Source organism: Streptomyces sp. NPDC045026, from assembly GCF_056432625.1.
Genome location: NZ_JBWKIS010000006.1, coordinates 1 through 441,094, shown reverse-complemented (window position 1 = coordinate 441,094; position 441,094 = coordinate 1). Strand labels below are relative to the sequence as shown.

General features: G+C 70.0%; 376 protein-coding genes, 18 tRNA genes, 1 other RNA gene, 4 pseudogenes and 1 riboswitch. Of the genes and pseudogenes, 191 read left to right on the top strand and 208 right to left on the bottom strand.

Annotated features, from left to right (window positions below; all coding sequences use genetic code 11):
* The first annotated feature begins 937 nt into the window (after positions 1 to 937).
* Entirely contained in the window at positions 938 to 3,526 is a 2,589-nt protein-coding gene (locus AC07EJ_RS17165) for an ATP-binding protein (protein WP_389479151.1), read from the top strand.
* A 333-nt stretch (positions 3,527 to 3,859) separates the two neighbouring features.
* Here AC07EJ_RS17165 and AC07EJ_RS17160 read toward each other — a convergent pair whose 3' ends face one another.
* Entirely contained in the window at positions 3,860 to 4,369 is a 510-nt protein-coding gene (locus AC07EJ_RS17160) for a phosphoribosyltransferase (protein ID WP_362901302.1), read from the bottom strand.
* A gap of 8 nt (positions 4,370 to 4,377) precedes the next feature.
* Positions 4,378 to 4,953, bottom strand: a complete 576-nt coding sequence (gene dcd, locus AC07EJ_RS17155; protein WP_127827666.1) for a dCTP deaminase — start codon at positions 4,951 to 4,953, stop codon at positions 4,378 to 4,380.
* Positions 4,954 to 5,478: 525 nt separating this feature from the next.
* Here dcd and AC07EJ_RS17150 point away from each other — a divergent pair.
* Positions 5,479 to 5,552: transfer RNA gene (locus tag AC07EJ_RS17150), tRNA-Gly, on the top strand.
* A gap of 143 nt (positions 5,553 to 5,695) precedes the next feature.
* Here the strand turns inward: AC07EJ_RS17150 and AC07EJ_RS17145 are convergent.
* The 8 genes from AC07EJ_RS17145 to AC07EJ_RS17110 form a co-directional block, all read right to left on the bottom strand.
* Entirely contained in the window at positions 5,696 to 7,180 is a 1,485-nt protein-coding gene (locus tag AC07EJ_RS17145; RefSeq protein WP_389479147.1) for an FAD-dependent oxidoreductase, read from the bottom strand.
* Positions 7,177 to 8,238: a methyltransferase gene (locus AC07EJ_RS17140; protein ID WP_389479144.1), complete on the bottom strand. Its 1,062-nt coding sequence runs from the start codon at positions 8,236 to 8,238 to the stop codon at positions 7,177 to 7,179. The genes AC07EJ_RS17145 and AC07EJ_RS17140 overlap by 4 nt, the downstream gene beginning before the upstream one ends.
* A gap of 13 nt (positions 8,239 to 8,251) precedes the next feature.
* Positions 8,252 to 9,190 (bottom strand): NAD-dependent epimerase/dehydratase family protein, encoded by a 939-nt coding sequence (locus AC07EJ_RS17135; RefSeq protein WP_389479140.1) that lies wholly within the window; start codon positions 9,188 to 9,190, stop codon positions 8,252 to 8,254.
* 13 nt (positions 9,191 to 9,203) lie between these two features.
* On the bottom strand, positions 9,204 to 12,008 hold the full coding sequence (locus tag AC07EJ_RS17130) for an AMP-binding protein (RefSeq protein ID WP_389479138.1): 2,805 nt from the start codon (positions 12,006 to 12,008) through the stop codon (positions 9,204 to 9,206).
* Positions 12,005 to 12,415, bottom strand: a complete 411-nt coding sequence (locus AC07EJ_RS17125) for a coenzyme B12-dependent isobutyryl CoA mutase small subunit (RefSeq protein ID WP_383895490.1) — start codon at positions 12,413 to 12,415, stop codon at positions 12,005 to 12,007. The genes AC07EJ_RS17130 and AC07EJ_RS17125 overlap by 4 nt, the downstream gene beginning before the upstream one ends.
* A 62-nt stretch (positions 12,416 to 12,477) precedes the next feature.
* A complete protein-coding gene (locus tag AC07EJ_RS17120) occupies positions 12,478 to 14,055 on the bottom strand; it encodes an acyl-CoA mutase large subunit family protein (protein WP_389479136.1) in 1,578 nt (525 codons plus the stop codon).
* Positions 14,056 to 14,100: 45 nt separating this feature from the next.
* Positions 14,101 to 15,123 carry a quinone oxidoreductase family protein gene (locus AC07EJ_RS17115; protein WP_389479134.1) on the bottom strand — a complete coding sequence of 341 codons (1,023 nt, stop codon included), beginning with the start codon at positions 15,121 to 15,123 and terminating at the stop codon, positions 14,101 to 14,103.
* Entirely contained in the window at positions 15,120 to 15,761 is a 642-nt protein-coding gene (locus AC07EJ_RS17110) for an MBL fold metallo-hydrolase (RefSeq protein ID WP_389479132.1), read from the bottom strand. The genes AC07EJ_RS17115 and AC07EJ_RS17110 overlap by 4 nt, the downstream gene beginning before the upstream one ends.
* Before the next feature lie 164 nt (positions 15,762 to 15,925).
* Here AC07EJ_RS17110 and AC07EJ_RS17105 point away from each other — a divergent pair, with 164 nt between their 5' ends.
* From AC07EJ_RS17105 to AC07EJ_RS17060, 10 genes are all read left to right on the top strand, one after another.
* The gene (locus tag AC07EJ_RS17105) at positions 15,926 to 16,855 is read left to right on the top strand and encodes an NADP-dependent oxidoreductase (protein WP_389479130.1); all 930 of its coding nucleotides are present in this window, start codon (positions 15,926 to 15,928) and stop codon (positions 16,853 to 16,855) included.
* 310 nt (positions 16,856 to 17,165) lie between these two features.
* Positions 17,166 to 18,188: a ScbA/BarX family gamma-butyrolactone biosynthesis protein gene (locus AC07EJ_RS17100; RefSeq protein WP_389479128.1), complete on the top strand. Its 1,023-nt coding sequence runs from the start codon at positions 17,166 to 17,168 to the stop codon at positions 18,186 to 18,188.
* 6 nt (positions 18,189 to 18,194) lie between these two features.
* Positions 18,195 to 19,250, top strand: a complete 1,056-nt coding sequence (locus AC07EJ_RS17095) for a ketoacyl-ACP synthase III family protein (RefSeq protein WP_389479126.1) — start codon at positions 18,195 to 18,197, stop codon at positions 19,248 to 19,250.
* A 58-nt stretch (positions 19,251 to 19,308) separates the two neighbouring features.
* Positions 19,309 to 19,548: an acyl carrier protein gene (locus tag AC07EJ_RS17090; RefSeq protein ID WP_383895470.1), complete on the top strand. Its 240-nt coding sequence runs from the start codon at positions 19,309 to 19,311 to the stop codon at positions 19,546 to 19,548.
* Positions 19,548 to 20,807: a beta-ketoacyl-[acyl-carrier-protein] synthase family protein gene (locus tag AC07EJ_RS17085; protein ID WP_389479124.1), complete on the top strand. Its 1,260-nt coding sequence runs from the start codon at positions 19,548 to 19,550 to the stop codon at positions 20,805 to 20,807. The genes AC07EJ_RS17090 and AC07EJ_RS17085 overlap by 1 nt, the downstream gene beginning before the upstream one ends.
* Positions 20,804 to 21,556 (top strand): 3-oxoacyl-ACP reductase family protein, encoded by a 753-nt coding sequence (locus tag AC07EJ_RS17080; protein WP_389479122.1) that lies wholly within the window; start codon positions 20,804 to 20,806, stop codon positions 21,554 to 21,556. Before AC07EJ_RS17085 ends, AC07EJ_RS17080 begins: the two co-directional genes overlap by 4 nt.
* A gap of 54 nt (positions 21,557 to 21,610) precedes the next feature.
* Positions 21,611 to 22,597 (top strand): 3-oxoacyl-ACP synthase III family protein, encoded by a 987-nt coding sequence (locus tag AC07EJ_RS17075; protein WP_389479120.1) that lies wholly within the window; start codon positions 21,611 to 21,613, stop codon positions 22,595 to 22,597.
* Between the two features lie 90 nt (positions 22,598 to 22,687).
* Positions 22,688 to 23,446, top strand: a complete 759-nt coding sequence (locus AC07EJ_RS17070) for an SDR family NAD(P)-dependent oxidoreductase (RefSeq protein ID WP_389479118.1) — start codon at positions 22,688 to 22,690, stop codon at positions 23,444 to 23,446.
* Complete coding sequence (locus AC07EJ_RS17065) at positions 23,434 to 25,032, top strand: FAD-dependent monooxygenase (RefSeq protein ID WP_389479116.1); 1,599 nt, start codon at positions 23,434 to 23,436, stop codon at positions 25,030 to 25,032. Before AC07EJ_RS17070 ends, AC07EJ_RS17065 begins: the two co-directional genes overlap by 13 nt.
* Positions 25,029 to 25,766, top strand: coding sequence for an HAD family hydrolase (locus tag AC07EJ_RS17060; RefSeq protein ID WP_389479114.1), 738 nt, complete (start codon positions 25,029 to 25,031; stop codon positions 25,764 to 25,766). The genes AC07EJ_RS17065 and AC07EJ_RS17060 overlap by 4 nt, the downstream gene beginning before the upstream one ends.
* Positions 25,767 to 25,828: 62 nt before the next feature.
* On the opposite strand, the gene AC07EJ_RS17055 is transcribed toward AC07EJ_RS17060, so the two are convergent.
* Positions 25,829 to 26,785: an aldo/keto reductase gene (locus AC07EJ_RS17055; protein ID WP_389479269.1), complete on the bottom strand. Its 957-nt coding sequence runs from the start codon at positions 26,783 to 26,785 to the stop codon at positions 25,829 to 25,831.
* Between the two features lie 187 nt (positions 26,786 to 26,972).
* Between AC07EJ_RS17055 and AC07EJ_RS17050 the strand changes: the two genes are divergently transcribed.
* The 4 genes from AC07EJ_RS17050 (at position 26,973) to AC07EJ_RS17035 (ending at position 30,694) form a co-directional block, all read left to right on the top strand.
* Positions 26,973 to 28,550 (top strand): MFS transporter, encoded by a 1,578-nt coding sequence (locus AC07EJ_RS17050; protein ID WP_389479112.1) that lies wholly within the window; start codon positions 26,973 to 26,975, stop codon positions 28,548 to 28,550.
* A gap of 11 nt (positions 28,551 to 28,561) precedes the next feature.
* Positions 28,562 to 28,993, top strand: a complete 432-nt coding sequence (locus tag AC07EJ_RS17045) for a hotdog fold thioesterase (RefSeq protein WP_389479110.1) — start codon at positions 28,562 to 28,564, stop codon at positions 28,991 to 28,993.
* A 92-nt stretch (positions 28,994 to 29,085) separates the two neighbouring features.
* Complete coding sequence (locus tag AC07EJ_RS17040; protein ID WP_383895446.1) at positions 29,086 to 29,535, top strand: MarR family winged helix-turn-helix transcriptional regulator; 450 nt, start codon at positions 29,086 to 29,088, stop codon at positions 29,533 to 29,535.
* A gap of 274 nt (positions 29,536 to 29,809) precedes the next feature.
* Positions 29,810 to 30,694: an AfsR/SARP family transcriptional regulator gene (locus AC07EJ_RS17035; protein WP_389479108.1), complete on the top strand. Its 885-nt coding sequence runs from the start codon at positions 29,810 to 29,812 to the stop codon at positions 30,692 to 30,694.
* A 113-nt stretch (positions 30,695 to 30,807) separates the two neighbouring features.
* Here AC07EJ_RS17035 and AC07EJ_RS17030 read toward each other — a convergent pair whose 3' ends face one another.
* The 3 genes from AC07EJ_RS17030 to AC07EJ_RS17020 all read right to left on the bottom strand — a co-directional run bounded on the left by AC07EJ_RS17030 (position 30,808) and on the right by AC07EJ_RS17020 (position 33,447).
* The gene (locus AC07EJ_RS17030; protein ID WP_478884451.1) at positions 30,808 to 31,851 is read right to left on the bottom strand and encodes a 3-oxoacyl-[acyl-carrier-protein] synthase III C-terminal domain-containing protein; all 1,044 of its coding nucleotides are present in this window, start codon (positions 31,849 to 31,851) and stop codon (positions 30,808 to 30,810) included.
* Complete coding sequence (locus tag AC07EJ_RS17025; RefSeq protein WP_389479102.1) at positions 31,851 to 32,363, bottom strand: cupin domain-containing protein; 513 nt, start codon at positions 32,361 to 32,363, stop codon at positions 31,851 to 31,853. Before AC07EJ_RS17025 ends, AC07EJ_RS17030 begins: the two co-directional genes overlap by 1 nt.
* A gap of 208 nt (positions 32,364 to 32,571) precedes the next feature.
* Positions 32,572 to 33,447 (bottom strand): helix-turn-helix transcriptional regulator, encoded by an 876-nt coding sequence (locus AC07EJ_RS17020; RefSeq protein ID WP_389479100.1) that lies wholly within the window; start codon positions 33,445 to 33,447, stop codon positions 32,572 to 32,574.
* A 57-nt stretch (positions 33,448 to 33,504) separates the two neighbouring features.
* Here AC07EJ_RS17020 and AC07EJ_RS17015 point away from each other — a divergent pair, with 57 nt between their 5' ends.
* Positions 33,505 to 34,974 (top strand): MFS transporter, encoded by a 1,470-nt coding sequence (locus AC07EJ_RS17015; protein WP_389479098.1) that lies wholly within the window; start codon positions 33,505 to 33,507, stop codon positions 34,972 to 34,974.
* 42 nt (positions 34,975 to 35,016) lie between these two features.
* A complete protein-coding gene (locus AC07EJ_RS17010) occupies positions 35,017 to 36,051 on the top strand; it encodes an aldo/keto reductase (protein WP_389479096.1) in 1,035 nt (344 codons plus the stop codon).
* A gap of 343 nt (positions 36,052 to 36,394) precedes the next feature.
* Here the strand turns inward: AC07EJ_RS17010 and AC07EJ_RS17005 are convergent, their stop codons facing one another.
* The 6 genes from AC07EJ_RS17005 to AC07EJ_RS16980 all read right to left on the bottom strand — a co-directional run bounded on the left by AC07EJ_RS17005 (position 36,395) and on the right by AC07EJ_RS16980 (position 42,406).
* The gene (locus AC07EJ_RS17005; protein WP_389479094.1) at positions 36,395 to 37,012 is read right to left on the bottom strand and encodes a histidine phosphatase family protein; all 618 of its coding nucleotides are present in this window, start codon (positions 37,010 to 37,012) and stop codon (positions 36,395 to 36,397) included.
* Between the two features lie 5 nt (positions 37,013 to 37,017).
* Positions 37,018 to 37,500: an SRPBCC family protein gene (locus AC07EJ_RS17000; protein ID WP_393585994.1), complete on the bottom strand. Its 483-nt coding sequence runs from the start codon at positions 37,498 to 37,500 to the stop codon at positions 37,018 to 37,020.
* Positions 37,501 to 37,565: 65 nt separating this feature from the next.
* Positions 37,566 to 39,278 (bottom strand): carbamoyltransferase family protein, encoded by a 1,713-nt coding sequence (locus AC07EJ_RS16995; RefSeq protein WP_389479090.1) that lies wholly within the window; start codon positions 39,276 to 39,278, stop codon positions 37,566 to 37,568.
* Between the two features lie 122 nt (positions 39,279 to 39,400).
* On the bottom strand, positions 39,401 to 40,447 hold the full coding sequence (locus tag AC07EJ_RS16990; RefSeq protein WP_393585992.1) for an NAD(P)/FAD-dependent oxidoreductase: 1,047 nt from the start codon (positions 40,445 to 40,447) through the stop codon (positions 39,401 to 39,403).
* Positions 40,448 to 40,620: 173 nt separating this feature from the next.
* A complete protein-coding gene (locus AC07EJ_RS16985) occupies positions 40,621 to 41,580 on the bottom strand; it encodes a cucumopine synthase-related protein (protein WP_478884450.1) in 960 nt (319 codons plus the stop codon).
* 439 nt (positions 41,581 to 42,019) lie between these two features.
* Entirely contained in the window at positions 42,020 to 42,406 is a 387-nt protein-coding gene (locus tag AC07EJ_RS16980; protein WP_389479083.1) for a hypothetical protein, read from the bottom strand.
* A 271-nt stretch (positions 42,407 to 42,677) separates the two neighbouring features.
* On the opposite strand from AC07EJ_RS16980, the gene AC07EJ_RS16975 reads away from it, so the two are divergent.
* Together AC07EJ_RS16975 and AC07EJ_RS16970 are read left to right on the top strand one after the other, a co-directional pair.
* Entirely contained in the window at positions 42,678 to 43,652 is a 975-nt protein-coding gene (locus AC07EJ_RS16975; protein ID WP_393585989.1) for a phage baseplate protein, read from the top strand.
* A 245-nt stretch (positions 43,653 to 43,897) separates the two neighbouring features.
* A complete protein-coding gene (locus AC07EJ_RS16970; RefSeq protein WP_478884449.1) occupies positions 43,898 to 44,923 on the top strand; it encodes an SCO2400 family protein in 1,026 nt (341 codons plus the stop codon).
* Between the two features lie 145 nt (positions 44,924 to 45,068).
* Here AC07EJ_RS16970 and AC07EJ_RS16965 read toward each other — a convergent pair whose 3' ends face one another.
* A complete protein-coding gene (locus tag AC07EJ_RS16965; RefSeq protein ID WP_389479077.1) occupies positions 45,069 to 45,272 on the bottom strand; it encodes a hypothetical protein in 204 nt (67 codons plus the stop codon).
* 131 nt (positions 45,273 to 45,403) lie between these two features.
* A complete protein-coding gene (locus AC07EJ_RS16960) occupies positions 45,404 to 46,342 on the bottom strand; it encodes a LysR family transcriptional regulator (RefSeq protein ID WP_389479075.1) in 939 nt (312 codons plus the stop codon).
* A gap of 161 nt (positions 46,343 to 46,503) precedes the next feature.
* On the opposite strand from AC07EJ_RS16960, the gene AC07EJ_RS16955 reads away from it, so the two are divergent.
* The 3 genes from AC07EJ_RS16955 (at position 46,504) to AC07EJ_RS16945 (ending at position 51,605) form a co-directional block, all read left to right on the top strand.
* Positions 46,504 to 47,976 (top strand): MFS transporter, encoded by a 1,473-nt coding sequence (locus AC07EJ_RS16955; protein WP_389479072.1) that lies wholly within the window; start codon positions 46,504 to 46,506, stop codon positions 47,974 to 47,976.
* 138 nt (positions 47,977 to 48,114) lie between these two features.
* Positions 48,115 to 48,951, top strand: a complete 837-nt coding sequence (locus AC07EJ_RS16950; RefSeq protein ID WP_389479069.1) for an MBL fold metallo-hydrolase — start codon at positions 48,115 to 48,117, stop codon at positions 48,949 to 48,951.
* 56 nt (positions 48,952 to 49,007) lie between these two features.
* A complete protein-coding gene (locus AC07EJ_RS16945; protein ID WP_478884458.1) occupies positions 49,008 to 51,605 on the top strand; it encodes a polysaccharide lyase family 8 super-sandwich domain-containing protein in 2,598 nt (865 codons plus the stop codon).
* 9 nt (positions 51,606 to 51,614) lie between these two features.
* Here the strand turns inward: AC07EJ_RS16945 and AC07EJ_RS16940 are convergent, their stop codons facing one another.
* On the bottom strand, positions 51,615 to 51,992 hold the full coding sequence (locus AC07EJ_RS16940) for a nuclear transport factor 2 family protein (RefSeq protein ID WP_478884448.1): 378 nt from the start codon (positions 51,990 to 51,992) through the stop codon (positions 51,615 to 51,617).
* Positions 51,993 to 52,195: 203 nt separating this feature from the next.
* Between AC07EJ_RS16940 and AC07EJ_RS16935 the strand changes: the two genes are divergently transcribed.
* The 3 genes from AC07EJ_RS16935 to AC07EJ_RS16925 all read left to right on the top strand — a co-directional run bounded on the left by AC07EJ_RS16935 (position 52,196) and on the right by AC07EJ_RS16925 (position 55,064).
* On the top strand, positions 52,196 to 53,731 hold the full coding sequence (locus AC07EJ_RS16935) for an AMP-binding protein (RefSeq protein ID WP_393585956.1): 1,536 nt from the start codon (positions 52,196 to 52,198) through the stop codon (positions 53,729 to 53,731).
* An 88-nt stretch (positions 53,732 to 53,819) separates the two neighbouring features.
* Positions 53,820 to 54,617 carry a DUF4389 domain-containing protein gene (locus AC07EJ_RS16930; protein WP_393585954.1) on the top strand — a complete coding sequence of 266 codons (798 nt, stop codon included), beginning with the start codon at positions 53,820 to 53,822 and terminating at the stop codon, positions 54,615 to 54,617.
* A 150-nt stretch (positions 54,618 to 54,767) separates the two neighbouring features.
* Positions 54,768 to 55,064, top strand: a complete 297-nt coding sequence (locus AC07EJ_RS16925; protein ID WP_389479060.1) for a DUF6401 family natural product biosynthesis protein — start codon at positions 54,768 to 54,770, stop codon at positions 55,062 to 55,064.
* A gap of 24 nt (positions 55,065 to 55,088) precedes the next feature.
* Here AC07EJ_RS16925 and AC07EJ_RS16920 read toward each other — a convergent pair whose 3' ends face one another.
* From AC07EJ_RS16920 to AC07EJ_RS16905, 4 genes are all read right to left on the bottom strand, one after another.
* Positions 55,089 to 55,871: a mechanosensitive ion channel family protein gene (locus tag AC07EJ_RS16920; RefSeq protein ID WP_389479057.1), complete on the bottom strand. Its 783-nt coding sequence runs from the start codon at positions 55,869 to 55,871 to the stop codon at positions 55,089 to 55,091.
* Between the two features lie 148 nt (positions 55,872 to 56,019).
* A complete protein-coding gene (locus tag AC07EJ_RS16915; RefSeq protein WP_393585952.1) occupies positions 56,020 to 57,300 on the bottom strand; it encodes a metal-dependent hydrolase family protein in 1,281 nt (426 codons plus the stop codon).
* 65 nt (positions 57,301 to 57,365) lie between these two features.
* Entirely contained in the window at positions 57,366 to 58,835 is a 1,470-nt protein-coding gene (locus tag AC07EJ_RS16910; protein WP_478884447.1) for an MFS transporter, read from the bottom strand.
* A 137-nt stretch (positions 58,836 to 58,972) separates the two neighbouring features.
* A complete protein-coding gene (locus AC07EJ_RS16905) occupies positions 58,973 to 60,517 on the bottom strand; it encodes an amidase (RefSeq protein WP_389479050.1) in 1,545 nt (514 codons plus the stop codon).
* Positions 60,518 to 60,734: 217 nt separating this feature from the next.
* On the opposite strand from AC07EJ_RS16905, the gene AC07EJ_RS16900 reads away from it, so the two are divergent.
* From AC07EJ_RS16900 to AC07EJ_RS16860, 9 genes are all read left to right on the top strand, one after another.
* Complete coding sequence (locus AC07EJ_RS16900; protein ID WP_389479048.1) at positions 60,735 to 61,748, top strand: Lrp/AsnC family transcriptional regulator; 1,014 nt, start codon at positions 60,735 to 60,737, stop codon at positions 61,746 to 61,748.
* A 134-nt stretch (positions 61,749 to 61,882) separates the two neighbouring features.
* A complete protein-coding gene (locus AC07EJ_RS16895; protein WP_478884446.1) occupies positions 61,883 to 62,740 on the top strand; it encodes a nucleotide-binding protein in 858 nt (285 codons plus the stop codon).
* On the top strand, positions 62,740 to 63,576 hold the full coding sequence (locus tag AC07EJ_RS16890; protein WP_389479043.1) for a ParB/RepB/Spo0J family partition protein: 837 nt from the start codon (positions 62,740 to 62,742) through the stop codon (positions 63,574 to 63,576). The genes AC07EJ_RS16895 and AC07EJ_RS16890 overlap by 1 nt, the downstream gene beginning before the upstream one ends.
* Positions 63,577 to 63,659: 83 nt before the next feature.
* Entirely contained in the window at positions 63,660 to 65,387 is a 1,728-nt protein-coding gene (locus AC07EJ_RS16885; RefSeq protein ID WP_389479041.1) for an IclR family transcriptional regulator domain-containing protein, read from the top strand.
* Between the two features lie 86 nt (positions 65,388 to 65,473).
* Positions 65,474 to 65,890 carry a hypothetical protein gene (locus AC07EJ_RS16880; RefSeq protein ID WP_389479038.1) on the top strand — a complete coding sequence of 139 codons (417 nt, stop codon included), beginning with the start codon at positions 65,474 to 65,476 and terminating at the stop codon, positions 65,888 to 65,890.
* A 121-nt stretch (positions 65,891 to 66,011) separates the two neighbouring features.
* A complete protein-coding gene (locus tag AC07EJ_RS16875; protein ID WP_389479036.1) occupies positions 66,012 to 66,920 on the top strand; it encodes a hypothetical protein in 909 nt (302 codons plus the stop codon).
* Positions 66,917 to 67,408, top strand: a complete 492-nt coding sequence (locus AC07EJ_RS16870; RefSeq protein ID WP_389479032.1) for a DUF7144 family membrane protein — start codon at positions 66,917 to 66,919, stop codon at positions 67,406 to 67,408. The genes AC07EJ_RS16875 and AC07EJ_RS16870 overlap by 4 nt, the downstream gene beginning before the upstream one ends.
* Positions 67,409 to 67,514: 106 nt before the next feature.
* Entirely contained in the window at positions 67,515 to 68,543 is a 1,029-nt protein-coding gene (locus AC07EJ_RS16865) for an endonuclease/exonuclease/phosphatase family protein (RefSeq protein WP_478884445.1), read from the top strand.
* Positions 68,544 to 68,574: 31 nt separating this feature from the next.
* On the top strand, positions 68,575 to 70,533 hold the full coding sequence (locus tag AC07EJ_RS16860; protein WP_389479028.1) for an FUSC family protein: 1,959 nt from the start codon (positions 68,575 to 68,577) through the stop codon (positions 70,531 to 70,533).
* A gap of 116 nt (positions 70,534 to 70,649) precedes the next feature.
* Here the strand turns inward: AC07EJ_RS16860 and snpA are convergent, their stop codons facing one another.
* The gene (gene snpA, locus AC07EJ_RS16855) at positions 70,650 to 71,315 is read right to left on the bottom strand and encodes a snapalysin (RefSeq protein ID WP_389479025.1); all 666 of its coding nucleotides are present in this window, start codon (positions 71,313 to 71,315) and stop codon (positions 70,650 to 70,652) included.
* A 197-nt stretch (positions 71,316 to 71,512) separates the two neighbouring features.
* Between snpA and AC07EJ_RS16850 the strand changes: the two genes are divergently transcribed.
* Entirely contained in the window at positions 71,513 to 72,454 is a 942-nt protein-coding gene (locus tag AC07EJ_RS16850; RefSeq protein ID WP_389479024.1) for a LysR family transcriptional regulator, read from the top strand.
* 21 nt (positions 72,455 to 72,475) lie between these two features.
* On the opposite strand, the gene AC07EJ_RS16845 is transcribed toward AC07EJ_RS16850, so the two are convergent.
* Entirely contained in the window at positions 72,476 to 74,566 is a 2,091-nt protein-coding gene (locus AC07EJ_RS16845) for a PhoX family protein (protein ID WP_478884444.1), read from the bottom strand.
* A gap of 227 nt (positions 74,567 to 74,793) precedes the next feature.
* On the opposite strand from AC07EJ_RS16845, the gene AC07EJ_RS16840 reads away from it, so the two are divergent.
* From AC07EJ_RS16840 to AC07EJ_RS16825, 4 genes are all read left to right on the top strand, one after another.
* A complete protein-coding gene (locus AC07EJ_RS16840) occupies positions 74,794 to 76,671 on the top strand; it encodes a VWA domain-containing protein (protein WP_478884443.1) in 1,878 nt (625 codons plus the stop codon).
* A 139-nt stretch (positions 76,672 to 76,810) separates the two neighbouring features.
* Positions 76,811 to 77,824, top strand: coding sequence for an alcohol dehydrogenase AdhP (adhP, locus tag AC07EJ_RS16835; protein ID WP_389479017.1), 1,014 nt, complete (start codon positions 76,811 to 76,813; stop codon positions 77,822 to 77,824).
* A gap of 155 nt (positions 77,825 to 77,979) precedes the next feature.
* Positions 77,980 to 79,692, top strand: a complete 1,713-nt coding sequence (gene metG, locus AC07EJ_RS16830) for a methionine--tRNA ligase (RefSeq protein ID WP_389479014.1) — start codon at positions 77,980 to 77,982, stop codon at positions 79,690 to 79,692.
* A 95-nt stretch (positions 79,693 to 79,787) separates the two neighbouring features.
* Entirely contained in the window at positions 79,788 to 80,240 is a 453-nt protein-coding gene (locus AC07EJ_RS16825; protein WP_389479011.1) for a hypothetical protein, read from the top strand.
* A gap of 22 nt (positions 80,241 to 80,262) precedes the next feature.
* Here AC07EJ_RS16825 and AC07EJ_RS16820 read toward each other — a convergent pair whose 3' ends face one another.
* Positions 80,263 to 81,204 (bottom strand): intradiol ring-cleavage dioxygenase, encoded by a 942-nt coding sequence (locus AC07EJ_RS16820; RefSeq protein ID WP_389479009.1) that lies wholly within the window; start codon positions 81,202 to 81,204, stop codon positions 80,263 to 80,265.
* A gap of 116 nt (positions 81,205 to 81,320) precedes the next feature.
* The gene (aspS, locus tag AC07EJ_RS16815) at positions 81,321 to 83,090 is read right to left on the bottom strand and encodes an aspartate--tRNA ligase (protein ID WP_389479006.1); all 1,770 of its coding nucleotides are present in this window, start codon (positions 83,088 to 83,090) and stop codon (positions 81,321 to 81,323) included.
* A 132-nt stretch (positions 83,091 to 83,222) separates the two neighbouring features.
* Between aspS and AC07EJ_RS16810 the strand changes: the two genes are divergently transcribed.
* Positions 83,223 to 85,427 carry a SpoIIE family protein phosphatase gene (locus tag AC07EJ_RS16810; protein WP_389479004.1) on the top strand — a complete coding sequence of 735 codons (2,205 nt, stop codon included), beginning with the start codon at positions 83,223 to 83,225 and terminating at the stop codon, positions 85,425 to 85,427.
* Here the strand turns inward: AC07EJ_RS16810 and AC07EJ_RS16805 are convergent.
* The 3 genes from AC07EJ_RS16805 to AC07EJ_RS16795 all read right to left on the bottom strand — a co-directional run bounded on the left by AC07EJ_RS16805 (position 85,358) and on the right by AC07EJ_RS16795 (position 88,090).
* A complete protein-coding gene (locus AC07EJ_RS16805) occupies positions 85,358 to 86,464 on the bottom strand; it encodes an AI-2E family transporter (RefSeq protein ID WP_478884442.1) in 1,107 nt (368 codons plus the stop codon). The genes AC07EJ_RS16810 and AC07EJ_RS16805 overlap by 70 nt on opposite strands.
* Positions 86,465 to 86,540: 76 nt before the next feature.
* Positions 86,541 to 87,503 carry a pirin family protein gene (locus AC07EJ_RS16800; RefSeq protein WP_389478999.1) on the bottom strand — a complete coding sequence of 321 codons (963 nt, stop codon included), beginning with the start codon at positions 87,501 to 87,503 and terminating at the stop codon, positions 86,541 to 86,543.
* Between the two features lie 119 nt (positions 87,504 to 87,622).
* Positions 87,623 to 88,090, bottom strand: a complete 468-nt coding sequence (locus AC07EJ_RS16795; protein ID WP_100596474.1) for an SseB family protein — start codon at positions 88,088 to 88,090, stop codon at positions 87,623 to 87,625.
* A gap of 175 nt (positions 88,091 to 88,265) precedes the next feature.
* Between AC07EJ_RS16795 and AC07EJ_RS16790 the strand changes: the two genes are divergently transcribed.
* Together AC07EJ_RS16790 and AC07EJ_RS16785 are read left to right on the top strand one after the other, a co-directional pair.
* Positions 88,266 to 90,092, top strand: a complete 1,827-nt coding sequence (locus tag AC07EJ_RS16790) for an acyl-CoA dehydrogenase (RefSeq protein ID WP_389478996.1) — start codon at positions 88,266 to 88,268, stop codon at positions 90,090 to 90,092.
* Positions 90,093 to 90,225: 133 nt separating this feature from the next.
* On the top strand, positions 90,226 to 91,551 hold the full coding sequence (locus AC07EJ_RS16785; protein ID WP_478884441.1) for a M18 family aminopeptidase: 1,326 nt from the start codon (positions 90,226 to 90,228) through the stop codon (positions 91,549 to 91,551).
* 33 nt (positions 91,552 to 91,584) lie between these two features.
* Here AC07EJ_RS16785 and AC07EJ_RS16780 read toward each other — a convergent pair whose 3' ends face one another.
* Positions 91,585 to 93,390 carry a thioredoxin-like domain-containing protein gene (locus tag AC07EJ_RS16780; protein WP_478884440.1) on the bottom strand — a complete coding sequence of 602 codons (1,806 nt, stop codon included), beginning with the start codon at positions 93,388 to 93,390 and terminating at the stop codon, positions 91,585 to 91,587.
* Positions 93,391 to 93,497: 107 nt separating this feature from the next.
* On the opposite strand from AC07EJ_RS16780, the gene AC07EJ_RS16775 reads away from it, so the two are divergent.
* Complete coding sequence (locus tag AC07EJ_RS16775; protein WP_389478990.1) at positions 93,498 to 94,373, top strand: YhjD/YihY/BrkB family envelope integrity protein; 876 nt, start codon at positions 93,498 to 93,500, stop codon at positions 94,371 to 94,373.
* A gap of 42 nt (positions 94,374 to 94,415) precedes the next feature.
* Complete coding sequence (locus AC07EJ_RS16770) at positions 94,416 to 94,910, top strand: LURP-one-related/scramblase family protein (RefSeq protein WP_389478988.1); 495 nt, start codon at positions 94,416 to 94,418, stop codon at positions 94,908 to 94,910.
* 14 nt (positions 94,911 to 94,924) lie between these two features.
* Here AC07EJ_RS16770 and AC07EJ_RS16765 read toward each other — a convergent pair whose 3' ends face one another.
* Positions 94,925 to 95,746, bottom strand: coding sequence for a carbon-nitrogen family hydrolase (locus AC07EJ_RS16765; protein ID WP_389478986.1), 822 nt, complete (start codon positions 95,744 to 95,746; stop codon positions 94,925 to 94,927).
* A 144-nt stretch (positions 95,747 to 95,890) separates the two neighbouring features.
* Between AC07EJ_RS16765 and AC07EJ_RS16760 the strand changes: the two genes are divergently transcribed.
* Positions 95,891 to 96,715, top strand: coding sequence for a maleylpyruvate isomerase family mycothiol-dependent enzyme (locus AC07EJ_RS16760; RefSeq protein ID WP_389478984.1), 825 nt, complete (start codon positions 95,891 to 95,893; stop codon positions 96,713 to 96,715).
* 144 nt (positions 96,716 to 96,859) lie between these two features.
* Here the strand turns inward: AC07EJ_RS16760 and AC07EJ_RS16755 are convergent, their stop codons facing one another.
* Positions 96,860 to 98,164, bottom strand: a complete 1,305-nt coding sequence (locus AC07EJ_RS16755) for an MFS transporter (protein WP_389478982.1) — start codon at positions 98,162 to 98,164, stop codon at positions 96,860 to 96,862.
* A complete protein-coding gene (locus AC07EJ_RS16750) occupies positions 98,161 to 98,829 on the bottom strand; it encodes a GntR family transcriptional regulator (RefSeq protein ID WP_389478980.1) in 669 nt (222 codons plus the stop codon). Before AC07EJ_RS16750 ends, AC07EJ_RS16755 begins: the two co-directional genes overlap by 4 nt.
* Positions 98,830 to 99,024: 195 nt before the next feature.
* Between AC07EJ_RS16750 and AC07EJ_RS16745 the strand changes: the two genes are divergently transcribed.
* Positions 99,025 to 99,918 (top strand): D-alanyl-D-alanine carboxypeptidase family protein, encoded by an 894-nt coding sequence (locus AC07EJ_RS16745; protein WP_326774890.1) that lies wholly within the window; start codon positions 99,025 to 99,027, stop codon positions 99,916 to 99,918.
* 109 nt (positions 99,919 to 100,027) lie between these two features.
* Here AC07EJ_RS16745 and AC07EJ_RS16740 read toward each other — a convergent pair whose 3' ends face one another.
* Positions 100,028 to 100,513, bottom strand: a complete 486-nt coding sequence (locus AC07EJ_RS16740; protein WP_389478978.1) for a hypothetical protein — start codon at positions 100,511 to 100,513, stop codon at positions 100,028 to 100,030.
* A gap of 83 nt (positions 100,514 to 100,596) precedes the next feature.
* A pseudogene (locus AC07EJ_RS16735) lies at positions 100,597 to 101,022 on the bottom strand (2-oxo acid dehydrogenase subunit E2); the annotation flags it as partial.
* A 121-nt stretch (positions 101,023 to 101,143) separates the two neighbouring features.
* On the opposite strand from AC07EJ_RS16735, the gene AC07EJ_RS16730 reads away from it, so the two are divergent.
* From AC07EJ_RS16730 to AC07EJ_RS16700, 7 genes are all read left to right on the top strand, one after another.
* Positions 101,144 to 101,557, top strand: a complete 414-nt coding sequence (locus tag AC07EJ_RS16730; RefSeq protein ID WP_389478977.1) for a WXG100 family type VII secretion target — start codon at positions 101,144 to 101,146, stop codon at positions 101,555 to 101,557.
* Positions 101,558 to 101,606: 49 nt separating this feature from the next.
* Complete coding sequence (locus AC07EJ_RS16725) at positions 101,607 to 101,912, top strand: WXG100 family type VII secretion target (RefSeq protein WP_389478975.1); 306 nt, start codon at positions 101,607 to 101,609, stop codon at positions 101,910 to 101,912.
* A 218-nt stretch (positions 101,913 to 102,130) separates the two neighbouring features.
* Complete coding sequence (locus AC07EJ_RS16720) at positions 102,131 to 103,816, top strand: RNase A-like domain-containing protein (protein ID WP_389478973.1); 1,686 nt, start codon at positions 102,131 to 102,133, stop codon at positions 103,814 to 103,816.
* 148 nt (positions 103,817 to 103,964) lie between these two features.
* Positions 103,965 to 104,507 (top strand): hypothetical protein, encoded by a 543-nt coding sequence (locus AC07EJ_RS16715; protein ID WP_478884439.1) that lies wholly within the window; start codon positions 103,965 to 103,967, stop codon positions 104,505 to 104,507.
* Entirely contained in the window at positions 104,416 to 105,207 is a 792-nt protein-coding gene (locus AC07EJ_RS16710; RefSeq protein ID WP_478884438.1) for a Fic family protein, read from the top strand. The genes AC07EJ_RS16715 and AC07EJ_RS16710 overlap by 92 nt, the downstream gene beginning before the upstream one ends.
* 2 nt (positions 105,208 to 105,209) lie before the next feature.
* Positions 105,210 to 105,527: an RNase A-like domain-containing protein gene (locus AC07EJ_RS16705; protein ID WP_478884437.1), complete on the top strand. Its 318-nt coding sequence runs from the start codon at positions 105,210 to 105,212 to the stop codon at positions 105,525 to 105,527.
* Between the two features lie 22 nt (positions 105,528 to 105,549).
* Positions 105,550 to 106,242 carry a contact-dependent growth inhibition system immunity protein gene (locus AC07EJ_RS16700; protein WP_389478965.1) on the top strand — a complete coding sequence of 231 codons (693 nt, stop codon included), beginning with the start codon at positions 105,550 to 105,552 and terminating at the stop codon, positions 106,240 to 106,242.
* Positions 106,243 to 106,259: 17 nt separating this feature from the next.
* Here the strand turns inward: AC07EJ_RS16700 and AC07EJ_RS16695 are convergent, their stop codons facing one another.
* Both AC07EJ_RS16695 and AC07EJ_RS16690 read right to left on the bottom strand, forming a co-directional pair.
* Positions 106,260 to 106,463: a DUF397 domain-containing protein gene (locus AC07EJ_RS16695; protein WP_389478962.1), complete on the bottom strand. Its 204-nt coding sequence runs from the start codon at positions 106,461 to 106,463 to the stop codon at positions 106,260 to 106,262.
* Positions 106,464 to 106,466: 3 nt separating this feature from the next.
* Positions 106,467 to 107,399: a helix-turn-helix domain-containing protein gene (locus AC07EJ_RS16690; protein WP_389478960.1), complete on the bottom strand. Its 933-nt coding sequence runs from the start codon at positions 107,397 to 107,399 to the stop codon at positions 106,467 to 106,469.
* Between the two features lie 189 nt (positions 107,400 to 107,588).
* Between AC07EJ_RS16690 and AC07EJ_RS16685 the strand changes: the two genes are divergently transcribed.
* Positions 107,589 to 108,026 carry an ATP-binding protein gene (locus tag AC07EJ_RS16685; protein WP_393585918.1) on the top strand — a complete coding sequence of 146 codons (438 nt, stop codon included), beginning with the start codon at positions 107,589 to 107,591 and terminating at the stop codon, positions 108,024 to 108,026.
* Between the two features lie 222 nt (positions 108,027 to 108,248).
* Here the strand turns inward: AC07EJ_RS16685 and AC07EJ_RS16680 are convergent, their stop codons facing one another.
* Genes AC07EJ_RS16680 through pdhA (AC07EJ_RS16670) form a run of 3 tightly spaced genes read right to left on the bottom strand, consistent with a single transcriptional unit; the run spans position 108,249 to position 111,836 of the window.
* Positions 108,249 to 109,664 carry a dihydrolipoamide acetyltransferase family protein gene (locus AC07EJ_RS16680; RefSeq protein ID WP_389478957.1) on the bottom strand — a complete coding sequence of 472 codons (1,416 nt, stop codon included), beginning with the start codon at positions 109,662 to 109,664 and terminating at the stop codon, positions 108,249 to 108,251.
* Between the two features lie 10 nt (positions 109,665 to 109,674).
* Positions 109,675 to 110,655 carry an alpha-ketoacid dehydrogenase subunit beta gene (locus tag AC07EJ_RS16675; protein WP_389478956.1) on the bottom strand — a complete coding sequence of 327 codons (981 nt, stop codon included), beginning with the start codon at positions 110,653 to 110,655 and terminating at the stop codon, positions 109,675 to 109,677.
* A gap of 2 nt (positions 110,656 to 110,657) precedes the next feature.
* Positions 110,658 to 111,836 (bottom strand): pyruvate dehydrogenase (acetyl-transferring) E1 component subunit alpha, encoded by a 1,179-nt coding sequence (gene pdhA, locus AC07EJ_RS16670; RefSeq protein ID WP_389478954.1) that lies wholly within the window; start codon positions 111,834 to 111,836, stop codon positions 110,658 to 110,660.
* 384 nt (positions 111,837 to 112,220) lie between these two features.
* Here pdhA (AC07EJ_RS16670) and AC07EJ_RS16665 point away from each other — a divergent pair, with 384 nt between their 5' ends.
* The 3 genes from AC07EJ_RS16665 to AC07EJ_RS16655 all read left to right on the top strand — a co-directional run bounded on the left by AC07EJ_RS16665 (position 112,221) and on the right by AC07EJ_RS16655 (position 114,458).
* Entirely contained in the window at positions 112,221 to 112,883 is a 663-nt protein-coding gene (locus tag AC07EJ_RS16665) for a response regulator (RefSeq protein ID WP_389478953.1), read from the top strand.
* A 76-nt stretch (positions 112,884 to 112,959) separates the two neighbouring features.
* Positions 112,960 to 113,412, top strand: coding sequence for a pyridoxamine 5'-phosphate oxidase family protein (locus AC07EJ_RS16660; RefSeq protein ID WP_478884436.1), 453 nt, complete (start codon positions 112,960 to 112,962; stop codon positions 113,410 to 113,412).
* Between the two features lie 35 nt (positions 113,413 to 113,447).
* Positions 113,448 to 114,458, top strand: a complete 1,011-nt coding sequence (locus AC07EJ_RS16655) for a phosphotransferase (RefSeq protein WP_389478951.1) — start codon at positions 113,448 to 113,450, stop codon at positions 114,456 to 114,458.
* A gap of 29 nt (positions 114,459 to 114,487) precedes the next feature.
* Here AC07EJ_RS16655 and AC07EJ_RS16650 read toward each other — a convergent pair whose 3' ends face one another.
* On the bottom strand, positions 114,488 to 116,137 hold the full coding sequence (locus AC07EJ_RS16650; RefSeq protein ID WP_389478950.1) for a protein kinase domain-containing protein: 1,650 nt from the start codon (positions 116,135 to 116,137) through the stop codon (positions 114,488 to 114,490).
* A gap of 312 nt (positions 116,138 to 116,449) precedes the next feature.
* On the opposite strand from AC07EJ_RS16650, the gene AC07EJ_RS16645 reads away from it, so the two are divergent.
* The gene (locus tag AC07EJ_RS16645) at positions 116,450 to 118,018 is read left to right on the top strand and encodes a protein kinase domain-containing protein (RefSeq protein ID WP_389478948.1); all 1,569 of its coding nucleotides are present in this window, start codon (positions 116,450 to 116,452) and stop codon (positions 118,016 to 118,018) included.
* 183 nt (positions 118,019 to 118,201) lie between these two features.
* Here the strand turns inward: AC07EJ_RS16645 and AC07EJ_RS16640 are convergent, their stop codons facing one another.
* The 4 genes and pseudogenes from AC07EJ_RS16640 to AC07EJ_RS16625 all read right to left on the bottom strand — a co-directional run.
* Positions 118,202 to 118,750: a bacterial proteasome activator family protein gene (locus AC07EJ_RS16640; protein WP_362907706.1), complete on the bottom strand. Its 549-nt coding sequence runs from the start codon at positions 118,748 to 118,750 to the stop codon at positions 118,202 to 118,204.
* 294 nt (positions 118,751 to 119,044) lie between these two features.
* Positions 119,045 to 119,836 carry a hypothetical protein gene (locus AC07EJ_RS16635; protein WP_478884435.1) on the bottom strand — a complete coding sequence of 264 codons (792 nt, stop codon included), beginning with the start codon at positions 119,834 to 119,836 and terminating at the stop codon, positions 119,045 to 119,047.
* A 165-nt stretch (positions 119,837 to 120,001) separates the two neighbouring features.
* The gene (locus AC07EJ_RS16630) at positions 120,002 to 120,982 is read right to left on the bottom strand and encodes an NAD(P)H-quinone oxidoreductase (RefSeq protein WP_389478945.1); all 981 of its coding nucleotides are present in this window, start codon (positions 120,980 to 120,982) and stop codon (positions 120,002 to 120,004) included.
* A 78-nt stretch (positions 120,983 to 121,060) separates the two neighbouring features.
* A pseudogene (locus AC07EJ_RS16625) lies at positions 121,061 to 121,753 on the bottom strand (potassium channel family protein); the annotation flags it as partial.
* Between the two features lie 789 nt (positions 121,754 to 122,542).
* Here AC07EJ_RS16625 and AC07EJ_RS16620 point away from each other — a divergent pair.
* Positions 122,543 to 123,652, top strand: a complete 1,110-nt coding sequence (locus AC07EJ_RS16620) for a potassium channel family protein (RefSeq protein WP_389478944.1) — start codon at positions 122,543 to 122,545, stop codon at positions 123,650 to 123,652.
* A gap of 95 nt (positions 123,653 to 123,747) precedes the next feature.
* Here AC07EJ_RS16620 and AC07EJ_RS16615 read toward each other — a convergent pair whose 3' ends face one another.
* The 5 genes from AC07EJ_RS16615 to pdhA (AC07EJ_RS16595) form a co-directional block, all read right to left on the bottom strand.
* Positions 123,748 to 125,259 carry a molybdopterin molybdotransferase MoeA gene (locus tag AC07EJ_RS16615; RefSeq protein WP_478884434.1) on the bottom strand — a complete coding sequence of 504 codons (1,512 nt, stop codon included), beginning with the start codon at positions 125,257 to 125,259 and terminating at the stop codon, positions 123,748 to 123,750.
* Complete coding sequence (locus tag AC07EJ_RS16610; RefSeq protein ID WP_478884433.1) at positions 125,256 to 126,326, bottom strand: NTP transferase domain-containing protein; 1,071 nt, start codon at positions 126,324 to 126,326, stop codon at positions 125,256 to 125,258. The genes AC07EJ_RS16615 and AC07EJ_RS16610 overlap by 4 nt, the downstream gene beginning before the upstream one ends.
* Before the next feature lie 184 nt (positions 126,327 to 126,510).
* The gene (locus AC07EJ_RS16605) at positions 126,511 to 127,854 is read right to left on the bottom strand and encodes a dihydrolipoamide acetyltransferase family protein (protein WP_389478940.1); all 1,344 of its coding nucleotides are present in this window, start codon (positions 127,852 to 127,854) and stop codon (positions 126,511 to 126,513) included.
* Positions 127,854 to 128,858 carry an alpha-ketoacid dehydrogenase subunit beta gene (locus AC07EJ_RS16600; RefSeq protein WP_393585906.1) on the bottom strand — a complete coding sequence of 335 codons (1,005 nt, stop codon included), beginning with the start codon at positions 128,856 to 128,858 and terminating at the stop codon, positions 127,854 to 127,856. Before AC07EJ_RS16600 ends, AC07EJ_RS16605 begins: the two co-directional genes overlap by 1 nt.
* Positions 128,855 to 129,991 carry a pyruvate dehydrogenase (acetyl-transferring) E1 component subunit alpha gene (gene pdhA, locus AC07EJ_RS16595; protein ID WP_393585905.1) on the bottom strand — a complete coding sequence of 379 codons (1,137 nt, stop codon included), beginning with the start codon at positions 129,989 to 129,991 and terminating at the stop codon, positions 128,855 to 128,857. Before pdhA (AC07EJ_RS16595) ends, AC07EJ_RS16600 begins: the two co-directional genes overlap by 4 nt.
* A 188-nt stretch (positions 129,992 to 130,179) precedes the next feature.
* Between pdhA (AC07EJ_RS16595) and AC07EJ_RS16590 the strand changes: the two genes are divergently transcribed.
* Complete coding sequence (locus AC07EJ_RS16590) at positions 130,180 to 130,743, top strand: Lrp/AsnC family transcriptional regulator (RefSeq protein WP_389479265.1); 564 nt, start codon at positions 130,180 to 130,182, stop codon at positions 130,741 to 130,743.
* A 58-nt stretch (positions 130,744 to 130,801) separates the two neighbouring features.
* Here the strand turns inward: AC07EJ_RS16590 and AC07EJ_RS16585 are convergent, their stop codons facing one another.
* Both AC07EJ_RS16585 and AC07EJ_RS16580 read right to left on the bottom strand, forming a co-directional pair.
* Positions 130,802 to 131,392 (bottom strand): TetR/AcrR family transcriptional regulator, encoded by a 591-nt coding sequence (locus AC07EJ_RS16585; protein ID WP_389478937.1) that lies wholly within the window; start codon positions 131,390 to 131,392, stop codon positions 130,802 to 130,804.
* Positions 131,389 to 132,912, bottom strand: a complete 1,524-nt coding sequence (locus AC07EJ_RS16580; RefSeq protein ID WP_478884432.1) for a 3-hydroxyacyl-CoA dehydrogenase — start codon at positions 132,910 to 132,912, stop codon at positions 131,389 to 131,391. Before AC07EJ_RS16580 ends, AC07EJ_RS16585 begins: the two co-directional genes overlap by 4 nt.
* A gap of 220 nt (positions 132,913 to 133,132) precedes the next feature.
* On the opposite strand from AC07EJ_RS16580, the gene paaN reads away from it, so the two are divergent.
* Positions 133,133 to 134,839: a phenylacetic acid degradation protein PaaN gene (gene paaN, locus AC07EJ_RS16575; protein ID WP_478884431.1), complete on the top strand. Its 1,707-nt coding sequence runs from the start codon at positions 133,133 to 133,135 to the stop codon at positions 134,837 to 134,839.
* A gap of 20 nt (positions 134,840 to 134,859) precedes the next feature.
* On the opposite strand, the gene AC07EJ_RS16570 is transcribed toward paaN, so the two are convergent.
* The 3 genes from AC07EJ_RS16570 to AC07EJ_RS16560 all read right to left on the bottom strand — a co-directional run bounded on the left by AC07EJ_RS16570 (position 134,860) and on the right by AC07EJ_RS16560 (position 137,970).
* The gene (locus AC07EJ_RS16570) at positions 134,860 to 135,642 is read right to left on the bottom strand and encodes a TrmH family RNA methyltransferase (RefSeq protein ID WP_389478934.1); all 783 of its coding nucleotides are present in this window, start codon (positions 135,640 to 135,642) and stop codon (positions 134,860 to 134,862) included.
* A 112-nt stretch (positions 135,643 to 135,754) separates the two neighbouring features.
* Positions 135,755 to 136,978 carry an HTTM domain-containing protein gene (locus AC07EJ_RS16565; RefSeq protein WP_478884430.1) on the bottom strand — a complete coding sequence of 408 codons (1,224 nt, stop codon included), beginning with the start codon at positions 136,976 to 136,978 and terminating at the stop codon, positions 135,755 to 135,757.
* Positions 136,975 to 137,970: a DUF5819 family protein gene (locus tag AC07EJ_RS16560; protein WP_389478932.1), complete on the bottom strand. Its 996-nt coding sequence runs from the start codon at positions 137,968 to 137,970 to the stop codon at positions 136,975 to 136,977. The genes AC07EJ_RS16565 and AC07EJ_RS16560 overlap by 4 nt, the downstream gene beginning before the upstream one ends.
* Before the next feature lie 250 nt (positions 137,971 to 138,220).
* On the opposite strand from AC07EJ_RS16560, the gene paaA reads away from it, so the two are divergent.
* The 6 genes from paaA (at position 138,221) to AC07EJ_RS16530 (ending at position 143,333) form a co-directional block, all read left to right on the top strand.
* Positions 138,221 to 139,297 (top strand): 1,2-phenylacetyl-CoA epoxidase subunit PaaA, encoded by a 1,077-nt coding sequence (gene paaA / locus AC07EJ_RS16555; RefSeq protein ID WP_389478931.1) that lies wholly within the window; start codon positions 138,221 to 138,223, stop codon positions 139,295 to 139,297.
* Positions 139,294 to 139,584: a 1,2-phenylacetyl-CoA epoxidase subunit PaaB gene (gene paaB, locus AC07EJ_RS16550; protein WP_227296143.1), complete on the top strand. Its 291-nt coding sequence runs from the start codon at positions 139,294 to 139,296 to the stop codon at positions 139,582 to 139,584. The genes paaA and paaB overlap by 4 nt, the downstream gene beginning before the upstream one ends.
* Positions 139,581 to 140,327, top strand: a complete 747-nt coding sequence (gene paaC / locus AC07EJ_RS16545) for a 1,2-phenylacetyl-CoA epoxidase subunit PaaC (RefSeq protein WP_389478930.1) — start codon at positions 139,581 to 139,583, stop codon at positions 140,325 to 140,327. The genes paaB and paaC overlap by 4 nt, the downstream gene beginning before the upstream one ends.
* Positions 140,321 to 140,947, top strand: coding sequence for a 1,2-phenylacetyl-CoA epoxidase subunit PaaD (gene paaD / locus AC07EJ_RS16540; RefSeq protein ID WP_389478929.1), 627 nt, complete (start codon positions 140,321 to 140,323; stop codon positions 140,945 to 140,947). The genes paaC and paaD overlap by 7 nt, the downstream gene beginning before the upstream one ends.
* Positions 140,947 to 142,020 (top strand): 2Fe-2S iron-sulfur cluster-binding protein, encoded by a 1,074-nt coding sequence (locus tag AC07EJ_RS16535; protein WP_389478928.1) that lies wholly within the window; start codon positions 140,947 to 140,949, stop codon positions 142,018 to 142,020. Before paaD ends, AC07EJ_RS16535 begins: the two co-directional genes overlap by 1 nt.
* A gap of 173 nt (positions 142,021 to 142,193) precedes the next feature.
* Positions 142,194 to 143,333, top strand: a complete 1,140-nt coding sequence (locus tag AC07EJ_RS16530; protein ID WP_389478927.1) for an acyl-CoA dehydrogenase family protein — start codon at positions 142,194 to 142,196, stop codon at positions 143,331 to 143,333.
* A gap of 26 nt (positions 143,334 to 143,359) precedes the next feature.
* Here the strand turns inward: AC07EJ_RS16530 and AC07EJ_RS16525 are convergent, their stop codons facing one another.
* The 4 genes from AC07EJ_RS16525 to AC07EJ_RS16510 form a co-directional block, all read right to left on the bottom strand.
* Positions 143,360 to 143,689: a rhodanese-like domain-containing protein gene (locus tag AC07EJ_RS16525; RefSeq protein WP_116512043.1), complete on the bottom strand. Its 330-nt coding sequence runs from the start codon at positions 143,687 to 143,689 to the stop codon at positions 143,360 to 143,362.
* Between the two features lie 287 nt (positions 143,690 to 143,976).
* Positions 143,977 to 144,879: a J domain-containing protein gene (locus AC07EJ_RS16520; protein ID WP_478884429.1), complete on the bottom strand. Its 903-nt coding sequence runs from the start codon at positions 144,877 to 144,879 to the stop codon at positions 143,977 to 143,979.
* Positions 144,880 to 145,182: 303 nt separating this feature from the next.
* Entirely contained in the window at positions 145,183 to 146,616 is a 1,434-nt protein-coding gene (locus tag AC07EJ_RS16515) for a DUF2252 domain-containing protein (protein ID WP_389478925.1), read from the bottom strand.
* Between the two features lie 159 nt (positions 146,617 to 146,775).
* On the bottom strand, positions 146,776 to 147,153 hold the full coding sequence (locus AC07EJ_RS16510; RefSeq protein ID WP_389478924.1) for a winged helix-turn-helix transcriptional regulator: 378 nt from the start codon (positions 147,151 to 147,153) through the stop codon (positions 146,776 to 146,778).
* 118 nt (positions 147,154 to 147,271) lie between these two features.
* On the opposite strand from AC07EJ_RS16510, the gene AC07EJ_RS16505 reads away from it, so the two are divergent.
* The gene (locus AC07EJ_RS16505; RefSeq protein ID WP_389478923.1) at positions 147,272 to 147,931 is read left to right on the top strand and encodes an FMN-dependent NADH-azoreductase; all 660 of its coding nucleotides are present in this window, start codon (positions 147,272 to 147,274) and stop codon (positions 147,929 to 147,931) included.
* Positions 147,932 to 148,057: 126 nt separating this feature from the next.
* On the opposite strand, the gene AC07EJ_RS16500 is transcribed toward AC07EJ_RS16505, so the two are convergent.
* The 10 genes from AC07EJ_RS16500 to AC07EJ_RS16455 form a co-directional block, all read right to left on the bottom strand.
* The gene (locus AC07EJ_RS16500; protein ID WP_389478922.1) at positions 148,058 to 148,834 is read right to left on the bottom strand and encodes a 4'-phosphopantetheinyl transferase family protein; all 777 of its coding nucleotides are present in this window, start codon (positions 148,832 to 148,834) and stop codon (positions 148,058 to 148,060) included.
* Positions 148,835 to 148,919: 85 nt separating this feature from the next.
* Positions 148,920 to 149,756, bottom strand: a complete 837-nt coding sequence (locus AC07EJ_RS16495; protein ID WP_389478921.1) for a carbon-nitrogen hydrolase family protein — start codon at positions 149,754 to 149,756, stop codon at positions 148,920 to 148,922.
* 46 nt (positions 149,757 to 149,802) lie between these two features.
* Entirely contained in the window at positions 149,803 to 150,123 is a 321-nt protein-coding gene (locus tag AC07EJ_RS16490; RefSeq protein WP_389478920.1) for an AzlD domain-containing protein, read from the bottom strand.
* On the bottom strand, positions 150,120 to 150,845 hold the full coding sequence (locus AC07EJ_RS16485) for an AzlC family ABC transporter permease (protein ID WP_478884428.1): 726 nt from the start codon (positions 150,843 to 150,845) through the stop codon (positions 150,120 to 150,122). The genes AC07EJ_RS16490 and AC07EJ_RS16485 overlap by 4 nt, the downstream gene beginning before the upstream one ends.
* A 178-nt stretch (positions 150,846 to 151,023) precedes the next feature.
* On the bottom strand, positions 151,024 to 156,318 hold the full coding sequence (locus AC07EJ_RS16480; RefSeq protein WP_478884427.1) for an amino acid adenylation domain-containing protein: 5,295 nt from the start codon (positions 156,316 to 156,318) through the stop codon (positions 151,024 to 151,026).
* Positions 156,319 to 156,338: 20 nt separating this feature from the next.
* The gene (locus AC07EJ_RS16475; protein WP_478884426.1) at positions 156,339 to 160,112 is read right to left on the bottom strand and encodes an amino acid adenylation domain-containing protein; all 3,774 of its coding nucleotides are present in this window, start codon (positions 160,110 to 160,112) and stop codon (positions 156,339 to 156,341) included.
* Positions 160,109 to 163,066: a non-ribosomal peptide synthetase gene (locus AC07EJ_RS16470; RefSeq protein WP_478884425.1), complete on the bottom strand. Its 2,958-nt coding sequence runs from the start codon at positions 163,064 to 163,066 to the stop codon at positions 160,109 to 160,111. Before AC07EJ_RS16470 ends, AC07EJ_RS16475 begins: the two co-directional genes overlap by 4 nt.
* A gap of 90 nt (positions 163,067 to 163,156) precedes the next feature.
* Positions 163,157 to 163,981, bottom strand: a complete 825-nt coding sequence (locus AC07EJ_RS16465) for an SDR family oxidoreductase (RefSeq protein WP_389487635.1) — start codon at positions 163,979 to 163,981, stop codon at positions 163,157 to 163,159.
* Between the two features lie 2 nt (positions 163,982 to 163,983).
* The gene (locus tag AC07EJ_RS16460; RefSeq protein WP_389487625.1) at positions 163,984 to 164,697 is read right to left on the bottom strand and encodes a thioesterase II family protein; all 714 of its coding nucleotides are present in this window, start codon (positions 164,695 to 164,697) and stop codon (positions 163,984 to 163,986) included.
* Positions 164,698 to 164,772: 75 nt separating this feature from the next.
* Positions 164,773 to 165,519: a thioesterase II family protein gene (locus AC07EJ_RS16455; RefSeq protein ID WP_478884424.1), complete on the bottom strand. Its 747-nt coding sequence runs from the start codon at positions 165,517 to 165,519 to the stop codon at positions 164,773 to 164,775.
* Between the two features lie 271 nt (positions 165,520 to 165,790).
* Between AC07EJ_RS16455 and AC07EJ_RS16450 the strand changes: the two genes are divergently transcribed.
* On the top strand, positions 165,791 to 166,831 hold the full coding sequence (locus tag AC07EJ_RS16450; RefSeq protein ID WP_389487621.1) for a LuxR C-terminal-related transcriptional regulator: 1,041 nt from the start codon (positions 165,791 to 165,793) through the stop codon (positions 166,829 to 166,831).
* Between the two features lie 646 nt (positions 166,832 to 167,477).
* Positions 167,478 to 168,014 (top strand): hypothetical protein, encoded by a 537-nt coding sequence (locus AC07EJ_RS16445; RefSeq protein ID WP_389487619.1) that lies wholly within the window; start codon positions 167,478 to 167,480, stop codon positions 168,012 to 168,014.
* Between the two features lie 305 nt (positions 168,015 to 168,319).
* Here the strand turns inward: AC07EJ_RS16445 and AC07EJ_RS16440 are convergent.
* Positions 168,320 to 168,403 (bottom strand) — tRNA-Leu (locus tag AC07EJ_RS16440).
* Positions 168,404 to 168,912: 509 nt separating this feature from the next.
* Here AC07EJ_RS16440 and AC07EJ_RS16435 point away from each other — a divergent pair.
* The 6 genes from AC07EJ_RS16435 (at position 168,913) to pknB (ending at position 177,137) form a co-directional block, all read left to right on the top strand.
* Positions 168,913 to 169,809: an FhaA domain-containing protein gene (locus AC07EJ_RS16435; protein ID WP_389487617.1), complete on the top strand. Its 897-nt coding sequence runs from the start codon at positions 168,913 to 168,915 to the stop codon at positions 169,807 to 169,809.
* A 10-nt stretch (positions 169,810 to 169,819) separates the two neighbouring features.
* Complete coding sequence (locus AC07EJ_RS16430) at positions 169,820 to 170,350, top strand: FHA domain-containing protein FhaB/FipA (protein WP_389487615.1); 531 nt, start codon at positions 169,820 to 169,822, stop codon at positions 170,348 to 170,350.
* Positions 170,351 to 170,437: 87 nt separating this feature from the next.
* A complete protein-coding gene (locus AC07EJ_RS16425; protein ID WP_389487633.1) occupies positions 170,438 to 172,036 on the top strand; it encodes a Stp1/IreP family PP2C-type Ser/Thr phosphatase in 1,599 nt (532 codons plus the stop codon).
* Positions 172,037 to 172,062: 26 nt separating this feature from the next.
* Positions 172,063 to 173,511 (top strand): FtsW/RodA/SpoVE family cell cycle protein, encoded by a 1,449-nt coding sequence (locus AC07EJ_RS16420; RefSeq protein ID WP_389487613.1) that lies wholly within the window; start codon positions 172,063 to 172,065, stop codon positions 173,509 to 173,511.
* Positions 173,508 to 174,974: a peptidoglycan D,D-transpeptidase FtsI family protein gene (locus AC07EJ_RS16415; RefSeq protein ID WP_389487611.1), complete on the top strand. Its 1,467-nt coding sequence runs from the start codon at positions 173,508 to 173,510 to the stop codon at positions 174,972 to 174,974. The genes AC07EJ_RS16420 and AC07EJ_RS16415 overlap by 4 nt, the downstream gene beginning before the upstream one ends.
* 171 nt (positions 174,975 to 175,145) lie before the next feature.
* A complete protein-coding gene (pknB, locus tag AC07EJ_RS16410) occupies positions 175,146 to 177,137 on the top strand; it encodes a Stk1 family PASTA domain-containing Ser/Thr kinase (RefSeq protein WP_389487610.1) in 1,992 nt (663 codons plus the stop codon).
* A gap of 113 nt (positions 177,138 to 177,250) precedes the next feature.
* On the opposite strand, the gene AC07EJ_RS16405 is transcribed toward pknB, so the two are convergent.
* The 6 genes from AC07EJ_RS16405 to AC07EJ_RS16380 all read right to left on the bottom strand — a co-directional run bounded on the left by AC07EJ_RS16405 (position 177,251) and on the right by AC07EJ_RS16380 (position 181,861).
* On the bottom strand, positions 177,251 to 177,979 hold the full coding sequence (locus AC07EJ_RS16405; protein ID WP_389487608.1) for a class E sortase: 729 nt from the start codon (positions 177,977 to 177,979) through the stop codon (positions 177,251 to 177,253).
* 129 nt (positions 177,980 to 178,108) lie between these two features.
* Positions 178,109 to 179,491 carry a class E sortase gene (locus tag AC07EJ_RS16400; protein ID WP_389487606.1) on the bottom strand — a complete coding sequence of 461 codons (1,383 nt, stop codon included), beginning with the start codon at positions 179,489 to 179,491 and terminating at the stop codon, positions 178,109 to 178,111.
* Entirely contained in the window at positions 179,488 to 180,141 is a 654-nt protein-coding gene (locus tag AC07EJ_RS16395) for an aminodeoxychorismate/anthranilate synthase component II (protein WP_389487604.1), read from the bottom strand. Before AC07EJ_RS16395 ends, AC07EJ_RS16400 begins: the two co-directional genes overlap by 4 nt.
* A complete protein-coding gene (locus AC07EJ_RS16390) occupies positions 180,141 to 180,299 on the bottom strand; it encodes a hypothetical protein (RefSeq protein WP_389487602.1) in 159 nt (52 codons plus the stop codon). The genes AC07EJ_RS16395 and AC07EJ_RS16390 overlap by 1 nt, the downstream gene beginning before the upstream one ends.
* 31 nt (positions 180,300 to 180,330) lie before the next feature.
* Positions 180,331 to 181,059, bottom strand: coding sequence for a class E sortase (locus AC07EJ_RS16385; protein ID WP_393584101.1), 729 nt, complete (start codon positions 181,057 to 181,059; stop codon positions 180,331 to 180,333).
* Between the two features lie 16 nt (positions 181,060 to 181,075).
* A complete protein-coding gene (locus AC07EJ_RS16380; RefSeq protein WP_389487598.1) occupies positions 181,076 to 181,861 on the bottom strand; it encodes a DUF881 domain-containing protein in 786 nt (261 codons plus the stop codon).
* Between the two features lie 141 nt (positions 181,862 to 182,002).
* Between AC07EJ_RS16380 and crgA the strand changes: the two genes are divergently transcribed.
* Positions 182,003 to 182,260: a cell division protein CrgA gene (crgA, locus tag AC07EJ_RS16375; protein WP_383890139.1), complete on the top strand. Its 258-nt coding sequence runs from the start codon at positions 182,003 to 182,005 to the stop codon at positions 182,258 to 182,260.
* A gap of 267 nt (positions 182,261 to 182,527) precedes the next feature.
* Here the strand turns inward: crgA and AC07EJ_RS16370 are convergent, their stop codons facing one another.
* Both AC07EJ_RS16370 and AC07EJ_RS16365 read right to left on the bottom strand, forming a co-directional pair.
* Positions 182,528 to 183,421 carry a rhomboid family intramembrane serine protease gene (locus tag AC07EJ_RS16370; protein WP_389487596.1) on the bottom strand — a complete coding sequence of 298 codons (894 nt, stop codon included), beginning with the start codon at positions 183,419 to 183,421 and terminating at the stop codon, positions 182,528 to 182,530.
* Positions 183,422 to 183,518: 97 nt separating this feature from the next.
* A complete protein-coding gene (locus tag AC07EJ_RS16365) occupies positions 183,519 to 184,046 on the bottom strand; it encodes a peptidylprolyl isomerase (RefSeq protein ID WP_389487594.1) in 528 nt (175 codons plus the stop codon).
* A gap of 313 nt (positions 184,047 to 184,359) precedes the next feature.
* On the opposite strand from AC07EJ_RS16365, the gene AC07EJ_RS16360 reads away from it, so the two are divergent.
* Positions 184,360 to 185,064: a DUF5324 family protein gene (locus AC07EJ_RS16360; RefSeq protein WP_393584104.1), complete on the top strand. Its 705-nt coding sequence runs from the start codon at positions 184,360 to 184,362 to the stop codon at positions 185,062 to 185,064.
* Positions 185,065 to 185,147: 83 nt separating this feature from the next.
* Here the strand turns inward: AC07EJ_RS16360 and AC07EJ_RS16355 are convergent.
* Positions 185,148 to 185,220 (bottom strand) — tRNA-Ala (locus tag AC07EJ_RS16355).
* 182 nt (positions 185,221 to 185,402) lie between these two features.
* Here AC07EJ_RS16355 and AC07EJ_RS16350 point away from each other — a divergent pair.
* Positions 185,403 to 185,951: a helix-turn-helix domain-containing protein gene (locus AC07EJ_RS16350; RefSeq protein WP_100597242.1), complete on the top strand. Its 549-nt coding sequence runs from the start codon at positions 185,403 to 185,405 to the stop codon at positions 185,949 to 185,951.
* A gap of 118 nt (positions 185,952 to 186,069) precedes the next feature.
* Positions 186,070 to 187,821: a serine/threonine-protein kinase gene (locus AC07EJ_RS16345; protein ID WP_478884423.1), complete on the top strand. Its 1,752-nt coding sequence runs from the start codon at positions 186,070 to 186,072 to the stop codon at positions 187,819 to 187,821.
* Between the two features lie 15 nt (positions 187,822 to 187,836).
* On the opposite strand, the gene AC07EJ_RS16340 is transcribed toward AC07EJ_RS16345, so the two are convergent.
* Together AC07EJ_RS16340 and AC07EJ_RS16335 are read right to left on the bottom strand one after the other, a co-directional pair.
* Complete coding sequence (locus AC07EJ_RS16340) at positions 187,837 to 189,276, bottom strand: hypothetical protein (RefSeq protein ID WP_389487588.1); 1,440 nt, start codon at positions 189,274 to 189,276, stop codon at positions 187,837 to 187,839.
* 229 nt (positions 189,277 to 189,505) lie between these two features.
* Positions 189,506 to 189,634, bottom strand: a complete 129-nt coding sequence (locus AC07EJ_RS16335; protein WP_003999697.1) for a DLW-39 family protein — start codon at positions 189,632 to 189,634, stop codon at positions 189,506 to 189,508.
* Positions 189,635 to 189,949: 315 nt separating this feature from the next.
* Between AC07EJ_RS16335 and AC07EJ_RS16330 the strand changes: the two genes are divergently transcribed.
* The gene (locus AC07EJ_RS16330) at positions 189,950 to 190,288 is read left to right on the top strand and encodes a DUF6344 domain-containing protein (protein WP_389487586.1); all 339 of its coding nucleotides are present in this window, start codon (positions 189,950 to 189,952) and stop codon (positions 190,286 to 190,288) included.
* A 712-nt stretch (positions 190,289 to 191,000) separates the two neighbouring features.
* Here AC07EJ_RS16330 and AC07EJ_RS16325 read toward each other — a convergent pair.
* The 9 genes from AC07EJ_RS16325 to dnaA form a co-directional block, all read right to left on the bottom strand.
* Positions 191,001 to 191,074 (bottom strand) — tRNA-Ile (locus tag AC07EJ_RS16325).
* 189 nt (positions 191,075 to 191,263) lie between these two features.
* Positions 191,264 to 191,926 (bottom strand): DUF3566 domain-containing protein, encoded by a 663-nt coding sequence (locus AC07EJ_RS16320; protein WP_389487584.1) that lies wholly within the window; start codon positions 191,924 to 191,926, stop codon positions 191,264 to 191,266.
* An 18-nt stretch (positions 191,927 to 191,944) separates the two neighbouring features.
* On the bottom strand, positions 191,945 to 194,575 hold the full coding sequence (gene gyrA / locus AC07EJ_RS16315; RefSeq protein WP_389487582.1) for a DNA gyrase subunit A: 2,631 nt from the start codon (positions 194,573 to 194,575) through the stop codon (positions 191,945 to 191,947).
* A 42-nt stretch (positions 194,576 to 194,617) separates the two neighbouring features.
* The gene (gene gyrB, locus AC07EJ_RS16310; protein WP_389487580.1) at positions 194,618 to 196,714 is read right to left on the bottom strand and encodes a DNA topoisomerase (ATP-hydrolyzing) subunit B; all 2,097 of its coding nucleotides are present in this window, start codon (positions 196,712 to 196,714) and stop codon (positions 194,618 to 194,620) included.
* Between the two features lie 275 nt (positions 196,715 to 196,989).
* Positions 196,990 to 197,532, bottom strand: coding sequence for a DciA family protein (locus tag AC07EJ_RS16305; protein WP_389487578.1), 543 nt, complete (start codon positions 197,530 to 197,532; stop codon positions 196,990 to 196,992).
* Entirely contained in the window at positions 197,529 to 198,653 is a 1,125-nt protein-coding gene (gene recF / locus AC07EJ_RS16300) for a DNA replication/repair protein RecF (protein ID WP_389487576.1), read from the bottom strand. The genes AC07EJ_RS16305 and recF overlap by 4 nt, the downstream gene beginning before the upstream one ends.
* A gap of 91 nt (positions 198,654 to 198,744) precedes the next feature.
* Positions 198,745 to 199,620: a phosphogluconate dehydrogenase (NAD(+)-dependent, decarboxylating) gene (gnd, locus tag AC07EJ_RS16295; RefSeq protein WP_389487574.1), complete on the bottom strand. Its 876-nt coding sequence runs from the start codon at positions 199,618 to 199,620 to the stop codon at positions 198,745 to 198,747.
* Between the two features lie 176 nt (positions 199,621 to 199,796).
* Positions 199,797 to 200,927 carry a DNA polymerase III subunit beta gene (dnaN, locus tag AC07EJ_RS16290; RefSeq protein WP_116512073.1) on the bottom strand — a complete coding sequence of 377 codons (1,131 nt, stop codon included), beginning with the start codon at positions 200,925 to 200,927 and terminating at the stop codon, positions 199,797 to 199,799.
* A gap of 891 nt (positions 200,928 to 201,818) precedes the next feature.
* On the bottom strand, positions 201,819 to 203,843 hold the full coding sequence (gene dnaA / locus AC07EJ_RS16285) for a chromosomal replication initiator protein DnaA (RefSeq protein WP_478884422.1): 2,025 nt from the start codon (positions 203,841 to 203,843) through the stop codon (positions 201,819 to 201,821).
* A gap of 375 nt (positions 203,844 to 204,218) precedes the next feature.
* On the opposite strand from dnaA, the gene rpmH reads away from it, so the two are divergent.
* From rpmH to AC07EJ_RS16240, 9 genes are all read left to right on the top strand, one after another.
* Entirely contained in the window at positions 204,219 to 204,356 is a 138-nt protein-coding gene (rpmH, locus tag AC07EJ_RS16280; RefSeq protein WP_100597229.1) for a 50S ribosomal protein L34, read from the top strand.
* 18 nt (positions 204,357 to 204,374) lie between these two features.
* Positions 204,375 to 204,746, top strand: coding sequence for a ribonuclease P protein component (rnpA, locus tag AC07EJ_RS16275; protein ID WP_266562292.1), 372 nt, complete (start codon positions 204,375 to 204,377; stop codon positions 204,744 to 204,746).
* Positions 204,743 to 205,102 (top strand): membrane protein insertion efficiency factor YidD, encoded by a 360-nt coding sequence (gene yidD, locus AC07EJ_RS16270; protein ID WP_100597227.1) that lies wholly within the window; start codon positions 204,743 to 204,745, stop codon positions 205,100 to 205,102. The genes rnpA and yidD overlap by 4 nt, the downstream gene beginning before the upstream one ends.
* 3 nt (positions 205,103 to 205,105) lie before the next feature.
* Complete coding sequence (gene yidC / locus AC07EJ_RS16265; RefSeq protein WP_389487568.1) at positions 205,106 to 206,395, top strand: membrane protein insertase YidC; 1,290 nt, start codon at positions 205,106 to 205,108, stop codon at positions 206,393 to 206,395.
* A gap of 15 nt (positions 206,396 to 206,410) precedes the next feature.
* Complete coding sequence (locus tag AC07EJ_RS16260; protein WP_227296057.1) at positions 206,411 to 206,923, top strand: Jag family protein; 513 nt, start codon at positions 206,411 to 206,413, stop codon at positions 206,921 to 206,923.
* Positions 206,924 to 207,031: 108 nt separating this feature from the next.
* Positions 207,032 to 207,748, top strand: coding sequence for a 16S rRNA (guanine(527)-N(7))-methyltransferase RsmG (gene rsmG, locus AC07EJ_RS16255; RefSeq protein ID WP_478884421.1), 717 nt, complete (start codon positions 207,032 to 207,034; stop codon positions 207,746 to 207,748).
* 506 nt (positions 207,749 to 208,254) lie between these two features.
* Positions 208,255 to 209,331 (top strand): AAA family ATPase, encoded by a 1,077-nt coding sequence (locus AC07EJ_RS16250; RefSeq protein WP_323186994.1) that lies wholly within the window; start codon positions 208,255 to 208,257, stop codon positions 209,329 to 209,331.
* Positions 209,328 to 210,431 carry a ParB/RepB/Spo0J family partition protein gene (locus tag AC07EJ_RS16245; protein WP_389487564.1) on the top strand — a complete coding sequence of 368 codons (1,104 nt, stop codon included), beginning with the start codon at positions 209,328 to 209,330 and terminating at the stop codon, positions 210,429 to 210,431. Before AC07EJ_RS16250 ends, AC07EJ_RS16245 begins: the two co-directional genes overlap by 4 nt.
* Positions 210,432 to 210,751: 320 nt before the next feature.
* Positions 210,752 to 211,369: a GNAT family N-acetyltransferase gene (locus AC07EJ_RS16240; protein WP_389487562.1), complete on the top strand. Its 618-nt coding sequence runs from the start codon at positions 210,752 to 210,754 to the stop codon at positions 211,367 to 211,369.
* Positions 211,370 to 211,475: 106 nt separating this feature from the next.
* Here the strand turns inward: AC07EJ_RS16240 and trxA are convergent, their stop codons facing one another.
* From trxA to AC07EJ_RS16205, 7 genes are all read right to left on the bottom strand, one after another.
* Positions 211,476 to 211,808 carry a thioredoxin gene (gene trxA / locus AC07EJ_RS16235; RefSeq protein ID WP_362907763.1) on the bottom strand — a complete coding sequence of 111 codons (333 nt, stop codon included), beginning with the start codon at positions 211,806 to 211,808 and terminating at the stop codon, positions 211,476 to 211,478.
* A 47-nt stretch (positions 211,809 to 211,855) separates the two neighbouring features.
* Positions 211,856 to 212,818 carry a thioredoxin-disulfide reductase gene (gene trxB, locus AC07EJ_RS16230; protein WP_362907764.1) on the bottom strand — a complete coding sequence of 321 codons (963 nt, stop codon included), beginning with the start codon at positions 212,816 to 212,818 and terminating at the stop codon, positions 211,856 to 211,858.
* A 142-nt stretch (positions 212,819 to 212,960) separates the two neighbouring features.
* A complete protein-coding gene (locus tag AC07EJ_RS16225; RefSeq protein ID WP_389487559.1) occupies positions 212,961 to 213,977 on the bottom strand; it encodes an anti-sigma factor family protein in 1,017 nt (338 codons plus the stop codon).
* Entirely contained in the window at positions 213,974 to 214,699 is a 726-nt protein-coding gene (gene sigM, locus AC07EJ_RS16220) for an RNA polymerase sigma factor SigM (RefSeq protein WP_389487557.1), read from the bottom strand. The genes AC07EJ_RS16225 and sigM overlap by 4 nt, the downstream gene beginning before the upstream one ends.
* A 28-nt stretch (positions 214,700 to 214,727) precedes the next feature.
* Positions 214,728 to 216,443, bottom strand: a complete 1,716-nt coding sequence (locus AC07EJ_RS16215; RefSeq protein ID WP_389487555.1) for a protein kinase family protein — start codon at positions 216,441 to 216,443, stop codon at positions 214,728 to 214,730.
* Between the two features lie 119 nt (positions 216,444 to 216,562).
* On the bottom strand, positions 216,563 to 218,806 hold the full coding sequence (gene murJ / locus AC07EJ_RS16210; protein ID WP_389487553.1) for a murein biosynthesis integral membrane protein MurJ: 2,244 nt from the start codon (positions 218,804 to 218,806) through the stop codon (positions 216,563 to 216,565).
* Positions 218,807 to 218,851: 45 nt separating this feature from the next.
* On the bottom strand, positions 218,852 to 221,188 hold the full coding sequence (locus AC07EJ_RS16205) for a DUF6049 family protein (protein ID WP_389487551.1): 2,337 nt from the start codon (positions 221,186 to 221,188) through the stop codon (positions 218,852 to 218,854).
* Between the two features lie 193 nt (positions 221,189 to 221,381).
* On the opposite strand from AC07EJ_RS16205, the gene AC07EJ_RS16200 reads away from it, so the two are divergent.
* On the top strand, positions 221,382 to 222,833 hold the full coding sequence (locus tag AC07EJ_RS16200) for a CCA tRNA nucleotidyltransferase (RefSeq protein WP_389487550.1): 1,452 nt from the start codon (positions 221,382 to 221,384) through the stop codon (positions 222,831 to 222,833).
* 104 nt (positions 222,834 to 222,937) lie between these two features.
* Here AC07EJ_RS16200 and AC07EJ_RS16195 read toward each other — a convergent pair whose 3' ends face one another.
* The 4 genes from AC07EJ_RS16195 to AC07EJ_RS16180 form a co-directional block, all read right to left on the bottom strand.
* Complete coding sequence (locus AC07EJ_RS16195) at positions 222,938 to 223,429, bottom strand: LppU/SCO3897 family protein (protein ID WP_389487548.1); 492 nt, start codon at positions 223,427 to 223,429, stop codon at positions 222,938 to 222,940.
* 114 nt (positions 223,430 to 223,543) lie between these two features.
* Positions 223,544 to 224,800: an MFS transporter gene (locus AC07EJ_RS16190; protein ID WP_389487546.1), complete on the bottom strand. Its 1,257-nt coding sequence runs from the start codon at positions 224,798 to 224,800 to the stop codon at positions 223,544 to 223,546.
* Between the two features lie 116 nt (positions 224,801 to 224,916).
* The gene (locus AC07EJ_RS16185) at positions 224,917 to 225,999 is read right to left on the bottom strand and encodes an inositol-3-phosphate synthase (RefSeq protein ID WP_389487544.1); all 1,083 of its coding nucleotides are present in this window, start codon (positions 225,997 to 225,999) and stop codon (positions 224,917 to 224,919) included.
* Between the two features lie 43 nt (positions 226,000 to 226,042).
* Complete coding sequence (locus tag AC07EJ_RS16180) at positions 226,043 to 226,723, bottom strand: PadR family transcriptional regulator (RefSeq protein ID WP_116512092.1); 681 nt, start codon at positions 226,721 to 226,723, stop codon at positions 226,043 to 226,045.
* A gap of 385 nt (positions 226,724 to 227,108) precedes the next feature.
* On the opposite strand from AC07EJ_RS16180, the gene AC07EJ_RS16175 reads away from it, so the two are divergent.
* A complete protein-coding gene (locus AC07EJ_RS16175; protein ID WP_478884420.1) occupies positions 227,109 to 229,853 on the top strand; it encodes a transglycosylase domain-containing protein in 2,745 nt (914 codons plus the stop codon).
* Between the two features lie 149 nt (positions 229,854 to 230,002).
* Positions 230,003 to 231,505, top strand: coding sequence for a glycosyltransferase family 87 protein (locus tag AC07EJ_RS16170; RefSeq protein WP_389487540.1), 1,503 nt, complete (start codon positions 230,003 to 230,005; stop codon positions 231,503 to 231,505).
* Positions 231,506 to 231,589: 84 nt separating this feature from the next.
* Here AC07EJ_RS16170 and AC07EJ_RS16165 read toward each other — a convergent pair whose 3' ends face one another.
* The 3 genes from AC07EJ_RS16165 to AC07EJ_RS16155 all read right to left on the bottom strand — a co-directional run bounded on the left by AC07EJ_RS16165 (position 231,590) and on the right by AC07EJ_RS16155 (position 234,293).
* Positions 231,590 to 232,621 (bottom strand): alanine racemase, encoded by a 1,032-nt coding sequence (locus AC07EJ_RS16165; RefSeq protein ID WP_266672322.1) that lies wholly within the window; start codon positions 232,619 to 232,621, stop codon positions 231,590 to 231,592.
* 119 nt (positions 232,622 to 232,740) lie between these two features.
* On the bottom strand, positions 232,741 to 233,862 hold the full coding sequence (gene femX / locus AC07EJ_RS16160) for a peptidoglycan bridge formation glycyltransferase FemX (RefSeq protein ID WP_362907777.1): 1,122 nt from the start codon (positions 233,860 to 233,862) through the stop codon (positions 232,741 to 232,743).
* Between the two features lie 116 nt (positions 233,863 to 233,978).
* Positions 233,979 to 234,293, bottom strand: a complete 315-nt coding sequence (locus tag AC07EJ_RS16155; RefSeq protein WP_362907778.1) for a hypothetical protein — start codon at positions 234,291 to 234,293, stop codon at positions 233,979 to 233,981.
* Between the two features lie 266 nt (positions 234,294 to 234,559).
* Here AC07EJ_RS16155 and rpsF point away from each other — a divergent pair, with 266 nt between their 5' ends.
* The 4 genes from rpsF to rplI all read left to right on the top strand — a co-directional run bounded on the left by rpsF (position 234,560) and on the right by rplI (position 236,293).
* Positions 234,560 to 234,850, top strand: a complete 291-nt coding sequence (gene rpsF / locus AC07EJ_RS16150; RefSeq protein WP_052578287.1) for a 30S ribosomal protein S6 — start codon at positions 234,560 to 234,562, stop codon at positions 234,848 to 234,850.
* A 75-nt stretch (positions 234,851 to 234,925) separates the two neighbouring features.
* Complete coding sequence (locus AC07EJ_RS16145) at positions 234,926 to 235,534, top strand: single-stranded DNA-binding protein (RefSeq protein ID WP_389480878.1); 609 nt, start codon at positions 234,926 to 234,928, stop codon at positions 235,532 to 235,534.
* A gap of 57 nt (positions 235,535 to 235,591) precedes the next feature.
* Positions 235,592 to 235,828 (top strand): 30S ribosomal protein S18, encoded by a 237-nt coding sequence (rpsR, locus tag AC07EJ_RS16140; RefSeq protein ID WP_003949403.1) that lies wholly within the window; start codon positions 235,592 to 235,594, stop codon positions 235,826 to 235,828.
* Between the two features lie 18 nt (positions 235,829 to 235,846).
* The gene (rplI, locus tag AC07EJ_RS16135) at positions 235,847 to 236,293 is read left to right on the top strand and encodes a 50S ribosomal protein L9 (RefSeq protein ID WP_389480880.1); all 447 of its coding nucleotides are present in this window, start codon (positions 235,847 to 235,849) and stop codon (positions 236,291 to 236,293) included.
* A 95-nt stretch (positions 236,294 to 236,388) separates the two neighbouring features.
* Here rplI and AC07EJ_RS16130 read toward each other — a convergent pair whose 3' ends face one another.
* A complete protein-coding gene (locus tag AC07EJ_RS16130) occupies positions 236,389 to 237,726 on the bottom strand; it encodes an MATE family efflux transporter (RefSeq protein ID WP_389480882.1) in 1,338 nt (445 codons plus the stop codon).
* Positions 237,727 to 238,184: 458 nt separating this feature from the next.
* Here AC07EJ_RS16130 and dnaB point away from each other — a divergent pair, with 458 nt between their 5' ends.
* Together dnaB and AC07EJ_RS16120 are read left to right on the top strand one after the other, a co-directional pair.
* Positions 238,185 to 239,660, top strand: coding sequence for a replicative DNA helicase (dnaB, locus tag AC07EJ_RS16125; protein WP_389480885.1), 1,476 nt, complete (start codon positions 238,185 to 238,187; stop codon positions 239,658 to 239,660).
* A gap of 115 nt (positions 239,661 to 239,775) precedes the next feature.
* Positions 239,776 to 241,161 (top strand): serine hydrolase domain-containing protein, encoded by a 1,386-nt coding sequence (locus AC07EJ_RS16120; protein WP_478884419.1) that lies wholly within the window; start codon positions 239,776 to 239,778, stop codon positions 241,159 to 241,161.
* Positions 241,162 to 241,282: 121 nt separating this feature from the next.
* Here the strand turns inward: AC07EJ_RS16120 and AC07EJ_RS16115 are convergent, their stop codons facing one another.
* Positions 241,283 to 241,735, bottom strand: coding sequence for a GNAT family N-acetyltransferase (locus tag AC07EJ_RS16115; protein ID WP_389480889.1), 453 nt, complete (start codon positions 241,733 to 241,735; stop codon positions 241,283 to 241,285).
* Between the two features lie 81 nt (positions 241,736 to 241,816).
* Positions 241,817 to 242,275 carry a MarR family winged helix-turn-helix transcriptional regulator gene (locus AC07EJ_RS16110; RefSeq protein ID WP_389480891.1) on the bottom strand — a complete coding sequence of 153 codons (459 nt, stop codon included), beginning with the start codon at positions 242,273 to 242,275 and terminating at the stop codon, positions 241,817 to 241,819.
* 141 nt (positions 242,276 to 242,416) lie between these two features.
* On the opposite strand from AC07EJ_RS16110, the gene AC07EJ_RS16105 reads away from it, so the two are divergent.
* A complete protein-coding gene (locus tag AC07EJ_RS16105) occupies positions 242,417 to 243,631 on the top strand; it encodes an MFS transporter (protein ID WP_389480894.1) in 1,215 nt (404 codons plus the stop codon).
* A gap of 92 nt (positions 243,632 to 243,723) precedes the next feature.
* Positions 243,724 to 244,146: a GlcG/HbpS family heme-binding protein gene (locus AC07EJ_RS16100; protein WP_393584138.1), complete on the top strand. Its 423-nt coding sequence runs from the start codon at positions 243,724 to 243,726 to the stop codon at positions 244,144 to 244,146.
* A 107-nt stretch (positions 244,147 to 244,253) separates the two neighbouring features.
* Here the strand turns inward: AC07EJ_RS16100 and AC07EJ_RS16095 are convergent, their stop codons facing one another.
* Both AC07EJ_RS16095 and AC07EJ_RS16090 read right to left on the bottom strand, forming a co-directional pair.
* A complete protein-coding gene (locus AC07EJ_RS16095; protein WP_478884418.1) occupies positions 244,254 to 245,120 on the bottom strand; it encodes a GNAT family N-acetyltransferase in 867 nt (288 codons plus the stop codon).
* A 5-nt stretch (positions 245,121 to 245,125) separates the two neighbouring features.
* On the bottom strand, positions 245,126 to 245,662 hold the full coding sequence (locus tag AC07EJ_RS16090; RefSeq protein ID WP_389480901.1) for a DUF2269 family protein: 537 nt from the start codon (positions 245,660 to 245,662) through the stop codon (positions 245,126 to 245,128).
* A gap of 77 nt (positions 245,663 to 245,739) precedes the next feature.
* Between AC07EJ_RS16090 and AC07EJ_RS16085 the strand changes: the two genes are divergently transcribed.
* Together AC07EJ_RS16085 and AC07EJ_RS16080 are read left to right on the top strand one after the other, a co-directional pair.
* Positions 245,740 to 246,372, top strand: coding sequence for an HAD family hydrolase (locus AC07EJ_RS16085; RefSeq protein WP_389480903.1), 633 nt, complete (start codon positions 245,740 to 245,742; stop codon positions 246,370 to 246,372).
* A 368-nt stretch (positions 246,373 to 246,740) separates the two neighbouring features.
* Complete coding sequence (locus AC07EJ_RS16080; RefSeq protein WP_393584144.1) at positions 246,741 to 248,288, top strand: globin domain-containing protein; 1,548 nt, start codon at positions 246,741 to 246,743, stop codon at positions 248,286 to 248,288.
* Between the two features lie 71 nt (positions 248,289 to 248,359).
* On the opposite strand, the gene AC07EJ_RS16075 is transcribed toward AC07EJ_RS16080, so the two are convergent.
* The 5 genes from AC07EJ_RS16075 to AC07EJ_RS16055 all read right to left on the bottom strand — a co-directional run bounded on the left by AC07EJ_RS16075 (position 248,360) and on the right by AC07EJ_RS16055 (position 252,169).
* Entirely contained in the window at positions 248,360 to 248,842 is a 483-nt protein-coding gene (locus AC07EJ_RS16075) for an NUDIX domain-containing protein (protein ID WP_389480908.1), read from the bottom strand.
* 168 nt (positions 248,843 to 249,010) lie between these two features.
* Complete coding sequence (locus tag AC07EJ_RS16070; RefSeq protein ID WP_478884417.1) at positions 249,011 to 249,916, bottom strand: LysR family transcriptional regulator; 906 nt, start codon at positions 249,914 to 249,916, stop codon at positions 249,011 to 249,013.
* Between the two features lie 238 nt (positions 249,917 to 250,154).
* Entirely contained in the window at positions 250,155 to 251,291 is a 1,137-nt protein-coding gene (locus tag AC07EJ_RS16065; RefSeq protein ID WP_478884416.1) for a cystathionine gamma-lyase, read from the bottom strand.
* Positions 251,288 to 251,779, bottom strand: a complete 492-nt coding sequence (locus tag AC07EJ_RS16060; protein WP_389480915.1) for a low molecular weight protein-tyrosine-phosphatase — start codon at positions 251,777 to 251,779, stop codon at positions 251,288 to 251,290. The genes AC07EJ_RS16065 and AC07EJ_RS16060 overlap by 4 nt, the downstream gene beginning before the upstream one ends.
* 9 nt (positions 251,780 to 251,788) lie before the next feature.
* Positions 251,789 to 252,169 carry a phage holin family protein gene (locus AC07EJ_RS16055; protein ID WP_100597188.1) on the bottom strand — a complete coding sequence of 127 codons (381 nt, stop codon included), beginning with the start codon at positions 252,167 to 252,169 and terminating at the stop codon, positions 251,789 to 251,791.
* Between the two features lie 80 nt (positions 252,170 to 252,249).
* Here AC07EJ_RS16055 and AC07EJ_RS16050 point away from each other — a divergent pair, with 80 nt between their 5' ends.
* The 4 genes from AC07EJ_RS16050 (at position 252,250) to AC07EJ_RS16035 (ending at position 254,543) form a co-directional block, all read left to right on the top strand.
* Positions 252,250 to 252,567, top strand: coding sequence for a cupin domain-containing protein (locus AC07EJ_RS16050; RefSeq protein WP_100597187.1), 318 nt, complete (start codon positions 252,250 to 252,252; stop codon positions 252,565 to 252,567).
* Positions 252,568 to 252,714: 147 nt separating this feature from the next.
* Positions 252,715 to 252,927, top strand: a complete 213-nt coding sequence (locus AC07EJ_RS16045; protein ID WP_362907847.1) for a DUF5326 family protein — start codon at positions 252,715 to 252,717, stop codon at positions 252,925 to 252,927.
* A gap of 341 nt (positions 252,928 to 253,268) precedes the next feature.
* The gene (locus AC07EJ_RS16040) at positions 253,269 to 253,982 is read left to right on the top strand and encodes an IclR family transcriptional regulator (protein WP_389481179.1); all 714 of its coding nucleotides are present in this window, start codon (positions 253,269 to 253,271) and stop codon (positions 253,980 to 253,982) included.
* A gap of 99 nt (positions 253,983 to 254,081) precedes the next feature.
* Positions 254,082 to 254,543, top strand: a complete 462-nt coding sequence (locus AC07EJ_RS16035; protein WP_389480918.1) for an SsgA family sporulation/cell division regulator — start codon at positions 254,082 to 254,084, stop codon at positions 254,541 to 254,543.
* A 79-nt stretch (positions 254,544 to 254,622) separates the two neighbouring features.
* Here the strand turns inward: AC07EJ_RS16035 and AC07EJ_RS16030 are convergent, their stop codons facing one another.
* Positions 254,623 to 255,978: a YibE/F family protein gene (locus AC07EJ_RS16030; RefSeq protein ID WP_389480920.1), complete on the bottom strand. Its 1,356-nt coding sequence runs from the start codon at positions 255,976 to 255,978 to the stop codon at positions 254,623 to 254,625.
* A gap of 220 nt (positions 255,979 to 256,198) precedes the next feature.
* Here AC07EJ_RS16030 and thiC point away from each other — a divergent pair, with 220 nt between their 5' ends.
* Positions 256,199 to 257,983: a phosphomethylpyrimidine synthase ThiC gene (gene thiC, locus AC07EJ_RS16025; protein ID WP_326712128.1), complete on the top strand. Its 1,785-nt coding sequence runs from the start codon at positions 256,199 to 256,201 to the stop codon at positions 257,981 to 257,983.
* Positions 257,984 to 258,091: 108 nt separating this feature from the next.
* Here thiC and AC07EJ_RS16020 read toward each other — a convergent pair whose 3' ends face one another.
* From AC07EJ_RS16020 to AC07EJ_RS16010, 3 genes are all read right to left on the bottom strand, one after another.
* Positions 258,092 to 258,958, bottom strand: coding sequence for a hypothetical protein (locus tag AC07EJ_RS16020; protein WP_389480922.1), 867 nt, complete (start codon positions 258,956 to 258,958; stop codon positions 258,092 to 258,094).
* Between the two features lie 183 nt (positions 258,959 to 259,141).
* Positions 259,142 to 260,323, bottom strand: a complete 1,182-nt coding sequence (locus tag AC07EJ_RS16015) for a metallophosphoesterase (RefSeq protein WP_478884457.1) — start codon at positions 260,321 to 260,323, stop codon at positions 259,142 to 259,144.
* Between the two features lie 203 nt (positions 260,324 to 260,526).
* On the bottom strand, positions 260,527 to 261,639 hold the full coding sequence (locus tag AC07EJ_RS16010) for a LacI family DNA-binding transcriptional regulator (RefSeq protein ID WP_362907804.1): 1,113 nt from the start codon (positions 261,637 to 261,639) through the stop codon (positions 260,527 to 260,529).
* A gap of 412 nt (positions 261,640 to 262,051) precedes the next feature.
* Between AC07EJ_RS16010 and hisC the strand changes: the two genes are divergently transcribed.
* The 5 genes from hisC (at position 262,052) to AC07EJ_RS15985 (ending at position 271,296) form a co-directional block, all read left to right on the top strand.
* Positions 262,052 to 263,131, top strand: coding sequence for a histidinol-phosphate transaminase (hisC, locus tag AC07EJ_RS16005; RefSeq protein WP_389480925.1), 1,080 nt, complete (start codon positions 262,052 to 262,054; stop codon positions 263,129 to 263,131).
* 218 nt (positions 263,132 to 263,349) lie between these two features.
* A complete protein-coding gene (locus AC07EJ_RS16000; RefSeq protein ID WP_389481183.1) occupies positions 263,350 to 264,882 on the top strand; it encodes a cytochrome ubiquinol oxidase subunit I in 1,533 nt (510 codons plus the stop codon).
* A 20-nt stretch (positions 264,883 to 264,902) separates the two neighbouring features.
* Entirely contained in the window at positions 264,903 to 265,907 is a 1,005-nt protein-coding gene (gene cydB / locus AC07EJ_RS15995; RefSeq protein ID WP_478884415.1) for a cytochrome d ubiquinol oxidase subunit II, read from the top strand.
* Positions 265,908 to 265,933: 26 nt separating this feature from the next.
* Entirely contained in the window at positions 265,934 to 269,473 is a 3,540-nt protein-coding gene (gene cydD / locus AC07EJ_RS15990) for a thiol reductant ABC exporter subunit CydD (protein WP_389480930.1), read from the top strand.
* Between the two features lie 77 nt (positions 269,474 to 269,550).
* The gene (locus AC07EJ_RS15985; RefSeq protein WP_389480933.1) at positions 269,551 to 271,296 is read left to right on the top strand and encodes a GAF domain-containing sensor histidine kinase; all 1,746 of its coding nucleotides are present in this window, start codon (positions 269,551 to 269,553) and stop codon (positions 271,294 to 271,296) included.
* A gap of 252 nt (positions 271,297 to 271,548) precedes the next feature.
* On the opposite strand, the gene AC07EJ_RS15980 is transcribed toward AC07EJ_RS15985, so the two are convergent.
* From AC07EJ_RS15980 to AC07EJ_RS15950, 7 genes are all read right to left on the bottom strand, one after another.
* Positions 271,549 to 272,451, bottom strand: coding sequence for an HAD-IIB family hydrolase (locus tag AC07EJ_RS15980; protein WP_478884414.1), 903 nt, complete (start codon positions 272,449 to 272,451; stop codon positions 271,549 to 271,551).
* Positions 272,452 to 272,567: 116 nt separating this feature from the next.
* Positions 272,568 to 273,506, bottom strand: coding sequence for an LLM class flavin-dependent oxidoreductase (locus AC07EJ_RS15975; RefSeq protein WP_389480937.1), 939 nt, complete (start codon positions 273,504 to 273,506; stop codon positions 272,568 to 272,570).
* A gap of 105 nt (positions 273,507 to 273,611) precedes the next feature.
* Complete coding sequence (locus AC07EJ_RS15970; protein WP_389480940.1) at positions 273,612 to 274,154, bottom strand: RNA 2'-phosphotransferase; 543 nt, start codon at positions 274,152 to 274,154, stop codon at positions 273,612 to 273,614.
* Between the two features lie 115 nt (positions 274,155 to 274,269).
* Positions 274,270 to 275,220 carry a MerR family transcriptional regulator gene (locus AC07EJ_RS15965; RefSeq protein WP_389480943.1) on the bottom strand — a complete coding sequence of 317 codons (951 nt, stop codon included), beginning with the start codon at positions 275,218 to 275,220 and terminating at the stop codon, positions 274,270 to 274,272.
* A gap of 90 nt (positions 275,221 to 275,310) precedes the next feature.
* Positions 275,311 to 276,246 (bottom strand): metal-dependent hydrolase, encoded by a 936-nt coding sequence (locus tag AC07EJ_RS15960; RefSeq protein WP_389480945.1) that lies wholly within the window; start codon positions 276,244 to 276,246, stop codon positions 275,311 to 275,313.
* Entirely contained in the window at positions 276,243 to 278,024 is a 1,782-nt protein-coding gene (locus AC07EJ_RS15955; protein ID WP_389480947.1) for an SDR family oxidoreductase, read from the bottom strand. The genes AC07EJ_RS15960 and AC07EJ_RS15955 overlap by 4 nt, the downstream gene beginning before the upstream one ends.
* Complete coding sequence (locus AC07EJ_RS15950; protein WP_389480949.1) at positions 278,024 to 278,866, bottom strand: M24 family metallopeptidase; 843 nt, start codon at positions 278,864 to 278,866, stop codon at positions 278,024 to 278,026. Before AC07EJ_RS15950 ends, AC07EJ_RS15955 begins: the two co-directional genes overlap by 1 nt.
* Before the next feature lie 243 nt (positions 278,867 to 279,109).
* Here AC07EJ_RS15950 and AC07EJ_RS15945 point away from each other — a divergent pair, with 243 nt between their 5' ends.
* The 5 genes from AC07EJ_RS15945 to AC07EJ_RS15925 all read left to right on the top strand — a co-directional run bounded on the left by AC07EJ_RS15945 (position 279,110) and on the right by AC07EJ_RS15925 (position 282,939).
* Positions 279,110 to 280,075: an ABC transporter ATP-binding protein gene (locus tag AC07EJ_RS15945; RefSeq protein WP_383890252.1), complete on the top strand. Its 966-nt coding sequence runs from the start codon at positions 279,110 to 279,112 to the stop codon at positions 280,073 to 280,075.
* The gene (locus AC07EJ_RS15940; protein ID WP_478884413.1) at positions 280,065 to 280,970 is read left to right on the top strand and encodes an ABC transporter permease; all 906 of its coding nucleotides are present in this window, start codon (positions 280,065 to 280,067) and stop codon (positions 280,968 to 280,970) included. Before AC07EJ_RS15945 ends, AC07EJ_RS15940 begins: the two co-directional genes overlap by 11 nt.
* On the top strand, positions 280,967 to 281,878 hold the full coding sequence (locus tag AC07EJ_RS15935) for an ABC transporter ATP-binding protein (RefSeq protein WP_356277260.1): 912 nt from the start codon (positions 280,967 to 280,969) through the stop codon (positions 281,876 to 281,878). Before AC07EJ_RS15940 ends, AC07EJ_RS15935 begins: the two co-directional genes overlap by 4 nt.
* Before the next feature lie 9 nt (positions 281,879 to 281,887).
* Positions 281,888 to 282,607 (top strand): ABC transporter permease, encoded by a 720-nt coding sequence (locus tag AC07EJ_RS15930; RefSeq protein WP_100597167.1) that lies wholly within the window; start codon positions 281,888 to 281,890, stop codon positions 282,605 to 282,607.
* 113 nt (positions 282,608 to 282,720) lie between these two features.
* The gene (locus AC07EJ_RS15925; protein ID WP_389480951.1) at positions 282,721 to 282,939 is read left to right on the top strand and encodes an SGM_3592 family protein; all 219 of its coding nucleotides are present in this window, start codon (positions 282,721 to 282,723) and stop codon (positions 282,937 to 282,939) included.
* Positions 282,940 to 283,279: 340 nt separating this feature from the next.
* On the opposite strand, the gene AC07EJ_RS15920 is transcribed toward AC07EJ_RS15925, so the two are convergent.
* From AC07EJ_RS15920 to AC07EJ_RS15880, 9 genes are all read right to left on the bottom strand, one after another.
* Positions 283,280 to 284,104: an HAD family hydrolase gene (locus AC07EJ_RS15920; RefSeq protein WP_389480954.1), complete on the bottom strand. Its 825-nt coding sequence runs from the start codon at positions 284,102 to 284,104 to the stop codon at positions 283,280 to 283,282.
* Positions 284,101 to 285,378 (bottom strand): serine--tRNA ligase, encoded by a 1,278-nt coding sequence (serS, locus tag AC07EJ_RS15915; protein ID WP_362907819.1) that lies wholly within the window; start codon positions 285,376 to 285,378, stop codon positions 284,101 to 284,103. Before serS ends, AC07EJ_RS15920 begins: the two co-directional genes overlap by 4 nt.
* A 734-nt stretch (positions 285,379 to 286,112) precedes the next feature.
* Positions 286,113 to 287,048, bottom strand: coding sequence for a prephenate dehydratase (gene pheA, locus AC07EJ_RS15910; RefSeq protein WP_389480956.1), 936 nt, complete (start codon positions 287,046 to 287,048; stop codon positions 286,113 to 286,115).
* A gap of 10 nt (positions 287,049 to 287,058) precedes the next feature.
* A complete protein-coding gene (efeB, locus tag AC07EJ_RS15905) occupies positions 287,059 to 288,312 on the bottom strand; it encodes an iron uptake transporter deferrochelatase/peroxidase subunit (protein WP_389480959.1) in 1,254 nt (417 codons plus the stop codon).
* Positions 288,313 to 288,320: 8 nt separating this feature from the next.
* Positions 288,321 to 290,336 (bottom strand): copper resistance CopC/CopD family protein, encoded by a 2,016-nt coding sequence (locus AC07EJ_RS15900; protein WP_389480961.1) that lies wholly within the window; start codon positions 290,334 to 290,336, stop codon positions 288,321 to 288,323.
* A 14-nt stretch (positions 290,337 to 290,350) separates the two neighbouring features.
* The gene (locus AC07EJ_RS15895; protein ID WP_389480963.1) at positions 290,351 to 290,902 is read right to left on the bottom strand and encodes a copper chaperone PCu(A)C; all 552 of its coding nucleotides are present in this window, start codon (positions 290,900 to 290,902) and stop codon (positions 290,351 to 290,353) included.
* Positions 290,899 to 291,597, bottom strand: a complete 699-nt coding sequence (locus AC07EJ_RS15890; protein WP_389480965.1) for an SCO family protein — start codon at positions 291,595 to 291,597, stop codon at positions 290,899 to 290,901. The genes AC07EJ_RS15895 and AC07EJ_RS15890 overlap by 4 nt, the downstream gene beginning before the upstream one ends.
* A 104-nt stretch (positions 291,598 to 291,701) precedes the next feature.
* Entirely contained in the window at positions 291,702 to 292,460 is a 759-nt protein-coding gene (locus AC07EJ_RS15885) for a YcnI family copper-binding membrane protein (RefSeq protein ID WP_478884412.1), read from the bottom strand.
* A 148-nt stretch (positions 292,461 to 292,608) separates the two neighbouring features.
* Entirely contained in the window at positions 292,609 to 293,415 is an 807-nt protein-coding gene (locus AC07EJ_RS15880) for a hypothetical protein (RefSeq protein WP_393584180.1), read from the bottom strand.
* A gap of 259 nt (positions 293,416 to 293,674) precedes the next feature.
* On the opposite strand from AC07EJ_RS15880, the gene AC07EJ_RS15875 reads away from it, so the two are divergent.
* Positions 293,675 to 294,136, top strand: coding sequence for an ATP-binding protein (locus AC07EJ_RS15875; protein WP_478884411.1), 462 nt, complete (start codon positions 293,675 to 293,677; stop codon positions 294,134 to 294,136).
* A 126-nt stretch (positions 294,137 to 294,262) separates the two neighbouring features.
* Here AC07EJ_RS15875 and AC07EJ_RS15870 read toward each other — a convergent pair whose 3' ends face one another.
* Positions 294,263 to 295,732, bottom strand: a complete 1,470-nt coding sequence (locus tag AC07EJ_RS15870; protein WP_478884410.1) for an aminopeptidase P family protein — start codon at positions 295,730 to 295,732, stop codon at positions 294,263 to 294,265.
* 177 nt (positions 295,733 to 295,909) lie between these two features.
* The gene (locus AC07EJ_RS15865) at positions 295,910 to 297,442 is read right to left on the bottom strand and encodes a PP2C family protein-serine/threonine phosphatase (RefSeq protein ID WP_393584183.1); all 1,533 of its coding nucleotides are present in this window, start codon (positions 297,440 to 297,442) and stop codon (positions 295,910 to 295,912) included.
* Positions 297,443 to 297,902: 460 nt separating this feature from the next.
* On the opposite strand from AC07EJ_RS15865, the gene AC07EJ_RS15860 reads away from it, so the two are divergent.
* Positions 297,903 to 298,598 carry a bifunctional DNA primase/polymerase gene (locus tag AC07EJ_RS15860; RefSeq protein ID WP_389480976.1) on the top strand — a complete coding sequence of 232 codons (696 nt, stop codon included), beginning with the start codon at positions 297,903 to 297,905 and terminating at the stop codon, positions 298,596 to 298,598.
* Between the two features lie 55 nt (positions 298,599 to 298,653).
* Entirely contained in the window at positions 298,654 to 299,334 is a 681-nt protein-coding gene (locus AC07EJ_RS15855; RefSeq protein ID WP_389480978.1) for a hypothetical protein, read from the top strand.
* Positions 299,335 to 299,573: 239 nt separating this feature from the next.
* Here AC07EJ_RS15855 and AC07EJ_RS15850 read toward each other — a convergent pair whose 3' ends face one another.
* The 3 genes from AC07EJ_RS15850 to AC07EJ_RS15840 all read right to left on the bottom strand — a co-directional run bounded on the left by AC07EJ_RS15850 (position 299,574) and on the right by AC07EJ_RS15840 (position 302,158).
* Positions 299,574 to 300,536, bottom strand: coding sequence for a DUF5926 family protein (locus AC07EJ_RS15850; RefSeq protein ID WP_389480980.1), 963 nt, complete (start codon positions 300,534 to 300,536; stop codon positions 299,574 to 299,576).
* Positions 300,537 to 300,641: 105 nt separating this feature from the next.
* Positions 300,642 to 301,193 carry an ATP-binding protein gene (locus AC07EJ_RS15845; RefSeq protein ID WP_389480981.1) on the bottom strand — a complete coding sequence of 184 codons (552 nt, stop codon included), beginning with the start codon at positions 301,191 to 301,193 and terminating at the stop codon, positions 300,642 to 300,644.
* Positions 301,194 to 301,342: 149 nt separating this feature from the next.
* A complete protein-coding gene (locus AC07EJ_RS15840) occupies positions 301,343 to 302,158 on the bottom strand; it encodes a glycerophosphodiester phosphodiesterase (protein ID WP_389480983.1) in 816 nt (271 codons plus the stop codon).
* 190 nt (positions 302,159 to 302,348) lie between these two features.
* Here AC07EJ_RS15840 and AC07EJ_RS15835 point away from each other — a divergent pair, with 190 nt between their 5' ends.
* The 3 genes from AC07EJ_RS15835 to AC07EJ_RS15825 all read left to right on the top strand — a co-directional run bounded on the left by AC07EJ_RS15835 (position 302,349) and on the right by AC07EJ_RS15825 (position 304,757).
* A complete protein-coding gene (locus AC07EJ_RS15835; RefSeq protein WP_389480985.1) occupies positions 302,349 to 303,821 on the top strand; it encodes a S1C family serine protease in 1,473 nt (490 codons plus the stop codon).
* Between the two features lie 61 nt (positions 303,822 to 303,882).
* Positions 303,883 to 303,967, top strand: a tRNA-Ser gene (locus AC07EJ_RS15830).
* Between the two features lie 232 nt (positions 303,968 to 304,199).
* Positions 304,200 to 304,757: a GNAT family N-acetyltransferase gene (locus AC07EJ_RS15825; protein WP_478884409.1), complete on the top strand. Its 558-nt coding sequence runs from the start codon at positions 304,200 to 304,202 to the stop codon at positions 304,755 to 304,757.
* Between the two features lie 103 nt (positions 304,758 to 304,860).
* On the opposite strand, the gene AC07EJ_RS15820 is transcribed toward AC07EJ_RS15825, so the two are convergent.
* Positions 304,861 to 305,745, bottom strand: a complete 885-nt coding sequence (locus AC07EJ_RS15820) for a bifunctional DNA primase/polymerase (protein ID WP_478884408.1) — start codon at positions 305,743 to 305,745, stop codon at positions 304,861 to 304,863.
* 330 nt (positions 305,746 to 306,075) lie between these two features.
* Between AC07EJ_RS15820 and AC07EJ_RS15815 the strand changes: the two genes are divergently transcribed.
* From AC07EJ_RS15815 to AC07EJ_RS15775, 9 genes are all read left to right on the top strand, one after another.
* Entirely contained in the window at positions 306,076 to 306,387 is a 312-nt protein-coding gene (locus AC07EJ_RS15815) for a hypothetical protein (RefSeq protein ID WP_393584196.1), read from the top strand.
* Between the two features lie 257 nt (positions 306,388 to 306,644).
* Entirely contained in the window at positions 306,645 to 307,868 is a 1,224-nt protein-coding gene (locus AC07EJ_RS15810) for an acyl-CoA dehydrogenase family protein (protein ID WP_389480994.1), read from the top strand.
* Positions 307,869 to 307,876: 8 nt separating this feature from the next.
* Positions 307,877 to 308,854 carry a bifunctional MaoC family dehydratase N-terminal/OB-fold nucleic acid binding domain-containing protein gene (locus tag AC07EJ_RS15805; RefSeq protein WP_478884456.1) on the top strand — a complete coding sequence of 326 codons (978 nt, stop codon included), beginning with the start codon at positions 307,877 to 307,879 and terminating at the stop codon, positions 308,852 to 308,854.
* Between the two features lies 1 nt (position 308,855).
* Complete coding sequence (locus AC07EJ_RS15800; protein WP_389480996.1) at positions 308,856 to 309,956, top strand: acyl-CoA dehydrogenase family protein; 1,101 nt, start codon at positions 308,856 to 308,858, stop codon at positions 309,954 to 309,956.
* Between the two features lie 20 nt (positions 309,957 to 309,976).
* Positions 309,977 to 310,552, top strand: a complete 576-nt coding sequence (locus tag AC07EJ_RS15795; protein WP_478884407.1) for a MaoC/PaaZ C-terminal domain-containing protein — start codon at positions 309,977 to 309,979, stop codon at positions 310,550 to 310,552.
* Positions 310,549 to 311,715 carry a lipid-transfer protein gene (locus AC07EJ_RS15790; RefSeq protein WP_478884406.1) on the top strand — a complete coding sequence of 389 codons (1,167 nt, stop codon included), beginning with the start codon at positions 310,549 to 310,551 and terminating at the stop codon, positions 311,713 to 311,715. The genes AC07EJ_RS15795 and AC07EJ_RS15790 overlap by 4 nt, the downstream gene beginning before the upstream one ends.
* A gap of 109 nt (positions 311,716 to 311,824) precedes the next feature.
* Positions 311,825 to 312,862: a glycoside hydrolase domain-containing protein gene (locus AC07EJ_RS15785; protein WP_478884405.1), complete on the top strand. Its 1,038-nt coding sequence runs from the start codon at positions 311,825 to 311,827 to the stop codon at positions 312,860 to 312,862.
* Positions 312,863 to 313,058: 196 nt separating this feature from the next.
* On the top strand, positions 313,059 to 313,700 hold the full coding sequence (locus AC07EJ_RS15780) for a SigE family RNA polymerase sigma factor (protein WP_383889901.1): 642 nt from the start codon (positions 313,059 to 313,061) through the stop codon (positions 313,698 to 313,700).
* A 109-nt stretch (positions 313,701 to 313,809) separates the two neighbouring features.
* On the top strand, positions 313,810 to 315,459 hold the full coding sequence (locus AC07EJ_RS15775; protein WP_478884404.1) for a long-chain fatty acid--CoA ligase: 1,650 nt from the start codon (positions 313,810 to 313,812) through the stop codon (positions 315,457 to 315,459).
* A 144-nt stretch (positions 315,460 to 315,603) separates the two neighbouring features.
* On the opposite strand, the gene AC07EJ_RS15770 is transcribed toward AC07EJ_RS15775, so the two are convergent.
* A complete protein-coding gene (locus tag AC07EJ_RS15770; protein WP_478884403.1) occupies positions 315,604 to 320,013 on the bottom strand; it encodes a PAS domain-containing hybrid sensor histidine kinase/response regulator in 4,410 nt (1,469 codons plus the stop codon).
* A 288-nt stretch (positions 320,014 to 320,301) separates the two neighbouring features.
* Positions 320,302 to 320,751: an SSI family serine proteinase inhibitor gene (locus tag AC07EJ_RS15765; protein ID WP_389481010.1), complete on the bottom strand. Its 450-nt coding sequence runs from the start codon at positions 320,749 to 320,751 to the stop codon at positions 320,302 to 320,304.
* 315 nt (positions 320,752 to 321,066) lie between these two features.
* Between AC07EJ_RS15765 and AC07EJ_RS15760 the strand changes: the two genes are divergently transcribed.
* Together AC07EJ_RS15760 and AC07EJ_RS15755 are read left to right on the top strand one after the other, a co-directional pair.
* A tRNA-Ser gene (locus AC07EJ_RS15760) sits at positions 321,067 to 321,157 on the top strand.
* A 186-nt stretch (positions 321,158 to 321,343) separates the two neighbouring features.
* A tRNA-Arg gene (locus AC07EJ_RS15755) sits at positions 321,344 to 321,416 on the top strand.
* Positions 321,417 to 321,507: 91 nt separating this feature from the next.
* On the opposite strand, the gene AC07EJ_RS15750 is transcribed toward AC07EJ_RS15755, so the two are convergent.
* The 7 genes from AC07EJ_RS15750 to AC07EJ_RS15720 form a co-directional block, all read right to left on the bottom strand.
* Positions 321,508 to 322,791 carry a site-specific integrase gene (locus AC07EJ_RS15750; protein WP_478884402.1) on the bottom strand — a complete coding sequence of 428 codons (1,284 nt, stop codon included), beginning with the start codon at positions 322,789 to 322,791 and terminating at the stop codon, positions 321,508 to 321,510.
* Positions 322,791 to 322,973, bottom strand: coding sequence for a helix-turn-helix domain-containing protein (locus AC07EJ_RS15745; RefSeq protein WP_478884401.1), 183 nt, complete (start codon positions 322,971 to 322,973; stop codon positions 322,791 to 322,793). The genes AC07EJ_RS15750 and AC07EJ_RS15745 overlap by 1 nt, the downstream gene beginning before the upstream one ends.
* On the bottom strand, positions 322,970 to 324,409 hold the full coding sequence (locus AC07EJ_RS15740) for a replication initiator (RefSeq protein WP_478884400.1): 1,440 nt from the start codon (positions 324,407 to 324,409) through the stop codon (positions 322,970 to 322,972). Before AC07EJ_RS15740 ends, AC07EJ_RS15745 begins: the two co-directional genes overlap by 4 nt.
* A gap of 157 nt (positions 324,410 to 324,566) precedes the next feature.
* Entirely contained in the window at positions 324,567 to 325,295 is a 729-nt protein-coding gene (locus tag AC07EJ_RS15735) for a DUF2637 domain-containing protein (RefSeq protein ID WP_478884399.1), read from the bottom strand.
* 43 nt (positions 325,296 to 325,338) lie between these two features.
* Positions 325,339 to 326,766 (bottom strand): FtsK/SpoIIIE domain-containing protein, encoded by a 1,428-nt coding sequence (locus tag AC07EJ_RS15730; RefSeq protein ID WP_478884398.1) that lies wholly within the window; start codon positions 326,764 to 326,766, stop codon positions 325,339 to 325,341.
* Positions 326,763 to 326,972, bottom strand: a complete 210-nt coding sequence (locus AC07EJ_RS15725; RefSeq protein WP_478884397.1) for a hypothetical protein — start codon at positions 326,970 to 326,972, stop codon at positions 326,763 to 326,765. The genes AC07EJ_RS15730 and AC07EJ_RS15725 overlap by 4 nt, the downstream gene beginning before the upstream one ends.
* A complete protein-coding gene (locus AC07EJ_RS15720; RefSeq protein WP_478884396.1) occupies positions 326,972 to 327,385 on the bottom strand; it encodes an SCO3933 family regulatory protein in 414 nt (137 codons plus the stop codon). Before AC07EJ_RS15720 ends, AC07EJ_RS15725 begins: the two co-directional genes overlap by 1 nt.
* Before the next feature lie 190 nt (positions 327,386 to 327,575).
* On the opposite strand from AC07EJ_RS15720, the gene AC07EJ_RS15715 reads away from it, so the two are divergent.
* The gene (locus AC07EJ_RS15715) at positions 327,576 to 328,007 is read left to right on the top strand and encodes a GntR family transcriptional regulator (RefSeq protein ID WP_473086108.1); all 432 of its coding nucleotides are present in this window, start codon (positions 327,576 to 327,578) and stop codon (positions 328,005 to 328,007) included.
* Here the strand turns inward: AC07EJ_RS15715 and AC07EJ_RS15710 are convergent.
* Positions 327,988 to 328,155, bottom strand: coding sequence for a hypothetical protein (locus AC07EJ_RS15710; RefSeq protein WP_478884395.1), 168 nt, complete (start codon positions 328,153 to 328,155; stop codon positions 327,988 to 327,990). The genes AC07EJ_RS15715 and AC07EJ_RS15710 overlap by 20 nt on opposite strands.
* Positions 328,156 to 329,790: 1,635 nt before the next feature.
* Positions 329,791 to 330,516, bottom strand: a complete 726-nt coding sequence (locus AC07EJ_RS15705; RefSeq protein WP_478884394.1) for an SDR family NAD(P)-dependent oxidoreductase — start codon at positions 330,514 to 330,516, stop codon at positions 329,791 to 329,793.
* Between the two features lie 45 nt (positions 330,517 to 330,561).
* On the opposite strand from AC07EJ_RS15705, the gene AC07EJ_RS15700 reads away from it, so the two are divergent.
* The gene (locus tag AC07EJ_RS15700) at positions 330,562 to 331,095 is read left to right on the top strand and encodes a MarR family winged helix-turn-helix transcriptional regulator (RefSeq protein WP_478884393.1); all 534 of its coding nucleotides are present in this window, start codon (positions 330,562 to 330,564) and stop codon (positions 331,093 to 331,095) included.
* 80 nt (positions 331,096 to 331,175) lie between these two features.
* On the opposite strand, the gene AC07EJ_RS15695 is transcribed toward AC07EJ_RS15700, so the two are convergent.
* The 4 genes from AC07EJ_RS15695 to AC07EJ_RS15680 all read right to left on the bottom strand — a co-directional run bounded on the left by AC07EJ_RS15695 (position 331,176) and on the right by AC07EJ_RS15680 (position 333,352).
* A complete protein-coding gene (locus AC07EJ_RS15695) occupies positions 331,176 to 331,433 on the bottom strand; it encodes a hypothetical protein (RefSeq protein ID WP_478884392.1) in 258 nt (85 codons plus the stop codon).
* 304 nt (positions 331,434 to 331,737) lie between these two features.
* Complete coding sequence (locus AC07EJ_RS15690; protein WP_478884391.1) at positions 331,738 to 332,586, bottom strand: helix-turn-helix domain-containing protein; 849 nt, start codon at positions 332,584 to 332,586, stop codon at positions 331,738 to 331,740.
* Between the two features lie 6 nt (positions 332,587 to 332,592).
* Entirely contained in the window at positions 332,593 to 333,105 is a 513-nt protein-coding gene (locus AC07EJ_RS15685) for a DUF6879 family protein (RefSeq protein WP_478884390.1), read from the bottom strand.
* A gap of 4 nt (positions 333,106 to 333,109) precedes the next feature.
* Positions 333,110 to 333,352, bottom strand: coding sequence for a hypothetical protein (locus AC07EJ_RS15680; RefSeq protein WP_478884455.1), 243 nt, complete (start codon positions 333,350 to 333,352; stop codon positions 333,110 to 333,112).
* Positions 333,353 to 333,583: 231 nt separating this feature from the next.
* Here AC07EJ_RS15680 and AC07EJ_RS15675 point away from each other — a divergent pair, with 231 nt between their 5' ends.
* Positions 333,584 to 334,348, top strand: a complete 765-nt coding sequence (locus tag AC07EJ_RS15675) for a class I SAM-dependent methyltransferase (protein WP_478884389.1) — start codon at positions 333,584 to 333,586, stop codon at positions 334,346 to 334,348.
* A 272-nt stretch (positions 334,349 to 334,620) separates the two neighbouring features.
* Here AC07EJ_RS15675 and AC07EJ_RS15670 read toward each other — a convergent pair.
* Positions 334,621 to 334,864: pseudogene (locus tag AC07EJ_RS15670) on the bottom strand (site-specific integrase); the annotation flags it as partial.
* Between the two features lie 1,079 nt (positions 334,865 to 335,943).
* Between AC07EJ_RS15670 and AC07EJ_RS15665 the strand changes: the two are divergent.
* From AC07EJ_RS15665 to AC07EJ_RS15630, 8 genes are all read left to right on the top strand, one after another.
* Positions 335,944 to 337,212, top strand: coding sequence for a calcium-binding protein (locus AC07EJ_RS15665; RefSeq protein ID WP_478884388.1), 1,269 nt, complete (start codon positions 335,944 to 335,946; stop codon positions 337,210 to 337,212).
* Positions 337,213 to 337,415: 203 nt separating this feature from the next.
* Positions 337,416 to 338,444 (top strand): DUF2797 domain-containing protein, encoded by a 1,029-nt coding sequence (locus tag AC07EJ_RS15660; RefSeq protein WP_478884387.1) that lies wholly within the window; start codon positions 337,416 to 337,418, stop codon positions 338,442 to 338,444.
* 193 nt (positions 338,445 to 338,637) lie between these two features.
* Positions 338,638 to 338,961 carry an antibiotic biosynthesis monooxygenase family protein gene (locus tag AC07EJ_RS15655; RefSeq protein ID WP_389481016.1) on the top strand — a complete coding sequence of 108 codons (324 nt, stop codon included), beginning with the start codon at positions 338,638 to 338,640 and terminating at the stop codon, positions 338,959 to 338,961.
* Positions 338,945 to 339,904: an amidohydrolase family protein gene (locus tag AC07EJ_RS15650; protein ID WP_478884386.1), complete on the top strand. Its 960-nt coding sequence runs from the start codon at positions 338,945 to 338,947 to the stop codon at positions 339,902 to 339,904. The genes AC07EJ_RS15655 and AC07EJ_RS15650 overlap by 17 nt, the downstream gene beginning before the upstream one ends.
* Positions 339,905 to 340,004: 100 nt before the next feature.
* The gene (locus AC07EJ_RS15645; protein ID WP_389481018.1) at positions 340,005 to 340,754 is read left to right on the top strand and encodes a response regulator transcription factor; all 750 of its coding nucleotides are present in this window, start codon (positions 340,005 to 340,007) and stop codon (positions 340,752 to 340,754) included.
* Complete coding sequence (locus AC07EJ_RS15640) at positions 340,751 to 342,232, top strand: sensor histidine kinase (RefSeq protein WP_389481021.1); 1,482 nt, start codon at positions 340,751 to 340,753, stop codon at positions 342,230 to 342,232. The genes AC07EJ_RS15645 and AC07EJ_RS15640 overlap by 4 nt, the downstream gene beginning before the upstream one ends.
* A gap of 26 nt (positions 342,233 to 342,258) precedes the next feature.
* The gene (locus AC07EJ_RS15635) at positions 342,259 to 343,596 is read left to right on the top strand and encodes a bifunctional glycosyltransferase family 2/GtrA family protein (RefSeq protein WP_389481023.1); all 1,338 of its coding nucleotides are present in this window, start codon (positions 342,259 to 342,261) and stop codon (positions 343,594 to 343,596) included.
* Positions 343,593 to 345,839, top strand: coding sequence for an ArnT family glycosyltransferase (locus tag AC07EJ_RS15630; RefSeq protein WP_478884385.1), 2,247 nt, complete (start codon positions 343,593 to 343,595; stop codon positions 345,837 to 345,839). Before AC07EJ_RS15635 ends, AC07EJ_RS15630 begins: the two co-directional genes overlap by 4 nt.
* A gap of 11 nt (positions 345,840 to 345,850) precedes the next feature.
* On the opposite strand, the gene AC07EJ_RS15625 is transcribed toward AC07EJ_RS15630, so the two are convergent.
* Positions 345,851 to 346,711, bottom strand: coding sequence for an endonuclease/exonuclease/phosphatase family protein (locus tag AC07EJ_RS15625; protein WP_389481027.1), 861 nt, complete (start codon positions 346,709 to 346,711; stop codon positions 345,851 to 345,853).
* Positions 346,712 to 346,849: 138 nt separating this feature from the next.
* On the opposite strand from AC07EJ_RS15625, the gene AC07EJ_RS15620 reads away from it, so the two are divergent.
* Both AC07EJ_RS15620 and AC07EJ_RS15615 read left to right on the top strand, forming a co-directional pair.
* Entirely contained in the window at positions 346,850 to 348,358 is a 1,509-nt protein-coding gene (locus AC07EJ_RS15620) for an MFS transporter (protein WP_389481029.1), read from the top strand.
* Between the two features lie 87 nt (positions 348,359 to 348,445).
* Positions 348,446 to 349,231, top strand: coding sequence for a TetR/AcrR family transcriptional regulator (locus tag AC07EJ_RS15615; RefSeq protein WP_389481031.1), 786 nt, complete (start codon positions 348,446 to 348,448; stop codon positions 349,229 to 349,231).
* A gap of 64 nt (positions 349,232 to 349,295) precedes the next feature.
* On the opposite strand, the gene AC07EJ_RS15610 is transcribed toward AC07EJ_RS15615, so the two are convergent.
* The 4 genes from AC07EJ_RS15610 to AC07EJ_RS15595 all read right to left on the bottom strand — a co-directional run bounded on the left by AC07EJ_RS15610 (position 349,296) and on the right by AC07EJ_RS15595 (position 353,892).
* Positions 349,296 to 349,757, bottom strand: coding sequence for a PPOX class F420-dependent oxidoreductase (locus tag AC07EJ_RS15610; RefSeq protein ID WP_389481033.1), 462 nt, complete (start codon positions 349,755 to 349,757; stop codon positions 349,296 to 349,298).
* Between the two features lie 40 nt (positions 349,758 to 349,797).
* Positions 349,798 to 350,616, bottom strand: a complete 819-nt coding sequence (locus AC07EJ_RS15605; protein ID WP_389481036.1) for a YceI family protein — start codon at positions 350,614 to 350,616, stop codon at positions 349,798 to 349,800.
* 233 nt (positions 350,617 to 350,849) lie between these two features.
* A complete protein-coding gene (locus AC07EJ_RS15600; protein WP_478884454.1) occupies positions 350,850 to 353,306 on the bottom strand; it encodes an MFS transporter in 2,457 nt (818 codons plus the stop codon).
* A 91-nt stretch (positions 353,307 to 353,397) separates the two neighbouring features.
* Complete coding sequence (locus tag AC07EJ_RS15595) at positions 353,398 to 353,892, bottom strand: MarR family winged helix-turn-helix transcriptional regulator (protein WP_389481040.1); 495 nt, start codon at positions 353,890 to 353,892, stop codon at positions 353,398 to 353,400.
* Between the two features lie 174 nt (positions 353,893 to 354,066).
* On the opposite strand from AC07EJ_RS15595, the gene AC07EJ_RS15590 reads away from it, so the two are divergent.
* Positions 354,067 to 354,276 carry a hypothetical protein gene (locus tag AC07EJ_RS15590; RefSeq protein ID WP_362908477.1) on the top strand — a complete coding sequence of 70 codons (210 nt, stop codon included), beginning with the start codon at positions 354,067 to 354,069 and terminating at the stop codon, positions 354,274 to 354,276.
* 43 nt (positions 354,277 to 354,319) lie between these two features.
* Here the strand turns inward: AC07EJ_RS15590 and AC07EJ_RS15585 are convergent, their stop codons facing one another.
* From AC07EJ_RS15585 to AC07EJ_RS15545, 9 genes are all read right to left on the bottom strand, one after another.
* Positions 354,320 to 355,114, bottom strand: coding sequence for a hypothetical protein (locus tag AC07EJ_RS15585; protein WP_478884384.1), 795 nt, complete (start codon positions 355,112 to 355,114; stop codon positions 354,320 to 354,322).
* A 69-nt stretch (positions 355,115 to 355,183) separates the two neighbouring features.
* Complete coding sequence (locus AC07EJ_RS15580; protein ID WP_389481046.1) at positions 355,184 to 356,044, bottom strand: RNA polymerase sigma factor SigF; 861 nt, start codon at positions 356,042 to 356,044, stop codon at positions 355,184 to 355,186.
* Between the two features lie 246 nt (positions 356,045 to 356,290).
* The gene (locus AC07EJ_RS15575) at positions 356,291 to 357,106 is read right to left on the bottom strand and encodes an RNA polymerase sigma factor SigF (protein WP_376255172.1); all 816 of its coding nucleotides are present in this window, start codon (positions 357,104 to 357,106) and stop codon (positions 356,291 to 356,293) included.
* Between the two features lie 176 nt (positions 357,107 to 357,282).
* Complete coding sequence (locus tag AC07EJ_RS15570) at positions 357,283 to 357,576, bottom strand: Dabb family protein (protein ID WP_100599123.1); 294 nt, start codon at positions 357,574 to 357,576, stop codon at positions 357,283 to 357,285.
* 30 nt (positions 357,577 to 357,606) lie between these two features.
* A complete protein-coding gene (locus AC07EJ_RS15565; RefSeq protein WP_389481050.1) occupies positions 357,607 to 357,783 on the bottom strand; it encodes a hypothetical protein in 177 nt (58 codons plus the stop codon).
* A gap of 341 nt (positions 357,784 to 358,124) precedes the next feature.
* A tRNA-Ser gene (locus tag AC07EJ_RS15560) sits at positions 358,125 to 358,209 on the bottom strand.
* A 93-nt stretch (positions 358,210 to 358,302) separates the two neighbouring features.
* Positions 358,303 to 358,788, bottom strand: a complete 486-nt coding sequence (locus tag AC07EJ_RS15555) for a nucleoside deaminase (RefSeq protein WP_478884453.1) — start codon at positions 358,786 to 358,788, stop codon at positions 358,303 to 358,305.
* Between the two features lie 128 nt (positions 358,789 to 358,916).
* Positions 358,917 to 359,471, bottom strand: a complete 555-nt coding sequence (locus AC07EJ_RS15550) for a tRNA adenosine deaminase-associated protein (protein WP_389481052.1) — start codon at positions 359,469 to 359,471, stop codon at positions 358,917 to 358,919.
* Positions 359,472 to 359,624: 153 nt separating this feature from the next.
* Positions 359,625 to 359,819: a hypothetical protein gene (locus AC07EJ_RS15545; RefSeq protein WP_389481055.1), complete on the bottom strand. Its 195-nt coding sequence runs from the start codon at positions 359,817 to 359,819 to the stop codon at positions 359,625 to 359,627.
* Between the two features lie 95 nt (positions 359,820 to 359,914).
* Here AC07EJ_RS15545 and upp point away from each other — a divergent pair, with 95 nt between their 5' ends.
* A complete protein-coding gene (gene upp, locus AC07EJ_RS15540; protein WP_389481057.1) occupies positions 359,915 to 360,550 on the top strand; it encodes a uracil phosphoribosyltransferase in 636 nt (211 codons plus the stop codon).
* Positions 360,551 to 360,608: 58 nt separating this feature from the next.
* On the opposite strand, the gene AC07EJ_RS15535 is transcribed toward upp, so the two are convergent.
* Positions 360,609 to 361,259: a LytR C-terminal domain-containing protein gene (locus AC07EJ_RS15535; RefSeq protein WP_389481059.1), complete on the bottom strand. Its 651-nt coding sequence runs from the start codon at positions 361,257 to 361,259 to the stop codon at positions 360,609 to 360,611.
* A 102-nt stretch (positions 361,260 to 361,361) separates the two neighbouring features.
* Positions 361,362 to 361,658, bottom strand: coding sequence for a type II toxin-antitoxin system VapB family antitoxin (locus AC07EJ_RS15530; protein ID WP_003955420.1), 297 nt, complete (start codon positions 361,656 to 361,658; stop codon positions 361,362 to 361,364).
* A gap of 121 nt (positions 361,659 to 361,779) precedes the next feature.
* On the opposite strand from AC07EJ_RS15530, the gene AC07EJ_RS15525 reads away from it, so the two are divergent.
* On the top strand, positions 361,780 to 363,474 hold the full coding sequence (locus tag AC07EJ_RS15525) for a helicase HerA-like domain-containing protein (protein ID WP_389481061.1): 1,695 nt from the start codon (positions 361,780 to 361,782) through the stop codon (positions 363,472 to 363,474).
* A gap of 77 nt (positions 363,475 to 363,551) precedes the next feature.
* Here AC07EJ_RS15525 and AC07EJ_RS15520 read toward each other — a convergent pair whose 3' ends face one another.
* From AC07EJ_RS15520 to AC07EJ_RS15510, 3 genes are all read right to left on the bottom strand, one after another.
* Entirely contained in the window at positions 363,552 to 363,713 is a 162-nt protein-coding gene (locus tag AC07EJ_RS15520; RefSeq protein ID WP_393584246.1) for a hypothetical protein, read from the bottom strand.
* 70 nt (positions 363,714 to 363,783) lie between these two features.
* Complete coding sequence (locus AC07EJ_RS15515; RefSeq protein ID WP_393584247.1) at positions 363,784 to 364,134, bottom strand: hypothetical protein; 351 nt, start codon at positions 364,132 to 364,134, stop codon at positions 363,784 to 363,786.
* A 125-nt stretch (positions 364,135 to 364,259) separates the two neighbouring features.
* Positions 364,260 to 364,853, bottom strand: coding sequence for an HhH-GPD-type base excision DNA repair protein (locus AC07EJ_RS15510; RefSeq protein WP_389481067.1), 594 nt, complete (start codon positions 364,851 to 364,853; stop codon positions 364,260 to 364,262).
* Positions 364,854 to 364,952: 99 nt separating this feature from the next.
* Here AC07EJ_RS15510 and AC07EJ_RS15505 point away from each other — a divergent pair, with 99 nt between their 5' ends.
* Positions 364,953 to 367,640 carry a GNAT family N-acetyltransferase gene (locus tag AC07EJ_RS15505; protein ID WP_478884383.1) on the top strand — a complete coding sequence of 896 codons (2,688 nt, stop codon included), beginning with the start codon at positions 364,953 to 364,955 and terminating at the stop codon, positions 367,638 to 367,640.
* Positions 367,641 to 367,663: 23 nt separating this feature from the next.
* Here the strand turns inward: AC07EJ_RS15505 and AC07EJ_RS15500 are convergent, their stop codons facing one another.
* Positions 367,664 to 368,425, bottom strand: a complete 762-nt coding sequence (locus AC07EJ_RS15500) for a sulfite exporter TauE/SafE family protein (RefSeq protein WP_389481192.1) — start codon at positions 368,423 to 368,425, stop codon at positions 367,664 to 367,666.
* A 102-nt stretch (positions 368,426 to 368,527) separates the two neighbouring features.
* Here AC07EJ_RS15500 and AC07EJ_RS15495 point away from each other — a divergent pair, with 102 nt between their 5' ends.
* The 5 genes from AC07EJ_RS15495 to AC07EJ_RS15475 all read left to right on the top strand — a co-directional run bounded on the left by AC07EJ_RS15495 (position 368,528) and on the right by AC07EJ_RS15475 (position 372,727).
* On the top strand, positions 368,528 to 369,424 hold the full coding sequence (locus AC07EJ_RS15495; protein ID WP_389481070.1) for a LysR family transcriptional regulator: 897 nt from the start codon (positions 368,528 to 368,530) through the stop codon (positions 369,422 to 369,424).
* Between the two features lie 88 nt (positions 369,425 to 369,512).
* Positions 369,513 to 369,839: a cupin domain-containing protein gene (locus AC07EJ_RS15490; protein ID WP_389481072.1), complete on the top strand. Its 327-nt coding sequence runs from the start codon at positions 369,513 to 369,515 to the stop codon at positions 369,837 to 369,839.
* Between the two features lie 177 nt (positions 369,840 to 370,016).
* Positions 370,017 to 370,853, top strand: coding sequence for an isocitrate lyase/PEP mutase family protein (locus AC07EJ_RS15485; RefSeq protein WP_389481073.1), 837 nt, complete (start codon positions 370,017 to 370,019; stop codon positions 370,851 to 370,853).
* Between the two features lie 33 nt (positions 370,854 to 370,886).
* Complete coding sequence (locus tag AC07EJ_RS15480) at positions 370,887 to 371,714, top strand: PP2C family protein-serine/threonine phosphatase (RefSeq protein WP_389481074.1); 828 nt, start codon at positions 370,887 to 370,889, stop codon at positions 371,712 to 371,714.
* 62 nt (positions 371,715 to 371,776) lie between these two features.
* Positions 371,777 to 372,727: an MASE1 domain-containing protein gene (locus AC07EJ_RS15475; RefSeq protein ID WP_389481075.1), complete on the top strand. Its 951-nt coding sequence runs from the start codon at positions 371,777 to 371,779 to the stop codon at positions 372,725 to 372,727.
* Between the two features lie 24 nt (positions 372,728 to 372,751).
* Here AC07EJ_RS15475 and AC07EJ_RS15470 read toward each other — a convergent pair whose 3' ends face one another.
* A complete protein-coding gene (locus AC07EJ_RS15470) occupies positions 372,752 to 372,952 on the bottom strand; it encodes a hypothetical protein (protein ID WP_389481076.1) in 201 nt (66 codons plus the stop codon).
* Positions 372,953 to 373,155: 203 nt separating this feature from the next.
* Between AC07EJ_RS15470 and AC07EJ_RS15465 the strand changes: the two genes are divergently transcribed.
* Positions 373,156 to 373,629, top strand: coding sequence for a DUF5994 family protein (locus AC07EJ_RS15465; RefSeq protein ID WP_389481077.1), 474 nt, complete (start codon positions 373,156 to 373,158; stop codon positions 373,627 to 373,629).
* A 48-nt stretch (positions 373,630 to 373,677) separates the two neighbouring features.
* On the opposite strand, the gene AC07EJ_RS15460 is transcribed toward AC07EJ_RS15465, so the two are convergent.
* Both AC07EJ_RS15460 and AC07EJ_RS15455 read right to left on the bottom strand, forming a co-directional pair.
* Complete coding sequence (locus AC07EJ_RS15460) at positions 373,678 to 374,064, bottom strand: VOC family protein (protein ID WP_389481079.1); 387 nt, start codon at positions 374,062 to 374,064, stop codon at positions 373,678 to 373,680.
* Positions 374,065 to 374,164: 100 nt separating this feature from the next.
* Positions 374,165 to 374,252 (bottom strand) — tRNA-Ser (locus AC07EJ_RS15455).
* 121 nt (positions 374,253 to 374,373) lie between these two features.
* Between AC07EJ_RS15455 and ffs the strand changes: the two genes are divergently transcribed.
* From ffs to AC07EJ_RS15425, 6 genes are all read left to right on the top strand, one after another.
* Positions 374,374 to 374,468: signal recognition particle sRNA small type (gene ffs / locus AC07EJ_RS15450), an RNA gene on the top strand.
* Positions 374,469 to 374,569: 101 nt separating this feature from the next.
* Positions 374,570 to 376,840, top strand: a complete 2,271-nt coding sequence (locus AC07EJ_RS15445; RefSeq protein ID WP_478884382.1) for a DNA polymerase III subunit gamma and tau — start codon at positions 374,570 to 374,572, stop codon at positions 376,838 to 376,840.
* A 205-nt stretch (positions 376,841 to 377,045) separates the two neighbouring features.
* Positions 377,046 to 378,299, top strand: a complete 1,254-nt coding sequence (purD, locus tag AC07EJ_RS15440) for a phosphoribosylamine--glycine ligase (RefSeq protein ID WP_478884381.1) — start codon at positions 377,046 to 377,048, stop codon at positions 378,297 to 378,299.
* A 286-nt stretch (positions 378,300 to 378,585) separates the two neighbouring features.
* A complete protein-coding gene (locus AC07EJ_RS15435) occupies positions 378,586 to 380,484 on the top strand; it encodes a hypothetical protein (RefSeq protein WP_478884452.1) in 1,899 nt (632 codons plus the stop codon).
* Between the two features lie 194 nt (positions 380,485 to 380,678).
* Positions 380,679 to 382,220: a N,N-dimethylformamidase beta subunit family domain-containing protein gene (locus tag AC07EJ_RS15430; RefSeq protein WP_389481085.1), complete on the top strand. Its 1,542-nt coding sequence runs from the start codon at positions 380,679 to 380,681 to the stop codon at positions 382,218 to 382,220.
* 113 nt (positions 382,221 to 382,333) lie between these two features.
* Entirely contained in the window at positions 382,334 to 383,230 is an 897-nt protein-coding gene (locus AC07EJ_RS15425; RefSeq protein WP_389481088.1) for a phosphoribosylaminoimidazolesuccinocarboxamide synthase, read from the top strand.
* A gap of 57 nt (positions 383,231 to 383,287) precedes the next feature.
* On the opposite strand, the gene AC07EJ_RS15420 is transcribed toward AC07EJ_RS15425, so the two are convergent.
* The 5 genes and pseudogenes from AC07EJ_RS15420 to AC07EJ_RS15400 all read right to left on the bottom strand — a co-directional run bounded on the left by AC07EJ_RS15420 (position 383,288) and on the right by AC07EJ_RS15400 (position 384,593).
* Positions 383,288 to 383,363 (bottom strand) — tRNA-Gly (locus tag AC07EJ_RS15420).
* 23 nt (positions 383,364 to 383,386) lie between these two features.
* Positions 383,387 to 383,843: pseudogene (locus AC07EJ_RS15415) on the bottom strand (response regulator); the annotation flags it as partial.
* A 70-nt stretch (positions 383,844 to 383,913) separates the two neighbouring features.
* A tRNA-Gly gene (locus AC07EJ_RS15410) sits at positions 383,914 to 383,989 on the bottom strand.
* A 79-nt stretch (positions 383,990 to 384,068) separates the two neighbouring features.
* Positions 384,069 to 384,140 (bottom strand) — tRNA-Gly (locus AC07EJ_RS15405).
* A gap of 111 nt (positions 384,141 to 384,251) precedes the next feature.
* The gene (locus AC07EJ_RS15400) at positions 384,252 to 384,593 is read right to left on the bottom strand and encodes a histone-like nucleoid-structuring protein Lsr2 (protein ID WP_389481090.1); all 342 of its coding nucleotides are present in this window, start codon (positions 384,591 to 384,593) and stop codon (positions 384,252 to 384,254) included.
* 327 nt (positions 384,594 to 384,920) lie between these two features.
* Between AC07EJ_RS15400 and purS the strand changes: the two genes are divergently transcribed.
* The 8 genes from purS to purM all read left to right on the top strand — a co-directional run bounded on the left by purS (position 384,921) and on the right by purM (position 394,297).
* Entirely contained in the window at positions 384,921 to 385,187 is a 267-nt protein-coding gene (purS, locus tag AC07EJ_RS15395) for a phosphoribosylformylglycinamidine synthase subunit PurS (protein WP_362908451.1), read from the top strand.
* Positions 385,184 to 385,867 (top strand): phosphoribosylformylglycinamidine synthase subunit PurQ, encoded by a 684-nt coding sequence (purQ, locus tag AC07EJ_RS15390; protein WP_389481093.1) that lies wholly within the window; start codon positions 385,184 to 385,186, stop codon positions 385,865 to 385,867. Before purS ends, purQ begins: the two co-directional genes overlap by 4 nt.
* Positions 385,864 to 388,113, top strand: coding sequence for a phosphoribosylformylglycinamidine synthase subunit PurL (gene purL / locus AC07EJ_RS15385; protein WP_389481095.1), 2,250 nt, complete (start codon positions 385,864 to 385,866; stop codon positions 388,111 to 388,113). Before purQ ends, purL begins: the two co-directional genes overlap by 4 nt.
* 190 nt (positions 388,114 to 388,303) lie before the next feature.
* Positions 388,304 to 389,536, top strand: a complete 1,233-nt coding sequence (locus tag AC07EJ_RS15380; protein ID WP_389481098.1) for a hypothetical protein — start codon at positions 388,304 to 388,306, stop codon at positions 389,534 to 389,536.
* A gap of 10 nt (positions 389,537 to 389,546) precedes the next feature.
* Positions 389,547 to 390,380 carry a maleylpyruvate isomerase family mycothiol-dependent enzyme gene (locus AC07EJ_RS15375; RefSeq protein ID WP_389481101.1) on the top strand — a complete coding sequence of 278 codons (834 nt, stop codon included), beginning with the start codon at positions 389,547 to 389,549 and terminating at the stop codon, positions 390,378 to 390,380.
* Between the two features lie 87 nt (positions 390,381 to 390,467).
* Entirely contained in the window at positions 390,468 to 391,352 is an 885-nt protein-coding gene (locus tag AC07EJ_RS15370; protein ID WP_389481104.1) for an META domain-containing protein, read from the top strand.
* Between the two features lie 310 nt (positions 391,353 to 391,662).
* Positions 391,663 to 393,189, top strand: coding sequence for an amidophosphoribosyltransferase (gene purF / locus AC07EJ_RS15365; RefSeq protein WP_362908445.1), 1,527 nt, complete (start codon positions 391,663 to 391,665; stop codon positions 393,187 to 393,189).
* Between the two features lie 34 nt (positions 393,190 to 393,223).
* Positions 393,224 to 394,297: a phosphoribosylformylglycinamidine cyclo-ligase gene (gene purM, locus AC07EJ_RS15360; RefSeq protein ID WP_389481107.1), complete on the top strand. Its 1,074-nt coding sequence runs from the start codon at positions 393,224 to 393,226 to the stop codon at positions 394,295 to 394,297.
* A gap of 118 nt (positions 394,298 to 394,415) precedes the next feature.
* Here purM and AC07EJ_RS15355 read toward each other — a convergent pair whose 3' ends face one another.
* Positions 394,416 to 394,676 carry a DUF3073 domain-containing protein gene (locus tag AC07EJ_RS15355; RefSeq protein WP_362908443.1) on the bottom strand — a complete coding sequence of 87 codons (261 nt, stop codon included), beginning with the start codon at positions 394,674 to 394,676 and terminating at the stop codon, positions 394,416 to 394,418.
* Between the two features lie 289 nt (positions 394,677 to 394,965).
* Positions 394,966 to 396,057, bottom strand: coding sequence for a Leu/Phe/Val dehydrogenase (locus AC07EJ_RS15350; RefSeq protein WP_389481110.1), 1,092 nt, complete (start codon positions 396,055 to 396,057; stop codon positions 394,966 to 394,968).
* Between the two features lie 220 nt (positions 396,058 to 396,277).
* Here AC07EJ_RS15350 and AC07EJ_RS15345 point away from each other — a divergent pair, with 220 nt between their 5' ends.
* Together AC07EJ_RS15345 and bldC are read left to right on the top strand one after the other, a co-directional pair.
* A complete protein-coding gene (locus AC07EJ_RS15345) occupies positions 396,278 to 397,132 on the top strand; it encodes a DUF8083 family protein (RefSeq protein WP_389481112.1) in 855 nt (284 codons plus the stop codon).
* 469 nt (positions 397,133 to 397,601) lie between these two features.
* Positions 397,602 to 397,808: a developmental transcriptional regulator BldC gene (gene bldC, locus AC07EJ_RS15340; protein WP_003949541.1), complete on the top strand. Its 207-nt coding sequence runs from the start codon at positions 397,602 to 397,604 to the stop codon at positions 397,806 to 397,808.
* A gap of 559 nt (positions 397,809 to 398,367) precedes the next feature.
* On the opposite strand, the gene AC07EJ_RS15335 is transcribed toward bldC, so the two are convergent.
* The 3 genes from AC07EJ_RS15335 to hrpA all read right to left on the bottom strand — a co-directional run bounded on the left by AC07EJ_RS15335 (position 398,368) and on the right by hrpA (position 403,014).
* A complete protein-coding gene (locus AC07EJ_RS15335) occupies positions 398,368 to 398,568 on the bottom strand; it encodes a DUF6274 family protein (RefSeq protein ID WP_389481115.1) in 201 nt (66 codons plus the stop codon).
* A 293-nt stretch (positions 398,569 to 398,861) separates the two neighbouring features.
* Positions 398,862 to 398,936 (bottom strand) — tRNA-Asp (locus tag AC07EJ_RS15330).
* Positions 398,937 to 399,030: 94 nt separating this feature from the next.
* Positions 399,031 to 403,014 carry an ATP-dependent RNA helicase HrpA gene (gene hrpA, locus AC07EJ_RS15325; protein ID WP_389481117.1) on the bottom strand — a complete coding sequence of 1,328 codons (3,984 nt, stop codon included), beginning with the start codon at positions 403,012 to 403,014 and terminating at the stop codon, positions 399,031 to 399,033.
* Between the two features lie 121 nt (positions 403,015 to 403,135).
* Between hrpA and AC07EJ_RS15320 the strand changes: the two genes are divergently transcribed.
* Positions 403,136 to 404,218 carry an ABC-2 transporter permease gene (locus tag AC07EJ_RS15320; protein ID WP_389481119.1) on the top strand — a complete coding sequence of 361 codons (1,083 nt, stop codon included), beginning with the start codon at positions 403,136 to 403,138 and terminating at the stop codon, positions 404,216 to 404,218.
* Between the two features lie 357 nt (positions 404,219 to 404,575).
* Here AC07EJ_RS15320 and AC07EJ_RS15315 read toward each other — a convergent pair.
* The 4 genes from AC07EJ_RS15315 to AC07EJ_RS15300 all read right to left on the bottom strand — a co-directional run bounded on the left by AC07EJ_RS15315 (position 404,576) and on the right by AC07EJ_RS15300 (position 406,507).
* Positions 404,576 to 404,649: transfer RNA gene (locus AC07EJ_RS15315), tRNA-Phe, on the bottom strand.
* A 24-nt stretch (positions 404,650 to 404,673) separates the two neighbouring features.
* Positions 404,674 to 404,748 (bottom strand) — tRNA-Asp (locus AC07EJ_RS15310).
* Between the two features lie 39 nt (positions 404,749 to 404,787).
* Positions 404,788 to 404,860: transfer RNA gene (locus tag AC07EJ_RS15305), tRNA-Glu, on the bottom strand.
* A gap of 81 nt (positions 404,861 to 404,941) precedes the next feature.
* Positions 404,942 to 406,507: a metallophosphoesterase family protein gene (locus AC07EJ_RS15300; protein WP_478884380.1), complete on the bottom strand. Its 1,566-nt coding sequence runs from the start codon at positions 406,505 to 406,507 to the stop codon at positions 404,942 to 404,944.
* An 81-nt stretch (positions 406,508 to 406,588) separates the two neighbouring features.
* On the opposite strand from AC07EJ_RS15300, the gene AC07EJ_RS15295 reads away from it, so the two are divergent.
* Positions 406,589 to 406,939, top strand: a complete 351-nt coding sequence (locus AC07EJ_RS15295) for a metallopeptidase family protein (protein ID WP_199842109.1) — start codon at positions 406,589 to 406,591, stop codon at positions 406,937 to 406,939.
* Positions 406,940 to 407,106: 167 nt separating this feature from the next.
* On the opposite strand, the gene AC07EJ_RS15290 is transcribed toward AC07EJ_RS15295, so the two are convergent.
* Complete coding sequence (locus tag AC07EJ_RS15290) at positions 407,107 to 407,505, bottom strand: hypothetical protein (RefSeq protein ID WP_478884379.1); 399 nt, start codon at positions 407,503 to 407,505, stop codon at positions 407,107 to 407,109.
* 347 nt (positions 407,506 to 407,852) lie between these two features.
* Here AC07EJ_RS15290 and AC07EJ_RS15285 point away from each other — a divergent pair, with 347 nt between their 5' ends.
* The 5 genes from AC07EJ_RS15285 (at position 407,853) to AC07EJ_RS15265 (ending at position 413,206) form a co-directional block, all read left to right on the top strand.
* A complete protein-coding gene (locus AC07EJ_RS15285; RefSeq protein ID WP_478884378.1) occupies positions 407,853 to 410,111 on the top strand; it encodes a DEAD/DEAH box helicase in 2,259 nt (752 codons plus the stop codon).
* Positions 410,112 to 410,351: 240 nt separating this feature from the next.
* The gene (locus AC07EJ_RS15280; RefSeq protein ID WP_389481130.1) at positions 410,352 to 411,896 is read left to right on the top strand and encodes an amino acid permease; all 1,545 of its coding nucleotides are present in this window, start codon (positions 410,352 to 410,354) and stop codon (positions 411,894 to 411,896) included.
* A 121-nt stretch (positions 411,897 to 412,017) separates the two neighbouring features.
* Positions 412,018 to 412,090: transfer RNA gene (locus tag AC07EJ_RS15275), tRNA-Lys, on the top strand.
* Between the two features lie 221 nt (positions 412,091 to 412,311).
* Complete coding sequence (locus AC07EJ_RS15270) at positions 412,312 to 412,764, top strand: hypothetical protein (protein ID WP_389481132.1); 453 nt, start codon at positions 412,312 to 412,314, stop codon at positions 412,762 to 412,764.
* A gap of 70 nt (positions 412,765 to 412,834) precedes the next feature.
* The gene (locus AC07EJ_RS15265; RefSeq protein WP_389481135.1) at positions 412,835 to 413,206 is read left to right on the top strand and encodes a hypothetical protein; all 372 of its coding nucleotides are present in this window, start codon (positions 412,835 to 412,837) and stop codon (positions 413,204 to 413,206) included.
* Between the two features lie 84 nt (positions 413,207 to 413,290).
* Here AC07EJ_RS15265 and mgtA read toward each other — a convergent pair whose 3' ends face one another.
* A complete protein-coding gene (gene mgtA / locus AC07EJ_RS15260) occupies positions 413,291 to 415,852 on the bottom strand; it encodes a magnesium-translocating P-type ATPase (protein ID WP_478884377.1) in 2,562 nt (853 codons plus the stop codon).
* A gap of 218 nt (positions 415,853 to 416,070) precedes the next feature.
* Here mgtA and AC07EJ_RS15255 point away from each other — a divergent pair, with 218 nt between their 5' ends.
* Positions 416,071 to 416,526 carry a tellurite resistance TerB family protein gene (locus AC07EJ_RS15255; protein ID WP_389481141.1) on the top strand — a complete coding sequence of 152 codons (456 nt, stop codon included), beginning with the start codon at positions 416,071 to 416,073 and terminating at the stop codon, positions 416,524 to 416,526.
* Positions 416,527 to 416,596: 70 nt separating this feature from the next.
* On the opposite strand, the gene AC07EJ_RS15250 is transcribed toward AC07EJ_RS15255, so the two are convergent.
* Positions 416,597 to 416,670: transfer RNA gene (locus AC07EJ_RS15250), tRNA-Met, on the bottom strand.
* A gap of 199 nt (positions 416,671 to 416,869) precedes the next feature.
* On the opposite strand from AC07EJ_RS15250, the gene AC07EJ_RS15245 reads away from it, so the two are divergent.
* The 3 genes from AC07EJ_RS15245 to AC07EJ_RS15235 all read left to right on the top strand — a co-directional run bounded on the left by AC07EJ_RS15245 (position 416,870) and on the right by AC07EJ_RS15235 (position 420,496).
* Positions 416,870 to 417,976: a PP2C family protein-serine/threonine phosphatase gene (locus AC07EJ_RS15245; protein WP_389481144.1), complete on the top strand. Its 1,107-nt coding sequence runs from the start codon at positions 416,870 to 416,872 to the stop codon at positions 417,974 to 417,976.
* A gap of 259 nt (positions 417,977 to 418,235) precedes the next feature.
* A riboswitch (cyclic di-AMP (ydaO/yuaA leader) is annotated at positions 418,236 to 418,381 on the top strand.
* An 11-nt stretch (positions 418,382 to 418,392) separates the two neighbouring features.
* Positions 418,393 to 419,442 (top strand): M23 family metallopeptidase, encoded by a 1,050-nt coding sequence (locus tag AC07EJ_RS15240; RefSeq protein ID WP_389481146.1) that lies wholly within the window; start codon positions 418,393 to 418,395, stop codon positions 419,440 to 419,442.
* 109 nt (positions 419,443 to 419,551) lie between these two features.
* Entirely contained in the window at positions 419,552 to 420,496 is a 945-nt protein-coding gene (locus AC07EJ_RS15235) for an aldo/keto reductase (RefSeq protein WP_389481148.1), read from the top strand.
* 40 nt (positions 420,497 to 420,536) lie between these two features.
* Here AC07EJ_RS15235 and AC07EJ_RS15230 read toward each other — a convergent pair whose 3' ends face one another.
* The 4 genes from AC07EJ_RS15230 to AC07EJ_RS15215 all read right to left on the bottom strand — a co-directional run bounded on the left by AC07EJ_RS15230 (position 420,537) and on the right by AC07EJ_RS15215 (position 425,659).
* Positions 420,537 to 421,877: a PrsW family intramembrane metalloprotease gene (locus tag AC07EJ_RS15230; RefSeq protein WP_393584276.1), complete on the bottom strand. Its 1,341-nt coding sequence runs from the start codon at positions 421,875 to 421,877 to the stop codon at positions 420,537 to 420,539.
* Positions 421,878 to 421,922: 45 nt separating this feature from the next.
* Complete coding sequence (gene trmB, locus AC07EJ_RS15225; RefSeq protein WP_389481154.1) at positions 421,923 to 422,738, bottom strand: tRNA (guanosine(46)-N7)-methyltransferase TrmB; 816 nt, start codon at positions 422,736 to 422,738, stop codon at positions 421,923 to 421,925.
* A gap of 12 nt (positions 422,739 to 422,750) precedes the next feature.
* On the bottom strand, positions 422,751 to 423,968 hold the full coding sequence (lhgO, locus tag AC07EJ_RS15220; protein ID WP_478884376.1) for an L-2-hydroxyglutarate oxidase: 1,218 nt from the start codon (positions 423,966 to 423,968) through the stop codon (positions 422,751 to 422,753).
* 263 nt (positions 423,969 to 424,231) lie between these two features.
* Positions 424,232 to 425,659 (bottom strand): NsdA family TPR-like regulatory protein, encoded by a 1,428-nt coding sequence (locus AC07EJ_RS15215; RefSeq protein WP_389481158.1) that lies wholly within the window; start codon positions 425,657 to 425,659, stop codon positions 424,232 to 424,234.
* Between the two features lie 613 nt (positions 425,660 to 426,272).
* On the opposite strand from AC07EJ_RS15215, the gene AC07EJ_RS15210 reads away from it, so the two are divergent.
* Positions 426,273 to 428,378, top strand: coding sequence for an asparagine synthase-related protein (locus AC07EJ_RS15210; RefSeq protein ID WP_393584280.1), 2,106 nt, complete (start codon positions 426,273 to 426,275; stop codon positions 428,376 to 428,378).
* 85 nt (positions 428,379 to 428,463) lie between these two features.
* A complete protein-coding gene (locus AC07EJ_RS15205) occupies positions 428,464 to 431,727 on the top strand; it encodes an AfsR/SARP family transcriptional regulator (RefSeq protein WP_478884375.1) in 3,264 nt (1,087 codons plus the stop codon).
* A gap of 45 nt (positions 431,728 to 431,772) precedes the next feature.
* On the opposite strand, the gene AC07EJ_RS15200 is transcribed toward AC07EJ_RS15205, so the two are convergent.
* Both AC07EJ_RS15200 and AC07EJ_RS15195 read right to left on the bottom strand, forming a co-directional pair.
* Positions 431,773 to 433,704 (bottom strand): sigma-70 family RNA polymerase sigma factor, encoded by a 1,932-nt coding sequence (locus AC07EJ_RS15200; RefSeq protein WP_478884374.1) that lies wholly within the window; start codon positions 433,702 to 433,704, stop codon positions 431,773 to 431,775.
* Positions 433,705 to 434,087: 383 nt separating this feature from the next.
* A complete protein-coding gene (locus AC07EJ_RS15195) occupies positions 434,088 to 434,879 on the bottom strand; it encodes a TetR/AcrR family transcriptional regulator (protein WP_478884373.1) in 792 nt (263 codons plus the stop codon).
* Between the two features lie 382 nt (positions 434,880 to 435,261).
* On the opposite strand from AC07EJ_RS15195, the gene AC07EJ_RS15190 reads away from it, so the two are divergent.
* Together AC07EJ_RS15190 and AC07EJ_RS15185 are read left to right on the top strand one after the other, a co-directional pair.
* On the top strand, positions 435,262 to 436,686 hold the full coding sequence (locus tag AC07EJ_RS15190; RefSeq protein ID WP_389481170.1) for an NAD(P)/FAD-dependent oxidoreductase: 1,425 nt from the start codon (positions 435,262 to 435,264) through the stop codon (positions 436,684 to 436,686).
* Positions 436,687 to 436,888: 202 nt separating this feature from the next.
* A complete protein-coding gene (locus tag AC07EJ_RS15185; protein ID WP_389481172.1) occupies positions 436,889 to 438,580 on the top strand; it encodes an ATP-binding SpoIIE family protein phosphatase in 1,692 nt (563 codons plus the stop codon).
* Between the two features lie 12 nt (positions 438,581 to 438,592).
* On the opposite strand, the gene AC07EJ_RS15180 is transcribed toward AC07EJ_RS15185, so the two are convergent.
* Positions 438,593 to 439,882 (bottom strand): MFS transporter, encoded by a 1,290-nt coding sequence (locus tag AC07EJ_RS15180; RefSeq protein ID WP_389481174.1) that lies wholly within the window; start codon positions 439,880 to 439,882, stop codon positions 438,593 to 438,595.
* A 121-nt stretch (positions 439,883 to 440,003) separates the two neighbouring features.
* On the opposite strand from AC07EJ_RS15180, the gene AC07EJ_RS15175 reads away from it, so the two are divergent.
* The gene (locus AC07EJ_RS15175) at positions 440,004 to 440,552 is read left to right on the top strand and encodes a MarR family winged helix-turn-helix transcriptional regulator (RefSeq protein ID WP_389481176.1); all 549 of its coding nucleotides are present in this window, start codon (positions 440,004 to 440,006) and stop codon (positions 440,550 to 440,552) included.
* Positions 440,553 to 441,094: the final 542 nt, after the last annotated feature.

Here is a 441,094-nt window from a genome sequence, read left to right as displayed (position 1 = left end):
CCGCCACCCTGGACTCCGCCCTGGGTATTGCCGTTACCGCCACCCTGGACTCCGCCCTGGGTATTGCCGTTACCGCCACCCTGGACTCCGCCCTGAGTGTTACCCCTCCCGCCACCCTGGACTCCGCCCTGGGTATTGCCCCTCCCGCTACCCTGGACTCCGCCCTGAGTGTTACCCCTCCCGCCACCCTGGACTCCGCCCTGGGTATTGCCCCTCCCGCTACCCTGGACTCCGCCCTGGGTGTTGCCTCCACCCTTGCAGTTCTTTCCAGGGTTTCCAGGGCACGGCCTTTCCGGCAGTACCGTCGCGTGAGTGCCTGTAGCTGTCGGGGCAGCGAACGCGACGGCGGGCGTCAGGGCACCTCCCGCAGCCAGAGCAGCCGATGCGGTCAGCAGCGCCGTACGCTTTGCGAAATTCTTGGACACGATGATTCCTTTCCGATGAACAGGCCCTGCCACGATTTTCGACGAGTAGGGCCCTGCCGATTCGCAGCCCAATTCAATTACGGAAGATATTCTCCGCGAAATGCGCTGCTGGGTCGGTTACCGACGGGATCGAGGACGGGATCGAGTGAGTCATCCGTTTGACCTGATGACTTGATTAGCCCTGACACTCCGACCGCCTAACCCTCCGGAACCTCATGGCTCGACAGACGGCGTACCGGCTGAATTCGCTGCCAGAGTCATTTCGGAGGCGCGGGGTGGGTGACATGCTCTGCGGGCCGGTTTGAGCCGCGAACCGGCAACCCCAGGTTCTGGGACTCATTGGCCAGCATGCGCTGCTGTAGCCGGGGGCACATCGGGTGAACACCCCAAGTTCCACCCCGGCACACCCCACATCCCACCCCGGCATCCCGCGACACCACCCACCGGCCGACCTGTCCTGATTCGTCTGGATCTTTTGCGCGGGTCCGGCCACGGAGGGAAACTGGCTGGTAATGGACCTGCTAGAGCGAGAGGCCGTACTCCAGGACCTCACCAGTCACCTGCGGGCGGCCGTGAGCGGCACTGGACAACTGGCCCTATTGCGCGGCGAGGCCGGCATCGGCAAGACCACCGTCGTCCACCAGCTGGCCAAGCTGGCCGATCCCCACATCCGGATCCTGGTCGGCGCTTGTGACCCGCTGGCCACACCCCGCCCCCTGGGGCCCCTGATGGACTTGGCCCCGCGCTTGGGGCGGGCGGTGCGCACTGCCCTGACCGGGGCGCTGGCCGGCACCTGCCGTCCTGATGAGGTCTTCGACAGCCTGCTCGCCGACCTGAGCGCCTACCCCAGCCTGCTGGTCGTGGAGGACGTCCAGTGGGCCGATGAGGCCACGATGGACCTGCTGCGCCACCTGGCCCGGCGCCTCCCGAGTATTCCGGCGCTGGTGGTGGCCACCTACCGTGACGACGAGATCGGCCGCACCCACCACTTGACCACTCTCCTCGGCACCCTGGCCGGCTATCCGTGGGTGTACCGCCACGACCTCGCCCCCTTGAGCCGCCGGGCGGTGGCCCAGCTGGCCACCGGACACGCCGTCGACGCCGAGCAGCTGTATCACGTCTCCGCCGGCAACCCGTTCATCGTCACCGAGATGCTGGCCGCCCCTGCCGAGCCCATCCCGGCCACGGTGCGCGAAGCCGTCGCCGGCCGCCTGGCCGGCCTGTCGGCCGCGGCGCGCATGGTCGTCGACGTGCTGGCCGTCCTGGGGCGCCGGGTCTCGCTGCCACTGCTGGCCAGCATCCTGCCGGCCCCGGAGGAGGCGCTCGATGAGGCCGTGGCCTGCGGAATTGTGCGCACCGACGGGCAGGTGACCGAGTTCCGCCATGAGCTGACCCGGCTGGCGGTGCTGGAGGCCGTCCCCGCCGCCTACCGTCTGCGGGTACACCGGCAGGTGCTGGCGGCGATGCGGTCCGGCCCGGTCGCTGCGGATGATCTGGCGCTGCTCGCTGATCATTCCGAGGGCGCCAGGGATCCGATCGCCGTGTTGGAGTACGCGCCCGCAGCGGCCGCCCATGCTGCCGCGTCGGGCGCGTACCGGGAAGCAGCCGCCCAGTACACCCGCGCCCTGCGGTACGCCGACCGCCTGCCGCCCGACCGACGGACCTCCCTGCTGGAGGGCCATTCGCAGGCCTGTCTCCTGTCCAGCCGACTGGATGAGGGGGTCGCTTCTCGCCGTAAGGCGGTGAGGCTGCGCCGTGCGCTGGGCGACCGGCTGGGCGAGGGGGAGGACCTGCGCTGGCTGTCGTGCTGGCTGTGGCCGGCCGGGCGGACCGCCGAGGCCGGACAGACCGGCCTGGATGCAGTGCGGGTGCTCGAAGGGCTGGGGCCGAGCCGGGAGCTGGCCTGGGCGTACCTGAACCTCTGTCAGCTGGCCTGCTACGAGCATGAGGGGGTGGCGGTGGCCGCCGCCTACGCCGAGAAAGCGATCGCTCTGGGTGAGCGCTTCGGCGATACGGGGGTGGTCGTCCAGGCGCGCTTCCATGCCGCGGCGGCACGAATGCTGAGCGAAGGGCGCGGCTGGGAGGACTGCGAACAGGCGGTGTCCAGCGCGATGACGCAGGATCTGTCGGTGGACGCGGGCTTCCTGGGGCTCATCACGTGTTGGTTCGCCGCGCTGCAGCGTGATACCGCCCGGACCACTGCGGCCGTGAACCGGGCGGAAGCCTATTGCCTCGATCGCGACCTGCTGTCCTACCTACTGTGCACGAGGGCCTGGGGCAGCTGGGGGCTGCTGAACAGGGGCATGTGGCCCCAGGCCGCCGATGCCGCACAGCAGGTCCTGTCCCATCCTGGCTCACCACCGGTCGGCCGGGCCCTGGCCTTGACCGTCCTGGGCCTGGTGCGGGCCCGTCAGGGCAAGGCCCAGGTGTGGCCGCTGCTGGAGGAAGCGGCGAGCCTGGTCGACTCGAACTGCCTGCTGGACACGGGCCTGGGGTGGGAGGCCCGGGTCGAGGTGGCCTGGCTGGCCGGTGATCACGAGCGGGTGCAGGCGGAGGCACAACGCGGTCTGGCCGCGTTGGCGGAGCGTACCCATCCCTGGCTGTCCGGGCCCCTGGCCTGCTGGATCCGCCGCGCCGGAGGAGACCCCCCGCAGGTGCCGGCGGCCGAACCCTACGCGCTGGAGCTGGCCGGCGACTGGGCCGGCGCCGCGGCACTATGGGACAGGCTCGGCTGCCCGCACGAGGCCGCGCTGGCCCGCCTGTCCGGCGACGCACCCGCGCTGCACCAGGCCCTGGCCGCCTTCGAGACCCTCGGCGCCCGGCCGGCCGTGGCGCGCACCCGCGCCGTGATGCGTACCCGCGGTGTCCGCCCGATCCGGCGTGGCCCGCGGGCGGCCACCCGGGCCAATCCGTACGGGCTGACCAACCGGGAACTGGACGTCCTGAAGCTGCTGGATGAGGGCCTGTCGGATGCCGAGATCGCCGCCCGCCTCTACATCGCCCCCAAGACCGCCGGGCACCACGTCGGCGCGGTACTGACCAAACTCGGCGTCCACACCCGCCACGAAGCCGCTCGCAAACTCCACCATTCCGAGCGCTGACAGGGCTCCGCGATGGATCCGCCCGGACGGCCTCCGGCGACAGCGGGGCTTCGGTCAAGGAGACGGGTTCTGGTCCGCTTCACCGCAACAATGTCGACGAGGTCTTTTCATTGGGCAACGAGCCCATGGCGGCTTTGCTTCCCTGACTGGAGCGCATTCTCACAAAGCTGCCCCCGCAGCACCCATTCCCATTCAGGTGCCTACGCCTTCACATCCGCCGACTGTGATTATCGTCAACAGCTCTGCCCCGTGAGACGAGGGCACGTTACGCCCGGCCAGGGCCGCCAGTCACCCTCGTCGAACCGCGATTGGGGCATAGAGAGCTCGTAGCGCTCAGAGCGCGTCTTTCGACGGCGTGATCGGCGTGCCGGACTTACGGCACGGAGGCAAGACGGACCACGGGAAGTTGATCCACTCATCCGTGCGCTTCCACACGTACTCGCACTTCACCAGCGAGTGCGACTTCTCGTAGATCACAGCCGAGCGCACCTCGGCCACGGCGTCGAGGCAGAAGTCGTGGACCAGCTTCAGGGTCTTCCCGGTGTCGGCGACGTCATCGGTGATGAGCACCTTCTTGTCCGAGAAGTCGATCGCGTTGGGCACGGGCGCCAACATGACGGGCATCTCGAGCGTCGTCCCCACACCCGTGTAGAACTCCACGTTCACGAGGTGGATGTTCTTGCAGTCGAGGGCGTACGCGAGCCCACCGGCCACGAAGACGCCACCGCGCGCGATGGACAGCACGATGTCCGGCTCGTACCCGTCGTCGGCGATCGTCTGCGCCAGCTCGCGCACGGCGGTGCCGAACTTCTCGTACGTAAGGTTCTCGCGTACGTCACTCATGCTGCTGCTCACACCTGCGTTCGATGGAAATTGAGGAAGGAACGGGAGGCCGTGGGGCCCCGCTGGCCCTGGTACCGGGAGCCGTAGCGCTCGCTGCCGTACGGGTGCTCGGCGGGCGAGCTCAGCCGGAACATGCACAGCTGCCCGATCTTCATGCCCGGCCACAGCTTGATCGGCAGCGTCGCGAGGTTCGACAGCTCCAGCGTGACGTGCCCGGAGAACCCGGGGTCGATGAAGCCGGCGGTCGAGTGCGTGACGAGCCCGAGCCGGCCGAGGGAGCTCTTGCCCTCGAGGCGCGAAGCGAGATCGTCCGGCAGGGAGATGACCTCGTACGTGGAGGCGAGCACGAACTCGCCGGGGTGGAGGATGAAGGGCTCGTCGCCCTCCGGCTCCACGAGCCGCGTCAGGTCGGCCTGCTCCACCGCGGGGTCGATGTGCGGGTAGCGGTGGTTCTCGAACACCCGGAAGTAGCGGTCGAGCCGCACGTCGATGCTCGAGGGCTGCACCATGGATTCGTCATACGGATCGATGCGGACCCGTCCGGCGTCGATCTCGGCCCGGATGTCCTTGTCTGAGAGAAGCACGTAGCGAGGATACGCAGAGCGCGCGGGCCCGCCACAATCCGGCCATTGCACCGCGACTGTGGCGCACCCGCGCGCCTGTACTTCGGCTACGCGCCGACTACCGCTTCTCGAACTCCACAGGAACTGCGTTCCTCAGCCGCGCACACCGCGGACATCGGATCAGCCGGCCGGGTCCGAGCCGGTCGGCCTGCTGCATCGGGAACGAGGCGGTGCTGAAGACGTGCCCCTCGGCACAACGAACAAAGGTGCGCTCCATCGAGTCCCAGAGTCCCTTCCCCACGAGCCACTACGCCATTTCTGGCTGACAACGAGGGGTCACATTACGGGATGAAAGGGACGCCGCTCCAGGCGGCACTCCGACTACCGAAGGACCCTCGAAGCCGGCCCCACCGTACGCCTCAACTCCCTTCACCCGCAGTCACTTCCAGCGCGCACAACGCAGCCAGACCCCACGGCGAAAGCACCGGGGGCCTGGCATGGGGTACAGTGTGCGACGTTACGACTCCGGATCAACCGGCGTCTTACGCGGGTGTAGTTTAGTGGTAGAACATCAGCTTCCCAAGCTGAGAGTGCGAGTTCGATTCTCGTCACCCGCTCCATAGTTGAGGCCCAGGTCGGCGACCTGGGCCTTGTTTGTTGCCTGACCTGTCCCGCCCTGTTCAGCTGTCGCGCACCACATCCGCACGACTGTCGGGCGGCTCGGGCGGCTTCTTGTGGTGCTTCGCACGTTGAGTCCGCACCATCAGGCCGCCGTCACCGGCCAGTGCCTCAGCGCCGCGCGCAGGCCCTCGGGGTCCTGGGCGTCGGCCGCCCAGGCGATATGGCCGTCGGGGCGGATCAGCAGTGGCCCGGGCAGGCTCCCGGCGGGGGTGGCGAGGCGCAGCCACTCCGTCTCCGGCACCGGTCGCCCCTGGGCGACCAGCACGAACCGGCCGTCCCGCAGCACCTCGTACAGCCGCTGCCCGCAGGAGAGCCGGAGGTCGGGGACCCGGCGGCCGGTGAGCAGGTGGCTGCCGCGCGGCGCCGGGTAGGCGATGCCGATGCCGGAGAGCAGGCGCTCGCCCGTCGCAGTGAGCAGGTTCAGCCGGTTCGCAACGGGCAAGGCGACCTCGCGCAGGCCGCGTACCAGACCGCTGCGGGGAGAGCGCAGCACGCCCCTGGTGATCGCCCCGGAGACCCGCAGCGCCTGCCGTCCCACGGGGTGGCGCTCCCGCTCGTACGAGTCGAGCAGCAGCTGCCCCGCGCGGCCCTGGACCACGGCGGCCAGTTTCCAGCCCAGATTGACGGCGTCCTGGAGCCCCGTGTTCATCCCCATGCCGCCGGCGGGCGAATGCACGTGCGCGGCGTCGCCCGCCAGCAGCACCCGGCCCTCGCGGTAACGCACCGCCTGCCGCTCGTCACTGTGGAATCGGGAGATCCAGCGCGGGTCGTGCATGCCGTAGTCGGAGCCGAGGACCCGGCGCAGCAGCGCGGAGAGCTCCTCCGCCACCACCGGCGCGTCGTCGGGTCGCTCGTCCCCCGCGACCCAGCCGATCGCCCGGTACCAGCCGTCGCCGAACGGCACCAGGGAGGCGAAGCCGTGCGCGTTGGAGTTGGTGGTCACCGCGTCGACGGGAATCTCAGTGAGCCGGATGTCGGCCAGCATCACCGAGCGCACCACCGACTTGCCGGGGAAGCCGATGCCGACCATCTGCCGCACCGAGCTGCGTACGCCGTCGCACCCGACCACGTACCGGGCGGTCCAGACGTCCTCGCCTGCCGTCTCCACATCGACGCCGTCGTCGTTCTGGCGCAGCCGCATCACCTCGGTGCCCCGCACGATCCGCACCCCGGCGTCGCGCGCCCGCCGCTCCAGGAGCCGTTCGACGTGGTATTGCGGGGTGATCAGGGCGAACGGGAAGCGGGTGCGCAGCTGGTGCAGGCGGAGTTCGATCCTGCCGAAGACGCCGATCACGGGTGCCTTCCGGCCGAGAGTGATGAGCTCGTCGGCAAGACCCCGGGCGTCGAGCATCTCCAGGGTGCGGGCATGCACCGCGAAGGAGCGGGTCATGGCTGTGTCGGCGGCATGCTCGCGCCGTTCGAGCAGGGTGACCCGCACCCCAGCGGTGGCGAGGTCGCCGGCCAGGAGGAGGCCGGTGGGACCTGCCCCGATAACGAGGACGTCGGCGGTCCGGGGCGTCGGGTCGGAATTCGGGGTGTTTGCGGGCTTCGGGTTGTTCTCCTTCACACCGTCGCCTCGATCATGTGCTGGTAGGTGTTGACCGGACAGACGTCCCGTACGACCAGGCCCGCCCGCTCCACCAGTCCGAGCAGGCTCTGCCGGGTGTGCTTCCGGCCGCCGACGGTGAGCAGCATCCGCAGGTCCATCCCGGTGCTGAACATCTGGCCGGGGCCGTCGTCGACCAGGTTCTCCACGATGATCACCCTGGTGCCCGGACGGGCCGTGCGTACGACGTTGCCGAGCACGACGACCGCGTCCTCGTCGTTCATACCCAGGACGTTCTTGAAGACGTACGCGTCGACGTCGGCCGGGACGGCCTCGCGGCAGTCCCCGGCGACCAGCTCCGCCCGCTCGGCGAGCGCCCCGCCCTCGCGCAGCCGGGCGTCCGCGCCGGCCAGCACGTCCGGCCGGTCGAAGAGGATTCCCCGCACGCCCGGGTGGTGTTCGAGGAGGGCGGCAAGGAGCTCGCCCTGGCCACCGCCGATGTCGGCGACAGTCCGCGCGCCAGACAGCGGCACGGCCCCCGCGACGGCCCTGGCGGACTGGATGCTCGCCTGGGTCATCGCACGGTCGAAGACCACCGCGGACTCCGGCCACGCGGAGTGCACTTGGTCGAAGAACTCCTGCCCGTGCAGGTCGACGAAGACGTCCTTGCCGGTGCGCACGGACTCGTCGAGCCGGCCCCATAGCTCCCAGGTCCACGGCTCAGTCATCCACAGCACGAGCTGGTCGAGGCTGTCCGGGGTGTTCGTGCGCAGCAGCCGGGAGATCTCCGAGGGGACGAAACGGCCCTCGGAGTCCTCGGCGAACACCTGGTGGCAGGTGAGCGAGCGAAGCAGTCGCCGCAGCGCGTCCGGGTCGGCTCCGACGGTCCGCGCGAGGGCGTCCGCCGTCGCCGGGCCGTCGCCGAGGGCGTCGGCGAGACCGAGCTTCACGGCCGCGCGCAGCGAGGCGGCACAACTGGTGCTCAGCGCGCGCTCCAGCAGGCTCAGCACTTGCGGCTCGGTGGACGGCTCCGACAGCGGCTCGGTGGGCGGCTTGGTGGGTGCGGTTGAACCGGTCACGAAAGGGTCCTCTCTATCGGGTCTGTCGGGCGGCGGCGGTGGCACAGCCGGGGAAGTGCGCTTCAAGGGCCTGGCGGACTCCGTCGCGCCAGGACCACTCGCAGGCGCCGACCAGGCTCCTGCGGCGGGTGTCGTCGTACGCGACGACCGCGCGGGTGACGTCGCTCGGGACGAAGTCGACGGGCACCCCGGTGAGTTCCGAGATGTAGGTGAGGAGGTCGCGTACGCCGACGACGTCGTCCCCGCCCCAGTTCACGACGGTCGTGGGGACCGTCGCCGCGGCCCACAGGCCCGGTACGTGCCGGGCGATGTCGTCGGTGTGGATCGGGGAGCAGTAGTGCTGGTCGGTGTGCGGGACCGCGACGGGTTCCCCGGCGAGCATCGTCCGGTAGTAGATGACCGGGGCCCCGCCGTGCCCGTGCGGCCCGTAGGCGACGTTGAGCCGGGCGATGGTGGTGGGCAGGCCGAGCGTCACGGCGAGCGCCCGTACGGCCCCCTCGGTGGCCAGCTTGCCCACCGGATATGTCGGCAGGAAGGCCGAGTGGGCCGCCAGCGGGTCGGTCTCGGTGTACCGGTGGTCCAGTGTCCGGGGCGCGTAGATCGCGCTGGTGGAGAGGAACAGGAACGATTCGGCGGTGCGGCAGTGGTTCATCAGGCGACCGGTGCCGACGGAGTTGACCGTCACCACCTCCTCGAAGTCCCCGTCGCCCCGCTCCACCGCCGCGTGCAGGACGTGGGTGAAGTCTTCGGGGACCCCGTCCAGACCGTCCGCGGCCATGTCCCAGCGCCGGGTCCGGATGCCCCGGTCCCGCAGCCCGCGCTCCGTCTCCGGGTCCGAGAACCGGCCCAGGCACCACACTTCGTTGTCCCGGGCGAGCGTCTCGGCGGCCGTGCGGGCGACCAGTCCCGTCGCCCCGGTGATCAGGATCTTCTTGCCGGTCGGTGTCTGCATCCGGATGGCCCTTTTACGAGATGTCGGACGGGGCGGACAGCGAACGGGCGAGTTCCGCGCGCAGGATCGACTGGAAGGCGGCCACGTGCCGGGCGCCCATGAGGGTGTAGTGCTCACCGGGCACGTCCAGGAACCGGGGTGCCTCGCGGGTGAAGTCGGTCCACCGCTTCAGCTCGTTGTCCAGCCAGTCCTGCTTGCTGCCGCGGAGCGGGACGGCGTAGAAGACGCTCATCCGGGCGACATCGCCGGACGGCACGTAGCTCCGGCCGAGGTCGGTGAGGCCGTCCGCGAGTTCCGCCCACGCGGTGAACCGTTCGAGGTCCAGGTCGAGTTCGGCGAGCCGTTCCGGGGGAGCGATGTCGATCAGACGGCCGAGCTGCTCCCGCCTATCCAGCGGCCGGAGTTCGGCGGGTAGCTTCTTCGCCTGCTCCCCGGAGACCAGGTCCAGGAACATGGCCAGGTTGACCGCGGTCTCGACGAAGTCGAGTTCGTCCATGCGGTACTTGATGTGCGGGGGAAGGTTGAAGCTGCCCAGGAAGTCGACGCGTTCGCCGTCCGCCTCAAGGAGCTTGGCCACCTCGAACGCGACCGCCGCGCCGAAGGAGTACCCGGCGATCGCATAGGGGCCGTGCGGCTGCCGGGACCGGATGGCGTCCACGTACGCGCGCGCCATCTCGTCGAACGACGCGAACGGCTTCTCCCTCGGGTTGAAGCCGCGGGCCCTCAGCGCGTAGAACGGCCTCTCGTGCACGAAGTACTTGGCGAGGTTGACGAAGACGAGCACCTCACCGACGCCCGGGTGCACGCAGAACAACGGTGTCCCGTCCCCGCTGGTCTGCAGCGGGACGATCGGGTCGTACGGAGCGGGCGTGTCGCTCCGGTCGGCCTCGATGCGGGCGGCGAGCGCGCGGACGCTCGGCGAGGTGAGGATCGCGAGGACCGACGGCTCCGTGCCCGGGAAGCGCCGGGCGATCAGGCTCTTGAGGCGCAGGATGTCCAGCGACGTACCGCCGAGGTCGAAGAAGCTCGCCGTGGCGCTGATCGTCGCCGGGTCGGTCTCGAAGAGCTCGCCGTACAGCTCCGCGAGCGCTTCCTCACGGGCGCCCTCGGGAGCGACATACCCGCCGAGCTGCCGGGTGACCAGGGCCTGGACGGACTCCAGTTGCTCGGCGTAGTCGCCGGACTCCAGCCGGCGCCGCATGAGTGCGCGCGGGATCTTGCCCAGGCTCGTCTTCGGGATAGCGTCCTTGGGCAGCGGAAGCAGCAGGGCGGGGCGGAAGCCCCAGTGCAGGACGACGCTGTTCCGGACGGCTATCAGCAGGCGGTGCAGTGCCGGTTCGTCGCCGGCCACCTCGGGGGCGGCCGCGAACGCGACGGCGAGCTGCTCGGTGTCGCTGCCCTTCGGGCGGGTCGGGAACGCGGCGACGTAGGACTTCTCGATGCCTTCGAGGCCGTCGAGCACCGACTCCAGGTCATGGCTGTAGTAGTTGACGCCGTTGACGATGACGCTGTCCTTGCTGCGTCCCACGAGGGTCAGCCGGCCCCCGTCGAGGAGGCCGAGGTCACCGGTCCGGAACCAGCCGTCCGCCGTGAAGGCGGCCTCGGTGGCCTCCTTGTCGTTCCAGTACCCGCCCGTGACCATCGGGCCGGTGAGCTGTACTTCTCCGGTCTCGCCCTCGCGCAGCGGCGTGCTGGTGTCCTCGGCTGCGATCCGGATGCGCAGCCCGTCGACCGGCCGGCCGACCGCCGCGAACTCGGCCCCGCGGTCGGCCTCGGGGAACTCCCGGTTGTAGATGCTGCCGGCGCAGGTCTCGGTCATCCCGAAGGCGGGCCACAGGGCCTCACGGCGCAGCCCATACGGAGCCAGCCGGTCGAGGAAGCCGAGGCCCGTGGCGACAGGGTTGGCCTCGCCGCCGGAGACGATGTGCCGCATACAGGACAGGTCCAGGGAGGGAGCGGCCGGCAGGCTGTCGACGATCTTGTTGAGCTGGCCGAGCAGAAAGTTCGGCGTGAACGTCATCGTCACCCGGTGGGCGTCGATCAGCTCCAGGAAGCGCATCGGGGCGGCGAGCACCGTCTCCGGGGAAGTCTGCAGCTGGACGGCGCCGACGGACAGGGGAAGCAGGTGTGCTTCGAGGAGCGCGGCGACGTGGTCGTACGAGATCCAGTTCAGGGTGATGTCGTCCGAGGTCAGCGACTGCGTCCCGGCTTTCGCGGCCATGGAGGCCAGCAGATTGCCGTGGGTGAGCCGTACGGCCTTGGAGGCGCTGGTGGAACCGGAGGTGAGGACGAGGAGGGCGACGTCGTCGGGGGAGGCCGGGGTGAGCGGAATCATGCCCATGTCGGCGTCTGTATCGGTGCCTGTGTCCGAGTCTGCCGGTGCCAGGTCCTCCAGGGTGACGACCGACAGGTCCTGGACGGCGGGGAGTTCCTCGCGCGTGCGGACGTCGGTGACCAGGAGTGGCTCGTCTAGCAGGGTGTTGACGTGGCCGAGCTGGGCCGCCCAGCGCTGCGGGTCGTCGCGCAGGGGGACCAGCGGGCACACTGTGATCCCGCCGAGCAGGCACGCCCAGAGGGCTGGCAGGAAGTCCTCGGGCCGCTCAAGGAGCAGCGCGACGATCCGGTCCTTGCCCACTGCGGACCTCCGCAGCCGGGCGAGGAGCCGCAGCGACTCCTTCAGGAGCTCCGGATACGTCTGGAGCCGGAAGTCGAGCGGCCGGTCTCCGGAGCCGTAGCGGACCCCGTGCTCCGGGAACCGCGTGGCGGCCCGGATCAGCAGCGCGCCCAGGCCGGCGGTCGTGTCGTGGTCGGTCGTCATCGTGCCCCCTCAAGTGCGGCGATGTTCCGGGTCACCCAGGCGGCGATGTCTCGGGTGGGGGACCCGGGGGTGAAGAGTGCGGCCACGCCCATCTCGCGGAGCACCGGGATGTCGGCCTCCGGGATGATGCCGCCGCCGAAGACGGTGATGTCCCGTGCATCCGCTTCGTCGAGGAGTCTGAGGACCTCGGCGAAGAGCGTCATATGAGCGCCGGAGAGGACCGACAGGCCGATGCCGTCGGCGTCCTCCTGGACGGCGGTGTCGACGATCTGGCGCGGGGTTTGGTGGAGCCCCGTGTAGATGACCTCGACCCCGGCGTCCCGCAAGGCGCGAGCGATGACCTTCGCCCCTCGGTCGTGTCCGTCAAGGCCGGGCTTGGCGATCACGACCCGAATTGGCGTGTCCATCGGATTCCCCCTCTGTTTTCTGTTGTGCATTGTCTTCGTCGTACGTCGGCGTCCGTGAGGTCTCAGGTGGTCGTCGGACTGTAGGTTCCCCAGACCTCGCGGAGCGCGTTGGAGACCTCGCCGACGGTGGCGCGGGCCTTGAGGGCGTCTTTCATCGGGTAGAGGACGTTGTCGGTGCCCTCGGCGGCCTTCTTCAGCTCTGTGAGGGCCGCGTCGACTGCCGTCTGGTCGCGTTCGGTGCGCAGCTGGGTGAGGTGTTCGGCCTGCTGGGCCTCGATGGCCGGGTCGACGCGCAGCGGCTCGTACGGTTCCTCGACATCGATCGTGTAGCGGTTGACGCCGACGACGACCCGCTCACCGCTGTCGGTCTCCTGGGCGATCCGGTAGGCGGAGTGCTCGATCTCGCCTTTCTGGAAACCGCGCTCGATCGCGTTGACCGCGCCTCCCATCTCCTCGATCCGGCCCATCAGCTCCCGGGTGGCCTCCTCGACGTCGTCGGTCATCTTCTCCACGACGTAGGAGCCGGCGAACGGGTCGACGGTGGCGGTGACGTCCGTCTCGTAGGCGAGGACCTGCTGGGTGCGCAGGGCGAGGCGGGCGGACTTGTCCGTCGGCAGGGCGATCGCCTCGTCGAAGGAGTTGGTGTGCAGCGACTGCGTCCCGCCCAGAACGGCGGCGAGACCCTGCACGGCAACGCGAACGAGGTTGACCTCGGGCTGCTGGGCGGTCAGCTGCACCCCGGCGGTCTGGGTGTGGAAACGGAGCATCAGCGACTTGGGGTTCTTCGCCCCGAACTCCTCGCGCATGACCCGCGCCCAGATCCGGCGGGCCGCCCGGAACTTCGCGACCTCCTCCAGGATCGTCGTACGCGCCACGAAGAAGAAGGACAGACGCGGGGCGAAGTCGTCCACGTCCATCCCGGCCGCCACCGCAGTTCGGACATACTCGATGCCGTCGGCGAGCGTGAACGCGATCTCCTGCGCGGGCGAGGCACCCGCCTCCGCCATGTGATAGCCCGAGATCGAGATCGTGTTCCACTTCGGGATCTCGGTACGGCAGTACTTGAAGATGTCCGCGATCAGCCGCAGCGACGGCTTCGGCGGGAAGATGTACGTGCCCCGCGCGATGTACTCCTTCAGCACATCGTTCTGGATCGTGCCCGTCAGCTTCTCCGCCGGCACGCCCTGTTCCTCGCCCACCAACTGGTACATCAGGAGGAGGAGTGCAGCGGGGGCGTTGATCGTCATCGACGTCGAGACCTTGTCCAGCGGGATCCCGTCGAACAGGATCCGCATGTCGTCGACCGAGTCGATCGCCACCCCGACCTTGCCTACCTCGCCCGAGGCGATCGGCGCGTCCGAGTCGTGGCCCATCTGCGTCGGCAGGTCGAAGGCGACGGACAGACCCATCGTGCCGTTCGCGATCAACTGCTTGTAACGCGCGTTCGACTCCACCGCGGTGCCGAAACCCGCGTACTGGCGCATCGTCCACGGCCGGCCGGTGTACATCGACGGATACACACCACGCGTGAACGGGTACGCGCCCGGCTCGCCCAGCTTCTCCGCCTCCTCCCAGCCCTCCAGGGCCCCCGGCCCGTAGACAGGCTCGATGGGCAGTCCCGACTCCGACTCGCGCGTCATGCGTATCCCCCGTCTTCCACCGGCTGTGTGCTGGTCGTGCCTCGTTCAGGACCGGACATCGAGGACGTACTTGCCCGTGGACGCCCGGGTCTCCAGGAGTTCGTGCGCGCGTGCCGCGTCCGCCAGCGGGAGCACGGTCACGTCCACGCGGACGGTGCCCTTGGCGACCTCCGCCAGGGACTGCTCCAGGTGGGCGCGGAGCAGCTCCGGCGCCCGCCCTGCGACGCCGCCCAGGTTGTAGCCGGCGAGGGAACTGTTCGTGTACCAGGGGTGGTTGCCCTCGAAGGTGACGTCCTCGGCCGCCGCGTTGCCGAAGATGACGTGCCGGCCGAAGGCGGCCAGGAAGCCCGTCACGGACGACCGGAAGCCGCCGCCGACGGAGTCCAGGACCAGGTCCGCGCCCGCTCCGCCGGTCCGCTCGGCCACCTCCTGCTCCAGCTCCTCGTACGACACGACGCTGTCGTAGCCGAAGCCGCGCGCGTACTCGGCCTTGGCGGGGGAGCTCGTCACACCGATGACCGTGCCCGCGCCGAGCGAGCGGGCCAGCTGTGCCGCGGCCGTACCGACGCCGCCCGCCGCGGCGAGGACGACCACGGTCTCTCCCTTCGCGAGGTGGCCGGCGGAGGTGAGCACGCCGAGGGCAGTGGTGACGTTGCACAGGGCACCGGCCGCGAGGGCTCCGTCCAGGCCGGCGAGCTCGCCGTCGAGACTGACGACGTGTTCGGCGCCGACGGCGACCACCTCGGCGTTGCCGCCGCCGCCCAGGGTGAGTGCGGCGACTCGCTCGCCGGGCGCGAAGCCGGTGACGCCCTCGCCCACGGCGCGGACCGTGCCGACCGCCTCAAGGCCGGGGAAGTGCGGGAGGTCGACCGGGAACTGGCCGCGGCGGAACATCACTTCGGCGAAGTTCACGCCCGCGTACTGGACGTCGACGGTGATCTGGCCGGTCTCGGGCTCGGGCGTGGCGACGTCACCGACGGCGAGGACGGACGGGGTGCCAAAGGCGTCGAAGCGGACGGTGCGCATACGGCTGCCGGAGGTCGTGGAGGTCGGGGCGGTGTTCGTCATCGGATTCCCGTCTGGCTGAGGAAGGTGGTGGGGCCGTGGCCGGTGAGCAACCGGGCGTCGTCCGGGCAGAGGCCGGTGACCATGCGGAGGGAGTCCTCCATGCTCGTGGGGCTCGCAGTCGGTGCGTCCGCGCGTCCCGGGCCGTTCGCGAGCAGGGTGTCGCCGGTGGCGAGCAGGGGAGCATCGCCGCTGTCGAAGCGGAACATCACCGAGCCGACGGTGTGGCCGGGCGTGTGCAGCACCGTGACGGTGCCGGCGGCGAAGGTCAGTTCGCCGCCCCGCTCGGGGAGTTCGCTGACCTCGTCGGGTTCCTGGTCGGGGTGGCCGACGAGCAGGTCGCGAGGGAACGAGTCGGGCAGTCCCTTGGCGGGAGCACCGAGTTGGTAGCGGTCGGCCGGGTGGATCCAGGCCGGAACGCGGTAGTGCCGGGCGAGCGGCACGGCGTCCCACGTGTGGTCCATGTGGCCGTGCGTGATCAGGATGGCCTCGGGTTCGAGGCGGTGGGCGCGGACGGCCTGCAGGACCGCCTCGCGGGAGTCGTGTCCGGGATCGACGACAAGGCAGGGGTTACCCGGACCGGCGGCGACGATGTGGACGTTCGTTCCGAACTTGCCGGTGGCGGCGGACAGTACGAGCATGACGCGACTCTGACGGAGCCTTCGGTCATATGTCAATTGTCATAGGTGTCGCAGAACCCTGGCTCACGTCTGCCCTATAGTGGCGAGGGCAGCCATCGGCCGGCCCCGCCCGGGGTGGGCATCCGGCGCCCCGTACATCCGTCGTCCCAGCAGGGGGTTCGTCCGTGAAGGCCATCGCCATCCAGCGCTACGGAGGCCCGGAGGTCCTGGAACTCGTGGACCTCCCCGAGCCGCGCCTCGGCCCGGACATGGTGCTCGTCCGGGTGCGGTACGCGGGCGTCAACCCTGCGGACTGGAAGATCCGCGAGGGCTACATCGACGGCTGGTTCGACTCGCACTTCCCCATGGTGATGGGCTGCGACCTGTCCGGCGTCGTCGAACGCACCGGCCTCGGCGTCACCGAGTTCGCCCCCGGCGACGAGGTCGTCGGCTACGTCCGCGCCGACCACATGCAGCGCGGTACGTACGGCGAGTTGGTGGCCGCGCCCGTCCGGACCCTGGCGCACAAGCCGCGCTCCCTAGACGCGCGGGAGGCGGCCGGACTGCCGGCCGCCGGTCTCACCGCGTACCAGGCACTCCGCCGCCACTTGGAGATCGCCGCCGGCGACGTGCTGCTCGTGCACGCGGCGGCCGGCGGGGTCGGCTCGCTCGCCGTCCAGATCGGCCGCACTTTCGGCGCCCGCGTCATCGGTACGGCCAGCGAGCGCAACCACGACTTCCTCCGGTCGCTCGGCGCCGAGCCGGTGACCTACGGCCCCGGGCTCGCCGACCAGGTGCGCGCGCTGGCCCCGGAGGGCTGCGACGCCGTCTTCGATCTCATGGGCGGGGACACCCTGTTCGGCTCGCCGGAGCTGCTGCGGCAGGGCGGAAGGCTCGCCTCCATCTCCGGTGACGTGACGGGACTCGGCGGACGCTACGTGTTCGTCCGTCCCGACCCGGTCGACCTCGCCGACCTCGTGGCGATGGCGGACCGCGGCGAGGTACGTGTCCACGTGAGCGCCGAGTTCCCGCTCGCCGACGCCGCCCGCGCCCACGAACTCGTCCAAACCGGCCATGTACGCGGCAAAGTCGTCCTCGCGGTCGAAACGGCTTGATCCGGCGCTTGCCGCCGACCGAACCGCACGCACGCACGCACGCACGCACCGGAGACCCGTACCGGAAGAACCGCACCCCATACCCGTAAGCGAAGAAGGGCCGCCCCGGCCAGGGGCGGCCCTTCTCGTATGTCCGGGGGTCTCTGCGGCCGGGCTTCAGTGAATCTTCAGCGACTCTCAAGTTGGCCACACGTGAGTCCCCGGCCGACTGCCCCGTCGTTCGCAGATGAAACCCCAGAGCGAGCTGTGAGGCTTGATTCATGCCCTCAGGGGCCCGCCGAAGCAGACCCACGGACGAACGGAACCGGGCATGACCCTTGCTGAGCAGGAGCCGACGGAAGCGGCCCCGGCCGCGGCCGAACTCGTCTACCAGCGTCCTCTGGACCGCGTCCTGGTGCACCGCCGGGCCGTCATGGAGGTCTTCGTTACCGACGCCGTACGGCACGGCGACGACGCCTTCGCCGTGGCCATCCAGGCGCCCCGCGCACACAGCTACTACAACGACCACACTCAGCGGCCCGCGCTGCTCGACCCGCTGTTCCTCCTGGAGGCCGCCCGCCAGGCGGTCACCGTCGTGGCGCACCAGTGGCTGGACGTCACCTACGACACCTCCTTCCTGATCAGCGACTGGACCACCGAGTTCACCGACCTCGCCGCCCTGCGGGCCCGCGGCGACGCTCCGGACGAGCTCGTCGTCGAGGTCACCACGCGCGACCTCAAGCGGCGCGGCACCAGGCTGCTGGCAGCCACCCTGGAGTGCGTGTTCGTGGTGGGCGGCCGACGGGCCGGGACGAGCGTCGTCGTGGCCGGATACCTCAGCCGCGACGGCTACACGGCCCACCGCGAGAAGAGCCGCGGCTCCGTCCCGCCGCTCTCCTCCGCCATGCCGCGCACCCGCACCGGTACGCCCGTCGCGCCCGCTCTGGTGGGCCGCGAGCGGACGGAGAATGTGGTCCTCACGGACGTGGCACGACACCCCGACGCCACGACCGCGCTGCGCGCCGTGCTCGACGTCCCGGTGCAGCACGCGGCCATGTACGACCACCCCCTCGACCACGTACCGGCGATGGCCCTGATGGAGGCGGCGCGCCAGGCCGCGGTCCTTGCCTCCGACGAGTCCGGCGACCGGCGGTACGCACGCGCCTTCGCCGCCACGTTCCGTCGCTTCGTCGAACTCGACAGCCCGGTCACGGTCTCCGTCGCGCCCTCGGCCGGCGAGCTCCTCACCGTCGACTTCCTGCAGGACGGGGAGTCGGTCTGCACGGCCGAGGTCGAAGTCGCGGTCCTTCCGGAGCCCGAAGCGCCCGACGTGCTCGACGCGGACGGCAGGTGACGGGCCGTGCGACTCGACTCGCCCCTGGGGCTTTCGGCGACGGCCTGGTATCCCGACGGCCTCCAGACGACCGAAGAGGCCGTGGCCGCCGGTGACATCGACGCCCGCACCGCCCGCGAACTCGGCTACACGTCCCTCCCTGTCAGCGAGGACATCGCGCCGCCGGACATGGCTGTCGAGGCCGCCAACCGGCTCTTCACCCTCTCCGGCGCCCGCGCCGACGCGCTCTCCCTCGTCCTGCACGCCAGCGTCCACCACCAGGGCCACGACGCCTGGTCCGCACCGCACTACATCGCCAACCGGATCGGCGCCGACCGTGCCGTACCGATCGGGCTGCTCCAGCAGTGCAACGGCGGCGCCATCGGCATCGAACTGGCCGCGAGCCGACTCCAGGGCGACCCGGCCGCCGGCCCCGCCCTGGTCACGACCGCCGACCGCTTCCTGATGCCGAGCTGGCACCGCTGGCGCAGCGACTACGGGATGGCGGCCGGCGACGCGGCCACCGCCGTCCTCGTCCACCGCACCGTCTCCGCGGCAGAACCCGGCTCGGCGCGCGCCTTCGCTCCGGACCTGTTGCTGCACTCGCTCGCCACCCGGACGGCCTCCGAACTGGAGGTGATGCACCGCGGCGACGACGAACTCAACGCGACGCCGATGGGGCACAGTCCGGTGATCGACGTGCGGCGCACCAAGCGCGCCTTCATCAAGGCGTACGGCGTCGACTTCTTCGTCAAGACGGCCGCCGACCGCATCCGTGCCGTCGTCGAGGAGTGCCTGGCCGACGCCGGGCTCACCGGCGACGACCCGCGGTTGCACTACGCCGTGATCCCACGCCTGGGCGCCAAGGCGATGACCGAGGCGTACATCCCGCCGCTGAAGGACGTCACCTCCGCGGAGGTGCTCGACCTGGGCCGCGCCACCGGGCACGTGGGGGCCGGCGACCTGAACGCCTCCCTGGCCGACCTGGCCCGCTCGGACCTCCTGAGGCCCGGGGCGCACGCCCTCGTGCTGAACGGCGGCGGCGGGTTCACCTTCACCGCGGCCGTGGTCAGCAAACGCTGACCTCCCGCGATCCGTACCGCTCCACCCGATTCGCATCCAACTCCCAAGGAGAACCCTCATGCCCGCTCACCAGGACCGTCTCTTCGCGCTCGTCTCCGAGAAGCTCGGCATGGACGCCGAGGATCTCGACACCACCTCCACCTTCGACGCCCTCGACCTGGACTCGCTCGCCCTGATCGAGCTCAGCGTCATCGTGCAGAAGGAGTTCGGCGTCCAGATCGACGAGACGGCGCTGACCCCGGAGAACACCTTCGCCGACATCCTCACCGAGATCGACTCCAAGGTCGCGGTGGCCTGATGACAGGCATACCGACGCAGCGCCCGGGCGGGCGCACCAAACGCTTCGACGTGGCGGTCACCGGCGTCGGCCTGGTCACCCCGGCCGGCCTCGGTGTCGAGGCCAACTTCGAGCGGGTCTGGTCGGGCGGGTCCACCGCGGCCACCGACCCGGACCTCGCCGGCCTGCCCGTCGACTTCGCCTGCCGTGTACCGGACTTCGACGCGGGCGCCCTGCTCGGGCGGCGCAGCGCCGTCCGCATGGACCCGATCAGCCATTTCGGCGTGGTCGCCGCCCGGCAGGCCGTCGAGGACGCCGGGCTCGACCCGGCGGCCTGGGACGGCCCCCGCGTCGGCGTCGTGGTCGGCACCTCGCTCGGTGGCTGGTCCACCGTCGAACGCGAGCACGGCAAGCACCTCGCCGACGGACCCGAGTTCGTCTCGCCGCTGCTCATGGTGATGGGCCCGGTCAACATGACCGCCGGCTACATCGCCATGGACCTCAAGGCACTCGGCCCCAACCAGGTGGTGTCGACCGCCTGCGCGTCCGGCAACACGGCGATCGGGTACGCCCGCGCGCTCCTGGAGTCCGGGGTCTGCGACATCGTCCTGGCCGGCGGCGCCGAGGCCGCGATGTCCCCGACCGCCATGGCCAGCCTCGCCCGCGCCGGCGCGCTGTCGCCCCGGCGCGACGACCCGGCGTCGGCGTCCCGCCCCTTCGACGCCGACCGCAACGGGTTCGTCGCCGGCGAGGGCGCCGCCATGCTCGTCCTGGAGCGGGTCGAGGACGCGCGGGCGCGCGGCGCCCGCATCCGGGCCCGGGTCTCCGGCTTCGGCGCCTCGGCCGACGGCCACCACGCGTCGGCGCCCGACCCGACCGGCGGCGGCGCCGAGCGGGCCATCCGGGCAGCGCTCGCCGACGCCCTGGTCGACACCTCCGAGGTCGACCACGTCAACGCGCACGGCACGTCGACCCCGCTCAACGACATCACCGAGGCCGGGATGCTCCGCCGGGTCTTCGGCGAGAAGCCCGCCGTCACCTCCACCAAGGGTGTCGTCGGCCATCTGCTGGGCGCCGCCGGAGCCGCCGAGGCGGTGTACACGGTGCTCGCCGTGGAGCGTCGCCTCGTCCCGCCGACGGCCAACCTGAGCAGCCTGGACCCGGGCATTGGGGTGGACGTGGTGGCCAAGGAGGCCCGGCCGATGGAGATCGGCGCGGCGGTCAACGACTCGTTCGGCTTCGGCGGCCAGAACGCGGTGATCGTGGTGACGCCAGCATGACGCAGACTCCCAGCTCCATGGGCCGCTCGGGCGGCCCGGCCCCCTACGGCCGCTCCGTCCTGGTCACCGGTGGCAACCGCGGCATCGGTCTGGCCGTCGCCCGGTCACTCGCCGAGCGCGGCGACCGGGTGGCCGTCACGTACCGCACCGGCGAACCCCCGGAGGGGCTGCTCGGGGTGCGCTGCGACGTCACGGACGAGGCACAGGTGGAACGCGCCTTCAAGGAGGTCGCGGCCGCCCACGGCGACGTCGAGGTGCTGGTCGCCAACGCCGGCATCACTCGGGACGGGCTGCTGCTCGCCCTCGACGACGACGCCGTCGACACCGTCCTCGACACCAACCTGCGGTCGGTCATCAGAGTCACCAAGCATGCGGCCCGGGGCATGCTCGGCGGGCGCTGGGGCCGACTGGTGCTGATCTCCTCAGCCGTGGCGTTCACCGGCTCGCCCGGCCAGACGAACTACACCGCCGCCAAGTCCGGCCTCGTCGGCCTGGCCCGCTCCCTCGCCTGGGAGCTCGGCAGCCGAGGCATCACCGTCAACGTCGTCGCCCCCGGGCTCGTCGAGACGGACATGCTGCGCGACGTACGGCCGGCCCGCATGGACCAGTACCTGGCGATGACGCCACTGGGCCGGGCCGGCACCGCCGACGAAGTGGCCGCCGCCGTGCGGTTCCTCACCGGCGAGGAGGCCTCGTACATCACCGGCGCCGTGCTGCCGGTCAGCGGTGGGCTCGGCATGGGTCACTGAGGCCCCGTGCCGCACGCATCCACCACCACTCACCAAGCACATGGAAGGTAAACCATGCCCGTCGGTGTCCTGTCGATCGGCTCCTACACACCCGACCAGGTGGTCGACAACCAGCAGATCAGCGCCTGGACGGGGATGCCCGAGTCTTGGGTGACCGAGCGGACCGGCGTCCTCACACGGCGGTACGCCGAGCCCGGTACGGCCACGTCCGACCTCGCCCTGCACGCGGCCCGGGAGGCGCTGGAAGGCGTCTCGGAAGCGGTCTGCGAGCGGCTCGGCGCGCTGGTCGTGGCGACCAGCACTCCGGACGTCCCGCAGCCGTCCACCGCGGCGATCCTCCAGCACAAGCTGGGGCTCTCCACCCTGCCCGCCTTCGACATCAACGCCGTCTGCAGCGGCTTCTTGTACGGCCTCTCGGTCGCCGAGGGGCTCCTGAAGGCAGGCCGGCACGGGGAGCACGTGCTGCTCGTCGGCGCCGACATGTTCTCCACGATCATGGACAGGTCCGACCGGCGCACGGTGAGCCTGTTCGGCGATGGCGCGGGCGCCGTCCTGCTCGGAGAGGTGCCCGAGGGCTACGGTCTGCAGTCAGTGCACCTGGTCACGGACGGGGAGTTCCACCACTACGTGGGCGTGGAGGGAGGCGGCACCCGGACGCCGCTCGACGCCGAGGCCCGCGAGGCCGGCAAGCACTACTTCCGGATGGACGGCCGCGCGGTGCGTGACTACGCCCTCTCGGTGCTCGCGAAGCTGACCGCCCAGACGCTCGACGACTGCGGGCTCGCCCTGGATGACATCGACCGGTTCGTCTTCCACCAGGCCAACACCAGGCTCCTGGAGACCTTCGTGGCGGACGCCGGCATCGACCCGGACCGCGTCGCCTACACCGCGCCGCACCTGGGCAACACGGTCGCCGCCTCGGTGCCGCTCACCCTGCACGCCACCCACCGGGAACGGCCGCTGAAGCGCGGTGAGCGGGTCCTCATGGCGTCGGTCGGCGGGGGCATGACCGCGGGCGCGGCACTCCTGACCTGGTACTGACGCCCGCCCGGCCCGGGGCGTCGCCGCCCCGCCCGTACCCCCAGTACTGACCCCACACGCACACCACACGCAGCATCGGATGGAGGAGCCATGAGGCTCGACGGACAGACGGCCGTCATCACTGGCGGCACACGGGGCCTGGGGCGGGCGATAGCCGAGGCCTTCCTCGCGGAGGGTGCCTCGGTCGTGGTCGCCGCGCGCAACCCGTACGACATCAAGGAACTCGCCGACGACCACGGCGACCGGCTGCTCTTCCACCACACCGACGTCACCGACGAGATCTCGGTGGCCGAGCTGGTCGCCGCCGCGGGCGAGACGTTCGGCGGTGTCGACGTCCTCGTCAACAACGCGGGCGTCAGCCGCGACGGCAAGATCGCCCGGCTGTCGGTGGCCGACTGGAACACCACGCTCGCCACCAATCTGACCGGTGTCTTCCTCTGCACGCGCGCGGTGATCGGCCCGATGGCCGCCCGCCGCGAGGCGACCGGCATCGGCGGCCGCATCATCAATGTGTCGTCCTGCGTCGCCGGCCGGGCCGCGATCGGCGCCGCCGCGTACAGCGCGAGCAAGGCCGCCGTGGAGATGTTCACCAAGACCTCGGCCGCCGAACTCGCCCCCAAGGGCATCACCGTCAACTGTCTGTCGCCCGGTTACATCGACGAGGGCATGGGCAAAGAGCTGGCCTCCAACGAGCGCGCCTGGGAGAGCTACCGCGGCCGTCTGCTGTCCGGGCGCCTCGGCCGTCCTACCGAGGTCGGCGCGACCGCCGTGTTCCTCGCCTCGCAGGACAGCTCGTACGTCAACGGCAGCGTGGTCGAGGTCAACGGGGGCCTGATGTGGGCGGCCTGACGGATGTGCGGGCGGACCGGCCCGTCCTTGTCGTCGGCGCCGGTCCTGTCGGCCTGGTCGTCGCGTGCGAACTGCTCCAGCAGGGCATCCCGGTACGCGTCGTGGACTCCGGCCGCGGACACACCGCGCACTCCCGCGCGAACGTCATCTGGCCGCGCAACCTCGAACTCCTCGACCGGATCGAGGTGACCGAGGAACTGCTCGACACGGGTCACCGCCTCGCGGGCACCGCGTTCTACTCGCGCGGCCGCCGCCTGGCGACCGCCTGGATGAGTAAACTGCCCGACTCCCCCTACCCGTTCGCGCTCACCCTCTCGCAGAACGACACCGAGGCGGTGCTGCGCCGGCGGCTCGCCGCGCTCGGCGGATCTGTCGAGCAGGGCGTCCGGCTCACCGCCCTCGACAACGCGGCGGACGGTCCCGCCGTCAAGCTGGAGCACGAGGACGGCCGGACCGAGGAACTGGAGCCGGGCTGGCTCGTCGGCGCGGACGGCGCGCACAGTACCGTCCGCAAGGAACTGGGCATCGGCTACGACGGCCCGCCGGTCGACGTGTCGTTCGCGATCACCGACGCCCGGCTGACCACCACCCTTTCCGAGGACCTGTCCCACTACTGCTACGCGCCGAGCGGCGCCATGGTGCTGGGCCCGATGGGTGACGGCGTGCACCGCATCGCCCTGAACGTGCCGCACGACGCGTACAGCGAGGACAACCCGCCGCCCCGGGAGATGTTCCAGCAGGTCGTCGACGACCGGGCGGCCGGCCGCAGCCGCGTCGAGGAACTGCTGTGGAGCGGATCCTTCCGGGTGCGGGTCAGGATCGCCTCCGCCTTCCGCAGCGGCCGCTGCTTTCTCGCGGGCGACGCCGCCCATGTGATCAGCCCGGCCGGCGGCCAGGGCATGAACACCGGCATGCAGGACGCGTTCAACCTGGCGTGGAAGCTGTCCGGCGTCCTGCGGGGCGAGTTCGGGGAGCCGATCCTCGACTCGTACGACCCCGAACGCCGGGCCGTCTCCCACGAGGTGGCCCGCTCGACGGCGCTGCTGACCAAGGCGGGTCTGGTCAACACGCCCGCGAAGGTCGCACTGCGGGACGCCGCGTTCACGGCGGCCGACCGGACCGGTCTCTTCCAGCGCAGGCTCGCCCCGCAGCTGAGCCAGACGGCCGTCAGCTACGACGGTGACCGCCATCCCCGAATGCCGCTGAGGGTCTCGTCGGGCTCGCCTGCCGACGGTTCGGGTGAGGCGGTCACCGGGAGTCGGCCCTCGGCCCCACGGCTCGACAGCGGCGGCTGGCCGACGATCGATCGGGACCGGCACACCGTGCTGCTGTGGCCCGGCACACGGACCCCGCCGTCGGACTGGCAGCGAATCCGCGACCGGGTCCGCCGGAAGCTGCCACAGGGCACCCCGGTGCTCGATCTGACCCGTGCCGTTCCCCGGGGCCTGGCCCGGGCGCTCGGCCCGGGGCCCGCTGTGGCGGTCGTGCGCCCGGACGGCCATCTGCTCGCGCGGGTCGACCCCCGGAGCCCCCAGGACATCACGCGACTGCTCACCCGAGCGGCACACCTCAGGAGCCGGTCTTGACCACTTCTCCCGCCTTCCCTCCCCTCACTACCGACCATTCCCGTCCGGTGGTGGCGTTCTTCGACGCCGACGAGACGCTCGTCGCCATGAAAACACCGTTCTCGCTGCTGCGGCACCGGATGAAGCGGGAGGGAGACGTCACCGGCGCCGCGTACGAGCGGCTCGTCGAGCCGCTGCGGCGGCTGGCGTCGACGGGCGTGACACCGGTCGAGGTGGTCTCCAAGTTCTACGAGCTGCACGCCGGTGTCCCCTGGGACGACCTGGTCGCTGAAGCGCGGGAGTGGTACGCCCATCTGCGCGAGCGCGGGATGCCGTTCATCGAGTCGACGGTCGCCCGGCTGCGCCGCCACCAGGAGGCCGGCCACCGCACCGTGGTCATCTCTGGCTCCTGGGCGGCGACGCTCCACCCGATCACCGACGACCTGGGCGTCGACCTGGTCCTGTGCACGGAACCGGAGCTGGACACGGACCGGCGCATGACGGGTGCGATCCGGCACGCGATGTTCGGCCCGGCGAAGGCGGACGCGGTCCGGGAAGCGCTGGCGAAGTTCGGCGCGGACCCGGCCGATTGCTACGCGTACGGCGACGACCCGGGGGACCTGACCATGCTGAGCATGGTGGGCCACCCGACGGTCGTCGGCGAGAATCCGCGGATGGCGGCCCACGCGACCGAACAGGGCTGGCCGGTCATCCCGGCCACTCTGATGGCAGGGACGCGCCGCCAGCCGGTGTAGCCGACGGGCGAGCACGAAGGGGCGCCTCGCATGAGGCGCCCCTTCGGCATTGCACCGGAGGGTCAGCGGGCGCCGACCGCCTCCGGCAGGGCGGCCAGTTCGGCGAGGGCCTCGGGCGGGAGGGTCAGGGAGCCGGCCTGCGCGTTGTCCTCCAGGTAGCGGCGGGTCTTGGTGCCGGGGATGACGCCCACGTGCTCGCCCTGGGCCAGCACCCACGCAATCGCCACCTGGGCGACGGTCGCGCCGAGGTCGTCGGCCAGGATCCGCACCCGGTCGACGATGGTCTGGTTGGCACTGATGGCCTCGGGCTGGAACCTCGGGATCCGGTGCCGACCGTCCACCTTCGGCAGGTCCTGCGGGCTGCTGATCAGGCCGGACAGGAAGCCGCGGCCGAGCGGGGCGAAACCGATGAACGCGATGCCCTCGCGCCCGCAGTACTCCACCACGCCGTTCTTCAGGGCCTCCCGGCTCCACAGCGACAGCTCGCTCTGCACGGACGCGACCGGGTGGACCGCGTGCGCCCGGCCGATCTCCTCCACCGACGCCTCGGAGAGCCCGATCGTGCCGAGCTTGCCCTCCTTCACCAACTCCGCGAGCGCGCCCCAGCTCTCCTCGACGGGCACTTCGGGGTCGATGCGGTGGAGCTGATAGAGGTCGATGTGGTCCACGCCGAGCCGCTGCAGACTCGCGTCGACGGCGGCTCGCAGATACTCCGGCCGGCCGTCCCGGTGGCTCTTGTAGGTGCCCGGGTCGTCCACCACGAGTCCGCCCTTGGTGGCGAGCAGCGCCTTGTCGCGGTAGCCCCGCAGCGCCTTGCCGACCAGCAGTTCGTTGGTGAACGGGCCGTACTGGTCGGCCGTGTCGATCAGGTCGACGCCGAGGTCGATCGCGTGCCGTACGACCGCGATGGACTCGCTCTCGTCCCGGCCCAGCTCGTCGTACCCCCACGACATGCCCATGCAGCCGAGTCCCACAGCCGCGAAAGTCCTCTGTGAGCCGCCCAGTTGGATCCTGCGCATGTTCGTGCGCACCGCCTCTCCCGTTGTGCCCGTGGAGTCCTGTCCGCTCGATCCGCGTGACAGGGCCTCGCCTTCATGCAGAACTCTGCCATAAGACATTGACATCCCCTATGGTCAGACTCCTACTCTATGACAGAGTTCTTACACATGCCTGCCAACGAATAGAACAGAACAGGGGTGATTCTCCGTGTCCACCGGCAACCCGCGGGCGACTCTCGCCGCGGCGTGCGTCGTCGGCCCGCTGATGACCTTGGTGGTGACCGGCCCGTCCGTGGCCGTACCCGACATCGGCGCCGACCTGCACAGCTCCCTCGCCGCTGCCCAGTGGGTAGTTGACGGCTACATGCTGACCGCGTCCAGCAGCCTCGCGGCGATGGGCTCGCTCGCCGACCGCGTGGGCCACCGCAGGATGTTCACCTGGGGCATGGCCTTCTTCGCGTTCTGGATGACCGTCTCCGGCCTCTCCAGCAGCATCCTGCTGCTCGACATCTCGCGCGCCATCTCCGGTTTCGGCAGCGGCGCGGCGCTCGCCTCCATCACCGCGATCGTGGCCCAGGCCTTCGACGGCCCCGCCCGGGCCAAGGCGTTCGGACTGTTCGGCACCTTCCTGGGCGCGGGTCTCGCGTTCGGCCCGATGTTCGGCGGCGTCCTGGTCAACCTGTGGGGCTGGCGCTCGGTGTTCCTCGTGCTCGCCGGGGTCGCCGTACTCGTCCTGCTCAGCACACCCCTGCTGCCCCGTACGGAACCGAACCGCGGACCCCGCTTCGACTGGGCGGGCTCCTTCGCCTTCGGCCTCGGCGTCGCCCTGTTCGTCCTCGCCCTGGTGGAGGGGCCGGGCCGCGGCTGGACCGACCCGATCGTGCTCGCCTCGGCCGTCGGCTGCCTGGTCCTGCTCCTGACCTTCGTGGTGGTGGAGCGCCGCTCCGAGCACCCGATGTTCGACCTGGGTCTCTTCGCCCGCCCGCAGTTCCTCGCCGTCTGCCTGGTGCCGCTGGTACTGGCGTTCAGTTTCGTCGCGCTCGTCATCGTGCTGCCGCCGTTCCTGACCTCCACGAGCGGCCTGTCTGCCGTCCGGATCGGCCTGGTCCTGCTGCTGCTGACCGGCCCCTCGCTGGTGATGCCCGCCATCACCGGCGTACTCGCGCAGAAGGTCTCGCAGCGCGCCCTGTTCGTCGTACTGCTCGCCTTCTCCGCCGTCGGCGCCTCCTGGCTGACCATGGTCGAGCCGGGTGCCTCGACCGCCGCGCTGGCCGGCCCGCTGCTCTTCCTCGGTATCGGTTACGGCATCTCGCTGGGCATCCTGGACGGCGCGGCCGTCTCGGCCGTCGAGCCGGAGCGGATGGGCATGGCCGCGGGCATGTTCAACACGGTGCGGCTCACCTCCGACGCGGTCTCCATGGCCGGTCTCGGCGCTCTCGTCACGGCGCTCACCAAGAGCGCCCTCGACAACGACGCGGTCTCCGCCTTCCAGGGCGGTGCGGACGCGCTGACCTCGCGCGCCCTCCAGGGCGGTCTGACCGAGGCCGCCGAGACCATGCCCGCGGGCGGGGTACGGGACCGGGCGGTGGCCGCGATGGCCGACGCCTACGCCGCCGGCCTGCACGCCACCATGTGGATCGTCGCGGCGGCCTGTGTGGTCACCGCCGTGGTCGTCGGCAGCCTGCTGAAGGGCGGCAAGCCGTCGGCCGATGCCGCGGGCGAAGCCCCCGCCGAAGCCGTCGGCGAGCCGTCCGCGGCGTCGCCCCAGCCCACCTCCGCGCGCTGAAGGGGCGGGTCATGACACAGACCGCCCTCGGACCCGTCGAGGTCCTGCCCCCCTATGCCGACGAACAGCTGGTGGAGCGCCTCGGTATCGAGATCGAGATCTGCGAGCCGGACCTGGTGATCGGCACCATGCCAGTGGCGGGCAACCGTCAGCCGATCGGCCTGTTGCACGGCGGGGCCAACGCCGTGCTGGCCGAGACGCTCGGTTCCCTCGCGGCCTGGACGCACGCGGGCGCCGACCGGATCATCGTCGGTCAGGAGCTGTCCTGCACCCACCACGGCGGGGCGCGGTCGGGCCGGGTCACCGGTGAGTGCCGACCGCTGCACGTGGGCACGCACACCGCCACGTACGAGATCGTCATCCGTGACGAGCGAGGCCGGCGAACCTGCACCGCCCGGCTGACCTGTGCGATCCCGCCGGCCAGGCGCCGGGCGAGCCGGTGACCGAACGTACCTCGGGGAACGACGGTAGGCCGGTACGGCGGAGACAATGCACGACTACCGCTTCGCCCTCTGTCGTATGCAAGACTATTGATATGGCGAAGACGACGACGGAGACGGTCGCCGCAGGCCGACTCGGGCACACGATCAAGCGGGCCGAGCAGGCTCTGATCGGGTGCAAGACGGCCGTGCTGCGAGAGTTCGGCCTGACGGTGCCCCAGTACTCGGTTCTGCTGCTGCTGTCGGTCTCGGACGGCATGTCTGCTGCCCAGCTCGCACGCGAGTGCATGGTCACGCCGCAGACGATGGCGACGGTTCTGACCAACCTGGAGAAGGCCGACCTGGTGTTCCGCGAACCCTCGGAGCTGCACCAGAAGGTCGTGGTCAACCGGGCGACGCGGTCGGGCCGCGCCATCGCGAAGAAGGCCGACAAGGCGGCCCTTCGCGTCGAAGGGACGCTGGGTGCCGAATTCACGCCCGCGGAAAGGGCGCGGTTCGAGGAGTACCTGGAGCGGACCATCGCCGTTCTGGGTTCTCTGGAATAACCCCTCGGGGCGTGCCGGAATCATGGGAAAACCACGTTGAATTCGCCTGCCGGCAAAATTCAACGTGGTTTTCTTTTTATGTCATCTGCGGGGGCATGTAACAGCGAGGGCTCTAGCCCGTAAACACTTCGTGCGATGGTCTACTGAAAAGGTTCTCGGACGGATTCCTGCTAGGGTGGCCTGGTACCTCGTGCTAGGTGCACGTACCTAACACGAGGGATGAGGGGTTTGACCGTTTCACCGCAGAGTGGAATGGATGTGCCAATAAGGGGGAATGGTGCAGATTCATGTCCTGGGGCCGATGACCGTATTGGACAACGACCTGGAGCCGGTCGTGCTGGCGCCCAAGCCGCGTCGTCTGCTTGCTTTACTCGCTGTCAATGCCGACACCGCGATACCGGTCAATTCGTTCGTGCAAGAGTTGTGGGGAGATAACCCTCCCCGCACTGCCACCGCAACGATTCAGACCTATATCGGGCAGGTCCGCCGTACCATCGCGGAAGCCCTCAAGAAGAGCGCCAACGAAATCGCCGAAGAAATCCTCATCACCGAGGGCGGCAGCTATGTGCTGTCCACGCGGAGGGTCGCGCTCGACATCACCGAATACGAGATGCTGACCGCCGCCGGGAACGCCGCGGTCCAGCGCGACGAATTCGTCGAGGGCTCCGAACTGCTCCACCAGGCAGTGGCGCTGTGGCGCGGCCCGGCACTCGTCAACGTGGAGGCCGGCGAACTGCTCGGCGCCCGGATCGTCCACCTGGACGAGTCCCTCCTTTGCACGCTGGAGCACCGGATCTATGCCGACCTCCAGCGCGGCGCGCATCACACCCTGGTTCCGGAACTCACCGAACTCACCGCCCGCCACCCGCTTCACGAGAACTTCCACCGGCACCTGATGCTCGCGCTCTATCGCTGTGGCCGGCGGGCCGAGTCGCTCGCCGTGATGCGGCGGCTGCGGGCCCGGCTGGTGGAGGAGCTGGGCCTGGAGCCCTCGCCGTTCCTGGTCCAGATAGAGCAGGACATCCTGCGTGGCGAGCCGTCGCTCGACACGCACCGGCTCAGATCAGCCGACCGGACCATCGTCGTACGGCAGCAGAACCGCCAAAGCATGGGCGGCATGGTGCACAGCCTGGCGCCGTCGCTGCGGGCGACCGGCTGAACCGAGCCGACGAGAAGTTGCTGAACCGGGTTGGCAGCATGAAGGGGTCCGTGGGGCACTGTGCCCCACGGACCCCTTCGTACACGGATCGCGCAGAGATACGCGCCGTTCGCTCAGGCCCCGCTGACCAGCAGGCACGACCAGGTGAACCCCGCGCCGGCGCTCACCACCAGCGCGTACTCGCCAGGGCCCAGCACCCGCCGGGTGCGCAGCTCCGCGAGGCTGGCCGCGGCGTCACCGGCTCCCAGGTGTCCGGTGTCGGCACCGGGCCGCAGCAGCTCCGCCCCGGTGAGCTTGGTCAGCAGCGGCGCGTAGGCCAGGTCGATGGTCTTGCGGCCGAGCCGTGGCGCCACCACGTAACGCAGCGGCGCGTCACCCGTCGCGGACAGCCCCGCGCCCGCCAGGCACGACTCCACCGCCGACTGCAGCGACGCGGCGCTCGCCTTGGTGAACGCCTCCATGCCCTCCGCCTGGAGAAACGCCTTCTTGGTCCGGCGGATGTCGACCTTCGGCCCGAGAGAGCGGGCGGCCGGGCCGAACGGGTCGTCGCCGCGGTGCATGCGCTCCAGCCGGGGTGCGGCGACCGTGGCGACCGAGTGCAGGATCAGATCGGCCGCCCGGCCGCCCTCGCTCCCCGGCAGGTGGTGCAGGACGAGGGCGGTGGCCCCGTCGCCGTACCCGATGCCGTAGTCCCCGCTCCAGCGGTCGAATCCGGGCTCCAGGAAGGCGTCGGCGGTGGTGATCAGGGCTTGCCCGAGGTCGGGCTCGATGAAGAGCCGGGCGGCGGCCAGTTCCACGGCCGCCGCGCCACCGTTGCACACCTGCTGGACGCCGAGGGGCACGGCGCTGTCGGCGCCCAGCCGGTCGGCGATGAAGTGTGCGGGGGACCACAGGTCGTGCCCCTGATAGTGGATCCAGGCGTGCAGCAGGAGGCCCACGGTGCCGGGGTCGACCCCGGCTGCGGAGAGTGCCTCGCGGCCGGCCTCGACCGCCATCTCGGGCGGTGCCATGTCGGCCACCGGCAGTCCGGCGTACCCGAGTTCGTCGGCGGTCTCGGCGTCGACCAGCTCACGCGCGACCGCCTCCGCCGCGCTCTGCCGACCCGAGGGTAGCCAGAGCGAGGGGCCCGAGATGCCCAACGGGCTCGGAAGACGCATCACTTGGCCTCGGCGCTCGTGCTCTTCGATGTCACCGAGTCGACGTCGCAGCCCGGGTCCGGGGCGGCTGTGGTCGGCGCGGTCGCCGTGGTGGGGATGATGTCGACGACGTACAGCTCGACCGGCTCGGTGCCCTTGTTGATGCCCATGTGAACGGTGGTCGGGCCAACGGGCTCCACAAGCGATTCGCCCGGGCCGTACTCCTCCACCGAGCAGTCTGAGCCGTCGATCCGGGTGAACGTACCGGAGTTGATGACGGCGATCTCCTCGCCCACGTGGTAGTGCCAGCCCGTGGAGGCGCCCGGCTGCACGGTCGCCTTGCGGTAGAGGACCTTGCGATCGCCGTCTGCCCTGATCTTGAAGGGCGCCGAGGTGACGCCCTGGCTCAGCGTGACCGAGCTGACCGGGGGGACGTCGGACGTGACGTCGGCCTGGGCGACGGGCTGGGTGGCGAATCCGGCGCCGAGCGCCACCGCGGCGCCGGCGGTTGCGAGCCTGCTCTTCTTGACCACGGAATGTCCTCTGCTCACGGGAAGCGATCGCAGTCATATGTATCAGAGCATTGTCACTGCGATGAGGTCTGTCTTGACTTCCCATGCTGGCCTTGAGCCGGCCTTCAGTCGTTCTCTTGCGAGCCCCCCGGCCTGTGACTCCCACCAGCTTGGAGACGGCCTGACGCCGACTTGAAACAGGCCTCGACGCAGGCCTGCCGCGGGCCGCTCAGCCCGCCTCGACCAGCGAGATCCTGCCCTTCCGCTCATCCCGCCCCAGCAGTTCCACGACCTTCTCGCGGGTTTCCGTGCCGGGTCGCGCCGTGTGCAACATCAGCCGGATCCCCGGACGGTCCGGGATCTCGAGCACAGAGTGGTCGAAGATCAGGAACCCCGCCCGCGGGTGGTCGATCGCCTTCACGCCCTGGTTCTTCGCCGTGAGCTCGTACCGCGACCACAGCTCCGCGAACTCCTTGCTCTCCTCCATCAGCCGGCGCGAGATCGACGTGAACCGCGATTCCTCCGGGTAACGGGCGGCGTCCCTGCGGAACTCGGACACCAGACCGGGAGCGACTTCCGCCCAGTACCGATGACGCGCCCGGAACGCCGGATTGGTGAAGAAAGACATCAGACAGTTGGTGTCCCGCTCGCCGAACCCGAAGACAAGACTGGCCGCACGGTTGAGCCCCACGATGTCCCAGCACCGGTCGATCACATACGCCGGACTCGGCATCCAGCCCTCCAGGAGGGCCGTCAACTGCACCGTGTCCGCCAGGTCGTCCGCCGCGCGCTGTGGCGGGTTCATCCCCACCAGCCGGTACAGGTGGTCCCGTTCCACGGCGTCCAGCAGCAGTGTCCGGCTGATCGAGTCCACGACCTGCTCCGACACCTTGATGTCCCGGCCCTGTTCGAGCCACGTGTACCAGGAGGCGCCGATACCGGCCAGCATCGCGACCTCCTCCCGGCGCAGCCCCGGCGTGCGCCGGCGCGCACCAGGAGGAAGCCCCACGTCCTCGGGCCTGAGCCGTTCCCGGCGCGTGCGCAGGAAATGCTTGAGCTCCTCGCGTCGACGGGGCTCCCGTACTGCGTTGAGGCTGGTGGTCATGAACCCAGGATACGTTCGGGCTCCCCACGGCATGGCGACATTTGCCAGCCTTCTGGCATGACTCCCGACTCCGCCACTCAGCCAACCGGCAAAGTGCCGTTCACCACCCGCCAGTGGCTCATCATCGCCCTCCTGTGCGGCGCGCAGTTCATGCTCGCCCTCGACTTCTCCATCCTCAGCGTCGCGCTCCCCGCCCTCGGTGAGGACCTCGGCTTCAAACTGAGCGACCTGCAGTGGGTGATCACCGCGTTCGCCCTGCCCTCCGGTGGCCTGCTGCTGCTCTTCGGCCGGGCCGCCGACCTCTACGGCCGGCGCAACTGGTTCATCGCCGGCATGGTCCTCTTCACCATCGCCTCTCTCGTCGGCGGCCTTGCCCCCACCCCCGGCGTCCTGCTCGCGGCCCGCGCCGCCCAGGGGGTCGCGGCCGCCATGCTCACCCCGGCGGCGATGTCCCTGCTCACCACCAGCTTCGCCGAGGGCTCGCAGCGCGACCGCGCGCTCGGCATCAACGGCGCCCTGCTGTCGCTCGGCTTCCTGTCCGGCGTGGTCCTCGGCGGAGTCATCACCGACCTCACCAGCTGGCGCGTGACGCTCTTCATCAGCGTCCCCGTCGGCATCGTCGCCGCCATCACCGCCCCGATCCTCATCAAGGAAAGCCGCAACGAGGAGACCCCGAAGCTGGACCTCCTCGGCGCCGTCACCGTCACCGGCGGCCTCCTTTCAGTGATCTTCGGCATCACCTCGGCCGAGCGCAACGGCTGGAGTTCCACCACCACCCTGCTCTCCCTCGCCGTCGGAGTCGTGCTCCTCATCGCCTTCTTCGCCATCGAGTCGCGGGTCGCCGCGCCACTCGTCGACCTGAAGGTGCTGCGCCGACGCACCGTCAGCTGGGGCAACACCACCGGCCTGATCACCTTCGCGATGATGACGGGCATGGTGTTCCTGCTGACCCTGTACATGCAGCAGGTGCGCGGGATGAGCCCGCTCAACGCCGGCTTCACCTTCGCCTCCCTCGGCATCGCGGCCGTCCTCGGCGGCGCCTTCGCCGCCCGGATCATCGGCGCGATCGGCGTGCACCGGGCCCTCGTCTACGGTCTGCTGCTGCAGGCCGCGAGCACGGCCGCGCTCTACTTCCTCGACACCTCCGGCGGCATGCCGCTGCTCCTCATCGCCACCGCCACCGGCGGATTCGGCCACCTCCTCGCCGTCGTCGGCTACATGATCACCGCCACCTCGGGCCTGCCGGACCACGAGCAGGGCCTGGCCACCGGCCTCGCCTACACGGGCCAGCAGCTCGGCGTCACCGTCGGCACCCCGGTCCTCGCCACCGTTGCCGCGGCCGGCATCGACTCCGCGGGCGGCAGCGGCCCCTCCGCCGTCCTGAACGGCGTACAGGGCGGTCTGCTGATCGCCGCCGGCGCGCTGCTCCTTGCGGGCCTCGCCGCCATCGCCTTCCTGCGCCCCGGCCGGACCGCGACGGCCGAGGCTCCGGCGACCGACCTTCAGGTCTCCGTCGAGACACGCTGAGAGACTGCCGAACGCGCTCAGAGACTGAGGAAAACGATTCACATGCGCATGCGCTACCTGGGCCGCACCGGCCTCCAGGTCTCCGAGATCTGCCTCGGCACCATGACGTTCGGCGGCCGCCACGGCTTCCAGCACATGGGCCAGCTCAATACCATCGAGGCCCGGCGGCTCGTCCACACGAGCATGGACGCGGGCGTCAACTTCTTCGACACCGCCGACATGTACTCCGCCGGACAGTCCGAGGAAGTCCTTGGCGCCGCCCTCGGCGCCCGCCGCGACGACGTGATCATCGCGACCAAGGTGCGCTGGCAGATGCCCGACGGCAGCAGGGAGCCGAACGACCGCGGCCTGTCCCGGCACCACATCGTGCGCTCGGTGGAGGCCAGTCTGCGCCGACTGGGCACCGACCACATCGACCTCTACCAGACGCACGGCTGGGACGGGCGCACCCCGTGGGAGGAGACCCTGCGGGCCCTGGACGACCTCGTCCGGGCGGGCAAGGTCCGCTACATCGGCGCGTCCAACCTGACGTCGTGGCAGCTCACCCGCGCCCTCGCCACCAGCGAGCGGACCGGCCTCGAGCGCTTCGCTTCGCACCAGATTCAGTACAGCCTGGCCGCCCGTGAGGTCGAGTGGGAACTGCTGCCCATGGCCGAGGCCGAGGGCGTGGGCGTCATGGTGTGGAGCCCGCTCGCCGGCGGTCTGCTCAGCGGCCACCAGGAACGGGGCGCCACGCCGCCCCCGGGCACGCGGCGGGCGGTGGGCTGGTTCGAGCCCGTCGACCCCGAGCTCACCTTCGACACCATCGACGTGCTGCGCAAGATCGCGCAGGAACGGGAGGTGAGCCCGGCCCAGGTGGCGCTGCGCTGGGCGCTGGACGGAAAGGGCGTCACCTCTGTGGTCATCGGTGCCCGCAACGAACGTCAGCTCACTGACAACCTGGCCGCGACGACCTGGTCGCTGACCCCCGAGGAGCACGCCGCCCTCGACGAGGTCAGCGCCGCGCCGTTGCCCTATCCGTACTGGCACCAGGACTACTGCGACGCTGACCGTGTCCGGGAGTCGGACGAGGACTGACGGCGGCGGGCCGAAGCCCCGCAGGTCTACGAGACCTGCGGGGCTTTCGCTTGTGCACCCAGCAGGGAACGGTGCGCGTGACTGACATGGCTTCCTGGACCAGCAGTCCCCACCGGACCTCGGCAGTTGCTCGTGCCAAACCCGTGCCAGGTTGGGCGGGGAGCCACGGGGAACGGCGGGCAACGGGCCATCGGCGCGAAGGTCGTGAGGCCTCGCCCTCGCAGGTCAGACACCCAACTACCCCTAGAGCATCCGAGCTTCCCAAGCTGAGAGTGCGAGTTCGATTCTCGTCACCCGCTCCATAGTTGAGGCCCAGGTCAGCGACCTGGGCCTTCTTCGTTGTTCAGCTCAAGTGGTGGGTGTCGTTGAGGGTCTGCAGCGTGGCGGTGCCGTCGTCTGCGTACGTCACCGTCGACAGGGAGGCTGCTGCGACCTCCATGCGGAACAAGCTGTGGGGTGGAGCCTGGAGCGCTAGGCGGATCAGGGTTCTGACGGGTACGACGTGGGAGACGACCAGGATCGTGGCGCCGGCGTACTGGGTCATGAGGCCGTCTCGTACGGCGGCGACCCGGCGGGTTACCTGTTGCATGGTCTCGCCCGCGCCCGAGGGCGGGCTCTCGGGCGAGGCGAGCCACGCGCTCAGGTCGTCCGGGTAGCGTTCGCGGACTTCGGGGAAGGTCAGGCCCTCCCAGTCGCCGAAGTCCGCTTCCCGCAGGTCCCGGTCGACCTGGACGTTCAGGCCAAGGCGCGCGGCCACGGATTCCGCGGTCTCCTGGCAGCGCCGCATCGGTGACGTGACGACCGCCTCGATGTCGCCGCGGCGGGCGAGGGCCTCTGCTGCCCCCTGGGCTTGGCGGTGTCCAACCGGTGAGAGTCCCGGGTTGGATCCGCCGCTGCCGGAGAGCCGCCGCTCCGGGGTGAGCAGGGTTTCGCCGTGCCGCAGCAGTACGAGCGTCGTCACCTCACTCACTTCGAGGTCTGCGCGAAGTGGTCCCGTACGGCGTCGGTCTGCTTCTCCATGATGGCGATGATGCCCTCGACCACGGTCAGGTCGGCGTCCTCGGCGATCTCCAAGGTCCGCGACCAGTCGAAGAAGCTGCGGGCCGGGTCGTTGGTGATGGGGAAGACGCGGATGGTGGCCTCGTAGCTGGCGACTCCGCTGGTGGGGGCGACGGCCCGGTAGGACTGGGTCTTGTTGATCTCGTCGCGGGCGGCGATCTCCTGCTGGACGACCTTGCCGCTGAGCGTGAGCTTGAAGTCGTAGCGGGCCGGGACCGTTTCGACCGAGCCGCCCTCCACCCAGCTGGTGTCCCGGTGGACGTCCAGGTCGCCGGGGGACACGATCTCCAGGATCTGCATGGCGTCGCGGATGGTCTCCCACACGGTGTCCGGGTCGGCGTCGAGGACGGTCGAGTGGTACATGGTGTGCTTGCGCTGGATCGTCGGCACGGGGTGTTCCTTCTTCTAGTTGTTGGCGCTCAGGCTTCTAGCTGTTGTCGTTCAGGAGTTGTCGCTCAGGAGTTGTCGGTCTTGGCGATGAGGTGGTTTCCGAGGATCAGGTAGTCGATCTCGGTGCCCATGAAGCAGTTCAGGGCGTCGGTAGGGGTGCAGACGATGGGTTCGCCGGCGACGTTGAACGAGGTGTTGATCAGGCAGGGAGTGCCGGTGAGTTCGGTGAACTTCCGCAGCAGCGCCGTGAGTCGTGGGGTTCCCTCGTCCGTCAGGGTCTGGATGCGGGAAGTGCCGTCCACGTGTACGGCGCCGGGGATGCGGTCCTTGTACGCGTCGCGGACGGGGAAGACGAACGTCATGTACGGGGAACTGGTCTTGCGCCCCATCTCGAAGATCTCCGGCGCCTGCTCCTCCAGGACAAGGGGAGCGAAGGGGCGGAAGGGTTCGCGGTGCTTGACCCGGGTGTTGATGATGTCCTTGATGTCGGCGAAGCCGGGGTTGGCGAGGATGCTGCGATGCCCCAGCGCGCGTGGCCCGTGCTCGACGCGGCCTTCGAACCAGCCGATGACGACCTTCTTCGTCAGCAGCTCCGCCACGTGGTCGACGACCTCGTCGTCGTCCAGGCGCGAGACGGAGACACGGCCGGTGAAGCCCTCAAGCGCCTCCTCGATCGCAGCCTCGTCGTAGGCCGGGCCCAGATAGGGGGTGACGGGTGCGGAGGCGGCGAGGACGTCCGCGGGGTCGGTGTCCGGGTGGCCCAGCCAGGCGTGGGCTGCGGCTCCGATGGTGATGCCGGTGTCCGAGGCGCCGAAGCTGACCTGCATGTCCTCGAAGCGGGAGCCTTCGAACATCGGAGTGTTGTTCAGGCAGTTGAGGGCGACGCCGCCTTCGAACAACAGCCGGTCGAGATCCGTCCTCTTCTCCAGGTGGCGGACCTGGTGGGCGGTGGCGACGTTCAGCATCTCCTGCGCGGCGGCGGCGATGCGGGCCTTGTATTCGAGGGTGTCTTCGAAGGGCCCGAAATACTCCTCGAACAGGGCGTCGTGGCTGTGGAGGTTGTCGGTCTGAAGAGGCTTGGTGAAGGTGTAGCGGCCGTCGTCGTGCAGCGTCAGCAGGCGGTCGACGAACGGGTTCGGAGTCGGCGCGGCGGTGTATCCCGCCAGGCCCATCACCTTGTACTCGTCGTTGTTGGGGACGAAGCCGAGGAAGCGGGTGATGGAGGAGAACAGGGTGCCGATGGAGTGCTGGGCGCCGGTGGCGGTGTCGTCGAAGACGGTGATCCGGCCGTCGCGGATCTCGCCCGTCAGGGTCGAGAAGCGTTCGGCACGGCCGTCGCTGACGAGGAACGCGGAGTCCTTCATGCCGGCGAGGTAGTAGCCGGTCGTCGCGTGGGCCAAGTGGTGCGGAACGAAGCGGACCTTGGCAGGGTCGGGGCGGTGCCCGGTGCGCGCCTCGAAGTCCGCGAGCATCGCTTCGTGGCTGACGACCTGGTCGAACAGGTCGGCCATGTCGCACATGAGTCCGGTCTTCGCGTCCTGCGCCAACGGCGAGCTGCGGATGCCGTCCAGGATCTCGTCCAGAGCCTGGGGAGACCAGTTCCAGGGGAAGGCGAACAGGTCGACGTCGTCGAACGTGATCCCGGCTTCCTTCAGGCACCAGTCGATCGCGTTCTCGGGGAAGTCGGTGGTCTTCTTGTCCCGGTTGAGGCGCTCTTCCTCCACCGCGGCGACCAGGCGGCCGTCCACCAGGAGTGCGGCGGCGGCGTCGTGACCCAAGAGGTAATGCTTGTTGATGCCGGTCGCACCGAGACGTTCGGAGAAGAACTCCGATACCCGGCTGAAACCATTACATCCAAGAACAATCACGGCATTCTTTCCTGTTCTGGCCTGTTATGGGGCTACTTGACGGTCAGCAGGTCGCGGAGCTTCTCGCCCGCCGCGGGTGCCTGGCACAGGCCCGCACCGGTGAATCCGGCCGCGTACAGGAAGCGGCGGGTGGGGTGTTCGCCGATGAAGGCGGTGTTGTGGGGGCTGGCGTCGAAGTCGCCGCTCCACGCGCGATGCACACCGATGCCGTCCAACTCCGGGAACAGGGTGCCGAGATGGCCGGCGATGCGACCGAGCCAGGCTTCGCGTGCTTCGCCCGCCTTGGGTGCTCCCATGGCGAGGAGGATGCGGTCCTTCCACGAACGGATCCGAAGGCCCGATGCGGCGTGCATCGTCATGGGCATCTCGCGGTGCGGGGAGGGCGGGATGTCGGTGAACAGCATCTCCATCGCGTGGGGTGTCAGCGGCAGGTCGACCGATGCCAGGGCTGCCACCTCGCCGGACCAGGGCCCGGCCGTGCACACGATGCTGTCTGCCTTGATGCTGCCCTGCGGGGTGTGGACGGTGTTGTCGTCGTCGATGCGTGTGACAGGCGTGTGGGTGAACAGGCGGGCGCCGTGGTTGCGGGCGGCGGCGGCGTAGCCGCGCACGATGTCGAGGCCGTCCACGTGGTACGCCTCAGGGGACCAGGCGGCGGCCAGCACGGCGCGCTCGTCGATCAGCGGGTTGAGCTCGGCCGCTTCGCGGGCACTGATCAGGTCGACTTCGACGCCGGCGGCCCGCTGGGCTCGACGGCCGGCCTCGAAGTCGGTGATCTGCTGTTCTTCGGTGAACAGCGCCATGAACCCGAGCCGCTTCAGGCCTAGGGAGACTCCGGTGTGGCGGGCGAAGTCCTGATAGGCGTTCAGGCTGCGCACGGCCCTTCGCCCGGTGTCGGGATTGCCGGGGAAGTAGGTGCGGACCATGCCCGCCGTATGCGCGGAGGCCCCGCCGCCGAGGCCTCCGCGTTCAAGGAGCACGGTGTCCACGCCGGCTTCGGCGAGGTGGTAGGCGGCGGAGGTGCCGATCACTCCCCCGCCGATGACGACGGCGTCGGCGCGGGCAGGCAGGGCGCTCAAGATCTTCCTTCTCCTGTGGTGTGGGGTTCGGGTTCAGACGGCGGGGATGAGTGCCGGATGGGCAGCGAATGGGCGCCGGATGAGTGCCGGTGCCGTCATCTCCTCGGCGGACTCCGGACTCCGGACACCGGACTCCGGACTCCGCTCCGGGCTCGGCTACATGCCTGCCTCGGCTACACGCCTGCCCCGGCGACCTGCTGGCGCAGGTGGTCTCCGGTCTCCCACGGGTACAGCTGGAGGTTCCAGCCGCCGAGGCAGTTGATGTAGAGCGCCATCTGGCTGGTGACGGCGTAGAAGTCGTCACGGTCGAGGCGGTCGAGAACGTCGAGGAAGCGCTGGGTGAACGCCCACAGCTTCTCCAGGCCGCAGTAGCCCAGGAACTCGGCGGGGACGCCGACCAGGAGGCGGGCCATGTGGGCCAGGGAGTCCATGGGCATGCCCTGGACTGCACCGCGGACGAGACCGCCGTAGGCGGCGTAACCCAGGGGCCGGGTCTCCCCGTTGACGAACAGCAGGGTGGGCAGGACCGTGCCGAAGTTGCCTGCCTGGGAGGGGATGACGCCCTGGTGGAGGTCATCCAGCTCGGCCGGGGGCGCGAGCCAGATCTTCTCGGTCTCGGCCCGGATGTCGGCGATCAGGCGGGCGGCGTCCGTGTCGGTGGCGTGGAGCGTCGGGATGCGGTGGCCGCCCTGCTCGCCTGCACGGCGGACTTCGGCGACGATCTGCTTCTTCGTGGAGTAGACGGCGTCCCAGATCGCGGCCCCGGCCTCCAGCAGGGCGGGCATGTCCGCCTCACGGATCTGGCCGACGGGGGTGGCGGGCATCGGCTCGGTCAGGGTGCCGTACTTGATGCCCAGGTGCTGCAGACCGGAGCAGAACACGGTGCCGTTGGGGGCCTCGCGCCGGTCCGGGATGCGGGTGGTGTGCGGGGTGTGCAGCAAAGTGGGTATCGGCGCTACGTGGTAGAGGTGTTCTCCCGCGATGAGGGCGTGTCCCTGGAGGCTCTGGTAGGGCAGGGACTCCCACAGGGCGTCGGCGAGTGCCGGGTTGCGGTCGTCAAGGTCGGCGGTGACCGTGATGCCGAGGTCGGGCCAGGAGATTTCGATCTGACGGCCAGGCAGCTTCTCGGGCAAGGCTTATCCAGTTCGTCGGTTCGGCTTTTCCGAGGAGTACATCGACAACTGGCTTGATTCAGGCAGCCGTTGAAGGCATGAAACCTTGATCGGCTCGAGATCCGTACTTTGTATGATTCTACGAAACCGCAGCTCAGGTGGCTGGAATGCGGCGGCTTCGCGGTCCGCGCCAGAATGTTGATCGTTCATCTTCCGTCCGCAGTCCGCCGCCGTACGCGAGTGACAGCACATCGTGACGGGCATGGGGCAGCTCCCATCCCGTCTGCCGTCGAGGTGCGTGGATCGACGGCAGACGGGATGGGAGCTGGGGGAGAGAGTGGTGGATGACGGTAGGCGTGAGCCTGACCTGTCAGCCGGCGCCTCGGGCTTGAGGAACTACTACGAGTTTCGAGGAACTACTACGAGTTCAGTGCCCGGCACGAGTTCAGTGCCGGCGAGTTCAGTGGTGGCACGACGACTGGCGGAGTCCGGCTTTGAAGCCGTCCTTGAAGCCGCGCTGGTAGTCCTGCCTCGAGTCCTTGTGGAAGGCGGCGTGTTCGCCGTTCTTTCCGTTGTCGTTGCCGTTCCCGTGGTGGTCGTTCCCGTTGTGGTCGTTGTGGCGGTTGCAGTTCCTCTGCCCCTGGTGTTGCCCGGATTTGAAGCCGTCCTTGAAGCCACGCCGGTAGTCCTGGTTCGAATTAGGAACCTTGACGCTCGTACTTGTACTGACGTGAGTCTCACTCGGTGTGGCCGCGGAAGCCGCCTGCCAGCCGATCGGCGCAAGAGAAACCGCTGCGGCGACGAAGACCGAGCTCAGGACGACTCGGCTTCTTTTGACTGCGAGCATAACTATCCCCTTGGACTAGTTCCTCACAAAGAGTCAATTTCACTCTAGCCGTCCATATGGGTGACGCAACCGCGCTGGATGACCAGCTGTTTCCCGCCCGAGCGCCTTTCCACCCCTCCGGAAAAACGGACGCTTGTCATGACGGCATGCGGTATTCGATTCGACCAAGCGGTGTCCCCTTCCCGGCCCCGGGTGGTACCCCTGCGACGGGCCCAGGAGCGCTGCGTATCGTCTCCGGGACTTTGTCGGTCACTCTTTTCTGGAGTCCTGCATGGAACACAACTCCCGTATGTCCCTTACTCGTCGAGGACTGCTGCGTGGTGGGGCCGGGGTCGGGCTTGCCGCGTTCGGGGTCGGGTACGGGGCCGCGAGTGCCGCCGCGTCGGTGGGCGCGACTTCGCGGTTCGATCTGTCACAGCCGTCGTACGACCTGTTCCGCGACAAGAACCTGCACAGCAACCGCGTCCAGCAGAGCTTCGCCTTCGACTCGGTCAACAAGCGTCTGTTCGTCGCCGCCAAGCGCCTCGACAGCCCGGAGTCGGCCGGTGACCTGTGCATCAGCGAGCTCGACTTCGCCGGCAACTACGTCTCGTACATGCATCTCAACGGCTTCGGGCACGGTGTCGCCTTCGGCATCCGTGCGATCGGCAGCGCCAGCTACCTGTGGATCGAGACCGAGGCCAACGGCAACGGGTACGGCTCCAAGCTCGGCTTCATCCGGTACAACCCCGGCACCACCGTCGACGCCGCCGCCGCGGGCTACGGAAAGTTCACGCCGGTCGCCGGCGCCACCGAGTTCACATGTTCCATGGACCCGGTCTACGACCGCATGATCGTCCGCTACCACAAGGACGGCGCCAAGCACATCGCGGTCTACAACAACTCGGACACCGACAACGCCGACTTCAGCTCGCCCGTCGCCATGTTCACCCCGCCGGCCATCTCCGGCACGCCGCAGGGATACACGCTCTACGGCTCCTACATGTACTTCATCACCGGTGACGGCTACTCGGCGTCGAACCCCGACCCGGGCAATACGTACATCACCAGCATCAACATCAACACCGGCGCCATCGCCCAGGGCCCCACCCTCACCAAGGCCGGTTCCACGCTGGTCTACCGGGAGCCCGAGGGGCTCGCGATCTATCGCACCGACGCGGGTGAGTCTCGTCTCTTCCTCGGCTTCGCCTCCGGCAACGAGGGCGACCGGCGTTCCAGCATTTTCTACAAGAACGCGCTGGTCTAAAGCGCTGGTCAACCCGCTGATCCGAGGAGGAGAGGCGAGGCATTCGTGAGGTGAGTGGGCCCGGGTCGCTGATGCGACTCGGGCCCCTTCCGTCACAGGGATCACACATCTTCGCAAGAGCATCACACTGTGCGCGCATTGCCTTCGGAAAGCGTCGATAGCGTTGCTGGCCGCTCGATCTCGCGTGCGAACGTGACCAAATGCCCGGCGTCCCGGCGGCGCAGTCAGCCACAGAAAGATCGAAGATGGACTACTGCTCCTCGTGCCGTCGGACCCTCAACGGAGCGCTGGTGTGCCCTGGTTGCGGCGCCTACGCCCCCGACATCGCCCCGCCGACGACGGCGTCGTTCCAGTCGACCGTTCCGCGCTCGTCGCATGCGCCGGGCTCGGCGTCCTCGGCTTCGTCGTCGTCGCTCTTCGGAATACCCCACGCCGCCGACCGTGGCCACGGAGGCGGTTCCGCGGTGGCGGCCGGTGCCTCCGGCTCGTACGCCGGCTCCGACGCGTTCGAAGACTTCGACGCGTTCTCCACGGCCAAGGCCTTCGACCTGGCCGACGCGGGCGGCGAGGCCGCCGCCAGTTCCGTGGACGTCTCCGCGCCCGTGGCCTCTTCGCAGGTCGGCCGCGCCGCCCGGCGGCGGAAGCTGGCGCAGTGGAAGAAGAACAAGCGCCGGGCCGTCGCCGCGACGGCCGTCGCCATCGTCGGTGGCGGGCTCACCATCGCCGCGCTGCCGAACGACGCCTCCCCCGACCGCACCCACGCCTCCGCGGCCCCGGACCCGGTGACCACGTCTCCGGCGCTGGCCAACACGGACTCCTCGACGGACACTCCGGACGACCGGGCCTCGCGGAGCGGCAACGACCGCACGCACAAGTCCACCGGCCCGCGCCACGCCCGCCCGGCCACCGCGCCCGCGCCGGCCACGTCGACCGCGCCGACCGGCGCCCCGCGCCACGCCGCCCCGGCCCGAACCGCCGCCGCGCACACCGACTCCGCGCCGGCCGCCGCCGCGCACACCGCCCCCACCCCGCAGGCCTCTTCGCCCGCCTCCGCCGGCCAGTCCGGCGGCGGTACGACCACGGGTTCCGGCTCGGGTACGGGGACGGGTTCGGGCACGGGTTCGGGTTCGGGCACGGGTTCGGGTTCGGGCACGGGTTCGGGTTCGGGCACGGGTTCGTCCGGCGGGGACCAGGCGACGACGCCCGCGCCCGCCCCCTCCACGGCGTCACCCGAGCCGGTCTGCGTGCTCGGCATCCTCTGCATCAGCTGAGCACCGCCGCAACGACCGAGGCCCGGCCCGGGGTTCTGACCCCCGGGCCGGGCCTCTGCACGTACCGCCGCGCGGGCTTTCGCGCGGGCTTTCGCGCGGGCTTTCGCGCATGGCGACACACGTGCCGACGCAAGTGACGTGACGACTACGCCGCCACCGCCAGCGGCGCGGGCGCTGTGAACTTGTGGGCCGGTACGTCCGGCAGCGCCCTGCGGGCCAGACCCGCGAGGGTTCCGCCGGGGCCGATGTCGAGGAACGCGGTGCAGTCGAGCTCCTCGTGGAGCGTGTTCAGGGACTCGACCCAGCGGACCCTGCTGACCAGCTGGCGGGTGAGCGACGACCTCGGCATCACGCCCTCGCCCACCACCAGGTCCCTGCACCACGCGATGCTCCAGGACCGCCCCGACGACCGGTACCTGTCCGCCGCGGGAGCCGTCCGCTGACCGACGCCCGGACCGGCCCCGCAGCCGGCCCAGCGGCTCAGCCGCCCTCGGACTCCCACAGGGTCTCCAGCGCCCTGGTGGGCCCGCCCAGCGAGCGCACATGCTCCAGCGCCGCGCCCACGAACGCCCGCAGCCGGCCCGTCTCGTGGTCGGTGGGCCAGAGGAACGCGTACTCGATGCGGGGGGCATCACTGAACGGCCGGAACACCAGGCCGGGGCGCGCGTAGTACCGCACACCCGCCGCGGCGACCGGCGTCACCCCCTTGCCCGCGAGGACCAGCGACAGCGCGTCCTCCCAGTGCGTGATCGCCTGGCCGTGCGGAATGGGCCGCCCCGACGGCGTCTGCCGCGGGAAGTGATGGTCCAGCCAGTGGGCCGGCACCGGCCTCGTCACCGTCAGCAGCGTCGCCTCCGCCAGATCCTCCACGCTCAGCGTCTCGCGCCGCGCGAACGGGTGCGTGGACGGCATGAGCAGCACCCGCGGCTGCGACAGCAGCACCGGCCCCGTCGTCAAATCGGCCTCCACCACCGGGAGTTCGGTGACCTGAAGGTCGATGTCCCCGCTGCGCAGCGGCCCGTAGGGGTCGGATATCTGCACCTGGCGTATCTGCACGTCCACGCCCGGGTGCCGGCGCGCGAACACCGCCGCGATGCTGTGCAGCAGATGGCCCGTGAACGCCCCCGAGAAGCCGATCCGCAGCGTGCCGGTGATCCCCCGGCCGGCCGCTGTGGCTTTGGCGATCTCCTCCTCGATACGGCGCTGAGCAGGGCCGATTCCGTCCCTCAGCTGCTCCCCGATGGCCGTCATCGTCACGCGCCGGCTGCTGCGCTCGAACAGCTTCGCGCCGATGCGGCGCTCGACCCGCGCGATGGTCTGGCTGACACGGCTCTGCGAGACACCCACGCGTTCGGCGGTCCGGCCGAAGTGCAGTTCCTCCGCCAGCGTCAGAAAGATCTCGATCTCCTGGCGTTCCATGTCCTCCCCGTCCTCGGCGTCCTCGGCCTCGTGCCCCTCACCACCCCGCTCACCTCGAACGATGAGCCCGGCGAATCGATCGTTGCACAGATCGTTCTTGTTGCGCAGGTGCCCCGATTCGATGCTGGTCAGGCCAGATCACATACGAAAGGACACCCCTGATGGCTGTCACCGAGTCCTCTCCCCCCACCGAGACCGACGTCCTCGCGCCGCCACCGCCGGTCGCGGACGTCGGCCCCGCCGACAACTCGTTCAGCACGCGGGGCTGGCTCGTCCTGATCACGCTGTGCTGCGCGACGTTCATGTGCGGCCTGGACTTCTCCATCGTCACCGTCGCCCTGCCCGACATCGGCAGCAGCCTCGGCTTCTCCTCGCCCGGCACCCTCCAGTGGGTCGCCACCGCGAGCCTGCTGCCCTCCGCGAGCCTGCTGCCGCTGTTCGCCCGGGTCGCCGACCTGGTGGGCCGCAAGAAGCTGTTCACGTTCGGCGTGGCCCTGTTCACCCTGTTCTCGCTGGGCGCCGCCCTCGCCAACAGCCCCGGCGTCCTGATCGCCACCCGTGTCGGCCAGGGCACCGCCGCCGCGATGATCGCCCCCGCCGCCATCGCCCTCATGACGGGCTACTTCCCCGAAGGCCCCCAGCGCGCTCGCGCCCTGGGCCTCAACGGCGCCGTCATGTCGCTGGGCTTCGTGCTCGGCGCGCTCGGCGGCGGCGTCATCACCAGCGGCTTCAGCTGGCGCTGGACGATGGTCGTGCTGTGCGTCATGGGCGCCGTCGCCCTGGCCGGCGCGCTCGCGCTGCCCGTGATCCGGGAGGCCGCCGCGGCCAAGCGCATGGACATCCCCGGCGCCGTCCTCGCCACGCTCGGCCTGTTCGGTCTCGTCTTCGGCATCTCCACCGGCGGCGACAAGGGCTGGGTCCGCGCGGACTCGCTCGGCTCCATCGTCGGCGGCCTGGTCCTGCTCGGCGCGTTCCTCCTGGTCGAGCGGCGCCACCCCGAGCCGTTGATCCCGCTCAGCGTCCTGGGCCGCCCCACCATCAAGTGGTCCGGCCTGTTCGGTGTCGTCACGTTCGGCATGTGCGCCGGTACGACCGTGCTGCTCAGCCTCTACATGCAGGACGTCCTCGGCTTCACCCCGCTCCAGGCCGGTCTGAGCTACCTCGGTGAGGGCGCGGCCGCGATGCTCGGCGGCATGTACGTCGCGAAGCTGCTCGGCCGGTTCGGCGGCGAGCGGGTCCTCGCGGCCGGTCTGCTGATCCAGGGCGCCGGCACCGTCGCCATGTTCACGCTGCCGCAGAGCGGCAACATCGCGCCGCTCATCATCACGTCCTCGGTCATGGGCCTCGGCCACGTCTTCAGCGTCGTCTCCTTCATCACCGTGATGACGTCGGGCGTCAGCGAGGAGGACCAGGGCGTCGTCGGCGGCCTGTCGCAGCTCCCGCAGTACGTCGCCGCGATCGGCGTCGCCGGTCTCAGCGCGATCGCCGCCGCCCGCACGAACGCCCTCTCGGGCGGTTCGGGTGCCGATGCGGCCGCCACGCTCGGCGGGCTGCACGCCGGAATGGTCACCGCGGGTGTGGTCGCCCTGGTGGGCGCGGGGCTTGCGGCGACGGTGCTGCGCAAGCGCGCCTAGCCGCTGCGCGGGTGCGGGAATTTTGGACGCGGGGAACGTGCGTGCCGTTTGCGCAGTTCCCCGCGCCCCTTATGCGGGGTGCCGGCGTTGTCGTTCGTCTGCGGGCGCCCCTTCTGAACATCACCGAGGAGACCTACCGTGAACGACCGGCGATTGCGGCGGCCTTCGGCCGTGTGTTCCGTACAGGTGGGTGATCTGAAGGTCAGTTACGTACCTGACGGCGCCATGCTGTTCAAGCCGCCGGCGCCGCCACGGGCGGGTGCCGGCGCCGCCTACCTCAACGACACCGACCATCTGGTCGCCAACACCGGCGGCCTGCTCGTCCAGTGCGACGGACGGGCGCTGCTCATCGACGCGGGCTTCGGCCCGCACTCCGTACCGGAGGACCCCGACCACCCGTACATCGGCGCGGTGCACGGCGGTTCGCTGCTCGACAATCTGGCGCGGCTCGGGGCACGGCCCGACGAGATAGAGGTCGTGGCCTTCACCCATCTGCACAGGGACCACATCGGCTGGGCGTGCACGGATCCGCCGGTCTTCACGGCTGCCGCGTTCGCGGTGCCGAAGAGCGAGTGGGAGAACCGTCATCAGGTGCCGGGGCTGACCGCCGGGGCACTGGCCGCGCTGGAGCGCCGGCTGCGGCTCGTCGTCCCCGGCGAGGAGATCTTCCCCGGCGTGCAGACGCTGGCGCTGCCCGGCCACACCGCGGGCCACACCGGCTTCACGATCACCTCGCGGGGCCGCCGCCTGCTCGCGTTCGGGGACGCGCTGCACTCGCCCCTCCAGGTCCGCCACCCCGAGTGGTTCACGGTGTCGGAGGGCGACCCGGCCCAGTCGGAGCGCCACCGCCGCCGGCTGATCAGCGAACTCCAGCAGCCGGGCACCCTCGGCTTCGGCATCCACTTCGCGGACGTCGTCTTCGGCCAGGTCGTCCCGGACGGGGTCGGGGAGGGCGCAGACTGGCTTCCCGTGTGACCGCCGATCTGCTTGACTCCGCGCGCCAGCACGCCAACTCACCGGCGGAGGAAGCCATGGAGATCACCCGCAGACGCCTGCTGTCCGCCCTGTCCGCCGCCGGTCTCCTGACGGTGATTCCCACCCAGTGGGCGAGCGCCGCCGACGCGGCCGCGGACAGCGCGCGGCTCCTGGCCAACACCGTGGACATCTTCGCGGGCACCGAGGCCTCCAACTCCCGTACGGAAACGGCCGCCAAGCGCGCCGCGATCGACAAGGCCGCCCGCGCGAACCTCAAGTCGATGGACGCGGCGGGCCCCGGGGAACTCTTCGCCGGGCTCGTGCTCGGCACCGACGAGGGCAGACTCAACACGGCGTACAAGCAGCTGTACGAGATCGCCCTCGCGACGCGCGCGCCGGGCGCGGCCCCGGACCTGTACGGCGACGCGACGGTGCAGCGCCGCGTCATCGACGGCCTCGCGTGGCTGCACGACCACTATTACGGCGACCAGTCCAAGGGCTACTACGGCAACTGGTTCTACTGGGAGATCGGCCTCTCCCAGTTCATCAGCAAGACCCTCGTCCTCCTCGCCGACGAGGTGAGGACCTACCGCCCGGACCTTCTGCGCACCTACGTCGCCTCCATGGACGCGTACCTGCGCAACGGCACCGACGGCGACGTGAACCTCGACTCGCGCTTCCACACCGGCGCCAACCTCGCCGACATCACCACGAACCGCATCCTCCAGGGCGCGCTCCTCATCGCGGACGGCGGCGGCGCACCCGACGGCGAGGCCCGCATCCGCAAGGCGCTGACCGACCAGCTCACGGTCTTCGCGACGATCGACCCGTACGCCCTCAACCACGGCGTCACGGACGGCTATTACGCCGACGGCTCCTTCATCCAGCACGCCTCCGTCGCCTACACCGGCTCATACGGGAAGGGGCTGCTCACGCGGGTCGTGCAGACCCTCAAGATCCTCGACGGGACGGGCTTCGCGCACGCCGGGGAGCTGGTGCCGACCGTCGTGGGCTGGGTGCGCGACGGTTTCGCGCCGCTCATCTTCGAGGGCTGGATGATGGAGATCGTCAAGGGCCGGGCGGTGTCCCGCACGGACACCGGCTACACCGACGTCGCGATCGTCGTCGAGGCGGTCGTCGACCTGGCGTCCCTCGCCGAGGACACCGCCGGCGCCGACGCCACGGCGCTGAAGAGCTACGTCAAACACATCCGGGCCACCTCACGCGCGGCCCTCGACCCGTCCTCGTTCGTCTCCCCCGTGAGCATCACGCGCTACGCCGACATCACCGGCGACGCGTCCATCCCGGCCGAGGACCTCAACCCCGCCTCGCGCACGGTCGCGTTCAACGCCATGGACCGGACCGTGCACCGCAGGCCGGGCTACGCCTTCGCCCTCGCCCGCAGCTCGTCCCGCATCTCCAAGTACGAGTACATGAGCGGCGAGAACCTCATGCCGTGGTTCCAGGGCGACGGCGCGTACTACCTGTACCTGTCCGGCCAGGACCAGACGCAGGCGTACGGCGTCGACTACTTCACGACGGTCTCGCCGTACGCGCTGTCCGGCGTCACGGCGCCGGTCGAGGAGCGCCGCACGGTCCCCGAGCTCTACGGGAAGCCGTACTACGACAACCCCGGACACCCGCTCAACTTCACGTCGTCGTCCGAGTCGCAGAACACGTACGTCTACTTCCCGTGCGGCACCGGCCCGCACTCGGGCGGCGCCGTGCTCGGCGCGTACGGCGCGGCCGCCATGGTGCAGTCGGACGACGTGCCGTACCGGGACAAGCAGAAGGGCATCCTGCCCGACGACTTCGTGGTCTACCGCAACGCGACGGCGACGAAGTCGTGGTTCCTGTTCGACGACGAGATCGTGGTCCTCGCGGCGGACGTCGGCGACGCGGCCGGGCGGGCCGTGACGACGACCGTCGACTCCCGCACGGCCGCAACGACCGACCTGACCGCCGTCACCGGGGCGCTGCGCGACGGCCGTCCGTGGACCGGGCCGGGCACCGCCGACCTGCACTGGCTGCGCTATGCCAACCCGACCCGTGGCGAGTCGCTCGGCTACGTCTTCCTCGACACCCCGCGCGTGCGGATCTCCCTCGACGAGGTCACCCGCAGCCGTCGCATGGTCCGCACCGCGAACCCGGACACGGCGGTGACCCGCACGGTCCTCGGCGTGACGGTCGACCATGCGGCGGGGGCCGAACCGGCCTGCCTGGCCTACGCGTTGGTGCCGAGCTCGGGTGAGAGCGCCCTGCGCTCGTACACCCGCCGCGACAGCCCCCTGACGGTCCACGCGAACACACCGCGCCTCCAGGCCGTCACCCACCAGGGCCTCGGCCTGACCGCCGCCAACACCTTCACGCCCGGCCGCCACGAGACCGCGGGCCTGCGCGTCGAGGGCCCCGCGTCGGTGCTCGTGCGGCGCGGGCGGCGCCACGGCGACCCGACCACGGTCGCGGTCGCGGACCCGACTACGCGGCGCGACACCGTGACCGTCCTGCTCCGCGGCCGCTCCCTGAGCAAGGTCACCGCGGACCCGCAGGTGCGGGTGGCCCACGTCCCCGGCGGCACCCGCCTGGACGTGGACACCCGCCACGCGTACGGGCGAAGCTTCACGGTGACGTTGCGTCAGGGTCTGTCGCCCTGAAGGGAGTTGTCAGACTGCCGGAATCCGGTCCAGGAACCCCTGCACCGTACGGATCCGGCCGTCCTTGGCCAGCGAGATCACGTCGGAACCGGCGACGGGCGCGGAGCCGTCCGCGGCGGACACCAGCTCCCAGGTGAACCGGGCGATGTCGTGGTGCCCGTCGACCGTCCCGGTCTGCTTGAACGCGAACCCGGGAAACTGCTCGCGGGCCGCCGCGATCACGGCGGCGATGCCCTCGTGCCCCGCCACGTCGGCCAAGGGGTCGGTGTAGCTGCCGTCCTCGCTCCACGCGGCGGCGACGGCCTCGGCGCGGGTGTCGGCGCAGTCGGCGTTCCAGGCCTCGAAGTAGCGGGCGACGGCGGCTTCGTGTACGGAGATGACGGTCATGCGGATCGGCCTCCAGCCAGGTCGGATGAGGGTCCGGAGCCCGGGAGGAGTGCGCCGCCCGGGTTCCGGATGCCTTCAGCCTGCCGGGCGGGCGGACCGGGGTCGATTACGCCGGAGGTAATGCCGGGAGCGGCCCTGTTCACCCATGCTGTGGTCGGACAGATCCAGATGCGTTGTTCATCGTCAGTGCTGGGGAGGCCAGGATGTTCGTCCCGTTCGGGGCCCTTGATTTTCTGGAACGTGCCGCCACCGTCTACGGGGACCGGATCGGCGTGGTCGACGAGCCGGTCCAGCCGGCCGAACCCTGGAAGGACCTCACCTACCGCCGGGTGGCCGAGCTTGCGCGCGCCCAGGCCGCCGGGCTCGACGCGCTCGGGGTGCCGCTCGGCGCGCGCGTCGCGGTCGTGTCGCCGAACAGCGCGCGGCTGCTGACGTCGTTCTTCGGCGTGAGCGGCTACGGCCGCGTCCTCGTGCCGGTCAACTTCCGCCTCACCGCGGAGGAGGTGAGCTATGTCGTCTCCCATTCGGGCGCCGAAGTCCTCCTCGTGGACCCCGAACTGACGGACCGCCTCGCCGATGTCCCCGCCAAGCACCGCTTCACCATCGGTGCGGCCGCCGACTCCGAGCTGTACCGCTTCGGTACGGACCCCGCCCCCTGGACGCCCGACGAGAACGCCACCGCCACGATCAACTACACGAGCGGGACGACCGCCCGGCCCAAGGGCGTCCAGATCACCCACCGCAACATCTGGGTCAACGCCATCACCTTCGCCCTGCACGCCGGCGTCACCGACCGGGACGTCTACCTGCACACGCTGCCGATGTTCCACGCCAACGGCTGGGGCATGCCGTTCGCCATGTCCGCGCTCGGCGTGCGCCAGATCGCGCTGCGCAAGGTCGACGGCGCCGAGATCCTGCGCCGCGTCGACGAGCACGGCGTGACCGTGATGTGCGCCGCGCCCGCCGTGGTCAACGCCGTCCTGGACGCCGCCCGTTCCTGGAAGGGCGCGATCCCGGGGCGCGACCGGGTCCGCATCATCGTCGCCGGGGCGCCGCCGCCCACCCGTACCGTGGCGCGCGTCGAGTCCGAACTCGGCTGGGAGTTCATCCAGATCTACGGCCTCACGGAGACGTCGCCGCTGCTCACGGTGAACCGCGGCCGCGCCGAGTGGGACGAGCTGGACGCCTCCGAGCGCGCCGAGAAGCTCGTACGGGCCGGGGCGCCCGCGCTCGGCGTGAGCCTGCGCACCGACGACGAGGGCGAGGTGCTCGCCCGGTCGAACGTGATCCTGGAGGGCTACTGGGAGCAGCCGGAGGAGAGCGCGAAGGCCCTCGCGGGCGGCTGGTTCCACACCGGCGACGGCGGCACCGTCGGCGAGGACGGCTATCTGACGATCAGCGACCGCAAGAAGGACGTGATCATCACCGGCGGCGAGAACGTCTCGTCCATCGAGGTGGAGGACGCCCTCTTCAGCCACCCCGGCGTCGCGGAGGTCGCCGTCATCGGCGTCCCGGACGAGAAGTGGGGCGAGACGATCAAGGCGCTCGTCGTCCGGGCCCCCGACGCGGCGGTGACGGAGGACGAGCTGATCCGCCACTGCAAGGAGCGCCTGGCCGGCTTCAAGGCCCCCACGTCGGTCGAGTTCCGCGAAGAACTGGCCCGCACGGCGACGGGCAAACTCCAGAAGTACAAGCTGCGGGCGCCGTACTGGGAGGGCAAGGACCGGGGGGTCAGCTGACGGCTCGCACCGGGGCCGGCGGACGGGCATGCACCCGGGCGGACGACCCGGGGTGCCCGTCTCCGCTGCCGTCGGCAGAGTTACCGGCATGGAACCCCAGTACGGCACGGTCTCCCTGATTCCGGGCGCCGAGTCCCTGCCCGAGTTGGACATCCCGCAGCCGGGGCGGCAGAACCGGCTCTCCGTGCTGGTGCGGCTCCTGCTGCTCCTGCCGCACTTCGTCGTGCTCGCGGTGCTGTCGGTGGTGACGTTCTTGGCGGCGGTCGCCGGCTGGTTCGCGGCGCTGCTGCTCGGGCGGCTGCCCGATCCGGTCGAGCGGTATCTGGTGGAGTTCCTCGCCTACGACACCCGCGTGAACGCCTCCGCGATGCTCCTGACCGGCCGCTATCCGCCCTTCGAGCTGGGCGACCCCATGGGCTACCCGGTGCGGGTGCGCGTACTCCGGTCCGTGCACCTCAACCGGCTGGCCGTGCTCCTCCGGCTGCTCCTGGTGATCCCCGCGGCGATCGTCGGGGTGCTCGCCACCGCCGGCTGGTGGGCCGTCTCCGCGCTGTCCTGGCTCGTCGTGCTGTTCCTCGGCCGGATGCCGCTGCCCCTGTTCGAGGCGACGGCGGCGGTCCTGCGCTACCGGATGCGGCTCGTCGCGTACGTGCTGCTGCTGACCCCCGCGTACCCGAAGCGGCTCTTCGGCGACCAGACGGCGCCGGACGCCGTCGTCGGCACCCTCGCTGGCCCGTCCGCCACGCGGCCGCTGTTCCTGGGGACGGGGGCGAAGATGCTGGTCGGCGCGTTCCTCGTGCTCGGTCTCGTCGGCGGGGCGGCGAACGGCTCCCGCTACGGCGCCGACGGCCCGGCCGCCGTACAGGCCTCGCTGCCCGGCTTCTGATCACTCGTGATCACTCACGGGCCGTGACCGGACGCCTGTGGCCGCCGAAGCCTGTGACCGGACGCCGCGCCTGTGACCAGCCGCGCCTGTGACCAATGGCATGCCAAAAGGCCTGTTCCGGGGCGCTATGCCCCGTTTACGGTGGTCCGCATGTCTCCTCTGGCCCGCATCAGCACCTCGTACGCCCCGCGCTTCGCGGAGTTCGCGTTCGAGCCCGGTTTCACAGCCGCCGTCGACCAGCATGTCGCCGAGCTGCGGGACAAGCTGGAGGCGGGCGGGGGCGCGCTGCTGCCGCAGTCCCCCGACCGGGAGGTCCTCTCGGACTACGCGCTCGGGTTCCTCGACGCGCTCGCCGAGAACGGCTGGCGCGAACCCGTGGGGCACGACTACGCGGTGTGCCGCCTCACCGCCATCAGCTGGCTGGTGAGACGGCACGATCTCGCGTAGGCGAGCCTGGCCGGCGAACGCGCGTCACATGTCGTCGGTGCGCTCGCGCTCCTGGACGGGCTGGTTCGTCAGCGCGTCCTGACGCCCCGACTGGTAGGCGGAGAGACCGCCGCGGGCCTTGGCCGTCTCCTGCTCGGCGGTGTTCAGCATGCGCTCCCAGCGCTGCCGCATCGGGCCGATGAGGCCGCCGCCCACACCGACGACGACGATGCCGACACCGGCGGCGAGCGCCGCGATCAGGAGCGGCTGGGTGATCGCCGTGGCGATGCCCGCCTGGCCGAGCGCCGCGATCACGCCGAGCGCGACGATGCACGCCCAGACGATCGTGCCGATCGTCTTCCCGTACGAGACCGACGACAGCGCGTTGGTGACGATGTCGCGCACGATGTTGGCGATGGCCATGGCGATGACGACCAGCGCGATGGCGACGATGGCGCGCGGCAGCCAGGCCACAATGCCGTTGATCATGCTGCTGACGGGGTTCGGGCCGAAGACGCCCAGGGCGATCTGCAGGGTGATCAGCAGCAGGGCGTAGTAGACGATCTTGACGACGATCGCCGTCATGTCGTACTTGGAGCCCTCGAGCATGCGGGCCGCGCCGGCGCGGTCGGCAAGTTTCTCCGAGCCGACCCGGCGCAGGACCCGGTCGAGCACCTTGGCGATCATCTTCGAGATGAACCAGCCGATGGCCAGAACGACCAGGAAGCCCACGAGCTTCGGCACGAACTGGGCGACTTTCGACCAGGCGTCGCTGAGGCCCGAAGTGAAGTCCACGGCGAGCGTGGGTCTGTCGGCGAGCTGGGGCATGAGTGGTCCTCCACTCGATGGGGCCCGTACGCGCTGCCGCGCCGGGCGATCAGGCCCCCCACAGATGCGGTGATGTGCTCCTTCGTGGATATCAGCGCGCGAATGGACGCGGCCCGTGGGCCGCGTCCATTCGTGTGACAGGTGACGGTCAGGCTGCGAGCCCGTCCGTGTCCTTGTACGGGACGCCGTCCTTCGCCACGAGCAGGACGTTCTCGGGCTTGCCGAGGGAGGCGACGTCGGTGAGCGGGTTGCCGCGCGCGATGACGAGGTCGGCGCGCTTGCCGGGCTCCAGCGTGCCGATCTCGTGGGCCAGGCCGAGCAGCTCGGCGGCCTCGGACGTCCCCGCGAGGATCGCCCCCATCGGGGTCATGCCGGACTCGACGAGATACCCCAGCTCGCGCAGGTTCGTGCCGTGCGCCGCGATGCCGCAGTCCGTGCCCATGGCGACGCGCACGCCCCGCTCGATGGCGTGCGGGATGTGCCGGCGCGCGACGGTCTGCCAGTGCTTCTTCTTCGCGTACGCCCAGCTCGCGGCCTTCAGCGGGTCGGGGTCGGTGTTCGCCGTGGTCAGCGTCGGCACGAGGAACGTGCCGCGCTCCAGCATCAGGTCGATGGCCTCGTCGTCGATCTCGTAGCCGTGCTCGACGCTGGCGACGCCGCCGCGCACGGCGTTGAGGATGCCGCCGCGGCCCTGCGCGTGCGCGGCGACCCGCTTGCCGCGGTGGCCCGCCGCGATCTCCGTGATGGTGCGGATCTCGTCCTCCAGGAACCCGTCGTCGTCGGGCTGGTCGGTGGGGCTCCACACGCCGCCGGTCGCGGCGACCTTGATGCAGTCGGCGCCCTTGCGCAGCAGGTCGCGCACCGCGCGCCGGCAGTCGTCGACGCCGTCCGCGAGGCGGCTCATCCCCGGGTCGGTGACGCCGTCGTCGGTCCCGGCGCGGAAGTCGCCGTGCCCGCCGGTGGGGCTGAGCATGGCGATCGCGACGAGCAGGCGCGGGCCGACGAGGAGCCCGTCGTCGACGGCCTTCCTGTGGCCGGCGTCCGCGCCACCCAGGTCACGCGCCGTGGTGACCCCGGCGAACAGCGTCTGCCGCATCCGGGGCGCCGACAGGAAGGTGCGCAGGGACCTGGGCATCGCGTTGAGTTCGGCGTGGTCGAGCGCTCCGCCCGGCGCCGCCATGTGGACGTGGCAGTCGATGAAGCCGGGCAGGATCGCGTCGCCCCGCACGTCTATCTCCCTTGTACCGGCGGGGAGTTCGGGCCGCTCGGCACCGGGCCCGGCCCACCGGACCAGACCGTCCTCGACGAGGACGGCACCGCCTTGCACCGGCTCGCCGCCTCTGCCGTCGATGAGCAGTCCGTTGTGGAACAGGAAGGGGACGGCGGAGGTGGGAGCGGCGGTGGCTTCGGGGGTCGGTCCGGTGGTCATGGCGGGCGGGTCCTTCCGTGCTGCGGGTGGAGAGGGATGGTGCGTCGGTACGTGGGCGGGGGCCGTCAGGCGACCGGGGCGGGCTGCTGCTGTGCGGCGTCCGCGTCGGCGGGGGTCTGCCTGGCCCGTACGACCATGGCGGCCGCGGCGGCGACGAGCAGCGAGACGCCCGCGCAGCACCACCACACGGTCGTGTAGGCGGACTCGGTGGGGATCTCGGTGCCCTTGAAGGTGACCGCCGTGAGGATCGCGGCGAACACGGCGCCGGAGACGCTGCCGCCGAGGGTCTTGGAGGTGTTGTAGACGCCGGTCGCGATGCCGGTGCGGTCGGCGGGGCTGGCGTCGAGGACCAGGGCGGGCATGGCGCTCAGGCCGAGCCCGATGCCGAAGCCGAGGACGAGGTTGGCGGCGACGAACTGCCACGGTTCGGCGTGCGCGAGGACCAGCGTCGTGTAGCCGGCCGCCATGAACGCGCCGCTCAGGGCGAGGACCGCGCGCGCCCCGATCGCGCGGGCCAGCCGGGGCACGGCCGCCGAACCCGCGAAGGCCATCAGGCCCCAGGGCGCCATCATCCAGCCGATGCCGAGGGTCCCGTAGCCGAAGCCGTAGCCGAGCTTGTCCGGCGGGCTCGCCAGGAACAGGGACGCGGCGGTCTGCGAGCCGAACAGCGCGGCGCCGAGCAGGAAGCTCGCCCCGTACACCGGCAGCAGGGTGCGCTTCACGGTCAGGCGGATGTCCACGACGGGGTGCGCCACACGCAGTTCGACGAGGACCCACACGGCGAGGACGAGCACGGCGACGGCGAACAGGCCGAGCGTGCCGCCGCCGGTCCAGCCCCAGCGCGGGCCCTGCGAGACGGCGAGCAGCAGGGCCGCGAGCCCCACGCTCAGCAGGCCGGCGCCCGCCCAGTCGACGGTGCCGCGGGCCCGGGTCTTCGACTCCGGGACGAGGAAGAACACGATGCCGACGCAGAGCAGGGTCGCGGCGGCGGGGATCCACAGGATTCCGTGCACGCTCGTGACGACCTCGCTGAGCAGGCCGGCCAGGACCGTTCCCGCGCTCGCGCCGAACGTGAGCGCGCCGACGAGGAGACCGATCGCGCCCCGCGCCCCCTGAGGGCTCAGCCGGTCACGGACCAGGCCCATCTCCAGCGGGAGCAGCGCGGCGAGCGGCCCCTGGAGGACCCGGCCGAGCAGCAGCAGCTCGAACGACGGCGACCAGGCGACGAGTACGGAGCCCACCGCGAGGGCGATCGCGGCGACGCGCAGAAGGCGACGGTGACCGTACAGGTCGCCGAGCCGGCCGAAGATCGGCACGGAGATCGCGGCCGCGAGGAGCTGTGCGCTGCTGACCCAGTTCAGGTCACCGGCGGTGATCTCCAGATCGGCGCCGAGCCCCGGCAGCAGGGCCGGCATCATCCCCTGGAGGATGCCGCTGATGAGCTCGACGAAGACCAGGAAACCGACGACCGCGGCGACGCGGGCGCCGCCGAGACCGGGCGCTGCGGGGCCGTGACCGGCCTTGACACGCGACATGGGTTCTCCAGGGTGAACGGCCGCACGCGGGCGGCGGGGACGGGGCGTTCGGGCGGGGCGTGGGGGGGCTGCCTTGCTGTTGAGCGGGTGGGCGGTACGGCTGTGGTGGCAGGGGAGTCGGGGCAACGGGGTGGGGGTCAGGCGGGCTCGGGGTGGGCCGGTGCCAGTTCGTGGGCGGACTTGAGCAGGGCGTGGGCCGTGGCCCGTACTGCGGTCAGGTCCGCCGGGTCCGGGGTGAGGCCCGCGGCGGTGAGCGCGGCGGTCACCAGGTCGTCGGCGGCCGTCTCCTGCGCCGGGGCGGGCGCCGGCGCGGGTGGCGGTTCCGGCAGTGGGCGTGGGCGGGTGGCCGGGTCGGGGGCCGCGCGACGCAGATGCCAGGCGGTGGCCCGCTGGTAGGCCGCGCCCGCCGCGAGCAGCGTGCGCTCGGCGTAGGGGCGGGCCACGAGCTGGAGCGACAGCGGCAGGCCCGACCCGTCCGCTCCCATCGGCAGCGCGAGCGCGGGGAATCCGGTCGCGTTCCAGGGCGCGGTGAGGTTCAGCTCGTCGCCGGGCGCCGCCTCCTGGTGGTAGGGGCGGGCGCCGGCCGGCCAGGTCGGCGTCGCGATGACGTCCACGCCGCCGGGACCGTCCATCCGGTCCAGAAGAACGGCGGTGAGCGCCTTTCCGGCGAGGCGGGCCCGGTCGACGAGCCCCGGGCCGAGCGCGGCGCCGGCCGCGGCGAGGCGGCGGAAGGCCCGCCCGTGCAGCTCCCAGCGCTCGGCGAGCCGCGCCCCGTGGACGGCGAACGCCTCGCCGAGCATGACGGTCGCGTTGACGGAGAGCAGCGCCGGGAATTCGGGGAGCTCGAACTCCCTTGTCTCCGCGCCGAGTTCGGTGAGTGCGCGCAGCGCTTCGGCGAACGCGGACCGGCAGGCGCCGGTGACTGCGGGCGCGTCCACGAGACCGTACGGGACGCCTATGCGCAGCCCTCGTACACCGGCCTCACCAACCCCTCTGGGTACGTATGACCGCCCCGTGAGCGCCGACAGGAGGAGTCCGCAGTCGGCGGCGGACACCGCCATCGGGCCCGCCACGTCCTGCGACGGGCTGAGCGGGAGGCAGCGGTCGAGAGGGACGAGGCCGTGGGTGGGCTTGAGCCCGGTCGTGCCGCACAGGGCCGCGGGCAGCCGCACGCTGCCGGAGGTGTCGGTGCCGAGCGCGCCGAGGAAGATCCCCGCGGCGATCCCGGCTCCGTTGCCGGTGCTGGAGCCGCCGGTCCAGCGCTCCACGTCCCAGGGGTTGCGCGGCACGGGGAAGGAGTGCGCCGGGTCGGGGCGGCCCATCGCGTACTCGGCCATGGTCGTCTTGCCGATGACGACGGCTCCGGCCGAGCGCAGGCGCGTCACGGCGGGGGCGTCGAGCCCGCGCCACAGGCCGGGGTCGTGGGCCGGGCTCTGCGCGGTGACCGGGCCCTCGGCGGCGGCGAAGTTGTCCTTCACGGCCAGGGGCACGCCGTGCAGGGGCCCGCGTTCCCCGGCGGGCAGCGCGTCCGCGGCCCGTGCCGCGGCGAGGGCCTGCTCGGGGAAGCGGGTGACGAAGACGCCGAGCAGCGGGTCGAGCGCGTCGGCGTCGGCGAGCGCGGCGGTGACGAGTTCCCGGCTGCCGACGGCGCCGGTGCGCAGGGCGTGCACCGCATCACCCAAGGATTCGAACGATTGTTCCATACGAAGCACGCGGCGTTCCATGCGATGACACCTCCAACGTCTCGGCGTGGCCGGTTCCGATCGATGGAGCGATGCTATTCAGACGCCATTCGGACGGGAAGAATTGCGTTTCTGTGGCACTCGCGTAGATCGAATGCAGCTATCTGTCACATCGCCGCCAGGGCGCCCCGCGCCGTGCAGAAGGAGCCGACCCCGCATGGCCGAAACACCCACCCGCACCCCGGACCGTCTCGACGAGCTCGACCTCGCCCTGGTCAACGCCCTGCAGATCGACCCGCGGGCTCCCTGGACCAAGCTCGCCGCCGCCCTCGACGTGGACGCGGCCACCGTCGCCCGGCGCTGGGAACGGCTCCGCTCGGCGGGCCTCGCCTGGGTCACCGCGTACGCGTACGACGTCGGGGGCGGGGCGCTGGTCGAGGTCGACTGCGCGCCCGGCCAGGACGCGGCCGTCGCCGCCGCCCTGTCCAAGGATCCGAAGGTCGTCACCGTCGAGCACACGGCGGGCGGCCGCGACCTGCTCGTCACCGTCATGACCCCCGACTTCAGCACCCTGTCCGCGTACATCGTCGACACGCTCGGCGCCGTCCCCGGCGTCACGTCCTCGCGCGCGCACCTCATCACCCGCAGCTACACCGAGGGCAGCATCTGGCGCCTGCGCAGCCTCACCCGCACCCAGCAGGAGGCCCTCGCCGCGTCCCGCCGCTCCGCGGGCGGCGCCGCCCCCTACCTGGCGGACCACCGCGCCCTGGTGACCGCGCTCGGCGAGGACGGCCGCCTGCCCGTCGGGGAACTCGCCACGCGCCTCGGCGTCAGTGTCAACACCGCGAGCCGGCGCCTCGGCCGGCTCCTCGACTCGGGCCGCCTCGTCCTGCGCTGCGACCTGGCCCGCTCCCTGTCCGGCTCCCCCGTCTCCGTCACGTTCTTCGGGTCCGTACCGCCCGAGCATCTCGACGCCACCGCACGGGAGTTGGCGAAGCTCCCGGAGATCCGGCTCTGCGTGGGAACCGCGGGGCCGCAGAACCTGATCGCCACGGTCTGGGTCGCGTCCCTGCTCGACGCGCAGCTCCTGGAGGTCAAACTCGCCGGGAAACTCCCCCACCTGCGCATCGCCGACCGGGCCGTCGCCCTGCGCGCGGTGAAGTTGATGGGACGGCTCCTGGACGCCGAGGGACGGTCCGTGGGGTACGAGCAGGTGGATGTCTGGGCGTAACCACCCGCCGTCCACGGCGTGTTCGCTCCGCGTGTCCCGCCCGCACTGCCAGAGTGACCAGGTACAGAATCACCCGTTTCGCGCGTTTCATCATTTTAGTGCGTTACGCCGGTCTCCCAGGGAGTGTGGTGAGCATGGCCCACGTGCACGTGATCCTCAATCAGAAGGGCGGCGTGGGGAAGTCCACGCTCGCCGTCAACCTCGCCGCCGTGACCGCGGACGTGCTCGGCGCGGGGACCGAGGGCGGGCAGCCGCCCGTCGTCGCCGTCTCCATCGACCCGCAGGGCTCCGCCGTGTGGTGGTCGGAGCGCGTCGGCGACGGTCTCCCCTTCGACTTCGTACAGGCCCACGACGACCTCGCCGGGCTCGCCGCGCTCTCCCGCATCCCCTCCGCCCAGCACGTCTTCGTCGACACCCCGGGCTGGCTCGACCTCGCCGAGTCCGCCGGCGAGGACCCCCTCGGCAAGGGCGCCGCCGCGGACGCGCTGCGCGCCGTCCTGTCCAACGCCCACGACGTGATCGTGCCCATCGAGCCCGAGCCGCTCGGCTTCCAGCCCACGCAGCGCACCATCGAGCGCGTCGTGAAGCCGCGCGGCCTGCCCTACCGCGTGGTCATCAACAACTGGGACCCGCGCGACGGCAAGGCCGACCTGGAGCAGACGCGCGCCTTCGTCGAGGCCCAGGACTGGCCGCTGGCCCGTACGGTCGTACGGCACTACAAGCTGCACACGCGCGCCTCGGCGGACGGCCTCGTCGTCACCCAGTACGGCGCGAACCGGGTCGCGCTCCAGGCCCGCGAGGACTTCTTCCGCCTCGCCCTGGAGGTGGGGCTCGCGGCGATCCCGGCCCCGGCGAGGCGCTCCACGGGCAGCACCCGTACGAGTACGAAGAAGAGCGCGCAGCCCGCGGCGGCCAAGGGCACGAAGGCCAAGAACGCCGGGATCACCAAGCCCGCCAAGACCGCCAAGACCGCCAAGAAGGTGAACGTCTGATGGGGCGCCGTACCGACCTGTCCTCCCTGCTGTCCTCCGGCGCCGCGGCCACGGTCACGGCGCCGGCTCCGGCCCCGGATACAGCCGGCGAAGGCACGCGGCCCGTCGCCCGCGACGCCGGGCACCCCGTCACCGTCGCGCTCGCCGACCTCGCCGAGAACCCCGACAACCCGCGCCACGAGCTGCGGGACCTGGACGGGCTCGCCGAGACGGTGCGCGAGCGCGGGGTGCTCCAGGCCCTCGGGGTGGTCCCCCGCGCTGTGTTCCTCGCGGCGCACCCGCACCACGAGGAGGCTGTGGGCCGGGCCCCGTACGTGGTCCTGCACGGCCACCGGCGGCTCGCCGCCGCCCGTATGGCGGGCCTGGACGAGGTTCCCGTCCTGGTGCGCGAGGACGCGTCCCGCACCGACGAGGACGCCCTGATCGAGAACGTCCAGCGCGACGACCTGACCGAGCTGGAGCAGGCCCAGGCCATCCAGGGCCTCATCAAGAGCTACGGCTACTCACAGCGCCAGGTCGCCGCCCGTATCGGCAAGACGCAGGGCTTCGTCTCGCAGCGGCTGTCCCTGATGAAGCTGCGCGAGGACCTCCAGGAGGCGCTGGCCGACGGGCGCGTCTCGGTCGAGGACGCCCGCCGTATCGCCCGCCTCCCCCAGGAGGAGCAGGCGCTCCCCGGCGAGACGGGCACGCCCCCGCCGTCCGTGCCGAAGGCCCGCCGCGATTACGGCGTAATCAAAATCGACAGCCGGGGCACCCCGGAAGAGGTCGTCGAGTCCCTCCGCCGCCATCTCGCCCCCGCGGCCCTCGACCGGATCCTGGAACTCCTCGGCCGCTGAGCGTCCCTCGCGGGCAGGGGGAGGATGGCGGGGGACTCCTCTACCGTGGCCTGAGAATGCGTCACGGAGAGCAGTCATCGCACATGTCCACCATGCCCACCCTGTCCACCGAGCCCGCCGAGGCCGTCGCGCCGCTGATGCGCGGCATCGACGTGCTGCTGAGGCTCACCGACGCCGGCGGCACGCTGAGCCTCAGCGAGCTCGCGCGGGCGACGGGCCTCGCACGGTCCACGGTCGACCGGATCTGCGCGACTCTCGCGCACATGGGCTGCCTGCGCCTCGACGGACGTGACGCCATGCTCGCGCCACCGCTGATGGCCGTGGGCAACGCCTATCTGGGCGCTCTGCGGCTGCCCGCGCTGCTCGGCCCGCGCGCCGAACGGCTCGCGGACGAGCTCGACGAGTCGGTGTCCCTCGCGGTCCCCGACGGGGACGGGATCCGCTTCATCCACCAGGCGACACGGCGCCGCGCCATGTCCCTGAGCTTCCGCATCGGCGACCTGCTGCCCGCCGAGCGCACCGCGCCGGGACCGCTGTTCGCGGGCGCGTGGGACGAGGACATGTGGGAGCGGTGGCGGGCGCGCCGGGCCGCGGATCCCGAGGACCACGGGTTCCCCGCGGTGCCGCCCCGCCAGGAGGCGGAGAGGGGGTCGGACTCGGAGCAGGAGCCGCTCGCGGAGCCGTTCGAGGAGCGCGTGGCGCGCGCGGGGTCCACCGGCTGGGCCCTCGACGACCAGCTCATCGAGCCCGGCCTCGTCGCGCTCGCCGTGCCCGTACGGGGTCCCGGCGGGGACGTCGCGTGCGTGGCCAGCGTCGTCAGCCACACCAGCCGCCACACCGCCGCGTCACTGCGCGAGACGATGCTGGGGCGGCTGCGGAACGCCGTCACGGAGATGGAGGAGGCGCTGCGCGATCCCGCGCCGGCAGCCCCCGCGCCGACGGGACAGGACGCGGAGGGACAAGACGCAGAGAGACCGGATGCGGAGGGACCGGACGCCGCCTGGGCCGCCGAGGCCAAGCAGCGCCTCGGCCGGGACTTCGTCGAATCGCTGGCGCGCGGCCTCGCCGTACTGACCGTCTTCGGGCCCGGCCGGGCGGAGCTGAACCTCACCGGCATCGCCGCCGCGACGGGCCTCGCGCGGGCCACCGCACGCCGCGCCCTGATCACCCTGGAGCACCTCGGATACGTGGCCTCGCGCGGCCGGGAATTCCGGCTCACACCCCGCGTCCTCGCCCTCGGCTTCCCACCCCTGTCCCACCTGACCCTGGCCGAGATCGCCACGCCCCACCTGCGGGCGCTCTCCGCCCAGCTGCACGACTCGGTGTCCCTGACCGTGCTCGACGGTGACGACATCCGGTACACGGCACGCGTCGCGACCAGCCGCGTGATGAGCGTGAACATCTCGGTCGGGACCCGCTTCCCCGCCTTCGCCACGTCCATGGGCCGGGTTCTGCTCGCGGATCTCGCCCCGGCCGAGCGGGCCGCGTTCCTCGCCCGCGCCGACCTGACCCCGCTCACCCCGCGCACCGTCACCGGGGCCGACCGGCTCGGCGCGCTCCTGGACGACGTACGGCAGCAGGGCCACGCGCTCGTGGACGGGGAACTGGAAGAAGGGCTGCGCTCCGTCGCCGTGCCGGTGCACGACCTCGCCGGGCAGGTCGTCGCCGCGGTGAACGTCGCCTCGCACAGCAGCCGCCGCGACCTCGCCCGGGTCATGGCCGAGGTCCTTCCCGCGCTGCTCGCCACGGCCGCACGCATCGAGGCCGATCTGCACGTCGCCGGGCGGTTCGCCCGTATCCCCGCGGCATAGAGCGGCACAGAACCGGCCGCGATGTTGCGGACCGGGGGGCGACGGAGGTCAATGGAAGGCGGGGGGAAAGGCAGAAAGGAGCCGTCATGGCTCACGCGGCACCCGCCTCAGGAACCTCCGGCCTGCGCACCATGGCGGCCGGCTCCAGGCTCCCGATGGCGCTCTCTCTCCTCCTCGGCATCATCTACGGCTTCTGGGCCTCGGGCATCCGCCGCGACGCCTACCCGAGCCTGAGCCCGAGCCCGATCACCACGGGCAACGTCCTGTTCGGCGTCCTCACGGGCGTCATCGTCGCCGTGGTCACCTTCGGGATCCACCGGGCCTCGTTCCGGCTGCCGCGCGAACTGCGCGCCGTCGCCTGGGCCGCGTGGGCCGGGATCGCGTTCGGCTATCTCTACAGCCTGACCGATGCCACGGTCCTGCGGTCCACGATCATGGCCCTGACCGTCGCCGCCGGTGTGTTCGCGGCGATGTTCTACCGCTACTACACACACGAGAACTGACCAGGTGACGCCCGCCGACTGACCAGGTGACACCCGTTCGGCCGAGCCCTCCACCGCAGACCCCGCCATCTGCCCTGCCCCACTGGCGCCCCCTGCCGTGCGCCCCTTGCCTGGGAGGGTGATGCGAAGAGCCCTGTCCGCCGCCCTGCTGGCCCTGGCCTGCCTGCTCGTGCCGCTCGGCACGCTCTCCGTATGGGCGAAGTACGAGGTCGGGGACAGTGACCGGTACGTCGCGACGATGGCTCCGCTCGCCTCGGAACCGGCCGTGCGGGACGCGGTCGCCGACGCCGTCGCGAACGGCATCATGACGCAGCTCGACACGGGGCCGCTCCAGTCGTCCGTCGACGCGTTCGTGCAGGACGCCGTGGAGTCCTTCACCGGCACCGACGCCTTCCAGAAGGCGTGGAACACGGCGAACCGGGCCGCGCACGACGCCGTGCAGCGGGCCGTCGACGACGGCACCGACGGCCCGGTCACCATCGACCTCGCGCCCGTCACCGGGCAGGTGAAGCAGCAGCTCAGCGACAACGGCGTGCCGTTCACCGACCGCATCCCCGTCACGCACACCACGATCATCGTGCTGAGCTCGCGCGACCTCGACCGGCTGCGGCAGTCGCTGCCCCTGCTCCAACGAGCGGGCCCGTGGCCGCCGTTCGCCGCGCTCACCTTCGCCGCCGCGGGCCTCGCCCTCGCCCGGCGCCCCCGGCCCGCCCTGGCCGCGACGGCGCTCGGCGTCGCCCTGGCAGCGGCCGCGCTCCTCGTCGCGCTCTCGGCGGGCCGCTCCTTCACGCTCGACAACCTGCCGTCGGACGTGGACCGATCCGCGGCGGGCGCGGCCTACGACGCCCTCAGCTCGTCGATGCGCACCGCTTCCTGGTGGACCGCGGGCGCGGCCCTCGCCGTGGCCGTCGGCGCCTGGCCGTGGGAGCGCCTGAGCCGCCGGCTCCCGTCGCGCCCTCCGGTTCCTCCCGAAATGCGGGCCGCTCCTTCCGGGGTGAGCATTCCAGTGACACCGAGGAGGACCGAATGAGCGACAACCCCACCCCGACGCCGGCCCCCGACCCGGGCAACGGCACCTGGTCGAGCAAGCACCGCTCCGCCGAGCCCGACCCCACCCTGGGCTACGGCGCGGGCGGCGGCTGGGCGAGCAGCGGCTCGGTGTTCGCGGGAGTCCTGATGATGGTCAGCGGCATCCTGGGCATCCTGAACGGCATCGCGGGCATCGCCAAGGACGACGTGTACAGCCAAATCGGCAACTACACGTACGCCTTCAACCTCACCACGTGGGGCTGGATCCACCTGATCCTCGGTGTCATCGTCACGATCACCGGCTACGGCATCCTCACGGACTCCGGCTGGGCGCGCGCCGTCGGCATCGCCATCGCCTCGCTGTACGTCATCGCGTACTTCATGTTCCTGCCCTACGAGCCCATCTGGTCGGTCATCGCGATCGGGATCGGCGTCTTCGTCATCTGGGCGCTGGCCACCGAGGGTCCCAAGAGCGCCGCCCGCACCTGAACCGGGCAACCGTTCTCCGCGCCTTCCCGTCTTTGAGGGAGGATTCCGGCATCCGGCGCCGGAGGGCGGCGGAGCGAGCGGAAGGCGGGTCCGGGCCTTGGAGCATGTGACGCGAGCGCCCGGCCCACCGCCGGTCCTCCCCCACGACGACCAGGCCCGCAACCCAAGGGGTCCGGGCCGCACCCTGGCCGCCTGGATCGCGGGCCTGCTCCTGGCCGGTGTCAGCGCCGTCATGGGCTGCCGGATCGCGGACGTGGACGGGGTCACCCCCGTCCCACAGCTCCTGGCGTTCCTGCCCTGGCTCCTCGCGCCCACGGGCGCCGCGCTGCTGCTCACGGCACTCGCGCGCTGGCGCATCGGCATGGTGTGGGGCGTCGCCGTCCTGGGCGCCCTCGCCTGGTACATCGAGCCGTACGGCAAGGACCTCAAGGACGCCGAGGCGAGCGGGCTGCCGGTCGCCGAGGTGCGGGTCCTCGCCTCGAACGTCCAGTTCGGACGCGGCACCGAGTCCCTGGTGAGCGCGGTGCGCCGCGAACGGCCCGGACTGGTGTTCGTAGAGGAGTGCGATTACGGGTGCCAGGACACCCTGCGCCGTGAGCTGCCGCGCGCCGACTTCCCGTACCGGCAGGCCGTGGAGGCGGGAGGTTCGCAAGGGTCCGTGATCCTCAGCCGGTATCCGCTCAAGGCCACCGCGGGCGTCCCCGGGACCATGGGCATGCCAGGCGCCGTCGCCGATGTGAAGGGCCACGCGGTGCGGCTCCAGCTCGCGCACCCGATGCCACCGCTGCCCCGGCAGGTCGGCCTGTGGCGCTCCGAGCTGGGCAGGCTGCGCGACTTCGCCGCCGCGGGCCGCTCGCAGCCGACGATCCTCGCCGGGGACTTCAACGCCACCCAGGACCACGCCGCGTTCCGCCGCATCCTCGACGCGGGCCTGCACGACAGCACCCGCCTCGCCGGGAACTCCCGCGCCCCGAGCTGGCCCTCGCGCGCCCCCGCGCTGCTCGGCGCCCAGATCGACCACGTGCTGGTCAGCGAGGAGTTCTCCCCGCGCTCCGCCCGCTTCGTCCAGCTGGCCGACACGGACCACCGCGCACTCCTGGTCGACCTGACGTTCCACCGACCGCCGACGTCCTGAGCTCCGCCGCCCGTAGCGTTCAATGGACGGCATGCGCCCCGAGTCCACGACCCGCCGTCTCGCACCGCCCGACTGGCTGGTCAGGACCCTGCGCCCGCACCCCGCGCCGATCCCGTGGGCGGCCGTCGCGCGTGCCGCCCTCGCCCTGTCGCTGCCCCTCGCGATCGGGCTCGCCGCCGGGCAGCCCGCGTACGGGGCGCTCGCCTCGATGGGCGCCCTGTCCGGCGTCATCGGCGACACCGCCGACGCCTACCGGATGCGGATCCTCAACATCGCGGTGCCGCAGCTCTTCGGCGCGGTCGGCGTGACGATCGGCTCGCTCGTGTTCGGGCACGGCTGGGTCGCCGTCGCCACCCTCACGGGCGTGGCGCTGGTCTCCGGGATGATCTCGACGATCGGCGCGGTCGCCTCGGTGTCCGGGCTGCTGCTCCTGCTCAACTGCGTGATCGGCGCCGGGCTCCCCTTGCCGGGCGAGTGGTGGCTCGCGCCGGTCCTGATGACGGGCGGCGGACTCCTCGTCCTCGCGCTCGCGCTGCTCGCCTGGCCGATGCGGTCCGGGGTGCCGGAACGCGCGGCCGTCGCCGCCACGTACCGCTCCGTCGCGAACATGCTCGCATCGGCGGCCGACCCCGAGAACTACGTCGAGACCCGCTACGCCGTCACCCAGTCCCTCAACCAGGCCTACGACCTCGTCCTCGCCCGGCGCGCCCTCGCCCACGGCCGCAACCCCGAACTGGTGCGCCTGCTCGCCCTGTTGAACGCGCTCACCCCGATCGCCGAGTCCGCGCCCGCCGCCCACCAGTACGGGGTGCCGCTCCCCGCCGCCGTCCCCGACGCCGTACGACGCCTCGCCGACGCGGTCGACACCGGCAGCACCGACGCGGGACCCCTCGACCTGCCCCCACCCGAAGGACCCGCCGCCCGCGCCGTCGACCACGCGGTGCGGCACGCCGCCGACCTCGTCACCAGCAAGAACACGGACCCCCACCGCGCCCTCGACGCCGACCGCCTCGGCCGGCCCGCCGTCCTGCGCGTGCGCGCCACCCGCGCCGCGCGCCACCTCGTGCTGTCCGGCGCCTCCTGGCGCTACGGGCTGCGCCTGGCCGTGTGCATCGGCATCGCCCAGATCCTCGTCTCCACGGTGCCGGTCCCGCGCTCCTACTGGGTGGCGCTGACCATCACGTTCGTCCTCAAGCCCGACTTCGGCTCGGTGTTCTCGCGGGCCGTCCTGCGCGCGCTCGGCACGGCGGTCGGGCTCGTGCTCGCCACGGTGGTCCTCGCAGAGGTGCCCCGCGGGTGGTGGGACGTGCCCGTCCTGATGGCCCTCGCCGCACTCATCCCGGCGCTCACCCCGCGCGGCTACGGCTATCAGACCGCCGCCATCACACCGGCCATCCTGCTACTGTCCGACACCCTCAACCACCAGGGCATAGGGCTCGTCCTGCCGCGGCTCCTGGACAGCCTCATGGGCTGCGCCATCGCACTGGTCGCCGGATATCTGCTGTGGCCGGAGAGCTGGCACACCCGCATCGGCGACCGGCTCGCCGACGCCGTCGCGGACACCGCGACGTACGTGGAGCGCGCGTTCGGGCCGTCCACGGACCCGGACGTCCCGGCCGCCCGCGCCCGGATGCGCCGCCGTCTCTACCGCGACCTGTCCGTCATCCGCTCCGAATTCCAGCGCGCCCTGACCGAACCGCCGCCCACCGGCCGCCGCGCCGCCGCCTGGTGGCCGCTCGTCGTCGCCGTGGAACGCATCGTCGACGCGACGACCGCGGCCCGGATCCGGGTCAAGCAGGGGGCGCCGGTGCCGGGGCCCGCCGAGGTGGCGCAGGCCGCGGGGCAGTTGCGGGAGCTGGCCGAGGGGCTGCGCGCGTCCGACGTCCTGGAGGGAGTGCGCGCCCAGTTCAGCGAGGCCGACCGCGACAGCGTGCTGGAACCCGTACGCCAGGAGGTCGCGGCCGCCCGCGCCATCGCCTCACCGCACTGAAGACAGCACTGAAGACAGCACTGAAGACAGCACTGAAGAGCGGCATGACGCGGATGCGGACCGCCCCGGGGAGGGGACGGCCCGCATCGGTGTGGGGGGTGGGGTCGGACAGACCGTCAGTGTGCCTGGGCGGACTTCTCCAGCGACTTCACTGCCTTGGCGAAGCCGTTGGCCCACAGCTGGTCGACGCGGGACTTCTCGTTCGCGTCCGGGTACGGGTTCGTGCAGGACGTACCCGGACCGCCGCCCGACATCAGCTCACTGCACGGCCCCTCGTAGTGGTCCGGGAGCCCGAGGACGTGACCGGTCTCGTGGGCGGTCACACGGGTGGAGTCGTACTCCTGGTTCTGCGCGTAGTCCAGGAAGACGTATCCGCTGCCGTGCCCGTCCGTGGACGCGTACGAGCCGCGCGGGTCGTTGCCCTCGCGGTAGGAGAAGTCGCCGCCGCCCGAGGACGCCTGGAGCTTCACGTTCGACACGGAGGAGTTCCATATCGACGTGCTGTTGGCTATCTGCTGCGCGAAGGACGGGGCGCCCGACGCGTCGTACGTGACGGTGACCGACGCGGCGTGCGGATTCGCGGCGCGCTTTTCCGCGACCGACTTCAGGACGGCCTGGAAGAACGCCTTGTTGGCGGCGGCCTCCTCGGCCGAACCCGCGTAGTGGGTGTAGCCGGCGACGACCGGGGCCGGGGCGGCGGACGCGGGGGCGGCGGTGGCGAGCGCGCCGGCGGCCAGGGCCATGCCGGCCGCGACCGAGGCGTAGCGCAGGGAGAGCTTCATGTGGGGGGCTCCTCCTCGTTCCGTGAGTGGGGGTTACGTGAACGGTTCGGTACGAGGGAGAGTGTGGAGGCGCCCGGGACCCCTGGGGATGATGGCAATTGGCGATAGGACGGAGCTATCACCCGCCCAACTCGCCCGTTTCGGTTCGCATTTGGACCTCTGGTGTGAGGTCTGCGACCGCCTTACGCTCGATGTTCATGGAGCTCGAGGTGAGGCACCTGCGCGCGCTGTGCGCCATCGACGACACCGGGAGCCTGCACAAGGCGGCCCGTCTGCTCGGCATGACCCAGCCGTCCCTGTCCACCCAGCTCAGGCGCATCGAGGACACGCTCGGCGGCGCGCTCTTCGCCCGCGAGCGCACCGGGTGCCGCGCAACGCCCCTGGGCCGCGTCGTCCTCAGCCGGGCCCGTCCCCTCGTCGACGGCATGCACGCCCTCGTCACCGAGACCAGGGCGGCCGGCGCGCTCGCCGCGGGCGGCCCCCATCTGCGGATCGGCTCCACTGCGAGCCGGGCCATACCGGGCTGGCTGCGGCGGCTGCGGCAGCGCGAGCACCCGCCCGGCGGCGAGCCCGCGCTCCGTATGGACGTCTCGGCGAACACCCTGCTCCGGCTCGTCGGTGACGGCCAGCTCGACGTGGCGTTCGTCCACGAGGTCGAGGGCAGCCCGCTGCGCGTCCCGCCCGGTCTGCGCTGCCGCGTCCTCGTCGAACGCGAACCGCAGTACGTGTCCCTGGCCGCCGACCACCCGGCGGCCCGCCGCCGGGTCGTACGCCTCGCCGACCTCGCGGACGACCGGTGGATGGTCGACCCCACCGTGGACGGGGAGTGGCACGGGCTCCTGCGGGTGCTGCGGGCCGCCGGGCTCAACCCACGGATCCTGCACGGCGACTACCTCACGGCGGCGTCCCTGGTCGCCACGGGCGAGGTCGTCACCCTGTGCCAGCCGACCTCACGGGCCCGCCCCGACATGGCCATCAGACCCCTCGACGGCGACCCGATCGGTGTACGCCTCGTCCTCGCCGCCCGCACGGAGGCCGAACTCGACGCGGTGTACGGGGACTTGGCGGACGCCTACTGGGAAGCGGCCCGGCAGGCACCCGCGTATCGCGAGCGCCTGCCGGATGCGGCAACGGCCTGAGGCGAGGCGACCCCTGGGGGATCAGACGCCGATGTCGCAGCCGTCCTCGCGCCACACGGAGACCACCGACGGGCGGACGATCTTCCCCGGCCCGTCGGGCCACGCGCTCGCCGGCTTCTCGACGGACGCGCCGTCGACCTCGCCCGGGTGCTGCACCGAGACGAGGACCCGGCGGTCCTGGACCAGCGGACCGCAGGTCTCGGCGCCGTTCGGCATCGTCAGGAACTGCTTGAGCTCACCGCGCCGCTCGCCGCGCGTCGCGACACCGAACAGGCCGTCGTGCGTGCCGAGCGCGTTGCCGTCCGTGGAGATCCACAGGTTGCCGTGCGGGTCGAACGCCACGTTGTCCGGGCAGGAGATCGGGCTGACCCGGTCCTTCGGGAAACCCGCGAAGTAGGTCGCCGGGTCGTTCGGGTCGCCCGCGACGAGGAAGAGCGACCAGCCGAAGGTGGTGGCCTCGGCGCGGCCCCGGTGCTCGGTCAGCTCCAGGATCTGCCCGTGCTTGTTGAGATTGCGCGGGTTCGCCTCGTCGGCGGGCGCCTTGCCGGCCTTGCCGCGGTCCGAGTTGTTCGTCAGCGCGACGTACACCTTGCCGGAGTGCGGGGACGGCTCGATGTCCTCGGGGCGGTCCATCTTCGTGGCGCCCACCTTGTCACCGGCGAACCGCGTGAAGAGGTAGACCTCCTCCGCCGTCATGCCGTCGACGTGCGAGACCGCGCCGTGCGGGCCGGCCGTGGCGAGCGGCAGCCACTCGCCGCCGCCGTCGAACTCGCCGTCCGCGGGCAGCTTGCCCGTGCCGTCGATCTCGGCGGCCGGGGAGTCGCCGGTCAGCCGGGCGACGTAGAGGGTGCCCTCGTCGAGGAGCGTCAGGTTGTGCTCGTGCGCGGCGCGCGAGCGGCCCTTGGCGACGCGCTTGCTGCTCACGAACTTGTAGAAGTAGTCGAACTTCTCGTCGTCGCCCATGTAGACGACCGGGCGGCCGTCGTCGGTCAGGCGCGGCTGCGCGGCCTCGTGCTTGAAGCGGCCGAGCGCGGTGCGCTTGCGCGGGGTCGACTCCGGGTCGTACGGGTCGAGTTCGACGACCCAGCCGAAGCGGTTCGCCTCGTTCGGCTCCTTGGCCAGGTCGAAACGGTCGTCGAACCGCTCCCACTTGCGCTCGGAGGCCTCGCCGGTCACGCCGTAGCGCTTGAGGCGGGCGGCCGTCGCCGGGTCCGTCACCTTCGCGGCGTTCGCGAAGTACTGGTTGAAGTTCTCCTCGCCGTGCAGCGTCGTGCCCCACGGGGTGGTGCCGCCGGAGCAGTTGTTGAGCGTGCCGAGGACGGTACGGCCGCGCGGGTCCGCCTTCGTACGGACGAGCGCGCTGCCCGCGACCGGGCCCGAGAGGTGGAACTCGCTGGTCGCGGTGAGACGGCGGTTGAGCTGGTGCCGCGTGACGGCGGACAGCCTGCCGCTGCGCCGGGACTCCTCCACGACGACGACCGACAGGCCGTGCGCCGCCCAGGCGGTCTCCACCTGCTCGCGCGTCGGGTTCTCGGGGTCGTACCCCTTGAACATCAGGATCTCGTCCGTGTACTCGTGGTTGGCGACCAGGACCTGACGGCCGTGCTCACCGCGCAGGGGCAGGAGGCTCAGGAAGTCGTTGTTGTAACCGAACTGTCCGGACTGGGCCTTTGCGGACTGCTTGTCCGGGTCGAAGGCGGGCGCTCCGCGCAGGATGGGCTGGCCCCAGCTGATGACGACGTTCTGGGCGTGGCCCTCCGGGACGGTGACCCGGTCCGCCGTGTTCGGCGCGACGGGCGTGAACCGCAGCCCACGCGCCCCCTTCTCGCCCTTGTGCGCTACGCCTGTTGCCGCCCCCGACGGCGTGGCGGCGGCGGCCTGCGGGGCCCCGGAACCGACCACCGTGCCGGCCGTCGCGGCGGCGACGGTCACGACCGCGGCCGTGCGCAGCATGGAACGGCGGCTCAGCGCACCGGCGATGACGTCACCGACGTACTCGTTGGAGCTGGTGTTGGGCACATCCTGAAAACAGGCGTCCCCACAGCGGAACCGGCAGGTCAGCGCGGCACGGCCCCCGTTGTGCGAGCCGAGAAGCGGCAGCGTTTTGCGCACTCTTTTCCTCCCCTTTACGGTCACTCGGGCGTGACGCTAGGGGCGTGGTCGAGCGAGGAGGGGGACGGTGGGTGAACGAGAGGTGAACCTGTGCCGGGCGTGCGGCAGTTGGAGGCCCTTCGCCCGGGTGGGCGACCCTGCCCAAGATCACGGAGCGTGGCGGCTAACCTTACGTGTCCGCCCTGGCCAGGGGTTACGGAAACCAACTCATGCGAAGGGTTGCGCACATGGGCATTCGGAATCTCCTGCGGAACGCGTTCGGAAAGCCGCGGAAGTCCTCGCGGGGTGACGAGGCGGCGACCGCCGCACCCGAGGCGACGGTCCCGTCACCGGCCGGCGAGGTGACGGTCCCGGCATCGGTACCGGCGCCCGGTGGCGAGGCGACGCAGGCCGCACCGCCTGCCGAGGTAAAGGCGAAGGTGCCCGCACCCTCGACCGAGCCGACGCCCGCACCGTCGACGCGCGAGGCGGACGACCTGGTGGCCGCGGCCTTCGACAACGTCAAGGTCCCGAAGCCGTCTTCGCCGATGGACAAGGACGCGACTCCGGCTGCCGCCGAGCCGGTCACCGAGGCGGAAGCGGAGGCTGTCGCCGAGGCGGAAGCGGAACCGGTCGCGGAGCGCGCGGAGCCGACGGCGGAGACGGAGCCTTCCGCTGCGCCCGTCGCCGAGGCGGAGCCGGAAGCGGAGGCTGCCGCGGAGGCCGCCGCCGAGACCGAGCCGGAAGCCGAGGCCGTCGCGGAGCCCGTCGCCGAGGCAGAGGTTAAGGCTGAGGCGGACGCGGCCCCCGAGGCCGCCGCCGAGACCGAGCCGGAAGCCGTCGCCGAGCCGGAGGCTGTCGCCGAGGCCGTAGTCGAGACCGAAACGGAACCAGCCGCCGAGAGCGCGGAGCCCGTGGTCGAGGCGGCGGCTGTCTCGGAGCCCGTCGCCGAGGCCGAGGCGAAGGCTGTCGCCGAGCCGGCCGCCGAGCCGAAGGCAGAGGTCGAGGCAGAGGCCGAGGTCGAGGCAGAGGCCGAGGTCGAGGCAGAGGCCGAGGTCGAGGCAGAGGCCGAGGCAGACGCGGCCCCCGAGCCCGCCGCCGAGACCAAGCCGGAAGCCGAGGCCGAGCCCGTCGCCGTTGCCGAGCCCGTCGCCGAGATTGAGCCGGACGCGGAGCCCGTCGCCGAGGCCGAGGCGAAGGCTGTCGCCGAGCCGACCGCCGAACCGAAGGCCGAGGTCGAGGCAGACGCGGCCCCCGAGCCCGCCGCCGAGACCGAGCCGCAGGCCGGCCCCGAGCCGGAGACCGTCGCTGAGGCGGAGCCGCAGGCCGAGACCGTCACCGAGACGGAGCCGCAGGCCGAGGCCGTCGTCGAGCCGGTCGCCGCATCCGCGCCGGAGCCCGTCGCCGACCCCGAGCCGGAGGCTGTGGTCGCCGACCCCGAGCCGGAGGCCCCCGCCCTCCCCCTCGCCCAGGTCAAGTCGCGGGCCCCCGGGCTCGCCGCCGCCCACAAGGCCGCCGGGAGCGTGCTCGAGAAGAACGCGCTCGCCGGGGTCCGTGCCACCGTCTACCTCGTGCTCGACCGGTCCGGTTCGATGCGGCCGTACTACAAGGACGGCTCCGCGCAGGCGCTCGGTGAGCAGGTGCTCGCCCTGGCCGCGCACACCGACCCCGAGGCGACCGTGCACGTCGTCTTCTTCTCCACCGACATCGACGGCACCGGCGAGCTCACCCTCGACGGGCACGAGGGCCGCGTGGACGAGCTGCACGCATCGCTCGGCCACATGGGCCGTACCAGCTACCACCGCGCGATCGAAGAGGTCGTGGCGCACCACGAGAAGTCGCAGTCGCAGACGCCCGCCCTGGTCGTCTTCCAGACGGACGGCGCCCCGGACGCGAAGGGCCCGGCCAACGCGGCCCTCGCGGACGCGGCCCGGCACCCGCTGTTCTTCCAGTTCGTCGCGTTCGGCGAGCACGACGCCAAGGGCTTCGACTACCTGCGCAAGCTGAAGGCGCCCAACGCCGCGTTCTTCCACGCGGGCCCCACCCCCCGCGAGCTCACGGACACCGAGCTGTACGAGGGGCTGCTCGCGGACCTCCCGCAGTGGCTGGAGTCGCAGCAGGCCTGACCCGCACCACACCGCGCCCCCTGAACCGCCCCGGCGGGACAGGGGGCGCCGCCGTTCCCCCGCACCGTTCCCACGCGCCGTTCGCCCGGAATCGGGAGAAGCTGGATGAATTCCGGCACCGAGGGAAGGACCGCGCACCATGAAGGCCGCCGTAGTCACCGACTTCACCCGGCCCCTGGAGATCCAGCACCGCGTGATTCCGCGGCCCGCCGCGTACCAGGTCCTCGTCCGCATGGAGGCGAGCGGGCTGTGCCACACGGACATCCACGCCGCCGCCGGTGACTGGCCCGTCAAGCCGAGCCCGCCGTTCGTCCCGGGCCACGAGGGCATCGGCATCGTCGAGGACCTGGGCGAGCGGGTCGGCCACATCAACGTCGGCGACCGCGTCGCGATCGCCTGGCTCGCCGAGGCGTGCGGCCACTGCGACCACTGTGTGTCCGGCTGGGAGACGCTCTGCCTGAAGCAGCAGAACAGCGGTTACTCGGTCGACGGCTCGTTCTCCGAGTACGCCGTCGCGCACGGCGACTACGTCGTGAAGGTCCCCGACGGCCTCGACCCCCTGGACGCCGCCCCGCTGACCTGCGCGGGAGTGACGACGTACAAGGCCGTGAAGGTGTCGGGCGCAGGACCCGGCAAGCGCGTGCTGATCTCCGGGATCGGCGGCCTCGGCCACCTCGCGCTCCAGTACGCGCGGATCGCGGGCGCCGAGACGGTCGCCGTGGACGTCACCGACGACAAGCTGCGCCTCGCGCACGAGCTGGGCGCCGACCATGTCATCGACGCCCGCGCCCAGGACGTCGCCCAGGCGGTGCGCAAGCTGGGCGGCGCCGACGTCGCGATCGGTCTCGCCGTCTCGAACGCGTCGCTCCGGGCGGCGTACGGCTCGCTGCGCAGGCACGGCACGCTCGTCCTGGTCGCGCTGCCGGCCGGCGGCAAGCTGGAGCTGCCGGTCTTCGAGCACGTACTCGAAGGCAAGAGCGTGATCGGCTCGATCGTCGGCACCCGGCAGGACCTCGCCGAGGTCTTCCAGCTGCACCGCCTCGGCCGTACCCGCGTCATCCGCGAGCAGCGCAGGCTCAAAGAGGTCAACGAGGCGATCGAGGACATCCTGGCGGGCCGGGTCACGGCCCGGCTGGTCTTCGACTTCCGCTAGACACCGCACACGCGCCGCGCCCGCACACGCGCCGCACCCCCAGGGCCGTCCACCCCGTAAATAGCGGGAGGGGCGGCCCCGCCGTGTCGGATACGATTCTTTGATTCGACTGACGTACACCGTCACCGCACGCAGCGACTTGGGAGCAGCCCCCGATGGCTCGACACCTCATCACCAGCGCCCTTCCGTACATCAACGGAATCAAGCACCTGGGCAACATGGTGGGGTCCATGCTCCCGGCGGACGTGTACTCCCGGTACCTCCGCCAGCGCGGCCACGACGTCCTGTACATCTGCGCCACCGACGAGCACGGCACGCCCGCCGAGCTGGCCGCGAAGGAGCAGGGCCTGCCGGTCGCCGAGTTCTGCGGACAGGCGCACGACGTACAGAAGGCCGTGTACGACGGCTTCGGCCTGGCCTTCGACCACTTCGGCCGCAGCTCGTCGGCGCAGAACGCGGAGCTCACGCAGCACTTCGCGCGCAAGCTGAACGAGAACGGGTTCATCGAGGAGCGCGCGATCCGCCAGGTGTACTCGCCTGCCGACGGCCGCTTCCTGCCGGACCGCTACGTCGAGGGCACCTGTCCGCACTGCGGCTACGACAAGGCGCGCGGCGACCAGTGCGAGAACTGCACGCGCGTCCTGGACCCGACGGACCTGATCAACCCGCGCTCGGCGATCTCCGGCTCCACGGACCTGGAGGTCCGCGAGACGAAGCACCTCTTCCTGCTCCAGTCGAAGCTGCAGGTCGAGGTCGAGGAGTGGATCGCGCGGACCGCGGGCGAGTGGCCGCAGCTGGCCTCCTCCATCGCCCGCAAGTGGCTGACCGAGGGCCTGCACGACCGCGCGATCACCCGTGACCTGGACTGGGGCGTCCCCGTACCGGCCGACACCTGGCCGGAGCTGGCCGCCGAGGGCAAGGTCTTCTACGTCTGGTTCGACGCCCCGATCGAGTACATCGGCTCGACGAAGGAGTGGTCCGACCAGAGCCCGGCGGACCGTGACTGGAAGTCGTGGTGGTACGAGGCCGCCGACGTCCGGTACACGCAGTTCATGGCCAAGGACAACGTCCCGTTCCACAGCGTCATGTTCCCCGCCACGGAGATGGGCGTGCGCGAGCCGTGGAAGAAGGTCGACTACCTCAAGTCCTTCAACTGGCTGACGTACTACGGCGGCAAGTTCTCCACGTCGCAGAAGCGCGGCATCTTCACGGACGCCGCCCTGGAGATCCTCCCGGCCGACTACTGGCGCTACTTCCTCATCGCCAACGCGCCGGAGTCCGACGACTCCTCCTTCACGTGGGAGCACTTCGCGGCCACGGTGAACAAGGACCTCGCCGACACCCTCGGCAACTTCGTGAACCGTGTCCTTTCCTTCTCCCGCAAGCGCTTCGGTGACGAGGTGCCCGCGGGCAAGGAGGCCGGCGAGGCGGAGGCGAAGCTGGGCACGGAGATCGCCGCGCTGCTCGCCGAGTACGAGTCCCAGATGGAGGCCCTCCAGTTCCGCAAGGCCGCGGCCGCGCTGCGCGCCCTGTGGTCGGCGGGCAACTCCTACCTGGAGGAGAAGGCCCCCTGGCTGGAGATCAAGACCGACCCGGAGGCCGCGGCCCTCACGCTGCGTACGGCGATGAACCTCATCCACCTGTACGCGGTCGTGTCCGAGCCCTTCATCCCGGCCTCGTCGAAGGCGATGCGCGGCGCGTTCGCGCTGGACGGCGACACGGCCACGTGGGTCACCGCCGAGCAGGCCACGGCCCTGGACAGCGTCCCCGCGGGCACGGCCTTCACGGTCCCGCCGGTGCTCTTCGCGAAGATCACCGAGGAGGACCTGGAGTCCTACCGTGAGCGCTTCGGCGGCGCTCCGGAGTAAGACATTCCGCGGGAAAGGGGTGCGAGGACCGGTCCTCGCACCCCTTTCCCGTACCCCGCTACTGGCATGTTCACGATCGCGATTAGGGTTTCGCCATGCCAGTTCCCGCAACCATCCCGATCGCCCACGAGCCGGACCACCGCACCGCCACCATCGGCCGGTACGCGGACGGCCAGTTCCTGGCCACGGTGACGTACGCCTTCCCGGAGGGCTACCGCCCCGACGACGACTGGGAGGAGCACAAGCGGCTCTACGCGGTGCTCCACACGTTCGACGCCTCGGGCAGGTACCGCGACTCCGAGATCTGGTGCGCGGGAACCTGGGCCGCGGGGGCCGAACTCGCCCAGGCCCACGCCCACTTGGACAAACTCCTGGCAGCCCTGCCCGGCCGCACCTACGGCGACATCGCCGTCCGCCCGTTCCGGCTCGCGGTCGACCGCGTGCTGTTCGGCCTGATCACCGAGGACGACGACGAGGGCGGCTGGGCCGAGCTCTACCCGGACCGCCTCGGCTTCGGCGAACCGTGGGACGGCCGGTACGACACCTGAGCGCGGCCCGCGGCGGCGCCCGTCAGGAAGCCGCCGACGCGGAAGCGCCCGGCTGCGTGTCCGTGCTGTCGTGCGTCTCGTCAGGTGCCACGGCCATCGTGATCGACCCGATGACGCCCTTCGCGATGCGCCCCTTGCCGTACGTCAGCTTCAGCAGACCGCCCGTCGTCCCGCTCTGGTCGTAGATCGTGTCCTCGGTCAGCGTCGTGCGCTCGGTCGTGCTCGTCGAGTACGGCTCGACCTTCCCGGAGGCGATGACCGCGGCCTCCTCGAAGAAGAACTGGCCGGTGTGGCAGGTGTGGCCGCCCTCGTAGCCGGCGTCGGTCCACTTGCCGTCCACATGGACCTTGGTGTGGATGTGCACGGCACGGCCCCGGTACCAGCCGGGGAAGATCGTCCTGAACTCGACACCGCCGTGCTTGTCCGTCTTCCAGGTGCCCCGCAGATAACGCTCGTCGTCGGTGGGCTCCTCGTGCCCGCCGCCACCGCCGCCACCGGGCGGGGCGCCCGTCGGGGTGCCGGACGGCTGGTCGGTCGGGGCTCCGCTCGGGGCGCCGCTCGGGGGCGTGCCGCCACCGCCACCGGTGGAGAGGGACTCGTACCCGGAGTAGATGCCGAGCGCGTCGCAGTGCCAGATGTCGACCGCCGCGTTCCGCACGGGCTTGCAGGTCCCGGCGTCGATCACCTTGAGGCGGAGGACCATCGGGATGCCCTCCTTGTCCTCCGTGATGTCACGGCGGAGCTTGTCCGCGTCGATGTAGTACGGGCCCTCGGTGGTCTCCGAGGTGAGCCGGTAGCAGGACTCCGCCTCGGACTTCCGGCCGGCGGCGCCCTCCTCACCGGCGAACGCGTTGGCGGCGATGGAGCCCCCCACGCCGACGGCCGCCACGGCGGCTCCGCCCGCGAGGATGACCTTCCTGCGGGTCATGTCACGTTTGTGCGCTGGTCCCTGAGTCTCTGTCATGGGAAGCGAAGCTAGGACCGCCACCTGTCAGGGACATGGGGACCGGCTGTGAGTCCGCACAGCGAAGGGGCCGGAACCGATCGACGGTTCCGGCCCCTTCGGACGACTGGCGTGCGCTACTTCGTCTCGCCCACCGGCTTGCGGAGCTGGATGTTCAGCTCGCGCAGGCGGGTCTCGTCGAGCTCCGTGGGGGCGCCCATCATCAGGTCCTGCGCGTTGCCGTTGAGCGGGAACGCGATGGTCTCGCGGATGTTCGGCTCGTCGGCGAGGAGCATGACGATGCGGTCGACGCCGGGGGCGATCCCGCCGTGCGGCGGGGCGCCGAAGCGGAACGCGCGGAGCATGCCCGCGAACTGCTCCTCGACGGTGTCACGCTCGTAGCCCGCGATCTCGAAGGCCTTGAGCATGATCTCGGGCTCGTGGTTCCGGATCGCGCCGGAGGACAGCTCCACGCCGTTGCAGACGATGTCGTACTGCCAGCCCAGGATGTCCAGCGGGTCCTTGGTCTCCAGGGCCTCGAGGCCGCCCTGCGGCATGGAGAACGGGTTGTGAGAGAAGTCGATCTTCCCGGTTTCCTCGTCCTTCTCGTACATCGGGAAGTCGACGATCCAGCAGAAGCGGAAGACGCCCTCTTCGAAGTGCCCGGCGCGCTTGGCAGCCTCGACACGGACGGCGCCCATGATCTTGGAGACCTCGTCGAACTCGCCCGCGCCGAAGAAGACGGCGTGGCCGGCCTTCAGGCCGAGGCGCTCGGTGAGGACCTTGACGTTCTCGTCCGTGAGGAACTTCGCGATCGGGCCCGTGAGGGACCCGTCCTCGGCGACGCGGACCCAGGCGAGGCCCTTCGCGCCCTGCTCGACCGCGTAGTCACCGAGGCCGTCGAAGAACTTGCGGGACTGCGACGCCGTGTCCGGCACGGGCAGCGCGCGCACGTGCTTCCCGGCGAACGCCTTGAACTCGGAGCCCTCGAACACGTCCGAGATGTCGACCAGTTCGAGCTGGGCGCGCAGGTCCGGCTTGTCCGAGCCGTACTTGAGCATCGACTCACGGAACGGGATCCGCGGGAACGGCGACGTGACGTGGCGGTCGCCGCCGAACTCCTCGAAGAGCTCCGTCATCAGCTTTTCGATCGGCTGGAAGACGTCCTCCTGCTCGACGAAGGACATCTCCACGTCGAGCTGGTAGAACTCGCCCGGCGAGCGGTCCGCGCGGGCGTCCTCGTCGCGGAAGCACGGCGCGATCTGGAAGTAGCGGTCGAAGCCCGAGATCATCAGCAGCTGCTTGAACTGCTGCGGGGCCTGCGGCAGCGCGTAGAACTTGCCCGGGTTCAGGCGCGAGGGGACGACGAAGTCGCGCGCGCCCTCCGGGGAGGTGGCGCTCAGGATCGGCGTCGCCATCTCGTTGAAGCCGAGGGCGACCATCTTGGAGCGGATGGAGGCGATGACCGACGAGCGCAGCATGATGTTGCGGTGCATGCGCTCGCGGCGCAGGTCGAGGAAGCGGTACTCCAGGCGCCGCTCCTCGTTCACCCCGTCGTCCGCGTTGATCGTGAACGGGATCTGCTGGGCCGCGCCGAGCACCTCGACCTCGGCGGCCTCGATCTCGATCTCGCCCGTGGACAGCTCGGAGTTGACGTTGTCGGCGCCGCGCGAGACGACCTTGCCGTCGACGCGGACGACCGTCTCCTTGGTCAGCTTGTCGAGGACCTCGGCGGCGGCGGTGCCGGGCCGGGCGACGAGCTGCGTGATCCCGTAGTGGTCGCGCAGATCGATGAAGAGGATGCCGCCCAGGTCGCGCCGATTGTGCAGCCAGCCGCTCAGCCGGACGTCGGATCCGACGTCAGAGGCGCGGAGCTCGCCGCAGGTGTGGGACCTGTACCGATGCATCGTCGTTCATCCAGTCTTTGCGATTGGGGATAGGCCGGGCATGCCCGAAACCCCAGGGTACCGGCCGCCCCAAGATCGCTCTGCGAATAGTCTCGGTGGCCGTCCCCGATCACCTCTTCTTAGAGTGGGGCCATGCGCACTGGTGACCCCCTGCCGCCCGTGGGGGACGTTCTCGCCGCCCTCGACACCGGTGTGTGGCGGTGGGACAACCGGGCCGGGCTGGTCACCTTCGACGCGGAGGCCGCCCGGCTGCTCGGCCTGCCCGAGTCCCCGGTGACGCTGACGGAGGCCGCCGTACGGTCCCGGTTCCACCCGGCCGACTGGAACGAGATCTACGGCGTCGTCCAGCTCGCCGTCGCCGAGGGCACCCTGGCCGAGGCCCGGCTGCGGATCATGGACGACCGGGGCATGGTCGTCAGGACCGTACGCAGCCGCTCCAAGCCGATCGTGCACGGCGACTCGCACGCGTACGAGCTGATCGGCACGCTCCAGGAGGTCAGCGAGCCCACGCCCGGGTCTGCCGCGCTCACGCCCGTGACCGGCGACTGGCGGCGCTCCCGTGAGGCGTTCCTGCTGGACGCCGGGCGGGCGCTCGCCGAGGCGGGGTCCACCGAGGAGGTCATGCGGGTCGCGGCCGGGCTCTCCATGCCGGGGTTCTCGCCGGACGGCCTCGCCGTCTTCGGCGTCGCCGGCGACCGGCTCACGGTCATCGGGCACTTCGGGCACGAGCCGGGCGAGGAGGGGCCCTTCACGGACATGCCCCTGGACACCGACTATCCGGCCGCCGAGGTCGTGCGCACCGGCCGCGCCGTCTATCTGTCGTCACCCGAGCAGTACCGCCTGCGCTACCCGGCCGCCTGGCCGCTGGCCCAGCGCTTCCAGCGGCAGTCCTGGGCGTTCCTGCCGCTCGTCGTCGCCGGCCGCACCATCGGCACCTGGATGGCGGGGTTCGCCTACCCGGTGTCGTTCACGCCCGACGAGCGCTCCGTCCTGACGACGGTGGCGCGGATGCTGGCGCAGGCCCTGTCGCGCGCCGGGATCACCGAGTCGGAGCGGGAGCTGACGGACGGGCTGCAGCGCTCGATGCTGCCCACGCTCGGCCCCGAGATCCCGGGGATGAGTGTCGCCGCCCGCTATGTGCCGACCGGCGGCGGCCTCCAGGTCGGCGGCGACTGGTACGACATGATCCCGCTGCCCACCGGGCGCATCGCGCTCGTCATCGGCGATGTGCAGGGGCACGACGTGCGGGCGGCGGGCCTGATGGGACAGCTGCGGATCGCGCTGCGTGCGTACGCGGCCGAGGGGCACCGCCCGGACGCCGTCCTCTCCCGCGCCTCGCGCTTCCTGTACGGGGTCACCGACTCCATCACGTACGGCTCCACGGGCGGCCCCGGCAAGAGCATCGAGAAGGGCTCGGAGGCGGGCGACCCCCGCTTCGCGACCTGTCTGTACGTCGAGGCCGACCCGAAGACGGGAATCCTGGAGATAGCCCGCGCGGGCCATCCCGACCCCGCGATCCGCATGACCGACGGGACGGTCCTGGTGCGGCCCACCGCGGGCGGGCTGCCGCTCGGCGTCGACCCCGACGCCGACTACCCCACGACCCGGCTCGCCCTCGAATCCGGCGACACGCTGCTGATCTGCACCGACGGCCTCATCGAGACCGGCGGCCACGACCTCGACAGCGGCTGGGCGCGGATCCGCGCCATCCTCGAGGAGCACGGGGAGCAGTCCATCGACCCCGAGCGCCTGGAGGATCTCGCCGACGCGCTCGTGCAGGCCGTGCACGGCCCCTCCTCGCACTACACGACGGGCGCGCTCGCCGACCGGCGCGAGGACGACATCGCCGTGCTGCTCCTCGCCAGGACGGGCCAGGCCGTGGCGCCCCTGCCCGCGCGCCGCACCGCGATGACCGTCGCCCAGGCCGAACCCGAGCGGGTCGCCGCCGCCCGCCAGCAACTGCGCGAGCTGCTGCACGACTGGCGCGAGGAAGACCAGGTCGACTCGGCCGTCCTGATGGTCTCGGAGATGCTCACGAACGTCCTCGTCCACACGGACGGCGACGCGCTCCTGGTCGCCGAGGTCACCGGCGGGCCCTCGTCGCGGCGGCTGCGCGCCGAGGTCGCCGACGCCAGCGACGACCTGCCGCACAAGCGCCACCCGGGCGAGCTCGCCTCGTCCGGGCGCGGTCTCGTCCTGATGGAGCTGCTCGCCGACCGCTGGGGCGTGGACCCGAGGGGCGAGGGCAAGAGCATCTGGTTCGAGCTCTACGAGCCTTCGGCCGACGTCTCACGTGAATCCCCCGACGGCGCCGGCGGGCCCCCACCTGCGGAGTAGCGCGTGCGCAGCTCCCCGATCACCCCGAAAGCGGCCGCCGTCACCGGCACCGCGAGCAGCATCCCGAGGATGCCCGCGACAGAGGCGCCCGCCGTGATCGCCAGCATCACCATCGCGGGATGCATCTGGACGGTGCGGGACTGGATCATCGGCTGGAGGATGTGGCCCTCCAGCTGCTGCACGGCCAGGATGACGCCGAGCACCCACAGGGCGGTCACCCAGCCCCGGTCGGCGAGCGCCACGAGGACGGCGACGGCGCCGGAGATCGCCGCCCCGAGGTAGGGGATGTACGCGCCGACGAAGACCAGGGAGCCGAGCCCGACCGCGCCGGGCACCTTCAGGACGAGCAGGCCGACGGTGATGCAGATCGAGTCGATGAGCGCGATCAACGTGGTCCCGCGCATGAAGCCCTCGACAGCCTGGAAGGCGCGCCGCCCCATCGCCTCCAGGGTTTCCCCGGCGCGGCCGGGCGCGAGGCTGTGCGCGAGGCCCGCGGCCCGGTCGGAGTCCTTGAGGAAGAAGAACGTGAGCAGCAGGGCGAGGACGCTGGTCGCGAGGAGCGAGCCGAGGACGGAGAGGCCGGCCAGCACCCCGCTCGCGGCGCTGGCGCCCCATTTGGACACCAGGTCCTTGAGGCTGCCGGCGGCGGATCCGAGGTCGTCGGCCGCGGTGATCCCGAAGTGGTCCTTGATCCAGTCGCCGGCGGCCCGCACCGAGTCGACGATCTGGTCGCCGGTGTCGATGAGGGTCTTGACGACGATGTAGCCGGCGCCGCCGACGACGGCGATGAGAGCGACACAGGTGAGGATGGCGGCGAGCGCCCGGCTGACCCTCCTGCGGATCAGCCAGCCGTGCACCGGCCCGAGCAGGGCCGTGCCGAGCAGGGCGAGGAGCAGGGGTGTGACGGCCGCCTTGAAGACGATGCACAGCCAGATACCGACGGCCGCGACCCCGGTGACGAGCAGGGCGAGGGCGCACCAGGCGGCGGTGCGGCGGGCTGGTTCGGGAAGAAGCGGCTTACCTGTACCTGTGTGCACCGCTCCAGGGCATCACGCGCGCGTGGCCCCGACCTTCCGGACGGGGCCACGCGGGTGACGGGCAATCAGATACCGCTTACGTGTGCGGGATCCGCTCTCCCGGGATGACGCCGAGGCGGCCCGCCTGGAAGTCGTCGAACGCCTGCTGGAGTTCGTCGCGGGTGTTCATGACGAACGGACCGTAGTGCGCCATCGGCTCCCGGATCGGGCGGCCGCCCAGGAGGACGACCTCGAGGTCCGGGGTGTGGGAGTCCTGCGTCTCGTCCGCGCGGACGGTCAGCGAGGAGCCCGCGCCGAAGACGGCGGTCTGGCCCATGTGGACCGGCCTGCGGTCGGTGCCGACGGTGCCGCGGCCGGCGAGGACGTAGGCGAGGCCGTTGAACTCCTCGCGCCACGGCAGCGTCAGCTCGGCGCCGGGGCGGACGGTCGCGTGGACCATCGTGATCGGCGTGTGCGTGACGCCGGGGCCGTCGTGGCCGTCGAGCTCACCGGCGATGACGCGCAGCAGCGCGCCGCCGTCGGCGGTGGTGAGGAGCTTGACCTGGCCACCGCGGATGTCCTGGTAGCGGGGGTCCTTCATCTTGTCGGCGGCCGGGAGGTTCACCCACAGCTGGAGTCCGTGGAAGAGCCCGCCGGACATGACGAGCGCCTCCGGCGGCGCCTCGATGTGCAGGAGGCCCGAGCCGGCCGTCATCCACTGGGTGTCGCCGTTGGTGATGGTGCCGCCGCCACCGTTGGAGTCCTGGTGAACGAAGGTGCCGTCGATGATGTAGGTGACGGTCTCGAAGCCACGGTGCGGGTGCCACGGCGTGCCCTTGGGCTCTCCGGGCGCGTACTCCACCTCGCCCATCTGGTCCATCATGATGAACGGGTCGAGGTACTTGTAGTTGATCCCGGCGAACGCTCGGCGCACCGGGAACCCCTCGCCCTCGAATCCGCTGGGCGCGGTCGTCACGGCCAGTACGGGCCGGGCGACGGCGTCGGCGGACGCGGCCACACGGGGCAGGGTCAGCGGGTTTTCGACGGTCACTGCAGGCATGTCGGGACCTCCTTGTGCTCCGAGTTTAGTTGAACGTAGAACTTTCTGCCACCTGGAACACGGAACGCCCGGAGGGAATTCCCTCCGGGCGTCTCGGGTGCCTGCCTGCGTGGCGGCGTCTAGCCATACATACGGCGCATCGCGAAGTCGACCATCTGCTCGACCGCCTTGGCGTCGAAGACCATCCGGTGCTCGCCCTCCATGTCGAGGACGAAGCCGTACCCGGTCGGGAGCAGGTCGATCACCTCGGCGCCGGTGATCACGAAATACTTGGACTCCTTGCCCGCGTACCTGCGCAGCTCCTTGAGCGAGGTGAACATCGGGATGACCGGCTGCTGGGTGTTGTGCAGCGCGAGGAAGCCCGGATTGTCGCCGCGCGGACAGTAGACCTTCGACGTGGCGAAGATCTGCTGGAAGTCCTCGGCGGACATCGAGCCCGTGGTGAAGGCGCGGACCGCGTCCGCCAGCGACGGAGGTGACGGCTCCGGATAGAGCGGCGGCGCCTGCTGGCCGTACCCGCCCTGCATGCCCTGCTGGGGCGGCGCGTACTGCTGCCCGGGTCCCGCGGTCTGGTCGTAGCCGTACATGAGGGCCAGACTACCGAGAGGGGGCCGGGCCGCGGGCGCCGTTAGACCCTGCTCACATTGGCGGATCAGGGGTTGCGCGTTATTACCGACGGGTAGCATCATCGTAGGCGCTTGCTACTTGCGAGTAGTGCGTGTTTACGAAGATCCCGCTTACCAGCCAAACGGAGCCGTCGCCATGGGGCACTACAAGTCGAATCTCCGCGACATCGAGTTCAACCTCTTCGAGGTACTCGGGCGCGACAAGCTGTACGGCAGCGGCCCGTTCGCGGAGATGGACGTCGACACCGCCAAGAGCATCCTCGACGAGGTCGCCCGCCTCGCCGAGAACGAGCTGGCCGAGTCCTTCACGGACGCCGACCGCAACCCGCCGGTCTTCGACCCGGAGACCAACACCGCTCCGGTACCGGCGAGCTTCAAGAAGTCGTACCAGGCCTTCATGGACTCCGAATACTGGCGCCTCGGCCTGCCCGAGGAGATCGGCGGCACCACCTCGCCGCGCTCCCTGATCTGGGCCTACGCGGAGCTGCTGCTCGGCTCCAACCCCGCGATCTGGATGTACTGCTCCGGCCCGGCGTTCGCCGGCATCCTCTTCGAGGAGGGCAACGAGGCGCAGAAGAAGGTCGCCGAGATCGCCGTCGAGAAGCAGTGGGGCTCGACGATGGTCCTGACCGAGCCGGACGCCGGTTCGGACGTGGGCGCCGGCCGCACCAAGGCCGTCCAGCAGGAGGACGGCTCCTGGCACATCGAGGGCGTGAAGCGCTTCATCACGTCCGGTGAGCACGACATGTCGGAGAACATCCTTCACTACGTGCTCGCGCGCCCCGAGGGCCACGGCCCCGGCACCAAGGGCCTCTCCCTCTTCCTGGTCCCCAAGTTCCACTTCGACTGGGAGACCGGCGAGCTGGGCGAGCGCAACGGCGTCTACGCGACGAACGTCGAGCACAAGATGGGCCTCAAGGCCTCCAACACGTGCGAGATGACGTTCGGCGACCAGCACCCCGCCAAGGGCTGGCTCATCGGCGACAAGCACGACGGCATCCGCCAGATGTTCCGCATCATCGAGTTCGCCCGCATGATGGTCGGCACGAAGGCGATCTCCACGCTGTCGACGGGCTACCTGAACGCCCTTGAGTACGCCAAGGAGCGCGTCCAGGGCCCCGACCTGGCCCAGTTCATGGACAAGACCGCCCCCAAGGTCACCATCACGCACCACCCGGACGTGCGCCGCTCGCTCATGACGCAGAAGGCGTACGCGGAGGGCATGCGCGCGCTCGTGCTGCACACCGCCGCCGTCCAGGACGACATCGCGGTCAAGGAGGCCACGGGCGAGGACGCGTCCCAGCTCCACGCCCTCAACGACCTCCTCCTGCCGATCGTGAAGGGCTACGGCTCGGAGAAGGCCTACGAGCAGCTCGCGCAGTCGCTCCAGACGTTCGGCGGCTCGGGTTACCTCCAGGAGTACCCGATCGAGCAGTACATCCGCGACGCCAAGATCGACACCCTCTACGAGGGCACCACCGCGATCCAGGGCCAGGACTTCTTCTTCCGGAAGATCGTCCGCAACCAGGGCGCCGCGCTCAACGGCCTCGCCGAGGAGATCAAGAAGTTCCTCGCGGTCGGCACGGGCGGCGAGGAGCTCGCCCCGGCCCGCGAGGCGCTCGCCAAGGCGGCCGTCGAACTGGAGGCCATCGTCGGCGTCATGTTGACCGACCTCGCGGCCACCGAGCAAGACACCAAGAACATCTACAAGGTGGGCCTCAACACCACCCGCCTGCTGCTCGCCTCCGGCGACGTGGTCGTCGGCTTCCTGCTGCTGCGCGGCGCGGCCGTCGCCGCCGAGAAGCTGGAGACCGCCTCCGCCAAGGACGTGGCCTTCTACCAGGGCAAGATCGCCGCCGCGAAGTTCTTCGCCGCGAACGTCCTGCCGGGCGTGGGCCTGGAGCGCCGTCTCTCCGAGAAGGTCGACCTCGACCTGATGGAGCTGGACGAGGCCGCGTTCTAGCCTCCGGCCTCCCTGTAGTCATCGGCGCCGCCACCCGGACACTTCCGGGTGGCGGCGCCGTCGTGTCGGGATCGGGCGAACCCCCGTGCGGACCCCCCGCGCGCCGGGCGCAGGGCTCGTTAGGCTGGCCCGCATGAGCAACCCCTCCCGCTTCGACCGCGGTCACACCGACGACCTGATGTCCTTCCTCGCGGCCAGCCCCTCGCCGTACCACGCCGTGGCGAACGCCGCCGCGCGCCTGGAGAAGGCCGGATTCCGCCAGGTCGCCGAGACCGACGCGTGGGACGGGTCCACGGGCGGCAAGTACGTGACGCGCGGCGGCGCGATCGTGGCGTGGTACGTCCCCGAGGGCGCCGCGCCGCACACCCCCTTCCGCATCGTCGGCGCGCACACCGACTCGCCGAACCTGCGGGTCAAGCCGCTGCCCGACATGGGCTCACAGGGCTGGCGGCAGGTCGCCGTCGAGATCTACGGCGGACCGCTCCTCAACTCCTGGCTCGACCGGGACCTCGGACTCGCGGGCCGGCTCACGCTGCGTGGGGGCATCTCCCAGGCTTTCGGCTCTGGGGGAGGGTCGACGCGGCTCGTGAACGTCGACCGGGCGCTGCTGCGCGTGCCGCAGCTCGCCATCCACATGGACCGCTCCGTCCACACCGACGGCCTCAAGCTCGACAAGCAGAAGCACATGCAGCCCATCTGGGGCCTGGGCGACGACGTCCACGAGGGCGGCCTGATCCGCTTCCTGGAGGAGGAGTACGGGCTCGCCGAGGGCGACGTCACGGGCTGGGACCTGATGACGCACCCCATCGAGCCGCCCTCCTACCTCGGCCGCGACAAGGAGCTCGTCGCCGGGCCCCGCATGGACAACCTCCTGTCCGTGCACGCGGGAACGGCCGCACTCGCCGCCGTCTCCGCCTCCGACGACCTCCCGTACATCCCGGTCCTCGCCGCCTTCGACCACGAGGAGAACGGGTCGCAGTCCGACACCGGCGCCGACGGGCCGCTGCTCGGCGGCGTCCTGGAGCGTTCGGTGTTCGCGCGCGGAGGCTCTTACGAGGACAAGGCCCGCGCCTTCGCCGGGACGGTGTGCCTGTCGTCCGACACCGGGCACGCCGTGCACCCCAACTACGCCGAGCGCCACGACCCCACCCACCACCCGCGCGCCGGCGGCGGTCCCATCCTCAAGGTCAACGTCAACAACCGCTACGCCACCGACGGTTCGGGCCGCGCCGTGTTCGCCGCCGCCTGCGAGAAGGCCGGCGTCCCCTTCCAGTCGTTCGTCTCCAACAACGCCATGCCCTGCGGCACCACGATCGGCCCGATCACGGCCGCCCGGCACGGCATCAAGACCGTCGACATCGGCGTGGCGATCCTGTCCATGCACAGCGTCCGCGAACTGTGCGCCGCCGACGACCCGTTCCTCCTCGCCAACGCGCTCGCGGCGTTCCTGGAGGGCTGACCGGCCGCACCGGTCAGCCCCCGACAGCCCGGGTCAGCCCCGGTCGTCCAGGCCCGCGAGCACCAGCGGCAGCCGGTCCGCGCCACCCTCGGTGAGCCGGACCGGCACGCCCCAGTCCTGCTGGTGGACGTGGCAGGCCGGGTACTCGTTGGCCGGGTCGTCGTCGCACGAGGCGGCCATCGCCGACACATGCAGGACGCCTTCCGTGACCTCCGGGTTCAGGACCAGCTCGCGCGTCAGGTCCGAGTCCGCCCCGTCCCCCGCGACCAGCAGCTCGGGCGGGGTGGAGGAGACCAGGAGCCGGGTCGAGGGCCCGTACCGCGTGTCGAGCTTCTGACCCGCCGGTGCCTGGAAGATCACGTCCAACTGGAGCTTGCCCGCGGCGACTTCGGTCGCCGCGCGCTGCGTCCGGTGCGCGACCGACTCGACCCGCACGGCCTCCTCCGGAAGCCGCAGCCGCGTCAGCCGGTGCCGCGCCGACTCCACCACGACGATCTCTGGAACGTCGTCCCCCACGAGCACGGCGTCGCTCGGCTCCCGCAGATCCGTCGCCAGCGTGGTGACCTCACCGGTCGCCGGGTCGTAGCGGCGCAGGGCGTGGTTGTACGTGTCCGAGACGGCGACCGAGCCGTCCGGCAGGGCGGTCACGCCCAACGGGTGCTGGAACAGGGCCTGTTCGGCGGCGCCGTCCCGGTGCCCGAAGTCGAAGAGACCCGTACCGACCGCCGTGTGCACGGCGCCGTCCAGGTCGACGTACCGCAGCGCGGACGTCTCCGAGTCGGCCACCCACAGCCGCTCCTCGGTCGCCGCGAGCCCGGACGGCTGCGCGAACCACGCCTCGGCCCCCGGCCCGTCGACGAGCCCTTCGTTCGTCGTCCCCGCCGCCACGGCGACCCGCTCCGTCTGCGGGTCGTACGTCCACAGCTGGTGCACGCCCGCCATGGCGATCCACACCTTGCCGCCGAAGACGGCGACGTCCCACGGTGAGGACAGCGACACCTCAAGGGCGGGGCCGTCGGTCGGCGCGCCCTGCCACCACTGCTTGCCGGTGCCCGCGAGCGTCGTGACGTCCCCGCTCGCGAGGTCCACGGCCTTCAGCGAGTGATGCACCGTGTCGGCCACGACGACGGTCGCGTCGTCGAGCAGCGCGAGGCCCTGCGGCTCGTTGAATTCGCCGGGCGAGCCGATCCGCCGCACGACGCTCTCGCCGTCCGCGGCCAGCTCGACGAGCTGGTGCCGGGTCGTGTCGGAGACCAGGAAGTTCCCGGACGGCAGCACGAGCGCCTTGCCCGGGAACCGCAGATCCGTCGCGACCGGCTCGGGCGCGACATACGGACCGTCGCCGCGGCGCAGCGTCCCCTTCGCCCCGTGCTCGGCCTCCAGCTGCTCGACCAGCTGCTCGATGGCGTGGGCGTGCCCCTCACCGGCGTGCTGCGCGACGACGTACCCCTCGGGGTCGATCACCGCGAGCGTGGGCCAGGCCCGCACGGCGTACTGCTTCCAGGTCGCCAGCTCGGGGTCGTCGAGGACGGGGTGCTCGACGTTGTACCGCTCGACGGCGTCGACCACGGCGGCGTGCTCGGCCTCGTGCACGAACTTCGGCGAGTGCACCCCGACGATCACGACGGTGTCGCGGTGCTTCTCCTCGAGCTCACGCAGCTCGTCGAGGACGTGCAGACAATTCACGCAACAAAATGTCCAGAAATCCAGAATGACGATGCGTCCCCGCAAATCGGCCAGGGTGTACTGCTTACCGCCCGTATTGAGCCAGCCGCCCTTGCCGATGAGCTCGGGGGCACGGACACGGGCGCGACGGGGTGCGGGGTCGACATCGTTCATGGTTCAAGGGTGCCACTAGGCATGGGCGAGGGTGTCACCAGGCGAGCGGGTGCCCGGCGGCGCGTCTGCGGGCGGAGTGGGCGGCGCGTGACCGACGCTTGGCAGCTATGAGGGACGACAGCGCGCGCGGCGGTCTCACCGGAACTCTGGCCAAGGTCACGCGGTGGGGCGCCGCGCGGGCCGGTGAGCTGCGGGAGCGGCTGCCGTTCATCACGCGCCTGACCCGGCAGATGGTGGACGTGAGTCTCCTCGACTCCTCGACGCGGCTGGCCGCGCAGGCCTTTCTGACGGCGGTCCCCGTGCTCTTCGTCGTCGCCGCGTTCGCCCCGTCCGCCGTACGGGACCGCCTCGTCGAGTCGGCCACCTACGCGCTCGGCCTGTCCGGCGCCGCCCTCGCCCAGGTCCAGCAGGTGTTCGCGGCGCCCGACGACACCACGCGCGACACATCGGGGGCCGTCGGAGTCCTCGTCACCCTCCTGTCGGCGACCTCGTGCAGCCGCGCCCTGCAACGCGTGTGCGAGCGCTCCTGGCACGTACCGCCCGCGGGCCTGCGCCTCATCGCGTGGCGGTGGCTGGTGTGGCTGCTCGTGTGGCTGGCCGCGCTCGTGGTCCAGGGGCTGCTGCACGACGGGTTCGGGCTGGGCCGGTGGCTCGGCCTGCTGCTGTCGTTCGTGTCGAGCACCCTGCTGTGGTGGTGGACGCAACATCTGCTGCTCGGCAGCCGCGTCGGGTGGCTGCCGCTGCTGCCGGGCGCCGTCCTGACCGGCACGGGCGTGGTCGCCCTCGCCTGGGCGTCGCGCTTCTACCTGCCGCGCACGCTGAACCGCTCAGTGAACGAGTTCGGCCCCCTGGGCCTCGTCTTCACGCTCCTCTCGTGGCTCATCGCGCTGTTCACGGTCGTGTGCGTCGGGATCGCCACGGGGTACGTCCTCGCCCATGAGCCGCCCCTCGCCCGCCGCCTCGGGACGCCGCCGCCCGGGTGAGGGGGGAGAGTCCTCCCGCGCGAGCTGGGCACCCTTCGACGTATGAGATACGAAGTTCGAGAGCGGCTCTTCGCGGTGGGCGAGGACTACTGGATCGAGGACGAGCAGGGCCACAAGGCCTTCCTCGTCGACGGCAAGGCGATGCGCCTGCGGGACACCTTCCAGCTGAAGGGGCCCGACGGGCGGGTGCTCATCGACATCCACGAGAAGATGTTCGCCCTGCGCGACACGATGGTCATCGAACGAGGCGACGAGGCCCTCGCCAAGATCAAGCGCAAGCGCCTGTCGCTGCTGCGGAACCACTACCGGGTCGAGCTGATCGACGGCACCGAACTCGACGTCAGCGGAAAGATCCTGGACCGCGAGTTCGTCGTCGAGTACGACGGCGAGATGCTCGCCCACATCTCGCGCCGCTGGCTCCGGGTGCGCGACACGTACGGCGTCGACGTCATCCGCGAGGACGCAGACCCGGCGCTGATCATCGCCGTCGCGGTGTGCGTGATCCACCTGGCGGAGAAGGAGCGGGGGGACGGCTGACGGCTGACGGCCCCTCACCGCCGAGGCGGCTCCAGCCCCAGCCGGCGGTCCTTGAGCGCCGGGAACCGCTCGCGGGTCCCGGCGACGGCCGCCGCGTCGAACTCGACGGTGAGGACCTCCTCGCCGGCCCCCGCCTCCGCGACGATCTGGCCCCAGGGGTCCACGACGACGCTGTGCCCGGCCTGCGGCACCCCCGCGTGCGTACCGGCGGTGCCGCAGGCCAGTACGTACGCCTGGTTCTCGACGGCGCGCGCCTGGGCGAGCAGCGTCCAGTGCGCGCGGCGCCGCTCGGGCCAGCCCGCGGAGACGAGGAAGGTCTCGGCGCCCCGGTCGACCAGGCCCCGGTACAGCTCGGGGAAGCGCAGGTCGTAGCAGGTGGTGACGCCGAGGACGGTCTCCGGCAGGCGTACGGTGACGAGTTCCTCGCCCGCGCTCATCAGCACGGCCTCGCCCTTGTCGAAGCCGAAGCGGTGGATCTTGCGGTAGGCGGCGGCGAGTTCGCCGTCCGGGGAGAAGACGAGCGCGGTGTTGTAGAGCGGTCCATCCCCCGCTGCGGAGCCGCTGTCGGACACTGCGCGCTCGGGGATCGTGCCCGCGTGCAGCCAGACGCCGGCGTCGCTCGCGGCCTTCGCCATCGCCTCGTACGTCGGGCCCTCCAGGGGCTCCGCCTCGGTCGCGAAGGCCTCGTAGGCGAAAGCGCCGGTGGTCCACAGCTCGGGGAGGACCACGAGGTCGGCGGACCCGGCTTGATCCCGCACCATCGAAGCGGCGCGCAGCCGACGGGAATTGGGCGATTCGTCATCATCTACACGGATCTGGATGAGCGAGGCGCGCACACTACCACCGTCCTGGCATTCGAGCCGTCCACACGGGCCTACGATCGTCACACGAAAGCACTGCCGGGGTGCCTGCCCGCAGCGTAACTTAACGTTCCAAGACACCCACTGCCCGCGCCACAACCGCCCGAGGGGTCCCGTTCCGTGAGTCTCCACCCCAGTCTTCAGTCCTACGCCGATGCCTGGACCCATTCCATCGAAGCGATATCCGAGCTGGTGACGCCCCTGGTGGAGGGCGAATGGAACCGGGCCACGCCATGCCCCGGCTGGTCGGTGCGGGACATCGTCTCCCACGTCATCGGCCTCGACTGCGAGATGCTCGGTGACCCGCGGCCCATCCACACGCTGCCGCGCGACCTCTACCACGTGCAGAACGAGCACCAGCGGTACATGGAGATGCAGGTCGACGTGCGGCGCCACCACACGGCGCCCGAGATGACGTCCGAGCTGGAGTACACGATCATCCGGCGCTCCCGGCAGCTGCGCAACGAGTCGCGTGAGCCGGCCGCGATGGTGCGCGGGCCGCTCGGCACGGAGGAGACCCTCGAATTCGCCATGCGCAAGCGGGCGTTCGACGTATGGGTGCACGAGCAGGACCTGCGCGTGGCCACCGGCCGGCCGGGCAACCTCGATTCGCCGGGCGCCTACGTCACGCGCGACATGCTGCTGGCCGTGCTGCCCAAGGTCGTCGCGAAGGACGCGTCGGCACCGGCGAACTCGGCGGTGGTCTTCGATGTGCACGGGCCGGTCGAGTTCCTGCGCACGGTGCGCGTCGACGCGGACGGGCGCGGCACGATCGACGGCGCCCCGTCGCTGGGCCCGGCCGCCACGCTCTCCCTCGACTGGGAGACGTACGTCAGGCTGGCCTGCGGCCGTGTGACGCCCGACGCGGTGTCCGACCGGATCAAGACCGAGGGCGACCTGGACCTCGCCCAGGCGATCCTGAACTCGCTGTCCACGACGCCGTAGCCCGTCACTTCCTGCCCCCCGCTGTGGGCAGGCGTTCCGCACGGGGCGATGGGGGTCCCCCCCTGCTCGAGCGAAGCCGAGAGCTTGGGGGAGGGTGGGCACAGCCCTCGGTGCCGCGCAACGGCATTCGAGGGCCCACCCACATCAAGCGGGCACGTGCACCGTCTCCACCCGGCTGGCCACAAGCCGCTCCCGTTCGCGCCGGTCCGCGCGTCGGCGCAGCCGCAGGATCTGGCTCACCCCGAGCGCCTCGAGCACGAACACCGCGGAGAACGCGATCCGGTAGTTGTCGCCGGTCGCGTCCAGCAGGACCCCGATCGCGAAGAGCGTCGTCATCGACGCGACGAACCCGCCCATGTTGACGATCCCGGACGCGGTGCCCTGCCGCTCCGGCGGGTTCGCCGGACGCGCGAAGTCGAACCCGATCATGGACGCGGGCCCGCACGCCCCGAGCACGACGCACAGCATGACCAGCAGCCACATCGGCGCATGGTCCCCCGGGTAGGCGATCGTCACGGCCCACATCACCGCCGTACCGGCGACCGTGCCGAGCGCGAGCGGCAGCCGGGCCGTGTGGTGCCGGGCCACGATCTGCCCGTAGACGAGCCCGATCAGCATGTTGGACAGCACGACGAGGGTGAGCAGTTCACCGGCGGTCCCGCGCGAGAGGCCCTGCGCCTCCACCAGGAACGGCAGGCCCCACAGCAGCAGGAACACCATCGCCGGGAACTGCGTCGTGAAGTGCACCCACAGGCCGAGCCGCGTCCCCGGCTCGCGCCAGGACGCGAGGATCTGTCCGCGCACGAAGGCCCCGCCGGTGTGCCGCACGGGCTCCGGCTCGAAGCCTTCCGGGTGGTCCTTGAGGAAGAGCAGCATCAGGACGAGGACGACGACACCGGCGAGCGCGCTGCCGGCGAACGCGGCCTCCCAGCCGACGCCGTGCAGCAGCCGGGCGATCACGAGCGTCGACACGAGGTTGCCGGCCATGCCGACGAGTCCCGCGAGCTGCGCGACCAGCGGCCCGCGCCGGGCGGGGAACCAGCGCGTGCCGAGCCGCAGGACGCTGATGAACGTCATCGCGTCGCCGCAGCCGAGCAGCGCGCGCGAGACGAGGGCCGTCCCGTACGAGGGCGAGAACGCGAAGCCGAGCTGGCCGATGGTGAAGAGGACGACGCCGATCGTCAGGACCCGCTTGGTGCCGAGCCGGTCGACCATCAGGCCGACGGGTATCTGCATGCCCGCGTACACGAGCAGCTGGAGGATCGAGAACGTGGACAGCGCCGAGGCGTTGATGTGGAAGCGTTCGACGGCGTCGAGGCCCGCGACGCCCAGCGAGGTGCGGAAGATGACGGCGACGAAGTAGACCGCGACGCCTATGGACCAGACGCCCATGGCCCTGCGGCCGCCGGGCGGGTCCCCGGGCAGCGTCGCGGTGCCTGCGGAGCTCATCGGACCTCGCCCCGCGCCAGGTTCGAGAACCAGCCGACGTGGCGGCGGACGACGGTGACGGCGGCCTCGGCGTCGCCCGCGCGCAGCGCGTCGAGGATTTCCTCGTGCTCGGTGAGTGTCTTGGCGATCCGGTCCGGGTGCGAGTGCATCACGGCGACGCCCATTCTCAGCTGACGGTCGCGCAGCTGGTCGTAGAGGCGGGAGAGGATCGCGTTGCCTCCGCTGCGGACGATCTCGGCGTGGAAGCAGCGGTCGGTGCCGGCCGCGTCGGCCAGCTCGCCCGCCGCGGCCTGGGTCTGCTGGAGCGAGAGCAGTTCCTCCAGGCGGGCGATCAGGCTCGCGGACGCGGGGACCGCCTTGCGTACGGAGTGCTCCTCGACGAGGAGGCGGGTCTCGACGACGTCCGCGATCTCCTGCGCGGAGACGGCCAGGACCAGGGCGCCCTTCTTCGGGTAGAGCTTGATCAGCCCCTCGACCTCCAGCTTGAGCAGCGCCTCGCGCACCGGGGTGCGGGAGACCCCGACGGCCTCGGCGAGCTCGCCCTCGGTGAGCAACGTCCCGCCCTCGTAGCGGCGTTCGAGGACGCTGCGCTTGACGTGGTCGTAGACGCGGTCGGCCGCCGGTGGTCGCTTGACGGCGGCGGGGGACGGGGGAGCTGAAGGCATGCGCACATCATAGATACAACACGTACGCATCGTCGGCGGCCGTCCAGGATGCGGACGCGACGCCCCCGAATGGCTGGGGCCGCTCCCTGGCCATAAATACTGCGCAATACGGCACATCCATCCGCCGCACTCGTGAGTCTCTTCAGCGAGCGGCCCTCATGCGGCCGCATTCCAGGGGCATTTGGAGCGTTCAACTTGAAAACCCGCATCAAGGGCATTCGCCGCGTAACCGCCGCCGCCACCGTGACCGCCGGTGCGGTCCTGGCGAGCGGGGTCTTCGCCACCTCCGCACAGGCGGCCACGCTGCCCACCCCCACGATCGTCGCCAAGGGCGGCTACGTGATGAACAACGGGACCGGTACAAGCCTGTTCACCAAGGCCGCCGACACCCGCCGGTCCACCGGCTCCACCACCAAGATCATGACCGCGAAGGTCGTCCTGGCGCAGTCGAACCTGAACCTGGACTCCAAGGTCACGATCCAGAAGGCGTACAGCGACTACATCGTCGCGAAGAACGCGTCGTCGGCCCGCCTGATCGTCGGCGACAAGGTCACCGTCCGCCAGCTCCTTTACGGGCTCATGCTCCCGTCCGGCTGCGACGCCGCGTACGCCCTGGCCGACAAGTTCGGCTCCGGCAGCACGCGCGCCGCCCGCGTGAAGTCCTTCATCGGCAAGATGAACAAGGCCGCCACGGACATGGGCCTGAAGAACACGCACTTCGACTCGTTCGACGGCATCGGCAGCGGGTCGAACTACTCGACGCCGCGCGACCTGACGAAGATCGCGTCGTCCGCGATGAAGAACTCCACGTTCCGCTCGGTCGTGAAGACGACGTCGACGAAGCAGAAGGTCACCACGAAGAGCGGCGGCTACCGCTACATGTCGTGGTCCAACACGAACAACCTGCTCGGCAGCTACTCCGGCACCATCGGCGTCAAGACCGGCTCGGGCCCCGAGGCCAAGTACTGCCTGGTCTTCGCCGCCACCCGCAACGGCAAGACGGTCATCGGCACGGTCCTCGCCTCCTCCTCGGTCACGAACCGCACGGCGGACGCGAAGAAGCTGATGGACTACGGCTTCAAGAAGTAGTCCTCGACAGCTCAATGAATGAATGAGGGGCCCGCCGCATGCCGCGGCGGGCCCTTCGCGCTTGCTTCCCGTCTTCCTGGCGGGGGGGTGGTGTTCGTGCTCGCCGGGTCTAGATCCTGTTGATCCGCCAGGCGATCACCCCGGACGAGCGTTTCTTCCCGGAGATGTCGAGGCGCATTGTCCGGGCGGGCGCGGTGAAGCGCTGGAGCACGACAGATGTGTCGCAGGAGATGACTTTGGTGACGGCGCCCGCTTCGGTGGTGAAGATGGCTTCGGCGTCCCCAAGGCCCGCGCAGCTGACGGCCAGTCGGTAGTGCCGGCCGTGGTCCACGGTCGGCCGTGAGTGCACCCCGTCCGCGACGCTCTCGACCCCGCCTTCCAGGAGTGTGCCGTCGTCCGCCGCTGCGGCGATGGCGGCCTGAGCCTGAGTGGTGAGCTTCTTCTGGCCACCGGCATCCGGGGTACGCGCGCTGTGGGAGGCCGACCGCTCGCGTTCCGGCGTGCCACCGTCGCTGGTACAGGAGACCAGCAGGAGAGCGGGAGCGACAGCACAATCCACCAGCCACCTGCGGCGCAGCCTGAGGTGTCGCGTCACGACGAGGTCTCCGTGTATTTCCATCGCGGCCTGAATACGCCACACGGGGCCGTACCCCTCAGGGACGGCCCCGTGCTGTTCGCTCACGCCCAGGTGATCAGCCGCTTGGGCTGCTCAAGAATCGCCGCCACGTCCGCCAGGACCTTCGAGCCCAGCTCTCCGTCCACCAGACGGTGGTCGAAGGACAGGGCCAAGGTCGTGACCTGACGGGGCTTCACCTTGCCCTTGTGGACCCACGGCTGGAGCTTGATCGCTCCGACGGCGAGGATCGCCGACTCGCCGGGGTTCAGGATCGGGGTGCCCGTGTCGACGCCGAAGACGCCGACGTTCGTGATCGTCACCGTGCCGCCCTGCATGGCGCCCGGCGACGTCTTGCCCTCGCGGGCCGTGGCCACCAACTCGCCCAGTGACGACGCCAGTTCGGGCAGGGTCTTGGCGTGCGCGTCCTTGATGTTCGGCACGATCAGACCGCGCGGCGTGGCGGCGGCGATGCCCAGATTCACGTAGTGCCCGCCTCCGGCGCAGAACAAGCCACTTATGCGTTGAGTCCGTAACGGCATCCCTGACCGTGTCCCGAACGGTCGTACGATGAAAACCAAGTTGCCAACGTGACGAGGGGGAACGGCGCGCATGGGCGATCAGACGGGTGAACACCGGGATCTCCAGGTTTCCGACTCTGGACTGAAAAAGCTCGCCGAGGATCTCCACGATATGCAGGACCACCTGACCAAGCAGGTCGAGCGCATGGACACGGTCGTCGACAGCATCGAGGCCGGCTGGCACGGCCCTGCGGCCAAGACGTACCGGAAGTTCCATCGCGCGGCGGCGGAGGACGCCGTACGCATCCGTGAAGTGATGGAGTTCCTGGAACAGGCGGTGCGGATGAGCCGAGGCGGGTTCTCCGAGCTGGAGCTGGACACCCTGGAGAAGTTCCGCAGGATCCAGGTCGCCACGGACATCACAAGCGAGGTGGACAAGCTCTCTACCCCGAACCCGGCCGCGGAGGAGTCCGCGCGCCCGCGCAGCGGCCTCGACGCGATGTGACCCCTCGCGCGCCCGCGACCAGCAACGAATCCACCACACGGGGGAATTGATGTCGCCCGACGACGGCCACATAGCGGTGTCCTTCACCACGCTCCACGACCTCGCCGCCGAGCTGGAGGACATCCTCAGGAAGCTCAACGGCAGGCTCGACGACCTCTACGACCGTGTCGAACCGGTCGTCCTGTCCTGGCAGGGCGAGACCCGCGAGGTCTTCGTCGACAAGCTCGACGAATGGGACCACTCGGCCCAGGACCTGCAGGCGGCCCAGAAGTGGCTGCACGCGTACGTCACCACCGGTCACGCCAACTACGCGGCGGCGCACAGGGCGGTGCTGCGCGGCTGGGGGGCTGCCTGATGTCGACACCTTCTCCGTCGCCTTCCACGACGCCCCCGGCTCCGACGGGCGGCGGGTCTTTGCCTGCCCCGTCATCCGGATCCCCGTCATCCCCGTCATCGGGTTCGAGTCCGACCCCCGCCCCCTCACCGGGCTCGCTCAAGGATCCCCAGGGCAGGGACATCTCGCGAGGGGACTGGAACTCCGAACGCCGCGACCGCTCCGACGAGCTGGCCGCGATGAAGCCCGCCCCGCCGGGCAACGCCGTTGGCTTCGACGTCCAGCCGAAGCACGTGTACTACGCGTCGTACATGCTGCGGAATGCCCAGTACAACTTCGCGGACCAGGCCAAGAGCCTCGTCGACACACTCGACGGCTACGCACACGCTGCGGGTTGCGGAACGGGCCCGGAGGCCTTTGCGACGGCGTACGCCGAAGTCGCAGCTCTCTTCCTCGATGTGTGGGACAGCGCGACGGGGGGCGTCGGCGGCGCGGCCGTCGGACTCACGGCCACGGCAAACAACTACGCGCAGGCAGAACACGCGACGAACCTTTTGGCTCCGGCGGTGGCGAAGAAGAACCTGCCTGACGTCCTCAAGAAGGCCGGCGCGGGTGGCCCGGTCGCCGAGCTCGGCTGGGGCAACGCCCCCACCGAAAACGGCTGGGGCAACGCGATCATCGAGGAGGTCGCCGGGGCACTGAGCTGGGTCGGCGACCACGTCCTGCGCCCGATCCTCAACCACGCGCTGCGGCACGGGAGGGTCGCCGACATCACGCCCGGCGGCGACGACGTCGACCTACCCAAGATCGCCCAAGCCTGGCGCCAGGCTGCCAAGGACGCCAAGAAGTCCGCAGACACCTTCGACGACGCCATCGCGTACATCACCAATCCCGCGCCGGGCAACGACGAGTGGCAGAGCGCGATGAAGGCCTTCTGCTCCGCGATCTGGGGAAGCACCGCTTGGGGCAAGGAGCGGCACGGCCACAAGTGGAACCAAAGGGACGGGAAGCGGCCCGCGCTCGACGTCCTGCGAGACACCGCACGAGACGTCGCATCCGCATGCGAGGGGGTGAGCGCGGAAGTGACAACGGTCAGGTCCACGATCACCGACGTCTACAAGGACGCGGCCAAGAAGACCTTCGAAGTGCAGGGCGTGCTGGACGCCTTCAAAAAGGTCGCCGAACTTCCCGAACTTGCAGCGGAGTTCATCGCCAACATCGACACGGGCCGCCTGAACCACGCCGTCGAAACCTACAACCGCGAGATACACATCCTTGCCTCCGACTTAACCAACCTCAAGGAAGCATTGGCAGAGGCCAAACGCAGTGTGCCCACGCACACCGCCGAGGAGGCACGGGCCGAGGCATTTGGAACCCGGGCGCTCAACGAGTTCAAGCACGAGCAGCAGTGGACCAACCCGGAGGACGCCAAGAATGGTGTCTACAAGATGGATTTGGCGAACAACGAGTGGCTCGGCGGAGGGCATACCCTCGATAAACACGTGGGGAAGACTGACGAACAGCTCGCTCAGCGCCTGCGGGACCAAGGCGGTCCGCCAACGCCTTCCTGGCCGGACGGCAAACCAGCGATCGGCAGCGCGTCCACGTTCACAACTGCCGAACGGGCACAAGAGCTGACTCAGCGCAATATCGACAAGAATGCGGCCGCGGTAAAGGAGTGGCTGGACCGTCCACCCACGGCAGCGAACGACGACCTCAAGCTGCCTATCAAAACCACCGCCCCGGACGGCGAATACAGTGGTCGCAGTGTGACCAAACAGGACAACAACGTGAACAACCAAGGATTCAAGAGCAAGGGGATGGACGCCGAGGCCATCCCGGTGAAGGGCGTGAGAACCATACTCAAGTACGACCCTTCGCTCGACCCGCCGTTCGTCGTTCTGACGTCGATGCCGGAGCAATAACGCGCATACCTCGGAATGCGCAGTCGCACAGATTCCAGGAGAAGCCATCAATTCTGAGTGGTACCCCGAACCGCTGACGTGGCGGAACGTCGATCCGACGACGCACCCGTTCGACGACGGCCAAGCGCTCGACGTGGTGCGCGAGGTCGTGTCCGCGCCGGACCCGGAGGCGGACCGGGCCCGAGGGCTCTGGTCGGCAGAATCGGTCGCACGCGGCCTTGCCGAGCACTACGGCGTGTGGGGCTCCGGCTGGGCCTGGGAAATAGACGAGTCCCCCGACTCCGGAGCGGTCATCAGGGAGCTTCCCGCCGGCGGCGACGGCCTGGAGCAACGGGTTCAGCGGTACGCCAGCGCTCTGCTCCAGTGGCGCGCGTGGCTGGAGGAACTCGCTGCGGCCTTCGCACAGTTCACCCCCCGGCCAGAGGCCGACGAGAAAGAGGTCCAAGCGGTAAGGGAACGCGCAGTCGCGCCTCTCGTGACGCTCGTCGTCGAACGTACGGGCGCTGGGGAGACATGGCGCGCCGTATGCGCGCGGGTGCTCGCCTGGTACCTGGAGTCGACCGGCATGACTCCCGACGCGGCCGAGGACTTGGCGGACGATGTCGTGGACTCCGAGTTCGAGAGTTGGGTCGCTCCCGACGAGGAAGCGGTGGACCGCGCTCGGGAGGCCATCGGTGAGCCCGGTACGTGATGACCTCCAAAGCTGGCTCCGGGTGCGCTCACAGGTCGAGTGGGATCATGCCTCCCAGGAACTGGTCGGTCCGATCCGTGGGCGCCGTGACGGGGTCGATGCGGCTGCGGCCGTACGCCACGAACCGGATGACGCCGCGCGCGGGGACCGGATGCGGGCAGCCTGGCGGCTGGCCCGCGCTCACGCGGCGGCCAGCCGTCCGCTCGGCTTCGGCCTTCTCGCCGAGTGGCAAAGGATTGTCCTGGGCCACCGGGACATCTCGTTCCGTACGCTCCCGGCCTTCGCCAAGAAGGGACGCGAACGATACGGCCTGAGCGCCGAAACACCTGCCCGCTTCGAGGAATGCCTGGCACAGGCCGCCTCCGCCGACACGGCCCTGCTGCTCCCCGCCAGGGCCGCCCGCGCATATCTCGATGTGTGTTTCTTCCACCCTTTCGACGACGGAAACGGGCGCGCGGCCCTGCTCACCCTCGCCTTCGTCCTGGCGCGCGAGGACGTGTTCCTGGGTGACGTCGGTCCCCTCCAGGTACGCAGATACGCCGACGACCCAATCGGGGCGCTCGCGCTGGCCCGCCTGGTCCGCATTCTGGCCTTGCAGAGCGACCAGCGGGCGCATGCGGTCACGCGCCCTGCCGCGGGGACGACCGGCACCCCGGCCTGTCATCGGCCTTCGTTCACACGCCCTTCGACAAGGTGGTAACCGTGCCGGAAACACCCCCCGTACGTACGAAGAGTTCGACGTACCCCGACCGAGAAACCGCCCAATGGGCCACCCAGCATGTCGTCACCGCCAACGAGCAGCTGATCCACCGCTGGCTGGCTCTGGGTACCTGCCCCCGCCTCACCATCGAGGCATCCTGGCCGAGCCGCCCCGACCCGGTCGGCCGGGTCCTGCTCCAGGCGATGATGCTGGCCGGACGAGAGCCGGTTGATGTACGCGCGGCCCGCGTGATCCTCAAGCGGGACGCATCCCGCCCGCACGGCTTCGCCGTCCACGCCACGTTCCCCATCTACCTGTAGAAACGCGTAAAGGCTGATCACCGTGCCACTGAACCCACTCGAACACGACCGCCGCTACGGCGAGCTGGACCAGGTGATCCGCGCCTACGCCGGGCAGCCGGCGGACGACACGCCGGACAAGCCCAGCCATGCCCTGGTCGCCTATCTGCGCCAGACATGGCACAGCCGTCCGTGGGCCATCGCGGTCGCCGAGCGGCAGCTGCGGGAGTACGCCGCTAATCCGCCCGGCAGGCTTCGGCTGCGCCTCGGTGAGTTCTACGCGATTCCCGACGTGGGGCTGCCCGCGGGCGACATCCAGCAGTGGCTGCACTGCCTCGCCGACCACCTCAAGCACAGCGTCGAGGAGGGCGAGGTGCCGGCCCCGGCCGACCCCGCCACCCACTGGGAGTGGCATGCCCGCTTCCCCGAACTCGCCGAGTTCCTGGGCGGCTGGTTCTCCCAGGACATGCCGGACGAGTTCGACAGCCATGACGCGGCCGTAGACGACTACAGGGCCTCCGCCGACCCTCGCCTCGTGGCTCGCTTGGCCGGGGAGCTTCATGAGCTGCTCGCCCTGGACCTGGACGACTCCGACTACGCCCTCGCGGTAGCCGAGTTGGGGATGGAGGTCGACCCGCCGGCACCGTACGCGCCAAGCGGCTGGCTCGCGCTGGTCGCCGATCGGCTCGCCGGGCCGCGGGCCGAGTACGGGCCCCCGCCGCAGGGTGATGCGTAGTGACAGCGCCGGTCGGACTACGGGCGGAAAGGTGCGCCGCCCGTTCCCTGCCCCACGTGCACCGCGAACGCGGCCCACGCCGAGGGGGCGACCCGGAGTACGGGCCCGTCCAGGCCCTTGGAGTCACGGATGGCGACGGTGCCGCGGATGTTGCGCGCGACTTCGACGCATTCGCCATTGCCGCTGCTGTAGCTGGACTTGACGAACTCGAAGTGCGGCACGGCTCACAGCTCCTTGCGGATACGTTCGATCAGAGCGACGGAATCGTGAAGAGCGAGCCCGTTCCTGGCGATCCGCTCGAACGTGGCGTTGTGACGTGCGGCGTCCGCCTCGCTCTCCAGCCACAGAGTAGACGACGTCGTGTCCATGTAGACCACGTCCATGGCGCCGGGTTCGGCGAACGAGACCACGCTGAAGGCGCTGGTCATGCCCGGGTGGGAACCCGCGAGGAAGGGAACCACCTGGAGTTTGACGTTGGGCAGGCGGGCCGACTCCACCAGGTGCGCCAGTTGTATGCGCATGACCTCACGCCCGCCTACTAGTTGGCGTAGCGCCCCCTCGCCCACAACGGCCCACAAGCTGAGCGGGCTGCCGTCCGTGAGCCGTGCCTGCCGGGCGACCTTCGCCTCTACGAACCGCTCGATCTCATCCGGATCGTCCCAGTCGGCGTTGCCCACCGCCAGGGCCCTGGCGTAGTCCGGCGTCTGCAAGAGCCCCGGGACGAAGGCCCCTTGCCACGTACGGACACTGGTCGCGATGTCCTCCAAAGCCACGTACTCCACGAGGGAGCGCAGCTCGGGGTACTGATTCCACCAGCCCTTTGCCTTACGACGCTCACGGTCCGCCCTCGCGAGGCTCAGCAGACGCGCCACGGCCTTCGCGTCCGTCACGCCGTACAGATCGCACAGGATCCGAATGTCCGGGTCGCGGAAGGGCACCCAGCCCCGCTCCATCTTGGCGACCTTGGCCGCGGTCGCCGAGAGCGACGCTGCGGCCTGCGGCTGCGTGAGGCCGGCTTCGTCACGGAGCCGCAGCAACTCACCGCCCAACTTGCGTGCGAGAACGGTGGACACGCGGTTTCCGCGCGTGAACTGGCCTGCGGTCACGTCCGAGTACCTCCTGTGTCGTGGCCAGTGTGCAGTTCGCCGAAGTCTCATCGCAAGCAAGTTTGGGGACAGATATCCCCGAGACCGCTTGCGACTTCCTCGAACCTGCCGCTACCGTCAGTACTCAATCGCCCACCCAGAGGCACCAGTTGGTGGAAGTGCACCGTGCTGCCCGCATCCGATAGGGCACGGCAGAGCCACCCCACCTGGCCCCCACATCGCCCATGGAGGTGCGTTCCGGTGACCGATTCCTGTCCTGCCGGACTCCCCAAGCACTACGACCACTACGACACCGTCAGCTACACCCCGTTCCCGCAGAACATCCCCCTCGCCCGCAGACACGTGGCCCGACTCGCCGCCGCGTGGGGCCATCCCGGCGCAGCCGGCGACGCGGCGCTGCTGGCAAGTGAGTTGTGCACGAACGCGCTGCTGCACGGGTGCTTACGGGACCGGCTGTTTCGCGTGGAGACATCCCTCACCGGCAAGGTGCTGCGCGTCGCCGTCACCGACCCGAAGGACGAGCGCCTGCCGGAGGTCCGCGCCGCGGAGGACGGCGAACAGTTCGGACGCGGACTGCTCATCGTCGGCGTGCTCGCCAGGCGATGGGCCGTGGAGAAGCTCACCGTGGGCAAGACGGTCTGGGCGGAACTCGATATTCCGAGGAGTCCGGATGCGTAACGTGCGAGCGACGTGGCCCTGCGGCTCGATCACCGGGCCGACTTCTACGCGGAGTTGGGTGCCACGCCCCCGCCCTGCGGCGCCCGTGGGTCGGTGACTACCGGGCCACGTACGAGATCCACGGCGGCACAGTCGCGATCGAGATCCTCATGGTCGGCAGCACAGCGGCCTGAATACGCCACACGGGGCCGTACCCCTCAGGGACGGCCCCGTGCTGTTCGCTCACGCCCAGGTGATCAGCCGCTTGGGCTGCTCAAGAATCGCCGCCACGTCCGCCAGGACCTTCGAGCCCAGCTCTCCGTCCACCAGACGGTGGTCGAAGGACAGGGCCAGGGTCGTGACCTGACGGGGCTTCACCTTGCCCTTGTGGACCCACGGCTGGAGCTTGATCGCTCCGACGGCGAGAATCGCCGACTCGCCGGGGTTCAGGATCGGGGTGCCCGTGTCGACACCGAAGACGCCGACGTTCGTGATCGTCACCGTGCCGCCCTGCATGGCGCCCGGCGACGTCTTGCCCTCGCGGGCCGTGGCCACCAACTCGCCCAGCGCCGACGCCAGTTCAGGCAGCGTCTTGGCGTGCGCGTCCTTGATGTTCGGCACGATCAGACCGCGCGGCGTGGCGGCGGCGATGCCCAGATTCACGTAGTGCTTGCGCACGATCTCCTGGGCCGCCTCGTCCCAGGAGGCGCTGATCTCGGGGTTGCGCTTGATCGCGACGAGCAGCGCCTTGGCGATGAGCAGCAGCGGATTGACCCGCAGCCCCTGCATCTCCTTGTCGGCCTTCAGCTCCTCGACGAGCTTCATCGTCCGCGTCACGTCGATCGTCACGAACTCCGTGACGTGCGGCGCGGTGAACGCGGAGCCGACCATCGCGGCCGCGGTCGCCTTGCGCACGCCCTTGACGGGGATACGGGTCTCGCGGACGCCGTCCTGGACGACGCCCGGCGCCGCGGCGACCGGCTCCTGCGGCTGTGCCAGTACCTGCACCTGCACCTGCGTCACGGCCGGCTCGGGAGCCGGGGCGACCGCCGCGTGCACGTCCTCGCGGGTGATGACGCCGTCAGGACCGGAGGGCGTGAGCGAGGCGAGGTCGACGCCGAGATCCTTGGCCAGCTTGCGCACGGGGGGCTTGGCGAGCGGGCGCCCGTTCCCGTTCGCGGGGGCCTGCGGCTCGGGCGCCGGCACCGTGACCGCGGCGGGGGCCGCCACCACGTCGCCCTTGCGAGGCCGGCGCTTCGTCGACGCCTCGGAAACGCCGTACCCCACAAGCACCGGCTGTCGGCCCTTCGGCTCAGCCTCGGGCTCGGGCTCGGGCGCCGTCGGCTCCGGTACGGAGACGGGGGCGACAGCGGGAGCTGAGGCCGCGGAGCCGGATCCGCCCGCGACGTCCACCGCGATGATCACCTGCCCCACATCCACCGTCGTGCCCTCGGGGAAGCGCAGCTCCTGCACCACTCCGTTGAACGGGATGGGCAGCTCGACGGCCGCCTTCGCCGTCTCCACCTCGCACACGACCTGCCCGTCGGTGACCACGTCACCCGGCTGTACGTACCACTTGAGGATCTCCGCCTCGGTGAGCCCCTCGCCCACGTCGGGCATCTTGAACTCGGCCAGCGCAGCGTCTGTCATCGTCGTCACGGCCCTCTCCTCAGTACGCCAGCGAGCGGTCGACGGCATCGAGCACCCGGTCGAGGCCCGGCAGGTACTCATCCTCGAGGCGCGCCGGCGGGTACGGCACGGCATAGCCGCCGACCCGCAGCACGGGCGCCTCCAGATGGTAGAAGCAGCGCTCGGTGATCCGCGCGGCGATCTCCGCGCCCGTACCGAGGAAGACCGGGGCCTCGTGCACCACGACGAGCCGGCGGGTCTTCTCGACGGACTTCTGCACCGCGTCGAAGTCGATCGGCGACATGGAGCGCAGGTCGAGGACCTCCAGGGACTTGCCCTCCTCCTGGGCGGCCGCGGCCACCTCCAGGCAGACCTTCACCATCGGCCCGTACGCGACGAGCGTCAGATCCGTGCCCTCGCGCAGCGTGCGCGCGCCGTGCAGCGGTCCGGGGATCGCCTCGGTGTCGACCTCGGCCTTGTCCCAGTAGCGCCGCTTCGGCTCGAAGAAGATCACCGGGTCGTCGCTCTGGATGGCCTGCTGCATCATCCAGTACGCGTCCGACGAGTTCGACGGGGAGACCACCTTCAGGCCCGCCACGTGCGCGAACAGCGCCTCCGGCGACTCCGAGTGGTGCTCGACCGCGCCGATGCCGCCGCCGTACGGGATCCGCACGACGACCGGCAGCTTGATCTTGCCGAGCGCGCGGGCGTGCATCTTCGCGAGCTGCGTGACGATCTGGTCGTACGCGGGGAAGACGAAACCGTCGAACTGGATCTCCACGACCGGCCGGTACCCGCGCAGCGCGAGGCCGATGGCCGTGCCGACGATGCCGGACTCGGCGAGCGGGGTGTCGATGACCCGGTCCTCGCCGAAGTCCTTCTGGAGCCCGTCCGTGACGCGGAAGACGCCGCCGAGCTTGCCGACGTCCTCGCCCATGATCAGGACCTTGGGGTCGGTGTCGAGGGCCTTGCGCAGCGACTCGTTGATCGCTTTCGCGAGCGGAAGCTTCTGTACCGCCATGATCAGTTGCCTCCCTCGGCATCGGAGAACGACGCCTGGTAGGCGGCGAACTGGGCACGCTCCTCGTCGACGAGCGAGTGCCCGTCCGCGTACGCGTTCTCGAAGATGGCCATCGGGTCCGGGTCCGGCATGGCCCGCACGACCTCGCGCACTCGAAGACCCAACGCTTCGCTCTCGGCCTCGAGTTCCGCGAAAAATCCCTCGTCCGTGTCAGTTTCGGACTCGAGGTACGTGCGCAGGCGCTGGATCGGGTCCTTCGCCTCCCACGACTCGCGCTCCTCGTCGGCCCGGTACTTCGACGGGTCGTCGGAAGTGGTGTGCGCGCCCATGCGGTACGTGAACGCCTCGACCAGCGTCGGCCCCTCGCCCCTGCGGGCCCGCTCCAGGGCCCACTTGGTGACGGCCAGGCAGGCCAGCACGTCGTTGCCGTCGACGCGGACGCCGGGGAAGCCGTAGCCCTGCGCGCGCTGGTAGAGCGGCACCCGGGTCTGCTTCTCGGTCGGCTCCGAGATCGCCCACTGGTTGTTCTGGCAGAAGAACACGACGGGCGCGTTGTAGACCGCGGAGAACGTGAAGGACTCCGCGACATCGCCCTGGCTGGAGGCGCCGTCACCGAAGTACGCGATCACCGCGCTGTCCGCGCCGTCCTTGGCGATGCCCATGGCGTAGCCGGTGGCGTGCAGCGTCTGCGAGCCGATGACGATCGTGTACAGGTGGAAGTTGTTCGTGTTCGGGTCCCAGCCGCCGTTGTTCACGCCGCGGAACATGCCGAGCAGGTTCGTCGGGTCGACGCCCCGGCACCAGGCGACGCCGTGCTCGCGGTAGGTGGGGAAGACGTAGTCGTCGGCGCGGGTGGCCCGGCCCGAGCCGATCTGCGCGGCCTCCTGGCCGAGCAGCGAGGCCCACAGGCCCAGCTCGCCCTGACGCTGCAGCGAGGTCGCCTCCGCGTCGAAGCGGCGGGTGAGGACCATGTCGCGGTACAGGCCGCGCAGCTCGTCGGACGTGATGTCCTCGACGAACGCGGCGTACTCGGCGTGCGCGGGGTCCTGAACGCGCCGGCCCTCGGGGCTCAGCAGCTGGACGAGGTCGGGCGCTCCCGCCCCCGGGGACTTCTTCGCAGACTTTTTCGCAGCGGTGCGCTTGCGCGGCGTACGCGCTGCGGCAGTGCTGTCCACGGTCACGTGTGCTCCTCCGTCGGTCCGGCCCCCGGGTTCGCCGGGAAGCCTGGGGGTCCCCCCTGTTCCTCAGGAACCTGGGGGAGGCTCGCCTGGCCGACCTGCGCACGGGGTGGGTGCGGCTCGACCGGGTACAGGCGTGACAGGTGCCCCGGCGAGCGCCCTGCACCATGCACGTTACCCAGTGCCCCTCATATCTGCGAAACCCCATCTGACCTGCGATTTTGCTTGGATATCCAAGTAAATCGAGCAACTTCGGAACACTTGCTGGTCAGACGCGGTCAAAGCACTGTTCGGAGCACTGGTCACAGCCTGGAAGGCAGCCGGAACACGGGCACGTTATCCCGGGCACCTCGGGCACGGGAAGAGCCAGTATGTGAGACTGGCCGCGTGTCCGAAGACGGAAAAATTCGCGTATTTCTACTCGATGACCATGAAGTCGTACGCCGCGGAGTACACGAGATGCTTTCCGTGGAAGAGGACATCGAAGTCGTCGGAGAGGCCGGTACGGCCGCCGACGCCGTGGTCCGCATCCCGGCCACCCGCCCCGACGTCGCGGTTCTGGACGTGCGGCTCCCGGACGGCAGCGGCGTCGAGGTGTGCCGCGAGATCCGCTCCCAGGACGAGTCGATCAAGTGCCTGATGCTGACCTCGTTCGCCGATGACGAGGCACTCTTCGACGCGATCATGGCGGGCGCCTCCGGCTACGTCCTGAAGGCCATCAGGGGCAACGAACTCCTGAACGCGGTCCGCGACGTCGCCGCCGGCAAGTCCCTGCTCGACCCCGTCGCCACCGCCCGCGTCCTCGAAAGGCTCCGCGACGGGGGCCGCGGCCAGGAGGACGAGCGGCTCGCGAACCTGACCGACCAGGAGCGCAAGATCCTCGACCTGATCGGCGAGGGCCTGACCAACCGGGTCATCGGGGAACGCCTGCATCTCGCCGAGAAGACGATCAAGAATTACGTGTCCAGCCTGCTGTCGAAACTGGGCATGGAACGCCGCTCGCAGGCCGCCGCATTCGTGGCGCGGCTGCAGGCCGAGAAGCGCCACTGAATTCGGGACCTAGGTCCCTTTCACGCGGGGCCGGGGCCTCTTTCAAGCCACGCTTTCGGCGGCGCACTGTGGAAACATGCCCTCCGAATTCCAGGAAGACCGCGCCCGGGAACAGCGCGCCTTCGAGCTGATCGGCAGCGTCGACCACGGCCGGGTGGCGACCAGCATGCGCGCGCTCCCCTTCCTCGCTCCGGCCCGCCACATCGTGGTGGACGGCCGGGTCGTCCTGCGCCTGCACAAGGGCTACGGCTACCACCAGGCCTGCGCCGGCAGCGTCGTCGCGTACGGCGCCGACAACCTGAACAACGCCGCCCCCGCCGACGGCCGGTGGTCCGTCCAGTTCGTCGGCACCTGTGAGGCCGTCGAACCGTCCCCCGGCGAACTCGACCGCTTCGGCCCCGCGCCCCACCACGTGGACGGCGAGGCGTTCGACCCCGTCTATCTGCGGATCGAGCCCCAATTCGTCACCGTGCACGAACTGACGGGCGGCACCCGTCATCCAAAGCGGGCCTTTCGCCACGTTCTGTAGCCAGCAGCTACCCAGGGTGCCCTAACATCTGGCGCGTGCCGCGCTCATCTGCTCACTCCGCCCCACCGCTCCGTGCCCTGCTGCGGCAGTACGACGCCGGCTCGCCGCTGGCCTGCGAACCCGTCGACCAGGGCCTGCTCAACCGCGGCTACCGACTCGCCACCACACGCGGCCGCTACTTCCTCAAGCACCACTTCGACCCCGAGACCGCCGACCCGGCCGCCATCGCCCGCCAGCACCGCGCCACCGAACGCCTCGCCGCACTCGGCGTCCCCGTCGCCCCGCCCCTGCCCGCCGCCGACGGCCGCACCTTCACCGTCATCGGCGGCGCCAGCTACGCCCTGCACCCCTGGGTCGAGGGCCGCCACCGCAGCGGCGCCCAGCTCACGGCGGCCCAGTGCCGCACGCTCGGGGCGCTCCTGGGACTCGTACACGCCTGTCTGGAGAAGGTCATGGGGGCCGCGCCCGCGCGCGGGCGGGACAGTGCCGATCCCGCGGACACCCTCGCGCTCATCGACACCCTGCTGGAGCGGGTGCGCCGCCATCGTCCGCACGACGCGTTCGACGAGCTGGCGCGGCACCGGCTCGTGGAGCGCCGCGCCCTCCTGGAGACCTGCGCGGGGCGGCGGCCTCCGCGGGCCTCGGCGACCGGCTGGGTGCACGGGGACTTCCACCCGTTCAACCTGCTCTACCAGGGCGGCGTACCGGCCGCGATCGTCGACTGGGACCGGCTCGGGGTGCAGCCGCGCGCCGAAGAGGCCGTGCGCGCCGCCGTGATCTTCTTCGTGCGTCCCGTCGGCGCGCTCGACCTGCCGAAGGTGCGGGCGTACGCGCGCGCGTACCGCCGCGCCTCGGGCGCCGGGTCGGACGAACTCGCCGCCGCCGTCCACCGCGTGTGGTGGGAGCGGCTCAACGACTTCTGGATACTGCGCTGGCGCTACGAACGCGGCGACCACCGCGCCGACCCGCAGTTCCCCGCGGCGTCGGCGCTCGCCGTGTGGTGGACGAAGGAGTACGCGGCGGTGCGCGACGCGTTCGCCGAGTGACCTGGCGGCAGTGAGCCGGATCGGCCGGGTCAGCCCGTGGCCGGGTCGCCCGTGGAGACCTGGAGCTGGATCGAATCGGGGTTCTTCGGGTCGATCTCGGTGCCCGCCTTGGGGTACTGCACGATGACCGTGCCCTCACCGAACGTGTTCTCGTCGACGTCCCTGATGTCGAACTTCCAACCGGCGGCCTGCATACAGGCCCTGACCGACTTGATGTTCTTGTAGGTGAAGTCCGGGAGCAAGACCTTGTCCGGGTCGTTGTAACCCGTCTCAGGCTCCTTGCACTGGTCCTCTTCGATCGTCTTCGTCAGATCGGGACCCTTGTGACCGGCGACGACCGACGGCGACTTCTTCGCGTCGCCGCCGCCCTTCTCGTCATTGCCGTTCAGCGTCAGGGCCGTGATCAGACCGCCGACCGCGATCAGCGCGACGACGATCGAACCGACGATCACGCCGGTGTTCCGCTTGCCGCCACCGCCGCCGGAGCCCGCCGAACTCGGCGTCGTCTGGGGCGAGATGGTGTACGGCGGCGGCGTCTGCTGGTGCTGTTGCTGCTGATACTGCTGCTGAGGCGCGTACGGAGAGGTGGGCGGCGGGGTCTGATAGCCCTGCTGCGGATATCCGTAGCCCGGAGTGGCCGGTGCCGGCGTGGGCGTCCCGTAGGGGCCCGGCTGGTACGGCGTCTGCACCGGGCCGGTCGGCGCCTGCACCGACTGGTCTACCGGCGGGAACACCGCGGAACCGACACCCGCGCCGCTGGACGTCTGCGCACCCGGCACGATGCTGGGCGCCGCGGCCTGCAGCGACTGGGCGACCCGCAGGCACTCGTCCCGCATCGCCTCGGCGCTCGGGAAGCGCTCGTTCGGGTTCTTCTTCAGCGCGCGGGCGACCAGCGCGTCCACGGCCGGGGGTACCGACCGGTTGATCGACGAAGGAGCCACCGGCTCCTCCTGGACGTGTGCGTACGCGATGGCCAGCGGCGAGTCCGCCTCGAACGGCAGCCGCCCCGTGACCAGTTGGAAGAGCATGATGCCGACCGAGTACAGGTCGGAGCGGGCGTCCACGCCACGGCCGAGGGCCTGCTCGGGCGACAGGTACTGCGGGGTGCCGACGACCATGCCGGTCTGCGTCATCGACGTGACACCGGACTGCATGGCGCGGGCGATGCCGAAGTCCATGACCTTGACGACGTTCCGCTTCGTCATCATGACGTTGCCCGGCTTGATGTCGCGGTGGACCAGACCCATCTCGTGGCTGATCTCGAGCGCCGCGAGCACATCGGCCGTGATCTTCAGGGCCTTGTCGGTCGGCATCGCGCCGTAGTGCGCGATGTCCGCGTCGAGCACGGAGCCGAGGGGCTGGCCCTCGACGTACTCCATGACGATGTACGGAGTGGTCATCCCGTCGAGGTCGTCCTCGCCGGTGTCGAAGACCGAGACGATGTTCGTGTGCGTGAGCTTCGCCACGGACTGGGCCTCGCGGCGGAAGCGCTCACGGAACGCCTGCTCGCGCCCGAGCTCGGTGTGCAGCGTCTTGATCGCCACCTGGCGGTCGAGCACCGCGTCGTACGCGAGGTGGACCGAGGCCATGCCGCCCTCGCCGAGCAGATCACGCAGCTGGTAGCGACCGCCGGCGACGGCACGCCCTGCGTACCGGCCCTGTGCGCCGTCCTGGCTCATGTTTCTACGTCCCCCATCGGCGCGGCCGGTGATCGATTGCCACCATTCCCGGCCAAGTCTGCCCCGTGGCACCGACACGTCAAGCTCGGTGCCCGTTCCGTGACCGTACGGGCAGGAAGCGTCGCGGAAGCGTTACAGGAATTGCCCAGACGATTTGCATCGCATTGACCGCAGAAGGTTTGATGGCCGGTCCATCTCGGAACGGGGCGCCGGGCGATGCCTGTAGCGTGGCCCGACGGAGACCGTAACAACCACCGCGCGTACATCCGAGAGTGCGGACACGGACGCGGACAGAAACGACGGCGAGGACTGATGGCACAGACGCAGCGCGCTCAGGGCCCGTCCGACCCCGAGGCGGCTGGCGGCGGTATGTCAGATGCGCCGGAGTTGTGGGGAAACGGCGGGCTGGTCGGCGACGGCCGGTACCGGCTGACCCACAGACTCGGCCGGGGCGGCATGGCGGAGGTCTTCGCCGCGGAGGACGTCCGGCTCGGACGCACCGTCGCGGTCAAGCTCCTGCGCTCCGACCTCGCCGAGGACCCCGTCTCCAAGGCCCGCTTCACGCGCGAGGCCCAGTCGGTCGCGGGCCTCAACCACCACGCGGTCGTCGCCGTGTACGACTCCGGCGAGGACACCGTCGGCCGCTCGGTCGTCCCCTACATCGTGATGGAGATCGTCGAGGGCCGCACCATCCGCGACCTCCTCCTGAACGCCGAGGCGCCCGGACCCGAGCAGGCCCTGATCATCGTCTCCGGTGTCCTGGAGGCCCTCGCCTACTCACACCAGCACGGCATCGTGCACCGCGACATCAAGCCGGCGAACGTGATCATCACCAACACCGGTGCGGTGAAGGTGATGGACTTCGGCATCGCGCGCGCCCTGCACGGCGCGCAGTCGACCATGACGCAGACCGGCATGGTCATGGGCACGCCCCAGTACCTGTCGCCCGAGCAGGCCCTCGGCAAGGCCGTCGACCACCGCTCCGACCTGTACGCGACCGGCTGCCTGCTCTACGAACTCCTCGCGCTGCGGCCCCCGTTCACCGGCGAGACCCCGCTGTCCGTCGTCTACCAGCACGTCCAGGACACCCCGGTGCCGCCCTCCGAGGTCTCGGACGTGGCGCCGCCGGAGCTCGACGGGCTCGTCATGCGCTCGCTGGCCAAGGACCCGGACGACCGGTTCCAGACCGCCGAGGAGATGCGCGGCCTCGTCCAGTACGGGCTGCAGATGCTGCACGACCAGGGCGGCCACACCAACACCTGGAACACCGGCCCGGTCCACGCCGACATGCACAGCGGCGGCAACACCCCGGCCATGGGCGTCGCCGGCACGACGGCACTGCCGCACCCGACCGACGGCGGTACGGCGGCCCAGCCGATGCTGCGGCCTCCGGGCGACGACGGCGGCTTCGACGGCGGCCACCGCTCAGGCGGCGGCAGCGGTCGCGGCAAGATGTGGATCCTCGCGGTCCTCGCCGTGATCGCGATCGCGGGCGGCGCGGCCTGGGCGATGACCAACGGCACCGGCCACAAGGGTGGCACCGGCACCACGCAGTCGCCCACGCAGTCGCACTCCCAGAAGGAGAAGGAGCCCACCGAGAGCTCCGACGACACCTCCAGCGAGGGCGACAGCACGGACCCGGGCGCCGGGACCGGCGGGCAGTCCGACTACCCGCCGTCGGAGCAGCCCAGCACGGGTGACGTCACGCCTTCCGACAGCGCGTCCGAGCCGAGCGACGAGCCGTCGGACCCGACGCCGTCCAAGACCCAGTCGGCCCCCGAGGAGTCGCCGAGCGGTGGCGGCCAGGAGTCCCCGCCGGTTGAAACGCCCAGCGAGGATCCCCTGGGCGGCACGGGCAACGGCGGTCAGGACACCCCCTGACCCAGGTTTTCCTGTCAGGCTTTCTTGTCAGGTTTCCTCAGGTTTTCTTGTCAGGCGAACGTGAAGGCGCCCGGCCGGTCATGGTGACCGGCCGGGCGCCTTCGCGTTGTGGGTTCGATTCGGGTTGCGACAGGTACCGGGCAGGGGCGCCCGAGTCCTTACAGGTACGGGCCCCCGGTGTCTTTACAGGTACGGGCCTCCGGAGCGGCCGGCGATCCGCGGGTCGTCGCCCTCCTCGCCGCCGCCCACGCCGGGCGGCAGCGCGCGGCGCATCTGCTCCAACTGGGCCCGCGCGGCCATCTGCTGGGCGAACAGCGTCGTCTGGATCCCGTGGAAGAGCCCCTCGAGCCAGCCCACCAACTGGGCCTGCGCGATCCGCAGTTCGGCGTCGCTCGGGATCACCTCGTCGGTGAACGGCAGGGAGAGACGCTCCAGTTCCTCGACGAGCTCCGGCGCGAGACCGTCCTCGAGCTCCTTCACGGAGCTGGCGTGGATCTCCTTGAGCCGCACCCGGCTCGCCTCGTCCAGAGGAGCCGCCCGCACCTCCTCGAGCAGCTGCTTGATCATGCTGCCGATGCGCATCACCTTGGCGGGCTGTTCCACCATCTCCGTCACCGGGACCTCGCGGGACTCGTCGTCTCCACCGCCGCCGCCTCCGAGCGCCATCCCGTCCTGGCCCACGACCAGGACCTGGGGGCTCTCCGGCGGCCTTTCGTTCCTCGGCATCTCCATGCCGCCATTCTCTCGTACCGCACCGTCACACCTGGGTAGTGCCCCCATACGAGGGTGATCCACCGTGTTCGGGCGTACTCCCACCGTGAGCGACGGTGTTGCCGACGCGTACGGGCCTGGGCGAGGACGGCGGCGGCCTGCGGGGCGGGCGGGGCGTCGAGCGGGGACCACGGGCGGGCCGGGAAGGGCGGCCTCGGGCTTGGGGGGTGTGGGAGGCGTATGCCGTCGGGGGCGCGTATGTCATGGGCAGCGGAGACTTCACGTTCGGGCCAGACTTCGTGGGCGGGGAAATCTTCATGAGCGGCGCAGCCGCAGTGCCAGGAATCCGACGCCGAGGCCGACCAGGACGAGGCCGGAGCCCAGCGGCAGGACGGTGACGGCGGGGATCACGGGTTCGGCGACGGTCTGCCGCGGGGTGCGGCCCGCGTTGTCCACGGGGACTCCCGTCGGCCGGGCCGACGGCTGGACCTCCTGCTCGTCCGGGCTGTCCTCGCGGGCCTGCGGCTCTTCCGGGGTTACGGGTATGGGCTCGGGTATGGAGTCGTGGGCCGAGCGGGTGCGGGACGGGTCCCTCCACGGACGGCGGAACCGCTTCGGCGCGGCTGCGGACGCCGAGGAGGAGTGGCTCTTTCGGGCGGAGTGCTCCCTGTCGCCCTTCTGGCCCTTCTGGCCCTTGTGACCCTTGTGGGAGGGGTCCGCGGAGGAGGCCTTCGGATGGGCGTGGGACGCGCTGGTCCTTCCGGGGGACGCACTGGCCGACGGCTTCGCGGTGTGGGGCGCGGACGGTCCGGCCTCGGACTGCGCGTCGCGCGGCCGGTCCGTGGGCGGGGTCCGTCCGGGGCGGACGTGGTCCGCCGGGTGCGACTCGGCCCGTCCCGGAGGCGTATGCCCCGGCCCGGGGTCGCTGCCGGCCGGGGTCTCGTCATCGGCAGAGGCGGGCGCGCGCGTGGGCCCGGGTTCGGCGGCGTACGCGTAAGGGCCGGAGGTGGCCGGTCCGAGGAGGAGAGCCAGGGACAGCAATGGCCACAGCGGCAGCAGACGCGGCAGCGGCAGCGGGCGGCCGGTGGTGCGGAGGCGTGGAGTCATTCCGCGCGCCCTTCCCGGAATCGAGTCACCAAGATCAGAAGAATCCCGGAATCAGCGTCACATGACGCAACAATTCCGGCACCTTGGTGCCACTCCACTCATACCGGTCCGGCACCCCGCCCACCCCGGCCGCCTGCCTGCCTGTCTGTGGGTGAGTGGGCGGGCCTACTCCACGGTGAGCAGCACCTTTCCGATGTGCTTGCTCTCCTCCAGGACCCGGTGTGCCTGCGCCGCGTCACTCATCGGCAGGCTCCGGTCGACGATCGGCCGGACGCGGCCCGTGTCGATCAGCGGCCAGACGTGTTCCCGTACCGCCGCGACGATCGCGGCCTTCTCGGCCAGCGGGCGCGCGCGCAGCGAGGTCGCCGTGATGGCGCCGCGCTTGTTGAGGAGCATGGCGATGTTCAGCTCGCCCTGGATGCCGCCCTGCATGCCGATGATCGCGAGGCGGCCGTTGGTGGCCAGCGCCTGGACGTTGCGGTCCAGGTACTTGGCGCCCATGTTGTCGAGGATGACGTCCGCGCCCGCACCGTCGGTGGCCCGCTTGATCTCCTCCACGAAGTCCTGCTCGCGGTAGTTGATCAGGATGTCGGCGCCGAGCTCGGCACAGTAGTCGAGCTTCTCCTTGCTGCCCGCCGTCACCGCCACCTTGGCGCCGATGGCCTTGGCCAGCTGGATGGCCATCGTGCCGATGCCGCTGGATCCGCCGTGGACCAGGAAGGTCTCGCCGGGACGCAGGTGGGCGATCATGAAGACGTTCGACCAGACGGTCGAGGTCACCTCAGGCAGCGCGGCCGCCGTGACGAGGTCGGTGTTCTCGGGTACGGGCAGCAGCTGGCCGGCCGGGACGGCAACCTTCTCGGCGTAACCACCGCCCGAGAGCAGCGCGCACACCTCGTCACCGACGGACCAGCCGGACACGCCGGCGCCGAGGGCGACGATGCGGCCCGCGCACTCGAGGCCGGGGATGGCGGTCGCGCCGGGCGGCGGGTTGTAGAGGCCCTGGCGCTGGAGCAGATCGGCGCGGTTGACGGCCCCGGCCGCCACCTCGACCAGCACTTCGCCCTCAGCGGGTACGGGATCGGGAACCTCCGCCCAGACGAGCGCCTCAGGTCCACCGGGTTCCGGAATCGTGATCGCATACATGCCGGCGAGGCTACCCCTCGGGGTGATCCGGGAGGCGGGGCGGCGCGTGCCCCGTCAGGCCGCGCTCGCCCTCAACTGTCAGTCCCGCGGCAGCCGTCGCGTGTCCGGCACGGACGGGGTACCGGGGGTGGCCCGGACGATCGTGATCAGGCGGTCCGTCAACTGGAGCGTGCCGATGGCCCGGTCGTCGTACCCCAGCACCCGGTGCCCGCGCACCACGCTCACCACCAGGTCCTCGGTCTCCCGGGCCGTCAGTCCCACCTCGGCCTTTATGACCGGCCGTTCGACGATGTCGAGGCCGCTGCCCTGCTGGATCAGGTCCTCCATGACCATGCCGGCGCTCGGGCTGAGCACGGATAGTCCGAGCAGCCGTCCCGCCGCGCTGGCGCTGGTGATGACGGCGTCGGCGCCCGACTGCCGCAGCAGTGGGGCGTTCTCCTCCTCGCGGACGGCCGCCACGATCTTCGCCGCGCGGTTGAGCTGGCGGGCGGTCAGGGTGACCAGGACCGCGGTGTCGTCGCGCTGGGTGGCGATGATGATCTGCCGCGCCCTGTTCACCTCGGCCCTCAGCAGCACATCACTGCGCGTGGCATCACCGACGACTCCGGCGAACCCCTGCGCCGTGGCCGCCTCGATGACCTTGCTGCTGGGGTCGACGACCACCACCTGATCCGCCTTCAGCCCCGTCGCGCAGACGGTCTGGATCGCCGACCGGCCCTTCGTGCCGAATCCGACGACCACGGTGTGGTCACGCAAGGTGGACCTCCAGCGCTTTGACAAAAGCAACCTAGATTTATTTACAACGACCTTGTGCAGCGCGCTCGTTGGAAGATCTCAAAGGCCAGAACCGGTCCGGGCCAGGCCTGTCCGGTCCTGTCCAGTCCGGGCCTGTCCGGTCCGGGCCTGTCCGGTCCGGGCCTGTCCGGTCCGGGCCTGTCCGGTCCGGGCCTGTCCGGTCCGGGCCTGTCCGGTCCGGCTGTCTTTCGAGATCGACGAAGGTCCCGCTGCCACTGGGAACGACGCTACCGGCAACTCCGAGGCCAGGCCCGCCTTCCGGCCCATGACCGGGCGGGACATCGACAAGCGCACGCTCGAACCGCACGGGCCACGGAGCTGCCGGGCTTTCAACGCCACAATTCATCGTAAACATGGAATCTTGCGCCAAGACACAATCAGAAGGGCATCCCACTTCAGGTCGAGGCATTTTAAGCAATAGGGCGACTCGAATTGACTCTTGACAAAGGTTACCTGCCCCACACTCAAGAAGAACGCGACGAAGCTCAAGGAAGCCAGGCGGCAAAAGGACACTCAGCTCTCGAAATCCCGTCGGGTAATCAAGCAGAACTCCTGATGCTGTGCCGCAGCAGGTGATTCGCCGAAACGGACGAAGCGGTGCTCATCGCAGCGGGGTACCGGCGAGGCGCGGGGTACCGGCGAGGCGCGGCGTGCCGGGTTCTACGGCTCCAATGTGTGCGTGACTTCGTCCAGGAACATGGTCACCGTGCAGACTTTCTGGATCACCGCTGTCTGGATCACCGCTGTAGCTGTAGGGGGCAAAGGATGAGAGACGAGAAGCAACCACCGTCCAGGACGGAGCAGTTCTCGATCTACCGGTCCCTCTGGTACCGCTCCCGCACCGAAGCGCTGGACGACGCGGAGGCCGGACGGTCCATCACCATGCCGGCGCAAGGGGCGGTGCCGCCCCTCCAACAGGTTCTACGACGGCTGGCCATGGCCTTGTTGGTCCTGGCCGTGACGACTCTGCTCGTCTACTTCGACCGCTCCGGCTACAACGACAACTCCGACAGCAGCGTCGACTTCCTGGACGCGGCCTACTACGCGACCGTCACCCTCTCCACGACCGGATACGGCGACATCACGCCTGTCAGCGACGGCGCCCGGCTCATCAACATCCTTGTCATCACACCTCTGCGCGTTCTCTTCCTGATCATCCTGGTCGGGACGACTCTCGAAGTGCTCACCGAGCGCACCCGCCAACAAGTGCGCGTCCACCGTTGGCGCTCACGCATGCGGAACCACGTGGTCGTCGTCGGGTACGGCACCAAGGGACGGCACGCCATCCAGACGCTTCTCGGCCAGGGCATCACCAAAGACGAGATCGTGGTCGTCGATCCACAACGGAAGGTGCTGGACATCGCCAACGGTGACGGGCTGGTGTCAGTCCTCGGAGACGCCACCCGCTCCGAAACGCTCCTCAAGGCCGAGTTGCCACGGGCAGCGCACGTCATCATCGCGCCGCAGCGGGACGACACCGCGACGCTGGTCACCCTCACAGCACGCCAGCTCAACAAGCGCGCGACCATCGTCGCCGCAGTCCGAGAGGACGAGAACGTGCCACTGCTCAGACAGAGCGGCGCGGACACGGTGGTCACCAGTTCCAGTTCCGCCGGTCGCCTGCTCGGCGTGTCCACGGCGAGCCCCCACGTCGCGGACACTCTCGAAGACCTGATGACCTACGGCAGCGGCCTGGACCTCGTCGAACGTCTGGTGACCAAGGACGAGGCCGGCCGGTCACCGCGCGAATGCTCCGACCTTGTGGTGGCCGTCGTACGCGGGAAGAAGGTGCTGGACTACGCCGACCCGCAGGCTGCGACCCTTCAGCTCACAGACCGCGTCATCACGGTCAGTCGGGCGGCCCCGACCCGCTGATGGTGATGACGAAGATGCTGACGATCCGGGGCCTGGAAGTTTCACGTGAAACACCTCTCGGCAGGGCCGTCGCTCCCGTCGCCGCCCGCCGGGTTTCACGACCACGGCAGGTCGAGGATCTCCACTTCCCGCCCGGCCTTCGCGCCGCCGGGTGCGATGACGGCGAGCCCGTCGGCCGCAGCGATCCCGCGCAGCATGGCCGGACCGCTGTAGCGCAGCGGCAGGGCGCGCTCCTCCCGCACCACGACGGGGACGAGCCGCGTGTCGTGCGGATGACCGTGCACAGCCTCCTGGAGCGGCGCGGTGTACGACTCCTGCTCCGGCCGTCCCGCGAGGATCCGCAGCAGCGGCTCGGCGAGCGTGAGGAGCCCGGAGACGGCCGCGAGAGGGTTGCCCGGCAGGCCGACGAGATGCTGCCCCTCCTTGGTGCGGGCGAGCAGCATCGGGTGCCCCGGCCGCACCGCGACCCCGTCGACGAGCAGTTCGGCGTCGACCCGGCTCAGCGTCGGGTGCACATGGTCGACCGGGCCCGACGCGGTGCCGCCGGTCGTCACGATGAGGTCGGCGTCCGATGCCTGCACCGCCTTCAGCAGCGCCTTCGGATCGTCACCCAGCCGCCGTACGGAGACGACCTCCGCGCCGAGCGCCCTCAGCCACGGCGGCAGCATGGGGCCGAGCGCGTCCCGGATGAGGCCTTCCCGGGGGAGGCCCTCGGCCAGCAACTCGTCGCCCAGGATGAACACTTCGGCCCGCGGCCGCGCCACCGTCAGCAGTTCGTCGTACCCGGCGGCCGCCGCGAGCCCGAGCACCGCCGGCGTCACCAGAGCTCCGGAGGGCAGGAGTTGGTCGCCGGAGCGGCACTCCTGGCCTCGGGGGCGGATGTCCTGGCCGTGGCCGACGTCGCGCAGAGCGAACAGCCGGCCCTTGTCGTCGGTACGGCCGTGCTCACTGCGGATGACGGCGGTCGCGTCCTTCGGGACCCGGGCGCCGGTGGCGATCTGGACCGCCTCACCATCAGAGAGCGGCGCGGGCCGGTCCTGCCCGGCGAGTACCCCCTCGGCCCGTACGTCCCAGGGGCCCGGCCCGGCGACGACCCAGCCGTCCATGGCGGACGTGTCGAAGGACGGGAGGTCGGAGAGCGCGGCGAGGGGCTCGGCCAGCGTCAGACCGAGCGCCCGGTCCAGCGGCTCGCGGCGCTCCGCCACACGTCCCCGCCCCCGGAAAGCAGCGGCCGCGCGTCCGGCCCGCCCGGCGACGGCTCGTGCGGCCGACCAGGGAGCGGCACGGTGCTGGGAGTCGGTTCCGTGGCCTGAGGGAGCTCCGTGGCGGGCGGGGTCCGGACGGTCCGGGTGATTCGTGTGGTCCGGGTCGTGATTCATGTGGCCGGTGGGGGTGACGGGTTCGGTGCGCCGGGAGCGCTCTGCTGAACCGCGGCCCGTACCGGGACGCCCCGTACCGGAGCCTGCCGCGCCGGGGACCCCCGCACGGCCTGCGCCACGGCCGTCCGCTGCCCGAGCCTCGTTGACCAGGGCGAGCGCCTCGTCGACGGCGCCGTCCTCGGCCGCGCGTGCCTGCGCTGCCAGCGATTCGGCGCTCTGACCGCTCATCCCGCGTCCGGCCGCGCGCCCGATGGCCCGTCGGATGAGGCACCGTCGGAAGCGGGGCCGTCAGAAGCGGGGCCGGCGGACGCGGCACGGGATCCACCGGAGCTGGCACCTGTCGCACCCGCCACACCCGCTGCTCCGGTCGCACCGGTCGCACCGGTCGCACCGGTCGCACCGGTCGCACCGGTCGCACCGGTCGCCGACGCTTCCTCGTCCGCGGCCTCCTTCGCCCATCGGTCCGCGAGCGCGGCGGCCTTCGCGCAGGCCTCGGCGACGGCCTCGCGGCCTCCCCCGGCGTTCGCGGCCGCGTACCCGACGAGGAACGTCGTCAGGGGAGCGGCCGGCCTGGCCACGCCGTGCGCGGCGTCGCGGGCGAGGTCGAGCAGGACGCCGGTGTCGACGTCGAGTTCGATGCCCAGTTCGTTCTTGGCTGCGGAAATCCATTCATCCAACACGTGCCCATGCTCCCTGATACGTGACCGGGCGGCGGCGATGTCGTCCCAGGTGTCGCAGTCGAAGGACGCGACGGGGTCGGTGATGCGGGTGAGTTCGAGCCGGCCGACGAGCAGCCGCAGGGGCAGCCCGGAGAGACCGTCGTCGTGTGCGGCGGCGAGTTCGGCGAGGTGGTGGCGCAGGGATGCGCTGCGGTAGGCCGCGACGAGCGGCTGGTCCCGGCCGTCCGCGTCGGTGAGCAGGACCCCGTCCGCCGTTCCCGCGTAAAGGGCGTCGAGGAGGCGCCGTACGGTCTGCTCACTCAGGAAGGGCAGGTCGGCGGAGAGGACGAGGACCTCGTCGGCCGTGGTGGCGCGCAGGCCGGTGTCGAGTGCGGCCAGCGGTCCACCGCCCGGCGGGTCCTCGCGGGTCCAGCGCACGGGGTGCGTGGTGGGTCTGGGCTCGGCGACGACGACCGTGGTGCCGGCCGTGGCGCAGGCGGCCAGGACCCGGTCGAGCAGCGGCCTGCCGCCGACGCGGACCGCGGGCTTGTCCGTGCCGCCGAGCCTTCGGGAGGCGCCGCCGGCGAGCACGACGGCGTCGTGGGCGGGGCGGCTCGGCGCGGGAGCAGCGTTCATCCCCCGAGTATGGGCGCACGAAGGATCATTGCCACCCCTGGAAACGGCCCGCGCCCGCGCCCGCGAGGATTTAGGTCACATCGAGGCGGGCGAGGGCGGGCCGCCGGTCGGCACAGGTCGGGGCGGGCGGGAGTAAGCCGCCGCTCGTCACAGGTCGAAGTGGGCAGGGTCGGGCCGCCGGTCGTCACAGGGTGCGCAGGAGCACCGCCGGCTGTTCCACGCAGTCCGCGACGTAGCGCAGGAAGCCGCCCGCCGTGCCGCCGTCGCACACTCGGTGGTCGAAGGTGAGCGACAGCTGGACGACCTGTCGCACGGCCAACTCCCCCTGGTGAACCCAGGGTTTGGGGATGATCCGGCCCACGCCGAGCATGGCGGCCTCGGGGTGGTTGATGATCGGCGTCGAGCCGTCGACGCCGAAGACGCCGTAGTTGTTCAACGTGAACGTGCCACCCGTGAGTTCCCCGGGCGTGAGCCGCCCGGCCCGCGCCACCTCCGTGAGGCGGGCGAACTCGGCGCTGAGGGACTCGGCGTCGCGCACGTGCGCGTCCTTCACGACAGGGACGACGAGTCCGCGCTCGGTCTGGGCGGCGAACCCGAGGTGCACCGCGTCGAGCTGCACGATCTCCTGAGCCGCCAGGTCGACCCGGGAGTTGAGCTCCGGGTAACGGGCCAGGGCGGCGGTGCAGATGCGGGCGAGGAGGGCGAGTACGGAAATCTTCTCCCCGCCGGCCGTGTTCATGGCCACGCGCGCGTGCATGAACTCCGTGGCATCGGCGTCCACCCAGCAGGTCGCGTCGGGGATCTCGCGGCGGCTGCGGGTGAGCTTGTCGGCGACGGCGCCTCGGAGGCCGCGCAAGGGGACGCGGATTCCACCGGCGGTCGCGCCCACGGAGGTCGGGGCCTGGGCGGGGGCCTCTGTGAGGGCCGAGACCGGGGCCATGGCTTCCGCCTCGGCCACGTGAGCCCGTACCTGCACGGTCTCGCGCATGGCGCTCTCGACGTCGGCCCGCAGGATGAGCCCGTCGGGTCCTGACCCGGGCAACTCCCGCAGATCGACGCCGTGTTCACGGGCGAGCTTGCGTACGAGGGGGGAGATGACCGGCACAGGGCCGCTCCGCGGCGGCGCCTTCGGAGCCGGGGCGGACGGCGAGGTCAGCACGGGCGCTGCCGCGGGGACGTCGTCCTGGCGGCGGACCCTGCGGCGGCGCGCGGGGGCGGCCGCGGTGCCGTATCCCACCAGGACGTTCCCGGAGCCCTCTTCGTCACCCGCGCCCTCGGCCGGGGTGCCGACGGCGACCGTCAGGAGCGGGGAGCCGACGGGCAGTTCGGTGCCCTCCTCGCCGAAGCGGGCGGTGACCACACCCCCGTAGGGGCACGGGACCTCGACCATCGCCTTGGCGGTCTCCACCTCGACGACCGGCTGGTCCACCGCCACGACGTCGCCGACCTGGACGAGCCAGGTGACGATCGACGCCTCGGTGAGGCCTTCGCCGAGGTCGGGCAGCTTGAACTCGAGGACCTGTGCCATCAGCTGCCCGCCTCCCACTGAAGCCGGGCGACCGCGTCCAGGATCCGGTCGACCCCCGGCAGATGGTGCCGCTCCAGCATCGGCGGCGGATACGGAATGTCGAACCCGGCCACGCGCAGGACCGGCGCCTCCAGGTGGTGGAAGCAGCGCTCGGTGACCCGCGCGGCGATCTCAGCGCCGGGCCCGCCGAAACCGCCCGACTCGTGCACGACGACCGCCCGGCCGGTGCGGCGCACGGACGCGCTGACCGTCTCGTCGTCGAACGGCACCAGGGAGCGCAGATCGACGACTTCCAGATCCCAGCCCTCCGCTCGCGCGGCCTCGGCCGCCTCCATACAGACCGGCACCGACGGCCCGTACGTGATGAGGGTCGCGCTGCTGCCGGGCCGCCGGACCACGGCCCGCCCTATGGGCTCGACGTCCGTCGGGTGCTCGGGGTTCCAGGAGTCCTTCGACCAGTACAGCCGCTTGGGTTCGAGGACCACGACGGGGTCGTCGGAGGCGATGGCGGCTCGCATCAGTCCGTACGCGTCCGCGACGGTGGCGGGCGTGACGACATGGAGGCCTGGGGTGGCCATGTAGTACGCCTCGGAGGAGTCGCTGTGGTGCTCGACGCCGCCGATGCCGCCGCCGTAGGGCACGCGCACGGTGAGGGGCAGCGGCATCGCGCCCCTGGTGCGGTTGCGCATCTTCGCGACGTGCGAGATCAGCTGTTCGAAGCCGGGGTAGGCGAAGGAGTCGAACTGCATCTCGACCACGGGCCGCAGGCCGTACATGGCCATGCCGACCGCGGTCCCGAGGATGCCCGCCTCGGCGAGCGGCGTGTCCGTGCAGCGGGCGTCACCGAACTCCTTGGCGAGCCCGTCGGTGACGCGGAAGACGCCGCCCAGCGTGCCGACGTCCTCTCCGAGGACGTGCACGGAGGGGTCGGCGGCCATAGCGTCGCGCAGGGCGCGGCCGAAGGCCTGCGCCATGGTGGCCGGCTTGGCGGCGACGGTGGTCATCGGTCGGCCCCGTCCGCCTCGGCGTCGAGCTCGGCGCGCAACTGAGCCGCCTGCTCGCGCAGTTGAGTGGTCTGCTCGGCGTAGACGTCACGGAAGAGGTCCATGGGGTCCAGCACCGGATCCTGGTTCATGCGCTCGCGCAGGCCGGCGGCCATCTTGTCGGCGTCGTCGCGCACGGCCCGTATGCCTTCCTCGTCGAGGAGTCCGCGATCCGTCAACTCCCGTTCCAGGAGCTGGACCGGGTCGTGGTCGCGCCAGGCGTCGACCTCGGCGTCGACGCGGTAGCGCGTGGCGTCGTCCGCGTTCGTGTGCGCTTCCATGCGGTAGGTGATCGCCTCGACAAGGGTGGGGCCGCCCCCTTCGCGCGCGTGGCGGACGGCTTCGGCGAGGACCTCGTGCACGGCCACCGCGTCGTTGCCGTCCACGAGGCGACCGGGCATCCCGTAGCCGACGGCCTTGTGGGCCAGGGACGGGGCGGCGGTCTGCTTCGCGAGCGGTACGGAGATCGCGAAGCCGTTGTTCTGTACGAGGAAGACGACCGGGGCCTGCCACACCGCCGCGAAGTTCAACGCCTCGTGGAAGTCGCCCTCGCTGGTGCCTCCGTCGCCGACCATGGCGAGCGCGACCACGTCGTCACCCTTGAGGCGGGCGGCGTGCGCGAGACCGACGGCGTGCGGGAGCTGGGTCGCGAGCGGCGTGCACAGGGGGGCGATGCGGTGCTCACGCGGGTCGTACCCGGTGTGCCAGTCGCCCCGCAGCAGGGTCAGGGCCTGCACGGGGTCGAGGCCACGGGCGACGGCGGCGAGGGTGTCCCGGTAGCTGGGGAAGAGCCAGTCGCGCTCCTCCAGGACGAGGGCGGCCGCGACCTCGCAGGCCTCCTGTCCGGTGCTGGACGGGTAGACCGCGAGCCGGCCCTGCTTCGTCAGGGCGGTCGCCTGCGCGTTGTACCTGCGCCCACGCACCACCTCCGCGTACAGCTGGTGCAGGAGCCGGGCGTCGGCCTTGGCCGCGGCATCGGTGCCGAGGATCCGGTACGGCTCGGCGTCGGGCAGCAGCGGCGCGGGATCCGTGCGCGGCTGCCAGGCGGGCGGCGGGGTGGGCCGGTAGGCGTCCCGCTGCTCCATGACCGTCATGACGGCACCTCCTCGTTGGAAGCGACTGAGAGACGCGACGGAGTGATGCGCCTCACCTACCGATTGTTCGGTCGTCGGCACATTTTGGCTACAGGCACCTCCAGGCTGTGGACAAACGGTTCTCCACAGCCTGGGATGGACGCAGTACGTCCATGGTAGGGAGGCGGGGGGACATGGCATCTGAACGAATGGCCGACGGCCCGGGCGGCGACCGCCCCGAGCCTCCGCCCCGAGCGCCCGACGGCGGCGCCGACAGCCCAACGGGCGCCTCGCCCAGGCCGCCCGACGGCCGCCCCGAGTACCAGCCGCGCCCGCTGGACGCCATCGACCGCGACATCCTGCAGATGCTCCAGATGGACGGCCGCGCCTCGATACGCTCCGTCGCCGAGCGCGTCCACGTGTCACGGGCCAACGCCTACGCGCGCATCAACCGGCTCATCGACGACGGCGTCATCCGCGGCTTCGGCGCCCGCGTCAACCACGAGCGGGCCGGGCAGGGCGCCTCCGCGTACATCACGCTCAAGATCGTCCAGAACTCCTGGCGCATCGTGCGCGCGCAGCTGCGCCGACTCCCCGAGGCCTCACACATCGCGCTGGTCAGCGGCGACTTCGATGTGCTCCTGATGGTGCACACGCAGGACAACCGGGCGCTGCGGGAACTGGTGCTCACCAAGCTCCAGGCCATGCCGGAGGTGCTGAGCACGCGGACGCTGCTGGTGTTCGAGGAGGAGGACCTGGGGCCGGACGCCTGACGCGCCCGCGCCCGGGGGACCGTCGGGCGTCTGACGGACAGGCCCGCGCCGGGGTCCGTCAGCCCTGCCTGCGCAGCCCCTCGAAGATCAACTGCGTGACGGCGTCGGCGACTTCACGGTCGTCCATGCCCCGGCCGCCCGGCCGGAACCACTCCACGATCGAGTTGATCATGCCGAACACGAGGCGGGTCGCGAGCCGCACCTCTATGTCGCCCCGCACGTCGCCGTCGGCCGCGGCCGCCTTCAGGAGCTCGGCGACCTGGTGGTCGAACTCCCTGCGCCGCTCCATCGCCCAGCGCTCCGTGTCGGTGTTTCCGCGCACGCGCAGCAGCAGGGTCACGTAGGGCAGCTCGGATATCAGGACCTGGACCATGCGCCGGGTGACGTACTCAAGACGCTCGACGGCACGCCCCACGCGCGCGTGCTCCTCGCCGAGGATGCCGAAGAGACCGTCGAGCGCGCGGCTGACGGCGCGGCGAAGCAGCTCCTCCTTGCCGGCGACATGGTGGTAGATCGACGACTTGGAGATACCGGCCGCCTTGGAGAGGTGCTCCATCGAGGTGCCGTCGTAGCCACGCTCGTTGAAGACCTGCACGGCGACCGACAGGAGGGTCTCCGGCGTGTAGGTGTCGCGCCTTGCGGTGGTCATGCGGAGCCCTCCCGCTTGTCGGAGGCGTACGAGTGACGGTAGAGCGCGAGCGAGGGCGCGTAACGGCCGGACGGGTCGCGCAGGTGCAGATCGTCGAGGAGGGAGTACGCCCAGTTCTTGCCGAGCTTCCTGCTCCACTCGACGGGCCCCAGCGGGTAGTTGACGCCCAGGCGCATCGCCGTGTCGATGTCCTCCGGAGTGGCCACTCCCTTGGCGACGGCATCGTGCGCCAGGTCGATGAGCCGCGCGACCGTGCGGGCGACGATCATGCCGGGCACGTCGCCGATGACGCTGACGTCCTTGCCGATGGCCTGGAAGAGCCCGGTGGCCTCACGCAGGGTCTGCGGGGACGCTTCCTGCGAGGTCGCCAGGGCGATGCGGGTGGCGGCGCGATAGTCGAACGCAAGATCGAAGTAGATGACGTCCCGGTACTCGACGGACGTCTGGCCGTCCGCGAGGGCGAGCTGACCGCCGCTGGGAAGGACCAGGCGCGTGCCGTTGTCCTCGTCCTCCTCACGCACCGGGATGCCCGCCTCGCGGATCAGCGCGAGGAGCTCGGCGGCAGGCCCCAGGTCCCCCTCGGCGACGACGTAGGCGGGCGCCTGGGCGGGCTGCGCGGTGTGCGGCTCCGGGCGCTCCTCGCCATCCGCGTACGCGTACCAGCCGCGGCCCGTCTTGCGCCCGAGCATGCCGGCCTCGACCAGGCGCCGCTGAGCGAGGGACGGCCGGAACTTCACGTCCTGGAAGAAGGCCTCCCACACGGAGCGGGTGACCGCCTCGTTGACGTCCTGCCCGATGAGGTCCGTCAGTTCGAAGGCGCCCATCTTGAAGCCACCGCACTCGCGCAGGACGGCGTCGATGGTGGCGGGCTGGGCGCCCTGCCCCTCGTAGACCGCGAACGCCTCGGCGTAGAAGGGCCGCGCGATGCGGTTGACAATGAATCCGGGGGTGTCGGCGCAGACGACGGGGGTCTTGCCCCAGGCACGGGCCGTCTCGTACGCGCGCGTGGCCGCCGTTACGTCCGTCGCCGCGCCGGAGACCACCTCGACCAGCGGCATCAGGGGCGCCGGGTTGAAGAAGTGCAGGCCGACGAGGCGCCCCGGCACACGCAGCGTTCCGCCGACGGCCGTGACGGACAGGGACGAGGTGTTGGTCGCGAGCAGACAGTCGTCCGCGACGATCTCCTCCAGGTCCGTGAACAGCTGCTGCTTCACGTCGAGCCGCTCCAGTACGGCCTCGACGACGAGCGCCGCCCCCGCGAACTCCTCAAGGGACTCGGCGGGGCTCAGACGCTCGCACGCGGCGTCCCGCTCGGCAGCGTCGAGCCTGCCCTTGTCGACCAGGCGGTCCAGGCGTGCGGCGATGGCGTCCGCAGCCTCCCGGGCGCGACCCGGTACGGCGTCGTAGAGCCGGACGGGGTGGCCGGCGGTCAGGGCGACCTGGGCGATGCCCTGGCCCATGGTGCCGGTGCCCACCACGCCCACAAGGCGTTCGGGGCTGCCGAGCTCGAGTGCTGTCATGGTCGCGATCCTCCCGCACGGGACGACGGCCGGGGGCCCGGGGGTCGTGGCGGCCGCGCCGGGACAGCGGCGGGCGGGAAGTTTTCCACAGGTTCGACGACCCCCCTTGTCCCGACCGATCGTTCGGTTACTCTAACCGTGTCTGCCTGTTCCTGCCCAGCTGTCCCTGCCCAGCTCGCCGGCTCGACGAAGAGCCGTCTCGACGAGGAGTTGGTCCGTCATGGCCGCCGAAGTCACCGCGCACGACCTGATCGCAAAGCACCGGCCCACCCTCGACCAAGCGCTGGAAGCGATCCGCACGCGCGCGTACTGGTCGCCGCACCCCGAGCACCCCAAGGCCTACGGAGAGCACGGAAGCCTGAGCATGCCCGAGGGCAAGGCCGCCTTCGACGCGCTCTCCGGCACCCGGATCGACCTCGGACAGCCCGGCACGGACGACTGGGTGGGCGGCGAAATGTCGCCGTACGGCGTCGAGTTGGGCGTGACCTACCCACATCCCGATCTGGACGTCCTGCTCCCCGCGATGCGCGCAGGCATGCGCGCGTGGCGCGAGGCGGGCGCCGAGGCGCGGGCCGCCGTGTGTCTGGAGATCCTGGCCCGGATCAGCGCGCGTACACACGAGTTCGCGCACGCCGTGATGCACACGAGCGGGCAGGCCTTCATGATGGCGTTCCAGGCGGGCGGCCCGCACGCGCAGGACCGCGGCCTCGAAGCGGTGACGTACGCGTACGTCGAGCAGGTGCGCACGCCGGACGCGATGGAGTGGACCAAGCCACAGGGCAAGCGTGATCCCCTCGTCCTCGGCAAGCAGTTCACGCCGGTCGGACGCGGCATCGCGCTCGTCATCGGCTGCAACACCTTCCCCACATGGAACGGATATCCGGGGCTCTTCGCCTCCCTCGCCACCGGCAACGCCGTCCTGGTGAAGCCCCACCCGCGCGCGGTGCTGCCCCTCGCCCTCACCGTCCAGGTGGCCCGCGAGGTCCTCGCCGAGTCCGGCTTCGACCCGAATCTGGTGGCACTGGCCGCCGAGCGGCCCGGCGAAGGCATCGCCAAGACGATCGCCCTGCGCCCCGAGATCAAGATCATCGACTACACGGGCTCGACGGCGTTCGGCGACTGGCTGGAGACGCACGCCCGGCAGGCGCAGGTCTACACGGAGAAGGCCGGCGTCAACACGGTCGTCATCGACTCGACCGACCGCTACAAGGGAATGCTGGCGAACCTCGCGTTCTCCCTGTCCCTGTACAGCGGCCAGATGTGCACCACCCCGCAGAACCTCCTCATCCCGCGCGACGGCATCAGCACGGACGAGGGCCCCAAGAGTTACGACGAGGTGGTCACCGACATCGCGGCAGCGGTCGGCGGCCTCCTCGGCGACGACACCCGGGCGAACGCGCTGCTCGGCGCCCTCGTCAACCCGGACGTGAAGTCCCGCCTGGAGGCCGCCTCCGGCCTCGGTGAAGTCGCCCTCGCCTCACGGGAGATCAGCAATCCCGAGTTCCCCGGTGCCGTCGTCCGTACGCCGACGATCGTCAAGCAGGACGGCGCGCGGAAGTTCTGGGACGGCGCCGACTCCGAGTCCGCCTACCTCAGCGAGTGCTTCGGCCCGGTCTCCTTCGCCGTCGCCGTCGACTCCACGGCGGACGCGCTGGAACTGCTGCGGCGCACGGTGCGCGACAAGGGCGCGATGACGGTCGGCGCGTACACGACCTCCGACGAGGTCGCCGAGGCCGTCGAAGAGGTCTGCCTCGAAGAGTGCGCCCAGCTGTCCGTCAACCTCACGGGCGGGGTGTACGTGAACCAGACGGCAGCGTTCTCGGACTTCCACGGCTCCGGCGGTAACCCCGCGGCCAACGCGGCGCTGTGCGACGGAGCGTTCGTGGCGAACCGCTTCCGGGTCGTGGAGGTGCGCAAGGAGGCATGAGGCCTCCGACGGAAGCCTGCTCAGGCAGCCGGGCGGCCCACCGGACCGCCCGGCGTGCCACAGGTACTCCAGTGGAAGAGCGTCATGCCGACGCTCGTCGCCAGGTTGTAGCTGGAGACCTGTGCCCGCATCGGCAGCGACACCAAGTGATCGGCACGGGCGCGCAGTTCGGGCGACAGGCCACTGCGCTCCGAGCCGAAGGCGAGCAGCGCGTCGTCCGGCAGTTCGGTCCCCCGGATGTCCTCGCCCTCCGGATCGAGCGCGTACACGGGCCCCGGCGGCAGCTCCGCCACCGCCAGGCGCTCGACCGCGGTCGCGAAGTGCAGGCCCGCGCCCCCGCGTACGACGGTCGGGTGCCAGGGGTCGAGGCTGCCGGTCATGACGACGCCCGTCGCTCCGAAGCCCGCGGCGAGCCGGATGACGGCGCCCGCGTTGCCGAGGTTGCGGGGGTTGTCGAGGACGACTACGGGCGCGGTCCTCGGCAGGTGCGCCACGGCGGCCAGGTTCGCCGCCCGGTCCGGCCGCACCGCCAGCGCGGCCACCCCCGTGGGATGCAGACGCGGCACCAGAGCACGCAGTGTGTCCTCCGGCACCTCCTCCACAAGCCCGTCAAGCACGTCCCGCACATCCGGAGCGAGCTCCTCTGCCAGGGCGAGCACGGCGGCACGACTGGTCGCCAGGGCCACGGGCACGCGCGCGCCGAAACGCAGGGCGTGCTTGAGCGCGTGGAACCCGTCCAGGAGGACGGCCGAGTCGGCACGGGCGCGCCATTCATCGACGCCGGCGATATCCGCCCTGTTCATGCTGCTCGATCCGCCCTGCTCATGCTGCTCGCCTGTTCACGCTGTTCGCCCTGCTCACGCCTGTTGCCGGTTCACGCGCACGCTGCGTGCCTCTGCCCGCTGTTCGCCCTGCTCATGGCGTGAAGCCTACGTGGGCCTGTTCGGGGCTCTCCTCGGCGCGAGGCCCCGGCACCGTAGGAGCACCGGCCGTACGGGAAAACAGGCCTCCACGCGCGCGTGCCACCCATCCGCCCAGCCGCTTCAGGAACGGCGTCGGCAGGAACACGGCATCGGCGGCGATCATCGCGAGCGAGAAGAACGGCAGTCCGAGCAGGACGGCGATCACCGCGTGCTCGCACATCATGGCGACCAGCAGGACGTTCTTGACGCGCCGGTTGAACAGCGTGAACGGGAAGGCGACCTGCACGGCGACCGTCCCGTACGACACGAGCATCACCATCAGCCCGTGCGAGGCGAGCAGGTCTCCGAGGGCCGGCCAGGGAGAGAAATAGTCCAGGTGGAGCGGGTAGTAGACCGCCGTCCCGTCCTGCCAGCGACTGCCCTGGATCTTGTACCAGCCGGCGGTCGCGTAGATCAGACACGCCTCCGCCATGATCACGAGAAGCGCGGCGTTGTGCGCCAGGTTCGCGATCACGTCGAACAGCTGTCGGAGCTCGCTGTACGGGTCCCTCCTGTTCACCGCCCACCACAGGCCCTGCACGGCCCACAGCCCCCAGAACACGACCAGCCAGCCCCCGCTCACAACCCCCATGAACGTGATCACGGAGAGTCCGAGCCCGGCGAGCCACCACAGCACCGGCCCCACTCTGTCCGGCCGCCCGATGTCGCTCTCACGCGCAATGTGCTCATGCGCACTGTGCTCACGCGCGCGTGCCGCTCGCCGCGCATCCAGCGACCAGACCTGCCCGCACCGCGTGAACGCCAGGTAGATCGACATCAGATGGATGACGTTGTCGCCGCCGTCGCCCATGAAAATGCTGCGGTTCTGCAGCGAGAGCACGCCGATCATGAACAGGACGGACATGGTCCGGGTACGCCAGCCCAGCATCAGCAGCGCACTGGACACGAGCGCGGCGGCGTAGACGATCTCGAACCAGACGCGGCCGTCCGACCACATCAGAGCGGTGAAGGCGCCGTTACCGGCGATGAGCTGCTGCGCCATGTCCCAGCTCCACGGCCCGTCGGGCCCGTAGAGCTCGTGACGGTTGGGGAACTCGCGCAGCAGGAAGAGAAGCCAGGTCGCGCAGAACCCGATCCGGATCACGGCACTCTGATAGGGGCCGAGGGCGAACCCGGTGACGCGGTCGATGCGGTCGATGGGGTCGATGCGGTTCACCGGGCATCCGTCCCGTCACCGGCGGCACGCACGCGCGTGCTGTTGCCGTTTTGGCTCGGGTTCTGGCTCTGGCTCTGGCTCTGGCTATTGCTGTTGCTGTTGCTGTTGAGTGCTCTGTCCGCGACCGTCACCATCGACCAGGGAATCTGCCGGTAGAGAGGCTTGGGATCCACTTTCTCGTCACTCCACGGGGGCGGCGCCACGTTGGTGGTTCGCGAGCGGACCTGGACGCGGGCGATGTATTCCTTCTTGCCGGCGGCCGTCTTGCCGGCGGCCGTCAGCCCGTCCTCGTGGGACAGCCGCAGGACGACGATGCGGCGGATGTAGCGCTCGGAGAGCTGGCCGCGCAGACCGTTCGGGCGGTTCTCACTGTCGTGCGCGGACACGTAGAAGTCCCAGGCCCGTCGCAACTCGTTCTGTTGCGTGTGGCTGGGCAGCAGATTCCCGTCGATGTCGGCGCCGTCGCGTGCCGACAGGTCGTACCAGCCGGTCGTGCGCGTACCGCCGTCGGCCGTACGGATCTCCGCGCGGGCCTGCACGGCGATGTTCTGCTGAAGCGGGTTGGGCGCGAACAGCTTCCAGTTCTGCTCGAACTCCGGATATATCCAGCCGTCAATGGCCCGGCCGTACTCCTTGGAGACGGTATTGGGCGGCGCGACGTGCAAAAACACCATCGCGACGTGCACACACGCCCCGAGGGCGACCACGACCAGTGCGCAGGCGGCGGCGATCTGGTAGCGGAGGGAGAGGGCGGACAGGCCGATGCGGGGTGGGGCGGTTGGGGGCAGGGGCGGGGGTATGAGGGGTGGGTTCTGGGGATCCAGCTCAGGCTCGTGGTCCGGCTCGGGTACGTGGCCGAGCTCAGGCTCCTGGCCCGACACGGGCACGTGGCCGAGCTCAGGCTCGCGGCTCGGCGCCGGACTCCGCAAAGGGTCCGGCTTCGGCTCCGGGTCGGAACGCCGGGCGGTCGAGCCCTTGTCGTACGCGTCCATGCCGCCCCGTTTCCCCGAGTCTCCCGATGCCTCCGGTCCGCGCTTGTGCCGAACCGATTCCTCGCCACGCGGCCCGCTCCTGCCGCCGCACCGGCACGGTACTCAGCCGAGCACGCGAGGCACAGAGCCACGGGACTTATCCACAGGCCGGACCTCGCAGGGTTGACACCCTACGGCGCTCGTCCCACCATTGAATCCAACGAACCGAACGATCGGTCGGGAGATTCGCTCAAGGTCGAGGGAGACCGGGATGGCGACAGCAGCTGCGCACCAAACGGCGCGGACACAGGCGGCCCACGCCACGTCCGACGCCACCGGCACCGCCTCGGGCACTGCCTCGGGCACTGCCTCGGGCACCGCCGCGTATCAGACAGCGTTCGACGCCGCCGTCGCGGCGGAGGAGCGCATCGAGCCCCGTGACTGGATGCCGGACGCCTATCGCGCGACGCTTGTGCGCCAGATCGCGCAGCACGCCCACTCCGAGATCATCGGCATGCAGCCGGAGGCCAACTGGATCACGCGCGCCCCCTCACTGCGGCGCAAGGCGATCCTCATGGCCAAGGTCCAGGACGAGGCCGGCCACGGCCTGTACCTGTACAGCGCCGCCGAAACGCTCGGCACGGGCCGCGACGAGCTGCTCGACAAGCTGCACAGCGGCCGTCAGAAGTATTCGTCGATCTTCAACTATCCGACGCTGACCTGGGCGGACGTCGGCGCCGTCGGCTGGCTCGTGGACGGCGCAGCGATCACGAATCAGGTCCCCCTGTGCCGCTGCTCGTACGGGCCGTACGCGCGCGCCATGGTGCGGATCTGCAAGGAAGAGTCGTTCCACCAGCGCCAGGGCTACGAGCTGCTGCTCGCCCTGAGCCGCGGCACCGAGGCCCAGCACGCGATGGCGCAGGACGCCGTCGACCGCTGGTGGTGGCCGTCCCTGATGATGTTCGGTCCTCCGGACGACGAGTCTTCGCACTCCGCGCAGTCGATGGAGTGGAAGATCAAGCGCCATTCGAACGACGAGCTGCGCCAGCGCTTCGTCGACATCTGCGTCCCGCAGGCCGAGTCCCTCGGACTCACCCTCCCCGACCCGGACCTCGTATGGAACGCGGAGCGCGGGCACCACGACTTCGGAGCCATCGACTGGACGGAGTTCTGGGAGGTCCTGAAGGGCAACGGACCGTGCAACGACCAGCGGATCACCCAGCGCAGGCGGGCGCACGACGAGGGCGCCTGGGTCAGGGAAGCGGCCGCGGCCCACGCGGCGAAACACTCCGAGGCGAAGCCCTCCGGGGCACAAGACTCCGGGGCGAACGGGAAGGCGACGGCATGAGTGACGCGAAGGACTGGCCGCTGTGGGAGGTCTTCGTACGCTCCCGGCGCGGACTGTCGCACACCCACGCGGGAAGCCTGCACGCGCCGGACGCCGAGCTGGCCCTGCGTAACGCACGCGATCTGTACACCCGCCGCGGCGAAGGCGTTTCGATCTGGGTCGTCCCGTCCACCTCGATCACCGCCTCCTCGCCCGACGAGAAGGACCCCTTCTTCGAGCCCTCCGCCGACAAGCCGTACCGGCACCCGACGTTCTACGAGATCCCGGAAGGGGTGAAGCACCTGTGACCACGTCCCTGAACCCCGTCTCCGCCGTCGGCACCGTCAGCGCCGCCGCCGCACTCGCCCTGGGCGACGACGCACTCGTGCTGTCACACCGACTGGGGGAGTGGGCCGGACACGCCCCGGTCCTCGAAGAAGAAGTCGCCCTGGCCAACATCGCGCTCGACCTCCTCGGCCAGGCCCGGGTCCTGCTCTCCCTCGTCGGTGACGAGGACGAGCTGGCCTACCTGCGCGAGGAACGCGCCTTCCGGAACGTCCAGTTGGTCGAACAGCCCAACGGCGACTTCGCCCACACCATCGCCCGCCAGCTGTACTTCTCCACCTACCAACACCTCCTGTACGGCCGCCTCGCCGCGACCGACGGACCCCTCGCCGGCCTCGCCGCCAAGGCGGTCAAGGAGGTCGCCTACCACCAGGACCACGCCGAACAGTGGACCGTACGTCTCGGAGACGGCACCACCGAAAGCCACGACCGGATGCAGCGGGCCTGCGACGCACTCTGGCGTCACACCGGAGAGATGTTCCAGCCCATCGACGGCATCGACATCGACTGGCCGGAGATGGAAGCCAGTTGGACCGCATCCGTCACCGCCGTCCTGGACCGGGCGACCCTGACCGTTCCCGAGGGACCGCGGACCGGGGCCTGGAGCGCCGGCGCCGGACGCCAGGGCCTGCACACGGAGCCCTTCGGACGGATGCTCGCCGAGATGCAGCACCTCCACCGCAGCCACCCGGGGGCGTCATGGTGACCAAAGCCCCCGAGGCCTCCCCCCAGGACACCGCCGACCGACCGGAGACGCCGCTCGAAGCGGAGCTGCGCCGCCTCGCCGGCTCCGTGCCCGACCCCGAACTGCCCGTTCTCACACTGGAAGAGCTCGGCGTGCTCCGAGCCGTCCACTGCCTCACCCCGGGCAGCGTCGAGGTCGAGCTCACCCCCACCTACACCGGCTGCCCGGCCGTCGAGGCCATGTCCACGGACATCGAGCGCGTCCTGCACGAGCGCGGCATACCGGAGGTCACCGTCCGGCGGGTGCTCGCACCCGCCTGGACCACGGACGACATCACGGACGAGGGCCGCCGCAAGCTCCGGGAGTTCGGCATAGCGCCACCCCGCGCCGTCCAGGCGGACCAAGGACCCGTGACCGTCGCCCTGGGCCCCACCCGCACCACAACACCCATGCGCACAGCTGCCGACGCGGCTGCCGCCACGCTCCTCGGTGCCCCCGAAGCCAGCGACGCCGCCCTGCGCTGCCCGCACTGCGGATCCACGGACACCGAACTGCTGAGCCGCTTCTCCTCCACCGCCTGCAAAGCCCTGCGGCGCTGCCTCGACTGCCGCGAACCCTTCGACCACTTCAAGGAGTTGTGATGGCCCGCTTCCACCAGCTCCGCGTAGCGGCGGTCGACCGGCTCACCGACGACTCCGTGGCCCTCACCCTCGAGGTCCCCGAACCCCTGCGTGAGGAATTCCGCCACGCACCCGGCCAGCACCTCGCCCTGCGCCGCCCGGCCGGCGAGGGCGAGATCGACAAGGGCGAGATCCGGCGCACCTACTCGATCTGCTCACCGGCCCCAGACCCTGAAGGACCCCGCACCCTCCGCGTCGGTGTCCGCCTCGTCGAAGGCGGATCCTTCTCGACGTACGCCCTCAAGGAGATCGCCGTCGGCGACGCCCTGGAGGTCATGACCCCCGCCGGCCGCTTCATCCTCGAACCCGCCCCCGGGCTCTACGCCGCCGTGGTCGGCGGCAGCGGCATCACCCCCGTCCTGTCGATCGCGGCCACTCTGCTCGCCCGCGAACCGAACGCCCGCTTCTGCCTCATCCGCAGCGACCGCACCGCAGCGTCGACCATGTTCTTGGACGAGGTGGCCGACCTGAAGGACCGGTACCCCGCCCGGTTCCAGCTGGTCACGGTCCTCTCCCGGGAGGACCAGCAGGCAGGCCTCGACTCCGGCCGCCTCGACCAGGAACGCCTGACGACCCTGCTGCCTGCACTGCTTCCCGTGGACGAGGTAGCCGGCTGGTACCTCTGCGGCCCGTTCGGACTCGTACAAGGAGCGGAACGCACGCTGCGCGCCCTCGGCGTACGAAGAGGCCGCATCCACGAGGAGATCTTCCACGTCGACGACGGAGCGGCACCCGCCCGCCCCGCGCCGGCCCTCGCGCACTCCACAGTCACCGCCCAGCTCGACGGCCGCTCCGGCACCTGGCCCGTCGGCGACGGCGAATCACTCCTGGAGACCGTGCTGCGCAACCGCCCCGACGCGCCGTACGCCTGCAAGGGCGGCGTCTGCGGGACCTGCCGCGCGTTCCTCGTCTCGGGCGAGGTGCGCATGGACCGGAATTTCGCACTCGAACCCGAGGAGACCGAAGCCGGCTACGTACTCGCCTGCCAGTCCCACCCGGCCACGGAGACGGTGGAGCTGGACTTCGACCGCTGACGCTGCCCCGCCGACCGCCGACCGCCGACCGCCGACCGCCGACCGCCGAAGCCACCCCTACTGCCCTCGCATTCCCTCCGCGTATTCCCTTCTCGTAGAACTTGTTCTACCTTGACGCACCGTCAGATCCTGGCGGGTCGCCACGATGAAACGGTGCACGGAGGGACAGGGCAGTGGACTTCACCTTCACCGAAGAACAGCAGGCGGCTGTCGAGGCGGCCAGGGCCGTGTTCGGCCATGTCGCGCCGGACAGCGTGCCGAGCCCGGCCCTCACCCCCGGCGCGGTCGCCCACGACTTCGACCGGGCCCTGTGGTCGAAACTCGCCGACGCCGACCTGCTCAGCCTCCTGCTCAACCCCGAACACGGCGGCGCGGGCCTGGACGCCATCGCGCTCTGCCTGGTCCTACGGGAAGCCGCCAAGACACTCGCTCGCGTCCCGCTCCTGGAACACACCGCGACCGCAGTCGCCGTACAGACCTACGGCAGCGACGAGTTGAAGGAGCAAATCCTCCCCCGGGCAGCCCGTGGCGAACTCGTCCTCACCGCCGCCTCGGCAGGCCGCACCGGCCACGACCCGGCCCAACTCGCAGTCAGTGCACGGCACGACACGGACACCGACACCTGGACTCTCGACGGCACCCAGACCGGCGTGCCCTGGGCCCACAACGCCGACCACATCGCCGTACCCGCCCACACCCCGCAGGGCCGCACCATCGTCGCCGTGCTGCCCCACTCGCACGAAGGGCTCGCCCTCGCCGAACAGATCTCCACGACCGGCGAACGCCTCGGCGAACTCCACCTCGACTCCGTACGCCTCGACCCGCACCAGATCATCGAGACCGACGAAGCCTGGGACCGGCTGCACCAACTCCTCACGACCGGAACCTGCGCCCTGGCGCTGGGCCTCGGAGAACGCGTCCTGCAGATGACCGGCGACTACACCAGCAAGCGCGAACAGTTCGGCTACCCGGTGGCCACGTTCCAAGCGGTCGCGGTCCAGGCCGCGGACCGTTACATCGATCTGCGCGCCATGGAAGCCACCCTCTGGCAGGCCGCCTGGCGCATCGGCACCCAGGCGGGCGGAGCGCTCCCCGCGGCAGGCGACATCGCGGTCGCCAAGATCTGGGCGTCCGAAGGCGTACGACGCGTCGTCCAGACCGCACAGCATCTGCACGGAGGATTCGGCGCCGACACCGACTACCCGCTGCACCGCTACCACGCCTGGGCCAAGCAGCTGGAACTGTCCCTCGGCCCAGCAGCCGCACACGAGGAGACACTCGGCGACCTACTGGCTGCCCATCCCCTCAGCTGATCCAGCTGATCCAGCTGATCCAGGGGTCAGAGCACGAAGCCCGACTGCCCCTTGTCGTCCACGACGGGCCGCCCGGCGGCGGCCCACACCTGCATGCCACCGTCCACATTCACCGCGTCGATGCCCTGCTGTACGAGGTACATCGTCACCTGCGCGGAACGCCCGCCGGACCGGCAGATCACATTGACCCGACCGTCCTGGGGAGCCGCCTCGGTCAGCTCGCCGTAACGCGCCACGAACTCACTGATCGGAATGTGCAGCGCACCCTCGGCATGACCTGCCTGCCACTCATCGTCCTCACGGACATCGAGGAGAAAGTCCCCGTCCACGAGCTCGCCGACCTCAACCGTGGGCACACCAGATCCGAAATGCATACCCCCGACGCTACCCGACCCCATCCGGGCCCTGACTCGCCAGGCACCGGGCCGGTCAGCCGCTCGGACTCTCAGCCACGCGGGGGGACCCGCTCGGTCTGGGACAACCACTCACCTACAGGCCGGCCCGGTCAGCCCACTCGCATAGCCACAAGCCGACCGGTCAACCCACTCGCATAGCCACAAGCAGCCTGCTCGCCCGCTAGCTCAGCCGCCAGCAACCTGCTCACCCGCCGGCTCAGCCACCAGCAGCCGACCGGTCGACCCGCTCAGCTACCAGCAGCCTGCTCGCGCATCAAGCGCTCCAGCTCGGCCTCGCGCTCGGCGACCTGCGCGAGCAGCTGCTCCGCGATCTCCTCGAGCAGCCGGTCGGGATCGTCCGGCGCCATCCGCAGCATCGCGCCGATCGCACTCTCCTCCAGCTCCTGAGCAACGGCCGTCAGCAGCTCCTTGCGCTGCGACAGCCACTCGAGCCGCTCGTACAGCTCCTCGCTCGGGCTGGGCTTGCGCGCCTCGGGCACAGGCCCCGCGGCCCACTCGTCGGACAGCTCCTTCAGCAAGGCCTCGTCGCCACGGCCGTAGGCCGCGTTGACCCGCACGATGAACTCGTCGCGCCGCGCCCGGTCCTTCTCGTCCTGCGCCAGATCCGGGTGCGCCTTACGGACGAGCTCCCGGTAGAGCTTGCGAGCCTCGTCGCTGGGCCGCACACGCTGCGGCGGCCGCACCGGCTGATCGGTGAGCATGGCGGACGCCTCCGGCGAGAGACCGTCCCCGTCCATCCACTGGTCGAACAATTCCTCGACCGCGGGCATGGGCATCACGCGCGCCCTGGCCTCGTCCGCCTTACGCCGGTCCTCCGGATCCCCGCTCCGCGCGGCGACCGCCTCGGCGATCTGCGCCTCGAGCTCGTCCAGGCGCGTATACATCGGGCCCAGCTTCTGGTGGTGCAGCCGAGAGAAGTTCTCCACCTCTACCCGGAACGTCTCCACCGCGATCTCGTACTCGATCAGCGCCTGCTCAGCGGCGAGCACAGCCCGCTCAAGCCGCTCCTCGGGTCGCTTCTCAGTAACAGGCTGCCCCTCAGTAAGAGGCTGTCCCTCAGCAACGGGCTGCCCCTGCGGCTCGGCGGCAGGGGCCTCGGACGGGGTCGACTCGGCTTCCGGGGTCGTCACCCGACCAGCCTAGGGCACGGTCCGGGTTGCCCTGCTCGACGCCTGATTTCAATGGTTCTGGGGGGCTCCCCCTCCCCCCGCCCCCTCCCACCTCACCCCAGATCAGCTCAATTCAACCCACCCAGAATCCACAGCAGGCCGACTCGCCCCACCCCGCAACCACCCCGCGTCGGCTCACCCCACCCGCCCCAAGCGCCCGCACGCCCAAACCCACCCCGCCTTAAGGCCACCCCGCCCGAAGGCCGGCCCTTCCCCCTCCCCCCAAAAACCCCACCCCAAAAAACTCCACCGCAAACCCCCACCTCAAACCCCCACCTCAGCCCTCACCCTCCCCTCCCGCACAGCCCTGACCAGGGCTGCGTGGTCCTGTTCTGTGCGGTCCGCGTAGGTGACCGCGAACTGGGCGATGGCCTCGTCCAGTTCCTCGTTCTTGCCGCAGTAGCCGGCGATCAGTCGAGGGTCGGCGCTGTGTGCGTGTGCGCGGGCGAGGAGCGCGCCCGTCATGCGGCCGTAGTCGTCCATCTGATCGGCGGCAAGAGCCGCGGGGTCGACGCTTCCCTTGCGGTTTCTGAACTGCCGTACCTGGAACGGACGTCCGGCCACGGTCGTCCAGCCGAGCAAGATGTCGCTGACGACCTGCATCCGTTTCTGGCCGAGGACCACGCGCCGCCCTTCATGGATGGCGTTCGGCGTCTCGAATCCCACTGCGGGCAGGTGCGGAAGCAGCGCGGAGGGCCGTGCTTCCTTCACCTGGAGCACGAGTGCCTCTCCCCGGTGGTCGAGGAGCAGCACCACGTACGACCTCGTGCCCACGCTCCCGGTGCCGACGACGCGGAAGGCGACGTCCTGGATCGCGTAGCGGCCGAGCAGGGGCAGGCGGTCTTCGGAGAGTGTCTGCAGGTAGGCGCCGAGGGATGCCGCGACGTCGGACGCCTCCTCGTCGGAGACGCGGCGCAGTACGGGTGGTGCGTCGACGAAGCGTCGGGTGCCGTCCTCGGCCAGTTCGGTGGACTTGGCGGCGAATCTTCCGCTGGTGTTGTTGCGTGCCTTCTCGGATACGCGTTCCAGCATGCCGACGAGGTCATGGGCGTCGGTGTGGGAGACGAGTTCCTCGTCGGCGATGGCGTTCCACGCGTCGAGGGCGGGCAGTCGGGCCAGCAGACGCATGGTGCGGCGGTACGCGCCGACCGCGTAGTGCGCGGCTTCCCGGCAGGTGTCCTCGTCGGCTCCGGCCACGCGGCCTGCGAGGACGAGCGAGGTGGCGAGTCGCTTCACGTCCCATTCCCAGGGGCCGCGCACCGTTTCGTCGAAGTCGTTCAGGTCGATGACCAGACCGCCGCGGGCGTCGGCGTAGAGGCCGAAGTTCGCCGCGTGGGCGTCTCCGCAGATCTGGGTGCCGATGCCGGTGACGGGGGTCTGTGCGAGGTCGTGGGCCATGAGGCCGGCAGATCCGCGCAGGAACGCGAACGGGGTCGCCGCCATCCTGCCGACGCGTATGGGTGTGAGCTCTTCGATCCGGCCGAGGTTGGACTCGTCGACCGCGGTGACGGCGTCGGGGCGTGCGGGGTGCAGGGTGAGGGTCGCGTGCGTGGAGCGCGGTACGCGGTCGCGCAGGGCCTTGCCCTCTTGCTTGGGTGATCCGGAGGCAGGTCGCGCGGCGAACCCTTGGACGGCCGGCAGCCGTCGAGCTGCCGCTTCTTCACGCTGTATCGGCACCGCCGTGTCGAGCTCGGTCACGCGGACCGCCTCCCCCGTCTCTGAACATCAATTGGCGACGACCGTACCGCCGTCGGCCGAAACCCGTCAGAGCCTGTGGATAACCCCGCGATTGTGGAAACCGAGCGCGGAACCAGGGCGCGGAACCAGAGCGCGGAAGCAAAGCATGGGACCAGAGTTCTAACACTCAGGCAGATGCTCCTCGGCCCACAGCCCGAGTTCCTTCAGCGCCGGTTCGAGCGCGGCGCCCGCTTCGGTCAGGCGGTACGCGACGCGGAGCGGGGGGCCTTCGTCGACCTCGCGTACGACGAGGCCGGCGGCGCCGAGTTCGGTGAGGCGGTCCGAGAGCATGCGCTCGCTGATGCCGGGGATGGCTCGGCGCAGGTCGGCGAAGTGGACGGGGTGCTGGAGGAGGACGGAGACCACGAGTCCTGTCCAGCGTTTGCCGAGCAGGCCGAAGACGCGGGTGATGCCGCCGTCGACTCGCTTGCACGCGTCGGGGTTCTGGGGCCCCGTCCCGCATGCGGTGCCGCTCTCGTGTTCCCCGTTGCCCGCCATGCCTTCAGGGTACTGCCCTACCGTAGGGGACTAAATAAAAGTAAGTTACTGTTCATAAGGTAGCTCCGAACGGAACTACACCTCCGTACCCGACCACCCCGCACCTTGGAGACCCCCAATGCCCACCCTTCTGCACGTCGACTCGTCCCTCTGGCCCGGTTCGGCCTCCGCGTCCCGCACCGTCGCCGACGCCTTCCGCAAGGCCTGGGAGGAGCAGCACCCCGACGGCACGGTGATCTACCGCGATCTGGCCGTGGACCCGGTCCCGCACCTGGACACGGTCGGCGCCTCGGCCGGTTTCGCCGATCCCGCCACCCACAGCCCGGAGCAGGCCGCGGCCTTCGCCGAGCGTCTGAAGCTCATCGAGGAGCTGGAGCAGGCGGACGCCGTGCTGATCGGCGCCCCTATGTACAACTTCTCGATCCCGTCGACCCTGAAGGCCTGGCTGGACCAGGTGATCCTCATGGGGCGTACCGCCGGCGAGACGCCGTCCGCGAAGGGGACGCCCGTCACGGTCGTCGCCAGCCGTGGCGGCTCGTACGCCCCGGGCACCCCGCGCGAATCCTTCGAGTACGTGCAGAACTACCTGCGTGACCTTCTCGGCACGATGCTCGGCCTGGATGTGGACTTCATCGTTCCCGAACTGACCCTGGCGCACGCGACTCCGGCGATGAGCGAGCTCATACCGCTCGCCGAGGCCTCCCGCGCCAAGGCCCTGGAGGACGCGGAGACCCGGGCCAAGGATCTCGCCGCGCGCTTCTCCGCCGACGCCGCCTGACACCCCGCCCCGCCCCGCCCACTGCGGGGTGTCACACCGCTCCTGACCTGTCCGGGCATAGCAAAACGGGCTCATCGTCATCACGATGAGCCCGTTTCCCACGTCCCAGATGAACGATCCTGCACTTCACTGTGCGAGCCGTTGCAACGCGGGGGCGATCCCCGAAGAAACATCGAGTACGCGAGGCGTGATGCGCTTGGGCATATCCCTGGACTCCCCAACATTCCGCAATGCGATTGCGGCCGCATACCCTTCGGGCGCGACTATGGACGCCAGGGACCAGCCAGGAGTAATTCCCACTGAACTGAAGCGGTCACCCAGCCCAGTGTTTACCCCATTCGGCTCGACGGCGAGACCGACTCCCAATCCCTTGAGATACGACTCTTTGCGCACCCAGCAATTCAGGACGGCCTCTTCCTGCTCTTCTCGTGCCAGCGTTTGCAATGCCGATTGCTCAGCGGGATGGAGAAGGGATATCAGTTCAGCGCAATGGATGTTTCGGGCGGCTTCGACGTCGACCCCCACCGGCTGGAGCGCAACAGCCACTGCGGCCATTTCTTCAGCGTGCGACAACGAAAAATGGACCGATGGCGAGGAGGCTACGGTCGGTCGGCCGTGGGGGCCACTGCATGCGGGACACGGTTCCCGGCCGAACGCGACGCATGCAGGGGAAAGATCCAGATAAGCACCCAAGATTTGACGCAATCCGACATGCGCCACCAGATAGGTTCCGCGATCTCGAGGTCGTTTGAAGCTGCTCGCTTTAGCACGTTCCCGATCATCGAGCAGACCATATTGCGCTTCCGCCGCCGCACATGCGGCAGATGAAGCCGGAATCAGCCACACCTCAGGGATCTTGAGAGAACTAAGTCGCTCGACATGCTCCGGAAGAACGATGATCACCCATCCCCTGCAATTTCCGGAGGGGAGTCTCTGACGTTTTGTGTCACACTACGCAAGCGGTGACTTGAGCACCCGTAGAGGAGAGTCATGAACCAGGGACTTGAGCATCGGGATGATTAGTGAGGTCTTCCAGCATGGTCAGGTTCTTGCGAGTGGATGCCAGATCCGTATCGTCAAGATCTGCAATCGCGATAGCAGCCTCCTCGCTACCAGCCTCCGCGACCAGCCGCCCGTCGGGCCCGTAGATTGCGCTTCCTCCGCAGAACTCCCAGGGGCCCTGTCGACCTACGAAATTGGCAAACAATACGTAGAGAGTGTTCTCAAGGGCGCGTGCCGGGAAATAAACGGACCGGCGATGATCCGAGTCACCCGTGACGAATGCGCCGCCGCACAGGTACGCGTCCGCCCCGGCGAGTGCGGCTGCACGGGCGTGCTCGGGGAAGCTCGCGTCATAGCAGATACTCAGAGCCAACCGCCATCCATCCACCGTCACCGTGCAGCAATCCGTGCCGGGGACGAAGAGCTCTCTTTCGTGGGCCTCGAGGTGCTGCTTATGGCAGACCGCAGTTGTCCGGCCGTGCCCATCGACCACCACGGCAGAGATGGCCGATCGCTGCCCCGAGGCGGTTGGCGCCCCCACAATCGCCGTCACTCCGGAAGCGCGGCAGGCTTCCCTTATGGGATCCAACTCCGGCCCATAGGGATCGACTGCGTGTTCGGGCAGTGATGCGCGAAGCCAGGCGGTCTCGTATCCAGTGAGCGCAAGTTCAGGGAAGAGGAGCACTCGCACTCCCGCCTCCCCTGCGGCCTTCACCACGAACGCTGATTCAGCAACGTTATGAGTGATGTCGCCGGGGCGGGCTTGTGTCTGAGCGACAGCCACCCGCAGGGGTGCACGATGAGAACTCAGCTTGGTCTTCACGGCCGGGCCTTTCATGGCTGCAGATGAATGAGGAGAGGACGACGGCTCAGCCAATGAGCCAGCGACTCAGAAAGAAGACGGCTATGCCGATCACTGTGACCAAGAGGAACTTCTTCGAGATCAGACCCGCAACGAAGGTGGCTATACCACCGACCAGGTAGGGATTCGAAACGGTTAGCTCGATACCCTCGCCGGAAGGCGCAAGGACGGCAGGGAACACCAGTGCCGCCAGCACGGCCGGCGGCGTGTAGTTGAGTGCCGTCTTCATCACCGGAGGCATCGTTCGATCCGCGAAGAGAGCCAGAGGCAGATAACGCGGGAGGAAGCTGCAAACGCCCATTCCCAAAATCAAGAGCGCCATGGTCATCGCAGCTTCTCCTTGCTCTCCGTGTTCCCCGCATCCTGGGGATTCGCTTCAACCGTTCCCTCGGCCGTTCGGCTCTTGACCGCGTACTCACACGCTGTGCCGACCCCTGCACCGACAACCGTGGCCAGAACGATCCCAAGGTTGTAGGGCAACCCGTGGGCCAGCATCACGGTGAGGCCGGCGCTGCAGATGACAGCCGCCACCCGCCAGTTGGCCAGACCGGTTGCCAGCATTGCGATGAACATGGCTGTCATGGGGAAATCGAGGCCGAGCTTCTGCACGTCAGGCACGGCAGAGCCGAGGATCATGCCAACGACCGTCGACAGCATCCACGTGGTGTACATCACGCCGGAAGCTCCGAGGAAGTACAGATGCTTGCGCTGGGCGAGCTCCCCCTTCTTCAGCCGCTCGATGGCCACGAAGAAGACCGCATCGATCAGCCCGAAGCCGAGCAGTACTCGCCAACGCTGCGGCACTTCCTTGACGTGCGGAACCAGAATCGTCGAGTAGATCAGCATCCTCAGGCCCAGGATGAGGGTGGTCAGGATGATCGTGAGCCAGCCCGCCCCATCGGCCAGCAGGGCAAAGCCGACGAACTGGGCTGTTCCTGAATTCACGGCCATCGCCAGGCCCATGGTCGACCAGGCGGAGAGTCCGCTGGACAGACCCAGAACACCGCCGGCAATGCCCATGGGGATGGCCGATGCGAGGAACGGCGTCATGCTCTTGGCCCCTGCCAGGAGCTGCTGGCGTGGAGTGGGAAGCGAATCGGCTTCCGTTATGTCTGCGCTACTCATCTCGGTGCACTTCATTCTGTCGGTCTTCGGTCTGCGGGGCTTGTCCCGCCCCGGAGAGCGGCCGTGGTCACGCGTAACGCGCGTGACCACGGCCGCTCTCATGTCAACGCGGGCCGCCTACCGCTTCGCGCCACCGGTCGAGCACCAGACCGGCCACAGCGTCCGGGGCCGTACGGCAGAAGTAGTGACCACCCGGACCGAGGTCTGCGTGCTTCGGCGCTTCGGAGAACACCGACCACTGGGTGTACCGCTGTGCGTGGTCCGGGGTCAGGGGGTCGTCCGTGGTGTAAACAGCGGTGAAGGGGGCGCTGAGCTGTGCCTTGGGCCCGTCCTCGACAGCAGCGAGCAGATAGCTGTTGGCGGAACGGGAGTCATTCCGGAACACAGCCGCGATGAATCCCACCTGCTCGGGACTGAGCGCATCAAGCCCGGAAAACCCGGTCTCGTTGACGAGCCACCGCACGATGTCCTCGTCCGTCATCGCCACCACCTGATCCAGGCCCTGGCGGGTGACCTCGGCGCTGTGCAACAACTTGCCGCCGGCGAAGACATGGAGCGGGTGCCTGCCCTCTTCCTCGAGGAGCCGTGCGGTTTCGACGGCCAGAGCCGAACCGACACAGTGGCCCCAGAGCATCACCGGTCCGTCGACGGTACGACGGATCTCTTCGACCACACGCGCCGCCACATCTTCGAGAGACAGGAAGGCTTCGTCCGGTCGGCCGGCATCGTGTCCGGGCAGTTCCACGCCGTAGACGGCGAGGTCGGAGCCCGCCTTGTCCAGGGTCTTCGCCAGTGCCTCGAAGTTGATGGCGTTTCCGCCCGCGTACGAGAAACACACCAAGGCGCATCCGGCGTCGGCCGGATTCACCGACAGGGACTGGAGCAGGTTCCGTTCCTCCGGCTCGGCCTCGGCCACCTTGTCCAGATTCCCCTGAGCGACCGCGCACAGCGGTTCCAGAGTGGAGTTACGCATCAGATCGGTGAGCGAGATGAGTCCGTCCAGCTCCATGATCGTGCGCATGGCGGAAAGCGAACTGCCGCCGAGCGAGAAGAAGTTGTCGTCGAGAGAGATCTCCTCCACGGAGACGCCGAGCACCTTCGCCCATGCGTGTGCAATGCGCAGGGGGACCTCGCCGGCAGGGCGACGTGCCGTGCCTGCGGCATCCGTCTCGGGGGCACTCCCTTCGGCCCTTCCGAACGTGAGGTGTGAGCGGTCCTCCAGCTGGCCCAGGACCTGAAGGCCGTCCGGCATACGGCGTCCGGACAAGCCGGTGGTCACTGTGTCCGATTCCGCTCCCGCGGGGACGAGGACGATCCGGCCCTGGGTGGCAAAGGGGGCCACAAGACCGTGCTCGTCGACAACCCGTGCGTAAAAGCGCCTGTCCGGGGCCGGTACGAGCTCGGCCACCTCAGCGGGGAGAACCTCATTCCGCTCCGCCTCGGCCAGCGCCGTCACCTCTTCGTCGGGCAGGAGCACGGCAAGGTGGTGCGCGGCTTCGGAGTTGGCCGTCATCTGCTCGAACGCAGCGATGTAGTAGTCGCCCATCCGCTGCATCTGCCACGGCTCAAAGAGATGTGCGTGGTAATGCAGACTCAGGCGCACCTCATCAGTGATGAAGTGCCGTGAGTACTCGGCACGAATCACGAACTCTGTCTCGGAGTTGGCTCGCACGTCAAGGATCGAGAAGCCGTCGATCGCCTCGAGCTGCTTGAGCAGATAGAAGTGCGTGAAGTTGAAGGCCGTCTCGAAGAGCGGTTCCTGGGTTCCCAGATCGTGCTTCATCTGCGCCATCGGGTAGCGCCGGGCGGGAAGCAGATCGATCTCGGACCGGTATACCTGGTGGATGAGGTCGGCCCACGAGCCCTCGTCCATCCGTGCGCGGAAAGGCACCGTGTTGAGGAACAGCCCGATGGCACGCGTGGCGTCCTCGGCCTCCGGACGGCCGCTGTGCTCGTACCCGGTCATCACATCGCGGTCACCCGCGATCAGCGAGAGCACCTTCGTGTGCGCGGCCATCGCGACATTCTTGACCGGCACGGACAACTTGTTGGCCAGCTCCACTATGCGGTCCGACAGCCCGCGTGGGAACTCCACCTCGTGGAAGAGCACGGGGAAGACATCCGGTTCCACCGAGTCCTTGGTCCGGGGCAGTTCAGTGAAGGTACTGCCTTCGAGCAACTCGCCCCAGTAGTCCCGGTGTTCCTCGTTCGCCAGTGACTCACGCTCAAGCGCCACGTAGTTACGGCCGTGGTTGTCCACGAGCACGTCCGGCAGCGGCCGGCCCTCGCGGAGACGGTGATAGGTGTCGAACAGCGTGGTGTGCACCAGGGTGATGCTCCAGCCGTCAAGGGCGGAGTTGTGCTGGCTGAGGGAATAGCGGAACAGCTCGTCGCTCAGCACATGCACGTGCAGCCTTACGAGGCCGGGCTCGGTCCAGACGAATTCGTCGGCCTTCTCCCGCGCGGCCCACTCTTGGTACCAGGCGTTCTGCTCGTCCTCGGTCATGCCGCGCAGATCGGCGATGGCGAGCGGCAGCGGTGCGTCCTCGTGGACGAACTGCAGGTACTCGGTGTAGCCAGTGAGGTGGTAGCTGGTACGGAAGATCGGGTTGCCGGCCACGACGATCCGGGCCGCTCGCTCGAAGCAATCGGCGTCGAACGAGCTCTGGATCATGTAGCTGATGATGTCGTGGTACTCGGCCGTGCCCTGCGAGAGCTCACTCTGGAAGACCAGACCGGCCTGCAGCTGGGTCATCGGGTACGCGTCCTCGATCCCGGCGGGGATCTTCGCGCGGTCCTCGGGGCTCAGGAGCTCGAAAGGTTCCAGCGTGCGCACTGCCGCACCGGCCTCGAAAGCGCCCTCGGCCAGACTCGCGGCGAGTTCGGCGACCGTCGGGTTCTGGAAGAACTGCTGGAAGGTGAAGTCGAGACCGGTCGCCCGCGCCTTTGCCAACACGGTGACGAAGTGGATCGAGTTGCCGCCGAGCGCGAAGAAGTTGTCGTGTACTCCGACCTGATCCTGGTTGAGCACCTCACCCCAGATACGCGCCAGGTCCACTTCCTGCGGGGTGCGAGGAGCGACATGCTCCACGGCCTCGCGAGCCGGCGGTGCCGGCAGTGGCAGCGCACGGCGGTCCAGCTTCCCGTTCGGGGTGAGCGGAAAGGCCTCCAGCACGACGAGACGGGCCGGCACCATGTACTCCGGCAGCGTCCGACCCAGATGACCCTTGAGATCGTCCTCGGAAACCGTCTCGGCAGACAGCGCATAGCCGCACAGATAGGTCTGCCCGTCCTCCGCCTTACGAGCGACGACGACGGCGTCCTTCACCAAGGGGTGCCGGCGCAGCCGCTCCTCGATCTCGCCCAGCTCGATTCGGTACCCACGCACCTTGACCTGGTGATCGATGCGTCCCAGGTACTCGATGGTGCCGTCGGGCAGCCAGCGGGCGAGGTCTCCCGTGCGATAGACACGCTCCTCACCGGCCAGGGGGGCGGGGACGAACTTCTCCGCGGTCAGCTCGGGACGGTGGAGGTAGCCACGGGCCAGCTGTACGCCCGCGATGCACAATTCGCCGGGTACACCGACCGGTTGGGGCCGCAGCTCCGCGTCGAGCATCAGGATGCGCGTGTTGTCGATGGGCCGTCCGATCGGCACCCGGGTCTCGTTGCCCTCGCAGGCATGGTGAGTGACGTCGACGGCAGCCTCGGTGGGCCCGTACAGGTTCACCAGACGTGCACCGGCGATCACCTCCGCGAAGAGCCGTGCGTGGTGCGGGGTCAGCGCCTCACCACTGGCGAAGACCTGCCGCAGGGAGGCCAGTCGGGACTGCTCACCCGCTCCGGACACAAAGTCCAGGAAGGCGCCGAGCATGGACGGCACGAAGTGCATCGTCGTGACGCCGTGCTGCTCGACGGCCGCGGTCAGGGCCTCCGGGTTCCGCTCCGTGCCGGGCTCGGGCAGGCAGACGGTCGCCCCCTCGAACATCCACCAGAAGAGCTCCCAGACGGAGACGTCGAACGACGTCGGGGTCTTCTGCATGATGACGTCGGCGGCCGTGATCGGGTACGCCTTCTGCATCCACGAGATCCGGTTGACGGCTGAACGGTGCTCGATCTGTACGCCCTTGGGATTGCCGGTCGATCCCGAGGTGTAGATGACGTAGGCGAGGTCGCGGGCGGTGCCGTGGACGGGTGGTGTGTCCGCCTGCGGCGCGTAGTTCGCCTGGTCCGTCAGGTCCACCACTGCTGTGTCGCCGTCCACAAGACCGACGTGGTGGGGTTGCGTGAGGACAAGCCGGGCGGCGCTGTCCTGAAGGATGTACGCGATGCGGTCCTGCGGATTGGAGGGGTCGACAGGCAGGTAGGCGCCACCGGCCTTGAGCACGGCGTAGATGGCGACGAGCATCTCCGGAGATCGGTCGGCCAGCACCGCCACCAGGTCGTCACGGCCGACACCGCGTGCGCGCAGGGTGTGCGCCAGTCGGTTCGCACGGGAGTCCAGTTCGGCGTAGGTGAGACGGAAACCGGCGCCCACGACGGCGACGGCGTCCGGGCAGTCGGCCACCCGACGGCTGAACAGTTCGTCCAGACGTACCGTCTCGTCGAAGGCCGCTTCGGTGCTGTTGGCCTTGGTGATCAGGGTCCGGTCAGCTTCCGCGTGCAGATCGAGCCCGGCCAGAGCGGTGTCGGGTGCGTGAGCGGCTCCTCCCAGCAGGATGGCGCAGTGCGCAAGGAGCCGCTCGGCGGACTCGGCGGTATAGCGGCTCGTCCTGTGACGCAGCTCGAGCGCGAGACCGCCCGGCTTCCTCGCGAAGGCGAAGGTGAGCGCGAACGCGCTGCGGTCCACCGCTTCCGCTCCGCCGCGCACGGAGTCGACCAGGACCTCCGCGTAAGGGTGGTCGCCTTCCGGCGCCGTGACTCCCAGCTCATCGGTGAGCAACTCGACGGGGAAGTCCTGGTGCTGGAGTGCGGCCGTCAGCCGTGCCTCGACCTCGCCCAGCAGACCCCGCAGCGCGGTGTCGCCGGCGATCGGCAGGCGCAGCGGAAGTGTGTCCGCGAGCGGCTCGGGGGCACCCGGAACAGGGGTGGAAGGAACGGCCAGGACGGCCTCCTCACCGCCTGTGTAGCGCTGGAGGAGCGCACCGACCGCAGCGATCAGTACGGAATGCAGAGCGGCGTCCTGCCCGCGGGTCAGCTTCTCCAGGCGGTCAGCCAGAGGGGCATCCAGGTCGAGGGATGCTGCCGCGTGTGCGCTCGGGCCGCCTGCGGTGTCATACATGTCGGACGGGAATCCGGTGCGCTCCGGCAGCGCTGCCAGTTCGGCTCGCCAGAACGCGCCCTCACGCGGGCGCTGCGCGGCCGCGACCTTGAGCTGGCCTCGGGTTTCGATGGATTGCATGGTGCCTTCCCGGATGTGGATCAGAAGTCGAAGTCGAGCGCGAGCTCGGGAACATGGGGCTCGGGCGCGGAGGTGCGGCCCAGTGCCGTCAGTGGCGCGTCTGGGTCGGCCAGAGCGGCGTCGAGGACGGCCAGGAACTCGTCGCGGAACATCTCCACGGTCGGGCGGAGGAACAGCCCCGTGGCGTAGGCCCAGCGAGCGGTGAAGCCCTCGGGTGCGTCGTCGATCTGCAGATTGAGGTCGAAGATCGTGCGACGGGTGGCCTCGGGGCTCCAGTGCGGGTGGCCGCCCAGGAAGTCGACCTGGTGGAGCCCGGTGTCCTGGACCGCGAAGAGGGTGTCGAAGACCGGATGGCGGCTGTAGTCGCGGTCACCGGCCAGCGACACGATGGCGTCGAACGGATGGTCCTGATGGTCCGCGGCGTCCACGGCACGCTCGGCCACGGCACGCAGATGGGTCCGGAACGACTCCTCGGGGGCGGCCCGCACCCGAAGGCAGACCGTGTTGACGAACATCCCCTGGGCGCGGTCCACGCCCGGCAGGTGACGCCCGGAGAAGGGGGTGCCCACCGTGACGTCGTTGCTCCCGCTCACCCGTCCCAGGAACGCGGCGTACGCGGCCAGGAGCACATGGAAGGCGGTTCGGCCCTCGGCCCGTGCCAGTTCACGGACCGCCCGGCTGCGCTCCACCCCGAACGAGAAGGGCAGATGGTCGCCCTCGGTGCGGCGCACCGGGGGGCGCGGCAAATCGGTCGGCAGATCGGGAGCCTTGGGCTGGTCCGCGAAGGTCTCGGACCAGAACGCCCGCTGGTTCTCGGACAGTTGCCGACCCTCCGGACCGCTCGCCCACTGGGCGAAGTCCCGGTACGTCAGGTCCACATCCGCAGGCTGCTCGCCGCGCATCAGGGTGGCCCACTCGCCGATGAGGAGGGCGAGCGAGTAGCCGTCGGTGAGCAGATGATGCACGTCCAGGACGAGGCGAGTCCCCGCCGCGTGGCGCAGCAGCACCGCGCGCCACAGGGGGGCGTGGTGCGGATCGAAGGCACGAATCCAACCCTCGGTCCAGGCATCCGGATCCTCGGCAGGGGCCAGCTCGGCCTCTTCAAGGACCACCGGGAGTTCGTCGTGGACGCGTTGGAACGGCTGCCCGTCGTCGGTCACGGCAATGTCCGTACGCAGTACCTCGTGCCGGGTGACGAGCTCGGCCAGGGCGGCGCGCAGCAGGCAGGCGTCGACCGGGCCGGGGAAATCGACGAGGATCGGCAGGTTGTACTCAGTGCCGGAAGGGTCCTTCACCTGCTCGATGTAGATTCCCTTCTGCTGCGGCGACAGTGGCGTCCGCTCGGTGGCCAGGCCCCGACGTGGTCCTTCGACATCGGGTTCAGCCCGGTGGGCCGTGCGGACGAAGTCGGCGAGCGCGGCCACCGTGCGGGCGGCGAGGACAGCCGACACCGGGCAAGCGACACCGAAACGTCGGCGCACGCGGGCGGCCAGCCTGGTGGCACTGAGCGAGCTGCCGCCCAACTCGTCGAGGGAGTCGTCGACACCGATGCCTCGTATGCCCAGGACGTCCTCCCAGAGCTCGACCAGGGCGTGCTCCACCTCGTCATGTGGCGGTCGCCGGTGCTTCGGGTCCCGCTCGGTGACGGAGGGTTCGGGTTCGGGGAGCGCGGCCCGGTCCACCTTGCCGTTGGCCGTCAACGGCAGTACAGGCATCACGACGACGTGCGCGGGGACCATGTGGGACGGAAGCACCGGCTCGAGGTCACCGCGTACCTGCTCGGGTGAGAGTGCGGCATCTCCGGAGACGTATGCGCAGAGATAACTGTCGGAGGAATCCGGCCGGCGCCGTGCCAGCACGACTGCGGCGCGCACTCCCGGGTGGGCCAGCAGCGCGGCTTCGACCTCGCCGGGTTCGACTCGGAAACCTCGGACCTTGACCTGGTGGTCGGTCCGCCCCAGGAAGTCGATGCTCCCGTCGGGCAGGAGACGTACCCGGTCGCCCGTCCGATAGAGCAGCTCGCCGGGTCTGAACGGGCTCGGGACGAATGCCCGCTCGGTCAGCTCGGGGCGCCCGTGGTAGCCGAGCGCCATTCCCTCGCTGCCCACATACAGCTCCCCGGGGATGCCGACGGGGAGCAGTTGACGGTCCTGGTTCAGGACGTAGGCGGTGGTGTTGGGCAGAGGCCGGCCGATCGGCACGCGGGCGCCGATGGGCTCGGCCACCCGGTGAAACGTCGAGAAGACCACATTCTCGGTCGGCCCGTAGCCGTTGGTGAGGGTCAGGCCCGGGTTGGCGCGCAGCACGGAGCGTACGTGTTTGGTGGAGAGGACATCGCCGCCGACGAGTAGTTCACGGAGCGGCCGGAAGGCGGTCGGGTCTTCGTCGGCAAGCTGGTTGAACAGGGCGGACGTGAAGAAGGCTGTGGTGATGGCCTGTTCCTTCAGGGCCCGCTTCAGCTCCTCGACGTCCAGGAAGGTGTCGCGATCGAGGATGTGCAGGGTTCCACCGCAGAGCAACGCCCCCCATATTTCCCAGACCGAGGCGTCGAAGCCGGTCGCACCGACCTGTGCCATCCGCGTCGAGGTGTCCAGGCGCACGTAGTCGACGTTGCGCACCAGCCGGACGATGCCGCGGTGCGGGACCGCGACCCCTTTCGGCCGGCCGGTGGTCCCGGACGTGTACATGAGGTACGCGGCCGCCGACGAGTCGGCCGATACCCGGTCCTTCCCCGGCGCGGGCTCGCGCGACCAGTCCAGGCGATCGACCGCGATGACGTGGTCGTGCGCTTCGGCCCGGCCGAGGAGCTGACCGAAACGGTCGATCAGGCCGTCCGTGGTCAGCAACCGACGCGACCCGCTGTCCTCGATGAGGTACGCGATGCGATCCGTCGGATAGTCCGGGTCCACCGGCAGGTAGACACCGCCGGCCATGAGTACGGCGAGCGCCGCCACGACGAGATCCGGAGTCCGGGGCAGGAGCAGCGCGACCGGCTCGGTGGGTCGCAGGCCGCCCTCGCGCAGCAATTGGGCGAGCAGCGCACTACGGCGGTGCACCTCGGCGTACGTGAGCGTGGTGCTTCCGTGGACCACGGCGGGCTGGTGCGGCGTTGCCTGCGCCTGCTCGACGAAGAGCCGCTCGACCCGGGTGTCGTTCGGGTAGTCCCGGGCCGTGTCATTCAGGTCCTCCAGCAGCCTGGTGCGTTCTGCCGGGCACAACGGATCCAGATCGCGCACCTTGGTCTGCGGGGAGTCGGCGGCAGCCGCCAGGATGTTGGCCAGGTGCTGCGCGTGCCGGGCAACCGCGTCCGGACGGCTCTCGGCGGGATCGTGCCACAGGCTGAGGACGGTTCCGTCCGCGGTGTCCTCGAGCACCAGGGTGAGGGCGGCCGGGAATGCGGGACTGTCAGCTCCCGCACCCGACCGGTGGATCAGGACGGGCAAGGCCTCGGTGTCTGCCTGGTCCGGTTGCGGGGCGTCGAGTGCCTCGGCTGTCGCAGCCAGCAGATTCTCGACGGTGCCGACGGGGTCGACGGAGATGCCGACCACACCGCGCCGTTCACCGTCCTGCAGGAGACGGAAGGAGACCTCCTGCTGATTGCTGTGGTGATGGAGCAGTGCGCTCCAGGCCGCCACCACCTGAGCCACGCCGACCTGCGGCGGGCACACGACGGGGAACGGTCCTTCTTCCGCTCCGGAGGTGACTGCGGGACCGTAGGCACCGGGCGGGGCCGAATCAGCCACTCCTGGAAGCCATTCCCACAGGTGCTCGGCCTCAGTGATCCGCTCAGTCATGCCTGGCTCGCCTCCAGGACCTGCGCGAGGCCGCTCACCGTCGGGTTGAGGTAGAGCTCTCGCATGGGGAGTGGGGGAAGACCCTGCTCGCGCATGGCCGCGGCGACCCGCACGGCGAACAGTGAGTTCCCGCCCAGCTCGAAGAAGTTGTCGTCCGGACCGACCGGCACGCCGAGCACCGATTCCCAGACCGCTGTCAGCGCGGCGCCGAGCCCACCCGCGGGGGCTTCCGTCTCGGGAGCGGTCACGGAGTCGCTGGGATCGGCCGCCATGACAGGGATGGGCGCGGCCTGTGGAGCGGCAGGCGCAGGCAGCTTTCGGGGGTTCAGCTTGCCGTTGGCCGTCAGCGGGAGCGCGGACAGGGCGGTCACCGTCGCGGGCACCATGTACTCGGGCAGCACCTTGCCCGCCCGGCGCCGCACCGACGCGGTGTCGTCCCCGCCCTCAAGCACCACGTAGGCGTCGATGCGCACCCCAGCGGCATCGCTCGCCGGGTCGCCGCCGAGGACCACGGCAGCCGCGGTGACGGTGGGGTCGTCGAGCAGCACATTGCGGATCTCGTCGAGCTCGATGCGGAAGCCGCGGACCTTGACCTGCGTGTCCAAACGGCCCAGATGTTCCAGCCGCCCATCCGGTCGGAGCCGGCCTCGGTCGCCGCTGCGGTACATGCGGCCACCGGCGAACGGATCCGGTACGAACCGCTGCTCCGTCAGTTCCGGGCGTCCCAGGTACTCCAGGGCCACGCCTTCGCCACCGACGTAGATCTCACCCGGGACACCACAGGGCACGGGACGTCCGCGCTCATCGAGGACGTAGATGTACCAGCCGGGCAAGGCGGGCCCCACCGATCGCGACCCTGTCATGGCCTCTCGGCGTGTCACCGTCTGTGCCGTCACGTGGACCGTGGTCTCCGTGATGCCGAACATGTTGACCAGGCGGCACTGACGCTCTGGATACCTGTCGAACCAGGTACGCAGTGTGCGGGCATCCAGCGGCTCACCGCCGAAGACCACCAGTCGTACGGCGAGCCGCTCGTCGCGGTGCCGGTCGGCCTCGATGAGCTGAGCGAAGGCGGACGGGGTCTGGTTGAGGACGGTGACCCGTTCGTCGACCAGCAGTTCGTGGAACTCCTCGGGCGACCGGGAGACCCAGTAGGGCACCACGACCAGGCGCGCACCGGTGAGCAGTGGGCCCCAGATCTCCCAGACGGAGAAGTCGAAAGCACTGGAGTGGAAGAGCGTCCACGTGTCGTCGTCGGTGAGTCCGAAGTCCTCACGCGTGGCCGACATCAGGGCGACCACGTTGCGGTGCGGAACCACGACGCCCTTGGGACGTCCGGTGGATCCCGAGGTGTAGATGATGTACGCGGCCGACTCGGGTGCGCGTTGCCCCTTCGTGTCACGGGTCAGTTCGCCATCGTGTTCCGCAAGCGCCTCGGGCCGGACAGCACGTGTGCCTTCGGCGCCGGGGAAGTCCTCAAGGGTGGTGACCACGATGCGAAGCGCCGCGTCCTGCGCGGTGTACGCCAGCCGGTCGGCCGGATACGTCGGGTCCATGGGGACGTAGACCGCGTCCGCCTTGAGCACCGCCAGCATCGTGACGACGAGGTCGAGGGAACGTTCCAGACAGACACCGACGCGCTCGCCCGGCTGCACTTCCCGCGCACGCAGAGCGGCGGCGAAACGCTCAGCTCGTTCGTCCAACTCCGCGTACGTCAGCGACTTTCCCTCGCACGTGAGCGCGATGGCGTCGGGTCGCTCCGCCGCGCGGGCGGCGAACACCGAGTCGATCCGGTCCGGCTGCCAGGCCAAGACCTGAGCCGGTCGGCCCAGAGCGGTGATGTGCCGCTTCTCGGCGCCGTCCAGGAGCTCGATGTCACCCGGGGACGCGTCGCTGTCCGCAGCGTTCACCTGGCCGTAGGCATGGGCGAGATGGCGTGCGAAGTGTTCTGCCGACGCCTCGTCCACATCTTTGAGGAGGTGGTGGACGGCCAGCTGGAGCGCTCCGTCGCCGGTGCGGCTCGGCACGACGGTGAGCGGGAACGGGGCGGTCTGGCAGGGGAGATATTCTCCTTCACCGGCTTCCAGACCGCCGTCGAGGACCCCAGCCAGTACGCGGCCGCGGACCGCTGCCACGAGTCGGGCGTACTGCCGGTCGTCGCAGTGGCCTCCGTGGCCGCTCAGCACCGGGCCTGCCTGCGCGATCAGCTCGGCCGTTCCCAGTGCGCCCGTCAGATCCAGGGCCAGCAGCCCCCCGCCGTCGAATGCCCCCAGTACGTCGTCCGCACGCTCCGGGGCACCGGCCAAGGTGGCGAGAACGGGGGTCTCCTGGCCCTCGTACCGGCCAAGGACCAGCCCGGCCGCCACGGCGACCGTGGCCATGACGTCCGTCGCACCTTCGGGAAGCGGGACAACCACCGTGCCCGTACGGTCCCCCGCGGCATCGTCGCCGCAGGCCCATTCCGCCCGCCCGGAGTAGTCCGCCTCTTCCCACCTCTTGAGCAGCTCGGCGTCCGTGCCACCGGGGCGGTCGGCCGTCACGAAGCGGAACCGGCTGTGGGGAGCACGGCCCGTCAGAACGTCGGCGATCGACCGCAGCGACGTGGCGTCGAGGCTCGAACGGTGGGCCACGAGCACCAGGTCGGCAACCCCGTCCTCGTACGTGAGGAGCACCGCACGCAGCGAGACCTCCGCCGCGTGCACCGGCCGGCTCAGCTCGGAGCGGAGCCGGTGGAGCGCCATCGGAGAGCCGGCGGCGGCGGGTACCTGTTCGACCCACAGCTGCGGCAGCCGATCGGAGACATCGCGCCACCACGCACGGGCCGCCTTGTCGAGGAGCCCGCCCAGCAGCACCGGGTCGGTGCCTTCGGGCAGCCTGACGCGCAGGCTGTGGCAGTGCGCGGACGCCGCAGATCCGGCCGGAATGAGGGGAGAAGAGAAATCGGTACGGGGCACGGAGTGATCTCCAGAGCGTGTGTGGTTCAGGGGAGGACGGCAGCGGCCGTGAGCGTCACTCGGGCGCGAGTCAGCGACGGCAGATGGCCGTCAGCGTGCGGTGAAACCGCCGTCGACCGCGAGCACACTGCCGGTGACCTGCCGAGACTCGTCGGAGGCCAGCCATACGGCTGCCGCCGCGATGTCGTCGGGCTCGATGAGGGCATTCATCGGCTGGGCCTGTACGAAGGTCTCCTCGTGCTCGGAGACGGGTACGTCCAGAGAACGGGCGATCTCGGACAGCATGCGGCCCTCGACCTGAGAGTCGTCCCGGACCGAGCCGGGGCACAGCGCGTTGACCCGCACCTTGCGGGGCGCGTAGTCAAGCGCCGCAGCCTTGGTCAGTCCCACGAGACCGTGCTTCGCCGCGACATAACCGGCGAAGTGCCGGTACCCGACCAGCCCCGCCGTGGAAGCGATGTTGATGATGCTGCCCGACCGGCGCTCGGCCATCAGACCGCCCACGGCCCTGATGGTCCGCCACGCCCCGGAGAGGTCCACGTCGATCATCAGCTGCCACTCGGCCTCGTCGATCTCGTGGGCCGCCTTGCCCGAAGGGGCTGCGATCCCCGCGTTGTTGACGAGAACGTCGATGCCACCGAACCGTTCGACCGCCACACCGACCGCCGCCTCGACCTCCTGCATGCTCCGTACATCGGCTTGCTGGACCTGTACGGATACCCCGAGATCACGGCAGAGCTCCGCCGTGTACTCGAGCTGGCTGATCGACCCGAGCGGATACGGCACACCAGGCAGATCCTGCGCGATGTCGATCAGCACGAGATCGGCACCCTCCTTCGCGAAGGAGGTGGCGCAGGCGCGCCCCAGGCCCCGGGCCGCGCCTGTGATGACCGCGGTCTTACCGGACAAACGCATGGTCATCGCCCGGTGCCCGTCCGCAGCTCGGCCGCGATCAGGCGCAGCAGGTCCGGCGCCTTGTCCGTCAAGTACATGTGGCCACCTACGAGTTCACCGGTGGTGAGTCCGGCACTGGTCGCCTGGGCCCACTGACCGAGCTGAGCCGAGTCCACCAACTCGTCGTCACAGCCGCGCACCGCGGTGATCGGTACGGGCAGCGGCTTCTCCGACGCGGGCCGGTAGTTCTCGTGCATCTCGACATCCGCGCGCAGCATGGGAAGCAGGAGCTCCCTCATCTCGGGGTTCTCAAGAGCCGGGTGCGAATAGCCGGCGAAGAGGCGAACCTGCGCCAGGAAGCCCTCGTCGTCGAGGTCACTGGCCCGGCTCTCCCGCCCGTTCCACGGACCCGGCGAGCCGCTGACGATCAGTCGGTCGACCGTCACGCCGTCCATCCCGCAGAGGCGGTGGGCCAACTCGTAGGCGAGGACCGCCCCCAGGCTGTGGCCGAACAGTGCTACGCGGCCGGCGCCGTCCACCTGGCCCAGCACCTGGTCACACGCGTCCTCGGCGGCGCGGGCGGCATCGGTGTGCGGCTCGTCGATGAACCGCTCCTCACGACCGGGCAGTTGCACCGGCACGATGTGCAGCCCCTCCGGCGCGTGCTGCTGCCACTCCTTGAAGAAGGATGCGCCGGCACCAGCGAAAGGGAGGCATATGAGATATGTCGGATCCATGGAGCGAACTTCTCCGTTCGATTGCGGCTGGCAACCGGTCGCCCGCCAGCCAGGATGAGGAAGAGGAGGCCTGGTTCAGAAGGCGGCGGAGCGGGGAGCTCCCGGCAGGGCGTCGCCGCATTCGAGGGGAGCGGCGATCTCGGCTGCGACGGCGGCGATGTTCGCCTGGTCCAGCAGGTAGAAGTGGCCGCCGGGGAAGAGCTTCACCCGGACATCGACGCTCGCACGGGCGGACCACTCGGCCAGCCGTTCGGCGGGCACCAGGCGGTCTTGGCTGCCGCCGAGAACTGTCAGGGGAACGGCGGGCAGCGCCTGCAGGCTCAGTTTCCCCAGTGCGCCGCCCAACTGAAGGTCGGCACGGAGCAGTTGGAGCGTGTGTTCGAGCCAGACGGGGTCGGCCAGCAGCTCGGCGGGAGTCCCGTCGCCTTGTTCCATGACGCGCAGAAGATCCGCGTCGTCCCACTCAGCCGGCCGCTCGATCTGCGAGCCGCCCGGCAGTTGCGCGCTGACCAGCAGTGCTGAACAGGTCGCGGGCTCGGCAAGAGCCACGGCCACCGCGATCGACGCTCCCAGGCTGTGGCCGAAGAAGAGGGTCGGGCAGGGCTTCAATGCGGTCAGTTCTCGCCCCACGGCGGCCACCAGGTCCGAGGGAGCCACCTCGGGCGACTCCGCGAAGCGCCGCTCTCTTCCCGGCAGGGTGACACCGAGGACTTCGTACTCCGCGGGGAGCTGTTCGACGAGAGGGAGCAGAGTGTTCGGGCCGGCGCCGGAATGAGGGAAGACGACGACGCGCCTGGCAGGGTCATGCGGTGGTTGCCGCATCGTTGTGATCCATGGTCCGAGAGCCATGGGCGACTACCGCCAGCCCAGGTCGCGAGCCGCGACCCGCTGCCCTGCCCCTGGTGGACGGACAGCTGTTTCGGCACATGCGGAGAGGCGGGCAAAACGCATTGGTCGTCCAAACTTGTTGCAGGTGGTGCGCCCTCGTGAGGCGTGATCAACATATGCAACCGGCACGTTCGGACCAAGATCAACTAACCCTCGTGTTTCCGCTGCCACAGATACGACGGCTGCGTAAACGGGACTAATATGCATGGACGTGATCACAGGAGAGATTGCCGAGATCCCGGGACTGAGCGAGCAGGAGACGCAGGTCTACGTCCATGCGTGTGCCGGCGGCGAAGTTCGTGTCAGCGATCTCGAAGTGGCCACAGGTCTCCAGAGGGATGAAGTCCGCAGGGCCGTCGATCACCTGACCACCCTCCGGCTCCTGCGCGGCCAGGGCGGTGAAGGCCCTTTCACCGTGGTGCCTCCTGAGACGGCGAGGGTGCAGCTCATCACTCCGGCACTCCAGGAGTTGCGTCGACGCGAGGACCAGGTGAACGCCCTACGCGTCACCTACGACAGCCTTGCCCATGTGTACGAATCGGCTGCTCAAGCTCGGCTACGGCGGGCGAAGCTCGCCGGAGAGGTGATCAGCGAACTGGCCGCCGTCCACGAAGCGATCGCCGGACTCGCCGCGGAGTGCACCGAGGAGGTGCTCTCCTCGCACCCAGGCGGGGCGCGTCCGCCGGAGGTCCTGCACGAGTCATTGCCGAGAACACTCGAACTGCTGAACCGTGGCATCAGCATGCGCACGCTCTACCAGCACAGTGCGCGGTTCGACCGTGCGACCGCGGCGCATGTGGAGTGCATGACGGAATCAGGTGCTCAGGTGCGCACGCTCGCCGACGGCTTCGCGCAGATCATCGTCTTCGACAAACGGAAGGCGTTGATGCCGCTCCACGACGACGATCACGGCGCGGTGCTGGTGCGGGACCTCAGCGTGGTCGACTTCGCGGTCGCGGCCTTCGAGCGGTCCTGGTCGGCGGCCTCGCCCTTCCCTGTTGCGTACAGCCGCAAGATGGTCGCCGAAACCTCCGAGGACGTGAAGCTGAGCATCATGCGCCTCCTGGCGGACGGCGAGGAGGACAGAAAGATCGCCGCCCGGGTCGGGGTGTCACTGCGGAGCTACCAGCGACACGTTTCCGAGATCATGAAACGCCTTGGAGCCCGCACCCGACTGCATGCCGGCTACTTGATCCGCGAGCGCGGCCTACTGGAGGAGCACCCGGCGCACAGCGACTGTCCGTGATCGTTGTAGCAGGTGCGTGGCGGGGGAGTTTGCGCCTGAGTCGGTCGGCCGGCAGCGCTCGTGCACTGTGTACCAGGTCGGCAGCCCGGCCGTCAGCAGCGGGCGAGCCTCCAACTCGCAGAAAGGCTCGAACCGTTGGGCGACCATGAGCACCAGGGTGAGCGTGATCGTACGATGCCGCGCCGAAACCGCACGCCGTCTGCGGTCCTCTCGAACGGACGTCCCCGTGAAGATTTGTGACGACCGCTCCGTGGGCGTCGTCATCATCGACCGAACCGGTCGTTTTCGCCTGTTCGATGGCGTGACGTTTCCGCCAGGAGCAGCCCCGGTGGCGCGCCACGTCGACGATCACGGCACCTCGGAACGGGCGGCTTACGCGGAAGCGTCCGAGGAACTCGGACTCACTGTGCGTGACTTGGAGATGTTCGCGGAGGGGCGGCGGGGAAACCCGTGCCGCCGAACCCCCGGCGCATGGGCCTGCGGTGGTTCGCAACGCTGAGGTCCGGCACCGTACCGGACACAGACCCGGCCTTTGTGGGCGATGCCATGCGTCCCTGCGTAGCCCCTCGGCATCACACTGGCCGTACTCCTCGCCGGATGCCTCATCCGACCAAGTGCTCCTCGCAGGACCTGGTACTGCCCCTCCATGCCGCAGCCGCTGATCGACGCGACCCGGGACCTGTACGCAGGCCGCATCGGCCGCGAGACCTGGATCCGGCTCATCGAGGCCCGCAGAGCTCACCGCCTGGTGCCCAAGGAGCACGAGGACAACGAGGGCCATCGGCGTGTGATGTGTCCCGCAGAGGCCGGCAAGGTCCAGTGCCCCATCAAGAGCCGGTCCATGGGCAGAGGCGTCCAGCTGCCGCTCGTCGACCCGGAGCCGAGCCCCGCAGGCCCGCTCAAGGTCTGCCGCCGGCGCAGCATCACCCTGGCTCCCGCCGAAGGGTCCAAGCACTGGCAGGCCCTCGAGTACGGGGGCGAGCAATGGCAGAAGGTCTACTTCCGGCTGCGCAACAGCGTCGAGAGATACAACGGTTACGCAAAAAGTCCCCTCGCCGAAGCCATGGAGGCCGCCGGGGGGCGACGGATCCGCGGCATCGCCGCTCAGACCGTGCTGCTCGTCTTCCAATGGCTCACGCCAACCAACGGAAGATCAAAAACTGGACCGAGACCCTGGCGCTGAGCGGAGAACGCCCGCGCGGACGGACCCACCATCGCCGGACGACCAAGCCGCTCGGAGCCTGGACCCCGACCGACCGTCCATCACCAACAACGCAGGCATCCGACGCTCATCCGAAGCACCCGGCGGACAACATCAGAGCCCCCGCCCCGACCGACCGGTCACAGGCGAGGGCTCTTGTGTGTTCAATGCCACTCTTACAAGCCAGCACTGGCTACCGAGCCGCAGCAAGCGGCCCGATCAACGAGAAACGGGCCCCACCAGGACTTTCGTCACTGGTGAAGACCCGTTTCGTCGGTTCTTCTTTGTGCGCGAGGGGGGAGTTGAACCCCCACGCCCTTTCGGGCACTGGAACCTGAATCCAGCGCGTCTGCCTATTCCGCCACCCGCGCATTGGGTGTGCCTTCCGGTCCCTCACCCTTTTGGGGTGAGCGCCTTCCGACATCCAGAAGATTAGCACGCTGCCGAGGGTGGATTCACATCCGTTTCCGAGGGCACCCGCTGGGCATGCCCACCCCCGCTGACCTCGCATCCGACACAGTCCGCCAGCAGTCCTGAGCACTCCGCCGACAGCTCTGAGCGCTCCGCCAGAGCTCCGCCGGCAGTCCGAAGCCTTCCGAAAGCCCCCGGAGAGATCCGCCCCGCAACCCCGCCGCCGACTCCGTACGCACGTTCACCCCGCCCCGAACCCGTCCCCGAACCCTCGGCCCGCACCCCGCCTTCCCTGTCCACTCCCGGCTCCACTGCCGCGTGCGGGACACTGTCCAGGTACCCCCTCTACGATCCAGCTGTGAGGGTCGACACTCATCGACCGGGCTGACAGGGGGAACCAGCCGATTTCCCGGCGCGTGGATACGATCAGTAAGCAGTACCAGGACGAAAACGAAGGAGGAGGTGCCCCATGGGAGTCCTGAAGAAGTTCGAGCAGCGTCTCGAGGGTCTGGTCAACGGCACCTTCGCCAAGGTGTTCAAGTCCGAGGTCCAGCCCGTCGAGATCGCCGGCGCCCTCCAGCGCGAGTGCGACAACAACGCGACGATCTGGAACCGCGAGCGGACCGTCGTCCCCAACGATTTCATCGTGGAGCTGAGTACGCCGGACTTCGAGCGCCTCAGCCCCTACTCCGGGCAGCTCGGCGACGAGCTGTCCGGCATGGTGCGCGACTACGCGAAGCAGCAGCGCTACACCTTCATGGGCCCGATCAAGGTCCACCTGGAGAAGGCGGACGACCTGGACACGGGTCTGTACCGGGTACGCAGCCGCACGCTCGCGTCGAGCACCGACCAGCAGCAGTCCCAGTCCTCCCAGCAGCCGCCGCAGTCCGGCCGGGGTCCCGCTTCGGCGCCCCCGGCGGCGGGCGGAGGCTACGGTTACCCGCCGGCGGCGAACGCTGCCGCGGGGTACACCCAGCCGCCGGCGAGCGCGCCGCCGATGCCCGCGGGGCCGCCTCCGGGCCGCCCCACGCAGGCCCCGGCGGGAGCTCGGCCGCGGAACCAGGCGGGACCGCTGCCCGGCGCCCAGGTACGTCACTGGATCGAGATCAATGGCACACGTCATCAGATCTCGCGCCCCACGCTGGTCCTCGGCCGCAGCACAGAAGCCGATGTGCGGATCGACGACCCCGGCGTCTCTCGCCGGCACTGTGAGATTCGGACCGGAACGCCCTCGACGATCCAGGATCTCGGGTCCACCAACGGCATCGTGGTGGACGGGCAGCACACCACCCGCGCTACGCTCCGCGACGGCTCGCGGATCGTCGTGGGCAGTACCACCATCATTTACCGGCAAGCCGAAGGGTGAAGCGGGGGCAATGTCAGAGCTGACCCTTACGGTCATGCGGTTGGGTTTCCTGGCCGTTCTGTGGCTGTTCGTGATCGTGGCCGTCCAGGTCATCCGCAGCGACCTGTTCGGCACGCGCGTCACCCAGCGCGGATCGCGTCGTGACAGCGGGCGCCAGCAGCAGGCTGCGGCCCGCCAGGCCGCGCCGCCGCAGCAGCGCGCCCAGCAGCAGACCAGCGGTGGAGGCGGCGGGCGGCAGCGCCGCGGCGCCCCCACGAAACTCGTCGTCTCCGAGGGCACCCTCACGGGCACCACGGTGGCGCTGCAGGGCCAGACCATCACGCTGGGCCGTGCGCACGATTCGACGATCGTCCTCGACGACGACTACGCGTCGAGCAAGCATGCCAGGATCTACCCGGACCGGGACGGACAGTGGATCGTGGAGGACCTCGGGTCCACCAACGGCACCTATCTCGACCGGGCCCGGCTGACCACCCCGCAACCGATTCCGCTGGGCGCGCCGATCCGCATCGGCAAGACCGTCATCGAGCTGCGGAAGTAGTACGACAATGAGCGAGCGGAGCGAGCGAGCCGACGCGGTCCCCCAAGACCTGAGCGCGCTCCCGACCGGAGGGTGGGCACCGTGCGGATGTACCCGGAGCCGACGGGCGAGGTGCGCATGAGTCTGTCACTGCGCTTCGCCGCCGGATCGCACAAAGGCATGATCCGCGAGGGGAACGAGGACTCGGGCTACGCCGGTCCCCGCCTGCTCGCGATCGCCGACGGCATGGGCGGTCAGGCCGCCGGTGAGGTCGCCTCGTCGGAAGTGATCTCGACGATCGTCGCGCTCGACGACGACGTTCCCGGCTCCGACATCCTCACGTCGCTCGGCACGGCCGTACAGCGGGCCAACGACCAGCTGCGGATGATGGTCGAGGAGGACCCCCAGCTGGAAGGCATGGGGACGACCCTGACCGCTCTGCTGTGGACGGGGCAGCGCCTCGGTCTCGTACACGTCGGCGACTCGCGCGCGTATCTGCTGCGCGACGGTGTGCTGACGCAGATCACACAGGACCACACCTGGGTGCAGCGCCTCGTCGACGAGGGGCGGATCACCGAGGAAGAGGCCACCACCCACCCGCAGCGTTCGCTCCTGATGCGGGCGCTCGGCAGTGGTGACCATGTCGAGCCCGACCTCTCCATCCGCGAAGTGCGGGCCGGCGACCGGTACTTGATCTGCTCCGACGGCCTGTCCGGCGTCGTCTCCCACCAGACGATGGAGGAGACCCTCGCCAGTTACCAGGGCCCGCAGGAGACCGTGCAGGACCTGATCCAGCTCGCGCTGCGCGGCGGTGGCCCGGACAACATCACGGTGATCGTGGCGGACGTCCTGGACATCGACAGCGGTGACACGCTCGCCGGTCAGCTGTCCGACGCGCCGGTCATCGTGGGTGCGGTCGCCGAGAACCAGCAGCACCAGCTGCACGACGGCGGTGCGATGCAGACCCCCGCGGGCCGTGCGTCGGAGCTCGGCCGCGGGTCCGGCAGGCCGGTGCCCGGGCAGGGCGGCGGCGGTGGCGGTGGCGAGTTCGGTCCGCCCGGCAGCGGCGACCCGGCCGGTTACGCCCCCGAGGGGAGCTTCGGCTCGTACGGGGACGACGACTTCGTCAAGCCGCGGCGCGGCCGTAAGTGGCTCAAGAGATCCTTCTTCATCGCCCTGGCGCTGGCCGTCGTGGGCGGTGGCCTGTACGGCGGCTACCGCTGGACGCAGACGCAGTTCTACGTCGGTTCGAGCGACTCGCATGTCGCGCTGTACCGCGGCATCAGCCAGGACCTGGCGTGGGTGAGTCTGTCGAAGGTCGAGAAGGACCACCCAGAGATCGAACTCAAGTACCTGCCGCCGTACCAGCGCAAGCAGGTCGAGGCGACGATCACCGAGGGCAGCTTCGGTGACGCCAAGGACAAGATCGGCGAGCTGTCGCTGCAGGCCTCGGCCTGCCGGAAGGACGCCGAGCGCCGCCAGGCGGAGAACGAGCAGAACGCGAAGACCGGCGAGGGCGAGGCGGGTGGCACCACAGGCGCCACCAAGACGTCTTTCACCACGTCGCGCACCTCGGCGAAGACAGCGCCGAGTCCGACACCCACGCCGTCCGGGACGGCCAAGTCCAAGACCGCACCGACGCCCACACCTGGCCCCAGCCTCTCGGAGGATGAGCAGAAGCTGGTCCCGCTGTGCGGTAAGCAGTAAGCAGCCGTTGGGGGCCTTTGCACGCCATGAGCAGTAGCACTACACACACGTCGACCATCGGCGCGATCGGTGCGCCGAGCCGGCGCAACACCGAGCTCGCGCTCCTCGCGTTCGCCGTCGTCATCCCCGTTTTCGCGTACGCGAACGTGGGCCTGGCGATCGACGGCACGCTGCCCGCCGGGCTTCTCGGTTACGGGCTCGGCCTCGGCCTGCTCGCGGGCGTCGCGCACATCGTCGTACGCCGGTTCGCGCCGTACGCCGATCCGCTGCTCCTGCCGATCGCGACCCTGCTCAACGGCTTGGGTCTGGTCATCATCTGGCGCCTGGACCAGTCGGAGCGCCTGCAGCAGCTGGCGAAGACGCAGTACGGGTCGTTCAGCCCGGACGCGCCGAAGCAGCTGATGTACTCCGCGATCGGCATCGCCCTGTTCGTGGGCGTGCTCATGCTGCTCAAGGATCACCGCATCCTGCAGCGCTACACCTACATCTCCATGGTGGGCGCCCTGATCCTGCTGCTGCTGCCGCTCGTGCCGGGTCTCGGCATGAACGTGTTCGGCGCGAAGATCTGGATCCACGTCGGCGGGTTCTCCATCCAGCCCGGTGAGTTCGCGAAGATCGTCATCGCGGTGTTCTTCGCGGGCTATCTGATGGTCAAGCGGGATGCGCTCGCGCTGGCCAGCCGCCGCTTCATGGGCCTGTACCTGCCGCGCGGCCGTGACCTCGGGCCGATCATCGTGGTCTGGGTGATGTCGATCCTGATCCTCGTCTTCGAGACGGACCTCGGTACGTCGCTGCTGTTCTTCGGCATGTTCGTCGTGATGCTGTACGTCGCCACGGAGCGCACCAGCTGGATCGTGTTCGGTCTGGTGATGTCGGCGGTCGGCGCGGTCGGAGTCGCCAGCTTCGAGCCGCACATCCAGACACGCGTCCAGGCCTGGCTCGACCCGATGCGTGAATTCATGCTCAGTCGCGCCGGGACCAACGACGGCGTCATCCACTCCGAGCAGGCGATGCAGGCGCTGTGGGCGTTCGGCTCCGGTGGCGTACTCGGCACGGGCCTCGGCCAGGGCCACTCGGACCTGATCAAGTTCGCCGCGAACTCCGACTTCGTCCTCGCCACGTTCGGCGAGGAGCTCGGCCTCGCGGGCATCATGGCGATCCTGCTGATGTACGGGCTGATCGCCGAGCGCGGTCTGCGTACGGCGCTCGCGGCCCGTGACCCGTTCGGCAAGCTGCTCGCGGCCGGTCTGTCCGGCGCGTTCGCGATCCAGGTGTTCGTCGTCGCCGGCGGTGTCATGGGTCTCATCCCGCTGACCGGTATGACCATGCCGTTCCTCGCGTACGGCGGTTCCTCCGTGATCGCGAACTGGGCGCTGATCGGCATTCTGCTCCGTATCAGCGATACCGCGCGCCGCCCGGCGCCGGCCCCCGCCCCCAGCCCCGACGCCGAAATGACCCAGGTGGTCCGACCGTGAACAAGCCCCTGCGCCGGATCGCGATCTTCTGCGGGCTCCTCGTCCTCGCCCTGCTGATCCGCGACAACTGGCTCCAGTACGCCCAGGCCGACAAGCTGCAGTCCGACAAGCAGAACCCGCGCGTCGCCATCGAGCGGTACGCGCAGCCGCGCGGCGACATCATCGTCGACGGCAAGTCGATCACGGGTTCCGTGGCGACGGACGGCACCGACCTCAAGTACAAGCGGACCTGGAAGGACGGGCCCATGTGGGCGCCCGTCACCGGGTACGCCTCCCAGCTGGTCGGCGCGAGCCAGATCGAGTCCATCGAGGACGGCATCCTCACCGGCAACGACGACCGGCTGTTCTTCCGCCGCACCATGGACATGATCACCGGCAAGAAGAAGGAGGGTGGCAACGTCGTCACCACCCTCAACGCCGCCGCGCAGAAGGCCGCGTACGACGGTCTCAAGAACCGTGGCAAGGGTGCCGCCGTCGCGATCGACCCGAAGACCGGTGCGATCCTCGCGATGGCGTCGACGCCTTCGTACGACCCGTCGTCGTTCGCCGGCATCCTCCAGAAGGACGGCGACACCTTCGGCAAGCTCGACAAGAACAAGGACAAGCCGCTCACGAACCGCGCGCTGCGCGAGACGTACCCCCCGGGTTCCACCTTCAAGATCGTGACCGCGGCGGCCGCCCTTGAGCACGGTCTCGTCAGGGACCCCGACCAGAAGACCGATACGCCGCTGCCGTGGATCATGCCCGGCACGACGACGCCGCTGAAGAACGAGGGCAACATCCCTTGCGAGGACGCGACGCTGCGGGTGGCGCTTCGCTACTCCTGCAACACCGTCTTCGGCAAGATCGGCGCGGACCTCGGCAACGACAAGATGCTGGAGACGGCGGAGAAGTTCGGCTTCAACAAGGAGCAGTTCACGCCGGTCCGCTCGAACGCGTCCGTGTTCTCCGACAACATGAACACGTCGCAGACGGCGCTCTCCTCGATCGGCCAGTACAACACCGCGGCGACGCCGCTGCAGATGGCGATGGTGGCCTCCGCGGTCGCCAATGACGGCAAGCTCATGGAGCCGTACATGGTCAGCGAGCTCCAGGCGCCGAGCCTCGACACGATCGAGCAGCACACGCCGAAGGAGATGAGCCGGCCGCTGTCGGAGAAGAACGCCCAGATCCTCCAGTCGATGATGGAGACGGTCGTCAGCGAGGGCACCGGTACGAACGCGCAGATCCCCGGCTACACGGTCGGCGGAAAGACGGGTACCGCCCAGCACGGCCTCAACAACAGCGAGAAGCCGTACGCCTGGTTCCTCTCGTACGCGAAGGCCAAGGACGGCAGCTCGCCGGTCGCCGTGGCCGTGGTCGTCGAGGACGGCAGCGCGAACCGTGACGACATCTCCGGTGGCGGTCTGGCCGCACCGATCGCCAAGAGCGTGATGAAAGCGGTACTCAACAGCAAGAAGTGAGCCCGGTCACGTGTTCTTCACATCGGTGCACGTTGCGATACCGGTCCTGTATCGGGTGACGGTTCCGGGCAGGTCAGCCACGACAGGCCGGGTACGGTATGCCCGGACAGCACACCGCCCGACCCCGCACGGGTGACGGTCGGGACCGACGGAGAGGGCTGGTAGGTAACCATGGAAGAGCCGCGTCGCCTCGGCGGCCGGTACGAGCTGGGCCAGGTGCTCGGCCGTGGTGGCATGGCGGAGGTCTATCTCGCCCATGACACCCGGCTCGGCCGCACCGTGGCGGTGAAGACGCTACGCGCCGACCTCGCGCGCGACCCGTCGTTCCAGGCCCGGTTCCGCCGGGAGGCCCAGTCGGCCGCCTCGCTCAACCATCCCGCGATCGTCGCCGTGTACGACACCGGTGAGGACTACATCGACGGGACCTCCATCCCGTACATCGTGATGGAGTACGTCGACGGGTCCACGCTGCGTGAGCTGCTGCACTCCGGGCGCAAGCTGCTGCCCGAGCGCTCCATGGAGATGACGATCGGCATCCTCCAGGCGCTCGAGTACTCGCACCGCGCGGGCATCGTCCACCGTGACATCAAGCCGGCCAACGTCATGCTGACGCGGACCGGCCAGGTCAAGGTGATGGACTTCGGCATCGCCCGCGCCATGGGCGACTCCGGCATGACGATGACGCAGACGTCGGCCGTGATCGGCACCGCCCAGTACCTCTCCCCGGAGCAGGCCAAGGGCGAGCAGGTCGACGCGCGGTCCGACCTCTATTCGACGGGCTGCCTCCTCTACGAGCTGCTGACCGTGCGGCCGCCCTTCGTGGGCGACTCCCCGGTCGCGGTCGCGTACCAGCACGTACGCGAGGAGCCGCAGCCGCCGAGCGTCTTCGACTCCGAGATCACGCCCGAGATGGACGCGATCGTCCTCAAGGCCCTCACCAAGGACCCGGACTACCGCTACCAGTCGGCGGACGAGATGCGCGCCGACATCGAGGCGTGCCTCGACGGGCAGCCGGTCGCGGCGACCGCGGCGATGGGCGCCGTCGGCTACGGCGGCCACCCCGACGACCAGCAGACGGCGATGCTGCACCCGCAGAACGGCGGCGGCCAGACGTCGATGCTGCCCCCGGTCAATCCGGACGACGGCGGCTACGGCTACGACGACCGCCCCGACCGGCGCCGTCAGAGCCAGGGCAAGAACCGTACGTCGACGATCCTGCTCGTCCTCGCGGGCGTCCTCGTCCTCGTCGGCGCGATCCTGATCGGCAAGTGGTTCATGGACGGGAGCGGAAACAACACTTCGTTCGCGGCGCCCAAGTTCGTCGGCAAGACGCTCCCCGAGGCCAGGCTCGCCGCCGAGAACACGCACCTCAAGCTCGACTCATCGAAGAAGGCGCCCTGCGAGAAGTTCCCCAAGGGCCAGATCTGCTCGCAGAGCCCGGCCGCGGGAACCGACGTCAAGAAGAACGACACCATCACGGTGACGGTGTCGACGGGTGCGCCGAAGGTGGCGGTGCCGAACGTCATCGACCGCCAGGTCGACGAGGCAACGGCGAGGCTCGAGGGTGACGGCTACCAGTTCGTCGTCGAGACCGAGCCGAAGGAGTCCAGCGCCGAACCGGGCACGGTCCTCGACCAGGACCCGCGGCCGGGCAAGGAAGTACAGAAGGGGAGCACCATCACCCTGACTGTCGCCAAGGAGAAGAAGGTCTCCACCGTGCCGGACGTCTCCAACAAGACGTGCGAGGAGGCTACGAAGCAGCTCGCGGACAACGACCTCAAGGCCAGCTGCACTGAGGAAGAGAACGCAGCCGAGGCCGGCAAGGTCTTCTCGCAGACCCCCGCGGCGGGCGGCACGGCAGAGCCGGGCTCCACGGTCTACCTGAAGGTCGCCAAGGCCGCCGAGCAGATCACGGTGCCCGGTGACATCGCCGGCAAGAAGCTGAAGGACGTACAGAAGCAGCTGACGGACCTCGGTCTCGTCCCGGCTCTGGCGACCGGTTCGCCCAACGACCCGAACGCGACGGTCGTGACGAGCCAGCCCGGCCCCAACTCGCCGGTGAACAAGGGCGACACGGTCACCCTGCTCACCACCCCGTCCACCAACCAGAACGGCGGCGGGGACAACGGCGGCGGCGGGATCTTCGGAGGCGTCCGCGGCTAGCAGGCGCCCGCCGAGCACGAACCCCGGCAACACAGAACCCCGGCACCGCGGAGGCGGTGCCGGGGTTCTGTCGTGCGGTGGTTCGGGTTCTTACGTGTGCCGGTGGCGTGCCGTCAGCGCAGCTCCGGCGGAGGCGTCCGCTTGCTGTCGACCTTGTCGACCCGCTCCAGCTCGCCCCACACCACGTAGCGGTACGTGGACGTGTAGACGGGTGTGCACGTCGTCAGCGTGATGTAGCGGCCGGGCTTCTTCACGCCCGACTCCTTGGGGACGGCGCCCAGGACCTTCACGTTGTACTTCGACGTCTCGGGGAGGATGTCGTACACCTTGTAGACGTACCACTTGTCCTTCGACTCGAAGACGATCGGGTCGCCCTTCTTGATCTTGTCGATGTTGTGGAACTTCGCGCCGTGCCCGTCCCGGTGCGCCGCGAGCGCGAAGTTGCCCTTCGCATCCGGCGGCAGCGCGGACTTGACCGGGTCGGTGTAGTAGCCGGCGACACCGTCGTTGAGGATCTTCGACGACGTGCCCTTCTCGACGAGCACTTCACCGTTCTTCATCGACGGAACGTGCAGGAAGCCGATGCCGTTCTTGGTGTCCAGCGCGCCGGGTCCGGGGTCGGACCACTGGTCGCGCACCTTGTTGCCCTGCTTGTGTGCGGCGCGGTCCGCGACCACGTTCGTCCACCACAACGAGTAGGCGACGAACAGGCCGAGGACCAGGCCCGCCGTGATGAGGAGCTCACCGAAGAGACTGACGGCGCCGGCGATGCGGCCACGGCCGCGTCGTGGCGCGGGCGGTGCCTCGCCGGCCCGCTCGTCGTGGTCGGTCGTCGCTGCCACTGCTTGTGCCCCGTCCCTGTCCCTGAACCCGTACCTGTACCTGTACCTGTTACTTGCTGCCCGTACTGCCCGTGCCGTCCGGACTGCCCCTGCGTGCCGCTGCCCCGCGTATGGCCAGCCGCTGCCCCGCTACTGCACGAGCGCGTCCGGCTTCCCCTTGCTGCGCGGCCGTTCCTCGACCATCTTGCCCCAGACGATCATTCGATACGTACTGGTGAATTCCGGCGTGCACGTGGTCAGCGTGATGTACCGGCCGGGAGCCGTGAACCCGGAGCCTTGGGGGACCGGATTGAGGACGGTCGTGTTGCTCGGCGGGGTCTGCGGAAGGATGCTCGTCATCTTGTACACGTAGTACGTGTCCTGCGTCTCGACGACGATCGGATCGCCCGGCTGGAGCCGGTTGATGTAGCGGAACGGCTCGCCGTGCGTGTTGCGGTGCCCGGCGACCGCGAAGTTGCCGGTCTTGGCGCTCGGCATCGCCGTCTCGATGCTGTCCTTGCCGTAGTGGCCCACCATGCCGCGGTCCAGGACCTTCGTCTTGCTGATGCCCTCGGCGATCGGCACGACGACGTCCAGCTTCGGGATGTGCATGATCGCGAAGCCCTGGCCGGGCGCGAACTTGTCCGGCTCGCGCTTGCCGTTCGCCCAGTCGTCCTGGAGGTGGTGCGCCGCGCTGCCCGCCTGCTGGTGGGCCCGGATGTTCGACCACCACAGCTGGTACGTGACGAAGAGCAGCATCAGCACGCCGATGGTGATGAACGTTTCGCCGATCGCCCGGCTGGCGACCTCACTGGTACTGGGCTTGCTCGCCCTGGCCGCCCTGCGCGCCTCCAGGCGGCTGCGGGGCGGAGAGGCGGGCTCCGGGGTCTGCGCGACTGCCGCCGAGTGCCTGCCGCCCTGCTTGGCGGCTTTCCTGCGCGCGGCCCGGCCACCGGTCACCACGGGCGCGGCGGAGCGCTCGCGCTCAGGGGTTCCGGAGCCGGAATCGGACTCGTTGTCGGTCTCTGCGGCTGTGTAGGCGTCTGTGTCCGGCTCGACCATTCGTCGGGCGTCCGCAGTCCGCAGGGCCACGGTCTCGTCGTCCGGGACGGGCCGCGGCGGGCTCGCCTCGTACTCGCGGACGGGCGGTACGTACGAGGGCTGCGGCGTCTGCTGTACCTGCGGCGGCTGTGGTGTGTGCTGTACCTGCGCCGACTGTGGCGTGTGCTGTTCGCCGCCGTACCAGTCCTGCGCGTAACCCTGCGGGTCGTACCACTCCTGCTCCGGCTGGGGAGACAGGTGGGGCGACGGATGGGCCTGGAGCGGCTGTTGAGGGTCCGGCCGGGGCGCCTGGGACCCGTCCGTGGCGTCCGTGTCGTCCGTGGCGCGGAACCAGGGCGAGGGATGCTGCCCGGGCAGAGGATCGTTCAGCGGGTCGTCGAGCCGCTGAACGGCCGCCTCGAACGCGCCGGCAGCCTCGTACGGTTCGTGCTCGTACGAGGCTCCCTCGCGCTCGGGGCGCAGGGCGGTCACGCCGAGGCCCTGCCCACGACCGGGGCGAGCCCGGCCGATCGTGCCACCGCGGTCTTGTCGCCGCAGGCGGCCAGCCAGTTGGCCAGCATCAGGTGACCGTGTTCCGTGAGGACGGATTCGGGGTGGAACTGCACGCCCTCGACGGGCAGTTCACGGTGGCGCAGGCCCATGATGATGCCGTCCTCGGTGCGCGCGGTGACCTCGAGTTCGTCGGGCACGGTGTCCGGCTCGGCGGCGAGCGAGTGGTAGCGCGTCGCCGTGAACGGGTCCGGCAGCCCCGCGAAGACGCCCCTGCCCTCATGCCGCACCAGGGACGTCTTGCCGTGCAGCAGCTCGGGCGCGCGGTCCACGACACCGCCGTACGCGACCTGCATTGACTGCATGCCGAGGCAGACGCCGAAGACGGGCACGCCGGTCGCCGCACAGTGGCGCACCATCTCGACGCAGACACCGGCCTGTTCGGGGGCGCCGGGGCCGGGGGACAGCAGTACGCCGTCGAAGCCGTCCTGCGCGTGCCGGGTCTCGACCTCGTCGTTGCGCAGCACCTCGCACTCGGCGCCCAGCTGGTACAGGTACTGGACAAGGTTGAAGACGAAGCTGTCGTAGTTGTCGACTACGAGAATGCGGCTGCGTCGCCTGCTCTCGCCCACTAGTTGTTCACCGTCACATCGTTGAAGGGGAGCAGGGGCTCGGCCCACGGGAAGACGTACTGGAACAGCACGTAGACCACCGCGAGGGCGAGCAGAAGCGAGATCAGTGCCCTGATCCACGTGTTTCCCGGCAGATGCCGCCAGATCCAGCCGTACATGCCGTCCCTTCCGTCGCCGTACGGCAACAGACTAACGGCGCAGGGCCTCCGGTTTCCCGGCCTCCGCGGGCTGGGTGGCATCAAGGTGCGCCCAGACGATCAGCCGGTGGCTGTGACCCCACTCCGGCTCACACGTCGTCAGCGTGAGATAGCGGCCCGGCTCCGTGTATCCGGACTTGCGCGGCACCGGGTCGATGACGGCGACATCGCTGGGCAGCGTCTTGTAGGGCTTGGTGTCGATGCGGTACGTGAACCAGGTCGTGCCGTCGGTGAGGACGACCGCGTCGCCGGGGCGCAGCTTGGGGAAGTCTTTGAACGGGTCGCCGTAGGTGCGGCGGTGGCCGGCGACGGAGAAGTTCCCCTTCTGCCCGAGCTGCGCCGTCCCCGCGTAGTGGCCGAGACCCTTCTCGAGGATGTCCGTGCCCGTCCCCTGGAGCACCGGTTTGTTCCACGTGAAACCGAGCCGCGGGATGTACATGACGGCGAACGGCTTGCCGTCCTTGTAGGGGGACGGGGCCTGGACCGGGCTCTCGTCCTGGGTGGGGCTCTGGCTCTCGCTCGGAGACGGGCCCGGCCGGGGCTGTTCGACCGCCACCGACCCCTTGGACCACTGGTCCTGGAGGGAGTCGATCTGGTGATCCATGGCACTGTCGGCCTTCACGCCGGTCCAGAACAGTACGTAGGCGACGAACAGCACGATCAGGGCGCCCACCGTGATGCACAGTTCGCTGAACGTCCTGACGACCACTCGGACCGACACAGGCTCCCCCAGGCGGCTACTCCACGGGCTTCGCGTAGTGGAGATCCACTGTGCCCGAGTAACCGGGAAGAGTCACCGCCCCGTCGTCCTCGACTTTCCAGCCGAGCCCGTAGGCGTTGACGTAGAGCATGTAGTTCTGGATCTGGGGCGAGGCGGCGACCGCCTGCTTCAGCTTCTCCGGGTCCCCGACCGCGGTGATCTTGTACGGGGGCGAGTAGACGCGGCCCTGGAGGATCAGGGTGTTGCCGACGCAGCGCACGGCGCTGGTGGCGATGAGGCGCTGGTCCATGACCTTGATGCCCTGCGCGCCGCCGTTCCACAGGGCGTTCACGACGGCCTGGAGGTCCTGCTGGTGGATGACCAGGTCGTTGGGCTGGGGCTCGGGGTAGCCGGGGAGCTTGGCGGTGGCGTTCGGCGGGGCGTCGGCGAGCGTGACCGAGACGGCCTGTCCGCGCAGCTTCTTCGTGCCGGACGCCTTCTCCAGGGCGGACAGCTTGGCGTCCTGGGCCTTGGTGCCGGCGCCGCCGCGCTCGGTGAGGGCGTCCACGTCGTCACGGATCGCACTGTTGGACTCCTCGAGCTGGCCGTTCTTGTGGCTGCGCTCCTGGATGAGGTCGGAGAGCTTCAGCAGCGAGGTGTCCGTGCGGATGTTGGTGCCCTTGGCGGTGTTGAAGCTGGTGAAGAAGATCAGCCCGGCCAGGGCGAACACGGCCACGGTCAGCAACCGCACGGGACGGAAGCGCACGCGGGGGCCGCCGCCCCCGCCGGGGGGCTCTTCCTGGGAGTCGGCAGAATTGCTCAACGTACCCTTATCTCCTTCAGCGCCGCGGAAGCACTACGCTAACGGACGCCCGGGGGAGCGCCGAGATTCCCCTTGTACGCTGCCCGGAGCCAGCCCACGTCCCCTGCGCGGCCACGCAGCGCATCGACAGGAGAGACCCTCGTGCCGAAGTCACGTATCCGCAAGAAGGCCGACTACACGCCGCCGCCGGCGTCGAAGCAGGCGGCAAACATAAAGCTGACGAATCGCGGCTGGGTAGCCCCGGTGATGCTCGCGATGTTCCTGATCGGGCTCGCCTGGATCGTCGTGTTCTACGTGACGAACGGCTCGCTGCCGCTGGACGCGCTCGGCAACTGGAACATCGTCGTGGGCTTCGGCTTCATCGCCGCTGGGTTCGGCGTTTCCACGCAGTGGAAGTAGCTCTGCTCCACGGAGTGGAAGTAGCTCTGGCCCCAGCTATCCACTGAGTTATCCACAGCTGTTTCCACAGTGGGGAAAAGGTCGGAAGATCTGTGGATAACCCGCCGGGTGTTGACGCCGGTGTGACTGACGCACCGCAGCTCGCCCACATGTTCGCCCCTTGTCCTGGCTGGGAAAACCCAGGTCAGCGACAAGGGGCACACCTGTTCCCCACCGAGTGCACAGGATCCGGCACCGTCTGTGGACAACGTCGGTCACAGACCGAGCTCAAGTGAGCTGGGACGTCCTCACAAGCACAGTGACGACCACCACTGCGAGGACGAGCGCACAGGTCCCGTACTGCACCAGTGAGCGACGCTGCCTGGGGGCGTGGACCATCGCGTACCCGACGACCACACCGGCGACGAGACCGCCGACGTGGGCCTGCCAGGCGATGTTTCCCCACGTGAACGTGAAGAGCAGATTCAGCGCAAGCAGGCCGATGACGGGACGCATGTCGTAGTTGAGGCGCCGCACCAGCACCGCGGTCGCACCCATGAGCCCGAAGACGGCTCCGGACGCACCGAGGGACTGTTCACTCGGCCCCGCGATCGCGTAGGTCAGCGCGCTGCCGGCCAGCCCCGAGACCATGTACAGCGCGATGTAGCGGGCCCTGCCGAGCGCCGCCTCCAGCGGACCGCCCAGCCACCACAGGCCCAGCATGTTGAACGCGATGTGCCACACCTCCTGGTGCGTGAACATCGACGTCACCAGTCGATACCACTCGCCGCCGGCCACGCCCTGATTCGGGACGTAGGGCGCGGGAGGCCAGGCCCCGACCAGGACGAGGTCGGAGAGCAGCCTGCCCCACACATGGACCGCGATGAACACCGCCACGTTGATCCCGATCAGGATCTTCGTGACCAGGCGCGGATCGGCCGCGATCGTGCCGCCCGTGATCGTCCTCGGCCGGCTGGCCGCCGGGCCGTGCCCCGTACCGGAACCGCCCCGCACACAGTCCGGGCACTGGAAGCCCACCGAGGCGCTGACCATGCAGTCCGGGCAGATGGGCTTGTCGCAGCGGGCGCAGCGGATCCCGGTCTCACGGTCAGGGTGCCGGTAGCAGCGGGGCGTGGCCTGCGCGTCCTGAGGACTCTGCGGACTGCCTGGCACCTGATCCATCGGAATCCCCTCGTACGAAACGTGCGCGGTCAACACATGACCCCGCCCATCCTTACGGATGAGCGGGGCGTAATGGTTCCCGTCGGCCGGGTTCCCGTCAGCGGGTCTCGACGACGACCGACTCGATGACCACGTCCTTGACCGGCCGGTCCGTACGCGGGTTGGTCTGCGCGGTCGCGATGGAGTCCACGACCTTCTGGCTGGCCTCGTCGACGACCTCGCCGAAAATGGTGTGCTTACGGGTCAGCCAGGCCGTGGGCGACACCGTGATGAAGAACTGGGAGCCGTTGGTGCCCGGGCCCGCGTTCGCCATGGCCAGCAGGTACGGCTTGTCGAAGGCCAGGTCCGGGTGGAACTCGTCCTCGAACTGGTAGCCAGGACCGCCCGTGCCGTTGCCCAGCGGGTCACCGCCCTGGATCATGAAACCGCTGATCACCCGGTGGAAGACCGTGCCGTCGTAGAGCTTGTCCGTGGACTTCTCACCCGTCTCCGGGTTGGTCCACTCCCGCTCACCCCGAGCGAGCTCGACGAAGTTCTTGACCGTCTTGGGCGCGTGGTTCGGCAGCAGCCGGACTTCGATGTCGCCTTGGTTGGTCTTCAGGGTGGCGTAGAGCTGCTCAGCCACGATCTGCCTTCCGTTGCCTTCTGTGACGATCCGATCCTCGCACGCCCCCGTTGGCCCGTCGCCCGACGGAAGCCGCAGAATTTCCGGCCGAGTCGGCACCGAGGAGGCGCGCCGTACGGCGATCCGTGGCATTGTCGTCCGCAAGCCCCCCTTGCACCGTATTGATCAGCTATTGCCTGGAGTACCTCGGTACGCCCAATGGCGGCTTATACCCCGAATGCCCGCCCTCGCATGCCGCACTGCCGTCCGGCAGGCATGATCCGAAAAAGGGTGGATAGGTGAAAACCTGTACGCCACCGAGGAGGAGGATCCCGTGACCCGCATCGACAGCGTGCGCGCCGCGACCGGCTCGGCGAAGGACAGCGTGCTGCACGCCGCGGAAGTGGTGGCGCCCTACGCCGAGACGGCCAAGGACCGGGCCGCACTGTATGCGCAAGAAGCGCGCGTACGGCTCGCGCCCGTGATGTCGCAGGCTGCGCAGCAGACCCGCGACCAATACGACACATACCTCGCACCGCATCTTGAACAGGCCCGCGCCCATGTGCCGCCGAAGGTCGACCAGGCCGCGCAGGAGGCGGCCGTCCGCACCCGGAAGGCCGCCCGCCAGGCCGCCGTCTACGCCAGGCCGCGGATCGAGCAGGCCGTGGCCGCCGCCCAGCCCGTCCGCGAGGAGGCGACGGCCCGCAGCGTCGCGGCGCTCGCCGCCCTGCGCGGGCAGGTGTCGCCGAAGGAGATCCAGAAGCTCGTCCGCAAGCACGAACGGCGGGCGCGGGCCGGACGCGTCGCCAAGGGCCTCCTCATCGTGGGCGTCCTCGCCGGGGGCGCCTTCGCCGCCTGGAAGTGGTGGGACAAGCAGGCCAACCCGGACTGGCTGGTCGAACCGCCGGCCGCGACCGAGGTCCCGGACACCACGCCCCTGTCATCGGTGGACGGCAACGGCCAGAGCGCCCTCGACCCCGAGGTCCAGGCCAAGCAGGCCGAAGCGGAGGCGGAAGCCGACCGCAACGACCGCGGCTGAGCTTCGGACGAGCAGTAACGCCGTAGGGCGGGAGACCAGTGGTCTCCCGCCCTACGGCGTTCACGTGTTTCACGTGGAACCTGTGGAGCCTAGGAGATTCGAACTCCTGACATCTGCCTTGCAAAGGCAGCGCTCTACCAACTGAGCTAAGGCCCCGAAAACGATGCGTCGAACCGGAAGAAGTGCGATCCGGTGCGCATCGCAGACCAGAGTACCGGGTCACCCCCCGGATGTCGCAAAAGGATTGGGGCTCCCGGTCCACAACCACTCTCCGTAAGATGCCCCACGTGGTTCGCGGCAGCGAACCGCCGTATTTGGGGAAGCGATGGGGAGACGCAATGGACGCCGCACAGCAGGAAGCTACCGCAAGAGCCCGGGAGCTCCAGCGAAACTGGTACGGAGAGCCGCTGGGGGCGCTCTTCCGTCGCCTCATCGATGATCTGGGCCTCAACCAGGCCAGGCTCGCGGGGGTTCTCGGCCTGTCCGCACCCATGCTGTCCCAGCTGATGAGCGGTCAGCGCGCGAAGATAGGCAATCCGGCCGTCGTCCAGCGTGTCCAGCTGCTCCAGGACCTTGCGGGTCAGGTCGCCGACGGAAGCGTCAGCGCCGCCGAGGCCACCGAGCGTATGGACGAGATCAAGAAGTCACAGGGGGGCTCGGTGCTCACCAACACCGCGCAGACAACGACCAGTTCAGGCGCGCCCACGGTCAAGCGCGTGGTCCGGGAGATCCAGTCGCTGCTGCGCTCCGTCTCCGCGGCCGGGGACATCATCGATGCGGCGGACACCCTCGCCCCGAGCCACCCGGAACTGGCAGAGTTCCTCCGGGTCTACGGCGCCGGGCGCACGTCCGACGCCGTAACCCACTATCAGGCGCACCAGAGCTGATCCCGGCCGAACGGTAGCGACATCGGGCCGGCCGCGACTCCCGCGGCCGGTCCTGGCCGCGGGACCATCCGAGAGGCCGGACGCGTCGTGACGGCCGAGGGGGGAGCGACGCACCACGATGGGTGAGGTCTTCGCCGGACGCTACGAACTGGCCGACCCGATCGGTCGCGGGGGAACAGGCGCGGTATGGCGCGCCTGGGACCACCGGCGCCGCAGATATGTGGCCGCCAAGGTCCTGCTGCAGAGCGATGCCCACACCCTGCTCCGCTTCGTGCGCGAACAGGCACTGCGGATCGACCATCCCCACGTCCTCGCCCCGGCCAGCTGGGCCGCGGACGACGACAAGGTCCTGTTCACCATGGACCTGGTCGCCGGCGGCTCGCTGGCGCATCTGATCGGTGACTACGGGCCCCTGCCACCGTCCTTCGTGTGCCTCCTCCTGGACCAGCTCCTCGCCGGGCTCACCGCCGTGCACGCGGAAGGGGTCGTGCACCGTGACATCAAGCCCGCCAACATCCTTCTGGAGGCGACCGGCACCGCCCGGCCTCATCTGCGCCTCTCGGACTTCGGCATCGCGATGCGCAAGGGCGAGCCCCGGCTCACCGAAAACGACTATGTGGTGGGGACGCCCGGCTATTTCGCCCCCGAACAGGCGATGGGCGGTGAGCCGGACTTCCCGGCAGACCTGTTCGCCGTCGGTCTCGTCGCGCTGTATCTGCTCCAGGGCGCCCGGCCGGACTCCAGGGCCCTGATCGAGCACTTCACCGACCACGGCACCCCTGGCGCGCCCCAGGGCATTCCCGGCCCCCTGTGGACCGTCGTGGCCGGTCTGCTGCAGCCTGATCCCGAAGCGCGCTTCCGTACCGCGACAGGCGCGCGCAAGGCCCTCCTGGCGGCCTCCGAACTGCTTCCCGAGCCCGGACCCGACGACGAACTGGTCGAGGTCTTCGACCAACTGGGCGCTCTCCCACCGGGGTTCGCCCGGAACGGCCCGACCAAGACCTCCCGGGCGGTCGCCCCCGGCCTCGTACACGACCGGGGCCGGAGCCACAGCACGAGCGGCCGTTCCACGACGCGGAAACCTGGGCCGGGAGAGGCTCTGCCTCCACTCCCACCGGAACCCCCGACACCGACACCGGCACCACCGCCGCCTCCGTATGCCCCTGCGGTGCCGGACGCCCCACCGGCCGGCCCGTCTGTCCCCGGCCCGGCCACTCCCGCGCCCCCGGGGTCGGCATCCAACACGTCGCAGACCGGCCTGCGCGTGTCCGGCGCCCCACTGGTGCCCAACACGTCTCGAACCGGCATCCTCGGGACCGCCACGTCGGGCACCGTCACGCCCGGGACCAGCATGTCCGAGACCGGCAGCTTCCACCTGCCGCCGCCTCCTCCCGCACAACCGCCCGCGCAGCCACTCCCGCGGCCCTCCGCACAGCGTCTCGCGCAAACCCCTCCCGAGCCGCGGCCCATCACCCCCACCACAGCTCCCGACGCTCCCGAGTACACCGCCCAACCACACCCCCGCCCCACAGCACCACAAGCACCACCACCCGCCCCACCAATTCGCCCGCACCCCCACGAGCCCTCTCCCCACACTCCGGCCACGACCCCGGCCACCCAGCGCTCCTACGCCGCTCCCACTCCGGCTCCGGCGCCCGCTCAGCCTGCCTCTATCTCTACGTACACCGCCCAGGGCGTTCAGGTTCCACTCGTCGGCCACCCGAATCCCAGCGGCGCGGCCCCGAACCCGACCCCTCATCGGCGGGTGCGGAAACGACGGCCGGGACCGCCCGCGAAGGTGGCGATCCCGGTGCTTTTCGTTGCCTTGGTCAGTTTCGCGGTAGGCATCTGGGCGCTGACCCAGGCCTGAGAACCTGACGCCCACCTACCAGCCGGCGGGCGCCCGCCGGCGAGCGACATACGTCCATACGCCGAGCCCCAGCACCAGCACGGACCCCGTGCCGATCCCCGCGATCCCGACGACCGTCATGCGGTTCGTCCGGCTGGACCCGCCCTGCGCCGCCCGCTCGTCTCCCTGCCCGCCTGCCGAGGGCAACGATGCGCCCCCGCCCTGCGCGGACCCGCGCTCAGCGGCGGCCCGGTCCGCGTCCGTGACCTGGAACGCCCCCGGATCCCGCACATACGCCGGCGCCGACGCCCCGTCCCCCTGGACCGTCAGACGGAGCGTCAGCCCGGACTCCTTGTCCCCGAAGGTCCCCTTCATCTCCGGGGTGAGGGAGACCTTCAGGTAGTACCAGCCGGCGAACCGCACGCCCGCTTCGTCCGCGCGCGACAGATAGCGGTTCTCGTAGGCGACCGGAGGCAGGGAGTCCAGGGCCGCCGCAGAGGACTCCCCTCCATACGAGGCGTCCTTCGAAGTGACCGGCGTACGCGCCGGGTTGTACAGGGCCACACTGAGCGCGTTCGGCACAAAGCCCCTACGGCCCGCGTCACCCGCCGAAGTGCCCAGCTCGGCCTCGGTGAAGAGCTGCTGTCCCCAGTCCAGCGGCACTCGGTAGAAGAGGGTCTGCCCCGGGCGGATCCGGTCCTTCCAGACGCCCTGCCGCAGGCTCTGCGCGTCGTTGAAACCCGTGCCGCCCCGGCGTTCGGAGGGGATTGAGGCGGGCGGTCGCGGAGAAGCCGACGACCAGGCCCCGGACCCGGTGGTCGCGGGCGGCGACTTGAGCGCGGGCTCCGAGAAGACGCTCAGCTCCAGGTCCCAGCGCTCTCGGGTGGAATCCGGCGCCGTTTTGCGCGTGACGACCACGTCATACGCACCCGCATCCTGACAGCGCCCGCCGCCCTCCCGTACGACCCTCTCCGCGGTGGCGGCTATCGGCCTCGGATATTCGGCGGAGCGGAACGCCGCGACCTCGGAGTCACAGCGATTGCCCTGCCGGTCCCGCAGGGTCACGGAAATGCTGTCGTTGAACGCCACCTTCACGTCCGCCCCGATCTTCGGCACCGCCACCGCCGAGACATACGTATCGGAGGATCCGTCCAGGTCGACACGGTAGTGACGCGTGCCGGCCGTTTCCTTCGCACCCGACCCGCTGTCGAGCCCGGCGCCCTTCGCCCCCACCTCGATGGAGCTCCGATACGTCTCCCCGGCCTTGAGCTCCGCCGCATCCGTACTGGTCAACGCGCCCTGGACGCTCTTCGCCCCGTGCGCGAATACATACGGAGCCGAGTCCCCTGCCACCGCGACCCCTGGCAGCGCCACCACCGCGACCGGCACGGCCACCGCGCACATCGCCACCTTGAGCACCGACACCGGCCGTCCATGCCCGCGCCCCACCAGGCGCCGCCCTATGCGCCGACTCATCACGCGCCCCTTCGTCGCCCCGCCACCGCCTCATCGCCGGACGACCATCCTGCCGCCGGCGCCCCGTGCACCCCACTGGGATTCGCCAAAGCAAGCAAATAATTTACTCAAGCGAATGATCGGCTCCGGAACCGACTGCGCCCGGAACCGACCGCGCACCCACTCCCCGAACAGCACAAAGCCCCGACCGCACATGCGATCGGGGCCTTGAAGAGACTGTCGTCGATACTCACGAACCCGTGGGTACGGAGTCAGTCGCCTCCGTCCACAGATCCTGCTCGGCGCGATCCGCCTGGATCTGGCGGTACACGAGGAGCCCGCCGATGGCGGCCAGTGCGACCAGGAGAAGCTTCTTCACCGCGCGACCTCGTCTTTCTTTGACGTAGGGGACCTCTGGCGCCCGACTATACACACCGACCGATACCGATCGGTGACCTGCACCCGGGCCCAACTCCCGCACCCCGCCGACCAATCGAACCGGCTGACGGCACCCCGATCACACTTCGCAGAATGTGAAATTAGGCGTGATTAGCGCCCATACAGGGCGATTGCGGCCATCCGAGTGGTGTTCATCTGAACATCGACGCGCCACGGGCGTCGGTCCCCCACTCCGGAGCCCGCATACACATCATGAGGAAAGTACGCAAATCGCCCAACCCGAAAATGAGGGAACATGGCCACCAACAAGGTCATCAAGCTGTGGACCGTCCTCATCACCGCCTTCCTCGCGGTGCTGACCGCGATGGGTCTCACCTCCCCGGCCGCCGCGGCCACGCCCGTACAGCAGACGGAGGGCACCCGCAACGCGGCGGTAAGCACCCCCGCCGCTACCGCCGTCCAGGCTCCCTGGGCCTTCAAACGGTCGCTGCCTCCCACGATGAAGCAGCGCATCCGCGCCGAGGCCCACGGTTCCTCCCCCAGCTGCCGCCACCGCCCGCCGGTCGACACGGAGTCCGGGAACGAGTTCGACGAGACCCCGGCAGGAATCAGCGCGCTCCACTCGCAGTCGTAACGACCGCAGTACGTGAAGCAGTACGTGAAGCAGTACGTGAAGCAGTACGTGAAGCAGTACGTAACGACGAAGCACCACCAGCACCACCAGCACCACCAGCAGTGACAGCAGTGACAGCAGTGACAGCAGCGGTAACGAAAGCGGCAACGGCTGGACAGCCGGCCCTGGAGGACCGCAGCAGACCCTTCGCAGCAAAAGCTCCACCGCAAGAACAGCCGGCGAGGAAGACCGACAGGTACCACCGGCAGGCACCACCGAGGCAAGCACCACCACAGGAGAACGGCCGCCAGCACGGCTCATCGGCTCAGGCCGACAGCGCCGCTCAGTACGGCCGGCACGACGAGTACGACCACCGCAGAGGCACGGCGGCACCCGGCAGCGCTTCACCAGCGCAGCCACGCCCCGAACCTGCCCGTCGCGCTCCAGGTCCAGACGGCACCAACCCGCAGGCAGAGCGCCCCACCACGCCCCGCCGCCAAACCGGCACCACAGCTAGACCGCGCCACCGGTAAACCGCGCTCCCGCGCCCTCGACCTTTCATGACCCCGGCCGCCACAGGCTGAGGGTCTTCTCGGCGTGTGTCCACCATCGGGCGCTGCACCTCACGGCTCGCGGGCCATGCAGCCGTAAGCACGGCACAGCACCACAGCCCCGCCGTCCCCTATAGACGCCAAAAACCCCCAACCACGATGGGTTGAGGGTTTCTGTCTTGTGGGGCTAACAGGATTTGAACCTGTGGCCTCATCCTTATCAGGGATGCGCTCTAACCAACTGAGCTATAGCCCCGCCGCGCTTTGCGGTGTGTGTCCCGCGCGCTGACCTCTGAAGATTAGCGCACGACCCGGCCAGTCCCAAAATCGATAGCTGGGACCCCGCCTCACCGGCCCAAACGCCTGTGGAGCGCACCCCCGTCAGGGAATGCGCTCCACAGGTGTCACGGCGACTGAACCGACGAAAGCGACTGCTGCTCGGCTGCTACTCGTCCTCGGCGAGGGTCAGCTCGACGCCGCCCACGAAACCCGCGGAGAGGTTGTAGATGAACGCGCCGAGCGTGGCCAGAGCCGTCGCGAGGACGACGTCGATGACCGCGATGATCGACGTGAACAACAGAACGCGCGGCAGCGACAGGAACGACTGAAGGTCGAAGCCGTTGGACTCGTTCGAGCCCGTGGCCTCGGAGATCGTGCCGCCCACGGTCGAGAAGACGCCCATGGCGTCCATGACCATCCACAGCACCGCAGCCGCGACGATGGTGCAGATGCCGAGCGCGATGGAGAGCAGGAAGCTGACCTTCATCACCGACCACGGATCGGCCTTGGCGACCCTCAGGCGCGCCTTGCGCGTACGAGGCGTCGTGCGGGCCCCCGTGCGCGGCCTGCGGACCGCACCGGCCGGCGGATCCGCCTGGTAGGCCTGCGGCGGGTGGTACGGCTGCGAGGGCTGCTGGGGCTGCTGCCGCTCCCCGGGCAACGCCCCGTCCTTGTCGGCCGCGTACTGCTGCGTCTGCGGACCTCGGGTGTCCGTCACAGTTCCCCCCTGGGATCCATGAGACTCGTGCGAGTCTTTCGAGTCAGTGGCGGGGCCACGGCCGCCGTCCGTTTCCGTACCGGTCGAACCGGCGCCCGTGGCTCCGCTCACGATGACTCACTCCTCGCGCTACTCGGCCGTGGACTCCGTGCCCTCGTCCGTTTCGACAGCCGTCTCGACCTCGACGGTCTCGTCGACGATGACGTCACCGTCGACCTCCTCCGCCTCGCGACCGGCCTCGGCGTTACGAGCGATACCGACCACGGCATCGCGCTTGCCCAGGTTGATCAGTTGGACGCCCATGGTGTCACGGCCCGTCTCCCTGACCTCGTTGACTCGCGTGCGAATCACACCGCCGGACAGCGTGATGGCGAGGATCTCGTCGGTCTCCTCAGTCACCAGTGCACCGACGAGCGATCCACGGTCCTCCACGATCTTGGCGGCCTTGATACCGAGGCCGCCGCGGCCCTGGACGCGGTACTCGTCGACGGCGGTCCGCTTCGCGTACCCACCGTCGGTGGCGGTGAACACGAACGTACCCGGCCGGACGACATTCATCGAGAGCAACTGGTCGCCCTCGCGGAAACTCATACCCTTCACGCCCGATGTGGCGCGGCCCATCGGGCGCAGCGCGTCGTCCGTGGCGGTGAAGCGGATGGACTGCGCCTTCTTGCTGATGAGCAGCAGGTCGTCCTCGGCGGAGACCAGCTCGGCGCCGATCAGCTCGTCGTCGGAACCGTCCTCCGTCTCGCGGAGGTTGATGGCGATGACGCCGCCCGCGCGGGGCGAGTCGTAGTCCTTGAGGGGGGTCTTCTTTACGAGGCCGCCCTTTGTGGCGAGGACCAGGTACGGGGCCGCTTCGTAGTCGCGGATCGCGAGGATCTCGGCGATCGCCTCGTCCGGCTGGAAGGCCAGCAGGTTGGCCACGTGCTGACCGCGCGCGTCACGGCCGGCGTCCGGGAGCTCGTACGCCTTGGCGCGGTAGACGCGGCCCTTGTTCGTGAAGAACAGCAGCCAGTGGTGCGTCGTCGACACGAAGAAGTGGTCGACGATGTCGTCTTCCTTGAGCTTCGTGCCTCGTACGCCCTTGCCGCCGCGCTTCTGCGAGCGGTAGTCGACCGTCTTGGTGCGCTTGACGTAGCCGCCGCGCGTGATGGTGACGACGATGTCCTCTTCGGCGATCAGGTCCTCCATGGACATGTCGCCGTCGAAGGGCACCAGCTTGGAGCGTCGGTCGTCGCCGAACTTCTCGACGATCGCCGCGAGTTCCTGGCTGATGATCTGGCGCTGGCGCTCCGGCGAGGCCAGGATCGCGTTGTACTCGTTGATCTTGAGCTGCAGTTCGTCGTGCTCGGCGACGATCTTCTGGCGCTCCAGGGCGGCCAGCCGGCGCAGCTGCATCTCGAGGATGGCGTTGGCCTGGATCTCGTCGATCTCCAGGAGGCCCATCAGGCCCTCACGGGCGATCTCGACGGTGTCACTGCGCCGGATGAGCGCGATGACCTCGTCGATGGCGTCCAGGGCCTTCAGGAGGCCGCGCAGGATGTGGGCGCGCTCCTCGGCCTTGCGCAGGCGGAACTTCGTCCGGCGGACGATGACCTCGACCTGGTGGCTCACCCAGTGGCGGATGAAGGCGTCCAGGGAGAGGGTGCGCGGCACACCGTCGACGAGCGCCAGCATGTTGGCGCCGAAGTTCGTCTGCAGGTCGGTGTGCTTGTAGAGGTTGTTCAGGACGACCTTGGCGACGGCGTCGCGCTTCAGGACGATGACCAGGCGCTGGCCCGTACGGGAGGACGTCTCGTCGCGGACGTCGGCGATGCCGCCGACCCTGCCGTCCTTCACGAGGTCGGCGATCTTCTGCGCGAGGTTGTCCGGGTTGACCTGGTACGGGAGCTCGGTGACCACCAGGCACTGGCGGTTCTGGATCTCCTCGACCTCGACGACCGCGCGCATCGTGATGGAGCCACGGCCGGTGCGGTACGCCTCCTCGATGCCCTTACGGCCCACTACGAGGGCGCCGGTCGGGAAGTCGGGGCCCTTGATGCGCTCGATGAGCGCGTCCAGGAGCTCCTCGTGCGTGGCCTCGGGGTTCTCCAGGTACCACTGGGCACCGGCCGCGACCTCGCGCAGGTTGTGCGGCGGGATGTTGGTGGCCATGCCGACCGCGATACCGGCCGAGCCGTTGATCAGCAGGTTCGGGAAGCGGGCCGGCAGGACGGTCGGCTCCTGGGAGCGGCCGTCGTAGTTGTCCGTGAAGTCGACGGTCTCCTCGTCGATGTCACGGACCATCTCCATGGACAGCGGCGCCATCTTGCACTCGGTGTAGCGCATGGCGGCCGCGGGATCGTTGCCCGGGGAGCCGAAGTTTCCGTTCGAGTCCACCAGCGGCATACGCATCGACCACGGCTGCGCCAGGCGGACCAGGGCGTCGTAGATCGAGGAGTCGCCGTGCGGGTGGTAGTTACCCATGACGTCACCGACGACGCGGGCGCACTTGTAGAAGCCCTTCTCGGGCCGGTAGCCGCCGTCGTACATCGCGTAGAGCACACGGCGGTGGACGGGCTTGAGGCCGTCCCGTACGTCGGGCAGCGCACGCGACACGATGACGGACATCGCGTAGTCGAGGTACGAGCGCTGCATCTCGGTCTCGAGCCCGACGGGCTCGATGCGCTGGGCGCCCTCCTCGGGCACCTCGGTCTCGACACTCACGCTGATCTCGACGCCGTCTTCAGGCGTAGGGGGCATGTTCTCGTCGGTCATTGCTGGTGAAGATCCTTTCTGATGCGGTCAGCTGAGACCGACTCAGATGTCGAGGAAGCGGACGTCCTTGGCGTTGCGCTGGATGAACGAGCGGCGCGCCTCGACGTCCTCGCCCATCAGGACGGAGAACAGGTCGTCCGCCTGGGCGGCGTCGTCGAGGGTGACCTGGCCGAGCACGCGGTGCTCGATGTCCATCGTGGTGATGCGCAGCTCCTCGGCGTTCATCTCGCCGAGACCCTTGAAGCGCTGGATCGAGTCCTCGCGGATCCGCTTGCCCTGCTGGCGGCCGAGCTCGGTCAGGGCGTCGCGCTCGCGGTCCGAGTACGCGTACTCGAAGTCCTCACGGCCCCACTTGATCTTGTAGAGCGGCGGGCGCGAGAGGTACACGTAGCCGGCCTCGACGAGGGGCCGCATGAAGCGGAACAGGAAGGTCAGCAGCAGGGTGTTGATGTGCTGGCCGTCGACGTCGGCGTCCGCCATCAGGATGATCTTGTGATAGCGGAGCTTCTCGATGTCGAAGTCCTCATGGACTCCGGTGCCGAAGGCGGAGATCAGTGCCTGGATCTCCTGGTTCTGCAGGATCTTGTCGATCCGGGCCTTCTCGACGTTCAGGATCTTGCCTCGGATGGGCAGGATGGCCTGGTACTGCGGGTTGCGGCCGGACTTGGCCGAGCCGCCGGCGGAGTCACCCTCGACGATGAAGATCTCGCACTTGGTGGGGTCGTTCGACTGGCAGTCGGAGAGCTTGCCCGGCAGCGACGCACTCTCCAGGAGGCCCTTGCGGCGCGTCAGGTCGCGGGCCTTGCGGGCCGCCACGCGCGCGGTGGCCGCCTGGATGGACTTGCGGATGATGTCCGCGGCCTCGTTCGGATTGCGGTCCAGCCAGTCCGTGAGGTGCTCGTGCACGACCTTCTGCACGAAGGTCTTCGCCTCGGTGTTGCCCAGCTTGGTCTTGGTCTGGCCCTCGAACTGCGGCTCGCCGAGCTTGATCGAGATGATCGCCGTCAGACCCTCGCGGATGTCGTCACCCGTGAGGTTGTCGTCCTTCTCGCGCAGCAGCTTCTTGTCGCGCGCGTACCGGTTGATGAGACCGGTGAGAGCGGCTCGGAAGCCCTCTTCGTGCGTGCCGCCCTCGTGCGTGTGGATGGTGTTGGCGAAGGAGTACACGCCTTCGCTGTAGCCGTTGTTCCACTGCATCGCGACCTCGACGGAAAGGAGCCTGTCCTTGTCCTCGGCCTCGATGTCGATCACGGAGGGATGTACCACGTCCCCCTTGCGGGAGTTCAGGTACTTCACGAAGTCGACGATGCCGCCTTCGTAGTGATACGTGACGGTCTTGACCTCGGCCTTCTCGTCCGCGCCGGCCTCGTCCGCCCCGGTCACGGCCTTCGCCGACTCGCGCTCATCAGTGAGTTTGATCGTCAAACCCTTGTTGAGGAACGCCATCTCCTGGAAGCGCCGCGAGAGCGTCTCGAAGGAGTAATCGGTCGTCTCGAAGATGTCGCCGTCGGCCCAGAAGGTGACCGAGGTGCCGGACTCCTCAGTGGCCTCGTGCTGGGCGAGCGGGGCCGTCGGGACGCCCAACTTGTAGTCCTGCGTCCAGCGGTGGCTGTCGGTCTTGACCTCGACGGACACCCTCGAGGACAGCGCGTTCACGACGGAGACACCCACGCCGTGCAGTCCACCGGAGACCGCGTAGCCGCCGCCACCGAACTTGCCGCCCGCGTGCAGCACGGTCAGCACGACCTCGAGGGCCGGCTTGCCCTCGGACGGGACGATGCCCACCGGGATGCCGCGGCCGTTGTCGACGACGCGCACGCCGCCGTCGGCGAGGATCGTGACGTCGATGGTGTCCGCGTGCCCCGCCAGCGCCTCGTCGACCGAGTTGTCGACAACCTCGTACACGAGGTGGTGCAGGCCGCGCTCACCGGTCGAGCCGATGTACATGCCGGGTCGCTTGCGGACCGCGTCCAGACCCTCGAGGACGGTGATGGCGCTGGCGTCGTACGACGAGGCGCCCTCGCCGGAGGACGTGGTCGCCTCCGCGGGGGCCTCGCCGACGGCGTCGGCGGCAGTGGACGGGATGTTCTCGTTGGGGTTGCCGGAATCGGCCACGAAGCGCCCTTTCTGGCACAGCACAAGCCAAGCTCCCGGCGGTGGCCGGAGCGGCTGCGTCGTTCAGTGATAGTCAGCGTTGCTCGGTGTGTCCCACAAGTGGGGCGGGATTAGCTCTCAGTCTACCGGTAGCGCTGACAGTGATGGGGGTTTGCCGGTACCTGAGTCCGCATGTGCCGCCCTGAACCGGCCTCTGCCGACTCCCCATATGCGTCCCGGGGCTCCAAGAGGCTCACAGAGGCACTCAGCGCTTCCGGACGTCAACCGGGCGTCAACCCCCGGCCAGCGGGCCCCCGGACTCACCCGTAGGTGTCGCCGGGGCCCTTGCTTCCAGGGGCGCGCAGGGGGCCGAAGCGGCGGGCGGGGCCGTTGGGTCCCAGGATCTTCAGGAGCCGTACGGTGCCGTGTCCGAGGTCCTCGTTGAGCCGCGCCACCAGCTGCGGAGCCAGCAGACGCAGCTGCGTCGCCCAGGCCGTCGAGTCGCACTGGACGGTCAGGACACGCTCGTCCTCGTCGTACTTCAGGGGCTCGGAGTGCTTGGCGAGGTCCTCGCCCACGATCTCCGGCCAGCGGCCCATGACACCGCCGACGGCGGCCGGCGCCTCCCAGCCGCGCTCGGTGATCAGCCGGTTGATCGCCGCGCCGAACGCGACGGGGTCGCGGCCGTCGGCTCGCGCCCCCGATCTCAGTCCGCCGCCGCGCCGGGCCTGCTTCTTCTGCTGATCGGCCACTCCACGCGCGCGTGCCTGCTCCTTCGCGGCGCGCAGGGCCACGCGCGCGAGGTCGACGCCGGACGGCTCGGGCGCCTTCCGCGGGACGTCTTTGGATGTGTTCTCGCTCATACCCGCTCCACCGTGCCTTCGGACACCGCGTACCGCGTGCCCGCCAGGACGCCCGGCACGTCGTCGCCCACAGCGGCCGTCACCAGGACCTGCTCACCGGGGGCGACCAGTTCGGCGAGGCGCTCCCTGCGCCGGGCGTCGAGCTCCGCGAAGACGTCGTCGAGCACGAGCACCGGCTCGTTCCCCTCGGCCCGCAGCAGGTCGTACGAGGCCAGGCGCAGCGCCAGCGCGTACGACCAGGACTCGCCATGACTGGCGTACCCCTTCGCCGGCAGCTGACCGAGCTTGAGAATCAGGTCGTCGCGATGCGGTCCGACGAGGGTCACACCTCGCTCGATCTCCTGTTTGCGGGCCGCTTCGAGGGCGGCCATCAGCTGCTCGTAGAGCTCTTCGCGCGCGTGACCGTCGATTTCGGGCGAGGACGCCTTGTAGTCCAGGGCGAGCGGGCCGCCGCCGGGCGCCAGCTGCTCGTACGCCTTGTCGGCGAGCGGCTGCAGCGTGGCGATCAGGTCGAACCGCTGCGCGAGCAGCTCGGCGCCCACGCGCGCGAGGTGCTGGTCCCACACGTCGAGGGTCGACAGGTCCATGGACCGGCCGCCGTGCCTGCGGGCGAGCGCGGCCGATTTGAGAAGCGTGTTGCGCTGCTTGAGTACGCGGTCGTAGTCGGACCGGACGCCGGCCATGCGCGGGGAGCGGGCAGTGATCAGCTCGTCGAGGAAGCGGCGGCGCTCACCGGGGTCGCCCTTGACCAGCGCGAGGTCCTCGGGCGCGAACAGGACCGTGCGCACGATGCCGAGCACGTCACGTGGTCTGACCTGCGAGGATCGGTTGATCCTGGCGCGGTTCGCCTTGCCCGGGTTGAGTTCGAGCTCGATGAGCTGCTGGCGTTCGCCCTGCCGGACGGCGGCCCGGATGACGGCGCGCTCGGCGCCCATGCGGACCAGCGGCGCGTCCGAGGAGACCCGGTGGCTGCCGAGGGTGGCGAGATAGCCGACGGCCTCGACGAGGTTGGTCTTGCCCTGCCCGTTCGGGCCCACGAAGGCGGTGACGCCCGGATCGAGAGGGACCTCGACCCGGGCGTACGAGCGGAAGTCGGCCAGCGACAGATGCGTCACGTGCATGATCGTTCGCCGACCTCCCCCAAGGTGTGGAGCGGATGTGGATTACTTCGTCGTAGAGCTTCGTGAATGCGTTCTGGGCTCGGCCTGTGGGTTAACTCTTCTCGACGGCGTGGCCGCCGAACTGGTTGCGCAGGGCGGCGATCATCTTCATCTGCGGCGAGTCGTCCTGGCGGGAGGCGAAGCGGGCGAAGAGGGACGCGGTGATCGCGGGCAGCGGCACCGAGTTGTCGATGGCCGCCTCGACGGTCCAGCGGCCCTCTCCGGAGTCCGCCGCGTAACCCCGCAGCTTGTTCAGGTGCTCGTCGTCGTCCAGCGCGTTGACCGCCAGGTCGAGCAGCCAGGAACGGATGACCGTGCCTTCCTGCCAGGAGCGGAAGACCTCGCGGACGTTCTCCACGGAGTCGACCTTCTCCAGGAGCTCCCAGCCCTCGGCATAGGCCTGCATCATGGCGTACTCGATGCCGTTGTGGACCATCTTCGCGAAGTGGCCCGCGCCGACCTTGCCCGCGTGGACGGAGCCGAATTCGCCCTCCGGCTTGAGGGCGTCGAAGATCGGCTGGACCTTGGCGACGTGCTCCTTGCTGCCGCCGTACATCAGCGCGTAGCCGTTCTCCAGGCCCCAGACGCCCCCGGAGACACCGCAGTCGACGAAGCCGATGCCCTTGATGCCCAGCTCGACGGCGTGCTTCTCGTCGTCGGTCCAGCGCGAGTTACCGCCGTCGACCACGACGTCGCCGGGTGAGAGGAGGTCGGCGAGCTCGTCGACGGTGGCCTGGGTCGGGCCGCCGGCGGGCACCATCACCCACACCACACGCGGGGCCTTGAGCTTGCCCACAAGCTCTCCGAGGCTGTGGACGTCCGCGAGGTCAGGATTGCGGTCGTATCCGATGACGGTGTGGCCTGCGCGGCGGATGCGCTCGCGCATGTTGCCGCCCATCTTGCCGAGACCGACGAGACCGAGCTCCATCAGGTGGTTCCTTAAGTTGCGACGGGGCGTGAGGTGGTGCGTGAGGCAATCCCGCACCTGTGATCCGAGCCTAAACCTGGGGGTACCACCCACGCCTTTCGGACAGTGGGGAGCTCACGCACGCCTGTGGGCACAGCCGCTCAGGCGAACGCCCGGCGGCCATGCCCTGTGGAGTGTCAGCCCGACAGCCGCACCGGCATGATCAGGTACTTGTAGGCGTCGTCCGCCTCGGCGTCCACGGCGGGCCTGCCGCTGAGCAGCGCCGGCTTCGTGGAGGTCGTGAAGGAGAGCTGGGCGACCGGGGAGTCGATCGCGCTCAGACCGTCCAGAAGGAAAGTCGGGTTGAAGGCGATCGAGATGTCGTCGCCGTCGAGCTGGGCGTCGACCCTTTCCACAGCCTGTGCATCGTCACTGGAGCCGGCCTCCAGGATGAGCACGCCCTGCTCGAAGCTGAGCCGCACCGGGGTGTTCCGCTCGGCGACGAGGGCCACACGCTTGACGGCCTCCACGAAGGGGGCGGTCTCGATCACGGCCACGGAGTTGAACTCCGTCGGGAACAGGGTGCGGTACTTCGGCAGGTCGCCCTCGAGCAGACGCGTCGTCGTACGGCGGCCCGCGCCTTCGAAGCCGATGAGACCCTCACCGGCGCCGGAGCCCGACAGGGCCAGGGTGACCGTGTCACCGCTCGTGAGCGCCTTGGCGGTGTCCAGGAGCGTCTTGGCCGGCACCAGGGCGACCGCGGACGCCTCGGGGTCCTCCGGCTTCCACAGGAACTCGCGGACCGCGAAGCGGTAGCGGTCGGTGGAGGCGAGAGTGACCGTGTCGCCCTCGATCTCGATGCGCACACCCGTGAGCACCGGCAGCGTGTCGTCACGGCCGGCGGCGATCGCCACCTGGGCCGCGGCGGAGGCGAAGACCTCACCGGGGACGGTGCCCGTCGCGGTCGGCATCTGAGGCAGCGCCGGGTACTCCTCCACAGGCAGGGTGTGGAGTGTGAATCGCGAGGAGCCGCAGACCACGGTCGCTCGTACACCGTCTGTGGAAATCTCCACCGGACGGTTCGGCAGGGCACGGCAGATGTCTGCCAGGAGCCGGCCGGAGACGAGGACGGTGCCCTCCTCGTCGATCTCCGCGTCGACCGAGACCCGGGCCGAGACCTCGTAGTCGAAGCTCGACAGGCTCAGTGCGCCCTCCTCGGCCTTCAGGAGAAGGCCCGCGAGGACAGGCGCAGGCGGTCGGGCCGGGAGGCTGCGCGCCGCCCAGGCCACTGCCTCCGCGAGTACGTCGCGTTCCACCCGGATCTTCACCGTAAGCCGCCTCCTGCTGTTGCTGGCTGCTCTCGCCCTGCGTTGGTCTTCGGTCTTCGTCGTGTGACTCGGTGTCGCTCAGCCGCCACATGGGAAGGACACCGGGGAACAGTCTGACGTACGGCGCTGACAGTCGTTGCCGCTCGGGGTCAAGTCGTGCCGAGGCGCGGTCGGGTACCGGACCCCGAGTTGTGCACAGCCCCCACTTCGATCCTGATTCCCAGCTCTCTCTAGTTGGGAGTAGTAGTAGGGGCTGTGGAAACCGTGGATAACTGCCTTTTCGCAGGTCAGAGTCGGTTTTTTGTCCACCGGGCCTGTGGGCACGAGCAGTGGACAACCGGGGTTCTCTGTGGACGGGGAAAAGTTCTGCACACCCGATGCACAGGCAGGGGCCACTTCTCCCCAGGACTGTCCCCAGCTTTTCCCCGGTTCCCCACAGCCCAACCGCACCCCTTGATGTGACGCCTTTCACTCGGCACGGTGATCCCGCACGTTGTGTTGCCGAACAGTGGACAGCTGTGTGGAGAAGCCGCCCGCAGCTGTGCACAAGGGCCTCTGACCTGTGGGTCGACGGTGGACAACGAAACCCACACCCTGTGGAAGAAAATCTTGTCCACAGGCTGTGGAGATCTTTTGTCCACGAATCCCCAGGTGCCTGACCTGGTCTGATGGTCATTCAGCGCGGTGGCCTGTGGACACAGTCTGGACAACTTGGCAGTCCCCAGGGTGTGGACGCAAGAAAGTCCGCAGATCTGTGGAGAACACCCGTAACCAAGGACAGGAATCGAACACCGCGTCCGGCCGCGCCGTCCGGACACAACGAAGAAGGGCGCCCCAGGAGTTGTCCCGGGGCGCCCTTCGACGACGTACAGAGGGGTCCGAAGGCCGCTGTCAGCCGTTCTTGATGCGGTTGGTGAGCTCGGTGACCTGGTTGTAGATGGACCGCCGCTCGGCCATCAGCGCGCGGATCTTGCGGTCCGCGTGCATGACGGTCGTGTGGTCGCGGCCGCCGAACTGTGCCCCGATCTTGGGCAGGGACAGGTCGGTCAGCTCACGGCACAGGTACATCGCGATCTGGCGCGCCGTCACCAGGACGCGGCTGCGCGAGGATCCGCACAGGTCGTCCACCGTCAGGCCGAAGTAGTCGGCCGTTGCCGCCATGATCGCCGTTGCCGTGATCTCGGGGGCCGAGTCCTCGCCGCCGGGGATCAGGTCCTTGAGGACGATCTCCGTCAGACCGAGGTCCACCGGCTGCCGGTTCAGCGACGCGAACGCCGTGACCCGGATCAGCGCCCCTTCCAGCTCGCGGATGTTGCGCGAGATGCGGGACGCGATGAACTCGAGGACCTCCGGCGGAGCGTTCAGCTGCTCCTGCACCGCCTTCTTACGAAGGATGGCGATACGGGTCTCCAGCTCGGGCGGCTGGACGTCGGTGATCAGACCCCACTCGAAGCGGTTGCGCAGCCGGTCCTCCAGGGTCACCAGCTGCTTGGGCGGCCGGTCGCTGGAGAGGACGATCTGCTTGTTCGCGTTGTGGAGCGTGTTGAAGGTGTGGAAGAACTCCTCCTGCGTCGACTCCTTGTCCGCGAGGAACTGGATGTCGTCGACAAGAAGGATGTCCATCTCGCGGTACCGCTTGCGGAAGCTGTCGCCCTTGCCGTCGCGGATCGAGTTGATGAACTCGTTCGTGAACTCCTCGGAGCTCACGTAACGCACGCGCGTGCCCGGGTACAGACTGCGCGCGTAGTGACCGATCGCGTGCAGCAGGTGGGTCTTGCCGAGCCCCGACTCCCCATAGATGAAGAGGGGGTTGTACGCCTTCGCCGGCGCCTCGGCGACGGCGACCGCGGCCGCGTGCGCGAAACGGTTCGAGGCGCCGATGACGAAGGTGTCGAAGAGGTACTTCGGGTTCAGTCGCGCGGTCGGCTCGCCGGGACCCGTCGCGGGCGCGGGCTGCGCGGCCAGCGGTCCGGGGGCGCCGCTGGGGACACCGCGTCCCGGGCGCCCGCCGTCCTGCCCGGGGCGGCCGCCCATCGGACCGTCGTTGAGGTCACGGCGCTCGTGCCGGCCGTGCCGCCCCTGACGGTCGGACATCTGCTGCTCGTACGACGACCGCTCGGACTGCTGCTCGTATCCGGACCGCTCCACCTGCTGGTCGTAACCGGTGCGGTCCGACTGCGGGTCGTAGGGCGACCGTTCCTGCTGTTCGTAAGGAGAGCGTTCCTGCTGTTGGTCGTAAGGGGAGCGCTCGTTCTGCTGCTCGTACGGGGAACGTTCCTGCTGCCGGTAGTCGTGCTGCGGCTGCTGGGGCGGGTTGGCGTACGGGTCGCGCTCGGGGAACCCGAGCCGCGGCTGCTGCCAGCTGTACTCGTCCTGCGACCGCGGCCAGGCGCCCGGCTCCGGACGCTGATAGTCCGGGTAGGCGGGGCGGGCGGTCGGGAGCTGGTCGGGGCGGGAGCCCTGGGACTGATCACCGCGAGGGCCCTGCGCATGGTCATCCGTGCGCCGGCCGTACGGGTCGTACGGCTCATGCGCCTGGTTCTGGCCCTGCCCCTGCCCCTGGCTCTGGGCCGACGGCAGCTCGGGCTCTTCGTAGCGGTGCTGTTGTACGGGGGATGCGGACGGGACGGGCTGTTCACCGACGGAGTCGTCGACCGTGATCGCGATCCGGATCGGACGGCCGCACTCGCGGCTCAACGTCTCGGCCACGACCGGCGCGAGCCGTCCCTCGAGTACGCCCTTCGCGAACTCGTTCGGCACGGCGAGCAGGGCGGTGTCGGCGACCAGCGCGAGAGGCTGGCAGCGCCGGATCCAGTGCTCGTCCTTCGTCTCGACGCCCTGCCCACGGCCCTCCCCGAGGAGCTGCTCCAGAACTCGTGGCCACACTGCGGCAAGATCGGCAGGTACGTCAGCCACAGGGCACGCTCTCTCGCAGGTCCCACGAAGGTGTGGTTCTGGGACGGGTCGGAAGAAAATTGGGGTGGGACGGTGAGAAGGGAACGATTCGGAGTTCAGCCACGGTAGTCAGGGCAACGGTTGCGGTTCAAGTTGTTGTCCACAGGCTGTGCACAGTGTCCCTCACTCGATGCCGGTTTGACCGGATGGACTAGCCGCGCGTACCGTGACCAGGTCGAGTTGTCGATGGCTGCTGCCGCCTGCCTCCGATGGGCAAAGATCACGATCTGTGATTGTGAAGCGGTGCACTCGGTGCGTATACGCGAGCTTCTCGTGGGCGCACGGTGACAGCCAGGCGATGTCCCGCCACCACACGATCATTTCTGGAGCCCCCGAGTGAGCAAGCGCACCTTCCAGCCGAACAACCGTCGTCGCGCCAAGACCCACGGCTTCCGCCTGCGGATGCGTACCCGTGCCGGCCGCGCGATTCTCGCGAACCGCCGTGGCAAGGGTCGCGCCGAGCTGTCCGCCTGATCGCGTACAGGTCATGACGTGCTGCCTTCCGAGAATCGGCTGAGGCGGCGCGAAGACTTCGCAACCGCGGTACGCCGAGGACGCCGGGCTGGTCGCCCGCTCCTCGTCGTCCATCTACGTAGCGGTGCAACGGACCCGCACGCGCCTGGGGAGAGCGTTCCCCCGACGCGTGCGGGTTTCGTCGTGAGCAAGGCAGTCGGTGGAGCTGTCGTACGTAACGCGGTGAAGCGCAGGCTTCGCCACCTCATGCGCGACCGACTCGCACTTTTGTCCCCCGGTAGCCTGGTAGTCGTACGTGCGTTGCCCGGCGCGGGTGACGCCGACCATGCACAGCTGGCCCGAGACCTGGATGCCGCCCTTCAGCGGCTGCTGGGAGGGGGCGCGCGATGAAATACCCGCTGCTTGCGTTGATCAAGCTCTATCAGTGGACCATCAGCCCTCTGCTGGGGCCTGTGTGCAAGTACTACCCGTCGTGTTCCCACTACGGCTTCACAGCGATCGACCGTCATGGTGCGATCAAGGGAACAGCTCTCACCGCCTGGCGCATCCTCCGGTGCAACCCATGGTCGCTCGGCGGTGTCGACCATGTTCCGCCGCGCAAGCGTCCGCGGTGGCACGAAATGCTGCGTAACGCCTGGCGCGAACGCAAGGGCGGGCCTTCCGCCGCCGGCGCGCCTTCAGAGTGTGGCCACACCAGCCCCTCGAGCCCCGCCGCCGAGACCCCGTCCCATGCTCAAGGAGCTTGATTAGTGGACACGATTGCCGGTTTTTTCAGCTTCATCACGACACCAGTTTCCTGGGTCATCGTCCAGTTCCACTCGTTGTACGGGGCGATCTTCGGCCCTGACACGGGCTGGGCCTGGGGCCTGTCCATCGTGTCCCTGGTGATCCTGATCCGTATCTGCCTGATCCCGCTCTTCGTGAAGCAGATCAAGGCCACTCGGGCCATGCAGACGCTGCAGCCCGAGATGAAGAAGATCCAGGAGCGCTACAAGAACGACAAGCAGCGTCAGTCCGAAGAGATGATGAAGCTGTACAAGGAGACGGGCACCAACCCGCTCTCCTCGTGCCTTCCCATCCTGGCGCAGTCCCCGTTCTTCTTTGCCCTGTACCACGTGCTCAACGGCATCGCGACGGGCACCACGATCGGCGTCATCAACGACGACCTGCTGGCGAGCGCGCGTAAGGCGCACATCTTCGGCGCCCCGCTCGCGGCCAAGTTCACCGACAGCGCGGACACGGTCGCCTCGCTCGGCGCCACGCTGACCGATGTGCGTGTCGTCACCGCGATCATGATCGTGATGATGTCGGCGTCGCAGTTCTACACGCAGCGCCAGCTGATGACGAAGAACGTCGACATGACGGTCAAGACGCCGTTCATGCAGCAGCAGAAGATGCTGATGTACGTCTTCCCGGTCATGTTCGCCGTCTTCGGTATCAACTTCCCGGTCGGTGTCCTCGTCTACTGGCTGACCACCAACGTGTGGACCATGGGTCAGCAGATGTACGTCATCCGTCAGAACCCGACCCCGGGCAGTAAGGCCCAGGCCGCGTTCCTGGAGCGCCTGCTCAAGCACGTCACGCACGCGGAGAAGACGCGCAACCGCCGCGAGCGGGCCGTCGTCAAGGCGATCGTCGCCAAGGGCCGCGACCGCAACGAGTTCGAGCGCAAGTTCGTCAACGGCCTGACCAAGGTGAACCTCGCGGCCCAGGCCGACGGAACCGTAATCAAGAGTGCGGCCGGCACCCTGACCGAGGACGAGGACGGGACTCAGACCACGGGCGGCATGCCGAAGCGGCAGCAGCCCAAGCGCCAGTCCAAGTCGCAGCGCCAGCACGGCACCGCTCAGGGCGCGGCCAAGGACGAGTCCGACGCACCGGAGCCCACGTCCCTCGAGAAGAAGGACGAGGCGGAAGACGCCAAGCCCGAGGCCAAGCCGGCCGGTGGCAAGCCCGCTTCCGGCACCCCTGCCCGCAGCAAAGCCAAGTCCGGACAGCGCAAGGGCCCGCAGCGGCCCAAGTCCCCGTCCAAGAAGTAAGAAGGAGTCCATCCCGTGACGGAAGGCACCACCTCCGCCGCTCCTGAGGGCAGCGACACCCTGACTCGCCTCGAGCAGGAAGGCGAGATCGCGGCGGACTACCTCGAGGGTCTGCTGGACATCGCCGACCTGGACGGCGACATCGACATGGACGTCGAGGCCGACCGCGCCGCCGTCTCGATCGTCAGCGATGCGTCCACGCGCGATCTGCAGAAGCTGGTCGGCCGCGACGGTGAGGTCCTCGAGGCCCTCCAGGAGCTGACCCGCCTGGCTGTCCACCGGGAGACCGGGGACCGCAGCCGCCTCATGCTGGACATTGCCGGTTACCGTGCGAAGAAGCGTGCGGAGCTCTCCGAGCTGGGCGCCAAGACCGCGGCCGAGGTGAAGAGCAACGGCGAGCCGGTCAAGCTCGACCCGATGACGCCCTTCGAGCGCAAGGTCGTCCACGACGCGGTCAAGGCCGCCGGCCTGCGCAGCGAGTCCGAGGGCGAGGAGCCGCAGCGCTTCGTCGTCGTGCTCCCTGCCTGAGCGGTACGTCGCTTCTACGGCCCCGTCTGTTCGCAGGCGGGGCCGTATCTTTGTCAGCCTGATAGTCAGCCACCCAACGCGGTAGCGCGGTACGGAAGGACGGTCCACGTGACGGAGGCAGCAGAGCTTCCCCCGGCTCCTGAACAGGCCCGATCGGTATTCGGCGAGCGTTACACGGACGCGGTCCGGTACGCGGAGCTGCTGGCCGACGCGGGGGTGCAGCGTGGTCTCATCGGTCCCCGGGAAGTGCCCCGGCTGTGGGAGCGGCACATCCTGAACTGCGCCGTGCTGTCCGAGGTCGTGCCGGAGGGCGTCACCGTGTGCGACGTGGGCTCCGGTGCCGGGCTGCCCGGCATCCCGCTCGCCCTGGTCAGGCCCGACCTGAAAATCACGCTCCTGGAGCCGCTGCTGCGTCGCACGACCTTCCTCACCGAGGTCGTCGAGCTCCTCGGCCTCGACCATGTGACCGTGGTGCGCGGCCGCGCCGAGGAGGTCCTCGGCAAGCTCACTCCCGTCCACGTGGTCACGGCGCGCGCCGTCGCTCCCCTGGACCGCCTCGCGGCGTGGGGCGTTCCTCTGCTGCGGCCGTACGGCGAGATGCTGGCCCTCAAGGGCGACACCGCCGAGGAAGAGGTCAAGAGTGCGGGGGCCGCCCTGAGCAAACTGGGTGCGGTGGCCACCTCGGTGCTGCATGTCGGGGAGGGCATCGTGGATCCGCTCTCGACCGTGGTGCGTGTCGAGGTCGGAGAGAGCCCCGGCGGTGTGCGTTTCGCGGCGAAGCGCGCCAAGGCGGCTCGCGCCGGGCGGGTCCGGCGTCGGCGGTGACGCTGCTCCTCGTCGTCGCGGCCTCTGCTGTGTTCTAGGCGACAGTGCATTTCTCGCGGTGATGGCCGCTCGGGTCCTCGGGACCTGAGCGGCCATTGTTTTTGAGGTGACGCTTGTCTCTTGGATCTCCTGCGTCTGATGCCGGGGGCCCGCTGTATCTCCTGCTGGCGGCTCGTGCGCTGGTCGGTGCTGAGGGCCCTGGGACAGCCGCCTCTGAGGGGCATCCGCGGCCTGCCGCTGGTCCGTCCTGACGGCGACTCGTAGTCCGCGAAACCTGCCAAACGTAAGCATGTCGGGGTGTCGCACGGGTGCCGACCGGGCCGCGGTGCATCGTGTTTCACGTGAAACGTCGCTCACTGCTGCACGGCATCATCAGCCGCGGTCGCGCCGCGGCTGCCCCCCGAGACCGTAGGCCTCTCGGATCCCTCGAATCGGGCACGGAGTTGTCCACAGAGGCCGTTTCCTCCACAGAAGACAGGGCCTCGCTGGTTCACGACCCCGAAAGCATGGGAGGCTCTGTTCATTGCGAGCCTGAAGTCGAGGAGAGTGAATCCTTGCGGTCCGACGCCAACATCGCGGGACCGATGACCGATCCGGTCCCCGGTCCCCGTACCGAGTCGGTGGGGGAGGATGTTTCACGTGAAACACCGCCTCCGATGGACGACACCCCTATCGGTCGTGCTGCCCAGCTGGCGGTAGAAGCCCTTGGTCGCGCAGGCGAGGGCCTGCCGCGACCTGAGCAGACCCGCGTCATGGTGGTTGCCAACCAGAAGGGCGGGGTCGGCAAGACCACCACAACGGTCAACCTTGCCGCCTCGCTGGCACTGCACGGTGCCCGCGTTCTGGTGATCGACCTGGATCCGCAGGGCAACGCCTCCACGGCTCTGGGAATCGACCATCACGCCGAAGTCCCTTCGATCTACGACGTGTTGGTCGAGAGCAAGCCGCTCTCCGAAGTCGTGCAGCCCGTAGTCGATGTCGAGGGCCTCTTCTGCGCCCCTGCCACCATTGACCTCGCCGGTGCGGAGATCGAGCTGGTCTCGCTGGTGGCGCGCGAGAGCAGACTGCAGCGCGCGATCCAGGCGTATGAGCAGCCCTTGGACTACATCCTCATCGACTGCCCTCCGTCGCTGGGCCTGCTGACGGTCAATGCCCTGGTAGCCGGCGCCGAGGTGCTGATCCCGATCCAGTGCGAGTACTACGCACTGGAGGGCCTGGGGCAGCTCCTGCGCAACGTGGATCTGGTGCGCGGGCATCTGAACCCGGATCTGCATGTGTCGACGATTCTGCTCACGATGTACGACGGCCGCACCCGGTTGGCGTCGCAGGTCGCCGACGAGGTCCGGAGTCACTTCGGGGAAGAGGTCCTGCGGACGAGCATCCCGCGTTCCGTGCGCATCTCCGAGGCGCCGAGCTATGGGCAGACCGTGCTCACCTACGATCCGGGATCGAGCGGCGCGCTCTCCTACCTCGAGGCGGCGCGAGAGATGGCGCTGCGCGGGGTCGGCATCCGCTACGACGCTCAGCACGCCCATGCGGGCACTCAACTTGACCAGCACAGCACGGTGGAGGGTATCCAGTGAGCGAGCGACGGAGGGGACTGGGCCGTGGCCTCGGCGCACTGATTCCAGCAGCCCCCACCCCTGATAAGACGGCACCTGCCGGCGCGATGGGCTCTGCCTCCGGCTCGCCTTCCGCCGGGCCCGTCCTGACGGCGGAGCGCGGAGTGGCGGCGGCGAAGGTTGCCTCGCTTCCGCAGCCCCATGTTTCACATGAAACAGGGGATTCCTTCGGCTCGTCGGCAGACGCTCCGGAAACGCCGGCGGGAGCGTACTTCGCCGAGCTTCCGATCGACGCCATCACGCCCAACCCACGTCAGCCGCGCGAGGTGTTCGACGAGGACGCTCTCGCTGAGCTCGTCACCTCGATCAAGGAAGTCGGGCTTCTCCAGCCCGTCGTCGTGCGGCAGCTGAGCTCGTCGCGCTTCGAGCTCATCATGGGCGAGCGTCGCTGGCGCGCCTGCCGCGAGGCCGGGCTGGAGCGCATCCCGGCGATCGTCCGGGCGACCGACGACGAGAAGCTTCTTCTCGACGCGCTCCTGGAGAACCTGCACCGCGCTCAGCTGAACCCGCTGGAAGAGGCAGCCGCCTACGACCAGTTGCTGAAGGACTTCAACTGCACGCACGACCAGCTGGCCGACCGGATCGGCCGGTCCCGGCCTCAGGTCTCCAACACACTGCGGCTCCTGAAGCTCTCACCGTCCGTTCAGCGCCGGGTGGCCGCAGGCGTGCTGTCGGCCGGCCACGCGCGTGCCCTGCTCTCCGTGGAGGACTCGGAGGAGCAGGACCGCCTCGCCCACCGGATCGTCGCCGAGGGGCTCTCAGTGCGGGCCGTCGAGGAGATCGTGACCCTGATGGGCTCACGCCCGACGAGCACGGCGCGCGCCAAGGGTCCGCGGGCCGGGGCTCGTCTCTCGCCGGCGCTCAGTGAACTCGCCACGCGTCTCTCCGACCGTTTCGAGACGAGGGTGAAGGTCGACCTCGGACAGAAGAAGGGCAAGATCGTCGTCGAGTTCGCCTCGATGGACGATCTCGAGCGCATCCTGGGTCAGCTCGCTCCGGGTGAAGGGCCCGTCCTCCAGCACGGAGCGACCGAGGACGAGGATCAGGAGAACGAGGGCTAGGAGAACGGGGTTGGTCCCGTTCGCCGTAAGTCTCACGAGAGCAGGCCGTGTCCGGTGTGTACCGGAACACGGCCTGCTCTTTGCTTTCTGTCGGTATCGATGGAATCGCTTCGTGGATACGATGCGAAGGGAAAGAGCGCACCCCTCAAAGTCACCTCATACGGGAGGCGGGTCATGCATTCGGTGAGTCGTGCCGGACTGATGACCGCGGGTCTCGGGCTGGGCGCGGTCGGCGGGTTCGTCGGCAGCCTGCTCAGGGAACGGAGCGCTCTGACAGCCGCCCGTGACGCGGCGGGCGAAGGAAGTGAGGAACGGCCTTCATGGGGCGTCGGCTCGTACCGCTCACACTGGACAACCTTCCGGATCTTCCCAAGCGTTGCCGGACGTGTGTCTTCTGGGAGCTGGATCCGGTCAGCGGCCAAGCCGCGGTAAAGGCGGGCACTCCAGGGCTGGAGAAGGAGGCCTGGATCTCTGCCGTCCTCCTGGAATGGGGTTCCTGCGGACGGGTCGTCTACGTGGACGATGTCCCGGTCGGCTTCGTGCTCTACGCGCCGCCGGCTTACGTTCCCCGCTCCACCGCTTTTCCCACGAGCCCGGTCTCCCCCGATGCCGTGCAGCTGATGACCGCGTGGATCACGCCTGGGTATCAGGGCCAGGGGCTCGGCCGGGTGATGGTGCAGACCGTCGCCAAGGATCTGCTGCGCAGGGGGTTCAAGGCGATCGAGGCGTTCGGCGATGCGCAGTGGAAGGAACCGGCCTGCATGCTGCCCGCGGACCATCTCCTGGCCGTGGGCTTCAAGACCGTGCGCCCTCACCCTTCTTATCCGCGCCTCCGCCTTGAGCTGCGTACGACGCTCTCGTGGAAGGAGGACGTCGAGCTTGCCCTGGACCGGCTTCTCGGAGCGGTGCAGAAGGAACCGGCGCTCCGGCCTCTGTGAGTGCCAAGGCAACGCTGCGTTCACGCGAACGGGCCAACCCGGTTGGGTTGGCCCGTTCGTGTTTCACGTGAAACATTGCCGCTCCGCTGTGGAGCTGCATCGCTGATTACTCGGCGATGAAGTCCTCGAGGTCGCGCACGATGGCGGCCTTCGGCTTGGCGCCGACGATGGTCTTGGCGACCTCGCCGTTCTGGTAGACGTTCAGCGTCGGGATCGACATGACGCCGTACTTCGCGGCGATGGCCGGGTTCTCGTCGATGTTGAGCTTGACGATCTCGATCTTGTCGCCGTGCTCGGCGGCGATCGCCTCGAGGGACGGCGCGATCTGGCGGCACGGACCGCACCAGGCGGCCCAGAAGTCCACCAGGACGGGCTTGTCGCTCTTGAGGACGTCCTCTTCGAAGGAAGCGTCGGTCACGTTCTTGAGGTTGCCGGCCACGGCGGGCTCCTTAGTTACTTTGGTGATGCGGTGGGGCGGGTGTGGGTTCAGACAGCGGCGGCAGCGGCGGACTCGCTGTCGGTGAGAGCGGCCAGGTAGCGCTCGGCGTCGAGAGCGGCGGAGCAGCCGGTGCCGGCCGCGGTGATCGCCTGGCGGTAGGTGTGGTCGACGACGTCACCGGCACCGAAGACACCGGTCAGATTCGTCCGGGTCGAGGGGGCCTCGACCTTCAGGTAGCCCTCGTCGTCCAGCTCGAGCTGGCCCTTGAAGAGCTCGGTGCGCGGGTCGTGCCCGATCGCGATGAACAGGCCGGTGACCGGGAGCTCGGAGGTCTCACCCGTCTTGACGTTGCGCAGCGTCAGGTGCGAAAGCTTCTGGTCGCCGTGGACCTCAGCGATCTCGCTGTCCCAGGCGAACTTGATCTTCGGGTCGGCGAAGGCGCGCTCCTGCATGGCCTTGGAGGCACGCAGGGTGTCGCGGCGGTGGACGATCGTCACGGACTTGGCGAACCGGGAGAGGAAGGTGGCCTCCTCCATCGCGGTGTCACCGCCGCCGATCACGGCGATGTCCTGGTCCTTGAAGAAGAAGCCGTCGCACGTCGCGCACCAGGAGACACCGCGGCCGGAGAGCGCGTCCTCGTTCGGCAGGCCGAGCTTGCGGTGCTGGGAGCCGGTCGTGACGATGACGGTCTTCGCGCGGTGCACGGTGCCCGCCGTGTCCGTGACGGTCTTGATCTCGCCCGCCAGGTCGACGGAGATGACGTCGTCCGGGACCAGCTCGGCGCCGAAGCGCTCGGCCTGGGCGCGCATGTTGTCCATGAGCTCGGGGCCCATGATGCCGTCCTGGAAGCCGGGGAAGTTCTCCACCTCGGTGGTGTTCATCAGGGCACCGCCCGCGGTGACAGCGCCCTCGAACACCAGCGGCTTCAGCGACGCGCGCGCGGTGTACAGGGCCGCCGTGTAGCCGGCGGGCCCGGAGCCGATGATGATCACGTTACGGACGTCGCTCACGGCTTGATTCCTCGTCTCTGCGGGACTGCTGCGTACTGCCGGGGGAGCCCGTCTCCGGACTCTCACCCCACCCAACGGATCCTACGGGGCGCGCATTCCCGCCGTGTCCGGGAGCACACGGGAAGTGTGCCTCCGCCCGGAGTCAGCGCCGCGCGTAGGAGTGGGTCAGCAGCAGTTTGCCGCGAGTCGAGGACGGCTGCTTCACGCAGGTCGCGTCGATGACATACGCCGAGACCTGGGCAGGATCCGATTCGTGAGGCAGCACGACGAGGTAGGCGGTGGTGCCCTCGTAATCTCCCCGCTCGATGGCGAGGGCGGGGGTCTTCTCACGGCCGGTGCCCCGCTGTATGCAGTCCGGCACCACGACGGTCTTCCCTCGCATCGGGGAATTCGTCCGGGGAGTCTTCGGCCCCGACTGCTGGATGTCGAGGGACGGCTTGGACGTCGACGCGTCGGAGGGCGCGGATGAGCTCTTCGTCAGAAGGTCCTGCACCTGGCTCTCGAGCTTGTTCTCGGAGAAGGAGAGCGCGGAGCTCGCCTGACGGGGGGCGCCGCTGTCGGGAGCGCCGGTGGGTGTGCCGCCCCCGTTCTGGAGGAGGAGGACTCCCAGGCCGATCGCCGCCGCGGTGAAGACCGCTCCGAGCGCGGCGCCGCGACGGCGCCGGGTGCGGGTCCGGCTGCCACGACCCGGACCTGTCGCGGCACGGGGATGACCGGAGGGGCGGCCCGCGGGGGTGGCCGGCGAGTCGGCCGGCGTTGTTTCACGTGAAACAGGCGACGCGGACAGTGGCTCGCGGGCGGCGTCAGGCTTCTCGGCCACTCCGGACTCGGCGGCTTCAGACTGGGCCGCCCTGGACTCGGCTGCCTCAGCATCAGCTTCGTACTCGGCGTAGCCAGGTGCCTCCGTATCGAGCAGCGCCTCTGCGGCGAGTGCGGCGTCGATGCGGCCCGCGATGTCGGCAGGCATGTGTGGCGGTCCCGGGAGCGTGCCGAGCGTCCCGCGGATCTCTTCCAAGGAGGCGTAGACATCGGCGCACAACTCGCAGCCGCTCAGGTGCTCCCGTACCTCCTCGGTGCGGGAAGGGGAGAGCAGGCCCTCGGTGAGTTCGGAGATCTCGGCGACTTCGGGATGCTCGGCCGTGTCGGTCGTGGATGTCACGCTCGCCCACCTCCGCCCTTCACGACAGCTGAATCACTTGGTCCTGCCCCGTCCCGAGGCTCTGCTGCCGGTGGGACGGATGTCCCCTGCGTCCGGTTCCTTCCGGGCGCTTCCGGGGGCGGGTTCTTGTCACTCGTGCTCTCGCCGTTGCCGGTCCTCAGATGAGTGACCAACGGCAGGAGTCTGGCTCTGCCACGCGCGCAGCGGCTCTTGACCGTGCCCGTGGGAACACCGAGAACGCGGGCTGCCTCGGCCACCGGGTAGCCCTGCATGTCGACCAGGACGAGCGCGGCCCGCTGGTCGACGGGAAGGGTGCCCAGCGCTTCGAACAGCTCACGGTGGAGATCGTTGCGTTCGGCGGGAGCGGCCGCGGACTCGTGGGGTTCGAGGAGCTGCTCCAGGCGCTCCGTGTCCTCGACCGGAGAGGTCTTCCGCGAGGCGGCCTTGCGTGCCCGGTCGAGGCAGGCGTTCACGGTGATGCGGTGCAGCCACGTCGTGACGGCGGACTGCCCACGGAAGGTGTGCGCCGCCCGGTAGGCCGAGACCAAAGCGTCCTGGACCGCGTCAGCGGCTTCCTCTCGGTCTCCCAGGGTGCGCAGGGCCACAGCCCACAGCCGGTCCCGATGGCGGCGTACCAGCTCACTGAAAGCGTCCTTGTCACCCGCGACATGGCGGGTGAGGAGGTCCTGATCGCTTGCTTCGCCGTAGGCGGCGTCGTCCACTTTCGAACCCCCTCCCCCAGGTGAGCCCTCAGCCGGTGAACTTCACGTCGGCGAGAGCCTGCTTGTAACCCGCTCCGTAGTAACCGTCGGAACCAGACTGCGGCAGGGCCGTCATCCACAGGAGCACGTACCGCGTCTTCACCGGCTTGTCGGCGTCGATCTTCGCGGTGGTGCCCGTCGTGGTGTCCGAGCCGATGCTCTTCATGGAGTCGATCGATGTCGTGGGCGACAGCGAATCGGCCGCGTACAGGGAGACCGTCGTGCGGTCGCCGCCGTACTGAAGAGCTATCGACGCGGCCGATACGTCCTTGGCCGAGCCGAGGTCGTAGACGATACCGACGCCGGGCTTGTACGGCGCGAGCTTCGGGCCGTCGTTATACGTCTTGGTACGCCAGAACGTCTTGCTGTCGCCGTCGTAGGTCTTCGCCACGTCACCCGGGGCCTGTGCCTCGCCCTTGACGACATATTCCCTGGCGTCTTCGATGGCCATCGGCTTCGTGGGCTTGTGATCGTCGCCGTTGTCGTTGTCGTCGGTGCTGTGCGACGTGTTGGAGTCTGACTTGCCGCGGTCCATCAGGGCTTCCGCCAGCTGCCAGCTGCCGAGGCCGAGGGCCACGATGAGCAACGCCGACACGGCCCACTTGAGCGCCTTGCCCGTCCGGCTCTGCAGAGGGGGCGGGGGCACCGGCGGCATGGGCTGGGCCCCGCCGGGACGCGCGGCCTGACGGCCGTACGTGCCCTGCTGGTAGGTCGTCCGCTGGTACTCCGCAGGCGCCGTGAACACGGGCTCCGGGGGACGGATGCGGGGCATCTCACCGACGGCCTTCACCAGGTCCTCGGTCGTGGTGCACGGCGGGTCCTGCCGCGACGCCGTCGCCCCTTCGTTCACGAGGGCACGCATGGCCAGCTCGGACAGGCCGCGGTGCACGCCGGCCCGCACCTGGTCGGGCGCGATCAGGCCGATGTCCTTGGGCAGCCCGGACAAGCCGTACGCGTCGTCCTCGTAGGGCCAGCGCTGCGTCAGGGCGGCGTACAGAAGGGCACCGATCGCCTCGGTGTCCGTGCGCTGCGGTGTGTCCGAGGTGATGCCGCGCAGGGCGGCGTTGACGGCGAGGCCGCGAATGCGCCACTGCCCGGTCGAGGTGCGCAGCACCGCGCTCGGGGTGAGCCGCAGATGCGCGAGGCCCTCGCGGTGCGCCGCGGCCATCGCCTGGGAGACCTGGTTCACGAGCTGGTACGCCTCGTGCACCTCGAGGGCGCCCGAGGCGAGCAGCGCGGTCAGCTCAGTGGCATCGGGCAGCCACTCGTGCACCACATAAACGAGGTCGTTCTCCTCGACCGCGTCCAGGACCTGGACGAATCGAGGGTCGCCGAGCAGCGCCGATGAGCGTGCCGCGGCGAGAACGGACCGTGCCCGCGGGTGTTCGGCGGGGAGCAGGTGCACCCCGACGGCCCGGCGCAACTTCTCGTCCACCGCGCGCCAGCTGCTGAATCCGTCCAGCCGGGTGACGCACTCCTCTAGGCGATAGCGTCTGGCGAGTTTGTGACCGCTGTGCAACTCGGGGGGAGCGGACGAGCCGGGGCTCGTCGACCCATCGGTGTCCTCCGCGTCCTCGTTCGTTGCCGTGTCCCGCTCCCGGGTCTGGGCCACCCCGTCGGCCGTGGTCTGCTCCGCCTTCGCGGTCAGTGGCTCGTCACCACTGTTGTCTGCCACGTCGACGGCAGCCGTACTCCGTTCCGCCACCGTCGTTCCTGCCTCCCCATCCGTTGCGCGCTCTGCGACGCCAAAGCCAATTGTGCCCACAGTCCGGCGATAAGCACGACACGCGGCAGCCCGCGATGGTTGTGCGGCCTGCCGCGTTGCTAGCGGCCGAGACGCCCGCGGACCATTCCGACCATCGAGTTGAGCTCTTCGATTCGCATGCGCCGGGCGGCGACATAGAAGACACCCAGCAGTACGGCCCCACCCACGACCAGCGCTGCGATCGAACCTGCCGCGCCGCTGCCGAGCGCCCTGGTGATCAGGAATGCGACCGCGCCACCGGCGATGGCCCCCGGGATCGAGGCCATGCAGAGGCGGGCGTACGTACGGATGACCTGCGTGCCGTCCAGGTCGCCGCCGAGACGCTTGCGCAGGCGCTGCCAGGCGACTCCCACTCCGATCGCGTAGGCGAGGCCGTACGAGGCGGCCATGCCGACCACGGCCCACTGGGCGGGCAGGAGGAGGTAGGCGATCGCCGAGGCGGCCGCGTTGACGGCGGCCACGATGACCGTGTTGTAGAAGGGCGTCCGGGTGTCCTCGTACGCGTAGAAGCCGCGCAGTACGACGTACTGCACGGAGTACGGGATCAGGCCGAGGCCGAACGCCATCAGGATGTAGCCCATGGACTGGGCGCCCTGCGTGCCGCTGGAGCCGAACAGCAGGGTGCAGATCGGGACGCCGAGGGCGACGAACATGAAGGCGACCGGGACGATCGCCACCGCGGACGTACGCAGGCCCTGGGAGATGTCGTCGCGAACCGCTCCGGGGTCGCCGTCGTGGGCCGCCCGCGAGATGCGCGGCAGCATCGCCGCCATGACGGAGACCGTGATGATGGCCTGCGGCATGCCCCAGATCAGCTGGGCGTTCGAGTAGCCCATGATGCCCGCGCCGGACTGGCCGGACGCCTTCCCGGCAGCGGTGGCGAGCTGAGTGACGACGAGGACGCCTGCCTGGTTGGCGAGGACGAACAGCACGGTCCACTTGGCGAGCTTGACCGCTTTGCCGAGGCCGTGGCCCTTCCAGTCGAACCGCAGCCGGAACCGGAAGCCGGTTTCACGCAGGTACGGGATCATCGCCAGCGCCTGCACCGTCAGACCGAGCAGAGTGCCGATGCCGAGCAGGCGGACACCGTCCGCGGGGATCGTGTTGACGTGCACCTGCGAGTCCGCGGCCGTGCCGTAGACATAGATGAACATGCCGAACGTGAAGATCATGACGATGTTGTTCAGGACCGGGGTCCACATCATCGCGCCGAACTTCCCGCGGGCGTTCAGGATCTGGCCCATGACCACGTGTACGCCCATGAAGAAGATCGTGGGCAGGCAGTAGCGGGCGAAGGTGACGGCGACGTTGTTGGCGGCCGGCTCGTTGGCGATCGGCGTCGACATCAGCCGGATCAGGAGCGGTGCCGCAAAGACGGCCACAGCGACGATCACGCCGAGCGCGACCATGACCAGGGTCAGCAGACGGTTGGCGTAGGCCTCGCCGCCGTCCTCGTCCTCCTTCATGGACCGCACGAGCTGCGGCACGAACACGGAGTTGAGGCCGCCGCCGACGGTCAGGATGTAGATCATCGTCGGCAGGGTGTACGCCACCGTCCACGCGTCACCGAGCGTCGCGGCGCCGAGGGCCGCGGTGATGACCATGGTGCGGACGAAACCGGTGAGCCGGGAGACCAGGGTGCCCGCGGCCATGACGGCACTCGACTTCAGGAGGCCCGACGCGCGTCCCCCCTGCTTCGAGGCGGGGGCGGGGGCGGCTGCGGGCGGGCCGCCCTGGACGGGAGGCTGCGCCGGTCCGGCCGTGGGCACCGGAACGCCGAGAGCGTCTGCCGACGGACGGCCGACGCCACTGCTCTGCTGGTCGCGGAAGAGATGAGCAAAGGCGTCGGGCTCGTGCTGCTCCTCACCGGCCTGCGTCATCAGATCGTCGACCCCCACGAACTGTGTGGTCCTGGCGTCGTCACCGTACGGAAGGTACTGCGACGGGCCCTCCGGCTCAGGGGCCGGCGTCTGGGCCCACACGCGGGGATCCGGGGGGTACTGGGCCGCCGGCGGTGGGGCATAGAGCGGCTGAGGGGCCTCAAAGGTGCCGGGAGGCGGCGGAGGGTGCGCGGCGCGGTCGTAGAGCGCTTCCGTCACCGGATCCTGTGCGGTGAGGTCCTCGGCCCGGTACGGATCCTGGTCGTAGGCGTCCTGGAGGTACGCGTCCTGCGGATACGCGTCAGGGGTGGGGTGGGGCGGCGGGACCTGGCCGGGCGCTCCCGGATGACCAGGGGGCGGACCCCCGGCCGAGGCTGAGCCGCCCGGGCCCTGGCCATGGTCATCGTCGTACGGCGCGTTCATGGTTACCCCACCTCATCGTCCCCGGGCCCACGGCCACGACATCGCTCAACGGTCCACTCTCTCACCAGTGCCGGACGCGTCCGTGTTTTCCGGAGCGGTTTCCGGTGTCGGGTCACTCGGCTGCTCGGGGTCGCCTTCCCCGGGCTCGGAGCCAGGGTCCCCGTTCGGTCCGTCGTCAGGCCCTTCCTCGGTGCGTTGCGCGGCGGCGCGCTTGCGCTGGGTGTACATGCGGAAGCCCGCGAGGACGAGGAGCAGGACGCCGCCGGCCATGACGAGCATCACGGTCGGCGTGATCTCGGTGACGGTCACGTCGAACCGGACCTCGGGGCCGTACGGCTGGCCGTCCTCCGTGTACAGCTGGGCGAAGACCGGGACCCTGCCGTTGGCGTTCGAATTGGTGGTGAACTTCACCGACTGGCTGTGCCCGCCGGCGACCTTCACCGGCTGCTCATGGTACGGACCGTCGCCGATCTTGAGGCGGGTGCCGTTCGTCGACGTGAGGCGCAGGACGAGGTGATCGACGCCCTGCACCAGGTTGTTCTGGACCGTCACGGGGATCGTCGCGCTGCGTCCCGAGAGCTTCGCCTCGGACTTGTCGATGAGCCTGACCCGCTTGGTGAGCGCCGTGAGGTAGTCGGCGACGTCGTCGCGGTACGCCCGCGCCTCGGCGGGGCGGCCCCGCCAGGACGTGGACATCTGCCGGTCCATGGCCCGTCCGAACGGTGTCACCACGCGGGACGGGTCGGAGAGGATCACCTGGAAGTTGGTCAGCTTGGTCTGGGTGTCCTGGATGGCCTGGAAGGCCGACGTGGGCAGTTCCTGCTTGCGCAGGTACGAGGGGTAGGACCGGGAGGAGGGGACTCGGGTCGTCGCATCGGCGTCGGGATCCGCCTTGGTGGCCGCGGCCAGGCTCTCGGACTCCGACCAGCTGCTGTCCTGCTCGGCCTTGATCGCCTGCGCCATGGACTGAGCCTGGCTGGCGGACGGCATGCGCTGCGGCGCGACCACGATGTTGCGCTCGTTGTCCGGCTCCTGAAGGTTGATCGTCAGGCTCTGCGCGAGGAACTGCTGCACGGCGAGCGTCGAGTTCTCGGCCTTCGTCATGTCGCCCTCGAAAGCCTCCGACAGCCGTGCGTCGGTCACCACGGCCGTCGTGCCGCTGCCGATGGGGCGGGCCGCCGACGGTGTGTACGGCAGGCCGCTGGGCTCCTGAAGGCTGTCACTGCGGGCGATCACCTTGTCGGCCCCGGCGGACGTGGCGACATTGACGATGCTGGGGTCGATCGCGCCGTCCACGGGCCAGGCGTAACTGGTGTCCGGCTTGACGTGGAGCACTGTCTCCACGGTCGTGGTGGCCGCGTCGGTGGCGTCCTTGAGGTGCCCGAGGGAACCGGTCACCTTCGTGCCGTTGTGGGCCAGCGACGCGAGATCCGGATCGGCGAAGGGGAGGGCGACGACCTTCTGGTCGGCGACGGCGTTCTTCAGATCGTTCAGCCACTGCTTGGCGACCGTCTGGTTCTTGCCGTTGACCTCCGTGCCGTCCGGCTCCTTGATCTTGTACGGCCTCGTCATAGCGTCGACCGAGGCGAGGAGGTCGGGGTCGACCACCCAGGTCACATCGAGGGCGGTGCCGAGGGACAGCATCTGCTGGAGACGGCCGCCCGGAGCGATCTCCTTGGCGAGGCTGTCGTCATGGAAGACGCGCGTCTGCTGTTCGTCGGATCCCGTCTCCGCCGTGAGGTGGGTCTGCGAGATGAGCGGCCACAGGAACGTCGTCTTCGTCTTCGTGTCCGCGGCCTCGGGCTGCCAGGGGAGGAAGGTCCGCTGGATGCCGAGCGTCTGCTGGTACTGCTGTGTCGCCGTCTGGCCGGTCAGGGCGACACCGAGCTGGTAGACACCGTCGGCGCCGAGGTCCAGCTCCTTGACGGGGACGGAGAGGCTGAAGCCCTGCGTCGCGCCGGGGTCCAGCTTGGAGATCTTCTTGGCGTACTTGCCGCCGATCTCCCTGCCGTCCGGCGCTCCCCCCGCCGCGTGCCGGGAGGCGTTGTCGATCGAGGCCCGCCCGCCGAGGACGGAACCGAGGCGGAGCGCCACGTGTGCGTTCGTGACGGCCTGCTTGCTGTCGTTCGTGAGGGTGCCGGTGACGGTGACCGTGTCGCCGTCACCCGGGACGCTCGGAGTGAGCGAGTTCACGGCGACATCGACGGTGCTCGTGCCGATCGGGTCGGCCGCGGGCGTCTGCGGGGAGGCGAATCCGGGGGAGCCGCCCAACAGGGTGAGGACGGCCAGCAGAGGCGCTCCGGCAAGCAACGCCCCCGTGCGCCGCCACCTTCGACGGGCAGGTGAGGGAGTCATCCCTTGGAAGTCTGCCGCCTCGGCCACGCGCTCGCCCGTCCCTCGTCGTCGTCAGTGGTCGTCGGATAGTCCACGCATGGTAACGAGGTGCGCTGTGGTGAAGTGCCGCGGACTGCTCCACATGATCGGAAGACAGGGTAGGGGGCATCCGGCACGGCTCGCGCACACCCAGGGAAAACGGGGCGGAACCCTGGGCTCGGGCCACGTACCCTTTTCTGTTGTGCCGAACGCCAATGAAGAAAATCCCAGTGCCCTGAGCCAGGTGCAGCGCCGCGCGGTGAGCGAGCTGCTGCGGGTGGCCCCTGTCGCCGACGATCTAGCCCGTCGATTCCAGGAGGCCGGGTTCTCCCTCGCTCTGGTCGGCGGTTCGGTCAGGGATGCGCTCCTCGGCAGGCTCGGCAACGATCTGGATTTCACGACGGACGCCCGCCCCGAAGATGTGCTCAAGATCGTCAGGCCTTGGGCGGATGCCGTGTGGGAGGTCGGGATCGCCTTCGGGACGGTCGGCTGCCAGAAGGACGGCTACCAGGTCGAGGTCACCACATATCGCTCCGAGGCGTACGACAGGACCTCGCGCAAGCCGGAGGTCTCGTACGGCGACTCCATCGAGGAAGACCTCGTGCGTCGCGACTTCACGGTGAACGCGATGGCCGTGGCCCTGCCGGAGAAGGAGTTCATCGACCCGCACGGCGGGCTCGACGACCTTGCCGAGCGAGTGCTGCGTACACCCGGGACCCCCGAGGAGTCCTTCTCCGACGATCCCCTGCGGATGATGCGGGCCGCGCGGTTCGCCGCGCAGCTGGACTTCGAGGTGGCCCGCGAGGTCGTCGAGGCGATGAAGGACATGGCCGACCGCATCGAGATCGTCTCCGCGGAGCGGGTGCGGGACGAGCTGAACAAGCTGATCCTCTCCGCACACCCGCGCGAGGGCCTCACCCTCCTCGTCGATACGGGTCTCGCCGACCATGTCCTGCCTGAGCTGCCCGAGCTGCGTCTGGAGCGGGACGAGCATCACCGGCACAAGGACGTCTACGACCACACGCTGATCGTCCTGGAGCAGGCGATGGCGCTGGAGTCGGACGGACCGGACCTCGTGCTCCGACTCGCGGCCCTGCTGCACGACATCGGCAAGCCGAGGACGCGGCGCTTCGAGGACGACGGCCGCGTCTCCTTCCACCACCACGAGGTGGTGGGCGCCAAGATGACGAAGAAGCGCATGACGGCGCTGAAATACTCGAACGAGCTGGTGAAGGACGTCTCGCGACTGGTCGAGCTGCACCTGCGCTTCCACGGGTACGGCACCGGCGAGTGGACCGACTCCGCAGTCCGCCGCTACGTGCGTGACGCGGGTCCTCTGCTGGACCGCCTGCACAAGCTGACCCGCTCCGACTGCACGACGCGCAACAAGCGGAAGGCGAATGCACTGGAGCGCGCGTACGACGGCCTGGAAGAGCGCATCGCGCGGCTCAAGGAGCAGGAGGAGCTGGACTCGATCCGCCCCGACCTCGACGGCAATCAGATCCAGGAGATCCTGGGCATCAAGCCGGGGCCGGCGATCGGGCAGGCGTACAAGTTCCTGCTGGAGCTGCGGCTCGAGAACGGGCCGATGGAGCATGACGTGGCGGTGGCGGCGCTCAAGGAGTGGTGGGCGGCGCAGCAGACCGCGGAGTGAATGTCCTGGGTCGGTGTTTCACGTGAAACACCGACCCAGGACGGACATGCCGAAGGGCGCTGTTTCACGTGAAACAGCGCCCTTCGGCATGGTGATGCGTGGTCTTACTTGGTTTCCTTCAGGCAGAGCACCACGTCGTGGCTGCCACCGCTCTGGTAGTAGGAGACCTCGGTGCCCTTGACCGTGTTGCACTTGTCGACGTCGCTGGTGCCGTCGAACTTCTCGATGACCTTGTACTCGGAGTCGCTCGAGGAGCAGTCGACGTCCTTCAGGTCCGGAGCCGACGTCGTGCCGTTGTTGTGCAGGCAGCTGCCGACCGCGGTCGTCTCGGCGTCGCTCTGGCCGAGGTACCACTTCACGCCGTAGAGCGCGATGGCGACCACGATCAGGGCGACTATGCGGAGGGCCTTCTTCTTACCGCCACCCGACGGCCGGCCGGGCGGGATGGGCGTGCCCGGCGCGTGCGGCGGGTACGGCTGCTGGGGAACCCCGGGCTGTCCGGCGACGGGAGCGTACGGAGCACCGCCCTGCGGCGGGCCAGAGGGCTGCTGGCCCTGGGCGAACGGATTCTGGCCCTGCGGCGGCGGAGTGGTCACTTCGGGGGTCCCCCTCGAACTTAGGCGCGATGGCGCGGATAAGACGCCCGTAAGTTATCCGTACCGACTGACAATTCTGAAGTCGGGAGGGGCGCTGTGTCATTGATGTGACACTTACTGGGTGTCAAAACGGGCCATAGCCCCTGCAATTGCCGCGTAGAGCAGGGCCACTGTGAGCACCAGCGGGACCGACTGTCCGTCAGGCGGCAGCATCAGTGCGGCCACTGCGGCCGCGCCGACGAACGCGACGTTGAACAGCACGTCGTAAACGGAGAAGATCCGGCCACGGAAGCCGTCGTTCACCGAGGACTGCACGACCGTGTCGGTGGCGATCTTCGCGCCCTGGGTCGTCAGGCCAAGGACGAAGGCGGCGGCCATCATGGGGGCGGGCGCGAACGGCAGCCCCAGGGCGGGCTCGAGGACAGCTGCCGCCCCCGCGCAGACGATGATCCACCGGGCAGGTCCCAGCCGTCCCGCGGCCCAAGGCGTGACCACAGCGGCGGCGAAGAAACCGGCCCCCGAGATCGCCACGGCGACGCCCAGCAGGGCGAGTCCGTCGGACTCCGTGGACGACCAGGAGTATCGGCAGAGCATGAGGACCATGACCGTCAGCGCTCCGTAGCAAAACCGCATCAGCGTGATGGCGGCCAGGGCGCGGGCGGCCGGAGGGCGCGCAGTCAGATGACGTAGGCCTGAGGCGAGTCCCTGCGCCGTGCCGGTGAGCGCCGTCCGCAGGCCGGGACGTACCAACTCCGCGTCCGGACCGAGCAGTTCCGCGGACAGGGGCAGGGAGGCCAGCGCCGCGCACAGGTAGAGGGCCGCCCCGACGAGCACCACGAGGGCGTCGGAGTCCGAGATGAGCAGCCGCACGGCGAACGCGAGTCCGCCGCCCAGCGTGGCGGCAAGCGTGCCGGCCGTCGGCGAGACGGAGTTCGCCATCACCAGGCGCTCGGCGTCGACCAGCCTCGGCATGGCGGCGGAGAGCCCGGCGAGGATGAAGCGGTTGACGGCGGTGACACACAGGGCGGAGGCGTAGAAGAGCCAGTCCGGCGCGTTGCTGAGCATCAGGACGGCCGTCAAGGAGGCCAGGACGGTCCGCAGGAGGTTGCCGTAGAGGAAGACCTGGCGGCGGCGCCAGCGGTCGAGGAGGACGCCCGCGAACGGGCCGATGACCGAATACGGGAGAAGCAGCACGGCCATGGCCGAGGCGATGGCGCCGGCCGAAGTCTGTTTCTCCGGCGAGAACACCACGTAGGTGGCCAGCGCGACCTGGTAGACACCGTCCGCGCCCTGTGAGAGCAGCCGCAGCGCCAAAAGGCGCCGGAAGTCCCTCAAGCGCAGGAGTACCCGCAGGTCACGGACGACAGCCATGGGGCACAGCCTCACATACGGGAAAGGTCCCCGGACGCACGTCGTGTGCATCCGAGGACCTCAACAGCCCACAAGGAGAGGCGCGTTACCGCTGGTACGCGCCGCACTGTGTGTGGTTAGCGCTCGACCTCGCCCTTGATGAACTTCTCGACGTTCGCGTAGGCCTCGTCGTCGAAGTACTGCACCGGCGGGGACTTCATGAAGTACGAGGACGCCGACAGGATCGGGCCGCCGATGCCGCGGTCCTTGGCGATCTTCGCGGCGCGCAGGGCGTCGATGATGACACCCGCGGAGTTCGGGGAGTCCCAGACCTCGAGCTTGTACTCCAGGTTCAGCGGAACGTCACCGAAGGCGCGGCCCTCGAGGCGGACGTAGGCCCACTTGCGGTCGTCGAGCCACTGGACGTAGTCCGACGGGCCGATGTGGACGTTCTTCTCGCCCAGGTCGCGGTCGGGGATCTGCGAGGTGACGGCCTGCGTCTTCGAGATCTTCTTGGACTCCAGGCGCTCGCGCTCGAGCATGTTCTTGAAGTCCATGTTGCCGCCGACGTTCAGCTGCATGGTGCGCTCGAGACGGACACCGCGGTCCTCGAACAGCTTCGCCATGACGCGGTGCGTGATGGTGGCGCCGACCTGGGACTTGATGTCGTCACCGACGATCGGCACGCCCGCCTCGGTGAACTTGTCCGCCCACTCCTTGGTGCCGGCGATGAAGACCGGAAGGGCGTTGACGAACGCGACCTTGGCGTCGATGGCGCACTGCGCGTAGAACTTCGCGGCGTCCTCGGAACCGACGGGCAGGTAGCAGATCAGAACGTCGACCTGCTTGTCCTTGAGGACCTGGATGACGTCGACCGGGGCCTCGGGGGACTCCTCGATGGTCTGGCGGTAGTACTTGCCCAGGCCGTCGTGGGTGTGGCCGCGCTGGACGGTCACGCCCGTGTTCGGCACGTCGCAGATCTTGATGGTGTTGTTCTCGCTGGCACCGATGGCGTCGGAGAGGTCGAGGCCGACCTTCTTCGCGTCGACGTCGAAGGCGGCGACGAACTCGATGTCGCGGACGTGGTAGTCGCCGAACTGGACGTGCATCAGGCCCGGGACCTTGGCGTCCGGGTCGGCGTCCTTGTAGTACTCGACGCCCTGGACCAGCGAGGCGGCGCAGTTGCCCACGCCGACGATGGCTACGCGAACCGAACCCATTCCGGTTGCTCCCTGTGTGTATCGGTGAAACCCCGAATGGGCCTCACGTGGCGGTGTCGTCGGACGGATCCGGCCGGGTGCTGTCCCGGTGCCGGGGCAGGCCGCCCGTCTCTCCAGATGTGTCCTGCTGAGCTGCGTCGGAGGGGTCGGACCGCCGCTGATCCCGCCCCGCCCGCTCGCTCTCGATGAGCTCGTTCAGCCAGCGCACTTCGCGCTCCACGGATTCCATTCCGTGCCGCTGGAGCTCAAGGGTGTAGTCGTCAAGGCGTTCCCGGGTGCGGGCGAAGGAGATGCGCATCTTTTCGAGGCGCTCCTCGAGCCGGCTGCGACGGCCTTCGAGCACGCGCATACGTACGTCACGCGAGGTCTGCCCGAAGAAGGCGAACCGCGCGGCGAAGTGCTCGTCCTCGTATGCGTCCGGGCCGGTCTGCGAGAGCAGCTCCTCGAAGTGCTCCTTACCTTCCGCCGTCAACCGATAGACGATCTTGGCGCGACGCCCTGCGAGTGGTGCGGCGAGGGCGTCCTCGGGTGTGCTCCCCGATTCCTCGATCAACCAGCCGCTTGCGACCAGCGTCTTGAGGCAGGGGTAGAGGGACCCGTAGCTGAAGGCGCGGAAGACCCCCAGCGATGTATTGAGCCGTTTCCGCAGCTCGTAGCCGTGCATCGGGGACTCGCGGAGCAGTCCGAGGACAGCGAACTCGAGGATGCCGGAACGTCGGCTCATCGTCGCCTCCTCTCTGCCGCGGTCGGGTGCCACGACTTCCTACGGACTCTTTATGCCGAGCTGATGTATCGACTCGATACATCACGACGATAGAACGGTCGCACGGATGGGACAAGAGGGATCACGGTGAACGGCGTCACATCACCGATTCATACCAAGCAAGTTGCCTGATTTGGGGTGAACTTCGGCCCTAGGTGGGTTTTGCCGGTGCGTAGTCTGTCCGCCATGCAGACCGCCGGGAACCAAGTGACGCCTGTGGGCGTCGTTGTCCCCGGTGCATTGCGGGTGAGTGCCAGAAGGGGCGCATCCGTATTTCGGGGGGACCGGAAACCAGCCGCCTTTTCCAGGCGCGTATCTCCGCGCCTGCCCGAGGAGTAGTCGTTCGATGAGCGAGCACCGTCGCAAACCGCCGCAGCCACAGGGCGGCGGACGTGCCGCGGCCCGTCGTGGCACGTCCGGCGCATCGCCGGGCCGTCGCGCGGCACCGCGTGACGCCACCGGATCACCTTCTGATGCGTATGGAACGCCGGGGTCCACAGGATCGTCCGGCTCGACGGGCGACGATCGCCCGTACGGAGGCCGCGCGGAAGCGCGCCGAGCCGCGCAGCGCAGCGCCGGGGGGAGCCGGAGGAAGGCTCCCGACGGCGGCGGTGGCCGCGGAGGCGGCGGCCGGCGCGGCGGAGGCGGACCCGAGGGACCGAGCGGGCCCGGGCGCGGCAGGGGCCGCGGACCTTCCCGGCCGCAGAAGAAGAGGTTCATCGACTACCCGCGCTCCGACAAGTACGGAGTGCACCGCTGGCTGCCGTCCTGGCGCCTGGTGGCGGGTCTGTTCGTCGGCTTCTGCGGCAGCCTCATGGCCGCGGCGGGTATCGGGTACGCCCTGGTGGACGTCCCGAAGACGGCGGACACGGCCAAGGCCCAGAACAACGTCTACTACTGGGCCAACGGCGATCAGATGGTCGCGACCGGTGGCGAGACGAACCGGCAGATCATCAAGTACGAAGACATCCCCGAGGCCATGCGGTACGCCGTCATGTCCGCCGAGAACAAGACGTTCGAGTCGGACAAGGGCGTCGACCCCATGGGCATCGCCCGCGCGTTCGTCAACATGGCCAAGGGCGGTGCGACGCAGGGCGGCTCGACCATCACCCAGCAGTATGTGAAGAACGCGATGCTCGACGACCAGTCGCAGACGATCTCGCGCAAGGTCAAGGAGCTGTTCGTCTCCATAAAGGTGGGCCGTACGGAGCCCAAGGAGAAGGTGATGGCCGGCTACCTGAACACCGCGTACTACGGACGTGGTGCCTACGGGATTCAGGCGGCTGCCCGGACGTATTTCGACAAGGAAGCACGGAAGCTCAACGCGAGCCAGTGTGCGTTCCTGGCAGCGGTGCTCAAGGGCGCCACGTACTACGACCCCGCCGGCGCCCCGGAGATCGACCCGGTCGAGGCGACGCCTGATAAGAACAAGGCCCGCGCGGACAAGCGCTGGCGTTGGATCCTCGACGAGGAGGTCAAGGACAAGCGCCTGTCCCCCACAGACCGGAAGAAGTACGAGGAGTTCCCCAGGCTGCAGAGTCCGCGGGCCAACCCTCTGCTCGGCGGCCAGACCGGCTATCTCGTCGACCTGGCCAAGGCCTATGTCATCAACAACAGCAACGGCGCGATCACGGCCAACGACCTTCAGAAGGGCGGCTACGAGATCCACACCACCTTCGACAAGAAGAAGGTGGACAAGCTCGAAGCGGCCGTGAAGAAGGTCCGCAAGGAGAACATCAACGACAAGCTCCGCCCGAAGACGGACAAGTACGTCCAGTTCGGCGGCGCCTCGGTGAACCCCAAGAACGGCGCGATCGAGGCCATCTACGGCGGTGAGGACGCGACAAGGCACTACACGAACAATGCCGACCAGACCGGTGCGCAGGTCGGCTCGACCTTCAAGCCGTTCGTGCTGGCTGCCGCGATGAGGGACGGAGTTCGCGACCCCAAGGAGGGCGAGGAGCAAGGTCCCGGCACGCGCACCCCGGTCTCCCCGAAGAGTCTTTACAGCGGCCAGAACAAGCTGAAGATCAAGAAGTACAACGGCGAGGTCTGGACGGACAAGAACGGCAAGGAGTGGCTCCAGACGAACGACGGCGGGGAGTCCTACAACCGGCCGACGTTCCAGATCGACCTTCGTGAGGCGATGCGGGAGTCCGTCAACTCCGCCTATGTCCAACTGGGAATGGACGTGGGTCTGGACAAGGTGAAGCAGGCCGCGAAGGACGCAGGCATCAAGGACAACAGCTTCGCGAGCGCCAACTACCCGTCCTTCTCCCTGGGCACCTCCGACCCGAGCGCGATTCGCATGGCCGGCGCGTACGGCACCTTTGCGGCCAGTGGCCAGCGGAACGATCCGTTCTCGGTGACGTCGGTCGACCACGCCGGTGAGACGGTTTACCAGCACGATAAGGCGCCGGTCAGGGCCTTCCAGTCGGCGGTCGCCGACAACGTCACCGACGTCCTGAGGACCGTCGTCGACAAGGGAACGGGTACCAACGCGAAGCTGCCGGGCCGCCAGGTTGCGGGCAAGACCGGTACGACCGACGGCAACAAGTCCGCCTGGTTCGTGGGCTACACCCCGCAGCTGTCGACGGCGATCACGATGTACCGGATGGACGACAACGAGAACAGCAAGAAGCGCCAGTTCTTGGAGATGTACGGCACGGGTAACCAGGAGAAGATCCACGGAGCCTCGTTCCCGTCCGAGATCTGGCACGACTACATGTTGGAGGCCCTCAAGGGACAGCCCTCCGAGACGTTCCCCGTTCCCGATCCCATCGGTGAGATCGTCGGCGCCACACCGAGCCCGAGCATCACTCCCTCGGCGACTCCTTCTCCCTCGGATTCGGCATCGACGGAACCGTCGCCCAGCCAGTCCTCCCCCGGCCCGTCGCCGTCGACCAGCGAGTCCTGCAGCAGCTGGTCGTGGAACTGCAACGACAACGGCGGTACATCGGACGGCGGCACCGGTGGGACTCCCACGGGCGGCACCGACGGAGGCGTCACCAGCTCGCCGTCGACGCCAGGAGGCAACGGTGGGAACAACGGAAATGGCAACGGAGGCATCTTCGGCGGCCCAACGGGCTAGCCGGAGCTGATCTCACGCGCGTGTTTCACGTGAAACGCTGCGTGTTCCACGTGAAACAGCGCGTGATCCGCGCGAAGTGAGGGCCGCCGCACCGATCGGGTGCGGCGGCCCTCGCCCCGTTCTCAGGCGCGTACGGCAGGATGTGCGGCATGCCCAGTGCAGAGACGACGCGCACCCATGTGCAACAGCCGGACCCGGTACGGCCGACCAAGGAGGACGAGGTCGCCGCAGCGGGGAGCGAGCTGATCGGCGGACCGATCGGACGATGGGCGCTGCTCGGGAGCTCCTGGTGGACCCCCGTGCGCGTCATCGCGCTGGTGATGATCGGCATGTTCGCGCTGGGCATGGTGCAGAAGCTCCCCTGCTACGACGGCGCGTGGTTCTTCGGCGCCAGTTCGCAGTACACGCACGCCTGCTACTCGGACATCCCGCACCTCTACCAGGGGCGGGGGTTCGCCGACGGCCTGGTGCCCTACTTCGACAAGCTGCCCGGCGACATGGACTACCTCGAGTACCCGGTGCTGACCGGTGTGTTCATGGAGGTCGCGTCCTGGCTGACCCTGGGCGGCGGCTCCATCCAGCACCTGGAGAAGGTCTACTGGATGGTCAACGCCGGGATGCTGATGATCTGCGCGGTGGTGATCGCCATCTGTGTGACCCGCACCCACCGGCGACGCCCCTGGGACGGCCTCCTGGTCGCTCTCGCACCCGCTTTCGCGCTGACTTCCACCATCAACTGGGATCTACTCGCCGTGGCCCTCACAGCGGCCGCGATGCTGATGTGGTCGCGGGGTCGGTCGGTGGCCTTCGGTGTCCTGCTGGGCCTGGCCACGGCCGCGAAGTTCTATCCGTTCCTGGTGCTGGGCCCGCTGCTCTTGCTCTGCTGGCGTGCCGGGCGCTGGCGCGACTTCGGGAAGGCCCTGGCCGGCTCGGTGGGTGCCTGGCTCGTCGTGAACCTGCCGGTGATGCTGCTCGCCCCTGAGGGCTGGTCGAAGTTCTACCGCTTCAGCCAGGAGCGCGGCGTCGACTTCGGGTCCATCTGGCTCATCATCCAGCAGCGGTGGGACGCGCAGATCAGCCCTGACGACGCCAACACCTACGCGATGGTGCTGATGGTCCTGGCCTGCTTGGGCATCACGGCCCTCGCCCTCACCGCGCCACGCCGACCCCGCCTCGCGCAGCTCGCCTTCCTGGTCATCGCCGCCTTCATCCTCACCAACAAGGTCTACTCGCCGCAGTACGTCCTGTGGCTGATCCCCTTCGCCGCCCTCGCCCGGCCGCGCTGGCGGGACTTCCTGATCTGGCAGGCGTGCGAGGTCGCGTACTTCCTCGGGATCTGGATGTACCTCGCGTACACCACGAGCGGTGACAAGCACCGGGGGCTCCCCACGGACGGCTACCACCTCGTCATCCTCATCCACCTGCTGGGCACGCTCTATCTGTGCGCGGTGATCGTGCGCGACATCCTGATGCCGGAACGGGACGTGGTCAGGCGCTCCGGGGACGACGATCCGTCGGGCGGTGTCCTGGACGGAGCGCCGGACGTGTTCGTACTCGGACACGCCGCCCACCCCCCGCGCCATGCGGCGCACAACGAGGAGCGGCCGCAAGTGAGTTGGGGATGGCACAAGGACGAGAAGCGTTCGCTCTGAGCGAACGCACGGAAAGGGCCGGACACCGTGATGGTGTCCGGCCCTTCCGCTTGTCCGCAGGGCTTGGCGTGACGCCCGCCTCGGTCAGCGGTCGAGGATCCGGTCGAACTGCGTGGTGGTGTGCCGCAGATGGGCCACCAATTCCTCGCCCACCCGGGGCTCGGGGGCGTCGGACGGCACGAAGAGGATCGAGACCTGCATGTGCGGGGGCTCTGCGAACCAGCGCTGCTTGCCGCCCCAGACGAACGGCGACAGGTTCCGGTTGACAGTCGCGAGGCCCGCGCGGGCGACACCCTTGGCGCGCGGCATGACGCCGTGCAGTGCCTTGGGAGCCTCCAGGCCCACGCCGTGCGACGTACCGCCCGCGACGACCACGAGCCAGCCGTCCGAGGCGACCTTCTGCTGGCGGTAGCCGAAGCGGTCGCCCTTGGCGACGCGCGTGACGTCCAGGATCGCGCCGCGGTACTCGGTCGCCTCGTGGTCGCCCAGCCAGAGTCTCGTGCCGATGCGCGCCCGGAACCGGGTCTGCGGGAACTGCTGCTGAAGGCGGGCGAGTTCCTGGGCCTTGAGGTGGCTGACGAACATCGTGTGCAGCGGCAGCCTGGCCGCGCGCAGACGGTCCATCCAGCCGATGACCTCCTCGACGGCGTCGGAGCCGTCGGTGCGGTCCAGGGGCAGGTGGATCGCGAAGCCCTCGAGCCGGACGTCCTCTATGGCGGAGTGGAGCTGGGGCAGTTCCTGCTCGCTCACGCCGTGCCGCTTCATCGAGGACATGACCTCGACGACGACGCGGGCGCCGACGAGGCCGTGCACGCCGTCGACGGAGGAGACGGAGCGGATGACACGGTCGGGCAGCGGCACGGGCTCCTCGCCCCGCCGGAACGGGGTCAGGACCAGCAGATCACCGCTGAACCAGTCCTTGATCCGGGCGGCTTCGTAGGTCGTGCCGACGGCGAGGACGTCCGAGCCGAAGCGGGTGGCCTCGTCCGCGAGCCGTTCGTGGCCGAAGCCGTAGCCGTTGCCCTTGCAGACGGGGACGATCCCCGGAAACTGCTCGAGCACGTGCTTGTGGTGTGCCCGCCAGCGCGCGGTGTCGACGTAGAGCGTGAGCGCCATGGCCGGTCCCGGAACCTTTCTCGTGGCTGCGGTGTATCAGAGGTATGAAGAAGCTTTGGAGCTACGTGAATTGTGCAGGGTCCGCCCGGGCCGTGTGGACCAGGCGGGCCGGGCGGGGCTCAGCGCCGCGACATGTAGATGTCGAGGGCCTTGTGCAGCAGCTTGTTGAGCGGGAAGTCCCACTCGCCGAGGTACTCGGCAGCCTGCCCACCGGTGCCCACCTTGAACTGGATCAGACCGAAGAGGTGGTCCGACTCGTCGAGCGAGTCGCTGATGCCGCGCAGGTCGTAGACCGTCGCGCCGAGCGCGTAGGCATCGCGGAGCATCCGCCACTGCATCGCGTTCGAGGGCCTGACCTCACGGCCGATGTTGTCGGAGGCTCCATAGGAGTACCAGACGTGCCCCCCGACCACGAGCATCGTCGCCGCGGACAGGTTCACCCCGTTGTGGCGGGCGAAGTACAGCCGCATGCGGTTGGGGTCCTCGCTGTTGAGGGCCGTCCACATGCGCTGGAAGTACGAGAGCGGGCGGGGCCGGAAGTGGTCGCGCACAGCCGTGATCTCGTAGAGACGCTGCCACTCGGCGAGGTCCTGGTAGCCGCCCTGGACGACCTCGACACCGGCCTTCTCGGCCTTCTTGATGTTGCGGCGCCACAGCTGGTTGAAGGCTTTGTGCACGTCTTCGAGGGAGCGGTTGGCCAGCGGCACCTGGAACACGTAGCGGGGCTGTACGTCGCCGAAGCCGGCGCCGCCGTCCTCGCCCTGCTGCCAGCCCATGCGGCGCAGCTTGTCGGCGACCTCGAAGGCGCGCGGCTCGATGAAGTCGGCCTCGATGTCGCGCAGACGCTTGACGTCCGGGTCCTGGATGCCCTTCTTGATCGACGTGGCCTCCCAGCGCCGGATGATCACCGGCGGGCCCATCTTCACGGAGAAGGCGCCCTGTTGCTTGAGGTGCGCCAGCATCGGACGCATCCAGTCGTCGAGGTTCGGAGCGAACCAGTTGATGACCGGGCCCTCGGGCAGATAGGCGAGATAGCGCTTGATCTTGGGCAGTTGCCGGTACAGGACCAGGCCCGCGCCGACCATCTCGCCGGTCCGCTCGTCGAACCATCCCAGGCTCTCGGAGCGCCACTCCGCCTTCACATCAGCCCATGCCGGGACCTGCATGTGGCTAGCCGAGGGCAGGCTCTGGATGTATGCCAGATGCTGCTCTCGGCTGATGGTCCTCAGGGTCAGGCTCATTCGGGGCGCTCCTCGGGCTGGTGTGTCCCCATGGGTACAAGGGCTCCGGCTCTCGCGCCGAAGCCTACTGCGCCCTGCGAGCGCCCCGACTGGGCCTATAGAAGCTTCGCGTGCCGTCAGCCGATGACGCCGCCGAACAGACCTCCGTGGGCCATGCCGATGAAGAGGCCGATCGCCGAGGCGCCGAGGCCCAGGATGAGACCGAAGCGCTCGCGCGTCGTCACCGAGATGAACTGGCCGTATGCGCCGGTCAGGACGCCCACCAGCCCCGCCCAGGAGCTCAGCAGGTGGAGGCTGCTGAAGAGCGAAGAGATGATGGCGATCGCCCCGAGAATCATCGCCACCGCGACCAGTGAGTCCTGGAGGGGATGGGGCTTCCCGTCCGTGGCGAAGAGAGATGTCGCGGTGTTGGGTCGCATTGCCTGTGCCATGTGGCACCTCCTGCGGAAGGCGGCGCATCGTAGCGCCATACACACCCGATGTGTACAGATTGTGCCCTCTCGCGGCCGGATTTCAACCGGAAGCCGTGGTGCGGGTAGTCTGTACCGTCTGCACCGGTGTCTGCCTCATGCCCTGACCAGGGATCCCCGCCAGCGGGGCCCGATTGTCAGCGGCGGCCGATACCGTTGCGTACGCATCACGACCCTCCTGCCACGGAACGACCGTGGCCGCTGAGTCCAAAGGAGGTGGGTTCCACATGCGTCACTACGAAGTGATGGTCATCCTCGACCCCGATCTCGAGGAGCGCGCTGTCTCCCCGCTGATCGAGAACTTCCTCTCTGTTGTCCGTGAGGCCAACGGAAAGGTTGAGAAGGTCGACACCTGGGGCCGTCGTCGTCTCTCGTACGAGATCAAGAAGAAGCCCGAGGGCATCTACTCGGTCATCGACCTGCAGGCCGAGCCTGCGGTCGTCAAGGAGCTCGACCGCCAGATGAACCTGAACGAGTCGGTCCTCCGGACCAAGGTCCTCCGTCCCGAGACCCACTGAGCTTCCTAGCTCAGCGGCACTCGGGTTTCGAGTAGCAGCAAGCAGCCAGCAGCAAACCCGCCGAGAGGTTCCCCCATGGCAGGCGAGACCGTCATCACGGTCGTCGGCAATCTTGTCGACGACCCCGAGCTGCGCTTCACCCCTTCCGGTGCGGCGGTCGCGAAGTTCCGTGTCGCGTCCACTCCCCGCATCTTCGACAAGCAGACCAATGAGTGGAAGGACGGCGAAGGCCTGTTCCTGACCTGCTCGGTCTGGCGTCAGGCGGCGGAGAACGTCGCGGAGTCGCTTCAGCGAGGCATGCGCGTCATCGTGCAGGGCCGGCTGAAGCAGCGGTCCTACGAGGACCGTGAGGGCGTCAAGCGCACGGTCTACGAGCTGGACGTCGAGGAAGTCGGCGCCAGCCTGAAGACCGCCACGGCCAAGGTCACCAAGACCACCGGTCGCGGTGGCCAGGGTGGATACGGCGGCGGTGGCGGCGGCCAGCAGGGCGGCGGCAACTGGGGCGGTGGCTCCGGTGGCGGTCAGCAGCAGGGTGGCGGCGGTGCTCCCGCCGATGACCCCTGGGCGACCGGTACGCCGGCCGGCGGCGGCCAGCAGGGCGGCGGCGGTGGCTGGGGCGGAAGCTCCGGCGGCTCCGGCGGCTCTGGTTCTGGCGGAGGCTACTCGGACGAGCCCCCCTTCTAGGCCTCAGGGCCAAGGGTGGGCCGTTCCCACACTTCTTGATCACACAGGAGAAACACCATGGCGAAGCCGCCTGTGCGCAAGCCTAAGAAGAAGGTCTGCGCTTTCTGCAAGGACAAGGTCACGTACGTGGACTACAAGGACACGAACATGCTGCGGAAGTTCATTTCCGACCGCGGCAAGATCCGTGCCCGCCGCGTGACCGGCAACTGCACGCAGCACCAGCGTGACGTCGCCACGGCCGTGAAGAACAGCCGTGAGATGGCGCTGCTGCCCTACACGTCCACCGCGCGATAAGGGAAGGGTGACCGACTAATGAAGATCATCCTCACCCACGAGGTCTCCGGCCTCGGTGCCGCCGGCGAGGTCGTAGACGTCAAGGACGGCTACGCCCGCAACTACCTGATCCCGCGGAACTTCGCGATCCGCTGGACCAAGGGTGGCGAGAAGGACGTCGCGCAGATCCGTCGTGCGCGCAAGATCCACGAGATCGCGACCATCGAGCAGGCCAACGAGATCAAGGCCCGCCTCGAGGGCGTCAAGGTCCGCCTGGCTGTCCGCTCCGGCGACGCCGGTCGTCTCTTCGGTTCCGTTACCCCGGCCGACGTCGCTTCGGCGATCAAGGCTGCCGGTGGCCCCGACGTCGACAAGCGCCGCATCGAGCTCGGCTCGCCGATCAAGACGCTGGGCGCCCACGAGACGTCCGTGCGTCTGCACCCCGAGGTTGCCGCCAAGGTCAGCGTCGAGGTCGTCTCCGCCTAAGCACTGCGCTTGGCAGAGCTGAAGCAAATGTTGGGCCGCACCCCTCGGGGTGCGGCCCAACATGTTTCACGGTCACCGTTTCACGTGAAACCGGGTCAGCGCGTGGCGCCTGTGATGAGCCAACGGCCCGAGCGTGAACGCAGCCACAGGGTCAGCATCCGCACGGTCATCATCAAAGTCATCGCGCCCCACAGTGCGGTGAGCCCTCCGCCGAAGACCGGCACCAGCAGGGCGACCGGCGTGAAGACCGCAAGGGTGACGAGCATCGCCCGGGCGAGATACGGGCCATCGCCGGCTCCCATCAGGACTCCGTCGAGCACGAAGACGATGCCGCAGATGGGCTGGGAGAGCGCGACCATCAGGAGAGCGGGCATCGCCGCGTTCTGCACCACCTGATCATTCGTGAACAGTGGGATGAAGAGCGGTCGGGAGACGATCACCAGGAGTCCGAGGACGACTCCCGCGGCGATGCCCCACTGCACCATGCGGCGACAGGCATCCCGTGCACCCTGGGTGTCGTCGGCTCCGAGATAGCGCCCGATGATGGCCTGACCCGCGATGGCGATGGCGTCGAGCGCGAAGGCCAGCAGGCTCCACAAGGAGATGATGATCTGGTGCGCGGCGATGTCCGCGTCGCCGAGCCGGGCTGCGACCGCGGTGGCGATCATGAGGATGGCGCGCAGCGAGAGGGTGCGGACGAGCAGGGGGGCTCCCGCCCGGGCGCAGGCTCGTATTCCGGCCGCGTCGGGGCGCAGGGAAGCGCCGTGACGACGTGCACCGCGCACGACGACGAAAAGATAGACAGCGGCCATGGCGACCTGGGCTATGACGGTGCCCCAGGCTGACCCTGCGATTCCCAGGCCGGCGCCGTAGACGAGCCCCGCGTTGAGTGCGCCGTTGGCGACGAAGCCTCCGACCGCGACATAGAGCGGGGTCCTGGTGTCCTGAAGGCCACGCAGGACTCCGGTGGCGGCGAGGACGACGAGCATCGCGGGGATGCCGAGCGAGGAGATCCGCAGGTAGGTGATCGCGTAGGGCGCCGCGGTGTGCGAGGCGCCGAACAGCTCGACGAGTGCGGGAGCGGTGGGCAGGACGATGGCGATGACCGCGGCGCCGAGCAGCAGTGCGAGCCAGATCCCGTCCATGCCCTGACGGATCGCGGACTGGAGATCTCCCGCGCCGACGCGGCGGGCCACCGCGGCCGTGGTCGCGTAGGCCAGGAAGACGAAGACGCTGACCGCGGTCATCAGGAGGGACGAGGCGACAGCGAGACCGGCCAGTTGGGCCGTGCCCAGATGTCCGACGATGGCGCTGTCGGCCATCACGAAAAGAGGCTCGGCGACGAGTGCGCCGAAGGCGGGGACGGCCAGCGCGACGATCTCGCGGTCATGCCGCCGCCGGGCGGCTTTGGACGCCGCGGGAGCCTGTGTCATGAGCACCAATGTAATCTTCCACAGGTAAGAGATGCAACCGCCCTTGAGTCCTTACTTCGATGCCTCTGGGGCGTGGCGTCACGCACCGTTTACAGCGATCTTGCGCCGACCGGGAAAGTATTTTTCCTGCACAGCCGGTGGATGGGAAAGTCGCAGGTCAGGCACGTTTCTGCGCGTCCCTTGAGGGCTTGTTCACAGGGCTGTCCACCGTGTCGTGCACAGGTTTTGCGGAGTTCTCCACAGCGAGAGGCCCTTCATCCACACCGCCTGTGGATAACCAGATTGGCTGAAGGTGCCGAGGGGCCTACCGTGGTGCGGCGCCCGCCACGATTTCAGGCCTCGGAAACGTCATGAACCGACGCGTCAGAACCGGAGTCGGGTCCCCATATTTGTCAGTGTCGTGCCGTAAGAAAGAGGGCACGGCGAGGTCCGCTCGGCGGACTGGAGGAGGTGGCCCGGTGAGTATCTCCGAGCCTTTGGACGACCCCTGGGCCGACAGCGGTCCCAGTGACCGTCTGCCTGCCTCCCGCCAGCGTGGCAGCGGTGGGCGGGGGCGCGAGGAGCAGCACGATCGCGGTGGCGACGGCGGCTGGGACGACGGACCTCCGTCCTTCGAGCGGGTCCCGCCCCAGGACCTCGATGCCGAGCAGTCCGTCCTCGGCGGCATGCTTCTGTCGAAGGACGCGATCGCCGACGTCGTCGAGGTGATCAAGGGCCACGACTTCTACCGCCCCGCGCACGAGACGATCTTCACGGCGGTTCTCGACCTGTACGCGAAGGGCGAGCCGGCCGACCCGATCACGGTCGCGGCCGAGCTCACCAAGCGTGGCGAGATCACCAAGGTCGGCGGCGCATCGTATCTGCACACCCTCGTCCAGACGGTTCCGACGGCGGCCAATGCCGAGTACTACGCCGAGATCGTCCACGAGCGGGCGGTTCTGCGTCGGCTCGTCGAGGCGGGCACGCGCATCACGCAGATGGGATACGCGGCCGACGGCGACGTCGACGAGATCGTGAACAGCGCACAGGCCGAGATCTACGCGGTCACCGAGCAGCGCACCAGCGAGGACTACCTCCCACTCGGCGACATCATGGAGGGCGCGCTCGACGAGATCGAGGCGATCGGCTCCCGTAGCGGCGAGATGACCGGTGTGCCCACCGGCTTCACGGACTTCGACTCCCTGACGAACGGCCTGCACCCGGGCCAGATGATCGTCATCGCCGCCCGTCCCGCCATGGGTAAGTCCACTCTGGCGCTCGACTTCGCCCGCGCCGCCTCGATCAAGCACAACCTGCCCAGCGTCATCTTCTCCCTGGAAATGGGCCGGAACGAGATCGCGATGCGCCTGCTCTCCGCGGAGGCACGGGTCGCACTGCACCACATGCGTTCCGGCACCATGACGGACGAGGACTGGACCCGGCTCGCGCGCCGGATGCCCGAGGTGTCTGCGGCACCGCTCTACATCGACGACTCCCCGAACCTGTCGATGATGGAGATCCGCGCGAAGTGCCGTCGGCTCAAGCAGCGCAATGACATCAAGCTCGTGATCATCGACTATCTGCAGCTGATGCAGGCCGGTGGTTCGAAGCGCTCCGAGAGCCGTCAGCAGGAAGTCTCGGACATGTCGCGAAACCTGAAGCTCCTGGCCAAGGAGCTGGAAGTGCCGGTCATCGCGCTCTCCCAGCTGAACCGTGGCCCCGAGCAGCGTACGGACAAGAAGCCGATGGTGTCCGACCTGCGTGAATCCGGCTCGATCGAGCAGGACGCGGACATGGTGATCCTGCTGCACCGTGAGGACGCGTACGAGAAGGAGTCGCCCCGCGCGGGCGAGGCGGACATCATCGTGGGCAAGCACCGTAACGGTCCGACAGCGACGATCACGGTCGCCTTCCAGGGTCACTACTCGCGCTTCGTGGACATGGCGCAGACCTGATCCCGCTCGACCTGGTCCCGCTCGGCCTGAAGCTGCGTGCTCCGAACCGGTTCGGCCCCCAGCCGTCGGCTTAAAAGCGGTCGACGCCCGGCGGCCGGCGGGGTGGACTGGGGGCATGACGACATCCCCTGAAGAACTGCTGCCCACGACGCGTCGAGCTCTGTTGCACCGCACCGCCACCGCTCAGGCGGAAGGCCGGTCGCCTTCGCTGGTGGCCGGCGTCGTGCGCGACGGTGAGCTGGTGTGGAGCGGTGGGCGTACCTGCGTGGACGGGCACGCTCCGGACGAGCACGTGCAGTACCGGATCGGCTCGATCACCAAGACGTTCACGGCCGTGCTGGTGCTGAGGTTGCGGGACGAGGGGTTGCTCGACCTCGGGGACCCGTTGGAGAAGCATCTGCCGGGCACGGGCGCCGGCCAGGTCACCATTGCCGAACTCCTCGCGCACACCGGTGGGTTGGCTGCTGAGACTCCGGGTCCGTGGTGGGAGCGTTCGTCGTCTTCGCTGCGCCCCGAGCTCGCGGATGTGCTGGGTGAGGAGCCGTTCAGGCATCCGGTCGGGAAGCAGCATCACTACTCCAACCCCGGCTATACGTTGCTTGGTTCGTTGGTCGAGGCGTTGCGCGGTGCCCAGTGGGAGGACGTCCTGCGCCGTGAGGTCCTGGATCCGCTCGGCCTGCACCGGACGAGCGGGCAGCCGCAGGCTCCGCACGCCGGTGGCTGTGCCGTGCACCCTTGGGCCGATGTGATGATGCCGGAGCCGGCGGAGGACCTGGGGCTGATGGCTCCGGCGGGACAACTCTGGTCTACAGCGGCAGACTTGGGGCGGTTCGCCGTGTTCCTGATGGAGGGTGACGACCGGGTTCTGAGTGCACAGTCCGTACGCGAGATGCGCACGCCCGCGGCGCCCACGCTGTCGGGGGACTGGGACTCCTCGTATGGTCTCGGGCTTCAGTTGGCACGGAGGAACGGGCGAGTGCTGGCTGGGCACAGTGGTTCGCTGCCCGGGTTCGTGGCGGGGCTGTGGCTCAGCGAGGAGGACGGTCTGGCCGCGGTCACTCTCGCCAACTGCACGTCGGGCGTGCCCGCGTCGACGGTCAGTGCGGACCTGCTCCGTATCGTCGCCGAGGCCGAGCCGCGCATCCCTGAGCCGTGGCGTCCCCTGCCGGAGGTCGATGCGGCGGTGCTGGAGCTCGCCGGGCCCTGGTACTGGGGGACGCAGAGCACGGTGCTGCGGCTGACGGCCGACGGAGGCGTCTCGCTCGGGCCGTTGACGGGTGGGGCGCGGGACTCGCGATTCCGTCCGAACGGCGACGGCACCTGGACGGGACTGGACGGCTACTACGCGGGGGAGCTCCTGCGCGTCGAGCGCCGGCCCGATGGATCGGTGAGCCATCTCGATCTCGGATCGTTCGTCTTCACGCGTGAGCCGTACGAGAAGGAGGCGCCGGTTCCTGGCGGGGTGGACCCGGAGGGCTGGCGGGGGCTTCCTCGTTCCTAGCTGATCTCGTTCCCGGTTGGCTTTGCTCTCCAGGCCGGTCTCGATCAGGGTCGACATGGCGAAAGGGCCGGGTGGTCCTGTGTTTCACGTGAAACGCAGGACCACCCGGCCCTCGGCGTGGTCAGAGCTGGAGCTTGAAGCCCACATGCGACGCCTCGAAACCCAGTCGCTCGTAGAAGCGATGGGCGTCGGTCCGGGTGGCGTCGGAGGTCAGCTGCACCAACTGACAGTTCTGGCGGCGGGATTCGTCCATTGCCCACTCGATGAGCAGCGTGCCGAGCCCGCTGCCGCGCTCGTCCGCGTGAATGCGGACGCCCTCGATGATCGAGCGTGTGGAGCCCTTCCGTGAGAGCCCGGGGATGACGGTGAGCTGGAGGGTGCCGACAGTGCGCCCCTCGCGCACGGCGACGACCAGGTGCTGGTTGGGGTCCGCGGTGATGCGCCCGTGCGCCTCCAGGTATGGCGTGAGGTCGTCCGGTGACTCGCGGCTGGCGCCCAAGGGGTCGTCTGCCAGCATCGCCACGATGGCCGGGACGTCTGCGGCGATGGCAGGCCGTATCTCAAGATCTCCCATGGCCGCAGCCTATGCCGCCATGAGTAGGCAGTCCCGGACGGCCCGGCGCCGGCGGCCCCGCGCCGTTGCCGACTCGGCGTCTCAGGCCGGGACGCGTACGGCTTCCACCGCGCGGACCAGCGGGGCGAGTTCGGGGTTCGTCGCCGCTTCGTCGAGTGCTTCGCGCAGGGCGGAGTCATTGGTGGGCCGCGCCTCGGCGAGCAGAGCCAGACCGGCCTCGCTCACGTCCGTGTAGATGCCGCGCCGGTCGGTCGGGCAGAGATAGCGGGCCAGCAGACCGCGGTCTTCAAGACGCGTCACCAGACGCGTGGTGGCGCTCTGGCTGAGGACAACTGCGTCGGCGACTTGCTTCATCTGCAGGTGACCGCCTTCGCCGTCGTGCTGGCGGCTGAGGACATCAAGGAGCGAGTACTCCCGCACGCTCAGGTCGTGCTTGGCCTGCAGAGCGCGCTCGATATGGGTCTCGATCCTCCCGTGGAGCAGGGAGAGGGCGCACCAGCCCTGGGCCAGGGCGGTGAGTGCGGGGTCTGTGGCGGTCATGGCTCTAGTTCCTCCATCCCGAAGCGGCTGAACCCAGGATAGTCCACGTGCGAAATTGTCCGCGCTTGCAAGTAGTGCGCGTCTGCAAGTATTGTGAACGCACGCAAAGCGCACCTGCAACAGTTTGGGAAGGTGAACCCTATGCCTCTCGCGCTTCTGGCTCTCGCGATCGGGGCCTTCGGGATCGGAACCACGGAATTCGTGATCATGGGGCTGCTCCCCGAGGTCGCGGGTGACTTCGGCGTCTCCATCCCCACGGCCGGATTCCTGGTGACCGGCTACGCCCTCGGCGTCATGTTCGGCGCCCCTCTCATGACGATTCTGGGCACCCGCATCTCGCGCAAGCGGATGCTGCTGCTCTTGATGGTCCTGTTCATCGTGGGCAACGTGCTTTCCGCGGTGGCACCCGTCTTCCTCGTCATGGTGATCGGCCGCGTGGTCGCCTCACTCGCGCACGGTGCCTTCTTTGGAATCGGCGCGGTCGTCGCGGCCGAGCTGGTCGCCCCCGAGAAGAAGGCCGGAGCCATCGCCATGATGTTCACCGGCCTGACCGTCGCCAACGTCGTCGGCGTACCCCTGGGCACGCTCATCGGCCAGAGCGTCGGCTGGCGCGTCACCTTCGTGGTCGTCGCCGGGCTCGGAGTCGTCGGACTGCTCGGCATCGCCAAGCTCGTCCCCGACATGCCCAAGGCCGAAGGCGTCCACCTGCGGCACGAGCTCGCTGCCTTCAAGAACGTCCAGGTCCTGCTGGCAATGGCCATGACGGTGCTCGGCTTCGGCGGAGTCTTCGCTGCCATTACCTACATCGCACCGATGATGACGCACGTCGCCGGTTACGCCGACACGTCGGTGACCTGGCTCCTCGTCCTGTTCGGCCTCGGCATGGTCGCGGGCAACCTGATCGGCGGAAAGTTCGCCGACCGCAAGCTGATGCCGATGCTGTACATCGCCCTGAGCGGGTTGGCCGTAGTGCTGGCCCTGTTCACACTGACCGCCCACAACAAGGTCATGGCGGCGATTTCCATCGCGCTGATCGGCGCCCTCGGTTTCGCCACGGTGCCGCCGCTGCAGAAGCGGGTCCTCGACCACGCCCACGGCGCTCCCACGCTGGCCTCCGCGGTCAACATCGGCGCCTTCAACCTCGGCAACGCCCTCTCGGCCTGGCTCGGCGGCCTCGTCATCGCGGCCGGCCTCGGCTACACGGCCCCCAACTGGGTCGGCGCCGTCCTCGCCGCCGCCGCGCTCGTCCTGGCCGTCGTGTCCGCCGGCCTCGAGCGCCGGTCCAAGGTCTCGAGCCCGGTCGTCGCAAGCGCGACGCCGGAAGGGGCCCGGCAGGCGGAACCCGCTCACAGCTGAGCGGCCGCCGACTCTCACCTCACCCCCACCCGCAGGGCCGACGTCGTCCCCGCACCTGTTCCACCGCACATCCCCGTAAGGAGAACCCCCTCATGACCACCACCACCGCCGTCGTGCCACTGACCATCCAGGACGCGGAGATCCTCGTGACCGCCGCCCGTCGTGCGGCCGAGTCCGCCGGAGTGAGCGTCAGCGTCACCGTCCTCGACGCCGGCGGACACCTGCTCGCCTTCCGGCGTGACGACCGGGCCGTGCTGATCTCCGGCGAGACCAGCACCCGCAAGGCGTACACCGCCCTCCAGCTGAACGCCCCGACCGCGGACCTCGTCGACCTGGTCAAGCCCGACGGCCCTTTCCACAGCCTGCCCACCGCTCTGGACCGGCCGCTGCTCTTCATCGCGGGCGGCATCCCCGTCCACCGCGACGGGCGCCTCATAGGCGCCATCGGTGTCGGCGGCGGCGCACCGGAGCAGGACCACGGGTTCGCCACAGCAGCTGTGGCAGAGCTCGCCTGAAGCTCGACGAGACGTAAGCGCGACGCGCCTGCCCACACAGAAGTCCGCCCCCGGACACCGTGAACCACATTGTCCGGGGGCGGACTTCGCCGCATGCGGGCTCCAGATCAGCCCGCGGCGACCGTCAGAGGCGCGAAACGGCGTGTCCAGTCGCCCGGGAGGTCGGGGGCGCCATAGGTCATCACGGCGTTGAAGGCCTGGGACTCCACCCCCCTTGCCTTGATCCACGCCAGTAGTTCCTCGTGGCGCACGTCGATGTCGGTACGCAGGGGGCGATCCGTACTGGCGGCGAGAGAGGTGACAAGGGCCTTCGCGGTCTCGGTGTCGCGGGCGATCAGCGGGCCGATGACGTGGGTGTCCATGTTGGGCCAGGCGGCCGCGAAGCCGATGAGTTCGCCTCCGTCCTCGGCCACGCGCAGCTGGTCGGCGAAGGCCGGCAGGCGGGTCAGGACGTGGGTGCGGTCGGGGCCGAAGACCTCCGCGTCCAGGCGAAGGATGGCCGGGAGATCCTCCGCGGTCGCGGCGCGCGTGGCCACGGACGGCGCCGGTCCGCCGGGGGCGAAATGCCCCCGCACCATCTCCGCGCGCCCGGTGACCTTGAAGTCCAGCCCTTCATAGAGCGGGCGGCCGTACGGGGTCGCGTGCAGGGTGAGCGGTGTGGTGTCCGCCTGCTCGACGACGTACTGCATGAGGCGGCGGCCGATGCCGCGCCGGGCGTGGCGTTCGGCGACGAGCACCATGCCGATGGCACTCAGCGTGGGCCGGTTCGGCGGGCCGTAGTCGGTCACCACGCAGGCGCTCACCAGGCCCTCGTCGGGGTCGTCGATGCCGTAGCCGGTGCCGGCCGAGAGCAGCAGGCCCCATTTGTGTTCCTCGCGGGGCCAGCCGCGGTCCTCGGAGAGGTCGGCGCACGCCGCGAGGTCGCGCGGGGTGAGTCGGCGGATGGGTAGATCGGAGAGGGGAGGTGTCGACACGCAGGTCAGGCTGTCTGACGCAGCCGGTCCGCGTCCACCGCATTGCGGGCAGCATGCTGCTGCTTTCGGCCACGTCGCGTCAGTCCCCACGGCTTGAGCACCGAGATCACCGTCATGAAGAGGTAGGCGGTCAGGGAGACGATGGGACCGGCCACCAGATCGCTCGGTTGGGGCAGCGGAGTGCCGGCCGTCACCGTCGCGACCGCGGCGTTGACGCCGGGACGCAGCGCGAAGATCGAGGCGACGGTTGTGGCGAGCGTGAGCCAGAATTTGGCGTAGACCCAGCGGTGCCGGGCGAGGCCCCATGGCGTTCCCAGCGACAGCAGCAGGCCGCTCAGCAGAGTGAGCAGAGCGAGTGGGATCACCAGCCAGTCCGTGAAGACCTTCATGGCGCGGCAGGCGCCCTCGACCATCGGATCGGAACCCGTGGTGATCGCCGCGACGGCGAGCGCAAGCAGACCGAGCGTGAGCCCCAGCCAACAAGCGGAGGACGTCACGTGGACGACGAGGATGGCCCGGCGGGCGGGACGGCGTAGTTTCACGTGAAACACCGTGCCGGGAGCGAGCCTTCGAGGGCGTCCGACAGAGGGAGTAACTCCGGGTACTAGCCTCGGCGTACATGGCGAGACTGCATCTCTTCGATCTGGACGGAACGCTGCTGCACGGCACGTCGGCACCCGTGGAAATCTCCCGTCAACTGGGGCTCGAGGCCGAGACGGTGGCCCTGGACCGCGAGATCGGCGCTCAGCGCATCGGTCCGCCGGAGTACGCGCGGCGGGTGCACGCCCTGTGGGCGGGGCTCACGCCCGACCACGTGACGGCCGCGTTCGAGGGTGCGCCTTGGCTGACGGGAATCCGGGAGACCTGGGCGGAGATACGGGCGCGCGGTGAGTTCTGCGCTGTGGTCTCGCTCTCGCCGTCGTTCTTCGTGGAGCGGCTGACGGGCTGGGGCGCCCATGCGGCGTACGGCTCTCGCTTTCCCGCGGTGCCCTTCGCCGAGCCCGTCGACCCCACGGGCGTTCTCAGCGCCGCGGCGAAGGTGAAGATCGCGGACCGGCTCTGTGAAAGGTTCGGGGTGCCCCGGGCCGATTGCATTGCCTACGGCGACTCGTTCTCCGATGTGGAGCTGTTCGGCGCCGTGCCGGTATCGGTCGCGATCAATGCGGATCAGCACGTCGCGGGTCTGGCGACCCACTCGTATGCCGGCCGCGATCTGCGGGAGGCGTACGAATTGGTGCGGCACACCAGCTAATCGAGGGATTGCAGGGGCATATCGCCTGTCGAATTCCTTGCTGGGCAAGGGGGACTTGTGCGTTTGGCGGGTGCCGGTAGGGTCGACTCCGGTCCGAGGCAGGCGCGCCCGGCGCAACCCGGACCATGCACGCAGGCCAAGACAGCCTAACGGGACGGAGAGATCGAAGACCTGCTATTTCCGCTATGCGGCTTGCGGGGTCGCGCCGGATGGCACGCTGCGGTGAGGAACTGCGGGCAATGTCACATTCCTCCCTTACTTGTCCGTAGCGGGCCGGAATGCGGGTTCACTTGGGCCGCCGCATTCTGCCGCGGCAGAACGGGGAAAGAGCGACTTCCGATCGCGGAAGTACGCAGACCGACCGAAAGATGTTCGAGGCGAGGCACAGCATGGACGCTCCGACCACTACGTCGGCCGACTCCGGCTCCGGCGGCGGGGGCGGTTGGTTCACTCCGCGCAAGGCGCCGCCCACCGGCCCGAGCCCGGACCACGAGGCGCCGTCAGAGGGGCGCAGGGTCACGCCGATACGGCCCGTTGGCCGACCCGAGCGAATATCGGAAGACCATGCGGAGACGGTGCCCGCCCAGGGCCCCGCCCCGGCGACGGAGGCCGCACCCGCCCCTCAGCACGCGTCAGCGCCTGGCCCCACCCCGCCTCAGGCCGCCCCCCACGGGAACGCGCGCCCTCACTCTGCCCAGCACGGGCAAGGATCGAGCCCCGCGCAGCAGCCGCACTCCGCACCCCCGGGACCAACGGCGCCCAGGGCAGAGACCAGCCCCCGCCCGGCTCCCGCGCCCGAGGTCTCCCCCGACACCCGGCTCATCCGCCGCACCCTGGAGGAGGTCGGCCCCGACGCCGACAAGGTCACCTCGTACTTCTACGCGCTGCTCTTCGTGCGCCACCCCGAACTCCGGCCCCTGTTCCCCGCCTCGATGGACACCCAGCGCGACCGGCTGCTCAAGGCGCTGCTGATGGCGGCCGAGCACGCCGACAACAAGAGCGTCCTCGTCCCGTACCTGAAGAACCTGGGCGGCGGGCACCGCAAGTACGGCACGCAGCCCGAGCACTACCCCGCCGTCGGCGAGTGCCTCATCGGCGCGCTGTCCCGGTACGCGACGACGACCTGGGACCAGGAGACGGAGGCGGCCTGGGTACGCACGTACACGACGATCTCCCAGGTCATGATCGACGCGGCGGCGGCGGACGAGCTGCGCGCGCCCGCGTGGTGGTACGGAGAGGTGGTCTCGCACGACCTGAGGACCCCGGACATCGCCGTGGTCACGGTCCGGCCCGACCAGCCGTACCCGTTTCTCGCCGGGCAGTACACGAGCCTGGAGACGCCGTGGTGGCCGCGGATCTGGCGGCACTACTCCTTCGCCTCGGCGCCCCGTTCCGACGGGCTGCTCTCGTTCCACGTGAAGGCCGTTCCGGCGGGGTGGGTCTCCAATGCACTCGTGCACCGTGCCCGCCCGGGCGATGTGATCCGCCTCGGCCCGCCCTCCGGTTCGATGACGGTGGACCACAGCTCCGACAGCGGGCTGCTCTGTCTAGGCGGTGGCACCGGCATCGCGCCCATCAAGGCCCTCGTCGAGGATGTCGCGGAGCACGGCCAGCGGCGCCCGGTCGAGGTGTTCTACGGGGCTCGCACCGACCATGACCTGTACGACATCGACACGATGCTGCGGCTCCAGCAGACCCACCCCTGGCTGGCGGTCCGTCCGATCGTCGATCAGCAGGCTCATCTGCAACTGCCCGACGCGGTACGCGAGTACGGCCCCTGGAACGAGTACGACGCCTATCTCTCGGGTCCGCCCGGCATGATCCGCAACGGAGTCGATGCCCTGCGGGACATCGGGATCCCGGTGGACCGGATCCGCCATGACTCCGTGGAGGAACTCGTCGCGACCGGCAGCTGAGGCCGGCGGCTGAGCACCCTGCGGACGGGCCCGCGAGAAAGCGGGCAACCAAGGCCCGAAGCCCCGCCCCGTCAGCCCAGGTCAGGCGCGTGCATCGCTCGTACGCCCTCGATGTTGCCGTCCAGATAGTGCCGCAGGGACAGTGGGACGAGATGGACCGAGGCGATGCCGACGCGGGTGAAGGGCACCCGCACGATCTCGTACTCGCCGCACGGCTCCTCGATCTCGGGGCCGTGCCGCTGGCTGAGGTCCATCGACTCGAGACGGCAGACGAAGAAGTGCTGGACCTTCACGCCGGTGGAGCCGCCGTCCTCACCGATGTGCTCGACGGTGTCCACGAAGCAGGGCACCACATCGAGGACCTTGGCGCCGAGCTCCTCGTGCACCTCGCGGTGCAGGGCGTCGACGACGGTCTCGTCCTCGGGTTCGACCCCGCCGCCGGGGGTCAGCCAGTACGGATCCATGCCGGGCTTGGTCCGCTTGATCAGGATCAGGTCGTTGCCGTCGAGCAGGACGGCGCGTGCGGTGCGCTTGACCACGGGTCGGACGGTCATGGGAGGAATGTGGCCCCGCCGGTTCCACGTGAAACATTCCGTACCGACCTGGCCTCAGGCCGACGCCAATCGATCAGTGCCAGTTGGCCAATAGATCAGTGCTGGTTGATCGCCATCAACCTGATCACCACGAACTCGATCACCATGAACTCGATCACCATGAATTGATCAGCACCAATCGACGGCGGCACGCAGCAGCCACTCGTGCGCCCGCGCGATGTGTGGCATGGCCAGCGTGCCCGTACGCACGACAAGGAAGTACGTCCGCAGCGGAGGCACCGGGGGATCGAGCAGCGCCACGACCTCGCCGCGCTCCAGAGCCGGCGCGCAGAGGTAGCGCGGGAGCACAGCCAGCCCGGCCCCCGCGATCGTGCAGGCGAGCACCGCGCGTAGATCAGGCACGATGACCGTGCCCGAGGTGGCCGGGCGTGAGTCGAAGACGGCGGCCCAGTAGCGGGCGACGAACGGCAACGACTCGTGCGCCTCGACGAGCGGCAGATCCTCCAGCGCACCTGCGCCGTTACGGCGCAGGGTGCCCGGCCCTATGCGCGCGGCCCACCGCGGTGAGGCCAGCAGGACGTGCTCCTCGTCGCAGAGCGGAGTCGCGGTGAGCAGGCCGCCGCGTGGGCGGGCCGTCGTGATGACCAGATCGTGATGTCCTGCGCCAAGACCCTCGAGGACTTCCTCGGCGTTGCCGAAGGAGGCGCGCAGGGCGAAGCTCTGGCCGTCGTCACGGGTGAGCGCGGTGAGGGCGGGCAGCGCGCGCTCGGCGGTGAACTCCGGCGGCCCCGCGAGGTGCAGCGTGCGGACCGGCGACTCCTCGTCGATGCCGGTCTCGGTGATCTCCACGAGGGCGTCGAGATGCGGAGCGGCTTTGTGGGCGAGTTCGTCGCCGATGGAGGTGGGAGTCACGCCACGTGCCTGGCGCAGGAACAGAGGGCGGCCCAGCTGCCGCTCCAGGGTGCGGATCTGGGATGTCACAGCGGGCTGCGAAAGGCCGAGCAGTGCGGCGGCCCGCGTGAAGGAGCCCGCCCGGTGCACGGTCACGAACGTGCGCAGCAGGGCGAGATCCATGGCGGTGTCCTCCCCTCGCGGCCCCCGGGTCGGTCCCAACTATAAATATGTCGATAGGTCTCTGTCGCTAGCGTGATTGGACACTGACACAGAGTCAACTAGCCTTATGCGCGCGGTTCTTAGCGCGCAGGAACCGGGGACGGTCCGAGCCACGAGGGGGGAGGCTCGGGCCGTCCGTTGTGCGCAGCCAGGGATGAGGCCGACGCCGCGGCGGGCACGAAGTGGCCCGTGAGAGGCCCTAGGTGGCCGTCTCGTCGAGCGCGCGCAGCACATCGGCCACCAGGTCGTCCGGGTCCTCGGCGCCGGCGGAGAAGCGGATGAAGCCCTCCGGGACATCGTCCCCGCCCCAGCGGCGACGGCGTTCGGCGGTGGACCGCACGCCGCCGAAGCTCGTCGCGTCGTCCACCAGCGTCAGGGCCTTCATGAACCGCTCGGCACGCGCGCGCGTGGGCAGCGTGAAGGAGACCACGCACCCGAAGCGCCGCATCTGCTGCGCGGCGATCTTGTGCGAGGGGTCGTCGGGCAGACCCGGGTAACGCAGGCCCTCGATGTCGTCGCGGTCGCGCAGGGCGAGTGCGAGCGCGAGCGCGTTGGCGTTCTGCCGCTCCGCCCTCAACTGGAGCGTGGCGAGCGAGCGATGGGCGAGCCAGGCCTCCATCGGGCCGGGGATCGCGCCGACGATCTTGCGCCAGCCCCGCACCGAGGCGGTCAGCTCGGCGTCGCGGCAGGTCACGTAACCGAGCAGAATGTCGCCGTGGCCGGTGAGCTGCTTGGTGCCGCTGGCCACGGAGAAGTCGGCGCCGAGCTCCAGGGGGCGCTGGCCGAGTGGTGTGGCGAGCGTGTTGTCGACCGCCACCAGGGCGCCACGTGCGTGTGCCGCCTCGGCGAGCCGCCGCACGTCGCACACGTCGAGGCCGGGGTTCGACGGCGTCTCGATCCACAGGAGCTTCGCGCCGTCCAGGACGTCGAGCTGGGCGTCGCCGCCGGTGGGTGCGGTGCGGACCTCGATGCCGAACGCCGTGAGCTGCTCGCGGACGAGCGGGAACACCTGATATCCGTCGCTCGGCAGAACGACCACGTCATTGGCCTTGAGCTGCGAGAACAGCACCGCCGAGATGGCGGCCATCCCGGAAGCGAAGACGAGGGTGTCGACATCCTCCTGGCCGGGCGCCTCGAGCTCGCCGATGGCCCGCTCCAGATGGGTCCACGTCGGGTTGTCATCCCGGCCGTACGTGTAGGGCCCCGAGACATCGCCCGGCAGGTGGAAGTGTGCCGCGAAGACAGGCCCTGGGAGCGTCGGATCGTTCTTCGCGGCCTCGGGCAGCCCCGCCCTCACCGCCCTTGTACCGTCCCCGATCTGCGCCGATTGCGTCATGCCGCCCGTCCTTCCAGTGCTGCGCGTACCGCGTCGAGCAGACCATCGCTCGCCGACTCCACCATTCTCAGACATTCCTCGAAGCCATCGATACCGCCGTAGTACGGGTCCGGTACGTCCAGATGTGTCCCGGCCGAGGGGTCGTACGAGCGCAGTAGGCGGACCTTCTCGGCGTCCTGCGGGGTCGGTGCCAGCCGGCGCAGGGTGCGCAGATGCCCGGTGTCCAGGGCGATCACCAGGTCGAGCCGGGAGAACCACGAGGCGCTGAACTGCCGGGCGGAATGGCCGCTTTCATAGCCGCCGGCCGCCAGCACGGAGACGGTGCGGTGGTCGGCACCGTCCCCCTCGTGCCAGCCGTCGGTGCCCGCGCTGTCCACCTCCACGAGGCCGGCGAGACCCGCCTCGTGGACGCGCGCACGGAAGACCGACTCGGCCATGGGCGAGCGGCAGATGTTGCCGGTGCAGACGAAGCACACACGGAAGGACATGGGGTGGGGTCAGTCCTTGTCGTCGGGCAGGACGACGTTCAGCGCCCAGGAGACGACCGAGATGATCAGGCCACCGAGGACGGCGGTCCAGAACCCCTCGACATGGAAGCTCTGGTTGAACTGGTCGGCCAGCCACGAGGTCAGCAGCAGCATCAGGGCGTTGACCACGAGCGTGATCAGGCCGAGCGTCAGGATGAAGAGCGGGAAGGTGAGGAGCTTCACTATGGGCTTGACCAGGAGATTCACCAGGCCGAACAGCAGCGCCACGATGATCAGCGTGCCGACCTTCTTGCCGGTGCTGTCACCTGTCAGCGTGATCTTGTCGAGGAGCCACACCGCGACGGCGAGGGCCCCCGCGTTGGCGATCGTCTTGACTACAAAATTCTTCATGTGTCTGATCGTGGCAGACGAGACCGGATCATGAGAGTGGCCCTGCGAGGCCGCTCACGGGCAAGAGGCGGACAAGTGGGATGAAGGCATTCCGGCTGGACGAACTGGAAGCGGAACGTGCCGCGAACGACGGCGCGTATCTGCAGTTCCTGAGAGAGCGGAACATGTCGGTCGGGCTCTACGCCCTCGACGCGGGGGACCAGGACCCGCAGCAGCCGCACCAGCAGGACGAGGTGTACCTCGTCGTCAGCGGTCGTGGATCGATCACTGTCGGCATGGAGACGACCCAGGTGGCGCGCGGCAGCGTCGTGTACGTGCCGGCCGGGGTGGCCCACAAGTTCCATCACATCAGCGAGGACCTGCGGGTTCTGGTGGTGTTCTCTCCGCCTGAGAGCTGACGGCGGATCTCGGGGTTCCCTAGGGGGTCGCTCAGGGGACGACAAGGGGTCCGCGGTCCCCACGGGGCGCCTCGGCGTGCCAGCATCGAATGCAGAAGAAGCCGTATCGAAGCGGTGCGGCTCGGGAGAGAGGTAGGGACGATGGCAGTGCGAGAGATCTTCACGGGTATGCCGTGGTGGGTGAAGTGGGTCGCGGTGCCGGTCATCGCCCTGGTCGTCTTCGGAGGGCTGATAGCCAGCGTCGTGGGCTTCGTGATCGGTCTGCTCTTCAAGGTGCTGGTCTTCGTAGCCGTGGTCGGTGGACTCATCTACGTCGTACGGAAGTTCATGGCGGGCTCTTCCTCGCGCAGCGACTGGTAGCCCCGGGCCACGGTTCGCTCGCGCGGGGGAAGTTTCCCCGCGCGGCCCTCTTGAAGTGGTGGCCAGGGCTAGAGTCCGGAATTCGACGGCCGCACCCCCGTGATTCCCGAGAAGCGGGGGGACCCCACGCGCTTCGGGAGTGAACCTTGGCCACGGCTGAACCGCTTTCCGCCGCCCCGTTGTCCGCCGACGTCACGTCCCCCGACGCCATGTCTGCTGACGCCATGCCCCCACATGCGGTGCCCCCACCCCTCGGCTGTCGCGCGCACACCTACGACGACGCTCACGCCGAGGGCACGACCGGCGCCCCGCCCACCCTCATCGGCTCCGTCCAGCGCGCGATGCGCCTTCTCGAGGCCGTCGCGTCGCACGAAGACGGAGCGCCCGCCAAGCAGCTCGCCCGGGAGGCCGGCCTCGCGCTTCCCACCGCGTACCACCTGCTGCGCACGCTCGCCCACGAGGGCTATCTCCGCAAGGAGAAGGGCCTGTTCGTCCTGGGTGCGGCGGCTGAGCGGCTGAGTAGCAGCGGAGCGCAGCAGAATCGTCGCGGCATGATCACCGACGCCCTGCAGCACTGGCGCGACGCCATCGGGGTCCCGGTGTACTTCTCGGTTTACCGCGAGGGCGAGATCGAGGTTGTGGCTGTCGCCGACACGCCCGGGAATCCCGCGGTCGCGGAATGGGCCGACTTCCGCGAGACGGGGCACGCTCACGCGATCGGTCAGTGCCTCCTCGCCCAGCTCGACGAGGAGAGCCGACGCGATCACCTCGACCGCTATCCCGCGTATTCGATCACCCCGTACACGGTGCGCGACGACCGCTCGCTGCTACGCCGGCTGAACGGCCTGGGGCGGATGCAACCCGTGGTGGAGCGTCAGGAGTACGCGTTGGGCACGGTCTGCGCCGCGTTTCCCATCACCGTCGGGTCCACCGCGGCGACGATGGCGGTTTCTCTTCCGTCCCATCAGGCCGGTCGTCTGCTGCCCGCGGCACGGCAGTTGCAGAACGAAGTCGGCAAACTCGTAAGGACACTCGCCTTCTCTATCAGCATCTGAAAACTCACTCCTTGTGATCCCGCATGTACGTTAAGCAAGATGCGAAGGTGTCGGGAAGGTTATTCCCGCCCAATCGACGGCAAATTGACGGGGTAGGCGATGCGCGAGTCGGTACAGGCAGTACAAGCAGAGGTCATGATGAGCTTCCTCGTCTCCGAGGAACTCTCGTTCCGCATCCCGGTGGAGCTGCGGTACGCCGCTGCTGATCCCTACGCCGTGCGGCTGACCTTCCACCTCCCCGGGGACGCCCCGGTGACCTGGGCCTTCGGTCGAGAGCTCCTGGTGGACGGGGTGGCTGGTCCCTGCGGCGACGGTGATGTGCGCATCGAACCGGTGGAACTGGCGGGCAGTCCGGGCGAGATGCCGGGCGAGGTGCACATCCGGCTTCAAGTGGGCGGTGACCAGGCGTTGTTCCGGGCGGGTGTCGCTCCCCTCGTCGCCTTCCTGGACCGCACCGACAAGCTCGTCCCGCTCGGCCAGGAGCGGGCGCTCGCCGACTTCGAGACGCATCTCGACGAGGCACTCGACCGGATTCTCGCCGAGGAGCAGAGCGCCGGCTGACGGGCTCCAGAAGTCCGCGTGCGATCAACTGATGTAACGCTTCAGCAGAGTGGCGCCCTCGGGGTGCCCCCGCAGGGGTTCAGCGCTTCCTTCGTCGCCGGCCCCTGCCGCCGCGTGCCGGACCGGCCGCGGCAGCGGACGGGGGCCCCGGACGGTCGGCGGATACCACCAGAGCCGCGAGCGCGGTCGTCAGCGGCACCGAGGCGACCAGACCGATCGAGCCGACCAGGGTCCGCACGATCTCCTCGGCCACCAACTCACTGTTGGCGACGGTCCCCACACTGCTCTGCGCGATCGAGAAGAGCAGCAACAGCGGCAGGGCCGCGCCCGCGTACGCCAGGACCAGGGTATTGACCACGGACGCGATGTGGTCGCGGCCGATCCGGATGCCCGCGCGGTACAGGGCGCGCCGGCCCATCGTCGGGTCGGCCTGATGCAGCTCCCACACGGCCGACGTCTGCGTGACCGTCACATCGTCGAGCACGCCGAGCGAGCCGATGATGACGCCGGCGAGCAGTAGACCGCTCATGTCGATGTGCGGGTAAAGCCCGTGGATCAGGCCCGTGTTGTCGTCGGTGTTGCCGGTCAGCGCGGCCCAGTCGATGAACCCCGAGCCGAGCAGGCCGATCAGGAGCAGCGATACGAGCGTGCCGAGCACCGCGACCGAGGTACGGGCCGTCAGGCCGTGGCACATGTAGAGCGCGATCAGCATGATGGCGCTCGCCCCGACCACCGCGACCACCAGCGGATTCGAGCCCTGAAGGATTGCGGGCAGGATGAAGAAGGTCAGCACCATGAAGCTGACGGCCAGCGCGACGAGCGCCATGACGCCCCGCAGCCGGCCCACGACGACCACGGCCAGCGCGAAGATTCCGGCAAGCACCGCCATCGGGAGCCTGCGGTTCACATCGGTGACTGAGTACTGGAGTTCCTTGGGGGCGTCGGGCGCGTAGGCCACGATCACCTTCTGGCCGTCGTGCAACTGCCGAGGCGAGTCCGGCTGCACGATCTCCGTGAACGTACGCCCGGTGTCCTTGCCGCTGTCCACGCGGACGGTTGCCTTCCCGCACGTGCCCTTCGCCTGCTGTTCGGCGGACTGGCCCTCGGCGGTCGACGTGTCGCCGGTCGGGGTCTCGCCCGAGGCGTTCACGGACTTGCAGTCGACCTTGTCGACCTGGGTGACGGTGCCCTGTTGGGTCTGCCGGTCGAAGCCGACGCCCGTACGCGCATGGGGCGGGGCGCCGCCGGGCCAGAGAACCACGAGGCCGACGACGACCGCGACGGAGAACGGGATGAGCACCGCGGCGATGACCTTGCGCAGATGCTTGGAAACGGGCGCGGCAGGGCCATGACTGTGGGAATGCCCGTGTCCGGAGTTCCCCTGGTCATGGGGAGGGTGCGGCGGCGGAGGCGAAGGCTGCTGCGTGCTGGTCACCGCCCGATCATCGCAAGAACGGCAGGGGCCCTCTGTTCAGCACGCTAGAAATGACGCTAGCGTGGGGGCACCTTTGCACACGCGGGAGCTCGGAGCACCGGGCTGAGAGGGCGCTGACCTCCGCTTCGGCGATGTTTCACATGAAACATCGCCTGACGGAAGCCGCTGCGTCGACCGCCGAACCTGTTACCGGGTAATGCCGGCGTAGGGAGTAGGTCTCATGACCACATCGGACGCACGCACGCCTGCCTCCAACCTGTCCGCAGAGACGGGCGAGGCCGGGAAGTCCATCGGCTGGCACAAGGGGTACGTCACGGGCTCACGCCCCGACCTCCAGGTGCCGGTCCGCCAGGTGCACCTCACCAACGGCACGGCGGTCACGCTGTACGACACGTCGGGGCCGTACACCGATCCGAGTGTCGACACCGACGTCCGCAGGGGCCTCGCGCCGCTGCGGGAGAACTGGATCATCAGCCGCGGCGACACCGAGGAGTACGCGGGCCGCCCGGTCCGCCCCGAGGACGACGGCATCAAGCACACCTCGCCGCGCGGCGGTCTGCGCAACCTCGATGCGGTCTTCCCCGGCCGTCCCCGCCAGCCGCGCCGCGGGCGCGACGGCCAGGCCGTGACCCAACTCGCGTACGCCAGGCGCGGGGAGGTCACGCCCGAGATGGAGTACGTGGCCATCCGGGAGAACGTGGAGCCCGAGGTCGTCCGCGAGGAGATCGCCGCGGGCCGCGCGGTTCTGCCGGCCAACGTCAACCACCCGGAGATCGAGCCGATGATCATCGGGAAGCGGTTCCTGGTGAAGGTCAACGCCAACATCGGCAACTCCGCGGTCACTTCGTCCATCGAGGAGGAGGTGGAGAAGATGACCTGGGCGACCCGCTGGGGCGCCGACACTGTCATGGACCTCTCCACCGGCCGCAACATCCACACCACGCGCGAATGGGTCCTGCGCAACTCCCCCGTCCCGATCGGCACGGTCCCGCTCTACCAGGCGCTGGAGAAGGTCGACGGCCGTGCCGAAGAGCTGACCTGGGAGATCTACAAGGACACGGTCATCGAGCAGGCCGAGCAAGGCGTGGACTACATGACGGTCCACGCGGGCGTGCGGCTGCCGTACGTCCCGCTCACCGCCAACCGCAAGACGGGCATCGTCTCGCGCGGCGGTTCGATCATGGCCGCCTGGTGCCTGGCGCACCACAAGGAGAGCTTCCTCTACGAGAACTTCGCGGAGCTCTGCGAGATCCTCGCGGCGTACGACGTCACGTACTCGCTGGGTGACGGCCTGCGGCCGGGCTCGATCGCGGACGCCAACGACGAGGCGCAGTTCGCCGAGCTGAAGACGCTCGGGGAGCTCAACACGATCGCGAAGAGCTTCAACGTGCAGACGATGATCGAGGGCCCCGGGCACGTCCCGATGCACAAGATCAAGGAGAACATCGATCTTCAGCAGGAGGTGTGCGAGGAGGCCCCCTTCTACACACTCGGCCCGCTGACGACCGACATCGCCCCTGCCTACGACCACATCACCTCCGGCATCGGAGCCGCGATGATCGCGTGGTGGGGCACGGCGATGCTCTGCTACGTCACGCCCAAGGAGCACCTGGGCCTGCCGAACCGTGACGACGTCAAGACCGGCGTCATCACCTACAAGATCGCGGCCCACGCGGCGGACCTCGCCAAGGGGCACCCGGGCGCGCAGGAGTGGGACGACGCCCTCTCCGACGCGCGCTTCGAGTTCCGCTGGGAGGACCAGTTCAATCTGGCCCTCGACCCGGACACGGCGCGGGAGTTCCACGACGAGACGCTCCCGGCCGAGCCGGCGAAGACGGCCCACTTCTGCTCGATGTGCGGGCCGAAGTTCTGCTCGATGAAGATCTCCCAGGACATCCGCCGCCGGCACGGCGGGACGAAGAGTGAGATCGAGGAGGGCATGGCGGAGAAGTCCAAGGAGTTCGCCGCCGCCGGCAATCGCGTCTATCTGCCGATCGCGGACTGACCTCACCCGCGCTCATGCGGGCGCCGCGCGCTGTCCACCGGCCGCCTTTCGCGACCGGTGGACAGGGTGGTCTCGGGACCAAGCCCCGCCTGATCCAAACGAAAGACCCTAGTCCGGCTGGTGGTCCGGGCCTCCGAAGTCGGGGCTTGTGAAGTCCGGGCTTGAGTACCTCGGGCCCGCGGGGGAGCTCCCGTCCGTGCCCGGGCTGCTGAACCCGGGCCTGTTGTACCCGAGGTGGGGCATACGGCCCGCGACTCCGTGGCCGCCCCCGCGGTTCGCGGGGGCCGACGGAGGTTCCGCGAGGGCCTCCCGGAGGAATGGCAGGATGCCGCGCTCCAGGAGCACGAGGGACCAGGCTTCTCTGGCCCGGTCCACCTCCTCGTTCGACTCGGTGTGCGCGCCGGCCTGCAAGGACGTCGCTCCGTTGCGCAGAGCGGTGAGCAGCAGGCCCACGCCGGCGACGAGGATCCCCGCCACTGTGAGCGCGCCGAACACCCAGCCGGCCGTCCACAGGGTCTGGGCGAATGCCGGTTCCGGATCGAGCATCTTCAGGATGTAGCCGATGAGCAGGAAGATCGCGGCAGCCGTTCCGGCGAGCACAGGGGCGAGCACCGCGACGACGGCGATGACGCCGGCGCCGGTCGTCTCCGTCACCTCACCCACGGTGGCGGCCAGGCCGATCGCGCCTCCGCCGGACTCCGCGGAACTCTCTCCCTCGCGCAGCGGACGTACGGGCCGCGGCGCGGCGCGCAGGTCGGCGCGGACCTTCACGTAGTTCTGGTACTCGGTCGCGGCGGCGGCCGTGATCAGCGCGATGGCGTTGAGCGCCATGGTGCGCAGTTGTTCGGGGTTGAGCCGCTGACCCACTGCGGCGAGATCAGGGCGGTCCGGTGCGGTACGCAGCGCATCATCGAGGATCCGCTCGAACTCGGGGCGGTCCTCGTTCAGCAGGTGCGGAGCGCTGTTCATGTGCATCCCCCGATGCTCCGTAGGGCTTGGGGGCTCGCATGGGTGCGAGCCGTCGGGCAGAAACGGAGGGGAGCCTGCTACGGATAAGCCGATGGTAGAGCGGTGACGGCACGCGGTGACAGGGGGTTTCCCGAATTCGGCCCGGTGGCCGGACTGAGCCCCCGTTCGGTGCGCCTGCCCGGGGAACGCCTAGCTATCCATGGGGAGTTGCTGGACCAGCAGCTTTCCGGCCATGGTCACTCCGCCGTCCATCGCGATCGCGAGCCCGCCCGCGTACACGTGCGGGCCCTCGATCAGCGGGCGGCTGTCCTCGGACCCGTCCGCCGCGTCCTCGGTGCCGACCTCGCCGAGGAGGTACGGGATGGGGCTGTGGCCGTGGACTACGCGCGCGCCGCCGTAGGCGTCGAGGAGCTCGCGCACGGCTTCGGGTCCGGATTCGTCGCGGAACGCGAAGCGCTTGGTGAATTTGCGGAAGAGGTCCCAGCACTCGTCCGCGTCGTTACGCGTGAGGGTCTCGCGGACCGTGTCGTTGACCGCCTCGATCGAGTCGCCGTAGTCGAGGTACGCGGTCGTGTCGGAGTGCATCAGGAGGTGGTCGTCCTCCAGCTCGATCGCGTCGAGCCGGGACATCCACTGCAGATGGACGTCCTGGAGGCGGTCCATGTCCGACTTCTGTCCGCCGTTGAGCAGCCATGCCGCCTGGAAAGTGGCGGTGCCGGCGCCCGAGTTGACCGGGGTGTCGCCGAAGCGCTTGGCGCCGAGGAGGAGCAGTTCGTGGTTGCCCATGAGGGCCTTGCAGTAACCGCCGGCGGCGGCGGCCTCGGCGGACAGCCGCATCACGAGGTCGATGACGCCGATGCCGTCGGGCCCGCGGTCGGTGAAGTCGCCGAGGAACCACAGCCGGGCGGTGCCCGCCGACCAGCTGCCCTCGGCGTCGATGAGGCCCTGCTCGTACAGGGCGGCGATCAGCTCGTCGAGGTAGCCGTGCACGTCACCGACGACGTACAGCGGGCCGAGTCCGTCGGCGGAACGGGGGGCCGGCTCGGTGTCGATCCGCACCTGGACCGTGTCGCCACGGTTGATGACCGGCAGGTCGCGCTGGGTTGGCGTGTACCCGTCGGGCTGGTCGAACGCGGGGTCCTGAGGGGACGGTTCGGCGTACGAGGGCTCCGAGCGCGCCGGCTCCTGGTACGCGGGATCCGGCTCCGCCTGCACGGGCACGGCAGGGGCCGGTGGAGCGGGGTCGTGGCCGGGCTCCTGGACGTATGCCGGTACGTCGTGGACGTACGCGGGAACGCGGAAGTCGCGCAGCGTCGCCGTGCGCACCTCGGGTCCCTGACCGGCCCCCTGAGTCATCGACCCCTCCACCACCATTGCGCCGCCTCTGCACCCGATCGGACTGCCTGGTCGCAGCGGCCCGCGGTGTCGTGCGCCCATCATAGGAATGCGGCTCGCGCTGTGTGATGCACCAGGGGTGGTGAATCGGATCCGGGCGGCTGTTCACCATGCTTTTCTCCCGAATTGGTACGGGCTTTTCCGGGTGGTCTTCGGGGTGACCACCCGGAAGCCGTCGTTCAGCCGTGTCCCGGGGAGCGGGGCGGGCTGACCGTCGTGCGGGGCGGACGGCGCTGGGACGAGGTCCGGACGATGAGTTCCGTCGGTATCACCTGCTCGACCGGCTGGTCCGATTCAACCCCTTCGATGGCGTCGATCAGGAGCTGGACGACCGCGGTGCCGATCCGCCGCGGCTTGAGGGAGAGGGTCGTGATGGGTGGTTCCGTGGTGGCGTAGACGGTCGATTCGCTGCAGCAGACGAGCAGCAGGTCCTCGGGGACGCGCAGGCCGTACCGGCGGGCGGCGGCGAGCAGGTCCGTGCCGTTGGGGTCGAAGAGTCCGTACACGGCGTCGGGCCGGTCGGGGCGGGCCAGGAGCCGGTCGGCGGCGACGGCCCCCGCGCACGGGTCGTGCGCGGGATAGGACTCGTACACGGGTTCCTGTCCGATCCGCTCGCACCAGTGCAGGTACGCGGAGGTGGACAGATGGGTGTACGTGTCCGTGGTCGTGCCGGTGAGCAGTCCGATGCGGCGGGCCCCCGCGGCGGCGAGGTGGTCGAGGATGCCGAGGACGGCGGCCTCGTGGTCGTTGTCGACCCAGGCGGTGACGGGGAGCGTGCCGGCGGGGCGCCCGTCGGAGACGACGGGCAGGCCCTGGCGGACCAGCTCGGTGACCACCGGGTCGTGGTCGGACGGGTCGATGACGACGGTGCCGTCGAGGGCGACGTTCGACCAGACGTCATGGCGTGAGGTGGCGGGCAGGATGACAAGGGCGTAGCCGCGGGCGAGCGCCGCCGAGGTGGCGGCTCTCGCCATTTCCGCGAAGTACGCGAATTCGGTGAAGGTGAAAGGTTCATCCCCGTAGGTGGTGACGGTCAGGCCGATCAGGCCCGACTTTCCGGTACGGAGCGTTCGGGCCGCCGCGGAGGGGCGATAGCCCAACCGGTCGGCGACCTCGCGGACACGGCGTCGGGTGGCGTCCGGGAGCCGGCCCTTACCGTTGAGTGCATCGGAGACAGTCGTGATGGAGACCCCGGCGGCGGCGGCGACATCTCTGATGCCCGCCCGCACCTGCCGGGTGCCTCGGCGGGTGGTCTCTGCCCGGCTCACCTGGTGCTTCCCTGCTGCTGTCATGGCGAGCCGATAGTAGGGCTCATGAGGCGGGGTCGCGTGGGTGCATATGCGCGCGTTGACAGGTACGTTTCTGCATGGCGGAACAATGTCAATGACCTTGGAAATCAAGGGAGTTGAGGGCATCGACGCTAGGACGTCACTTGTCGGCGCGCATGGGCCTGCCAAGTCGGCGATGTTGCGAGTAGGTCTCAACTCACCTTCACGGGGGATGCGCGCCACGGCGCGAGCCACCGGCGCGCGCTGGAAAGGGGAGCGCCCCCTCTCCTCCGTACGCCTACAGGAGGTCCGCGGCCGTCGTCATGGGTGGTGTCGGACGACCGCCCGGAATGTCGGGGACCCCGGCCCATTGGGGTCTGCCGCGAATCCTCTTAAGGTGAGCAGTATTGAAATGGTGGTCGCGAGGAGGACTGCGGTGAGCGAGACGAGCCCCAAGCTGCGTGCCGAGCTGGAGGGTATTCCTGCCTACAAGCCGGGCAAGGCTGCCGCGGCCGGTGGACCGGTGGCGTACAAGCTGTCCTCGAACGAGAACCCCTATCCGCCGCTTCCCGGCGTGATGGAGAGCGCCGTCGCGGCGGCCGGTTCCTTCAACCGCTACCCGGACATGGCCTGCACCGGGCTGATGAACGAGCTGGCGGAACGATTCGCTGTGCCGGTCACGCACCTGGCCACGGGCACCGGCTCGGTCGGGGTCGCGCAGCAGCTGCTCCAGGCGACCAGCGGCCCCGGTGACGAGGTCATCTACGCCTGGCGGTCCTTCGAGGCGTACCCGATCATCACGCAGATCAGCGGCGCCAAGGCCGTGGAGGTGCCGCTGACGTCCGGCGAGGTCCACGACCTCGACGCGATGGCCGACGCGATCACCGACCGCACGCGCCTGATCTTCGTGTGCAACCCGAACAACCCGACCGGCACGGTGGTGCGCCGGGCCGAGCTCGAGCGGTTCCTGGACCGGGTCCCGAGCGACGTCCTGGTCGTGCTCGACGAGGCGTACCGCGAGTTCATCCGCGACGCCGACGTGCCGGACGGCGTCCAGCTCTACCGGGACCGTCCGAACGTCGCGGTCCTGCGCACGTTCTCCAAGGCGTACGGTCTCGCGGGCCTGCGGGTCGGCTTCGCCATCGCCCATGAGCCGGTGGCGGCCGCGCTGCGCAAGACGGCCGTGCCGTTCGGCGTGAGCCAGCTCGCGCAGGACGCGGCGGTCGCCTCGCTGCGGGCCGAGGACGAGCTGCTCGGCCGGGTCGGCTCGCTCGTGTGCGAGCGCAACCGCGTGGTCGAGACGCTGCGGGCGCAGGGCTGGACGGTGCCGGAGACGCACGCGAACTTCGTGTGGCTGCGGCTGGGGGAGCGCACGGCGGACTTCGCCGCGGCGTGCGAGCAGGCCGGTGTCGTCGTGCGGCCGTTCGCCGGCGAGGGGATGCGGGCCACGGTCGCCGAGACCGAGGCCAATGACGTCTTCCTGAACACGGCGGCGGCGTTCCGCAAGGAGCTGTAGTCCCGGGCGGCTGCGGCCGCCCTGTAGCGCGGTGGGGGTTCCCCTGAGTAAGGGGGGGGACCCCCCTTCTGTTGTCCGGAGCCGGTAGTACATAATGCTTGTGAATGTGAACGCTTTCACAAGCGTGCCTGGTTGATCCGGAGAGCAGTGGGATTTAAGGGGCAAATTGCCGCTGGACCACGGCGACCTAAGGAGATGACGCAGTGGACCCAACGTTGATGGCTCTGGCGCCGGAGACTTTGGCGCGATGGCAGTTCGGCATCACGACCGTCTATCACTTCCTTTTTGTCCCCCTGACCATCTCGCTCGCCGCGCTGACGGCGATCCTGGAGACGGCCTGGGTACGGACGGGCAAGGAGCACTACCTCCGGGCGACCAAGTTCTGGGGCAAGCTCTTCCTGATCAACATCGCCATGGGTGTCGTGACCGGCATCGTGCAGGAGTTCCAGTTCGGCATGAACTGGTCCGACTACTCGCGCTTCGTCGGCGACATCTTCGGCGCTCCGCTCGCCTTCGAGGCGCTGATCGCCTTCTTCTTCGAGTCGACCTTCATCGGTCTGTGGATCTTCGGCTGGGACAAGCTCCCGAAGAAGCTGCACTGCGCCACGATCTGGATGGTGTCCATCGGCACGATCCTGTCGGCGTACTTCATCATGGCCGCCAACTCGTTCATGCAGCATCCGGTCGGCTACCGGATCGTGGAGCGGGACGGCACCAAGCGCGCCGAGCTGACCGACTTCGCCGCTGTGCTCTTCCAGGAGACGGTGCTCGTCAACTTCTGGCATGTGATCAGCGCGTCCATCCTGGTCGGCGGCGCGTTCATGACCGGCATAGCGATCTTCCACCTGCGTAAGAAGCAGCACATCCGCACCATGCGGATGTCGCTGCGCCTCGGCCTGGTCACGGCCATGGTCGGCACGCTCCTCACCGTCGTCAGTGCGGACACGCTCGGCAAGGTGATGTACGACCAGCAGCCGATGAAGATGTCGGCCGCGGAGGCGCTGTGGGACACGGAGAAGCCGGCACCGTTCTCGATCTTCGCGTACGGCGATGTCTCCAAGGGCCACAACTCGGTCGCCATCGAGGTCCCCGGCGTGCTGTCCTTCCTCGCCAAGAACGACTTCAACGCCGAGATCCCCGGGATCAACGACATCAACAAGGCGGAGCAGGACAAGTTCGGACCCGGTGACTACCGGCCCAACATCCCCACCGCCTACTGGTCGTACCGCTGGATGATCGGCTTCGGCGGGGTCTCGATGGCCCTGTGCACCGCGGGCCTGTGGCTCACCCGGCGCAAGTTCTGGTTGGCGCCGGAGCACCGCACCGGCGAGGACGAGGTGCCCAGGCTGATGCTCACCAAGAACAAGGAGCTGATGCCGAAGCTGGGCGTCTGGTGGTGGCGTCTGTCCCAGTGGACGCTGATCTTCCCGATCATCGGCATCTCCTGGGGCTGGATCTTCACCGAGACCGGGCGGCAGCCGTGGGTGGTCTACGGCGTGCTCAGGACCAAGGACGCGGTCTCCCCCGGCGTCTCGCAGGGTGAGGTCCTCACCTCCCTGATCGTGTTCGCGCTGCTCTACGCCGTCCTCGCCGTCATCGAGGTGAAGCTGATGGTCAAGTACGTCAAGCAGGGGCCGCCCGAACTCACCGAGGCCGACCTCAACCCGCCCACCAAGATCGTCGGCCCGGGATCCGGAGCGGATTCCGGCGACGCTTCCGATGCCGACCGGCCCATGGCCTTCTCGTACTGAGACTGAGGAGCTGCTGAGGCATGGAACTTCACGACGTCTGGTTCGTACTCATCGCGGTCCTGTGGATCGGCTATTTCTTCCTGGAGGGATTCGACTTCGGGATCGGGGTCCTGACCAAGGTCCTCGCGCGCGGCCGCACCGAGCGGCGCGTCCTGATCAACACCATCGGACCCGTCTGGGACGGTAACGAGGTGTGGTTGCTGACGGCCGGCGGTGCGACCTTCGCCGCCTTCCCCGAGTGGTACGCGACGCTCTTCTCGGGTTTCTACCTGCCGCTCCTGATGATCCTGGTCTGCCTGATCGTGCGCGGTGTCGCCTTCGAGTACCGGGCGAAGCGGCCCGAGGAGAAGTGGCAGACCAACTGGGAGCACGCGATCTTCTGGACCTCGCTGATTCCGGCGGTTCTGTGGGGCGTGGCGTTCGGGAACATCGTGCGCGGCGTGAAGATCGACGCGCACAAGGAGTTCGTGGGCAGCTTCTGGGACCTGCTCAACCCGTACGCGATCCTCGGCGGTCTGGTGACGCTGACTCTGTTCACCTTCCACGGCGCGGTGTTCGCCTCGCTCAAGACGGTGGGCGACATCCGGGTGCGGGCGCGGAAGATGGCGCTGGGTCTCGGTCTCGTGGCCGCGGTCCTCGCGCTCGTCTTCCTGATCTGGACGCAGGCCGACAAGGGCGACGGCTCGTCGCTGATCGCGATGATCGTCACGGTGGTCGCCCTCGTCGGCGCCATCGGTGCCATCAAGGCGGGGCGTGAGGGCTGGTCGTTCGCGCTGTCCGGCATCACGATCGCGGCAGCCGTCGCGATGCTCTTCCTGACGCTGTTCCCGAACGTCATGCCGTCGTCGCTCGACCCGGACTGGAGCCTCACGGTCACCAACGCCTCGTCGAGCCCCTACACCCTGAAGATCATGACCTGGTGCGCGGCGGTGGCGACGCCCATCGTGCTGCTCTACCAGTCGTGGACGTACTGGGTGTTCCGCAAGCGGATCGGCACCCAGCACATCGCCGACGCCGCGCACTGAGCCCCTGATACGAGGGTGTGTTTCACGTGAAACCGATCGACCAGCGTCTGCTCCGGTACGCCAGGGCCACTCGCCTCTTCCTGATCGCGGTGGTGGTCCTCGGCGTGGCCGGGGCGGGCCTGGTCATCGCTCAGGCGATGCTCATCGCCGAAGTGGTGGTGGGGGCCTTCGAGCGCGGTCTCGATGTCTCCGCCCTGCGCACACCTTTCGTGCTGCTGGCGCTGGTGGCGGCCGGGCGCGGTCTGGTCTCGTGGCTGACCGAGCTTGCCGCTCACCGGGCCAGCGCGGCAGTCAAGTCGGAGCTGCGCGGACGTCTCCTGGAGCGCGCCTCCCAGCTGGGCCCGGGATGGCTCAGCGGGCAGCGGACCGGATCCCTGGTGGCGCTCGCGACGCGGGGTGTGGACGCGCTCGACGACTACTTCTCGCGCTATCTGCCGCAGTTGGGCCTCGCGGTGGTGGTGCCCGTGGCAGTGCTCGCGCGCATCGTCACCGAGGACTGGGTGTCCGCGGCGATCATCGTCTGCACGCTGCCCCTGATCCCCGTCTTCATGATCCTTATCGGCTGGGCCACCCAGTCCCACATGGACCGTCAGTGGCGGCTCCTGTCCCGGCTTTCGGGGCACTTCCTGGACGTGGTCGCCGGCCTTCCGACGCTGAAGGTGTTCGGGCGGGCCAAGGCGCAGGCCGAGTCGATCCGCCGGATCACCGGCGAGTACCGGCAGGCGACGATGCGGACCCTGCGCATCGCCTTCCTGTCGTCGTTCGCCCTCGAACTGCTCGCGACGCTGTCGGTCGCCCTGGTGGCCGTGACCATCGGCATGCGACTCGTGCACGGCGACATGGACCTCTACGTGGGGCTCGTCATCCTCGTCCTCGCGCCCGAGGCCTATCTACCGCTGCGTCAGGTCGGCGCGCAGTACCACGCGGCGGCCGAGGGGCTCGCCGCAGCGGAGGAGATCTTCGCCGTACTGGAGACCCCGGTGCCGCCGTTGGGCGCCGGTGCGGTGCCCGCGGCCACCGGTATCGCATTCGACGGCGTGACCGTCCGCTATCCCGGCCGGTCCGCGGACGCCGTCTCGGAGGCCGACTTCGAGGTCGCGCCCGGGGAGACGGTGGCACTCGTCGGCCCGAGCGGTGTGGGCAAGTCGACGCTGTTGAGCGCGGCGCTCGGATTCGTCCGTCCCGAGGCGGGGCGGGTCCTCGTCGGGGGCGCCGATCTGGCCGGTCTCGACCGGGAGGCGTGGCACGCGCGCGTGGCCTGGGTGCCGCAGCGGCCGCAGCTGTACGCCGGGTCGATCGCGGACAACGTGCGGCTCGCGCGGCCCGACGCGTCGCCCGCACAGGTCGAGGAGGCGCTGCGCGAGGCCGGGGCACAGGACTTCGTCCGTGCGCTGCAGGACGGCATGGACACCCTGCTCGGTGAGGACGGGGCCGGGCTCTCCGCCGGGCAGCGGCAACGGCTCGCCCTGGCGCGGGCGTTCCTCGCCGACCGGCCCGTGGTCCTGCTGGACGAGCCGACGGCCGCGCTCGACGGCGAGACCGAGGCGGGGATCGTCGAGGCGGTCCGCAGGCTCGCCGTCGGCCGGACCGTCCTTCTGGTGGTGCACCGTCCCGCGCTGCTGGCCGTCGCCGACCGGGTGGTGCGTCTCGACGTACCGCGTTCCGACGCGGTGGCAGGGGAGCCCGCCGTACGTCCCGTGTCGCGAGACGAGGCGGCCGAAGCGCCCGCCCACGAAGGGCCTCTTTACGTAGAGGACGTTCACGTATCGGCCCTCCACGAAGAGGACGGTCATGTACCGGCCCTCTCCGGGGAGCGCCGGGGCAGTGTGCTCGCGCGGGTGCGGGGTGCCGCCCGGGCGCGGCGCGGGCGCCTTGCCCTCGCGCTGCTGCTCGGAGCGCTCGCCCTGGGCAGTGCCGTCGGGCTCATGGCGACCTCCGGGTGGCTCATCTCGCGGGCCTCGCAACAGCCGCCCGTGATGTACCTGATGGTCGCCGTCACGGCGACCCGCACCTTCGGGATCGGCCGCGCTTGCTTCCGGTACGCCGAGCGGGTCGTGTCGCACGACGCCGTGCTGCGGATGCTGGCGGACACCCGGGTAGCCGTCTACCGGCGCCTTGAGCGGCTCGCCCCCGCGGGCCTGCGCGCGACGCGCCGCGGCGATCTGCTGTCCCGGCTCGTCGCCGATGTGGACGCCCTCCAGGACTACTGGCTGCGCTGGCTGCTGCCCGCGTCGGCCGCCGCGGTGGTCGGTGCCGCCTCGGTCGCCTTCACCGCCTGGATGCTCCCCGCCGCCGGTGCCGTGCTCGCCGTGGGCCTGCTGCTCGCGGGGGTCGGCGTACCGCTGCTCTCCGGAGCCGTCGCCCGCCGAGCCGAGCGCCGGCTGGCCCCCGCGCGCGGGACGCTCGCCACCCGCGTGGCCGAACTCCTCACCGGCACCGCCGAACTGGCGGTCTCCGGAGCCCTGCCCGCGCGCACCGCGCAGGCGAAGGCCGCCGACTCCGTACTGACGCGGATCGTGTCCCGCGCCGCCACCGCCACCGCGCTGGGCGACGGTCTCACGGCGCTGATCACCGGCCTCACGGTCGCCGGTGCCGCTCTCGCCGGGGTGCAGGGGGTGCGCGAGGGCCGTCTGGACGGGGTCCAGCTCGCCGTCGTCGTCCTGACGCCGCTGGCCGCGTTCGAGGCCGTCATGGGCCTGCCGCTCGCCGTGCAGTATCGCCAGCGGGTCAGGAAGAGCGCCGAACGCGTCCACGAGGTCCTGGACGCGCCGGACCCCGTACGGGAGCCTCAGGCGCCCGCGCAGGCGCCGCAGGACCCGTTCCCTCTCCTCGTACACGGTCTCGCCGCGCGCCATGACGGGCAGGGCCGGGACGCGCTCCACGGGGTCGATCTCACGCTGGAGCGGGGCCGCAGGGTCGCCGTCGTCGGCGCGTCCGGGTCCGGCAAGTCGACGCTCGCGCAGATCCTGCTGCGGTTCCTGGACGCGGGCGAGGGGGCGTACACCCTGGCCGGGCAGGACGCGTACGGGCTCGAAGGGGATGCCGTGCGGCGGCTCGTCGGGCTGTGCGCGCAGGACGCGCACCTCTTCGACAGCTCGGTGCGCGAGAACCTGCTCCTCGCGAAGAAGGACGCCACCGACGACGAACTGCGCGAAGCCCTGGCCGCGGCCCGCCTCCTGGAGTGGGCCGATTCGCTGCCCGAAGGGCTCGGCACCCTCGTCGGCGAACACGGAGCGCGCCTTTCCGGAGGCCAGCGGCAGCGGCTCGCACTGGCCCGCGCACTGCTCGCCGACTTTCCCGTCCTCGTACTCGACGAGCCCGCCGAGCACCTCGACCTGCCGACGGCGGACGCGCTCACGGCGGACCTCCTGACCGCGACCGAGGGCCGGACGACGCTGCTGATCACGCACCGGATGGCCGGCCTCGACGCCGTGGACGAGGTGATCGTCCTCGACGAGGGGCGGGTCGTGCAGCGCGGCACGTACGAGGATCTGGTGGCGGCCGACGGGCCGTTGCGCGCGCTGCGGGAACGCGAGCGGGAGGCGGAGCTGTTGGTGGGCGCGTAGCCATGCGTACCGGGTGCCCTGGTAGCGGCTCGCAACCCTGACTTTCCTCTCCAAACAGGGCTAACTAGTCTCAAGGCATGTCAGCTGCACCGGCACCCGGCGCCACCCCACCGTCCGACGGCGAGCGGGACTCCTCCTACGCCCTGGAGGCGGCGACGCAGGCGACGCGCGGCCTCCAGGGGCTGTCCGCTGAACTGACCGCGCGGGTGCCGCAGCTGCTCGAAGCGATGCGCTCCGTAGGCACCGGTCTGGAACTGCACACCACCCTCGACCGCATCTGCGAGACGGCCGCCGAACTCGCCGACGCCCGCTACGCGGCGATCGGCGTCGTCTCCGAGGACGGCGAAGCGCTCTCGGACTTCGTCTTCCACGGAGTCGACGTGGAGACGGCGGAGCTCATCGGACGGCTGCCCAACGGCCACCGCGGGCTGCTCGGGGCGCTCATCCACGACCCGGACCCGGTACGCCTCGCGGACCTGGCCGATGACCCGCGTTCCTGCGGCTTTCCGGCCCACCACCCCCCAATGCGGACCTTTCTGGGCGTTCCCATCCGCGTACAGGGGGAGATCTTCGGCAACCTCTATCTGGCGGAGAAACAGGGCGGCGGCGAGTTCAACGACTACGACCTGAGCATGGTCCGCGTCCTCGCCACGGAGGCCGGCATCGCCATCGGCAACGCGCGCCTGTACGAGGCCGCCAGGCAGCGCGAGCGGTGGATCGACGGTTCTGTGGCCGTCACGACCGCCCTGTTGTCGGGCAGCGACGCCGAGGACGCCCTCCAGGTCGTCGCCGAACAGGCCAGGCACCTGTCAGGCTCGGCGGCCGGCATCGTTCTCCTGCCGGCCGAGGAGGGCGGCATGGAGATCGTCGCCGTCTCGTCGGACGAGCCGTCGCAGGCCCTCGGCGTGATCATCCCGGACGAGAGCGAGATCGTGGCCGAACTGCTGGGCGGCGCAGCCGTGTTCATCGAGGACGCGTCCACCGACCCGCGCATACTGACCGACCTCGCGCGCGACTACGGACCGGCGATGATGCTGCCCCTCCAGAGCGACGGCCGCGTCCTCGGCACGCTCGTGACGCCACGCGCGCGTGGCGCCCGGCCCTTCAGCGATGCGGAGCGCACCCTCGCCACCCAGTTCGCCTCGCAGGCGGCACTCGCGCTGATGATGGCGGAGGCGCAGCGCGACCGGGAGCGGCTCGCGGTGTACGAGGACCGCGACCGGATCGCCCGCGATCTCCACGACCTCGTCATCCAGCGCCTGTTCGCCACCGGAATGATGCTGGAAAGCGCCCAGCGCAGGTCCGTCGTGCCCGAGGTGCAGGTCGGTGTCGCCAAGGCCGTGGACGAGCTCGACGTCACCATCCAGGAGATCCGTACAGCGATCTTCGCGCTCCAGCAGGGGCCCGCCGAGGCGCCGTCGGGCCTGCGCACACGGGTCCTGCGCGAGATCAACATGGCCGCCGTGCCGCTCGGCTTCAAGCCCACGCACCACTTCGCCGGAGCCGTCGACACCGTGGTCGGCGAGCTCACCGGCAAGAACCTCACCGCGGCCCTTCGAGAGGCACTGTCCAACGCGTTCCGGCACGCGGAAGCCGCCCGTATCGATGTCGTAGTCGACGCGAACGTCACGCTCCCCGACGGGCAGCCCGGCGTCCGGCTGACGGTCGCCGACGACGGTGTCGGCATCCCGGAGGGCGGCCGGCGCAGCGGCCTCAAGAACCTCAAGCGACGGGCCGAGTCCCTGGGCGGCGACAGCTGGTACGGGCCGGGCATCGGTGAGGACGGGGGCGGCACGACGTTGGTCTGGCAGGCGCCTCACTGAGGGAGGGCTAGGGCTGAGGGGGAACGACGAAGTACGGCGCTGACCCTGTTCGGAGGTACGGATCCGACGGATCTGACCGCATGGGGCACTCCGGCCCCTCAGGCGTACGAGTTCAACAGGCCGCGCGCGCATGCCCCGTTCTGGGCCGGATCCATGTTCCGGGTCGGGTCCGCGTTCCGGGTCGGACGGCTGTGCCGGGCCGGGTCCAGGGCCAGGTCCCGGGTCGGATCCGCACGCGGAGGACCGTTTCTTCTAGGCGTCGCCCGGTGAGTCGTCACCGGAGGGCATCCGCGCCGCCAGGATCTGCTCGATGACCGCGGCCACGCCGTCGTCGTTGTTGGGCACCGTGTGGCCCGACGCGGCGGCGAGCACGTCCGGGTGCGCGTTGCCCATCGCGAACGAGGTGCCGGCCCAGCGGAGCATCTCCATGTCGTTGGGCATGTCCCCGAAGGCGACGACCTCGGCCGCCTTGATGCCGCGCTCGGCGCAGCACAGTGCGAGGGTGCTGGCCTTGGAGACGCCGGGGCCGCTGATCTCCAGGAGCGCGCTCGGGCTGGAACGGGTGATCGCCGCGCGGTCGCCGACAGCCGCACGGGCGAGGGCGAGGAATTCATCGGGGGCGAGGTCCGCGTGGTACGCGAGCAGCTTGAGGACGGGCTGGTCCGCACAGGGCGAGCCGTCGGCGAGGAGCTTCTCGGCGGCCGCGACGCTCTCCCCTGCCTCCAGGTGCAGCGGCGGGTACGTCGGCTCGTGATGGAGGCCGCCGGTCCGCTCGACCGCGAAGGCCGTACCGGGCGCGGCGGCGCGCAGGATGTGTACGACGTCGAGGGCGATCTCCGGGGCGAGGTCCCTGACCTTCACGAACCGGTGGCGGCCGGGGCCGCCGTGCAGATCCACCACGGCCGCGCCGTTCCCGCAGATCGCCAGGCCGTGGCCGTGCACGTGGTCACTGACGACGTCCATCCAGCGGGCCGGCCTGCCGGTCACGAAGAAGACCTCGATGCCCGCCTGCTCGGCGGCGGCGAGTGCGGCGACCGTGCGCGGCGAGACGGACTTGTCGTCGCGCAGCAGCGTGCCGTCCAGGTCCGTGGCGACGAGCCGGGGCGCGGGGGCGTTGGCGGCCGGGGTCCAGGGCCGAGGAGTCGGTGAGGTCACCGCACCAGTGTCCCGCACATGCGCGCATGGGCGTGCACGGGCGTGCAGTGGGGCGCGCAGATGAGTACGGTCCTCGCGCAGGCGCCCCACCGTTTCCGCCGCGTCGCCGCGGGGCCTCAGCCGAGCTGGGCGAGGGCCTCCGTGGCGATGCTCTCGAAGACCTTCTCGTCGGCGGCGAAGTCCGAGTCGGGGATGGGCCAGTGGATCACGATCTCGGTGATGCCCAGGGCCGCGTGCTTGCCGGCGAAGTCCACGAAGGCGTCCACGGACTCCAGCGGACGGTTGCGGTCCGGGGTGAATCCGGTGAGGAGGACCTTGTCGAGCTCGGCGGCGTCCCGGCCGATCCCGGCGCAGGCGTCGGCGAGCTTGGCCGCCTGTCCGCGAATGGCTTGAATCGACTCCTCGGGGGTGCCCGTCTCGAACAGCTTCGGGTCGCCCGTCGTCACCCATGCCTGCCCGTGCCGGGCTGCCAGCTTCAGCCCGCGCGGTCCGGTTGCGGCCACCGCGAAGGGGAGCCTGGGCCGCTGCACGCACCCCGGGATGTTCCGCGCCTCCTGGGCCGAGTAGAACTCACCGTCGTACGTCACCGAGTCCTCGCTCAGCAGCCGGTCGAGCAGCGGTACGAACTCGGCGAAGTGGTCGGCCCGTTCGCGTGGGGACCACGGTTCCTCGCCGGCCTTCAGGAGCGTCGTCGCGTCGAAGCCGTTGCCGCCCGCGCCGATGCCGAGGGTGATCCGGCCGCCGGAGATGTCGTCAAGGGTGATCAGTTCCTTGGCCAGCGTGACCGGGTGCCGGAAGTTCGGCGAGGTCACGAGCGTGCCGAGGCGCATCCGTTCCGTGACGGACGCGGCGGCGGTCAGGGTCGGCACGGCGCCGAACCACGGGCCGTCGCGGAAGGTCCGCCAGGCCAGGTGGTCGTAGGTGTACGCGGTGTGGAAGCCCAGCTCCTCGGCGCGCTGCCACGTGGCTCGGCTGCCCTCGTGCCAGCGGCGGTGGGGCAGGATCACGGTGCTCAGACGCAGGGCGGGCGTGGGCTGACGGGGCTGATCGCTCATGCCCCAGAGCCTAAGCGGCGCGTACCGGGCGTGGGTCGGGGGTGACGGGGGCGTGAGGCTCCGTGTCACGCAGGTCCGGCTGGTCTCAGCTCATCTCAGCTGGTCTCAGCCGGGAAACCGCAGGTAGCGGGGTGGGACGGCCTCCGTGAGCCAGACGCCGTTGGCGCTGACGCGGAACGTGTGGCCGTCCCGGTGCATCGCTCCCGCGTCGACGGACAGCACGACGGGGCGGCCGCGGCGGGCGCCGACGCGGGTGGCGGTCTCGCGGTCGGGCGAGAGATGGACGTCGTGCCGGCTCATGGGCCGCAGCCCTTCGGCGCGGATGGCGTCCAGGGCCGCGGCGACGGTGCCGTGGTAGAGGTACGCGGGCGGGGTCGCCGGGGGCAGCCCGAGGTCGACGTCCACGGTGTGGCCCTGGCTGGCGCGGATCCGGGAGCCCTCGATCGCGAAGCGCCGTTTGTCGTTGGCGGCGACGACATGGTCGAGCTCGTCCCGCGTGATGCGGAAGCCATGGGCGGCGGCCGTGGCGAGCAGCGTCCCGATCTCGACCCAGCCGCCCTCGTCAAGGGTCAGTCCGATCCGCTCCGGCTGGTGCCGCAGGTGTTTCGAGAGGTACTTCGACACCTTGACGGTGCGTCTTTCATCCATCCCGCCAGAGTGGCGGGCGTCTCACTCCTCGTGCACGTGATTTTTCTGTTCGCAGGTTTGATCCACAGCCAAGTTCGGTTATCCACAGGGGATTTGGCGATTCTGTGGACAACTGTCAGGCGATTGGCGGCATTTGGTCAACAGGAGTGGAATTGCGGTGGTTTGAGGTAAGAGTGTCCAATGCCCTTGCCTGTACCTCCCGCTCGGTTGCCACGGCGATGAACTCGGCGACGTTCTCCGCGCCAACCAGACTCTGTACAGCGCGAATCGTGTCGGCGGGAAGCGGCACTGAATGAGCCTCCTCCACCTGCGGAGTGACCGGGCCCTCCGACAGGTGTCGGTGGAGATGCCGGGTGGCGAACAGCTTCATGGCACGCGCCAGTTCGGCGTCGACGGACTGCTGGGCGAGGGGCCGGAGCCTGCGTACGAGTAAGGCCGCCTCCGCCGCTTCCGCATCCGTCGGGGGCAACGGGCCGAGATAGCGCGCGAAGACATGCTCGGTCGTGAACTCGAGGAAGCGCGTGGCGATGTGCTCGATCTGACCCCTCAACTCCCGCAGATGAGCGGAGATCGCGGGCAAGGGGACACCGGAAGCGTGCAACTCGGCGGCCACGGCGAGCTCTTGGGGACTCGGCACGAGGAACTCATCTTCGTGTCCCGGGATCTGTTCCAGGATCCCGAGTGCCACCGCGTCGGCGATGGCAGCCTCGTCCTCGCTGCCCCCGAACCGCGCCGCCAGATCGGCGCGCGAGATCCGGTCGGCCTCCTCGTCGGTCCACGGCCCGTCGACCTCCGCGACCAGGCCGAGCACACCCCCGAGCCCGCGTCCCGCGTCCCACGCCTCGAGCAGCTCCTTGATCGAGGCCAGGGTGTACCCGCGGTCGAGGAGGTCGGCGATCTGCCGCAGCCGGGCCAGATGCGTGTCCCCGTACACATTGGCCCTGCCGCGCCGCTCGGGGCGGGGGAGCAGCCCGCGGTCCTGGTAGGCACGGATGGTGCGGACCGTGGCGCCGCTGCGGTGCGCCAGGTCCTCGATCCGGTACTCGGCCACAGCCTGCTCCGTCACGCTTCACATCCCTCTGCCGTGCCGTGTGGGAAGACGGCGCCGCCCCGGATCCGGACGCCGGCCGCGTACGGCCGGACGAAACGAAAGACCCTAGGACAGAGCGGTCCGGCCGATCGCGCCCGCCGCCGTCCTGGCCGCGGGCGACCGGGCCAGGTACTCGACGGCCTTGCGCAGCGACCCCTCCTGCGAGGGATGGTACGACCGCCGCAGATAGCGGGGTATCGCCGCACCCAGCTCCCGCCAGCTGGGCAGCAGTCCCTTGCGCACCGCCCTGTTGTGTTCGGCGAGCGAGTAGCGCAGGCGGCCGGCGAGCTGCGGGTCGTGCCGGATGAGATAGGCGGCGCCCCAGGCCCACAGGTACAGCATCACGGGAGCGGTGACGGCCATGCCCGCGAGCCGCCGGGCATAGCGGGGCAGGCCCTCGCCGCCGCAGTGCTGGTACATGTCGAAGGCGACCGCACGGTGCTCGACCTCCTCCGCGCCGTGCCAGCGCAGCAGGTCGAGCATGACCTCGTCCGCGCTCGCCGCGTCGAGCCCTTCGGCGTGCAGCACCCAGTTGCCCAGGACCGCGGTGAACTGCTCGATCGCCGCGACGACGGAGAGCCGGAAGCGCAGCCACTCCTGGGTGGAGACCGGGGCGCCCAGCGGCGGCCGCTCGCCGAGGAGCTTCTCGAAGAGGAAGTCGACGTGCTTCGTGAAGTCCCCGGTGTCGAGCCGCTGTGCCGCCAGATGGTCGAGCACGTACGCGTGCTGCACGCTGTGCGTGGCCTCCTGGCCCATGAATCCCTTGACGTCCCCCAGGAGTTCGGGTTCGTCGACGAGCGGCAGGCCTTCTTTGAAGACCTTCACGAACCACCGCTCCCCCGCTGGGAGCAGCAGGTGCAGCACATTGATGACGTGCGTCGCCGCGGGCTCGTCCGGGATCCAGTGCAGCGGTGTCTTCTCCCAGTCGAAGGAGACGCGGCGCGGGGTGATCGCGTAGTGCCCGGTGGCTTCGGTGGGCCCGGTGTGCTCCTCGGTACTCACAACGGCGGCTCCAATCGTGCGACGGCGCGCAGGGCCTTGGGCATGAAGCGGGACATGAGGTGGGCGCCGCGGGCCTCCGGTGTGACGGGGACGACTGCCTGATTGCGTACGACGGCGGACAGGATCGCGTCGGCGACCTTCTCCGGCGGGTAGTTACGCAGGCCGTACAGGCGCGAGGACTTCTTCTGGCGGCGCTTCTCCTCCTCGGCGTCGACCCCGGCGAAGCGGGCCGTCGCCGTGATGTTCGTGTTCACCAGGCCGGGGCAGATCGCGGAGACGCCGATCCCCTGGCCCGCCAGCTCGGCGCGCAGGCACTCGCTGAGCATGAGGACGGCCGCCTTGGACGTGCTGTAGGCGGGCAGCGCCTTGGAGGGCTGGTACGCGGCCGCGGACGCCGTGTTCACGATGTGGCCGCCCTGTCCGCGCTCGGCCATCTGCTTGCCGAAGAGGCGGCAACCGTGAATGACACCCCACAGATTGACGTCGAGGACCTTCTTCCAGTCCTCCGGCGTGGTGTCGAAGAACGACCCGGACAGGCCTATGCCCGCGTTGTTCACCAGGACGTCGACGATGCCGTACTCGGCGGCGACCTTCTCGGCGAGCTTCTCCATGGCCTGCTCGTCGGTGACGTCGACGGTCTCGGCCCACGCCTGGGGGGCGCCTATGAGCTGGGCCATCTCGGCGGTGCGGGCGGCGCTCTCCGTGTCCCGGTCGACGGCCACCACGCGCGCGCCGGCCTCGGCGAACGCGAAGGCGGTGGCCCGCCCGATCCCGCTTCCCGCACCCGTCACCAGCACGAGCTGGCCGCCGAAGCGCTCGGCGTGCTTGCCCGTCGCCTTCGTACGCTGTGCGGGCACGCCCGCTTCCCGCTCCTCGTGCGCCAGGACGAACTCGCTGATCCACGCGGACAGTTGGTCCGGACGGGTGCGCGGCACCCAGTGCTTGGCCGGCAGGGTGCGGCGGACCAGCCCCGGTGCCCACAGCTCCAGTTCGTCGTAGAGACGCTCGGACAGGAAGATGTCGCCGAGGGGCAGGACGAGCTGCACCGGCGCGTGCGCGTACGCGTCCTCGCGGGGCCGGCTCAGCCGCGCCCGTACGTTGTCCCGGTAGAGCCAGGCGCCGTGGGCCGCGTCCGAGGGCAGGGACGGTGTCGGATAGTCGCCCGCCGGCACCTTCTCCATGCGTTCGAGGATCTTCGGCCAGCGCTTGCCGAGCGGCCCGCGCCACGCGAGCTCGGGCAGCACGGGGGTGTGCAGCATGTACACGTACCAGGACTTGGCGCCCTGGCCGAGCAGCTGGCCCACCCTGCGGGGCGTCGGCCGCGACATGCGCTTCTTGATCCAGTGCCCGAAGTGGTCGAGCGACGGGCCCGACATCGACGTGAAGGACGCGATCCTGCCCTCGGTGCGCTTGACCGTGGCGAACTCCCAGGACTGCACCGAACCCCAGTCGTGGCCGACCAGATGGACCGGCCTGTCCGGGCTGACCGCGTCGGCCACCGCGAGGAAGTCGTCCGTCAGCTTCTCCAGCGTGAACCCGCCGCGCAGCGGCGTCGGCGCCGTCGACCTGCCGTGGCCCCGCACGTCGTACAGGACCACATGGAAGCGGTCCGCGAGCCGCTCGGCGACCTCCGACCACACCTCCTTGGAGTCCGGGTACCCGTGCACGAGCAGCACCGTGGGCCGGGTCGGGTCGCCCAGCTCGGCCACGCACAGCTCGATACCGCCCGTGCTGACCCAGCGCTCCCGCGCGCCGGCCAGTCCCTTGAGTCCCGCCATCAGATGCCCTCCGCCCAGCGCCGCACGTGCGGCAGATCTTCGTCCAGCCAGAACGCGCTCTGTTCGGGGTCCTTGGAGTCGGTGACGACGAGGATCTCCTCGAACTTCGCGCCCGTACCCCGGAAGCCGAGGTGCGGCTCCACTGCCCAGAGGCCCGGCTGCGGCGGATGGTCGGAGAACTTGTACGGCGACCACAGCGGGGACCAGCCGTCCCGGTGTCCATGGATCGCGTCGCTCGCGAGCCCTTTCAGGGACTGCGTGCCGAAGCCGAACAGCGTCGGGGAGATCCGGCGCTCCTTGACCCGGTCCACCTTGTGCGCGATCACCCCGAACGGGTACGCGCGATGGCGGTTCGCATAGCCCTGGCGGACCATGAGCCGGTCCACATCCTCGTAGATCTCCCGCAGGGAACGGCGCTCGCGCACCTCGCGGACGATCAGCTCGCGGTGCGCCTCGAGGTCGGCGAGCAGCTTGTCCTGCACGGGATTGAGGCCGAGCGAGCCCGAGTAGCCGATGTCAGCCGTAAAGCCCTTGTAGACCGGGGCCATGTCGAGGATGAACGGCATCCCCGCCTCCAGCTTCCGGTTCGTCGGGAAGAACTGGAGCGGTATCCGGAAGTCGGCGAATGCCGTGCGGTCGCCGAACCAGGCGAAGGGCAGATGGAACCAGTCGCGCACCCCGCGCTCCCGCAGCCACTCCCGCTGCATCCGGGCGGCCTCGCGCTCCGTCACGCCCGGTTTGAGCTGCGCCGCGACCGCCTCCGCGCACTCGTACGCGAGGGACTGGACTTCTCTGAACCCCCGCAGCTCCGCGGAGAGTTCCCGTACCACTGCTGGGGTCATGCCACCGTCCGTCCGTGTCCGGTTCGTTGCCGTACGCGCTCGTAACTTGACACTGATGAATGTGACAATGGTTGGAGGCTGCGTCAAGGGGTGTGCACGGGAGCCTGTGGAAAACTCCGGGAGCTCACGGAGGGCGACTCAGGGAGGAACCCCTAGGGACCCGTAGTACTCGAGTCTGAGACAGGGACAACCCCCTGGTCTGACGACCCGTGTGGTCTGCGCCACTACCTTCGAGGTGTGACTGTGATCGCGACCGAAAGCCTGAGCAAGCGGTTCCCCCGGGTGACCGCGCTTGACCGGCTCTCCATGGACATCGGGCCCGGTGTGACGGGACTCGTCGGAGCCAATGGAGCCGGCAAGTCCACACTGATCAAGATCCTTCTGGGTCTGTCCCCCGCCACGGAGGGCCGCGCCGCCGTGCTCGGCCTCGACGTGGCCACCGAAGGCGCCGCCATCCGCGAACGCGTCGGCTACATGCCGGAACACGACTGCCTGCCGCCCGACGTCTCCGCCACCGAGTTTGTCGTCCACATGGCGCGCATGTCGGGTCTGCCGCCCACCGCGGCCCGCGAGCGCACCGCCGACACCCTGCGTCACGTCGGCCTTTACGAAGAGCGCTACCGCCCCATCGGCGGCTACTCCACGGGCATGAAGCAGCGCGTGAAGCTCGCGCAGGCTCTTGTCCACGACCCGCAGCTCGTCTTCCTCGACGAACCGACGAACGGTCTCGACCCCGTCGGCCGCGACGACATGCTCGACCTGATCCGCCGCGTCCACGCCGACTTCGGCATCTCGGTCCTCGTCACCTCGCACCTCCTGGGCGAGCTGGAGCGCACTTGTGACCACGTCGTCGTGGTCGACGGCGGAAAGCTTCTGCGCTCCAGTTCCACCACGGACTTCACCCAGACCACGACGACCCTGGCGATCGAGGTCACCGACTCCGACGAACACCCGGACGGCACCCGCGCGTTGCGCGAGGCCTTCGCCCGGCGCGGCATCGAGACCGCGACCGGCGGCGAGCTGCCCGGCGCCGGACACACGGTGCTGATCACCACCCAGAGCGACGACACCTACGACCTCGTGCGCGACACCGTCGCCGAGCTCGGCCTCGGGCTGATCCGGATGGAACAGCGCAGGCACCACATCGCGGAGGTCTTCCGCTCAGAGACGGACAACGAGCGGAAGGAGGCGGTCACCCATGGCGGTTGAGCAGTCCCTCACCCCCGCCGGTGAGCAGACCCGCATCCACAACATCGGCTATCGCCACTACGACGGCCCGCGCCTCGGCCGCGCCTACGCCCGGCGTTCGCTCTTCTCCCAGAGCCTGCGCGGCGCCTACGGCCTGGGCCGCTCGGCCAAGTCCAAAGTGCTGCCGATGCTGCTCTTCGTAGTGATGTGCGTCCCCGCGCTGATCATGGTCGCGGTGGCCGTCACCACCAAGCTGAGAGACCTGCCGGTCGACTACACGCGCTACGCGATCCTCCTGCAGGCCGTCATCGCGCTCTATCTCGCCTCCCAGGCGCCCCAGTCCGTCTCGCGCGACCTGCGCTTCAAGACGGTCCCCCTGTACTTCTCCCGCCCCATCGAGCGCGGTGACTACGTCCTGGCGAAGTACGCGGCCATGACATCCGCCCTCTTCGCCCTCACGGCGGCCCCGCTGATCGTGCTCTACGTAGGCGCGCTGCTCGCCAAGCTCGACTTCGCCGAACAGACCAAGGGATTCGCCCAGGGACTGGTCTCCGTGGCCCTGCTCTCACTGCTCTTCGCCGGCATCGGCCTCGTAGTCTCGGCGGTCACGCCCCGCCGCGGCTTCGGCATCGCGGCCGTCATCGCCGTCATGACCATCTCCTACGGAGCGGTCTCCACCGTCCAGGCCATCGCCGAGTCGCAGGACAACAGCGGCGCGATCACCTGGCTCGGCCTCTTCTCGCCGGTCACCCTCATCGACGGCGTACAGACCGCCTTCCTCGGCGCCACCTCCGCCTTCCCCGGCGGACACGGCCCCTCGACCGGCCAGGGCATCGTCTATCTGCTCGTCGTGCTCGGACTCATCGCGGGCTGCTACGGCCTCCTGATGCGTCGCTACCGGAAGGTCGGACTGTGACCACGATCAACATCGACCACGTATCGCGCTGGTTCGGCAACGTGGTGGCGGTCAACGACATCACGATGACGATCGCCCCCGGCGTCACCGGTCTCCTCGGCCCGAACGGCGCGGGGAAGTCCACCCTCATCAACATGATGGGCGGCTTCCTCGCCCCGTCGAACGGAACGGTCACCCTCGACGGGGAGCCGATCTGGCGCAACGAACAGATTTACCGCCACATCGGCATCGTCCCCGAGCGCGAGGCGATGTACGACTTCCTCACTGGGCGTGAATTCGTCGTCGCCAACGCCGAGTTGCAGGGTCTCGGCACGCACGAGGCGCAGAAGGCGCTCGCCACGGTCGAGATGGAGTACGCGCAGGACCGCAAGATCTCGACGTACTCCAAGGGCATGCGGCAGCGCGTCAAGATGGCGTCCGCCCTTGTCCACGAGCCGTCCGTGCTGCTGCTCGACGAGCCGTTCAACGGCATGGACCCGCGCCAGCGCATGCAGCTCATGGACCTCCTGCGCCGCATGGGCGCCGAGGGCCGCACAGTCCTCTTCTCGTCCCACATCCTCGAGGAGGTCGAGCAGCTCGCCTCCCACATCGAGGTGATCGTCGCCGGGCGCCATGCGGCCGGCGGTGACTTCCGCAAGATCCGCCGCCTGATGACCGACCGCCCGCACCGCTATCTCATCCGCTCCAGCGACGACCGCGCCCTCGCGGCCGCGCTGATCGCGGACCCGTCCACCGCGGGCATCGAAGTCGACCTCAAGGAGGGCGCGTTGCGCGTCCAGGCCGTCGACTTCGGCCGGTTCACCACCCTGCTGCCCCAGGTCGCCAAGGCCCACGGCATCAGACTGCTCACGGTCTCGCCGTCCGACGAGTCCCTCGAGTCCGTGTTCTCGTACCTGGTCGCGGCGTAGGAGGCCCTGATGTACGACCCCACTGTCGCCCGGCTCACTTACCGAGCCCTGCTCGGCCGCCGCCGGGCCCTCATCCTGTGTGCCCTGCCCGTCCTGCTCATCGCCATCTCCGCGCTCGTGCGCGGCCTCACCGGAGCGGACGACCAGATCGCCGCCGACGTCCTGGGCGGGTTCGCGCTCGCCACGATGGTCCCGATCATCGGCGTCATCGCGGGCACGGGCGCGATCGGCCCCGAGATCGACGACGGCTCCGTCGTCTACCTCCTCGCGAAGCCGATCAAGCGCCCGACGATCATCTTCACCAAGCTGATCGTCGCCATCGCCGTGACCATGGTGTTCTCCGCGGTCCCCACGCTGATCGCGGGCCTGATCCTGAACGGGAACGGGCAGCAGATCGCCGTCGCCTACACGATCGCGGCCCTCGTCGCCTCCATCGCGTACGCAGCGCTCTTCCTGCTCCTCGGCACGATCACGCGCCACGCGGTGGTCTTCGGCCTCGTCTACGCCCTGGTCTGGGAAGCGCTCTTCGGGTCGCTCGTGGCCGGTGCGCGCACCCTCAGCGTGCAGCAGTGGTCCCTCGCCGTGGCCCACAAGGTGGCGGGCGGCGACCTCATCACCTCGGACGTCGGCCTTCCCCTCGCCACCGTCCTGCTGGCCGGAGTCACCGTTCTCGCCACCTGGTACGCGGGCCAGAAGCTGCGCACGCTGAAGCTCGCCGGCGAGGAGTGACGGATCTCGACAGCGGCTTCACCCTCCCGTCAGGACACTGGTCGGGAGGGTGACCTGCAATCCAGGAGACCGACCGTTCTCCAGGAAGGTGACCTGTTCCAGGAGGAGCGGAGATGGCGGCGGAGCACGAGCGCGACGAGACGTGGGAGGACGTGCGCCTCGACGAGGACTTCATACGGTCGGCCGAGACCACGGAGCCGTCCGCGCGGGCCCGCATGCTCGCCGCCCGCTGGCGCAACGAGTCCCCGGAACCCCAGCCGTGGCGCTCCGACGAGCCGCCCGCGGGCTGGTTCTTCAGCCGCGCCCGACGCCGCAAGTGGCGCAGGAGCTAGGGCCTTCTCGTTTGGATCATGCCGGGCCCTGTTTTATTCGGTGGCGCCCAACTCCCAGTGGCGGCACAGTAGTTCTGTAACCGCGCCGCGCACGGCGCCCGCCTACTGGGAGAGGAGCGAGACGATGTCGGTCAAGATTCCGTCGAGCTCCCGGCAGGGCAGCCCACAGCCGGCTCCGGAGTAGTTACTCACTCCGTTTGAGCCGGCTCACGGGGAGGCTGCCCGGGGCGGCCGCTTCGAGCGCGCACCTTCCAGGTGCGCGGGCCGCCCACCCAGGCTTTCAGTGCCGTACCCCTTCGGGGAACGGCACGCGCTGACGGCCGCGCCGACGGCGCGGCCGTCAGCCCAGCAGGCGTTCCAGGACCACCGCGATGCCGTCGTCCGCGTTCGACGTCGTGACCTCGTCCGCGACGGCCTTGAGTTCCGCATGGGCGTTGGCCATGGCCACCCCATGTGCCGCCCAGCCGAACATCGGGATGTCGTTGGGCATGTCGCCGAAAGCGATCGTGTCGGCCGCCTTCGCGCCCAGCCGGCGCGCGGCGAGCGAGAGACCGGTCGCCTTGGACAGACCGAGCGGCAGCAGCTCGACGATGCCCTCGCCCGCCATCGTGACGCCCACCAGATCACCGGCCACGGCCAGCGCCGCGGCGGCCAGCTCGTCGTCGGTCATGCCAGGGTGCTGTATGTACATCTTGTTCAGCGGCGCCGCCCACAGCTCGGTGACATCCGTGAACGGGATGACCGGCAGCGGGCCTTCCTGCACCTGGTACCCCGGCCCCACTATGACCGCGCCCTCGAGGCCGTCACGGCTCGCGGCCAGGGCCAGCGGCCCGGTCTCCGCCTCGATCTTGGAGAGCGCGAGACCGGCCAGCTGCCGGTCGAGCGTCACCGACGTCAGCAGCCGGTGCTCGCCGGCGTGATAGACCTGCGCGCCCTGCCCGCACACCGCGAGGCCCTCGTAGCCGAGGTCGTCGAGGATGTGCCGGGTCCAGGGCACGGCCCGTCCGGTCACGATGATGTGGGCGGCGCCCGCCGCGGTGACCGCGGTGAGCGCCTCACGAGTCCGCTCGGAGACCGTGTCGTCGGGCCGCAGAAGCGTCCCGTCGAGGTCGGTCGCGACGAGTTTGTACGGGAACGGGTGGTCGAGCGGAGCAGGGTGGCTCACTTGTTGATCGGCTCCAGGATCTTTCGGCCCCCCAAGTAAGGACGCAGCACCTCGGGCACCCTCACGGAGCCGTCTGCCTGCTGGTGATTCTCCAGGATGGCCACAATGGTGCGCGGCACCGCGCACAGCGTGCCGTTCAGCGTCGACAGCGGCTGGACCTTCTTGCCGTCGCGCATCCGGATGGACAGGCGGCGGGCCTGGAAGCCGTCACAGTTCGACGCCGAGGTCAGCTCGCGGTACTTGCCCTGCGTGGGGATCCACGCCTCGCAGTCGAACTTGCGCGAGGCCGAGGACCCGAGGTCGCCGGTCGCCACGTCGATGACCTGGAAGGGCAGTTCGAGGCCGGTCAGCCACTGCTTCTCCCACTCCAGCAGCCGCTTGTGCTCGGCCTCTGCGTCCTCGGGAGCGACGTACGAGAACATCTCGACCTTGTCGAACTGGTGCACGCGGAAGATGCCCCGGGTGTCCTTGCCGTACGTACCGGCCTCGCGGCGGAAGCACGGGGAGAAGCCGGCGTAGCGCAGCGGCAGCTTGTCCGCGTCGAGGATCTCGTCCATGTGGTACCCGGCGAGCGCGACCTCGGAGGTGCCGACCAGGTAGTAGTCGTCCTTCTCCAGGTGGTACACGTTCTCCGCGGCCTGGCCGAGGAAGCCTGTGCCCTCCATGGCGCGCGGGCGCACCAGCGCCGGCGTCAGCATCGGGATGAAGCCGGCCTCGGTGGCCTGCGCGATCGCCGCGTTCACGAGGGCGAGTTCGAGGAGCGCGCCGACGCCCGTCAGGTAGTAGAAGCGCGAGCCCGACACCTTGGCGCCGCGCTCGACGTCGATGGCGCCGAGCGCCTCGCCGAGCTCCAGGTGGTCCTTGGGCTCGAAGCCCTCGGCGCCGAAGTCACGGATCGTGCCGTGCGTCTCGAGGACGACGAAGTCCTCCTCGCCGCCGACCGGGACGTCCGTGTGCACGATGTTGCCCAGCAGGAGGGCGAGGCGCTGGGTCTCCTCGTCGGCCTCGCGCTGCTCGGCCTCGGCGCTCTTGACGGCGGCGGAGAGCTCGCCGGCCTTCTTCAGGAGCTCCTGCTTCTCGTCGGCGGGGGCCTTGGGGATCAGCTTGCCGAGCGACTTCTGCTCGGAACGGAGCTCGTCGAAGCGGAGCCCGGACGACCTGCGCCGCTCGTCGGCGGAGAGCAGGGCGTCGACGAGGGCGACGTCCTCTCCACGGGCGCGCTGGGAGGCGCGAACACGGTCGGGGTCCTCACGGAGCAGGCGAAGGTCAATCACCCCTCAAGGCTACCGGTGCGCGGTTCCACCGCACGAACCGATATCCCGTCCGTTACCTTTTGCCCGATTTGCCGGAATATGAATTCGGTAATGGTCGGCACCGAGTGGCGTAGCGACTGGCCGAAATGGATCTTCTCGGGACCGGTCGGGCGCCGTGGACGCCAGTCAATAAAAAAGGCCTCATTCCCCGAAAAGGGGCAGACGCGACATGGCCGCTTGACCAAATCCCCTTGTGTGGGGCGGGACTTGAGGGCGGGGTTGTCCACAGGAATGTGGCTCTCCGAAAAGTTATCCACAGGCTGTGCGAAAGATCTGTGGATGCCGGAAGAGATCGTTCCGAAAGCCGCATGCGCGGCGGAGGATTCCCGATCCAAACGCATCTCACACGCACTTTCGAGTGGAAATGGTTCGCTCTATAGAGTTGATCAAAGGAAAAGAGTGGACGAGGGGTGACGTGCGCACCTGTGGACGGAGTTGTGGGCTGTAGGGCGATTTGTCGACCATGTAGCGAGATGGTGTCGACTTGTCCCCAGGTCGAGAAGCACGCCTGTGGATAACTTCTGTGGATGGCGAAAATCTGCAGGTAAGACCGGTTATCGGAACGTCGAAATCCGGCGCCCGAAGACGCCGGAAACCCATCAGAACCAGTGGCCCGAAGACGTACGGACCCGTATGTCCGCAGGCGCCTCGGCCCGTATGTCCGCAGGCGCCTCAACCCTTATGCCCCGAAGGCGTCAGAAACGGCCGTCCTGGCAGTGCGCGAGCCAGTCCCACGCCGCCATGAAGTCGCCGTCGGACGTCCCCGTGCGCGGGGTGCGGACGTCCGCCACGGTGACCCCGGCCCGCGGATACGAGCCCAGGAAGCGCACCTGCGGGCAGACCCGCTTGAGCCCCATCAGCGCCTCGCCCATACGGCGGTCCGAGATGTGACCCTCCGCGTCGATGGCGAAGCAGTAGTTCCCGATGCCCTCACCGGTCGGCCGGGACTGCAGCAGCATCAGGTTGACCCCGCGCACCGCGAACTCCTGGAGCAGTTCGAGCAGCGCACCCGGGTGGTCGTCGCGCTGCCAGATGACAACCGACGTCTTGTCCGCTCCGGTCGGCGCCACGGGGCGGGCCGGCTTGCCGACGAGGACGAACCGCGTCTGCGCGTTCTCCGCGTCATGGATCTCGGTGACCAGCGGCACCAGGCCGTAGCGCTCAGCCGCGAACTCGCCTGCGAACGCCGCGTCGTAGCGGCCCTCCTGGACCAGGCGCGCACCGTCCGCGTTCGACGCCGCGGACTCCCACGTCACGTCCTCGGCGAGATTCGCCTCCATCCAGTTACGGACCTGGGGCTGAGCCGCCGGGTGGGCTGTCACCGTCTTGATGTCCGATACCTGCGTACCGGGCCTGACCAGCAGCGCGAAGGTGATGGAGAGCAGCACCTCGCGGTAGATCATCAGCGGCTCGCCGGCCACCAGCTCGTCGAGCGTGGTCGTGATGCCGCCCTCGACGGAGTTCTCGATCGGCACGAACGCCGCCTCGGCCTCGCCGTTGCGTACGGCGTCGAGTGCGGCGGGCACGGACACCATCGGAACGAGTTCCCGGGTGGCGGACTCCGGGAGCGTGCGCAGAGCAACCTCGGTGAAGGTGCCCTGGGGGCCGAGATACGCGTAGCTGGCTGACATATTGGTCACCCTAATGGGCCTCCAGCAACGCCTGCCCCACGTACTCGCCCTGCTCCACCCCGCCGGGCACCGCGAACAGCCCGCTCGACTCGTGGCGGATGAAGTCGGACAGAGCGTCTCCCCGGTCGAGCTTGCGCTGCACCGGGACGAAGCCCCGCAAGGGATCCGCCTGCCAGCAGATGAAGAGCAGTCCGGCGTCCGGGGCCCCGTCGTGGCCGATGCCGTCGTGGTACGAGAACGGGCGGCGGACCATCGCGGCGCCGCCGTTCTGGTCGGGCCGGGTGATGCGCGCGTGGGCGTTGATGGGGATGACGAGCTTGCCGTCGGCGCCGGTCTTCTCCAGGTCCGGCTCCGTGGTCTCCGTGCCGCCGGTCAGGGGCGCGCCGCCGGACTTCTTGCGTCCGATGACGTCCTCCTGTGCCTTCCCTGACAGCTTCTCCCAGTCGTCGAGCAGCATGCGGATGCGTCGTACGACCGCGTACGAGCCGCCGGCCATCCAGGCGGGCTCGCCCGAAGCGGGCACGAAGATCCGCTTGTCGAAGTCGTCGTCGGCCGGCTTCGGGTTGTTCGTCCCGTCGATCTGGCCCATGAGATTGCGGGCGGTCATGGGGTGGGACGTGGCGCCGGGCGAGCGGTTGAAGCCGTTCATCTGCCAGCGCACCCGGGCCGCCACCCCCGCGTCCCGCTGGACCGCGCGCAGGGCGTGGAACGCGACCAGCGCGTCGTTCGCGCCGATCTGCACCCACAGGTCACCGTTGCTGCGCGCCTTGTCGAGGTGGTCGGAGAAGAAGTCGGGCAGCGGGTCGAGGGCCGCCGGGCGCTGCTTCTCCAGCCCCGTACGGGAGAAGAAGCTGTGGCCGAAGCCGAAGGTGAGCGTGAGTGAGGAGGGGCCGGCGTCGCGGGCGACGTCGGTGTCGAAGCCGCCGGTCGTCTCGCCGGCCATCAGTCGCTGGGCGGTGGCCGACCAGCGGCGCATCAGGGCCGCCGCTTCCTTGCGCCCGGCGTCCGGTGCGAGATCGAAGGCGATCAGGTGCCCGCGGGACTGCATCGGGGTCGTGATGCCGGGCTGATGTTTCCCGTGAAACATCACCCGGTCGGCGCCGAGGGAGGTCAACGACGCTGCGGCGTCGGAAGGGTTCGACGACGCGGTCGCGTACCCCGCGGCGCCACCCACGGCGCCCAGGGCGAGGCCCGTCGCGCCCGCGGTACCGAGCAGCCGCCGTCGGGAGATGCCGGAGTCGGTCCGGTTCTCGGAGTCAGCCATGGTGGAGGTCAGCCGATCTTCGCGTTCTTGTTGACGGTCACTTGGTCGATGTCGGACGTGCGCACGGTGACTGCGATCTTCCAGTCGCCCGCCACGGGGATCTGTACGCCGCTCGCGCTCCAGTGTCCGGTGGCGATGTGGTCGGGAACGACCGGCAGGGGGCCGAGCTTCTTCGCGGTGAGAGTGAAGGAGACCTTCACCTCGGGGACGTCGAACGCCTTGCCGTTGGGGCGTTCCACATAGACGTGCATGTCGTTGCCGCCGGTGCGTCCGGGATCCAGGTCCAGGAGGATCGTGCCCTTGCCGTCCTGGCCGCCGGTGTCGAACGGCAGCTTCAGGGAGAGCGGCCCGGACCGCTGGGAGGCCGCCGCAGAGACGGCCTTGGCCTCCTCCTCGGTGCGGCCCGGCTCGGTGGAGGTGAGCACGGTGGTGACGACGAGCAGGACAACGGCGACACCGGCCTCGGTGAGTACGGAGCGACGCAGTCCGGAGCGGCCCGGGTCGGCGTCCCTTATCCGCTTCTCACGGGCGGTGGCGAGCGCGGCACGCTGGCGGGCGAGTTGGGCGGACCGTTTGCCGTCGGCACCGGAGTCGCCGCCAGAGCCGGAACCCGTATCGCCACCGGCACCGGAACCTGTATCGCCACCGGCACCGGCATCCCCGTCGGCACCGGAGCCCGCGTCGCGGCTGCTCCCGTCGCCTGACGACGACCCCTTCGTGGCGCCGCCGGCAGGTACCGTCACCGACTCCTCCGCCCGCGTGCGCTCCTCGATCACGGTGGTTCCGGCGGCCTCCGGGGCGAGATCCTCCGACAGGCGTCCCGTCCACTTCCGCGAGATCCAGGCGACGCCGACCAGGACGGCGACGAGCCCGATCTTCAGCAGTAGCAGTTGTCCGTACCGCGTGCCGGTGAGTGCCGACCAGGAGCCGACCTGGCGCCACGACTGGTAGAGCCCGGTCGCGGCCAGCGTGCAGACCGAGCAGAACGCCACCCGGGAGAACCGCCGGACGGCGGTGGCTTCGATCGACGGCGCGGGGTACAGGGCGACGAGCAAAGTGGTGAGTCCACCGAGCCAGGCCGCCACCGCGAGCAGGTGCAGGACGTCGACAGGCATGGCGAGTCCGGCCTGGATGCCGGTGGAGGCGTGCTCGGCCATCGCCCAGGTGGCGGCGAGACCAGCGGCGACGACCGCGCCGCCGATCGCGAGCCCGAAGGTGAGGTCCTTCTTCTCCTTAGGATCGGTCCGCTTCTCGTACGCGCCGAAGAGCACGGCGATGAAGAGCGCGGCGGCGGCCAGCAGCAGGAGCCGTGACACCAGGGCCGCGCCCGACTTGGTCTGCAGGACCTGCCCGAGCAGGGTCAGGTCGAAGATGTCTCCGACCGCGCCGGACCCCGTGTAGGAGCCGCGCATCAGGAGCATGGCGAGGGTCGCGCCGGTGAGGGTGATCCAGCCGCCCACCACGACGCGCTGCACGGGGCGTACGCCCGCTCCGCGCGGCCAGCAGGCGAGGACGAAGGCCGCGCCGCCGACGGTGAGGATGAACCCCCCGTAGGAGAGGTACCGCGCTACGCCGTAGAGCCCGCCGACGACGCCGCCGCCCGCGGTCTGGTCGGGCAGCACCGCGGTGGTCTTGGAGGGGGCGCCGATGGAGAAGGTGAACGCCCCGGAGACGGGATGGCTGTCGGCCGAGACGACCTGGTAGGCGACGGTGAACGTGCCGTCGGGCAGCCCGGAGTGGAGGGGGACGCCGTAGGTCGTGCCGCCGAGGTCGGTCGTCTTGCCGGTGTCGACGCGCTTTCCGGCCGGGTCGAGGACCCGTACGGAGCCGGCGGACATGGCGACCTCCTCGGAGAAGGTCAGGGACACCCGCGTGGGGGCCTGCTCGACCACCGCGCCCTGCTTCGGGTCGCTCCCGGTCAGCGCGGCGTGCGCGGAGACGGGCGCGGCGCCGGCGAGGAGGGCGCCGGTGACGGCGAGGAGCAGCAGCAAAAGGTGCCGGAAGCGGGGAGCGATGGTCTTCACGAACGGTCAGCCCCTCAGTGCGAAGTGTGCGGCGTGTGCGACGACATCGACGACATCGACGAGTGCGCCGACATCGCTGACTTGGTTGACTTCGCCGACTTCGCCGTCGGGTTGTAGGTGGCGGCCTTCACCGGGAAAGTCACCGTGACGGTGCCGGACTTGGCGAAGTGCAGCTCCACGGACACCTTGTCGCCCTCCTTCGGCGTCTGCTTCAGGTTTTCGAACATGAGGTGGTTGCCACCGCGTTCGAAGTCGAGCTCGCCGTCGGCCGGGACGGGGAAGGACTTCTGCTCCTTCATCACCCCGCCCTTGGTGGAGTGGAGGGTGACCTGCTGGGCGATGGAGCTGGTCACCGAAGTGAGCGTGTCGGCGCCGCCGCTGTTGTGCACGATGAAGAAACCGGCTGCCATGTCGCCGCCCGCGGGCGCCGGTATGAACGCGCCGCCGACCTTGACCACGGGCTTGCCGGAGGAAGACGGGGCCGACGAGTCGCCCGAGCCGCAGGCCGTGAGGGCGAGGCCGGCCGCCAGCGCCGTCGCGCCGAGGGCGAGCGGGGTACGCCTCACGGCTGCTCCCCCTTGATGATCTTGGGGAGGTCCTTGGTGTAGTCGTCGACGGTGGCATCCTCGCCGTACAGGACGTACCCGGCGTCGGTCTTCGGCGAGAAGGCGATGACCTGGGTGCCGTGCATCGAGACGAGCTTGCCGTTCTTGTCCTTCTGCGTCGGCTCGATGGAGATGCCGAGGGTGCGGGCGCTGCCCTGGATGGTGGCGAAGTCGCCGGTCAGGCCGATGAAGTCGGGGTCCTGAGCCTTGAGCCACTTGCCGAGGACGGGCGCGGTGTCGCGGTCCGGGTCGGTGGTGACGAAGACGACCTGGAGCTTGTCCTGCTCGGCCTTGGGCAGCGCCTTCTTGGCGACGGCGATGTTGCTCATCGTCAGGGGGCACACGTCGGGGCAGTGGGTGTAGCCGAAGTAGATCAGCGTGGGCTTGCCCTTGGTCTGCTCACGCAGGTCGAACTTCTTGCCGTGGGTGTCCGTGAGGACGAGGTCCGGCTTCTTGAAGGGCGAGTCGAGGACGGTCGCGGCCTTGTTCGAGCCGGTCTCGGCGGAGACCTCGGCCACGGGCTTGTTGCTGTCGTCGCCACTGCCGCAGGCGGAGAGGGTGAGCGACGCCGCGGCGATGAGCCCGGCGGCGAGCAGCGTCTTCTTGCGGAGGGTCCGGCGAGGAGCTGTGTGCGGGGTCTTACGGGGAGAGCGCATAGAAAAATGTCCCAGATGTGAGGCAGGCCGGTGTGCACCGGGGTCGGCCGGCGGCCGTGGAGGACCGGGGCCTGCGCCGGCCCCGGTGCACACCAGCGGCTGGTTCAGCTGTTGGTACGACGGCGTCCCGCGAGCACCCCGAAGGCCACGCCGGCGGCGCCGACGACGATGCCGGCGATGCCGAGGGCGCGTGCGGTGGTGTCGCTGTCGGAGGAGCCGTCGGAGGAGCTGTCCGACGAAGAGGCCGTGGCCGCCCTGTCGTCATCCGACTTGGCGCTGTCGTCGGCCGCGGCGCCGCCGTGGTGGTCCTCGGTCGCGGCCGAGAGCTCCAGGGTGGGCGCCGGGTTCTCCGGCTCCTCCTGGCCCTTCGCCTGCGGCTCGATCCAGCGCACGACTTCCTTGTTGTCGTAGGTCTGGATCGCCTTGAAGACGAGCTCGTCCGTGTCCTCGGGCAGCTGCCCGATGGAGAGCGGGAACTTCTGGAAGAAGCCGGGCTGGATGCCCTTGTCCTTGCCCGAGCCGTCGGCGGTCCAGGTGACCTGGGAGACGGCCTGGTCGATCTTCTCGCCGTGCATCTCCAGCGGCTTGGCGAGCTTGGACTTGGTGACCTTGGCGGTCCAGCCGGGGATGGGCTCGGGCATGACCGAGGCCAGCGGGTGGTCGGTCGGGAAGTTGACCTCGACCTTGGTGGTCGCGGCGTCGTCGCGCTCGTTCGGCACCTTGAAGTTCACGACGGCGTATCCGCCCTTGGCGGCGACGCCCTCCGGCTGCACGCTCACGTGCGCGAAGGCGGGGACGGAGAGCACCAGGACGGCGGACGCGGCGGCGGCGCCGACGACGGAGACGCGGGAAATCTTGTTCATGGCAGAAACCACTCCACTCGGGTTCAGCGGGATCAGGCGAACGGTGAGTGCGCGCACCGGGAACGGGGCACGCGCGCGTGCCGCACGACACCTCTCCGCGCTGTGCGGGAACCCGTACGAGGGCCCCGCGTGGAGTACGTGTGTCGTGTCAGGCAGCGAGACGGAACGCGTCGCCCGTGGGCGGGCCGCGCCTGATCACCGAATGCTGAAGTGCCGTCGTGCGCAGGGGCAGTGGCGCGAGGAGCTCGGTGGGCACCACATGAGGCGCCGCTTCCGCAGCCCCCGGCAGACCGGCCCTGAGGGCGCGTACGAGAGCGAGAGCGGCGCGCAGGGAACGGACGAGCGCCCCCTGGGCGACTCCATGCGCCGAGTTCGCCGAGAGGCGGACGAGCCGGCCGAGCGCGAGGTCTCCATGGCGCAGCAGCCAGCCCGCGACGACCGCGGCGAGCAGGTGCCCGAGCAGCATCGGCAGGGACGGCAGCAGCGGCATGGAGGTGGCCGCTTCGGTGGCGACGTGGTGGTGCATGGTCGTTCCGGAACCGGGCTCGACGCCGGCGTCCGAGAGGATCTTCTGCGCCTGCGCGGGGCTGATCGCCGCCATGCCCGTGCCGCACATGAGCCGGGCCGCGCGCTCCACGACCGAGGGTTCCTGGGTGGTCTGCGCCATCGTCATGGTGCCGTGCTGGCCCACTCCGAAGAGGGTGTGCAGACCGGTCTGTCCGACCGCGAGAGCAGCGGCGATGCCCGGCAGCGAGCGCTCGCGCCCGGCGAGCGGCGCCGCGACGGCGAACACCGCGAGGAACCCGACGCCCAGCGTCCACAGGGGGACCGTGGCACACGAGGCGAGCACATGTCCGGCCGCGGACAACGCGACGCAGACCGCGGTGAACACCGCGGCCCTCAGCAGCCGGACATCAGTTCCGGTATGCGCCTCGCGCTGGTGGGGGTCAGACATGGCGGGCTCATCATTGCACTGGGCTTACCCGCCTCATACGGCAGGTCCACAAGGTCCGGAATCTTCCGCCCCGCCCCTTGAACCCGACTGGCACGTATTACTGCACCCGACTCACGCACCGCTGAAGCCGACTCTGTACACCGCCGCTACCGCTCCGCGCGTCCGCCGTATGGGCGATATCACGCGAAGCACGCGATTGCACAGGGGCCGTTGCGGCAATACGTATCGGTATGTCGAGCCGCGGCCTGGAGGCTGGAGCATGAGCATCTGGTGGTCTCTGCACTTGCGCCGCGAGGCCGCGAGCGTCCCGCTCGCCCGGCGCCTGCTGATCGACACGATGGAGACCGCGGGCGTGGACCCCGACATCTCGTACGACCTGTCCGTCGCCCTCACCGAGGCCTGTGCCAACGCCGTCGAGCACGGTGGTGACCCGGACCCCGACGATCCGGCGGGCGCGTACCGGGTCACGGCCTACCTCGAAGGCGAGACCTGTCGCATCGAGGTCGCCGACTCCGGTCCCGGCTTCCCTGCCCTGCGCGGCGGCGGCACGCCCCTGCTCAAGCCCGCCCCCGACCACGCCGAGCACGGCCGTGGACTCTGTCTCATCCAGGAGCTCGCGGACCACGTCCACTTCGTCAACAGACCGGGCAGGGGCGGCGCGGTGGTCAGCTTCGACAAGGTGCTCAAGTGGCGCGAGGACGCACCCTTGGTCTCGGCCTGACCTCCCCCTCCGGGCACGACAGTGGCCGGGCACCGTCACGCCGTGCCCGGCCACTTCGCAAACGCGTCTCTACGTGTCTCTACGCATCTCTATGCGTCTCTACGCGCGCGTGGTCGCTGGCGTGGTTCAGCCCTTGAGCTGAGCCATCCACGCCTCGACCTCGTCCGAGCGGCGCGGCAGACCGGCGGAGAGGTTCCGGTTGCCGTCCTCGGTCACGAGGATGTCGTCCTCGATCCGGACGCCGATGCCGCGGTACTCCTCCGGCACGGTCAGGTCGTCGGCCTGGAAGTACAGACCGGGCTCGACCGTCAGGCACATGCCGGGCTCCAGCGTGCCGTCCACGTACGTCTCCGTGCGCGCGACGGCGCAGTCGTGGACGTCGAGGCCGAGCATGTGGCCGGTGCCGTGCAGCGTCCACCGGCGCTGGAGGCCGAGCTCCAGGACGCGCTCGACCGGGCCCTCGACGAGGCCCCACTCGACGAGCTTCTCGGCGAGCACGCGCTGCGCGGCGTCGTGGAAGTCGCGGTACTTGGCACCGGGCTTGACGGCCGCGATACCGGCCTCCTGGGCCTCGTACACGGCGTCGTAGATCTTCTTCTGGAGCTCGGTGTAGCGGCCGTTGACCGGCAGCGTGCGCGTCACGTCGGCGGTGTAGAGGCTGTGCGTCTCCACGCCCGCGTCCAGGAGGAGCAGGTCGCCGGAGCGGACCGGGCCGTCGTTGCGGACCCAGTGGAGGGTGCAGGCGTGCGGGCCGGAGGCGCAGATCGAGCCGTAGCCGATGTCGTTGCCCTCGACGCGGGCGCGCAGGAAGAACGTGCCCTCGATGTAGCGCTCGCTGGTGGCCTCGGCCTTGTCGAGGATCTTCACGACGTCCTCGAAGCCGCGGACCGTGGAGTCGACGGCCTTCTGGAGCTCGCCGATCTCGAACGCGTCCTTCACGAGGCGGGCCTCGGAGAGGAAGACTCGCAGCTCGTCGTCGTGCTCGCGGGTGACCTTGTCGGTCAGGGCGGCCTCGATGCCGGCGTCGTGGCCGCGCACGACGCGGACCGGACCGGTCGCCTCGGCCAGGCGGCCGGCGAGCTCGCGCACGTCGGAGGCGGGGATGCCGTGGACCTGCTCGGCCTCGGCGAGGGAGTGGCGGCGGCCGACCCACAGCTCGCCCTGGCCGTCCAGCCAGAACTCGCCGTTCTCGCGGTCGGAGCGCGGCAGCAGGTAGATCGTCGCGTCGTGGCCGGAGACCGTCGGCTCAAGCACGAGGACGCCGCCCTCGGTCTGGTTGCCGGTCAGGTACGTGTATTCGACGGAGGCGCGGAAGGCGTACTCCGTGTCGTTCGAACGGGTCTTGAGGTTGCCCGCGGGGACGACGATGCGCTCACCGGGGAAGCGCGCGGAGAGGGCGGCGCGGCGGGCGGCCGTCTCGGACGCCTGCGCGATCGGCTCGAGGCCGTGCAGCTCCGTGTCGGCCCAGCCGGACTTCATGCTCTCGGCGAGCTCGTCGGACACGCCCGGGTACAGGCCGTTCTTGCGCTGCTTGATCGGCTCGTCGCTCTCGGTCTGAGCGATCTCCGGGTTCTCCGGGGTGAGCTCCTCCGACACGTCTTCCTCCTCGATACGGCCCTGGAATCGGCCTGGGTGCGGCCTGGGTACAACGATGGACCCCCTCCATCGTACGGTCGTACGGAAGGGGGCCCAGGGCCGGAAGACCTGTTACACCAAGGGCTACGGGGTGTACCGCCGCGGTCACCGGATCACCGGTCGCCGCCGGTCACCGGATCACTCGAAGCGAGCGGCGAGCAGCACGACGTCCTCTTCGCTGTCGGCGGCGTCGAGTCCGTCCGGCAGGACGGTGTGCAGGACGTGGTCGGCGATCGCGCCGGGGTCGTCGCGGATCGTGCGCGGGACACCGGACGCCGCCGCGTGCAGGCGGGCGAAGGCGCGGTCCATCGGGTCCCCCGTGCGGTGCAGCAGGCCGTCCGTGTACAGCAGGACCGTCTCGCCGGGCTCCGGGCTGACTTCGACGCTTGGCGCCTCCCAGCAGGCCAGCATGCCGAGCGGCGCGGACAGGGACGTCTCGACGAACTCGGTGCGTCTCTCGCCGATCACCAGCGGCGGGCTGTGCCCGGCCCCGGCCAGGACGATCTTGCGCAGGGCGGGCTCGCAGTACGCGAAGAGGGCGGTGGCGCTGCGCGCGGGCTCGGTCAGCCGGAGCAGCAGCTCCAGATCGGACAGGACGGCGACGGGGTCCTCGCCCTCCATCACCGCGTACGCCCGCAGGCTGGCCCTGAGCCGGCCCATCGCGGCTACGGCGCTCGCGCCGCAGCCGGTGACGGAGCCGACGGCCAGGCCGAGCGCGCCCTCGGGCAGCGGCAGCGCGTCGTACCAGTCGCCGCCGCCGCGCGGGCCAGTGCGGTGTCGGGCGGCGAGCTGGACGCCCGCGACCCGCGGGAGCCGCGGCGGCAGCAACTCCTCCGCGAGGGTGCGGGACTTGGTGCGCGCCCGCTCCAGTTCGAGCAGGCGCGCGAGGTGTTCGGTGGCGTAGCTCGTGTACAGACCGACGAGATGGCGCTGGCGTTCGACGGGCTCGGCGGGCTCGTCGTAGAGCCACACCGCGGCGCCCAGCCGGCCCGCCGCCTCGGTCGCGAGGGGCAGCGCGAAGCTCGCCGCGTAGCCGAGCCGGCCGGCGACCTCACGGTGGCGCGGGTCGAGCCCGTCCTCGGACAGCAGGTCCGCGTGCACCTCGGGCTCGTCGGTCCCGTCCGCGCGGTCGAGGATCCTCCCGTACGAGGTCGCGCCGCGCGGCACCGTCTCGATGTGGCCGAGGTCGGCGCGAGCCAGGCCGAGTCCCACGGTGGTGTCGGGGCCCAGGCCGTCGGCGGGCTCCAGGACGACGAGTCCGCGGCGCGCGCCGACGAGGGCGGCGCCGGCGCGGAGCACCTCGTGCAGGGCCTCGTCCAGGACGGCCGTCCTGGCCAGGCGCTCGGTGAGTTCGTGCAGCGTGGTGAGGTCGGAGACCCAGCCGGCGAGCCGGTCCTGGATCAGCGCTCCGGGGGCGTCGGGGGCTCCGGGGACGCCGGGCGTTCCGGGGGAGGAAGGGGGCGCGGGCGCGGGTGACGCGGGCGCGACAGTGTGTGCCGGTGGGGGAACCGTTGAATCGATTCCAGCCACTTTCGGAAGGTGCGGGGCTGTCATGGCGTCCGGCTTTCCGACCGGTGCGTATTGCTCGATAGCATCGCAAACCCCCATGTGATTCTGCGCCGCCAGCAGTGTCTCCACATCTACACTCACTGATGAGGGGATGTCCAGCATTGTCCTGCTGGGATTCCTGGTGTCCAGGAGGCCCGTGCGGCATTAGTGATCTCTGATCGAACTTGGCCTAAAACCGCCTCGGGTAAAGGCATATTGCGGTCGACTGGCGTTGTTCGACAGAGCGTCACAGCGGTCGTGATGGGTACGTACTCGGAGAAGGCCAGGGGTAGTTGGGATCGACCCGGAACCTGGCGACGGACCCGGGCGTCCTAACCACCGACGACCGTGCCCCATCCTCCCGTGGCGGAGACGGCGAGTACCACGCGCGACGGCAAACGCCAGGCGCCGCCACCCCACGCCAGGCTATTCAAGTACGCGGCCGGCGCTCGGACTATAGGGGTTCCCCCTGCTCAAGGCTGGGGTGCGGCGCTCCCAGTACGTACGCTCAGTGAAGTGATCGACACATTGTGTGATGTGGCCCACAGCGTTCTCTTCGGTCTACGGAAAGGAACGAGCGCTCATGCGCGAGATCCTCGGAAGGCGACGCAGGCTCCTGTCCAGGCGAAACAACGGGAAGTCTGATCAGTTCAGCGCGGCCCTGACCTTCGCGACCGCATGGCAATGGCCCGTGCTCCCGGGCGTGGGGCTCGCGGGGGCAGGGCGTCGTGACGGCGTCAGCTGCGCCTGCCCCGACCCGGAGTGCACGGTGCCGGGTGCGCACCCCTTCGACCCGGGGCTGCTCGCCGCGACCACGGACGAGCGCATGATCCGCTGGTGGTGGACCAACCGTCCGACCGCGCCGATCGTGCTGGCCACGGGGGCCGGTGCGGGCGCGAGCGGCGGCCGTGCCCCCTGCGCCGTGAGTCTCCCCTCGGTCGCCGGAGCCCGCGCCCTCAAGGCGCTCGACCGTACGGACATCAGGCTCGGCCCGGTCGTCGCCAACAGGGACCGCCTCTTCATCCTCGTGGCGCCCTACTCCATGGAGCAGCTGGGCGAGCTCCTCTACGCCCAGGACTGGGTGCCGGGATCCCTGCGCTTCCACGGCGAGGGCGGCTATCTGGCACTGCCTCCGTCCGACACCGGACTCGGCCAGGTCCGCTGGGAGCGCGCCCCGCTGCCCGGCTCCGCGGCGCCCTGGGTGCCCGATGTGGAAGCCGTGGTGGACGCGGTGGTGGATGCCCTCACTCGTACGGGTGTGAGCGCGCCCGAGTTGTAGGGGAATTGGGCGCGCGGCGAGGGGCGCGAAAGGGCGGCGCCGATATCTTCGGCGCATGCCCTCCTTCCCCAAGGTCTCGAACACCCTCGAGCAGGGGAGACCCCCTTCGCGCCTTCGTCTGCTCGGTCTTCTCGCGGTCGTGGTCCTGACCGTTCTCCTCCCGCTGGCGGGCGCCTCCGCGGGCCCCGTCGACGGCACCGCCGCGGAAGACGGCCTCAACTCCGGCGAACTGCCCACCGGTGAGGCCGGCAGCGCCGACAAGGTCGACGACAAACCGGGCGCGACCACGAGCGACCCGGCGGGCACTCCGGCGACGGATGCGGACGGCAAGGCGCGACGGTCCCACGGGCGGCCGCAGGGCACCTCCCTCCTCGGCGGTCTCGGGATCACCACGACGGCACGGTGCGGACCCGAACTCGCTTCTCCCGACGGCATCGAGGCGCAGACCTGCGTACTGACCCAGCGGGGGGACACGTGGGCGAGGGTCTACTACCGGAACGCGACAGGGGGGCCGCTGAGTTCCGTCCTGACCCTGATGGCGCCGGGCGGCCGCACCGTACAGATGCACTGTGCGGTGGGTGCTCAGGACGAACCGGGGACGTGTGACACGCCTCGGGAGCGCACTTCGGGTGAGGCGGGCGCCTACGCGGCGGTGGCGGAATTCGCGGAAGCAGGGGGCGCGGGACCGCTGCTGCTCAGGTCGGGAAGCAACGCGTCGACGCCGGTCGGCCGCTGAGCGAACGGGACGATTTCCCGGGCTCAGGCCCACGGGGAAACCCCGGAAGGCCCCGGAAAGACAAGGGCCCGGTTGCTGGCGACGGGGGATGCACCAGCAACCGGGCTACTCGAACGGTAACAAGAGATCGGCCGTTAGCAAATTCGATCTCGGCTATTCGTATGCGGATTTACCTGCCGCTACGGGGAGTTGTGACCGGAGTCACCCGTTCCGAGGTCTCCCTGTGGCTGACCGGTCGGTCAGCTGAGTGTCACCTGTCGGTTGGTGAGGCCGCCGCGCGCCCGCCGCTCGTCGACGGTCAGCGGCGCCTCGGAGGCGAGCGCCGTGGTGAGCCGCTCGGCGAACTCGGCCGCCGGCTTCTCGACATCCTCGGCGCTCACCCCGGTGGGCAGGTCCCAGACCGGAACGGTCAGGCCGTGCGCGCGGAACGAGCCGACCAGGCGCGTGCCCTCGCCGAGCGAGGACGTGCCGGCCGCGTGCAGGCGGGCGAGCGCGTCGAGCAGCTGCTCCTCGGGGTACGGCATGACCCAGCGCAGGTGGTTCTTGTCGGGGGTCTCGCACCAGTACGCCGCGTCGACACCGGACAGCTTCACGGTCGCGATGGCGGCCGCGTTGGCCCGCTCCAGGGAGGCGGCGACGTCCGGGCTCGCGTTCTCCGAGTCGGGCACCCAGAACTCGAACCCCGTGTGCACGACCGGCTCGAAGACGGCCTCGGGGTCGAGCAGGTCCTGCATGCGCGGGCCGTCGGCGGGTGCGCGGCGCGCCTGCACCGGCGTGCCGGGCTCGGCGGTGAGCGCGCGCTGAAGAGTGTCGGCGAGGTCGCGGCTCAGGTCGCCGGACGACGTGTCGTTCTGCAGACCGAGCAGGATCGAACCGTCGTCGCGGCGCAGCGCGGGCCACGCCATCGGAAGCACCGTCGCGAGGGTCACGGAGGGGACGCCGTCCGGCAGGCTCTCCTTGAGGGTGAGCTTCACCGTCGCGGCGGGCACCAGCTCGCGCAGCGCGATCCAGTCGCCCTCTCCTGCGAGACCGTCGAACGGGCGCTGCACCAGCTCGGTCACCGCGTGGGCGGCGGCACGGCCGTGGCAGGCCTTGTAGCGGCGGCCACTCCCGCAGGGGCAGGGCTCACGGGCGCCGACGACCGGGATCTCCCCACTGCTGACGTGCGACTTGCCCTTGGTCTGGGGGCGCTTCTTGGCCATCTTGGGTGTCTCCCGGTTACGGCTCTCGTACGTACGGCCGCGAGCCTAGCCCCTCGTACGGCCGGGGGCGGGGACCAGGCCGGGCCGTTCGGGCCGGAGCGGGATTCAGCCCAAGTCGTCGAAGGCGTCCGCGAAATCGAGGTCGGACATGCCCGCGGTCGCGCTGCTCGCCACGCGCGTAGCGAAGGCGCCCTGCCCCTGTGTTTCGCCTTCGGAGCGCACGTCCTTGTGCACGACCACCCAGACGGTGACTTCACCGGAGGCGTCGTCACGTACGCCCCAGTCGTCGGCGAGCGCCGAGATGATGTTGAGCCCGCGGCCGCCCCGCGCGGTGACCGAGGGCGTGGCCGGAACCGGGCGGGTCGGACCACCACCGTCCGTCACCTCGACGGTGAGACAGCCCCGCGCGTCGACCCTCCAAGCGGCCCGGACGTCGCCGTCCCCGGCCATGTCGTCGCCCAGCGGCCTGCCGTGCCGGCAGGCGTTGCTCAGCAGTTCGGACAGGATCAGTACGGCATCGTCTATGACCGCTTCCGAAACCCCGCCGACGCGCAGCTGATCACGCATCCGGTGTCTTGCTTCGCCCACGCCCGCAGGGCCATGGGGTACGGCCATGCTCGACGACGTGGGCACCTCCTGTGCCACCACCAACGCCACCCCCGAGACCTCCTTCGCCCCACGCCACGGTGTGAATGCCCCAATGGGCTGGACCGGAAACCGGCCAATCCACGCTCAGTGACGCACTCGTAACGATCGAATACGGAGCGAACGCGCCGGAGCACTCCCTGTGAGGCCGGTGGCCGGATTTAGCCCCTTCCGAGCTGGCGCAGAACGGCGCGGGGCCGGTTGGTGATGATCGCGTCGACGCCGAGACCGACGCACAGGTCGACGTCCTCCGGCTCGTTGACCGTCCACACGTGCACCTGGTGGCCCGCCCGCTTGAGCTTCTCCACGTACCCAGGGTGGCTGCGCACGATCCGGATGCCCGGGCCCGCGATCGACACCCCCTTGGGGAGGCGGCCGTCGCGGTGGCGGGGGGAGACGAACTGCATCAGGTAGACCATCGGCAGGTGGGGGGACGCGGCCTGGATGCGGTGCAGGGAGCGGGCCGAGAAGCTCATGACACGCACCGGGGACGGTGTGTCCGGCGCTCCGGCAGGCGCGTCCAGGCCGAACCGCTTGAGGAGCATCAGCAGGCGTTCCTCGACCTGGCCGGCCCAGCGGGTGGGGTGCTTGGTCTCGATGGCGAGCTCCACACGGCGGCCCGCGTCGGCGACCAGTTCGAGCAGCCGCTCCAGGGTCAGGACGGAGGTGTCCTCCCAGTCGGGGCCCTCCGTGCTGGTCCGACCGGCCTCGCTGTTCTTCCAGGAGCCGAAGTCGAGGGCGGCGAGATCCGCCAGTTCCAGGGCCGATACCGCTCCTCGCCCGTTCGACGTACGGTTGACCCGGCGGTCGTGCACGCAGACGAGATGGCCGTCCGCGGTGAGTCGTACATCGCATTCGAGGGCGTCGGCACCGTCCTCGATGGCCCTTCTGTACGCGGCCAGCGTGTGCTCGGGGGCCTCGTCGGAGGCTCCGCGGTGGGCGACGACCTGGATCTGCTGCTGTCGTGCGAGAGTCACCGCGTCATGGTGCCATCGCGAGGCGCCGGGCCGCCCAGCGGATGCGTCCGTTTCGCCCGGCGTAAAGGATGGCACCGGACACACAGGAACGCCTTATGGTGCCCTGACGTCCCGTGGGAAAAGCTGACCACATACAAACAGCAATGCCGACGGAATCAGCCGGTACAGCCGTGGATCGAGGAGAAGAGCTGTGAGCACCGAGAACGAGGGCACTTCGGTACCCCCGGCCCCGTCCGCACCTCCCGTGCCGGTGGAATCTCCCGCTACTCCCGCACCCACCCCGGATCCCGCCGGTTCCGCTCCGCCTCCGGAGCCCGCCGACGCGCCCACTGCGGTGATGCCGGCCGAGGGCGCGGGGCCGGGGGCGCACGAGGGTTCCGGCGCGGCCTCGGGGGCTGCGCCGGGACCCGGCGGGCAGCCCGGTCCCGCGGCCGCGGGAGGTTGGCCGCCTCCGCCGCCCACCGTTCCCTCGTACGCGGACGGTGGCGGCGGACACTCCTGGGGCGCGGCCTACCAGCCTCCGGCGCCCAAGCCGGGCCCCCGGCGCGGCGGGCTGCTGGCCGCGGTGGTTGCGGCGGCCCTGATCGCCGGCGGTGTCGGCGGCGGCATCGGCTACTGGGCGGCCGAGCGCAACGACGACGGTGGTTCGGGCTCGACGACGGTCTCCGCCTCGGACAACCCGGCCGACTTCAAGCGTGACGCCTCCTCGGTCGCCGGCATCGCGGCGAACGCCCTGCCGAGCACCGTCACCATCGAGGCCGAGGGCAGCGACGGCGAAGGCGGCACCGGAAGCGGCTTCGTCTACGACACGCAGGGCCACATCCTCACCAACAACCACGTGGTGGCCTCCGCAGCCGACGGAGGAAAGCTTTCCGCCACGTTCTCGAACGGCAAGAAGTACGACGCCGAGGTGATCGGCCGCGCCCAGGGCTACGACGTCGCGGTCATCAAGCTGAAGAACGCCCCGTCGAACCTGAAGCCGCTGCAGCTCGCCAACTCGGACAAGGTCGCCGTCGGTGACTCCACCATCGCGATCGGCGCGCCCTTCGGCCTGTCGAACACGGTGACCACGGGCATCGTCTCGGCGAAGAACCGCCCGGTGGCTTCCAGCGACAGCTCGGGCAGCAGCAAGGCGTCGTACATGAACGCGCTGCAGACCGATGCCTCGATCAACCCGGGCAACTCGGGCGGTCCGCTGCTCGACGCGCGGGGCGCGGTCATCGGCATCAACTCGGCGATCCAGCCCGCGACCAGCGGTGGCATCGGAGGCTCCGGCCAGTCGGGCTCCGTCGGCCTCGGCTTCGCCATCCCGATCAACCAGGCGAAGAATGTCGCCAAGCAGCTCATCAAGACGGGCCAGCCGGTCTATCCGGTGATCGGCGCCTCGGTCGCGCTGGACGAGCAGGGTGACGGCGCGAAGATCACCGAGCAGGGCGCGGGCGGCTCGTCCGCGGTCACGCCGAACGGTCCGGCGGACAAGGCCGGCCTGAAGCCCGGCGATGTCATCACCAAGCTCGACGACACGGTGATCGACAGCGGTCCGACCCTGATCGGCCAGATCTGGACGCACAAGCCGGGCGACACGGTCAAGATCACGTACAAGCGCGGCGGCGCGGAGCACACGGTCGAGGTCGTCCTCGGTGAGCGCAAGGGCGACAGCTGACCGAACTCCCGGCCGAACCCGCTACCCTGGTCCTCGCTCCGCCGGTCAACGACGGGGCGAGGGTGGGTTGCCCGAGCGGCCTAAGGGAACGGTCTTGAAAACCGTCGTGGCGCGAGTCACCGTGGGTTCAAATCCCACACCCACCGCAGAGGTTGAAGGCTCCTGACCAGAGGAATTGGGCAGGAGCCTTCGCCGTTTCCCGTCTCCGTGGGATACCTCTGTTGCTCGTTGTTCCCCGCTCGATCGGGCACGGGAGGGGCACGGCGGCGGGCTGAGCAGGGTCGCGACCGGCCGCTTGGGTGCCACTGTCCGGGACTTGTGGTGAGTGCCCGGGACTGTGGCGAGCGCATCCGCGAGAGCGTCCGAGGGGGGCACCGCATGACGCCGCAGGGAACCATCACGGTGGAGCGCATGGACGGCTCGGCCGCGGCGCAGGCTGTGGACGCGTTCAGGCTCGTCTATGCCGACGTCTTCGCGGAACCGCCGTACAACGAGGCCGCCGACGACGTCACGGCCGTCTTCCGGCGCTTTCGCTTCCAGACCCGCAGACGCACTTTTCGCGGCGCCGTGACCCATACCGAGGATGACGAACCGGTCGGCATGGCGTACGGCTACGCGGTCGAACCTGGCCCAGGGTGGTGGGACGAGCTGACCGAGCCCGTCCCCGACGACCTGCGGCGCGAGGACGGTCACCGCACCTTCGGCCTCATGGAACTTGCCGTGCGCGGACCGTGGCGCGGGCAGGGTGTCGCACGGCGCCTGCACGAGACCCTGCTCGACGGCATCGAGGCCGAGCGGGTGCTGCTGAACGTCCACCCGGACAGCAAGGCGGCCTCGGCCGCCTACCGAGCGTGGGGCTACCGCAAGATCGGTGAGGCACGGCCGTGGGAGGGCCCGGACCTCTATGACGTCATGCTGCTCGACCTGCGCACATGACGACTGCCTGCACAGGTAGGTGTTGGTAAGGGGCGTTCGCTATGGCGTGCGCCCCTTACGCGTGCCCCTGGGGAGGGCGGCTTCGTGTACGGGGCCTCCTGGCCTACGCCTCCGTGCCGTTCCGCTGGGTCATCCGGGCCGCTGAGGCGATCGTGGAGCGGGCCTCGCGTTCCGTCAGGCCCGTGCGGGTCGCGGCCTCCACGAGGGCGTTCGTGAGGCTGTCACCGAGGTCCCTCTCGTAGGCGCGGCAAGCGGCCCAGAACAGGCGGGTGTTGCGCTGGCCCTCATGTGCCGCGAGCACGAACTGGACCAGGCCCTGGCCGTGTTGGCCCGCATGTGCCGGTGACGGGTGGTGCAAGCGTGGCGGGGGTGTGAGCAGGCGCAGGAGTGCCGAGGGGCAGGGCGCGACAGGCAGGTGGGCGGTCCCGGGGACCGCGCTGTAGACGCCCTGCGCCGTGCGAGATCCGGGGCCCACGAGATAGCCGCCCGCGCCTCGGATGTCGATGCCGGGCGCAAGCCGTCCGGCCGAGTTGGGGACCACGACGTCCGGTGGTCCGGAGAGCCACACGTGGCGGCCGCCACTGGGCGTGGCCACGACGACGGTGTCCGGGATCGTGAAGAGGTGGCGCAGCGCCAGTTCGCGCAGTGCGGCCGAGGAGTCCGTACCGGACTTGGTGTCGAGGTCGACGCCGATGAGGTGGTGCGGGGGCAGTCCGCAGGCGATGCCGTAGCCGGTGGCGCGGGGCGCCGCCGCGAAGAGGTCACGGATGCGGCCCGGGTCGGTCGTGGCGTCGTACACGCCGTGGCCGGGGCGGCCGCACTCGCCGTGGCACGGGGCGGGGGAGGGCTCGTCGCGGTGTGGGGAGCGCAGAGCGGGGAGCTTCGTGCGGGAGAGCGGGATCACGGCCAGACCACGTTCGGCGGCGGAGAGGGCGTGGGCGAGGGCCAGGGTCGCAAGGGGCACGGCATGCCGGTCGGTGGTGGCCATGCCTCTATGTTCGTACGAATGTTCGAGTAAAGGAAGAGGGGCTCGCCCGGGTGGAGCGTATTTACCAAAAATGTGCCGAAACGCTTCATCCCCTGCGATGGCTGGCCTGTCCTGCGCCGGCCGTATGCAATCCGGGCTGAGCTGGGCCTTTAAGGGTGTGAAGCATGTTTATCGACATGTCCTCACGCTTGCGGGGGAATACCGCCTTCCGGCCTGGTTCGACGGGGATTCGGTGGGCAATTCTGATCTCGCGACGTCGTGAGCAACGACCGAGGCGGTCGGCCAACTGCCTTGGAGCAACCAGCAGTTACGCTTCTTGGAGGAATTGACATGGCACACATCCGTACCGCCCGCGCCCTCGCCGCCGTCGCCGCCCTGCCCCTCGCGGCAGCCCTTTTCTCGGGGGTGGCGATGGCCGACAACGGGTCCTTCGCGGGCAACGGATCGAACGCGGGTGTGGCGACCGTGAGCGGCAGTGGTGTCGGTGGCAACAACCACGGCAACTCGTCCACCTCGCAGCAGCAGGCGGTGGGCTCCGGCGCCTCCAACCAGAACAACACGGCCCAGGTGAACGGCTCCGCGTTCACGGCCATCGACCAGTCGAACGAGAACATCGCGGTGAACTTCACCAAGCTCTGGTGACCCGCCGGCTCCTGTCGGCGGGGGTCGTTCCCAGGGGTGCGTGACATCTGTGCGGCGGTGCTTCGGCATCGCCGCACAGGCGTTTTCGGGCACCGAGCGGCAACTGGGCGGCCCTTCACGCGCGCGTGCTGATCCCTTGACACCCGTACCGAACCTGACGGACAGTCGTACCGAATCTGACGGTCAGTCAGAAAGCTTCCATCAGAAGCAGACGGTCAGAGACCCTTGTTCGTACGAGGTCCGGGAGGGCCGCCGCCGTGCACCTCGCCCCCACCGCGCGCCAGCATGAACTCCGCGCCGAACTGCGCGCCTATTTCCGGGAACTGATGCCGGACGGGCCGCCCGGCCACGACGACCGAACGGCCCAGCGGCGCCTGCTGCGCCGCATCGGTGCCGACGGCCTTCTCGGGCTCGGCTGGCCCGTCGAGTTCGGAGGCCAAGGCCGTGGCCCCGACGAGCAGTTCGTCTTCTTCGACGAGGCCTACCGCGCGGGCGCGCCCGTCTCCATGGTGACCCTGAACACCGTCGGACCGACCCTGATCAAGTACGGGACCGAGGCGCAGAAGGCGTACTTCCTGCCGCGGATCCTCAAGGGCGAGCTGGTCTTCGCGATCGGGTATAGCGAGCCCTCGGCGGGGACCGATCTGGCCTCGCTGCGGACCCGGGCGGTCCGCGACGGCGAGGACTGGATCATCGACGGACAGAAGGTCTTCACGTCGAACGCGCAGAACGCCGACTGGATCTGGCTGGCCTGCCGCACGGAACCCGAAGCCGCCAAGCACCAGGGCATCTCGATCATCCTCGTGCCGACGGACGCCGCCGGTTTCAGCTGGACGCCCATCGAAACCGTCGGCGGGCTGACCACCACCGCCACGTACTACGACGGGATCCGCGTCCCTGCCTCGAATCTTGTCGGGGAGGAGAACGGCGGCTGGGGCCTCATCACCAATCAGCTCAACCACGAGCGGGTCGCGCTCGCCGCGATCGGGATGCAGGCGGAGGACTTCTACGCGGCGGTGCTCGAAGCGGTTCGTTCACCCGATCCGGTGACGGGGGAACGCCGGATCGACCTGCCGTGGGTGCGGTCGCGGCTGGCCGAGGTACATGCCCGTCTTGCGGCAACGCGCCTGCTCAACTGGCGTTTGGTGGGGGACGTCGGGGCGGGGCGGCTCGCGCCGGGCGATGCGAGCGGCGTGAAGGTCATGGGAACCGAATCGGCGGTCGAGGTGTACCGAATGTGTCAGGAGATCGCGGGAGCCGCGGCGCTGGTCCGAGCCGGGTCGCCGGGGGCGTTCGGGAGCGGGGCCGGTGCGGGGTCGGGCGGTGATTCCGGTGGTGGTGCCGTGGGTGGTACGGCGGAGGGGGAGTTGGAGCGGATGAACAGGGCGGCGCAGATCAATACGTTCGGGGGCGGCGTGAGTGAGGTGCAGCGGGAGATCGTCGCGACGATGCGGCTCGGGATGCGGAGGGGGCGGCGGTGACCGGCGACATGGTGTACGAGGCGCTGAAGGCCTTCGAAGGGCTGCCCGCGGCCACCGCGGGGGTCGGCAAGGATCTGGTCAACGAGCCGATGATCAGGCACTGGTGTGAGGCGATGGGCGACACCGACCCCCGGTACGAGGGGCCCGACGCCATAGCGCCGCCGACCATGCTCCAGGCCTGGACGATGGGCGGGCTCTCCGGGCATCAAGGACGCAGCGGCGCCTACGACGAGCTGTTCGCGCTGCTGGACGGCGCCGGGTACACCTCGGTCGTCGCCACCGACTGCGAGCAGGAGTATCTGCGTCCGTTGCGGCCCGGTGACGCGATCACCTTCGACGCGGTGATCGAGTCGGTGTCCGAGCGCAAGACGACGAAGCTGGGCACGGGACACTTCGTCACGACGCGCATGGACGTCAGGGCGGACGGCGAGCTCGCCGGGACGCATCGTTTCCGGATCCTCAAGTACGCCCCGGCGGCGCGGGCAGAGCAGGCGGTGGGGTCAGGGCAGCAGCAGGCCCGGCGGCCTCGCCCGGTGGTGAACCGGGACAACGCCGGGTTCTGGGAAGGGGTCCGCGAGCACCGCCTCCTCATCCAGCGCTGCGAGGCGTGCGGGACGCTGCGCTTTCCCTGGTTGCCGGGGTGCGGCGCGTGCGCCTCGCAGGACTGGAGCACGGTCGAGGCGAGCGGCGAAGGAACCGTCTTCTCGTACGTGGTGATGCACCACCCGCCCTTCCCCGCCTTCGACCCGCCGTACGCGGTGGGCCTGATCGAGCTGGCCGAAGGCGTCCGGATCATCAGCAACGTGGTCGGGGTGCCGTACGACAAGGTCCGAATAGGGATGCCCGTGAGGCTCGAATTCCTCCGGGTGGATGAGGAGTTGGAGCTGCCGGTCTTCCGGGCTGGTGACGGTGACGGTGACGGTGACGGTGACAGTGACAACGGCGCCGGCAGGGGCACGGGTGGCGTTGTGGGAGGTGAGCGCTGACATGGACTTCACACCTACGCAGGACCAGGCGGACGCCGTCGGTCTGGCCGCACGGATCTTCGGTGACCTGTCGACACCCGAGCGCCTCGCGGCGGCCGGCACCGGCACGGACACCGAGTTGTGGAAGGCGCTCGGCTCGGCCGGTCTGCCGGGGGCGGTGGAGGAGACCGGGCTGCTCGGGCTCGTGCTGATGCTGGAGGAGCAGGGCAGGACGACGGCGCAGGTGCCGTTCGCCGCCAGTTGCGTGTACGGGCTGCTCGCAGTGGCGGGACATGGCACCTCCGACCAGCGGGACCGGTTGCTTCCGGGGCTGCGGGACGGGACGGAGGTGGCCACGGGAGCGTTGCCTGCGCAGGCCGGGGTGCGGGTCGACGTGGTGGAGTCGGGGGTGGCGGCAGGAAGGGGCGGGAGCGCGGGGCGGCTCACGGGGGTGGTGCCCTGGGTGCCGTGGCTCCGGGACGCGTCGTGGGTCCTGGTGGCGACGGCCGACCGGAGCCTGTGGAGAGTGCGTACGGGCGATGCCGGCTGCGATGAGGTCGAGCTCACCGCGCCCTGGTCGGCGGGCCGGCTCGTTCTCGACGGGGCGCCGGCGGAGAGGCTCGGCGGCCCCGGTGCGTACGACGACGTGCTGGCGATGGCGCGGACCGCGTTCGCGGGGCTGCAGGCCGGGGTCTGTGCGGGATCGCTGGCGCGGGCCGTGGAGTACACGAACGAGCGGGAGCAGTTCGGGAGACCGCTTGCCGCGAAGCAGGGGGTCCAACTCCGGGCGGCCGATGCCTATATGGATACGGAGGCCATTCGCGTCACCGCGTACGAGGCGGCATGGCGACGGGACGAGGGGCTGCCGTACGCCGGCCATGCGCTGACCGCGGCCTGGTGGGCGTCGGAGGCGGGCAGACGGGTCGTGCACGCCGGACAGCATCTGCACGGCGGCATGGGTGCCGACCTGGAGCATCCCGTGCACCGGCATTTCCTGTGGGGCAGACAGCTCGACGCGTATTTGGGGTGCGGAGGTGAACTGCTCGCGGAGCTGGGCGACGTGATCGCCGGTGGCGAGGGGGCCGATACGGAGGAGGCGGGGATGACGTGGGCGCGGAAGTGAGGACGGAGGGAGAGGCAGCGATGGCGGAAGTTTCTGTGGGGGTCAAGGTCGGCGCGGAGCTGGCGCCGTTGGAGATCCCGGTTACGCGAACGCTGATCGTCTCCGGGGCCATTGCGTCCCGTGACTACCAGGACGTCCACCACGACGCGGAGCTCGCCAGGGAGAAGGGCTCCCCCGACATCTTCATGAACATCCTGACGACGAACGGACTGGTCGGCCGTTACGTCACCGATCACTTCGGCCCCGACGCGGTCCTGCGCAAGGTCGCCATACGGCTGGGCGCACCCAACTATCCAGGAGACACGATGGTGTTGACCGGGACGGTGACTGAGGTCCAAGACGGGGCCGACAGCGACAGCGACAGCGACAGCGACAGCGACAGCGACAGTGGCAGCGGCAGCGGCAGCGGCAGCGGGTCCGAGGGCGGGGGTGCCACGGCTGTGGTGCGGATCGTCGGGGCCAACGGGCTGGGCAAGCATGTCACCGGGACGGTGACGGTCACCCTCCCGAGCCTCGCGAGCTGTCCCCACCCCCCGACCCTCCCGAGTGCGCATTCCGGTACCTCCCGTACCCCGGTGTCGGGGAGGCCGGCATGAGTGTGCGGGGGAAGGACAGCCTCGGCGGTCGGGCGGCGATCGTCGGGGTCGGGGCGACCGAGTTCTCCAAGGACTCCGGGCGCAGCGAGCTGAAGCTCGCGGTGGAGGCGGTGGGGGCGGCGCTCGACGACGCCGGGCTCTCCCCCGCGGACGTCGACGGCATGGTCACCTTCACCATGGACACCAGTCCTGAGATCACCGTTGCACAGGCGGCGGGGATAGGGGACCTCTCCTTCTTCTCCCGGGTCCACTACGGCGGCGGTGCGGCTTGCGCCACCGTTCAGCAGGCCGCACTCGCCGTGGCGACCGGGGTGGCCGAAGTGGTCGTCTGCTACCGGGCGTTCAACGAGCGCTCGGGCAGGAGATTCGGCTCCGGGGTGCAGCATCGGGAGCCGTCGGCGGAGGGGGCGGCGCTCGGCTGGGCACTGCCGTTCGGGCTGCTCACACCCGCGTCGTGGGTGGCGATGGCGGCGCAGCGCTACCTCCACGGATACGGCCTGGGCCCGGAGGCGTTCGGTCATGTCGCCGTCATGGACCGCGCGTACGCGGCCACCAATCCGGCGGCGTACTTCCACGGGAAGCCGATCACCCTGGAGGACCATGCGGCGTCACGGTGGATCGTGGAGCCGTTGCGGCTGCTCGACTGCTGTCAGGAGACCGACGGCGGGCAGGCGATCGTCGTCACCAGCGTCGAGCGGGCCCGCGACCTCCCGCACCGTCCCGCCGTGATCGCGGCGGCCGCCCAGGGGGCGGGGCGCGGCCAGGAGCAGATGACGAGTTTCTACCGGGACGACATGACGGGCCTGCCCGAAATGGGGGTCGTGGCACGGCAGTTGTGGCGGTCGGCGGGGCTGGCTCCGGGCGAGATCGACGTGGGGATCCTGTACGACCACTTCACGCCTTTCGTGCTGATGCAGCTGGAGGAGTTCGGTTTCTGCGAGCCGGGTGAGGGGGCGGACTTCGTGGCGGAGCGGCGGCTCCCGCTCAACACGCACGGCGGGCAGCTGGGCGAGGCGTACCTGCACGGGATGAACGGCATAGCGGAGGCCGTGAGACAGATGCGGGGCACGGCGGTGAACCAGATAGCAGGCGCCGCCACGGCCCTGGTGACCGCGGGGACCGGCGTCCCCACATCGGGTCTGATTCTGAGAGCGGACGGCTGAACGCGGGGTGTGTCCCGGGCCCGGTCCGCACCCCGGCCCCTTCACTCGCCCTATGCACCGCACTTGCCCTATGCACCGCACTCGCCGTAGTCACCGCCGGAAGTTGGTCGTGGGCCTAGTGCTGCTCCTGATGGCGCTGACCGCCTTACCCGCGTCGGCGCGGACCGAACCCGGCCTCCCCCAGCCGTCTCCGACGCCCGGCGCCCACCCGGACCTCCCGGCCGGCCTCGGGCTGCCCGACCTCGCCACCTTCCCCGGCTCCGCACTCGACGACCCCTCCCCACTCGGCGACGTCTCTGCACTCGGCGACGTCTCTGCACTCGGCGACCGAGCACCGGCACCGGTCCCCGTCCAGACCCCCGCCGGCGGTCTGTCCTCCTCCGAACCCCTGCTCTCCTCTCTCGAACCCCTGCTCCCCTCCCTCTCCAAGCCTCGGATCTTCCGCGGGCTGGCGTTCGACACCTGCATGGCGCCGTCACTCGACACCATGCGGAGGTGGCGGGCGTCGAAGTACGGGGCGGTGGGCGTCTACTACGGAGGCCGTGGGCGGGCCTGTCGTCACCAGCCCCGGCTCGGGCACCGATGGATGCGCGGGGTGCAGCGGCTGGGGTGGCGGGTGCTGCCGGTGTACGTCGGTTCGCAGTCGCCGTGCATCGTCGGGGGACGCAAGAAGGGCTCCCGCATCGGCCGTCATGCATGGAGCCAGGGCGTGCGGGAGGGGCGGGACGCCGTACGCAGGGCGCGGGCCGTCGGCATCCGGTCGGGCAGCCCGCTCTATCTCGATATGGAGGCGTACAGGTACCGGCACAAGAAGTGCGCTCGCACGACGCTCGCCTTTGTGCGGGGCTGGGACCGGCAGGTGCGCGGGAAGGGGTACATGCCGGGGTTCTACAGCAGTGCCGACTCCGGAGTGCGGCACATGCAGGTCGCGGCGCGGGCGGGGGTGCGGGATCTGCCGTCGGTGATCTGGTTCGCGCGCTGGCACACGCGGCCCCGGCTCTCCAGAGAGCCCGTGCTGGCCCGGTCAGCCTGGAGTCCGCAGCGCAGGATCCACCAGTACGCGGGGAACGTGAAGGAGCGGCACGGCGGGCGGACCCTCGTCATCGACCGGAATCTGGTGCACGCGCCGGTGGCCCGCATCCGCTGACCTGCTTGGGCCCGCGGGAGTGGCAGAGCGGAAGGAAGCCGATGGAATGGCTCTCAGGGATGAACCCTCAGGGGTGCGTGCTGCGTCCTCCACCTACAGGAGGTGGGGATACCACCCCTCCTACACCCTGAGGCGGACACCGCTTCGGGACCTGCGGCCGATCCGCGAGGGTAGGGGGCGCTCCTAGCGTGGAGCCATGACCGCAACCATGGCGCCTGTCTGCTCCAGTGCATCGGATGCCGCGACGCGCAGCGCGCCGCGAGCCGCGATGACGCCTCACTCTTCCCACCCGACGCCGTACGCGCCGGCCGCCCATTCGGCGCCGCACGGGCCGCACAAGTCGTACCCGTCGTTCGCGTCGTACGTGCGGGCGCGGCAGCCCGTACTGCTGCGGACCGCCCGGTCGCTGACCGCGAATCCGTGCGACGCGGAGGACCTGCTCCAGACCGCGCTCACCAAGACGTATGTGGCCTGGGACCGTATCGAGGACCACCGGGCGCTCGACGGTTACGTGCGCCGGGCCTTGCTGAACACGCGTACGTCGCAGTGGCGGAAGCGGAAGGTCGACGAGTTCGCCTGCGACGAGCTGCCCGAGCCGGAGACCGTGGCCGCGGCCGACCCGGCCGAGAACCAGGCCCTGCACGACGCGATGTGGCGCGCGATCATGAAGCTGCCGGCCCGGCAGCGGGCGATGGTCGTCCTGCGGTACTACGAGGACCTGAGCGAGGTTCAGACGGCCGAGGTGCTCGGGGTGTCCGTCGGCACGGTCAAGAGTGCGGTGTCGCGGGCCCTCGGCAAGCTCCGCGAGGACCCGGAACTGCGCCCGGCCAAGGGCTGACCGGGACGACCGACTGATCGATCATTCCCGGGGCTAGTGACATACCACTTGGTATGCGGTGAGAATCGGCGGAACATTACTGCGCCGTAGCGCCCACCGGGAGGACGCCGTGCTGAGCACGATGCAGGACGTACCACTGCTGATCTCGAGGATCCTGACCCATGGGTCGACGATCCACGGCACGTCCCAAGTGACCACCTGGACCGGCGAGAGCGGGCCGCAGCGCCGGAGCTTCGCGGAAATCGGCGACCGCAGCGCCCAGCTCGCGCACGCTCTGCGTGCCGACCTCGGCATCGTGGACGACGACCGCGTTGCAACGCTGATGTGGAACAACTCGAATCACGTCGAGGCCTACTTCGCGATCCCCTCCATGGGCGCCGTACTGCACACCCTGAACCTGCGGCTCCCCGCCGCGCAGCTGGTGTGGATCGTCAACCACGCAGCCGACCGCGTGATCATCGTCGACGGCTCCCTGCTGCCGCTGCTCGCGCCCCTCCTGCCGTCCCTGACGGGTGTGGAGCACATCGTCGTCTCCGGGCCCGGCGACCGTTCGCTCCTCGACGGAGCGCGCCCCCAGGTCCACGAGTACGAGGACCTCGTCTCCGGGAAGCCGGTGACGTACGACTGGCCGCAGCTCGACGAGCGTCAGGCCGCCGCGCTCTGCTACACCTCCGGCACCACTGGCGACCCCAAGGGCGTCGTCTACTCGCACCGTTCGATATATCTGCACTCCATGCAGGTCAACATGACGCAGTCCATGGGCCTGACCGACGAGGACACCTCGCTCGTCGTGGTGCCGCAGTTCCATGTGAACGCGTGGGGCCTGCCGCATGCGACGTTCATGACCGGCGTGAACATGCTGATGCCGGACCGTTTTCTCCAGCCCGCGCCGCTCGCCGAGATGATCGAGAGCGAGCGCCCCACGCATGCGGCGGCCGTACCCACCATCTGGCAGGGCCTGCTCGCAGAGCTCACCGCGAAGCCCCGTGACGTGAGTTCGCTCGGGCAGGTCACCATAGGTGGTGCGGCCTGTCCGCCCTCGCTCATGAAGGCCTTCGACGAGCTCGGCATGCGGGTCTGCCACGCCTGGGGCATGACGGAGACGTCTCCCCTCGGCACGGTCGCCCGTCCGCCGGCCGGTGCGGTCGGCACCGACGAGGAGTTCGCCTACCGCCTCACCCAGGGCCGGTTCCCGGCCGGCGTCGAGGCCAGGCTCTCGGGTCCCGGCGGCGAACTGCTGGCCTGGGACGGCGAGACGGCCGGTGAGCTGGAGGTCCGCGGGCCGTGGATCGCGGGCGCGTACTACTCGGGCCCCGACAGTGAACCGCTGCGCCCCGCCGACAAGTTCAGCGACGACGGCTGGCTCAAGACGGGCGACGTCGGCACGATCAGCCCCGACGGTTTCCTCACTCTCACGGACCGCGCCAAGGATGTCATCAAATCCGGCGGTGAGTGGATCAGCAGCGTCGACCTCGAGAACGCTCTGATGTCCCACCCGGACGTCGCCGAGGCGGCCGTCGTCGCCGTCCCCGACGAGAAGTGGGGCGAGCGCCCGCTCGCCACCGTGGTCCTGAAGGACGGCGCGAGCGCCGACTTCGAGACCCTGCGCGCGTTCCTCGGCGAGAAGGTCGCCAGGTGGCAGCTCCCGGAGCGCTGGACGGTGATCACGGCGGTGCCGAAGACGAGCGTCGGCAAGTTCGACAAGAAGGTGCTGCGCAAGCAGTACGCCGACGGGCAGTTGGACATCACGCGGCTCTGATCGCATCGCTCAGCGGCGCGTTTCACGTGAAACAGGGGCGGCCCGAACGGGCCGCCCCTGTTTGTCAGTTGTGGGTATGTATGCCGGTCGCAGCATCCTCAGTTGCAAGCTTGAGGGGTTGCAGGGCTTGTCAGCCGCGGGTGCTCAGTTGGTGCCGATCTTCGCGAGCAGGTCCACGATCCGGTCCTGCACCTCGTCGCTCGTCGACCGCTCCGCCAGGAACAGGACGGTCTCCCCCGCAGCCAGGCGCGGCAGCTCGGCCTCCTCGACGGCGGCCGTGTAGACGACGAGAGGCGTGCGGTTCAACTGGCCGTTCGCGCGCAGCCAGTCGACGATTCCGGCGCGCCGGCGACGTACCTGGAGCAGATCCATCACCACCAGGTTCGGCCGCATCTGCGCGGCCAGTGTCACCGCGTCCGCGTCGGAACCCGCCCGCGCGACCTGCATGCCGCGCCGTTCCAGCGTCGCGGTGAGCGCGAGCGCGATCTCCTCGCGCTCCTCGATGAGCAGGACGCGCGACGGGTGCTGCTCGCTGTCCCGCGGCGCGAGGGCCTTCAGCAGGACGGCGGGATCGGCCCCGTACGCGGCCTCACGCGTCGCCTGTCCGAGCCCGGCCGTCACCAGGACGGGAACCTCGGCGGCCACGGCGGCCTGGCGCAGCGACTGGAGCGCGGTGCGCGTGATCGGTCCGGTCAGCGGGTCGACGAAGAGCGCGGCGGGGAAGGCCGCGATCTGCGCGTCGACCTCCTCGCGGGAGTGCACGGTCACCGGACGGTAGCCGCGGTCGCTCAGGGCCTGCTGCGTGGTCGCGTCGGGCGCGGGCCAGACCAGGAGACGCCGCGGGTTGTCGAGCGGCTCCGGGGGCAGTTCGTCGTCCATCGGCTGCGGCTGGGGCCGGATCGCCAACTCGACGGCGCCACCGGGCCCGTCCAGCGGCTCGGGCCCCTCGTCGGCGTCCTGGTCGGGGGCACCGATCGCGTACGAACGTCCGCGCCCCTCCGATGACGACGACAGCAGCGACTGCGGCTGACCGGGCTGGGACTGGCCGGACGGCGTCTTCGGCTGAGCCTTCGGCTGTGCCGCCGAGGGCTGTGCCGGGGCCTGCGGGTGCGGGCGGGCCGCGGTCTCCGGCTGGGCGCCGGCGGGGTCCGGCCGGGTGGACAGCCTGCGGCGGCGACCGGAGCCGCCGAGCGTGTGCTGCGTCTGGTCCTGCGGGGCCGCCGCGGGTTGCGGGACCTGAGGGGGCAGCGGGACCTGGAGCGACGGGTTACCGCCGGCCGACTGAACGGGCTGCTGCCCGGTCTTCGGACCGCTCTGAGCGCCGCTCTGAGCGCCGCCCTGCGTGCCGCCCTGCGTGCCGCCCTGCGTGCCGGACGGCTGCTTCGCCTGTGGACCGGGTTGCCTGCCCGTCGCCGGGTTGGCCTGGCTGGGCTGGTTCGCTCGGTTCGACGCCGCGGGTGCCTGCGCGTTGGGCTGCGCATTCGGCGGCGGGCTCGCCTGCTGGTTCGGGAGTGCCGGCCTCGGCAGCGGCTGGGCCGTGCCGGGAGCGGGCGGCTGTGGCCGCGGCGAGCGCTGCTGCTCGGCGATCTGACGGCCGAAGGGAACGCCTTGCCCCAGCGTTCGTACGCTTATGGCGCGGCCCTGAGTCGAGTTGGGGTCGGCCGAGGGGGCCTCTGCGGGGAGGGGCTGCGCGGCGCGGGGCCTGGCGCCGTTCTCGGGCGGCAGCGCGGAGCGCGCCCCCGGAACCGTCTGGACAGGGTGGGGCTGCGGCGGAGTGTGGTCGTCGGCGGGGTGATGCTGCGCGACGTCGTGCCGCTCGCCGTCAGTACCCGCACTCGTGCCGGCACCCGCACTCGTACCGGTGCCACCCGTAGTCGTATCTGCGTCGGTGCCCGTGGCGGTGCCCGGCTCGGGCGTCTTCCGGTCGGCCTCCGCGGGCGGCAGCGCGAATACGGTGCGGGCTGCGCCGCCCTGTTCGGCTTCCCGCTCCGGGGAGCTGCCGAGAGCGCGGCGCGCGCGACGACTGGCGGGCACGTTCTGCCCGGCCTGGGCCGCATCGGAAGCCCCCGACGTACCCGAAGCGCCGGATGTACCCGAAGCGCTCGACGTACCCGTACCACCGGCAGGCAGCGCGGCCTGTTCCGAGTTGCGCCGTGCCCGCCGGCCCGAGGACGCTCCGACCGGCACACCCTGCGGCGGCACGGTCTCGCCCAAGGCGGGGGATCCGGCCGCGTGTTCGGCAGCGGTCATCACGGAACCCTCGGAGGCACCAGGACCATCACCGGGACCAGCACCCGTACCGGCACCAGAACCAGCACCGGCTCCCGTCGGAACGGCGGCCTCGGCCGGATTGGGCCGCCCTCGCCGACGTCCCGTACCGGTCCCGGCCCCCGTGTCACCCGCAGGCGTCCCGCCGGCCGGAGTCCGCGTGGCCTGCGCCGGCAGCTGCCCCTGAGTGATCGCGGGCGTACCCGCCGCCGCGTCCGCCGCGTTCGCCGCGTTTTCCTCGGACCGCCGCCTGCGCCGCCCGGTCGGAGCGGCAGCCTCCGAGCCACCGCCACCTTGCCCAGCCTCATCGGCACCCGGCACCGCGCCCGCGACACCGCTCTCCAGGAACGAGTCCACCGACGCGCCCGAAGCCCGCCGGGCCCGCCGCCGTCCGCCGCGCGTGCCCGACGCCTGCTCGGGCAGCCCCGCACCGGCCTCCGCGAGCGCCTCCGCACCGGCGGGAGGGGCCTGCGACGCGACCTCGACGGCCGTACCGGGACCGGGCATCCCGACAGTCCCCACCTGATCAGCGACCGGAACCGCCCCAGCCCCGCCCCCGATCGGCACCTCGAGTACGTACGCGCTGCCGCTCATCCCGGGCACCTCGTGCGTCTGGAGCACACCGCCGTGCGCCCGCACGATGCCGCGCACGATGGGCTCGTGCACCGGGTCGCCGCCCGTGTAGGGCCCGCGCACCTCGATGCGGACGCTCTCACCGCGCAGCGCCGCGGCCACGACGATCGTCGAGTCCACGTATCCGCCGACGCCGCTCGTGGGAACGATGCCCACGCGCGCGTTGCCGGTGGCGTCGATGCCTGCGACGTCCGCCACGAGGTGGGCGAGCGCGGTGGCCAGGCGCGCCGCGTCGACCTCGGCCTCGATGGGCGGGGCGTGCACCGCGAACTGCGCGCGACCGGGTCCGATCAGCTCGACCGCCCCGTCGACGCCCGCGGCGACGACCGCGTCGAGCATCACCTTCGTACGGGTCAGCTGCGCGTCGCCGGAGTCGAGGAGCTGGTAGCCGAGCACGTTGTCGACGAGCGTGGTCATGCGGGTGTAGCCGGCCGCGAGGTGGTGCAGGATCTGGTTGGCCTCGGGCCACAATTGGCCGGCGTCGTCCGCGGCCAGGGTGGTGAGCTGGCCGCGCAGTTCGTCGAGAGGGCCGCGCAGCGACTGGCCGAGGACGGCGAGGAGCTGCTCGTGCCGGGCCGCGAGTGCCTCGTACCGGTCCTTCTCACGCTCGGCGAGCGCGGCGATCCGGTCCTTCTCCGCGGAGAGTTCCTCGGTGTGCTGCTCCGTGATCGTGGCGAGCTCGGTGGCGTGCTCCTCTTCGGCCCGCGCGGTCTGCGCCGCGTGCTCCTCGACGGCGCGCGCGAGTGTCTCCGCGTGCTCCGCGGTGGCGCGCTCCGTCTCCTTGTCGCGCCGGTCGATCTCTTCGGCGTGCGCCGCGACGAGTTCGTCGTAGGGCCGCCGGTCGGTGAACGTCATCACGGCGCCGACCAGTTGGTCGCCGTCGCGCACGGGCGCCGTCGTCATGTCGACGGGCACCTGTGCACCGCTCTTGGAGAACAGGACCTGCCCGCGCACCCGGTGCTTGCGCCCGGAGCGCAGGGTGTCGGCGAGCGGGGACTCCTCGTACGGGAACGGCTCGCCGTCGGCGCGCGAGTGCAGGACGAGGGGGTGCAGCTCCTGCCCGCCCAGGTCGCTGGCGCGGAACCCGAGGATCTGCGCGGCGGCCGGGTTGACGAGCACGATCCGGCCGTCGGTGTCGGTGCCGACGACGCCCTCGGCGGCGGCGCGCAGGATCATCTCGGTCTGGCGCTGTGAACGGGCGAGTTCGGCCTCGGTGTCGACGGTCCCCGACAGGTCGCGCACGACGAGCATCAGCAGTTCGGCGGCGCCGCCGTAGGACCCGGACCCGTACGAGCTGTTGCCGTAGCCGTCGACGGCGTCGCGGCCGTCGGCGAGATTGGCGCTGGTGACCTCGACGGGGAACTCGCTGCCGTCGGTGCGGCGGGCCATCATCCGGGTCGGCTTGGTGCGCCCGCGCTCGTCCGTCGTGTCGGGCCTGCGCATCGATCCGGGGATGAGCCGCGAGTCGAACTCGGGCAGCAGATCGAGCAGTCCGCGCCCCACGAGCGCAGTGCCCGGGGTCTCGAAGGCCTCCAGGGCGATGGTGTTCGCGTTGACGACGGTCCCGTTGGCGTTGACCAGCACCAGCGCGTCCGGGAGCGCGTCGAGTATGGCTGCGAGGCGAGCAGCGCCTCGGGATGGCCTGCTGCTCACGACGACGCTTCCTCCCTGATTACCGCACTTTGCCGACCGCGCGAGCCATCTTCCTACGTGGCTCGCGGCATGTCACGGGAGGGAGTCTACGGGCAGAGGTTGCGGTCGCGGCGCCGGATGAGAGGGAGGTCGCACGCGGAAGATGTGCCCTTGGAATGAAGACGCGTGGGGGCGTGGCTCTCCCCGGCCGCTTGATGGCGGGGCATGCGTGGGCATATGCCTGGTCACGGGGTGTCCGGCCGCCGCGCCACACCTCGGCACTTTCCCCACACAATGGCCCGCCCTCGTTCACCGACCGGTCGCGGGCAATACGGGAACAAGCCCCTGCCACCGCGAGATCTCACAGCCGTCGGTCCTCTTGTACGTCGCATCGACGGGCCGGCCGTGCCACGTTCCGGTGATGCGGGCGGTCGCGGCGCCTCCGTACTGCATCGTGCACTGGGCGTCCGGCGAGCGCGGCGCGAACGGGTCGCCGCCGTTCGCGGACAGCTCGTCGAGCCGCGCGCACGCGTTCGCGGGTTCCGGATGGGTGCCGCCCGAGGGTCCGCACTCCAGCTCGTACGTCCCGTCCCTGCCGTCACCCGCGTCGGTGACGGTGACGCGTAGCTGGTCCTGGACGGCGGGCTTGGCGAACAGCTGGGGGAGGCCGAGCGGACCCGTGTCGGCGTGGGCGGTGGCGGGGACCGCGCACAGCGCGGCGGCGGAGGCGGCGGTGAGGGCGATGCGGCGCAGCGACATGAGGGGCTCCACGAATGAGTGAGAAGAAACTGGAGGGGACCGGAGAAGAAGAGGAAGACCGCAGAAGGCTGGAGAAGGCTGGAGGAGACCGAGGAGTCGCGCCGTCCCGCGCGGCTCCACCGCGTCTAACGCCGGGCGGCCCGCGATGTTGCGGTGGGCCCCGGGACGCGAGGGCGAGCCCGGGACACGAGGACGAACAGAAGGGCTTTGCTCTCCGGCCTGGACGCCTAGTACCGTGGGGGCCAATTGGTGACACGGCGCGATGCTGTGTCATCATCTGGACGCACCACTCGCGCTCGCGCGGGAGGTTGTGCTGGAGGCGTCGCCTAGTCCGGTCTATGGCGCCGCACTGCTAATGCGGTTTGGGCCTTCAAGCCCATCGAGGGTTCAAATCCCTCCGCCTCCGCTCCAAGATCCGAAGCCCCGGTCCGCATGGACCGGGGCTTCGGCGTTTCGGACCTGCAAGACGGTGTTTGCCCAGCTCACAAGGGGTGCGGCAAACGGATTTCACATGACGGCGGCAGTCATGTAATGTTCTTCCTGTCGCCGGGAACGGGCCGAAGGGGCCGGGACCGAGACAAAAACAGAACAAGCACTCGTAGCTTAACGGATAGAGCATCTGACTACGGATCAGAAGGTTGCAGGTTCGAATCCTGCCGAGTGCACACCAGACCAGAGGCCCTGTGGAGCGATCCACAGGGCCTCTGGCGTTTGTCTTGACGGCAGTGTTTGACGGCAACCGCCTTCAGGAGCGAATCAGACGGCTGTCGGGACACCGGCCGCACCGTCGTCATCGTCCGGGCCGTTGCCGTCACCCCTCAGGGCATCCCCTACGCGATCGAACGCCGAGCGCTGCGAGTCGAGCCGCACGAAGGTGTAGATGTCCATGGTTACGCGGATCGAACTGTGACCGAGGACTTCCATGATCATGCGGGCGTCGGCGCCCTGTTCGTGGAGGAGCGAGGCACAGGTGTGGCGCAGGTCGTGGAATCGGACCTTGCGGACGCCGGCCCGGGTGCTCAGCGCCTCGAAGGAGCGGTTCAGGTTGCGCGGCTCGATGGGGGTCCCGTTCCTGGTGGTGAAGACGAGGCCATGGCCGGTCCCCTTCCAGGCGTCGCCCGCTCCCTTCCGGTCGGCGATCTGCTGGGCGCGCTGAGCACGGAGGGCGGTCACGCACTCGGACGGCAGGGCCACGCGACGGGCCGAGCGCTGCGTCTTCGGCGCGACGATCAGCAGTTCGCCGCCGACTCGCTGTAGAGCCTGCCGGACAGTGAGGACGCCTTCGTGGAGATCCACGTCCGACCAGCGCAGTCCCAGCAGTTCACCGCGCCGCAGACCGATGCGGACCGCCAGCTCGTAGGCGGCCCATAGCCGGTTTTCCCGGGCCGTCGTCAGTAGCTGACGCCCTTCCTTGGCCGTGAGCGGTTCGATCTCGCGCTTCGTTCCCATGCTCAGTTCCACGTTCCGGGCCACATTGCGGGGCAGTTCGTCCTCACGCACGGCGTGCTGGAGAGCGGCACGCATGATCACCAGTAGGAAGCGCACGGTCCGGTCCGAGGCGAGCTTCTTGCAGCACTTGCCAAGGGCGCAGCAGCGCCGCTTGTGCTCCAGTCGCTTTCTGTCCTTGCCCTGCGCGCAGCACTGGCAGGTGGCGGCCGTCTTGGCGAGGAATGCGCGTATGTCGCGAGCGGTAAGACGGACCAGCTTCTTCTTGCCGAATTCCGTGGTGACGTAGTTGCGGACGAGGGACTCGTAGTTGACGTACGTCGTCCTGCGCACCTTGCCCTGGGCAACGTTCGCCAGCCAATACGCCAGATACTCGGCGATCGTCATCTTGCTGGTGGCGACCGGGAGGCCGTTGAGGGAGTCGGCCTTGAGCTTGGTCAGCTTCTCGTGCGCTTCATCCCAGGTCTTGCCGTAGACGCTGCGCCGCTTGTATGTGCCATCGGTCGCCAGGACGTAGGCGCTGCCCTCCCAGCGGCCGTCCTTGCGCTGGTAGATGGTGCCCTCGTTGTTGGCGTTCTTCTTCGGCTTGGCCATCAGGCGGCTTCCTGTCCTGTGCGGAGGGAGACGTAGTCGTGAACGGCGGCTTCGCTGATGCGGCGGCAGCGACCGACCTTGAAGGAGGCGAGTTCGCGGGAGCGGATCAGGTCGTGGACCTTCCAGCGGCTGATGTGGAGGTGTTCGGCGACCTGGGCCACAGTCAGGACAGCGGTTGTCATTCGTGATCACCTCCCTCCGCCTTGAGCTTTCGAGCCCATGCGCGTTCGTGGCGGACCTGGGCGGCGAGGAGTTCTTCGCCGGGGCTGTAGCCGATGTCGAGGAAGGCCCAGGCGGATTCGGTGACGAGACTGGTGTCTGTATCGCCCTCTGGCAGGCCGAGGTGGGCGCGTGCCTTTGCCTGACGCCAGGCTCGGCGTACGTCGCGGAGTGCGCCGAGGGTGGTGGAGTAGGCGCGGGATTTGGTGGAGAAGTGGCCCCGGAAGCCGAGCATGTGGGCCCATTTCCAGAGCTTGAGGTGGGCGAACTCCGCAAGCCGTCCGAGCTCGAAGGCGGTTCGGACCATCTGCCGCATGTGCCGGGTGATGGCAAGGAACCGCAGGCGGACGCCTTCCCCGGTTCCGTGGCAGGCGCGGCAGTCGCCGCCTGCCCGTCGCCCGCGTCCTTGGCACATGGTGCAGAAGACGGGAGCGTCGACGGTGCCGGAGTCTTCGGCGCCTTTGGTGGCGTACTTGGCGACGTAGGCGGCAACAGCCTGGTCGGTGAGTTCGGTTTCGCTGCCGAAGCCGCTGATTTCCCGTACGTCGATCTGGTTGCCCCAAGTGAATCTCCGCTCCCCGACCGCGTCCGTTTCCAGGGTGAGGCTGACGCGTGTGGCGACCTCTTGTACGGCGTCGATGAGGAGGCTGGTCGTGGCGGAGGCCGGCGGGGGTGTGGTGCTGCCGTCCGGTCCGTCAAAGCGGATGACCGCGTGGTAGTGGACGAGGCCGCGCTTTTGGTACTCGGCAACCTTGGCGAAGGAGACGCGCAGGACGTCGGCCAGGCCGCGCTGTGAGAGGCCGAGGCGGGCGGCAATCTGGCGGCGCAGGTAGGTGGTGAAGCGGGCCCACAGGGCGGAGGCGTGGGCATTCCACAGCACGGCGCCCGCGTAGTCGTAGGTGGTGGGGTCCAGGGGTGTGCCCAAAGCGGGGTCCTCCTTCATATGCCACTCGCCGCAGCGGCAGGCTCGACGCTTGGCGCCGCCGCCGGGCCGGTTGTGGACGGGGCCGAAGGAGGGGGCGGTGAGGGTGGCGAACACCCGCGGATGCGTTCCTACGGATTCCGGGACTTCCTTGCCGCCGGATAGGCCCGCGCGGATCAGGTGAAAGGTGTCGCCCGCGTAGGTGCGTGAGCAGGACGCGCAGCGCGAGGCGCGGCGGTTGCCGCAGGAGACCAGGAGGCGGCCGCTGGGTTCGTCGTCGGTGGTGAAGACGTGCAGGGCTTCACCGGTGACCCCGTTCAGAGTGGCGCTGTATCCGGTGAGTTGGATGGGTTGGGCGCATCCGGCCAGGTGCTCGATCTGTGCCTGTACGCGGTTGAAGTCGTGGAGTTGTACGAGTTGGAGGAGGTCTCGTACGGCTGGGTCCGCCACGTGGGTCAGGTCCAGGTCCGTAGTCATGGGGGTGGCGTTCCTCTCTATGCAGCGTGCGGGAGTTGGGCCCCGAACCGCACGAGGGCAGGGGTGGCCACGCGTGCGGCTCGGGGCAGGGGAAACCGTGGCCAGGGGCCAGCGGTCGGGAGGCACGCCGGGTGGAAGGCCGGCGGGGTGCTCAGGTTCAGAGCTGAGCGTGCGCGGCGGTGGCCAGCGGCAGGGAGACGCCGAGGCGGGTTCGCAGCTGCGCCGGGGTGATGGCTTGCCCGTGGGCGGCCTGGTGCTGGTCAGCGATGGAGCGGGCCGCGTCAACCAGGGCGGGCGGGATTGACACGGCCGGAGCCTGGACCGGGGTGGGGGCCGGGGCGTCGGCCTGAATGACCGGGGCCGGGGGTTCGGCCGGGGTGTCGACGGTGGGCAGCAACTCGCCTGCTGCCGGGGCTGGGTCGGGAACCAGGGCCGGGACAGGGGTGGCGTCCGGCGCAGGCTCGGTGACGGGGCCGGTGGCAGGGGCGAGGGTGTGGAAGTGCCGGAGCAGTTGCGGTCCGACCGCTCCCCAGCCGAGGAGTAGCAGGGGTGCCACTGCGTCCAGGGCGGCGCGGCCGTAGTGTCCGGCAGCGATGGGTTCGGCGATGTTCAGTGCGAGGGTGAGCAGCCCGGACAGGTGCATGAGCCGGGTCGCGCCCTTGAGCTTTTTCGCGTCCACTCCCCGAAGGGACAGGTAGCGCAGGCCCACGAGGAGGCCGACGACCGACAGGTCGACCATGGGGGCGATCAGTGGGGCGATGGGGCGGGGCACGCCCAGGCGCAGCGCCAGGGACCGCACGTTGCCGAAGCTGAATACGAACGCAAGGAGGGCGATGGTGGCCATGACGACGGTTACGGTCCGCTGCGTCACCCGTTCTTCACCCATGTATATGTCACCTCCTTTCAACAATCTTGGGAGCGAGGCGGCGTCATGCGACCAGGGCGCCGACCACATCCGGGTCGTCGGGGTAGCCCTTGCGAAGGTTCGGGCCGCCGTCGAGGCTGGCCAGCAGGGCGATGGGGTCGCGAGTGAGGTGTTTGCTGCTTGCTGCGATGCGGGCCGCGTCCGCGTCGGAGACGTAGGGGGTGCGCACCCGGATGAAGCCGGGGCGGTCATCGGCTCGCATCACCAGCACGCCGACGTAGGAGGGGTGCTGGAGGTTGACAGGGTTGGCGTCCTCCCAGTCCCGGATGTCGTCCCCGAGCGCGGCCACGGCGGCATCCGTGGTGCGCTGTGCGAAGGACAGCCCGACCGGGCAGATGTCGCGGATGAACGTGGGGATCGCGTCTCCGGTGGGCTTCTGTGTGGTGGGGATGGTGACCAGGCCCACGGAGCGGCCCTTCTTCACCAGGTCCTCCACCAGGCGCGCGTTCTCCGCCGCAAGGGCCGCGAGCTTCTTGGTCTCGGGATCGCTGCCCTTGTAGTCACGCAGGAAGGTGTGCGCTTCATCCACGATGAGGAAGACCACCGGCCAGTCGGGGCGCGGCCCGTGGTGCCAGATGTTCGCGGTGCCGAACACGGTCCGGACCAAGGCGACACGGCGCCGCCGCAGGTCAACCATCTCCCGCAGGAAGGCGTTCGCCGCATTCAGGTCGTCGCCGACGAAGCGGAACAGGCGCGGGGCGATCGAGGCATAGTCACCTTCCTCCGGTGCCGATGCCTTGCCGTCGATCACGGCGAACTGCACAAGAGGGGACGGCGCGAAGTCGCACAGCAGACGGTTGAGGAGCGAGGTTTTTCCCTTGCCCGTGCCGCCGGCCACCGTGATGCCCGGCACGTTCTCCAGGGAGACGATGGCGGGGATGGCGTACTCGTCCAGCCCAAGTTCCCAGCGGGTGACGTCCTTGGGCGGCTCTCCGGTGGGGACATGGGTCGTCGCGGTGGCCAACGGGTCTTCCCGCACGGCCCGGACGGTGACCTGTCCGGGCTTGTCGGCAGGGGTGACAGAGACACGCACGCAGCCCCAGGCGTCAGCCAGGAAGCGGGCCGCCTTCTGGAACTCCTCCAGGGACACTTTGGGTAGGCACGTGGCGGTGACGATGACCCCGTACTCGTCCGGCACCACCTTGATCTTGGGGACCAGGACGCGCGGCTCGATCTTGCGCGTTTTGTCGCTGCTGAACTCCTGGCTGATCTGCGCGGAGAACGTGGGCTTCTTGTCCGTGACGGACAGGCCTGCCATCTGCGCGAGCCTGGCCCAGCGGAACCGGATACGGACGGCCAGCCAGATGCTGCGGCGCATGCCAGGGGTGGCCTGCACGTAGCGGACGACATTGACGATGAACAGGACGAGGAAGAGGGCCAGGCCCGCCCCGGCAGCAATCGGGGCGAGACCGGCGATCTCGGTGGGACTCATGCGGCCGCCCTCCTTTCGTGGCCGGGGTACATGAACAAGGCCAGCGACAGCTCCAGCTCGCAGAGGTCGTCGCGGTAGGCCGGGGGCGGGTAGCCGTGCGCGACCAGCGCAGCAGCGACCCGGAGCAGGAGCGTGAGCGGCAGAAGAGGCAGTCCCCCTTCAGCCGCTGGATTGGCCAGCGGATAGGCGCAGGTGCCGAGTCGCATCACGCGGCCTTCCTGGTCTGCTTCAGCTGTTCGGCCGCCAGGTCTGCCGGGGGCTGCTCGGCCACCGGCGCCGCAGCCGGGGTAACGGGCTGGACCAGGGTCAGGGCCGAGGCGCGATAGGCAACGCCCTGCGACAGGTTGCCGTTGAAGATCCGCGCCCACGGGTTGGCGAAAAGGTCCAGGGCGGTGACCATCACGCCGGGCTTGAGTCCGTTGGGCAGGCCGGTTTCCGGAACGGTCACCTTGAGCAGCTCTGCGCGGCCCTCCTCCATGAGCATCAACTGGACGGTGAAGAGAGAGGCGTTCGTCTCCCGATCGGTCTGCGGGGCGTGGGTCTCCGGGTTGACCTTGAGCTGCGCATCGGTGCCCGTCATGAGCACGGCGCCGGGGGCGAAACCAACACGGATGGGCATGGGCGTGCCTCCTTGGAGAGGTGTTCGACGACCGCGTGTTCGGTCTCGACAGGCTCGATGGTGCACGACGGACCGCCAGTGCGTCAACCACTAAATTCACTGGCGCACCGCTAGCTCGCTAGGGAGAGGCGCTGGCGTTGCCCTGGCGGGACTAGTGCGATAGGTGCGCTAAGCGGGCTACTCTCGGAGCATGGTTGTTTCAGGCGAGAGCTTCGACTACGGGCTATCCATTGTCGAAGCGGCCAGGAATCCGGCGTACCGGCAGGTCGCCGATGATCTGCGCCGCAAGATCAGGAGCGGCGAGTATCAGCCGGGCGAACGTGTTCCGTCCTCCCGGGACCTGCAGAAGGCGTACGGCCTCGCCAACATGACCGCGCGTAGCGCACTGCGCGTGCTAGTCGACGAGGGACTGATTCGCACGGCGGTTGGCCGCGGCAACTTCGTTGCGGACCCTCTCCCACCGGAGCCTTCCGCCGCGGAGCAGGAAGAAGGCCGGCAGGAACAGCTACACAGCGCCGAATACTTGGAGCTGTCCAAGCAGGTGCGTGAGCTAAAGGACCAGGTCGAGGAAATGCGTGGCATCTTCCAGCAGATCGCTGCCTTCACGCAGCCTCGGAAGTAGCCGTCAGGTTCTTTGCCACTTCCAGAGTCAGTCGCTTCAACTCCGCGATTTCCACGATGATTTCCGCGATCTCGGCCGCGATCATCCTCTGTTCCTGCGCGTCCACGTGCCCCCCTTGTCGTTCGCTGTCGTTCGTCTGCTCCGTCATGCAAGCCCCGAGGGCTCACCACCTCACTCGCCACATGAGCCCGACCGTGATCACGGTTCGGCACCAAGGCCCGTGGTAGGTGGCGCGGTAAGTCACCATCGCGGCCACCACTGGCAATCTGCCTGTTCTTGAGGGTCTGGGTCAGGCCCGATCCCGCAGTACGGGAGAGCATTCGGCGAACTCCCGCCCTGCGGTGAAGAAAGGCGAAGAAATCTGCCTGCGCGGTCCTTCCGATGCATCGCACCCATCTCCTTTCTGTTCTGCGCTACAGGCCCACCGGCACCCCGTGGTCATTCCCCCAAGGGGCGCAGCGGCCCGAAACGTGACTGTCGGACTCTCCCCTTCTTGATGACGCTCAGCACATCACCCCTTTTCAACCGTTATGCGCGAGTCGTCGACCCCGTTGGGCGTAATGAATCACGAGAACCGGCTGTGGATAACTTTTCGCGACTGGGCGCCTGTTGGCGCCCGAAAGCATCTTTGAACGGTTCGCCTGTGGATAGATTTCTGCGACCTCGCGCACAGGCCATGCTGAACTACTGCAAATAGCCACTAAAAGGCACGACTTAGCGGAGTCGAGGACGAGCAAGGGTTTCCACGAACAGAACGAGGCGGGCGGCGCCCTTGCGATCCGCGGCGGCAGGGCCGAAGCAGCTCCGGCAAGCGGCGCGTCCAAAGTTTCTTTACTGAATCAAGGCGGCCCGCTGACGCGGGCCGCGCGGCGCGGCGACCGTGCCGCCGCACGCTCCTGTCTGCCGCCCCGCTTTGCGACGCCCCCGCCGCTCGCGCCGCAAGCCCGAAGAGCGTGCAACCAGAATCGGTACAGGACTCGACCGTGCCGCAGTCACGCAGCACGGTCCATCGCAGCGAGAACACCACCGAGGCAGCCCGATCGCGGACGAGTGCGCCCAGCTTGACCTGGTGCAGAGCAATCCGCGATGGCCCGCTTGCGGGTGCTTGGGGCCCCGTGGTCGGGGCGGCCGGCCTACGCGGCTTTACCCACCTGTTCGGGCCGGGGCCCGCGTCGGGCAAGGACAGGGGGCCACTCGTTCAAATTCCGGGCAGGTCCACAGCCTGCCCGAGTTGCCGGGCCAGCGTACGGCCCCCTGACCATGCCCGACCCCAACCCGAACAGGACACCGGCCAAAGCCGCTACGGCCGGCCGCGTTGTCGGCTGCGGCGCTCAGAAGCCCCGCCCGGCAGTGCTTTGCTCGTCGTCGCCGGACGGGGCGTTACCCATGCGCAGGGGCACACACGGACGGGGTTGGCTGGCGGACGCCCTCACCGCTAAGCGAGGGCGGCACTCCAGCGAAGGGGCGGACAGGGGCGAGCCTGAACACGTCAGCTCAGCCGGGGCTTGCCCTGTCCCTACTCGAAGGCTGATCCGGTCGGGAGCGCCCGCCGTCCCCCCGGCAGTCAGGGTTCAGCACTGGCCAGCGAGGGAGCTAGGAGCATGGGTGAGTAACGGACAAGTGGCCGGACGGTCGCGGTCAGCGGGATCGGTCCTGGGTGCCGGGCGAGTGTCTGCTGGGGCGGGTGGCTGGCTCCCGTCGGCCCAGGTAGCAGCCTGACGGGGCTGGATGTGGGGCCGTCAACCGATCGCTACGGTGAATTGCGGCGGGAGCGACTCGGTGTTCAGCGTCCTGCCAGGGCACCGCCGTTCACGTGCAGGGTCTGTCCGGTGATGTGTCGTGCTGCCGGTGAGGCGAGGAACAGCACGGTGTCGGCGATGTCGGTCGGTGTGCCGACCCGGCCGTTGGCTGTCTGGGCGAGCAGGTTGGCGCGGCGCTGCGGGGTCATGCCGTCGCGGAAGAAGTCGGTTGCCTCGATGTATCCCGGGGCGATGATGTTGGCCGTGATCTGGTCCTGGCCGAGTTCCTGGGCCAGGGTGAGGTTCCATGCCTCGACGGCAGCCTTGGCGGCGCCGTAGGAACCAGATCCGCCCCGGTGGGCCGCGATGGAGCTGATGCTGACCACGGCGCCGCCAGCGGCCAGCCGCGGCTGCAGCGCGGCGGTGACCAGGACTGACGAGAGCACATTGGCGTCGAGGTTGGCACGCCACGCCGCAGCGACTCCGACCAGCCCTACCGGCGGCTCGGCGCCGATGTCGGTGTTGCCCCCCGCGTTGTTGACCAGGACGTCCACTTGGATCGGCAAGGTGTCGAGTGCGGCCTGGACCTGCGCGGGGTCGCTCGCGTCGAAGGCGGCCGCGCGCACTCTGGGGCCCAGCTGCGCGGCGGTTTCCTCCAGTACGTCCTTGCGGCGGCCGGTGATCACTACCTGGTCACCCCGCGCGGCGAAGGCTCCGGCAATTGCCCGGCCGATCCCGGTGCCACCACCGGTGACGACGATCTGGCGCATCTCCACTCCTCGTTTAGCTCTAAACGTGCGTGGGACACTACCACCATGACCACGCCGGACCGCCCCCCCATCGACCGCGCCGAGGAGATCTCCCAAGCCTGGCGGCGCGAGAAGCCAGGGCTCCCCGTCGACTCGATCGGCATCCTCACTCGCATCCGCCACGCCTCGAAACTGCTCGACGACGAACGCCGTCGCGTACTCACCAAGGTCGACATGGACGCCGCCACCCTCGACTTGCTCAGCACCCTGCGCCGCTCCGGCCAGCCCTACCGCCTCTCCACCCGCGAGCTCGCCAGCCGCTGCCTGATCACGCCGGGAGCAGTGACCCAGCGAGTCGACCGAGCCCAGCAGCAGGGACTCGTACGCAAGCTGGCCGCGCACCCTGGCACCCGCATCGTGCCCGTGGAACTGACCCCCGAAGGCCACCACGCTGTGGAGAACGCCGTCGACGGCCTGCTGAACTACGAGCAGGGCATCATCGAGGTCCTGACTCCACCGGAACAGCAGGAACTAGCCCGCCTCCTGGCAGTGCTCCTACAGGACCTCACCCACCGCGCCCACACCCGCCACCAAGCCTGAACCGCACCAACGGCCAAAATGGTGACCATGCAGACCACGATGGCAACGTCCGTGGTTGCTGACTCACGCTCCCAGGAGGATCAGAAGCTCTCAGCGGGGAGCTTGGGGCCGTCGTTGGCGTGCTCCGGGACTGGTCGCGCCAGCGGGAGGGCTTCCAGGAGTTTGGTCGCTGCGGCCATTCGCAGCGCACCCACTTCCACGTACACGCGGCCCGTTCCGGTGACCAGAGCACGCACCCGCGACGCGTCGTCTTCCGAGAGGCCAGCCCGGATCAAGGCGGCACGGATGAGGCCCGCGACGTGGTCGGCCTCAGCGCGTGCGCTCTTGTACTGCGCCATGGGGATCACGCGCCCCTCCGGCTCGTCTTGTGTGGGTGCTGCCTGATCTCCACGTTCACGTCTGAGGCTTTGGATAGGTCGCCCCTGGCCCGTGCCTCACGGCGTTCTGCGCTGAGCGCCTGGCACACATCGCAGCCCTCTGCTGGGGGCGGGTCGCCTTCGAGCGTCAGCGGCAGCTCAACGGCCGGACTGGGATACGTCGTTGGGTTGGTCATCGGTGAACCCTTCGCGTCGTCCTGATGGCGACAACGCTAGGAACCCACGTCTCCCAACTCACAGCCGATTGCACGCGATTGCGCACCGATTACGCGAGCGACCCAAGGGCCCTGGTGATCAGAGCACGGGCCTTCACCCCGTGGACCGCCATGTTGGCCAGCGCGTTGAACGTGTCGGCGTACATGACTACCTCGCTGGGTTGCGTGATCGTGAGGTAGCCAGAAACAAGTTCCACGTTCACCTGTGCAGTGTCGAAGATCCAGAACCCCTCGACTGGCATTCGTGCTCGGCCAAGACTCGTGGGGATTACACCGACGCTGACGTTGGGCAGCGCTGCGACAGTCAGCAAATGCTCAAGCTGCTCAGCCTGTGTGTCGGCGCCCCCAAGCCCATTGCTCAAGGTCGACTCCTCAACCAGGAACGCGAAACGCCGTTGCCCCTCGTACACGACACGTTGACGCTCCATGCGTGCGGCGACGGCATCGGCCACGTCGTCGATCTGTACCCGCCTTCGTTGAACGGCCCTCAGCACGTCTTCCGTGTACCCGTACGTCTGCACCAGGCCGGGCACCAGCCCAGGCGAGTACGCCCGAAACCAACGAGTGCGCTCGTACAGCGGCAAGCGGGCTTCCTGGGCACGTCGCAGTCCCGCACGCTCCATTCGGCGCCACGACACCCACATGCCTTCGACGGCCCGCAGGGAGGCAATCAGATCCGCCGTCTGTTCCTCAGCGCCGCAGGCTCGACACCACGCGCGAATGTCATCGGCAGATGGAGCGGTCCTCGCGGTTGAGATCCGGGAGACCTTGGAAGGGTGCCAGCCGCAGGCCGCAGCGAGGCCCTTGCCATCCAGCCCGGCGTCCCTGCACAACTCCCGTAGACGGTCGGCAAGGACCTGTCGGGCCTGCTGAACACTCGATGATCCTGAGACAGCCATGGTGCGTCAGACCGGCTTGTACTCCTCGTGCGGAGTCGCCCGTTCCCACACCGCTTCGAAGGCCGAGCCGACCAGGCCCACGACGGCCGGCTCCATACGCCACTCCCGGTCGATCACCTCCCCGACCCCGGAGAAGTAGGTGAACAGCACCGACGACCTGTCGAACATCCACAGGTCGGTGCCGGGTAGAGCAATGTCAGCCGCCTGGCGCCTGGGTAGCCAGCGGACCAGTTCACCCGCCGAGACATTCGGGAACGTCACGTCGTACTCGTACTTGATGTAGTCGGTCACGGGCTCCGAGACGATCCGCGCACGCCGCATCTCGACCCCGCGTCCCGTCGTCTCCACCACCACGTCGAGGAACGGGCGCCACCACGACGACCGGTCGGCTCGGTCCAGCCGCTTACCGTTCTGCCACGCGATGAACTCGGGGTCGCTTGGCTGGTAGGCGTCACGCATCTCCAGGTGCACCGCGGAGTGCTGGGCTTTGGCCAGCCCCTCAAGTACGGGGTTCGTCATCGCTCTACTCGCTGTCGTGAGGCGGCAGGTACTGCCGCATGACCTTCGGAAGCCGGATGATCGTCTCGTGGTCCGGAACGGCCGTGGAGTGACCGGGAATCGAGCCGATCTCCTGGCATGCCTTCACCTCGTTCTCCATGGCCTTGTAGGACTGGATCAGCAGATCGCCCGTCTCCTCATCAAGCCAGATCGTTGGTGAGTCGGTGTCCGGGGTGTTCGGAATGATCCCCAGGAAACGCAAGCGCATGGCTTCTCCCCGCGTCGATCCGATTGCAGTGGATTGCACGACCATCACTCGACCGGTGGGGGCCGTCAAGACCGCATGTTCGGCCAATAGCGGTCTGGCCGAGGTTCACTGCGGTACGGCCGTGCCCGATAGGGGCGCCGGGATCAGCGGCGCACTTCGCTGCGCCCGCTTGGCGCCGTAACCCGAAAAAGCAGTGGCCGCGCGGGCTCGGGGCCCCATACGTTCGCCTCCATGGTCGACGCAAAATTCGGGCATCCGCGCCTCGCCGCCATCTACGACCCACTTCATCCGGACCGCAGCGATCTCGACGCGTATCTCGCGATTGCGGAGGAGTTCGGGGCGCGGTCTGTGCTGGACATCGGGTGCGGTACGGGCGTGTTCGCGCTGCTGCTCGCCGAGCGCGGGATTACGGTCACCGGGATCGATCCCGCGCGGGCGTCCGTCGACGTCGCGCGTGGCAAGCCGGGTGCGGAGCGGGTGCGCTGGCTCGACGGCGACGCGGGGGACCTGCCGCCCATGCAGATCGACCTGGTGACGATGACCGGGAACGTCGCCCAAGCGATCGCCTATCCGCAGGCGTGGCGTACGACGCTGCGCGGCGCGTACGAGGCACTGCGGCCCGGCGGGCGGCTTGTCTTCGAGACACGCGATCCGGCGCAGCGCGTGTGGGAGGAGTGGGCGGAGTGGTCGCGCGAGACCACGTACCGTATGACGGACATCCCGGGCTTCGGCCACGTCGAGACCTGGACCGAGCTGACGGACGTGAGCCTGCCGCTGGTGAGCTTCCGGGGTACGCACGTGTTCGCTGCAGACGGGGGCGTACTGACCTCGGATTCGACACTGCGCTTCCGCGAACGTACGGAGATCGAGCGGGACTTGCACGAGCACGGCTTCGTCGTCGAGGACGTACGCGACGCACCCGACCGGCCGGGCAGGGAGCTCGTGTTCGTGGCGCGGCGCGGTACCGCGGAGCCCGTCCCTCCCGAAATGCTCTAGGGAGCGTGCGCACCACACAGCGCCGGGGCGGTGCCACCGTTCAGAGCTGACGGCAACCCTGACGGCAACGGCGGCACATAGAGACCGATGATCACCATCGTCGACAATCGCTCCGGACGTCGGCCGACCACCCTCCCAACAAGCTGCCCGATCCTACGGATCAGAAGGTTGCAGGTTCGAATCCTGCCGAGTGCACACAGGTGAGAGGCCCCGGAGAGATCCGGGGCCTCTTGCGTTTCCTGGGCGTACAGCAGCGAAGTACAGCAACCGGGTCAGCCGGTACCGCCCATCGCGCCGGACAGCATGTCGATCGCCGAGCGCACCTCTTCCTCGCTCGCCTCCGCGTACACCTCCATCGTCATGGCGATCGGTGAGTGCCGCAGGATGCGCTGTGTCACCTTCGGGTGCACCTTGAGCGCGACCAAGAGTGAGCTGCACGTGTGCCGGGTGTTCCGAAGAGGGATCACACGCAGGCCGGCACGCCGGGTCCAGGGCGAACATCCGGGTCAAGCACCCGGCTGCGCTCCGCTCCGCCGGGCGGGCTTCCCGGCTCTGCTGGGGCTGCCGCTCCTGCCTTCGGCCCGCTCCGCCCCGCTGCGCCGACGCCCGCCCACTGTGGATAGGCCAGGAGGTCATGAGTCGAGCACCCGACGGCTTCGGCCCACGGTCACAGACGATGCCTCCGGCGGGGGATCGGCCGGCACCGGGTGGGAGAGGGCGCCGTTCCCGGCCGCGGGCACATCGTGGCGGACGGGATGGGAGCTGGGGAGGGCGGGCGGTGAGGTTGTGTCAAAAGCTGGCCTGGACCTATTGGCCGAGAGTCAACGCCCTGCTTTACTTCGCGCATGTTTTCGGCGATCTGCGGCGCCCTCGGCGTGCTACTCGGGACTGTGGTTGTCCGTAGGCGAGCGAAACAGGCTATGGCTCGGGTCAATGAGGGGCAGCCAGCCCTCTTCCCGATCGGGGCCAAGCGGCCGGACTTGAGTCACCGATGGAACTTGGGCCGAACGCAAGCCAGTGCTGAAGAGTTCCGATGGGAACCTCGCTGGCCGTGGACGCGGCTGCGTGAACTCCCGGCAGACCTGCAGTGCGTCCGCACACGTGAAATGACCTTCCGCGAGATGCTGTGGCTCCCGGACGGCGCCTTGGTGATCGAGTGCGAATCGTCTGATGGACCCGTGTGGCTGTGGGTCATGCCCGTGCAGGTGAAGCACGTAATAGCGATGATCCGGCGTGGCTGGTGACTGTGCCACTCCCGTGCCAGAACGAGCGGGACTCACGGGAACTCAGGAGCAACCCCGGTGGTGGTCAGTGGACTTGGCCCAGGTAGGACTCCGCAGGTCACGCCAGTGATCGCCCCACCTCGCTCCTAAGCGGTAATCCACACCGGCGAGTGAGATCATCCGCGGCACAGGACCGAGTTCGGGGCGGCCAGCGGCTGGTCGGTGGAACGCGCGCGGTATGACGGTGTGTCTGGAGGTCCGCGCAGAGTGCGTGTGGCTTGATCGTCGGGCGGTCCCGGCAGGGGCCTGCACCCCCAACCGACGTCCGCGGCACGTTCTGAGTGCCGCGCTCTTTGTCGAGGAGTCCCCATCGTGAGACCGACCCTGCACCATGCCATGTTCCCTCGACGTGGCGCGGGAGCCGCGGGTGAGCGGCGGCGCACGGCCAGGCGTGCTGCCGTGCTGCTCGCCACGGTGGCGCTACCGGCAGCACTGGTAGTGCCCACGGCCACGCCCGCCGCGGCGGCGCCCGTGACGGTCACCTTCAACGCGGGCGCCAACCAGCCCTTCACCGTCCCGTCCGGCGTCACCCAACTGACCGTCACCGCCACAGGCGCCGCAGGCCAAAACGGTCCCAGTGGCGGCACAGGAGGCAATGGCGCCACCGTCACCGGCACCGTCACGGTGCCGCCGAGCACTACCACCCTCTATGTCAACGTCGGCACGGGCGGGGGCGCCGGCGGCGGAGGGGGGACTCAGGGCGGTGCCGGCGGCGGTTCCAGCGACGTCCGCACCTGCAGCTCGGCCGGCCCCGGCTGCACCCTGACCGGCGTCCCCGGCACCGACCCCCGCCTCATCGTCGCGGGCGGCGGAGGAGGCGGCGGAAGCGGCTACTCCTCCCTCCTCAACCCGGAGGCCACCGGCGGAAACGCCGGAATCACCGGGGGTGCCGGCGGCAGCAGAACGAACAGCGGCCAGGGCGGCGGCGGCGGAACCCAGACAGCCGGCGGCGCAGGCGGAGCCGTATGCCCCTACGCCGGTACATCCGGCACTCCGGGCACGGGCGGTGCGGGCGGCACCGGCGGAGGCAGCTTCGGGGCGGGCGGAGGCGGGGGCGGCTGGTTCGGTGGAGGCGGCGGCGGAGGCTGCAACCGTATTGATTTTCCTCCCGCTTACGGTCCCGGTGGCGGCGGTGGTGCGTCGAACCGTGTCCCCACGGGTGGTACCTCCGCTCCGGCCGCGGGGCCGGCGCAGGTGACCATCACCTACGAGCCGCTGCCCCCCACCTGCGCGACTGCCACGGCCACCATCACCGGTACCAACGGCAACAACATCCTGATCGGCACTCCCGGCAATGACGTGATCTTCGCTCTCGGTGGCAACGACGTGGTCGACGGCCGCGGTGGCAACGACGTCATCTGTGGCGGCGACGGCAACGACGTACTGTCCGGCGGCGACGGCAACGACCGCATCGAAGGCGGCAACGGCACCGACAACCTGAACGGCAACAACGGCAACGACGCCCTCTTCGGCGGTCCCGGCAACGACGCCCTCTTCGGCGGCCCCGGCACCAACACCAACGACGGCGGCCCCGGCACCAACGCCTGCTTCAGCCCCGCCACCGGACCCGGCTGCTTCTGACCCCGCACACGCCGTCGAACACGCCTCCGACCTCATCGACGAACATCAGAAACCGGCCCTGGCCAGAGGCCCTGTGGAGGAATCCACAGGGCCTCTGGGCTGCTGTGAGCGGGGCGTATCCGATACCCCCGATCGCGTCCCCGAACAGCAGGAAAGGACCGCAGCCCCCGGCGCTGTCAGTGCCCCGGAGTAGCGTCCTGAGCATGACGTGGTGGTGCACCGGGGTGCGGTGGCGGGTCGGGGGCGGGCCCGCGCTGGGGTGGTACGGGGAGGGGAAGGGGGAGCGCGAGAGTCCCCTCGTCTTCGGGGACGTGCTGGCCTTCCGGGCCGTGGGCGGGCGCAGATGTCTCGGGGTGTGGCGGGGCGGGCGTCGTACGCCGTGTCCGGTGGGTGCGGTGCTGTCCGGGCGGGGGACGCGCGCGCAGTGTGCCGAGTGCGCCGGCATCGACCGCGCGCACTCCGTCGCCGCGGACACCATGACGGACGACCCGAGGCCGTACCACGTGTATCTCGCCTGGTTCGGGAGCGGGATGGTGAAGGTGGGGATCACCGGGGTCGGGCGCGGGTCCGCCCGGCTGCTCGAACAAGGGGCCGTCGCGTTCACCTGGTTGGGGCGCGGGCCGCTCATGGCGGCGCGGCGGGCCGAGGAGCTGCTGCGCAGTGCGCTCGGCGTTCCGGACCGGATTCCGTATGCGCAGAAGCGGGCCGTCCGGGCGGTGCTGCCCTCGGCCGGTGAGCGGGCGGGGGAGCTGGCCACGGCGCATGCCACGGCCGTCGCGCTCGCCGGGTGGCCCGAGTCTCTGGAGCGGCTGCCGTGCGACGTGGTCGATCACGCGGAGGTCTTCGGGATCGAAGGCGGAGCATTCGGGATCGAAGGTGGAGCAGCCGGAGCAGCCCGAGCAGGTGGCGAGGCAGGTGGTCAGGCAGGGAGTGGGCGGCTCGGGGGCGTGGGGGTCGTCGTGAGCGAGCTGGTCGAGGGCGGGGTGGTCGTGGGGACGCTGGTGGCCGCCGCGGGGCCGGATCTGCATCTCGTGGAGCGAATGGGGTCTCCCCTGCCTGAGCGAGGCCGAGAGCTCGGGGGAGGGCGGCGGCTCGTGGTCGACACCCGGCTGCTCGCCGGGTGGCAGCTCGAAGCGCTGGGGAAGGCGGAGAGAGCGGCGGCGGACGTGGTGTCTTCCGTGCCGGTGAAACTGGTGAAGGAGGTTCCCGCGGTGCAGGGTGGGTTGTTCTAGGAAGGGGTGGGTTGTTCTAGGTAGGGGTGGGTGCCTCGGCCTTCGTCGACCGGAAGGTCAAGTCTCGCTTCCCGTAGGGCAATGGGGGTGGACACCGTCCGTCGCCGGGCCGCATCGTGAGGACATGAGTGATCACGGAGTAGCGCCTGTCGGGCCGGAGGGCAGTCCCGGTCTCGCCAGTACCGTCCGGCCCGTGCCCGTCTTCGAACCGCCTTACTACGCCGCCGTGTTCACCTCGGTGCGCACGCCCGGAGACAACGGGTACGGGGCGACCGACGAGCGGATGTCGGAATTGGTCAGGGAGATACCGGGGTTCCTGGGGGAGGATTCCGCGGTCTCGGAAGGCGGGCTGCGGATCACCGTCTCCTACTTCCGGCACGAGGAAGGGCTCAAGGAGTGGGCCGGGAACGGGGAGCACCGGGAGGCCCAGCGGCGCGGGCGCGCCGAGTGGTACGAGAGCTACTCCCTCCATGTCGCCAAGGTCGAGCGGAGCCACGGATTTGAGCGCGGAGAGTAACGCGGAGAGCAGCGCGGCGCACGGCGCGGAGGGCGGTGCGGACTCCAGCACGGTTGGCGTCGGTGAGGCGGAGCAGGTCGCCCGGTTCCGGGAGCGGCACGGCCTGGCCGGGCTCGTCGACGTGCACACGCACTTCATGCCCGAGCGGGTCCTGAAGAAGGTGTGGGAGTACTTCGACGCGGCGGGGCCGCTGACCGGGATGGCCTGGCCCATCGCGTACCGGGAGGAAGAGGGGCAACGGCTCGCGCGGCTGCGGGAGTTCGGGGTCGAGGCCTTCACGTCCATGCTCTACCCGCACAAGGCGGGCATGGCCGAGTGGCTCAACGGGTGGGCTGTCGACTTCGCGCGCAGGACCCCCGGCTGTCTGCACACGTCGACGTTCTTCCCCGAGCCGGGCGCCGACCGGTACGTGCGCGAGGCCATTGAGGCGGGCACGCGCGTCTTCAAGGCGCATGTGCAGGTCGGGGCGTACGACCCGAACGACGAACTGCTCGACCCCGTGTGGGGGATGCTCGCCGAGGCCCGTATCCCCGTGGTCATGCACTGCGGCTCCGGGCCCGCCCCCGGCAAGCACACCGGGCCCGAGCCGGTCGCCCGGCTGCTCGCCCGGCATCCGCGCCTGCCGGTGATCGTGGCCCACATGGGGATGCCCGAGTACACGGACTTCCTCGACCTGGCCGAGCGGTACGGGCAGGTGCGCCTCGACACGACGATGGCGTTCACCGATTTCAGTGAGCGCTTTGCCGCGTTCCCGCGCGCCGAGCTGGCCCGGCTCGGCGATCTCGGGGACCGGATCCTGCTCGGCACCGACTTCCCCAACATCCCGTACCCCTACATCCACCAGCTGGAAGCCCTGGAGCGGCTCGGTCTCGGGGAGGAGTGGCTGCGGGCCGTGTGCCACGGGAACGGGGCACGGCTGTTCGGCCTTGACCCCTTGGCGTAACCCCTTGGACTGACGTTCCTAAGAGACCGCTGTGCGTTTCTCAGGGAATTCACAGGTTGCGGAAAGCCGGTTCTCAGAGCGGGCGCGCAGGGTGTGGACCATGACCACGACCTCGCCCCAGGGGCGTACCGAACTGCTGAGGCCGGACGGGAGCCCCGTCCGGGTCCTCGTCGTGGACGACGAGCAGTCGATCACCGAGCTGCTCTCCATGGCCCTGCGATACGAGGGCTGGCAGATCCGCAGCGCCGGGGACGGGATGGGCGCGGTGCAGACCGCGCGCGAGTTCCGGCCCGACGCCATCGTGCTCGACATGATGCTGCCCGACATGGACGGCCTGTCCGTGCTCGGCCGGCTGCGGCGCGAGCACCAGGACGTGCCGGTGCTGTTCCTGACCGCGAAGGACGCGGTCGAGGACCGGATCGCCGGGCTCACGGCCGGCGGCGACGACTATGTGACCAAGCCGTTCAGCCTGGAGGAGGTCGTCGCCCGGCTGCGCGGGCTCATCCGCCGCTCGGGCGCCGCCGACCGGCGCAGCGAGTCCGTGCTCGTGGTGGGTGACCTGACGCTCGACGAGGACAGCCACGAGGTGTCCCGCGGCGGGGACGGCATCCATCTGACCGCCACCGAGTTCGAGCTCCTGCGCTACCTGATGCGCAATCCGCGCCGGGTGCTGAGCAAGGCGCAGATACTGGACCGGGTCTGGAGCTACGACTTCGGCGGCCAGGCCAACGTCGTGGAGCTGTACATCTCGTACCTGCGCCGGAAGATCGACGCCGGGCGCGAGCCGATGATCCACACGCGGCGCGGCGCCGGGTACCTCATCAAGCCCGCCGTTCCCGTCGCGTCATGAGCAGGCCGCGGCAGCCGCGCAGCCTGCGCAAGCGGCTCGTCATCACGGCTGTCGCGCTGATCGCCCTGGTGTGCGCGGTCATCGGAACGGTGACCACCATCTCGCTGCACACCTATCTGTACGGCCAGCTCGACAAGCAGGTGCGCGGCGCGGTCGTCCAGTCCACGGGCGGACCCGGCCCGGAGCGGCAGGCGCAGAACCTGAACTTTCTCGCCGGTCCGAGCAGACCGGGCACCATCGGCGCCCTCGTCGGGTCCGACGGAAGCATCACCGAGGCCGCGCAGAGCGTCGCCGACCGGGACAACCCGGTCGTCCCGCTGACGGCCGCGCAGATCACCGCGCTGGAGAGCGCCCCGCAGGACGGCGGGACGCACAGCGTCAGCGTGCCCGGACTCGGCGACTACCGGGTCTCCTCGAAGCCGGGCGGCAACACCATGGTCGGTCTGCCGGAGGCCGAGGTGCAGGACACCCTCAACACCCTCGTCGTCGTGGAGCTCAGCGTCACCGCCGCCGGTCTCGTCGCCGCGTCACTCGCCGGTGCCGCCATGGTCGGCGTAGCCCTGCGTCCCCTGCGCCGCGTCGCGTCCACCGCGACCCGCGTCTCCGAACTACCCCTGCACAGCGGCGAAGTGGCCCTCCACGAACGGGTCCCCGACACCGAGGCCGACCCGCGCACGGAGGTCGGCCAGGTCGGCGCCGCGCTCAACCGCATGCTCGACCACGTGAACGGAGCGCTGGAGGCGCGCCAGCAGAGCGAGACGCGCGTCCGCCAGTTCGTCGCGGACGCCAGCCATGAGCTGCGTACCCCCCTCGCCTCGATCCGCGGATACGCCGAACTCACCCGGCGCGGCCGTGAGGAGACCGGGCCCGACACGCGGCACGCGCTCGGCCGCATCGAGTCCGAGGCCCACCGCATGACCGGACTCGTCGAGGATCTGCTGCTGCTCGCGCGGCTCGACTCCGGGCGCCCCCTGTCGTACGAGGCGACCGACCTGTCACCGCTGGTCGTGGACGCGCTGAGCGACGCCCGCGCGGCCGGCCAGGACCACGCGTGGCGGCTCGAACTGCCGGACGACCCCGCCCTCGTGCTCGCCGACGGGCCGCGCATCCACCAGGTGCTCGTGAACCTCCTCGCCAACGCCCGTACGCACACGCCACCGGGCACCACCGTGACCGCGCGCGTGCACCGGCACGGGCCGTGGGTCTGCCTGGACGTGCAGGACAACGGTCCCGGCATACCGCCCGAGCTGCTCCCGCACGTCTTCGAGCGGTTCGCGCGCGGCGACACCTCCCGCTCCCGGGCCCACGGTTCGACCGGTCTCGGCCTCGCCATCGTGCAGGCCGTCGCGGCCGCGCACGGCGGCGCGGTGACCGTCGACAGCGTGCCCGGCCGGACCGTTTTCACCGTCCATCTGCCGGCCTGTGGCGAACCCGTCACGCACTCACAGGCGGGCCACAGTCTCACCACACTGGCCTGACAGGGCAGTTGGCGAATGTCGGTGTCATGCGAACCGACTCTTCTCCGGGCACCGACCCCTCCCTGGGGGTGCTGCCGGCACGGGAGCACCTCCCGGCCGGCGTGGGCGATGCACCGGTTCTGGACGTAGTGATCCCGGTCTACAACGAGGAGCGGGACCTCGGTCCCTGCGTGCGCAGGCTGCACCGGCACCTCGTCGGGACCTTCCCCTACCGCTTCCGCATCACGATCGCGGACAATGCGTCCACCGACGCGACCCCGGACGTCGCCGCCGCCCTGGCGGCCGCGCTCCCCGAGGTGCGGCACGCACGCCTGGAGCAGAAGGGCCGCGGGCGCGCCCTGCGCACCGTCTGGTCCGCGTCCGACGCACCCGTCCTCGCCTACATGGACGTCGACCTGTCCACCGACCTCAACGCGCTGCTGCCGCTGGTCGCGCCGCTGATCTCGGGCCACTCGGACCTGGCGATCGGCTCGCGTCTCGCGCGCAGCTCACGCGTCGTGCGCGGGCCGAAGCGCGAATTCATCTCGCGCGCCTACAACCTGATCCTGCGCGGCTCCCTCCAGGCCCGCTTCTCCGACGCCCAGTGCGGCTTCAAGGCGATCCGGCGCGATGTGGCGCGGGTCCTGCTGCCGCTCGTCGAGGACACCGGCTGGTTCTTCGACACCGAGATGCTCGTCCTCGCCGAGCGGGCCGGGCTGCGCATCCACGAGGTGCCGGTCGACTGGGTCGACGACCCGGACTCGACGGTGCACATCGTGAAGACGGCCACCGACGACCTCAAGGGCGTGTGGCGCGTGGGCAAGGCGCTCGCGGTCGGCGCGCTCCCCCTGGACCGGCTCGCCCGCCCCTTCGGCGACGACCCGCGCGACCGCCAGGTCCCGGGCGTGCCCAGGGGGCTGGCCCGCCAGCTGGTCGGCTTCTGTGTCGTGGGCGCCCTGTCGACCCTCGTCTATCTGCTGCTCTACTCCGGATTCCGTACGTTCACGGGGTCCCAGGTCGCCAACGCGCTGGCCCTCCTCGTCTCGGCCGTCGCCAACACGGCCGCCAACCGGCGCCTCACCTTCGGCGTCCGCGGCCGCGACCGGGCCGTCCGCCACCAGGCGCAGGGACTCGTCGTGTTCGCGATCGGGCTCGCCCTGACCAGCGGCTCGCTCGCCGCGCTCGGCGCCGCCTCCGCGGACCCGGCGCACTCCACGGAACTCGCGGTGCTCGTCGCCGCCAACCTCGCGGCGACGGTGCTGCGCTTCCTGCTCTTCCGGGCCTGGGTGTTCCCCGAGCCGACCGCCCCCGCGCCGCCGCCCGTAACCGGTGCGCCGGACGCCTCCCGATCTACGTACGACCATGAACTGAGGACCGGACGATGACCCTGCCCCATCTCCCCGCAGGCGCACCCGCGCTGCCACCGCCCCCGGCCGCAGCGGCCGTGCAGGGCCAGGGACACGGCCGTGCCAAGCAGCCCCCGCTCCTCGCACGGGTCTGGCGCGGCCGGGCCGACGACCCGCGCTGGGCGCGCCCCGCGTTCCTCGGCCTGCTCCTCGTAGTGGCGATCGCCTACCTGTGGAACCTGAGCGCCTCCGGCTACGCCAACTCCTTCTACTCCGCGGCCGTGCAGGCCGGGAGCCAGAGCTGGAAGGCGATGTTCTTCGGCTCGCTCGACTCGGCCAACGCCATCACCGTCGACAAGCCCCCGGCGTCGCTGTGGCCGATGGCGCTCTCGGTGCGGATCTTCGGCCTCAGCTCCTGGGCGATCCTCGTCCCGCAGGTCCTGATGGGCGTGGCGACGGCGGGCGTCCTGTACGCGGCCGTGCGGCGCCGGTTCAGCGCGGCGGCCGGGCTGCTCACGGTGGCGGCGTTCGCGCTCACGCCCGTCGCGGCCCTGATGTTCCGCTTCAACAACCCGGACGCCCTGCTCGCGCTCCTGATGACCGTCACGGTCTACTGCGTCCTGCGCGGCATGGAGAACGGCCGGACGAAGTGGCTGGTGTGGGCGGGCGTCGCCGTCGGCCTCGCGTTCCTCGCGAAGACCCTCCAGGCGTTCCTGATCCTGCCGCCGCTGGCCGTCCTGTACGCGGTGTTCGCGCCGGGCAGGCCGCTCAAGCGGATCGGACAGCTGCTCCTCTCCGGACTCGCGATGGTCGTCGCGGGCGGCTGGTGGGTCGCGATCGTGGAGCTGTGGCCCGCGTCCTCGCGCCCGTACATCGGCGGCTCCCAGAACAACTCGTTCCTTGAGCTGACCTTCGGCTACAACGGACTCGGCCGGATCAACGGCGAGGAGACCGGCAGCGTCGGCGGCGGCGGTGGCGGCATGGGTGGCGGCGGCAGCCAGTGGGGCGAGACCGGCATCAACCGGATGTTCAACGCCGAGATCGGCAGCCAGATCTCCTGGCTCCTGCCGGCCGCGCTGCTGCTGCTCGTCGCCGGGGTCGTCGTCACGTGGAAGGCGCGGCGGACCGACACGGCCCGCGCCGCGTTCCTCGCGTGGGGCGGCTCGCTGGTGATGACCATGGCTGTCTTCAGCTTCATGGCCGGGATCTTCCACCAGTACTACACGGTGGCCCTCGCCCCCTACGCGGCCGCGCTCGTCGGCATGGGCGCGAGCGTGCTGTGGGAGGAGCGGGCCAGGTTCACGGCGTCCGCCGCGCTCGGCGGCACGGTGGCGGTGACGGCCGTGTGGTCGTACGTCCTGCTGAACCGGACGCCCGACTATGTGCCGTGGCTGCGCTGGGCGATTCTCGTCGGCGGCGTCGCGGCAGGCCTCGGTCTCGCCGTCGCGGGCCGGCTGAACCGTCGACTGGCGCTCGGTGCGGCCGGGTTGGGCCTCGTGACCGCGCTGGCCGGGCCGACCGCGTACACCATCAGCACGCTCGACACCGGGCACAGCGGGTCGATCGTGACGGCCGGTCCGGCGGGGGCGAGCGTGATGGGCGGCCGGGGCGGCGGCCCCGGTGGCTTTGGCGGCGAAGGCGGCATGCGCGGCGGCGGGATGCAGCCGCCGGGCCAGGGGCAGCAGAACGGTCAGGGCGGGCAGAACGGCCAGGGCCAGCAGGCCGGTCAGGGCCAGCAGGCCGGCGGCATGGGGCAGCCCCCGGCCGGTGGCATGCCCGGTCAGGGGCAGGGCCAGAACCAGGGCCAGGGCACCGGGAACGGCAAGCAGCAGGGAACAGGCACCGGCACCCTCCCCGGCGGCGCCCGCACGGGCGAGCGCGGCGGCATGGGCGGCACGGGTGGCGGCGGCATGGGCGGCCTTCTCAACGGCGCCCAGGTCAGTGCCAAGGCCAAGGCCCTCGTCGAGAAGAACGCGGACGACTACACCTGGGCCGCCGCGGCCATCGGCTCGCAGAACGCGGCGAGCTACCAGCTCTCCACCGGCAAGCCCGTCATGGCGATCGGCGGCTTCAACGGCAGTGACCCGTCCCCGACGCTCGCCCAGTTCAAGAGCTACGTCGAGGACGGGAAGATCCACTACTTCATCGGTGGTGGCGGCATGGGCGGGATGGGCGGCGGCAGCGGCTCCGCCTCCAAGATCCAGTCCTGGGTCGAGAAGAACTACACGAAGGTCACCGTGGGCAGCGCGACCTTCTACGACCTGACGCAGCCCAAGAGCTGACAACCCAAGAGCTAACGGCTTTTACGCGTCAGCGACAGATCGGCGACTACCGGGCGGTGGTCCGAGGCGAGAGTCTCGGCCACCGCCGCGTCGCGTACCCGGACCCCCTCACCCACGGCGACGTAGTCGATCCGCTTGACCGGATCCGCCGCCGGGAAGGTGTACGCGCCCGGGTCGGCCGGTGTCAGTTCCTTCCACAGCGGCGCGAGCTCGGGCGCGTCCGGCTCCGCGTTGAAGTCGCCGAGCAGGATCTGGCGGTCCCTGGACGACGTACGTTCCGCGGCCATGATCCTGCGCGTGTCGGCGACCTGCGCGACCCGTACCGACGGGTCGGGCCGGTAGTCGAGGTGCGTCACGAACACCTGGACCGGCACCCCGTGCACCTTCAGCTCGACCTCCCCGAAGCCGGGGGCGGGCGCCGGGACCGGGTTCGGGTCCTGCGTCGACAGGCGGGTGATCTCGTGGTTGACGGCGCCCCGGACCGGATACCGGGACAGGATCGCGACCCCGTACTCGCGGCGCGGCCCTCCCTCCTCCACCGGGTCGAGGCTGTAGATCGGCGCGAACGACACGTGCATGCCGAGCCGGCTCGCCAACTCCTCGGCCAGATCCCGCCCCTCGCTGCGCGCGTCCCAGCGGACGTCGACTTCCTGGAGCCCGATCACATCGGCGTGCAGGGCGCGCAGCGCCTCCTCCTGCCGGTCGAGATCGAAGACGTTGTCCATGCCGGAACCGGCGTGGATGTTGTACGTGGCGATGCGCAGCGGGACCGGGGGCGGTCCCCCGGTGGCCTGCGCGGGCGGCGCGGCGGCGAGTCCCCCCAGCAGTCCGGCGGCGAGCAGAACGTGCGGTGTGCGGCGGTGCTTGGACATCCGACCCCTCACTCGTCAGGTTTCAGGCGGGAGAACGCTAGCGGGTGTTCGGTGCCGAAAAACGACTTGGCCGCCACACAGAGGCAGCTATACGGTGTACGACGTCACTAGACGTACACCGTATAGGGGAACCTGATCATGACGGCGACGACCGCCGAGAACTCAACGGCCGCCACCGGCGGCGGCCACCCCCATCGCTGGCTGATCCTCGGCGTGATCTGCCTCGCTCAGCTCACCGTGCTGCTCGACAACACCGTCCTGAACGTGGCGATCCCCTCCCTCACCCGGGAACTGGACGCCTCGACCTCCGACATCCAGTGGATGATCAACGCGTACTCGCTGGTCCAGTCGGGTCTCCTGCTCACCGCGGGCAGCTCCGCCGACCGCTACGGGCGCAAGAAGATGCTGGCGGCCGGGCTCGTCCTGTTCGGTGCCGGATCGCTGGTGGCCGGACTCGCCCAGTCCACCGGGCAGTTGATCGCCGCGCGGGCCGGCATGGGCGTCGGCGGCGCGCTCCTGATGACCACCACGCTCGCCGTCGTCGTGCAGATCTTCGACGACAAGGAGCGGGTCAGGGCGATCGGCCTGTGGGCCACCGTGAACTCCCTCGGTTTCGCCGCGGGGCCGCTCATCGGCGGCGTCATGCTCGACCACTTCTGGTGGGGCGCGATCTTCCTGGTCAACATCCCGGTCGCGGTGATCGGCCTGATCGCGGTCATCGCGCTCGTCCCCGAGTCCAAGAACCGGCTCGGCGACCGCCCCGACCTGGTCGGCGCGCTCCTGTCCACGGTCGGCATGACGGGCGTGGTCTACGCGATCATCTCGGGCCCGCAGCACGGCTGGACGTCCGCGCACGTCGGCTTCTCCGCGCTGGTCGGCCTCGTGGTCCTGGCCGCGTTCGTCGTGTGGGAGCTGCGCATCCCGTACCCGATGCTGGACATGCACTTCTTCCGCAACCAGCAGTTCACCGGGGCCGTCGCCGGCGCGATCCTGGTCGCCTTCGGCATGGGCGGTTCGCTCTTCCTGCTCACCCAGCACCTCCAGTTCGTGCTCGGTTACGGGGCGCTGGAGGCCGGTCTGCGCACGGCGCCGATGGCCCTGACGGTCGTCGTCCTCAACCTCAGCGGCGTCGGTGCGCGCATCCTGCCGAAGCTCGGTACCCCCACGACCATCGCCACCGGTATGTCGTGCCTCGCGGCCGGTCTCGGCGCGATCGCCCTGCTCGGCGGTGACTCGTACGGGGGCATGCTGCTCGGCCTCGTCGTGATGGGCGCGGGCATCTCCATCGCCATGCCCGCCATGGCGAACGCCATCATGAGCGCGATCCCGCCGGAGAAGGCGGGCGTCGGTGCCGGAGTCAACGGCACGCTCGCCGAGTTCGGCAACGGTCTCGGTGTGGCCGTACTCGGCGCCGTGCTGAACTCCCGGTTCGCCGCGCTCGTATCCGTCTCCGCGGCCTCGCTCCCGGCGGCGCTCGCCGCGGCGAAGTCGGGGGCGGAGCGGGAGCGGATCGCCGACGCGTTCTCCTCAGGACTGGAGAGCAGCCAGCTCGTCGGCGCGGTCGCCGTGCTCGTGGGCGGCCTGCTGGCCGCGGCGTTGCTCAGGAGGGCGGAGCGGGCAGGCTCAGCGGTGAAGGCCGCGGCGTAGCTGCACTTAGCATCGGTGGTGGCGGACCAGGCCATTCCGGTCCGCCACCACGACCGGGCCGGTACGAGGACTTTGGGAAGGTGCGCCATGGCGAAGGCAGCCGACCGCGCGGAGCGTCCGGCGCGGACGAGCGTCTGGCTGGAGGGCAAGACGCCGCGTACCCGCAGGAGCGAGGCGCCCAGCACGCTCGACCGGGAGCGGATCACCGCCGCCACCGTGAAACTCCTCGACGCGGAGGGCCTCGCCAAGTTCTCGATGCGGCGCCTCGCGGCCGAGCTCGGCGTGACCGCGATGTCCGTCTACTGGTACGTGGACACCAAGGACGACCTGCTCGAGCTGGCCCTCGACCACGTCTTCGGCGAGTTCGAACTGCCCGAGCCCGCGGCGCCGGACGGGGACTGGCGCACCCCGCTGAGGCAGCTCGCCGGTGTGTACCGCGCGAGCCTGGTGCGCCACCCCTGGACCTCCCCGCTCACGGGCCACTTCCTCAACATCGGCCCGCACTCGCTGGCGTTCTCGCGCCAGGTGCAGCGCATCATCGAGGACACCGGCCTCACCCTGCAGGGCCAGCGGGGCGCGATCGCGGCCGTCTTCCAGTTCGTCTACGGGTACGGGACCATCGAGGGCCACTTCGTGCAGCGCTGCGCGGACGCCGGGATGACCCAGGACGAGTATTACCACCACGCGATGGGCGCCTTCGGTGAACTGGCCCCGGAGATGGCCGACGACTACGAGAACGCGCGGGCGCTGATGGCGGGCACCGAGGGGCACAAGGTCGAGGAGATCCGCGAGGCCGACTTCCAGGTCGCGCTCGACCTGCTGGTGGCCGGTATCGAGACGATGGTCGCGGCCCAGCGGAACGCCTCCGGCTAGAACGTCACACGTCCGGCTGGAACGTCACGCCTCCGGCTGGAACGTCACGCGTCCGGCTGGAACGTCACGCGAGATGCGCCGGGAATCCGCCGGTCGCCACGGGCCCCCATCGCTCCGGAGTGATCCGGATGACGGACTTGCCCTGCTTGACCATCGCCGCGCGGTACTCGTCCCAGTCCGGGTGCTCGCCCGAGATGTTGCGGAAGTATTCGACGAGCGGTTCGACCGACTCGGGTGAGTCGATGACCTCCGCGGTGCCGTCGATCTGCACCCACGGGCCGTTCCAGTCGTCGCTCAGGACGACCACGCTCACCCGCGGATTCCGCTTGGCGTTACGGGTCTTGGCGCGTTCGGGATAGGTGGAGACGACGATCCGCCCGGAGTCGTCGACCCCGCAGGTCAGGGGGGATGCCTGCGGGGTTCCGTCGGCGCGGGCGGTCAGCAGGAGCGCGCGGTGGCGCGGGCGGACGAAGTCGAGCAACTCGTCCAGGGAGACACGGGTGTTGGTCGCGATGCTGGGTGCCATGTCCAGCACCCTACGACCTGAACCGCGCTCGAACCCCCGCTCACACCTGCGGCAGCGCGTCTCCCTGCACGGCCTGGATGTCCAGCTCCACCTTCAGCGTCGTGCCGATCGCGGAGATGCCCGCCTGGACGACCTGGTTGTAGTTCATCGCGAAGTCCTCGCGCTTCAGCTCGGTCGTCGCCCGGAACGCCGCCCGCGTGCCGCCCCACGGGTCCGCGCCCGTGCCGAGGTAGCTGAGGTTCAGGTCCACCGGCCGTACGACACCGTGCAGCGTCAGCTCGCCGTGCACCGTCCAGCGGTCGGACCCGGCCGGCTCCAGGCCGGTCGAGCGGAACGTGATCTCCGGGAACGTCTCGACATCCAGGAAGTCGGGCGTCTTCAGATGCCCGTCCCGCATGCCGTTGCCCGTGTCGATGGAGGACGCCTTGATGACCGCCTCCACCCGCGACTTCTCCACGTCCTGGGCGATCTCGATCCGGCCGCCGAACTCCGTGAACCGGCCGTGCACGCTCGAAATGCCGAGGTGCTGCGCGACCGCGCCCACCGAGGAGTGCACCGGGTCGATCGTCCACGGTCCGGGCGGCGGCAGTTCGGCGCCGCCCTGCCGGGCGAGGACCACCGTGCCGACGTCGGCACGGCCGCTCGCCGTCACCATCGCCGTGGACGCCGTCGGCGCGTAACCGACCGCCGTCACGATCACCACGTACGGGCCCGGGGTCAGGGTCACCGCGTCGTGCACGGACCCCTCGTCGTCGGCCTCGGCCCGCAGCACCTGCGCACCCGTCATGTCGGTCACCGTCACGACGGCGTGCGGCAGAGCCCATCCGTCCCTGGTACGGATCCGCGCGCTCAGTCCCATGCTTCTCCCTTGCGCCGGAAAACCGGCGCCGCTCTCGCGGGCGTGGTCGCCCGCCGCTGGGGTCCTCGATCGATGGCTGAGGCCCCTTGGTCGATGGTCCGTAAACGGACCGGACCCCGGTCCGGTGGCGGCCGGCCGTCCCCTGCCGTAGTGCCGCCACCGGTTCCGGGGTCCTTTTCCCACTACCGGGCGGGGGCGCTTCTCCGCTCGAAGCGCGCCCCCGCCCGGGGTCGTCACTCGCCGGGGTGGGCGAGTTCGATGTCGTGGCCCTCGGCGCCGCTGCCGTTGACCGCCAGGCCGGTGGCCACCGGCGGGTATCCGGTCGCGATGACCGTGTAATCGCCGCTGTCCAGGTCGGTGAAGGCGTACGCGCCGTCGTGACCGGTCGTCGCCGTGGCGACCACGTTGCCCGCCGCGTCGACGAGCGTGACCCGCGCGTCGTTCAGCGGACCGCCCGCGGCCCGGACCACGCCGGCGACCTGCGCACCGGAGTGCAGCGCGATCTCGACCCGGGTGACCCCGGTGCCGCCGACCTCGACGGGCAGCGCGAGCGGGCGGTGGCCGGCCGCGGTGACCGCCACGGTCACGGCGCCCGGGACCAGCTCGGCGAAGGTGAACTCGCCCTGCTCGCCGGAGATCCCGGTGGCGAGGACGTCACCGCGGACGTCGGTCACGATGACCATGGCGCCGGAGACCGGCAGCTTGCTGTCCACGGCCTTCACGACGCCGCTCAGGCCGCTGGTGCCGCTGAGCAGGATGTCGTACGCGACCGGCTCCTCGCCGACGACGACCGTGGAGGCCTGCGGCTGGTAGCCGTCGGCCGAGGCGATCAGGACGTACGAACCAGCGCCGGGGGCGTCGAGGCCGTAGGCGCCGTCACCCTGGGAGACCGCGCGGCCCAGCTGACGTCCGCCGAGCGAGATCAGCGTGACAGCCGCCCGCGGGACCGGGGCGCTCTCGGAGCCGCGGACGAAGCCGCGGACCGGGGTGCCGCCACCGGTGGACGCCGTCGCCGGGACACTGCCCGCCGTCGTGGCGACCGCCTGGAGACGCTGGGTCGCGCCGTCCGAAGAGGGCTCGGAGACGGCGGCCGCCATGGCCGGAACCAGCTCCTGGGCTTCGGGGGCGACGGCCTCCGCAGCCGCGGCCGCGGGGGCCTCGGCCTCGGTGGCCGGAGCAGCCTGGGAGTTCGTCATACGCAGCGGGATCTCCTTGATGAACAGCGTGGCGATGAGCGCGAGCAGCGCGATCGGAGCGGCGATCAGGAACACGTCCGCGATGCCGTGCCCGTACGAGCTCTCCATGATCGTGCGCAGTGGCGCGGGGAGCTTGTCGAGGTCCGGGATGGCACCGCCGCCGGTGCCGCCGTGGCCGAGGGCAGCGCCCTTGGGGCCGAGGTCGGCGAGGCCGTCCTTGACGTAGTGCGTGATGCGCGTGGACATGATCGAACCGAGCGCCGAGACACCCATCGCACCACCGAGGGAGCGGAAGAAGGTGACCGTAGAGCTGGCCGAACCGATGTCCTGCGGGGCGACCTGGTTCTGGGTGCAGAGCACGAGGTTCTGCATCATCATGCCGATGCCGAGACCCATGAGGGCCATGTAGATCGCGACGTGCCAGTAGGCGGTGTCGTAGCGGATCGTGCCGAGCAGGCCGAGACCCGCCGTGATGAGCACGCCGCCGGAGACCAGCCACGCCTTCCACTTGCCGGTCTTGGTGATGACCTGGCCCGCGACGGTCGACGAGATGAACAGGCCGCCGATCATCGGGATCGTCATGACGCCGGACATCGTCGGCGACTTGCCGCGCGCCAGCTGGAAGTACTGCGAGAAGAACACGGTGCCCGTGAACATCGCGACACCCACGAAGAGCGAGGCGATCGAGGCGAGCGTGATGGTGCGGTTGCGGAAGAGCCGCAGCGGGATGATCGGCTCGGCGGCCTTGGTCTCCACGAAGATGAAGATCAGCGCGAGGACGACAGCGCCGCCCACCATCGCGCCGGTCTGCCAGGAGAGCCAGTCGTACTTGTCGTCGGCGAAGGTCACCCACAGGAGCAGGGTGCAGACCGCGGCGGTGATGAAGAAGGCACCGGCCCAGTCGACCTTCACGTTGTCCCGCTTGACCACGGGGAGCTTCAGCGTCTTCTGCAGGACGATGAGCGCGATGATCGCGAACGGCACACCGACGTAGAAGCACCAGCGCCAGCCGAGCCACGAGGTGTCGGTGATGACACCGCCGAGCAGCGGGCCGCCGACGGTGGCGACGGCGAAGGTCGCACCGAGGTAGCCGGAGTAACGGCCCCGCTCACGCGGGGAGATCATCGCGGCCATGACGATCTGCGCGAGGGCGGACAGGCCGCCGACGCCGATGCCCTGCACCACGCGGCAGGCGATCAGCATGGTGGGGCTCTGCGAGAGGCCGGCCACGACCGAGCCGCCCACGTAGATGATCAGGGCTATCTGGACGAGCGCCTTCTTGCTGAAGATGTCGGCGAGCTTGCCCCACAGGGGCGTCGTCGCGGTCATCGCGAGCAGCGAGGCGGTGACGACCCAGGTGTAGGCGGACTGGCCGCCGCCCAGGTCGCCGACGATCTCGGGAAGGGCGTTGGTGACGATCGTCGACGACAGGATCGCGACGAACATGCCGAGCAGCAGCCCGGACAACGCCTCCATGATCTGCCGGTGCGTCATCGGAGTGCCGCTGCCGGGGGCTGAGCCTCCATGCTTGGCGTGGCTGCCCCGCACACCTGCCGGTGTGGTTGTTGCCATGGGGTTCCTTTGCTTACGCGGGTGTACGGGTGGTCTTTTCGGTGGCATCCGGAACCGCCTGCGCGAGTCGCGGCGTGTAACGGCAGTCGCCGAAGCTGTCGCGGAGCCGGCTCATCATCGCGATCAGCTGTCCGACCTCGTCGTCGGACCAGTCGCTCAACCGGTAGGCCAGCAGTTCGGTCGAACGCTCGGAGAGCAGCTCGATCTGCTTCACGCCCTGGTCGGTGAGGCTGAGGATGCGGGAGCGCTTGTCCGCGGGGTCGGGCGACCGGTCGATCCAGCCGCGTTCGGCGACGTGCGCCACGTGGCGGCTGGTCACGGACATGTCTACGGCGAGCAGTTCCGCCAGGCGGCTCATCCGCATCTCGCCGTACTGGGCGAGAAGCATGAGGACCGCGGCCGAACCGGCCGGACAGTCGTGCGGCAGCGACCGCGCGAGGTCTCGTTTGACGGCACCGAAGGCACTGAACTGTCGGGCGAGCTGTTCGTACTGACTCTGCTCGGCCACGGCACCTCCTACGTTCGTTGCTTAGGGCAACCATAGAGACAGTTGGTTGCCGCAGGCAAACGAAAAGGGGTGCAGAAGAATAAAAACCCGGTAAAGGGGAGGGGTTGCACATGTAAAGCCGCAGCTCAACATGGGTGTGGCGTCACCCGCACGGATTCGCTAGGGTCCTTCCCCATGGCACACAACCCCCAGGGCCCGGCCCCCGAAGGCAACTACGACCCCGCGGGGAGCACCCAGATGTTCCGCGCCTTCGTCGACGAACCGGCCTCGCAGTCGCGCCAGCAGGCAGCCCCGGCGAAGTCGGGACCCGGCGCCGGTCTGATCCTCGGCATCGTGCTCGCCGTCGTCATCGTGGCAGGCGTGGCCTGGCTGGCCCTCAAGTAGGTCTTTCAGGCTTCCGGCCCTTCGGCTCTCGCCGGAGAGCCGTTCACTTCCATTCGACGGAGACGTCCCGCGTCTCCACGTGCATGCCGAGCGGCACCCGCCAGGCGTCGACACACACGGTCCAGGTCTTCTTCTTCCGCTTCCCCGCGTCGATCGGCACGGGGAGGTCCTGGGTGGACTCGACAGTGGCCCAGTCGATGCCTAGGGCGCCGATGATGTGCGTCCCGAACGTCACCGTGCCCGAACGCACCGCGGAACCACCGGTGTTGACCATGTTCAGGGTCACGTCCTCGCACCACCGCTTGTCCGTGGCCTTGCGCTCCGGGTCCCCGGTCTTCAGGACGGCGGGCCCGCTCGGAGTGCTCGGAGTGCCGGTACCCGGGGCGGACGGCGTCGTCGCCCCGGAGCCGGACCCGCCCGTGCCGGTGGACGGCTGCCCCGACCCGTCGGTCCCTGACCCCTCGGGCGCCCCGGAACCACTGCCGGCAGGCGTCTGTGTTCCGCCCGCGTCGCCCGTGTCCCCCGAACTGCCGCCACCAGGGGACTTGTCGCCGCCCCCGCCGCCCCCGTCGATTCCGCCGCTGCCCGGGGTACCCGAACCCGCGGTCTCCGGCGGATCCGAGGCGGCCCCGTCCAGCGGCACCAGCTCCACGTCACCGGTCGGCGCCACCGTGCGCCCCGGCGTCCGCTCGGGCGTGGCCCCGGCCGCGCCGACCGCCACATAACCGTCCCCGCCGCCGGAACTCCCGCACGCCGCAAGGAGACCGCCCAGGCAGACCACGGCCGCCGTCGCACCCGTCAGGGCGCCTCGGCGGCCGCGTATCGATGCTCGTCGCATCGCGCCAGTGTGTCTGACGGTCCGTCAATTCGGAACCCCGTCAACGGCACCGGCGCCGCACGGCGTGCGTCAGTCGGCGATCAGGCCTTCCCTGAGCTGCGACAGGGTCCGCGTGAGCAGCCGCGACACATGCATCTGCGAGATGCCGACCTCCTCGCCGATCTGCGACTGCGTCATGTTCGCGAAGAAGCGCAGCATGATGATGCGGCGCTCGCGCGGCGGGAGCTTGGCCAGCAGCGGCTTGAGCGACTCGCGGTACTCCACGCCCTCCAGGGCCGTGTCCTCGTAGCCGAGGCGGTCCGCGAGCGAGCCCTCGCCGCCGTCGTCCTCGGGCGCCGGGGAGTCGAGGGAGGAGGCGGTGTAGGCGTTGCCCACCGCGAGTCCGTCGACCACGTCGTCCTCGGAGACGCCGAGCACCACGGCCAGCTCGGGAACGGTCGGCGAGCGGTCCAGCTTCTGGGCCAGCTCGTCGCTCGCCTTGGTCAGCGCGAGCCGCAGCTCCTGGAGCCGGCGCGGCACGCGCACCGACCAGGACGTGTCACGGAAGAAGCGCTTGATCTCGCCGACGACCGTCGGCATCGCGAACGTCGGGAATTCGACGCCGCGTTCGCAGTCGAAGCGGTCGATCGCCTTGATCAGGCCGATCGTGCCGACCTGGACGATGTCCTCCATCGGTTCGTTACGGCTGCGGAAGCGGGCCGCCGCGTACCGGACCAGCGGGAGGTTCAGCTCGATGAGGGTGTCCCGTACGTAGCCACGCTCGGGGCTGTTCTCGTCGAGTGCGGCGAGCCGCAGGAAGAGGGAGCGGGACAGGGTGCGGGTGTCGATGGCTTCGGAAGCCCCGGATACAGGCGGGCTCTGAAGCACGTCGGGCGCTGACGCGCTCTTGCTGAGCGTGAGCACCTTCGAGCTGCCCTGGACTGCGGACATGCCACCCCCTTGAGGTCGCGGACGGTCGCGGCGGACGCTCCCGTCTGGAAGGAACGCAGCCTCCACCTGAATACCGGAGGCGGGGCTGCGGCAAACGCGGTTCCAGCAGAATGTCACATGTCGGCAACACGCTGTAGTGACATGTCGACATGGATGGGGTGAATCCGTGCAGGAAAAGGGGGGTGTGGCGGGGAACTGACGTATTTCGGCGGGGAAGTGCCGGGAAAGGCACTCCACCCGTTCCGGTTACGCTTCGATCCTGTTTGCGGATCTGAGCCGCGCGAAGCTTCTGGCCAGCAGTCTTGACACATGCATCTGGGAAACGCCCAATTCCGCGCTGATCTGTGACTGCGTCAGATTGCTGTAATAGCGCAGCAGCAGGATCCGCTGCTCACGCTCGGGCAGCTGAACGAGCAGATGCCGTACGAGATCGCGGTGTTCGACCCCGTCGAGCTCCGGGTCCTCGTAGCCGAGCCGGTCGAGCAGGCCGGGCATCCCGTCGCCCTCCTGGGCCGCCTCCAGTGACGTCGCGTGGTACGAGCGCCCGGCCTCGATGCACGCCAGGACCTCGTCCTCGGCGATGCGCAGGCGCTCGGCGATCTCGGCGGTGGTGGGGGTGCGTCCGAACGCCGTGGTGAGGTCCTCGGTCGCGCCGGTCACCTGGACCCACAACTCGTGGAGCCGGCGCGGCACGTGGACCGTGCGCACGTTGTCGCGGAAGTAGCGCTTGATCTCGCCGACGACGGTCGGCATCGCGAACGTCGGGAACTGCACGCCCCGCTCGGGGTCGAAGCGGTCGATCGCGTTGATGAGCCCGATCGTGCCGACCTGGACGACGTCCTCCATCGGCTCGTTGCGGCTGCGGAAGCGGGCCGCCGCGTACCGCACGAGCGGGAGGTTGGCCTCGATGAGGGCGGCGCGCACCCTGGTGTGCTCGGAGGTCCCCGGCAGCAGGTCCTTGAGCTGGGCGAAGAGGACCTGGGTCAGCGCACGGGTGTCGGCGCCCCGGCTCTTCGCGGGCGGTGCTTGAGGCGCTGTACTGGCCGGCACGGTCAACGCCACCTCTGTCTCCGTCAGCTCGTCCGTCAACTCATCCGTCAAAAGCGGTCATAGCATCACAAGACATGTGCACTGTGTGCAAGCACCGCATAACTACGTGTTGAAGGGCAAGTTGGGGCATAAGACGCCGAAAGGCCCTTCACCGTTCCGGTGAAGGGCCGATTTACCGTTCGATCGGCTCAGAACTCGTAGTCCGCGATCACCCACGTGGCGAACTCGCGCCACTGCGCGACGCCCGCCTGGTGGGCCGGGTGCTCGATGTACCGCTTGAGCGCATCGGTGTCCTCGACCGCCGAGTTGATGGCGAAGTCGTACGCGATGGGGCGGTCGGTGATGTTCCAGTCGCACTCCCAGAACGTCAGCTCCGGGATCTGCTCACCGAGTGCGCGGAAGGCCTTGACGCCCTCGACGACGCGGGGCTCGTCGCGCTGGACGCCCTCGTTGAGCTTGAAGAGGACCAGATGGCGGATCACGGGCACTCCTTGCAGACGCTTACAGGTCGCTCAGCTTCCGCCGCCGTTGACGACCCAGGTCATGAAGTCGCCGATGCTCTGAGCAGCGGACGAGACGCCTTCGAAGCCTATCTGGACGTAGTCCGCGGCCTTGGCCGGGTCCGTGATGATCACGTAGAGGACGAACACGACGACGACGAAGAGACCTATTTTTTTCGTCTGCACCACGCTCTGGCCTCCCCTTGCCCGTGTCCCGTGTGATCCCTGTGCCGGGCGTGAGTGTATCCCGGACGTCTGTTCAGCTGGTTATCCGGTTTTCAAGGTCCAACGGCCCTGAGGCCGAGGCCCTTTGCCGGTCCGTGCGGCGTGCGGCCGGGAACAGGAAGGGTGGTGGGCCCGGCGGATCCGGCAGGAATCCGGCGGGCAGGGACAGGGCCCCGAGTGCGGGGTCGGGTCCGCGCCGCCGCTCTTCCCCCGCCCCAATCCTCCGATGTGCGGCGGGACATGCGCGCCCGGACATGCAGAACGCCCCTCTTCTCCGGTGACCCGGGGAAGAGGGGCGTTGTCAGCGGTAGCGGAGGGATTTGAACCCTCGGTGAGTTTCCCCACACTCGCTTTCGAGGCGAGCTCCTTCGGCCGCTCGGACACGCTACCGAGAGAGATCCTAGCCCAAGTTGGGCCGTGGTCCGAAATCCGTATCCGGGAGACCCGTCACAGGCCCGTCCGGAGGGCGCTGCGGCGTCCCGGCTAGCGGTCCCGGAAGAAGGACGTGAGCTGCTGCGCGCACTCGTCGGCGAGTACGCCCTCGATCACTTCGGGGCGGTGGTTGAGGCGCCGGTCGCGGACGACGTCCCACAGGGATCCGGCCGCCCCGGCCTTCTCGTCGCGCGCCCCGTAGACGACCCGGTCGACCCGGGACTGGACGAGGGCGCCCGCGCACATCGTGCACGGCTCCAGGGTCACGACGAGCGTGCACCCCGTGAGCCGCCACTCGCCCGCCCGTCTCCCACCGCCACTCGTGCGGGAGGCGCTGCGCGCCGCTGAATCCCTCAAAGCCGTGGCCGCTCGCCGGATCGCGAGGACCTCCGCGTGCGCGGTCGGGTCCCCGGTCGCCTCGCGCTCGTTGTGCCCCGAGGCGAGCACGGTCGTGCCGTCCGGGGCGAGCACGACGGCCCCGACGGGCACGTCACCGCCCTCGGCGGCGAGCCGCGCCTCCCGGACGGCGAGGCGCATGGCCTGCCGCCAGGGGTCGCGTACGGGGTCCGGTGCCTGGTCTGTGGTGCTCACGGGCGGAATGTAGCCGACCGCGACCGGCACCGGCATCGTCGTGGAGTAGTGGATGAATGGTGGACGGGCGGGACCTATCGGACCGTTTCGAGGACCTCCGCCGCTCCCAGGACCTCGGCGATCTCGCTGAGGGCGTCGTTGGGGTCGAGGGCGAGGAGCTCCTTCTCGGAGACTCCGAGGTCGGCGAGGATCAGCCGGTCCCCGATCGGGCCCGGGGGCACGGCCTCCGCGTCGGGATCCGCCGCGTCGTCGTCCCCCGCCTCGTCCTCGTCGGGCGGGTCGGGCTCGCCGTCCTCGGTCCCGTCGAGATCCAGGGCGTCCAGCTCGTCCTGGTCGGGATCCTTGCCGAGCAGTTCGTCGGTGAGCAGGATCTCGCCGTACGAACTCCGGGCGGCTGCGGCCGCGTCGGAGACGTAGATGCGAGGGTCCTCCTCACCGTCCACGCGGACGACGCCGAACCAGGCGTCCTCCTGTTCGATGAAAACGAGCACTGTGTCGTCCTCGGCACCGCCGGCCGAGGCTTCACGGGCCAGGTCGGTCAGGTCCGACAGGGCCTCCACGTCGTCGAGCTCTGTATCGCTCGCTTCCCACCCGTCTTCGGTGCGCGCGAGCAGTGCGGCGAAGTACACCGTGACTCTCCCACTGGTCTCAGGTGTGCCGGTTGGGGATCCCCCCGGCGGACTGGGGAGGCGGGGAGTGCAGTTCCGAGCCCCGCCCAATCGGAATCGTGGCAGAAACCATCGCTTCAGGAGAGGTCTTCCGCCCGCTGTGTTCGCGCGGCGTCACCAGCGGAACGTACGCATGCGCATCTGCTGCCGCATTCGTGCCGCCCTGGCACGGCGTGGCCGGACCCGGTCGCGCAGCTCGCGCGCCTCCGCGAGTTCCCCCAGGAACTGGGCTCGGCGCCGCCTGCGCTCGTCCTCGCCGTCCTCCGGCTCCGGGTCCTGTCCCCGGTCGTGCTGTCCCTGATCCGGCATAGGCACACCACCCCAGTCGGTCCTTTCCGCATTCCCTCCGATGGCGGGTTTGATGCCAGCACGAGGGCGGCCCGGACCCGGTTACTGTTGAGGACATGCGGATCCACGTCGTCGACCACCCGCTGGTGGCGCACAAACTCACCACGCTGCGCGACAAGCGCACCGACTCCCCGACCTTCCGGCGCCTCGCCGACGAGCTGGTCACTCTGCTCGCCTACGAGGCCACCAGGGATGTGCGCACCGAGCTGGTCGACATCGAGACCCCGGTCTCGGGCACGACCGGTGTGAAGCTCTCCTACCCGCGGCCCCTGGTCGTGCCGATCCTGCGGGCCGGTCTCGGCATGCTCGACGGCATGGTGCGGCTGCTGCCGACCGCCGAGGTGGGCTTCCTCGGCATGGTGCGCGACGAGGAGACGCTCCAGGCGTCGACGTACGCGACGCGCATGCCGGACGACCTGTCCGGGCGCCAGGTCTACGTCCTCGACCCGATGCTGGCCACCGGCGGCACGCTCGTCGCGGCGATCCAGGAGCTGATCAAGCGCGGCGCGGACGACGTGACGGCCGTGGTGCTGCTCGCCGCCCCCGAGGGCGTGGAGATCATGGAGCGCGACCTCGCCGGTACGCCGGTGACCGTCGTGACGGCCTCGGTCGACGAGCGGCTCAACGAGAACGGGTACATCGTCCCGGGCCTCGGCGACGCGGGCGACCGGATGTACGGGGCGGCCGAGTAGCCACCCCGTCCCCGTAACCCCGGCCCCGTACGGGACCCGTTCGGTTCAGCGGTTCAGTTCAGCAGTGCTTCTTCGACGTGGCGGACGTCGGCGAGGGCTTGGTCAGCGCGGCCAGGGCCTTGTCGGCGTCCGCCTTCGTCGTGAGCTGCTTGAACGCGGTACCGATGATCAGGTCGACCTCGGCCGGCTTCGCGCGGGTGTCGGTCTTCAGTTCGGCGCCGGCGAGCTGCGTGCCGAGGACCGGCAGCGCCGCGTCGGTGGCGGCCTTGGCACCGAGCAGCAGCCCGGGGCCCTTGACCTTCTTGTCGTACGCCTTCGTCGCGTTGCCCACGTCGCCGATGGCGAAGCCACGTTTCTTCAGCTCGTCCGCCGTCTGTTTGGCGAGGCCGCTGCGGGGCGTGGCGTTGAGGACGTTGACCGTGACCTGGCCGGGCTTCGGCAGGATCTTCGGGCTCGCGGAGGCGCCGGGGGACGCGGAGGTCTTCGTCCGGCAGTCGCCGGTGGCTCCCGCGGCCGAGGCCTTGTCGCCGCCGCCGGTGAAGACGTCGATCAGCTGCAGGGTGCCCCAGCCGATCAGGCCGACCGCCACGACGGAGGCGACGACGGCGAGCACGATCCTGCTGCGCCCGCGGCTCCGGCGCATACGCGGATATTTGTCTCCCGTGATGCGGTACTTGCCGCCCATGCCGGGGGGAGTGAGCATGCTCATGGGCGCAGCGTAGTGCGCCCCGGCGGTGATTCCTACTAAATGATCATTGGTCCGCGCCGGGGACTACCCGAAAGGGTCAACGCGGGCGCCGCGGCCCGCGGCTCAGCCCAGCTCGAGGACGCGGGCGTGCAGCACCTGGCGCTGCTGGAGCGCGGCGCGCACGGCGCGGTGCAGGCCGTCCTCCAGGTACAGGTCGCCCTGCCACTTCACGACGTGCGCGAAGAGGTCGCCGTAGAACGTCGAGTCCTCGGCGAGGAGCGTCTCGAGGTCGAGCTGGCCCTTGGTCGTCACGAGCTGATCGAGGCGGACCGGGCGCGGCGCGACGTCCGCCCACTGCCGGGTGCTTTCCCGGCCGTGGTCGGGGTACGGCCGGCCGTTTCCGATGCGCTTGAAGATCACACGGAAAGCCTACCGGGCCCTGCTCTCCGGGCGCAGCCATGGAGACGGAGTGCGAGGCTGGGAAATGACGTCCTAAATATGGGCAAACCGGGAACACTCAATCCGGGGACAGGGGCCAGAAATGAGTGACAGCGAGCCGATCCCGGCCGGGCCGGCGAATGCGAAGCCTTCATCAGGGGTAGACGCGGGCGTCGGGTTGACGCCCGGAGAGACCGCTCCCGAATCCGTCTCGACCGCCCCCGCACTCCCCGCCCCCGCCCTGGAGATCGCCGCCGGTTATGCCTTGGCCGGGCCCGCCCTCGACCTCGGCGCCCTCGTGTGGGACGGGCAGTGCCTGCCGGACGCGCAGATCCGGATTCCGCTGGGGATGCTCAACCGGCACGGCCTCGTCGCGGGCGCCACCGGCACCGGCAAGACCAAGACGCTCCAGCTCGTCGCCGAGCAGCTGGCCGCGCAGGGCGTCCCCGTCTTCCTCGCCGACATCAAGGGCGACGTCTCGGGCATCTCGGCCCCGGGCGTGCCGGGCGAGAGGGTGACGCAGCGGTCGGCGGAGGTCGGTCAGGAGTGGCGGGCGACCGGCTTTCCCTGCGAGTTCTACGCGCTCGGCGGCATCGGCCCCGGCATCCCCCTGCGGGCCACCATCACCAGCTTCGGCCCGGTCCTGCTCTCCAAGTGCCTCCAGCTCAACCAGACGCAGGAGCAGTCGCTCGGCCTGATCTTCCACTACGCGGACCAGAAGGGCCTCGAACTCGTCGACCTCAAGGATCTGCGCGCGGTCGTCACGTTCCTCACCTCCGACGAGGGCAAGCAGGAGCTGAAGACCATCGGCGGCCTCTCCACGACGACGGCGGGGGTGATCCTGCGCGCCCTGACCGCGTTCGAGCAGCAGGGCATGGGCGACTTCTTCGGCGAGCCCGAGTTCGACAGCAGCGAGCTGCTGCGCACGGCACCGGACGGGCGCGGCATGGTCTCCGTACTCGAACTGCCCGCCGTGCAGGACAAGCCGCACCTTTTCTCGACGTTCCTGATGTGGCTGCTCGCGGATCTCTTCCAGGACCTTCCCGAGGTCGGCGATGTGGAGAAGCCGAAGCTGGTCTTCTTCTTCGACGAGGCGCATCTGCTGTTCAGCGGCGCGTCCAAGGCGTTCCTGGAGGCGATCACGCAGACCGTGCGGCTGATCCGGTCCAAGGGCGTGGGCGTGTTCTTCGTGACGCAGACGCCGAAGGACGTGCCGTCCGACGTCCTCGCCCAGCTCGGCAACCGCGTGCAGCACGCGCTGCGCGCCTTCACGCCCGACGACCAGAAGGCGCTGAAGTCGACGGTCAAGACGTTCCCCCACTCCGCGTACGACCTGGAGGAGCTGCTGACCTCGCTCGGTACGGGCGAGGCCGTGGTCACCGTGCTGAGCGAGAAGGGCGCGCCGACGCCGGTCGCCGCGACCCGGCTGCGGGCGCCCGAGTCGCTGATGGGACCCATCGACGCGGCCGCGCTCGACAAGGCCGTGAAGGAGTCGGTCCTGTACGCGCGGTACGCCACCGCCGTCGACCGTGAGTCCGCGTACGAGAAGCTGACGGCCCAGGAGGCCGAGACGCAGGCGCGCAAGGACGCCGAGGCGCAGGCGGTACAGGCGGCGAAGGCCGAGAAGGCCGAGAAGGCCGCGGCGCGGGGTTCCGGTGGGCGCGGGAAGGTCAAGCAGGACGAGTCCGTCGTGGAACAGGTGGTGGGCAGCGGGATCTTCAAGTCGCTTGCCCGGTCGGTCGGTACGCAGCTGGGGCGGGAGATCTCGCGGTCGCTGTTCGGGACGCGGCGGAGGTAGACGCGGCGGAGGTAACGGTCTCGGTGGTGGTCCCGGTCCCGCGGGTGCGGGGCCGGGACCATCGTCGTGCGGGCGGTTCAGGCGCGGTCCCGCGGGTCCGTGTCCTGTGTCTTGTCGTCGGCCGGGGGCGTGGGCTTCGGGGTCTCGGGTGCGGGGCGTACGGGGCGTGCCGGGCGTCCGTCGCGGACCGCTTCGGCGCGCAGGAGGGCGCGCAGGACCGCGTAAGGGTCGATGGGCATGAGGGTGTCGTCCTTTGTCGTGCGTGGGGGGTGTGCCGGATCGGTCCGCCGGGAGGGCGGAACCGCGCCGTCAGCAGCGCAGGACGACGCAGCGCAGGACGTTCAGGGCATTGAGGGTGGCGCGCGGCGCACGGGGGCGCGCGGGAGGCGCGGAAGGGAGCGCGGGGGGCGCAGGGGTGGCGCGTTCGGCGGGGAGGCGAGTGGCGTGCCCCGTCGGCAGGCGCAGCGCGTTGTCGGGGGCGTCCTGGTGGAGCTCGCCGGGTTCGGTGGGGGAGGACGCGGCGTGCGCGGCCGCGGCGCACGGGACCGCGGACGCGAATGCCGTGCCGAGCAGGGTGAGGAGGACGAGCAACGTCCGGGCCCACGCGGGCCGGCGCGCGGTGCGGCGGCCCGCGCCCGCTGGGGAGGCGCGCGTGCTCATGGACGTAAATGTCCCCCGGTGGCGACCCGAAGACGATCGACACGGACGAGATCCGCCCTCATGGGCTACGGGGCGCGGCGTGTGCTGACGCGCGGCGGGACCTGCCTCGGGTCCTGCTTCGGGTCCTACTTCCCCGCGGCCTTGGCCGCCTTCGCCGCCGCCTTCATCTCCTGCTTGTGCGCCCGCACCTTCGTGAGCGACTCGGGTCCCGTGATGTCGGCGACCGACCGGAAGGACTTCGCCTCGCCGTACGCGCCCGCGGCCTCGCGCCAGCCCTTGGGGCGCACCCCGAGCTGCTTGCCGAGCAGGGCCAGGAAGATCTGGGCCTTCTGCGTGCCGAAGCCGGGCAGGTCGTTGAGGCGCTTGAGCAGTTCCTTGCCGTCCTTGACGCCTTCCCAGACGGCACTCGCGTCCCCGTCGTAGTGCTCGACGAGGTACTGGCACAACTGCTGGATCCGCTTGGCCATCGAGCCGGGGTAGCGGTGCACGGCCGGCTTGGCGGACAGCAGCTCGGCGAAGGCCTCGGGGTCGTACGCGGCGATCTCGTGCGCGTCGAGATCGTCGGCGTCCAGGCGCTGGGCGATCGTGTGCGGGCCGGCGAACGCCCACTCCATGGGGACCTGCTGGTCGAGCAGCATGCCGACGAGCGCGGCCAGCGGGCTGCGACCGAGGAGCGCGTCGGCGTCCGGCTCCTGAGCGAGGTGCAGGGTGACGTCCATGAGTCGATGATCGCGCGGCCTGGGCCGGGGCGCACCCCATTCTGGCTTAGGTTAGGCTGCCCTAATCTGTAAGGCGGGTGAAGGCGGGGCGGGGAAAGCGTGAGCGTCGAGGTCTACCGGGACGAGTGGGGCATACCCCACCTCCGTGCCGACAGCGCGCGGGAACTGGTCCACGCCCAGGGCTACAACGCCGCCACCGACCGGGCCTGGCAGATCGAGGTCGAGCGGCACCGCTCGCAGGGCACGTCCGCCGCCTTCCTCGGTGCGGAGTCGGCCGGCTGGGACCGGTTCGCCCGGCAGGCCCGTATCGACGACACGGCCCGGCGCTGCTACCGCGCGCTCGACGAGGAGACGCGGGGCTGGCTCGGCGCGTACGTGGCCGGGGTGGACGCCGGACTGCGTGAACTCGGCGACACCGCACCGGAGTTCGCCCGCGCCGGTCTCGAACCGGGCCGGTGGCAGCCCTGGACCCCCCTCGGCATCTGGCTGTCCACGCACATCCTGTTCGCCGGCTTCCCCGGCAAGCTCTGGCGCGACGAGGTCGTACGCCGCGTCGGGCCCACAGCCGTCGGCCTCTTCGCCATGGACGGCCCCGGCACCTCCGGCAGCAACGGCTGGCTCGTCACCGGCGACCGCACCGCCACCGGCGGCCCCCTCATCGCCGGCGACCCGCACCGCTACATCGAGGACCCGGGCGTCTACCAGCAGATACGGCTCGCCTGCCCGGAGTACGACGTCGTGGGCTTCGCCGTCCCCGGCGTGCCCGGCATCGGCCACTTCGGTCACACCGGCACCGTCGCCTGGGCGATCACCAACGCGATGGCGGACTATCAGGACCTGTACCGGGAGCGGCTGCGGCGGCTCCCGGACGGCGGCGTGGAGGCGCTCGGGCCCGACGGGTGGCGACCCGCGTTCCGCAGCGTGGAGACCTTCGAGGTGGCGGGCGCCCGGCCGCAGGAGGTCGAGGTCGTCGAGACCGAGCGCGGGACGGTCGTCATCGGCGGACCCGACGAGGGCGAGGGCATCGCGCTGCGCCAGCCACCGCGCGTACGCGAGGACCTGGGGTTCTCGGCGCTGCCCGCCCTGCTCCGCGCCCGCACCGTCGCCGATGTGGACCGGGCCTTCGACCGCTGGGCCGAGCCCGTCAACGTCGTCCAGGCCGCCGACACCGAGGGCGGTCTCCTGCACCGCGTCGCGGGCGCCGTGCCCGAGCGCGACCCGGAGAACCTGCTCCGCGTCGTCCCTGCCGACGAGCCCCGGCACGCCTGGCGCGGCCTGCGCGAACTGCCCCGCGAGCCCGTCGGCACCATCGCCGTCATGGCGAACCAGCGGGGCCTCGCCGCGCCCCTCGGCATCGAGTTCGCGCCGCCGCACCGGGCGGACCGCATAAGGGAGCTGCTCGACGCGGGGGAGAAGTGGACGGCCCCCGGCATGGCCGCCGTCCACACCGACACCCGCCTCGCCTCCGCCCGTCCCCTGCTCGACCTCGTGGCCCGCCTCGACGGCCTCGGCCCCGGAGCCGGCCTCGGCCCCGGAGCCGAGGCGCTGAGGAAGCGGCTGCTCGCCTGGGACCGGCACATGGACGCGGACAGCGCGGACGCTGCCGCGTACGCGCGGGTGCGAGCGGTGGTCGTACGGAAGCTGGCCGCGCACCCCGCGTTCGCACCGCTCACGGGGATGGGGGAGGCGTACCCGGAGATCTTCCGGCCGTGGCTGGCCCTCGCGCCGCGCATCGCGTACGCCCTGGAGGCGCTGCTGACGACCGGCCAATTCCCGGACGTGGACCGGGAGGAGGTCGTCCGCGAGGCGGTCGAGGAGGTCGCTGGGGCCACGGAGACGGGGGAGACCTGGGGCGACCGGCACCGGCTCGCCGCCTGGCGGGCACTCCCTGACGGAGATGACGGAGATGACGGAGATGGCAGAGATGACGGAGCTGACGGAGCTGAGGTCAGGCCGGGCCTGTCCGGCGACCACGACTGCGTCCTGTCCACCTCGAGCGTCCCCGGCGTCACCGACCTCAGCGCCCGCGGCCCGGCCGCCCGCTATGTGTGGGACGTCGCCGACCGTGCGAACAGCCTGTGGGTGGTTCCGCTCGGCGCCTCCGGAATCCCCGGCTCGCCGCACCGCCGCGACCAGCTCCCCCTGTGGCTGCGGGGCGAACTGGTCCCCGTAGTCACGGACTGGACCCGCCTCACCGGAGAAGACCACCCCCACCAGAAGGAGCCCCGCGTGTACGAGCAGACCGTCGAAGGGTTCGGCACCGTCCGCGTCAGCCCGGTCGACCCCGCCGCCGACCTCGACGTGATCCACGGCTGGGTGCGCGAGGAGCGCGCCCGGTTCTGGGGCATGGAGGGCGCGAGCCGCGAGCAGGTGCGGGAGACGTACGAGCACCTCGACTCGCTCACCACGCACCACGCCCACCTCGTCCGCCTCGACGGCGAGCCCGTCGCGCTCTTCCAGACGTACGAGCCCGAGGCCGACCGGGTCAGCGAGTGCTACGAGGTTGAGGACGGTGACATCGGCGTGCACTTCCTGATCGCCCCGGCCGCGGACGGCGCCGTGCGCGGCTTCACCGGAGCGCTCATGACCGTCCTCGTCTCGTACGCGCTCGAAGGGCACGGCAAGCGGCGGATCGTGGTCGAGCCCGACGCGCGCAACGCGAAGGCGGTCGCACTCCTTGAGCGAGCCGGCTTCGAACTCGGCCCCGAGATCGTGCTCCCGGAGATCGACCTGCCGGAGGTGTTCCTTCCGGAGAAGCGGGCCCGGATCGCGTTCCTCAAGCGCTGATCAAGCGCTGACAGCCCGCAGGCTCAGCCTCGTACGAGCATGATCACCGAGGCGGTGACGCCGACCACGACGATCACCGCGCGAAGGACCGCCGGGGGCAGCCTGCGGCCGAACTTCGCGCCGGTCAGGCCGCCCAGCGTGGAGCCGACGGCGATCACCGCGGCCGCCGCCCAGTCGACGTCGGCGACGGCGATGAAGATGACCGCCGCGACCCCGTTCACGATCGAGGCCAGGACGTTCTTCGCCGCGTTGAGGCGCTGGAGGTCGTCGTGGATGAAGCTGCCGAACATGCCCATGAGCAGCACGCCCTGCGCGGCGCCGAAGTAGCCGCCGTAGACGCCTGTCCCGAGCACCCCGAACCACATCGGCACGCCGCCGTCGGTGCGCGTCGCCGTGGCCTGGCGCTCCTTCGACCAGCGGCTGAGCCGGGGCTGGAGCACGACGAGGACGCAGGCGGCCAGGATGAGGGCGGGCACCACCGCCGTGAACGCGTCGGCGGGCAGCTTCAGCAGGAGCAGCGCGCCCGTGAGCCCGCCGATCAGCGAGGCCGTGCCGAACCGGAGGAGCCGCTTCTTCTGCCCCTTCAGCTCGCGCCGGTAGCCGTACGCGGCGCTGAGCACGCCCGGTACGAGGCCGATGTTGTTCGACACGTTGGCGAGCACCGGCGGATAGCCGAATGCGAGGAGCGTAGGGAAGGTGATGAGCGTTCCGGAGCCGACCACCGCGTTGATCGCGCCGGCGGCGACACCGGCCGCTCCGATGGCCACTGCTTCAAGTGCATCCACGCCCGAGATCGTTTCGGAGCCTGACATCCAAGTCAATCCTCGCCATTCCTTGGAGAGTTCCAAGGGCTGGCTTGGGGGTGGCGGGATGGCTACGTTGGCGCCGTGACCCTCGACGATCTCCGTGTCTACGTCGCCGTGTGCGCGGCGGGCAGCCTCAGCGCGGTCGCCCGCGACCTGTCCTGTACGCAGTCGGCGGTGAGCCAGCACATCCGGCGCCTCGAACGGGAGGTGGGCGTCAGTCTCCTCGAACGGCACGCGCGCGGTGTCCTGCCGACCCCCGCCGGGCGCATCCTGCGGACCGCCGCCGCCGAGGGCATCGGCGGTATCGACGTCGCGGTGCGCCGCCTGCGCGACCTGGCCCACGGCGAGAGCGGCGCGGTGCGCGTCACCACGGGCGCGACGACCGTGCGCCACTTCATGTCCGAGGCCATCGTTGGCTTCCGGCGCCGCCACCCCCGGGCGAGCCTGGAATTCCAGACGGTCAGCTCCAGCCACAGCGCCCACGAGGCGCTCGCCGCGCACGACCTCGACCTCGCGTGGGTCACCATCGGCGCGCCGGAACGCGGCGTCGAGCAGCGCCCCGTCGTCGAACTCCCGTGGGTCCTCGCGGTGCGCCCCGACGATCCGCTGGCCGGCCGGACCCGGATCGACCCCGACGACCTGGCCGCCGCCCACCTCATCAGGCCGCCCGAACAGTCCACGTCGCGCTCCCACCTCGACCGGCACTTCACCGGGCTCGGGATCGTCAGGCCGGCCGGGTCGGACGCGGGCGTCGCCGACTGGGCCACCGCCGTGCACCTCGCCGAACTGGGCCTGGGCCACGCGCTCGTCCCCGAACTGCCCGGCCGGCGCGACCCCGACCGCGTGGGTGGCCCGGTCCTCGTCCCCGTACCGGACCTGCCGCCGCTCGCGGTCGGCTGGGCGGTCCGGCGCTGGTCCACGCTGACCCCGCTGGCGAGAGCCTTCGCGGACCTGGTGGCGGAGCACTGCGGCAGGTAGGGGCTGCACACGGTCGTGGCGGGGTCCGGGACCGCGGAGACGTCTCGTGCCTGTGGCGGGGGCCGGGTCCCCGGGGGACGCTGGAAGCATGACCACGACGTACGACCTGAGCGCTCTCGCCGACAAGCACGTCGCCGCCGCCCGGACCTCCCCCCACGGCCGCAGCGCGCACCTCCTGCTCCGTGAGGAGACGCTCCGGCAGAGCGTGATCGCCCTGGCGGCGGGCGAGATCATGGAGGAGCACAACGCGCCGCCCGCCGCGACGCTCCAGGTGCTGCGCGGCGAGGTCGTGCTGACGGCGGCCTCGGGCGACGTGACGCTCACGGAGGGCCGGCTCCACGCGCTTCCGCAGGAGCGGCACGGACTGCGTGCGGTCACGGACGCGGCGGTGCTCCTGACGGCGGTCAACGACTGAGGGGCGCCCGCCGCTCCCGACGCTTCGGCCGGCGCCGAACCGTTGCGCGCCTAGCGTGCGGTGCATGACACACGGACAGTACGGCTGTCACCGGCCGGCCCGGTACGAGGACGTGCGGCAGGCCCTGGCGGACCCCCGCCCGGCCCCGGCGGCCGGCCCCCTCGAAGGGACCTCCCGATGAACCGGCCCGCCCGCGAAGCCTGCGAAGCCTTCAAGGCCCGGCACCACGACCCCGACAGCCCCCTCCTCCTCCCCAACGCCTGGGACCACGCCAGTGCCGCCGCGCTCGCCGGGCAGGGGTTCACCGCGATCGGTACGACGAGCCTCGGCGTGGCCGCCGCGGCCGGGCTGCCCGACGGCGCCGCGGCCACCCGCGAGGAGACCCTGCGCCTGGCCCGCGGCCTGGGCGGGGGAGCGTTCCTGCTGTCCGTGGACGCGGAGGGCGGGTTCAGCGACGACCCGGCCGCGGTCGCCGGCCTCGCCCGTGAGCTGGCGCGGGCGGGCGCCGTGGGAATCAACCTGGAGGACGGCAGGGCCGACGGCACCCTCACCCCGGCCCCCGTCCACGCGGCGAAGATCGCCGCGGTCAAGGCCGCCGTACCGGACCTGTTCGTCAACGCCCGCACGGACACGTACTGGCTCCCGGACCCGCGGACCGCGCCGGAGCCGGAGACCCGGCACCGGCTCGACGCCTACCGGCGGGCGGGCGCCGACGGCGTCTTCGTACCGGGCCTGAGCGACCCGGCCGCGATCCGGGAACTCGTGGCACACCTGCGCCCGTCCGGCATCCCCCTGAACATCCTCTACTCCCCCACGGGCCCCACCGTCCCCGAGCTCGGCGCCCTGGGCGTCCGCCGCGTCAGCCTCGGCTCGCTCCTGTTCCGCGCGGCACTCGGCGCCGCGGTCACGGCCGCGCTCGACGTACGGGCGGGCCGGGACGCGAGCCCCGCGGCGGCGCCGACGTACGGCGAGGTCCAGGAGCTGAGCGGCGGTGGGCAGGCCACGGAAATATGATGAAGCGGGGGATTTCCGTACCCGGAGCGGTCCATGACGCGTCCCAGCCAGCACGAGAGCGCCGACGACCTGCTGACCAGGCTCGGCCTCCTTGCCGCACAGGCACGCGCCGGGGCGGAACTCCAGCACGCCCGGGTCGAACTGGCGGAAGCCCTCCAGCACGAAATGCTCCCCGTCTCGCTGCCCGCCCTGCCGGGACTGCGGACCGCCGCCTGCTACTCGCCGGCCCGCCACGGCCTGGAAATCGGCGGGGACTGGTACGACGGGTTCGCCACCCCTGACGGCGCCCTCGGGTTCTCCATCGGGGACGTCCAGGGCCACGACGTCGAGGCCGCCGCCTTCATGGGGCAGATCCGCATCGCCCTGCGCGCCGTGGCCGCCTTCGCCCCGGACCCGGGCGAGGCGCTCGCCCAGGCCAACGACCTGCTGCTGTCGATGCGCCACGAACTCTTCGCCACCTGCAGCTTCATCCGCTTCGACCCGACGACCTGGGTCCTTGAGTCCGCCCGCGCCGGCCACGTCCCCGCCATCTGGGCCACGGTCGACGGCCGGTACGGCGTCTCGGCGGACGAGGGCGGACTGCCGCTCGGCATGCTGCCCGGGTCCAAGTACCCGGTCACCCGGCGCCACCTCTCGACGGCGGGGGCGTACGTCCTGGTCACCGACGGCGTGGTCGAAGGGCCCAAGTTCCCGATCGAGGCGGGCCTGGAGCGCGTGGCCCGGGTCGTCGCGGCCAAGGCGGGCGCCGACGCCGCGGAACTCGCCGCTGCGGTGATGGAGGTCGCCGACTGCACCGGCCACCAGGACGACTCCGCGGTACTCGTCCTGTGCCACGACCCGCCACCCGTCCTGCCCGGGTGACAGCGGTCCCCCGGCAGCGCGTGTCACGCTCCGCAGCGGGACGGGAGTGATTATGTGATCCAGTGGTGCGCACCGAGGAACTCCGACGCCTCTCCGAGGCCCTGCTGAGAATCCTCGCCGTCGCCGCCGCCTACTACGCGACCGGACGGCTCGGCCTGTGGCAGCGGATCGCCCTCGAAGGCGCGGTCGTCACCCCGCTCTGGCTCCCGACGGGCGTCGCCGTCACCTGCCTGCTCTGGATGGGCCTGCGCGTCTGGCCGGGCATCGCGCTCGGCGCGTTCTTACTCATCGAATCGATCAACCCCTTCCAGCTGTCCGACCTCGCGATCGTCGCCGGGAACACCCTCGCCCCGATGTGCGCCTACGTGCTGCTGCGCAAGGCGGGCTTCCGCGTCGAGCTGGACAGGCTGCGGGACGGCGTCGCCCTGGTCTTCCTGGGCGGACTGCTGCCGATACTGCTCAGCGCCACCGTCGGCGCGGGCGTGCTGGCGCTCACCGGCCGTCTCGCCTGGAACGTGTTCGGGCCGGTGTGGGCGGCGTGGTGGGCCGGTGACGCGATGGGCGTACTCGTCGGCACCCCGCTGCTGATCGCGCTGAGCAGGGCCAAGCCCCCCTGGAACACCCACCGGTGGCCGGAGGCGGTGGCTCTGCTGGTCACCGCGGCCCTCATCACACCCGTGGCCACGAGAAGCCCGCTCGCCCTGCTCTTCCTCGTCTTCCCGCTGCTCACCTGGGCGGCGCTGCGCTTCCAGCTCGCGGGGGCGGCGCCGTGCGTGCTGTTCGTGTCCGTACTGGGGATCTCGGCGGCCACCGACCACGCCGGCCCGTTCGCCCACCACACCCTCTTCGAGGTCATGGTCAACCTCCAGGCCCTCAACGGCTCCGCGGCGCTCACCGCGCTGCTGCTCGCGGCGATCGTCACCGAACAGCAGAGCGTCCGCCAGAAGATCGAACAGGCGGTCAGCGACCTGACGGAAGTGGTGGAACACCTGGCGCCGCGGCAGGAGCATTGACGTGACGTACGTCGTACGTCCCTGTCAGCTGTGGTCGGCCGGGGCGGACGGGTCTGCGGGGACGGGCCGGTGGTGCTTGCGGCTCCGTCTGCCGACACCCGGCATGGCATCGCTGAAGTGGTGCGAAGCGATGCGTGCGTCGTGCCGGGCGTTGATCCGGTGGATCAGGCGCATGCCCAGGAGGGTCACGAGGACGATGGCGCCGATGAGGATGATCGCCTCCATGGCCGTCACCTCCCGCTTTCCGCTGCTTTAACCGTACCCCCGGGGCCGCGCCCGGGAGCGGTCGCGGCCTTCCGTGACGAGCGTGGGCGTGGCCCCCGGGGGTACCGTGAAGCTACGACGGCATCGCGCCGGTCATCGCCCGCGCCGACATCGGTACGGTGGCTCGTGGGCGTCGGCCGTACGACCGAGGCGGGCGAACCACCATGGCTGAATCCGACACCCCCCACCAGCCTTCGACGCTTGTGCCGGACGCGCCCCCTCGGGAGGCGGAACCCGCGGCGGCCCTGCCGCGCCTGGAGACCACCCAGTCCCGCGAAGGTCTCCTGGACGGCGCGTGGTGGCCCCGCTCCCATGACATCACGGCCGAACTGCCCGTGCTGATCACGGAGTTGACCTCCCGCATCGGCCCCATCGCCCGCGTCGGACTCGACTCCGCCGCCTGGGAAGAACTCCCGACCCGCCTGATCATCGACGACCGTGTCGTGCATCTCGACGCCCACGAGATCGGCGACGGCACCGCCCTCGTCACCCGCGGAGACGGGGACTACTTCGTCCTCCTGGTCGTGCCTCCCGAGTTGGAGCCCGAAGCGGCCCGCACGGCGATGGCCCGCGCCGTCTGCGGCGACAACATGACCGAGGCCGCACAACTCCGCGTCGCCGAACCCGAAGAACCCTGAGCCGGGAACGAAGAACCCCGAGCCGGGGAAACGTCGTACGCGCTCCGGTCAGGGGCGGCGCCCCGCTAGGACGCAGAACTCGTTCCCCTCCGGGTCGGCAAGCAGGACCCAGCTCACATCGCCCTGGCCGACGTCGACGTGCCGAGCACCCAGGTCGAGCAGGCGGCGGACCTCTTCGTCCTGCTCCCTGTCGGTCGGGTTGACGTCGATGTGGAGCCTGTTCTTGACGACCTTGCCCTCGGGCACGCGCGCGAAGGTCAACGCCGGTGGCACCGGGCCGGGGCGGTTCTTGCCTTCGGGCACCTCGGGGGAGCCGATGATGACAACTCCGTCCTCTTCGTCCTGCACCTCGTAGCCAAGGACCGCGCACCAGAACCGGGCGAGCCCGTCGGGATCGGCACAGTCGATCGCGAGCTCGGTGAACTTACTGGCCATGTCAGGACCTCCACTGCCGAATCACGGAACGCCGAAGGGAACGCCGAAGGGCCCCACCGCAAGCGGTGGGGCCCTTCAACGTATTGCCCGGTGAGAGCAATGGCGGAGGATACGAGATTCGAACTCGTGAGGGGTTGCCCCCAACACGCTTTCCAAGCGTGCGCCCTAGGCCACTAGGCGAATCCTCCGCCGCAAACAATACAAGACGTTGGGGGGTGCTCGCGAACATGATCCGGGGCGAACCCGGGGGCGGTGATCGGGCCGGGGACCGGGCTCGTGATTCCGGCCGGGCATCAGCTACTGTGGAGCCCAGCCCCTCACGTGGCGCTATCTGACTGAACTCCCCCAGGGCCGGAAGGCAGCAAGGGTAGGTCGGCTCTGGCGGGTGCGTGGGGGGCGTCTTGCGTTCCGGGGCGGTTCGCCCCCGGCGGCCGTGGTCGTCAGGAGCGGCCCTGGTTGTCAGCGGCGGCCGTGGTTGTCAGTGGGCGCCTATAACCTCGTATACGTGTCGTCTCTCGCGCTCTACCGCCGCTATCGCCCGGAGTCGTTCGCCGAGGTCATCGGGCAGGAACATGTGACCGACCCGCTGCAGCAGGCGCTGCGGAACAACCGGGTCAATCACGCGTACCTGTTCAGTGGCCCGCGCGGCTGCGGCAAGACGACGAGCGCGCGCATCCTCGCGCGGTGTCTGAACTGCGAGCAGGGACCCACGCCGACGCCGTGCGGCGAGTGCCAGTCCTGCCGTGACCTGGCGAGGAACGGGCCGGGTTCGATCGACGTCATCGAGATCGACGCCGCTTCCCATGGTGGTGTCGACGACGCCCGTGACCTGCGCGAGAAGGCGTTCTTCGGGCCCGCGAGCAGCCGGTACAAGATCTACATCATCGACGAGGCCCACATGGTCACGCCGGCGGGGTTCAACGCGCTCCTGAAGGTCGTCGAGGAGCCGCCGGAGCATCTCAAGTTCATTTTCGCCACGACGGAGCCCGAGAAGGTCATCGGGACCATCCGGTCGCGTACGCACCACTACCCCTTCCGGCTCGTGCCGCCCGGGACGCTCAGGGACTACCTCGGAGAGGTCTGCGGCAAGGAGGACATCCCCGTCGCGGAGGGCGTGCTGCCGCTGGTCGTGCGGGCCGGCGCCGGTTCCGTGCGTGACTCCATGTCCGTCATGGACCAGCTGCTCGCCGCCGCGGCCGAGGACGGTGTGACGTATGCCATGGCGACGTCGCTCCTCGGGTACACGGACGCGTCGCTGCTCGACTCCGTCGTGGAGGCCTTCGCCTCGGGAGACGGCGCGGCCGCCTTCGAGGTCGTCGACCGCATCATCGAGGGGGGCAACGACCCGCGCCGGTTCGTCGCCGACCTCCTGGAGCGGCTGCGGGACCTGGTGATCCTGGCCGCCGTCCCGGACGCGGCCGAGAAGGGCCTCATCGACGCTCCTGTGGACGTCGTGGAGCGGATGCAGGCCCAGGCCGGAGTCTTCGGCGGCGCCGAGCTCAGTCGCGCCGCCGACCTGGTCAACGAGGGGCTCACGGAGATGCGGGGCGCCACCTCGCCCCGGCTCCAGCTCGAGCTGATCTGCGCGCGCGTGCTGCTTCCCGCCGCGTACGACGACGCCCGCTCCGTGATGGCCAGGCTCGACCGCCTGGAGCGCGGCGGCCACTTCGTACCCGCGGGACAGGGCTCCGGCCCCGCCATGGGGTACGTTCCCGCGCCCGACGCCCACGCCGGTGCGGCCGCCGTCGCGCAGGTTCCTCCGGGGGGCGGCCCGGCCGTTGCCCGTTCGGCGGTGCGGGGGTCCGGCCCCGGCGGCGAGAGCGCGCCTGCTCCTGCACCCACTCCTGCTCCTGCTCCCACTCCTGCTCCCACTCCCACTCCTGCCCCGGCGCCCGCGCCTGCCCAGGCCCCCGCTGCTCAGGCCGCCCCCGTGGCTCCGGCCGAACCCGCACCCGCGGCGCCGCCCGCCGGGGCCGCACCCGGCGCGTGGCCCACCGCCGCCCCCGCCGGTGGCGGCAGGCGCCCCGGCGGCTGGCCCACGGCCGCGCCCACCGGCGGAGGCACCGGTGGGGGCCAGCCCTCCGCCGCGGCGCCCACGCCGCCCCCCGCCCAGCCTCAGCCACAGACCCCCTCTCAGCCCCCCGCCGCGGCACCGCCCGCCGCCGGTGGGCTCGACCCGCGCAGTCTGTGGCCGAACATCCTCGAAGTGGTCAAGAACAAGCGCCGCTTCACCTGGATCCTGCTCAGCCAGAACGCGCAGGTGACCGGCTTCGACGGCACGACCCTCCAGCTCGGCTTCCTGAACGCCGGAGCGCGGGACAACTTCGCGAGCAGCGGCAGCGAAGAGGTCCTGCGGACGGCGCTGGCCGAGCAGTTCGGCGTCCACTGGAAGGTCGAGGCAGTCGTCGACCCTTCGGGCGGCGGTGGTGGCCAGACTCCGCCCCCCGCTGCGGGCGGCGGCTACCCGGGCCAGGGCGGTGGCTACGCGGGTCAGGGCGGCGGTGGTGCCCCCGCGGCACCCGCTCCGCCGCGCCCGCCGGCCCCGCAGACACAGGCCCCGGCCGCGCCGCGCCCCCCGGACCGGTCCGCTCCGCAGGCATCCGCCCCCGCCCCCGCGCCGAGACCGGCGGCCCCTGAGCCGCCCCCGGTCTCCATCGAGGACGACATCCCGGCCGACGACGACGCCGACCTCGACGAGTCGGGGGTCCTCTCCGGCCACGACCTGATCGTCCGCGAGCTCGGGGCGACGGTCGTCGAGGAATTCACGAACGAGTAGGCGGCCTCGCAGCGGGGACCGGACAGCGGGGACCGGACAGCACGGGCCACGCAGCACAGCCACTGCCCACGCGGCTCAGCCCCTCGAAACGCCCTCGGATTGACCCCCGGCGCCCCGCTCCATGGAGAAACACACGAACGCCCGCCGCCCCCGCGCTCGGCGGCCCGTACAAGAGCACACCGGCCCGCCGCCTATGCTGGCTGGCGTGAAGGTCCTCGTCATCGGCAGTGGTGCCCGCGAACACGCCCTGTGCCGCTCAATGTCCCTCGATCCCGACGTCACCGCGCTGCACTGCGCGCCCGGCAACGCAGGAATCGCCGAGGTCGCCGAGCTGCACCCGGTCGACGCCCTCGACGGCGCGGCCGTGGCCCGGCTGGCCGGTGAGCTGGCCGCGGACCTCGTCGTGGTCGGCCCGGAGGCACCCCTTGTCGCAGGGGTCGCCGACGCCGTACGCGCCGCGGGCATCCCCTGCTTCGGCCCCTCCGGGGAAGCCGCACAGCTGGAGGGCTCGAAGGCCTTCGCCAAGGATGTGATGGCGGGGGCCGGCGTGCCGACCGCCCGCTCGTACGTGTGCACCACCCCGGCCGAGGTCGACGAGGCGCTCGACGCCTTCGGCGCCCCGTACGTCGTCAAGGACGACGGGCTCGCGGCCGGCAAGGGCGTCGTCGTGACCGACGACATCGAGGCCGCCCGCGCGCACGCCAACGCCTGCGACCGCGTCGTCATCGAGGAGTTCCTCGACGGCCCCGAGGTCTCGCTCTTCGCGATCACCGACGGTGTGACCGTCGTCCCGCTCCAGCCCGCGCAGGACTTCAAGCGCGCGCTCGACGGTGACGCGGGCCCCAACACCGGTGGCATGGGCGCCTATTCGCCGTTGCCGTGGGCCGACCCGAAGCTCGTCGACGAGGTCATGGAGACGGTCCTCCAGCCGACCGTCGACGAACTGCGCCGCCGCGGCACGGCCTTCTCCGGCCTGCTGTACGCGGGGCTCGCGATCACCTCGCGCGGAGTACGGGTCATCGAGTTCAACGCCCGGTTCGGCGACCCGGAGACCCAGGTCGTCCTGGCCCGCCTGAAGACCCCGCTCGCAGGGGTCCTCCTCGCCTCGGCCAACGGCACGCTCGCGGACCTGCCGCCCCTGCGCTGGAGCGACGAGGCAGCCGTGACCGTGGTCCTGGCCTCCCACAACTACCCGGAGACGCCGCGCACCGGCGACCCCATCACCGGGCTCTCCGACGTGGCCGCGCAGGATGCGCCGCACGCGTACGTCCTTCACGCAGGCACGAAGCGGGACGGCGACGCCGTCGTGAGCGCCGGAGGCCGCGTGCTCTCGGTGACCGCGACCGGCTCGGACCTCACGCAGGCCCGCGAGCGCGCGTACGCGGCGGTCTCGCGGATCGGTCTCGACGGCTCGCAGCACCGCACCGACATCGCGGCGAAGGCGGCCGAGGAGGCCTGACCCAAAGCCTCACCTGCGTGAACCTCAGGCCCTTGATCCGGACCGGATCAGGGGCCTGAATGTCATCCACCTCTACCCAAAGCCATTCCATCGAGTGACCGCTCGCCCATCCGGCTGACGATGCCGTGTGCCCCAACTAGGGTGCGGCGAAAGCGTTCCGGCACTTGGCCCACCGGCATTGCGATGTCAGTGACGGATGCCACAGTGGGGGCATGGACAGAGCCATGGGTGCAGGCAACATAGGCAGCAGGGGGTGACATCGGTCGTGTCCGGTACGGGTGCGGAGATGGGCGCGCAGTCCGCGCGCTCCCGGGCTCTCGCGGTGCTGCGAATCCGCGGCAGAGCACTGGCCGTCGCCCTGCTGCCCGCGGCCTTCGCGGTCGTGCTGGCCGCGGGCGCCGCCACCGGGCACATGGTCGGCGACGGCTGGCGGACGGCGCGGTGGATCGTCACAGTCGTCGCCCTGGTCGTCCTGGCCGCCGCGGCGGGCATCGCCCTCGTGGTGGCCCGCGCCCGCCCGGCCGTCAGCCCGACGGTGCCGATCGACGAGGAGCGGGCCCCCGATCTCTACCGCCTGGTGCGCGATCTCGCCGACCGGCTCGACGTCCCGGCCCCCTCGGCCATAGCGCTCACCCCGGACTGCGACAGCTGGCTGGAGGACCGTACGCATCCCGCGCACGGACCGCCCAGACCCAAGGACGACGAGGGCCGGATCCCGCGCGACGCCGACGGCGTGGGTATCCGGGCCGGCGGCGCCGGCCGGGGCCGGGTTCCGGCCGCGCCGGTCCTGGTCATCGGCTCCCCCTTCCTCTGGTGGATGCGCGTGGGCGAGCTGCGCGCCGTCCTCGCCCCGGTCGTCGCCGGTACGGGACCGTCGGCGCACCCGGACATAGCGGCCGCCCGCCGCTTCGTGCGGGGCCTGGACGCGGCGGTCGCCGTCGCGTCGGCGCCCGGCCGCGGACCGTTGGGGCGGGTGGTGCTCGGCGGCGTCGGCTGGGTCGCGCGCCTGCTGCTGCGCAGCTGCCGTGAGTACGCGGGCGAGATGGAGCGCGGGGTCGCGGCGGCCGCCGCCGAGCGCGCACAGACTGTGGACTACGGCGTGCGGATCATCGCCCAGGAGCAGGTCGGCCTGGCCTACGCGGGCTGGGACCGGCTCCTCACCCGGGTCGCGCTGCCCGCCTGGCGCATGGGGCGCTGGCCCTCCCGCCTGGACGTGGGCGTCGTGGCCGCTCTCACCGAGCTGTCCCGGCGCGACCGCCTCGCCGAGGGGTTCGCCTCCCGGCTCGGGGAGCGGCCCGCCTGCGATCTGCTGGAGGAGCCGGGCCTGGTGGACGAGGCGGCGTCGCTGCTCGCGGCCCGGCTGTTCCACGGAGGCCCCGCCGAGCCGGGCCCCGACTGGGCGCCGGTCGACTGGCAGGAGTATCCGGACGAAGTCGTGGACCGCAAGTGGCGTATGGACGCGGCGCGTCTCCACCGTGTCCTCGACGCACTCGGCGTACGCGGCTGTGCTGATCCCGCGTCCCCCGACCACCCGGAGGGCCCGACACTCGCCCGGGTGATGGACCACCTCGCGACGGCGACGCGCGCCGGGGACTCCGTAGGGGCCGAGGACTCCGAAGAGCCGGTGGCCCCGGCTGACCCCGCCGGTTCCGTAGCCCCGGCCGACCCCACCGTCCCCGATTCGGACCCCACCGTCCCCGACTCGGACCCCCCCGCCCCCGAAGCTCGCGAGGACGCCGCCGAAGCACGCGACGACGACCCCGAGGACCCCGAGGACCGCGACGACACCCCCACCGCTCTGCTCGCCGCCGGCCTGAGTGCCGAGTCGGCCCGGGAGGAGAGCGAGCGCCCCGCCCCACCCGTGCCCGCCGCCGGACAAGGGCCCGACGAGGCACTGTGGGACGAGGGCATGCTCCCGCTCTTCCCGCTCCAACCACCGCGTACAGGACGGGAGTTGGTGGCCGATCACGTCACGGCGATGGTGTGCTGCGCCGCCGTGGACACGGCCGGAGCGGCCCCCGGTCTCGACTGGCTGGACGGCCCCTCGCTCCTGGTCGACGGCGAGCGCGCCAAGGACCTGATCCCGCGTGTGCTCAGTCTCGTGGAGGAGGGAGACCCGGAGCCTCTGCGCGCCTGGCTCACCCGCCTCGGCATCCGCCCCGAGAAGCCGGTCCGCCTCGTGTAGGACGCGACGGAAAACGCGGCACACCCGCACCCCTCACATCCGCCCCCTCGACCCCCCAACCTCCGGAGGCTCAGGTTCCGTTCACGTCAATTCGCGACGAACGGTGACGGAGTGCGTGCGTAATGTGATGTGCTGGGGCCGGTCGCTGACAGACGGCGCACGAGGGCTCGGGGGAGCGAGGGAGGGGAGCGGGCATGGGGCCGGAACGGGAGGGGCAGAAGGCCGGACGGCCGGACAACGCGCGGTCACCCCGCACCATCCGCCGCTGGGAGTCCGGAGCGCTGGCCCACGCCGTGAGCGATCCCTTCGGCCAGGGTCCGCTGCCATGGCTGCGCGGCACCGAGCACTACTTCGACGACACGGGACAGGTGGTCCCCTGGTACGTCGACCACGTCCCCCAGCCCGGCGCGAGCAACATCGCGGCCAACATCCCGAGCCCCCGCACCGGCGGCCCCCGCATGGCCGACGACGTGCACCGCCAGATCAAGGGCTTCACGTCGACCGGAGCGGCCGCGCCCGGCGAGGCGATCGACTTCCACATCACGGTGGACCCGCCCCAGCAGTTCAGCGTCGACATCTACCGCATCGGCCACTACGGCGGCGACGGCGCCAGCAAGATCGTCACCAGTCCGCGGCTCTCCGGCATCGTCCAGCCGCCCCCGCTCACCGCGGACCGCACGGTCTCCTGCCACCACTGGTGGCTGTCCTGGCGCCTGCAGATCCCGTCGTTCTGGAACGTGGGGGCGTACGTGGCGGTCCTCACCACCGTCGACGGCTACCGCTCGCACGTTCCCTTCACGGTCCGCGACAGCCGCCCCGCCGACCTCCTCCTGCTCCTGCCGGACGTGACCTGGCAGGCGTACAACCTCTATCCGGAGGACGGGCACACGGGGGCGAGCCTCTACCACGCGTGGGACGAGGAGGGCCGACTGCTCGGCGAGGGCGACGCCGCGACGACGGTCTCCTTCGACCGCCCGTACGCCGGCGCGGGCCTCCCCCTGCACGTCGGCCACGCCTACGACTTCATCCGCTGGGCCGAGCGGTACGGCTACGACCTCGCGTACGCGGACGCCCGCGACCTGCACGCGGGCCGCATCGACCCGACCCGCTACCGGGGCCTCGTCTTCCCCGGACACGACGAGTATTGGTCGACGCCGATGCGCCGCACCACGGAAGTGGCCCGGGAGCACGGCACCTCCCTCGTGTTCCTCTCCGCCAACACCATGTACTGGCAGGTGGAGTTGGGCCCGTCCCCGTCCGGCGTGCCGGACCGGCTGCTCACCTGCCACAAGCGCAGAGCGCCCGGGAAGTCCGCCCTGTGGCGCGAGATCGACCGCCCCGAGCAGCAGCTCATGGGCATCCAGTACGCGGGCCGCGTCCCGGAGCCGCACCCCCTCGTCGTACGCAATGCCGACCACTGGCTGTGGGAGGCCACCGGGGCGCACGAGGGCGACGAGATCGACGGCCTGGTCGCGGGCGAGGCCGACCGCTACTTCCCGCGCACCGCGCTGCCGGAGCACGAGGACCGCATCCTGCTCGCCCACTCGCCCTACCGCGACAGCGAGCGGGCGCCGCGCCACCAGGAGACCTCCCTCTACCGGGCGCCGTCCGGATCGCTGGTCTTCGCGTCCGGCACGTTCGCCTGGTCCCCGGCCCTCGACCGCCCCGGCCACGTCGACCCGCGGATCCAGCGCGCGACGGCCAACCTCCTCGACCGGATCTGCAAACGCGACTGACCAGCCGCGCCCCGACCCGTCCCCGCCGCTGCCGCCCGCCGGACCCGTGGCCAAAACTCATCCCCGTATGAGCGAGAATCAGGTGTACTCGTACATATCCACGGGGAGGAACCGTGTCCGGATTCGTCGAAAAGCCCGAACCCCAGCAGGTGCCGGGCCTGGTACACCTCCACACCGGCAAGGTGCGGGACCTGTACCGGAACGAGGCGGGCGACCTCGTGATGGTCGCCTCCGACCGCATGTCCGCCTACGACTGGGTACTGCCCACCCCCATCCCCGACAAGGGCCGCGTGCTCACGCAGCTGTCGCTGTGGTGGTTCGACCAGCTCGCCGACCTGGTCCCCAACCACGTCCTGTCGACGGAGCTGCCGCCCGGCGCCCCCGCCGACTGGCAGGGCCGCACCCTCATCTGCAAGTCGCTGCGCATGGTCCCCGTCGAGTGCGTGGCCCGCGGCTATCTGACGGGCTCCGGCCTCGTCGAGTACAACGCGTCGCGCACGGTCTGCGGTCTCGCCCTGCCCGAGGGCCTGACCGACGGCTCTGAGCTGCCCGCCCCGATCTTCACGCCCGCCACGAAGGCCGAGGTCGGCGAGCACGACGAGAACGTGAGTTACGAGGAGGCGGCCCGCCAGGTCGGCGCGGAGACCGCCGCCGAGCTGCGCCGGATGACGCTCGCCGTCTACGGCCGGGCCCGGGACATCGCGCGGGAGCGCGGCGTGATCCTCGCGGACACCAAGTTCGAGTTCGGCTTCGACGGCGAGGCGCTGATCCTCGGCGACGAGGTCCTCACCCCGGACTCGTCCCGCTTCTGGCCCGCCGCTGAGTGGGAGCCGGGCCACGCCCAGCCGTCGTTCGACAAGCAGTACGTGCGGAACTGGCTGACGGGCCCCGAGTCGGGCTGGGACCGGGGGAGCGAGCAGCCGCCGCCGGCCCTTCCGCAGCAGGTCGTGGACGCGACGCGCGCCAAGTACATCGAGGCGTACGAGCGCCTGACCGGCGTCAGCTGGTAACCACGGCGCCGCGGATACGCGAAAGCCCCCGGCACCTGAGGTGCCGGGGGCTTTCTGTGGAGCGAACGACGAGGTTCGAACTCGCGACCTCAACCTTGGCAAGGTTGCGCTCTACCAACTGAGCTACGTTCGCACTGCGCCGTGGCGCGAGAGCAACTATACCCAACCCCGCGCCGTGCGAGCCGCACCTCCGAGTGCCGGTTGCCGGTGCCGAACTTCGAGACGGCGGACGACAGACAGTTCCGTACGATTCCCTGCGAGGGCGCGGCGCGCTCCGCGATCTCCGCGACCGGCGCCCCGGCGGCGGCGAATTCGAGCACCTCGCCCTCGCGCGTGGTCAGCGACGAGCCGCCCGCGGCGATCGAGTCGACCGCCAACTCCCGTTCCACATAACGGCTTCCTGCGTGCACGGCCCTGATGATCTCGGCGAGCCGCTGGGCACTCACGGTCTTCGGCACGAAGGCATGCACCCCGGCGGACAGGGCTCGCTTCAGATGCCCCGGGCACCCGTGACCGGTCACGATCACGACCCGGCACGCGGGCAGTTCACCGCGCAGCACTGTGGCGGCCTTCACACCGTCGGCGTCGGCATCTCCAGATCGAGTACGGCCACACGGGATCGTCCGGCGACGAGAGAGGCGGACATGCAGAAGGCCCCGGTCCGATGGACCGGGGCCTTCAACTGGAGCGAACGACGAGGTTCGAACTCGCGACCTCAACCTTGGCAAGGTTGCGCTCTACCAACTGAGCTACGTTCGCACTGCCTCCGATCGACTCTCATCGATCGGCGCGAGCACCAGCCTACCGCACTCCGAAGAGTGGTTGGTACGCGATGCAGAGCGGGTGACAGGAATTGCACACTGCGCCTTCCCCCTGGAAGGGGGATGTTCTACTACTGAACTACACCCGCAAGACTCCGTGAGGTCCGGCTTTTCGGCCTCGCCCCTCGGCGTGCTCCAGACTTTAGCTGATCAACAGGGGTGCAGCGCAAGTCGGCTGCTCTGCGGGCTGTCGGAGGGGGTCAGTTGGCCGCCTCGAACGCCTCGTAGACCCGCTTGGGGATGCGGCCGCGCGGCGGGACGTCCATCTTGTGCGAGCGCGCCCAGGCGCGGACGGCCGCCGGGTCGGCGGACACCGCGGTGTGCTTGAAGCTCCTGACGGTCTTGCCCGAGCCGGCCTTGCCCGAGCCGGTCTGCTTGCGGCCGGCCTGAAGGAAGGGGGCCAGGGCCGTGCGCAGTTTCTTGGCATTGGCTGGATTCAGGTCGATCTCGTACGACTTGCCGTCGAGACCGAACACGACCGTTTCTGCGGCTTCTCCGCCGTCGATGTCGTCGGAGAGAGTGACTACGACACGCTGCGCCACGAATATCGGTCCCTTCGTGCGACATCTACGCCTTGACGTGCGCCGATGTCGACTGTCCGGCTGTTATGGGGCAAAGGACAGGCGAACTGCCCGCTTTCGCCATTTCCTTTTTACCTTGCCTGGCATTGCATTGTGAAGACCGACTAAATCCGCCCGCGTGTCCGGAGGCAATGGGTCTCCGAAATCTTTCCCCGGATTTTCCACGGGTTCGCCGCGCTGTTGCAGTAACGTGACCGGGCTCTCGTAGCTTCCTACGGTCTACGCGAGTAGAAATTTTGTCCGGGTAGTCTGAAGGGACCTGCTCAGCACCACACACCGGGAGTGCCAGTGGCACGCGTCGTAGTCGACGTCATGCTCAAGCCGGAGATCCTCGACCCCCAGGGCCAGGCGGTGCAGCGTGCACTGCCGCGCCTCGGTTTCGAGGGCATCTCCGACGTACGTCAGGGAAAGCGATTCGAACTCGAGGTTGACGGGCCCGTTGACGATGCCGTCCTCGCCCGTATCCATGAGTTGGCCGACACGTTCCTCGCCAACACCGTGATCGAGAACTTCACTGTGAAGGTGGAAGAACTCGCGGTGGGGGCAGAAAAGTGACCGCTCGTATTGGCGTCGTCACTTTTCCTGGTTCCCTCGACGACCGGGACACGCAGCGCGCGATCCGACTCGCCGGCGCTGAACCCGTAGCCCTCTGGCACAAGGACAAGGATCTGAAGCAGGTCGACGCCGTCGTCCTGCCCGGTGGATTCTCCTACGGCGACTATCTGCGGGCGGGTGCCATCTCCCGGTTCTCGCCGGTGATGGAGTCCGTCGTCGACCAGGCCAAGGCGGGTCTTCCCGTTCTCGGTATCTGCAATGGCTTCCAGGTCCTGACCGAGGCGCACCTGCTCCCCGGCGCGATGCTCGGCAATGACCATCTGCACTTCATCTGCCGTGACCAGAAGCTCCGCGTGGAGAACACGGACACCGCCTGGACCGTCGACTACATGGCGGGCCAGGAGATCCACATCCCGCTGAAGAACATGGACGGCCGCTACGTCGCCGACGAGCGCACGCTGGACATGCTGGAGGCGGAGGGCCGCGTCGTCTTCCGGTACATGGACTTCAACCCGAACGGCTCGCTGCGGGACATCGCCGGCATCACGAACGAGGCGGGCAACGTCGTCGGTCTGATGCCGCACCCGGAGCACGCCGTGGAGCCGCTCGTCGGCTCCGGTCGCACCGACGGCCTCCCCTTCTTCACCTCGATCCTCAAGAAGCTGGTCGCTGCCTCATGAGCCTCGACACCGTTGAGAACGCCGCACAGACCCCCGACGTCGAGCTCCCCTGGGCCGAACTCGGCCTGAAGAAGGACGAGTACGAGCGCGTCGTGGAGATCCTCGGCCGCCGTCCCACCGGCGCCGAGCTCGCCATGTACTCGGTGATGTGGTCCGAGCACTGCTCGTACAAGTCGTCCAAGATCCACTTGCGCCAGTTCGGCGAGAAGGCCCCGCAGTCCGACGCGCTGCTCGTCGGCATCGGTGAGAACGCCGGTGTCGTGGACGTCGGCCAGGGCTACGCCGTCACCTTCAAGGTCGAGTCGCACAACCACCCGTCGTACGTCGAGCCCTACCAGGGCGCGGCCACCGGCGTCGGCGGCATCGTGCGCGACATCATCGCGATGGGCGCGCGCCCGGTCGCGGTCGTGGACCCGCTGCGCTTCGGCGCGGCCGACCACCCCGACACCAAGCGTGTCCTGCCGGGCGTCGTCGCCGGCATCGGCGGCTACGGCAACTGCCTGGGCCTGCCGAACATCGGCGGCGAGGTCGTCTTCGACGCCTGCTACCAGGGAAACCCGCTGGTCAACGCGGGTGCCATCGGTGTCATGCGGCACGAGGACATCCACCTGGCGAAGGCGTCGGGCCCGGGGAACAAGGTCATCATGTACGGGGCCCGGACGGGCGGCGACGGCATCGGCGGCGCCTCCATCCTGGCCTCCGAGACCTTCGACGACGCGAAGCCCTCGAAGCGCCCCGCCGTCCAGGTCGGCGACCCCTTCCAGGAGAAGCTGCTCATCGAGTGCACCCTGGAGGCCTTCGCCGAGAAGCTCGTCGTCGGTATCCAGGACCTCGGTGCCGCCGGCATCTCCTGCGCCACCAGCGAGCTGGCGTCCAACGGTTCGGGCGGTATGCGCGTCGAGCTGGACGACGTACCGCTGCGCGACTCGACGCTCTCTCCTGAGGAGATCCTCATGAGCGAGTCGCAGGAGCGCATGTGCGCGGTGGTGGAGCCGGAGAAGGTCGACCGCTTCCTGGAGATCTGCGAGAAGTGGGACGTCATCGCCACCGTCATCGGTGAGGTGACCGACGGCGACCGCCTGGAGATCTTCTGGCACGGCGAGAAGATCGTCGACGTCGACCCGCGCACGGTCGCCCACGAGGGCCCGACCTACGAGCGCCCCTACGCACGCCCCGTGTGGCAGGACGCGCTCCAGGCCGACGACGCGAACAAGCTGCCGCGGCCCACCTCCAAGGAGGAGCTGAAGGCCCAGGTCCTGAAGCTGGTCGCGTCGCCCAACCAGGCGTCGAAGAAGTGGATCACCTCGCAGTACGACCACTTCGTGCAGGGCAACACCGTCCTCGCGCAGCCCGAGGACTCGGGCATGATCCGCATCGACGAGGAGACCGGGCTCGGCGTCGCCATCGCGACCGACGGCAACGGCCGTTACGCGAAGCTCGACCCGTACCACGGCGCGCAGCTCGCCCTCGCCGAGGCGTACCGGAACGTCGCGACGACCGGCGCCAAGCCGCTCGCGATCTCCGACTGCCTGAACTTCGGTTCGCCCGAGGACCCGGACGTCATGTGGCAGTTCGTCGAGGCCATCCGCGGTCTCGCCGACGCCTGCCAGATCCTCGGCACCCCGGTGACCGGCGGAAACGTCTCGCTGTACAACCAGACGGGCGAGGCGGCGATCCACCCGACGCCGGTCGTGGCCGTGCTCGGCGTCATCGACGATGTCGCCCGCCGCACGCCGGTCGCCTTCAAGGAAGAGGGCCAGCTCCTCTACCTGCTCGGCGACACCCGTGAGGAGTTCGGCGGCTCGGCCTGGTCGCAGGTCGTCCACGACCACCTCGGCGGTCTGCCCCCGCAGGTCGACCTGGAGCGGGAGCGGCTGCTCGCCGACATCCTGATCTCGGCGTCCCGCGACGGCATGATCGACGCCGCGCACGACCTGTCCGACGGCGGTCTGATCCAGGCCGTGGTCGAGTCGGCGATGCTCGGCGACAAGGGCGCCCGGCTCATCGTGCCCGACGGCCTGGACGCGTTCACGTTCCTGTTCTCCGAGTCGGCGGGCCGCGCGGTCGTCGCCGTCCCGCGGAGCGAGGAGCTGCGATTCACCGACATGTGCGGCGCACGCGGCCTCCCGGCCACCCGCATCGGCGTGGTCGACGGCGACGCGGTGCACCTCCAGGGCGAGTTCGCCCTCTCCCTCACGGAACTCCGCGAGGCCCACGAGGCGACGATCCCGGCGCTGCTGGCCTGAGACCGGGTCTTCTGCGTACGAGTGTCAGGCCCCACCCGGGGAGCCGGGTGGGGCCTGACGTCTGTCGTCTTCAGACGGTGGCCGTCAGCCGGGCGAGGGCGCTGATAGCTTCGGCGGCGCATGGAGCGCATGGAGCGCATGGAGCGCACGGGGAGCGACGTACGGGGGAGCTGTGCAGGTACCTGAACGTGTGCAGAAGTCTGTGAACGTCCTGCTGTGTCTGGTTGCGGTGGCCGGCATCGGCTGGAGCGGTCAGGTGATCTGGCAGGTCTGGGAGGGTCGGCGCCAGATCAACGCGGCCTGCGCGGGGCTCGTCCCGGCCGGGCGCGTACTCGCGCTCTCCCCGGCGGGAGGAACCATCTCGCACCGGGTGGCCGATGAGGGGACGGTCGAACTCGGCGCCGGTCTGCCGCAGGACTGCGAGATCTTCAGCTCCGAGGCGGGCGAGAAGTACGGCACCCACACCGGTGAACGCTGGTTCTTCACGGGTGCGGTGGGTGCCGTGCCGGGTAACAGCGCCGTCATCGCCGACGACCCGGTGGGCGACATCCTCGACTCGTACTCCGGCCACACCTACCCCGCCCAGCCGCTCGGCGGCGGCATCGCCGGGCTGGTCACGGACTCGGGCGTCACCGTTCAACTCCCCTGCCCCGAGGGCAGGTCGGCCGGATCACCGATCAAGGCCCTGTGGGCCAGTGCCGCGCTGATGGATCCAGGGCCACCCTTCACGGAGAACGGCCAGCTCACCGCCCACGACCGGAGCACGCTCGCCGAGACCGCCGTGCTCACCGCCAACAACCTCGCGGAGCGGCTGGGCTGCGCCGAACGGCTGCCCGACCCGCCGGACGACATACCCGCCCTGGCCGAAGGACCGACCCCGGTCTCGCATGCCGAGGGCACCTGCGCCTGGTACCGCAGGGCCGGTTTCGCCCGCGGGGCTCAGTACGCGGACCAGGTCCTGGAGAGCCGCACGGACGACAAGCTCTGGGACGAGCGGTGCGGCCTCGTGCTCAGCGACACCCGCGCGGCCGACCTGTGGCAGACCCATGGGGGGAAACTCGACCTCCTCAGCCCGCAGTCCCGCCCGGGGCAATGGTTCGCCTCCTTCCACACCCACTCCGGAGAGGACGCGAAGAACGTCCAGCTCAGGAGCACGAGATACGACGAGGCCCCGGAGCTCGCGGAACCGGGCAAGGCGGGCCGCAGCGAAGAGTGGACGGTCTGGTGGGCCTCCTCCGTCTGTGACGGTCAGCCGCAGATCCACACCATGACCATCGCCTTCGACTACGCGAGACTCGTGACCCCCGCGTACGAGAAGGTGTTCCGTGCCTACGTCACGGACGTGACGAAGCGCCGTGGCTGCACGGACGTCGAGTTCCCCGACTCCGCGACCTTCCGTGTCGGCCGGGACGGCAGGCCATAGGCTCATCGCCATGCCTCCGGCCAAGAAGCGCACCCGTACGTACGACCCTGCCAAGATCCGGACGGCAGTTCTCGCCCAGTTCGCCCACGTGAGGGAAGCGGTGGCGGGACTCACCGAGGAGCAGCTCGCCGCCCCGACCCGGCTCGGTGACTGGACCGTGCGGGAACTGGCGGCGCACGTCGCGATGGTGGTCGGCGCGGTGGCCAGGGTGCTGGAGATGGCGGAGCCTGCCAAGCATGAACTCCCGCTGCTGGAATGGCCGTCGGGGACCGCGACCAAGTCCGCCGCCATCGCCGAACGCACCAGGGAACTCGCCGCGAGTGCGGAGTCGGCGGAGCTCTTTGCGCGCACCACGGCCCGTATCGAGAAGGCCCTGGCCGAGGCCCCCGGCACCCGCCTCGTGCCCACCCTTCCGCAAGCTCTCGACCGCGCTGGGGCAGGGGAGCCCCAAACCGGCGCCATGACCCTCGCCGACTTCCTCGTCACCCGAATCGTCGAACTCGTCGTCCACACCGACGACCTGAACGACGCGCTGCCCGGCCTCGACGTCCCGTACGACCGTCAGGCGCTCGCCGCCTGCACCCGGGTGCTCGCCGACACCCTCGCCGTGAAGGCGCCCGGCGCATCGACCGAGGTGCGGATCCCGCCGTTCGCCGTCGTCCAGTGCGTCGAGGGCCCCCGCCACACCCGCGGCACCCCGCCGAACGTCGTCGAGACCGACCCGCTCACCTGGATCCGCCTCGCCACCGGACGCGTCGAGTGGCGCGCCGTCCTGGACGACGCGAAGGTCAGCGCGAGCGGCGAACGGGCTGATCTCAGCAGACTCCTGCCCCTCATGGGCTAGCTCTTCCGGAGGGGCTTCCGGCAGGACCCCCGGAGGGGCTTCCGGAGGAAGTGGAACCGATCCGCCCACCCCGCCCGTCCCATCGCCATGCACACGCAATCCCGGAAAATTACTGTCCTGGCCGCCGCGCTCCTGCCCCTGGCGGCCGTCGCGGCGTGCGGATCACAGACCGTGTCCGTCGGGGGTACGCCCGTCACCGGCGTCCGCTGGAACGTCGAGAGCGTCACCGTCGACGGCACCACGACGCAGGCCCCCGGGAGCACGTACGTGGAGTTCCCCTCGGCGGACCGGGCGCGCGGCAACAACGGCTGCAACAGCTTCGACGCGGAGGCCGAGATCGACGGGGACACGATCCGTATCGGCAAGGCCACCGTGACGATGTCGATGTGCATGGACAAGAAGGACCGGGACTTCGAGAAGACATTCGGCCGCGCCATCGGCGGCAGCAACAAGGCCAGGACCGACGGTGACCACCTCACCCTCACGACCGACGACGGCGACACGATCGCCCTGGTCAAGGAGCGTCCGGCCCCGCTGACCGGCACCGAGTGGACCGTCACGAGCCTGCTCTCCGACGACGTCGCGACCTCGCTGCCGAAGGAGGTCGCGGGCCGCGCCAAGCTGACCTTCGACAGGGAGGGCAAGGATGGCACGGATGGCAGGGGTGGCACGGACGGCAGGGATAGCAGGGATGGCACGGACGGCAGGGACAGCAGGGATGGCACGGACGGCACCGTGACCGGAGACCTCGGCTGCAACCGTTTCCGCGCGAAGGCGGAGTTCCGCGACGGCCACCTCACGCTCGGCAGGCCCGTCACCACCCGCATGCTCTGCCAGGGCCCGCGCATGGACACCGAACGCGCCCTGCTGAAACTCTTCGCCCAGAAGCTGTCGTACGAGGTCCAGGGCCGCACCCTCAGGCTGACGGCGCCCGACGGAACCGGCGCCGAGGCGGGAGCGGGCCGCGGCTGACCAGGCGGCCCGCAGCGAATTCCGTCACACTCGGCGGCGCGTGCGCGCCCGGCGCCGCCCCCACCGACGCCCCCCACCCCGCACCGCCCGCCGACTGGGCTCCCGGCCCCGCCCGGCAACCGCTTTAGCACACGAAGAGCCAGGTCAGCACCATGATCACGCCGAATGGGCGGGACAGGCGAAAGCGGGTCGGTGAGGGCTCGCGCACCCCCGGGCAAGAGCCTCGAGAGCGGGCCCCGCCGGCTCGACCAGGCACGGGATCACGTTCGCCAATTCGGACCAGTGGTCGATCTCGCCTACACTCGGTGGCGTGCCACGTGGTGACGGTCGACTCAATCATGATCTGCTCCCCGGCGAGAAAGGCCCCCAGGACGCTTGCGGCGTCTTCGGTGTCTGGGCTCCCGGTGAAGAGGTCGCCAAGCTCACTTACTTCGGGCTCTACGCCCTCCAGCATCGAGGTCAGGAATCCGCGGGAATCGCGGTGAGCAACGGCTCCCAGATTCTCGTCTTCAAGGACATGGGCCTCGTGTCCCAGGTCTTCGACGAGACCTCTCTCGGTTCGCTCAAGGGTCATATCGCGGTCGGTCACGCCCGCTACTCGACCACCGGCGCCTCCGTGTGGGAGAACGCCCAGCCGACGTTCCGTGCCACCGCGCACGGCTCGATCGCGCTCGGCCACAACGGCAACCTGGTCAACACGGCGCAGCTCGCCGAGATGGTCGCGGCCCTCCCCAAGGAGAACGGCCGCAACACGCAGCTCGCGGCGACCAACGACACCGACCTCGTGACCGCGCTCCTCGCGGGCCAGGTCGACGACGACGGCAAGCCGCTGACCATCGAGGAAGCCGCCGCCAAGATCCTCCCGGACGTCAAGGGCGCCTTCTCCCTCGTCTTCATGGACGAGCACACCCTCTACGCGGCCCGCGACCCGCAGGGCATCCGCCCGCTGGTCCTCGGCCGGCTGGAGCGCGGCTGGGTCGTCGCCTCCGAGTCCGCCGCCCTCGACATCTGCGGCGCCAGCTACGTGCGCGAGATCGAGCCGGGCGAGTTCGTCGCCATCGACGAGAACGGCCTGCGCACCTCCCGATTCGCAGAAGCGAAGCCCAAGGGCTGTGTCTTCGAGTACGTCTACCTGGCCCGCCCCGACACCGACATCGCCGGGCGGAACGTGTACCTCTCCCGCGTGGAGATGGGCCGCAAACTCGCCAAGGAAGCTCCGGTCGAGGCCGACCTGGTCATAGCGACGCCGGAATCGGGCACCCCCGCCGCGATCGGTTACGCGGAGGCCTCCGGCATTCCGTTCGGCGCGGGACTGGTCAAGAACGCGTACGTCGGCCGGACCTTCATCCAGCCCTCGCAGACCATCCGCCAGCTCGGTATCCGGCTGAAGCTCAACCCGCTCAAGGAAGTCATCAAGGGCAAGCGGCTGGTCGTCGTCGACGACTCGATCGTCCGCGGCAACACCCAGCGCGCCCTGGTCCGCATGCTCCGCGAAGCGGGCGCGGCCGAGATCCACATCCGGATCTCCTCTCCCCCCGTGAAGTGGCCGTGCTTCTTCGGCATCGACTTCGCGACGCGCGCCGAGCTGATCGCCAACGGCATGTCGATCGACGAGATCGGCAAGTCCCTGGGCGCCGACTCCCTCTCCTACATCTCCATCGACGGCATGATCGAGGCCACGACCATCGACAAGCCGAACCTCTGCCGCGCCTGCTTCGACGGCGAGTACCCGATGGACCTTCCGGACCCCGAGCTGCTCGGCAAGCAGCTCCTGGAGACCGAGCTCGCGGCAGGACCGGCGAACACCGCCGCCACCGACGCCCTCCGTCGCCCGTAAGACCCCCGTCATACGACACGAAAGTTCTCAAGCCATGTCTGAGACACCTGGTGCCAGCTATGCGTCCGCGGGCGTCGACATCGAAGCGGGCGACCGCGCCGTCGAGCTGATGAAGGAGTGGGTGAAGAAGACGCAGCGCCCCGAGGTCGCAGGCCTCGGCGGTCTCGGCGGATTCGCCGGCCTCTTCGACGCCTCCGCGTTCAAGCGCTACGAGCGTCCGCTGCTCGCCTCCGCCACGGACGGAGTCGGCACGAAGGTCGACATCGCCCGCCGGCTCGGCGTGTACGACACCATCGGTCACGACCTCGTCGCGATGGTCATGGACGACATCGTGGTCTGCGGCGCCGAGCCGCTGTTCATGACCGACTACATCTGCGTCGGCAAGGTGCACCCCGAGCGTGTCGCCGCGATCGTGAAGGGCATCGCCGAGGGCTGTGTCCTGGCCGGCTGCTCCCTCGTCGGCGGCGAGACCGCGGAGCATCCGGGCCTGCTCGGCCCGGACGACTTCGACGTCGCGGGCGCCGGCACCGGCGTCGTGGAGGCCGACCGGCTGCTCGGCCCGGATCGTATCCGTACGGGTGACGCGGTGATCGCCATGGCGTCCTCCGGCCTTCACTCGAACGGGTACTCGCTGGTCCGCCACGTCCTCTTCGACCGCGCGAACCTGGGGCTCGACCAGCACATCGAGGAGCTCGGCCGCACGCTCGGCGAGGAGCTCCTGGAGCCCACCAAGATCTACTCGCTGGACTGCCTGGCGCTGACCCGCACCACGGACGTCCACGCGTACAGCCACATCACGGGCGGCGGCCTCGCGGCCAATCTGGCCCGGGTCATCCCGGACGGCCTGCACGCCACCGTGGACCGCTCGACGTGGGCGCCCGGCGCGATCTTCGACCTCGTCGGCAAGGCCGGCGCGGTGGAACGCCTGGAGCTCGAGAAGACGCTGAACATGGGCGTCGGCATGATGGCGATCGTGCCCCAGGACGCGGTGGACTCCGCGCTCGCGACGCTCGCCGACCGCGGCGTGGACTCGTGGGTCGCCGGTGAGATCACCGAGCGCGGCCAGCACACCACGGGCGCGGCGCTCACGGGTGACTACAGCAAGTAAGTCCCGCAGGGCAGCACAAAACCCGGTCCGGCGTGTGACCACCCCGGACCGGGTGAAGTGCAGTTGCTACGAAAACGAGAACTGCGAAGAACTACTGCTGGACTGCAGGACTGCGAGGTCAAGCGCCGCGGCGCTGCGACGAGGGACCGGACTCATCGGAGTCCTCGTCATCCTCGTCGTCGTTATACAGATCCGCGTACTGGGCGTACGGGTCGTCTTCCTCGTCGTCGTCGTCCTCGAACGGCTCGCCATTCGGCGGCTGATTCGAGGTCGAAGCGCCCAGCTCATTGGCCAGACGCGACAGGTCAGTCCCGCCGCTGCTGTACTTCAGCTGGCGGGCGACCTTCGTCTGCTTGGCCTTTGCCCGGCCGCGCCCCATGGCTCGACCCCCTCGGTGACGGGGCTCGACGGCCCCAGAGTCTTGACACGCGTTCATGATCTCGAACGGGCTCTCCGCGGAGAGACCCGTCCTTAGGGCTTCCACGGTACCTGCTCCCGCGGCCATACGGTACGTCGCCCGCAGGACGCGCCTGGGCGCAGGACCAGCAAGGCGCCCTGTCCTCGCTGGTCAGCTGCGATTTTAACCTCTTCTTGGCGAGCGACCCGCCGACGGGCGTGAGTCTTGTCTCCCGCATCCGCCGCCGGGCCGCTCCCAGCTGCCTCGAACGTCAGCCGCGACGGGCCTCCGCCATGCGCTGCTCGGCGATCCGGTCGGCGGCGGCGGCCGGCGGAATCCCGTCCGCCTTCGCCCGTGCGAATATGGCCAGCGTCGTGTCGAAGATCTTCGCGGCCTTGGCCTTGCACCGGTCGAAGTCGAAGCCGTGCAGCTCGTCGGCGACCTGGATCACTCCGCCGGCGTTCACGACGTAGTCGGGCGCGTAGAGGATCCCGCGGTCGGCGAGGTCCTTCTCGACGCCCGGGTGGGCGAGCTGGTTGTTGGCCGCGCCGCAGACGATCTTCGCCGTGAGGACGGGGACGGAGTCGTCGTTGAGCGCGCCGCCGAGCGCGCAGGGGGCGTAGATGTCGATCCCCTCGGTCTGGATGAGCGCCTCGGTGTCCGCCACGGCCCGGACGGACGGGTGCTTGTCCTGAATCCGCCGTACGGACTCCTCGCGCACGTCGGTGATCACGACCTCGGCGCCGTCCGACAGGAGGTGCTCCACGAGGTGGTGGCCGACCTTACCGACGCCCGCGATGCCGACCTTGCGGTCACGCAGTGTCGGGTCGCCCCACAGGTGCTGGGCGGAGGCCCGCATGCCCTGGAAGACACCGAAGGCGGTGAGCACGGACGAGTCGCCGGCGCCGCCGTTCTCGGGAGAGCGCCCGGTCGTCCAGCGGCACTCGCGTGCAACGACGTCCATGTCGGCGACGTAGGTGCCGACGTCGCACGCCGTCACGTAGCGCCCGCCGAGCGAGGCGACGAACCGGCCGTAGGCGAGCAGCAGTTCCTCGCTCTTGATCGTCTCGGGGTCACCGATGATCACGGCCTTGCCGCCGCCGTGGTCGAGGCCGGCCATGGCGTTCTTGTACGACATCCCGCGCGAGAGGTTCAGGGCGTCGGCGACGGCCTCCGCCTCGCTCGCGTACGGGTAGAAGCGGGTGCCGCCGAGGGCGGGGCCCAGGGCGGTGCTGTGGATGGCGATGACGGCCTTGAGGCCACTGGCGCGGTCCTGGCAGAGCACGACTTGCTCGTGGCCGCCCTGATCCGATCGGAACAGGGTGTGCAGAACATCGGCAGGGGCGCCGGTTACGTCGGTCACTGTGGTGACTCCCGGTCAGGTAGCGGCGGTTGGAGACGGTGCCCGTGCGGGTGGCGGGCCCCGTTGGGCAAGAGACTAGAGCCTGCGCCGAGCCGCCAGATGCGCAGTGCCGAGGATCACCCTCTCCCGGAGTACGCGCGTGTCCGGCCAGGTGCGTTCACCTTCGGCCATGGGACGATTTGCAGTGTTTTCCAGGCGCAGACCGGGGGAGGGAGCAGCCGTGCCCAAGGTGTCTTCGGTGACCGTGCCCTACGCGTCGTATCTACGCGTGTACGAACCCCTCGCGGCGTTCCCCGAGCCCGAGCGGAGCCACTGGGAGCGCTACGCGCGGCGTCGCGAGCGCCCCTCCTACCAGGACGAACTGCGGCGCTCGCTGGCCGACTTGCTGCCGACGCCGCCGGTGCCCGTGCCGGTGCACGAGAGCGACGACGCGTTCGTCATGGAGGCGGACGGGGTGGTGTGCGTGTGCCCGTGGCGCACGCGGCTGCGCGGCTGGCAGGCGCTGGACGAGCTGCCGGGCCGCCTGCCGACACCGTTGCTGGACGCAGTGCTCCCCCCGGTGGTGCGCCGGCAGTCCGCCGCGGACTACGAGCGCTGGCTGGCCCGCAATCCCGACGCCCGCCCCTGGATCCGCACGTCCACCTGGCAGATCCCGCTGAACTGGTTCGTGCTCGTCTCGGACGAGGAGCGTGAGTACGGCAAGGGGGCCGCGGACCGGGTGGACGGCGCGGCGCCGGTGCTGCGGTACCGCACGCCGATGGTGCAGGCGCGGCGCCGGGTCGCGCGGGGCCTGCGCACGCTGCGGGACACGATGGACGAGGGGCCGCTGATCGACGGTCTGGTCGACGTGGGGCGCTGGCTCGAAGAGTTCCACCCGCGTTCATTCGTCGAGCTCGACTACGGCGGCCTGGTGCACGCTTTGTCCGCGGAGGATCTCGACGGTGATCATTCCGCTGCGGACGTGGCGGAGGGGATCGAGGCGCTCCGACGCGGTGACGGTGAGGGTGCAGAGGCGGCGTACGCGCGCCTGATGGAACGCTGGCGGGCCGTGCGGGACCGGCAGTTCGCGAACTGACCGGACGGGCGTGCGAGGACGTAGGTCCCTATCCGGGCTTTTGCCTCAAGCGTGATGGACCGCACTTACCTCACCCTTGCGCCCATCACCCCTCCTCGTGCCAAAATAGGACAAGGAGTCCGGGGAGGGCTCCGCCCGGCTGCTTTCGTCCGCGTTCAGCCGGAAATCTCAGCATTGCACGCTATGGGGGGTCTCGTGACTCCTGGCGCCACTGTGACTGATCGTCACAGTGGCGTGACTGTCCGCTATGGCATGGTCCATCGGCTTCCGTCGCTGATGAACACCTGGGAGGGCAATTCCATCGGTTTGGCCGACGCGGCTGGACGGATGGTGTAGTTGTAGTGCCGAGGACAAGCCGTTCGTCCTATAACCGACTCGACTCGCGTCCGCCATTTCGGGCAACGCGGGTCAAGGTGCAGAATTTAGAGGAATGAACCGAGAAGGTTCGGTTCTCCCGAGGAGGCCGCTCATGACCGCTCGCACCCCTGATGCCGAGCCGCTGCTGACCCCGGCTGAGGTCGCCACGATGTTCCGCGTCGACCCGAAGACGGTGACGCGCTGGGCAAAGGCTGGCAAGCTCACGTCGATTCGCACGCTCGGCGGGCACCGCCGCTACCGCGAGGCGGAGGTCCGCGCTCTGCTCGCGGGCATTCCGCAGCAGCGTAGCGAGGCCTGAACAACTGAATAAAACGGGCGTTCCGGGCCCCCCAGCCCTTTTCGCGCCCAACCTATAGCTCCATACGACGCGGGTCTGCCCCAACGGGCCCACGCCTGCTCATGCTTCAAGGGTGCGTCGTCGATCGCGCTGGACTCCGCCGGGTCCAGCGCGATTTTTTTGTGCGCGGATCCGTGCGGGCGGGGCCGTCCGTGGCGTGCCGGCGCGTGGCTTTGTGGGCGGCCCTGTGGGTCCCTGATCGAGTGCCGGCGGCGGCCTGCCACGGAGTGTCGACGGGGTGCTCGGCGGGTCGTCCGGGACGTTCGCCGGAGGGCTCCTGGGGTGGGCCTCCGGGAGTGCCGGGGAGGGCCTGGGGGGTGGTGCAATTGCACATATTAAATTGAGGCGTTGTAGGGCGGCTGTAAGAAACGCTGTTTCCAAAACTGACCCCGTGACACCCGTCACACGGTCGAACACTTGTTGCTGATGAGCCCCTTGGGTTAGAGGGGATTCGCGTGGCCGTGTCCGCCGTTCTCCCCCCAGGCTCCCACCAGTTGGAGCCGCCGTCCGGCGCCTTTGGTCACGCGGTGGAGGGACTTTCGTCCTCCGCGGCCCCGCGGTCCCTCTCCGGGCCTCCTGCGGCCTCTCTGCCGGGCTCCAGGGCGAGGCGCAGGAGTTGGTGGCAGATGGGGCAGTGCCGGGTCAGGTGGCGGTAGCCGGAGGCGGCGGAGAGGTGGGCGCGCAGCAGCGCACGCGTCTCGTGCCGGGCGGATGCCGCCATACGCCACCTCCGGGTCGGGAATCCCTGTTGTCTGAGTACCGGGGGAGCGGGATGCCGTCAAGACGGCGGGGGGTGGGGCACGGAGGCGCGCAGCGCGCGGGGCGGGGCCATGTGCACGTGCGCGCACACGACTGAGGCCCGCACCCTCTGCGGGGTACGGGCCTCAGTTCTCTGTGCGGTCCTGACGGGATTTGCTGTGTCTGATTGCGGCTCTGCCCCGGGCGCGGCCTCTTGGTGCTGAGTACACGACTGAGGCCCGCATCCCTTGCGGGGTACGGGCCTCGATCTCACTGCGGTCCTGACGGGATTTGAACCCGCGGCCTCCACCTTGACAGGGTGGCGAGCACTCCAAACTGCTCCACAGGACCTTGCTCGCGGCACTTGGCGTTGCGCTGTGCTGCGAAATGAGACTGTACAGCAGCGCAGGCCCGGCGGTCGAACTCACTCAACGTGCCGGGCCCGTTACGGCGCCGCAGCGTCGATCGCCTTCACGATCCGCTTGTCCGAGACCGGGTACGCGGTGCCGAGCGCGTGGGCGAAGTAGCTGACCCGCAGCTCCTCCAGCATCCAGCGGATGTCCAGGACTTCCTGCGGCACGGGCCGCCCCTGCGGCATCTGTTCGAGCAACCACGCGTACTCGTCCTGCATCTCGTGGACCTTCTCCATGCGCGACGTGTCCCGCTGGACGTTCGTCGGCATCTGCGTCAGGCGCCGGTCGGCGGCGACCAGGTAGCGCACCAGGTCGGGCAGGCGCCGCAGGCCGGTGTCCGTGACGAAGCCGGGGCGGATCAGCGCCGTCAACTGCGTCCGTACGTCCGTGAGGTTGGCGAGCAGCGTCGGGCTCTTCGTGGACTTCAGGCGCCGCTCGCAGGCCTGCCAGGCGGCGAGCACCTGCTGTACCTGGCCCACCGTCCGTACGGTCGTGTCGACGATCTCGGCGCGCACCTTGTCGTAGAGCTTGCGGTACGACTCCTCGTCCCAGGCGGGGCCGCCGAAGTCCGCGATGAGCTTGTCGCAGGAGGCCATGGCGCAGTCGTCGAAGAGCGCCTGGACCGTGCCGTGCGGGTTCGCGGACAGGGCGAGCTTCTGGGGGTTGGTCAGCTTGTCCGAGGCGAACTTGCCCGGGTTGACCGGGATGTTGCGCAGGATCAGCCGGCGCGTGCCCTTCCACATCGCCTGCTGCTGCTCGGCCTCCGTGTCGAACAGCCGGACGGAGACCGTGTCCCCGTCGTCGACGAGTGCCGGGTACGCCTTGACGGGCTGGCCGGCGCGCCGGGTCTCGAAGACGCGGCTCAGCGTGCCGATCGTCCAGTCGGTGAGGCCCGAGCGCTCCACGGACTCGCCGCCCGAGCGCTCGGCCGTGGCCGCTGCCGCCTGCGAGATCGCCTTGCGGGCCTTCGGCTTGAGGCGCAGCTTGAGCGCCTCCAGGTCCTTGTCCTCGGCGAGCGTCCGGCGCCGCTCGTCGACGATCCTGAACGTGATCTTCAGGTGGTCGGGTACGCGGGACAGGTCGAAGTCGTCCGCGGTGACGGGGACGCCGACCATGCGCTGGAGCTCGCGGGCGAGCGTCGTGGGCAGCGGCTCCTGCAAGGGCACGGCCCGCTCCAGGAACGCCTTCGCGTAGTTGGGCGCCGGGACGTAGTGCCGGCGGACCGGCTTGGGCAGGGAGCGGATCAGCTCCGTGACCACGTCCTCGCGCAGGCCCGGGATCTGCCAGTCGAAGCCCTCGGGCGTGACCTGGTTGAGCACCTGGAGCGGTACGTGGACGGTCACACCGTCCGCGTCCGCACCCGGCTCGAACTGGTACGTCACCCGGAACTTCAGCGGGCCCTGCCGCCACGAGTCCGGATAGTCGTCCTTGGAGATGGCCTCCGCCGACTCGCGGATGAGCATCGAGCGCTCGAAGTCGAGGAGTTCGGGCTCGTCCTGCTTCTTGTGCTTCCACCAGCTGTCGAAGTGGGCGCCCGAGACGACATGCTCCGGGACCCGCTGGTCGTAGAAGTCGAAGAGCGTCTCGTCGTCGACGACGATGTTGCGGCGGCGGGCGCGGTGCTCCAGCTCCTCGACCTCGGTGAGCAGCTTGCGGTTGTCCGCGAAGAACTTGTGGTGCGTGCGCCAGTCGCCCTCGACGAGCGCGTTCCTGATGAACAGCTCGCGGCTCACCTCGGGGTCGATGCGCCCGTAGTTCACCTTGCGCTGGGCGACGAGCGGGACGCCGTACAGCGTCACCTTCTCGTACGCCATCACGGCCGCCTGGTCCTTCTCCCAGTGAGGCTCGCTGTACGTGCGCTTGAGGAGGTGCTCGGCGAGGGGCTCGACCCACTCCGGCTCGATCTTCGCGTTGACGCGGGCCCACAGCCGCGACGTCTCGACGAGCTCGGCGGACATGATGAAGCGCGGGGGCTTCTTGAAGAGGGCGGAGCCGGGGAAGACCGCGAACTTGGCGTTGCGGGCGCCCAGGTACTCGTTCCGCCCGCCGCGCTGCTTGGGGTCCTTGTCCGTGGACTCCTTCACGTCCTTCATCCCGATGTGGGACAGCAGGCCGGCGAGCAGCGAGATGTGGACCTGGTGCTCCGGGGCGTCATCTTCGTTCAGATGGATCCCGATCTGCTTGGCGACCGTGCGCAGCTGTGTGTAGATGTCCTGCCACTCGCGGATGCGCAGGAAGTTCAGGTACTCCGACTTGCACATGCGGCGGAACGCGGACGAGCCGAGCGTCTTCTGCTGCTCGCGCACGTAGCGCCAGAGGTTGAGGAACGCCAGGAAGTCCGACGTCTCGTCCTTGAAGCGTGCGTGCTGCTGGTCCGCCTGAGCCTGCTTGTCGCTGGGGCGCTCGCGCGGGTCCTGGATGGACAGCGCGGCGGCGATCACCATGACCTCGCGCACACAGCCGTTCTTGTCGGCCTCCAGGACCATCCGGGCCAGGCGCGGGTCCACCGGCAGCTGGGCGAGCTTGCGGCCCTGCTGGGTGAGGCGTTCACGGACGTCCTTCTCCGCCGGGTTCAGCGCGCCCAGCTCCTGGAGGAGCTGCACGCCGTCGCGGATGTTGCGGTGGTCCGGCGGGTCGATGAAGGGGAACTTCTCGATGTCGCCGAGCCCGGCCGCGGTCATCTGGAGGATGACGGAGGCGAGGTTCGTACGGAGGATCTCCGCGTCCGTGAACTCGGGGCGGGCGAGGAAGTCGTCCTCCGAGTACAGGCGGATGCAGATGCCGTCCGACGTACGGCCGCAGCGGCCCTTGCGCTGGTTGGCGCTGGCCTGGCTGATCGCCTCGATGGGCAGGCGCTGCACCTTCGTGCGGTGCGAGTACCGCGAGATGCGGGCGGTGCCCGGGTCGATCACGTACTTGATGCCGGGGACGGTCAGCGACGTCTCCGCGACGTTCGTCGCGAGGACGATGCGGCGGAGCGAGCCCGAGGGGCGCTGGAAGACGCGGTGCTGCTCCGCGTGCGACAGGCGCGCGTAGAGCGGCAGGACCTCGGTGAACCGGAACTTCTTCTTCTCCAGCGCGTCCGCCGTGTCACGGATCTCGCGCTCCCCGGACAGAAAGACGAGGATGTCGCCCTTGCCCTCGCCCTGGAGCTCCTCGACGGCGTCCGTGATCGCGGTGATCTGGTCCCGGTCGGCCTCGTCGGAGTCCTCTTCGAGCAGGGGTCTGTAGCGCACCTCGACCGGATACGTACGCCCGCTGACCTCGACGATCGGGGCGTCCCCGAAGTGGCGCGAGAAGCGCTCGGGGTCGATCGTCGCGGAGGTGATGACGACCTTCAGGTCCGGGCGCTTGGGGAGCAGCTGCGCCAGATATCCGAGCAGGAAGTCGATGTTCAGGGACCGCTCGTGGGCCTCGTCGATGATGATCGTGTCGTACGCGCGCAGCTCGCGGTCCGTCTGGATCTCGGCGAGCAGGATGCCGTCCGTCATCAGCTTCACGAACGTGGCGTCCGGGTTGACCTGGTCCGTGAAGCGGACCTTCCAGCCGACGGCCTCGCCCAGCGGGGTGTCCATCTCGTCCGCGATCCGCTCGGCGACCGTGCGGGCCGCGAGCCGGCGGGGCTGGGTGTGCCCGATCATGCCGCGCACTCCGCGGCCGAGCTCGAGGCAGATCTTGGGGATCTGGGTCGTCTTGCCGGAGCCGGTCTCGCCCGCGACGATCACGACCTGGTGGTCGCGGATCGCGTCGGCGATCTCGTCCTTCTTCTGGCTGACGGGAAGCTGCTCGGGATACGTGATCTCGAGCGCCTCGTACCGGCCGCGACGCTGCGCCGTCCGGGCCTCGGCCTTCTCGGCCTCCGCCTCGATCTCGGCGAGCACGGCGGTCCGGGCTTCGGGCTTGCGGATGCGGCGCGCACCTTCGAGCCTGCGGCCGAGCCGGTGCGCATCGCGCAGGGACAGCTCGGACAGGCGCTGGGCGAGGGTGCCGAGGACGGGGGCAGGCTGCGTAGACATACGTCCTCCAGGATCTCACCTCGGAGAAACGGGTGGCGAATGGTTTTGAGGTGGACCGATATAGCCAGGAATCATGGCAATTGGCAATGAAGGTCCGTTATAGGTGTTTTAACGTGTCCGTATGCCGGAGCCGAGCGACGACGATCATGAGCACGGTGCGCACGGGCGGGTGCCCACGCGCGGGGAGCGCTGGGAGGACTTCAAGAAGTCGCCGTTCCTGCCCGCGACCGTCCTCGTGTTCATCCTGGCGGCCGCCGCGGGCCTCTTCGCCGGCTCGTACACGTACACGATGGCGAACCCCACGCCGCACCGGATCCCCACGGCCGTGGTGGGCGCGGCGAACGCGAAGCACGGCGGGGCGTTCCTCGTCGGCATGGAGAAGGAGCTGAACGCGTCACTGGAGGTGCACCCATTCGACAGTGTCGCGGCCGCCGTCGACGGCGTGGACCAGCAGAAGGTCTTCGCGATCCTCGACGTACGGCAGGGGGACCGCGTCGGGCTGGAGGTCTCGGGCGCCTCCGGCGCCTCGGTGGCGCAGGTACTCGCCGAGACGGCCCCGAAGGTCGGCGCCGGACTCGGGGTCCCGGTCACCGTGACGGACGTCAATCCGCTCCAGAAGGGCGACCCGCGCGGCCTCGCGATCTTCTACGTCTCGCTGGCCGCGGTCATCATCGGCTTCGTCGGCGCGATCCAGCTGAGTGTGCACGCGCGCGCCCTCAACCCGTTGGAGCGCATCGCGTACACGGTGGCGTACGCGCTGCTCGGGGCCTTCGTGATCGCGGCGGTCGTGGACTGGTGGCTGGGCGCGCTCGATCTGCCGTTCGTCGAGTCGTGGGCGATTCTCGCGCTGACGATGTTCACGTCGGGGATGGTCTTCACGATGTTCAACACGCTGTTCGGGCGCTGGGCGATGATCCCGACGTGGGGGCTGATGGTGCTCCTCGGCAACCCGTCGTCGGGCGGCGCGGTGTCGTGGCCCTTGCTGCCGTCGGTGCTCGGCCGCATCGGGCAGTGGCTGCCGCCGGGCGCCTCGGTGAACGCGCAGCACACGGCCGTGTATTTCGGCGGGCACCAGCACGTGTTCCCGTTCCTGGTGCTCGCTGCGTGGGCCCTGCTGTCGAGCACGGTCTTCTGGGTCTGGCGCCACCGCCATCCGGGTGGCCGCGCCACAGACCCGGCCCATGCGGGAGCCGCGGCGGCGTGACCCTGCGGGGCGGTCTGTGCCCGTGAACGGCGAAAGCCCCGTCCCGGACGGGGCTTTCGGGACGGGCGCGGCCGGAGACCCGTACGGGAAACGCAACAGGCCCCGTCCGGAGACCGGGCAGGGATGTGGTGGCCGGGTGCTGGGATCGGGTGGGTGGGGCTTCGGGATGGCGTCTTGGGCGGCCGGGTGGGCTGTCGGCTGCTGCGGTTCACGAACGAATCGCAGCGGCCCTGACGGGATTTGCTGTGTCCGATGGCGGCTTCGCCGCGGGCGCGGCCATCGGGGCCCGGTCGGCCCGGCAGGGGATCGGCAAGGGAAACGCAACAGGCCCCGTCCGGAGACGGGGCCTGAATCTTGTGGCTGGGGCCGGGATCGAACCGGCGACCTATCGCTTTTCAGGCGATCGCTCGTACCAACTGAGCTACCCAGCCACGCGGTTCGCGAACGAATCGCAGCGGTCCTGACGGGATTTGAACCCGCGGCCTCCACCTTGACAGGGTGGCGAGCACTCCAAACTGCTCCACAGGACCAAGCTGTTGTGCGACACAAGTGTCGCACAGGGTGTTGCGTGCCCCCAACGGGATTCGAACCCGTGCTACCGCCTTGAAAGGGCGGCGTCCTGGGCCACTAGACGATGAGGGCTAATTGGCCCGCCTGGGCGCTTCGCAGCGCGTCGGGGACGTGAGAAGCATATGGGATGCGGGGAGGGATCGCCAAAACGGTTTAGGGAGCGGGTGCGGTCGAGCCCGTGGGCGGGGTCGGCGAGGGGGTCGCGCCCGGCTGGTTCTCCTTGGGCAGATGCCGGCTGACCTGTGCCGTCGTCAGGCCGAGGCCGCCCAGTTCGATCTCGTCCCAGGCCTGCAGGCGGCGGGTGTCGCGGTCCAGGTAGAGGATCGACGCCTGCACCGGGTCGGGGGAGCTGTCGTCGACGGCGCGCAGGCCGCTGCCGCCGGTCGAGCCCTCGATGCGCAGCCGCGTGCCGAGTTTCATCACCTCGGTCTCCTCGTGATGGATGTGGCCGGCGAGGACCAGCGGGACCGTGCCGTCCGTCTCGCGGGCGGCCGTCGGGTTGTGGGCGATCGCGATGTCCACCGGCGTGCCCGCCGCCCGCTGGTCGCGCAGTGCGGAGGCGAGCCGGATGCCGGCCATGCGCTCGGCCGGGTCGCCCTGCGCCTTGACCGCGCGGTCCGGCGTGTACTGGGGGTCCCCGGTGCCGGCGAAGCGCAGCCCGGCGACGGTGACCGCCCTGCCGTTGTCGAGGACGCGGACGTTCTTGATGTGCGAGAGGTAGCGCTGGGTGGTCGCCGAGTCGTGGTTGCCGCGGACCCAGACGTACGGGGCGCCGAGGTCCTTGATCGGGTCGAGGAACGGGTTCTCGGCCGCCGAGCCGTGGTCCATCGTGTCGCCGGAGTCGACGATCACCGAGATGTCGTACTGCTCGACGAGCGAGGAGATGATCTTCCAGCTGGCCGGGTTCAGATGGATGTCCGAGACGTGCAGGACGCGGATCGTGGACGGGTCCGGCCGGTACGCGGGAAGCGTCGACGTCACGTCGTAGAGCTTGGTCACATTGGTCACCAGGCGCGCCAACTCCTTTTGGTAGACGTCGAATTCGGTGACGATCGAGCGCGCGCTGCCGACGACCGAGGGGGCCGAGGAGAGCAGGCCCGAGAACTTCGGCTCCAGGACCGACTTGGGGTTCCAGGTCGCGTACGCCGCCCCTCCCGAGGCCGCCAGGAGGGCGAGGGCGAGGCCGCCGGCGCCGAGGGCGCGGCGGGGGCGGCGGTAGACCGCGAGGCCGAGCGCGGTGGCGCCGGAGACGACGGCGACGCAGGAGCGCAGGGCGAGGTCGAAGGTGCCGTGTTCGATGTCGCGCGTGACCTCGTCCTGGAGGCCCGAGAGGCGCTCGGGGTGGTTGACCAGGGCCTCGGAACGGACCGGGTCGAGGCGGTCGACGTCCACGTCGAGGCGGATGGGGGCCGTGTGCGACTTGAGTTCCAGGGAGCCGAGCGGCGAGACGTTGATCTTCGTGCCGCCGGTCAGGGACGGGCGCAGCGTCATCCGGGTGTCCATCGGGCCCACCGGGACGCGGACGTTCCCCACGACGAGCAGGCCGAGCCAGGCGCCCATGAGGACGACGGCGGCGAGGCCGAGGGCACGGAGGTACGGGCGGGGCTGGAGCGTCAGATCGCCGGTGGGGCGGGGGTGGCGGGCGCGATGGTGGCGGCCGACCGCGGAGGGGATGTTCCGCAGGGCGGACAGGGCGGCGACAGCGGGGACGCGGGCCATTGGTCCCGTATGCCCATGCGGATGGTCCCGTATGCCCGGACGGACAGGCCGATCTGCGGGCGGGTGGCCGACAATGGCCGTGTGCTGGAGATGACGCGCGAGGAGTTCGAGGAACTGGTCGCCGAAGCCCTGGACCGGATTCCGCCGGAGCTGACGCGGCTCATGGACAACGTGGCGGTGTTCGTCGAGGACGAGCCCGCCGCCGGGGAACCTGAGCTGCTCGGCCTCTACGAAGGGACGCCGCTGACCGACCGGGGCGAGTGGTACGCGGGCGTGCTGCCCGACCGCATCACCATCTACCGGGGACCCACGCTGCGGATGTGCGAGTCCCGCGAGGACGTCGTCGCGGAGACGGAGATCACCGTGGTCCACGAGATCGCCCACCACTTCGGGATCGACGACGCGCGGCTGCACGCCCTCGGATACGGGTGACGGCCGGGCCGTGAGCGGGCGTGTCCTCTTGCGGGGGACGGGAGTTGGGAAGGTGACGCCGGTTTCCCGGCGGTTCCCGTTCCCGTTTCAGGTTCAGCCCCCAGCTCCAGCCTCAGCTTTTCAGCGCCCCGGAGGTGCTCGCCCGTGCGCCAGCTGTCCGTACGCCCTCATCCGGCTCGTCTGGTTCGACTGGCCGCGGCGGTGGTGGCCGTCACGGCGGCGGCCACCGGCTGCATGAGCGTCGCCCACGAGGGGGGCGGGCCCGCTCCGTCGCACTCGGCGGGGCGGCACGGCGGGCGGGCGGCGCCGGACGGCGGCGCGGTGGTGCCCGGGGGCGGCGGGGCACAGGCCGGGGGCCGGGAAGGCGCAGACGGGTCGCCGTCGCCCGGGGCGGGCGGCACCGCGTCGGAAGCGGCCTCGGGGGCCGGGTCCCCGTCGGCGAGCCCCTCCAAGGGCGCCACGGGCCCGGCGAAGCCCTCGGCGAGCGGGCGGACCACGCCGCCGTCCCGGCCGACCCCGACGCGCACCGCGCCGGACACGCCCACGCCGACCCCGGACCCCCCCACGCCGCCGACTCCGGACCCGACCACCGCGGAGCCCTCGTCGTCGGCGCACGAGCAGGCGTCGGCCCGGGTGCGGATCGTCCGGGAGCCGGCTCCGCAGGCGGGGATGCCTGCGTAGGAGTGACCTCGGGGACGTATGTGAGCGGGGTCTCAGGGGATCGGTTTGCGCTGGGGGGTGGTGGGTGACTATGGTGGTAGATCGTTTGATCCCATTTGCCCGGCGCCGTTAAGAGAGCGCCGCGTGGCGCGTTCTCTCCCCAGCCGTGGCTGGACCGCATTGAGGCGGTCGATTGCGAAATTCACGGAGTTGACGGGCGCGTGCCGAGACTCCGGAAGGTTTCGCATTTCGCATGTCCATTTCCAGTTCTGACCACTCCGTCATGCCCGAGAACGACGAGGCCGTGCAGGTTCTCGCCGTCGACGAGGACGTGACCGTCGTTGCCGTCGCAGAGGCCGCTGTCAGCGCCTCGGCCGACGCCGACACCGACACCGACACCCCTGCCGAGCCCACCCTGACCTTCGGCGACCTCGGTCTGCCCGAGGGCATCGTCAGGAAGCTCGCGCAGAACGGCGTGACCGCGCCGTTCCCGATCCAGGCCGCGACCATCCCGGACGCCCTGGCCCACAAGGACATCCTCGGCCGTGGCCGCACCGGCTCCGGCAAGACCCTCTCCTTCGGTCTGCCGCTCCTGGCCACGCTGGCCGGCGGTCACACCGAGAAGAAGAAGCCCCGCGGCGTCATCCTGACCCCGACCCGCGAGCTGGCGATGCAGGTCGCCGACGCCCTCCAGCCCTACGGCGACGTCCTCGGCCTGAAGATGAAGGTCGTCTGCGGCGGTACGTCCATGGGCAACCAGATCTACGCCCTGGAGCGCGGTGTCGACATCCTCGTCGCCACCCCGGGCCGCCTGCGCGACATCATCAACCGCGGCGCCTGCTCGCTCGAGAACACCCAGATCGCGGTGCTCGACGAGGCCGACCAGATGTCCGACCTGGGCTTCCTGCCCGAGGTCACCGAGCTGCTCGACCAGGTCCCGGCCGGCGGCCAGCGCATGCTGTTCTCGGCCACGATGGAGAACGAGATCTCCACGCTGGTCAAGCGCTACCTGACCAACCCGGTCACGCACGAGGTCGACGCCGCCCAGGGCGCCGTCACGACCATGACCCACCACATCCTGATCGTGAAGCCCAAGGACAAGGCGCCGGTCACCTCCGCGATCGCCTCCCGCAAGGGCCGCACGATCATCTTCGTCCGCACCCAGCTGGGCGCCGACCGCATCGCCGAGCAGCTCCAGGACGCCGGTGTGAAGGCCGACGCGCTGCACGGCGGCATGACGCAGGGCGCCCGTACCCGCGTCCTCGCCGACTTCAAGGACGGCTACGTCAACGCGCTCGTCGCGACCGACGTCGCCGCCCGCGGTATCCACGTCGACGGCATCGACCTGGTCCTGAACGTGGACCCGGCCGGTGACCACAAGGACTACCTGCACCGCTCGGGCCGTACCGCGCGTGCCGGCAAGTCCGGTGTCGTCGTCTCCCTGTCGCTGCCGCACCAGCGCCGCCAGATCTTCCGCCTCATGGAGGACGCGGGCGTCGACGCCTCGCGCCACATCATCCAGGGCGGTGCTGCCTTCGACCCGGAGGTCGCCGAGATCACCGGTGCCCGGTCCATGACCGAGGTCCAGGCCGAATCTGCGGGCAACGCCGCGCAGCAGGCCGAGCGTGAGGTCACCTCCCTCACCAAGGAGCTGGAGCGGGCCACGCGCCGCGCCGGCGAGCTGCGCGAGGAGGCCGACCGCCTCACCGCGCGTGCCGCCCGTGAGCGTGGCGAGGACGCCGAGGGCGTCGCCGCCGCCGTCGCCGCCGCTGCCGAGAAGGCCGCCGAGGCGTCCGTCCCGGAGCAGCCCACCGCCGCGCCGGCCGAGCGCCAGGAGCGTTCGTCCTCGTACGAGCAGCGTCCGCAGCGCCGTGACGAGCGGGGCAACTACGAGCGCCGTGACCGTCGCGACGACCGTCCGTCGGGTGGCTTCAACCGCGACCGTCGTGACAACGACCGTGGTGGCTTCCGTCGCGACGACCGTCCCTCCGGTGGCGGCTTCAACCGCGACCGTCGTGACGACAACCGTGGTGGCTTCCGTCGCGACGACCGTCCCTCCGGTGGCGGCTTCAACCGTGACCGCCGTGACGACAACCGTGGCGGCTTCGACCGCGACCGTCGTGACGACCGCGGTGGCCGTTCCTTCGAGCGTCGTGACAACGACCGTCCGTCCGGCGGTTTCCGCCGTGACAACGACCGTCCCTCGGGCGGCTTCAACCGTGACCGCCGCGACGACCGTCCCTCCGGCGGCGGCTTCAACCGCGACCGTCGCGACGACCGTCCCTCGGGCGGCGGCTTCCGCCGTGACGACCGCCCCTCCGGCGGCCACCGCGGCAGCGACCGTCCGTTCAACCGTGACCGTCGCGACGACCGTCCCGCCGGCGGCGGCTTCCGCTCCGGCGGCCACGACCGTCCGACCGGTCGCCGTGACGACCACCGCGGTGCGGGCTCCGGCTCGACCGGCGGTTCGTTCCGCCGCGACGAGAAGCCGCGCTGGAAGCGCAACGGCTGACGGTCGTAAGGCTGAACAGCGGTAAGGCTGAACAGCCTGACTGCTTGAGCTGAGAAGGGCCCGGGAGACGATCGCGTCTCCCGGGCCCTTCCTTCTTTTCGAGCTCCGGGCCTTCCTTCTTTCTTTTCCGCGCTCCGGTGCCGCCGTTCTATTCGCGCTCCTGTACCGCCGTTCACCCGCGGGCATTTTTTGGCCAATGCTCGCGCATGCCCCGCCCCCGGCACGGGAATCGCTGGGGGCATGACAAGTGACCCAGCGGCGCAGCAACCGCCGCCTTCGACCGACGAGGAACGTCTCGCGCAGCTCGGCTACACGCAGGTCCTCGCGCGCAGGATGTCGGCGTTCTCCAACTACGCCGTCTCCTTCACGATCATCTCGGTGCTCTCCGGGTGCCTGACGATGTATCTGTTCGGGATGAACACCGGCGGCCCCGCCCTGATCACCTGGGGGTGGGTCGGGGTCGGGCTGATGACGCTGTTCGTCGGGCTCGCGATGGCGGAGATCTGTTCGGCGTACCCGACCTCCGCCGGCCTCTACTTCTGGGCGCACCGGCTCGCACCCGCGCGGACGGCCGCCGCGTGGGCGTGGTTCACGGGCTGGTTCAACGTCCTCGGGCAGGTCGCGGTGACCGCCGGCATCGACTTCGGCGCCGCGTCCTTCCTCGGCGCGTACCTGAACCTCCAGTTCGACTTCGAGGTGACGCCGGGGCGGACGATCCTGCTGTTCGCCGCGATCCTCGTGCTGCACGGACTCCTCAACACCTTCGGCGTCCGCATCGTCGGGCTGCTCAACAGCGTCAGCGTCTGGTGGCACGTCGTCGGCGTCGCCGTCATCGTCGGCGCCCTCGCCTTCGCGCCGGACAGCCACCAGTCCGCGTCCTTCGTCTTCACGAAGTTCGTCAACAACACCGGCTGGGGCAGCGGGTTCTACGTCGTCCTGATCGGACTTCTGATGGCCCAGTACACCTTCACCGGCTACGACGCCTCCGCGCACATGACCGAGGAGACCCACGACGCGTCCACCGCGGGGCCGAAGGGCATCGTGCGCTCCATCTGGACGTCCTGGATCGCCGGGTTCGTGCTGCTGCTCGGCTTCACCTTCGCCATCCAGTCGTACCAGGGCGCCCTCGGCTCGGCCACGGGCGCGCCACCCGCGCAGATCCTGCTCGACGCGCTCGGGGCGACCGCCGGGAAGCTGCTGCTGCTCGTCGTCATCGGCGCGCAGCTCTTCTGCGGCATGGCCTCCGTCACCGCCAACAGCCGTATGATCTACGCCTTTTCGCGCGACGGTGCGCTGCCCTTCTCGCACGTCTGGCACACCGTCAGTCCACGCACCCGCACCCCCGTCGCCGCGGTCTGGCTGGCCGCGTTCGGCGCGCTCGTGCTCGGACTGCCGTACCTCATCAACGTCACGGCGTACGCGGCCGTGACCTCGATCGCCGTCATCGGCCTCTACATCGCGTACGTCGTGCCGACCCTGCTGCGGCTGCGCAAGGGCGACGCCTTCGAGCGCGGGCCCTGGCACCTGGGCAGGTGGTCGCGGCCGATCGGGATCGTGGCGGTGGTCTGGGTCGCCGTCATCACGGTCCTGTTCATGCTGCCGCAGGTCTCGCCGGTCACCTGGGAGACGTTCAACTACGCCCCGATCGCGGTCCTTGTGGTCCTCGGGTTCGCGGGAGTGTGGTGGCTGGTGTCGGCCCGGCACTGGTTCCTCAACCCGGAGCACGCGCGGACCGCCGCGCGTGAGGCGGGGCGAGTGGGAGCGCCGGAACCGGTCGATCCGTGACCTGCGGGCGCGCCGCCCGGCCGCCCGTGTGACATCCGACAGGCCGCGGAGGCCGATACCCGATCGGCCTCCCGGCCCCGGCGGGCTATGCTCGGGGATGCGTCGGCGCGGGTCGGCGCGTGGACCCTTAGCTCAATTGGCAGAGCAGTGGACTTTTAATCCATTGGTTGTGGGTTCGAGTCCCACAGGGTCTACCGGAGCCCTCCGGGGTGGAACCCTCGTTGACCTGCGTCAACGGGGGTTCCGTTGTTTCCCATCGGCACCCTGACGCAGGCACGGACGCAGGGGGCGGCGTGCGCATGGGTACAGCCCGGCCGCGCTCGGCGGGCGAGACGCAGGCCGATCGAAGAACTCCTGGCGAAACGATCTCCGCGGTGGTTGGATCGCCCTAGGACTGAGGACCTGGGGGTGGGGAGTGTCCCTCGTCGCGTTCTTCGGCCCGCCCGCGATCACCGTCCTCCTCTTCGCCGTCGGCGCAGTCCCGTACGCCTTGTGGGCGTCCCGGAGGAAGCCCTCGCGGCAGGCGCGCTGGGCTGTGATCGGCATCGCCGCGGCGATCGCCGCCTATGGGGCTGGAACCGTTTACGGGCTTGCCTTCACGAACGCGTTCGCCGTGTGCGGGGACGAATCAGGCAGCGGCCTGTACGTGGATGCCGGGAGCGAATACGTCCTGACCTCGGTGAGCGTGGACAGCTTCCCTCTGTCGATCACCTGCCACTGGACCGGTGGGTACAGCACCGAAGCGGTGTGGTTCTGGGTTCCGATCCTGATGTACGTAGGGCTCGTCTGCGCCGTCGCCTGCTCGGCTCTGCTCCTCGTCGGTCGCACGCGAAGGCTGCGGAGCCCTCAAGACGGCAGCGTCCAGTGATCGTTGGGGAGGCATCCCCTCCTACTGCCGCGGCACAGCGAAGACAGCGAACCAGGAACGGAGTTCGCCGGTGATCATCTTGCTGTTCGCTGCGTTTGTCGTCGTCGTGCCCACCTCGGTGGTCTGGAGGCTGGGGAAGCGAGCGAGGGTCCCTCACTGGATAGTTGCCGTGTTCTTGCTGGCCGGATGGCTGACAATCCTCGTCGGCTGGGCCCTCTCGCAGCGGGCGCAGCCGTTCCTGTTTCCCGAAACGTCGCCCTGCGGCAGAAGCGGCACTCCCGTATCGCAGTACTACCCGCCCGACTCGTTCTGCCGTCACACGGACGGGGAGTTGCGGACGGTGAACGGGCTGAACGCCAAGCTCTTGTTCTGGACCGCCCACAACACGACCTTGGCCATGCTGATGGCTGCCGCCTTCGCGCGGCGTCATCAACAAGCCTGATCGCGCTCGCCTCACACCACGTACTCCACGACGGGCGGCTCTTCCGTCACACCGCTGCGCCGTCCCGCCGAACTCAGTTGCCCCTCATGCCTCCCGTACGTACCGCCTCTTCACCGCCGTCAGCGCGGCCGCGTACAGGGTGAGGACCGCCGCGAGGAGTGCGTAGTACACGGGTGGCAGGGCAGTCATGCCGAGCGGGTGGGCGGCGGGGGTCAGGGGCAGCAGGATGCCGACTGCGGTCAGGGACGCGACCGCCCAGCGGACCGGGCCCGGGGTGCGCGGGGCGCGGCCGGTGCGCAGGAGCAGCATCACCAGAGCCTGTGTCAGGAGGTTCTCGGTGAACCAGCCCGAGTGGAACGCCGCCTCGTCGGCCCCGCCCGCCGTGGAGTGCAGGGCGAGCGCGAGGACGCCGAAGGTCGCGAGGTCGGCGGCGGCGTTGAGGACGCCGAACCCGGTGATGAAGCGCAGGAAGTCGCGCGGGCGCAGCGTCGTGGGCCGGCGCAGCGCGTCGGCCGCAGGCCGGTCGAAGGCGAACGAGAGCTGGGCCGCGTCGAAGCACAGGTTCTGCGCGAGCACCTGCGCCGGGAGCATCGGCAGGAACGGCAGCAGGAGGCCCGCCGAGAGCATCGCGATCACGTTGCCGAGGTTCGAGGAGAGCGTGACGCGCAGATACGTGGCGATGTTGCCGCTGCTGTGACGGCCCGCGGTGATCGCGTGGCCGATCGCGGTGAGGTCCTTGCCCGGCCGGTCCGCGGGCTGCGCGAGGACGATGTCCGCCGCGTCGCGCGCCACCGCGACCGCGTCGCGCGGGCAGATCCCGACATCGGCGGCGCGCAGTGCGGGCAGGTCGTTCACGCCGTCGCCCAGGAAGCCGACGGTCGTCCGTCCGCCGGAGCGCAGGGCCGTCACGATGCGCGCCTTGTCGGCGGGGGTGCAGCGGGAGAAGACGGTGGTGCGGTGGGCGAGGCGGGACAGTTCCGCGTCCGTGAGCGCGTCGAGGGCGTCCGCGGTCTGTACGTCGCCGGGAGCGAGCCCCAGATCGCGCAGGGCGCGGGCCGCCGTGCCGGGGTGGTCGCCGGTGATGACCTTGACCGTGACGCCGCGCTCGCCGAGGTCGCGCAGGGCCTGCGCTGCGGTCGGCACGAGGGCGTCGGTGAAGGTGACGAAGCCCGTGAAGGCGAGGCCGTGTTCGTCGGCGGTGCTGTACGCGCGGTGCCGGGCGGGGCGTTCGGCGGTCGCCACCGCGAGGAGCCGCAGCCCGTCGCCGGACAGCGCCGCCGCTCGGGCGAGCAGACTCGCGCGTTCCGTTTCGTCGAGGGCGCACCGCTCCAGGACGTTCTCCGCGGAGCCCTTGACGGCGAGCGTGACCGTGCCGGGCGTGCCGGGCAGCCGGACGACGACGGTGGCGAGGCGCCGTACGGAGTCGAAGGGCAGGGCGGTGATCCCGTCGTACGCGTCGGTGAAGGCCGCGTCCGCATGCGCGATGAGCGCCTCGTCGAGCGCGTCCGGGGCCGGCAGGTCGGCGAGCTGGAGCGTCCACCAGGCGGAGACGGCCGCCCAGTGCAGCGCGTCGGGGTCGGTGCGGGCCAGGTCGACGGCCGGACGGTCCTGGGTGAGGGTGCCTGTCTTGTCGACGCACAGGATGTCGACGGCGCCGATGTCGTGCAGCGCGGGGAGCCGTCTGACGATGACGCCGTGGGTACGGGCGAGCAGCGCCGAGCCGCGGGCGAGCGCCGTCGTGACGATGACCGGCAGCATCTCCGGTGTGAGCCCGACGGCCACCGCGACGGCGAACGGCAGGGTCTCCAGGCCCCGGCCGCGCAGCGCGGCGCCCGCCATCAGGACCAGCGGCGGCGTCAGCAGCATGAAACGGATCAGGGTCCAGGAGATGCCGTGCACCGACCGCTCGAACGCGCTCGCCCCACGCCGTGCGCCCACCGTCCCGTGGGCCGCTGCGAAGCGGGTTCCGGCACCCGTCGCGAGCACCACGGCGCTCGCGCTCCCGGACGCCACGCTGCCGCCCTGGAAGCACAGTTGCGTCGACTCGCCGTCCGCGGGCAGGTCCACCGGACGCTTGTCGACCGGCACCGACTCCCCGGTGAACGCGGCCTGTTGCACGCTCAGGCCCTGCGCCCGCAGGAGGCGCACGTCGGCGGGGATCAGGTCGCCGGGGCCGAGGCGCACCACGTCGCCGGGCACCAACTGGCTTACGGGGAGCTCACGTTCGGCCGGTGAGGCGGTTCCGTCGTCGCCGGGGCGGCGCAGCACGGTCGCCGTCGTCGCGACCAGGTCGCGCAGGCCCGCCATGGCACTGTCCGCACGGCGCTCGCCCGTACAGCGCAGGACGCAGCTGACGCCGACCAGGACGAGGATCACGCAGGCGGTGCCCCAGGCCGCGACGGTCGCCGAGACGAGGCCGAGGCAGAGCAGGACGCCGGTGAACGGGTCGCGCAGGCTGCGGGCGGCGAGGCGGGGCCAGGACAGGGGGCGCGTTCCTGGCAGGACGTTCTCGCCGTGGCGGGCCAGGCGCCGCTCGGCCTCCGCCTCGGTGAGGCCACGTGGGCCGCTGTCGAGGGAGCGCAGGAGCTGGAGCGTCGTACGGCCGGCGGGCGGGGCGGCGACGGGGTCCGGGGCGGTGTCGGTCACTCTCGTGCGCCGTCACGGATTCTCGGGTGTCGTCACCGTCGTCTTCTCCCGTTCATCGGACCGCGAAAGGCTCCCCCGTATGCGGTGCAAGGCCTTCAAGGGGTGCAAGGCGTTCTGGGGGTGGGTTCTGGGGGTTCAGTTTAGGGGCGGAACTTTTGCCGCTCGCCGCTAGTTTCTACAGCGCTGTAGAAGATCAGTAAGGCCGAACGAGGAGAGTCATGGCCCTGTGGGATCGCTTCAAGGAGTCCGCGTCGACGATGCAGACGCAGCTGATGGCGAAGAAGAACGACCTGAAGAGCGGCGCCTTCCGTGACGCGAGTATGGCGATGTGCGCGCTGGTCGCCGCGGCCGACGGCACGGTCGACCCGGCCGAGCGCAGCCGCGTGGCCCAGCTCATCTCCACGAACGAGGTGCTGCAGAACTTCCCGGCGGACCAGCTCCAGAGCCGCTTCGACGCGAACCTGAACAAGCTGACCGCCGACTTCGCCTTCGGCAAGGTCAGCGTCCTCCAGGAGATCGCCAAGGCGAAGAAGAAGCCCGCCGAGGCGCGCGCGGTCATCCAGATCGGCATCGTCATCGGCGGCGCCGACGGTGACTTCGACAAGACCGAGCAGGCCGTCGTCCGCGAGGCCTGCCTGATGCTCGACCTGCCCCCGCACGAGTTCGACCTGTAATTCAACAGGTGAGGGGATACGGGATACACCGAAGGCCCGGAACCATTGGTTCCGGGCCTTCGGCCTTCAGTAGCGGGGACAGGATTTGAACCTGCGACCTCTGGGTTATGAGCCCAGCGAGCTACCGAGCTGCTCCACCCCGCGTCGGTAAACACGACTCTACGCCATTACGGCGACAGAACGCGAATCGGTTCCTCAGCGTTCCGCGATCCGCCGCCTCGGGCCCCTTTCACCCGGTCGGTCCCACCAGGTCGCCCGCCGCCTGTTCGGGGGGAACTCTGGGGTGGGGCCCGATGACGTGCGCAGACGCGGGACCGACGCGGACGGTGGCGGGAGACGAGCTGTGGGGCAGCGAGGAGGGCACAGGCGAGAGACGGAGCAGGGCCTGTCCCGCGCCCGGTTCCTCGTCCGTCTGCTGCCCGTGCTCCTCATCGTGGTCGGGGCGATCTACGACTACGTCACGCCGTCGACGTTCACCGGCGTACCCCTGTTCACCGCGGCCCCGCTGGTCGCCGCCCCGTTCTTCTCGCCCCGTGGCACTTTCCTGACCGGTCTCGCGACCGTCGCCGTCGTACTCGGGGTGCATCTCAGATACACCCGCAGTTACGACACGGACGCCGTCACCGAACTCGTCACGGTCGTGACCGTCGCCGTCCTCGCCTGTGTCATGAACCGCGTCGTGCGGCGGGGCAGTGAGCAGCTCACCTCCGTGCGCCAGATCGCCGAGGCGGCCCAGCGCGCCGTTCTGCCCGAGCCCGCGGAGCGCATCGGCGGCCTGGAGATCGCCGCCCGCTACGAGGCCGCCCAGGCAGGCGCCTTCATCGGGGGTGACCTGTACGCGGTGCAGGACACCCCGCACGGCGTACGGCTCGTCGTGGGCGACGTACGCGGGAAGGGCATGGGGGCGGTGGCCGCCGTGGCCGTCGTCATCGGCGCCTTCCGGGAGGCGGCCGAGCAGGAGTCGACCCTGGAGGCGGTCGCGCAGCGTCTGGAGCGGGCGCTCGCGCGGGAGGGGATGCGGCGCAACGGCCTCGACGAGACCGAGGGCTTCACCACGGCCGTGCTCGCCGAGATCCCGCACGGCAACGGCCTCGTACGGGTCATCAACCGCGGCCACCCGGAACCCCTGCTCCTGGGCGGCGACGGGGCGCTCAAGGTCCTGTCGGCGCCGGAGGCCGCGCTGCCGCTCGGGATGGGCGAGCTCGGCACCTGGCCCGACCGCGCTTCGGAGACGGAGTTCCCGTCCGGGGCGACGCTGCTGCTCTACACCGACGGCCTCTCGGAGGCGCGCGACGTGCACGGCACGTTCTACGACCCGGCGGCGCGGCTCGCCGGGCGGATGTTCTCCGGGCCCGATCCGCTGCTGGCCGCGCTCGCCGCCGAGGTCCGCCGGCACACCGGGGGCGGCACGACGGACGACATGGCGCTGCTCGCGGTGAGGCGGCCGTGAAGCAGCAGTGAAGCAGCGGTGACCGCCGCCTTCACCTTCCGTAGTCGAACGGCGTCGCTGCGCATAACATTTGACAAACCGTCAGATGGGCGGCCCGCTCCGACGGCCGGTCAACTCGCCCGATTCCGCCCGCTCGTGCCCCGATAAGTCCAGGCCAAAGGCGTTAACGATCAGTCGGAACAGCTTGGAATCGAGCCCTGGTGTCTATTAACGTTCGATAACGCAGCGCGGTCGTCCCAGCCGTCACAAGAGATGGCTCCGTGCGCACGCGCCTAATCCCGCAAGGGAGCCGGGGAACCACCAACTTGGGGTGAATCGGACGTCTTTCCTTGCGGAAGGCGTCGGTAGGAGACCTTCCTGCTCCGAACCCGTCAGCTAACCCGGTAGGCGAGAAGGAAGGAAAGGAGCGCGCCCCAGTGGCGTCAAACCGGCCTGCCCCAGAGTTCTCCTACGCGCCGATCGACGAAGCCTTCGGCCCGGCGGACGAGCAGACCTGGGAGGAGTGGAACCCCACCGAGGAGTCCATTCGCCCCGTACGCGGCAGGCACCGCGTAGCCAAGCAGCGCGGCGGTCTCGCGCGCAGCTCCACCGTTCTCGGCGTCGGCGTGATCGCGGCCGTCGGCGCGGGCGGCATCGCCACCGCGCAGGGCGGCAAGCCCCCCGTACACATCTCGATGCCCGACCTCTCGGCCGTCAAGGACTCGCTGCCCGACGCCAAGTCGCTGCCCGGCGTGGGCGCGCTGATATCCGACGGCGCCGATGACTCGTCCGGCGCCTCCGCGAGCCCGCTGACCGAAGCCGGTGTCAGCACCGCGGACGCCGAGCAGGGCACGACCGCCGGTGAGGCCCTGCGCGCCCGCATCATGCAGCAGGCCGAGCAGCAGCAGGACCAGGCCGCCGAGGCCGAGGCCGCAGCCGCCGAGCAGGCCGCCGCGAAGAAGGCCGCCGACGACGCCGCCAAGGAGCGGGACGCCGCCACCGCCAAGGCCGCCGCCGAGAAGAAGAAGGCGGAGGAGGCCGCGAAGAAGAAGGCCGAGGCCGAGCGCCTCGCCAAGCTCGCCAAGAGCTTCACGCTGCCGGTCGCCTCGTACACGATCACCGGCACGTTCGGTCAGCCCGGTTCGATGTGGTCCTCCGGCTACCACACAGGTCTCGACTTCGCCGCTCCGACGGGTACGCCGATCAAGGCGATCCATTCCGGCACCGTCAAGGAGGCCGGCTGGGCGGGCGCTTACGGCTACCGCACGGTCCTGGAGCTCCCGGACGGCACCGAGCTCTGGTTCTGCCACCAGTCGTCGCTCAACGTGAGCGCCGGCCAGAAGGTGACCAGCGGCGACATCATCGGCCGCGTCGGCGCCACCGGCAACGTGACCGGGCCGCACCTCCACCTGGAGGTCCACCCGGGCGGCCAGGCGACCGGGGTCGACCCCGCTCCGTGGCTGCGCTCCAACGGCCTGACGATCTGAGGCTCGTACCCTCCGAACCCCGGCGGTCCTGACGGCAACCCCCCGACGTCAGGGCTGTCGGTCCGGCATGCCCGGAATATCTTGATCCACATCGGTGTTGTGGGTGGTCATGACTTCTCTTCGCAAGCTCGGCTCGTCAGACCTCGAGGTGTTCCCGCTCTCCCTCGGCGGCAATGTGTTCGGCTGGACCGCCGACGAGGCGCAGTCCTTCGCCGTGCTCGACGCGTACACCGCCGCCGGCGGCAACTTCGTCGACACGGCCGACGCGTATTCGGCGTGGGTCCCGGGCAACAAGGGCGGCGAGTCCGAGACCGTCATCGGCAAGTGGCTGGCCGCGCGCGGCAACCGCTCCGATGTCGTCATCGCCACCAAGGTCGGCGCCCACCCCGACTTCAAGGGCCTGTCCGCGCACACCATCAAGTCCGCCGCCGACGAGTCCCTGCGCCGCCTCGGCACCGACTACATCGACCTCTACTACACGCACTTCGACGACCCGTCCGTGCCGGTCGAGGAGATCATCACCGCGCTCGACGAGCTGGTGACGTCCGGCAAGGTGCGCGCCATCGCCGCGTCGAACCTGACCCCGGAGCGGCTCCAGGAGTCCCTGGACTTCTCCGACCGCGAGGGCCTCGCCCGCTACGCGGCGCTCCAGCCGCACTACAACCTCGTCTCGCGTGACACCTACGAGGGCAGGCTCCAGGAGGTCGCCTCGCGCAGCGGTCTCGCGGCCGTCCCGTACTACGCCCTGGCGTCCGGGTTCCTGACGGGCAAGTACCGGCCGGGCGCCGAGGTCGACAGCGCGCGGGCGGAGGGCGCCGGCAAGCACCTCCAGACCGAGCGCGGACTGCGGGTCCTCAAGGCCCTCGACGAGGTGGCGCAGGCGCACGGCGCCGAGGTCGCGACCGTCGCCCTCGCCTGGCTCGCGTCCCGCCCCACGGTGGCCGCGCCGATCGCGTCCGCGCGCACCGTGGAGCAGCTGCCGGCACTGGTGGCCGTGGCCGAGCTGGAGCTGACGGACGCGGAGCTCTCGAAGCTCACCGAGGCGTCCGCCTGACCCGGACGGAGCCGGACGCAAGCCCTGCAGGCGTTCGTTCTCAGTAGCGGTACGGGTTGTGCGCGCTGTGCGCGGGGAACGGGGCGGCCGGCCCCGCGTACACCGGCCCCGCGTACATCGGCGGCACCCACAACACGGGGGGTGCGGTGGCGCGGGACGCGTAGGCGAGGGCGGGGCGGGCCGCGTGGCGCCGCGCCCACAGCTCGTCGAGCAGCTTCCGCTCCCGTACGACATAGTCCGCGCCGGCCCGGCCGCGCCGCCCGCGGTGGCGCAGGAGCGCGAGCGAGGTCGCGTACTGCTGGTACTGGGCGACGACGCGAGCCGTCTCCTTGCCGCCGTGGTGCTGCGCGAACTCGCGGGCCAGGCGGCGGGCGCGCATCGAGCCGAGGGCGAACGGCTCGTCCTGGCCGACCCAGCCGGCCGCCGCGTACGCGGGCAACTCGGAGCGCACCGTGCGCAGTTCGCGCTGACGGGTCCCGATCGCGAGCCAGGTCACCAGGCCGAACGCGGGCATCATGAACAGCGCGTAGACCCCGAAGAACCCGAAGCGGCCGAACGCCGACGAGCCGTTCCACGTGGCGTGCATGCCCATCGCGAGCAGCAGCCCGGCGAGGGGCAGGAACACGCGCCGCACCGGGCCGCGGTCGGGCGCCGTCCAGGCCGCGACGCCGAAGCCGATGCCGGTGAACACCGTGAACAAGGGGTGCGCGAACGGCGACATGACGATGCGTACGAAGAAGGTGGCGGCGGTCACCGAGGCGATGCCGGTGCCGCTGTTGAGCTGGTCGGTGCCGAAGGCGTTGCCCAGATAGAGGATGTTCTCGGTGAACGCGAAGCCGGTGGCGGTGACCCCGGCGATCACCATGCCGTCGACGATCCCGGTGAAGTCCCGTCTGCGGAACAGGAAGATGAGCAGGACCGCGCAGGCCTTCGCGGACTCCTCGACGATGGGCGCTATGACCGTCGCGCCGAGGGTGTCGGCGTTCGCGGGGTCGGCCGAGTTGGTGGCGATCCAGTGCGTCGCGAAGCTGTTCGCGACGATCGCGATGAGCGCGGCGGCGCAGGCGCCCCAGGCGAAGGAGAACAGCAGGTTCCGCCAGGGTCCGGGTGCGACCCGGTCCAGCCAGCGGAACGCGGCTATCAGCAGCGGGACGGGCAGGACCGCGAGGCAGATCCCGACCAGGAACCCCTTGGTGCCGGTCTGTTCCCGCACGAGGGCGAGGATGACCAGGCCGGAGAGCGCGAGGAGCGAGACGAGCGCCCAGGCGTGCACGGCCTTCCGCTCCCACCAGCGCGGATGCCGCAGCGTGCCGGGCCCCGGAGCGCCTGCTCCGGGCTGCGCGTGCGGAAACGCATTCGGATACGAGGGATAGGTCGCCACAGCGTTGACCCTAACGAGCGACGGGCCCGGCCGCGACGGGGTGTGTCAGTCCGCCGCGGTGGCCGGTGGGGACTGGGGTGCGTGCTCCGCGCGCAGGAAGAGCAGGTCGTGGACCACATGGCCCTTGTCCAGGCCCTGTCCCTCGAAGCGTGTGAGGGGGCGGAACGCGGGCCGGGGCGCGTATCCGCCGTCGGCCTGCGCGTTCTCGTAGTCCGGGTGTTCGGTCAGGACTTCGAGCATCTGCTCGGCGTACGGCTCCCAGTCGGTCGCGCAGTGCACGAGGGCGCCGGGCTTGAGGGGGACCTTGGCGAGGCTGAGGAACTCCGGCTGGATCAGGCGCCGTTTGTGGTGGCGCTTCTTCGGCCAGGGGTCGGGGAAGTAGACGCGCAGCCCGTCGAGGGAGGCCGCGGGGAGCATCTCGCGGAGCAGGATGATCGCGTCGCCGTTGGCCACCCGGACGTTCGTCAGGCCGTTCCGCTCGGCGAGGCCCAGGAGGTTGCCCTGGCCCGGGGTGTGCACGTCGACCGCGAGGATGCCGGTGTCGGGATCGTCGGCGGCCATCTGCGCCGTCGCCTCGCCCATGCCGAAGCCGATCTCCAGGACGACGCGCTTCCTGCCGTCGAACAGCTCGTCGAGGTCGAGGACGCGCTGCCCGTCGATGTCGAGGCCCCACGCGGGCCACAGCCGCTGGAGGGCGTCCGCCTGGCCGGTCGTGACGCGGCTGCGGCGCGGCTGGAAACTGCGGATGCGCCGCTCGAAGTGCGAACCGGCGGGGTCCGGCGCCGGCCCGTCGGGAAAGCGCGGCTCGCCCTTGGCGCGTGCGGGACCGGGGGCTTCAGGGGTGTGGGGTGACTCAGACACAGTGAGGCGATTTTACGTGTCCGGGCGCTGCCCGAGCGCGGCCAGGGCCCGCCGGGCGACCTCGCGGCCGATCGGGAGCGCGGCCGTCGCCGCGGGGGACGGAGCGTTCAGCACGTGCACCGTGCGCGGGGCCTCACGGATCAGGAAGTCGTCGACCAGGGTCCCGTCCCGCAGGACCGCCTGCGCCCGGACGCCGGCGGGCGCGGGCACCAGGTCGTCCGCGGTCACCGCGGGCAGCAGCCTGCGCACCGCCGCCGTGAACGCGTCCCGGGACACCGAGCGGCGCAGCTCCCCGGCCCCGTACCGCCAGTGCCGGCGCGCTATCCGCCAGGAGCCGGGCCAGGCCAGCGTGGCGCCGAGCTCGCGCGGTCTGACCGTCGACCAGTCGTAGCCCTCGCGGGCCAGCGCGGGCACCGCGTTCGGACCGACGTGGACGCTCTTGTCGATGCCGCGCGTGAGATGGACGCCGAGGAAGGGGAACGCCGGGTCCGGCACCGGATAGACCAGGCCGCGCACCAGCTCGGGGCGGCCCAGCTCGAAGTACTCACCCCGGAAGGGGACGATCCGCATGCCGGGGTCGTCCCCCGCGAGCCGGGCGATCCGGTCGCAGTGCAGCCCCGCGCAGTTCACCAGGACGCGCCCCCGGACGACGTCCCCGGCGGCCGTGCGCACCGCGACACCACGCTCCGCGCGGCGGTCGATCTGCACCACCTCCGCGCCGTACCGGATGTCCGCGCCCGAGGCCTCGGCGAGATGCCGGGCCACGGACACGTAGTCGGCGACGCCCGTCGTGCCCACGTGGATCGCGGCGAGGCCGCGCACATACGGCTCGTACTCGCCGATCTGGGCGGGGCCCAGCTCCCGCACCGGAATCCCGTTTTTCCGGCCGCGCTGGACCAGGGCGTGCAGGCGGGGCAGCTCGTCGCGCTCGGTGGCCACGATCAGCTTGCCGGTGACCGCGTGCGCGACGCCGTACTCCTCGCAGAACTTGACCATCTCGGCCGCGCCCCGCACCGCGAAGCGGGCCTTGAGCGAGCCGGGGCGGTAGTACACACCGCTGTGGATGACCCCGCTGTTGCGCCCCGTCTGGTGTCTGGCGGGGCCGTGCTCCTTCTCCAGGACGGTCACCCGGGTGCCCGGCACTGCGCGCGCGCAGGCGTACGCCGTCGACAGACCGACGATCCCGCCGCCGATCACCAGCACATCGCAGTCGTACCCGCTCGTCGTCACCGTGCCTCACCTCCCGCCCCCGATACTGCACTGCGCCACTGACAACGCGTTCAAACCCGGGCGGTGGCCCTTCGGCTGCACCGGTTCCTTCACACTGCTGCCCTAGGGCCTCTCGTTTGGATCACGCCGGGCTCGCGGGGTCTGGCACGCACATCTGCGGCGTTGTCGTCACTCGCCGACTCCCCCAAGCTCTCGACTGCGCTCGAGCAGGGGGCACCCCCATGCCCCCGCTCCCTGATCCGGCCTGATCCAAACGAGAGGCCCTACGCCGGCGTCATCAGGAGCGGCCTCGCCCGCTCCCGCAGCTCCACCACGCGCGGCTCGTCCCCGTACGGCTCCAGGCGGTGCAGCAGATCCTTCACGTACTCGGTCGTCCGGGCCGACGAGATCCGCCCGGCCACCTCCAGCGCCCGCGTGCCCTGCTCGCACGCCGCGTCCAGATTGCCCGACTCCAGCTCGGCGACCGCCGACACCACGAGGCGTAACCCGTGCGAGCGCACGAACTCCTCCGTGGGCTTCGACAGCGCCTGCTCCGTGAAGCGCCGCACCTGGCGGGGCGCCTTCAGGTCGCGGTAGCACTCGGCGGCGTCGGCGGCGAAGCGGTCGTACGAGTAGAAGCCGAGCCACGACGGGTCGTGGTCCCCGTCGCGCGCCCGCTCCAGCCAGCCCTCCGCGGCCCGCAGCGCGGCCCCCGCGGCGTGCGCGTCACCGGCGCGCGCGTGCGCGCGTGCCTCCACGAGCCGGAAGAAGCTCATCGTCCGGGCGGTGGCCAGCCCGCGATTGCGCTCCAGGGCGGCCTGCGCGAGGTCCACCCCCTCGTCGCCGAACCCGCGGTACGTCGCCTGGAGGGACATCGACGCCAGTACGTAGCCCCCCAGGGGCACGTCCGCCGCCGCGCGCGCGAGCCGCAGCGCCTGGATGTAGTAGCGCTGCGCCGCCTCCTGCTGGCCCGTGTCGAACGCCATCCACCCGGCCAGGCGCGTCAGTTCGGCGCTCGCCCCGAACAGGGCGCGCCCCACGTCGTCCGAGTACGCGCCGAGCAGCAGTGGGGCCGCCTCGACCCGCAGGCACTCGGGGACCATCGACGAACGCCAGTCGCCGCCCCCGTACTTGGAGTCCCAGCGCCGTGCGTCCTCCGCCGCCTCGCGCAGCTTCCGGACGTCGCTGTGGCCGACCTTCTGCGGCGTGTTGTCCCCGCCGCTCTCCGGTGGCTGGGCATCGCGTGCGACCGACGAGTCGGCCGGCGTTATCAGCCATCTGGAGGCGGGCGTCGCGTACGCGCTCACCGCGAAGGATCCGGCCAGCGACTGCCAGATGCCGCCGCCCGTGCGGCGGCCCGCGAGGTCGAGTCGGTACAGCTCCGTCGCCGACTTCACCGCCGCCCCCACGTCGCGCGGGAAGGCGAGGCCCACTTCGGGCGCGGGATCCGCGTCCGCCAGGCCGATCTCGTGCAGCGGCACGGGCCGGCCCAGCTTCTGGCCGATCGCGGCGGCGATGAGGTGCGGCGCCGCGCCCTGCGGCACCATGCCCTTGGAGACCCAGCGGGCCACCGAGGTCTTGTCGTAGCGAAGCGTCAGACCGCGTTGCGCGCCAAGGTCGTTGACCCGTCGCGCCAGGCCTGCGTTGCTGATTCCCGCGAGGGCGAGAACGGTGCCGAGTTTCTCGTTCGGCCCGCGTTGCTCCCTGGACATGCGCCACCCCTCGACACAGCCGGCTGCCGCAGTGGCATAACCGCGCGGCATTCGTACACCCAGCGTAGTTCGCCGGATCCCAAGCGTTAAGGGGCATAGTTCCGGATGGCGGGAATATTGTCCGCACGGGAGTACGTGTCCGGGGCGGTGCCGGCACGGTGTGCTCCGCCCGTGTGGCCGTGCGCCCGGGTGTGCGCTCTTCTGCGGCCATGGGGGGAGCGCTTCCATGGATGGTGCGTGGGTCGGCCCGCTGTACTGGATCCAGCGGGCTGGGGGACACCGCCGCCTTCATCCCCGCGGGCGGCGGACCGGTCCGGGAGGTGCAGGGCGCCTCCCGGACCGTGCGTTGCGCGCCGTGGCCGATGTGGTGTGCCCAGGTCTGGCCATCCACAGTCGATTTGGCCGAATATCGACGGTGCCGTGCGGCGTCACCGATGCCTCCGAGCGGCCCTTGGGGGGTTCAACTGCCGCTCGAAAGGGGCGCATTCGGTGGCGCACGTGCCGCCCGGTCGCCCCTCCCGTACGCCTCCTTCGTGGCAGCATGGGGACTCTGTTCCTGTGATTCCCTCTGATTCCTCTGACGAGGTTCTGTCCACAACCTGTGGAGGCGGCGATGCGGTGGTTGGTGGGGTGGAGCAGTACCGCCGCCGGGCCCGTGCGGTTCGGGTCCGCGGGCTCGACCGGACCCGACGGGGAGACCGTCCACCCCGTGGGCTCCCAGCTCCTGTGGGGTGACCCCGATCCGCTGTGGGCGGTCGGCGACTGGCGCCCGGACGAGGTCAGGATCGTCAGCGCCGACGAGCAGACCCGAATCGCCGTGCTCGGCACCTGCGGCGCCACCGACGAGCAGCTGCGGGTCGGCCTGTTCGCCGCGCGCGGCGGCGCCCTGCGTCACCTCACCGCCTGGTCCGGGAGCTACACCGCGGTCGTCCAGGTCGGCAGGCGCCTCATGATCGCCGGCGATCTGGCGGGCGCGCGGCCCGTGTTCTACACCCCCTGGGCCGGCGGCACCGCGTACGCGACGGCCGCCCTGCCGCTCGCCGACCTCATCGAGGCCCACCTCGACATCGGCCATCTCGCAGCCCTGCTCGCCGCCCCCGACGTGCCGGAAGCCCTGCACGACTCGACGCCGTACCAGGGTGTACGCCGCATCCCGCCGGGCCACGCGCTGATCCTGCGCGCCGGTGCCCGCGAGATCGCCGGCTACGAACCGGTCGCGTCGCTCGCCGTCGCCGCGCCCTCCGCGGACCCCACCGGCGCGGTGGACGCCCTGCGCGACGCGCTCGTCGAGGCCGTACGCGCCCGGCTCGCCGCGCCCCGGCACGTCCCCGGCGCCGACATCGACCCGGGACCCGTCCCCGGCATGGGCCCCGCCGAGCGGCGCGCGGCCCGCGGCATGCCCGTACCCGGCATCGGCGCAGACCTCTCCGGAGGACCCGCGTCCGGAACCCTCGCGCTGCTGGCGGCCGGACTGCCCGGACTGCCCGGCACGGTCCTCGGCCACGGCACGGGCGCGGGCGAGCGCCTCCTCGCCGTCACCTTCAACGACCTGTCCGCGGGCGCCCAAGGACGCGAGGCCGAACTCCAGCGCGCGGGCGCCATCGCCGCGAACCCGCGGCTGCACCACATCGTCGTCACCGCGGGCGAAGAGGCGCTCCCCTACGCCGAGTTGGACGGCCCCCTCACCGACGAGCCCGGCCCTTCCCTGATCACCGCCGCCCGCCACCGCACGCGCCTCCTCTCCGGCAGCGCCGACCACTTCACCGGCTATGGCGCCCGCCAGGTCCTCGACGCGCACCCGGCCCGCCTCGCCGACCTCCTCATGGACCGGCGCCGGCGGCACATGGTCAAGCCGGTCGCCGCGCTCGCCAAGGCGGACGGCGGCTCCGTGCTGGTGCCCGCGCGCGTGTACGGCGCGGCGCGCAAGCTGGCCCGCACGCCGTACAGGGCGGGCATCGAAAGCCTCGCGGAGCGGCTGCTGCAGCGGAACTTCGACGATCCGGTCGGTGAAGCGGGCGCCGTCGGCGCATCGCTCGCGGCCCTCGCCTGGGCGAGACCTGGGCCCGCCGCGCGCTGGCTGACGGGCGAGGCCCTCGCTGAAGTATCGGTTCGCCTCCAGGACGGCGCGACGCGTCCGGGGCCAGGACCGGGGCAGCGACCCGGCACCTTCCGGGCCCGCGCCGCGCTCGCCCGCCACGCTGCCGACCTGCGCGTCCTCGAACAGGCCGCTGAGGTCCGCTTCCAACGCCTGCACGCCCCCTTCCTCGACAACCAGGTCGTACGCGCCGCCCGCGCCCTCCCCGAGGCTCTCCGCGTCAGGCCCGGCGCCCGCGCCGACATCCTGCGTACCGTCCTCGAAGGCGCCGGCGTCAGCGAACTCCCGCCGGGCTGGGGCGCACCCTCGCACGCCTCGTCCGCCGCGGCGGCCCGCACCGGCCTGCGCGTCTCCTGTGACCACCTCGTCCAGCTCTTCGACACCCCGCTCCTCGCCCAGACCGGCCTGATCGAGGCCCGCGTGGTCCGCAAGGCCCTGCGCGCGGCGGCCGACGGCGAACCCCTGCCGCTGGACGGCCTCGCCGACCTCGTCTCCCTCGAACTCTGGCTGCGCCGCCTCATCGCCCGCCGCGGCACCTGCTGGACCGGCACCCCGGCCCGCCAGCGCGCCGTCCCCACCGGGAGCGTCGCACCGCAGCGGGGCGCACTGGGCGCCGGGCGCTGAAGAGCCGCACCCCTGGGGGCTGTCTTCGAACTCCCCGAACCGGAATCCGCGCGACTGAGCCCGCCCCGACCGTGAGAATGGACCAGTGCGGTACCGAATCCTGGGCGTCACCGAGGCGTACGACGATCAAGGCACACCCCTGCCCGTGGGCGGACAGCGGCTGCGCGCCCTGCTCGCGTCACTCGCGCTGCACGCGGGCCGCACCGCCCCCGCGGACGCGCTCATCGACGACGTCTGGGCCGACGAGCCACCGGCCGACGCGACCGCCGCACTCCAGGCCCTCGTCGGCCGGCTGCGCCGCGCCCTCGGCAAGGACGCCGTCACCTCCGAGGCGGGCGGCGGCTACCGCCTCGCCGCCCGCCCCGACGACGTCGACCTGTACGTCTTCGAGCGCCTCGTCCGCGAGGGCACGGCCGCCCTCACGGCCCACGACCCGGCGACCGCGTCCCGCACCCTGCGCGACGCGCTCGCCCTGTGGCGCGGCCCGGCACTCGCCGACCTCGCCGACCGCACCGCCGCGACCCGCTTCGAGGCCCAGCGCCTCGAAGCGGCACGCGCGCGCGTGGAGGCCGATCTGCGGCTCGGCCGCGCCGCGGACGTCGTACCGGAGCTGACGGAACTCACGCACGCCCACCCGTACGACGAGCCGCTGCACGCCCTCCTCATCCGCGCCCTGCGTGACGCGGGCCGTGGCGGCGACGCGCTCGCCGCCTACGAGAGCGCCCGCCGCGCCCTCGCCGACGGCCTCGGCGCCGACCCCGGTCCCGAACTGGCGGCCCTGCACGCCGACTTGCTCACCCCGGCCCGCGCCCCCGGCCGCCAGGCACCGCCGCGGCAGCCGCAGCGCGACGGCAATCTGCGGCCCCGCCTCAACTCGTTCGTCGGCCGGGAACCCGAACTCGACGCCATCCGTTCAGACTTGCAAGCGGCCCGCCTCGTCACCCTCACCGGACCCGGCGGCTCCGGCAAGACCCGCCTCGCCGAGGAAGCCGCCGCCGAACACCCCCGCGCCTGGCTCGCCGAGCTCGCCCCGCTCGACCAGCCCGAGGCCGTGCCCGGCGCCGTCGTCAGCGCCCTCGGCCTGCGCGAGACCGTCCTGATGACCAGCGAGCACTCCGCGCCGCAGGACGACCCCGTGGCACTGCTCGTGGAGCACTGCGCCCAGCGCAGCCTGCTCCTGATCCTCGACAACTGCGAACACGTCATCGGCGCCGCGGCCGCGCTCGCCGAAACCCTCCTCACCCACTGCCCCGGCCTCACGGTCCTCGCCACCAGCCGCGAACCCCTGGGCGTGCCCGGCGAGTCCGTGCGCCCCGTCGAACCTCTGCCGCCTGACCCGGCGCACCGCCTGTTCGCGGAGCGCGCCCGCGCCGTCCGGCCCGACTTCGACGTCGACGGCGACCCCGAGGCCGTCGCCGAGATCTGCCGCCGCCTGGACGGCCTGCCCCTCGCCATCGAGCTGGCCGCCGCCCGCCTCCGACTCCTCACACCCCGCCAGATCGCGGACCGCCTCGACGACCGCTTCCGCCTCCTGACCAGCGGCAGCCGCACCGTTCTGCCCCGCCAGCAGACCTTGCGCGCGGTCGTCGACTGGTCCTGGGACCTCCTCGACGAGCAGGAGCGCACGGTGCTGCGCGAGGCGTCCGTCTTCGCCGGCGGCTGGGACCTGGAAGCCGCGGAGGCCGTCTGCACCGGACCGGCGTCGGACCTGATCGGCGCGCTCGTCGACAAGTCCCTCCTGGTGGCCACCCCGGGCGACGGCAGCATGCGGTACAGGATGCTGGAGACGATCCACGAGTACGCGACCGAGCGCGCCGCAGAGACACCGCAGCTGCGCACCGAGGCCGGCCGGCGCCACACCGCCTACTTCCGCGCCCTCGCCGAGAAGGCCGACCCGCTCCTGCGCTCCGCCGAACAACTCCCGTGGATCGACCGCCTGGAGACGGACCTCGACAACCTCCGCGCCGCCCTCCACCGCTCCACGGTCACCGGCGACACCGAATCCGCGGTCGGACTCGCCCTCGCCACCGGCTGGTTCTGGTGGCTGCGCAACTACCGCAAGGAGGGCGCCGAATGGGTCGGCCACATCCTGGAGCAGCTGCTCCCGACGCCCCGCCCCGAGCGCCCGGCCCCCTCCGACTGCCGGGCCCCCCGGTCCGACGGGCGGACGTTCCCCGCCGCGGGCGACCTGGCGGACGAGGACGACCCGCTGTACTGGCCTCTCATGGAGCTGCGCCTCCTGCACATCTTCTTCGTGGCCCAGTCCGAACCCGAGAGCGCCCTGCGCGGGGAGGCCGACCGGGAATACCTCATGCGGGTGCGCGACGTCTTCGCGCGGTCCGGTCCCGCGGGGGCACGCTTCCCCGGCATCATCTGGCCGTTCACCGTGCACTTCCTGGACAACCCGGAAGGCGTCAGGGCCGCCCTCGACCTGGCCGTCGCCAACTGCCGGGAGTACGGCGGCGAGTGGGAGATCGGCGTCACCCTCATGTTCCGTACGCACACGGCCGTCGACGGGCCGGGCAACCTCACCGGCGTCGACGACGACGTCGCCGAACTGCGGGCCATCAGCCGCCGCGTCGGGGACCGGTGGATGCGGGCCCAGGTGTGCAGCGCGGCCGGTGAGGCGGCCATCGCGCGCAGCCGGTTCGGCGAGGCGAAGGGCGAGTTCGAGGAGGCGCTGCGCCTCGCCTACGAGGTGGGCGCCTACGCGGAGGCACCCTTCCTCATCGCCCGGCTCGGAGAGATCGCCTACCGCTCCGGCGAACACGACGCGGCCCGCAAGCTCCTGGCCGAGGCGAGCGGAGAGGCCGACCGGTACGGGGTGCCGGACCCCCACGCGTACGTGCACCTCCTGAACGCGATCATGGCGGTGGAGGACGGCGAGGTGGCACGGGCCCGCGCGCTGTGCGACGAGGCGGCCAGGGAGTCGTCGCGCGGAACGCCGCCGGCGCAGTTCACGGCGGCCGTACGGGGTGTCGACGCGCGGATCACCGCGGCCGAGTCGGGGCCCGCGCGCGGCCTCGCGGTCCTCACCGACGCCCTGTGGTACGCGGTCGAGAACCGCTGCGCGGAGATCGTCAACGCGGGCCTCGCGGGCCGTGGGGCACTCTTCCTGGCCCAGCTGGGCGACACGGAGGGGGCGGTACGGCTGGTGGCCGCGTCCGACGGCTGGCTCGGCGGCGCCGAGCGCCCGCTGCCCGAACGCGCCGAGATCGAGGCGCTGGGAGCGGCGGCGGCCGCAGCGCTGGGCGCCGACAAGTACGCCGATGCGCGCGCCGCGGGAGCGGGGCACACGGCGGCCGAGGCGGTCACGTTCCTCACGGAACGCGTCCGCCGCTTCGACTAGGACCGCTCACGCCTCAGCCAGGACCACTCACGCATCGGCCGGAACTCACCGGCACGTGAACCGGGACTCCGCCCAGTCCCCGACCGCGAGCGAGTCGAAGCTCGTCTGCGGCTCGGTGACCAGCCGGATCGCCTTGTGCCCCGCGAGATCCACATGAACGGGAACGGCCGGGTCCCCACCCCTGAGCACCTGCGACTTCCACAGGCGCACCCCGTCCGCGTACACGGAGAACCGCACCGCGCCCGTGCCGAGCGTCATGTCGTCGACACCGGCGAAGGCGTCGTACGCGGTGCACGTGCGGTTGAGGTCGATGGTCACGGAGGAGTTCGAGTGGACGGTGACCCCGTTCGCGTACTCCTTGTCCGCGATGCGCAGGCCCCACCGCTGCCACACCCAGCTGCTCGCGCCGGGCCGGATCTCCGGCTTCGTGCCGTCGCCGAGTCCGGCGTACGTCAGCTGGTTCAGCTGGTAGACGGCCGGGGCGGGCGGGGGAGGGGGCGGCTTCGGAGTGGGCTTGGGCGCCGGCTTCGGAGGCGGCGTCGGCTTGGGTGTGGGCTTCGGCGTCGGCTTCGCAGTGGGGGTCGGCTTCGGCGCGGGCTCGGGGGGAGGCGTCGGCTGGGGGGCCGGCGGCTCGGGCTTCGGCTTCGGGGGAGGCGTCGGCTTCGGCGGGGTGATGGGCTGCGAGACCGCCGGCTTCTCCTTGTGCGCCTCCGGCTTGGGCTTCTGCGGGTCGCCCGCCAGGGCGATCGCCACCGCCACGGCCACGCCCGCCGCGACCACACCGGCCGCGATACCCGCCTTCACGGGCGCGCCGAGCCCCTCGGACGCCGCGGCGCCCCCGCCCGCGGCGGCCGCCGCACCGGCGCCCGCCGCACTCGCGGCGCCGCCCCCGATGAGCGCGACCACCTTCGCGTACCCGGCGGCACCGAACCAGCCGATGACCGCGACCGGCACGACACCGGGGATCCCGCTGGCGACTTCCTTGATCTGACCGGCGGCGAGCCGGCACTTGGCGCACTCCTCCAGGTGCTTGCGCAGCCCCCGTTCGGCCCGGGTGCGCAGGCTGCCGCGGGCGTACGCGCCGAGCCGGTCGGCGTAGCGCGCGCACTCCTCGTCCTGGGTGAGGGTGGTGCTCACATGGGCCTGGAGGTACGCCTCCTTGAGGCCCTCGCGGGCGCGCTTGGCCAGCACGCGTGTGGCGTTGGCGTCGAGGCCGAAGAGCGTGGCGACCTCGCTGGGCGACTCGTCCTCGACCTCGGTGTGCCACAGGACGGCCTGCCAGCGCTCCGGGAGAGAACGGAAGGCCTGCATGGCCATGGACTGCTCGGCCTCGTGCATCGCGAGGACGTCGGCACCGAGATCCAGCGTGTCGTCGTCGGACACCTCGCTGGAGCGGGCGGCCTGCTGGGCGAACACGGCGAAGTCCTCGACCAGATGCTCGCGCTTCGCCGACTTCGTCCAGCCCGCGGCGACGCGGCGCACGGTGGTCAGCAGATAGGCGCGCACCGCGTGTTCGGGCCCGCTGCCGCCGCGCACGGCCTGCAGCATGCGGGCGAACACCTCGGCGGTGAGGTCGTCGGCGGTGTGCCCGTCCCGGCAGCAGGTGCGGGCGTAGCGGTGGACGGCGGTCGAGTGCCGGCGGTACAGCTCCTCGTATGCGGTGTCGTCGCCGGACCGCATACGGGCGATCAGGTCGGCGTCCGCCGGAGGCGTTGCCCGCGGGGGCGGCCGGACGGACGTGCCCGAATCCACACCGGGCTCGCGCTGCTGCGGGACGCTCGGGTCGGCGTCGGGAGGTGAGGGTTCGGAGCTGGGTGAGGGTACGGAGACGGCTGAGGGTTTGGAGGGGCCGGAGCCCGGTGACCCGCCCCGGAGTGGACCGCCCTGGCTCGGCACCTGCCGCGCGGGCAGCCCGCCGGTCCCGGTGTCGCCCGCACCACTGCTCTCGAGTGGCTCGTCCCGCCCGTCAACGCTCATCGCGGAAAGCCCCCGACCGCACACTCAGACCCGAACACGCGGGAAAGAGTGCCACACGGGCGGCCCACACCGCCTGCCAGTCCTCGTCAACCACTCATCCGTGGAGACTTAGTACAACGAAGCACTAGCTTTCACTCGTACGGGTAGCGGTCAACGGACTTGTCAAAAACGGGAGTTGGCCGCGCGCGACGCACACGCGCCACCCACGGCCGACCCCCACACCTGACCCGTCCCCGCACGCAGCGCGCACCGACGACCCGCGCGGCACCCCAGACGTCGATCACACGCCCAGAACCCCGCACCGCCCCCGGCGCGCGCCCAACTCCGCCCAGCTCTTACGCGGGCGGCTACTCGGGCCCCTGCGTGAGCGCCCGCGCGGGCCCCTACTTGGGCCGCGAACGGAGCCCTTCGAGCAGGATGTCCAGAAGCCGCGACGAGGCCGCGGCCTGCTGTGCGGGGTCCGGCAGCGAAGGCGCCGCCGTGGCGATGACCAGCAGCACGTCCGCCACCGTCACGTCCGCGCGGAGCTCCGACGCCGCGCGCGCCCGGTCCACGAGCTGCCCGACGACCTCGAGCAGCTCCGCGGCGCCCGCGTCGTCGGCCGGCACCGCCTCGGCGACCGGGGCAGGCCGCTGCTCCACGAGACGCAGCTCGGGCGGGACGACGGCGTGCCGCTGCTGCGGAACCCGCGTCTCGTCCCGGACCGCGCCCGCGTCGGCCCGCTCGTCGGCGACGCCGACGCGCAGCACCTGCGGAGGCAGCAGCCGCCCCGCGCCCGAGGCGACGGACGTGCGCAGGAAGCGCGACAGCGCCGACCACGGCTCGTCCTCCTGACCGAGGGCGGCCCGCGCCTGGTCGGTCAGCCGGGAGGTCTCCTCCTCGGCTATGCGCCGCACCAGTACGTCCTTGCTCGGGAAGCGCCGGTACACCGTGCCGACACCGACCCGGGCCCGCCGCGCCACGTCCTCCATCGGCGCGCCGTACCCCAGCTCGCCGAAGACCTCGCGCGCCGCGCGCAGCACGTGCTCCAGATTGCGCTGGGCATCAACGCGCAGCGGCGCCGCCCGTGAACTGTCGCCCATGCCGCGCCCGTTACCGCCCGCTGCGGTGGCCGGTCCGCCGGCCACGGCCGAAGCGGAAGCTGCAGAAGTCCATTGAGAGTCCTGAATGTGCATATGTGTTCCCCCGGTAATGACGTCTCCCCCCGGAGACTCTCCCCGCCATTGGCAACCGGGGCGTGAGGAACAAGCCAGTTCCACGGACCCGTCCGACGGATCCGTCAGCGCATCCCCCGACACCCCGACAGCACACGAACATAGTTGAGCCGGAGTCAATTCAGAAGGGGCAGGTTCCGCACGGAGCGCCCCACGAACGGAGTACGCGACGATTCCACCCCGATTGCACCCCCGCACCTCACCCGCTACATGTGCGCTGACCTGCGGATATTCCCCGTACTCCGGCAATTCGCCCACCCGGCGGCCGTCTCCGCCGCCGGTCACACAATTTGCCGGGGCTGTGGACAAACTCAAGTGGCCGATGCGTCATGGGATGGTGCCGATGCCGAAGACTGCTTCTTCCCGGGGGACGGCCCCGGAAGTCCCGCGTACGCGCGTCCTCGTCGTAGGGGGCGGCTATGTCGGGATGTACACCGCCCTGCGCCTCCAGCAGAAACTCAAACCGGAACTGAGAAGCGGCCGGACCGAGATCGTCGTCGTCACCCCCGACCCGTACATGACCTACCAGCCCTTCCTGCCCGAGGCCGCCGCCGGATCCATCTCGCCGCGCCACGTCGTCGTGCCGCTGCGCCGCGTCCTCGGCCGGTGCCACGTCATCGTCGGCGAGGTCACGTCGGTCGACCACGGCAAGCGCACCGCCACCTTCACCACGCTGGCCACCGAGGAGGAGGGCACCGGCGCCGTCGAGATCACGTACGACGAGCTCGTCATGGCCCCCGGCTCCGTCTCGCGCACCCTGCCCGTGCCCGGCCTCGCCGACCACGGCATCGGATTCAAGACCGTCGAAGAGGCCATCGGCCTGCGCAACCACGTCATCGAACAGCTGGACATCGCCTCCTCGACCCGCGACCCCGCCATCCGCGACGCGGCCCTCACCTTCGTCTTCGTAGGGGGCGGTTACGCCGGTGTGGAGGCACTCGGCGAGCTCGAGGACATGGCCCGCTACGCCGCCGGCTACTACCACAACGTCACCGCGGACGACCTGAAATGGATCCTCGTGGAGGCCAGCGACCGCATCCTCCCCGAGGTCGGCGAGGAGCTGGGCCGGTACACCGTCAGCGAACTGCGGCGCCGCAACATCGACGTACGCCTGCGGACACGGCTCGAATCCTGCGAGGACCGCGTCGCCGTCCTCGACGACGGCTCCCGCTTCCCGACCCGCACCGTCGTGTGGACCGCGGGCGTCAAACCGCACCCCCTGCTCGCCGCGACCGATCTGCCGCGCAACGAACGCGGTCGCCTCACCTGCACCGCCCAGCTCGCCGTCGACGGCGCCCCGCACGCCTGGGGCGCGGGCGACGCGGCAGCCGTCCCCGACATCACGGCCGGCGAGGAGGGCAAGGAATGCGCGCCCAACGCCCAGCACGCGGTCCGTCAGGCCACGGTCCTCGGCGACAACATCGCGGCCTCCCTGCGCGGCGAGCCCCTGACGGACTACGAGCACAAATACGTCGGCTCGGTCGCCTCGCTCGGCCTGCACAAGGGTGTCGCCCACGTCTACGGACGCAGGCTGAAGGGCTACCCTGCCTGGTTCATGCACCGCGTCTACCACCTGAGCCGGGTGCCGACCGTGAACCGGAAGGCCCGTGTCCTGAGCGAATGGATACTCACCGGGCTCTTCAAGCGCGAAATCGTCTCCCTCGGCTCGCTCGAACGCCCGCGTGCGGAGTTCGAACTCGCGGCCGGGGCAAACCCGCCGGGCAGCCCCCCGGCGAACCCGCCGAAGGACCCGAAGGGGTCGACCTGACCGGACCAAGGAACTCCCCCTCAAGGACCGGCGTCTGACGGATGTCGGTCCGGTCGGTCAGACTGGCCCATGACCCCCGGCCCCTGACCCTGGCCGGCCCCTGACCGTGGGCGGACCGACCGCCACGTTGCCCTTCCCCGCACTCCTGGTCTCCCGGCCGGGCAGGGGAGACCCCACCCGACCTCACGAGGCTTTCCCCACAGTGAACTTCACGCGCTGGAGCGCCCGGCTCCCCGGAACGCAGCGCCGCGCGGCAGCGCGGTCCGACCATGGCGTCTCCCAAAGCCAGCGAGGGGAAGGCGCCGTGCCCGCCGCCCGCCACGAACACCCTTCCGACGACGACGCGCCCACGCCCGGCGCCGGCATCGACGGGCTGCCCGCACGCGAGGTCCTCGACCGCATCCCCGCTCTCGTGGCCCTCGTCCACGGCCCCGACCACCGCATCGCGTACGTGAACGACGCGTACGTCGCGGCCTTCGGCGACCGCCCCGCCGGTGCACCCGCGCGCGAGGCGCTGCCCGAGCTGGAGGAACTCGGCCTGCTGCCCCTGCTCGACCAGGTCCTGCGCAGCGCCAAGCCGCGCACGGTCAAGTCCCGCAAGGTGGCCGGCGGCCGCTCGTACACGTTCACGTGCACGCCCGTGACGGTGCCGGCCGGTGCCACAGCCGGTGCAGACGGTGCGGATGACGGGGCCGGCGGCTCAGGGGTACTCGTCTTCGCGGCCGACGTCACCGACCACGCCGAGGCCGCCGAGCGGCTGCGCGCCAGCGAGCGCCGGCAGCGCGAGACCGCCGTCACCCTCCAGCGCTCCCTGCTGCCCCAGGAGCTGGAGCAGCCCGACGACCTGCGCATCGCGGCCACGTACCAGCCGGGCGGCACCGAGGCCGCGGTCGGCGGCGACTGGTACGACGTGATCACCCTCGGCGGCGGCCGCACCGCCCTCGTCATCGGCGACGTCATGGGCCGCGGGGTGCGCGCCGCCGCCGTCATGGGCCAGCTGCGCACCGCGGTCCGCGCCTACGCCCGCCTCGACCTGCCGCCGCACGAGGTGCTCCAGCTCCTCGACGGCCTCGCCATCGAGATCGACGCCAACCAGATCGCGACCTGCGTCTACGCGGTCCACGACCCGAACGAGGGCCGCCTCGTGTACGCGTCGGCCGGCCACCTCCCCATCCTCGTACGCGACGAGAGCGGCACGATCCACCGGGCGGAGGAGCCCACCGGACCCCCGCTCGGCACCGGCGGCTGGCTGCACGCCTCCGGATCGGTGCCGCTCGGCCCCGGTTCGACCGCCGTCATGTACACCGACGGCCTGGTCGAACGCAGGGACGAAGACATCGACGAGGGCGTCGCGGCCCTGGAGCGCGCGCTCGCCGGCGCCACCGGCACGCCCCAGGTCGTGTGCGACCGCCTCATCCGCGCGGCAGGCGTCACCGCGGACCACGACGACGACGTGGCCGTCCTCGTCCTCCAGCACCCGGCGCGCACGGGACCCGACGGAGAGCTGTTCCGCAACGCAGCCCTGGAACTCCTCGGCGGCGTCGAAGCGGCTCCACGCGCGCGTGCCTTCGCCTCCGGGGTCCTCGCCAGCTGGCGCTTCTCGCCCGAGCTGCACGACCTGGGAGTCCTGGCGGCCAGCGAACTCGTCGCCAACTCCCTCCAGCACGGCACCCCGCCCATGCGCCTCAGGCTCCGCCGCACCGACCGCCGCCTGATCATCGAGGTGACCGACGGCGACGACCACCTCCCGCGCCGCCGCCGCGCCGAACCCGCCGACGAGGCGGGCCGGGGCATCGCCATCGTCGCCACGATCGCCTCGAACTGGGGCTCCCGGCGCACCCCGGGCGGCGGCAAGGCGGTCTGGTGCGAATTCGCCCTGCCGCGCACGCCGTAGTCCGGACGCGCCTCAGACGGAAGCGGCCGCGGGCGCCGGCTCGACCGGAGCCCCGCCCTCCGCCACGATGCGGGACTTCGCCAGCGACGGCTGGTCCTGCACGGGCGACAGATGCCGCCCGAGCCGCACCGCGAGGAACGTGATCCCCAGCGAGAACAGCACGAACGTCACGATGTACGGACCGTGCAGCGCGGCCCCCATGGGCCCCCCGACCGCCGGACCGACGGCCAGAGCCAACTGCTTGACCAGCGCGAACGCCGAGTTGTACTGCCCGACCATCCCGGTCGGCGCCAGATCGGCGACCAGCGGGGCCACGGTCGGCGACAGCATCGCCTCACCGAGACCGAACAGCGCGTAGGTCGAGATGAACGCGGCCGTCGCCATGGCCTGGCTGCCGTGCCCCACACCCGCGTACCCGGCCGCGAGCCACGCGACCGCCCACACGAGCCCGACCGCGGCGATCACCCGGGACCGCCTGCGCCGCTCGACGAACTTCAGGACCGCGAACTGCGCGACCACGATCATCGCGGTGTTGGCGGCGAGCGCGATGCCCAGCGTCGACGGGGAGATCCCGGCCGCCTCCATGCCGTACGCGCTCAGGCCCGACTCGAACTGCCCGTAGCAGGCGAAGAACAGCACGAACCCGAGGACGCACAGCTGCACCATCGCCCGGTGCCGCAGCAGCGCCCGCAGCCCGCCGCCCGCCCCGGAACCGCCCTTCGGCACGGCCCCGCCGATCGTCGGCGCGTACGGCATCCGTACGAAGCCCACGACCGCGGCGAGCACCAGGAACATCACGGCCTCGATGCCGAAAAGCAGGGTGAAGCTCGACGGGCGGCTCTCGTCGACGATCTGGCCGCCGATGAGCCCGCCGATGCCCAGGCCGAGGTTCTGCAGGAAGAACTGCATCGCGAAGGCGCGCGTACGGGTGTCCGGTGTGGACGTCCACACGATCATCGTGGCGAGCGCCGGCTGGATCACGGCCGTGCCCGCACCGAGCACCGCCGCCGACAGGATCGCGGTCGTCCGACCGCCCGCGAGCCCGAGCCCGACGGCACCGACCGCCGCCACCATCGTGGCGACGACCAGGACGGGCACCGGACCGCGCCGGTCGATGGCCCGTCCGGTGAACGGCAGGACGACCAGAGCGGCCATGGCGAAGGCGGCGAGCACGATGCCCGCCGCTCCAGCCCCCAGACCTCGCACCTCAGCGACGTACACATAGAGGAACGGGACCGTGAACCCGACGCCGAACGAACTCAGCGCGCTGCCCACCTGGATCCGACGCATCGCTGCGCCCATCGCCCTGGTCACTTTCACCTGCCTTAGGAGTTAGAAGTGAAGACTTCGAAGCTAAAGTTAGGATCTAAACAATACACACCGAAGGACTTCAATGCCAAGCGGTCCGTGCCATACTGCGGCCATGGGCGACAACCCCGGCGACAGCGAGCCGACCCTCGACGAACAGATCGCCGCATACCAGCGCGAGTTCCAGGACCTCGACCCCCAGGTCGAGCACATCGTCTCCGCGCTCGGCCGCCTCAACAGGCGCATGAACGTCGCCTACGGCCGCCAGACCGCCAACCTCGGCATCACGAGCGCCGAGTGGGAGGTCCTCAAGGCCCTCGTCCTCTCCGGCGCCCCGTACCGCATGGGCCCCGGCGACCTGGCGAAGCGCCTCGGCCTCACCCCGGCCGCCATGACCCACCGCATCGACCGCATGGTCGGCGAGGGCTTGGTGACCCGCGACCGCGACGAGTCCAACCGGGTACGCGTCATCGTCGAGCTCACCACCGAGGGCCGCGCCAAGTGGCTCGAGGCGATGCGCCTCGCCTCCGGCTTCGAGGAGGACCTGCTCCAGGACCTTTCCTCGGACGAGCGGGGAGTGCTCGGTGAGGTCCTGACCCGCCTGCTGCGCCGCGTGGAGGACGCCCAGCCGGACGCCGGCGGCCGTCTCACGGACCTCGACTAAAAGAAGTTGCCAGGATGGTGTTGACATGCCCCTCCTGGACACGTAAGGTTCTTCGAGTTGCCACGGAGCTGTAACGGTTCTGCGACAGCGCCTCCGCCGCTGAAGCGGCAACCCCATCACCAGCACGATCTCCCTCCGGGATCGAATTCGGCGTGCCCGAATTCAATTCGATTTCGGTGTGGCGGCCCGATTAGGCGCCGCCGGGGAAATCCGCTAAAGTTTGGGACGTCGGAACGGCCCAACAGCCGGGAAGACAAGCCCTGCTGACTGGGAATCAGGCCCGAAAGGATCTGATAGAGTCGGAACCGCCGGAAAGGGAAACGCGAAAGGCCGAAAGGCTGGAGCGGAAACCTGAAAGGCACCGAGGAAATCGGACACGAAAGAGTCTGATAGAGTCGGAAACGCAAGACCGAAGGGAAACTGCCCGGAGGAAAGCCTGAGAGAGTCTCTCGGGTGAGTACAAAGGAAGCGTCCGTTCCTTGAGAACTCAACAGCGTGCCAAAAGTCAACGCCAGATTGACAACCCCGGCCCACTTCGGTGG

Coding starts and splice junctions, on each gene's coding strand:
- AC07EJ_RS17135 (WP_389479140.1), bottom strand. CDS start 9,190: ATGCAGACACCGACCGGCAAGAAGATCCTGATCACCGGGGCGACGGGA.
- AC07EJ_RS16935 (WP_393585956.1), top strand. CDS start 52,196: ATGTTCGTCCCGTTCGGGGCCCTTGATTTTCTGGAACGTGCCGCCACC.
- AC07EJ_RS16795 (WP_100596474.1), bottom strand. CDS start 88,090: ATGTACGGCTACGACCAGACCGCGGGACCCGGGCAGCAGTACGCGCCG.
- AC07EJ_RS15610 (WP_389481033.1), bottom strand. CDS start 349,757: ATGGCACCCAGCATCGCGACCAACACCCGTGTCTCCCTGGACGAGTTG.
- AC07EJ_RS16615 (WP_478884434.1), bottom strand. CDS start 125,259: ATGAGCGGTCAGAGCGCCGAATCGCTGGCAGCGCAGGCACGCGCGGCC.
- AC07EJ_RS16450 (WP_389487621.1), top strand. CDS start 165,791: ATGGACGTGATCACAGGAGAGATTGCCGAGATCCCGGGACTGAGCGAG.
- AC07EJ_RS15735 (WP_478884399.1), bottom strand. CDS start 325,295: ATGGGTGAAGAACGGGTGACGCAGCGGACCGTAACCGTCGTCATGGCC.
- AC07EJ_RS16600 (WP_393585906.1), bottom strand. CDS start 128,858: ATGACCACCGTCGCCGCCAAGCCGGCCACCATGGCGCAGGCCTTCGGC.
- AC07EJ_RS17090 (WP_383895470.1), top strand. CDS start 19,309: ATGCCCGCTCACCAGGACCGTCTCTTCGCGCTCGTCTCCGAGAAGCTC.
- AC07EJ_RS15885 (WP_478884412.1), bottom strand. CDS start 292,460: ATGAACAAGATTTCCCGCGTCTCCGTCGTCGGCGCCGCCGCCGCGTCC.
- paaD (WP_389478929.1), top strand. CDS start 140,321: ATGGTGACCAAAGCCCCCGAGGCCTCCCCCCAGGACACCGCCGACCGA.
- AC07EJ_RS15675 (WP_478884389.1), top strand. CDS start 333,584: ATGGTCGACGCAAAATTCGGGCATCCGCGCCTCGCCGCCATCTACGAC.
- AC07EJ_RS15815 (WP_393584196.1), top strand. CDS start 306,076: ATGGCACACATCCGTACCGCCCGCGCCCTCGCCGCCGTCGCCGCCCTG.
- AC07EJ_RS16875 (WP_389479036.1), top strand. CDS start 66,012: ATGCGAAGAGCCCTGTCCGCCGCCCTGCTGGCCCTGGCCTGCCTGCTC.
- AC07EJ_RS15255 (WP_389481141.1), top strand. CDS start 416,071: ATGGCCCTGTGGGATCGCTTCAAGGAGTCCGCGTCGACGATGCAGACG.
- thiC (WP_326712128.1), top strand. CDS start 256,199: ATGACCACATCGGACGCACGCACGCCTGCCTCCAACCTGTCCGCAGAG.
- AC07EJ_RS15545 (WP_389481055.1), bottom strand. CDS start 359,819: ATGCCGGATCAGGGACAGCACGACCGGGGACAGGACCCGGAGCCGGAG.
- AC07EJ_RS15855 (WP_389480978.1), top strand. CDS start 298,654: ATGCCCTCCTTCCCCAAGGTCTCGAACACCCTCGAGCAGGGGAGACCC.
- AC07EJ_RS15355 (WP_362908443.1), bottom strand. CDS start 394,676: ATGGGGCGCGGCCGGGCAAAGGCCAAGCAGACGAAGGTCGCCCGCCAG.
- AC07EJ_RS15585 (WP_478884384.1), bottom strand. CDS start 355,114: ATGCGACGAGCATCGATACGCGGCCGCCGAGGCGCCCTGACGGGTGCG.
- AC07EJ_RS15660 (WP_478884387.1), top strand. CDS start 337,416: ATGACGTGGTGGTGCACCGGGGTGCGGTGGCGGGTCGGGGGCGGGCCC.
- AC07EJ_RS15765 (WP_389481010.1), bottom strand. CDS start 320,751: ATGTCGCTGCGCCGCATCGCCCTCACCGCCGCCTCCGCCGCCGCGCTG.
- AC07EJ_RS16185 (WP_389487544.1), bottom strand. CDS start 225,999: ATGGGTTCGGTTCGCGTAGCCATCGTCGGCGTGGGCAACTGCGCCGCC.
- AC07EJ_RS16825 (WP_389479011.1), top strand. CDS start 79,788: ATGCCAGTTCCCGCAACCATCCCGATCGCCCACGAGCCGGACCACCGC.
- AC07EJ_RS16890 (WP_389479043.1), top strand. CDS start 62,740: ATGGGGCGCCGTACCGACCTGTCCTCCCTGCTGTCCTCCGGCGCCGCG.
- AC07EJ_RS15930 (WP_100597167.1), top strand. CDS start 281,888: ATGTACGACCCCACTGTCGCCCGGCTCACTTACCGAGCCCTGCTCGGC.
- gnd (WP_389487574.1), bottom strand. CDS start 199,620: ATGGAGCTCGGTCTCGTCGGTCTCGGCAAGATGGGCGGCAACATGCGC.
- AC07EJ_RS15715 (WP_473086108.1), top strand. CDS start 327,576: ATGGTTGTTTCAGGCGAGAGCTTCGACTACGGGCTATCCATTGTCGAA.
- pdhA (WP_393585905.1), bottom strand. CDS start 129,991: ATGACGGTCATGGAGCAGCGGGACGCCTACCGGCCCACCCCGCCGCCC.
- AC07EJ_RS16175 (WP_478884420.1), top strand. CDS start 227,109: ATGAGCGAGCACCGTCGCAAACCGCCGCAGCCACAGGGCGGCGGACGT.
- AC07EJ_RS16840 (WP_478884443.1), top strand. CDS start 74,794: ATGGGCATTCGGAATCTCCTGCGGAACGCGTTCGGAAAGCCGCGGAAG.
- AC07EJ_RS15215 (WP_389481158.1), bottom strand. CDS start 425,659: ATGTCCAGGGAGCAACGCGGGCCGAACGAGAAACTCGGCACCGTTCTC.
- AC07EJ_RS17080 (WP_389479122.1), top strand. CDS start 20,804: ATGACGCAGACTCCCAGCTCCATGGGCCGCTCGGGCGGCCCGGCCCCC.
- AC07EJ_RS16490 (WP_389478920.1), bottom strand. CDS start 150,123: ATGACCATGGCGCTCTTGATTTTGGGAATGGGCGTTTGCAGCTTCCTC.
- AC07EJ_RS17120 (WP_389479136.1), bottom strand. CDS start 14,055: ATGACGCGCGAGTCGGAGTCGGGACTGCCCATCGAGCCTGTCTACGGG.
- AC07EJ_RS15780 (WP_383889901.1), top strand. CDS start 313,059: ATGACCGCAACCATGGCGCCTGTCTGCTCCAGTGCATCGGATGCCGCG.
- AC07EJ_RS16340 (WP_389487588.1), bottom strand. CDS start 189,276: ATGAGTCGGCGCATAGGGCGGCGCCTGGTGGGGCGCGGGCATGGACGG.
- AC07EJ_RS16650 (WP_389478950.1), bottom strand. CDS start 116,137: ATGAGCCAGGACGGCGCACAGGGCCGGTACGCAGGGCGTGCCGTCGCC.
- AC07EJ_RS15975 (WP_389480937.1), bottom strand. CDS start 273,506: ATGAGCGATCAGCCCCGTCAGCCCACGCCCGCCCTGCGTCTGAGCACC.
- AC07EJ_RS16040 (WP_389481179.1), top strand. CDS start 253,269: ATGCGCCTTCTCGAGGCCGTCGCGTCGCACGAAGACGGAGCGCCCGCC.
- AC07EJ_RS15950 (WP_389480949.1), bottom strand. CDS start 278,866: ATGACCCCAGCAGTGGTACGGGAACTCTCCGCGGAGCTGCGGGGGTTC.
- AC07EJ_RS16775 (WP_389478990.1), top strand. CDS start 93,498: ATGAGGGACGACAGCGCGCGCGGCGGTCTCACCGGAACTCTGGCCAAG.
- AC07EJ_RS15970 (WP_389480940.1), bottom strand. CDS start 274,154: ATGGATGAAAGACGCACCGTCAAGGTGTCGAAGTACCTCTCGAAACAC.
- AC07EJ_RS16250 (WP_323186994.1), top strand. CDS start 208,255: ATGGGAGGCTCTGTTCATTGCGAGCCTGAAGTCGAGGAGAGTGAATCC.
- AC07EJ_RS16035 (WP_389480918.1), top strand. CDS start 254,082: ATGCGCGAGTCGGTACAGGCAGTACAAGCAGAGGTCATGATGAGCTTC.
- AC07EJ_RS16755 (WP_389478982.1), bottom strand. CDS start 98,164: ATGAGCTCCGCAGGCACCGCGACGCTGCCCGGGGACCCGCCCGGCGGC.
- AC07EJ_RS15740 (WP_478884400.1), bottom strand. CDS start 324,409: ATGACTACGGACCTGGACCTGACCCACGTGGCGGACCCAGCCGTACGA.
- AC07EJ_RS17085 (WP_389479124.1), top strand. CDS start 19,548: ATGACAGGCATACCGACGCAGCGCCCGGGCGGGCGCACCAAACGCTTC.
- aspS (WP_389479006.1), bottom strand. CDS start 83,090: ATGCATCGGTACAGGTCCCACACCTGCGGCGAGCTCCGCGCCTCTGAC.
- AC07EJ_RS17110 (WP_389479132.1), bottom strand. CDS start 15,761: ATGCTCGTACTGTCCGCCGCCACCGGCAAGTTCGGAACGAACGTCCAC.
- AC07EJ_RS15640 (WP_389481021.1), top strand. CDS start 340,751: ATGAGCAGGCCGCGGCAGCCGCGCAGCCTGCGCAAGCGGCTCGTCATC.
- AC07EJ_RS16190 (WP_389487546.1), bottom strand. CDS start 224,800: ATGGCTGTCGTCCGTGACCTGCGGGTACTCCTGCGCTTGAGGGACTTC.
- AC07EJ_RS16370 (WP_389487596.1), bottom strand. CDS start 183,421: ATGGATCAGGTGCCAGGCAGTCCGCAGAGTCCTCAGGACGCGCAGGCC.
- AC07EJ_RS16065 (WP_478884416.1), bottom strand. CDS start 251,291: ATGACGCAATCGGCGCAGATCGGGGACGGTACAAGGGCGGTGAGGGCG.
- AC07EJ_RS15580 (WP_389481046.1), bottom strand. CDS start 356,044: ATGTCCGCAGTCCAGGGCAGCTCGAAGGTGCTCACGCTCAGCAAGAGC.
- AC07EJ_RS16145 (WP_389480878.1), top strand. CDS start 234,926: ATGGCAGGCGAGACCGTCATCACGGTCGTCGGCAATCTTGTCGACGAC.
- AC07EJ_RS16120 (WP_478884419.1), top strand. CDS start 239,776: ATGACGACATCCCCTGAAGAACTGCTGCCCACGACGCGTCGAGCTCTG.
- AC07EJ_RS15690 (WP_478884391.1), bottom strand. CDS start 332,586: ATGGCTGTCTCAGGATCATCGAGTGTTCAGCAGGCCCGACAGGTCCTT.
- AC07EJ_RS15430 (WP_389481085.1), top strand. CDS start 380,679: ATGGGGCCGGAACGGGAGGGGCAGAAGGCCGGACGGCCGGACAACGCG.
- AC07EJ_RS15850 (WP_389480980.1), bottom strand. CDS start 300,536: ATGGCCAAGAAGCGCCCCCAGACCAAGGGCAAGTCGCACGTCAGCAGT.
- AC07EJ_RS16075 (WP_389480908.1), bottom strand. CDS start 248,842: ATGACCGTCCGACCCGTGGTCAAGCGCACCGCACGCGCCGTCCTGCTC.
- AC07EJ_RS16980 (WP_389479083.1), bottom strand. CDS start 42,406: ATGCTCGCAGTCAAAAGAAGCCGAGTCGTCCTGAGCTCGGTCTTCGTC.
- AC07EJ_RS17070 (WP_389479118.1), top strand. CDS start 22,688: ATGAGGCTCGACGGACAGACGGCCGTCATCACTGGCGGCACACGGGGC.
- AC07EJ_RS16770 (WP_389478988.1), top strand. CDS start 94,416: ATGAGATACGAAGTTCGAGAGCGGCTCTTCGCGGTGGGCGAGGACTAC.
- AC07EJ_RS16505 (WP_389478923.1), top strand. CDS start 147,272: ATGCCCACCCTTCTGCACGTCGACTCGTCCCTCTGGCCCGGTTCGGCC.
- AC07EJ_RS15480 (WP_389481074.1), top strand. CDS start 370,887: ATGACGCGTCCCAGCCAGCACGAGAGCGCCGACGACCTGCTGACCAGG.
- AC07EJ_RS16590 (WP_389479265.1), top strand. CDS start 130,180: ATGGCCGACGGCCCGGGCGGCGACCGCCCCGAGCCTCCGCCCCGAGCG.
- bldC (WP_003949541.1), top strand. CDS start 397,602: ATGACCGCTCGCACCCCTGATGCCGAGCCGCTGCTGACCCCGGCTGAG.
- AC07EJ_RS16585 (WP_389478937.1), bottom strand. CDS start 131,392: ATGACCACCGCAAGGCGCGACACCTACACGCCGGAGACCCTCCTGTCG.
- AC07EJ_RS16965 (WP_389479077.1), bottom strand. CDS start 45,272: ATGCCGAGGTCGTCGCTCACCCGCCAGCTGGTCAGCAGGGTCCGCTGG.
- AC07EJ_RS16330 (WP_389487586.1), top strand. CDS start 189,950: ATGGCCACCAACAAGGTCATCAAGCTGTGGACCGTCCTCATCACCGCC.
- AC07EJ_RS16880 (WP_389479038.1), top strand. CDS start 65,474: ATGGCTCACGCGGCACCCGCCTCAGGAACCTCCGGCCTGCGCACCATG.
- purM (WP_389481107.1), top strand. CDS start 393,224: ATGTCTGAGACACCTGGTGCCAGCTATGCGTCCGCGGGCGTCGACATC.
- AC07EJ_RS15680 (WP_478884455.1), bottom strand. CDS start 333,352: ATGCGCTTGCGTTTCCTGGGGATCATTCCGAACACCCCGGACACCGAC.
- AC07EJ_RS16100 (WP_393584138.1), top strand. CDS start 243,724: ATGACCACCACCACCGCCGTCGTGCCACTGACCATCCAGGACGCGGAG.
- AC07EJ_RS17075 (WP_389479120.1), top strand. CDS start 21,611: ATGCCCGTCGGTGTCCTGTCGATCGGCTCCTACACACCCGACCAGGTG.
- AC07EJ_RS15875 (WP_478884411.1), top strand. CDS start 293,675: ATGAGCATCTGGTGGTCTCTGCACTTGCGCCGCGAGGCCGCGAGCGTC.
- AC07EJ_RS15865 (WP_393584183.1), bottom strand. CDS start 297,442: ATGCTGGACATCCCCTCATCAGTGAGTGTAGATGTGGAGACACTGCTG.
- AC07EJ_RS16730 (WP_389478977.1), top strand. CDS start 101,144: ATGGGCGATCAGACGGGTGAACACCGGGATCTCCAGGTTTCCGACTCT.
- AC07EJ_RS15820 (WP_478884408.1), bottom strand. CDS start 305,745: ATGGCCACCACCGACCGGCATGCCGTGCCCCTTGCGACCCTGGCCCTC.
- AC07EJ_RS16945 (WP_478884458.1), top strand. CDS start 49,008: ATGGAGATCACCCGCAGACGCCTGCTGTCCGCCCTGTCCGCCGCCGGT.
- AC07EJ_RS16780 (WP_478884440.1), bottom strand. CDS start 93,390: ATGAACGATGTCGACCCCGCACCCCGTCGCGCCCGTGTCCGTGCCCCC.
- AC07EJ_RS16455 (WP_478884424.1), bottom strand. CDS start 165,519: ATGCGGCAACCACCGCATGACCCTGCCAGGCGCGTCGTCGTCTTCCCT.
- AC07EJ_RS15525 (WP_389481061.1), top strand. CDS start 361,780: ATGAGTGACAGCGAGCCGATCCCGGCCGGGCCGGCGAATGCGAAGCCT.
- AC07EJ_RS15200 (WP_478884374.1), bottom strand. CDS start 433,704: ATGAGCGTTGACGGGCGGGACGAGCCACTCGAGAGCAGTGGTGCGGGC.
- AC07EJ_RS16170 (WP_389487540.1), top strand. CDS start 230,003: ATGCCCAGTGCAGAGACGACGCGCACCCATGTGCAACAGCCGGACCCG.
- AC07EJ_RS16610 (WP_478884433.1), bottom strand. CDS start 126,326: ATGAACGCTGCTCCCGCGCCGAGCCGCCCCGCCCACGACGCCGTCGTG.
- AC07EJ_RS16055 (WP_100597188.1), bottom strand. CDS start 252,169: ATGAAGAATTTTGTAGTCAAGACGATCGCCAACGCGGGGGCCCTCGCC.
- AC07EJ_RS17010 (WP_389479096.1), top strand. CDS start 35,017: ATGCGCATGCGCTACCTGGGCCGCACCGGCCTCCAGGTCTCCGAGATC.
- murJ (WP_389487553.1), bottom strand. CDS start 218,806: ATGAACGCGCCGTACGACGATGACCATGGCCAGGGCCCGGGCGGCTCA.
- AC07EJ_RS15490 (WP_389481072.1), top strand. CDS start 369,513: ATGACCACGACGTACGACCTGAGCGCTCTCGCCGACAAGCACGTCGCC.
- AC07EJ_RS15800 (WP_389480996.1), top strand. CDS start 308,856: ATGGACTTCACACCTACGCAGGACCAGGCGGACGCCGTCGGTCTGGCC.
- AC07EJ_RS17035 (WP_389479108.1), top strand. CDS start 29,810: ATGGTGCAGATTCATGTCCTGGGGCCGATGACCGTATTGGACAACGAC.
- AC07EJ_RS15470 (WP_389481076.1), bottom strand. CDS start 372,952: ATGGAGGCGATCATCCTCATCGGCGCCATCGTCCTCGTGACCCTCCTG.
- AC07EJ_RS16445 (WP_389487619.1), top strand. CDS start 167,478: ATGCCGCAGCCGCTGATCGACGCGACCCGGGACCTGTACGCAGGCCGC.
- AC07EJ_RS16165 (WP_266672322.1), bottom strand. CDS start 232,621: ATGGCGCTCACGCTCTACGTCGACACCGCGCGCTGGCGGGCACACCAC.
- femX (WP_362907777.1), bottom strand. CDS start 233,862: ATGAGCCTGACCCTGAGGACCATCAGCCGAGAGCAGCATCTGGCATAC.
- AC07EJ_RS16895 (WP_478884446.1), top strand. CDS start 61,883: ATGGCCCACGTGCACGTGATCCTCAATCAGAAGGGCGGCGTGGGGAAG.
- pheA (WP_389480956.1), bottom strand. CDS start 287,048: ATGTCAGCCAGCTACGCGTATCTCGGCCCCCAGGGCACCTTCACCGAG.
- AC07EJ_RS16910 (WP_478884447.1), bottom strand. CDS start 58,835: ATGTCGCGTGTCAAGGCCGGTCACGGCCCCGCAGCGCCCGGTCTCGGC.
- AC07EJ_RS15695 (WP_478884392.1), bottom strand. CDS start 331,433: ATGGCGCAGTACAAGAGCGCACGCGCTGAGGCCGACCACGTCGCGGGC.
- AC07EJ_RS16060 (WP_389480915.1), bottom strand. CDS start 251,779: ATGTCCTTCCGTGTGTGCTTCGTCTGCACCGGCAACATCTGCCGCTCG.
- AC07EJ_RS16390 (WP_389487602.1), bottom strand. CDS start 180,299: ATGTACGGCTGGATCTGGCGGCATCTGCCGGGAAACACGTGGATCAGG.
- AC07EJ_RS15745 (WP_478884401.1), bottom strand. CDS start 322,973: ATGACAACCGCTGTCCTGACTGTGGCCCAGGTCGCCGAACACCTCCAC.
- AC07EJ_RS16485 (WP_478884428.1), bottom strand. CDS start 150,845: ATGACGCCGTTCCTCGCATCGGCCATCCCCATGGGCATTGCCGGCGGT.
- AC07EJ_RS16465 (WP_389487635.1), bottom strand. CDS start 163,981: ATGCGTTTGTCCGGTAAGACCGCGGTCATCACAGGCGCGGCCCGGGGC.
- AC07EJ_RS16020 (WP_389480922.1), bottom strand. CDS start 258,958: ATGCACATGAACAGCGCTCCGCACCTGCTGAACGAGGACCGCCCCGAG.
- AC07EJ_RS15285 (WP_478884378.1), top strand. CDS start 407,853: ATGTCCATTTCCAGTTCTGACCACTCCGTCATGCCCGAGAACGACGAG.
- AC07EJ_RS16115 (WP_389480889.1), bottom strand. CDS start 241,735: ATGGGAGATCTTGAGATACGGCCTGCCATCGCCGCAGACGTCCCGGCC.
- AC07EJ_RS15555 (WP_478884453.1), bottom strand. CDS start 358,788: ATGCGCCTCGCCGTCCGGGAGGCGCGGCTCGCCGCCGAGGGCGGTGAC.
- AC07EJ_RS15600 (WP_478884454.1), bottom strand. CDS start 353,306: ATGACGCACCGGCAGATCATGGAGGCGTTGTCCGGGCTGCTGCTCGGC.
- AC07EJ_RS16940 (WP_478884448.1), bottom strand. CDS start 51,992: ATGACCGTCATCTCCGTACACGAAGCCGCCGTCGCCCGCTACTTCGAG.
- AC07EJ_RS16000 (WP_389481183.1), top strand. CDS start 263,350: ATGGCTCTGGCGCCGGAGACTTTGGCGCGATGGCAGTTCGGCATCACG.
- AC07EJ_RS17115 (WP_389479134.1), bottom strand. CDS start 15,123: ATGACGAACACCGCCCCGACCTCCACGACCTCCGGCAGCCGTATGCGC.
- AC07EJ_RS15300 (WP_478884380.1), bottom strand. CDS start 406,507: ATGGCCCGCGTCCCCGCTGTCGCCGCCCTGTCCGCCCTGCGGAACATC.
- AC07EJ_RS16800 (WP_389478999.1), bottom strand. CDS start 87,503: ATGCCTGCAGTGACCGTCGAAAACCCGCTGACCCTGCCCCGTGTGGCC.
- adhP (WP_389479017.1), top strand. CDS start 76,811: ATGAAGGCCGCCGTAGTCACCGACTTCACCCGGCCCCTGGAGATCCAG.
- AC07EJ_RS16570 (WP_389478934.1), bottom strand. CDS start 135,642: ATGAACAGGGCGGATATCGCCGGCGTCGATGAATGGCGCGCCCGTGCC.
- AC07EJ_RS17040 (WP_383895446.1), top strand. CDS start 29,086: ATGGCGAAGACGACGACGGAGACGGTCGCCGCAGGCCGACTCGGGCAC.
- AC07EJ_RS16630 (WP_389478945.1), bottom strand. CDS start 120,982: ATGTATGCGATCACGATTCCGGAACCCGGTGGACCTGAGGCGCTCGTC.
- AC07EJ_RS16660 (WP_478884436.1), top strand. CDS start 112,960: ATGCCCTCCGAATTCCAGGAAGACCGCGCCCGGGAACAGCGCGCCTTC.
- AC07EJ_RS16130 (WP_389480882.1), bottom strand. CDS start 237,726: ATGACACAGGCTCCCGCGGCGTCCAAAGCCGCCCGGCGGCGGCATGAC.
- AC07EJ_RS16790 (WP_389478996.1), top strand. CDS start 88,266: ATGGGGCACTACAAGTCGAATCTCCGCGACATCGAGTTCAACCTCTTC.
- AC07EJ_RS16085 (WP_389480903.1), top strand. CDS start 245,740: ATGGCGAGACTGCATCTCTTCGATCTGGACGGAACGCTGCTGCACGGC.
- AC07EJ_RS16635 (WP_478884435.1), bottom strand. CDS start 119,836: ATGACTCCACGCCTCCGCACCACCGGCCGCCCGCTGCCGCTGCCGCGT.
- AC07EJ_RS16240 (WP_389487562.1), top strand. CDS start 210,752: ATGGGGCGTCGGCTCGTACCGCTCACACTGGACAACCTTCCGGATCTT.
- AC07EJ_RS16580 (WP_478884432.1), bottom strand. CDS start 132,912: ATGACAGCACTCGAGCTCGGCAGCCCCGAACGCCTTGTGGGCGTGGTG.
- recF (WP_389487576.1), bottom strand. CDS start 198,653: ATGCACGTGACGCATCTGTCGCTGGCCGACTTCCGCTCGTACGCCCGG.
- AC07EJ_RS15590 (WP_362908477.1), top strand. CDS start 354,067: ATGGCACACAACCCCCAGGGCCCGGCCCCCGAAGGCAACTACGACCCC.
- AC07EJ_RS15180 (WP_389481174.1), bottom strand. CDS start 439,882: ATGGGCGCAGCGATGCGTCGGATCCAGGTGGGCAGCGCGCTGAGTTCG.
- AC07EJ_RS16345 (WP_478884423.1), top strand. CDS start 186,070: ATGGGTGAGGTCTTCGCCGGACGCTACGAACTGGCCGACCCGATCGGT.
- AC07EJ_RS15645 (WP_389481018.1), top strand. CDS start 340,005: ATGACCACGACCTCGCCCCAGGGGCGTACCGAACTGCTGAGGCCGGAC.
- AC07EJ_RS15825 (WP_478884409.1), top strand. CDS start 304,200: ATGACGCCGCAGGGAACCATCACGGTGGAGCGCATGGACGGCTCGGCC.
- AC07EJ_RS15335 (WP_389481115.1), bottom strand. CDS start 398,568: ATGGCGGCATCCGCCCGGCACGAGACGCGTGCGCTGCTGCGCGCCCAC.
- AC07EJ_RS17100 (WP_389479128.1), top strand. CDS start 17,166: ATGACCCTTGCTGAGCAGGAGCCGACGGAAGCGGCCCCGGCCGCGGCC.
- gyrA (WP_389487582.1), bottom strand. CDS start 194,575: ATGACCGACGAGAACATGCCCCCTACGCCTGAAGACGGCGTCGAGATC.
- AC07EJ_RS16675 (WP_389478956.1), bottom strand. CDS start 110,655: ATGGCGGTACAGAAGCTTCCGCTCGCGAAAGCGATCAACGAGTCGCTG.
- rpsR (WP_003949403.1), top strand. CDS start 235,592: ATGGCGAAGCCGCCTGTGCGCAAGCCTAAGAAGAAGGTCTGCGCTTTC.
- AC07EJ_RS15465 (WP_389481077.1), top strand. CDS start 373,156: ATGGCTGAATCCGACACCCCCCACCAGCCTTCGACGCTTGTGCCGGAC.
- AC07EJ_RS15605 (WP_389481036.1), bottom strand. CDS start 350,616: ATGGGACTGAGCGCGCGGATCCGTACCAGGGACGGATGGGCTCTGCCG.
- AC07EJ_RS15720 (WP_478884396.1), bottom strand. CDS start 327,385: ATGCCCATCCGTGTTGGTTTCGCCCCCGGCGCCGTGCTCATGACGGGC.
- paaB (WP_227296143.1), top strand. CDS start 139,294: ATGAGTGACGCGAAGGACTGGCCGCTGTGGGAGGTCTTCGTACGCTCC.
- AC07EJ_RS16560 (WP_389478932.1), bottom strand. CDS start 137,970: ATGGACGCGTACGACAAGGGCTCGACCGCCCGGCGTTCCGACCCGGAG.
- AC07EJ_RS16010 (WP_362907804.1), bottom strand. CDS start 261,639: ATGACAGCAGCAGGGAAGCACCAGGTGAGCCGGGCAGAGACCACCCGC.
- AC07EJ_RS16860 (WP_389479028.1), top strand. CDS start 68,575: ATGCGCCCCGAGTCCACGACCCGCCGTCTCGCACCGCCCGACTGGCTG.
- AC07EJ_RS15370 (WP_389481104.1), top strand. CDS start 390,468: ATGCACACGCAATCCCGGAAAATTACTGTCCTGGCCGCCGCGCTCCTG.
- AC07EJ_RS15730 (WP_478884398.1), bottom strand. CDS start 326,766: ATGAGTCCCACCGAGATCGCCGGTCTCGCCCCGATTGCTGCCGGGGCG.
- pknB (WP_389487610.1), top strand. CDS start 175,146: ATGGAAGAGCCGCGTCGCCTCGGCGGCCGGTACGAGCTGGGCCAGGTG.
- AC07EJ_RS15460 (WP_389481079.1), bottom strand. CDS start 374,064: ATGGCCAGTAAGTTCACCGAGCTCGCGATCGACTGTGCCGATCCCGAC.
- AC07EJ_RS15375 (WP_389481101.1), top strand. CDS start 389,547: ATGCCTCCGGCCAAGAAGCGCACCCGTACGTACGACCCTGCCAAGATC.
- AC07EJ_RS17015 (WP_389479098.1), top strand. CDS start 33,505: ATGACTCCCGACTCCGCCACTCAGCCAACCGGCAAAGTGCCGTTCACC.
- AC07EJ_RS15175 (WP_389481176.1), top strand. CDS start 440,004: ATGGGCGACAACCCCGGCGACAGCGAGCCGACCCTCGACGAACAGATC.
- AC07EJ_RS16350 (WP_100597242.1), top strand. CDS start 185,403: ATGGACGCCGCACAGCAGGAAGCTACCGCAAGAGCCCGGGAGCTCCAG.
- AC07EJ_RS15515 (WP_393584247.1), bottom strand. CDS start 364,134: ATGAGCACGCGCGCCTCCCCAGCGGGCGCGGGCCGCCGCACCGCGCGC.
- AC07EJ_RS16900 (WP_389479048.1), top strand. CDS start 60,735: ATGGCCGAAACACCCACCCGCACCCCGGACCGTCTCGACGAGCTCGAC.
- AC07EJ_RS17125 (WP_383895490.1), bottom strand. CDS start 12,415: ATGGACACGCCAATTCGGGTCGTGATCGCCAAGCCCGGCCTTGACGGA.
- AC07EJ_RS15795 (WP_478884407.1), top strand. CDS start 309,977: ATGGCGGAAGTTTCTGTGGGGGTCAAGGTCGGCGCGGAGCTGGCGCCG.
- AC07EJ_RS17045 (WP_389479110.1), top strand. CDS start 28,562: ATGACACAGACCGCCCTCGGACCCGTCGAGGTCCTGCCCCCCTATGCC.
- AC07EJ_RS15280 (WP_389481130.1), top strand. CDS start 410,352: ATGACAAGTGACCCAGCGGCGCAGCAACCGCCGCCTTCGACCGACGAG.
- AC07EJ_RS16785 (WP_478884441.1), top strand. CDS start 90,226: ATGAGCAACCCCTCCCGCTTCGACCGCGGTCACACCGACGACCTGATG.
- AC07EJ_RS16080 (WP_393584144.1), top strand. CDS start 246,741: ATGTTCGAGGCGAGGCACAGCATGGACGCTCCGACCACTACGTCGGCC.
- AC07EJ_RS16820 (WP_389479009.1), bottom strand. CDS start 81,204: ATGACAGAGACTCAGGGACCAGCGCACAAACGTGACATGACCCGCAGG.
- AC07EJ_RS16970 (WP_478884449.1), top strand. CDS start 43,898: ATGGACTACTGCTCCTCGTGCCGTCGGACCCTCAACGGAGCGCTGGTG.
- AC07EJ_RS15630 (WP_478884385.1), top strand. CDS start 343,593: ATGACCCTGCCCCATCTCCCCGCAGGCGCACCCGCGCTGCCACCGCCC.
- AC07EJ_RS16510 (WP_389478924.1), bottom strand. CDS start 147,153: ATGGCGGGCAACGGGGAACACGAGAGCGGCACCGCATGCGGGACGGGG.
- AC07EJ_RS16645 (WP_389478948.1), top strand. CDS start 116,450: ATGGCACAGACGCAGCGCGCTCAGGGCCCGTCCGACCCCGAGGCGGCT.
- AC07EJ_RS16975 (WP_393585989.1), top strand. CDS start 42,678: ATGGAACACAACTCCCGTATGTCCCTTACTCGTCGAGGACTGCTGCGT.
- AC07EJ_RS15620 (WP_389481029.1), top strand. CDS start 346,850: ATGACGGCGACGACCGCCGAGAACTCAACGGCCGCCACCGGCGGCGGC.
- snpA (WP_389479025.1), bottom strand. CDS start 71,315: ATGAAGCTCTCCCTGCGCTACGCCTCGGTCGCGGCCGGCATGGCCCTG.
- AC07EJ_RS16710 (WP_478884438.1), top strand. CDS start 104,416: ATGTCGTGGACTCCGAGTTCGAGAGTTGGGTCGCTCCCGACGAGGAAG.
- AC07EJ_RS16305 (WP_389487578.1), bottom strand. CDS start 197,532: ATGAGCGAGAACACATCCAAAGACGTCCCGCGGAAGGCGCCCGAGCCG.
- AC07EJ_RS15320 (WP_389481119.1), top strand. CDS start 403,136: ATGCCGGAGCCGAGCGACGACGATCATGAGCACGGTGCGCACGGGCGG.
- AC07EJ_RS16070 (WP_478884417.1), bottom strand. CDS start 249,916: ATGGATCTCGCCCTGCTGCGCACGTTCGTGACCGTGCACCGGGCGGGC.
- AC07EJ_RS15235 (WP_389481148.1), top strand. CDS start 419,552: ATGACTTCTCTTCGCAAGCTCGGCTCGTCAGACCTCGAGGTGTTCCCG.
- AC07EJ_RS15890 (WP_389480965.1), bottom strand. CDS start 291,597: ATGCGCTCTCCCCGTAAGACCCCGCACACAGCTCCTCGCCGGACCCTC.
- AC07EJ_RS17165 (WP_389479151.1), top strand. CDS start 938: ATGGACCTGCTAGAGCGAGAGGCCGTACTCCAGGACCTCACCAGTCAC.
- AC07EJ_RS16460 (WP_389487625.1), bottom strand. CDS start 164,697: ATGGATCCGACATATCTCATATGCCTCCCTTTCGCTGGTGCCGGCGCA.
- AC07EJ_RS16640 (WP_362907706.1), bottom strand. CDS start 118,750: ATGGAGATGCCGAGGAACGAAAGGCCGCCGGAGAGCCCCCAGGTCCTG.
- AC07EJ_RS15510 (WP_389481067.1), bottom strand. CDS start 364,853: ATGGACGTCACCCTGCACCTCGCTCAGGAGCCGGACGCCGACGCGCTC.
- AC07EJ_RS15750 (WP_478884402.1), bottom strand. CDS start 322,791: ATGGCCAAGCCGAAGAAGAACGCCAACAACGAGGGCACCATCTACCAG.
- AC07EJ_RS15790 (WP_478884406.1), top strand. CDS start 310,549: ATGAGTGTGCGGGGGAAGGACAGCCTCGGCGGTCGGGCGGCGATCGTC.
- AC07EJ_RS16425 (WP_389487633.1), top strand. CDS start 170,438: ATGTACCCGGAGCCGACGGGCGAGGTGCGCATGAGTCTGTCACTGCGC.
- AC07EJ_RS16720 (WP_389478973.1), top strand. CDS start 102,131: ATGAAGCCCGCCCCGCCGGGCAACGCCGTTGGCTTCGACGTCCAGCCG.
- AC07EJ_RS15435 (WP_478884452.1), top strand. CDS start 378,586: ATGGGCGCGCAGTCCGCGCGCTCCCGGGCTCTCGCGGTGCTGCGAATC.
- efeB (WP_389480959.1), bottom strand. CDS start 288,312: ATGGCTGACTCCGAGAACCGGACCGACTCCGGCATCTCCCGACGGCGG.
- AC07EJ_RS16850 (WP_389479024.1), top strand. CDS start 71,513: ATGGAGCTCGAGGTGAGGCACCTGCGCGCGCTGTGCGCCATCGACGAC.
- AC07EJ_RS16050 (WP_100597187.1), top strand. CDS start 252,250: ATGAAGGCATTCCGGCTGGACGAACTGGAAGCGGAACGTGCCGCGAAC.
- AC07EJ_RS17130 (WP_389479138.1), bottom strand. CDS start 12,008: ATGACGACCGACCACGACACGACCGCCGGCCTGGGCGCGCTGCTGATC.
- AC07EJ_RS15955 (WP_389480947.1), bottom strand. CDS start 278,024: ATGGCGGGACTCAAGGGACTGGCCGGCGCGCGGGAGCGCTGGGTCAGC.
- AC07EJ_RS16690 (WP_389478960.1), bottom strand. CDS start 107,399: ATGAGACTTCGGCGAACTGCACACTGGCCACGACACAGGAGGTACTCG.
- AC07EJ_RS15195 (WP_478884373.1), bottom strand. CDS start 434,879: ATGCACATTCAGGACTCTCAATGGACTTCTGCAGCTTCCGCTTCGGCC.
- paaA (WP_389478931.1), top strand. CDS start 138,221: ATGGCGACAGCAGCTGCGCACCAAACGGCGCGGACACAGGCGGCCCAC.
- purL (WP_389481095.1), top strand. CDS start 385,864: ATGAGCCTCGACACCGTTGAGAACGCCGCACAGACCCCCGACGTCGAG.
- AC07EJ_RS15880 (WP_393584180.1), bottom strand. CDS start 293,415: ATGTCTGACCCCCACCAGCGCGAGGCGCATACCGGAACTGATGTCCGG.
- AC07EJ_RS15615 (WP_389481031.1), top strand. CDS start 348,446: ATGGCGAAGGCAGCCGACCGCGCGGAGCGTCCGGCGCGGACGAGCGTC.
- AC07EJ_RS15485 (WP_389481073.1), top strand. CDS start 370,017: ATGAACCGGCCCGCCCGCGAAGCCTGCGAAGCCTTCAAGGCCCGGCAC.
- AC07EJ_RS17160 (WP_362901302.1), bottom strand. CDS start 4,369: ATGAGTGACGTACGCGAGAACCTTACGTACGAGAAGTTCGGCACCGCC.
- AC07EJ_RS16535 (WP_389478928.1), top strand. CDS start 140,947: ATGGCCCGCTTCCACCAGCTCCGCGTAGCGGCGGTCGACCGGCTCACC.
- upp (WP_389481057.1), top strand. CDS start 359,915: ATGCGGATCCACGTCGTCGACCACCCGCTGGTGGCGCACAAACTCACC.
- AC07EJ_RS16110 (WP_389480891.1), bottom strand. CDS start 242,275: ATGACCGCCACAGACCCCGCACTCACCGCCCTGGCCCAGGGCTGGTGC.
- AC07EJ_RS16925 (WP_389479060.1), top strand. CDS start 54,768: ATGTCTCCTCTGGCCCGCATCAGCACCTCGTACGCCCCGCGCTTCGCG.
- AC07EJ_RS16810 (WP_389479004.1), top strand. CDS start 83,223: ATGCGCACTGGTGACCCCCTGCCGCCCGTGGGGGACGTTCTCGCCGCC.
- AC07EJ_RS17020 (WP_389479100.1), bottom strand. CDS start 33,447: ATGACCACCAGCCTCAACGCAGTACGGGAGCCCCGTCGACGCGAGGAG.
- AC07EJ_RS15685 (WP_478884390.1), bottom strand. CDS start 333,105: ATGACGAACCCCGTACTTGAGGGGCTGGCCAAAGCCCAGCACTCCGCG.
- AC07EJ_RS16955 (WP_389479072.1), top strand. CDS start 46,504: ATGGCTGTCACCGAGTCCTCTCCCCCCACCGAGACCGACGTCCTCGCG.
- AC07EJ_RS16920 (WP_389479057.1), bottom strand. CDS start 55,871: ATGCCCCAGCTCGCCGACAGACCCACGCTCGCCGTGGACTTCACTTCG.
- AC07EJ_RS15710 (WP_478884395.1), bottom strand. CDS start 328,155: ATGACGGAGCAGACGAACGACAGCGAACGACAAGGGGGGCACGTGGAC.
- AC07EJ_RS16605 (WP_389478940.1), bottom strand. CDS start 127,854: ATGGCACAGGTCCTCGAGTTCAAGCTGCCCGACCTCGGCGAAGGCCTC.
- AC07EJ_RS17030 (WP_478884451.1), bottom strand. CDS start 31,851: ATGCGTCTTCCGAGCCCGTTGGGCATCTCGGGCCCCTCGCTCTGGCTA.
- rplI (WP_389480880.1), top strand. CDS start 235,847: ATGAAGATCATCCTCACCCACGAGGTCTCCGGCCTCGGTGCCGCCGGC.
- AC07EJ_RS16475 (WP_478884426.1), bottom strand. CDS start 160,112: ATGACTGAGCGGATCACTGAGGCCGAGCACCTGTGGGAATGGCTTCCA.
- AC07EJ_RS15940 (WP_478884413.1), top strand. CDS start 280,065: ATGGCGGTTGAGCAGTCCCTCACCCCCGCCGGTGAGCAGACCCGCATC.
- AC07EJ_RS16180 (WP_116512092.1), bottom strand. CDS start 226,723: ATGAGCCGACGTTCCGGCATCCTCGAGTTCGCTGTCCTCGGACTGCTC.
- AC07EJ_RS16750 (WP_389478980.1), bottom strand. CDS start 98,829: ATGCCTTCAGCTCCCCCGTCCCCCGCCGCCGTCAAGCGACCACCGGCG.
- paaN (WP_478884431.1), top strand. CDS start 133,133: ATGGCCGCCGAAGTCACCGCGCACGACCTGATCGCAAAGCACCGGCCC.
- AC07EJ_RS16725 (WP_389478975.1), top strand. CDS start 101,607: ATGTCGCCCGACGACGGCCACATAGCGGTGTCCTTCACCACGCTCCAC.
- AC07EJ_RS16480 (WP_478884427.1), bottom strand. CDS start 156,318: ATGCAATCCATCGAAACCCGAGGCCAGCTCAAGGTCGCGGCCGCGCAG.
- AC07EJ_RS15805 (WP_478884456.1), top strand. CDS start 307,877: ATGGTGTACGAGGCGCTGAAGGCCTTCGAAGGGCTGCCCGCGGCCACC.
- AC07EJ_RS15210 (WP_393584280.1), top strand. CDS start 426,273: ATGCGGTGGTTGGTGGGGTGGAGCAGTACCGCCGCCGGGCCCGTGCGG.
- AC07EJ_RS16915 (WP_393585952.1), bottom strand. CDS start 57,300: ATGACCACCGGACCGACCCCCGAAGCCACCGCCGCTCCCACCTCCGCC.
- cydB (WP_478884415.1), top strand. CDS start 264,903: ATGGAACTTCACGACGTCTGGTTCGTACTCATCGCGGTCCTGTGGATC.
- AC07EJ_RS15635 (WP_389481023.1), top strand. CDS start 342,259: ATGCGAACCGACTCTTCTCCGGGCACCGACCCCTCCCTGGGGGTGCTG.
- AC07EJ_RS16930 (WP_393585954.1), top strand. CDS start 53,820: ATGGAACCCCAGTACGGCACGGTCTCCCTGATTCCGGGCGCCGAGTCC.
- AC07EJ_RS16420 (WP_389487613.1), top strand. CDS start 172,063: ATGAGCAGTAGCACTACACACACGTCGACCATCGGCGCGATCGGTGCG.
- metG (WP_389479014.1), top strand. CDS start 77,980: ATGGCTCGACACCTCATCACCAGCGCCCTTCCGTACATCAACGGAATC.
- AC07EJ_RS15700 (WP_478884393.1), top strand. CDS start 330,562: ATGACCACGCCGGACCGCCCCCCCATCGACCGCGCCGAGGAGATCTCC.
- hrpA (WP_389481117.1), bottom strand. CDS start 403,014: ATGTCTACGCAGCCTGCCCCCGTCCTCGGCACCCTCGCCCAGCGCCTG.
- AC07EJ_RS15725 (WP_478884397.1), bottom strand. CDS start 326,972: ATGCGACTCGGCACCTGCGCCTATCCGCTGGCCAATCCAGCGGCTGAA.
- AC07EJ_RS16620 (WP_389478944.1), top strand. CDS start 122,543: ATGAGAGACGAGAAGCAACCACCGTCCAGGACGGAGCAGTTCTCGATC.
- yidD (WP_100597227.1), top strand. CDS start 204,743: ATGAAATACCCGCTGCTTGCGTTGATCAAGCTCTATCAGTGGACCATC.
- AC07EJ_RS16430 (WP_389487615.1), top strand. CDS start 169,820: ATGTCAGAGCTGACCCTTACGGTCATGCGGTTGGGTTTCCTGGCCGTT.
- AC07EJ_RS16105 (WP_389480894.1), top strand. CDS start 242,417: ATGCCTCTCGCGCTTCTGGCTCTCGCGATCGGGGCCTTCGGGATCGGA.
- AC07EJ_RS15925 (WP_389480951.1), top strand. CDS start 282,721: ATGGCGGCGGAGCACGAGCGCGACGAGACGTGGGAGGACGTGCGCCTC.
- AC07EJ_RS15985 (WP_389480933.1), top strand. CDS start 269,551: ATGTCAGCTGCACCGGCACCCGGCGCCACCCCACCGTCCGACGGCGAG.
- AC07EJ_RS15535 (WP_389481059.1), bottom strand. CDS start 361,259: ATGAGCATGCTCACTCCCCCCGGCATGGGCGGCAAGTACCGCATCACG.
- AC07EJ_RS15705 (WP_478884394.1), bottom strand. CDS start 330,516: ATGCGCCAGATCGTCGTCACCGGTGGTGGCACCGGGATCGGCCGGGCA.
- rpsF (WP_052578287.1), top strand. CDS start 234,560: ATGCGTCACTACGAAGTGATGGTCATCCTCGACCCCGATCTCGAGGAG.
- AC07EJ_RS15190 (WP_389481170.1), top strand. CDS start 435,262: ATGCCGAAGACTGCTTCTTCCCGGGGGACGGCCCCGGAAGTCCCGCGT.
- AC07EJ_RS15625 (WP_389481027.1), bottom strand. CDS start 346,711: ATGTCCAAGCACCGCCGCACACCGCACGTTCTGCTCGCCGCCGGACTG.
- AC07EJ_RS15860 (WP_389480976.1), top strand. CDS start 297,903: ATGCGCGAGATCCTCGGAAGGCGACGCAGGCTCCTGTCCAGGCGAAAC.
- AC07EJ_RS16960 (WP_389479075.1), bottom strand. CDS start 46,342: ATGGAACGCCAGGAGATCGAGATCTTTCTGACGCTGGCGGAGGAACTG.
- AC07EJ_RS16435 (WP_389487617.1), top strand. CDS start 168,913: ATGGGAGTCCTGAAGAAGTTCGAGCAGCGTCTCGAGGGTCTGGTCAAC.
- AC07EJ_RS16885 (WP_389479041.1), top strand. CDS start 63,660: ATGTCCACCATGCCCACCCTGTCCACCGAGCCCGCCGAGGCCGTCGCG.
- AC07EJ_RS16155 (WP_362907778.1), bottom strand. CDS start 234,293: ATGGCACAGGCAATGCGACCCAACACCGCGACATCTCTCTTCGCCACG.
- AC07EJ_RS16870 (WP_389479032.1), top strand. CDS start 66,917: ATGAGCGACAACCCCACCCCGACGCCGGCCCCCGACCCGGGCAACGGC.
- AC07EJ_RS17055 (WP_389479269.1), bottom strand. CDS start 26,785: ATGCGCAGGATCCAACTGGGCGGCTCACAGAGGACTTTCGCGGCTGTG.
- AC07EJ_RS15520 (WP_393584246.1), bottom strand. CDS start 363,713: ATGCCCATCGACCCTTACGCGGTCCTGCGCGCCCTCCTGCGCGCCGAA.